At 66.3% G+C, this 334,468-nt stretch carries 323 protein-coding genes and 3 pseudogenes (1 of these 326 running past the window's edge); 192 read left to right on the top strand and 134 right to left on the bottom strand.

Annotated elements, in window-relative coordinates; all coding sequences use genetic code 11:
• Positions 1-173: 173 nt before the first annotated feature.
• Positions 174-632 carry a hypothetical protein gene (locus G4G00_RS11630; RefSeq protein ID WP_159093960.1) on the bottom strand — a complete coding sequence of 153 codons (459 nt, stop codon included), beginning with the start codon at positions 630-632 and terminating at the stop codon, positions 174-176.
• A gap of 251 nt (positions 633-883) precedes the next feature.
• Between G4G00_RS11630 and G4G00_RS11625 the strand changes: the two genes are divergently transcribed.
• The 10 genes from G4G00_RS11625 to G4G00_RS11580 all read left to right on the top strand — a co-directional run bounded on the left by G4G00_RS11625 (position 884) and on the right by G4G00_RS11580 (position 11,624).
• Complete coding sequence (locus tag G4G00_RS11625) at positions 884-1,894, top strand: alpha/beta hydrolase-fold protein (RefSeq protein ID WP_164273623.1); 1,011 nt, start codon at positions 884-886, stop codon at positions 1,892-1,894.
• Between the two features lie 122 nt (positions 1,895-2,016).
• Positions 2,017-3,396, top strand: coding sequence for a YncE family protein (locus G4G00_RS11620; RefSeq protein ID WP_164273620.1), 1,380 nt, complete (start codon positions 2,017-2,019; stop codon positions 3,394-3,396).
• Between the two features lie 53 nt (positions 3,397-3,449).
• On the top strand, positions 3,450-4,505 hold the full coding sequence (locus tag G4G00_RS11615; protein ID WP_164273617.1) for an ABC transporter substrate-binding protein: 1,056 nt from the start codon (positions 3,450-3,452) through the stop codon (positions 4,503-4,505).
• Positions 4,502-5,545, top strand: a complete 1,044-nt coding sequence (locus G4G00_RS11610) for an iron ABC transporter permease (protein ID WP_108756165.1) — start codon at positions 4,502-4,504, stop codon at positions 5,543-5,545. Before G4G00_RS11615 ends, G4G00_RS11610 begins: the two co-directional genes overlap by 4 nt.
• Positions 5,542-6,303 (top strand): heme ABC transporter ATP-binding protein, encoded by a 762-nt coding sequence (locus G4G00_RS11605; protein WP_164273614.1) that lies wholly within the window; start codon positions 5,542-5,544, stop codon positions 6,301-6,303. The genes G4G00_RS11610 and G4G00_RS11605 overlap by 4 nt, the downstream gene beginning before the upstream one ends.
• A 142-nt stretch (positions 6,304-6,445) precedes the next feature.
• The gene (locus tag G4G00_RS11600; protein WP_164273611.1) at positions 6,446-6,952 is read left to right on the top strand and encodes an energy transducer TonB; all 507 of its coding nucleotides are present in this window, start codon (positions 6,446-6,448) and stop codon (positions 6,950-6,952) included.
• Between the two features lie 117 nt (positions 6,953-7,069).
• The gene (locus tag G4G00_RS11595) at positions 7,070-7,816 is read left to right on the top strand and encodes a hypothetical protein (RefSeq protein ID WP_164273608.1); all 747 of its coding nucleotides are present in this window, start codon (positions 7,070-7,072) and stop codon (positions 7,814-7,816) included.
• A 430-nt stretch (positions 7,817-8,246) separates the two neighbouring features.
• Positions 8,247-10,283 carry an elongation factor G gene (gene fusA / locus G4G00_RS11590; protein WP_164273605.1) on the top strand — a complete coding sequence of 679 codons (2,037 nt, stop codon included), beginning with the start codon at positions 8,247-8,249 and terminating at the stop codon, positions 10,281-10,283.
• A gap of 202 nt (positions 10,284-10,485) precedes the next feature.
• Positions 10,486-10,758, top strand: a complete 273-nt coding sequence (locus G4G00_RS11585; protein WP_079221882.1) for a hypothetical protein — start codon at positions 10,486-10,488, stop codon at positions 10,756-10,758.
• A gap of 110 nt (positions 10,759-10,868) precedes the next feature.
• On the top strand, positions 10,869-11,624 hold the full coding sequence (locus G4G00_RS11580; RefSeq protein ID WP_108753082.1) for a SapC family protein: 756 nt from the start codon (positions 10,869-10,871) through the stop codon (positions 11,622-11,624).
• A 10-nt stretch (positions 11,625-11,634) separates the two neighbouring features.
• Here G4G00_RS11580 and G4G00_RS11575 read toward each other — a convergent pair whose 3' ends face one another.
• Both G4G00_RS11575 and G4G00_RS11570 read right to left on the bottom strand, forming a co-directional pair.
• Positions 11,635-13,965 carry an ATP-binding protein gene (locus G4G00_RS11575; protein ID WP_164273602.1) on the bottom strand — a complete coding sequence of 777 codons (2,331 nt, stop codon included), beginning with the start codon at positions 13,963-13,965 and terminating at the stop codon, positions 11,635-11,637.
• On the bottom strand, positions 13,962-14,588 hold the full coding sequence (locus tag G4G00_RS11570; RefSeq protein WP_164273599.1) for a response regulator transcription factor: 627 nt from the start codon (positions 14,586-14,588) through the stop codon (positions 13,962-13,964). Before G4G00_RS11570 ends, G4G00_RS11575 begins: the two co-directional genes overlap by 4 nt.
• A gap of 389 nt (positions 14,589-14,977) precedes the next feature.
• On the opposite strand from G4G00_RS11570, the pseudogene G4G00_RS11565 reads away from it, so the two are divergent.
• The 5 genes and pseudogenes from G4G00_RS11565 to G4G00_RS11550 all read left to right on the top strand — a co-directional run bounded on the left by G4G00_RS11565 (position 14,978) and on the right by G4G00_RS11550 (position 28,938).
• Positions 14,978-17,936 (top strand): annotated as a pseudogene (locus tag G4G00_RS11565) (TonB-dependent receptor).
• A gap of 349 nt (positions 17,937-18,285) precedes the next feature.
• Entirely contained in the window at positions 18,286-18,573 is a 288-nt protein-coding gene (locus G4G00_RS11560; RefSeq protein WP_164273596.1) for a hypothetical protein, read from the top strand.
• A 275-nt stretch (positions 18,574-18,848) separates the two neighbouring features.
• Positions 18,849-19,241 carry a hypothetical protein gene (locus G4G00_RS22140; protein WP_325051506.1) on the top strand — a complete coding sequence of 131 codons (393 nt, stop codon included), beginning with the start codon at positions 18,849-18,851 and terminating at the stop codon, positions 19,239-19,241.
• A 737-nt stretch (positions 19,242-19,978) separates the two neighbouring features.
• Positions 19,979-28,690 carry a glycoside hydrolase family 94 protein gene (locus tag G4G00_RS11555; RefSeq protein ID WP_108753089.1) on the top strand — a complete coding sequence of 2,904 codons (8,712 nt, stop codon included), beginning with the start codon at positions 19,979-19,981 and terminating at the stop codon, positions 28,688-28,690.
• Positions 28,687-28,938: a hypothetical protein gene (locus G4G00_RS11550; protein ID WP_108753090.1), complete on the top strand. Its 252-nt coding sequence runs from the start codon at positions 28,687-28,689 to the stop codon at positions 28,936-28,938. Before G4G00_RS11555 ends, G4G00_RS11550 begins: the two co-directional genes overlap by 4 nt.
• A 1,046-nt stretch (positions 28,939-29,984) precedes the next feature.
• On the opposite strand, the gene G4G00_RS11545 is transcribed toward G4G00_RS11550, so the two are convergent.
• The gene (locus G4G00_RS11545; protein ID WP_108753094.1) at positions 29,985-30,212 is read right to left on the bottom strand and encodes a hypothetical protein; all 228 of its coding nucleotides are present in this window, start codon (positions 30,210-30,212) and stop codon (positions 29,985-29,987) included.
• A gap of 1,524 nt (positions 30,213-31,736) precedes the next feature.
• Positions 31,737-32,627: pseudogene (locus G4G00_RS11540) on the bottom strand (IS3 family transposase); the annotation flags it as partial.
• Positions 32,628-32,705: 78 nt separating this feature from the next.
• Between G4G00_RS11540 and G4G00_RS11535 the strand changes: the two are divergent.
• Positions 32,706-32,909, top strand: coding sequence for a hypothetical protein (locus G4G00_RS11535; protein ID WP_164272972.1), 204 nt, complete (start codon positions 32,706-32,708; stop codon positions 32,907-32,909).
• A gap of 166 nt (positions 32,910-33,075) precedes the next feature.
• Here the strand turns inward: G4G00_RS11535 and G4G00_RS11530 are convergent, their stop codons facing one another.
• Positions 33,076-33,369 carry a metalloregulator ArsR/SmtB family transcription factor gene (locus G4G00_RS11530; RefSeq protein WP_108753096.1) on the bottom strand — a complete coding sequence of 98 codons (294 nt, stop codon included), beginning with the start codon at positions 33,367-33,369 and terminating at the stop codon, positions 33,076-33,078.
• 245 nt (positions 33,370-33,614) lie between these two features.
• Here G4G00_RS11530 and G4G00_RS11525 point away from each other — a divergent pair, with 245 nt between their 5' ends.
• Genes G4G00_RS11525 through G4G00_RS11515 form a run of 3 tightly spaced genes read left to right on the top strand, consistent with a single transcriptional unit; the run spans position 33,615 to position 35,349 of the window.
• Positions 33,615-34,484, top strand: a complete 870-nt coding sequence (locus G4G00_RS11525; protein ID WP_108754798.1) for an MBL fold metallo-hydrolase — start codon at positions 33,615-33,617, stop codon at positions 34,482-34,484.
• On the top strand, positions 34,481-34,921 hold the full coding sequence (locus G4G00_RS11520; RefSeq protein WP_108753097.1) for a hypothetical protein: 441 nt from the start codon (positions 34,481-34,483) through the stop codon (positions 34,919-34,921). The genes G4G00_RS11525 and G4G00_RS11520 overlap by 4 nt, the downstream gene beginning before the upstream one ends.
• The gene (locus G4G00_RS11515) at positions 34,918-35,349 is read left to right on the top strand and encodes a DUF6691 family protein (protein ID WP_108753098.1); all 432 of its coding nucleotides are present in this window, start codon (positions 34,918-34,920) and stop codon (positions 35,347-35,349) included. The genes G4G00_RS11520 and G4G00_RS11515 overlap by 4 nt, the downstream gene beginning before the upstream one ends.
• Positions 35,350-35,392: 43 nt before the next feature.
• On the opposite strand, the gene G4G00_RS11510 is transcribed toward G4G00_RS11515, so the two are convergent.
• The 10 genes from G4G00_RS11510 to G4G00_RS11465 form a co-directional block, all read right to left on the bottom strand.
• Positions 35,393-36,781 (bottom strand): sensor histidine kinase, encoded by a 1,389-nt coding sequence (locus G4G00_RS11510; protein ID WP_108754799.1) that lies wholly within the window; start codon positions 36,779-36,781, stop codon positions 35,393-35,395.
• Positions 36,782-36,798: 17 nt separating this feature from the next.
• Positions 36,799-37,473 carry a response regulator transcription factor gene (locus tag G4G00_RS11505; protein ID WP_108753099.1) on the bottom strand — a complete coding sequence of 225 codons (675 nt, stop codon included), beginning with the start codon at positions 37,471-37,473 and terminating at the stop codon, positions 36,799-36,801.
• Between the two features lie 24 nt (positions 37,474-37,497).
• On the bottom strand, positions 37,498-38,160 hold the full coding sequence (locus G4G00_RS11500) for a hypothetical protein (RefSeq protein WP_325051507.1): 663 nt from the start codon (positions 38,158-38,160) through the stop codon (positions 37,498-37,500).
• Positions 38,141-39,001 carry an SDR family oxidoreductase gene (locus G4G00_RS11495; RefSeq protein ID WP_164273593.1) on the bottom strand — a complete coding sequence of 287 codons (861 nt, stop codon included), beginning with the start codon at positions 38,999-39,001 and terminating at the stop codon, positions 38,141-38,143. The genes G4G00_RS11500 and G4G00_RS11495 overlap by 20 nt, the downstream gene beginning before the upstream one ends.
• Entirely contained in the window at positions 39,001-39,675 is a 675-nt protein-coding gene (locus tag G4G00_RS11490; protein WP_108753101.1) for an iron-containing redox enzyme family protein, read from the bottom strand. The genes G4G00_RS11495 and G4G00_RS11490 overlap by 1 nt, the downstream gene beginning before the upstream one ends.
• Positions 39,672-41,162, bottom strand: coding sequence for an AMP-binding protein (locus tag G4G00_RS11485; protein ID WP_108753102.1), 1,491 nt, complete (start codon positions 41,160-41,162; stop codon positions 39,672-39,674). The genes G4G00_RS11490 and G4G00_RS11485 overlap by 4 nt, the downstream gene beginning before the upstream one ends.
• Entirely contained in the window at positions 41,159-41,818 is a 660-nt protein-coding gene (locus G4G00_RS11480; protein ID WP_234414697.1) for a thermostable hemolysin, read from the bottom strand. Before G4G00_RS11480 ends, G4G00_RS11485 begins: the two co-directional genes overlap by 4 nt.
• A gap of 114 nt (positions 41,819-41,932) precedes the next feature.
• Positions 41,933-42,601, bottom strand: a complete 669-nt coding sequence (locus tag G4G00_RS11475) for a hypothetical protein (protein ID WP_108753103.1) — start codon at positions 42,599-42,601, stop codon at positions 41,933-41,935.
• A 76-nt stretch (positions 42,602-42,677) separates the two neighbouring features.
• Positions 42,678-43,783 (bottom strand): IS3 family transposase gene (locus G4G00_RS11470; protein ID WP_240336137.1). Its coding sequence is split into 2 segments (ribosomal slippage): positions 42,678-43,534 and positions 43,534-43,783, totalling 1,107 coding nucleotides; the frame shifts between segments, so codons are not numbered across the junction.
• 48 nt (positions 43,784-43,831) lie between these two features.
• Positions 43,832-44,083: a hypothetical protein gene (locus G4G00_RS11465; protein ID WP_240336136.1), complete on the bottom strand. Its 252-nt coding sequence runs from the start codon at positions 44,081-44,083 to the stop codon at positions 43,832-43,834.
• 164 nt (positions 44,084-44,247) lie between these two features.
• On the opposite strand from G4G00_RS11465, the gene G4G00_RS21980 reads away from it, so the two are divergent.
• Positions 44,248-44,802 carry an integrase core domain-containing protein gene (locus G4G00_RS21980; RefSeq protein WP_234414699.1) on the top strand — a complete coding sequence of 185 codons (555 nt, stop codon included), beginning with the start codon at positions 44,248-44,250 and terminating at the stop codon, positions 44,800-44,802.
• Between the two features lie 313 nt (positions 44,803-45,115).
• Here the strand turns inward: G4G00_RS21980 and arsC are convergent, their stop codons facing one another.
• Together arsC and arsH are read right to left on the bottom strand one after the other, a co-directional pair.
• Positions 45,116-45,535: an arsenate reductase (glutaredoxin) gene (gene arsC / locus G4G00_RS11455; RefSeq protein ID WP_108753104.1), complete on the bottom strand. Its 420-nt coding sequence runs from the start codon at positions 45,533-45,535 to the stop codon at positions 45,116-45,118.
• Positions 45,532-46,272 (bottom strand): arsenical resistance protein ArsH, encoded by a 741-nt coding sequence (gene arsH, locus G4G00_RS11450; protein WP_108753105.1) that lies wholly within the window; start codon positions 46,270-46,272, stop codon positions 45,532-45,534. The genes arsC and arsH overlap by 4 nt, the downstream gene beginning before the upstream one ends.
• A gap of 40 nt (positions 46,273-46,312) precedes the next feature.
• On the opposite strand from arsH, the gene G4G00_RS11445 reads away from it, so the two are divergent.
• From G4G00_RS11445 to G4G00_RS11435, 3 genes are all read left to right on the top strand, one after another.
• Complete coding sequence (locus G4G00_RS11445; RefSeq protein WP_108754802.1) at positions 46,313-46,627, top strand: metalloregulator ArsR/SmtB family transcription factor; 315 nt, start codon at positions 46,313-46,315, stop codon at positions 46,625-46,627.
• A 56-nt stretch (positions 46,628-46,683) separates the two neighbouring features.
• Positions 46,684-47,742 (top strand): ACR3 family arsenite efflux transporter, encoded by a 1,059-nt coding sequence (gene arsB, locus G4G00_RS11440; protein ID WP_108753106.1) that lies wholly within the window; start codon positions 46,684-46,686, stop codon positions 47,740-47,742.
• A gap of 116 nt (positions 47,743-47,858) precedes the next feature.
• Complete coding sequence (locus G4G00_RS11435) at positions 47,859-48,614, top strand: tetratricopeptide repeat protein (protein ID WP_108753107.1); 756 nt, start codon at positions 47,859-47,861, stop codon at positions 48,612-48,614.
• On the opposite strand, the gene G4G00_RS11430 is transcribed toward G4G00_RS11435, so the two are convergent.
• The gene (locus tag G4G00_RS11430; protein ID WP_108753108.1) at positions 48,611-49,528 is read right to left on the bottom strand and encodes a type II CAAX endopeptidase family protein; all 918 of its coding nucleotides are present in this window, start codon (positions 49,526-49,528) and stop codon (positions 48,611-48,613) included. The genes G4G00_RS11435 and G4G00_RS11430 overlap by 4 nt on opposite strands.
• 656 nt (positions 49,529-50,184) lie before the next feature.
• Here G4G00_RS11430 and G4G00_RS11425 point away from each other — a divergent pair.
• Positions 50,185-50,550, top strand: coding sequence for a hypothetical protein (locus tag G4G00_RS11425; RefSeq protein ID WP_108753109.1), 366 nt, complete (start codon positions 50,185-50,187; stop codon positions 50,548-50,550).
• A 27-nt stretch (positions 50,551-50,577) separates the two neighbouring features.
• Complete coding sequence (locus G4G00_RS11420; RefSeq protein WP_159093963.1) at positions 50,578-51,063, top strand: hypothetical protein; 486 nt, start codon at positions 50,578-50,580, stop codon at positions 51,061-51,063.
• A 66-nt stretch (positions 51,064-51,129) separates the two neighbouring features.
• Here G4G00_RS11420 and G4G00_RS11415 read toward each other — a convergent pair whose 3' ends face one another.
• A complete protein-coding gene (locus G4G00_RS11415; protein ID WP_164273587.1) occupies positions 51,130-51,429 on the bottom strand; it encodes a hypothetical protein in 300 nt (99 codons plus the stop codon).
• Positions 51,430-51,518: 89 nt separating this feature from the next.
• A complete protein-coding gene (locus G4G00_RS11410; RefSeq protein ID WP_164273584.1) occupies positions 51,519-51,803 on the bottom strand; it encodes a hypothetical protein in 285 nt (94 codons plus the stop codon).
• Positions 51,804-52,167: 364 nt separating this feature from the next.
• Between G4G00_RS11410 and G4G00_RS11405 the strand changes: the two genes are divergently transcribed.
• Positions 52,168-52,728: a fasciclin domain-containing protein gene (locus G4G00_RS11405; protein ID WP_108753113.1), complete on the top strand. Its 561-nt coding sequence runs from the start codon at positions 52,168-52,170 to the stop codon at positions 52,726-52,728.
• Between the two features lie 94 nt (positions 52,729-52,822).
• On the opposite strand, the gene G4G00_RS11400 is transcribed toward G4G00_RS11405, so the two are convergent.
• Positions 52,823-53,116, bottom strand: a complete 294-nt coding sequence (locus G4G00_RS11400) for a hypothetical protein (RefSeq protein WP_108753114.1) — start codon at positions 53,114-53,116, stop codon at positions 52,823-52,825.
• Positions 53,117-53,982: 866 nt separating this feature from the next.
• Between G4G00_RS11400 and G4G00_RS11395 the strand changes: the two genes are divergently transcribed.
• From G4G00_RS11395 to G4G00_RS11385, 3 genes are all read left to right on the top strand, one after another.
• Positions 53,983-55,134, top strand: a complete 1,152-nt coding sequence (locus G4G00_RS11395) for a S1 family peptidase (RefSeq protein WP_234414701.1) — start codon at positions 53,983-53,985, stop codon at positions 55,132-55,134.
• A 222-nt stretch (positions 55,135-55,356) separates the two neighbouring features.
• A complete protein-coding gene (locus G4G00_RS11390; protein WP_108753116.1) occupies positions 55,357-56,181 on the top strand; it encodes an AraC family transcriptional regulator in 825 nt (274 codons plus the stop codon).
• A gap of 17 nt (positions 56,182-56,198) precedes the next feature.
• Positions 56,199-57,281 carry an alpha/beta fold hydrolase gene (locus G4G00_RS11385; protein ID WP_240336135.1) on the top strand — a complete coding sequence of 361 codons (1,083 nt, stop codon included), beginning with the start codon at positions 56,199-56,201 and terminating at the stop codon, positions 57,279-57,281.
• A 25-nt stretch (positions 57,282-57,306) separates the two neighbouring features.
• On the opposite strand, the gene G4G00_RS11380 is transcribed toward G4G00_RS11385, so the two are convergent.
• Genes G4G00_RS11380 through G4G00_RS11355 form a run of 6 tightly spaced genes read right to left on the bottom strand, consistent with a single transcriptional unit; the run spans position 57,307 to position 61,680 of the window.
• Positions 57,307-58,074, bottom strand: a complete 768-nt coding sequence (locus G4G00_RS11380) for a carboxymuconolactone decarboxylase family protein (RefSeq protein WP_325051509.1) — start codon at positions 58,072-58,074, stop codon at positions 57,307-57,309.
• A complete protein-coding gene (locus G4G00_RS11375; protein WP_240336141.1) occupies positions 58,052-58,501 on the bottom strand; it encodes a cupin domain-containing protein in 450 nt (149 codons plus the stop codon). The genes G4G00_RS11380 and G4G00_RS11375 overlap by 23 nt, the downstream gene beginning before the upstream one ends.
• A gap of 43 nt (positions 58,502-58,544) precedes the next feature.
• Positions 58,545-58,985, bottom strand: coding sequence for a cupin domain-containing protein (locus G4G00_RS11370; protein ID WP_164273575.1), 441 nt, complete (start codon positions 58,983-58,985; stop codon positions 58,545-58,547).
• Between the two features lie 45 nt (positions 58,986-59,030).
• Positions 59,031-59,378 (bottom strand): cyclophilin-like fold protein, encoded by a 348-nt coding sequence (locus tag G4G00_RS11365; protein WP_164273572.1) that lies wholly within the window; start codon positions 59,376-59,378, stop codon positions 59,031-59,033.
• Between the two features lie 35 nt (positions 59,379-59,413).
• Positions 59,414-60,625: an MFS transporter gene (locus G4G00_RS11360; RefSeq protein ID WP_164273569.1), complete on the bottom strand. Its 1,212-nt coding sequence runs from the start codon at positions 60,623-60,625 to the stop codon at positions 59,414-59,416.
• Positions 60,622-61,680 (bottom strand): alpha/beta hydrolase, encoded by a 1,059-nt coding sequence (locus G4G00_RS11355; protein ID WP_164273566.1) that lies wholly within the window; start codon positions 61,678-61,680, stop codon positions 60,622-60,624. Before G4G00_RS11355 ends, G4G00_RS11360 begins: the two co-directional genes overlap by 4 nt.
• A 110-nt stretch (positions 61,681-61,790) precedes the next feature.
• Here G4G00_RS11355 and G4G00_RS11350 point away from each other — a divergent pair, with 110 nt between their 5' ends.
• The 4 genes from G4G00_RS11350 (at position 61,791) to G4G00_RS11335 (ending at position 64,291) form a co-directional block, all read left to right on the top strand.
• Positions 61,791-62,690: a LysR family transcriptional regulator gene (locus tag G4G00_RS11350; RefSeq protein ID WP_164273563.1), complete on the top strand. Its 900-nt coding sequence runs from the start codon at positions 61,791-61,793 to the stop codon at positions 62,688-62,690.
• 175 nt (positions 62,691-62,865) lie between these two features.
• Entirely contained in the window at positions 62,866-63,363 is a 498-nt protein-coding gene (locus G4G00_RS11345; protein ID WP_108753124.1) for a DUF892 family protein, read from the top strand.
• 74 nt (positions 63,364-63,437) lie between these two features.
• Positions 63,438-63,728 (top strand): hypothetical protein, encoded by a 291-nt coding sequence (locus G4G00_RS11340; RefSeq protein WP_108753125.1) that lies wholly within the window; start codon positions 63,438-63,440, stop codon positions 63,726-63,728.
• Positions 63,725-64,291, top strand: a complete 567-nt coding sequence (locus G4G00_RS11335; RefSeq protein WP_108753126.1) for an isochorismatase family cysteine hydrolase — start codon at positions 63,725-63,727, stop codon at positions 64,289-64,291. The genes G4G00_RS11340 and G4G00_RS11335 overlap by 4 nt, the downstream gene beginning before the upstream one ends.
• Before the next feature lie 12 nt (positions 64,292-64,303).
• Here the strand turns inward: G4G00_RS11335 and G4G00_RS11330 are convergent, their stop codons facing one another.
• From G4G00_RS11330 to G4G00_RS11320, 3 genes are all read right to left on the bottom strand, one after another.
• A complete protein-coding gene (locus G4G00_RS11330; protein ID WP_108753127.1) occupies positions 64,304-64,726 on the bottom strand; it encodes a BLUF domain-containing protein in 423 nt (140 codons plus the stop codon).
• A gap of 86 nt (positions 64,727-64,812) precedes the next feature.
• Positions 64,813-65,592 carry a DUF72 domain-containing protein gene (locus G4G00_RS11325; RefSeq protein ID WP_234414703.1) on the bottom strand — a complete coding sequence of 260 codons (780 nt, stop codon included), beginning with the start codon at positions 65,590-65,592 and terminating at the stop codon, positions 64,813-64,815.
• A 13-nt stretch (positions 65,593-65,605) separates the two neighbouring features.
• Positions 65,606-65,956: a hypothetical protein gene (locus G4G00_RS11320; RefSeq protein ID WP_108753128.1), complete on the bottom strand. Its 351-nt coding sequence runs from the start codon at positions 65,954-65,956 to the stop codon at positions 65,606-65,608.
• Positions 65,957-66,138: 182 nt separating this feature from the next.
• On the opposite strand from G4G00_RS11320, the gene G4G00_RS11315 reads away from it, so the two are divergent.
• A complete protein-coding gene (locus G4G00_RS11315; protein ID WP_108753129.1) occupies positions 66,139-66,540 on the top strand; it encodes a response regulator in 402 nt (133 codons plus the stop codon).
• A gap of 19 nt (positions 66,541-66,559) precedes the next feature.
• Positions 66,560-66,745 (top strand): hypothetical protein, encoded by a 186-nt coding sequence (locus tag G4G00_RS11310; protein WP_108753130.1) that lies wholly within the window; start codon positions 66,560-66,562, stop codon positions 66,743-66,745.
• Between the two features lie 19 nt (positions 66,746-66,764).
• Here the strand turns inward: G4G00_RS11310 and G4G00_RS11305 are convergent, their stop codons facing one another.
• From G4G00_RS11305 to cho, 5 genes are all read right to left on the bottom strand, one after another.
• On the bottom strand, positions 66,765-67,046 hold the full coding sequence (locus G4G00_RS11305) for a hypothetical protein (protein ID WP_234414704.1): 282 nt from the start codon (positions 67,044-67,046) through the stop codon (positions 66,765-66,767).
• A 34-nt stretch (positions 67,047-67,080) separates the two neighbouring features.
• Positions 67,081-67,416, bottom strand: coding sequence for a hypothetical protein (locus tag G4G00_RS21975; protein ID WP_240336134.1), 336 nt, complete (start codon positions 67,414-67,416; stop codon positions 67,081-67,083).
• A complete protein-coding gene (locus G4G00_RS11300; RefSeq protein WP_108753132.1) occupies positions 67,413-68,576 on the bottom strand; it encodes a zinc-dependent alcohol dehydrogenase in 1,164 nt (387 codons plus the stop codon). The genes G4G00_RS21975 and G4G00_RS11300 overlap by 4 nt, the downstream gene beginning before the upstream one ends.
• Positions 68,577-68,742: 166 nt before the next feature.
• Positions 68,743-69,219 carry a YetF domain-containing protein gene (locus G4G00_RS11295; protein WP_164273560.1) on the bottom strand — a complete coding sequence of 159 codons (477 nt, stop codon included), beginning with the start codon at positions 69,217-69,219 and terminating at the stop codon, positions 68,743-68,745.
• An 81-nt stretch (positions 69,220-69,300) separates the two neighbouring features.
• Positions 69,301-70,158, bottom strand: coding sequence for an excinuclease Cho (gene cho / locus G4G00_RS11290; RefSeq protein WP_164273658.1), 858 nt, complete (start codon positions 70,156-70,158; stop codon positions 69,301-69,303).
• Between the two features lie 182 nt (positions 70,159-70,340).
• On the opposite strand from cho, the gene G4G00_RS11285 reads away from it, so the two are divergent.
• The 4 genes from G4G00_RS11285 to G4G00_RS11270 all read left to right on the top strand — a co-directional run bounded on the left by G4G00_RS11285 (position 70,341) and on the right by G4G00_RS11270 (position 74,442).
• A complete protein-coding gene (locus G4G00_RS11285; protein ID WP_164273557.1) occupies positions 70,341-70,727 on the top strand; it encodes a sensory rhodopsin transducer in 387 nt (128 codons plus the stop codon).
• 94 nt (positions 70,728-70,821) lie between these two features.
• Positions 70,822-71,688, top strand: a complete 867-nt coding sequence (locus G4G00_RS11280) for an SDR family oxidoreductase (protein WP_164273554.1) — start codon at positions 70,822-70,824, stop codon at positions 71,686-71,688.
• A 43-nt stretch (positions 71,689-71,731) separates the two neighbouring features.
• Entirely contained in the window at positions 71,732-72,628 is an 897-nt protein-coding gene (locus G4G00_RS11275) for an SDR family oxidoreductase (RefSeq protein ID WP_164273551.1), read from the top strand.
• The gene (locus G4G00_RS11270) at positions 72,625-74,442 is read left to right on the top strand and encodes a glycoside hydrolase family 15 protein (RefSeq protein WP_164273548.1); all 1,818 of its coding nucleotides are present in this window, start codon (positions 72,625-72,627) and stop codon (positions 74,440-74,442) included. The genes G4G00_RS11275 and G4G00_RS11270 overlap by 4 nt, the downstream gene beginning before the upstream one ends.
• 12 nt (positions 74,443-74,454) lie before the next feature.
• On the opposite strand, the gene G4G00_RS11265 is transcribed toward G4G00_RS11270, so the two are convergent.
• From G4G00_RS11265 to G4G00_RS11250, 4 genes are read right to left on the bottom strand one after another with little or no spacing between them, the layout of a single operon-like run.
• The gene (locus tag G4G00_RS11265; protein ID WP_108753138.1) at positions 74,455-75,144 is read right to left on the bottom strand and encodes a glycosyltransferase family 2 protein; all 690 of its coding nucleotides are present in this window, start codon (positions 75,142-75,144) and stop codon (positions 74,455-74,457) included.
• The gene (locus G4G00_RS11260) at positions 75,141-75,728 is read right to left on the bottom strand and encodes an SAM-dependent methyltransferase (protein ID WP_108753139.1); all 588 of its coding nucleotides are present in this window, start codon (positions 75,726-75,728) and stop codon (positions 75,141-75,143) included. Before G4G00_RS11260 ends, G4G00_RS11265 begins: the two co-directional genes overlap by 4 nt.
• Complete coding sequence (locus G4G00_RS11255; RefSeq protein WP_164273545.1) at positions 75,725-76,477, bottom strand: PIG-L deacetylase family protein; 753 nt, start codon at positions 76,475-76,477, stop codon at positions 75,725-75,727. Before G4G00_RS11255 ends, G4G00_RS11260 begins: the two co-directional genes overlap by 4 nt.
• On the bottom strand, positions 76,465-77,226 hold the full coding sequence (locus G4G00_RS11250; protein ID WP_240336133.1) for an acyl-CoA dehydrogenase: 762 nt from the start codon (positions 77,224-77,226) through the stop codon (positions 76,465-76,467). Before G4G00_RS11250 ends, G4G00_RS11255 begins: the two co-directional genes overlap by 13 nt.
• Before the next feature lie 6 nt (positions 77,227-77,232).
• On the opposite strand from G4G00_RS11250, the gene G4G00_RS21970 reads away from it, so the two are divergent.
• From G4G00_RS21970 to G4G00_RS11240, 3 genes are all read left to right on the top strand, one after another.
• Complete coding sequence (locus G4G00_RS21970) at positions 77,233-77,382, top strand: hypothetical protein (protein WP_240336132.1); 150 nt, start codon at positions 77,233-77,235, stop codon at positions 77,380-77,382.
• Positions 77,383-77,481: 99 nt separating this feature from the next.
• On the top strand, positions 77,482-79,320 hold the full coding sequence (locus tag G4G00_RS11245) for a PAS domain-containing sensor histidine kinase (protein WP_240336131.1): 1,839 nt from the start codon (positions 77,482-77,484) through the stop codon (positions 79,318-79,320).
• Between the two features lie 108 nt (positions 79,321-79,428).
• Positions 79,429-79,908, top strand: a complete 480-nt coding sequence (locus G4G00_RS11240) for a hypothetical protein (RefSeq protein ID WP_164273540.1) — start codon at positions 79,429-79,431, stop codon at positions 79,906-79,908.
• Positions 79,909-79,966: 58 nt separating this feature from the next.
• On the opposite strand, the gene G4G00_RS11235 is transcribed toward G4G00_RS11240, so the two are convergent.
• Positions 79,967-80,518 carry a cation transporter gene (locus tag G4G00_RS11235; RefSeq protein ID WP_240336130.1) on the bottom strand — a complete coding sequence of 184 codons (552 nt, stop codon included), beginning with the start codon at positions 80,516-80,518 and terminating at the stop codon, positions 79,967-79,969.
• A gap of 218 nt (positions 80,519-80,736) precedes the next feature.
• Here G4G00_RS11235 and G4G00_RS21960 point away from each other — a divergent pair, with 218 nt between their 5' ends.
• Positions 80,737-81,087: a helix-turn-helix domain-containing protein gene (locus G4G00_RS21960; protein WP_275898493.1), complete on the top strand. Its 351-nt coding sequence runs from the start codon at positions 80,737-80,739 to the stop codon at positions 81,085-81,087.
• Positions 81,088-81,159: 72 nt separating this feature from the next.
• A pseudogene (locus tag G4G00_RS21955) lies at positions 81,160-83,136 on the top strand (TonB-dependent receptor).
• 24 nt (positions 83,137-83,160) lie between these two features.
• On the opposite strand, the gene G4G00_RS11220 reads toward G4G00_RS21955, so the two are convergent.
• Entirely contained in the window at positions 83,161-83,586 is a 426-nt protein-coding gene (locus tag G4G00_RS11220; protein WP_205515546.1) for a nucleoside 2-deoxyribosyltransferase domain-containing protein, read from the bottom strand.
• 214 nt (positions 83,587-83,800) lie between these two features.
• Positions 83,801-84,265 (bottom strand): Lrp/AsnC family transcriptional regulator, encoded by a 465-nt coding sequence (locus tag G4G00_RS11215; RefSeq protein WP_164273531.1) that lies wholly within the window; start codon positions 84,263-84,265, stop codon positions 83,801-83,803.
• A gap of 170 nt (positions 84,266-84,435) precedes the next feature.
• Between G4G00_RS11215 and G4G00_RS11210 the strand changes: the two genes are divergently transcribed.
• Entirely contained in the window at positions 84,436-84,939 is a 504-nt protein-coding gene (locus G4G00_RS11210) for an AraC family transcriptional regulator (protein WP_164273528.1), read from the top strand.
• 51 nt (positions 84,940-84,990) lie between these two features.
• Positions 84,991-85,431 carry a hypothetical protein gene (locus G4G00_RS11205; RefSeq protein ID WP_164273525.1) on the top strand — a complete coding sequence of 147 codons (441 nt, stop codon included), beginning with the start codon at positions 84,991-84,993 and terminating at the stop codon, positions 85,429-85,431.
• A gap of 34 nt (positions 85,432-85,465) precedes the next feature.
• On the opposite strand, the gene G4G00_RS21950 is transcribed toward G4G00_RS11205, so the two are convergent.
• Positions 85,466-85,873: a hypothetical protein gene (locus G4G00_RS21950; protein ID WP_240336128.1), complete on the bottom strand. Its 408-nt coding sequence runs from the start codon at positions 85,871-85,873 to the stop codon at positions 85,466-85,468.
• Positions 85,874-86,226: 353 nt separating this feature from the next.
• On the opposite strand from G4G00_RS21950, the gene G4G00_RS11195 reads away from it, so the two are divergent.
• The 9 genes from G4G00_RS11195 to G4G00_RS21825 all read left to right on the top strand — a co-directional run bounded on the left by G4G00_RS11195 (position 86,227) and on the right by G4G00_RS21825 (position 93,836).
• Positions 86,227-86,676, top strand: coding sequence for a GIY-YIG nuclease family protein (locus G4G00_RS11195; RefSeq protein ID WP_164273522.1), 450 nt, complete (start codon positions 86,227-86,229; stop codon positions 86,674-86,676).
• A gap of 52 nt (positions 86,677-86,728) precedes the next feature.
• Positions 86,729-88,039, top strand: a complete 1,311-nt coding sequence (locus tag G4G00_RS11190) for a PD-(D/E)XK nuclease family protein (protein ID WP_164273519.1) — start codon at positions 86,729-86,731, stop codon at positions 88,037-88,039.
• 301 nt (positions 88,040-88,340) lie between these two features.
• Positions 88,341-89,864: an EAL domain-containing protein gene (locus G4G00_RS11185; RefSeq protein ID WP_164273516.1), complete on the top strand. Its 1,524-nt coding sequence runs from the start codon at positions 88,341-88,343 to the stop codon at positions 89,862-89,864.
• An 84-nt stretch (positions 89,865-89,948) separates the two neighbouring features.
• Positions 89,949-90,611 carry a hypothetical protein gene (locus G4G00_RS11180; RefSeq protein WP_108753148.1) on the top strand — a complete coding sequence of 221 codons (663 nt, stop codon included), beginning with the start codon at positions 89,949-89,951 and terminating at the stop codon, positions 90,609-90,611.
• A gap of 20 nt (positions 90,612-90,631) precedes the next feature.
• Positions 90,632-91,132 carry a hypothetical protein gene (locus G4G00_RS11175; protein ID WP_108753149.1) on the top strand — a complete coding sequence of 167 codons (501 nt, stop codon included), beginning with the start codon at positions 90,632-90,634 and terminating at the stop codon, positions 91,130-91,132.
• Positions 91,133-91,158: 26 nt separating this feature from the next.
• Positions 91,159-91,437, top strand: a complete 279-nt coding sequence (locus G4G00_RS11170) for a hypothetical protein (protein WP_164273513.1) — start codon at positions 91,159-91,161, stop codon at positions 91,435-91,437.
• 16 nt (positions 91,438-91,453) lie between these two features.
• Complete coding sequence (locus G4G00_RS11165; RefSeq protein WP_108753151.1) at positions 91,454-91,696, top strand: hypothetical protein; 243 nt, start codon at positions 91,454-91,456, stop codon at positions 91,694-91,696.
• An 11-nt stretch (positions 91,697-91,707) separates the two neighbouring features.
• The gene (locus G4G00_RS11160) at positions 91,708-93,399 is read left to right on the top strand and encodes a hypothetical protein (RefSeq protein WP_159093967.1); all 1,692 of its coding nucleotides are present in this window, start codon (positions 91,708-91,710) and stop codon (positions 93,397-93,399) included.
• Positions 93,396-93,836 carry a hypothetical protein gene (locus tag G4G00_RS21825; protein WP_205515545.1) on the top strand — a complete coding sequence of 147 codons (441 nt, stop codon included), beginning with the start codon at positions 93,396-93,398 and terminating at the stop codon, positions 93,834-93,836. The genes G4G00_RS11160 and G4G00_RS21825 overlap by 4 nt, the downstream gene beginning before the upstream one ends.
• 373 nt (positions 93,837-94,209) lie before the next feature.
• On the opposite strand, the gene G4G00_RS11150 is transcribed toward G4G00_RS21825, so the two are convergent.
• On the bottom strand, positions 94,210-94,953 hold the full coding sequence (locus G4G00_RS11150) for a hypothetical protein (protein ID WP_234414706.1): 744 nt from the start codon (positions 94,951-94,953) through the stop codon (positions 94,210-94,212).
• A 73-nt stretch (positions 94,954-95,026) separates the two neighbouring features.
• Positions 95,027-95,677, bottom strand: coding sequence for an NAD(P)-binding oxidoreductase (locus tag G4G00_RS11145; RefSeq protein WP_164273510.1), 651 nt, complete (start codon positions 95,675-95,677; stop codon positions 95,027-95,029).
• On the opposite strand from G4G00_RS11145, the gene G4G00_RS11140 reads away from it, so the two are divergent.
• On the top strand, positions 95,586-96,404 hold the full coding sequence (locus G4G00_RS11140) for an energy transducer TonB (protein ID WP_240336127.1): 819 nt from the start codon (positions 95,586-95,588) through the stop codon (positions 96,402-96,404). The two genes, G4G00_RS11145 and G4G00_RS11140, sit on opposite strands and share 92 nt — an antisense overlap.
• A gap of 55 nt (positions 96,405-96,459) precedes the next feature.
• Here the strand turns inward: G4G00_RS11140 and G4G00_RS11135 are convergent, their stop codons facing one another.
• Positions 96,460-101,517, bottom strand: coding sequence for a putative Ig domain-containing protein (locus tag G4G00_RS11135; protein ID WP_164273503.1), 5,058 nt, complete (start codon positions 101,515-101,517; stop codon positions 96,460-96,462).
• Positions 101,518-101,814: 297 nt separating this feature from the next.
• On the opposite strand from G4G00_RS11135, the gene G4G00_RS11130 reads away from it, so the two are divergent.
• Genes G4G00_RS11130 through G4G00_RS11115 form a run of 4 tightly spaced genes read left to right on the top strand, consistent with a single transcriptional unit; the run spans position 101,815 to position 104,024 of the window.
• Positions 101,815-102,339: a tail fiber protein gene (locus G4G00_RS11130; RefSeq protein WP_108753155.1), complete on the top strand. Its 525-nt coding sequence runs from the start codon at positions 101,815-101,817 to the stop codon at positions 102,337-102,339.
• Positions 102,340-102,369: 30 nt separating this feature from the next.
• Positions 102,370-102,900, top strand: coding sequence for a tail fiber protein (locus G4G00_RS11125; protein ID WP_108753156.1), 531 nt, complete (start codon positions 102,370-102,372; stop codon positions 102,898-102,900).
• A 31-nt stretch (positions 102,901-102,931) separates the two neighbouring features.
• Entirely contained in the window at positions 102,932-103,465 is a 534-nt protein-coding gene (locus G4G00_RS11120) for a tail fiber protein (protein WP_164273501.1), read from the top strand.
• A 4-nt stretch (positions 103,466-103,469) separates the two neighbouring features.
• Positions 103,470-104,024 carry a GNAT family N-acetyltransferase gene (locus G4G00_RS11115; protein WP_164273498.1) on the top strand — a complete coding sequence of 185 codons (555 nt, stop codon included), beginning with the start codon at positions 103,470-103,472 and terminating at the stop codon, positions 104,022-104,024.
• Positions 104,025-104,037: 13 nt separating this feature from the next.
• On the opposite strand, the gene G4G00_RS11110 is transcribed toward G4G00_RS11115, so the two are convergent.
• From G4G00_RS11110 to G4G00_RS11095, 4 genes are all read right to left on the bottom strand, one after another.
• On the bottom strand, positions 104,038-104,334 hold the full coding sequence (locus tag G4G00_RS11110; protein WP_108749681.1) for a hypothetical protein: 297 nt from the start codon (positions 104,332-104,334) through the stop codon (positions 104,038-104,040).
• Positions 104,335-104,431: 97 nt separating this feature from the next.
• Entirely contained in the window at positions 104,432-105,115 is a 684-nt protein-coding gene (locus G4G00_RS11105; protein WP_164273652.1) for a hypothetical protein, read from the bottom strand.
• A gap of 167 nt (positions 105,116-105,282) precedes the next feature.
• The gene (locus tag G4G00_RS11100; RefSeq protein WP_108749682.1) at positions 105,283-105,552 is read right to left on the bottom strand and encodes a hypothetical protein; all 270 of its coding nucleotides are present in this window, start codon (positions 105,550-105,552) and stop codon (positions 105,283-105,285) included.
• A 254-nt stretch (positions 105,553-105,806) separates the two neighbouring features.
• Complete coding sequence (locus tag G4G00_RS11095) at positions 105,807-106,388, bottom strand: DUF998 domain-containing protein (protein ID WP_164273495.1); 582 nt, start codon at positions 106,386-106,388, stop codon at positions 105,807-105,809.
• 137 nt (positions 106,389-106,525) lie between these two features.
• Between G4G00_RS11095 and G4G00_RS11090 the strand changes: the two genes are divergently transcribed.
• Positions 106,526-107,209: a type 1 glutamine amidotransferase domain-containing protein gene (locus tag G4G00_RS11090; RefSeq protein ID WP_164273493.1), complete on the top strand. Its 684-nt coding sequence runs from the start codon at positions 106,526-106,528 to the stop codon at positions 107,207-107,209.
• Between the two features lie 121 nt (positions 107,210-107,330).
• Here the strand turns inward: G4G00_RS11090 and G4G00_RS11085 are convergent, their stop codons facing one another.
• From G4G00_RS11085 to G4G00_RS11065, 5 genes are all read right to left on the bottom strand, one after another.
• Positions 107,331-109,700, bottom strand: coding sequence for a TonB-dependent hemoglobin/transferrin/lactoferrin family receptor (locus G4G00_RS11085; RefSeq protein WP_164273490.1), 2,370 nt, complete (start codon positions 109,698-109,700; stop codon positions 107,331-107,333).
• 147 nt (positions 109,701-109,847) lie between these two features.
• Positions 109,848-111,308: a DUF2271 domain-containing protein gene (locus G4G00_RS11080; protein ID WP_164273487.1), complete on the bottom strand. Its 1,461-nt coding sequence runs from the start codon at positions 111,306-111,308 to the stop codon at positions 109,848-109,850.
• Between the two features lie 69 nt (positions 111,309-111,377).
• A complete protein-coding gene (locus G4G00_RS11075) occupies positions 111,378-112,283 on the bottom strand; it encodes an EF-hand domain-containing protein (RefSeq protein WP_164273484.1) in 906 nt (301 codons plus the stop codon).
• Positions 112,284-112,313: 30 nt separating this feature from the next.
• The gene (locus G4G00_RS11070; RefSeq protein WP_108753164.1) at positions 112,314-113,105 is read right to left on the bottom strand and encodes a DUF4198 domain-containing protein; all 792 of its coding nucleotides are present in this window, start codon (positions 113,103-113,105) and stop codon (positions 112,314-112,316) included.
• A 251-nt stretch (positions 113,106-113,356) separates the two neighbouring features.
• The gene (locus G4G00_RS11065) at positions 113,357-113,695 is read right to left on the bottom strand and encodes a hypothetical protein (RefSeq protein WP_164272969.1); all 339 of its coding nucleotides are present in this window, start codon (positions 113,693-113,695) and stop codon (positions 113,357-113,359) included.
• Positions 113,696-114,354: 659 nt separating this feature from the next.
• On the opposite strand from G4G00_RS11065, the gene G4G00_RS11055 reads away from it, so the two are divergent.
• The 47 genes from G4G00_RS11055 to G4G00_RS10820 all read left to right on the top strand — a co-directional run bounded on the left by G4G00_RS11055 (position 114,355) and on the right by G4G00_RS10820 (position 149,910).
• Complete coding sequence (locus G4G00_RS11055) at positions 114,355-114,699, top strand: helix-turn-helix transcriptional regulator (protein WP_240336126.1); 345 nt, start codon at positions 114,355-114,357, stop codon at positions 114,697-114,699.
• A gap of 181 nt (positions 114,700-114,880) precedes the next feature.
• Positions 114,881-115,333 (top strand): hypothetical protein, encoded by a 453-nt coding sequence (locus tag G4G00_RS11050; RefSeq protein WP_164273478.1) that lies wholly within the window; start codon positions 114,881-114,883, stop codon positions 115,331-115,333.
• A 397-nt stretch (positions 115,334-115,730) separates the two neighbouring features.
• Positions 115,731-117,779 (top strand): transposase domain-containing protein, encoded by a 2,049-nt coding sequence (locus G4G00_RS11045; protein ID WP_164273475.1) that lies wholly within the window; start codon positions 115,731-115,733, stop codon positions 117,777-117,779.
• A complete protein-coding gene (locus G4G00_RS11040) occupies positions 117,779-119,005 on the top strand; it encodes an AAA family ATPase (protein ID WP_164273472.1) in 1,227 nt (408 codons plus the stop codon). Before G4G00_RS11045 ends, G4G00_RS11040 begins: the two co-directional genes overlap by 1 nt.
• A complete protein-coding gene (locus G4G00_RS11035) occupies positions 119,002-119,235 on the top strand; it encodes a hypothetical protein (RefSeq protein WP_164273469.1) in 234 nt (77 codons plus the stop codon). Before G4G00_RS11040 ends, G4G00_RS11035 begins: the two co-directional genes overlap by 4 nt.
• Entirely contained in the window at positions 119,232-119,522 is a 291-nt protein-coding gene (locus G4G00_RS11030; RefSeq protein ID WP_164273467.1) for a hypothetical protein, read from the top strand. The genes G4G00_RS11035 and G4G00_RS11030 overlap by 4 nt, the downstream gene beginning before the upstream one ends.
• 168 nt (positions 119,523-119,690) lie before the next feature.
• Positions 119,691-120,305: a DUF3164 family protein gene (locus G4G00_RS11025; protein WP_164273464.1), complete on the top strand. Its 615-nt coding sequence runs from the start codon at positions 119,691-119,693 to the stop codon at positions 120,303-120,305.
• A gap of 1 nt (position 120,306) precedes the next feature.
• Positions 120,307-120,603, top strand: coding sequence for a hypothetical protein (locus G4G00_RS11020; RefSeq protein WP_164273461.1), 297 nt, complete (start codon positions 120,307-120,309; stop codon positions 120,601-120,603).
• Positions 120,604-120,606: 3 nt separating this feature from the next.
• Positions 120,607-121,314 carry a DUF2786 domain-containing protein gene (locus G4G00_RS11015; protein ID WP_164273458.1) on the top strand — a complete coding sequence of 236 codons (708 nt, stop codon included), beginning with the start codon at positions 120,607-120,609 and terminating at the stop codon, positions 121,312-121,314.
• On the top strand, positions 121,311-121,718 hold the full coding sequence (locus G4G00_RS11010; protein ID WP_164273455.1) for a regulatory protein GemA: 408 nt from the start codon (positions 121,311-121,313) through the stop codon (positions 121,716-121,718). The genes G4G00_RS11015 and G4G00_RS11010 overlap by 4 nt, the downstream gene beginning before the upstream one ends.
• Positions 121,718-122,080 carry a hypothetical protein gene (locus G4G00_RS11005; protein ID WP_164273451.1) on the top strand — a complete coding sequence of 121 codons (363 nt, stop codon included), beginning with the start codon at positions 121,718-121,720 and terminating at the stop codon, positions 122,078-122,080. Before G4G00_RS11010 ends, G4G00_RS11005 begins: the two co-directional genes overlap by 1 nt.
• Entirely contained in the window at positions 122,080-122,673 is a 594-nt protein-coding gene (locus G4G00_RS11000) for a hypothetical protein (protein WP_164273448.1), read from the top strand. The genes G4G00_RS11005 and G4G00_RS11000 overlap by 1 nt, the downstream gene beginning before the upstream one ends.
• On the top strand, positions 122,670-123,086 hold the full coding sequence (locus tag G4G00_RS10995; protein ID WP_164273445.1) for a Mor transcription activator family protein: 417 nt from the start codon (positions 122,670-122,672) through the stop codon (positions 123,084-123,086). Before G4G00_RS11000 ends, G4G00_RS10995 begins: the two co-directional genes overlap by 4 nt.
• Before the next feature lie 199 nt (positions 123,087-123,285).
• Entirely contained in the window at positions 123,286-123,588 is a 303-nt protein-coding gene (locus tag G4G00_RS10990) for a hypothetical protein (RefSeq protein ID WP_164273443.1), read from the top strand.
• Positions 123,585-124,229, top strand: coding sequence for a lytic transglycosylase domain-containing protein (locus G4G00_RS10985; protein ID WP_164273441.1), 645 nt, complete (start codon positions 123,585-123,587; stop codon positions 124,227-124,229). The genes G4G00_RS10990 and G4G00_RS10985 overlap by 4 nt, the downstream gene beginning before the upstream one ends.
• The gene (locus tag G4G00_RS10980; RefSeq protein ID WP_164273439.1) at positions 124,226-124,849 is read left to right on the top strand and encodes a hypothetical protein; all 624 of its coding nucleotides are present in this window, start codon (positions 124,226-124,228) and stop codon (positions 124,847-124,849) included. Before G4G00_RS10985 ends, G4G00_RS10980 begins: the two co-directional genes overlap by 4 nt.
• Positions 124,846-125,073, top strand: a complete 228-nt coding sequence (locus tag G4G00_RS10975; RefSeq protein ID WP_164273437.1) for a hypothetical protein — start codon at positions 124,846-124,848, stop codon at positions 125,071-125,073. Before G4G00_RS10980 ends, G4G00_RS10975 begins: the two co-directional genes overlap by 4 nt.
• A 183-nt stretch (positions 125,074-125,256) precedes the next feature.
• A complete protein-coding gene (locus G4G00_RS10965; RefSeq protein ID WP_164273433.1) occupies positions 125,257-125,529 on the top strand; it encodes a hypothetical protein in 273 nt (90 codons plus the stop codon).
• On the top strand, positions 125,529-125,831 hold the full coding sequence (locus G4G00_RS10960) for an ArsR family transcriptional regulator (protein ID WP_240336125.1): 303 nt from the start codon (positions 125,529-125,531) through the stop codon (positions 125,829-125,831). The genes G4G00_RS10965 and G4G00_RS10960 overlap by 1 nt, the downstream gene beginning before the upstream one ends.
• A gap of 4 nt (positions 125,832-125,835) precedes the next feature.
• Positions 125,836-126,399 (top strand): phage protein Gp27 family protein, encoded by a 564-nt coding sequence (locus G4G00_RS10955; protein WP_164273431.1) that lies wholly within the window; start codon positions 125,836-125,838, stop codon positions 126,397-126,399.
• On the top strand, positions 126,399-128,045 hold the full coding sequence (locus tag G4G00_RS10950; protein WP_205515543.1) for a hypothetical protein: 1,647 nt from the start codon (positions 126,399-126,401) through the stop codon (positions 128,043-128,045). The genes G4G00_RS10955 and G4G00_RS10950 overlap by 1 nt, the downstream gene beginning before the upstream one ends.
• 2 nt (positions 128,046-128,047) lie before the next feature.
• Positions 128,048-129,595, top strand: coding sequence for a DUF935 domain-containing protein (locus tag G4G00_RS10945; RefSeq protein ID WP_164273429.1), 1,548 nt, complete (start codon positions 128,048-128,050; stop codon positions 129,593-129,595).
• A 1-nt stretch (position 129,596) separates the two neighbouring features.
• A complete protein-coding gene (locus tag G4G00_RS10940) occupies positions 129,597-130,718 on the top strand; it encodes a phage minor head protein (RefSeq protein WP_240336140.1) in 1,122 nt (373 codons plus the stop codon).
• Entirely contained in the window at positions 130,718-131,224 is a 507-nt protein-coding gene (locus G4G00_RS10935; RefSeq protein WP_164273423.1) for a phage virion morphogenesis protein, read from the top strand. The genes G4G00_RS10940 and G4G00_RS10935 overlap by 1 nt, the downstream gene beginning before the upstream one ends.
• A gap of 177 nt (positions 131,225-131,401) precedes the next feature.
• Positions 131,402-132,367: a hypothetical protein gene (locus G4G00_RS10930; protein ID WP_164273420.1), complete on the top strand. Its 966-nt coding sequence runs from the start codon at positions 131,402-131,404 to the stop codon at positions 132,365-132,367.
• A gap of 60 nt (positions 132,368-132,427) precedes the next feature.
• The gene (locus tag G4G00_RS10925) at positions 132,428-132,790 is read left to right on the top strand and encodes a hypothetical protein (RefSeq protein WP_164273417.1); all 363 of its coding nucleotides are present in this window, start codon (positions 132,428-132,430) and stop codon (positions 132,788-132,790) included.
• A gap of 1 nt (position 132,791) precedes the next feature.
• Positions 132,792-132,989 (top strand): hypothetical protein, encoded by a 198-nt coding sequence (locus G4G00_RS10920; RefSeq protein WP_164273414.1) that lies wholly within the window; start codon positions 132,792-132,794, stop codon positions 132,987-132,989.
• A gap of 58 nt (positions 132,990-133,047) precedes the next feature.
• On the top strand, positions 133,048-134,010 hold the full coding sequence (locus G4G00_RS10915; protein WP_164273411.1) for a phage protease: 963 nt from the start codon (positions 133,048-133,050) through the stop codon (positions 134,008-134,010).
• The gene (locus tag G4G00_RS10910; RefSeq protein WP_164273408.1) at positions 134,010-134,915 is read left to right on the top strand and encodes a Mu-like prophage major head subunit gpT family protein; all 906 of its coding nucleotides are present in this window, start codon (positions 134,010-134,012) and stop codon (positions 134,913-134,915) included. Before G4G00_RS10915 ends, G4G00_RS10910 begins: the two co-directional genes overlap by 1 nt.
• 65 nt (positions 134,916-134,980) lie before the next feature.
• On the top strand, positions 134,981-135,358 hold the full coding sequence (locus G4G00_RS10905; protein WP_164273405.1) for an HI1506-related protein: 378 nt from the start codon (positions 134,981-134,983) through the stop codon (positions 135,356-135,358).
• Positions 135,358-135,849 (top strand): phage protein Gp36 family protein, encoded by a 492-nt coding sequence (locus G4G00_RS10900; protein ID WP_164273402.1) that lies wholly within the window; start codon positions 135,358-135,360, stop codon positions 135,847-135,849. Before G4G00_RS10905 ends, G4G00_RS10900 begins: the two co-directional genes overlap by 1 nt.
• Positions 135,849-136,400 (top strand): phage protein Gp37, encoded by a 552-nt coding sequence (locus tag G4G00_RS10895; RefSeq protein WP_164273399.1) that lies wholly within the window; start codon positions 135,849-135,851, stop codon positions 136,398-136,400. Before G4G00_RS10900 ends, G4G00_RS10895 begins: the two co-directional genes overlap by 1 nt.
• A 9-nt stretch (positions 136,401-136,409) precedes the next feature.
• Positions 136,410-136,616: a DUF2635 domain-containing protein gene (locus G4G00_RS10890; RefSeq protein ID WP_164273396.1), complete on the top strand. Its 207-nt coding sequence runs from the start codon at positions 136,410-136,412 to the stop codon at positions 136,614-136,616.
• On the top strand, positions 136,613-137,716 hold the full coding sequence (locus tag G4G00_RS10885; RefSeq protein ID WP_164273393.1) for a phage tail sheath subtilisin-like domain-containing protein: 1,104 nt from the start codon (positions 136,613-136,615) through the stop codon (positions 137,714-137,716). The genes G4G00_RS10890 and G4G00_RS10885 overlap by 4 nt, the downstream gene beginning before the upstream one ends.
• A gap of 12 nt (positions 137,717-137,728) precedes the next feature.
• Positions 137,729-138,100: a phage tail protein gene (locus G4G00_RS10880; RefSeq protein ID WP_164273391.1), complete on the top strand. Its 372-nt coding sequence runs from the start codon at positions 137,729-137,731 to the stop codon at positions 138,098-138,100.
• A complete protein-coding gene (locus G4G00_RS10875; protein ID WP_164273388.1) occupies positions 138,090-138,476 on the top strand; it encodes a hypothetical protein in 387 nt (128 codons plus the stop codon). The genes G4G00_RS10880 and G4G00_RS10875 overlap by 11 nt, the downstream gene beginning before the upstream one ends.
• A gap of 136 nt (positions 138,477-138,612) precedes the next feature.
• The gene (locus tag G4G00_RS10870; protein ID WP_164273385.1) at positions 138,613-140,817 is read left to right on the top strand and encodes a phage tail tape measure protein; all 2,205 of its coding nucleotides are present in this window, start codon (positions 138,613-138,615) and stop codon (positions 140,815-140,817) included.
• Positions 140,814-142,163 carry a DNA circularization N-terminal domain-containing protein gene (locus tag G4G00_RS10865; RefSeq protein ID WP_164273382.1) on the top strand — a complete coding sequence of 450 codons (1,350 nt, stop codon included), beginning with the start codon at positions 140,814-140,816 and terminating at the stop codon, positions 142,161-142,163. Before G4G00_RS10870 ends, G4G00_RS10865 begins: the two co-directional genes overlap by 4 nt.
• Positions 142,147-143,262 carry a phage baseplate assembly protein gene (locus tag G4G00_RS10860; RefSeq protein ID WP_205515542.1) on the top strand — a complete coding sequence of 372 codons (1,116 nt, stop codon included), beginning with the start codon at positions 142,147-142,149 and terminating at the stop codon, positions 143,260-143,262. The genes G4G00_RS10865 and G4G00_RS10860 overlap by 17 nt, the downstream gene beginning before the upstream one ends.
• The gene (locus tag G4G00_RS10855; protein WP_205515541.1) at positions 143,259-143,822 is read left to right on the top strand and encodes a phage baseplate assembly protein V; all 564 of its coding nucleotides are present in this window, start codon (positions 143,259-143,261) and stop codon (positions 143,820-143,822) included. The genes G4G00_RS10860 and G4G00_RS10855 overlap by 4 nt, the downstream gene beginning before the upstream one ends.
• Positions 143,822-144,172, top strand: coding sequence for a phage GP46 family protein (locus G4G00_RS10850; protein ID WP_164273379.1), 351 nt, complete (start codon positions 143,822-143,824; stop codon positions 144,170-144,172). Before G4G00_RS10855 ends, G4G00_RS10850 begins: the two co-directional genes overlap by 1 nt.
• A gap of 10 nt (positions 144,173-144,182) precedes the next feature.
• Positions 144,183-145,253 (top strand): baseplate J/gp47 family protein, encoded by a 1,071-nt coding sequence (locus G4G00_RS10845; RefSeq protein WP_164273376.1) that lies wholly within the window; start codon positions 144,183-144,185, stop codon positions 145,251-145,253.
• The gene (locus G4G00_RS10840) at positions 145,250-145,771 is read left to right on the top strand and encodes a putative phage tail protein (RefSeq protein WP_164273373.1); all 522 of its coding nucleotides are present in this window, start codon (positions 145,250-145,252) and stop codon (positions 145,769-145,771) included. Before G4G00_RS10845 ends, G4G00_RS10840 begins: the two co-directional genes overlap by 4 nt.
• A 1-nt stretch (position 145,772) precedes the next feature.
• A complete protein-coding gene (locus G4G00_RS10835; RefSeq protein WP_240336124.1) occupies positions 145,773-146,774 on the top strand; it encodes a phage tail protein in 1,002 nt (333 codons plus the stop codon).
• A gap of 14 nt (positions 146,775-146,788) precedes the next feature.
• The gene (locus G4G00_RS10830; protein ID WP_164273367.1) at positions 146,789-147,349 is read left to right on the top strand and encodes a phage tail protein; all 561 of its coding nucleotides are present in this window, start codon (positions 146,789-146,791) and stop codon (positions 147,347-147,349) included.
• A 39-nt stretch (positions 147,350-147,388) separates the two neighbouring features.
• Positions 147,389-148,495 carry an acyltransferase gene (locus G4G00_RS10825; protein WP_343161371.1) on the top strand — a complete coding sequence of 369 codons (1,107 nt, stop codon included), beginning with the start codon at positions 147,389-147,391 and terminating at the stop codon, positions 148,493-148,495.
• Between the two features lie 479 nt (positions 148,496-148,974).
• Complete coding sequence (locus G4G00_RS10820) at positions 148,975-149,910, top strand: GAF domain-containing protein (RefSeq protein ID WP_164273360.1); 936 nt, start codon at positions 148,975-148,977, stop codon at positions 149,908-149,910.
• On the opposite strand, the gene G4G00_RS10815 is transcribed toward G4G00_RS10820, so the two are convergent.
• On the bottom strand, positions 149,907-150,821 hold the full coding sequence (locus G4G00_RS10815; RefSeq protein ID WP_164273357.1) for a LysR family transcriptional regulator: 915 nt from the start codon (positions 150,819-150,821) through the stop codon (positions 149,907-149,909). The genes G4G00_RS10820 and G4G00_RS10815 overlap by 4 nt on opposite strands.
• 188 nt (positions 150,822-151,009) lie before the next feature.
• Here G4G00_RS10815 and G4G00_RS10810 point away from each other — a divergent pair, with 188 nt between their 5' ends.
• Genes G4G00_RS10810 through G4G00_RS10800 form a run of 3 tightly spaced genes read left to right on the top strand, consistent with a single transcriptional unit; the run spans position 151,010 to position 154,848 of the window.
• Positions 151,010-151,738 carry a gluconate 2-dehydrogenase subunit 3 family protein gene (locus G4G00_RS10810; protein ID WP_164273353.1) on the top strand — a complete coding sequence of 243 codons (729 nt, stop codon included), beginning with the start codon at positions 151,010-151,012 and terminating at the stop codon, positions 151,736-151,738.
• Positions 151,739-151,742: 4 nt separating this feature from the next.
• The gene (locus G4G00_RS10805; RefSeq protein WP_108753168.1) at positions 151,743-153,518 is read left to right on the top strand and encodes a GMC family oxidoreductase; all 1,776 of its coding nucleotides are present in this window, start codon (positions 151,743-151,745) and stop codon (positions 153,516-153,518) included.
• A gap of 10 nt (positions 153,519-153,528) precedes the next feature.
• A complete protein-coding gene (locus tag G4G00_RS10800; RefSeq protein WP_164273350.1) occupies positions 153,529-154,848 on the top strand; it encodes a cytochrome c in 1,320 nt (439 codons plus the stop codon).
• Between the two features lie 40 nt (positions 154,849-154,888).
• Here G4G00_RS10800 and G4G00_RS10795 read toward each other — a convergent pair whose 3' ends face one another.
• Genes G4G00_RS10795 through G4G00_RS10785 form a run of 3 tightly spaced genes read right to left on the bottom strand, consistent with a single transcriptional unit; the run spans position 154,889 to position 156,542 of the window.
• Complete coding sequence (locus G4G00_RS10795) at positions 154,889-155,422, bottom strand: hypothetical protein (protein ID WP_164273347.1); 534 nt, start codon at positions 155,420-155,422, stop codon at positions 154,889-154,891.
• Entirely contained in the window at positions 155,403-156,242 is an 840-nt protein-coding gene (locus G4G00_RS10790) for a hypothetical protein (protein ID WP_159093970.1), read from the bottom strand. Before G4G00_RS10790 ends, G4G00_RS10795 begins: the two co-directional genes overlap by 20 nt.
• Before the next feature lie 51 nt (positions 156,243-156,293).
• Positions 156,294-156,542, bottom strand: coding sequence for a hypothetical protein (locus G4G00_RS10785; RefSeq protein ID WP_164273343.1), 249 nt, complete (start codon positions 156,540-156,542; stop codon positions 156,294-156,296).
• A gap of 272 nt (positions 156,543-156,814) precedes the next feature.
• On the opposite strand from G4G00_RS10785, the gene G4G00_RS10780 reads away from it, so the two are divergent.
• Entirely contained in the window at positions 156,815-157,555 is a 741-nt protein-coding gene (locus G4G00_RS10780) for a DNA/RNA non-specific endonuclease (RefSeq protein WP_164273340.1), read from the top strand.
• 487 nt (positions 157,556-158,042) lie between these two features.
• The gene (locus tag G4G00_RS10775) at positions 158,043-158,738 is read left to right on the top strand and encodes an HAD family phosphatase (RefSeq protein ID WP_164273337.1); all 696 of its coding nucleotides are present in this window, start codon (positions 158,043-158,045) and stop codon (positions 158,736-158,738) included.
• A gap of 56 nt (positions 158,739-158,794) precedes the next feature.
• Here G4G00_RS10775 and G4G00_RS10770 read toward each other — a convergent pair whose 3' ends face one another.
• Positions 158,795-161,023, bottom strand: coding sequence for a TonB-dependent siderophore receptor (locus tag G4G00_RS10770; RefSeq protein WP_164273334.1), 2,229 nt, complete (start codon positions 161,021-161,023; stop codon positions 158,795-158,797).
• A 223-nt stretch (positions 161,024-161,246) separates the two neighbouring features.
• On the opposite strand from G4G00_RS10770, the gene G4G00_RS10765 reads away from it, so the two are divergent.
• On the top strand, positions 161,247-161,525 hold the full coding sequence (locus G4G00_RS10765; protein ID WP_108753175.1) for a hypothetical protein: 279 nt from the start codon (positions 161,247-161,249) through the stop codon (positions 161,523-161,525).
• A 38-nt stretch (positions 161,526-161,563) separates the two neighbouring features.
• Here the strand turns inward: G4G00_RS10765 and G4G00_RS10760 are convergent, their stop codons facing one another.
• Positions 161,564-163,417 (bottom strand): XVIPCD domain-containing protein, encoded by a 1,854-nt coding sequence (locus tag G4G00_RS10760; protein ID WP_164273331.1) that lies wholly within the window; start codon positions 163,415-163,417, stop codon positions 161,564-161,566.
• 116 nt (positions 163,418-163,533) lie between these two features.
• Between G4G00_RS10760 and G4G00_RS10755 the strand changes: the two genes are divergently transcribed.
• On the top strand, positions 163,534-165,702 hold the full coding sequence (locus tag G4G00_RS10755; protein ID WP_164273327.1) for a hypothetical protein: 2,169 nt from the start codon (positions 163,534-163,536) through the stop codon (positions 165,700-165,702).
• 15 nt (positions 165,703-165,717) lie between these two features.
• On the opposite strand, the gene G4G00_RS10750 is transcribed toward G4G00_RS10755, so the two are convergent.
• Entirely contained in the window at positions 165,718-166,008 is a 291-nt protein-coding gene (locus G4G00_RS10750; RefSeq protein ID WP_108753178.1) for a hypothetical protein, read from the bottom strand.
• A 125-nt stretch (positions 166,009-166,133) separates the two neighbouring features.
• Between G4G00_RS10750 and G4G00_RS10745 the strand changes: the two genes are divergently transcribed.
• The 4 genes from G4G00_RS10745 (at position 166,134) to G4G00_RS10730 (ending at position 171,943) form a co-directional block, all read left to right on the top strand.
• Positions 166,134-166,751: a biliverdin-producing heme oxygenase gene (locus G4G00_RS10745; RefSeq protein ID WP_240336123.1), complete on the top strand. Its 618-nt coding sequence runs from the start codon at positions 166,134-166,136 to the stop codon at positions 166,749-166,751.
• Between the two features lie 101 nt (positions 166,752-166,852).
• Positions 166,853-169,093: an ATP-binding protein gene (locus tag G4G00_RS10740; protein ID WP_164273324.1), complete on the top strand. Its 2,241-nt coding sequence runs from the start codon at positions 166,853-166,855 to the stop codon at positions 169,091-169,093.
• Positions 169,090-169,560 (top strand): response regulator, encoded by a 471-nt coding sequence (locus G4G00_RS10735; RefSeq protein ID WP_108753181.1) that lies wholly within the window; start codon positions 169,090-169,092, stop codon positions 169,558-169,560. The genes G4G00_RS10740 and G4G00_RS10735 overlap by 4 nt, the downstream gene beginning before the upstream one ends.
• Positions 169,553-171,943 (top strand): response regulator, encoded by a 2,391-nt coding sequence (locus G4G00_RS10730; protein WP_108753182.1) that lies wholly within the window; start codon positions 169,553-169,555, stop codon positions 171,941-171,943. The genes G4G00_RS10735 and G4G00_RS10730 overlap by 8 nt, the downstream gene beginning before the upstream one ends.
• 257 nt (positions 171,944-172,200) lie before the next feature.
• Here the strand turns inward: G4G00_RS10730 and G4G00_RS10725 are convergent, their stop codons facing one another.
• The 3 genes from G4G00_RS10725 to G4G00_RS10715 are packed head-to-tail and all read right to left on the bottom strand — an operon-like array spanning position 172,201 to position 174,207.
• A complete protein-coding gene (locus G4G00_RS10725) occupies positions 172,201-172,887 on the bottom strand; it encodes an oxidoreductase (protein ID WP_164273322.1) in 687 nt (228 codons plus the stop codon).
• A 19-nt stretch (positions 172,888-172,906) separates the two neighbouring features.
• Positions 172,907-173,587 carry a ChrR family anti-sigma-E factor gene (locus tag G4G00_RS10720; RefSeq protein ID WP_108753184.1) on the bottom strand — a complete coding sequence of 227 codons (681 nt, stop codon included), beginning with the start codon at positions 173,585-173,587 and terminating at the stop codon, positions 172,907-172,909.
• Positions 173,584-174,207 (bottom strand): sigma-70 family RNA polymerase sigma factor, encoded by a 624-nt coding sequence (locus G4G00_RS10715; protein WP_108753185.1) that lies wholly within the window; start codon positions 174,205-174,207, stop codon positions 173,584-173,586. The genes G4G00_RS10720 and G4G00_RS10715 overlap by 4 nt, the downstream gene beginning before the upstream one ends.
• A gap of 132 nt (positions 174,208-174,339) precedes the next feature.
• Between G4G00_RS10715 and G4G00_RS10710 the strand changes: the two genes are divergently transcribed.
• The 17 genes from G4G00_RS10710 (at position 174,340) to G4G00_RS10630 (ending at position 192,886) form a co-directional block, all read left to right on the top strand.
• A complete protein-coding gene (locus G4G00_RS10710; protein ID WP_108753186.1) occupies positions 174,340-175,110 on the top strand; it encodes a hypothetical protein in 771 nt (256 codons plus the stop codon).
• An 84-nt stretch (positions 175,111-175,194) separates the two neighbouring features.
• On the top strand, positions 175,195-176,148 hold the full coding sequence (locus tag G4G00_RS10705; RefSeq protein WP_164273319.1) for an acyl-CoA desaturase: 954 nt from the start codon (positions 175,195-175,197) through the stop codon (positions 176,146-176,148).
• 1 nt (position 176,149) lies between these two features.
• Positions 176,150-177,427: an FAD-dependent oxidoreductase gene (locus G4G00_RS10700; RefSeq protein ID WP_164273316.1), complete on the top strand. Its 1,278-nt coding sequence runs from the start codon at positions 176,150-176,152 to the stop codon at positions 177,425-177,427.
• Positions 177,424-178,191 carry a DUF1365 domain-containing protein gene (locus G4G00_RS10695; RefSeq protein ID WP_108753189.1) on the top strand — a complete coding sequence of 256 codons (768 nt, stop codon included), beginning with the start codon at positions 177,424-177,426 and terminating at the stop codon, positions 178,189-178,191. The genes G4G00_RS10700 and G4G00_RS10695 overlap by 4 nt, the downstream gene beginning before the upstream one ends.
• Positions 178,188-179,447: a cyclopropane-fatty-acyl-phospholipid synthase family protein gene (locus G4G00_RS10690; protein WP_164273314.1), complete on the top strand. Its 1,260-nt coding sequence runs from the start codon at positions 178,188-178,190 to the stop codon at positions 179,445-179,447. Before G4G00_RS10695 ends, G4G00_RS10690 begins: the two co-directional genes overlap by 4 nt.
• A gap of 1 nt (position 179,448) precedes the next feature.
• Positions 179,449-179,997: a DUF2878 domain-containing protein gene (locus G4G00_RS10685; protein WP_164273311.1), complete on the top strand. Its 549-nt coding sequence runs from the start codon at positions 179,449-179,451 to the stop codon at positions 179,995-179,997.
• Positions 179,994-180,779 carry a DUF1295 domain-containing protein gene (locus G4G00_RS10680; protein ID WP_164273308.1) on the top strand — a complete coding sequence of 262 codons (786 nt, stop codon included), beginning with the start codon at positions 179,994-179,996 and terminating at the stop codon, positions 180,777-180,779. Before G4G00_RS10685 ends, G4G00_RS10680 begins: the two co-directional genes overlap by 4 nt.
• The gene (locus G4G00_RS10675) at positions 180,776-181,852 is read left to right on the top strand and encodes a class I SAM-dependent methyltransferase (RefSeq protein WP_164273305.1); all 1,077 of its coding nucleotides are present in this window, start codon (positions 180,776-180,778) and stop codon (positions 181,850-181,852) included. The genes G4G00_RS10680 and G4G00_RS10675 overlap by 4 nt, the downstream gene beginning before the upstream one ends.
• A gap of 12 nt (positions 181,853-181,864) precedes the next feature.
• Positions 181,865-182,398 (top strand): lipocalin family protein, encoded by a 534-nt coding sequence (locus G4G00_RS10670; RefSeq protein WP_164273302.1) that lies wholly within the window; start codon positions 181,865-181,867, stop codon positions 182,396-182,398.
• A gap of 73 nt (positions 182,399-182,471) precedes the next feature.
• Complete coding sequence (locus G4G00_RS10665) at positions 182,472-182,735, top strand: CD225/dispanin family protein (protein ID WP_108753195.1); 264 nt, start codon at positions 182,472-182,474, stop codon at positions 182,733-182,735.
• A gap of 87 nt (positions 182,736-182,822) precedes the next feature.
• Complete coding sequence (locus G4G00_RS10660; protein ID WP_164273299.1) at positions 182,823-183,962, top strand: SPFH domain-containing protein; 1,140 nt, start codon at positions 182,823-182,825, stop codon at positions 183,960-183,962.
• Between the two features lie 21 nt (positions 183,963-183,983).
• Positions 183,984-185,342, top strand: a complete 1,359-nt coding sequence (locus G4G00_RS10655; protein WP_164273296.1) for a TFIIB-type zinc ribbon-containing protein — start codon at positions 183,984-183,986, stop codon at positions 185,340-185,342.
• A complete protein-coding gene (locus G4G00_RS10650; RefSeq protein ID WP_108749726.1) occupies positions 185,339-185,626 on the top strand; it encodes a hypothetical protein in 288 nt (95 codons plus the stop codon). The genes G4G00_RS10655 and G4G00_RS10650 overlap by 4 nt, the downstream gene beginning before the upstream one ends.
• Positions 185,627-185,700: 74 nt before the next feature.
• A complete protein-coding gene (locus G4G00_RS10645; protein ID WP_240336122.1) occupies positions 185,701-188,499 on the top strand; it encodes a PAS domain-containing protein in 2,799 nt (932 codons plus the stop codon).
• Between the two features lie 75 nt (positions 188,500-188,574).
• Positions 188,575-189,129 carry an AprI/Inh family metalloprotease inhibitor gene (locus G4G00_RS10640; RefSeq protein ID WP_234414500.1) on the top strand — a complete coding sequence of 185 codons (555 nt, stop codon included), beginning with the start codon at positions 188,575-188,577 and terminating at the stop codon, positions 189,127-189,129.
• Positions 189,130-189,342: 213 nt separating this feature from the next.
• Positions 189,343-191,007 carry a tyrosinase family protein gene (locus tag G4G00_RS10635; protein ID WP_108753199.1) on the top strand — a complete coding sequence of 555 codons (1,665 nt, stop codon included), beginning with the start codon at positions 189,343-189,345 and terminating at the stop codon, positions 191,005-191,007.
• Positions 191,008-191,158: 151 nt separating this feature from the next.
• Entirely contained in the window at positions 191,159-192,886 is a 1,728-nt protein-coding gene (locus G4G00_RS10630) for a PAS domain S-box protein (protein ID WP_164273293.1), read from the top strand.
• On the opposite strand, the gene G4G00_RS10625 is transcribed toward G4G00_RS10630, so the two are convergent.
• Positions 192,883-193,977, bottom strand: a complete 1,095-nt coding sequence (locus G4G00_RS10625) for a crosslink repair DNA glycosylase YcaQ family protein (RefSeq protein ID WP_164273290.1) — start codon at positions 193,975-193,977, stop codon at positions 192,883-192,885. The genes G4G00_RS10630 and G4G00_RS10625 overlap by 4 nt on opposite strands.
• Before the next feature lie 554 nt (positions 193,978-194,531).
• Between G4G00_RS10625 and G4G00_RS10620 the strand changes: the two genes are divergently transcribed.
• From G4G00_RS10620 to G4G00_RS10595, 6 genes are read left to right on the top strand one after another with little or no spacing between them, the layout of a single operon-like run.
• Positions 194,532-196,112, top strand: a complete 1,581-nt coding sequence (locus tag G4G00_RS10620; RefSeq protein WP_108753202.1) for an AAA family ATPase — start codon at positions 194,532-194,534, stop codon at positions 196,110-196,112.
• Position 196,113: 1 nt separating this feature from the next.
• Positions 196,114-197,085 carry a hypothetical protein gene (locus tag G4G00_RS10615; protein WP_164273287.1) on the top strand — a complete coding sequence of 324 codons (972 nt, stop codon included), beginning with the start codon at positions 196,114-196,116 and terminating at the stop codon, positions 197,083-197,085.
• Positions 197,082-198,866: a VWA domain-containing protein gene (locus G4G00_RS10610; RefSeq protein WP_164273284.1), complete on the top strand. Its 1,785-nt coding sequence runs from the start codon at positions 197,082-197,084 to the stop codon at positions 198,864-198,866. The genes G4G00_RS10615 and G4G00_RS10610 overlap by 4 nt, the downstream gene beginning before the upstream one ends.
• Entirely contained in the window at positions 198,863-199,831 is a 969-nt protein-coding gene (locus G4G00_RS10605) for a radical SAM protein (RefSeq protein WP_164273282.1), read from the top strand. The genes G4G00_RS10610 and G4G00_RS10605 overlap by 4 nt, the downstream gene beginning before the upstream one ends.
• Positions 199,832-199,833: 2 nt before the next feature.
• Positions 199,834-200,415 (top strand): hypothetical protein, encoded by a 582-nt coding sequence (locus G4G00_RS10600; RefSeq protein ID WP_164273279.1) that lies wholly within the window; start codon positions 199,834-199,836, stop codon positions 200,413-200,415.
• A 10-nt stretch (positions 200,416-200,425) separates the two neighbouring features.
• Positions 200,426-201,775 (top strand): AMP-binding protein, encoded by a 1,350-nt coding sequence (locus G4G00_RS10595; protein ID WP_164273276.1) that lies wholly within the window; start codon positions 200,426-200,428, stop codon positions 201,773-201,775.
• A gap of 4 nt (positions 201,776-201,779) precedes the next feature.
• On the opposite strand, the gene G4G00_RS10590 is transcribed toward G4G00_RS10595, so the two are convergent.
• Positions 201,780-202,445, bottom strand: coding sequence for a TraX family protein (locus G4G00_RS10590; RefSeq protein ID WP_164273273.1), 666 nt, complete (start codon positions 202,443-202,445; stop codon positions 201,780-201,782).
• A 79-nt stretch (positions 202,446-202,524) separates the two neighbouring features.
• On the opposite strand from G4G00_RS10590, the gene pip reads away from it, so the two are divergent.
• From pip to G4G00_RS10560, 6 genes are all read left to right on the top strand, one after another.
• Positions 202,525-203,478 carry a prolyl aminopeptidase gene (gene pip, locus G4G00_RS10585; RefSeq protein WP_108753208.1) on the top strand — a complete coding sequence of 318 codons (954 nt, stop codon included), beginning with the start codon at positions 202,525-202,527 and terminating at the stop codon, positions 203,476-203,478.
• Positions 203,479-203,837: 359 nt separating this feature from the next.
• Positions 203,838-204,134 (top strand): hypothetical protein, encoded by a 297-nt coding sequence (locus G4G00_RS10580; RefSeq protein WP_108753209.1) that lies wholly within the window; start codon positions 203,838-203,840, stop codon positions 204,132-204,134.
• 30 nt (positions 204,135-204,164) lie between these two features.
• Positions 204,165-204,902 (top strand): MgtC/SapB family protein, encoded by a 738-nt coding sequence (locus tag G4G00_RS10575; RefSeq protein ID WP_164273270.1) that lies wholly within the window; start codon positions 204,165-204,167, stop codon positions 204,900-204,902.
• A 73-nt stretch (positions 204,903-204,975) separates the two neighbouring features.
• Positions 204,976-206,046: an ATP-binding protein gene (locus G4G00_RS10570; protein ID WP_108753210.1), complete on the top strand. Its 1,071-nt coding sequence runs from the start codon at positions 204,976-204,978 to the stop codon at positions 206,044-206,046.
• Positions 206,024-206,659, top strand: coding sequence for a response regulator (locus tag G4G00_RS10565; RefSeq protein WP_108753211.1), 636 nt, complete (start codon positions 206,024-206,026; stop codon positions 206,657-206,659). Before G4G00_RS10570 ends, G4G00_RS10565 begins: the two co-directional genes overlap by 23 nt.
• Positions 206,660-206,863: 204 nt before the next feature.
• Positions 206,864-207,475 (top strand): hypothetical protein, encoded by a 612-nt coding sequence (locus tag G4G00_RS10560; protein WP_159093974.1) that lies wholly within the window; start codon positions 206,864-206,866, stop codon positions 207,473-207,475.
• A 77-nt stretch (positions 207,476-207,552) separates the two neighbouring features.
• On the opposite strand, the gene G4G00_RS10555 is transcribed toward G4G00_RS10560, so the two are convergent.
• The 11 genes from G4G00_RS10555 to G4G00_RS10505 all read right to left on the bottom strand — a co-directional run bounded on the left by G4G00_RS10555 (position 207,553) and on the right by G4G00_RS10505 (position 222,244).
• Positions 207,553-210,783: a YadA-like family protein gene (locus tag G4G00_RS10555; RefSeq protein WP_164273267.1), complete on the bottom strand. Its 3,231-nt coding sequence runs from the start codon at positions 210,781-210,783 to the stop codon at positions 207,553-207,555.
• A gap of 195 nt (positions 210,784-210,978) precedes the next feature.
• A complete protein-coding gene (locus G4G00_RS10550) occupies positions 210,979-214,287 on the bottom strand; it encodes an ESPR-type extended signal peptide-containing protein (protein WP_164273263.1) in 3,309 nt (1,102 codons plus the stop codon).
• Between the two features lie 170 nt (positions 214,288-214,457).
• Positions 214,458-214,946 (bottom strand): type 1 fimbrial protein, encoded by a 489-nt coding sequence (locus tag G4G00_RS10545; RefSeq protein WP_108753216.1) that lies wholly within the window; start codon positions 214,944-214,946, stop codon positions 214,458-214,460.
• A gap of 9 nt (positions 214,947-214,955) precedes the next feature.
• Complete coding sequence (locus G4G00_RS10540) at positions 214,956-215,435, bottom strand: fimbrial protein (protein WP_108771720.1); 480 nt, start codon at positions 215,433-215,435, stop codon at positions 214,956-214,958.
• A gap of 9 nt (positions 215,436-215,444) precedes the next feature.
• Positions 215,445-215,933: a fimbrial protein gene (locus G4G00_RS10535; protein ID WP_159093975.1), complete on the bottom strand. Its 489-nt coding sequence runs from the start codon at positions 215,931-215,933 to the stop codon at positions 215,445-215,447.
• A 1-nt stretch (position 215,934) separates the two neighbouring features.
• On the bottom strand, positions 215,935-217,008 hold the full coding sequence (locus G4G00_RS10530) for a fimbrial protein (RefSeq protein WP_164273260.1): 1,074 nt from the start codon (positions 217,006-217,008) through the stop codon (positions 215,935-215,937).
• Positions 217,005-219,683 (bottom strand): fimbria/pilus outer membrane usher protein, encoded by a 2,679-nt coding sequence (locus G4G00_RS10525; protein ID WP_164273257.1) that lies wholly within the window; start codon positions 219,681-219,683, stop codon positions 217,005-217,007. Before G4G00_RS10525 ends, G4G00_RS10530 begins: the two co-directional genes overlap by 4 nt.
• Before the next feature lie 56 nt (positions 219,684-219,739).
• Complete coding sequence (locus G4G00_RS10520) at positions 219,740-220,480, bottom strand: molecular chaperone (RefSeq protein WP_164273254.1); 741 nt, start codon at positions 220,478-220,480, stop codon at positions 219,740-219,742.
• 64 nt (positions 220,481-220,544) lie between these two features.
• Complete coding sequence (locus G4G00_RS10515) at positions 220,545-221,108, bottom strand: fimbrial protein (RefSeq protein ID WP_159093976.1); 564 nt, start codon at positions 221,106-221,108, stop codon at positions 220,545-220,547.
• Positions 221,109-221,336: 228 nt separating this feature from the next.
• A complete protein-coding gene (locus tag G4G00_RS10510; RefSeq protein WP_159093977.1) occupies positions 221,337-221,507 on the bottom strand; it encodes a hypothetical protein in 171 nt (56 codons plus the stop codon).
• A gap of 98 nt (positions 221,508-221,605) precedes the next feature.
• Positions 221,606-222,244, bottom strand: a complete 639-nt coding sequence (locus G4G00_RS10505; protein WP_240336121.1) for a response regulator transcription factor — start codon at positions 222,242-222,244, stop codon at positions 221,606-221,608.
• Positions 222,245-222,281: 37 nt separating this feature from the next.
• Here G4G00_RS10505 and G4G00_RS10500 point away from each other — a divergent pair, with 37 nt between their 5' ends.
• The gene (locus G4G00_RS10500) at positions 222,282-223,067 is read left to right on the top strand and encodes a response regulator transcription factor (protein WP_240336120.1); all 786 of its coding nucleotides are present in this window, start codon (positions 222,282-222,284) and stop codon (positions 223,065-223,067) included.
• Between the two features lie 14 nt (positions 223,068-223,081).
• On the opposite strand, the gene G4G00_RS10495 is transcribed toward G4G00_RS10500, so the two are convergent.
• From G4G00_RS10495 to G4G00_RS10455, 9 genes are all read right to left on the bottom strand, one after another.
• Positions 223,082-226,438 (bottom strand): hybrid sensor histidine kinase/response regulator, encoded by a 3,357-nt coding sequence (locus G4G00_RS10495; protein WP_164273248.1) that lies wholly within the window; start codon positions 226,436-226,438, stop codon positions 223,082-223,084.
• 46 nt (positions 226,439-226,484) lie between these two features.
• The gene (locus G4G00_RS10490; protein ID WP_108753226.1) at positions 226,485-229,169 is read right to left on the bottom strand and encodes an ATP-binding protein; all 2,685 of its coding nucleotides are present in this window, start codon (positions 229,167-229,169) and stop codon (positions 226,485-226,487) included.
• 416 nt (positions 229,170-229,585) lie between these two features.
• Entirely contained in the window at positions 229,586-230,125 is a 540-nt protein-coding gene (locus G4G00_RS10485) for a TetR family transcriptional regulator (RefSeq protein WP_108753227.1), read from the bottom strand.
• Between the two features lie 5 nt (positions 230,126-230,130).
• On the bottom strand, positions 230,131-231,660 hold the full coding sequence (locus tag G4G00_RS10480; RefSeq protein ID WP_164273245.1) for an MFS transporter: 1,530 nt from the start codon (positions 231,658-231,660) through the stop codon (positions 230,131-230,133).
• A 383-nt stretch (positions 231,661-232,043) separates the two neighbouring features.
• Positions 232,044-232,664 carry a DUF3299 domain-containing protein gene (locus G4G00_RS10475; protein WP_164273241.1) on the bottom strand — a complete coding sequence of 207 codons (621 nt, stop codon included), beginning with the start codon at positions 232,662-232,664 and terminating at the stop codon, positions 232,044-232,046.
• Positions 232,654-233,190, bottom strand: coding sequence for a DUF3299 domain-containing protein (locus tag G4G00_RS10470; RefSeq protein WP_164273238.1), 537 nt, complete (start codon positions 233,188-233,190; stop codon positions 232,654-232,656). The genes G4G00_RS10475 and G4G00_RS10470 overlap by 11 nt, the downstream gene beginning before the upstream one ends.
• A gap of 2 nt (positions 233,191-233,192) precedes the next feature.
• On the bottom strand, positions 233,193-234,446 hold the full coding sequence (locus G4G00_RS10465; protein WP_164273235.1) for an ABC transporter permease: 1,254 nt from the start codon (positions 234,444-234,446) through the stop codon (positions 233,193-233,195).
• A complete protein-coding gene (locus tag G4G00_RS10460) occupies positions 234,439-235,134 on the bottom strand; it encodes an ATP-binding cassette domain-containing protein (protein WP_164273232.1) in 696 nt (231 codons plus the stop codon). The genes G4G00_RS10465 and G4G00_RS10460 overlap by 8 nt, the downstream gene beginning before the upstream one ends.
• Positions 235,131-235,664 (bottom strand): DUF2796 domain-containing protein, encoded by a 534-nt coding sequence (locus G4G00_RS10455; protein ID WP_164273229.1) that lies wholly within the window; start codon positions 235,662-235,664, stop codon positions 235,131-235,133. Before G4G00_RS10455 ends, G4G00_RS10460 begins: the two co-directional genes overlap by 4 nt.
• A 30-nt stretch (positions 235,665-235,694) precedes the next feature.
• Between G4G00_RS10455 and G4G00_RS10450 the strand changes: the two genes are divergently transcribed.
• Positions 235,695-236,198 carry a MerC domain-containing protein gene (locus G4G00_RS10450; RefSeq protein ID WP_108753233.1) on the top strand — a complete coding sequence of 168 codons (504 nt, stop codon included), beginning with the start codon at positions 235,695-235,697 and terminating at the stop codon, positions 236,196-236,198.
• Positions 236,199-236,422: 224 nt separating this feature from the next.
• Positions 236,423-237,262 (top strand): subclass B3 metallo-beta-lactamase, encoded by an 840-nt coding sequence (gene bla, locus G4G00_RS10445; RefSeq protein WP_108753234.1) that lies wholly within the window; start codon positions 236,423-236,425, stop codon positions 237,260-237,262.
• A 24-nt stretch (positions 237,263-237,286) separates the two neighbouring features.
• Here the strand turns inward: bla and G4G00_RS10440 are convergent, their stop codons facing one another.
• Positions 237,287-238,195, bottom strand: a complete 909-nt coding sequence (locus G4G00_RS10440; protein WP_240336119.1) for a LysR family transcriptional regulator — start codon at positions 238,193-238,195, stop codon at positions 237,287-237,289.
• Between the two features lie 130 nt (positions 238,196-238,325).
• On the opposite strand from G4G00_RS10440, the gene G4G00_RS10435 reads away from it, so the two are divergent.
• Positions 238,326-239,747, top strand: a complete 1,422-nt coding sequence (locus G4G00_RS10435) for an aldehyde dehydrogenase family protein (RefSeq protein WP_164273223.1) — start codon at positions 238,326-238,328, stop codon at positions 239,745-239,747.
• Positions 239,748-240,073: 326 nt separating this feature from the next.
• Here G4G00_RS10435 and G4G00_RS10430 read toward each other — a convergent pair whose 3' ends face one another.
• A complete protein-coding gene (locus G4G00_RS10430; protein WP_164273220.1) occupies positions 240,074-242,425 on the bottom strand; it encodes a GH92 family glycosyl hydrolase in 2,352 nt (783 codons plus the stop codon).
• Positions 242,426-242,950: 525 nt separating this feature from the next.
• On the opposite strand from G4G00_RS10430, the gene G4G00_RS10425 reads away from it, so the two are divergent.
• Positions 242,951-243,199 (top strand): hypothetical protein, encoded by a 249-nt coding sequence (locus G4G00_RS10425; protein WP_108753237.1) that lies wholly within the window; start codon positions 242,951-242,953, stop codon positions 243,197-243,199.
• A 24-nt stretch (positions 243,200-243,223) separates the two neighbouring features.
• Here G4G00_RS10425 and G4G00_RS10420 read toward each other — a convergent pair whose 3' ends face one another.
• Positions 243,224-243,625 (bottom strand): ketosteroid isomerase-related protein, encoded by a 402-nt coding sequence (locus G4G00_RS10420; protein ID WP_108749756.1) that lies wholly within the window; start codon positions 243,623-243,625, stop codon positions 243,224-243,226.
• 76 nt (positions 243,626-243,701) lie between these two features.
• Between G4G00_RS10420 and G4G00_RS10415 the strand changes: the two genes are divergently transcribed.
• Both G4G00_RS10415 and G4G00_RS10410 read left to right on the top strand, forming a co-directional pair.
• Positions 243,702-244,292, top strand: coding sequence for a GNAT family N-acetyltransferase (locus G4G00_RS10415; RefSeq protein ID WP_164273217.1), 591 nt, complete (start codon positions 243,702-243,704; stop codon positions 244,290-244,292).
• Complete coding sequence (locus G4G00_RS10410; RefSeq protein WP_164273214.1) at positions 244,289-245,176, top strand: carbon-nitrogen hydrolase family protein; 888 nt, start codon at positions 244,289-244,291, stop codon at positions 245,174-245,176. Before G4G00_RS10415 ends, G4G00_RS10410 begins: the two co-directional genes overlap by 4 nt.
• A gap of 187 nt (positions 245,177-245,363) precedes the next feature.
• On the opposite strand, the gene G4G00_RS10405 is transcribed toward G4G00_RS10410, so the two are convergent.
• Both G4G00_RS10405 and G4G00_RS10400 read right to left on the bottom strand, forming a co-directional pair.
• Positions 245,364-245,687, bottom strand: coding sequence for a thioredoxin family protein (locus G4G00_RS10405; protein ID WP_164273211.1), 324 nt, complete (start codon positions 245,685-245,687; stop codon positions 245,364-245,366).
• Positions 245,688-245,690: 3 nt separating this feature from the next.
• On the bottom strand, positions 245,691-246,107 hold the full coding sequence (locus G4G00_RS10400; protein WP_108753241.1) for a host attachment family protein: 417 nt from the start codon (positions 246,105-246,107) through the stop codon (positions 245,691-245,693).
• A 519-nt stretch (positions 246,108-246,626) separates the two neighbouring features.
• On the opposite strand from G4G00_RS10400, the gene proP reads away from it, so the two are divergent.
• Positions 246,627-248,114 (top strand): glycine betaine/L-proline transporter ProP, encoded by a 1,488-nt coding sequence (gene proP, locus G4G00_RS10395; RefSeq protein WP_164273208.1) that lies wholly within the window; start codon positions 246,627-246,629, stop codon positions 248,112-248,114.
• Positions 248,115-248,313: 199 nt separating this feature from the next.
• On the opposite strand, the gene G4G00_RS10390 is transcribed toward proP, so the two are convergent.
• Positions 248,314-248,925, bottom strand: a complete 612-nt coding sequence (locus tag G4G00_RS10390) for a hypothetical protein (RefSeq protein WP_159093979.1) — start codon at positions 248,923-248,925, stop codon at positions 248,314-248,316.
• Between the two features lie 128 nt (positions 248,926-249,053).
• Between G4G00_RS10390 and atpC the strand changes: the two genes are divergently transcribed.
• Both atpC and G4G00_RS10380 read left to right on the top strand, forming a co-directional pair.
• Complete coding sequence (gene atpC / locus G4G00_RS10385) at positions 249,054-249,509, top strand: ATP synthase F1 subunit epsilon (RefSeq protein ID WP_108753244.1); 456 nt, start codon at positions 249,054-249,056, stop codon at positions 249,507-249,509.
• A gap of 63 nt (positions 249,510-249,572) precedes the next feature.
• The gene (locus tag G4G00_RS10380; protein ID WP_108762133.1) at positions 249,573-251,078 is read left to right on the top strand and encodes a DASS family sodium-coupled anion symporter; all 1,506 of its coding nucleotides are present in this window, start codon (positions 249,573-249,575) and stop codon (positions 251,076-251,078) included.
• A gap of 7 nt (positions 251,079-251,085) precedes the next feature.
• On the opposite strand, the gene G4G00_RS10375 is transcribed toward G4G00_RS10380, so the two are convergent.
• Positions 251,086-251,550 (bottom strand): Lrp/AsnC family transcriptional regulator, encoded by a 465-nt coding sequence (locus tag G4G00_RS10375; protein ID WP_108753246.1) that lies wholly within the window; start codon positions 251,548-251,550, stop codon positions 251,086-251,088.
• Positions 251,551-251,674: 124 nt separating this feature from the next.
• Here G4G00_RS10375 and G4G00_RS10370 point away from each other — a divergent pair, with 124 nt between their 5' ends.
• From G4G00_RS10370 to G4G00_RS10360, 3 genes are all read left to right on the top strand, one after another.
• The gene (locus G4G00_RS10370) at positions 251,675-252,409 is read left to right on the top strand and encodes an AzlC family ABC transporter permease (RefSeq protein WP_164273205.1); all 735 of its coding nucleotides are present in this window, start codon (positions 251,675-251,677) and stop codon (positions 252,407-252,409) included.
• The gene (locus G4G00_RS10365; protein WP_164273202.1) at positions 252,406-252,720 is read left to right on the top strand and encodes an AzlD family protein; all 315 of its coding nucleotides are present in this window, start codon (positions 252,406-252,408) and stop codon (positions 252,718-252,720) included. The genes G4G00_RS10370 and G4G00_RS10365 overlap by 4 nt, the downstream gene beginning before the upstream one ends.
• 576 nt (positions 252,721-253,296) lie before the next feature.
• Positions 253,297-253,770 carry a hypothetical protein gene (locus tag G4G00_RS10360; protein WP_164273200.1) on the top strand — a complete coding sequence of 158 codons (474 nt, stop codon included), beginning with the start codon at positions 253,297-253,299 and terminating at the stop codon, positions 253,768-253,770.
• Positions 253,771-253,820: 50 nt separating this feature from the next.
• Here G4G00_RS10360 and glgX read toward each other — a convergent pair whose 3' ends face one another.
• The 9 genes from glgX to G4G00_RS10315 all read right to left on the bottom strand — a co-directional run bounded on the left by glgX (position 253,821) and on the right by G4G00_RS10315 (position 268,133).
• Positions 253,821-255,941 (bottom strand): glycogen debranching protein GlgX, encoded by a 2,121-nt coding sequence (gene glgX, locus G4G00_RS10355; protein ID WP_164273197.1) that lies wholly within the window; start codon positions 255,939-255,941, stop codon positions 253,821-253,823.
• Positions 255,928-256,101, bottom strand: coding sequence for a DUF2934 domain-containing protein (locus G4G00_RS10350; RefSeq protein ID WP_108749770.1), 174 nt, complete (start codon positions 256,099-256,101; stop codon positions 255,928-255,930). The genes glgX and G4G00_RS10350 overlap by 14 nt, the downstream gene beginning before the upstream one ends.
• Positions 256,088-258,628, bottom strand: coding sequence for a malto-oligosyltrehalose synthase (treY, locus tag G4G00_RS10345; protein WP_164273193.1), 2,541 nt, complete (start codon positions 258,626-258,628; stop codon positions 256,088-256,090). The genes G4G00_RS10350 and treY overlap by 14 nt, the downstream gene beginning before the upstream one ends.
• Complete coding sequence (locus tag G4G00_RS10340) at positions 258,625-260,463, bottom strand: 4-alpha-glucanotransferase (RefSeq protein WP_164273190.1); 1,839 nt, start codon at positions 260,461-260,463, stop codon at positions 258,625-258,627. Before G4G00_RS10340 ends, treY begins: the two co-directional genes overlap by 4 nt.
• Complete coding sequence (gene treZ / locus G4G00_RS10335; protein ID WP_164273187.1) at positions 260,460-262,181, bottom strand: malto-oligosyltrehalose trehalohydrolase; 1,722 nt, start codon at positions 262,179-262,181, stop codon at positions 260,460-260,462. Before treZ ends, G4G00_RS10340 begins: the two co-directional genes overlap by 4 nt.
• Entirely contained in the window at positions 262,178-264,412 is a 2,235-nt protein-coding gene (gene glgB / locus G4G00_RS10330) for a 1,4-alpha-glucan branching protein GlgB (RefSeq protein ID WP_164273184.1), read from the bottom strand. Before glgB ends, treZ begins: the two co-directional genes overlap by 4 nt.
• Complete coding sequence (glgA, locus tag G4G00_RS10325) at positions 264,409-265,968, bottom strand: glycogen synthase GlgA (RefSeq protein ID WP_164273630.1); 1,560 nt, start codon at positions 265,966-265,968, stop codon at positions 264,409-264,411. The genes glgB and glgA overlap by 4 nt, the downstream gene beginning before the upstream one ends.
• Before the next feature lie 265 nt (positions 265,969-266,233).
• The gene (locus tag G4G00_RS21820) at positions 266,234-266,554 is read right to left on the bottom strand and encodes a hypothetical protein (protein ID WP_199911364.1); all 321 of its coding nucleotides are present in this window, start codon (positions 266,552-266,554) and stop codon (positions 266,234-266,236) included.
• A gap of 88 nt (positions 266,555-266,642) precedes the next feature.
• Positions 266,643-268,133, bottom strand: coding sequence for an FAD-dependent oxidoreductase (locus tag G4G00_RS10315; RefSeq protein WP_164273181.1), 1,491 nt, complete (start codon positions 268,131-268,133; stop codon positions 266,643-266,645).
• A 68-nt stretch (positions 268,134-268,201) separates the two neighbouring features.
• On the opposite strand from G4G00_RS10315, the gene G4G00_RS10310 reads away from it, so the two are divergent.
• Entirely contained in the window at positions 268,202-268,663 is a 462-nt protein-coding gene (locus G4G00_RS10310; RefSeq protein WP_240336118.1) for a MarR family winged helix-turn-helix transcriptional regulator, read from the top strand.
• Positions 268,664-268,811: 148 nt separating this feature from the next.
• Positions 268,812-269,891, top strand: coding sequence for a serine hydrolase domain-containing protein (locus G4G00_RS10305; RefSeq protein WP_240336117.1), 1,080 nt, complete (start codon positions 268,812-268,814; stop codon positions 269,889-269,891).
• Between the two features lie 64 nt (positions 269,892-269,955).
• On the opposite strand, the gene G4G00_RS10300 is transcribed toward G4G00_RS10305, so the two are convergent.
• The 4 genes from G4G00_RS10300 to G4G00_RS10285 form a co-directional block, all read right to left on the bottom strand.
• Positions 269,956-270,447 carry a hypothetical protein gene (locus G4G00_RS10300; protein WP_159093981.1) on the bottom strand — a complete coding sequence of 164 codons (492 nt, stop codon included), beginning with the start codon at positions 270,445-270,447 and terminating at the stop codon, positions 269,956-269,958.
• A 101-nt stretch (positions 270,448-270,548) separates the two neighbouring features.
• Entirely contained in the window at positions 270,549-271,529 is a 981-nt protein-coding gene (locus G4G00_RS10295) for an MBL fold metallo-hydrolase (RefSeq protein WP_205515538.1), read from the bottom strand.
• 101 nt (positions 271,530-271,630) lie between these two features.
• Positions 271,631-272,494 carry an alpha/beta hydrolase gene (locus G4G00_RS10290; RefSeq protein ID WP_164273172.1) on the bottom strand — a complete coding sequence of 288 codons (864 nt, stop codon included), beginning with the start codon at positions 272,492-272,494 and terminating at the stop codon, positions 271,631-271,633.
• Positions 272,495-272,535: 41 nt separating this feature from the next.
• The gene (locus G4G00_RS10285) at positions 272,536-273,726 is read right to left on the bottom strand and encodes an MFS transporter (protein WP_240336116.1); all 1,191 of its coding nucleotides are present in this window, start codon (positions 273,724-273,726) and stop codon (positions 272,536-272,538) included.
• Between the two features lie 109 nt (positions 273,727-273,835).
• Here G4G00_RS10285 and G4G00_RS10280 point away from each other — a divergent pair, with 109 nt between their 5' ends.
• From G4G00_RS10280 to G4G00_RS10250, 7 genes are all read left to right on the top strand, one after another.
• The gene (locus tag G4G00_RS10280; protein ID WP_108753261.1) at positions 273,836-274,708 is read left to right on the top strand and encodes a LysR family transcriptional regulator; all 873 of its coding nucleotides are present in this window, start codon (positions 273,836-273,838) and stop codon (positions 274,706-274,708) included.
• Positions 274,709-275,146: 438 nt separating this feature from the next.
• On the top strand, positions 275,147-275,503 hold the full coding sequence (locus G4G00_RS21945; protein WP_240336115.1) for a hypothetical protein: 357 nt from the start codon (positions 275,147-275,149) through the stop codon (positions 275,501-275,503).
• The gene (locus tag G4G00_RS10270; protein ID WP_164273169.1) at positions 275,500-275,838 is read left to right on the top strand and encodes a hypothetical protein; all 339 of its coding nucleotides are present in this window, start codon (positions 275,500-275,502) and stop codon (positions 275,836-275,838) included. The genes G4G00_RS21945 and G4G00_RS10270 overlap by 4 nt, the downstream gene beginning before the upstream one ends.
• 309 nt (positions 275,839-276,147) lie before the next feature.
• On the top strand, positions 276,148-276,885 hold the full coding sequence (locus tag G4G00_RS10265; RefSeq protein WP_234414507.1) for a DUF4141 domain-containing protein: 738 nt from the start codon (positions 276,148-276,150) through the stop codon (positions 276,883-276,885).
• A 41-nt stretch (positions 276,886-276,926) separates the two neighbouring features.
• A complete protein-coding gene (locus G4G00_RS10260) occupies positions 276,927-278,060 on the top strand; it encodes a type IV secretion system protein (RefSeq protein WP_164273166.1) in 1,134 nt (377 codons plus the stop codon).
• Positions 278,061-278,077: 17 nt separating this feature from the next.
• Entirely contained in the window at positions 278,078-278,371 is a 294-nt protein-coding gene (locus G4G00_RS10255; RefSeq protein ID WP_164273163.1) for a hypothetical protein, read from the top strand.
• Positions 278,372-278,434: 63 nt separating this feature from the next.
• The gene (locus G4G00_RS10250; RefSeq protein WP_164273160.1) at positions 278,435-278,962 is read left to right on the top strand and encodes a hypothetical protein; all 528 of its coding nucleotides are present in this window, start codon (positions 278,435-278,437) and stop codon (positions 278,960-278,962) included.
• 47 nt (positions 278,963-279,009) lie between these two features.
• Here the strand turns inward: G4G00_RS10250 and G4G00_RS10245 are convergent, their stop codons facing one another.
• Complete coding sequence (locus G4G00_RS10245) at positions 279,010-279,930, bottom strand: M14 family metallocarboxypeptidase (RefSeq protein WP_164273157.1); 921 nt, start codon at positions 279,928-279,930, stop codon at positions 279,010-279,012.
• Between the two features lie 143 nt (positions 279,931-280,073).
• On the opposite strand from G4G00_RS10245, the gene G4G00_RS10240 reads away from it, so the two are divergent.
• The 4 genes from G4G00_RS10240 to G4G00_RS10225 are packed head-to-tail and all read left to right on the top strand — an operon-like array spanning position 280,074 to position 283,980.
• Positions 280,074-280,727, top strand: coding sequence for a DUF3348 family protein (locus G4G00_RS10240; RefSeq protein ID WP_164273153.1), 654 nt, complete (start codon positions 280,074-280,076; stop codon positions 280,725-280,727).
• A 10-nt stretch (positions 280,728-280,737) separates the two neighbouring features.
• Positions 280,738-282,969: a DUF802 domain-containing protein gene (locus G4G00_RS10235; protein ID WP_164273151.1), complete on the top strand. Its 2,232-nt coding sequence runs from the start codon at positions 280,738-280,740 to the stop codon at positions 282,967-282,969.
• A complete protein-coding gene (locus G4G00_RS10230) occupies positions 282,966-283,604 on the top strand; it encodes an OmpA family protein (protein WP_108753269.1) in 639 nt (212 codons plus the stop codon). Before G4G00_RS10235 ends, G4G00_RS10230 begins: the two co-directional genes overlap by 4 nt.
• Entirely contained in the window at positions 283,594-283,980 is a 387-nt protein-coding gene (locus tag G4G00_RS10225; protein ID WP_108753270.1) for a DUF2894 domain-containing protein, read from the top strand. The genes G4G00_RS10230 and G4G00_RS10225 overlap by 11 nt, the downstream gene beginning before the upstream one ends.
• A gap of 240 nt (positions 283,981-284,220) precedes the next feature.
• On the opposite strand, the gene G4G00_RS10220 is transcribed toward G4G00_RS10225, so the two are convergent.
• The 9 genes from G4G00_RS10220 to G4G00_RS10180 all read right to left on the bottom strand — a co-directional run bounded on the left by G4G00_RS10220 (position 284,221) and on the right by G4G00_RS10180 (position 295,282).
• Positions 284,221-284,979 carry a 2,3-dihydro-2,3-dihydroxybenzoate dehydrogenase gene (locus G4G00_RS10220; RefSeq protein ID WP_164273148.1) on the bottom strand — a complete coding sequence of 253 codons (759 nt, stop codon included), beginning with the start codon at positions 284,977-284,979 and terminating at the stop codon, positions 284,221-284,223.
• On the bottom strand, positions 284,970-288,863 hold the full coding sequence (locus tag G4G00_RS10215) for a non-ribosomal peptide synthetase (RefSeq protein WP_164273145.1): 3,894 nt from the start codon (positions 288,861-288,863) through the stop codon (positions 284,970-284,972). Before G4G00_RS10215 ends, G4G00_RS10220 begins: the two co-directional genes overlap by 10 nt.
• Positions 288,860-289,117, bottom strand: coding sequence for a phosphopantetheine-binding protein (locus G4G00_RS10210; RefSeq protein WP_108753273.1), 258 nt, complete (start codon positions 289,115-289,117; stop codon positions 288,860-288,862). The genes G4G00_RS10215 and G4G00_RS10210 overlap by 4 nt, the downstream gene beginning before the upstream one ends.
• A complete protein-coding gene (locus tag G4G00_RS10205) occupies positions 289,117-289,749 on the bottom strand; it encodes an isochorismatase family protein (RefSeq protein ID WP_108753274.1) in 633 nt (210 codons plus the stop codon). Before G4G00_RS10205 ends, G4G00_RS10210 begins: the two co-directional genes overlap by 1 nt.
• Positions 289,749-291,401 (bottom strand): AMP-binding protein, encoded by a 1,653-nt coding sequence (locus G4G00_RS10200; RefSeq protein WP_164273142.1) that lies wholly within the window; start codon positions 291,399-291,401, stop codon positions 289,749-289,751. Before G4G00_RS10200 ends, G4G00_RS10205 begins: the two co-directional genes overlap by 1 nt.
• Entirely contained in the window at positions 291,398-292,597 is a 1,200-nt protein-coding gene (locus tag G4G00_RS10195; RefSeq protein WP_164273139.1) for an isochorismate synthase, read from the bottom strand. Before G4G00_RS10195 ends, G4G00_RS10200 begins: the two co-directional genes overlap by 4 nt.
• On the bottom strand, positions 292,594-293,790 hold the full coding sequence (locus tag G4G00_RS10190) for an MFS transporter (RefSeq protein ID WP_108753277.1): 1,197 nt from the start codon (positions 293,788-293,790) through the stop codon (positions 292,594-292,596). Before G4G00_RS10190 ends, G4G00_RS10195 begins: the two co-directional genes overlap by 4 nt.
• Positions 293,791-293,948: 158 nt before the next feature.
• On the bottom strand, positions 293,949-294,278 hold the full coding sequence (locus G4G00_RS10185) for a DUF3817 domain-containing protein (RefSeq protein WP_199911365.1): 330 nt from the start codon (positions 294,276-294,278) through the stop codon (positions 293,949-293,951).
• Positions 294,279-294,364: 86 nt separating this feature from the next.
• Positions 294,365-295,282 (bottom strand): TIGR03571 family LLM class oxidoreductase, encoded by a 918-nt coding sequence (locus tag G4G00_RS10180; RefSeq protein ID WP_108753278.1) that lies wholly within the window; start codon positions 295,280-295,282, stop codon positions 294,365-294,367.
• A gap of 55 nt (positions 295,283-295,337) precedes the next feature.
• Between G4G00_RS10180 and G4G00_RS10175 the strand changes: the two genes are divergently transcribed.
• Positions 295,338-295,796, top strand: coding sequence for a GNAT family N-acetyltransferase (locus tag G4G00_RS10175; RefSeq protein WP_108753279.1), 459 nt, complete (start codon positions 295,338-295,340; stop codon positions 295,794-295,796).
• A gap of 9 nt (positions 295,797-295,805) precedes the next feature.
• On the opposite strand, the gene G4G00_RS10170 is transcribed toward G4G00_RS10175, so the two are convergent.
• Positions 295,806-296,567 carry an SDR family oxidoreductase gene (locus G4G00_RS10170; protein WP_108753280.1) on the bottom strand — a complete coding sequence of 254 codons (762 nt, stop codon included), beginning with the start codon at positions 296,565-296,567 and terminating at the stop codon, positions 295,806-295,808.
• A gap of 105 nt (positions 296,568-296,672) precedes the next feature.
• On the opposite strand from G4G00_RS10170, the gene G4G00_RS10165 reads away from it, so the two are divergent.
• On the top strand, positions 296,673-297,587 hold the full coding sequence (locus G4G00_RS10165) for a LysR family transcriptional regulator (RefSeq protein ID WP_108753281.1): 915 nt from the start codon (positions 296,673-296,675) through the stop codon (positions 297,585-297,587).
• Between the two features lie 100 nt (positions 297,588-297,687).
• Positions 297,688-299,202 carry a thioredoxin family protein gene (locus tag G4G00_RS10160; protein ID WP_240336114.1) on the top strand — a complete coding sequence of 505 codons (1,515 nt, stop codon included), beginning with the start codon at positions 297,688-297,690 and terminating at the stop codon, positions 299,200-299,202.
• Positions 299,203-299,252: 50 nt separating this feature from the next.
• On the opposite strand, the gene G4G00_RS10155 is transcribed toward G4G00_RS10160, so the two are convergent.
• On the bottom strand, positions 299,253-299,483 hold the full coding sequence (locus G4G00_RS10155) for a cytoplasmic protein (RefSeq protein ID WP_164273133.1): 231 nt from the start codon (positions 299,481-299,483) through the stop codon (positions 299,253-299,255).
• Positions 299,480-300,295 (bottom strand): YggS family pyridoxal phosphate-dependent enzyme, encoded by an 816-nt coding sequence (locus tag G4G00_RS10150; protein ID WP_164273130.1) that lies wholly within the window; start codon positions 300,293-300,295, stop codon positions 299,480-299,482. The genes G4G00_RS10155 and G4G00_RS10150 overlap by 4 nt, the downstream gene beginning before the upstream one ends.
• A 96-nt stretch (positions 300,296-300,391) precedes the next feature.
• On the opposite strand from G4G00_RS10150, the gene ptsJ reads away from it, so the two are divergent.
• The 5 genes from ptsJ to G4G00_RS10125 all read left to right on the top strand — a co-directional run bounded on the left by ptsJ (position 300,392) and on the right by G4G00_RS10125 (position 304,116).
• Complete coding sequence (gene ptsJ, locus G4G00_RS10145) at positions 300,392-301,699, top strand: transcriptional regulator PtsJ (RefSeq protein WP_164273128.1); 1,308 nt, start codon at positions 300,392-300,394, stop codon at positions 301,697-301,699.
• Positions 301,700-301,750: 51 nt separating this feature from the next.
• The gene (locus tag G4G00_RS10140) at positions 301,751-302,503 is read left to right on the top strand and encodes a glutamine amidotransferase (RefSeq protein WP_164273125.1); all 753 of its coding nucleotides are present in this window, start codon (positions 301,751-301,753) and stop codon (positions 302,501-302,503) included.
• 73 nt (positions 302,504-302,576) lie between these two features.
• Complete coding sequence (locus tag G4G00_RS10135) at positions 302,577-303,206, top strand: superoxide dismutase (RefSeq protein WP_164273122.1); 630 nt, start codon at positions 302,577-302,579, stop codon at positions 303,204-303,206.
• On the top strand, positions 303,203-303,781 hold the full coding sequence (locus tag G4G00_RS10130; RefSeq protein ID WP_164273119.1) for a flavin reductase family protein: 579 nt from the start codon (positions 303,203-303,205) through the stop codon (positions 303,779-303,781). Before G4G00_RS10135 ends, G4G00_RS10130 begins: the two co-directional genes overlap by 4 nt.
• On the top strand, positions 303,778-304,116 hold the full coding sequence (locus tag G4G00_RS10125) for a hypothetical protein (RefSeq protein WP_164273116.1): 339 nt from the start codon (positions 303,778-303,780) through the stop codon (positions 304,114-304,116). The genes G4G00_RS10130 and G4G00_RS10125 overlap by 4 nt, the downstream gene beginning before the upstream one ends.
• Before the next feature lie 4 nt (positions 304,117-304,120).
• On the opposite strand, the gene G4G00_RS10120 is transcribed toward G4G00_RS10125, so the two are convergent.
• Together G4G00_RS10120 and G4G00_RS10115 are read right to left on the bottom strand one after the other, a co-directional pair.
• A complete protein-coding gene (locus tag G4G00_RS10120) occupies positions 304,121-305,275 on the bottom strand; it encodes an acyl-CoA desaturase (protein WP_108753288.1) in 1,155 nt (384 codons plus the stop codon).
• Between the two features lie 12 nt (positions 305,276-305,287).
• A complete protein-coding gene (locus G4G00_RS10115) occupies positions 305,288-306,358 on the bottom strand; it encodes a ferredoxin reductase (protein WP_240336113.1) in 1,071 nt (356 codons plus the stop codon).
• A 92-nt stretch (positions 306,359-306,450) separates the two neighbouring features.
• On the opposite strand from G4G00_RS10115, the gene fabR reads away from it, so the two are divergent.
• A complete protein-coding gene (fabR, locus tag G4G00_RS10110) occupies positions 306,451-307,110 on the top strand; it encodes an HTH-type transcriptional repressor FabR (RefSeq protein ID WP_108753290.1) in 660 nt (219 codons plus the stop codon).
• Positions 307,111-307,406: 296 nt separating this feature from the next.
• Here fabR and mntR read toward each other — a convergent pair whose 3' ends face one another.
• Positions 307,407-307,868: a manganese-binding transcriptional regulator MntR gene (mntR, locus tag G4G00_RS10105; protein ID WP_108749814.1), complete on the bottom strand. Its 462-nt coding sequence runs from the start codon at positions 307,866-307,868 to the stop codon at positions 307,407-307,409.
• Positions 307,869-307,984: 116 nt separating this feature from the next.
• Between mntR and G4G00_RS10100 the strand changes: the two genes are divergently transcribed.
• A complete protein-coding gene (locus tag G4G00_RS10100) occupies positions 307,985-309,316 on the top strand; it encodes an Nramp family divalent metal transporter (RefSeq protein ID WP_164273109.1) in 1,332 nt (443 codons plus the stop codon).
• 271 nt (positions 309,317-309,587) lie between these two features.
• Here the strand turns inward: G4G00_RS10100 and G4G00_RS10095 are convergent, their stop codons facing one another.
• The 4 genes from G4G00_RS10095 to G4G00_RS10080 form a co-directional block, all read right to left on the bottom strand.
• Entirely contained in the window at positions 309,588-309,914 is a 327-nt protein-coding gene (locus G4G00_RS10095; RefSeq protein ID WP_108756383.1) for a thioredoxin family protein, read from the bottom strand.
• Complete coding sequence (locus tag G4G00_RS10090; RefSeq protein WP_343161372.1) at positions 309,886-310,353, bottom strand: flavodoxin; 468 nt, start codon at positions 310,351-310,353, stop codon at positions 309,886-309,888. The genes G4G00_RS10095 and G4G00_RS10090 overlap by 29 nt, the downstream gene beginning before the upstream one ends.
• Before the next feature lie 25 nt (positions 310,354-310,378).
• Entirely contained in the window at positions 310,379-311,419 is a 1,041-nt protein-coding gene (locus G4G00_RS10085; protein ID WP_108749818.1) for a ribonucleotide-diphosphate reductase subunit beta, read from the bottom strand.
• A 72-nt stretch (positions 311,420-311,491) separates the two neighbouring features.
• Positions 311,492-313,855 carry a ribonucleoside-diphosphate reductase subunit alpha gene (locus G4G00_RS10080; RefSeq protein ID WP_164273104.1) on the bottom strand — a complete coding sequence of 788 codons (2,364 nt, stop codon included), beginning with the start codon at positions 313,853-313,855 and terminating at the stop codon, positions 311,492-311,494.
• 427 nt (positions 313,856-314,282) lie between these two features.
• Between G4G00_RS10080 and G4G00_RS10075 the strand changes: the two genes are divergently transcribed.
• Positions 314,283-315,260, top strand: coding sequence for a zinc-binding dehydrogenase (locus G4G00_RS10075; protein ID WP_164273102.1), 978 nt, complete (start codon positions 314,283-314,285; stop codon positions 315,258-315,260).
• A gap of 319 nt (positions 315,261-315,579) precedes the next feature.
• Here G4G00_RS10075 and betT read toward each other — a convergent pair whose 3' ends face one another.
• The gene (gene betT, locus G4G00_RS10070) at positions 315,580-317,559 is read right to left on the bottom strand and encodes a choline BCCT transporter BetT (protein ID WP_164273099.1); all 1,980 of its coding nucleotides are present in this window, start codon (positions 317,557-317,559) and stop codon (positions 315,580-315,582) included.
• Between the two features lie 351 nt (positions 317,560-317,910).
• Here betT and G4G00_RS10065 point away from each other — a divergent pair, with 351 nt between their 5' ends.
• Positions 317,911-319,602 (top strand): P-loop NTPase fold protein, encoded by a 1,692-nt coding sequence (locus G4G00_RS10065; protein WP_164273096.1) that lies wholly within the window; start codon positions 317,911-317,913, stop codon positions 319,600-319,602.
• 58 nt (positions 319,603-319,660) lie between these two features.
• Here G4G00_RS10065 and G4G00_RS10060 read toward each other — a convergent pair whose 3' ends face one another.
• On the bottom strand, positions 319,661-320,581 hold the full coding sequence (locus G4G00_RS10060; protein WP_164273093.1) for a M14 family metallocarboxypeptidase: 921 nt from the start codon (positions 320,579-320,581) through the stop codon (positions 319,661-319,663).
• 131 nt (positions 320,582-320,712) lie between these two features.
• Between G4G00_RS10060 and G4G00_RS10055 the strand changes: the two genes are divergently transcribed.
• Positions 320,713-322,791 (top strand): TonB-dependent siderophore receptor, encoded by a 2,079-nt coding sequence (locus tag G4G00_RS10055; RefSeq protein WP_164273090.1) that lies wholly within the window; start codon positions 320,713-320,715, stop codon positions 322,789-322,791.
• Between the two features lie 62 nt (positions 322,792-322,853).
• Complete coding sequence (locus G4G00_RS10050) at positions 322,854-324,626, top strand: chloride channel protein (protein ID WP_240336112.1); 1,773 nt, start codon at positions 322,854-322,856, stop codon at positions 324,624-324,626.
• Between the two features lie 19 nt (positions 324,627-324,645).
• Here the strand turns inward: G4G00_RS10050 and G4G00_RS10045 are convergent, their stop codons facing one another.
• The 4 genes from G4G00_RS10045 to G4G00_RS10030 form a co-directional block, all read right to left on the bottom strand.
• Positions 324,646-324,936: a hypothetical protein gene (locus G4G00_RS10045; RefSeq protein ID WP_108753301.1), complete on the bottom strand. Its 291-nt coding sequence runs from the start codon at positions 324,934-324,936 to the stop codon at positions 324,646-324,648.
• A 120-nt stretch (positions 324,937-325,056) separates the two neighbouring features.
• Complete coding sequence (locus tag G4G00_RS10040; RefSeq protein ID WP_164273084.1) at positions 325,057-325,890, bottom strand: OmpA family protein; 834 nt, start codon at positions 325,888-325,890, stop codon at positions 325,057-325,059.
• Positions 325,891-325,952: 62 nt separating this feature from the next.
• Entirely contained in the window at positions 325,953-330,506 is a 4,554-nt protein-coding gene (locus tag G4G00_RS10035) for a YadA-like family protein (protein WP_164273081.1), read from the bottom strand.
• A 200-nt stretch (positions 330,507-330,706) separates the two neighbouring features.
• A complete protein-coding gene (locus G4G00_RS10030) occupies positions 330,707-331,687 on the bottom strand; it encodes a helix-turn-helix domain-containing protein (RefSeq protein ID WP_108753304.1) in 981 nt (326 codons plus the stop codon).
• 694 nt (positions 331,688-332,381) lie between these two features.
• Between G4G00_RS10030 and G4G00_RS10025 the strand changes: the two genes are divergently transcribed.
• From G4G00_RS10025 to cpaB, 4 genes are all read left to right on the top strand, one after another.
• Positions 332,382-332,585, top strand: coding sequence for a Flp family type IVb pilin (locus G4G00_RS10025; RefSeq protein ID WP_108749830.1), 204 nt, complete (start codon positions 332,382-332,384; stop codon positions 332,583-332,585).
• Between the two features lie 99 nt (positions 332,586-332,684).
• Positions 332,685-333,212, top strand: coding sequence for an A24 family peptidase (locus tag G4G00_RS10020; protein ID WP_164273078.1), 528 nt, complete (start codon positions 332,685-332,687; stop codon positions 333,210-333,212).
• Positions 333,209-333,682: a TadE/TadG family type IV pilus assembly protein gene (locus tag G4G00_RS10015; RefSeq protein ID WP_108753307.1), complete on the top strand. Its 474-nt coding sequence runs from the start codon at positions 333,209-333,211 to the stop codon at positions 333,680-333,682. Before G4G00_RS10020 ends, G4G00_RS10015 begins: the two co-directional genes overlap by 4 nt.
• A gap of 24 nt (positions 333,683-333,706) precedes the next feature.
• A protein-coding gene (gene cpaB, locus G4G00_RS10010; protein ID WP_164273075.1) for a Flp pilus assembly protein CpaB crosses the window boundary here: on the top strand, positions 333,707-334,468 show its 5' portion. It continues 279 nt past the right edge of the window; 762 of the gene's 1,041 nt are visible here — the first part of the coding sequence; it begins with the start codon at positions 333,707-333,709; its stop codon lies beyond the right edge, outside the window.

The raw sequence follows: 334,468 nt of genomic DNA, 5'->3' as shown, positions 1-334,468 counted from the left end.
GACGGTCCCTCCACCCTGGCTCCTACATACCTCGTAGGAGCCGGCGGGAACATACAAGCTTGCTCGACTGCCCTTTGCTCTTCGTAGAGTCGAGCTTGCTCGACTGCCGGATTGAAAGCAGTCGAGCAAGCTCGACTCTACAAAAGCCGGGCCTCAGTCGAGCAAGCTCGACGCTACAAACGCCAATCGCCCTTGCCGCGCTTGATGGCGATCGGCACGCCCAGCTCCTTCTCCAGTTCAGCCGCCGCGGCCTGGTAGCGCGCATACGCCGCGTCATCCGCCGCGTCCACCAGAATGCGCCCGTTCACCGCATCGGTACCGATGCCGTGCGCGCCGGGGAACCGCGCGGCCAGCAAACCGCTGGCAACGGCGGCGTTCAGGTCTTCAGTCGCGTAACGACTGCCTGAAACGAACTCGACCGTCACCTCGCCGCGCGGCCATTGCATGCTGCGCGTCTGGTAGTGGGTGTCGCCCTTCAGCAGCACCACCACCTTCAGCGGGTTACAGGAAATGCGGCGGCCGGCGTAGCGACCGGGAAGCGCCACGCGCAGCCGCGCGGTAACGCCGGCCAGCTCCCGTTCCAGGGTGGCCTGGTCGGGGCAGGGGGTGATGTCGATGTCGCTGAAATCCACGCCCGCGCGCGGGCTGGGGGAGCAGCCGACCGTGCCCAATGCAGCGGCGCAGGCGAGGGCAGGGGCGAGCCATCGTCGAACAGGCAGTAACGTGATTGAGGTAGCGCGCATGCCGGCAGTATGCACACCGGGTGTGCACACGCGCGCGTGATACACAGCGTGACGTTTGATCTAGGTGATAAGCATTCGCATCTAGGATAGACTGCGGTCCCTTGATGAAGAGGCGGCCCGGCCCGCCGCATCCGTCACCCATGATGTTTTCCGTACGCTCCGTCGGCTGTCTGGCCGCCCTGATGATGGGGGTCCTGATGGCCGCTCCCTACGCCCATGCACAGCAGCGCAACCCGCAGCAGCTGATGGGCCGCACCGTACTGGACGAACCTGCGTCCAGCTACCGCTTCGAACATTTCGTGATCGACAGCCCCGACCAGCAGCGCCGCTGGCGGGTGAACGTGGCGATTCCGGCCAAGGCGGGCAAGACCCCCGCACCCGTGCTGTACGCCCTGGACGGCAATGCGGTGGCGATGGTGCTGGACCAGCCGCTGCTGGCCGAGCTGGCCGCCCGCAAGGCGCCGCCGGTGCTGGTGATGATCGGCTACGACAATGAGCTGCGCATCGATTCGCCGTCGCGCACCCGCGATTACACCGCCTGGATCGATCGGGCCGACGACGAGGCCGGCACCACCCAGGCCACCGGTGGCGGCGCCGCCGCGTTCCTGGATGTGATCGAGCGCCGCATCAAGCCCGAAGTCGAGCGCCGCGCGAAGATCGACCCGCAACAGCAGGCGCTGTGGGGCCACTCGCTGGGCGGGCTGTTCGTGCTCAACACGCTGTACACCCGCCCGGCAGCCTTCCAGTATTTCCTGGCCGCCAGCCCGTCGCTGTGGTGGGCGCAGGGCGCTGCGCTGGGCGATCCGGAACAGCAGTTCGTGCAGAACGTGCACGGCCAGCCGGCCAAGGTCTGGTTGATGCTGGGCGGTGCCGAGCGCGTGGGTGACCGCGGCAAGCGCGATATGAACAACCCGCGCGTGGTCGCGCACCTGCGCCGCATTGGCGGTGCCACCCCGGATGCGGCCCTGCAGCTGTCCACGCGCCTGGCCAAGGTGCCGGCGCTGCAGGTGCAGTACCGCGAGTTCCCGGGGCTGGGCCATGGCCCGATGCTGCCGGCCTCGTTCCATGCCGCTCTGCATGAACTCTACGGCGTGGCCGATCGCAGCGAAGCGGATGGCAAGGCGCCGGCCGCGGCGAACGCCAACGAATGACAACCGCGCACGGCCAACCCGTGCGACCCCACTACCCAGGCTTGGCTGTCGATGTGCAGCGGCCCAGGCAACCGATGAATCCCGCGCCACGCGGCGCGGCCTACGTGTGCAAGGAGCCTTCCATGTCGTCCCGTTCTTCCTTCCGTCTTACTTCCCTGGCCGCCGGCCTGTTGCTGGCCGTTACTGCATCGGCGCAGCCGGTGTTCGACCAGCCGGCCAATGCGACCTTCAAGGGCCAGGTGGTCTCGCGCGGCGAGAACGTGGTGCCGGGCAGCACCGCCGATGTCACCGGCCGCGGCTTCGTGCCCGGCCAGCAGATCAGTCTGGTGCGCGGCGATACCGTGCTGAACAGCCAGCCGGTGGTGGTTGATGCCGATGGCAACTTCAAGACCCAGCTGGCCATCCCGGCCGATGCGGTGCCGGGCACCCACCCGGTGGTGGTGCGCGCCAGCCAGCCGGCGGCCGCCACCGTGCTGAAGCTGCGCATCTCGCCGCAGCTGCCGCTGTCGGGCCAGCAGCAGTTCGCCACCCAGTCCAACAAGCTGGTGCCGGGCCTGTACCAGTCGGCCTACAGCGCCGCCAGCAACGCTGTGTTCGTTACCTCGGCCGTGGGCCGCCCGCCGGTTACCCAGTCGCAGCTGCTGAAGCTGGACCCCAAGAGCCTGAAGGTGACCAAGGCGATCACCCCGGCGCAGGTGCCGGGCAGCACCAACGGCGCGGTCTATGCGGTGTACGGCGTGGGCGTGGATGACACCAACGGCAACGTGTGGGTCACCAACACCCGCCAGAACACCGTGGCCGTCTACCGCCAGAAGGATCTGTCGCTGGTCCACCAGTTCCCGGTCGATGCCGTGCCGCATGCGCGCGACGTGGTGGTCGATGGCACCCACGGCACGGTGTTTGCTTCGGCGACGGGCGAAGACCACCTGTCGGTGTTCGATGCCAAAACGCTGAAGCCGCTGGAATCGATCACCCTGGAATCGGGCGTGGATGAAGGCAAGTTCACCCCGATGAGCCTGGTGCTGGATGAAAAGGCCGGCAAGCTGTTCACCGTCAGCATCGGCACCCCGGAAGCGGCGGTGATCGACGTGGCCAGCGGCAAGGTGGACAAGGTGATCGACCTGGGCAATTCCATCAGCGCTTCGGGCGTGGCCTTCGATGCGCAGCAGAACCGTCTGTACGTCGCCTCGCAGGGCACCGACAACCTGCTGATCGTTGATGTGGCCAGCGGCAAGGTCGTGCACGATGTGCCGGTCGGCGCCGGCGCGCTGAACGTTGCGTTCGATGACAAGAGCGGCCTGGCCTACGTCACCAACCGTGGCGCCGGTACGGTTACCGCGGTCAACCGTGATGGCAAGATCGTTGGCAACCTGGATGGCGGCACGCTGCCCAACCACGTGCGCGCCGATGGCAAGGGCAATGTGTTTGCCGTGAACAAGTCGCGTGGCGCCGAAGACCCCAAGGGTGACCGCATCACCCGCATCAGCCTGCGCCAGCCGTAACCCCCGTGCCGGGCGAGGGCAGTGCCTTCGCCCGGCCAGCAAGGAGAATCTGCATGAACTTCGCTTCCCATCTGCGCCTGTGTGCGCTCCCGCTGGCCGTTTCGCTGGCCTTGGCTGCCTGTGGTGGCAGTGCGCCGCCGGCCGCGACCGATGCCGCTGCGCCGGCAGCGGGTTCTGCCACTGCTTCGGCAAGCGCTGCGCAGGAACTGCCGACCGGCTGGCAGCGCGTGGCCGGCGTGGATGTGCCGACCCTGCAGGACCAGAAGGCCGCACTGCCGACTACGGTGGCCAGTGATGATGGCGCGCAGGTGGAAGTGAAGGATGCCAGCCGGATCATTGCCGGCGGCGATGACGTGATTGCGGTGCTGGAAGCGCTGGGCGCTGGCAAGCAGGTGTTTGCCGCGCCCACCAACACCACCACCCAGGCCGGCCTGGCCGCGCCGCATCAGTTCCTGTTCAACCGCACCACCGGCGTGGAAGGCGTACTGAGCCTGCAGGGCTCGCTGTTCCTGGGCAACAGCCTGCGGCGCCACACCGAGCTGTCGAAGAAGCTGCGTGAAGTGGGCGAGCCGGCCGTGGTGGTGGACGATCTGCAGCCGGCACCGGACAAGGTGCGCAAGATCGCGGCGGCGATCGGTCTGGCCGATGCCGGGCAGAGCCTGGCCACCCAGGTGCAGCGCCAGCTGGATGAGGCCGCCGGGATCGGCAAGGGCCTGACCCATGCGCCGCGCGTGATCCACGTGTCGGCCACCGGCGCCGGCGGTCTGCCCACCGTCGCAGGTGCTGACAGCGCCTCGGCGCAGCTGATCGCGCTGGCTGGCGGCGTGAACATCGGCACCGAAGCCGGGGTGAAGAACTATTCGCAGTTGAGCAACGAGGGGGTGGTGGCCGCGGCGCCGGAAGTGATTCTGGTGACCGAACACGACCTGCAGCAGTTCGGCGGTGCTGATGGCCTGTGGAAGGCCTACCCGACCCTGAAGCAGACCCCGGCCGGCGCCGCCAACCGGGTCTGGGTGCTGCCGGATGTGCAGCTGAAGTACACCAGCGTGGGCTCGGGTGCGGGTGCGCTGGCGCTGGCCAAGGCCTTTGCGGCGCTGCCGCCGGCATGAGCCCTGCGGATCGGCGCCGCCGTCGCGGGCGGGTGATGTTGCTGGTCGCGTTGCTGGCACTGCTGGGGGCAGTGCTGGCGTCGTTCGCCGTGGGCCCGCTGCGGCTGCCGCCGCTGGAGGTGCTGCAGGCGCTGGGGGTGAAGCTGGGCCTGGTCGATCCGCAGGCGGTCAGCAGCCGCGACCTGGCGGTGGTCTGGCAGCTGCGCATTCCGCGCGCCCTGTTGGGGGCGATGGTGGGCGCGGCGCTGGCCATGGCGGGCGCCAGTCTGCAGGGCCTGTTCGGCAACCCACTGGCAGATCCTGGCATCGTCGGTGTCAGCCAGGGTGCGGCGCTGGGTGCGGTGGCGGCCATCGTGCTGGGCGCGGCCGGTGCCGCCGGGTGGCTGGTGCCGGTGGCGGCCTTCGGGGGCGGCGCCGCGGCCATCGGGTTGACCTATGCGCTGGCACGCCCGGGCAAGGGCACCGGCAATGCCACGTTGCTGCTGGTAGGTATTGCGATGGCCGCGTTCTGTTCGGCGCTGATCGGCTTCCTGACCTATATCGCCAGCGAAAGCGAGCTGCAGTCGCTGGTGTTCTGGCAGATGGGTTCGCTGGCACGCGCCAACTGGTCGGACGTGGCAGCGGTGCTGCCGCTGTTCGCCATCGGCGTGTTCGCGCTGCTGCGCCTGGCCACACCGCTGGACATGCTGGCCTTGGGTGAGCGCCAGGCGCAGCACCTGGGCCTGGACGTGGCGCGCACGCGCCGCCGTCTGGTGGCCTTCAGTGCATTGCTGGTGGGCGCGGCGGTGGCATTTGCCGGCTCGATCAGCTTCGTGGGCCTGGTGGTGCCGCACGTGGCGCGCCTGCTGGTGGGCCCGGGGCATCGTTGGCTGCTGCCGGTATCGGGCGTGCTGGGCGCGCTGCTGATCGTGGTGGCCGACACCGCCGCGCGTACGCTGGATCCGCCGGCGGAGATTCCGTTGGGGTTGTTCTCGGCCGCGCTGGGCGCGCCGTTCTTCCTGTGGCTGGTTCTGCAGCAGCGCCGCAAGGTGGCTGCATGAGCGCCTTGCTGAGCCTGCGCGATGTGGTGGTGCGCCGCCATCAGCGCGAGATCCTGCATGGCATCACCCTGGATTTCGCGCCGGGCACGGTCACTGCCCTGGTGGGGCCCAACGGTGCCGGCAAATCCACCTTGCTGGCGGTGGCTGCGGGCGACCTGCGCGCAGACGTCGGCGACGTGGCGCTGAACGGCCGTGCACTTCACGCGTACAAGGCCGGGCCGCTGGCGCGCGAGCGCGCGGTGATGCCTCAGGAGCATGGCGTTCGCTTCGCCTTCAGCGTTGAAGAAGTGGTGGCGATGGGGCGCCTGCCGCACCCACCCGATCCGGCCGTGGACGATGCGCGCGTGGAAGCCTCCATTGATGCGGCCGAGCTGCAGGCGCTGCGTCTGCGCGAAGTGCAGCAGTTGTCCGGCGGCGAATCGGCGCGCACCACCTTCGCCCGCGTGCTGGCGCAGGACACGCCGCTGCTGCTGCTGGACGAGCCCACCGCAGCCCTCGACTTGCGCCACCAGGAACGTACCCTGCGCAGCGTGCGCGCCTGCGCCGAAGCTGGAGCATGCGTGATCGTGGTGCTGCACGATCTGAATCTCGCGGCCGGTTACGCCGACCGCATCGTGCTGCTGGAACAGGGCAGGGTGGCCGCCGATGGCACGCCCTTGCAGGTGCTCACCGAAGCCAATCTGCAGCGCGTATACCAGCAGGATGTGGTGGTGCTGCAGCACCCCAAGCGTGGCGTCCCGCTGGTGGTAGTGACCTGAGTCGACGGGGTCAGATCCTTTCGCCCAGCGAAAGGCTCTGACCCCAGGGTCGGCCCCAGGCGAGAATTTCGGACAAGTTGCATGGACCGGCGGGGCTGGCCGATAGGATCCTGTGCAGCCCGTTTCCCACCGGCCTGCCACCATGAAGCTGCTTCGCGTTACCGCCACTACGGTCTGCATGCTGGCGTCCGCAGCGTGCGTGCAGGACTCCGCCCCTGAGCGCGTGGCTGACACGGTCTGCCGAAGTCGTCTTGCGCTGCACGCGGACACCTGTGTGGAGAAAGCCGTGGCATCGTTGAAGCGGATCGTGCAAGCGCGCGAGAAGCGCTTCTATCGGCGTGATGACTGCAGTTTCAAGGCGACCCGATCGTCCGAGCCTTCCATCTCATTCTTTTCGGTGTTCTTGAATCCGCTTGAGTATCCGCCCGACCGGCTTTCCGGTGGTGCCGCCGTTGTTCGCATGCAGGTCGACGCTGCGGGCACGCTTCGATCCGTCCAGGTTGTCCAGTCCAGTGGTGACCCGGCGCAGGATGCGGCTGCCGCAGAGACTGTGTGGAATTGGTGCTACGTGCCCGCACAGCGTGACGGGAGGGACGAGGGTGGATTCGTTGAACATCGTTTCGACTTCGATCCGCCAGCTGAGAACTGAATGCTCAGGGTCACATCCTTTCGCCCAGCGAAAGGCTCTGACCCCAAGCAGCAAAGCTTCCGTTCGCGCCGCGACGTATCCTTGGCGGTTCGTTTTTCTTCAACGGAATGACCCCCCATGAAAGCTCCCTTCGCACGTACCGCACTTGTCGCTTCAATGTTTGCTTCGGCGTGCGCGGCCAATGCAGCCACGACCTCGGTGTCGTTGAGCAAAGCGGCCGACCAGGCCACCTCGATCGAAACGCGCAGCGCCAAGGGCAAGGGCGCCACGCCTGATCTGTTCACCACGCACTACTACGTGGGCGGTGAGATGATGATGGCGTGGGCCGACCAGCAGGTGCTGGTGCTGTGCAGGAAGTCTGCGTATCTGAAGCTGCCGGGCATGAAGCCCGCTGCCAGCGAACTGCCGCTGGAGCAGCGGCAGATGATCGGCGCTCAGGCCATGATGGCCGGCTACACCAGCTATGCGGCCATTGCCGAGATGGTGGACGGCTCGATTGCCGTAGCCGACGATGGCAGCGAAGTGCGCCGCCAGGCTGAGCGCCCGTGGGCGTACGGTACCGAGCGCTACGATGTGACCAGCCAGCGCATGCCCAATGGCGCATTGCGGGTGCGTGCGGTGAAGACCGCCACGGTGAACACGGCCAAGCGCTCCAAGCCTGGCGATAGCTTCAGCACGGACGAAGACCAGGACGCACGTCTGAGCGAGCTGGGTGCTGTTGGCAGCTGGACCGAAGTGACCTTCCATACCACCCCGCGCCGTGGCGAAGTCGATCCGGCCTATTCGCTGAAGGGCTGGGTGTCGGTGACGGGCGACAACGCGGCAACTGTGGGCGACGCGCGGCGGATCAACGGCTGCGAGTGACCGGCCGTTGCTGGGGTCAGAGCCCTTGGCATGGCCAAGGGATCTGACCCCGCACACCCCACCACACCTCATTGTTCCATGAGTGCGCGCAATACCCCCTTGCGCGCCAGATTGGCAGGTCTAGAATGCGCTGCATGAACCGGATGCCGCTCCTGAAGTTTTTCACCCTGACCCGCGCAAGCGCGGAACGGGCGTGTCTGCCTGGAGTGCCACGAAGCCGTTGATACGGCCATCGTTGGACCATCCACAGAGCGCCCTTCGGGGCGCTCTTTTCGTTTCCGCAATTTCATTTTCAACGTCGCCGGCGCCGCCGGCTCGACCCAAGGAGAACGTGCCATGCACCAGATCGCCGAGACCGAACGCTAGCCGCACGCCCTGTCGCCAACCGGGGTGTGCGGCCCCTGAAGTTGGCTTTGCAGGAACCTATCTCATGAACACCCAGACCCTTTCCCGTCGCCGCAACCTGGGCATCATTGCCCACATCGATGCGGGCAAGACCACGCTGACCGAGCGCCTGCTGTGGAAAAGCGGCGAGATCCATCGCGTCGGCGAAGTGCACGACGGCAATGCGACCACCGACTTTTCGGCGATCGAGCGCGAGCGTGGCATCACCATCGGCGCCGCCGCCGTGCAGGCGCAGTGGGCGCCGCGCGATCTGCCGCCGCACCGGCTCACGCTGATCGACACCCCCGGCCATATCGACTTCGCCATTGAAGTGGAGCGTTCGCTGCGCGTGCTCGACGGTGCCGTTGCCGTGTTCTCGGCCGTGGACGGCGTGCAACCGCAGTCGGAAACCGTGTGGCGCCAGGCGCGCCGGCATGGCGTGCCGTCCATTGCCTTCGTCAACAAGATGGACCGCGTGGGTGCCGACTTCGGGCGCGTGCTGGAGCAGATGCAGGACAAGCTGCAGGCGCGGCCGTGGGCGCTGGGTGTGCCGCTGGGTAGCGAAAGTGCTTTCAACGGCTGGGTGGACCTGGTCGATGAGCGCGTGCTGCAGTGGCACGATGATGGCACCACCACCGTTTCGGCGTGGGACGATGCCGCGCGCGCGCAGTGGCGGGCGCACCGCCAGGCCTTGATCGAGGCGGTGGCCGACCACGACGACGCGCTGGCCGATGCGTGGCTGGACGGTCGCGCCATCGATGCAGCGCTGCTGCGCGCTGCGCTGCGCAGGGCCACCCTGGCCGGCGCAGGGGTGCCGGTGCTGGCCGGTGCCGCGTTCAAGGACAAGGGCATCGAGACGCTGCTGGATGCGGTGGTCGACTACCTGCCTTCGCCACTGGATCGCCCCGCGGTTACGGCCGTGAGCGAGCACGGTGACGTCGTGCTGCCGCCGGATCCGGACGGTCCGCTGGCGGGCCTGCTGTTCAAGATCACCCACCAGCAGCACGGTGCGCTCAGCTTCGTGCGGCTGTACTCGGGCACTTTGAAGGTGGGCGATGCCGTGGCCAGTTCGCAGCACCCGCAGGGGCGGCGCGTCAGCCGCCTGGTGCGGGTGCAGGCCGACCAGACCCACGACATCGAACAGGCCGTGGCCGGCGACATCGTGGCGGTGCTGGGCTGGAAGGATGCGGTCAGCGGTGAAACGCTGAGCAGCCGGGCACGCCCGCTGCAACTGGAAAACATCCAGGCGCAGGCACCGGTACTGGCATGGCGGTTGAGCCCGGCGCGGGCGGCGGACCTGATTCGTATCGCGCAGGGCCTGGCCAGCCTGGCCCAGGAAGACCCGTCGTTCCGTGTGGAAACGGATCGCAACAGTGGTGAAACCCTGGTCTGGGGCATGGGCGAGCTGCACCTGGAGGTGATGGTCGAGCGCCTGCGCAGCGAATGGAAGGTGGACGTGGGCGTGGGATCGCCGCGCGTGGCCTACCAGGAAACGCCAATCAAGGCCGTTTCCGGTGTGGTGGGCCGGGTGTCCAAGCAGAACGGCGGGCAGGGTCAGTTCGCCCACGTGGTGCTGGACGTTGCGCCGCGCGAGGATGGCGAGGTGGTCTTCAACGACCGCATCGTCGGTGGCGTGGTGCCGCGTGGCTTCATCGCCGCGGTGGAAAAGGGTGTACGTGCGGCGCTGTCCGATGGCCCGCAGGGTTACCCCGTGGTGGGTATCGAGGTGACTCTGGTCGATGGCGAAACCCATGCCAAGGACTCCTCGGAACTGGCCTTCCATCGTGCCGGGCTGGAAGCGGTGCGGGCGGCACTGGCTGGCAGCGGCACCCAGGTGCTGGAGCCGGTAATGGAAGTGACGGTGCATTCGCCGTCGGCATCGGTGGGTGACGTGGTGGGTGATCTGAATCGCCGCCACGGACGCATCGCCCGCATCGACGACCAGGACGGTCGCGCCGAGGTGAGTGGGTTTGCACCGCTGGCCAACCTGGTGGGGTACACCACCGCGCTGCGCTCGCTCAGCCAGGGGCGGGCCAGCAGCGAAGCGCACCTGCACGGCTATGAGCCGGTGCGCGCCGCATAGCAGGCAAGGCAGGGGAGTCCGTTCGCGGGCTCCCCTTTTTGCTGGGGGCGGAAGGGGCGAAGGGCGCAGCAGATCCACGCCATGCGTGGATGCGGTGTCCCGCCCGCTGCAACGCAACAAAGGTGCAGAAAAAGCTGGATTAAAGTGATGCCTCACGATAAATTGCGCACCCCCTGTTGAATTACCGCCGATCGCACCCGCCATGCGTGATGACAATGACCCCGGAACCCTGGAGTTGACCCTGCCGCGCAAACGCGGTCGGCCGCCCAAGTTCGGGTATGCCATGAGCGATGCACAGCGGGCGGCGCGCTACCGCGCACGCAGGGCAGGGCAGGCCAACCACGCCGACGTGCGCTCGTGCAGCGACATGGTGCTGCTGGACAAGATCCGCGCGGCCGTCAGCGCCCGCGACACCGAACTGGCCGGCTTCCTGGTCCACGTTCTGTGGCAGCGCTACCCGCTTCAGTTGAAATAATTCGTGGTCGGGGTGGCCGTGGCCACCCAGCTTGTTGATAATGCGGGGTTCAGGTTGTTCCCGCTGGCGCGCCCGGGATGGCAGGCGCGCATGATCGACATGGTTTTACGATGACCACTACCAGCGACACCACCACCGAAGCTGCACCGAGCAGCGCGCCCCTGTTCTACACCCGTCCGGTGCCGCTGCAGGCCGACAAGCATGCCGACGTGCGCATCCTGCCGGGCAAGCTCGAATTTGCTGCCAGCAGCAACTCCATCCCGCTGGTGCTGGGCGAATTCTCGCTGGCGCTGCACCACTTCCCGATCCTGTTCGCCGGCCCCAGCGCGGTGCCGATGGCGGCGGTGGGCATCACCACCGACAACCTGTTCATCACCGATGGCCTGTGGGCCGATGAGACCTACATTCCGGCCTACCTGCGCCGCCACCCCTTCATCTTCATCGACACCGGCGAAGGCAACGACTTCCTGCTGGGCATCGACGAAGACAGCGCCCGCATCGCCCGCGGTGGCGAGGAAGGCCAGCCGCTGTTCGCCGATGGCAAGGCCACCGAGCTGGTGCAGCAGGCGCTGGAATTCTGTGGTCAGTTCACCCGCGAACACGACCAGACCCAGGCCTTCTCCAAGGCGCTGGTGGACAACAACCTGCTGGTGGAGCGCAATGCCAACGTGCGCCTGCCCGATGGCCGCGAATTCAACCTCAACGGCTTCTTCGTGGTGGATGTCGAGAAGTTCATCGCACTGCCCGACGCGACCGTGGTCGAATGGCACCGCAACGGCTGGCTGGCACTGATTCACCAGCACCTGATGTCGCTGGGCCGCTTCAACGACCTGACCCGTCGCCAGATTGCGCGCAGCGCCGCCTGATTCAGAACGGCTACACGGCCCCGGTAACGCCGGGGTCGTGTACGCCGCGTAGTTGATCGACCAGCTGCAATGCAGCGCCCCAATCGGGCGTGCGTTCGCGCCCGTGCTGGGCTAGTGTTGCGGCCTTCGCCGCCAGTTCGTGCAGGCCCTGCATCTGTAACGCACCATGCAACCGGTGCGCATGGTGCGCCAGTGCCACGCCATCGCCAGCACGCACCGCACTTTCTGCTGCCGCATGTTCGCGCCGCAGATCCTCGGCAATCTCTGCCGTCAGCGCGCTCCTGTCATGCGCCGGCGGTTCGGCCGTTGCATCGCCACGGCCCAGCGCCTGCAGCAACGCATCCAGCTGCAGCGGCTTGCTCAGTACGCCATCGAAGCCAGCCTGCAGGCAGCGCTGCCGGTGCGTGGGCCCAGTGTGGGCCGACAGCGCCAGGATCTGCGGTGTGCCGCTTTTGGCCGTACTGGCCTGGCGCAGCTGCGGCGCCAGCGCGTAGCCGTTGCTGCGCCCCAGCTCGATGTCCAGCAGGATGACCGCGTGCTGCGCGGCCGCCTGGCGCAACAGGGCCGCGCCAGCGCTGGACACTTCATGCACGGTCGCGCCGTGCTTGCGAAGCTGCGCGGCCAGTACCCGGCGCGACAGCGTGTGATCTTCCACCAGCAGCATATCCAGGCCTGCCAGCAGCGGCGCGGCCGCGGCCGTTGGCGCGGCCGGTGCCTGGGCATCCGGCAACGGGATGACCGTGACCGGCAGGCGCAGGCTGAAGCGACTGCCGCGGCCCTGCACACTGTGCACGTCCAGCGTACCGCCCATCGATGCTGCCAGCTCGCGGCAGATCGACAGCCCCAGGCCACTGCCGCCGCGCGCCTGTCCCTCGTCGCCGGGCTGGAAAGGTTGGAACAGCACCGCCATCTGCGCCGGCGCAATGCCGATGCCGCTGTCGATCACATCCACCAGCAACTGCGCGGCGTCTGCGTCAGCCAGCAACTGCGCGCGCAGCTCGATGCCGCCGGCATCGGTGAACTTGATGGCATTGCCCAGCAGGTTGTCCAGCAACTGCCGCAGGCAGTCCGGGTCCAGTTGCAGCCCCGGCAGCGGTTGTGGCGATACGTCCAGATGCAGGGTCAGTCCCTTGCGCTGGGCTTCGGGGGTGATGGCGTCCAGCGCCTGGGTTGCGATGTCGGCCGCGTCGCAGGGGCGCGGGCTGGGCTGGAACGTGCCGGCTGCCAGGCGCGAGAAATCCAGTGCGCGATTCAGTCGCCCGCGAAGTTCCAGTGTCGCGCGATTGGCCGCGCTCACCAGGTCGCGCGCACTGGCGGGCAGCTGCAACTGCCGCAGCAGATCCAGCGCCGACATTACCAGGTGCACCGAATTGCGCACTTCGTGACTGAGCATGCCCACCGCTCGCGCCTGCGACTGCGAGCGCTGGCGCCAACGCCCGGCCAGCCGGCGACGCAGCCAAAGCCCGCCCACGACCAGTGCGACCGCGGGCAGCAGTACCGACGAACCGCGCACGCCCGCCTGTGCCAATGCGTCGGCAATCGACCGGGGCAGGGTCTGCACGGCCCAGCGATGACCAAGCGCGGCGTGCTCTTCCAGGGTGATCCTGTCCAGGCCTTGTTCCACCCGATCCAGCAGCGCCCGCTCATCAGCGTGGGCCAGCAGATGCAGCTGTTGCGGAAATCCCGAGCGGATCGGCTGCAGTTTCAGGCCCTCGTTGAAATACCGGCGCAGGATCGGGCGCAGCGAGGCTTCCATGCCGATGGCCGCGTCAGCCGCACCGGCCTCCACCGCGGCCAGTGCGGCGTAGACATTCGGTACCGGCAGCACCCGGACATCACCGGCGTGCTGTGCCAGCCAGCCGGGGTACGCGCCACCCTGCACGGCGGCCAGCACCACCGCATCCAGCCCGTCGGCATCGCGCGGCAGGCGCGTTCCGTTGCGCCCGGCCAGGGCCGTCATTGCGCCGGGGAAGCTGCGCCGACCGGTCTGTAATGCGCAGGAAGCATCGTGGTCGATGGCGCTGCCCTGCACCAGGATCAGGTCGGCTTCGCGGCTGCACAGGGCAATCAAGGCCTGGTGCAGACTGTCATAGGGCGTATCGACGAAGGTCAGCCCGGAGTGGCGCTCCACCAGCTCGGCATAGCCGTGGGCGATGGTGGGCAGCACTGGGCGACTGCCCGGGGCGTCAGGAAAGGGGCGCAGGGTGGGGTAGGTGGCTACGCGCACCTGGCGACCATCGCCCCATTGCCACACATTCGTATCGCCGGCGGAGGCGCAGGGCAGCAGGGTCAGTGCGGCCACCATTGCCACGTTGCGCCAAGGGGTGGGCGTGCAGCTCATAAGGCCTCCAGTTCGCGGCGCATGGCAAAGATCTCGGCGTCGTTGCGCAGCCCCAGCTTGCGCAGCGCCGCGACTTTCTGGGTGCTGATGGTCTTGACGCTGCGGTGTCGGTACTGCGCGATCTGCGAAACGGTGAAGCCGGCCAGCAGCAGGCGCATCACTTCGCGCTCGTTGCGACTCAACTCATCCTGGCCCGGCAGCCGCCGACACGCGGCGGGAATGCGGTACAGCCCCTGCGACACGCGCACCACGGCGTCGGCCAGTTCGCTTAGCGGCTCGGATTTGCCGACATAGCCATTGATGCCGGCCGCCAGCAGGTGGCTGATCGCCGCGGCAGAGGCCTGCCCGGCAAACGCGAGCAACGGGGTGCGTGGTGCGTGCTCGCGCAGATGTTCCACCAGCGCCGTACCGCTCAGATCGCCGGGCGCCAGGCTGAGGTCGATGATGCCCACGTCGACCCCCTCCTGCTGCAGCGTCTGTGCAAAACACGCGCTGGCGGAGTGGCTGGCCACGATCTGGAAGCGGAAATCGGTACCCAGGTGGAGCGCGGTGCCGCGACGGACGACATCGTGGTCGTCCAGCAGTGCCAGACGCAGGCGGCGCGGTGCAGGGAATCCGTTCATGCGCGGGAGGTGATCGGCGCCGCTGGGGCGTGGCGCCCATTCTGGCGCTGCACGTCGCGCAAACCTCGAATTCGTTCGAGTTTTACGATTATTCCTATTTGTTGCAGCGCGTCGTTTTTAGCCTAAGCGCTGCGAAAGCGTGCGCGTTGCGTTGGCGTTTCGACCATCAAGGCACCGCGTGCCCGGCACTATTAACGTGACGCGTCACGGCGGAGCGAGGTGCGTATGCGAGGGGAGGGCAGCGCCCTGCCTATCGCCATCGGCCAATAGCAGATAACCACTGGGCATTTCTGCATTGGGGCGCGAGCGGGGTTAATGAATGTGCAATGTCTGGCGCGTCGGTTGCGGCGCGTGGGCAGCGCTTCCCCCACTACCCGTACCGATACACGATGACGACAGCTCGTTCTTCACTGCGCCCGCGTCTGCTGGCGTTGGTGGTGGCGCTTGCCACCGCGTCTCCCGCGCTGCATGCGCAGTCCACCACCGGTGCCATCGCCGGCCAGGCGCCGCCTTCCACGCAGCGCATCTTCGTTCGCAGTGACACCGGCCTCAGCCGAGAGGTGGCGGTCGATGCACGCGGGCGCTTCAGTGTCAGCCAGCTGCCACTGGGTCGCTATTCGGTGGAAGCGCGCGATGCCGAGGGCAAGGTGCTGGAATCCCGCCAGGATGTGGCGCTGACCGTGGGCGCCAGCACGGAAGTGTCCTTTGCCGGCATTACCCGGCTGGATGGCGTGCAGGTCAGCGCGGATCGCGCCGCCGCGGCGATCGATGTCAGCAGCGTGGATTCACGCACCGTCATCACCGCCGAGCAGCTGCAGCGGCTCCCGCTGGGGCGCTCGGCCGAGGCCATCGCCCAACTTGTATGCCGGCCCGACCGGCGCACAGCTGGTGAGCTTTGGCGGCTCGTCGGCCGCAGAAAACGCGTACTACATCAACGGCTTCAACTCGACCGATCCCTTGCGTGGCCTGGGCGGCCTGACCCTGCCGTACGGCAGCATCGACCAGCAGGAAATCTACACCGGCGGCTACAGCGCCAAGTACGGCCGCTCCGATGGCGGCGTGATCAACGCCGTTGGCAAGCGCGGCACCAATGACTGGCACTTCGGCGGCCAGGTGACGTGGGAGCCGGCCTCGGCGCGATCGGACAAGGACGATGTGCGCTACCCGGGCGACGGCGCGCTGTACGCGCCCGAGAGCAAGGACCGCGAGTGGGTGACCACGCAGAGCGTCTATGCCGGCGGCCCGCTGATCGAAGACCGGCTGTTCTTCTTCGGTTCCTACGAACTGGAGCGCCGCGAGGGCACCGACGTGAAGAACGTCGAGGCCACCAATTCCTATTCAAAGTACGAATACAGCCGGCCGCGCTGGTACGCCAAGCTGGACTGGAACATCACCGACAACCACCTGCTGGAACTGACCGGTGCGTCCAGCCGCAACGTGTTCCGCGGCGACATCTTTGCCTATGACTACGACACGCTGAGCCGGGGCGAGCAGCGCGGCAAGGAAGACACCACCAAGACCGGTGGCGACCTATGGACGGCCAAGTACACCGGCTACCTGACCGACCGCCTGACGGTGAGCGCGCAATACGGCGAAATGAACACCGATGACTACATCGGCAATCCAGCCTACGACGGCAGCCTGACCTACATCAGCAACGCATCGCTGCAGAACCCGACCATTACCGGTGGCACGCCCGTCACCAATGCACAGACCACGTCGCTGCTGGTGAACCCGGACCGTGGCAACCGCACCAACAATCTGCGGCTGGATGCGAACTACGTGTGGGGCAACCACAGCATCACCGTCGGTATCGACAACCAGAACGCGCGCGCACTGAATCGTGGCTCGGTGGCATCGGCCGATGGTTACTACTGGATCTACGGCCAGTCCAACCCGAACGTGCCGATCAATACGGGCCTGGGCGTGCCGGCCACCGGTGGTATCCGCAATGGTCAAGACGGGTACTACGTGCGCCAGTACATCTACAGCGCACTGGCCTCGGTGCGAGCCTCGCAGCGGGCGCAGTACATCGAAGACAACTGGCAGGTGACCGATCGCCTGCTGTTGAACCTGGGCCTGCGCCTGGACCAGTTCACCAACTTCAACCGTGATGGCGACGCGTATATCAAGCAGACCAGCGGGCAGTGGGCGCCGCGCCTGGGCTTCAGCTGGGACGTGGGCGGGGACGGGCGCTTCAAGGTGTTCGGCAACGTGGGCCGCTACTACCTGGCGCTGCCACTGAACCCGGCCTTCAATGCCGCCGGCGCCACCCTGGCAACGTCCACCTATTACACATACGGAGGCATCGACAGCAACGGCTACCCGACCGATCTGACCGCGTTCTCTGGCGCGGTGTCGTCCAACAACAACTACGGCCTGCTGCCGGATGCGAAGACAGTGGCCACCTCGGGTATCGAGCCGTCCTACCAGGACGAGTTCATCCTGGGCTTCAGCAAGGCGCTGGGCCAGAACTGGGTGTACGGCGCCAAGGCCACGTACCGCGTGCTGCGTAGCGGCGTGGATGATTACTGCGATATCGACGCCGTGCTGGGCAAGGCCAGCAGCCTGGGCTACAACGTGACCAAGGACAGCAATCCGGTCAGTTGCTGGCTGATCAATCCGGGCCGGGCAAACACCTTCAACCTGGTCGATACCAGCGGCAATTACGTGTCCGTGCCGCTCAGTAATGCGGAAATGGGCTTCCCGCGCTTCAAACGCAACTACTACGCGGTGAACCTGTCGCTGGAGCACCCGTTTGATGGCCGCTGGTACGCCCGTGCCGATTACACCTGGTCGCGCAGCTACGGCACCACCGAAGGCCAGTTGCTGTCGGGCATCGGCCAGACCGCGGTGTCCACCACGCAGGCCTGGGATTACGCGCAATTGATGGAGCACACCAACGGTCCGCAGAGCAACGACCACACCCACCAGATCAAGCTGCACGGCTACTATCAGATCACGCCGGAGTGGCTGGTGTCGGCCAACATCAAGGCGCTTTCGGGCACGCCGTTCAGTGCGCTGGGTTCCTACGGGCCGAATTTCGAAGATCCGTCTGGCTACGGCATTGCCTACCACTTCTACAACGGCCAGCCGGCACCTCCCGGCAGCCAGGGCCGCCTGCCGTGGCTGAAGCAGCTGGATCTGGGCGTTTCCTACCGTCCTGCGGCTGCAGATGGCCGGCTGGGCTTCAATCTGGACGTTTTCAACGTGTTCAACAGCCAGACGGCGCTGTGGAAATCGCCCTATTCGGAGCTGGACCCGGGGCAGCCTGACCCGCTGTACGGCGCGGCGACGGTACGGCAGGCGCCGCGATCGCTGCGGGTGAGCGTGAGCTACGACTACTGACCAAGGGGGCAGGGTGGGCCGGGGAGGGATCCCCTGCCCGGGTGGCCGGGGTCGGAGCCTTTCGCAACGCGAAAGGCTCCGACCCCATTTCAGTTCCAAGCGCAGTTTGACCATGGCTGACGCGAGGACGTCCGGGGTCGGATCCTGTCGCAACGCGAGAGGCTCCGACCTCATTACCCCTTGCGGCTGATGCCGGCGTAGAGTCTGGGCCTGCCATGTGCAACCCAGGAGCTGGACCGTGCCGCCTTCGAATCGATTGCTCTGCAGCCTGGCCGTGGCCCTGGGCTTGGTCAGCATAGCGTGGGCTGTGGGATCCGTTTCAGCTGCAGAGCCCGAACCAGAACCGGCCGTGGCCGACGCCATGATCGAGGTCACCGGCACGCTGGAGGTGTACCCAGGCGGTCACGGCCTTGGTGAGATCCGCGTAGATGACGGCAGATGCTTTGATCTGGCACTTCCCAAGCACGTGTTGAAGGACAGGCTGCGCTGGTTTGGGAAGCGTGTGGTGATTGCGGGATCCATGCAGCTCCGGCCACGGATGGACGAAGTGATCTGGTGGGAGATCAAGGATCGGAAGATCGAAGGGTTCGGGTGCTCGGAGGATGTGATCTATGTGGAGCGGATTGAGCGGTTGTAGGGCCTGGGGAGGATCCGCGCACTTCTTTGGGTAACATAATATACATTATGCGAAATCATGGACGGCCCGTGCTGCGGCACTCGTGGCCTCTGCGTGGCAATGGCTGGCGGCGCTGTTGTCAGTTTTCTTGATTCTTGTCCTTTTGCTTAGGATCGTGCCCCTTCTTGATTTCATTGGGAATTTTGAGGCATTCAGGGACACCATCCTAAATAAGGAAGTGTCGGCTGTAGCTGCCTTCGACCCTGTTCGTAAGACAGTTGGCATACGGTTCCTCCGTGGCCGAGAGCTACAACCAGTGGCTCCGGGCAAAAATTGAGCGCGCCATTGCCGATGCGCGACCGGCGATTCATCACGATCAGGTGGTGGCGCGCGTGCGGGCGACAATCGATGCAGCCAGCATGAGTCGGAAAGTTGCAGAAGGTCGATGCATCTGTTCGGGGACCCTTCGGCGGTTACGCTCATGTCGCCTTCGGGCTCTGGCGTCGTGGGCGCAACCTTGGGGTCGCTTGCTTCGGTGTGTTCCGCTTGAAGGCTGCCTCCAGTTGCGCCGGAAGTTCTCGCAGACTGCTGAGTCGCTTCTCAAGTCCCTCGCACCTGCCCCGGAGAACATCGGCAGCTTGACCGGCCGAGATAGCTGCAGAGTGGGCTGCATGCAGCTCCTGGCGTAGCTGATCCTCGATTGCCCTCTGGGCTCTGGCCTGATTGATGAGTTGAGCCTGGAGATCTTTCGCCTCCTGCCGAGATCGATCCACGTCGCCGAGCGTTCGATTCTCGACAGATCTGACGTACTCGGTCCAGTCCTCTCGCTCAGATTTTGCCGTTTCCAGCATTTCATGAAGCCGGGCATCAAGATGTTGTCTTGCTGCCTCAGCGCGATCGGCTCTCCGAAGCCCAAGATCCCGCTGCTCCGTTAGCTCTGAGATCTGAAGGTGTAGCTGATCGACCAGTCTGTCCTGAAGGCATTCGGTACGACGATCAAACTTGACTGATGTACGTGAAAGAGGACCGCTATGCCTCCGGTTGCCTGATCTAGGGCTTTGGCTTCGGATCGGATGGCGCCTTTCCCTACCCCCGATAAATCTTCCTAATCCCCTGCCCCGCCAATGTCCGCTTCCGGCCAGAAGCGGACACTTGGGTCTAGCCGCCCAAGCGAATCGTCACTGTGCCGAGGTATGGTGGCTCCCACCTTAAGTAGGCCGGCTGCCCCCATGCGTCCTTCCTGAGAGATCAACTGCTTTAGAGAAGTTAATCAGCTTCCTGGCCCGTCTGATATCTGCGCGCCTTTGAAGAACAGCAGGCTCGTAACCGTAAACAGCACAGGTGATTCCAGCCGGCGACTGGCCTTCACAGCCAGCGATGCACATCCGATGCAACTATGCAGGACGCGCCCCTCCCCTGGTAGCCCATGCCCCACCTTCGTCGTCTATTTGGTAGCTGGCTGCGCCTGCGCCGTCGCTTGCGCTGGCGATGGCGTGAGCACCAGGCCTCGGCGCCGGCCATCGAGCCCACCGAAGGCCCACTGCGCGCCGCGCTGTACAGCGTTGAACAGATGGAGGTGTACGGCCGCGCGCTTGCACGCCAGCATCGCGTACGGATGCACCCCGGCCCGGAGCGCTTGCTCGGTCGTCTGCAAGCCAATGAGCGCGTGCTGTTAGACGCCAACACGCTACTCAGCAGCGTGGTGCGCGAACAGCGGCCGGTAACCCCGGCGGGGGAATGGCTGCTCGACAACTACTACCTGATCGAGGAACAGATCCAGACCGCGCGCCGGCACCTGCCGCGCGGCTACAGCCGGCAGCTGCCTTCACTTGCCTCAGGCCCCTCGGCTGGATTGCCGCGGGTATACGAACTGTCGATGCAGGCCATTGCGCATGGTGATGGGCGCATTGACGCAGACACGCTGGGCCGGTTCATTGCCTCATACCAGTCTCTCGCGCCACTGAGCTTGGGCGAACTGTGGGCAGTTCCCATCATGCTGCGCCTGGCTCTGCTGGAGAATCTGCGGCGCATGGCTGCGCGGGTGATGCGCGATGGAACCGAGCGACGCCTGGCTTCGAAATGGGCTGACAACCTGAATCAAGCCGCCTCCGAGACCCCCACCGAAGTGGTCCTCGTGGTTGCCGACATGGCACGGTCCGCGCCGCCGTTGACCGGCGCATTCATCGCCGAGCTGACGCGCTCGCTGCAGGGGCGCGGCGGTGCGTGGGCCATGCCTGTCGCATGGTTGGAACAATGGGCTGCAGCGGCCGGGCAGCGCGTGGACGAGCTGGTCGCCGCCGAGGGGCAGCAGCAGGCGGCCGATCAGGTATCCATCGGCAACAGCATCGGCAGCCTGCGCTTTCTGTCCACCATGGATTGGCGCACGTTTGTTGAAGAGATGAGTGTGGTGGAGCAGCGCCTGCGGGAAGACCCGATGGCCGTGTACGCGCAAATGGATTTCGCCACCCGCGACAGCTATCGCCACGTGGTGGAGAAGATCGCCCGCGGTAGCCGAATGGCAGAGGAGCGCGTTGCCAGCATCGCACTGGATCTGGCACGGGCGGCTACGCCGCCGGATGGGCCGCGCACGCACGTGGGCTACTGGCTGGTTGGCGAAGGCCGCAACGCCACCGTTGAAGCGGTAGCGGAGGCAGCACCGCGCCACCGCAGGGCACGGCAACTGGCACATCGCGTGCCGCTTGCGCTGTACCTGCTGCCGATCGCCCTGCTGGCAGTTCTGGCCACCGCTGCCCTGCTGGCAACCGGCGGTGGTTCTGTACACATCTGTCTGGCCGCGCTGCTCGCGCTGCTGGTGTTCAGTGAACTGGGCATCGTGCTGGTGAACTGGGCAGCGACGGTGCTGGTTGCACCCAGGCCGCTGCCCAAGCTGGATTTCAGCGAGGGCATTCCTGCCGCCTGCGCCACCGTGGTCGCGGTCCCCTCGATGCTGTCCAGCATGGACGGAATCGACGTGCTGGTGGAAGCGCTGGAGGTCCGCTTCCTGGCCAACCGGGATCCCCAGCTGCGCTTCCTGCTGCTGACGGACTTTCTCGACGCAGCGGCAGCCACGGTGCCGATGGACGACGCCCTGCTTGCGCACGCCGTGGCGCGGATCGAAGAGCTGAACAGGCGCTACGCGCCAGAGCGCGGTGATCGCTTCTACCTGCTGCACCGCCCCAGGCAATGGAATCCTGGTGAAGGCGTGTGGATGGGACACGAGCGCAAGCGCGGCAAGCTGGCAGCGCTCAATGCCCTGCTCCGTCAGGGCGACGCCGCCGCGTTCATGCGCATCGTCGGCGACGCGGCGGCGTTGATCGGTGTCCGTTACGTCATCACGTTGGATTCGGACACGCAACTTCCGCGGGATGCGGCACGCGCGTTTGTCGCCACCTTGGCGCACCCACTCAACCGCCCGCGCTTCGACCCGACGCTGCAACGCGTGGTGGAGGGGTACGGCATCCTGCAGCCCAGCGTAGGCACCAGCCTGGGCCGGCGCCGAACCTCGCGTTTTGCCCGGATGTTCGGCAGCGAGCCTGGCATCGATCCATACACGCGCATGGTCTCCGACGTCTACCAGGACCTGTTCGACGAAGGCTCGTTCGTGGGTAAGGGCATCTATGACGTCGACGCCTTCGAACTAGCGCTCGAGGGCCGCCTGCCCGAGAACCGCATCCTCAGCCACGACCTGCTGGAAGGCTGCTATGCGCGCGCAGGTCTGGTCAGTGACGTGCGCCTGTACGAGGACTACCCCGAACGTTACGCCGCCGACGCCAAGCGCCGTGCGCGCTGGATCCGCGGTGACTGGCAGCTGTTGCCCTGGTTGATGCCGTGGACACCGCGCCCGGGCCCGGGCTGGGAGCGCAACCGGCTCAGCCTGCTGTCCCGCGGCAAGTTGCTGGACAACCTGCGCCGCAGCCTGGTGCCGATCGCTGCCCTGGCCTTGCTGGTGTTGGGCTGGTTGTATGCCGGAAACCCTGCTGCCTGGACGGCGTGGGTGCTGGCCCTGTGGTTCGCCCCGCCGCTGGTAGGAATGCTGCGCGATGCACTGAACGTTCCGGACGACACACCGCTGGAGGCGCATTACATCAAGGTAGGGCGCGGTACGCTGCAGTCGTTGCTGCGCGCGTCGACCCAGGTCGCATGTCTGCCCTTCGAAGCGTTGCTGGCCAGTGATGCGGTGCTGCGCACACTCTGGCGCATGGCCGTCACGCGCCGTCACCTGCTGCAGTGGAACCCCTCCAGCGAAGTCGAGCGCCGTCTCGGTAGTGACCGCGGCGCGGAATGGAGGGTGATGGCGCCGGCCTCACTGCTGTCACTGGCTCTGTTGGCGGCAGTGGCCAGCGTGCGCCCGCAGGCATTGCCGGCCGCCCTGCCCTTGCTGTTGGCATGGACCTTTGCGCCGGCGTTGATGGCTTGGTTGGGCCGTCCCCCTGCGGCCATCGTGGCGGAGCTGTCCGTTACGCAGCGGGCGTTTCTGGGCCGGCTGGCGCGGCGCACCTGGTCTTTCTTCCAGGCCTGGGTGCGTGAGCAGGATCATTGGTTGCCACCGGACAACATCCAGGAGCATCCGTCGCTGGTGGTGGCACGCCGCACCTCGCCAACCAACATCGGCCTGTCCCTTCTGGCCAATCTGTCGGCCTGGGATTTCGGCTACCTGCAGATGGGCGCGGTTGCTGAACGTACGGCCCTCACCTTCGATACGCTGGACAAGCTGCCGCGCCATCGCGGTCACTTCCTCAACTGGTACGACACCGGAACCCTGGCGCCGCTGCCGCCGCGCTATGTCTCCACCGTGGACAGCGGCAACCTGGCCGGCCACCTGCTGACGCTGCGCCAGGGCCTGCTCGCGCTGGTGGATGCGCCGGTACTGGCGCCGCACACGTTCGATGGTTTGGCCGATACGCTCGGTGTACTGGAAGAGGAACGGCAGCGTTGTCGCCCCAACGATGCACCACTGGTCGAGGCGCTCAATCACCTTCGCCAGCGTCTGGCCTCAACGTGTATCGACCGCCCTGCCGGAACGGCGGAGACTCTTGCCCGCTTGCAGGAGTTGGCGGACCTGGCCGACCTATTGCTGGCGCAGTGGCCCGCGCCACCGTCGCCCGGGGAAGGCGAACTGCATTGGCCGGGCCTGTTCGCTGCCGAATGCCACGCCGCCCAGGCGGCACTCGCTGACCTCCCTGCCGATGCCACGATGGACGACGAGGCCCCGGTGCCAAGCCTCCGCCAGCTGGCCGCCCTGCCCGGTACAGCGGGTGCGGACGCGCGCGCGCGCATTGAGGAGCTGCAGGGCCTTGCGCACCGCGCCGGGCAGTTCTCGCTGATGGAATACGGGTTCCTGTTCTACCGCACCCGCAACCTGCTCTCGATCGGCTACAACGTCGACGACCATCGCCTCGACAACAGCTTCTACGACCTGCTGGCCTCCGAAGCGCGGCTGTGCGCCTTCGTCGCCATCGCCCAGGGCCAGCTGGCGCAGGAAAGCTGGTTCGCGCTTGGGCGGATGCTCACCGAGGTCAACGGTACGCCGACGCTGTTGTCATGGAGTGGCTCGATGTTCGAGTACCTCATGCCCCAGCTGGTGATGCCCAGCTATCCGGACACGCTGCTGGACCAGACCACGCGGCACGCGGTCGAGGCGCAGATCGTCTACGGTCGTACCCTGAACCTGCCATGGGGGGTGTCCGAGTCCGGCTACAACGCCGTCGACGCCCGCCTGAACTACCAGTACCGGGCGTTTGGTGTGCCGGGGCTGGGGCTCAAGCGTGGCCTCGGCCAGGATCGGGTCATCGCACCCTATGCGAGCATGATGGCACTGATGGTGGCGCCGGAAGCAGCCTGCCAGAACCTGCAGGAGCTGGCGGAATTGGGCTTTACCGGGCGCTTTGGCATGTACGAGGCCATCGACTACACGCCCGCGCGAGTGCCGCCCGGGCAGGATCACGTACTGTTGCGTTCGTTCATGGCCCACCACCAGGGCATGGGTCTGCTGTCGCTGGACTACCTGCTGCGCGATCAGCCAATGCAGCGCCGGTTCCTTGCCGATGTCGAGTTCCAGGCCACCCTGCTGTTGCTGCAGGAGCGCATTCCGCGCATCGGCGTATTCCACCCGCACGAGGTGGAGGCGCTGGGCGAGCACTCGGCCATGGCCGAGGACGAGACGTCGCTGCGTGTGCTGCAGGATCCGGGCGGCCCCCGCCCGGAAGTACAGCTGCTGTCCAACGGCCGCTATCACGGCATGCTGACCCACGCCGGCGGTGGCTACAGCCGCCATGGCGACCTGTCGCTCACCCGCTGGCGTGAGGATGGCACCACCGACGCCTGGGGGTCGTTCTGCTATCTGCGTGATGTGGACAGCGGCGAGTTCTGGTCTGCTGCGTACCAACCCACCTGCGTGGCGGTAGACCATTACGAGGCGATCTTCTCGGACGCCAAGGCGGAATTCCGTGGTACGCGCCGCGGCTGCGAGAGCCACCTGCAGGTTGCCATCTCCGCCGAAGACGACATCGAGCTCAGGCGCCTGCGCCTGACAAATCGCAGCCGTCGCCCGCGCACCGTGGAGGTCACCACCTATGCCGAAGTGGTACTGGCACCCGCCGCGGCCGACGTTGCGCATCCGGCCTTCAGCAATCTCTTCGTGCAGAGCGAGATCCTGGCGGCCAAGCAGGCCGTGTTGTGCACCCGCCGTCCTCGTTCGCACCACGAGGTGCCGCCATGGATGTTCCATCTGGTAGCGGTGCATGACGCAGCAGTCGTCTCGATCTCCTACGAAACCGACCGTGCGCGCTTCCTGGGCCGTGGCAACACGCCACGGGCGCCGCAGGCGTTGACCACCGATGCCGATCTGTCCGGCACCGACGGCTCAGTGCTCGATCCGATCGTGGCCATCCGCGTCCGCGTGGTGCTTGGGCCAGAGCAGACGGTGCAGCTGGACATGGTGTATGGCGTCGGCGCCGACCGCCCCGGTTGCGAGGTACTGGTAGACAAATACCGTGACCGCCGCCTGGCCGACCGCGTCTTCGACCTGGCATGGACACACAGCCAGGTGGTGCGCCGGCAGATCAACGCCAGCCAGGCCGAGGCGGCGCTGTACGAGCGCTTGGCCGCCCACGTGCTGTATGCCGGGCCACTGCTGCGCGCGGGTGCCGGGGTCCTGCTGCAGAACCAGCGCGGACAATCCGGGCTGTGGAGCCATGCCATCTCGGGTGACCTGCCCATCGTGCTGCTCAAGGTCACCGATGCGGACAACGTGGAACTGGTCAGACAGCTGGTGCAGGCGCACGCCTATTGGCGCCAGAAGGGGCTCAATACCGATCTGGTCATCTGGAACGACAGCAAGGCCGGCTATCGGCAGGAACTGCAGGACCAGATTCTGGGGATGGTGGCCGCGAGTTCGGAAACGGGCCTGCTGGACCGCCCCGGCGGCATCTTCGTACGGCCGGTGCAGAACATGACCCACGAGGACCGAGTCCTGTTGCAGGCGGTGGCACGGGCGGTGATCAGCGACGAGGACGGCACCCTCGCTGCGCAGGTCGGCCGCCAACCGTTGCCTCAGCGACGGATCCCGCCCCTGGTGCCGCAGGCGGTACAGCAGGAACTGGCAGTGTCGCCGGAGGCGGCTCCGGGGCTCCCCATCGTCACCGACGCGGGCCCCGACGCCGGCTTGCCCCCGGGCGCCGAGCACGACGAGGAGATGGATGATCCGTGGCCGTTCCTTCCCTACCGTGGCGTCGGCCAGTTCGACAACGGCACCGGCAGTTTCAGCGAGGACGGTCGCGAGTACGTCGTGGTGGTGCGCGAAGGCGCGCCGACGCCGGCGCCATGGGCCAACGTGATCGCCAACGCCCGCCTGGGCACGGTCGTCAGCGAAAGTGCGCCGGGCTACACGTGGTTCGAGAATGCGCACGAATTCCGCTTGACGCCCTGGCTCAACGACCCGGTCTCGGACACGGGCGGCGAGGCGTTTTACCTGCGCGATGAGGAAACCGGTCACGTCTGGTCGCCAATGCCGCTGCCGCGCAGGGGCACCGGGGCATACCGTACGCGCCATGGATTCGGCTACACCGTCTACGAGCATGTGGAGGACGGCATCGCCAGTGAACTGTGGGTGTTTGTCGACGTCGCCGCGCCATTGAAGTTCTCGGTCCTGCGCTTGCACAACCTGTCGGGCAGGACACGGCGGCTGTCGGCCATCGGCTACGTCGAATGGGTGATGGGTGACCTGCGCGCGAAGTCGCGCATGCACGTGGTCACCGAGCGCGATCCACAGACCGGGGCGCTGCTGGCGCGGAATGCCTACAGCACCGACTTCGGCGGCCGTATGGCCTTCTTCGACACCGATGCCGACGGCTGTGGCTGGACCTGTGATCGCCTGGAGTTCATCGGCCGCAACGGCAGCCTGCATGCACCGGCGGCGCTGCGGCGCGAACGGCTGGATGGACGGATGGGCGCAGGCCTGGATCCCTGTGCGGCGATCCAGGTGCCACTGGAGCTGCCGCCGGGCGACCGCAGTGAAACCACGTTCCGCCTTGGCGCCGGCCGCGACCGCGAGGAAGCGCTGGCGCTGGCACGAAGCCGCCAGGGCGCCCAGGAGGCCATCGACGCGCTGGACGCGGTGCGCATCCACTGGCGCAATGTGCTGGCCACGGTGCAGGTGCGTACGCCGGACCCGGCGTTGGACGCACTGGCCAATGGCTGGCTGATCTACCAGACACTGGGGTGCCGCTACCTGGCGCGCAGTGGCTACTATCAGTCAGGCGGAGCGTTCGGCTTCCGCGACCAACTGCAGGACGCGCTCGCCCTCGTGCACACTCGCCCGGAGCTGACCCGCGAACACCTGCTGCTGTGCGCTGCACACCAGTTCACCGAAGGCGACGTGATGCACTGGTGGCATCCGCCGCAAGGTCGGGGCGTGCGCACCCGCTGCTCCGACGATTATCTGTGGCTACCCCATGGCGCGTGCCGTTACCTGGAGGTCACCGGCGACGCGAGCGTGCTGGAGGACGTGGTCGGCTTCATCGAGGGGCGTGCAGTGACCGCTGAAGAGGAAGGCTACTACGACACGCCTACACCTTCGACGCAGCGCGACACCCTGTATGCGCACTGCGTCCTGGCGCTTGAACGCGGTTGCCGGCTGCTTGGCGAGCGCGGCCTGCCGTTGATGGGGAGCGGTGATTGGAACGATGGCATGAACCGCGTCGGAGACCAGCAGCGCGGTGAAAGTGTGTGGCTCGGCTTCTTCCTGCATGACACGCTCCACCGCTTCATCGGGGTGGCCAACGCGCGTGGCGATGCGCCCCGGGCGCAATGGTGCAAAAAACAGGCCGAAAGCCTGCGCCAGAATCTCGAACAGCATGCCTGGGATGGGCAATGGTATCGCCGCGCCTGGTTCGACAACGGCACCCCGTTGGGCTCGTCACAGAACCAGGAGTGCCGCATCGACTCGATTTCACAGAGCTGGTCGGTGCTGTCAGGCGTTGCTGCACCTGAGCGTGCCACGCAAGCGCTGGATTCGCTGTACACGCATCTGGTGCGAAAGGACGCCAAGCTGATCCAGCTGCTTGATCCGCCCTTCGACCAGACCACGGAAGACCCCGGCTACATTCGTGGCTACGTGCCTGGCGTGCGCGAGAATGGCGGCCAGTACACCCACGCCGCCGTGTGGGCGGCCATGGCATTCGCACAGCAGGGAGACACGGTGCGTGCCTGGGAGCTGGCCGGCATGATCAACCCGCTCAACCACGCGCTGGATCCGGAGGCGGTGCAGACCTACCGCGTCGAGCCCTATGTGTTGGCGGCGGACGTATACGCCGTATCTCCACACGTCGGGCGCGGCGGCTGGACGTGGTACACCGGTTCGGCCGGTTGGATGTATCGCCTGCTGGTCGAATCCCTGCTCGGCATACGTCGTGAGGGCAATCGCCTCTCGCTCGCGCCCTGCCTGCCCGATCACTGGCCATCATTCGAACTGAGCTACCGCTTCGGCCGCAGCTTCTACGAATTCGTGGTGACCCGCACTGCGCACGGCCAGCCTACGCTGCATGTGGATGGCATGCTGCAGCCGGACCTTACCGTCCTGCTTCGGGATGACGGCCATCACTACCGTGTCGCGCTTGATCTGGGGCCGGCCACGGGATGAACGTTCGCCCCGAAATCCAGGTGCAGCTTGATGCGCTGGGCGAGATGCTGGTGCACTGGTTGGCGCAGGTGCGGCATCCGGCACAGTTCTGGCCGCAGTTTGAATTGCTGGCTGGGGAGATTCTGGACCAATGCGAGCACACTGAGAGAGGTCAAGCGCACGCGGCCATCCAGGCCATGCTCAAACGCCACGCGCCGCAGCTGCCCAACTGGCACCAGCGTGACGACAGGTTGCCACCGAGGACGTGAGGAGAGTAGTCACTGTTACTACCCTGGATGATCAGCAAAACTCCGTCATAGACGCTTTGTATCCATCACTGATAGCGAGCCCTGATCTCCTTTCCCCCGATGTCCCCTATCGGCCAGGAGCGGACATCCACCCTACCTCTGATAACGATCTCTAATCTCACGTCGACTTAGGGTCGAAGGCAGGACTAGCCTTCAACTGGATGCCGGACGGCTATCGCTCCCATGGTGAACGCGTAGCCTGCATCTTCCAGCATTCTCCGCAGCCTAATTTCGGCGCGCCGTGGCAGCTGAAGCCCACGCGACCCGTAAAGCGCATAGACCACGTGACCGTCCGGGTCATGCTCCCTGCGCACAATGCAATTGTTGGTCTCAGACGCGTCTGACCAGATCGCTTTAAGTTTTTCTGGACCTATGGACTGACCGTTCTTCAAGCGAAAACTAAGCCAACGCACGATCCTTGGGTCGTACCTATCTATATCAGCCATTGTGCACCCTCGATGCGGCGACAGAGGTCCTCCAGAACAACCGGCTCGAGCCGCGGATGCTCATCTACGAACGTCATCGGCAAATCGATCCGGGTCGATCGCCGGACCAACGCCGGGGGAGAGCCCGACAAGTCAATCCACCAACCCGCGGGAAGCCGAAGACCGGTTCCATTTCTATCGTAGATGCTGATAAAAAAAGGCATGTGAGTACCTAACCCATCTCAATTGCTCAGCCAGATGTCCTGCGCATGGCGCGAGAGGCGCACAGGAGTACCTGGGCCTCGTCCTGCTGCACTTTCAGGAAGGAATCAAGCCAACGAATTGCGGCCCCATGATTCTCAATAACTCTCCCTAGCTCATCAGTGAGACAACGCGCGCACTCCATTCCGCCTGGACTGGGGCAACGACAAGTTCGGCACGCCCCCATCGTCGTCGTTCTTGACGGCCTGGACTGGTACATGATCTTGGCCATCAGGCTCACCGTTTCCTCGTGCAAGGCCATAATTTCTGCGTCCGCGTGGTCAAAAGAAAGCCGCGCGGCGCGCGGCTTCTCGTCATGGCTTAGCGGGGAGCATTCCGCTGCTCGCCCTGTTCATCCTTGCCACCGCCCTGCCGACCGCCCTCTTGGCCGCTCTGCTGCTTCTGCTTCTGGGGATCCTTCTCATCCTTTCCATCTGCCCCCCCGCCGAGCTTTTCGCCGTTTTCTTGGCCCTGTGCCTTGTGAGCGGTTCGCTCTGCGTCGCTACCTTCGGTGGAGCGAGTGCCGTGACTTTGGTTGACGTTGTTCATTTGTTACTCCATTACAGCCCAGTGCTGCACAACCACAGTCCTCTTTTGCCTGTTGGGGAAGCGTGTAGCAGCAGCCCGTTTATGAACGACGGCGCAAACAGGCCAGCAACCGAGCGAGTAGAGTCCAAGCTCTTATAGGAGAACTGCCATGGAAAGCCCTAGAGACAAAGACTACGTAGACGTCAGCAGAGAGCTAAGCCACTGGGAACTGGCCTTCAATGCCGGAACGCTCCCTGCGGTAAATTTCCGCCATGAGGTCGCACCGATTGTCCGGCTAGCCTGCGACATCTATATCAGGAACCCACACGGCACCCGCCTGGCTTGGCTACTGGACCTTAGGGAGCGCTTGGAACGTCGGCCCAGCCTTCGAGGAGATCCTGGAGCAGAAGAGATTGCCGAGGGATGCTGGAAACTCATCTCGATCTCTCCGCTGTAGATGGGGAAGGTTACAGTCGCCAAGCGGCGGATTCACTTTTTATGAAGCGTTCACGCTCCTGTGAGAGACTGCCGGCTCTTGGCTCTTCTCCGACACGAAATCCTTCGTGCCCGTGTCCAGCCCCTACTTGGCTAGACACATGTCTCCCCAAAGCCCCTTCCAGATCCTCAGGATCCGTTCGACATTTCGTCTGAATGGAAGCTTCGATGAAATCGAAGCAATCTTCTGCAAGTGCTCGGCCTGTGACTACGTCGCCCGCCTGTCGAAAGCACAGGGGCTAAGCCAAGCTCCCGACATGATCGTACTGACTTGTCCAGACTGTGGTGCCGCAGCAGACGTCCAGGTCCCCGAACTACGTGAAAAATGGGCTGAGCAGGTCCGGCGCGACCGCCTGCTCTGGGGCGCCGGCATCGATCCGGACGATCTATATGGGCCCTAGGTCAGAGACCAACGCCTGAGTGGAACTCGGGCTGGTACCGTGAAGCCGCCCTCCTGCCACCGGACGCCCGAACTCTTATCGGCTTGCTGGGAGAGGGAAGGCGGTGCGCCTAGGGCTGCACCACGGCGGTCCACGCCGCTACGGCTTTTTGCGTACGCCGCCGCCACCGTGCGCGTCGCACGACGTGCTCCCACCACTGAAATAAGATCAATCCCAGTGACTCTCGAGGTAGGCCGACGTGGAGAGCCGCACTCTGCTAGACGGACCACCGCTGATTAGCAATTTGCTCAGATCTTTGCCAACTACCCCATGGCGAAGGCCGCTCGAAGCTCGTCTGCAGGGGAAGCCTATACAACCGCAGGAAGAACTGGGAGCCGCCCCGCGGGGACAACCCAGATGCGCTCGTCAAGGCGTCTTCCGCACTGGGGATAACGCACCCTAATCGTCAAGCACTAGGACTTTTGTCGACGAGGCGGAACAACATCAATGGAAGCAGCTTCCTAGTTTGGGCAGTTCTCTTGTCCGGAACCGACCTATCCACCAGTTCCCGCCATAGGGGGCACTTCATGGATCGCCCAGCTCGCGGGCGACAAGGTCCTCCCAGGGGCGGGCGCGTGCAATCTCTAACGGCGCCGGCGTCCAGGGGGTTCTACCCCGATATCACGGACGGTTCTAAAAGAGCTGCAATCTTCTGATCCTGCCTGGCGACCCTTCTGCGCATCCTCGGGTTGTGGCGTCGCTCGATGTAGTCAAACACATCCGCTCGTGCCGCATCGAGTGTGCGGTAGCTCGTTCGATAGATCCGCTCACGCTTGAGCAGCCCGAAAAAGCCTTCGCAGGCCGCGTTGTCACCGCAATGCCCCACCGCGCTCATTGACCAGATCAGGCTGTTGGCGGCGAGATACCCCTGATAGTCACCGCTGCGAAACTGACTACCACGGTCCGAATGCAGGGTCACCGCATGACTTCCTTGCCGCTGCCACACCGCCATCTGCACAGCCCGGATCACCATCTGACGGTCCTGTCGATCGTGCATTGACCATCCCACAACGCGCTGGTCATAAAGATCCAGCACGATGCACAGATACAACTTGCCCTGCTGGGTCTTGATCTCGGTGATATCGGTCACCCACTTGGTCTCCGGCTCCAGCGCGACGAAATCGCGTTCGAGCAGGTTGACCACGCCCGGTGGCATCACGGCCGGACTGCCACGCTGCCCCCGGCGTTTGCGCCGAGGCCAACCCTGCAGGCAGTCGGCCGCCATCAGGCGTGCTACCCGGTTCAGGCTGGCAGTCTCGCCCTCCTCAGCCAGGTCTTCGCGCATGCGGCCAGCTCCCAGCGTACCCCGGCTGTCCTCGTGAAGCTCACGCATTCGTAGTACCAGGCGCTCATTGTCGAGCTGCCGGGCGCTGGCAGGACGCTTGCTCCACTCGTAATAGCCGCTGGCCGAAACCTTCAGGCAACGGCACATCAGCCGAATCGGAAACTCATCGCGACAACGTTCGATCACCTGATACCTCAGGATGACCGCCCTGCCCTCTATGCGCGCATCTACTGGTCCACCGCGGGCAGCTATTACAGCAGCCCGTTCGCTGAAAAACAGGTGGATTGGCCGTTGATGAGCCAGGAAATTGATGATGTGCTGGCCCGGTATCCGTCTGACTGGAACCTGCAGAACTTTGCCTATTTCGCTTGCCAGGCCGGCGACAAGGCCAAGACACGCGCCCTGATGGACCGCATTACGCGGCCTAAGGAGTTTCATGCCTGGTGGGATGGGGATGTGTATGAGCAGTGCCGGCGATGGTCGCGGGAGAATTCTTGAGCACTGGCAGGCCTGGACGGCTTGGGCGTATTGTCCGTTTGGAACGCGCTTGGCAGGTTTGGAACGCGCTTGGCAGCGCCTTAAGGAGTTCACCGTCCACCAATGGCCCAAGCTCCTCCCTGGCGATGCGATCAGCCCACTCCTGCTTGGGATGCGTCACGCCGCTTCAAGGTGAAGCCTCGTCCACACAGAAGATTCCATGCATCGCGCCCAGCAGTGCTGCGACTCGCGAGTCTGTCATGCGGTAAATAATCGACCGCGATTCTCGTCGGGTCGCTACCAGCTTTCGTTGACGGAGTTCGGCTAGTTGCTGGGAAAGCGCCGGCTGTCGAATGCCGGTGGCCTCTTCCAGTCCACCCACCGTCATTTCACCTTGCGCAAGCTGGCACAGCAGCAACAGGCGCGAAGGAGTGGCTATGAAGCGCAGCAGCTCGGCTACTTCGGGCACGCGCTCCTTCATCGTGGCTAGGTCTGACGGGCTGAATGGGGGGCTGGTCACGGGCATTGGCAACTCGGGCGGATGATGTGATGGCAAATAGAAGCGGCAGGCTGCGAAATCTACCACGCCCCCCACAGTTGCATAGTGTATGCAAGCATGTAATTATATAGTCGCCATTCCTCCAGGATCCAGTCGTGAACCTGTCCGTTGCGGTAGACGCCCCTCTAGAGCAGGCTGTGCGCGTGGCCAACGATGCGCGCGCCGGCCTGCTTCCCTCGCCTTGCGTGAAGACCTTCTTCGATCCTGCCACGTTCACTGCCAGCCACGTTGTACGCGATCCATCCTCTTCAGCGTGCGCCATCATCGACAGCGTCCTGGACTTCGACATGGCCGCAGGCCGCACTTCTACAGCCTCCGCATCGGCGTTGGTGGACTACGTGCGTGCCGAGCGCCTGCAGGTTCAATGGTTGCTGGAAACTCACGCCCATGCCGACCACCTGTCCGCAGCGCCCTGGCTGCAGCACCAGGTGGGAGGCGCGCTCGCCATTGGCGAACGCATCACCACGGTCCAGGAAGCCTTTGGCAAGGTCTTCAATGCCGGTACTGCATTCAAGCGGGATGGCAGCCAGTTCGATCGCCTGTTTGCCGATGGCGCGTCCTTCCACATCGGCAACCTCCAGGCGATGTCGCTGCACGTGCCGGGCCATACCCCCGCTTGTCTGGCGTACGTGATCGGTGACGCCGTATTTCCTGGAGACACGCTGTTCATGCCGGACTACGGCACCGCCCGATGCGACTTTCCAGGCGGCTCGGCTCGCCAGTTGTATCGCTCGATCCAGCGTTTGCTGTCCCTGCCCGACGCTACCCGCGTCTTCCTGTGCCATGACTACAAAGCCAACGGACGGGACCATTTCGCATGGGAAACGACCATCGGTGCAGAAAAGACAGCCAACCTGCATGTCCACGAGAGCGTGACCGAAGCCATGTTCGTGGAAATGCGCGAAGCCCGCGATGCGACGCTCCCGATGCCGCGACTGCTCCTGCCTTCCGTGCAGGTCAACATGTGCGCCGGCCATCTGCCCGAACCCGAGGAAAACGGCGTGCGCTACCTCAAGCTGCCGGTGGACCTGCTATGACGCTCTCTCATCTTGCGTGGTATTGGCCGCTAATTGGCGGTGCCATGATCGGTGCAGCAGCCGGTGCGTATCTAGTCCTTCTCGGTCGCGTTGCCGGCGTTTCCGGCCTGCTTGCCAAGACAGTTGGCATGCCGGGTGACGGGGGGCGCGGCAGTGCTGTCCTGTTTCTGGCAGGACTTGCCCTGGCCTCTGGCTTGGCGTTGGCGGCCAGACCCATAGCACTGCCGTCGCCTTCCGCAACGGGAGCAGTGGTATTGGTGATTGCCGGATTGCTGGTAGGTTACGGAACTCGTCTTGGCGCTGGCTGTACCAGTGGGCACGGTGTCTGCGGCCTGGGCCGGGCATCGCCAAGGTCGGTGGTGGCTACCTGCGTGTTCATGCTCACGGGCATGGCCACAGCGACCCTTGTGCGGATTCTGGCTGGAGGTACGGCATGAAACGTCTCACCGCGTTCCTGTGCGGCGCACTCTTCGGGCTGGGACTGGTCATATCCGATATGGCCAACCCAACTCGCGTGCTTGCTTTCCTTGATGTGAGCGATGCCTGGGATCCCTCCTTGGCGCTGGTCATGCTGGGCGCGCTGATCCCTTCCAGTGCAGCCTACCTGTGGGTACGCGCTCGCAGAACGCCGGTGCTTGCCGCATCGCTGCACATTCCCACCCATCGAACCATTGATTGGCGCCTGGTCATGGGTGCAGCGATATTCGGCCTGGGTTGGGGACTGGCCGGAGTGTGTCCCGGCCCAGCGATCGCATTGCTGGGAACCGGCCAGCCCTTCGCGATCATCTTCGTTGCGGCCATGGTCGCTGGTGTACTCATGCATGGCCTCATTCACCGTCGCACTGCAGAAAGGGGACAGCCATGATCCTTAAGCCACGTTTCTCGGGTCCTCTCCGGGCGTCCGGCTTTCACCTGGAGATGGCGGCACGATACGCCGAATCTGCTGCCCAATTCACCGTCACCTCAAGACCGCCCAGCTCCTGCGAGTAGCTCAGCGTGACGCTCGCGCCGTGGGCGTCAGCCACCTCCCGGACAATGGACAGCCCAAGCCCGCTGCCTTGCACCCGGCTGCCCAGCGTTCGATAGAAGCGGTCGAACACGCGATCGCGCTCTTCCTCCGCGATGCCGGGGCCGCTGTCGGCGATGATGAGCAACACCCTACCCTCCGCCTGTTTCACGCGGACATTCAGGCGACCGCCGACAGGGGTGTAGCGAACCGCGTTTTCCAGCAGGTTGCGAACCAACGCCGTCAACGCGGGCTCGTCACCCTTGATCTCCGCGCTGTCCAGCTTCAGCTGGAGCCATTGACGATTCAGCGACAGGATGGGACGCAGCGCATCCACTTCCACCCCAACCAGGGCGTCGAGTCTCAGGCGCACCGAAGTCAACCGGGATACGGCCTCTGCGCGGTTGAGTGTGAGCAACTGCGACGCCAGGCGCTCCAGTCGCGCTACTGAGTCGCCCACCATGTCCTGGGCGCTCGCCCTTCCTTCTTCATCCTGCGCCATGCGGGCATTCTCAGCATGCACTTTCAGTGCGCTGATCGGCGTGCGCAACTCGTGCGCCGCGTCGGCAACAAATCGACGCTCCCGTGCAAGCGCCTCACTCAATCGCCCAAGCAGGCCGTTCACAGCCCACACCAACCCTTGCGCCTCGCGCGGAACGTCAGAAGCTTCCAATGGCGACATGCGCTCGGGGTCGCGCCTGCCGATCTGGTCCGAGACGCTCTGCAGCGAGCGGGTCACGTAATTGACGCTCCACAAGATCACCAGCGCCATCAAGGGCAGCGCCAGCAGCAGTGGCAGCATGGTGCCTCCCGCAATATCTTCTGCCAACTCTTCGCGGATGTCCGACCGCTCGCCAGACTGGAACCAACGGCCCTCGCGAGTCTGCAATGTGAAAGTGCGCCATTGTTCTCCGTCGATCACAGGACTGTCGTAGCCGGCCACCAATGGAGCCAGTGGCCGCGTTGGAGCGCTATCTGAGCGGAGCAGCAATCGCTGCTTCGTGTCCCACACTTGGAAAGCAAGCTTGCTCTCATAGGCATGTCCATCGCTGAATGCCAGCGCCTCTCCGACGCCTTCAGCGTGCCCGTGCCAGCCACGCAGCACAATGGGATCGCCCGGAAACGCAGTCAGATCACTTAGCGGCTCATCTACCAGGCCCATCAGTACCCGCGTGGACTGCACCAGCCGGGCATCGAACATTTCCCCCGCTTCCTGTAGGCCGGCGCGATAGCTGAAGAATCCGGCCACGGCCATCAGAACCGCCAAGGTTCCCAGCAGGGTCCATAGCAGGCTGCGTCTCATGGACCTCATGCATCCGTCTCCGACGACTGCCCCAGCGCATACCCGATGCCCCGCACAGTACGCACGACTGCAGGATCGACCTTGCGCCGCAGTTGATGCACATGAACATCCACCGCATTGCTGGCGACGTCTTCATCCCAGCCGTAGAGGTGCTTCTGGATCGTTTCCCGCGCCATCGGTCGCCCGTTCTGTTCCATCAACAATCTCAGCAGCGAGAACTCGCGACGAGTCAGATCCAGCGTCCGTCCTTTCCATCTCGCCTCCAACGTAGCAGGATCAAGATGGAGGTCACCGGAGTCCAGCGTGGGATGCGAACGCCCACTGCTGCGTCTGACGAGTGCGCGTACGCGTGCCAGCAGCTCGGCGGTATCAAAGGGCTTCCCAAGGTAGTCATCTGCGCCAACGTCAAGCCCGAGCGTACGGTCGGCCGGTCGTTCACGGGCGCTGAGTACCAGAATCGGAACCGGGTTTGCCGCCGCCCGAATCCGGCGGATCACCTCGATGCCATCTACCCGTGGCAGCCCCAGATCCAGCACCACCAGATCAAAATCACCATCTTGGGCGGCCAAGAGGGCGGCCGTGCCGTCTTCCACCCAGTCCACGGCGAACGCGCCCCGGCGAAGCGCGGTCCGGATGCCTTCACCCAGGGAACGATCATCTTCGACGAGGAGGATGCGCATGAGGGCAGTGTCCAGTCGCGGACTTCACTTTGCAAGATGGCCCATAACATCGTGCAGCTTGGCCTCGATCTCATGCCGGCGGCCGGCATCGGCCACATCCCGTCCTGGCCGGGCTGGCGCTGCCAGTGCCTTCTGCAGCGCCGCCTGCGCTGGGCCCCACTCCTTCTGATCGCGCAGGAAATCGCCGTAGAAATAGTTGGCATCGATGCCATTGGGGTCGATATCCAGCCCTTTCTTCAACAGCTGGCGCGCCCGATCGTCATCGCCGAAGCCCAGCGGCCAGCCTGGAACCTGGTAGTAGAGCGCGCCCAGGCTGGTATACGCCGCGCCATCCAGGGCCCGGGGATCCAGTTTCAGCGCTGCCTCGAAATCGTCGCGGGCCTGCTTGACCAGGCTGAGTGCGCCCATGCCACCTTTCTCGCCAGCAAGGCTGGACAGCACGATGCCCTCCCAGATCAGCGCGCCGGCATCCCTCGGGGCCGCCTGCCGAGCTTGCGCGGCCTGCTTGGACAGGGCCATGAACGCCGCCTCGCGCTGCGGCTTGGGCGTCTGGTAGTTGATCTGCGCCCAGCGGTCACGGATCTGCGCCACCGGCACTGATGGTTCGGCAGCCACAGCGACCCCGACCAATACGGCGGCGGCAATAAGAATGAGATAGAACATGGTCTTACCCTGCGTGCGCTTCATGGGAGGTGTCCTTGCTGGGAGGGGATGCGGAAGAACTCGCCGCGGTGGTGCCACTGCTGGCATGGCGCCTGACGATGGGTAACTGTTTGCGGAGGCTACGGTCCACCAGCTCTGGCAGCAGGCCGTTCAACCGAGCGAACAGCCGCTCTGGCCAGCCAAGCTGCAAGCGCGGATTGCCAGAGCGCAGTGCCTGCAACAAGGCCGTTGCGACCTTCTCGGCCGAGTCGTGGGAAACGCCCAGTTCGGCGTTCATGGCATCCACGGCGGCGCTGTTTAAATCTGTGCGGGTGGCGCGTGGTGACAGGTACTGGAACTTGACTGTGCTGCCGGCATACTCGCGGCCCAGACCTTCGACCAGGCCGCGCAATCCGAACTTGCTGGCGCTGTAAGCGGCAAAACCCGGGAAGGCCAGGCTGCCGAACGTCGAGCCGAGAACGGCCACGCTGGCGTGCGACTGCCGCTCCAACAAGGGCAACAAGGCGCGGATCAGCAGCATGGAGCCAACCAGATTGGTCTGCATCAGCTGTTCCAACGCCTGCTCTGTCTGTGCGCCGAACAGTCCGAAGGCGGCGCTGGCATGGCCTACGACCAGCACCGAAGGCGGCCTGGATAGCGCATCAATTTTCGCCAGCAACGCGCCGCGGCCCGCCGCCGTGCCGATATCGGCAACGACCGGTATGACAGACCCTTCCGGCAACGTGTCAGTGAGCGCCTGCAGCCGATCGTGGCCCCGCCCCACCGCCACGACCTGCGCGCCCTCGCCCACCAGGCCGCCGCAGAGCAACCTTCCGATGCCGCCGCTGGCTCCGGTCAGAACGACCGTACGTCCACGCAGGTCCATCAGGCCGCCTCCGCAGTACGCGCGCCGCCACTGCGCAGGGTGCGGAAGATATCGCCATAGAGAACGTAGAAGCGGCGTGCCGCATGGATAACGGCCTGCTGGTCGCTGGGATCATCCAGCCTGTCCATCAGCGATTTGAAGAAGCCGACATGCTCGATATCCAGATCGCCATGCGAAAGCAGATAGCTGAAGGCGTTGCGCGGAAGATCCAACGACGTCTGCAGGGTGTTTGCAGCCTGCGTTGCCAGCGCCACACTGGTGCCCTCCAGCACCACTACCATGCCAAAGAAGCCCACCGGGTTCCCGCGCTGGATGGTGTCGTAGGCGTAGCTGACCATGAGTTCGGTGGCCAGTACGGGTTCGGATGTTGCAGCAGCGGACCGATCACCGCCGGCACCTGCAATATCGTCCAGCACCCATTCCTGGTGGCCCATCTCTTCTTCGATGTACTCACCGATCGCGGTCCGCAGCCATTCCAGGCGCGCAGGCAGGCGCGAGCCACAGGCCATCAGCAGCGGTACCGTGTGGCGCACGTGGTGGTACGCCTGTTGCAGGAACGCCAGATAGTCACCGCGGTCGATGCGGCCCGCCAGTGCGTCGCAGATGATGGGAATCTGAAGCAGCGACTGGCGCTCGCTGGCGGTCTGGGCAAGAAGGTGATCGTGGAAGCTCATGCAGGGTCTCCGATGGTGCTGAACGCAGGGCGCCGGTAGGCGGCGTCGATCTCTGCCTGGTAGTGGGCGAGGATGGCCTCGCGACGAATGCGACCATTGGCGGTCAACAGACCGGCGTTCGCACTGAATGGCGCGACGTTGACGTAGCGCGCGATGCGGGCATAGTCAGGCAGGCCGGCGTTGATGGCGGACAGCGCCGCCTCGAGCGTGGCGGAGTCCTGCTGCGCGAAGCGCGGAACCAGCAATGCCACGTTGTCGGCCTGCCCTTCCCCCCAGACCAGAGCCTGCGCGACGGCCGGGTGTGAAAGCAGTTCGCTCTCCACCCATTCGGGCGACACGTTGCGGCCAAATGCAGTGATGAAGACGTTCTTGCGACGCCCGGTCACATGCACGAAGCCGTCTGCATCGATGTGTCCCAGATCACCGGTGTGGATCGGCCCCTCCGGCAGCGACTCGTCGCCCAGATACCCCAGTGCACGCGCACCGGACACCACGATTTCTCCGTCCATGATCTGCACTCGCACGTGTGGCAGGGGGTGCCCCACCGTGCCATCGCGCTGGGCACCAGGACGATTCAGGCACACCACCGACCCGCACTCGGTCAGACCGTAGCCTTCGAACACCGGCAGCCCCAGGCGCCGTGCCCGCGACAGAAGACCGGGAGAAACCCTGCCTCCCCCAACGGCCAGGTATCGCAGCGATGCTGGCAGTTCAGCGCCCTGCTCTGCCGCCATGACCAGGGCCAGGAGTAGCTGCGGCACCAGGATGATGCTCTCGGGGCGATAACGATTGAGGCAGCTCAGCAGCGTGCGGACATCCAACCCTGCTGCGCCGGTGTAACCGATCTCCTGCAGGGACGGCAGCGCGATCTCGGCGCCCGACAACAACGCCGCATACAATCCAGCGACGTTCTCCAGGAGCGTTGACAGCGGCATCAGGCACAGATGCCGGCGTGGTGCGATGTCACCTGCGGCGTCTGCCAATGACGCGGCGGTGGCCATCAACGTTCCGGCAGAAAGGCATACGCCGCGCGGGCGCCCTGTGCTGCCCGAGGTGTAGGTCACGCAGGCCGTGCCGACCGGCAGCGTACTGCCAGCAGGAGCGTCCAGGCCTAAGCCGTGCGCACTCAGTGCCGGCAACGCCATGGGTGCGGCCGTGATCCCGCACGGCGGCAACGTGCCCTCCGCAACCACCAGCAGCTGGGCACCGCTGGTCTGCAGTGCGTGCTGCACTTGATCATCGGAGAAGAAGGTGGGCAACGGTACGTGCACCACTTCGGCAATGCGAAGGGCCAGGTCCAGAACCACCCAATCGAGGCCGTTGTCCAGGCGGCTGGCAACGCAGGTCACGCCTGCCTTCTGCAACCATTTCACCAGTTCCAGCACGCGCGACCGTAGTTTGGACGCACTCAGCGAAGCCTGGCCGGTCAGCACTGGCTGCCGATGCTCCTGCAGCAGGCGCAGGACGTCCTGTGCATCAGCGCTCATCCGGCCGCCTCTGCGGAGCAGCCCGCATCTGCTTGGTCGATCGCGCACGCCTTTCCGCCAAGAAAGGCGATGCCTTCGCGGATATCGCCGCACATCACGCGCGGTTGGGACTCGTAGTAGCGACCCCAGTCGGCCGCGCTATCGCCCATGCGCTCGGCACGTGCGGGCACCAGTTCGATCGGTGCCAGATGCAGGCGTACGAACGCATTGCGCAGCTGTTGGGTCGCTACGAACATCACCCAGTCCACTTCGGCGGCACGTAGCACCCAGGCCAGTTGCACGATCAACTCGCGTGCCACGCCCGCCGTCGACGCAGCAAAGTGGCCCACCTCAGCAATCTGCGTACGGCGCGGCGCACTGGGCAGGTGTTGCGCCAGTACGGTTTCCGCCGGCGCATCCAGATAATTCTCAACAAACAGTGGGCCGCTGGCCGCATGTCGCAGGCCGACCGCCGCCACCAGCGCCCCTTGCGTATCGCGGTAGGCCAGAAGCCGTGGCATGAAGTCGCGGACGTCCGCGCCGAAGCGCTGACGATAGGTCTCGGCGATAAAAGACTGTACCTGTTCACGAAGCGGGTGATCAGGCCCGACGAGAGTGGCTTCCGCGAATCTGCCCGGATGCGGGGCCATTGGAATCGGCTGTGGGATCATGTCCATGGGGCACGATCCTGAAGCGCGCCGATTAAGGCGAAATTAGGCCTTTGTTAGCCTATTGTTAGGCATTTGATCGGATTTCGTTTCCAGGCCGGGTTGCAACAGCGGTCTCTTGATCTAGACAACCAAGGCGAGCGTCAGTGCGACGACCAGTGCCAGCGTCACCAGGAAAGAGCCAAGTACAAAGCCAAATGCCTGGAGGTATCCCGTGCAGTTCAGTGCTACGAAGGTGCGGGTTCGTGCCCACAAATACCATGCAACTGCCAGCGCTCCGATCCCCACACCCCAGCCATGCGCAATGTCTCCACCAGCAGAGCCAACTGCCTGCGAAACTGCAAGCAGAATCACAAACGGGCACGCAATGAACGCCTGTATGGAAAAGGGCTCCCGTAGCGTGTCGCGGTTGATGGGCAGGCGCTGTCGCCACAGCATGCTTAGCGCCGCCCCCAGGGCGAAGATGCAGAAGGCCGCCGAACGGGTGAGCAGCAGCCCCTGCTCGCTTCCAAACAGTAGCTTGCCCACCGGTCCTGATACCGCGAGGGGGGCGGTGCGCGTAGACATTTCCAATGCGTGCGCCAGCACCACTGACAGAATCAACATCAACACAGGGCTGATGGCGTCGGCGAATCGTTGTTCCGGATCCTTGGAGAACTCTCGGCGCGTGTAGTGCGCTACCTCGCCTGGCTGCAACAGCACCCTCCACAAGGTCCGCGGGTAGAACACCAACCACCCTACGAGTTCATAGAGGAACTCCTCAAGCGATCGCAGCAGTCTGATGAGATCCATAAGAGCCCCGGGTCAAATGGTTGAAGGTGAGCTTACTTTCCCTGCGACGTCCCCCCGTCCTCAGTAGCGGTCGGGTTTAGAGTCCGGTGCTGATCTTATCCCTCTTGCCAGCCAACTGCGCGGCGTATTGGGCGGGCGTCAGCCCGCCAAGTGCTCGTTTAGGCCTTTCCTCGTTGTAGTCGCGCCGCCAGCTTTCGATACTGGTTCTGGCGTGGAGCAACGTCGGGAACCAGTGCTCGTTCAGACATTCATCGCGTAGCCGCCCGTTGAAGGACTCAACGTAAGCGTTTTGGTTCGGCTTGCCCGGCTCGATCAGGCGCAGGGCAATTCCCTTCTCGTGAGCCCACGCCACCATCGCTTTTCCGCAGAACTCCTTGCCGTTGTCTGTCCTGATCACCTGCGGCAGACCGCGTTGAACGGCCAATCTGTCCAGCACCCTGGCAACGCCCTGCCCGGAAATAGCCCGTTCCACCTCGATGGCCACGGCCTCGTGGGTGGCGTCGTCCACGATGGTCAGGCACTTGATTACTCGGCCTTCCGCGGTGCGGTCGAACACGAAATCCATCGACCACACCTGATTGGCGGCGGACGGGCGCAGCGAAGGTTGACGCTCACCGACAGGCATCTTCTTGCGCTTCCTGCGACGCACCTGCAGACCTGCTTCCTGATAAAGGCGCTCCACGCGCTTGTAATTCACGACATGCCCCTTCTGTCGCAATTTCAGATGGATCATGCCCACGCCGTAACGTCGATGCCTGTGTGCCAGTGCAGTGATCTGCTCGCGCAGTTCAACGTTGTGGTCCGGCCTCGGCTCGTAACGCAGCGCGCTGGCGCTCATGCGTGCAACCACCAACGCGCGCCGCTCGCTCAGCCCTTTTTCGACCATGCTCCGCACCAGCAACCTGCGTGCCGGTGCGGTCACCACTTTCTTCGCAACGCATCCTTGATGACGTCGTTCTCGAACACCTGCTCGGCCAGCAGCTTCTTCAGGCGTGTGTTCTCCGCTTCCAGGTCCTTGAGCCGCTTGGCGTCGGGCACGCTCGTCCCACCGAACTTGCTGCGCCACAGGTAGTACGAGGCCTCACTGAAGCCATGCTGGCGGCATAGGCCCTTGATCGGCATGCCCGCCTCGGCCTCGCGCAGGAAGCCGATGATCTGTTCTTCGGAAAAGCGCTTCTTCACGTCCAATCTCCTTGTCGTTGAGGATTGGACTCCAAACCGTCGCGCCACTCAGTCTCGGGGGGACGTCGCGCGCAGGAAGGTTTTCAGCGGCGCCGGACCGGTCAGCCCGATACTCGCCATAGAGCGACCTTCAACGAAGTGCACCCATGCGAGCACGGCCACCAGCGTCGGCCCGAAGCCAATCCAAAGCAGCGCGTGTAGGCCAGCGAGTCCGATCGGATCGCCGCCAGGCGTCGACCAATGCTGCGACTGCATCCACCCGTCCACCGCGATCACCGGTACCGCGTTGAACAGGATCATGAGGACTCCAGATCGACGTGATCGCCGCTGGAAGTTGCCACCCGCGCAGAGGCGTGGCAAAGAAGCTGGGCAGGTACATCGCGATGACGTGCCATTGCAGGCTCAGGTTGGACGACTCCTGCGCGTGGGCTTGCATGTGCGTGGCCAGCGGAGCCGCGGTCATCATGAAGTTCATCAGCATGTACGACACCGCGCCACAGATCACCGCAGCGATGAAACGCGGGTCCAGCAGGACGGAGGACAGTGGTTGTCGGGACATGCCGCTTGCCGGCGCGACATGCGGCAGCGGCACACCGGCCAGCAGGCTGGCCGATACTGCGGCGACCAAGCCTTGGAACAGGAACGTCGCTGCGAATAGGTGGCCGGGCCAGAGATGCATGGTGAGTGACACCAATTGCGGCCCCACCACCCCAGAGGCGTTCCTGCTTCGCTCGGACAACGGCTTGGTGTTCACCAGCCGCGACTACAACCGGCTGGTGCGTAGCTATGGCCTGAAGCAGGAGTTCATCATCCCGCACTGCCCGCAGCAGAACGGGATGGTCGAACGCGTGATCCGGACGCTCAAAGAGCAGTGCGTGCACCGGCATCGCTTCGAGAGCCAGACCCACGCACTGCGCGTGATTGCCGACTGGATCGCGTTCTACGACCAACAGCGCCCGCATCAGGCGCTGAAGATGATGACCCCAGATGCGGCCTATGCCGCTAGATTAACCGCATGACCTGAGCAGAAAGCGGTGGGTCATTACATAACTGCCTAGTAGACGGACTCGTAGATCCGGGTATGCGACCTATCCATACAGTTCGATCTTAGGGTGGCTGGGTCCGGCCAACAACCCAGCATGTAAGCGGACCGAGCGGCCGGAACGGCTGCTGCACCAATGGCTGCTACGGGTCGGTCGATACCTTGAAGCACCGTGGCGGAGCGTCGAAGTGCCAGCGAGCGCCGCAACCGAAGCAGCGGACACCTTCGCAAAGCTCCACTTCATCGCACGCTTCCTTCCAGGGGTTGCTATCCCGTGGCAATTTCGCCGTTCAACGCACGCGCCTGCCATCCCGATCAATCACCACTTCGCCATCTTCCTTGGTAAACGGCTCCCGCACCCTTGGCAGTATGTCCAGAACCACCTCGGACGGCCGGCACAGGCGCGTGCCCATGTCCGTCTGCACGAAGGGCCGATTGATGAGAATAGGATTTGCCAGCATGGCATCCAGCAGTACGCTCTCGCTCAATGCGGGATCGTCCAGCCCCAGCTCCAGATACGGCGTACCCTTCTGGCGAATAGCGCCGCGAACATCCAATCCGGCGGCGGCAATCAGTGCGACCAGCTGCGTTCGGCTGGGCGGGTTGGCCAGATACTCGATTACTTCAGGTTCAATGCCGGCGTGACGAATCAACGCCAAGGTGTTTCGCGATGTGCCGCACCTGGGGTTGTGGTAGATGACAGCGTTCATGCGCTCTCCTTTTCATCCACTGCGGTCTCGACCACGCCAGCCGCGGCGGCAAGCGCGGCCGCTTCGGCTGCACCCTTCCGCTCGCTGTAGCGGTCAACCAGGTAGTCACTGCGGCCACGCACCAGCAGGGTGAACTTGACCAGTTCTTCCATCACATCCACGACGCGATCGTAGTAGGCCGACGGCTTCATGCGCCCCTCGTCATCGAACTCCTGCCAGGCCTTGGCTACCGAGGACTGATTTGGAATCGTGACCATCCGCATCCAGCGGCCAAGAACGCGGAGCGCGTTGACCACATTGAAGGACTGGGAGCCTCCGCAAACCTGCATCACTGCCAGTGTGCGACCTTGGGTCGGGCGCACGCTCCCCTCCTCCAACGGCAGCCAGTCGATCTGGTTCTTGAACACGGCCGTCAGGGTGCCGTGGCGTTCCGGGCTGACCCACACGTGCCCTTCAGACCACAGCGAGGCCTGGCGCAGCTCCTGCACCTTGGGGTGCGAGGCGGGCACCGAGTCGAGCATCGGCAGGTCGTGCGGATCGAACAGGCGGGTCTCTGCACCCAAGTGCTCCAACAACCGCTGCGCCTCCAGCGCCAGCTTGCGGCTGAAGGACTGCGGGCGCAGGGAGCCGTACAGGATCAGGATGCGGGGCCGGTGTGGCGAGGCATTCGGCTCGCTCAGTTTTTCGGCTACCGGAGGGCTCAAGGCTCCAGGGGCGATATTAGGAAGCTGCTGCATGCGGGTTGTCCTGCCGATTCGATTCGACTATTCTAGAAACATGGAACATAAGACTGCAACCCACGCTCTAGCAGCCCTGGGCCACGCCACCCGGCTTTCCATCTTTCGCCTCCTGGTCCAGGCCGGAAGTGGCGGCAAGCTGGCCGGCGACATCGCACAGTCGCTTTCCCTTCCTGGCGCCACCCTCTCCTTCCATCTGAAGGAGCTGCTGGCCGCTGGCCTGGTCACCGCCGAGCAGCGCGGTCGCACCATCTGCTACCGGGCGGAGTTCCGGGCGATGAGCGCGCTGGTGGCCTACCTGACCGAAAACTGCTGCGCGGGCGATCAGGCTTGCGACCGCCCTGCGGGTTGCTGACGTCTCGCCCCTTCGAGATCGCACAGATCGACTAACCGCTCCCTGCGAGACCTGCCATGACGACTGATACGCCCCGCCTGTCCTTCCTGGACCGGCACCTTACGCTCTGGATTTTTCTGGCCATGGCCTTGGGCGTCGGCGTGGGCGCGATGTTCGAAGGCGTGCCCAGCGCGCTCCACAGCCTGTCGATTGGATCGACGAACATCCCGATCGCCATTGGCCTGATCCTGATGATGTATCCGCCGCTGGCCAAGGTGAAGTACGAAGAGCTGCCCAAGGTGTTCGCCGACAAGCGCGTACTTATGCTGTCGCTGGTGCAGAACTGGATCATCGGCCCGTTCCTGATGTTCGGCCTGGCGGTGCTGTTCCTGCGCGATTACCCCGAATACATGACCGGCCTGATTCTGATTGGGCTGGCACGCTGCATTGCCATGGTGCTGGTCTGGAACCAGCTCGCCCGCGGCGATGGGCAGTACGTGGCGGGCCTGGTGGCATTCAATTCGATCTTCCAGATCGCGCTGTTCAGTGTGTATGCGTGGTTCTTCCTGTCGTGGCTGCCGCCGGTGTTCGGGCTGCAGGGCAGCGTGATCGACGTCAGTTTCTGGACCATTGCCGAGGCGGTGCTGATCTATCTGGGCATCCCCTTCCTGGCGGGGTTCGTTACCCGCCGTTGGCTCAAGGCGCGCAAGGGCGTGCGTTGGTATGAAGAGACGTTCCTGCCGGCGATCAGTCCAATCACGCTGGCGGCGCTGTTGTTCACGATCGTTGCCATGTTCAGCCTGAAGGGCGGCGACGTGCTGCGCATCCCGATGGATGCAGTGCGCATCGCGATCCCGCTCACGCTCTATTTCATTGTCCAGTTCGTGCTGAGCTTCTTCATGGGCAGGTTCATTGCCAAGGACTACCCGCGCACGACCGCAATCGCCTTCACGGCAGCAGGCAACAACTTCGAGCTGGCCATTGCCGTTGCCATCGCCGCGTTTGGCCTGGCCTCGCCGGTCGCCTTCGCCGCGGTTATCGGCCCCTTGGTGGAAGTGCCGGTGCTGATTCTGTTGGTGCATGTCGCGCTGCGGCTGGGCAGGCGCTACTTTCCTGCCGACGCACGAAGCCACTGAGTCATGCGATGGGAATCGGCCCTATTAACGTGACGCATCACGCTCGACCGGCACCCCATTGGCGCCCCACCCCACTCCCACTATAGTGCCAGCCCCCACAAGGACCAGGCACCCACATGCCCTATATCGGAATCGGACTCCACGTATTGGCCGCCATCTTCTTCGCGGTCCACGCCATCCGCTCAGGCCAGAGCCTCTACTGGCTCCTCCTGCTCTTCTCGTTCCCGCTGCTCGGCAGCGTCGTCTACTTCCTGGCGATCTACTTCCCGGAAGCCCGCCATTCTCGCGGGGCCCGGCAGGCCATCCGCTCCGCCAAGCAGCTGGTGAACCCCGGCCAGGACCTGCGCAACGCGCGGGCCGAGCTGGCGCGCACGCCCACGGTGCAGAACCGGGTTCGTCTGGGCATGACGCTGCTCGATGCCGGCCAGGCAGAGGAGGCCAGAGACCTGCTGGAGCACGCCGCCAGCTCGCCGCTGGGCGACGATCCTTACATCCTCACCGGCCTGGCCCGCGCTCGCCTGGATTCCGGCCACGCCGCGCTGGCGGTCGAGACGCTGGACGGTCTGTTCGCCCGCCACCCGGATACCCGCCGCAAGCCGGAACAGACCCTGCTCTATGCGCAGGCACTGGCCGAAGCCCAGTCGCCCGACGCGCGCGCAGCGTTCGAGCGCGCGGTGGACTGCGGTAACGATGCGGCCGCACGTTGCCTGTACGCCGAATGGCTGATGGCACAGCCGCAGCCGGCCGATCGGGATCAGGCCCGCAGCTTGTTCGACAGCATCCTGGACGACGCCAAGCACTGGTCGCGCCACGCGCGCAGCCACAATGCCGCGTGGCTTGAGCGGACCAAGGTGGCGATGAAAGGCCGCTAACGGCTGTAGCCCGTCGGCGAGGGGCTCTGAGCTCCGCGCGTCTTTCGCCACTGGATCCACGCGATCGCGGCGACGAAGAAGACGCTGCACAGGTAACTTCCTTCCGGCCCTTCCGCGCCGCCGGTCAGGGCGTCGAGGCCTTGCGGGCGCAGTGCCACCAGCAGCGCCGGCAAGTGCGCATCGATGCCGGTGACCGGCAGTTCGAAGCCGGTCGCGAGCAACCAGTTCCACCCCGCGTGCCAGCCCATCACGCCCCAGATATTGCCGGCCCGCAGCGCCCAGGCGCAGGCGAACAGCGAGAACAGGAACATGCCGAGCGTGACCCGGAGCGGCTGGTGCGGACTGAAATGCAGGAAGCAGAAAACGAGCGACACCAGCACCACTGCCACCGCGACATTGGTCTTGCGCGCCACCGCCGACAGCATCCAGCCGCGGAAGATAATCTCCTCCACGCTCGCCTGGAACATGAAACTCAGTAGCAGCAGACCGATGTGCAGCAGGCTGACCGGCGATCGCCAGGCCAGCCCCACGCCTGCCGCCTGCATGCCGCCCGCCATCCAGATCGCGACTACGACCAGCGCGATCGTGCCGAATCCAACGGCCAGTCCGCGCAGGAAGGTGTTCAGCGGCGCCGGACCGGTAAGCCCGATACTCGCCAGCGAGCGCCCTTCGACGAAGCGCACCCAGGCGAGCACGGCCACCAGCGTCGGCGCGAAGCCAATCCACAGCAGCGCATGCAGGCCAGCGAGTCCGATCGGATCGCCGCCCGGCGTCGACCAATGCTGCGACTGCATCCACCCGTCCAGCGCGAGCACTGGCACCGCGTTGAACAGGATCATAAGGATCGGCGCCAGCCAGGCCCAGGGCAACCAGCCGCGGGCCGGTTCCGGCGAGTACAGGGCAACGGGGGTCATGCGGGCTCCAGGTCGACGTGATCGCCGCTGGAAATTGCCACCCGCGCAGAGGCGTGGCAACCCGTTTGCGACCAAGCAACAGAAGCCGCCGATGAATGGCCTGGATCGCCGACGGGATGGCGCTGATTGGTCGCGCCACGCGCGAAGCCACAGTGCAGCATGGCTTGAGCGGACCAAGGTGGCGATGAGGGTCCAGTAACCGCCGCTGGCCGAGGGCGTCGCATGTCGCATCTGCCCTGCCCTCGGTGGCTGCAGTCGGTTCGCGACAACGCAATCGCTGGAACCGCCAATACCGGCAGAAGCCTTACGTGCCAAGGCATCAGCATCGCCACGCAATTTGCAACGATTCTGAAAATGTTGAAAGCAGTGACGGCTTCGCCCCTACTGCCTTGGCATTGAGCGCAACCGGGCGTATTCCTTGCCGGGCCACCAAACACCGGTGGTCGGGGCTCGAAATCCCGGTTTTATGCTGATGTTTGCGCTTGCCGGCCGACACCACCCTCGCGTGGTGTCGGCCGGCAATCCGTCTGCCGACTATGGCGGGCGGTGCGTGGGGGCTTCGTGCCCACCGGTCTCAGCATAAACCGGATTTCGAGCCACGCATCGTCCGCCACCTTTATCGGTGGCGGCTTCTGCCTGCACGCACGGAGCCCGCCATGACCACGCCCTACTCCCCTGCCCCGCATTCCATCCAGGAACCGCCGGCAGCCGATCCCGCGCCAGACCCCAACACCCTCACTCACCTGCTGCGCAGCATCGGCGCCGGTGCCGCCGCCGACGGCCAACCCTGGCCCGAACGCCACCCGCTGCGCAGCCGACAGATTGCACTGGCCGATGCCGATTGCGCCCTGGCTGGCCAGCGCGTGGTGCAGGAACTGCTGCTGGCCGCCGAGCGTGCCCGCCAGAATGGAGACCCTGACCAGGACGTGGGCGACCGGGTAATGGAAGGCCTGGCCATGGCCAGCCTCGCGCTCAACGTCTTCATCCAGGAACGCGTGCGGCCGCTCGGCGCAGGGTCGTAAGTGAGGTCGTTCGTCTCGTCTGCCCTGATGGTCATCGCCGCGCTGGCCGCTATTTCCTTGTTGCCATGGCCGCAGAGCGCAGCCGAAGAGACGTGGGTCTATCCGAAGATGGAATTCGCGGAGTTCGAGAAGCTCTATGGCAGTGCGCACGAATTTGTTTCCACGCGCCGAGCAACGGGCTTCACGATCTACCCGGCGGATGCCGTTGCGCCCTCTTTCCAAGTGCGCTGCAAAGGCTTTCCCGTGTTGAGGGTGGAGCGCACAAAACCGACGGTCGCGCTGCGTCTGCCGGCAGACGCTCTACAGCGTGCGCCGGAATCTGACACGCTGTATCTGGATCTGCAGCAGTTGATGGCGTTCAACCAGGTTGAGGGTGTCAGCATTCCCGATGGGCGGGCCCGGCCGTGGTGGCGGGCTGGGCCCCCGGTGCCGAAGGATGAGCGGTGTGCGTTGCCATCTGGTGGCCGGTTGATTGACTGGTACCGTGGTTTGCGCTCGGTGGTGCGGGGATAGATTCTGGTGATGGGTGTCGAGGGGTTCAGTCGAGCAAGCTCGACTCTACGCGGCCGTTAAGCCGAATCATTCCAGCTTTCTGTAGAAGATCCAGAATGCGTCTTTCTGAGGCAGCTGCGGACATGGTGCGGTTCGGATCTCAGTCGCCATGTTTAACTGTCGAGCAAGATCTGCAACCACCTCCGTCTCAATGCAGGAGATAGCATCTTCAGTATGATCGTCAACCTGCCGATCCAGGAAGAAGTACAGAGTGAAATCGTCCGGGCCCGTCTCGAAGGCACAGACCGCTACTAGTGAAGGAAACACTTCGCCGATCAGTGCACGGCTGACGCTGAGAAATATCTCTTCCCGAAAATTATTCGCCATGGATAAGGCCTGAAGGGTGCGATGCGGATGTCATTTCTTGCATGGCGGATAACTCCATACCGAGCGGCGCTGGGATTTCCGTCCTCCCCTTACGCAGCAGGCCAACCGGTCCCGTCAGGATCACCCGCCAGGCGCACGTCATTGATCATGCCTGCGTGCATTTCCTTCAAGCGCTCGAGCACACCGTCCAGCTCGTCCATGGCCTCAACAGCATCGCCGTTGGCCAACGACCGTCTTGCGTGCTTCAGATCGGCAATCAGCCCGTGCAGGGTGTCTGACTGCATTGCAACGGCAGGATTCCTGCGGCAAGGAAAATGCACGGTCGCGTTGTTTCCTGGCTCACCGTATACCGAAATGGACATCATCTTCTTCATGTTACCGGCATCATCTGATTGTAGAGACAAGATTCGTCGAGGTTTCTCTGAACATATCGATCAGGCAGCGCCCCTCTGCTTCATGCTACCTGAGCCGATATGCCGGATGAACGCTCCGCCACGCACCGCGCGCAAGCTCGCGGTCGAGGCACGGCACTCCGTGAAGATCCGGCGCCCATTCGTCACGCTATGCCAATGTGGTTGAACCATTCAGAAGATAGCTCATGTTGGGCGCATCCAACCTCGGCTACCGGCACGTAGGTATGTGGACAACGCGCCAGAGCTGCTCGCACTGGAGCGTGATCCGCAGGATTGCCTGCACCCATCCAGGGGCCTGATGGCCTCTGCAAGCGAGGACACACACATGCGTACCCAGATTCAGCGTCTTGCCATTGCCGCCGGCATTGCAGTTGCCTGTGCGGTACCCACTGCGTTTGCCGCCGATAACCCGATGGTGGGAGGCGTGCCGATGTATGCGAACAAGACGATCGTGGAAAACGCGTCCACCGCCAAGGACCTCAGCACGCTGGTAGCTGCGGTGAAGGCCGCCGGCCTGGTGGAAACCCTCAGCGGCAAGGGGCCGTTCACCGTATTTGCGCCCACCAACCAGGCGTTTGAAAAGCTACCTGCCGGCACGGTCGATACGCTGCTGAAGCCGGAAAACAAGGCCAAACTGACCAAGGTGCTGACCTACCACGTGGTGTCGGGCACCTATACGGCCGCGCAGCTGACCGCGGCCGCGCGCGGTAACGGCGGCAGCAGCACGCTGAAGACGGTACAGGGCGAACCGCTGACCGTGAAGCTGCAGGACGGCAAGGTGTGGGTTATCGATGCCAAGGGCGGCAAGGCATCGGTAACCACGGCAGACGTAAAGCAGTCCAACGGCGTGGTGCACGTGGTGGATACCGTGCTGATGCCGAAGTAAACCGTTCGCGCGGCGCGGCGGGACAGCCTCCTGCCGCGCCTGCGCGCGCACCTTCCAAGGCCGCTGTGCGGATTTGGGCGCGCCAGGACGGCGCTCACGCAGCGTCGGAAGCCGGAGATGACCATGCACGCAGCAGCGCAGGTTTGAACGCTTGTTGACCACAGCCGGTTGGGCAACGCACCACACTCACCGTGGCATGGCTGAGCAGCCCCCGGCCTTCTTCGGCCTTGAATACCGTCTCACAGGACAAACAGCGCGCCACCAGGGAGTACAGGTTCACCAGGCGTCCACTGGCCGGATCCTGAAGCGCGTCCACAGCGAGAAGGTCGAACCGGCAGCTGTCCGGAGGCATTCGGTACTGGGCTTGGGCCAGAGCCTGTAGATTCATGAGGCAGCACTTTCGGAGGTCCGAAGTACCTTATGGAAGGCAATGTGGACTGCGTGTTGACTCTGCATGCGTGCCGCGTGTGGACCGGTGACAATGCGCCGTTGGGGCAGATCCCTCACCCACAGCAAGATTCTGCAAGCGCCCTCCCCGACCAGCGCTAGCTCCAACCCAGTCACCGACACAAAACAGACGACCAGGTAGGCATATCTCCCCTGTACCGGCAACGTGCCAGCAGGCGTGTACGCCCAAGGAGATTTATGCCTGGCCAGGAAGGCATTCGAGCTGAGAATGGTGGCGCGCGAGGCGCAAGGCGTCCTGCTGGGTGGCGTGCTGTGTCTCCGGCGCCGCAGGATAAGCGGTGTGCGTTGCCATCTGGTGGCCGGCTGATTGATTGGTACGGTACCGTACGTTCGCGGTTGTAGGCCTTGGTGGAGCGGGATCGGTTCTGGTGATGGGGTGTTGACGCCTGGAGACTTGTACGGGATCCATGTCGTATCCGACGTTGCTGCGACGCTTGTGTCTCGTCGTCTCGCTGCCCCGATTCACGCCCGCGGATAAGCCTGGAATCAGTCGCAACTCAAGGACTCTTCAGTGGCGGGGCGGATGCGATGATGTCAGAACCATTGCGTGCGTGCGTTAAGTTTGCCTTTCCGGTCTTGCCACGCATCGATAACCGGTGTACTGGTGGCGCGTGCGATGAGTTCATCGATCGCCGTCAAGAATTCATGCCACATCGATACTCAGTCTTCATTGGAGGAAGTCAGATGAGGAGAAGTGCCATCTGCATGGGAATGCTCGGGCTCATTGTCGCGGGTGGGGTACCCAGCACAACAATCGCTCAGCAAGCAGCGCCTGAAGTCGACAGGATGAAAGATCTCGACGAGGAGACCGCGGTTGCGGTGGCCTCTTTGCTTTCCATGGTCGAATCTTTGTCCGTTGACGAAGCGATCAGGAGAATCCAGATCGAGGTCGCGTTGGCGCCTGAAATCCAGGATATCCGGCGAGAGTTCGCTGGGCGTTTGACGGAGATCAGCATTGAGCAATCGCCAGACTTCCATGTATCGGTAAAGCTGAAAGGAAGCGGCCCAGTGCCGCAGCGGCAATGGGCGACCAGCGCAGGTAGTGCGCGCGTAGAATTTTCAACCGGGCATGCCTTCACCGAAGAGGAATTCTCCAGGCAATTGAAGGGCATTCGACTGCAGGCACAGAAATCCATCCCGGGCTTCATCGGGCTGACCGGCTATGCTGGCGACAACGCCGCTGACGTTCGCATTCGCGGGGGTGCGCAGGATGCGCAAAAGTATCAGGGAATTCTGTTGAAGCTCCAGCGTGCCTTTGGAGTGAAGCTTCGCTTCAAAACCCTCGAGGTTCCAGAAACGAACGCGATATATGCGATCGGCGGAGCTGTGTTGCAAGCCAACAACTCCTACTGCACCACTGGCTTCACGGTGAAGCAGACAAGTACTGGTGCCAAGGGAATCATAACGGCGGGGCACTGTCCGGACGATCTGATCTACGGGAACTACGGAAGCAGGGAGGACGGCACCCTCGTGACCTTCCCTCTAATATTCAAGGAGCAGAAGAACGATGCGCAGGCCGATGTTCAGTGGCATCAAGTGCCCTCCCCGCACACGCCGCTTCTTGAAGCCTACGCATCTTCAACGGTATCCACTCGTTTCATCAGGGCCGTCTACGATGCCCCGGCGGTCCGCGGGACTATCTGCTTCCGTGGTGCGCGCAGTGGATACAGTTGCGGCTTGGTTACATCGGTCAAGCATACGCCTGGCAATATCTGTGGCCCGACCGAATCCCTTCCCTGCGACGAGGTCTGGTTCAAGGTGGAGGGCAGCGAGCTTGCCTGCGGGGGCGGTGACAGTGGGGCTGCAATGTTCTCCGGCAACATTGGTTATGGGATAGTCAAGTCTTCACACTCTGCAACGCCGCTGCCCGGCGAGTGCATTACCTTGACTGGCATGCCCTTCAGTCGAGTAAGAGCTTGGGGATTCCAGCCAAACTAGCTGTGCGGGTGTGGCCGCTTGAGCAGGCCAGATGACAGGCTATCGGGGGTTCAGTCGAGCAAGCTCGACTCTACTGTTGCGCGAACGTGGCATTCGGGGCACGAGCGGGTATTCATGAGCAAGCGGTTGGCCTGAGCATCCGCAGCCACAGCAAGATTCCGCAAACGCCCTGCCCCGCCCTGCGCTAGGCTTCCACCCAGTCACCGGCACGGAACAGGCGCCATGGGAGCGGCACGCAAGGCCTTGTGGTACATCGAAAGCCACTTTGCCGAGAACCCCTCGCTGGCCCAGATCGCCGAGGCGGTCGACCTCTCGCCGTTCCACCTGTCTCGACTGTTCCAGGTCAGCACCGGCACGTCGATGGCACGCTACCTGCGCGCGCGTCGGCTGACCGAAGCGGCGCGCACCCTGGCTGCGGATGATGCGCCGATCCTGGATGTCGCCCTGGCCGCTGGCTATGCCTCGCATGCGGCCTTTACCAACGCCTTTACCGAACAGTTCAAGCTGCCGCCGGAACAGGTCCGCCGAAAGGGTCTGCACGGCCTGGCGCTGGTGGATGCGCTCAAGCTCGATGCCCCGCCCCTGCCCTGCGCGGTGGAGCCGGTACGTCGCTGGCAGGGCCCGTTGCGGGTGGCCGGCATCTGCGCCCGCCATACCGCCGCGACTGTGGCGTCCATTCCCTCGCAATGGCAGCAGTTGGCGCTGACCCGCGAACTGGGCAAGGACATCGCCTTCGGGGTCTGCTGCAACCGTGATGGCGAGGGTGCCTTCGATTACATCGCCGGCATGGAGATCGGCGCGACCGCCGCGCTGCCTTCGCCATGGCAGGCCGTTTCCATTCCGGGCCGGGACTACCTGGTGGCGTGGCATGCGGGCCACATCTCGACCATCCGCTCCACCTGGTACTGGCTGCTGAACGACTACCTGCCCCGATCCGGCCTGAACCTGGCCGACGCCCCCGACTTCGAACGCTACGACGCCCGCTTCGACGACCGCACCGGCAACGGCGGCGTAGAAATCTGGCTGCCGCTGTCCGACCCGACATGAATCAAGGAGCTTCTTCCGTGCGAGCCCTGCCCTACGCCTGCTTCCTGCTGTCCTGCGTGTTCGCCCCGCTGGCATGGGCAGCCGCGCCCTCTTCCGTAGTGGGCGAAACCCATGGCGTGGCGCACACCCCCAGCGCCGCGGTGCGCGATGCCAGACACTGCGACGCCGTGCGGTACACGGTGTGGTATCCGGCGCGACCCGGTGTGGAAGAGCAGCCGCTGGCGATCGGGCCGCCGGGCGAGCCTCTGTTCGTGGCAGGCGCTTCTGCGGTTGATGCCCCCGCTGCGCCGGGCCGCTGGCCGGTGCTGCTGCTGTCGCACGGCAATGGCGGCAGTGCCCGCATGATGGGCTGGTTCGGCACGGCCATGGCGCGCTCGGGCTACGTGGTGGTTGCGGTTGACCACCCCGGCAACAACGGTGTGGACGCGATGACCGAGGCCGGCAGCATCCTGATGTGGAACCGGGCCGATGACCTTGCCGCGGCCTGGGCGGCGGTGCAGGCCGACCCCGTGCTTGCGCCGCATCTGGATGCCGGGCGGCTGGGTCTGGTGGGCTATTCTGCCGGCGGGTTTACCGCGCTGGTGGCGGCCAGCGCACGGCCAGACATGTCCAGGCTGGCCGCGTTCTGCAAGGCATCGCCGAAGGATGGGGTCTGCCTGCCGCAGGCGGAGAACCCTGGGTTGACCTTTGAGCGGCGGATGGCGGCGGCCGCTACGCCGGAGTTGGCGCCTTGGGTGGGCAAGTCGGCAGAGGACCGCCGCATTCCCAACGTTCGGGCGGTATTCCTGATGGCGCCAGCAATCGTGCAGGCGTTCGACCCGGCTGAGCTCGCACAGTTGAAGGCGCCGATATCGGTGGTGGTGGGTGAGGCTGATGCGATTGCCTCGGCGGCCACCAACAGTAAGGTAATTGCCGAGGCGAATGGCAACGCGCGAGTTGAGATGTTGCCCTTGGTCGGTCACTACGACTTCCTGGCGGAGTGCACGGAGCTGGGGCGTAAGGTCGTAGGAACGTTGTGCGAGGTGGAGGCCGATAAGGCGGAAACGCATCAGACGGCGATTCGACAGGCTCGGGCGCTGTTTGAGGGTGCGCTTCGGTAGGTGGTGCAGTCGAGCAAGCTCGACTCTACGGATTGGCGGCGGCGCGAACGCGTTCGGCCGCCTCCCGACTGACGCGGCCTTCAAGGACGTCGGCCAGCTTGGACAGCTGCTCACGCCGCAGGCCAATGTTCATGCTGATGCCAATGTGGGACTTCAATTGGGGCTCGACCCCGGACATGGCGGCCAGCATGCTGACGGTAGCCAGCTCGCGGCTCTGCCAGTCCAGATTGTCGCGCTCGAAGATGTCGCCGAACAGGTGGGTACGCAGGTACTGATTTGCCTGCGGCGCAAAGTCGAACAGCGGCCCCGAGACCGGCCCGCCGGCCAACGTGGTCTGGTTTGCCGTGCCTGCAGCGAGCAAGGCGTCGCCCGTGGGAATGGGCTTGCGCGGCTCGCAGCCGGGGTCATCCTGGATACCCTGCTGCTTGCGGGCATCGGCCACCTTCATCAGCTCGCCCAACGCGTTCAAGCTGCGCGGAAACCCGGCATACGCGTAGACCTGCAGCAGGATCTCGCGCGTTTCAGCCACGCTGAGGCCGGCGTCCAGGCCCTGGTTCAACGCCTGCCGAAGGCCATCCATGTTGCCCGCCGCCGCAAAGGCGCTGATCGGAATGATGGCTTGCTGGCGCGCGTCCAGTTCGGTTGGGGAAGCGTGGTTTGCGTTGCTGTTCATGGCTGCTCCTTCATGTGCGAACGCCATCTGGCCGGGGGCGGCAGCAAGCATCGCCGCCCCCAGCAGACTGGCGATATGGCGGACCCGCGATGTGGGGTCAGTTGGCTTCGTACTGGGCATCGGTCACCTTCTCCATCCAGGTTACGTTCTGGCCATCGCGCACGCCGGTCACCGCAAGGTGGGTCATGGCGGTACCGGGGGCGGCGCCATGCCAGTGCTTCACTCCCGGCGGGCACCACACCACATCGCCGGGACGAACGATCTGGACGGGCTTTCCCCACTCCTGCACGCGCCCAACGCCCGAGGTGATCAGCAGGCGCTGGCCGGCGGGATGGGTGTGCCACGCCGAGCGAGCCCCCGGCTCGAACGTCACCAGCCCGCCCGAGGCAGTGATGCCGGCGTCGGCAGGCCAGACCGGGTCGATGCGAACGTTGCCGGTGAAGTACTCCGACGGGCCCTGCGTGGAAGGTTGATCCCCGGCGGCCGTGATCTGCTGTTCGGGCGCTGCGGCTCCGGCCGCGTTGGCAAGGCCGAGCAAGGCCCACACCGATAGGACCAGGATGCGCGGCACTGAGCATCGCACCCGCATCTCAGCCCCCTCCTGCGCTGTGAGCCGGTGCTTCGCCAGCAGGCGGGCCGGCCAGGTACTGGGCGTCGGTCACGTGCTCCAGCCAGTCAACGTTCTTGCCATCCAACGCCTCCTGCACCGCGATGTGCGTCATCGCGGTCGTCGGTGATGCACCGTGCCAGTGCTTGTGGCCCGGCGGGCACCAGATCACATCACCGGCACGAATTTCGACGATGGGCCCGCCTTCGCACTGTGTCCAACCGAAACCGGCCGTGACGATAAGCGTCTGGCCCAGCGGGTGGGTGTGCCATGCAGTGCGCGCGCCCGGCTCGAACGTAACGGCGGCGCAGGAGACCCGCGACGGCGCAGGGGCGGCATTGAGTGGGTCGATGCGGACGGTGCCAGTGAACCAGTCCGCTGGCCCTTTTACAGATGCCTGGGTACCAGCGCGTTTGATGTCCATGGGTTTCACCTCGTTGCGGTGGATTTGCGGTGCAGCCAGCTGCTGCTAGAAAGCCTCAATGCGGGCCGTGACGGGCCCTGCCGCTCGAAGGGACTGCAACCCTCCCTCGATGTGGCCCAGCCGTATAAGACCCTTCGAGTAGCCGAAGGGCTTGTGAAAGATCGCCAGGTTTCCCCATGGCGCGTAGAAGGCGATATCGCCTGCCACTGGCGTGATGCCCTCCGACTCGCCGGTCACGCTGAGGCGGCGCGGAAGCTGTGCAATCTTCTCGGTCGCCGCGTAGTCCTCAAGCTGCAGCGTCAGCGGTAGCTGGGCGATGAACTCGCGTGCGGGGATGCTTTCTTCCAGTGTGCCGGTGAGCACCTGATCGTTGATGATGACTCTGATTTTCATGGAGTGAGACTCCGAAGTAGTCGATGTAGATCGCCTCATGAGCCCTGCGCTCCCATGGCGATGGCCGGCCGCGAGGTGGATGCGGCATCGCAGGCGGTGACATAGGCAAGCAGCGCGGCAAACAACAACAGGCCGGCACTGGCCAAGAACGTGCTGGCAAAGCCGAAGCCATCGAACAGCAGTCCACCGACGGTGGCGCCCAGCGCAATGGAGCACTGCACGACCGCGACCATGAGGCCGCCGCCGGCCTCCGCGTTGTCGGTGAAGGTGCGGGCCAGCCAGCTCCACCAGCCCACCGGCGCGGCCGTGGCCAGCAGCCCCCATGCCGAGAGCAGTGCAGCCGTCGGCCAAAGCCGGGGCCCCAGCACAACCAACGCCAACGCAATCAGCGCCATCACGGCCGGAATGCTCACCAGCGTGCGGTACAGACCACGCTTGAGGAATGCCCCGATGGCAAACGTGCCCAGCAAGCCACTTGCACCGATCGCCAAGAGCACCAGCGGAACGGCGCTGTCTGCTGCGTGTGTCACACGCTCCAGGAACGGCCGCACGTAGGTAAACAAGGCAAACTGCCCCATGAAGAAGGCCCCGCAGGCAATCATGCCAAGGGCCACCACGCGCCTGCGCAGCAGTGCAAATACCCCGCCCTGGGCATGCTGCCGTTCTGCGGCCATGGATGGCAGGCCTGCCCATTGCCACGCAAAGGCCACCGCAGCGACCGGCACCAGGCACAGGAATGCACCGCGCCACCCGATCACACCGCCCAGGTAGCTGCCCAATGGCGCTGCAACCACGGTCGCAAGCGCATTGCCGCTGTTGAATATCGCCAGTGCGCGCGGAACCTTTGCCGCGGGCACCAGGCGCATGGCCGTCGCGGCAGACAAGGACCAGAAACCGCCGATCACCACGCCAATCAGCGCACGGCCGGTCATGTAGACCGGATAGTTCGGGGCCAACGCCACCACCACGCCCGACACCGCCATCAATGCGGTGAGGAACAGCAGCAGCGTTCGCCGGTTGATGGTGCCCGCCAACCGGGAAATCGACAGGCTGGTGAGCACTGCGAACGCACCCGAGATGGCAATCCCGTAGCCAGCAAGGCCCTCGCTCACACCCAGTTCTGCCGCCAACGGGGTCAGCAGGCTCACCGGCATGAATTCGGAGGCGATCAACGCGAAGACGCACAGCGTCATCGCGAACACCCCGCCCCAGTAGGCGCGACCGGCCGTGGTATCGGCGTGGCTCATTGCGTGGCAAGACCGCGCTGGAAGAACGTTGTCAGTTTCTCGAAGGGAATCAGGTTCGTCCGGTCGTACAGGTCCACATGACCGGCCCCCTTCACCCAGTACAGCTCCTTCGGCTGACCGGCCTTGCGGTACGCATCCTCGCTGAATTCACGGGAATGCGCGGTGTCGCCCGAGATGAACAGCATCGGCCGGGGCGAGATGGTCTCGATATCGTTGAACGGATAGAAGTTCATGAACTTGACCAAGCTGCTGAAAAGCGGCTGGGTGGTCAGCTCCGCGGTATCGCCCTTGGGTGTGTAGGCGCCGCGCGGGGTGCGGTAGAAGTCGAAGAACTCGCGCTGGATGGCGGGCGTGTCAGCATCGAGTTTGTTTACCGTGCCCGGCACGTACACTGCGGCCCCGCCCTTGAATTCAACCAGGCGCTGGTCGGTTGCGGACTGGATGACTGCCTTGCGCTGTTCCAGGGATTGCCCGTTGTTCAGGCCCTGCCGTGCGGCGGCCCCCATGTCGTACATGCTGACCGTGGCAATGGCCTTGATGCGCGGGTCGATCTTGGCGGCACTGATCACGAAACTGCCGCTGCCGCAGATACCCAGCCCGCCGATCCGATCCGGGTCCACGGAGGTCTGTGTGCTCAGGAAATCCACGGCCGCACTGATGTCGTCCGAGTAGATTTCCGGCGCCACCAGGTGCCGCGGCGCGCCGGCACTTTCGCCCCAGAAGGAAAGATCGATCGCCAGCGTCACGAAGCCCTGCTCGGCCAGCTTCTGCGCGTAAAGCTGCGAGCTCTGCTCTTTCACCGCGCCCATGGGGTGGTCCACCACCACGGCGGGGGCGCGGCTGCCTGCAGGCAGGCCCTGCGGACGGTAGAGCGTCCCCACCACTTCCATCTGGTACTGGTTCTGGAAGGTGACCCGCTCCCCCTTGACCGTGGGGCTGCGGTAAAAGTTGTCAGCCCCTTGCGGACGAGAGGCCGTGGGCGCATCGGCGGCCATGGCCGAAGCCGGAAGGGAGAGGCTGGCGAGCAGCGCCAGCAGCAGCGTGGTGCGTTTCATGGGCGTATGGCCTCGATCGGGATCTCAGGCCGCCACGATAGGCCGCGCCCGGTACGCCGATAAGCCTGCTGAAAGTTGATGCATTGCTGAGTTGAGCTCACAATTGGCCCATGAGCACCGTGAAGACCAACGATCTGCAGGCGTTCCTGGTCGTGGCGCAGGAGCAGAGTTTCACCAAGGCGGCCGTTCGCCTTGGGGTCACGCCCTCGGCGCTGAGCCATTCCATGCGGCTGCTGGAAGAGCGCCTGGGCATCCGCCTGCTGGCCCGGACCACGCGAAACGTGTCCCCCACCGAAGCCGGCGAGCGCCTGATGCGCTCCATTGCGCCGCACTTCGAGGCCATCGGTGCAAGCGTGGAAGCCCTGGCCGATCTGCGCGATCGCCCGGCCGGAACGCTGCGCATCTCCTGCACGGATGATTCCATGGAGACCGTCATCCGACCGCGGCTTGCCGGGTTCCTTGCCGAGTACCCGGACATCACGCTTGAGTTCTACGTCGATTACGGCTTCACCAATGTGGTGGAGCAGCGCTTCGATGCCGGCATCCGGCTGGGTGAGGCACTGAGCAAGGACATGATCGCGGTCAGGGTCGGTCCCGATTGGCGCCTGGTGGTGGTCGGGTCACCCGACTACTTCAGCAAGCATCCCAAGCCGCGCAAGCCTGCCGACATCACCCGGCACCGCTGTGTGCACATCCGGCACCGACCCAACGGTGCCATCTATGCCTGGGAGTTCGAGGAGAAAGGCAAGGAGTTCACCGTGCGCGGCGACGGACCCCTGGTCTTCAACAGCATGACCCACGTGATCAATGCTGCACTGGACGGGCTGGGCCTGGCGTACGCGCCAGAGCCGATGGTGGCCGAGCACATCGCGCAAGGAAGGCTGGTGGCGGTGCTGGACAAGTGGTGCGTTCCTTTCCCCGGTTACCACCTCTACTACCCTAACCGTCGGCAGCCCTCGCCTGCGTTTGCGGCGCTGGTGGCGTGGCTGAGGCAGGATCAGTATGGATAGGACAGATCTTCAGGCGCGGTCGCACCCGGAGCCGGGGTGAGACGATCCGTTGTAGTTGCTAACGCCATGCGATGACGAAGCGGCGTGGCCGGAATGGGGCCTTCACCTTGTCTTTGAACCGGTTTGTCTGCCGCCCTTCTAGGCTGGGCACTCCCTTCAACACTGGAGCGTCCCCATGGCGATCAAGACCGCAGAAGACCTGTTCATCCACGAACTCTCTGATATCTACAGCGCCGAGAAGCAGCTGACCAAGGCACTGCCTCGCTTGGCGCGTGCGGCCGAGAACCCCGACCTGGCCGCGGCCTTCGAAACGCATCTGGAGGAAACCCAAGGCCAGATCGAGCGCATCGATCAGGTAGTGGACGTGCTGGGTATCCGCCTGAAGCGCATCAAGTGCGCGGCCATGGAAGGTCTGGTGGAAGAAGGCAAGGAAGTGATCGATGCCATCGACAAGGGGCCAGTGCGCGATGCTGCGCTGATTGGCGGCGCGCAGAAGGTCGAGCATTACGAAATTGCGTCCTACGGCACGATCGCCGCCTTGGCCAAGCAGCTGGGTTACAAGCAGGCCCTGCCGCTGCTGCTGGAAACGCTGGAAGAAGAAAAGGCCACCGACGAAAAGCTGACCCTGCTCGCCAAGGGGGGCGGCAACGCCAAGGCAGCGCAGGCGGCCTGAGCACGCGACATTCGTTACACGGCGCCGCCGGTGAAGGCGGCGCCTGACCCACGGTATGCCCCAGGGAGATCTGCATGCATCCGGATGTACTGGGCTGGGCGGCGACCGCGGTGCTGATGGCTACGCTGATCCGCCAGATGGTGAAGCAGTGGCAATCACCCCACCCGGAAACGGTCTCGAAGTGGCTGTTCCTCGGCCAGATTACTGCTTCGATGCTCTTCACGATTTACAGTGCCCTGCTGGGCGCTACCGTTTTCGTGGTAACCAACGTGCTGCTGTTGATCACGGCGATCGTTGGCCAGGTCATGGCGTGGCGCCGGCAGCAACGACGTGGAAACCTACCCCGCAATGAGGTGGCGCCATGAGCTCACGCAGCGCGCTGATCATCATCGATCTGTTCAGCCTGTTCGACTTCCCGCAAGGGCGGCGGATGGCGCCGCTGGCCGTGCAGGCCGCCGAGAAGGCGTCTTCCCTGCGCACTGCGTTTGACCAGCGCGGCCTGCCAGTGATCCATGCGAACGATAATTTCGGTGATTGGAAGCGTGATTTTCCCGGCCTTGTGGCGGCCTGCCGCAAGCAAGGCGGCGCGGCCGCGCAGATTGCCTCGACCCTTTCCCCGGAGCCGTCCCATTACTTCATTCTGAAGCCCAAGCATTCTGCGTTCCTGGCAACACCGCTGCCGGTGTTGCTGGCCAAGCTCCAGGTTCGCCGCGTGGTGCTGGCCGGAATGGCGCTGGATTCCTGTGTGCTCGCCACAGCGCTGGACGCCAATTCCCGCGAGTACCAAACCGTCATTGCGTGGGAGGCGACGGCCGCCCTGCCCGGCCGGCGGCAGCCTGCGCTGCAGCTGCTGCAGCGCTCGGATGCGGCAAAGGTATTGGACAACCGGGAGGTGATCGCCCTGCTGGACAACACCGAAGGTGAATAGCGCCCCCAGTGGTCAGGCCAAGTGCGGCTCGGCCACGGCGGCCAGATAGTCCATGGCCGCCCATGGGCCTCCCTCCCGCCCTGCCCGCTTCACGAAGCCGCGCCAGTCGGCATGGGCGGCTTGGCTCAGCTCGCGGTGGCCCGTGGGCAGCAATCGCATCGACCAGTAGGGGAACATGCGCCGGCCCACGGGGCCGTGTGCCAGCTCGACGATTTCGCGGTGGCTGCTGGACGCCAGTATTCGGCCGTAGGCGATCTTCAGGGCGTCTTCGGGGCCCTCTATGTACTGCAGGAAGCGCTGCCCATCGAACAGCAGCACGCCGGTGATACCCGCGTCGCGGTTGAATCGGGCTGCGTCTTCCATCAGGTGGGTGAGGCGGTCAGGATCGAGGTCCGGTAGTGCCTCGCTGGCATAGGCGATAGCGCGGTTTACCATGGTGCGCGAAGTGGATTTAGCCTGACAGAGGAATGTACGGATCGCACGTCAACGCGCAGTCTTCGACCCGCCATTGCGTTGTGAATTCAGTCTGGACGCCGGTTTACCCGGTCCGTGTGCTGCAGAAGCGCCTGCAGTCGCAGCGCGTTGCCAACCGCATGGCCATGGGCGGTGTTGTCCAGGATGATCCAAGCCGGCCCGACCTTCGCGGATTCCCTGCAGCGGCCTGCCAAGGCCTTCAGATCTGCCTCTTCATAGGCGCTGCAGTACATGCGCGGGCGGCCATGCCAGCGCCAGTAGCTCCAGTCTCGTGTGCCGCCGGGCTCGCCAGCGAGCGGGTACCGCGCCGGGTCGGCAGCCACGCGGGCAACACCCTGACCGGCCAGCATTGCATCGGCCTGGGCAGTAAACCAGCTTGCATGGCGAGGTTCGCAGGCGATGGCCGCGTGTGTACGGCGGCGCAGGGCGCGCAAGAACGCCGACGCCACGCGCCCGTCGTAGGCCGCGCTGGGCGGAAGCTGCAGCAGCAGCACCCCAAGCCGCTCGCCGAGACGTTCAGCGCCGTACAGAAACGCATCCAGTAAGGGGGCTGTGCCAACCAACGCATGCTCGTGGCTGATGGCGCGGGGTATCTTTACGCAGAAACGGAAGTCGGCCGGCACGCTCTGCGCCCAGCGCGCATAGGTCTCTGGCTTGTGTTGCCGATAGAAGGATGAGTTCACTTCCACCATTGAGAACTGGGTGGAATAGCGCTGGAGAGCGCTGCCGCCGGGTCCAAACTCGGCCGCGTGCGCAGATGGCAACGACCAGCCCGCGCAGCCGACGCGCATGGTGCCCGCCGCGTCCGCCATCTCGCCCTCGCTCATGCTGCCGCCCGGGTCAAGGGCTGACCGCAGACCACGCGGGCGAACAGGACGGCGTGGGCGCCGATGCGCCGGAAGTGTCCGGTGCAGGGCTTCGCTCACTGGCCGCAGCCAAGGCGTGGTGGATGCGATTCGCATAGCCGCGCAGCGTTGGGTCGACCCCGATGATGTAGACGAACCGGCCATCGCAGCGCGGGCGTACCGACTCCAGGCCATCGGTGGACGCCAACACCCGCTTCAGTGCTTTCGCCCAGGCCTTGCCCGGCGCGCAGTCCAGTTCCACCACGACGGCCCGTTCGCCGCAGTCCAGCGGCATGGTTTCCAGCCGCAGCACCTTGGGCTGGTTGGCGTTTTCCCGTTGATTCATGGGTAATGTATCCCGCAATGGCGACGGCGGAAGTATCCACCGCCCGCGCCAACGACGCGTCAATGCAGTGCATTGGCGAAGTGCACGCGCGTTTTTCGCACCGCGCACACGGCGAAACGTCATCATTTTGATGGTTTGAAGTACACAGTGGGGTCAACGCAGAACGCGAGTACGTGACCCACATGCAAGACCTGGAACGCGGTACGAACAGTGGGTGCAACCTGCTGTTGGTGGAAGATGAATTCGACCTGGCAGAACTGGTCGAGCAGGCACTGGTCGACCAAGGCAACGAAGTCACCCACGCCTACAGTGTGTTTGAAGCAATAAGTCTTCTGAAAGATGGGCAATTCGACGCCGCCATCCTCGATATCGAGTTGCGTGACGGCGTGGTGTTCCCGGTGGCCGATCGACTGGCTGACCTGGGCGTGCCGTATTTGTTTGCTTCCGCGGTGTACGAGCAGGTAGTGCCGGCCCGACACCAGCGGGCGCGCTTTGTAGCCAAGCCGTTCCATATTCCCCAGTTGCAGGAAGCGGTGAATGCCACGATCCAGAGGGGTCGGCTGGGAACCCAACCCAACGGATGATCATTTTCGGGAGAAGACCATGAGCAAGTTGCCTTTCAACCCCACCGGCGATGCCAGCGATGAGGACAAGGCCCATACGCCGGACAAGGTGCGTACCGACCGCAGCTGGAAAAAGGGAAAGGACATGCCCGAACAGGAAGAGACCGCTCACCCGGAGGATTACGAGCGCCCGCCAGCAGATCCCACCGGCAACAAGCGCGGGTGAGAGCTGCCGGCCTGCAGCATCATGCCGCCGGTGGCGAGGCCAGGTGTTGTGATACCAGGAGACTCAGGCGATGGACGCCGCCGCTGCGGTTCAGACCAGACCAATCGCCTGTGGAGACGATGCGGATATCGGTAGGCTGGGCAGGAAGCCAGCGCATGGACCAGTACGGGAAGAACCGGGTAGCGGCACGAGTGAGGTCATCCACGTTGTCAATGGACAGGCCTGGCACCGCCTCACTTGCGTAGGCGATGGCGCGTAGGGGCACGATAATCTCCAGCGTACGCAGCAGAATGCTGGACATCACTATCCCACACCGACAGTAATATGGCGTGAGGCTAATAGGTTCTACTGAACCATTCCGCGTAAGGACTGTTCCTAACCAAGTAGCGGGTATAGTCCTTTTCCCCGTCTGTCCACCATACCGGGTCCCGCTCACCCAGCCCACGCTTGGCAACGTCCACAGCTCGGCGCGCGGTCTGCAACGCCTCCCGGTCACCTGCGCGCATGGCCGCTTGTACCGCTCGTCGACCGCTCATCAGCCGCGCCACCCACTGCGCACGCGCGGCTGCGGGCAAGTGGGGGTTACTGGCGCGCCATAGACGGCCGCGCACCACAATGTACCGCCCGTCCGGTGTCTCCATTGGTACCTTCGTGCCTTTCCCGTCGCTCATGGGGTCAGCACGATCTTCCGGCAATCATCGTCCTTGGCGTCGAACATCGCATAGCCCTGGGCGGCTTCGGCCAGTGTCATGCGGTGCGAGATGATTTCCCCGGGGTCCAGCTTTCCTTCCAGAATGGCCGTCAGCAGCTCGGGCATCAGCCCCTGCACGTGGGTCTGCCCCATCTTGAAGGTCAGGCCCTTGTCGAACGCGTCGCCCAGCAGAAAACCATGGATGAAACCGGCATACACGCCGGGGATGCTGACAACGCCCCCGCGTCGCGCTGCGGCAATGCACTGGCGGATCGCCACGCCACTGCTGCCTTCCAGCTTTACCGCGGTCAGCGCACTTTCCACGGCGCTGCCTTCAGCCTCGAAGCCGACCGCTTCGATACAGGCATCCACGCCCCGCCCGCTGGTCTGGCTGACGATGTAGTCCGCCGGATCATCCACTTCGCTGAAATTGATGGGCGTCACGCCGTACGTGCGCTGGGCGAAGTCGAGGCGGTAAGGCAGATGATCGACCATGAAAATCGATTCGGCGCCCAGCAACCGAGAGCACGCCGCGCTCATCAGGCCCACGGGACCAGCACCGAAGATGGCCACGGTCGAGCCGGGCTTGATGCCAGCGTTCAACGCCGCCTGGTAGCCGGTAGGCAGGATGTCGGACAGGAACAGTACCTGCTCATCGGCCACCCCTTCGGGAATGCGCAACGGGCCCACGTTGGCCTTCGGCACGCGCACATACTCGGCCTGCCCGCCAGCAACCCCGCCGTACAGATGGCTGTAACCGAACAGCGCGGCGGGCGGCATCAGGCCTTTGCCGTTGAGCGCAGCGCCTTTGCCCGGGTTGGTCGTTTCACAGGCCGCATATTCGGCCAGCCGGCAATGGAAACACTCCCCGCAGGCAATCACAAAGGGGATGACCACCCGATCGCCGGGCTGTACCTGGGTCACGCCACGACCCACTTCCTCCACCACGCCCATGAATTCGTGGCCCAGCACGTCGCCGGTATGAAGGTCAGGGATCTTTCCACGGTACAGGTGCAGATCGGAACCGCAGATGGCCGTGGCGGTCACACGCAGGATCAGATCGTCGTCGGCCGCCAGTACCGGGTCGGGCACGGTTTCCACCCGAACATCCTTGCGGCCGTGATAGGTCAATGCCTGCATGATCCATCTCCACGCGGTAGGTGTCTGGCAGCGTCGCACGTTCACGCCGCCCTGCTGGTGACCCTGCAGTATGCGCGACGTCTATTGCGCTGCATGCGCGCCTTAACACTTGGTGGCAGCCGGCCTGCGGCAATAGCTGCGGATTCAGAATCCTTGATTGTGCTTATCAGCGCTCGCGCGAATCGATGCTGATCTCGCCGGACGTCTCCAACATGGCCAAGGAGATGTCATGGTGTCCATCACAACCGGCCTTACGCATGGCCACATCCAGATCTTCCGGTGCAACATTGCAGCGCCGCAGCTGTTCCCAGAACACCTTGCCGTTGCGGACCAGCACCACGGGTGCACCTTCCACCCAGCGGTGCAGGCGGCGGTTGCGTGCCGTGGCGTAGCCCACCAGCCAGTTCAGCCCCAGCAGTGTCGCGGCCAGGATGAGCCCACCGAGCAATGAAGTGTCTTCGCCGATCAGCGAATTCTGCACCGCGGTGCCCAGCAGCACGATCACCAGCATGTCGAACGGCGCGGACTGCCCGATGGAGCGCTTGCCGCTGAGCCGGGTGAGCAGCAGCACCACGATATAGACCGCGCTGGCACGCAGCACGAATTCGAACCAGGGCATTCCCAGATCCAACAGGTCAGTCACGATCATCTCCTGGCATGGTCCTGCAGGCAGGCATACCCAAGCGAGCGTCCACGCCCTGTGACCTGCTTGCTTTAGCTGTGTCTACAACGGGTGCAAGGCCCACTGGCCGCCGCATAGGCCCTTGCGCAGAATGCGGTAGGCGTCGCGGTCGAACTGGGCGGGTCCGCGCCGCAGGCGTCGGGCGGCAGCGAGGGTCTTGGTACTGCCGTGATAGAACCACCCATCCACCACATGGAACTGGCGCAGGTCCGGGCCGCGCTCCTCGATGGCGACGGGGCCGGCGTACGGCCATTGCACGACGTCCAGCAGGGCCAGTGCCTCGGTCAGCCGGCGCTGGTGCTCGGCCAGGCTCTCGCGCCCGCAGCATGCGCCAAGGCACTGGCCCAGCATCGACCGGAAGCAAGGTCGCCCGGACGGCAGGCGCTCCAGGCCCAGCAGCGAATAGCACAGGCGGTTGTCGTCAGCCAGACGTCGCAGTGCTTCGCGGGCGGAACGCTCACTGGAGTAGACGCCGTACAGCAGCGGCGCCGATGTCAGGTCGACTTCGCCCGAGTGCAGCACGCTCACTTCACCCCGATAAAGGCGCAGGCTGAACTGCCGCGGTACCCGCCGCAGCAGGCGGTTATAGAGCGGTCGATGGGTCTTGACCATCGTGGCTTCCAGCAGCTGTGCGCCCAGATCACCGGCCATCAGCAGATAGCTGATGCGTTCGGATTGCCGCAGCATCGCGGCTTCTTCCTCGGTGCGCAGGTGATCAAGCACACGAGTGCGCAGGTTCACACTCTTGCCGATATACAGGGGCAACCCACCCTCGCGACCATGGAAGGTGTACACGCCTGGCTGGGCAGGGAGGGCACGGGCCTGCTCGCGCAGGTGCTCAGGAAAGACATAGCCGGCGGCGCGGGCAGAACGGCGCGCGGACTGGGCGCTTGAGGGCATGTACGGCGGCAGCGGGAATCGATGAATGCAGCAACCCATGATAGGCACCGGCCAGACCGGCGCCAATGCAGGGTCAGACAGCGCGCTGAATGCTTCACGTTGATGCGCCGCGCACCCGGTCTGCACGGCGTGCGCTGCCCGGCACCCTCACTCTGTAGCGCCCCAATCGAAGGAGCCACGAGATGTCCGATGCCAACAACGCCGCGCTGGGCTGTACCCGATGGGCCATTGCCGAAGGCTATATCCCCGGTTGGAGCAATGGCCCCGAACCCGAACTGCAGAGCCACGAAACCTGCTGCATCCTCAATACCGGCAGTACCGATGCACAGATCAGCCTGATGCTGTACTTCGAGGACCGCGAGCCGCAGGGCCCCTACCTCTTCACCGTGCCGGCCCAGCGCACCTGCCACAAGCGCTTCAACGATCTGCAGGACCCCGCGTCTGTCCCGCGTGGCGTGGGCTTTTCCTGTGTGATCGATTCGGATGTGCCGGTGGTGGTGCAGCACACACGCCTGGATTCGCGCCAAGCAGAGAACAGCATCATGACCACGATCGCCTACCCGCTGTAGGGCCGCGCCGTGCACATCACGGCGACACCACCGGGCCACTGCGTTTACCCACTCAGGCAGACAGTAGCGATTCCCCTTCCGAAGGAGTCGTCCGATGGCTGCCCCCCAGTATCCGAAGCCGCCGTTCAAGGCACAGCAGCAGACGTTCCCCGGCAAGACCAGCAAGATGGACCCGCGTCCGGACCACGGCGAGCAGAGCTACAAGGGCCATCGACAGCTGGAAGGCAAGAAGGCGCTGATCACCGGCGGCGACAGCGGTATTGGCGCTGCCGTGGCCATTGCCTACGCCCGCGAAGGCGCTGATGTTGCCATCGCCTTCCTGGAGAGCGAAAAGGACGATGCGGCGGCGATTGGCAAGCTGATACAGGAAGCTGGCCAGAAGTCGGTACTGATTCCCTGCGACATCAGCGATGAAGCGCAGGCCGAAGACCTGGTGAAGCGCGTGGTGCACGAGCTGGGCGGCCTGGACATCCTGGTGAACAACGCCGCCTACCAGCGCTACTACGAGTCGTTCGATGAGATCACCCTGGACGACTGGCGCAAGACTTTCGATACCAACGTGCACGCGGTGTTCAACCTGACCCGCCTGTGCGTGCCGCATCTGCAGGACGGCGGCTCGGTCATCAACACCGCATCTGTGAATTCCAAGAAGCCCACGCCGAACATCCTGCCCTACTCCACCACCAAGGGCGCGGTTGCGAATCTGACCATCGGGTTGGCCGGACTGCTGGCAGAGAAAGGCATCCGGGTAAACGCGGTGCTGCCAGGCCCGATCTGGACGCCGTTCATTCCTGCCGGCATGCCCGCCGAAGAGGTCGAGCAGTTCGGCAGCCAGACGCCGTTCGGCCGACCTGGCCAGCCGGCCGAACTGGCATCGGCCTACGTGATGCTGGCCGGCGACAGCGCCAGCTACACCTCCGGCGCGCTGCTGACCATTTCGGGCGGCGCCGTCACGCTCTGACTTTTCTAGACCCCACTCCTTCCTCCCCCCAAGGAATGCCGCAATGACCCGCAATCAGTACGACATGCAGAACCCACTCACCCAGTTCCCGCAGCCGACCTACCCAGCGCAGGTGCAGACACCGCCCGGCACTGTGCACGAACTGAGCCCAAAGGCCGACCATGGCGAGAAGAGCTACGTGGGCCTGGGCCGCATGAACGGCCGCAAGGCACTGGTGACCGGCGCAGACTCGGGCATCGGCCGCGCCGTGGCGATTGCCTTCGCCCGCGAGGGTGCCGATGTAGCGCTGAGCTACCTGCCCGAGGAAGAGGCGGACGCCGCCGAGGTGGTCGCGCTGATCGAGGCCGAAGGACGCAAGGCCATTGCCCTGCCCGGCGACCTGCAGGACGAGGCGTTCTGCCGCGATCTGGTGGCCAAGGCCGTGGATGCGCTGGGCGGCCTGGACGTTCTGGCCAACGTTGCCGGCAAGCAGCTGGCGGTGGAGAAGATCGAGGACCTGGACACCGAGCAGTTCGAGGCCACGTTCCGCACCAACGTGCATGCACTGTTCTGGGTGTGCAAGGCGGCCCTGGCGCACCTGCCCGCGGGTGCGACCATCATCAACACGGCCTCCATCCAGGCTTATCAGCCCTCGCCTAATCTGCTGGACTACGCGCCGACCAAGGCGGCCATTGTCAATTTCACCAAATCGTTGGCGCAGCAGGTCGCCGAGCGCGGCATCCGGGTGAACGCCGTAGCCCCGGGCCCGATCTGGACCCCGTTGCAGCCGGCGGGCGGTCAGCCGCCAGAGGCCATTCCAGATTTTGGAGCGCAGACACCACTGAAGCGTGCTGGCCAACCGGTAGAGATGGCGTCGGCCTACGTGCTCCTGGCTACCCAGGAATCGAGCTACATCACCGGCGAGGTGATTGGTGCCACCGGCGGCATGCTGCTTCCGTGAGGTCCGCGCCAGACAGCGGGGTAAGCCCCGCACGTGACGCGCAGGGGCATGCCCCCATCCATGCCTACGCCGCCATTGGCGATGGCCGCTCCACGGCGCTGATTGCACCTGATGGCTGCATCGACTGGTGGTGCGCGCCAAACATGGATTCGCCCCCGCTGTTTGATCGTCTGCTGGACGCCGCGGCCGGCGGGCGCTTTGCGCTGCAGGCTCGGGACATCGTGTCTGTACACCGGCGCTACAGGGCCGACAGCAACGTGCTTGAAACGGAGATCCGCACTTCCACCGGATTCGCCCGTGTTACCGAATCGCTGAACAGCGGTCCGGCCGGGCGCCTGCCGTGGTCCGAGCTGGCCAGGCGGGTGGAAGGGCTGGAAGGCGAGGTGATCTTCGAGCTGCACTACCAGCCGGGCACCCGGGCCGGCACCTGCACGCCATGGATGAGCGACACCCCCAATGGCTGCGTGTACCACGTGGGTCCGGTGATGACGATGCTGCGCTGCCCAGAAGATACCCACATCGAGCTATGTGACGACCGCGCCGTGCAAGGGCAGCTGCGGGTGACGGCGGGCTACCGCGGCATTGTCGCGTTGTTGGCGTCGCAGGACGAGGTGCTGCCCGTTCCGCCATTGGACGATATCGATACCCGCATTGACCGCTCTGATCGCGAATGGCAGCAATGGGTTGCGGACCTGCACTGCGACAGCCGCCAGCGCGGTGAAGTGATCTGCTCGGCGCTGGCGTTGAAGTTCCTGTGGTTCTCACCCACGGGCGCCATCGCCGCTGCGGTGACCGCTTCGCTGCCGGAACGCCTGGGCGGTGACAAGAACTGGGACTATCGATACGCCTGGGTGCGCGACGCCGCCTACATCATCAAAGCCTTCCTGCGCGTGGGCGCCCTGCCCGACGCCAAGGCCGGTTTCAGTTGGTTGATGACCACCATCGGCAGACACCGCCCGGCGCTGCGGCCCTGCTACACCTTGCGCGGCGAAACGGTTGAACAGGAGCGTTACATCGACATCCCCGGCTATCACGGCAGCCAGCCGGTGCGGGTAGGCAACACTGCAACCGACCAATTGCAGACCTGCGTCTACGGGGATGTGATGGAAATGGCCAGCCGCATGATCGATGCCGGCCATATTCTGGACCCGGCCACTGCCCGGCTGTTGTTCGAGCTGGCCGACGAATGCGCTGACCGCTGGATGCGCAAGGACTGTGGGTTCTGGGAGCTGGCGGACCTGCAGCATTACACCATGTCGAAGGTGGAATGCTGGATGGCCCTGCGCCGTGCGTGCGAACTGGCCGAACAGGGCCACATCACCCGCGCCCGCCTGCCCCGCTGGCAGCGCGAGCGCGACCGCGTCCTGGACTGGATCGACACGCACTGCTGGCACGAAGAAAAGCAGAGCTATGTAATGCACCCCGGCAGTGACCGACTGGATGCAAGCCTGATGCTGGCATCACGCTTCGGCCTTGCACAAGCACGGCGTGAGCGGTTCATTGCCACCCGTGAGGCGATGCGCCGCGAACTGAGTGATACCAGTGGCGATCTGCTGTGGCGCTACAGCGGCATGCAGCAGTGCGAAGGCACGTTCATCAGCTGCGCGTTCTGGATGGTGGAGGCCTACGGACTGCTGGGCGAGCACGATGAAGCGCATCGGCTGTTCCATGCCCTGCTGCAGCGGGTTCGCAACGACGTGGGCCTGATGCCCGAGATGTGGGACCCTTTTACCGAGCAAGGGCTGGGAAACACCCCGCAGGGCCTGAGCCATCTGGCCCTGGTGCACGCGGCATTCGCGGTGGATGGGCAGTGAACTTTGCAGGCCTCAGCTGGCCAAGGCCAGCTGGGGCGGTACACCATGGTCCTGCGCAGCAAGGGCCGCCAGATGATCGGCAAATCCGCCGCTGGCGCGCCCGACCAGGCGGGCACTCGTGCTGACCACCGGATCACCGGCCCAGCAGATGGATGCGCCGCTTGCCTGCAGTCGTTTCACCAAGTCCACATCTTCCGAACAACGCTGCGCCGCGAAACCACCGGTCGCCAGGTAAGCCCGCGTGGAAACGCCCATGTTGGCGCCGTGTACCCGGCCGTGCCCCTGGCCCCAGCGCTCTCCGCGCTGGAAGCAGCTGCGGAGCCAGGCTTGCCGGGGCGCCAGATCGCCCAGATCCACCACCCCGCAGAACACCTCAGTGCCCGCTTCGCACTGGGCCACCAGCCAATCGGCCGGCACCTGGCTGTCTGCATCGGTGCTGGCCAGCCACCGGGCGCCCATGCGGATCAAGTCGTCCGCCGCCGCCGCTCGCGCTGCACCCACGCAGCGGGCCTCTACCGGCACCATGCCGACGCCATGGCGCCGGCAGATGTCCGCGCTGGCATCCGTGCAGGTATCCAGCGCCACCGTCACCCGTACTGGCTCTCCCCTCAGCCGCGGGTGCGCGGCGGCAATGGACAGCGAGCGCAGGCACGCGTCCAGGCACCCCGCCTCGTTGTGTGCCGGCACCAGCACCCCGATCATCTCAGGCCCTCTTCGCTGGCCAGTGACAGTGGCGCGCGGGTCCAGCCCTGCAGCACGAAATCGCTGTCCCGGTAGCAGAAGGCTTCCTGCAGCCCGTGCCCCAGCCGCTCGTGCACGAGTGCGGTGCGGCTGGCACGGCCATTGAAGGAGGGCAACCAGTGGCAAGCCACCAGCAGTCCGTCATCCTTCAATGCCGCGTGTACCCCGTCGCGCAGCTCCACCAGCGCGTCCGGCCCGAGGTAGTAGCCCATCTCGCTGCAGACGATCAGGTCAAAGCGGCCGGCCGGCCACTGTTGCGGATGCTGCGCGCAATGCACCTGCACGTGCGGAAGATGGGCCAGACTGCGGCGCGCCTGGAACGTCGCCCGCGGGCTGATATCGGTTGCCAGCAGGCGCTCGCAGCGGCCGGCCAATGCTTCGGTAAGCACCCCGTTGGAACAGCCCAGTTCCCAGCCGCGCTGGAAGCTGCGGCGCGTCAGGCTGGCCATCAGCACGCCGCGCTTGCGCTCCTCGTACCACCGGCTGCGGTAGCCGAAGGGATCATCGATGGCGTGCACTTCGTCGAAGTACGGCTGGGCACTCATGCGAAATAAACCTCCTGGGTACGATGGAAACGGTCGAGCACGTACGCGGGCAGGATGGGCTCGGCCTGCAGCCGGGGCACATCGCCGGTCTGTGTACGAAAACGGGTAATGGCCTGCCGCTTGTGGGCGGCCACCGGGGAAATGTCGAGCAGGCGCGGCGACTCCCATGCCATGTGCGCGCAGCCCGGGTCCAGCCAGTGCCAACCCCAGACGGGGTACTCAAGCAGGCGGCAGCCAACGTCACGCGCGGACCTCCACGCGGCGCGTCCGGCAGCTTCGTGGTCGGGATGGCCATCAAACCGCCAGGGCGCCAGCAGCAGATCGTCTTCGCGCAGGCACTGCCACAGCCAGTCTTCCAAACCGCTTTCGTGATCGGTCACGCCGCCATCGGCGATGCCTAGATGCACGATGGACTCTGCAGCAATGGACAGCTCGGACAAGGCATCGCGCAGCTCCTCGCGCCGGGCCTGCCGCAGGCGCGGCGGCGTCCACCACTGCTCACCGGGGTAGCACGCCTCGCCGTCGGTCACCGCAACCACCTGCACCGGCATGCCCATGCGGGCGACGGCGCACATCAGACCACCGCAGGCCAACACCTCGTCATCGGGATGCGGTGCAACCACTACAATCCGCCCTACCCCGGCACAGAGCTCGGCCGCGGTCGCTGTGGGTTGCTGCCACAGCCAGTCACAGCGGTCCCATGCGCTCGCTTCGGAACCGCGCCCGTTGATGATGGCTACAGCGCCCATGGTTTCACCTGAGCCGCGCACTGCTGTCCCAGCCATTCCCAATCCTTGTCCGCGTGGCTTTGCCGCAGGAATACGCTCAGATCGGCCCAGCGGCGCGCGTGCGCGTCCTCCATGCACATGGGTGCTGGTCCCAGTGCGCGGCCGGCAAGGTCCAGGATCTGGGTGGCCGCGCGTTCCACCACGCTGCGCGCACGCACGACCTGCACGCGGTGCGTCAGCTGCGGCGCCAAGTCGATCGCGGTGGCCAACTCGCGCAGCAGCGCGGCGGCCGGTGCCAGAGCGAGGTCAGCCTTGCCCAGCAGACGCGCGCGCAGGCCTTCGCTGCAGGCATGTTGCATGCGATCTGCAAGCGCGGTGGCCGCGCCGAACCACACGGCCGCAATGCCCGCGCCGCCATGCCAGAACCCGGGACGATCCAGATAGGCATTCAGTGGGCCGACTGCCTCGGCCTGGGCATCGTCGAAACGCACCGTGGTGGACGGTACGCCGGCCATGCCGGGGGCGGGCCACGGCTCACCCTCCAGTGCATGCCACTGCGATGCGTCCACCCGATAGAGCTGCACCCCTGTCTCGTCGCGGACGGTTACCAGCGCGACATCGACCAATTCGCTGCCAGAACACCACGGCTTGTCGCCGCGCAGCCTGCCGCTTGCATCTGCGCGCAGGGTGCAGGCGGGTCCCTCTGCGGCCCATACCGCCAGCAACTGGCCGTCCGACGGCGCTGCGCCGAGTTCGTGCAGGATCGCCACGGCGTCATGATGGGCTTCAAGCACCTTCGCCAGACACAGGTCTTCATGCCCAAGGGCAGCCAGCTCGCGCCAACGCTCCAGCGTGCGGCCCTGGCCAGGCAATGGCAGTGCATTGACCTGCAGCAGTCGCTGCCGGGCCAGATTCGAAAGCGGTGACGGCAGCACGGTAGCGAGCATTCGCAGTTATGTGTGGAGGCGGGCCTTCAAAGTAAGTCGCGCGAAGTCACACGGCCGTCTTGCGGATGTCGCTGGCACATGAACGGACGGTGGCAGCATCATCACAAGCCCTGCGCCCAACGACTCGTCACGCTGCCTGTACCATTCATGATTGACGCTGTGAGGAAGTGTTCAACAGGTCTTCACATGTCCCGCAGCGACCTACCCGTGTCTTCGCCCGACTCCCTCGCTTATCGCCTGCTGCAGGACAGCGACTGGGCGCACGGCGGGCTTGCAGAGGCGGCACCGGACGAATTGCGCACGGTGTTGACGATGATCCTGGATTGTCCGGAGCCACTGTGGATTTCGTGGGGGCCGGACAACCTCTTCTACTTCAACGACGCGTTCTCGCCCTGGATGGGCAACAAGCTGGTCGGCGCAATGGCCACGCCGGTGAGAATTGTCTGGCACGACGTGTGGGATGAGCTGGGTGGAGCCATCGCCGATGCGATGGCCGGCACCCACCGCAGCTTCCGCAACCTGCGCGTCTTCATGGACCGCGATGGCACGCGTCGCGAAACCTTCTGGACCTTCTCGTATTCCCCCATCCGCGTGGCCGATGGCAGCGTGGGCGGCATTCTGTGCGTGGTCAGTGACCAGACCGAGTTCGTGTCCGAGCGCAACGAGCATTCGCGGCAGGTCGAATCCATCAGTGAAGAGGCAAGGCAGGCCCATGCTGAGCTGGTGAGGGCACGCGAGCAGCTGCGGCAATCGCAGAAGCTGGAAGCCATTGGCCAGCTGACCGGCGGCGTGGCGCACGATTTCAACAATCTTCTGCAGGTCATCACCGGCTCGGTGGACATGCTCCGCTATGGCGAACCCCGGGACGAGCAGCAGCGCCGGCACATCGAAGCCATCGGCGCGGCAGCAGACCGGGCGACCAGCCTGGTCTCGCACCTGCTGTCTTTCTCGCGCAGGCAGACGCTGTCACCGGAAGTGTTCGATCTGGGCAAGGGGGTGGAAGGACTGGCCGACATCATCCGCACCCTGCTCGGCAGCCGGGTGGCATTGCAGCTGGACCTGCCCGACGATCCGCTGCACGTGCTGCTGGACAAGACCCAGCTGGATACGGCGCTGATCAATCTGGCGGTGAACGCACGCGATGCCATCGGAAAGAACGGCACGGTACGCATCTGCGTGCGCCGGGTCGACACCATGCCTTCGGTACGGTTCGCGCCGCCATTGAAGGGCGCCTTTGCGGCGGTTTCGGTGAGCGATGACGGCTGCGGCATCGAAGAGTCGGTCTTGAGCCAGGTTTTCGATCCGTTCTTCACGACCAAGGGTGTGGGTGAAGGCACTGGCTTGGGACTCAGCCAGGTGTTCGGCTTCGTGAAGCAGTCCGAAGGCGAGGTGGATGTCACCAGCACCGTGGGCGAAGGCAGCACGTTCGTCTTGTACCTGCCGCTGACCGACCAGGAGCCGGTTTCAATGGAAGGTTCGTCCCTGCATGCACTGCAGGAAGCGAAGGGCCTGAAGGTGCTGGTGGTGGAAGACAACGTGGATGTTGCGGCATTCGCGGTTTCGGCACTGCGGGAACTGGGCTGCGGCGTGCAGTTGGCGCGCAACGGCGCAGAGGCTCTGGCCGACCTGGAGCGGCATCATGCGCGCTACGACGTGGTCTTTTCGGATGTGGTAATGCCGGGCATTACCGGCCTGGAACTGGCCAGGACAGTGCGGGCTACCTATCCCGGGCTGCACGTGGTCCTGACCAGCGGTTACAGCGAACTGTTGGCGCGGGAGACCGACCATGGCTTCGTAGTGCTGCGCAAGCCTTATACCCTGGTTGGTCTGGCCGAGGCGATCAAACCGCCGGTGGGTGCGGGAGAGGCGATTGTGGAATTGGGAAGCGACGACCGTGTGTGGCGCACGGTGGGTTGAATCACGAGGGCGGCGAACCGTTGCTGCCGACAAGCGCACGGCTGTATAAATGGCCGCCGATCCGGCGTACGCAGATACACCCTTCAGATGCCGATAGGCTATGTGCTGATGCTGATCTTTCCCGTGCTTGCGGCGGTGTTCCGCATCTGGGCCAGTGCAGGCGTGGATGGGAGCGCCCGGATCTCCGCGTGGGACTGCGTCGTCGATCAATTCAAGGGCGGGGCCCTTTTCGTGGCTGTGGGTCCGTTGGTGGGCACGTTGGCTGCCTATCTCGCCGTCTCACTAAAAGCGGGCACTGTGCTTAACCCCTTGGCCGCGCTGTTCCTGCTGTTGTTTGCCTACCCAATGGGTGCCATTCCTGCGATGGCGACCGGTGCCTTGATCGGGGCCTTGAAGCCCTGGCTGTGGGGCTGGCGGCCCTTGGCAATGAGCAGCGCGATGGGAGCACTGCTCTCATCGATTCCGTCACTTGCTGCGGGCAGTGCGCGCGGATTGAGCGATGCGGCATTGTTCGCCGCCTGCGGCGGCGTTGCGGGATTGGCTTGTGCGCGTTTGTTCTTTGGGGCGCCTGGCAAGGCAAGCGGTTGATTGGGGATTGGCGGGACATTCAGTCGAGCAAGCTCGACTCTACGGGTGGGGCGGGTGGCTACTTTGAAGGTGCACGTATCGCGGGCCATGCCTCGCCAATCACGCCAATTGCAGATTTCAGGAACAACAGGGCAATCACCGCGCCTGCTGCGATGTCCGGCCAACCCTTTCCGGTAAGCGCAACGCCACCGGCAGCCACCAGTACACCGATGTTGGCGGCGACATCATTGCGGGAACACTCGAAGGTGCTTTTCATGTTGATGTTGAGCGCGCGGAACCGCCACAGCAGCGCCAGGCACAGCAGATTGGCCACCAGCGCAATGGCGCCGAACCCCAGCATCAAGCCGCTGGAAGGCGGCACACCGTGGACCAGCTTGTTGACCACCTCCACCACGATGAAAGCAAAGAACGCCAGGATCAGCAGCCCCTTGGCGAGGGCTGCACCGGCCTCCCAGCGCGCCCCTCGGTTTACCGCCCACAAGCTCAGGCCGTACACGATCGCATCGCCCAGCATGTCCACTGCATCGGCCTGCAGAGCGCTGGAACGCGCCACGATGCCTGCACCGAACTCGATGAAGAACATCGCCAGGTTGATGATCAGTACCGCCACCAGTACGCGCCGCTGCGCACTGTGGAGGGCCAAGGCTTCCAGTTCCTGGCGCTTGTGGCCGCAGCAGTGGTCCATGGGTGTCTCCCGCCCGGTAAGCCGGGCTTGAAAAGCGGTGGGACAGTCGTTATCAACCCTGTAGCCCCTACAAGGTCAAGCCCATGCCCACCCACCTCACCATCGGTCAGCTGGCCCGCCAGACCGGCACCTAGGCCGAGACCATCCGCTATTACGAGAAGATAGGGCTGCTGCAGCCGCCGCTGCGGTCGGAGGGCAACTACCGCTACTACGGCAGCCAGGACCAGAGACGTCTTTCGTTCGTGCGTCGCGCCCGCGAACTGGGCTTTTCGATCGAACAGATCCGCGAATTGATTGCCTTTGGTGAACAGCGGGAGCACGAATGCAGTTCGGTGGACGATGTGGTGAAAGCGCATATCGCTGACATCGGTCGCCGGATCCAGGACCTGCAGGCGCTTCAGGCCGAACTTGAGCGGATGATCGGCAACTGCCCGGGCGGCCGCGTGGCTGACTGCAGGGTGCTGGAGGCCCTTCAGCCGCAACCTCGCGCTTGACCTTGTAGCCGCATCAAGGTTTACAACGCTGGGCTACTTCGCCACCGCGCGGCCTTGCCGCCCTGACGACCCATGACCCTGCTGCCCCACCCGCTTGCTCTGGCGCTGAGCGCTACCCTGCTGTCCACCTTTGCCCCGGCCAATGCGCATGAACCGCCCGCCGCGCACGACGACCACCACGATGAGGCCGTGGAGCTGGATGCGGTGATGGTGCAGTCAACCCGGTCAGGGCGTCGCGTTTCCGACGAGCCGATCCGGGTAGACGTGGTATCGCAGGAGGAGATCGAGGAAAAGCTGCTGATGTCGCCGGGCAACATCTCCATGCTGGTGGCCGAGACGGCGGGCGTGCGGGTGCAGAACACCTCGCCGGGCATGGGTGGATCAAACATCCGCATCCAGGGGCTGCGTGGCCGCTACACGCAGTTGCTGGCCGATGGATTGCCGCTGTACGGCGGTCAGTCATCGTCCATCGGACTGCTGCAGATTCCCCCGACCGACCTTGGCAGTGTCGAGATCATCAAGGGCAGTGCATCGGCCTTGTATGGCCCAGCAGCGTTGGGTGGCGTGGTGAACCTGATATCCCGCCGGCCCAAGGAAACCGCCGAGGCCGAAATGCTGCTCAACGCCACCAGCCGTGGTGGGCAGGACGTGACGGGCTATGCCGGCGGGCCGCTGGCCGACCACTGGGGCCTCTCGGTGGTGGGTGGTTACCATCGCCAGGACCGCCAGGATCTGGACGGGGACGGCTGGGCCGACATTCCCGGCTACGAGCGTGCCACGATCCGGCCGCGGTTGTTCTGGGAAGCGGAAAATGGCGCGCGTGCGATGTTGACAGCAGGTGCAACGCGCGAAAGCCGCTGGGGCGGAACCCTGCCCGGTCGCCTGGCGCCCGACGGGCAGCCTTTCGCGCTGACACAGCGCACGGAGCGCTACGACGCCGGGGCAGTGGTGGATGTTCCAGTGCGCGGGAGCGACCGGCTGCAGCTGCGCGCATCGGCCATGTCCACCCATCACGACCACGGGTATGGCCCCTCGCAGGACAGCGACACCCATCAGACGGGTTTTGCGGAAGTGAGCTATGCGTCCGGCGTTGGCGCCACCAGTTGGCTGGCGGGCATCGCCGCCCAGCAGGACCGGTTCCGTTCTGACCGATATTCCCGGTTTGATTACCGATACACCGTACCTGCACTGTTCGTGCAGGCCGAGCACACGCTGCGCGATGACCTTACGCTGTCCGGCAGTGCGCGCTGGGATGACCACAGTGCCTATGGCGGGCACTTCAGCCCCCGCCTGTCGCTGTTGTTCCGCCCTGACCAATGGACTCTGCGCGACTCGGTTGGCAGGGGCTTCTACGCACCAACGCCTTTCGTCGAGCAGATAGAGGCAGCTGGCCTGTCACGGCTTGAGCCGCTCTCCGGACTTCGCGCGGAGATTGCTACGACCGGGTCCATCGATGCAGGGTACGTGCATGGCCCCTGAGAACTGAACCTCAGCGTGTTCGCGTCCAACATCGACCATGCGGTACGCCTGGTGGACGCTGCGACCGCCCCAGGTGAGCGCGTGCAGTTGGTCAATGTGGACGGCGTTACCCGCACCCGTGGCAGTGAACTTCTGCTGCGCTACCGCTGGCGGGACGTTACCGTTACAGGAAGCTATGTCTACACCGATGCGCGCGAGCCCGGTGAAGCAGGCACCCGCCGGCGCCTGGTTTCACTCACCCCCCGGCACAGCGCAGGGCTGGTTGCCATGTGGGAGCAGCATGGCCGTGGCCGTGTGGGCCTGGAAGCCTACTACACCGGCATCCAGGCGCTTGATGACAATCCCTGGCGTCGGCGCAGCCGGCCGTATCTGGAAGTGGGTGCCCTGGGCGAGATTGTGCTGGGAAACATCAGCCTGTTCCTCAACCTGGAAAACATCCTCAACGTACGCCAGAGCGGCTACAACCCGATGCTGCGGCCTCGCCGCGCCGATGATGGCCAGTGGACGGTGGACGCATGGGCGCCGCTGGAAGGGTTCGTGGTCAATGGTGGTGTGAGGATGAAGTTCTAGGGCTTCAGTCGGGCAAGCTCGACTCTACGGGCGGGGTTGGCGGATCCGCGCTCGCACGGCGTCGATCAGATCGGCCAGATTGTCATAGCGCGGCACGCCATAGCGGTCGCCGGTGATGTCCAGGTTGCCCTTGCGCCAGAACCCTTCCGGCGCGGCAACCAGCAGCTTGCCGGAGCGCGCGTAAAGCCCGAATTCCAGCAAGGTGATCGGGCTCTGCGTGCCCGGGGCGAAATACATCAGCACGATGTCCGCCTTTTCCAGCGCGGCCAGTTCCCACTGCACCTGCTGGCGGAAGTTCGCGTCGCTGGCGCTGGGCTTCCACGCCGGATTCCAGTCATCCCGCCGCGGGTTGAGCATCAGCACGCCGTCATCTGCCAGCGCCTGCTGAACCTGCGCCTGCCAATCGCCGGCCTTGCCCATCTCGATGCTGCCGGCCAGGAAAACGGTCACGCGGCCATCCGATGGCGGGAGCGGCGCGGGTGAGGTCACGGTCTGCGAGGGCGCAGCCCAGCAAGTCATGGGCACGATCAGGGACAGCAGAAAGGCAAGTCGATATTTCATGAGTACGCGGTACGAACAAGCAGGCGGCATTGTTGCATCTATTGATGACAGCGGAACCCGATCGGGCGCCCTGCCCCATCCTCTGCCGCATCGAAATTTCCGGTTATTCGCTACCAGGGCCGCACACGGTCAGCCCGACCTTGACGCGCTCCAGCACCGGAAGGCTTCGATAGCTCTCCACCAGCGCGTTGTCTGCGAACAGCCGCTCGGCCAGGCGACCGTAGGCTTCCAGGTCAGGCAGCAAGGCGATGAGGATCAACCCGCCGTTGCCGGTGACGTGGTAGCACTGCTGGATCTCGGGCACGGCCAGGAAAGCGTCCTTGACGGTGCGCACCACGCTGGACTGGTCGCTGACCAGGTGCACCTCTACCACGACGGTAACCAATGCTCCGACGGCCCGCGGGTCAACCACCGCGATGTTCCTCTCGATCACGCCGGACTTCATCAGCGCCGAGACCCTGCGCTGTACCGCAGCGGGCGACAGGTTCACCCGCTCCGCAATCACGCGCTGTGGCGTCAGGTTGTCCTGCTGCAGAATCTGAAGAATGGCGAGGTCGAACTTGTCCACGTCGCACGCTCGTGTAGTGGATCTGGCAGAGTAATTTACTCGCGCGGCCGGGCGAAATGTGCGAAACCACCCGCGGGCGCGCGGCTAGCATGGCTTCCCATGAAGAACGACCTTGCCCAGGCAGCGGCGGCAGCCGGAATCGGCGCCATCGCACGGAGGCGTCCGTGAGGATGCCCGGCACCCCAACGGCGTTGGCGGTCAGCGCCTTGCTGAAGGAAGTCCTGGATGAGCTCGCCCGTCGGGGCATCGATGACGCCGTAACGCCGGAAGACCGGCGGCTTTGCGCGGTGGCGCTTGATCTGATTCTGGCTGCGCCGGTGATGGCCAGTTTTCTGCCGCTGGCCCGCGGTGAGGTGCTGAAGCGGATCCTGAGGTACGCCGAGGCTCGCCTTCAGGAATCTCCTTCTGCACTTGAGGTCGCACAGCACCACCATATCAGTGTCCGATCGCTCGAACGCTTGGCCAAGCGGGAGTTGGGCATGGGGTTCGGAGAGTGGCGCAATCGACTTCGCCTTCTAAAGGCAATCGATGCCTTGGGATCGGAACGGTCGATTACGCAGATTGCAGAAGAGCTGGGGTACGCAAATTCAACGTCGTTCAGTGAGATGTTCAAGCGGCATGCTGGGAGGACGCCTGATCAGTACCGAAGGGGCGCCGCGCTACAACGGGTATAGCGCGACGCAAGCTGTGGGTTCGCTATTGTTTGCTGCAGAGGGGAAGTTCGCATGAAGCTTTTTCGGATCTTGCTGATACTCGTCCCAGCACTCTTCGTGCCCGGCTGCATGGAAGTGGTGAGCGTTGAATACTCCGACCGCGATGCGGCCATGAACAGAAACGCCATCGGCGAAGCGAAGTGGCTTCCCACGTGGTTGCCTGCAGATGCGGTCAACATCCGCGAGACCCACGTCATCGACACGAATGCGTCATGGCTGGTCTTTCGCCTGCGATCTGGCGCACTTGTGTTGCCCGAGAATTGCAGAATAACGGCGCGGCCAGAAATGCCCAGCAAGCGCGTAATGCGCCGGTTCCCAATGTTCGCCCGCGATGCCTGGTCGCGCGCATCGGCTTCCAACGGCACGTTCTACCTGTGCAACGAAGGCGCGACGACCCATTGGGTCACGCACGACAGGGAAATGGATGTTGTCTACAGCGCAACAGTGTTCTGACAGGTCCGCCTGCTACACACCCATTGCCCCTGTCTCACTGCTCCCGACAGCGAAGCCATTCGCCCTTGGCAGTGCGTAGCTGCTCCCAGCCATTGCTCAGGCGGCGCATGGCCGTGCCACCCAAGCAGGCTGCCCCTACCCGCTTGGATTCAGCCGTTCCATAGGCCGGCAGGCGCACGACTTCACTGGATGGCGTAGGCAAGCCTTGGCGCCGGGCCTCGCCCTGTACGTAGCCGCGCTCAATGTCTGCGCAGTACAGCCGCATGCGCGGGTCGATGAACTGATCGCATTTCATCGGCTCGGCACCGGGGTTGTGTGCCTTCGGAACGGATGGCGTGTGCTTCGGCGCGGGCTGGGGCCCGGTGGCGGAGCGCATCTGCTGGGCGTGTGCCGACGGCGCCAGCGTTATCAGCGCGATGAGGAAACCAATTCTTGCGTCCATGCCAGCCCCCTGGTGTCTGGGGGGGATGGTAGCTGAGATTGTTGTCGCGTTTGGCAACAGCGGTAGATGATGTCCCTTTCGCGCTGCCATGCGAACTGCCCTGTCTGCTACTCAGCCCTTTAGTGAGCCCCACTGCGGATGACCTGGCCCGTGCCGAGCGGCACCCTAGCACCAACGAGAGCGGGGGCGGCCCTGACGACGATACAAGCAGATGTCAACCGACGAAAGTTGTCGACCCGCCGAGCGCTTTGGAGCGGACACTGCACCGATCCACATCTAAAGAATTCAAGGCTCACGCCGCTACGGTCGGTGTTGGCACTTGGCATTATGGAAATGGAGACCAAATGGCTAGGATGACGAGCAGCTTCACAGGCAACGCGGGGTACGTTTACTTTCTGCAGGATCCGCTGCATATCAACAGAATCAAGATAGGAAGAACGCTGAACCCAAATCGCAGAATTGAGGAGCTTCATGGCACTTCGTCGGCAGCTAAGCCAATTTTGCGTGCGCTTTGGGTGGCTCAAGATTGCGCGCATCTGGAGCTCTCAATCCAGAACATGTTTGAGCACAATCGAATAGCCGCGAACAGGGAGTGGTTCCTGATTGCCAGCGAGCACCACTTCTCGGCGGAGGAGCGGGAGCACCCCAGTGTCATGGATGTCTTCCTCCACGTATGGATAGATCAAGTAAACGAGGCGATAGAGACTGTTGGCGTGGACGCACAGCAGGTAGCGACCGACTATTACTATGAAATGCTTGCCGATAGCGTGAGAGCGTACCCAAACGGGCCGGCAGGATTCTAACGCAATGCGCCGAGGCATCGGCATCGATGTGGCAGATCAATGAGGCGATTACATGGACAGTATTGCAGCACTTTGTGCTGACTCGCAGTGGGCGGAGCTTGTTGAGCGTGCGCGCAGCACGACTGATATCTTCGACATCATTTCAATCCGGGAGACGCAGCATTCAGACATGCTCGCGTGGATGTTCAACGCCCGCGAGGGGCACGGACAGAACGATGCAATCTTCCGCGACTTCCTTCTGGCTGTGTATGAAGCGGGGAGCCTGGAGGCTCCCGCAGACAGAATCAAGGGCAAGGGCTTGACCGTGGACTTCGTCCGCGGCTGGACGCCCACCCGCATCATGACCACCAGTTTCGCCTCGGCGATGTTCTTCCGTGAGTACCGACTGCCCGGGACGAAGGAGGATGAAGGAACCTGCATCCTTGATCTTCTGGTTGTTGATCCCGAGAACAAATTTATCATTGCTATTGAGAACAAGGCGGGAGCACGGTTGACCAGAGACCAGCTCGGAAAGTACGTGACCCGCCTAAGCGCGTCACGCCTCAGTCGCGGCGCGTTCTCGGCCTTTGACATGGCTTTTGTTGCTCTGGACCGTGATTTCAACGACGACCCTGAGGCCGTCGGCTGTGACCCTCGCTGGGCGTGGCTGAGTTACGCTTGGCTTGAACGTGCGGCAAGACGTGCGGAGCTGGCAGAGCAGCGAGGCAATGGAGATGCGTCCATTGTTCTATCCTACGCACGCCAGCAGTTCGACTACCGGTCACCCAACATCCGTGAGATTGACCGACTGGCGCGCGCACTCGCGAACCGTCACCCAGGCGCCGTGTCTGAGCTGCGGAAGGAGGATGCATTCCTCCGCGACCCCATTGATTGGACGGCAGCGAAACTGGCCGCTACCGGCAGTAAAGGGCAGCTGCTTCGACTCTTTCACCAGCACCGCGATGCGTGCGAGGAATTGCTGGGCCTGACCAGACTTGACATGTTGCACGGTGCCATCCTGGATGCAGAGCAGAGCGACGAACTCGACGACTTGGATCGTGTTGACATGAGGCGCTCGCATGTGTCCTACCGGCCATTGCACTCGATACCGTCCACAAGCGACTTCTGGCCCCTGTTTGTCCGGGCGGCATTGAAGGCAAATGAGATCCACGTCTTCATACGGTGGCGGCCAAGGCTGGTTGTGCTTGAGCATCGCGGCAAATATGCAGCGTTGCTGGAAAGCAAGTTCAGAAGAAAGAAGCTTTCATTGAATGGTGGGTCGCTGTTGACCGAGAAGTTCACAGACATTGATCAAGCTTGTGACGCCGTTCTCAGGATGCTCCGTGTTTGCGATGCTTTGTGTGCAGAGCTGGCGGAACTGTAGCCACGCCCAACAAGCGCAAGAACGGGCTAGAGTCACGCTTAACGTTATGACTACTTTTCCGGCCTAAGTATGGGTCGCGGCCACGACTTCCCGGAACAACCCAGCGGCGCCCTCGACCGGGCGCCGCTGCACCCCTAGAAGGCCGCCGGAGCGGTTCAGTCGAGCAAGCTCGACTGTACGAGTTCGTAACTCCGGGGAGAGGGGCTGGCTCCTGCTGCCCCCCCCCTCCCCCTTGCCCCCACCGCCCCTTGGCCCCATGCTGGGGCCAGCCCAAGACGCCATGTCGTACAGGGGGCCGTACTTGAGCCTGATTCGAGCAACCGCCCGCCGCCGCGCTGTTACCGAGGCCATCGTGATCGCCGCGCTGGCCGCCGCCGCCCTGCTGGCCGGGGCGCAGGCCGTGCTCTATTCAGAAGACAATGCCACGTCCGAGCGGATCGCCCAGGCCGTCCTGGGCCGCTCGGAGACCATCACCCGCGTGCGCCGCGATGTGATGGATGAGGCGCTGCGCGTACCGGGCACGCCCTGCTCAGCCGAGGAGCTGGAGCGTTTCAAGGCCCTCACCTTCCACTCCAGTTTCATTGCCGATCTTGGGCGGCTTGATGAGGGGCGTTTGACCTGCTCGGCCACCTGGGGCGATCTGGCTGCACGGCCGCTGCCACCGCCTACGTTCCACCTGGGAAACTCGCGGGTCTGGCTGAGTGAGGACCTGGCCGGAACCCAGTATGAGGGCACGACGCTGATTGCCCGCGACGGCATTTTCAGTGTCTCGTCCACCTCGGCATTCGACGGCATAGACGGGTTGGCCACCAGTACCAGCACGCTCAGCATCGTTGCGGGTAATCGCAGCTACACCATCAGAAAGCTGCAACCGGGCACAGCTGCCGCCGCGCAGGCCACTACCGTGCACAGCCGCACCTGCAGCACGCAGAACACCGTCTGCGTGGTGGTGGAGACGCCGCGCCGCTCCGTTGCCGGGCTGCCTGGCTGGGTGCTGGCGCTGATGCTGTGCCTGAGTGCGATCGCCGGTGCTGTTGGCGCCTGCGTTCTGGCGCGCCGGCGAAACGCACAGCATGGCTCGATCCACGCGCGGCTGGACCAGGCCATCAAACAGGGCGAGATAAAGCTGGTGTATCAGCCGCTCTGCCGTATACGCGATCAGCAACTGGTCGGATTCGAAGCCCTGAGCCGCTGGCATCCGGACGCCGGCGAGGACATTCCTCCTTCGGTGTTCGTGCCCATTGCACGGCAGTTCAACCTGACGCCGCTGCTGTTCCGCCACGTGCTGGCGCGGGCGCTGCAGGAACTCGGGCCTTCGCTGCGCCGCCACCCGAAGATGTATGTGAGTGTGAACGCAGAACCCCATGATCTGGCCCAGCCGAATGTGGTGCGCTATCTCGATGCGTTATTGCGCGAAGCCGGCTTGGGCCCATCGCAGATACGCATTGAGGTGACCGAACGGGAGCAACTGTGCGCGGTCGGCAAGGCGAACATCGGCGAGCTGGAGGCCATGGGTTACAAGTTGCTGATCGATGACTTCGGCACCGGCAGCGCGAACTTCTCGCACCTTGCCGAATCGCCGTTCCAGGGCGTGAAGATCGACCGGATGTTCGTGACCGCCATTACCGAAGATTCACCGCTGCGCTCGGTGCTGCCGGGGATGTACCAGATTGCCCGCAACCTGGGGATGGATGTGATCATCGAGGGCATTGAAACGCCACAGCAGGCCAGTCTGCTGCGTGAACTGGCCGCCGATGCCGTAGGCCAGGGTTGGCACTACGGTTATCCCTTGCCGACGGCCGACGCTGTGGAAATGCTTGAGTGATGGTGCTCACTTCGTGATGGGCGTCTGACACGCCCGCTGCAGCCACGAACTAAGATGGGATTTCCAAAAGGAGAATCCCCCCGCATGATGCAACTGGGCATTCGCAGCATCGCATTTTCATTCGCCGCGGCGGCTGCAACGCTGGCACTGTCGGCCTGCAGCGCAGGCGATGGATCGGCGGCGCTGGCTGAAGATCTGCGCGATCAGCTGGACGGATCGAAGGTCTGCGCGATGCTGATTGCCCCGCAATGGCCCATCGAACAAAGCGCGGAACTGCTGGCGCGCCCGGAGGTTGACGCCTTGATCGCCGCCGATCTGGTGCACCGCGAGGCGATTGAGGATCGCGCCAACCCGACCCCTCGCGCGCGGGTTTCCGTTACTGAAGCGGGCAAGCCGTTTCTTCGGCTGGATGGCATGGGAAACAGCAGCTCGGTCGTACCGTATCTCTGTTTTGGCGAGCGGCAGGTCACCGCCATTGACCGCGGCGAAGATGGCGTGGTGCGCTATCGTTACCGCATCGTGGATGCCCCGGTCTGGACCGAGCGACCTGACATGCGCGCGGCGTTCCCCTTCCTTGCACGCCTGATTGACCAGGAGCAGCAGGCCGAAGTTGGCGCCGTGCTGGAGAATGGCCACTGGCGGGTTGCACTTGGCGTGGCGCAGGCAACGGCTGCCGAACTGGGCAACACGGGCTTCTTCCCGTGCCCATACCCCGATGCCTCCCCTGACCAGGATCCCTGCCGCTGAATGTCCAAAGGAGTTGTGACATGAAACCTGCGCTTATCATCGCCCTGCTGGGGCTGGCCTTCACCGCGAGCGCCGCCAACCCCGGCGCTCCGGAAGCCGGTTGGTCAAAGGACCCGGCAAGCGGCTGCCAGTTCCTGCCGCCTCGTTCCCTTCCCTCGGGCCCCACCTACTGGATCGGCGTCTGCCCTGACGGCAAGGCCGACGGCCTGGGCGTGCTGCGCCGCCGCGATGGTGCGGAGGCTGGCGAGGTTTTCTATGGTGAATTGAAGGACGGCGTGCCGGTGATCGGAGTGATCGACACCGCCCGCGGCAATCAAGGCGGGCTGATCGCCGGGCGCTGGAAGGACGGTGACCTGGCGACCCGCGAGGACAGCGCCTGGCAGGACAACGCGGACGCCTTCACCGCAGCCAGTAAGGCAGCGCAGGCCGCGAGCGCGGTGTTCAAGGCGCAGAAGAATGAGGCATCGGCCCGCTACTACGCGCAGCAGGCGAAGATGCTGGACGAGCAGATGGACCGTTGAACCGCCCGGACATGGAACAGACCGCAATGGAATGGAAATTCGACCAGGCGCCAAACGTGGCGTGCATTACCAGCCAGGCCGTGCTGGATGGCAGCCCGGTACTGGTGGTGACCCACTACGGTGATGACCACTCATGGGCCTTCCTGGACGGCGCGGGGGCTGACCCCGCGCAGGCACGCGTGGTTTCGATGGGATCCATCGTGCGGCTGCACCCGGACGTGGAAGCTGTTGCGGACCTGCTGCCGGGGATGAACGCGGTACGCTCTGCAGCAGGCGCCGCATGGCACAGGGAAGCACACGCGTAATACAAGGGATACGGATATGGCCGAGAAGAACTACTGGTTTACCCCGAAGCGCTATGGCTGGGGCTGGGGCTGGCCCTGCGCGTGGCAAGGCTGGGTGGTCTACGGCGCGGCCTTCGTACTGCTGGTGGCGGGTCCGTTCCTGTTTTCGCCCTTCAGTCGACCCCTGGCATTCATGCTGTACACGTGGGCCGTCTCGCTGGTACTGGTGCTGGTGTGCTGGCTGAAAGGTGCGCCGCCTGGATGGCGGTGGGGGAAGTAGGCATCGCACACATGACTGCTCTCTGGTCGCGCCGCCGCGTAGTTATGCTGCTGCTCGTAGCCCTGCCCTGCTGCGGCGCGCCTATTGGTTTGGCGGCCGAGCCGGCCCTGTCCGCTGGGCCTATTACCCACCCCATCAACGGCGACCCAGATGCGCCGTTGGTCAGCCTCGGCCGCAACGGGGTACTGCGCTATGCCCTGTACGCCGAACGTGGTGCGAAGCAGCCTCGCAACATCGTGCCGGACTTCTCCCGCGCAGGTTATCAAGGTGGCGGCGTGGCCCTGCCCGAGCGCGGCAGTATTCCCGTGCTGCAGACGCTCGAGCCCGCAGCGGAGGGCGATGACTATCCGCGCATCCAGGCGGCCATTGATGCAGTCGCCACGCAAGCCGCAGACAACCGCGGCCTCCGCGGTGCGGTGCTGCTGCGGCGCGGACACTACCGCCTCAGTCGGACGTTGACCCTTCGCACCAGCGGCGTGGTGCTGCGCGGGGAAGGCCGGGGCGCCGACGGCACGGTCCTGCGCTCTGACGTTCGAGAGCGGCAAGGAAAGATCATCGACGTGGGTGACAGCGAGCCCAAGGTCCCCCGCCCTGCCCAGGATGAACGCCGCACAGCGATCACCATGGATTATGTACCTGTTGGGGCGATGCGTATCACGGTGAAATCCACGGCCGGCTATCGCGTGGGAGACACCGTGGCCATCGCCCGTGAGCCCAACGAGCGTTGGCTGGGCCCTGAAGGCATCGACACCGCCCGCTACCGATGGACGGCCAGTGACTACAGCGTGTACAGCGAACGGGTTGTCACCGCTCTGGACCACGACACAATCACCCTGGATGCCCCGATCGTGGATGCCATCGAGGCGCGCTTCGGGGGTGGCCACGTCTATCGCACGCACCCCGACCGCATCGCCCAGGTCGGTATCGAAGACCTGCGACTGGAAGGCAACCCGGCAACCGATACAGAGAACGGCACGCCAGACATCGGCCCATTTACCGCTGTGCGCTTGGGCGGAGTGCACGATTCATGGGTTCGCGATGTGACCGTGCGCTATGTCTCGCACGGCTTCGTTACACGCAACGGTGCACATTTCAACACGCTGCAGGACATCGCCTACCTGGATCCCCGCTTCGGTGAAACCCAGGGTGCACGCCGCTATGTTTTTCTGTACGAAGGCAACGCGGCATTCAACCTGACCCAGCGTTGCTACAACCGCGGCGGCCGGCATACATTCGTCATCGGCGCACGCACATCGGGCCCCAACGTGTTTCTGGATTGCCTGGCCACCGATGACAGCAATGACAGCGGTCCGCACCATCGTTGGTCTACCGGCGTGCTGTACGACAACACCAAGGGCTACATGCTGCGCGCGCAGAATCGCCGATACAGCGGCAGCGGGCATGGCTGGGCGGGCGCACAGCAGATGTTCTGGAACACCGAGCACGATATCTACGTGGTACAGGCACCGCCGTTCGCAATGAACTGGAGCGTGGCACAGATGGGTGCGATCGCGCCCGGCAAGTTCCCGCCCGAAGAACCTGCGGGCATCGTGCAGTCCATGGGACAGGTGGTGGCGCCGCGCAGCCTGTACCTGCAGCAGTTGCGTGACCGGTTGGGTGTGCAGGCGGTGATCAATGTGACTACGGCGCAGCAGCGTGCCGGGCGCATCTGGGACCGTCTTGCGGCGCGGGGTGGCGAGTGACCCTTGTCGACCTGTTGACCTCTGAGGACTACCGCGACTATGTACGAGCTCTGGCTGCGAATCTGCCGAGCCAACCTTTCGATCTCGATGCGCCTGCAGAACCTGTCATTGTCAGCCTGCATGAAACGTGGCTCGGGCACGCCGGTACCACAGCCACTGCGTTGCGGGATCTGATGGGTGCCGAGCGCTTGCAGACGTTCCAGTACATCGGGCAGAAACTCGCGGCATTCACTGAGCCCGATGGCGGCCCGGACAATATCGTCAACGAGCCGGCCAATCTGCATACGCCGATCGGTCACCTGATCGAGTATCTAATCCATCGTCGCAACGCTGCCGACCTGCCTGGCTACCTGAAGAAGATCAGGGTGCCGCAGGCGCGGGCCTACGCAGCAACGAGGGCGCGGATGTTCCGAGCCGCAAGCGATTCCGGCGCCTGATCCTACCTACCGTTTGTGAAGTTGGCCCAGGTCGATGTCCCTGGCGTCGGATCGCCGGCTACTGATCTGTACCGACTTCGATTCGAACATTGTTCCGTCCGGGCATTGGACGGTGAAGTGGTACTGCTTGGGCTCCGGCCCGGCAACAACCATCATGGGAACCGAGAAGCGACTGCTGACCGGTTTCGATGCAATGGCTACGTCAGATGCGCCCAGTATGGTCAATTCGCATGGTCGGCCGTCGTCCGCTGCATGAGCCGCTGGCAGATGCCCAGAAACGCGCACGATCAGATCGCCTCCGAATGTTGCGCATCCGGACTGCGATAATAGGAACACACATACGGCCAGGGTACGCATCGCGGTTGCCATGGCGTCAGTCGAGCAAGCTCGACGCTACGGGTTCATGGTGCAACGAGGCTTCCAGCAGGTTCACGTAGGTGTCCAGGCGGGCGCGCTGGATGATCAGCATCCAGCCGATGATGTACAGCAGCACCATGGTGAAGATCAGGATGCCGCCTGGCCAGCCCACGTCGAACACGCCTTGCCAGCCATTAGCCTTCCAGCTCCGGTACTGTACGTAGAGCGCAATCAGCAGCGGAAACGGGCCCAGCCTCTGCAGGCCGCCATAGAGCAGGCCCATGCGCTCGCCCATGCTGGCGCGGAGCACGCTGACGAAACGCAGGCGTTGTTCGCGCTCATGCCGCGGAAAGCGCTGGAGCTCGGCGACAGCGGCCTGCCAATGCCCGAACTCATTATCCATTTCCTTGGCGTGCGAGAGTCTGGGCTGGATGTACTGCCGGTATTCCCTGCGCGCCATCAGTACACCGCTGATGACAAAGCCACCGACCTCCACCGCCAGGCACGCCAGCAGCAACGGCAGCAGTACGTTGGCAGGCACCCAGCGGTCCAGCAGCAGCCCGGTGGTCAGCCCCAACAGTGCGGCACCCGCACCCACCCTCACCGACCAGCGCTCAACAGCGCCCGGCTTGGGGTAGATGCTCTGACCCGTCAGCCCCTGCACGCGGCGGTAGAGTGCGTGGAAGGTCAGGCCTTCATCGGGCGCGTGCGCAGGAGCTGGTGTGGCGTCCAGATACTGGGTGTCCATTGCATCGCCCATGCTGTGCTCCTTGCTTGAAGCTGCATGCTAGCGCAGGTGGGCGTGCGGGTGGTTCCGTCGAGCAAGCTCGACGCTACAGACGATGCACGGCCTCGAACACCGGGGTCTGGCCTTCGGTCAGCTCAATGATGCGCCGGCTGACCTGCGGCTGCTCCACCAGCGCAAGCAGCGCGGCGGCCACGTCCTCACGCGGGATATCGCCATAGGCAATGGCCAACCCCGCATGCACCCGTCCCGTGCCGGGTGCATCAGTGAGCGTGCCGGGGCGCAGGATCACCCAGTCCAAACTGCTGCTGGCCAGGTGCACATCCGCCGCCTTCTTCACCGCCATGTAGTTTTCGAACGTATCCGACAGGTGCTTGCCGCGACCGGCTTCGGGGAACGCCGACACCAGCAGGAAGCGCGGGACCTGTGCCAGGGTTGCGGCGGCCACGGCCAGTTCCAGGCCGCGCCCGTCGATGGCATCGGTCATGGCCGTGCCGCCCTTGCCGCCTGCGCCGGCGGTGAACACCACCACGTCACTGCCCTGCATCAATGTGGCCAGCGCATCGGCCCGCAGCTGCAGCAGGTCGCCTTGCACGGGCTGTGCGCCCAAGGCAGACAGCTCGGGCGTCTGTTCGGCGGAACGATGCATGGCCACCACGCGGTGCCCGCGCGCCGCCGCCTGCTGCAACAGTGCACGGCCGACTTTTCCGGCCGCGCCAATCACGAATATCCGGCTCATTGAAGGATCTCTGCGAAGGAAACGCCACGTAGTGTGCAATGCCAGAATGAAACCAGGCGTGATCGCCGCTATGCTGGGCTTTGCCCCATCCATCACCGACAAGGAAGCGCGAGTGAAAAAGTACCATCGCCATATGCCGCTGTTTGCATTGATGATTGCTGGTCTGTTGCCGGCCGCAGCGCAGGCATCCGCCCGCTGCGAAGTGATTGCCGATTCCATGGCTCGCCATCCTGCAGCGGTGGCCGAACTGAAATATCCCGCTACTAGCCTTGCACCCGCCCACGAGGCGAAGCTGCGCGTGCAGGTGGCCGCCGATGGCACTGCCAGGGACGTGGAAGTGGAAAGCCCGCACGATGCGGAGCCGGTACGCCGTAGCGCACAACAGTGGCGGTACCGCTGCGAAGGCAACCAGGGCGGCACCGCCGAATGGGTGGTTCCCTATGCGGCCCAGCACTGCAAGGTGGACCTGACCAGCAAGGCGCACAATCCTCCCCGCTACCCGCCCGCCGCATTCCGCGACAACGTGCAGGGCACCGTGCTGTTGGCGCTGCAACCGCAGGGCGATGGCAAGACCGCGCGCCTCGCCTACGTGACCCAGAGCAGCGGCTCGCCGCTGTTGGACGACGCTGCGTTGGCCGCTGGCAAGCGCTGGCAGTTTGCCTGCGGCGCAGGATTCGATGCCTCCGAGCCAGCACAGGAAGTACCGATCCGCTTCGTGCTGAACTGACGGCAGGTTCGCAGCATGGCAGGGCCGAGTACATGCTCGGCCCTGCCCGATTGGCTCAGTACTTCTTTTCCAGGTTCAGCTGCACGCCGTGGTCGGTGTCGCTGCTGCTGCCGAACAGGCCGCGGTATTCCAGCCGCAGGCTGAACTCACGCTCGGTCTGCAGCACCGCGCCCAGGCCAAACACGAAACGGTTGGTCTTCAGGCCATCGATCACGCTGCGATAGAACGGCCCGCCCGGCAGATCGGCGTAGTTCATGATCACCGTACTGTCGTCCTGGAAGTCATGCTGGTATTCCAGCCGCAGCTGCGGCGTGAACGTGCCGACGCTGACCGGTACGCGGTAGTCCATGCGCAGGCCCAGGCTGGCGGTGGTGGTATCCACGTCCTGGTCCTGGTAGTGCAGCGCATGGATCGCATCACCCTGTTCGGTGTACGCATCCAGCGTGGCCCGGGCCAGGTCCAGCCGCGCATACGGGGTCAGCGAGAGGCGGTCGCGCTGGTAGTCACCGCCCACCGAAAGCGACGCCAGCCACTGGCTGCCATCCCGCTTGCCCTGCACCATCGCGCCGTTGGCCGTCACGTAACGGCGCGAGTCGAACGACAGCAACTGGTAGCCCAGCAGGGTGTCCACGAAGAAGTGGTCGCCCGGGTGGTAGCTGCTGTACACGGCCAGGGTGTAGCTCTCGCCCTTGCTGCGGGTGTCGTTGTGGCCGACATCGGTGGTATCGCGGCCATAGCCGACGCCTGCACCGATGGCGAAATCGCTGCTCAGGCGGGTGTCGGCACCGGCGCTGACGCCGCTGGTCTGGAAGTCGAAGCCGGCACTTCCAGAACGACCATCGCGGTCACCGTTGTTGATCGAACCGCCCGTCCACAGCGTCAGACTGCCGCCTTCGCCGCCACGGCTGCGCGGCGCCGCTGCGTTGCCTGCAGTTGCGCCTGTACCTGCTGCGGTGTCATCGGGCATGCCGAGCGGACGGCAGTCGCTGCCCGGCGTACGCCATCCGTCTTCCTGGCAGCGGCGGTCCACGCCAAAGCTCAGGCCGTTCTCGAAACGTGCACCCTCCCCGCCCTGATGCAGCCCTTCCATGCGGCGCTGGAAGTTGCCGATCTGGGTGGTGGCGAAGCGACGCGCAGTGGCCGTCTGCGCGCCCAACAGGCCCATCACTTCGGCATCCTGGGTCGGGTCGGGCCGGCTGATCACATCGAAGGTGACAGTGGCCGGGGCCGAGGTGGTGAAGGCATTGGCCAGGGTGAAGGTGGCCGTGGCCGTGCCCGAGAACGCCGCAGCCGGGGTGAACGTCAGGCGGTAGCCCGCATTGGCGCCGTTGCCCGAGGCCGCGATGGTGGCAGTACCGGCATTGGCCGGCGACAGCGAGACCAGTGTTGCTGCGGTGAACGGGCCACCGGTCGCGCCGGTGGTCAGTTCGACCACGACCGGCACGCCCGCATTGGCGGTGAGCCGCTGCGAAGCTGCTACCGGCACCGCGTTCACCGTCACCGTGGTGGTGATGGGCGCCGATGCACCGAAGCTGTTGTTCAAGGTGTAGACGATGTTCTGCGGGCCAGACGTGGTGGCCAGCGGTGTGTAGGTGATGATCGTGCCGTCTACCGTGGTGGTGCCGGTGGCCGGTGCGGACACCAGGGTGACCCCGGTGAACGGCCCGCCGCTGGCGCCCACGGCTGCATCGATCAGCACGGCCTGGCCGGCCAGTGTGACCACGCCTGCGCGCGGCTGACCCACCGGCACCGGCAGTGCATTGACCGTAATGGCCACGGTCGCGGCGGCCGAACTGCCACCTGGCCCGCTGGCGATGTAGGTGAAACTGTCGGCACCGAAGTAGTTGGCTGCTGGCGTGTAGACCACATTCAGACCGCTGACGACGGCCGTGCCGTGCGCCGGCGCGCTGGCCACGGCAATCGCGGTGATCACGCCCGTGTCATTGCCTGTGACAGGAATGGTGACCGCCTGCTGGGCCAGGGTGGTGGCCGTATCGTCGGTGGCGACCGGCAACGCCTCGCTGATGACCAGGGTGTAGCTCTGGCTGGCGTTGTAGCCGACATCGTCGGTGGAGCGAAGTACGAACGTGTAGCTACCGGCGGTGGTGGGGGTGCCCCTGAGTACGCCTGCCGAACTGAAGGCGAGACCGGGGGGCAGCGCGCCGGAAACCACTGCGTAGGTGTACGGCGCAATGCCGCCGCTGCTGGTCAGACTCTGCGAGTAAGCCGTGGCGACCACGCCGCCCGGCAGCGTGGCCGGGGCGATGACCACGGTGGCCGGGTCAACGGAGAAGGTGTAGACGCGGTCAGCGGTCTGCCCGTTGCCATCGGTCACACGAACAGTGATGCTGAAGTTGCCATCCGAACGCGGAATGCCGGTCATGGCCCCCGAGGAACTGAGGGACAGCCCCTGTGGCAGCCCGCCTGCCAGCAGCGCATAGGTGTACGGTGCGGCGCCACCGCTGGCAGTGAACTGCGCGCTGTAGGCAAGCGCAGCAGTGCCGTTGGGCAGGGTGGCCGGATCAATGCTGATCGTCGGTACGCCCACCACGATGGTGTAGTTCTGCTGCACGTTGAACGGCGCACCGGTGCCGACGGTGGAGTCCGCCGAACGGATCGTGACGTTGTAACTACCCGGCATCGTCGGGGTACCGGAAAGAACGCCTGCCGAACTGAAACTGACGCCCACCGGCAGTGAACCCGTAACCACTGAATAGCTGTAAGGCGCGGTTCCGCCACTCGTGCCGAAGTTGATGGTGCTGGCGGTGCCGTAAGGCATGGGCAGGTTGCCCCCCGCGGGCGTCATGCTGAGCGTGGGTGCCGCCACCGTGAGCGAGAACGTCTGGCCAACAGTGAACGGCCCGTTGCCAGTGCTGCTGTCGGTGGCGCTGGCATTGAGCGTAAAGGGTCCCGCCGCAGCAGGCGTGCCGCTGACCGTAACGCTGTTTGCCGTCGTTCCGGTGATGCTCAGCCCGGCCGGCAGGCCCGTGACCGTGTAGTTGCTGTAGGGCGCCGCGCCCCCATTCCAGGTGAATGTCTGGCTGTAGCTAGCGCCGACCGTGGCGCTGAACGGACTATTGGCCGAGACGGTAATGGTCGGGTTGCCCACGGTGATCGTCACTGTAGCCGGTGCAGACGTTCCGGCACTGTTGGTGGCGGTATAGGTGAAGCTGTCCGGGCCGGCGTAGCCGGCGTTGGGTTGGTAGGTCACTGTCGTTCCGCTGGCAATGGCCGTGCCGTGTGCGGGCGCGGTGCCGATTGCCACCGAAGTGGCGGCGCCGCCGGTGAGGTTCAGCGTGATCGGGTTGGCGCCACTGTTGTACGCCACGGCTGCCGAAACAGGATTGGTCACCGGCGGGCTGCTGATGACCTGCAGCACGTAGCCGCGCGGTGCAGAGTTGTACGGTCCGCTGCCGGTGGAGCTGTCCGTTGCGATTACCGCGAAGTTGAAGGTGCCTGCCGCGGTAGGCGAGCCGGAAAGCTGGCCGCCCGCCGAAAGCGTGACACCTGCAGGCAACGCGCCAGCGGAGATTGAATAGGTGTAGGGCGCCACACCACCGCTGGCGGGGTTGAGTGATGCACTGTACGCCGAGTTCTGGGTCGCATCGGCCAGGCTGGTGGCCGGAAGGTTGACGGTGGGCGGCGCAATGGTCAGCGAATAGGGACGGGAGCCGGTGTACGGACCGGTACCGCCGGAGCTGTCGGTGGCGGTGAGGGTGAAATTGAACGTGCCGCCGGCCGTTGGGGTGCCCGACATTGTGCCGCTGGAGCCCAGGCTGAGTCCGGTAGGGAGGGAGCCAGAGGTAACCGCGTAGCTGTACGTGGGCGTTCCCCCTGTCGCCGTGATGACCTGGCTGTAACTGGCGCCAACCGTACCGTTGGGCAGCGTGCTGGGGTCGACGGCAATCGTCGGCACGTTCACGGTGAGCGTGTACGCACGCGTGCCCTGGAAGCCGCTGGCATCGGTGGCACGTGCGGTGAAGTTGAAGGTGCCTCCCGACGTTGGCGTGCCGCTCACCGCGCCGGTCGTGGTGTTGAGGGTCAGCCCGGGCGGCAAGGTGCCAGCACTGAGGTCAAAGGTATACGGCGCGGTACCGCCACTGCCGGTGAGCGTCTGGTTGTACGCCACCCCGATGGCGGCAACGGTCAACGAGGCCGGGTTGACCACAATGGTGGGCGGCGCCGCCACCACCAACGTGACCGTCTCCACCTCGGCATAGAAGCCGGGGCCGCTACTGCTGTCGGTCACGCGGATGCCGAAGGTGTAAGTGCCTTGTGCCGTGGGCGTGCCACTGAGCGTATTGCCACTCAGTGACAGACCCGGGGGCAGTACGCCGCTGGCGGCCTCATGGGCCAGGGTGTAGGGCGCCACACCACCACTGGGGGTGAAGCTGACCGAATAGGCCACGCCCTGCCCGGCCGGTGGCGGCGAGGCGGGTGCAAGGCTCAGCACCGGGTTGGCGGTGGTGCCGCTGAACGCACGCGTGCCACTGACCGCGACATTGTCTGTTGCGCGCAGGGTGAAGGAATACGCGCCGCGCTGGGTGGGGGTGCCGCTGAGCGTATTGCCCCCCAGGGTCACGCCGGGGGGCAGCGCACCGGCGTCGAGGGTAAAGGTGTACGGCGCTGTGCCACCGCTGGCGCTGAGGGTGCTGCTGAACGCGGTACCCGCCTGCAGGCTCACGGCCGGGCTGGCGTCCAGGGTAATGGCCGCCGCCGGGCCGATGGTGACGGTAACGGTGATGTCGCCCCCCGAGTCATCCTGGATGACGAAGGTATCGCTGGTGCCGTTGTCGCCGTTATGGGTGTACGTGAGCGGCTGCGCATTGACCGTCTGCTGGCCAACGGTGCGGGTGCCATGAGTAGTGGTTGCTGTACCTGCAGAAACACCAAAACCGCCGTGGCAATGGTCGATGTCGATGGTCTGCGAGCCGCTATGGGCCACAGACATGCTCAGCGTTGGGCAGAACGTGGACGGCGCGGCGGCGGCCACCTGCGGCCACAGACTGCAGATGCACAGCAGTGCAATCGCCAGCCAGGAACCGAACCATGAAACCAGGGCATGCGGACGCGCACGCGACGCCCCCACGCTGTGCGCTGACGAAAGTTGCATGTTCTGCCCCTGTTGGCACTGCACAGGCGCGAACACTCCCAGGCGTCCGTGCCGGTACAGCGAGACCCTACCCCTGTCCGCGGACGCCAGGTCGATAACCCGGGCCGCACCCCTTTAGAACGGCTGCGCCATATTCAAACAGTATTCCGGGGGTAAAGGGAAGTGCCCCCCTTGCCCGGCTTTCGATATTGCTGCGCATGCACAAAAATTTCACTTGAACCGCCCATGCTGACTGAGCGAGAGTAAATGCGGCCCGGACATGACGTCCGGCCATCACGCTATCGGGGGAATCAAGGCATGACCGAAGTCTTCCTCGGGCAGATAATGCTCACGGGGTTCGCGTTTGCACCCAAAGATTTTGCTCTCTGCAACGGCCAGTTGCTTTCGATTGCACAGAACCAGGCCCTGTTTTCGCTGCTGGGCACGCAGTACGGCGGGAACGGCACGACAAACTTCGCGTTGCCCAACATGCAATCGCGGACGCCGGTCGGCGCCGGACCGTCGGCCGATCCGGGCTGGAATCCACCGCAGTATCAGCAAGGCCTCGTGGCTGGCGTGGAAAACGTGACACTGATCAGCAACGAAGTGCCCGCGCACACCGCGCAGGCCTACGGCACCACCGCGGCGGGTGCGGTACGCAACCCCACCAACGGTCTGTACGGCAACGACAGCGGACTTCTGTTCGGCCCGGACAACGGCACGTTGGTTCCCCTGCAAGGCGTTGGCACAGGGGGAGGCAGCCAGCCCCACCCGAACCTGCAGCCCTATACGGCGATCAATTTCGTTATCGCAATTCAGGGCATTTACCCCTCGCGCAGCTGACCGCGCCGACGACTGCTCAAGGAGCTTCACATGAGTACCCCTTACGTCGGAGAAATCCGCATGTTCGGCTTTCAGCGCGTGCCCAACGGTTGGTTCACATGCGATGGGTCACTGAAGTCGATCGCCGAATATGAAGTGCTGTACACGCTGCTGGGCACCACCTACGGTGGCGATGGCATTACCACCTTCGGCGTGCCCGATCTGCGCGGCCGGGTACCGATCCACCAGGGACAAGGCCCAGGACTGAGCCGCTACGTGGTGGGCCAGATGGCAGGCACTGAGCAGGTCACGGTGCTTCCCGTGCAGATGCCTGCGCATGCGCCGCCACTGATGGCCACCACCGCCCTTGCTACTACCGGCACGGTAGGAAACGGCGTGCTGCCGGCAACGGTGGCGGGCGACAGCGTCTTCGTGAAAGACATCACCGGCGCCAACGCGGCCGTACTGGCCCCCAATGTGATTGTCAGCCAGGGTGGCAATCAACCGCACGAGAACCAGATGCCCACGCTGACGGTGCAGTTCTGCATTGCCTGGGCGGGCGTTTTCCCGACGCAGGGCTGAACCCCTCTTTGCATCCGACAAGGAATTCACCATGACCGAACCCTTCTTCGGCGAGATCCAGCTGTTCGGCTTCAACTTCGCCCCGCGGAACTGGGCCACCTGCAATGGCACGACGTTGCCCATCCGACAGAACACTGCTCTGTTTTCACTGCTGGGGACGAGCTACGGCGGCGATGGCGTAAACACATTCAAGTTGCCCAACTTCGTCAATCGCGCGGCTACCAGCCAGGGCCAGGGCCCGGGCCTGACACAGCACAGCATCGGCGAGGCCTTCGGCACCAATGCTGTGGCCCTGACCCAACAGACAGTTCCGGCGCACAGCCATTCGCTGACGCTCTACAACCAGCGCGATAGCAGCAAACGCAATGCGACGCCCGAGGCGGGCAATTACCTCGGCGTGCCTGCTACAGGCATGCCCTTTGTGACCAACGCCACGGCCAATGCGCAGTTCAGCCCGAGAATGGTCGGCGCCTCCGGTGGCGGGCAGCCCCATGAGAACCGGCAGCCCTATCTGGCGACCAACTTCTGCATCGCCTTGCAGGGCGTGTTCCCCAGCTTCAGCTGAGCCGATGGCCGCGCCCGCACCGCTCGCCCCGTTTCCGCCAAGCCGCGATGCTTGCCCCACCCTGCCCGCGCTGTTGCTGCAGCGCGGGTATGGCCTGCGGCCGCTGGTTGCGGATGATCTGCCGTGGCTGCGCGAGTTGTATGCCAGCACCCGCGCCGAGGAACTGGCACCGGTGCCTTGGCCGGAAGCGGCCAAGCGGATGTTCCTGGACAGCCAGTTCGCGCTGCAGCACCAGCACTATCTGGCCCACTTCGGCGACTCGCACTTTCTGGCCATCGAGCACGATGGTGCCGCCGTGGGGCGCTACTACCTGCAATGCGGGGCGTCGCACGACCTGATCGTGGATATCAGCCTGTTCCCCGCTGAGCGCCGTCGCGGTGTTGCCACGGCGTTGATCGCGCACAGCCAGCACGAAGCCGGCCTGCGCGGCAGCGACATGCAACTGCACGTGGACGGTGCCAATCCAGCCGCGCTGCGCCTCTACCAGCGTCTTGGTTTCGTGGGGGTCGAGCAGCAAGGCACGCATCTGCTGATGCGCTGGCAGCGCGCCCGCGCGTAGCAGACCGGCAAGATCAGTTGAATACAGCCTGATAAAGGAACCCGGCCTGTTCACGGGCGATGGGCACCAGGAAGATACCGACCTCGCCTACTTCCGGGTGGCGCATGGGGTAGATCTGCTGCGGAAACAGGAACGCCGACGCGTTACGGAACAACAGCGAGAATGGCGCACGTGCGGCGCCCGGCATCGCCCGCGATGCATCCAGGGCGCGGGCTTCCACCAGCACGAACGGCACTTCGCCGTCATTGATGACGGCCGAGAAGGTCTGATCGACGTGGCGGGCGAAATGATCGAGCGTCAGCAGTTCCATTGCAGGGTTCCCCAAGGCCGACCTGCATGGTGGTCTGCGCCAGCGTCGGATGCAAGCGCGCCGCGCGCCGCGCCCGCCAACCGGATTACCTGTCGGCTTACTTGGCGCCGGCGTGGCGTTCGCCTTCGCCGTTCTGCGCTGCGCTTTCGCGGCTCTGCGCGAACTCGGGGAAAGTTTCGGCAATGGATGCCTTGTCCGGCAACACGTAGAACACGCCGCCCTTTTCGAAGGTGGACTTCACCACCTCGTCGTAGAACACCGGTGAGACATTGATGCAGCCGTGGGTCACGCGGTTGTCGTCCGGGGTGGCCGAGGCCAGGCGCTCCGCACGCTTCTCCTTCGACGTGCCCTTCGGCATGGGATGGATGGACACCGCAGATTCGTAATCGACCCACAGCACGCGGCCGGCATCGATGGACGGCCCGAAGCCGCCGATGAAACGGCCCGCCGGCGTGGTGCGGTCGCGGCCGGGAATCTCGCGCAGGGCCAGGCCCGCTACGCCGGGGGCGATGTGGTCACCCTTGGCCGAGCCGAACAATGCCGGCGCTGCGCCGCGCAGCTTGCCGTCGCCGCCAAACACCAGGATCTGTGCGGCCGCCTTGTCCATGATGGCAAACGGATAGCCTTGGCTGTCCTTGCTGGCCACCACCCAGCCAGCCAGTTCAATCACCGTGTCGGACACGCTCTGCCCTTCGGGCAGTTCATCAACCGCCGAAGACGGTGCCGGCGGCGTGCCGTTCTTCGCACTTGCCACACCGGTGCCGGCAAGGGTCAACGCCAGGGCCATGGCCAGCGCAGCGCGCAGCGGCCGGTTTGCAGGGGTGGGGAACATAGGGATGGCACGACTCCTTGCTACGTGTACTACGGGTACTACGGGGTGGGCACCGGTGGCCCGCGAAGGCCACCGGTGTCCGGGTCAAACAGTACGGGTACTGCGTGGGGGAGCGATCACCCGCGCGGGGTACGGCGCGGTGCCGATTCAAGCTGCTGTACGCGGCCTTCGATCTGGTCCAGGCGCTGGTTGGCCTGCTGTGCCGACTGGTTGGCCGACTCGGCGCTCTGGGCTGCGCCCTGCACCTTCACATCAAGCGCGTCGAGACGCGAATTGATGGTTGCGAATTCGTCCTTGTAGGTGGCGCAACCACTGAGAGCGGCGGCGGCGAGGATGGCTACACCGAGCGTGCGGGCCAGGGTCTTGTGTTGCTGGTTCAGGAACATTGCACTCCCTCCTTCGTCTGGGGAAGCCCGAATATAGCGACCTTTTCGGCAGTTGACCGAGCGCCTTTCAGCTACGGTTGGACGAGGTGGAGGGGGTGTGAAGAAATGTGAAATGGCGTGTAAATGTTCATGGTCCAGAGGCTGTTCAAACGCCGGCTGTAATGGCCGCTATTGCTGCGGCCAGCGTTCCTTGTAGCCAAAGCGCACACGGCTTTCTTCTGCCTTCATGCACGTTGGGGCGAGGTCTGCCCTATTCAGCCGTCATGTCGGTCATCGGCACCATGCGCGCGGCGCAGTTCAATTGCCGCCAGCGCGTACCACGCGAACGCGGGCAGTGCCGCCAGCCGCTGGGTCAGCCCACGGTAGGCGGCCGGGTCGAACCCGCACACCATCATCCATAGGTACAGCACGCCGATAAGAGAAACGGCCCTCGAGGCAACGCGCAGCCACGCCGAACCCGCCTGCCCGTACTCGCTGATGAACAACAGTGGTGTTAGCACCGAGAACATGCCGATGCCATAGAGCCCGTGCAGTGGGCTGCCCGTAGTGAAAACGCCGTTGCTGATCATGCAGGCAGCAAACAGTAACGAGGTAAGCGCGGAGCAGGCGAAGCGGCTGCCATGGGCCAACAACGCCACGCTGAAGACCAGGATCGCGGCGCCGCTGATGACGGCGGCCGACCGTTCCACCCACCTCGGCCACCCCTGCAGCAGCCCCAGTTCGCTCATGTGCTGGCTGAGGATGCTGTAACCCGGTACCAGCAGCCCAGCCAGAGCCAGCACCCCCATGGCAAGAAGGGGGGCGAGGGACAGGTGCCGCAGGGTAACGGTGCGCATGGACCAGATATCTGCCGGTTGAGGTCTGATGAGCTTGGGTGCAACGGGCCTGCCGATGGTTTAAAGCGTCGCACCGTTGACGCCCAGCATCCCCGGTCGCGCGCATACTGCTGCCCCACCCCACTGCGGAGCGTTACATGAAGGTCCTGATGGTTCTGACGTCGCATGATCAACTGGGCGACACCGGCAAGAAGACCGGCTTCTGGCTGGAGGAATTCGCTGCGCCGTACTACGTGTTCAGCGATGCTGGTGCGCAGATCACCCTGGCCTCCCCCGCCGGTGGCCAGCCCCCGCTGGACCCGAAGAGCGATCTGCCCGACTTCCAGACCGCGCTGACCGAACGCTTCAAGGGCGATGCGAAGGCGCAGCAGGCGCTGGCCAGCACCGTGAAGCTGGACAGTGTGAAGCAGGAGGATTTCGACCTGGTGTTCTACCCCGGCGGCCATGGGCCGTTGTGGGATCTGGCCGAATCCAAGGCATCCATCGCGCTGATCGAAGCCTTCGAGCGTGCGGGTAAGCCGGTCGGGTTCGTCTGCCATGCGCCGGGCGTGCTGCGCCATGTGAAGGCGGCCGACGGTTCGCCCCTGGTGAAGGGTCGCAAGGTGACGGGCTTCACCAACAGCGAGGAAGCGGCGGTCGAGTTGACCGATATCGTGCCGTTCCTGGTGGAAGACGAGCTGATCGCGCTGGGTGCTGCCTATGAAAAGGGCGCGGATTGGGCACCGCATGGCGTGACCGACGGCCTGCTGGTGACGGGGCAGAACCCGGCCAGTTCCGAATGGGTGGCCAAGGAACTGCTGCGCCTGGGCAAAGCCCGGTAGAGTCGAGCTTGCTCGACTGCAACGCGTGACGGTCAGGAAGCATCCACGCATGGCGTGGATGCCTTCCCTCCATGGGGTCAGAGCCCTTTCCTGGCGGAAAGGGATCTGACCCCTGCCCGGCTTACAGGAAGTCGTAGCTGAGGGTGAAGCGCACGTTACGGCCCGGCTGCGACCAGCGGCCGATACCTTCGTAGCTGGTGGCGCCCTGGAAGATGGCGGTGCCGCCACCGGCGGTGCGCACGCGGTTCCACAGGTAGTATTCCTTGTTGAACACGTTGTACACGCCGGCGGTCAGGTGGATGCGCGGGGTGATGCTGTAACTGCCGAACACATCCAGCAGGGTGTATTCACGCGCCTTGTAGGCATACACCGGCAGCACTTCGGCGCCGTAGCTGGCGTTGGTCACGCTCAGGCCGTAATCGGACGGGTCCTTGCGGTCCTGGTGGGTGACATTGGCAGTCACGCTCCAGCGCCGCGACGGGGCGTTGTAGGTCAGCCCGGCCACGGCCTTGGCCGGAATGATGCTGGCCAGCGGACGGCCGTCATTGTCGGTGCCTTCATTGTACGAATAGGCCACGCGCGCCAGCCAGTCGTCGGCCAGCAACCACAGGCCCTCGGCCTCCACACCCTTCACAACCACTTCGCCGCGGTTGATCGGCATGGTGTAGGTGTAGCCATTGGTGACCGTGGTGACACCGCGCACGGTGGTGCTGTACTGGGTGCCGGCATCGCCGACGAACTGGGCGGTGTCGATGAAGTTGCTGTACTTGTCACGGAACAGCGACACGCCCAGGCGCAGGCGATCACTCTGGTAGCGCCAGCCCAGTTCCAGGTTCAGGCTGCGCTCGGCGTCCAGGTCCGGGTTGCTCTTGCCGTCGGGCACGGTGACCGTGGCGCCGTCGGAAAGACGCGTGACTTCAGTCGTGGACGATGTGCCGTACATGTCGTTCACGCCGGGCGCGCGGAAGCCACGGCCCACCTGGGTCCACAGCGACTGGGTATCGGTGAACTTGAATTCGGCGCCCAGGTTCCAGGTCGGCGCGGCGAACTTCGAGGTGCCCACGCTGCCGCCGTCATCGACATAACCGGAGTCACCATTGCCACCGGCCGAGGTTTCCGGGGTGTACTTGTAGCTGTCGTAGCGCAGGCCACCGGTCAGGCTCAGGCGATCGTCCAGCAGGCGCACGCGGTCACGCACGTAGGCGGTCAGGTCGGTTTCCTTGGTGTCCGGCCACAGCGACGGGTCGGTATCGCGGGTGAACAGCGATCCATCGTTGCCCCAGCGCGTATCCACCGAGTTCCAGTGGATCTTGGCCTGCTGCCACGCTGCGCCATACACCAGGTCATGGCGCACGCCACCGGCTTCGATGCTCTTGTCGAAATCCAGCGCCACGCGGTTGCGCTTCTGGGTATCCCAGCGGTCTTCCTGGCGCGCACAGGGTGCCGCCACCGAACAGCGCGTGCCATAGGTGGCCGCCGTGCCATTGGCCACCAGCACGTTGGTCTGGCCCTGGATGTAGTTCTTCTGGTGGTCGGCGGTGGCTTCCAGGCTGTCGAACAGCGCGTTGTTGGCGCGCCAGGTGTACTTCAGGCCGTATCGGTCGCGGTCGCTGCGGTCTTCGGCGCTGCGGAAGTAATACGAACCCACGCCATCGCTGCGGGTCCAGTTGTCTACGTCATTGGTAGCGCGGGCGCGCTCGTAGACGATGCCCAGCGTCTGCGTGTCGGTGGCCAGGAAGTTGACCTTGGCCAGCAGGTTGTCGCTCTCGCGGTCGACCGGGTCCGGCGTGCGGCGGTCCGGGCCCAGCTGGGCGCGGGTGGTGTCGTACCACGATTCGGTTTCGTGGCCATCGCGCTTGGTGTACACCAGCAGCGATTCGAAACGGCCGGTGCGGTTGGCAAAGGTCAGCGAACCCATGTTCTCGTCGCTGGAACCGGTGTAGCCGTACTTCACCGAACCAAAGCTGTCGTTGCCGCTGGCCTTCAGGTAATCGGACGGGTCCTTGGTGGTGAACATGACTGCACCGCTGAGCGCGCCGCTGCCGGCGGTGATCGCATCGGCACCCTTGATGATTTCAACGCTCTTCACCGCTTCCAGGTCGACGCTGCCGCGACCGGAACGGAAGAACTCATAAGGCTGGTAGGTGCCCGGGTCCATGCTCTGCGGGAAGCTGAGGCCGTCCAGGGTGATGGCCACGCGATCCGATTCCAGGCCACGGATGTTGAAGCCATTGAAGCCGGCACGGCCCAGGTCGACCATCTCCACGCCGGGCACGTAGCGGATGGCGTCTTCCAAGCTCTGCGCACCCTGCTGCTGCAGGGTCTTGGCCGAAAGCGTGGTGACGTTCTGGTTGTCGGATTTCTTGCGGGTTTCAGTGACCTGGATGGTATCCAGGGTGCTGTCCGCATCGGCAGCAGCCGCACGGGAAACAACGGGAAGTGAGAGGCTGGTGGCTACCGCCAGCGCAAGCAGGGAGGGTGAAAGGTGCATGGATGACTCCGCAGAGGGGTGGAAAGGGGCGTTCCGTCGCTCCGATTGGAGCGGCGGTGGTTTCCTGGCTGCGGGGCGCCATCGCGATGGCGTTGCGTGCGTTGCTGGGAAGGGGTACTGAGAGTTCGGGGTGAAGCAGGACCGGCGCTAGCGCCCGGTCAGATGCAGACAGAGCGTGCCGATTTCGCTCTGGCCACGGTGCTGGCTGTCCACCGCCCTGCCCTGTTTCAGCGTGAACGGCAATGACAGAAACTCATGCCCACCGGCCTGGCGCGCGGCCTCGACCTGCAGCAGATACTCACCATCGGCGACGGTCTGGCCACGGTCGTCGCGCCCATCCCAGGCCAGCGAATACTCGCCGGGCAATCGCGTGGGCCGCGCGATGCCCTGGATGGCGGGCAGATCGTCGCCGCCATAGCGCCGCCACCACTGTGGCAGCGACTGCAGGTAACGAGAGCGCGTGCCCAGCACCAGCAACTGGCGCACCAGCGTGCCGTCGGCCGTGGTCACCCAGAGCGCCAGATAGGGCGCGAAGTAGCGCTCGGCTGCGAGCTGTGGAATCTGGTAGTCCACCACCAGCCGCTCCAGGTTCTCCGCGCGCGGTGGGGCGTCGGCAAGCAGCGCCGGCCAGCGCTGCGACACGAAGGAAACCCCGGTGTCGCTGAGCACAAACGCGGCGACGTCCGGCAATGCATCGGCCAGGGCCAGCCCATCGCGGATCGGCATGACCGACAGCGCGGTGGCCAGCACATCGGCACTGGCCGCATCGGGCGCCACCACGGTTGCGGCGGGCGCGAACTGCATGGGCCAGCCCGAGAATGGATCCAGGATATGGCTGTAGTGGCGGCGGCCCACCGTGTAGCCGCGCGTGGCATGGCCACTGCCGGCAATGGCGCCGTCACGCAGGGCCAGCGTGGCCAGCGGGGTGCCGTTATCCCGCGGGCGGCGCGCATCGGCCACCCCGACCTGCCACGGCGCGGTTTGACCGGCGGCCTGCCAGTAGCGCGCATCGCCACCGATATCGATCTTGATGGCACGCGCTGCCGGCGCGGCCTTGCGCGCCACATCCAGCGCCCGGTCCAGGATGTAGCCCTTGGCCACGCCGTCCACATCGAACACCACCGCCTCGGGGCGGGTCAGCGCGCCGCTGCGCGCCGGCTCGAACTCGGCCTGTGCCGCGGCCGACGCCAATGCACGCAGTTCATCGCGCGGCGGCAGCACGCCGCTGGATGCGGCCTGGCGCCAGCGCTCGGCCGCCCGGCCCAGCCGGCAACTGAAGATGCCCTCGCTGCGCTGCCGCCAGTGCTCGCACAACTGCAGCACCGCACGCAGATCGGGCGACACCGTCTGCGGACCGCTGTGCGTGTTGAAACGGGTCAACTCGCTGTCATCACGCCAGCGGCTGAGCACGCCGTCCAGGCGCGCGGTCTCGGCCAGCACGGCCTGCAACGCGGCCTGCGCAGGCGCCTCGCTGGCGTCCACGCTGATATCCAGCGAGGTGCCCAGCACATCGTCGCGATGGAAGATCTGCGGTGCGGCCACGGCCGCGGGCACGGCAAGCCAGCTCGCGGCCAGGGCCAGCAGCAGGCGGAAGGTACGACGGAACATGGGAAGCAACTCGGGAGTGCGCGGAAATCCGCAACAACGGGGCCCGCCGCAACGGGCCCCGCACAGGGTTCAGCGGCGCGGCGCAGCCGGCGGCGGCAGTGCCGCATCGGTCGCATCGACCACGCCATCCTTGTTGCGATCGGCGGTGTCGAACAGCCGCTTGCCCGACACCTGGTACTCGGCGAAGGTCATTTCGCCGCTCTTGTCCGCATCGAGCACACCGAAGCGCACGTGCACCTGGCGATCATCGCCCTGGGTAAGCGAGGCGGCGCGGCGGTCCAGGCGCTCTTCGAACTCGCCCAGGTATTCATCCAGCGAAAGCTGGCCGTCGCCATTGCGATCGGTGCGCGCGAACTGCTCATCGCGGGCCTTGTCGAACTCGGCCTTGTCCACCTTGCCATCGCCATTGCCGTCGTACAGCTCCAAGAAGCCTTCGGCGGTGTGGCTGGTGGGCATGTTCAAGCGGCTGCGGCGGTTGTCGAAGCGCTGCGCACCGGCCGCCGTGCGGGCTTCGGTGCCACCAGCGGCCGGCGCGGCCTTGTCCTTGCCACGGCTGGCCAGCGCCTTCTGCCCACCCTGCCAGGTCTTTTCACCGGCGGCGTCGAACTCGGCGCGCGACACGCTGCCGTCCTTGTCGGTGTCCAGTGCGGCGAAGCGGGCACGGGTCTGTTCCACCTGACCGGCACGTTCGCGTTCGATCTCGGCAGTCATGCGCTGGTCGAACTCGGCCACGTACTCGTCTTCATCCACCGTGCCGTTCTTGTTGCTGTCGGTGGCATCGAAACGGGCGCGGCGGAACGCCTCGAACTCGGCCCAGGTGACCTTGCCGTCGGCGTTGTCATCATGTTCGGCGATGAACGCGGTGACATTGTTGCCGTGGCCGCCCACCAGCGGGCGCGGTGCGGTCTGGGCGTGGACAGCGGACGACAGCAGCAGCGTGCAGGCGCACGCACTGGCAAGCAGGGTGATCTTCATGGTGACCTCAGGAACGAACGATGGAAGGGATCAGGGGTTCAGCACGCGGAAGCTGAGCGTGTAGCTGTTGCTGTACTCGGCCACCGCGGCCCCGGCCGGCGCGGCCGTGCGGTGGCGGGTCAGCGCAATCCATGTGCCGGCGGATGTCAGCGGGAACCTTCCATGGCCCTTGGTGTCGGTGGTGACGGTCACCACCTGCGGTGTGCGGTCACTGCTCCAGACCGCCTCGGTGATCTCGATCTTCTGGTTGGCCAGCGGCGCGCCGTCGTACTGGGCGATGAACTCGAACGCCTCGCCCACGTACAGATCGTTGGGATGGGTGACCGGCACCAGCTCGATGCCCTGGTTGTGCGGCGCCAGCGCCGCGCGGTCGGGGTTGCCGGCCGTCACATACGTCTCGGCAAGCGTGCGCGACTGGAAATCGGAAATCACCTTGGCCCCGGCCGGAATCTTCACCGCCGGATCGCGCGAGCTTTCGCGCTTGCCATTGATTTCCCACGTGCGGAACAGTGCGCCCAGGCGTTGGCCGGTGCTCAGGCGGTAGGTGCCCGTGCCGGCCGGCAGCGTGTACTCGGCCACGGTGCGGGTCTTCATCACCTGCGCAGGCAGCGCGGCGGTCCTGCCGTCCGGGCCGGTTACGCTGAACTGGCTATCGTCGAACGCGGTTTCGGGCACGAAGAAGACTTCGGCGAACGAAGCGTCCAGCGCCACCGTCTGCCCCGCACGCGGCGCATAGGTGCTGGGCGACAGGTACGGCGTGTGGGCAAGAACGGGCTGGATAAACGCCAGTCCAAACGCCGCGAACGCGGCGAGGGAACGCATCTTCATGGGAACTGTCTCGTCAGTGAGCGTGGGCTGTTGGGGGACAGAGAGTATGAGAAATATGGGATAGGCCGGAATTGGCCGAAATAGCGCGGCAAATCCATTGCCGCGCAAGGGGTTCGCCAACCTTAAGACAACTGCCCGCGATTGTCAGAGGTTTGCGAAATTGGCGCCCAAGCGGACGCGCTGGACATATGATCTGCGAAACGGTGATTCGATCAGGCTGCCCTTTGAACAGCGTTAGACGCGCGCTATCTGGCCGGCAGATCGTCCGTCAAGTCGCACGCCGTCATCGCGCAATCGATCAAGCTCTTGAGCTCATCGGACAGGGCCGCTAGCTGGGCCGTTTCAAGATGCCGCAGTGCAGGAGCACGCGCCCTATCGAGCGCTTCCTCAACGACCGAGCACCATCCGTAGCGCATTGAAATTCTTAGAATTTCCCGCATCATCCGCGCGCGCTCGCCTTGATCAAGCCAAGGGCCAGCAGGCTCCCCCTGGGCGCTGGTCGCACCTCGGGGAACATCTGGCGCTGCTTCGACCATGATCTGTGTCAGCCTACCGACGAGCTGCCGCTGCACCTCTAACATCATCAACCGGGCCTCCTTGAGCCAATCCAACGGCACGCCGGGCAATCGGGATGACCTCAGCCTCGGCCAAACCCGTTCCCAGCAGTTCATACACAAGCATTACGGCTTCGGCTCTCTTTGAAGTGGGCAGCGTAGCCCGCCTCGCCGTCAGCGCGTCCTCGACTGCTTGAAGGGCCAGCGTAAGCCGCTCCTGACTCAGGACCTGAGACGCAGATGGGGTAGCGCTGTCGTCATTGGCCCGAAATGCCTCTAAACGCTCCGGTCCTTCCCCGGTAAGAAGCCAATGACCGTTCCAGCCAGCTTCCGCCAACGGGCCCAGCATGAGGGCATCTGGAACCCGCTCGTTGCGCTCATAGCTTGCGTATGTGCGTTTCGCGACTCCCATGATTTCAGCCATGTCTTGCTGGGTTCTAGAGGCACGAATTTGCCTCAGGCGTGATCCGAGGTCATTTCGCACTTCCACCTCCCAAAGCGCGAAGCGAAGCGCGAAAGCCTAATGCCCCCTTCGCACTTCGCCCAAGTCTCTGTTCCATAAGGGATTCCTCAGTAAGTAGCGCAAATGTTCCTTGATCACGGAAGTGCGAAGCAATTTCGCGCTTGACGAAGGGAGCGTTTGTGCCTCATATTTGCCTCATAGACACCGCCAACGGACACCAAGCAACGTGACGGCACTACAGGCACTTAAAAAAGCCAGTCTCCAGGACTGGCACCCGGCCCAAGTCAATGCTGCGCTGCGTATGAGGGGCTATTCCCTGCGCCAGCTCAGCCTGCTCAACGGCTACAGCAATCCAAACAGCCTCGCCAAGGCATTGCACCGGCCATACCCCTTGGCTGAAGCCATCATTGCCGAGGCGCTGGGGATCAGCGCTCCGGAAATCTGGCCCAGCCGCTACGGGGCGGACGGCAAATCCAACCGCAAACGCGGCCAGAAAGCTCTTCTTCCTGCTGGGGCAAAGCCTAGCAGGCTCCGCCCGATTCGCAATTCCCAACAGGCGGGCGGCGAATGAATAGCCAACGTATCTATGAGCCAGCTCAGGCTGGCAGGGGATCAGCCGGCCAGTGCCCCGCGACGCCACGCGCAAAAACCCCGGCAGCGCGGGAGTGGGTATGCCGCCTTGCGGACGCCGAGCTCTGTTCGGCGCACTCCCCCCATGCGACCGCGCCAGAGGCCGGTGAGGGCGACCCGGCATGAAGATCAAGGCTCGCCAGGACGCCCTCACCGGGGACCTGTTTGCCATTCCGCGCCCTGTTGCCCCCGTGGATGGGGCGATGAACTACCGCAAGACCGTCAGTGCGTTGGTCGGCGACATGCTCAACGGCGCTCGGGTCGCAGGGCTGGATCGGTATGAAGTGGCGGCCAAGGCCAGCCGACTGGCCGGGCGCGATGTATCCAAGGCCATGCTGGACGGCTACACCGCCGAGTCAAGAGACGAATTCAATGTGCCGCTGTGGCTGGCGCCGGTATTGGAAGTGGTCTGTGACAGCACCCAGCTGACGGAATGGCTCGCCGACGTACGTGGCGGCCGGTTCCTGGTGGGAGCGGCCACGTTGGATGCTGAAATCGGGCGCCGCAGCCGGGAGATGGATATTGCGGCGGCCGAGCTGAAACAGCTTCGCGAGCTGCGCAGGAGGGTCCGCTAGTGAAAAGACCTCAGCTCAATGCCGCCCAATCCATGGCGGAACACGGACCGGCCGCACCGTTGCATGGAGCATCTGATGCTCAAGCAACATCGGTATCCGCAGACAGTACACCGAGGGCACAAGCCAAGTCTGCTCGCGAGGAAATTGACGAAGCGTCCTCAACGCATATTCGGTCAATCCCAAAAGCAACGTTTGCTTCCCCTCAGGAAGCTGTCGCACATGCGCGAGCTCTTCGGCAGTACCGGGTGCAACGGGGGGCAGGGCTCGTCGTAGATCCTCAGTCGCTTCCCCGATCGCCGACCAGTGTTGCGGAAATTTCAGCCAAAGGCTTGCGCCATCGCTGCGCCGCAGTACTGCGCGCAGTAGCGCGAGTTCTCGACGAAGAGAAGTAGACGACATGAGCGTCATTGCCATGCCTTCAAAGAGGTCCCAAATGTCTTCAGCGGTAAATTCGTCGGCCATAGGCGACAAGTCTACCCACGCCGCGCCACTTTTCTGCGACCTGGCAGAAATTGCTGCAGCGATGGGGGTGACGAAGCGCGCGATGGAGATGCGCGCGAACAAGGAAAATTGGCCATTTGAGACCCGTGTCACTCGGGGCGGAAAGAAGCGCCACTTTTCCGTCGCATGCTTGCCTGCAGACATCCAGACCGCCTTGCTCCTGCGGCGCTCGCCAGTTATCACTTGTCGTCCCCCGGCGGCATGGACCGACGAACGCATTGCATCGGCGTGGCGCCGCTATGAGGCCGTACCCCAGGCACTGAAAGACGAAGCCGCACGCCGCCTGCGCGCACTTCAGGCCGTTGAATGCCTGGTTGCAGAAGGCCATCCCCTGATGGCCGCCCGGTCACATGTAGCCGCACAGCTGCAACGTGAGCAGGCGCGCGGAGTTAGCACCGCCAGCCTCGGTCGGTGGGCCGCTCTGGTCAGCCAGGTCGAAAAGCAGCACCGCCTCGCCCTGCTGGTGCCCGCCTATACCGCGACCAAGGCCAAAGCGGACATTCCCTCAGAGGCGTGGGACCTGTTCAAGGCGGACTACCTGCGCGTGGAGGCACCCAGCGCGCAGAGCTGCTACGACCGTCTTCAGCGTATCGCCGTCACCAAAGACTGGCCCACATTGCCCTGTGCAAAGACGTTCATGCGTCGAATCGAAGCGGAACTACCCCGCGCCGTGCTGGTGCTGGCCCGTGAGGGCCAGGAGCGATTCAATCAAACGTTCCCGGCACAGGAGCGCGACCGCAGCGTGTTCCATGCCTTGGAGGCCGTGAACAGCGACGGTCACAAGTTCGACGTGTTCGCTCGCTGGCCGGACGGCACGGTTGCGCGTCCCATCATGGTTGGCGTCCAGGATCTCTACAGCGGCAAGCTGCTGGGCTATCGCATCGCCGAGACCGAGTCCTCTGACCTTGCACGCTTCGCGTTCCGTGACGTGATCGAGCGCTACGGCATTCCAGGCAAGGTCTGGCTGGATAACGGCCGAGGCTTCGCATCCAAGATGCTGACCGGTGGCACCGCGAACCGCTTCCGCTTCAAGGTGAAAGAGGATGATCCGACCGGTCTGCTGACGGCGATGGGGTGCGAGATTCACTGGGCGACTCCGTATCACGGCCAGGCTAAGCCCATCGAGCGCGCATGGCGCGATCTGTGCGACCGGATTGCTAAGCATCCGGCATTTGCCGGCGCCTATACCGGTAACAAGCCCGACGCGAAGCCGGAGAACTACGGCAGCAAGGCCATTGCGCTGGATGAGTTCGTACGCGTCCTCAACGAGGAAATCGCGGCTCACAACGCCCGTGAAGGTCGCCGCACACGTACGGCGGCAGGTCGCAGCTTCGATGCCGCTTTCGAGACCAGTTATGCCCAGGCTACGATCCGCAAGGCGTCGCCCGAACAGCTGCGGGAAATGCTCCTGTCCACGGACGTGGTTACTTGCGACCGGCGAGATAGCAGCGTGCGCCTGGCTGGCAACCGCTACTGGAGCGACGCCATTGCACCGTTTGCGGGCCAGAAGGTCATGCTCCGCTTTGATCCCGAGCATCTGCACCAAGCCGTGCATGCGTACACCCTGGCCAACGTCTACATCGGCCAGCTGGACTGCATTGCCGCTGTTGGCTTCGCTGACACGGGTGCAGCTCGGGAACACGCCAGGGCCAAAAAGCAGTACCGCCAAGCGACCCGCAAGCAGCTGGACGCGGAGCGCCGGATGGAAGCGGCCAGCGTTGCCAACCAGCTCCCCGCGCCGATGCCCGAGTCGCTGCCGCCTGCAGGCGTGGTTGCGCCGCTGTTCGGTCGCCGCCAGTCGCCACGCGTGCAGGAAGCCGAGCCCGCCGAACGACTGCGCACAGGCACCGACGACAACGAAAGCGCATTCGTGTCGCTGATGGATCGCATGCAGGCCCAGCAGCGCCGGAACAGCCTGTGGACCACACCAGATGGGGAAGTCTGATGCAGAGCAACCCCGCAACAGGCTATCAGCGCAGGCAGGCCTACCTCCAACGCATCCGCAATGAAGGCTCGCATCCACTCCGTCACCAAGCCCAGGCCCGCTTCCGATCCGGCATAGACACCCGGACCAACCCCAAAGCAACGACCGCAGGCGGCGGCATTGCCCGCCTCAGATCGAAACTCGCCGCCCTGAAACGTCCGCCCCTTCCACCCGTTGCCCCGCTGCACCCGCACCAATCCGAGGAATCCCAAACGATGAATCTGGCCGTGACTCCGATCACCCCCGAAGAACTGTCGCCGGAGCAGCTCGCCGATCTGCGCGAGCGTCTCCGCATCACGCTGGAAGAAGACAAGAACCTGAGCCAGGCCCGGCTGGCTCGCGAAGCCGATATCAGCAGCGCCACGCTGTCGCAGTTCTTGGGCGGCACTTACGCGGGCAACCTCCAGAACGTCGCTCGCAAGCTCATCGGCTGGCTCAACGTACGGGACGAGCGCATCAGCAGCGGCAAGCTGCCCGAAGGTCCTGAGTTCATCGCCACGCCGACCAGCGAGAAGCTGCGCGCCGTGCTGCAGTACGCTCACATGGCAGGCGACATCGCGGTGATAGCTGGTGGCGCGGGGCTGGGCAAGACCGTCACGAACAAGCGCTATGCAGCTGTGAGCCCCAACGTCTGGCACGTCGAGCTGACCCCGGCCACGGGCGGCGTACTGACCTGCCTGCAGGAAATTGCCGCCGTCATGGGTCTGCGTGACCTAGTCAACACCGCCGCCTACATCCAGCGCGCCATCTTCCAGAAGGTGCGCAACACCAGCGGCCTGCTGATCCTGGATGAAGCACAGCACCTGACTGTGCAGGCGCTGGACATGGTCCGCGCCATCAACGATCAAACCAGCATTGGCCTTGTGTTGTGCGGCAATGATCGCGTTATCACGCAGATGACGGGCGGCAATCGCGCCCCGTTCCTCGACCGCCTGTATAGCCGGGTTGGCAAGCGCCTGGTCATTCACAAGGTGGTCAAGGGTGACGCAGACGCAATTATCGATGCCTGGAACATTGCCGACGCTGGTTGCCGCGACCAAATCCGCCAGATCGCCGACCTGCCGGGCGCGCTGCGCGTGCTGAACAAGGTGCTGCGCCTTGCTTCGATTTACTCCCAAGCCAAGAACGAGCGGATCTGCTGCGAGTCCATCCGCTACGCCGCCAAGGAACTGGGAGTCATGGTGTGACCAGGTCCATCTTCCACATCACAGCCGACCTGGTGTCAGCCGTCGGCGGCATAGCCAGGCTCGCATCGCCCGAGGCATTGCCGGCACGCTGCCTGATCGTCCAGCGCTGCTACGCGCTGGCCACCCCATTCGATTCGCTGACCATCGGCCAGTTGCTGCAGTGGAGCAATGAAGCCATCGCAAGCGCCGCTCAAACGGCTCATACGGACAACCAGGAGCGTATCCCGTGAACGCCATCGCCAAGAACTGCACCACCATCCAGCACCAGCTGGCCACCGCGCTGGAGGCTATCAATGCGCTGGCCGACAAGGGCCTCACAGCGCGATCAGTCTCGATCACGGGCGCCCGACCCGTGATCGTCATTGACCGCCCACGCGGCGACTCCCTGGTGGGCGCCCAGCACATCCGCGAGCGCAAGGGCGAACTGGTGACCCGCACGAAGATGGCAACGCCCTTCCATGGCTGCCAGGTGGAGTGGGATGTCTGCCAGTCCACTCTCTCGTCCGAGCTGCATTGAGGTTGGCCCCATGAACGATACGCCGCTGCCTGATCCTCTCGACGCCGATGAGCTTCCGCCATGGCTGGGCGAACGCTACCGAGACCGGCTGTGGGAACGGTTTGCACAGGAGACAGGGCCGCTGGAATAGCGCTACGCCGGCCAATTGATCACGTAATGGAGACCGACATGACAAGCACCACTCTACCCGCCGGCTACCGGCAGGACGCCAAGGGGAATCTGATCCCCGAGAAGAACATCCGCCCCATTGACCAGGCCCGCGACGAACTGGTGCAAGAGCTTGCCACCGAGGCCAAGCGCCTGCATGCGTTGCTGTCAGCGTTCAAGCTGCGTGCACACGCTGATATCGAGGCATTCATTCAGCTCAGCGCGGAACAGTACCGGGTCGCCATCGGCGGCAAGAAGGGCAACGTGACCCTGCTGTCCTTCGATGGCCGCTACAAGATCATCCGGCAGATTCAGGAGAGCATCCGCTTCGATGAGCGGTTGCAGGCCGCCAAGGCACTGATCGATGACTGCCTGACCGAGTGGACCGTGGATGCCTCGCCGGAGATTCGGGCGATCATCAACGATGCCTTCCGGATGGACCACCAAGGCAACATCCGCACCGGCCAGGTGCTGCAGCTGCGCCGCCTCAAGATCGACGATGAACGCTGGGTGCGTGCGATGGCTGCCATTGGCGAGGCCGTCCAGGTGGTGGGCAGCAAGTCCTATGTCCGCGTCTATGAGCGGGACGACAAAGGCGCCTACCAATCCATCACCCTTGACATGGCGGGAGTGTGACATGCCCAGCACTGAAACCAACATGCAGCTACTGGAGCTGGCACGCGATATCGCCGACCGCACCGCACGCTGCGATATCGAACTGTTTGCAAAGGACGCCTGGATTGACGGCATTCAGCACTACGACACCACGGTTCCGCGTGGCTTCGATGTGGATGTGACCGTGGTGCGTGAAGCCGTGGACTATCTGGATCTGCGGGGCGACGTGTTCCCTTGGCGTATGGAGCGCCACCAGGCATGCGCTGAGCTGGTGCGATTTGTGGACAAGTCCACTGATACGAATCAGGTTGAGGGCTGATCGATGACCCGCGAACAAGCCTTGCGCAAGATTCAGGCGTGCCTGCGTCTGGCGGCGTCCTCCAACGCTACCGAGGCAGCAACCGCGTTGCGTCAGGCGCGTGCATTGATGGACCGCTACGGCCTGACCGAAGCAGATGCTGCCAGCAGCGAAATCGGCGATGCCGAGGCCACGACAGGCTTCCGTGGTGACGAGCTGCCCCTATCCTTGATGGCTCTTGCCACGGTGGTGGCTGACGGGTATCGCTGCCGGGTGATCGGCAGTCAGCAGCGCAGCACGACCTGGCGGGGAGACGAGTTGTCCCTGCAACGGCGTACCGTGGTGCGATTCCTCGGTGCCGGCGCCGATCCGCAGATCGCCGCCTATGCCTTCACCGTGTTACGCCGTCAGCTGCAGAAAGACAAGCGTAAGCACGTATCCCGCGTGCGTAAGCAAGCTAACCGCGAGCGAAGGGCCGAGGAGTTTGCATTGGGCTGGGTCACCGCCGTCAGGCGGCTCTTCCCAAGCGCCGAGCTACCCGAAAGGCGTGCCGCTGCCATCGAGCAGGCCCTCAATCAGCGCTATGGCGAGCTAACCCAAAGCACTGGAAAGCAGTTCAAGGGAGGTCGCGTCAAGCCAGACGACTTCGATAGTGGTTTCGACGCCGGTCGCGGAGCCTACGTCAATCAAGGGTTGGCCGAGGGCCAGGCCAAGCTGGAGCATCTGCCATGACCGTCAGTTCCGTAGAACGGCGCCAGATGGCCAAGATCAAGATTGGGCAGAAGGCGCTACGACTGGACGATGACACATATCGCGCCCTGTTGGTGCGCGTGACCGGGGTAACCTCCTGCGGGCAGATGACCTTCCTCCAGCGGCAGACTGTGCTGGCGGAAATGAAGCGCTTGGGCTTCAAGCCCTCCGCCGACAAGGCCCATCCGGGCCGGCCGACCAACGCCGACCAGGTCTCGATGCTCGGGAAGGTCGAAGCCCTGCTCGCCGACGCTGGCCGCCCGTGGGAATACGCCCGCGCCACCGCTGAGCGCATGTTTGGCGTCCAGCGGCTGGAGTGGCTGCGCCCTGCGCAGCTGCATCGACTGGTGGCTGCCCTGCAGATCGACGCGAACAGGAGGAAGTGATGTCCGACGATAAGATCATCCAGGCATTCCCACAGCGCGGGCAACTGCCGGACAATCCGGTTGAGCTGATTGAAGACCGCTGGCGGTACTGCCAGCACGCTTCGATTCGTATCATCAAGGATGATCGCCAGGTGGTGTGCCGACAGTGTGGCGCGACGCTCGACCCATTTGACTACCTGCTTAACGAGGCCCGCGCCATCGCCCAAGGATGGCAACGCCACCGTGAAGTGCTGGCGCAATGCGCCCAGCGTCGGGAAGAGATTGCCAAGCTGGAGAAGGAGAAGCGGCGTTTGCAAGGACAGGTGCGCACGCTGAAGAAGCGGGCCGACGAAGTCACGCTGGACGTGCGGAGGCCTTTGTAGTGCGCGCAACCTGCCCCGATTGCGGCGCTCAAGCCCACCTGTCGGCCTTCTTCGTCGAGGACGATGGCAAGCGGCTGGCGGTGCTGCTGGCGGACATGCAGCCCGAACTGGGGCGGGCGGCGCTGGGCTACCTCGGACTGTTCAAGCCAGTGAAGACCGCCCTGCGTCTGGCACGCGCCGTCAAGTTGCTGCAGGAACTGTCTGCCCTGGTTGCCACCGGGACGGTCTGTCGCGATGAGCGCAATGGTGTCCGCCGTCCAGCGACGCCAGGCCAGTGGGCCGCTGGGATCGAGCAGATGCTGTCGCAGCGCGCTGCATTGAGCCTGCCTCTGGACAGCCACAATTACCTGCGCGCCGTGGTGTTCGGCCTGGCCGACAAGGCAGACGCTGCTGCCGAGCGCCAGCGTGAAGCGGACGCGCGCACCGGCCGTCACCTGGCGCCTGTGCCTTCCGACGCCGCTTCGGAGCAGGAACGAAAGCTGGAAGACGCGCTGTACTACATCCAGCAGCAGCTCGGCTACGGCGCCATCACCGCCGAGCAGGCAGAGCAGCAGCGCGAGGCGGCCCACCGGAAGCATCGAGGTGACTCATGAGCGACATGTTTGGCGAGGATCGGGACGTTGACCCGGACAAGGCGTTGGCGGCAGTGGGCGTTCCCCGCACCTATCGCTGGCAGGGAACCTTGCAGGACATGCTCAGCGCCGTACGCTTGGCGATGCAGCAGCAGCGACTGGACGATTCGGTCATTGATCGCGCCGCCGAAGCGGTTGTGATGCAGCTGTGCGATACCCTGGGTGGGCAGATCACCTACCTACCGCGAGGGGTGGCAATCCGGCGTGCCCTACGCAACGCCCGCATCTATGCAGACTCTCAACGCGGCGCCATGCCGCATGAGCTGGCTACGCGCTACCGCATGTCGATCCAGAACATCTATGACATCATCGCTCGCCAGCGGGCGCTAGCCCGGCGAGCCGAACCCGATTTGTTCGGGTTCGATGATCCATGACCAAGTGCCATCTGCTGCACCCAATGAACCCCGCTTCGGCGGGGTTTTTTCTTACGAAAAGCTGAAACACACATCTGCTCGCGCCCGCGCAATCTGTGCAGGCAGGGCAACGGTGGTGAAACGTTGAGGCGCGCCGCGCACCCCTGCCCACTGCCGGTGGCGGGTCTGCTCGCCGCCGGCTCCTTTGCAGGAGCTGCGCATGTCATCGTTGAAATCTGCTGTATCCCGCACGTTAGACCGAATCGGCTACGTGTGGTTGTGGGTTGCCATCAGTCTAGTGCTGCTGGCCTTTGTGGTACCGCTGAATCCGGCTAAGGCCGGCGCCTATCTGTGGGCAGTGAGCAAGATCGCTGCTGGTGGCGCGCTGGGCTATGGCTTTGACTGGGCCTACTTCCGTGGCGGTGACCCCGCCAAGCTTGAGGGCATTGAACGCTCGATGGCGCAGGCGCGCAGGGCCACCATCGTGGCAGCCGCCATCATTGGTGTGGGGCTGATCGGATGAACTGGCGACTCTGCCTTTCTGCGCTTGTCGCCGGCCTGTTGCTGGTCGCTATGCCGGCCTTGGCTGCCAGCCGTGTGGTGATCCCGGAAGCCTCGGCCTTGCATCGCCATCGCGTTGAACAGGTGGTCGCCGATGTGTGGGGCGTCAACGGCTCCCCAGCACGGCTGGCTGCTCAGTTGCACCAGGAGAGCGGTTGGCGGATTAGGGCCCGCTCACCGGTAGGCGCGCAAGGAATTGCCCAGTTCATGCCCGACACGGCTCGCTGGATGGCACAGCGCTTTCGTACCCAGCTCGGCCAGTTCGATCCATGGGACCCTGTGCAGGCAATTCACGCCGCCGCGTTGTATGACCAGTGGCTGCTGGAGCGCGTTCAGCCCATCGGCTGGACATCACTGAGCGAGTGCAGTCGCTGGGCCTTTGCCCTGCGCGGGTACAACGGTGGCGAGGGATGGTTGCTGCGCGAACGTGGCCTGACCATCGCGGGACGTGCCGACGCCAATGATTGGCGGCAGGTCGAGCGCTTCCGCGCCCGTGGTCCTGGACCCCACGCCGAGAACATTGCCTATCCGCGCCGCATCCTGCTGACGCTGGAGCCGGCCTACATTGCCGCCGGCTGGCCGGGCACTGCAGTGTGCCCATGAAGATCAGCGCCCACCTGATGCTGTGGCTGGCCATCGCTGCAGCGGCCTTCGCAGGCGGCTGCTACTGGCAGGGCGGACTGAACGCCCGAAGCGAGAATCGCCAGCTGCGCGACAACCTGCAACAGCTGTCTCAAACCGCCGATGCCCTGCGCCAAAACGCCGTACAAAGCGCCTTGAACTATGACGCGGCCGTCCGTCGCCTGGATGAGGTGGCTCGCGCCCGGGAGGAAGACCGTGAACACATTCGACAATGGGCTGCCGACCAGCAACAGGCACTGCAGGCGCTGGCCCGCGCTCAGCCTGAGCTGGGCAAGCGTGCTGGTGCTGGCGTCCTGCAGCACTGGAACCGCAGTAATGCCGGCCCAGACGCTGCCGATTCCGCCCCCGCCGACGCTGCCGGCCAACCTGGTGCAGCCGTGCCCGGCGCTACCGGCGGTGTCCAGCGACGAATGGATCGTGCTGATCGCCAACCACGACCAGGTGAGCGCGCAGTATCACGACTGCCGCAGTCGAATGGCACGGCTGCTGGATGCAACCCAGCAGTGGCGGGTCACCGCTTGGCAGTGGTACTGCGCAGCGGTGCGCGATGCCGGCCTATCGGTGGAGCGCTGCCCGCATGAACGCCCAACGATCCACGCCCCCAGCAATCCCGGTGCGCGATCTGATCAAGCTGCGCGATGAATACCGGGCGATGGCGGCCCGCATGGTGGTTGCCGAGCGTAGCAGTCGTGATCCCAACGCGGTGGATCGCCTGCGCGCCCAGGCACGCGCCTTCAACGGCTGCATTGCCGATCTCACTGACCTGATCGAAGGAAGGAAACACCCCAGTGATCGACGCTGCTGATCGCGCTGCCGCAGATGAGGCCCGTGCCTGGGAACTGTTCCAGCAAAGCCGCCCCTCGCTCGACGCCATTGCACCCGCCCACCTGGATTGCGTGGACTGCGGCGAGCCGATCCCGCCGGAGCGACTGCAGGCCCTGCCACGTACGCGCCGCTGCCGGCCCTGTGCCAGCGAGGTAGAACGCCGATGAACGGAGCTTCGATCAATGATCTGGTCATCGGCGGATTGATTTTGCTACTCGCCATTGGGCTGGCCAATCTGCTGATCGGCGTACTGCTGTGGTGGCGCCATGTCGGTCTGGTCGCCCGCGTGACCCGGCTGGAGGTGTACCGCGAGCAGGCCCTGACCCATACCGATGTACGCCAGGTCTATGAGCGCCTGTCGTCCATGGAGGGGCAGCTACAGACCACCAACCGGCTGCTGCAGACCGTCCAGCAGCATCTTCTGGAGAACGAATGATGAACATGCCTTTTGCCCAGCGCCTGCGCGAGGACCGCCGCCTGGTGCTGCTGCGCCTGCTGCACGAGCAGCGCGGTTACATGGCCAACTCTTCCGTCCTGCATGCGGGCCTGCAGTTCATGGGCGTGGCCAGCACTCGGGATGACGTGCGCACCGACCTGGCCTGGCTGCAGGAGCAGGCATTGGTGAGCCTGTCCGAAGCGGTGCCCGGCGTGCTGGTGGCCACCCTGACCAGTCGCGGCGGCGATGTGGTGGCCGGTCAAGCCATTGTTCCTGGCGTCAGCCGCCCCAGCCCGAAGTGATGCCATGAGCAAGCGCCGTGCGAAATCCAGCATCAGCCGGTTGCCGGCCGAGCAGCGCGCCTGCGTCGAGCGCATGCTGCGTGAGGATCGGCTGACGCTGGATGAAATGATCGCCGAGCTGCAGCGACAGTTCCCTGGAGAACCGGCCGCCGAAGTCTCGCGCTCGGCCCTGCATCGCTACGAGCGTGGCTTTGCTGAACTGACTGCGCGCATGCGCGAGATCGAGACCGTCTCCAATGCGGTCATCGGCGAGCTCGGTGAAGGAGTGGGCGAGAAGGCCGGCGCCTTGCTGGCACAGGCTGTCACCACCTTGGCAACCAACGCAGCCCTGCAAGCGCACGGCAATGATGAGATCACCATCGACGAGATTCGCAAACTGGCCCGCGCGGCCAAGGATGCAATGGATACTCAGCGGGTGGGCGTCAACCTGCGCAAGGCCATCGCCGAGGAAGCCCGACAGGCCCTGCTGCGTGAGCAGTCCGAGCGGCTGGACAAGGTGGTCAAGACAGAGGGCCTGTCCGAGCAGACCGCAGCGGACATGCGCAAGAAAATTCTGGGAATCGGCTGATGATCATCGCCAAATCCAAACCTATCCGCACGGCTCCCGCAAAGACCGCCTTGGCCCAGGCGTTAGCAAGCACCGAGGCAAGCAGCGGCGATCTGCTGGAACAGGAACTGCCGGCCAGCCTGGCCAACGAGGTCAACTGCGCCATCGACGCGGTCCTGCTCAAGTATCAGCAGGACTGGGTTGCCGACGACAGCGACCTCAAGATCGCCGAGAAGAGCCGCCGCATCGGCCTGACCTGGGCGGAGGCCTCCGACAACGCGTTGGTCGCGGCCCGGTCACGCCAGGCCGGTGGCATGAACGTCTATTACATCGGCTACAACATGGACATGGCCATCGAGTACATCGAGGCCTGTGCGATGTGGGCGCGCGTGTTCAACGAGGCCGCCAGCGAGATCGAGGAAGGCGAGGAAGTCTTCAAGGAAGGCAACGACGAAAAGGCGATCAAGACCTATACGATCCGCTTTGCCTCGGGTTTCCGGATCGTCGCCCTCAGTTCACGCCCGGCAAACCTGCGCGGCAAGCAAGGCGTGGTGGTGATCGATGAGGCCGCATTCCACGGCCAGCTCGATGAATTGCTCAAGGCGGCGCTGGCGCTGCTGATCTGGGGCGGCAAGGTGCGGGTGATCAGCACCCACGATGGTGATCAGAACCCGTTCAACGAGTTGATCACCGAGGTGCGCGCCGGAAAGCGCAAGGGCAGCATCCACCGCATTACCTTCGCCGACGCAGTCACCCAGGGCCTGTACGGGCGTGTCTGTATGCGCAAGGGTGAAACCTGGGACATCGACAGCCAGGCCACGTGGGTCGCCAATGTGTACGCCTTCTATGGCGATGCCGCCGAGGAAGAGTTGGATGTTGTGCCTTCGCAAGGCTCCGGTGCCTGGCTGACCACCGCGCTTATCGAAGCACGCATGACCGCCGCCCCCGTGCTGCGCTACACCTGCCCACCGGGATTTGAACAGCGCTCCGATGGGGACCGTTTTGCCGTCATCCAGGAGTGGTTGGACCTGGAAGTGTTACCGCTGCTGGAGGCCCTGGACCCGGAGCTGGACAGCTTCTTTGGCCAGGACTTCGGCCGCAGTGGTGACTTGACCGTACAGGTGCCGGCACAGATCGATCAGCAGCTGCGCCGCCGCGTGCCCTTCATCCTGGAGCTGCGCAACATGCCGCATCGACAGCAGGAGCAGATTGGCAAGTACGTGCTGCACCGGCTCCCCCGGTTCCGCAAGGCGGCCATCGACGCGCGAGGCAACGGCCATGCCGTGGCCGAGTTCCTGGCGCAGGAGTTTGGTTACAACCGCGTGGAGTTGGTGATGCTCACCGAAGGTTGGTACCGCGAGCAGATGCCCCCGGTTAAAACGGCCTTCGAAGACGACACCATCGCCGTTCCTCGGGACCGCGACACCCTGGCCGACCTGCGCGCGATCAAGGTCATCAAGGGTGTTGCCCGCATCCCCGACCGCAAGACCACCGGCAAGGACGGCGGCCAACGCCACGGCGATGCCGGCATCGCCATCGCCCTGATGCACTACGCCAGCCGCCAGGACGTTGAAATCATCGACTATCACCGTGTCAAACCCCGCGATGACAGCCATCCGCGCAGCGTACGGCGCGGCGGTGGCTGGCGCTGCGTGAAAGGACTGTAATCATGAGTACCTCCCGCCTGCTGGATCAGTTCGGCCGCCCCATCCAGTACGACGTGCTGACCGAGGAACTGGCCGCGCCCCGGCTGGCCAGCATCCGATCAATCTGGCACCCGTCCGTCGCCAATCACCTCAGCCCCGGCCGTCTGGCCGGTGTGCTGCAGGCGGCAGCCGATGGCGATGCCCGCGACTACCTGACCTTGGCCGAGGAAATGGAAGAGCGCGATCTGCACTACGCGTCGGTCCTGGCCACACGCAAGCTGGCAGTGGCCGGGCTGGATGTGCGGGTGGAAGCGGCCAGCGATGATACCGCCGACGTTCGTCACGCCGATGCCGTGCGCGAACTGGTGCAGGCGCCGGAGTTCGGTGAGCTGTTGGCGCACCTGGTCGATGCGCTGGGCAAGGGCTACGCGGTCGGGGAAATCCTCTGGGATCGCAGCGGCAAGACCTGGCAGCCCGACCACTACGCCGAGCGCGATCCGCGCCATTTCCGCTTTGACCGCGAAACCGGGCGCGAGCTGCGGCTGCTAGATGCCAGCGACCTGGTCAACGGCATTCCCTTGGCGCCGTACAAGTTCATCGTGCATACCCCGAAGATCCGCAGCGGCCTACCGATCCGGGGCGGCCTGGCGCGCCTGGCAGCGGTGGCCTACATGTGCAAGGCCTGGACTTGGCGCGACTGGATGGCCTTTGCCGACGTGTTCGGGCTGCCAATGCGCGTCGGCAAGTACGGCCCTGGCGCCAAGCAGGAGGACATCGACAAGCTGATCGCAGCGGTGGCCAACCTGGGCAATGATGCGGCAGCGGTGATGCCCGATTCGATGCGCATCGAGTTCCAGCAGGCGGTCCAGACCGCCGGGTCCGGCGAGTTCTTCAAAGGCCTGGCCGAGTGGTGGGACCGGCAGATCAGCAAGGCGGTCATCGGGCAGACCATGACCGCCGACGATGGCGCCAGCCTGGCCCAGGCGCAGGTGCATCAGCTGGTGCGCCTGGACCTGCTCACCGCCGACGCCAAGGCATTGTCCAACACCCTGCAGCGCCAGCTGGTGCGGCCGTTCATCGACCTCAACTACGGCCCGGGGCGCTATCCGGCGCTGTCCCTGATTGTGCCCAAGCCGGAGAACACCAAACTCCTGATCGATGGCCTCACCCAGCTGGTGCCGCTAGGGTTGCAGGTCGAGCAGAGCGTGGTGCGCGACAAGCTGGGGCTGCCCGATCCGGACAAGGGCGCCGTGCTACTGCAGGCGCCGGCCAGCGCACCCGCGCTGAACCACCAGCGCGCCCTCAATGTCGAGGATGCCGCCGCGCCAGGTCGCGTGGCGGCCATCGCCACCCAGCTGGATCGGCAGCTCGGCACCAGCACCGATGCCTGGTTGGAGCAGGTCCGCCAATTGGTCCAAGAGGCTGACAGCCTGGATGCCGTGCGTGACGGCCTGATGGCGCTGCAGTCGGAACTGGACCTGGACGCCTTCGCCACGGGCATGCGCGATGCGCTGGATGCGGCCCAGGCCGCTGGCCGCTTTGACCTGCTGCAGGAGGCTAGCCTTGGCTGACGTGCGCGGCATCAGTGTGCCTTTCCGGGAACAGGCCGAGTTCTGGCGGCGTAAGGTCAACGTACCTACCGCCAGCTGGCGCGACCTGCAGCGAGGCGACCACGCGCATGGCTTCATGGTGGCCGGGGCCGCCCGCCTGGACCTGCTCGACGATCTGCGCAAGGCGGTCGATAAGGCGATTCTGGACGGCGGGACGATTGCCGACTTCCGCCGCAACTTCGACGCCATCGTGGCCCGCACCGGCTGGCAGTACCAGGGCGGGCGCAACTGGCGCACCCGCATCATCTACACCACCAATGTGCGTAGCGCCTACATGGCCGGCCGCTGGGCGCAGATTCAGGCTATCAAGCACCGCCGTCCGTTCCTGCAGTACGTCCACAATGACTCGGTGCGCCATCCGCGCCCGGAGCACCAGTCCTGGAATGGCAAGGTACTGTCCGTGGATGACCCATGGTGGTCTACCCATTTCCCGCCCAACGGCTATGGCTGCCAGTGCACGGTGACCACGTTGGCCCGGCGCGATCTGGATCGGATGGGCATGGATGGACCGGATGCCGCCCCGACGGCCACTGACGATGCTGACGGGCTTGATCCCGGGTTTGACTACAACGTTGGTGTTGCCGCCAGCTCGGTGCCGGCGGCACTTCGCTTTGGGCAGAAGGTCATGCAACTGCCACCGCCCTGGCGTACTCAGGCCCTGGACGATGCTCAGCGCCGCGCCGCCGACACCTTTGCCGACTGGGCCATCGTCCTGCGCCGCGCCCTAACCAGCCCAGCCACGACACCGTTGCAGCGACCGGTTGGATTCCTCCGCCCAGCGGTGGTCCAAGCGCTTACCGATCTTCCCGCCAGTGCTGTTCTGCTGGCCGACGATCTGGCGCTGCGCGCCACGGCGCCGGACCTGCTGGAAGCATTGCCGGCCTGGCTGGCTGCCCCGGACACCCAGGTGTGGCAAGCCCCACCAGGCTCGGCATTGATCTTCGTGCGCCGGCTGGCCAATGGCAGCCTGGTCCGAATACGCTTTGCCAACTCGGTCCAGGGCTACCAGTTGCAAGGGGCTGAACAGATCGATGCCGCGACGTTGCGCCGCGCCGGTTATGTCCGGCTCAACGGGGAATCCTGATGGCCGGGGCCCGGCTGGATATTGTGGCGGACGAAGGGCAGCTGGGCCGTCAGCTGCAGCAGCTGATCGAGCGTGCCGGTGATCTGGGTGATGCCTTGGGCGAGATCGGCGAGATCGTCACCGCCAGCACCCAGGCCCGCTTCGGTCAGGGCGTAGATCCCAGCGGCAGCCCCTGGGCGCCGCTGGCAGCCAGCACCTTGGCGCAGAAGAAGGGACCCGGCACCTTGCGCGAATCCCTGCACCTGCAGGGCAGCATCCGCTACCAGGTCGAGGGCGAGGCCGTGCGCATTGGCACCGATGTGCCCTACGCGGCGGCCCACCAGTTCGGGACGCCGGCCTGGGTGATCCGCCCCCGCAATGGCAAGGCGCTGGCGTGGCCCGGGGCGGCTCATCCCGTCAAGCAGGTCAACCATCCCGGCTTACCTGCTCGCCCCTTCCTGGGCCTGTCCACCGAAGATGAGGACAACATCCTGGCCATGCTGGCCGACTACCTGGCCGGTGTCTGAGCGCCGCTCGCTGAAACGGCCTGTACGGCCCGCTGTGACCCCGGGGCGCGGCCACCGTACGACAGGACACCCGCCCGGACCCTGTGCGACGATTTAAAGGGCTTTTAAACGCGCTAGGGTGAGGGTGCCTCGGGTTGCTACACTTCGCCCCGATGGATCACGGTGCAATGGAGCACGATGCAATGGAGCAACACTGACGTGACGGATATGGCACAGCACGCCCGCTTCCACCTTGTATATGACGGCCCGGCCCTGGTGCAGCACCAGATGGACGTGCGCGCCCTGGCGCCTGCGCTGCTGGCCATGGGCGACCTGGTCGAGCGTGCCAACGAGCTGCTCAACGGCAGTCAGGCCAAGGTCTCCGTCAACGTGCATGCCTCGTTTAAGTCCGGCTCGTTCGGCATCGACCTGGAACTGGCCCAATCGTTGTGGCAGCGGGCACTGGACTTTGCCAATAGCAATCCGGTCACCGGCATCCTGAGCATCGTTGGGTTGCTCGGCATCGGCAAGTCCACCTGCACCGGCCTGGTGCAGGCCATCGTCTGGCTGCGTGGCCGGGGCGTGAAGCGTATCGATCCCATCAGCGACGGCGTGGTTCGCCTTTACGTCGATGAAGAGCATCTGGACATCGAAGAGCGCGTCCTGCAGCTACTGCAGGACTACCGGGTCCGTCGTGCCCTGGAAGGTGTCATTGCCGATCCGCTCGGCAAGGACGGTATCGACACGGTTGCGGTGGTCGATCAGAAGGCCAAGCAAGTGGTGGTATCCATCGACCGAAATCAAGCGGCGTTCTTCAAGGCGCCCAATCCGGAAGAAGAGACCCTGCAGACCGACGAGTACATCGCCACCTTGCAAGTGCTGACGCTGGCCTTCCAGGATGGCAACAAATGGCGCTTCACCGAGGGCGGCGGCAACACTTACTTTGCCGTGGTGCTCGATGAGGGCTTCCTGAGCCGGGTGCATCTGAACCAGGAGCAGTTCGCCAAGGACGACATCATCAAGGCGCGCATCCGCCGCACACAGCGGCTGACCAAGGATGGACTGAAGGCCGATTACGAGGTGATGGAAGTACTTGAGCACCGCAGCGCGTCACCCAAGGTGCAGCTGCGAATGGATTTCGGTGGCAACCCGCCAACTGAGTAATTTCTGGCATCGAGCTACTGAGGCCAAGTAAGTTGGGCTGAAAGATCAGGAGATCATCCTATGGCAACACGGTTTTCCAGACGCCGGGCCGACGGCACGGTGGTCTACTACGATTCGGAGGCGGCCATGCAGGCCGATGCGGAGCCCATGCCGGGCCTGTTCGACTTCAGCTGGCTCTGGGCTGTGGTCGGCTTCTTCGTCTCCGTCATCGTGGTCTGTGTCTCCGTATATGGCTTTGACCTTGCCCAAAGCTGGCCTAAGTGGCTGCGCTTCCTGGGCATGCTGAGCGCAGTTGCCGCCGGGACATATCTGCTATCCCGTGTTGGCCAGTTGCTGTTCTATTCGTTTTGGGTGCTGGTCGCCGTGGGCATTGTGCTTGCCGTTGTCGGTGCCGCAGTCGCTTTTATCTGGAGCGTGGCCTGAGATGGATGCGATTTCAGCTGACCTCCCTGCACAGGCGTTGGACGAGCTGCGCCGCGCGGCGGGACGTTATCGTGATCTCTACGGCGATGCCGGCCTCAACCTGATGGGCGAAGACCTGTGCAGGATCGTTGCCTACGAGGTGGCAGGCGACGCAGCTTGGGCTAACCTGGTAGCCCATCTTCAGCGCATCAGCGGCTAGCAACTACCTTACATCCCGCTGAAACTCACTTCCCACGTGCGGCGGCCACCATGGCCGCATGCACCGCATCGCGCTCAACACCGACCTATCCAGCGTCTCCGGCCAAACGCCACCGGACTGGGTTGAACTGATTCCGGCCGGCCCCAGCGTCATCGGCCGTGATGGTCGCCGCTGGCTGTTCGATGACGCCGCCGCCCGCAACGTCGTGGACACGTTCCGGGCCCGCCAGGTCGACCTGGCCATCGATTGGAACCACGCCTTGCAGCTGGCCGCCCCCAACGGCGGCCCCTCACCAGCGGCCGCCTGGATTCACGAACTTCAGCCGCGCGACGGCGCCCTGTGGGGCCGAATCAGCTGGACCCCGCGCGGTGCTGAGGATTGGGCTGGGCGTGCCTATCGCTATCTATCCCCCGTGTTCGATTACGAGCCCACCAGTGGCCGTATCTCCGCACTGGTCTCTGCGGCGCTTACCAACACCCCGAACCTGCACCTGCAGGCGCTCAACTCCCAGGAGTCTTCCACCATGACCCGATCCACCGCCCTGACGGCGGCGATCACGGGTGCGCTCGGCCTGAACGCCGAAGCCTCCGATGATGCCCTCGCCGCCGCCATCAACCAACTGCAGGCCACGGCCCTGAACAGCCAGCAGCCGTCGCTGGACCGTTTCGTCCCGCGCGCCGACCACGATGCCGTTGTGGCCCGCGCCACCAACGCCGAGCAGAAGCTGACCGCCTTCCAGAAGGAGCAGCACGACACTGCCGTTTCCGCCGAGATCGACAGCGCCCTGAAGGCCGGCAAGATCACCCCCGCCACCGTGGAATATCACCGCGCCAGCTGCAGCGATACCAACGGCCTGCAGCGATTCCGTGACTTCGTCAGTGCCGCTCCGGTCGTGGCCGGCGATGCAGGCGCGCCAGCAACGCCGGGCAGTGCGGCGGCCACCGCCCTCAATGCTTCCGAAACCTACGTCGCCCAGGCCCTGGGCATCCCCGCCGACCAGTTCAAGAAGGATTCCCGCTGATGGGCCAGATCATCACCCCTGCGCTGATCAGTGCGCTGTTCACCGGTTTCAGCCGCAAGTTCCAAGACGCCCAGACGGCTACCCCGACCGACTGGCAGAAGATCGCCACCCTGGTCCCGTCCAGCTCCAAGAGCACCACCTACGGCTGGCTGGGACAGTTCCCGCAGTTCCGCGAGTGGGTGGGCGACCGTGCACTGAAGGATATGGCCGCGCACGGCTACAGCATCGCCAACAAGTCTTTCGAAAGCAGCATCTCGGTGCCGCGCCCGGATATCGAGGACGATGAGGTCGGCGTCTACGGTCCGCTGTTTGAGGAAATGGGCCGTGCTTCGAGCGCGCACCCTGATGAGCTGGTGTTCTCCCTGTTGAAGGCCGGTGCCGGTACCCTGTGCTATGACGGGCAGAACTTCTTCGACACCGACCACCCCGTCTACGCCAACACCGATGGCACGGGTACGGCCACCAGCGTCAGCAACTATGACGACGGTGATGGCACCGGACCGACCTGGTATCTGCTTGATGTCAGCCGCGCCCTGAAGCCGCTGATCTTCCAAAAGCGCCGTGACTACGACCTCAAGGCCATGGTCGATGGCCAGGACGAAGCGGTGTTCATGCGCGATGAGTATCGCTATGGCGTGGACGCACGCGTCAATGTCGGTTTCGGCTTCTGGCAGTTCGCCTATGCCTCGCGCCAGCCGCTGACCAAGGACAGCTACGCCGCTGCGCGTGCGGCGATGAAGGCCTTCAAGGCCGATGGCGGCCGCCCGCTGGGCATCAATCCGCGCCTGCTGGTGGTGCCTTCGGCGCTGGAAGGGGCGGCGCGCAAGATCGTGGTCAAGGACGAAAGCGCCGGCAATGAGTGGGCCGGTACGGCCGAAGTGCTCTCCCCGGCCTGGCTGGACTGATCTCGCAACCCGACGGCCACCGGCCTTGGCCGGTGGCTTTCTCCCAACCTTCTACTTGACTCGCCATGATCATCATCACTTCCAAGATTGAGGGCTTCCGCAGGGCAGGCGTGGCCCATAGCACCACACCCACGCCCTATGCCGAAGATCGCTTCACCCCAGATCAGCTGGCGCAACTGCAGGCCGAGCCGAACCTGTTCGTCCAGCTGCTGCCCAAGAGTGAGGCCATCCCGGCTCCCGGCTCGATGGTTGACCCCGACGCCGCACCGGAAACGGTCTCCGCTGAGACGACCACCCTCACACCGGCACCCTCGGAGCAGACTGACACATCGGTTTCCCCGGAAGCCAGCGCCGGTGCGATCACCACCTTGCCCGTCGATCCGGCGCCGGTAACGGCACCGAAGGCAGAGGCCAAGGCCGCGCAGAAGGGTAAGGGCAAGTAATGCTGCCGCTGCCGCTCTCCATCGACCTGGTCACGCGCTACGGCGGGAAGGAAATCGCCGATGTGGCCGTGCCCAACACATTCGTGCCGCTGGATGCGGCCCAGATGGAGGCGGCAGCGCGGGGCGATGATCTGTCCGGTTGGCCCGAGGATGAGCGAACGGCGGCGGTGTACGCCCTGGCGCGCTTGGACTCAGCCATCGGCCGGGCCAGCAGCGAGGCGCAATTCTATCTGCGCTTCCGTCCGGCAGATGCCCCGGTGCCGCCGTGGTGGCCCGACGATATCCAGGAGCTGGCCCGCTATCACCTGTACGACCGCGCGGGCCGAGAAGACAGCACGGTGCGATTGCGCTATGAGGATGTGATCAAGCGCCTGAAAGCCCTCATGGATGAAGATGCGAAGCGCGGGAGTAATGAGGAAGGCGCAGGTGGTAGCGCCGTCATCCAGGGCAACCCGCGCCTGTTCTCGCGTCGAACGCTGGGACGCTTGTGATGCTGCAGGCTCTGGAAGATGGCATCGTCGAGCGCTTGGGACAGTTGCGCCAGCACCTGCCTCGCTTGGAGCTGCGCAGCTACGGCGGCGAGCTCGGCGATGGCGATCTGCTGGCCGAGGCACTGCGGGCCGGGCATGCGGTGCTGGTGACGCAGCCCCGAGGGCGCTTTGTCCGCAAGAGCAATCGTCGCTATGCCTTCGATGCGACCGTGCGCCTGGTCATTGGCTCGCGCCAGGCACGTGGCGAAGTCGAAACCCGGCATGGCGTTGCCAATAGTCCTGGAAGCTACGCGCTGTGGGACAGCTGCATGCGCCTGCTGACCGACTGGTCTCCGCACGCTGAGGCCGGCCCGCTGCAACCGACCGACTACAACAACCTGATCAACAGCCGCTTTCAGAACGATTTTCTCAGTGTCATCGGCCAGAGCTTCACGGTCAGTGGGCACTGGACCGTTCCAGAAGACCCCATCGAGCCGCTGTCGGGCATCGATCTGACCTACTACCTGCAACCCGATGACGGGGTGGCCGATGCCACCGACCGCATCGACTAGGAGCACTCCATGCCGCGTGTAATCGCCGCCCCAGGCCTGCGCGTTCCCCGTGAGGACAACCCTCGCACCTACATCGAAGGCAAGGCCGTCGATGTCCCCGATACCACCTACTACCGCCGTCGCCTGGCCAGTGGCGAATTGGTGATCGAGCAAGCGCAGGTCGCGCCCATTGATTCCAAATCCGGCGCCCCGGCCAGCAAAGGGAGCAAGGCATGAGCATCCAGTTCGACACCATTCCGGCCAGCATCCGCAAGCCGGGCGTCTACATCGAATTCAACACCTCGCTGGCGGTGCGCACGTTGCCAACCAATGCGCAGCGCCTGTGCCTGATCGTCCCGCTGACCGCTACCGGCGACGACGCAGCCGAACCTCTGGTCCCGCTGCAGGTGTTTGATGCATCCGCGCTGGCCGAACAGTTCGGCGCAGTAGCCAAGGCAATGGCCAGCGCCGCCATTGCTGCCAACCGCTATGTCGATCTGACTCTGATCGGCATCACTGTGGCCGACGACACAGAGCCGGATATCCAGCCCGCCCTGGATGTGCTGGCGGGGGCTGACTACGACCTAGTAGTGCCGGCCTGGATCAGCCAGACCACACTGACGGCACTGCGCACCCACATCAACACGATTACCGATGCGATCAACCAGAAGGCCTGTATTGGCGTAGCCGCCAGCACCGGCACGCTGAGCGCGGCGACCACCCTGGCCGGCCAACTCAACAGCGGCGCGATCACCCTGGCGCTGCTGCCAGGCTCGACCAGCACGGCCGCCGAGATCGCCGCCGCCTATGCGGCGGTGATTGCCCGCGAGGAAGACCCGGCCAGGCCGCTGAACACCCTTGCCCTGACCGGGATCGCCGTGCCGCCCATCACCCAGCGCCTGACCCGAGGCGAGCAGGAAACCGCGCTGGCCAACGGCGTCACTCCGCTGGAAGTCGGCCCGGGCGAGATCGTGCAGATTGTACGAGCCATCAGCACCTACACCAAGAATCCGACCGGAGCGACCGATATTGCCCTGCTGGACCTGACCACGATGCGCACTCTGTACTACGTGCGCCGTGCCTGCCGTGACCGCATCCGCCTGCGCTTCCCACGCGAGAAGCTCCATGCCGGCACCGCCGCCAAGGTGCGCAGCGAGTTGCTGGACGTGCTGAAGAAGTGTGAAGAGCTGGAAATCGTTGAAGAGGTCGATGCCAATGCGCCCGGCTTAATCGTCGAGCGCTCGCTGCAGGACCCGAACCGGCTCAATGCCCAAATCCCCACCGACGTGGTCAACGGCCTGCATGTGTTCGCTGGCCGCATCGATCTACTGCTCTGACAAGGAACCGCCATGTCCGATATCTACGTGGGCTTGATCGTGCTGGAGCTCAACGGCTCCGAATACGAAATCAAGTCGTTTGAACCCACCACCAAGACCAACCGCAAGGGCGTCAAGACGATGAACCGGCAGGGCCGCGTGCTCGGTCATGCCAAGGGCATCGAAGAGCATGAGCTGCGCTGCACAGTGGCCATCCCCAAGTCGGGCGAACCGGACTGGAAGGGGCTGCTGGACGCCAAGATCACCATCGAGCCTCAGGATGGTGGTGGCAAGCGCGAGAGCTACACCGGGGTGTGGCTGATGGAGATGGGCAGCAAGTTCGGCACCGATGACGAAGCCACCCGCGATCTGACCCTGGGAGCGTTGAACCACTATGTCGAATGACGCCATCACGAAATGGACGGGGCTAACCGTCAGCGGCACGCTGCCGATCGGTGTGTACTATGCCGGCCAGCGCCATCGCAATTTCATCCTGCGGGTAGGACTGGCCGGGGATGTGATCGAAGCCCTGGAGGGCCAACCCACTGCCTCCACTGCACGCATCGCCCTGGACCTGTATCGGCGCCAGCTGCTCCAGCTCGGCGATATTCCGGCCGAGGCACTCACCCTGGACCTGCTCAAGGCAGAGCTGGCCGAGATCGACCAGTCCGAACTGGAGAGGGCCAGCGCTGAACTCACAAAAAAGCTGCAGCCGGCGAGCGCGAGCTCGCCCACTGGCGACGTGTCGAGCACGTCCTCGTCCGGCACGGCTACCGCCTGAGCGAAATCCGCCGCATGACGCAGGCGGAGATCACCGCGCGCCTGGCCCTGTTCCAGGCGGCGCCTTCAACCAGCACCGGTACCCGCTATATCAGCACCGGCAGCGCCCGCCGCCCCCTTAAAGGTCATCCGCTCCCATGACGGACATGTTGGTCAACCTGGTCATCCGCGGCGACGGCAAAGGCGGTCGCCGCGCCGCGCAGGAGGCGCAGTCCGGCCTGCGTGATATGGGCAAGACCGCCCAGGCCACGGGCGATCAGATCAAGCGCTCGGCCGGTGAACAGGCCAAGGCAATCCGTAGCAGCATCACCCAAAGTGCTGCCTCCATGCAGGTGCTGAAGAAGGCCGGCACCGCTGCCGGGGACGCCATCAAGCGTGGCATGGCCGAGGGTGTGCGCGAACAGCGGCGTGTGGGTGATGAGGCTGACCGCCTGGGAGAACGGCTCAAACGTGCCCTGCGCCGTGTCGGTGATCAGGGTGGACTGTTTCGCATCATGGGGCGCACGGCCGTCTCTGAAATCAACCGGGTCAAGTCCGCCTTGGGGTCGATGCAGGGGCGCCTGGCCAGCCTGGGTATCGGCTTTGCCGTGGGCCGCGAAATTGCCTCCAGCGCGCAGCTGGATCGCAACCTGTTGCGCACCCGGCAGACGGCGGGGATGACCCGTGCGCAACAGGATGAATTGCGCCAGACGTTCTGGACCATGGGCCGCCAGAATGGCAACCCGCTGGAGTCGCTGACCACTGGCTTCGACAAGCTGGTGGCCTCGGGGCTGTCCTACCAGGCGTCCAAGGAAGCCATCGGCGCCATCGACATCGGCACCACCATTACCGGTGCCGATTCCAGTGTGCTGGCACAAGGTCTGCTGACCGGTGCCAATGCTTATGGCTTTGACCTGGCCCAAGCCGGCCAGGCACTGACCATGCTGGAAAAGATGATTGTTGCCGGTCGCGCCGGCAACGCCGAGCTGGAGAATCTGGCAGACATCTTTGCCCGCGTCGGCCCGGCCGCGCAGCGCGGTGGCATGGGCTTTGATCAATCCTTGGCCATGGTGGAGACCCTGTCCAAGCTGGAGGCCCAGCCCGAGCGCCTGGCCACCCTGGCCGAGTCCACCACGCGATTGTTTACCAATCGCAACTACATGGTCGAGGCGGCCAAGAGCACGGGGGTGCGGTTCTTCAACAAGGATGGCTCGCGCCGCGACATGCTCGATGTGCTGGCCGAGATGAAGAGCAAGTACGAGAAGCTGGGCACGGACATGCAACGGATGAACTTCGTGTCCAAGGCCTTTGGCAAGGCCGACCAGGACACCCAGAAGGGCGTGCAATTCCTGCTGAGCGGCGACAACCTGGACAGCTTCCGCGACATCCAGGCGCAGATCAGCAATGCCAGCGGCGTGGTCGCCAGCGACCTGCAGGAGAATCGCGACAGCCCCACCGCCGTGGCCGGCCGGGTGCGCAACAGCCTGCGCGAAACCGTGGACCGCATGGCCCAGCCGCTCAACAAGGCGATGGCCGAGGCCGGCCAGTACCTGCTCAACGACCTGAACCTTTCCGGCGGACAGATGATTGGTCTGGCTGCCGGGACTGCCGTTGCCGGTCACTACGGCGGGCGGGCCGGCAGCGCAGTGCTCGGCAAGCTGGGCAACACGGTGGGCGGTGGCTTGGACACGATGAAGAACATCGCTGTCGGTAAGACGCTGCAGGACGCCACCGGAGTCATGCCGGTCTATGTCACCAACTGGGCCGGCGCTCCTGGGCCGGCCCCAGCCGTGCCTGTGGCCGGTGCCGCCGGCAGGACGGCAGCCGGTGGCGGACTCCTGGCTGCAGCCAAGGCCTGGGGCATGCGCTTGGCGGCACCAGCCCTGCTGGCCAGCTATCCGTTGTCACGCTACGCCGGCACGCTCGACACTGGCATGGCCGATCCCACCTTGCGCGCAGACGTCGCCTCCACCCTGGGGCGCTCGCGTGGCAGCGGCCCGCTGGCACGCGCCAATGCGCGCAATCAACAGACGATGCAGCGCCTGGGCGTCACTCCGGAGCAGTACCAGCAGGCCCTGGCCTCGGTGCCCAATGGGCTGAGCTTGCCGCAACGTGAGACAGCCATGCGCGAGGCTATTGCACGGGTGAAGACCGCCGCTCCGGCGGTGCCGGCCGAGTCGGCCCAGTTGCATCAGCAGGCTGCGGCGCAGAATCAGGCAGCCGCACAGCTGCTGGACAATGCCAGCCGTAAGCTGGATCAGACCCTGAGCAAGCCCATCCAGGTACAGGTCACGGCCGATGTGCCGTGGCTGCATGCCGATCTGGGGCGCACCGTCGAGCGTGATGCGAGGCGTGGGCCATGAGCTGGGAAACCGATCTACTCGATGCCAGCTACCGCCAGGTGCCTCTGCAGGTGCTGGGTGAATCGCTCAAAGGCAAGCGTTCGCTGGCCCGCCATGGCACGCCATACCGCAACGGCGATACCGTCGAAGACCTCGGCCGCGAGGCGCTGGTCTTCCAGATGCGCGCGGTCGTCTACGGCGATGCCTATGAAACGGTGCTGCAGTCGCTGATCAAGGCGGTTGAAACAGCGGGTGAAGGCGAATTGATCCACCCCATCTACGGCACCGTCAACGCGGTCGTCGAGGACTGGGAGATCAGCCACGATGCCGAGCGGCCCGACTATGCCGAAGTCGTACTGACCTTTGTTGAGAGCGAGCCCAACCCGGACTTCTTCCAACGCACCTTCCAGACCAGCGAAGGTGCCATTGCCGGGCTTGATGTGGCCGACGTGCGCAATTGGCGCGACCAGGTGCGTGACCTGCTCAGCCGGGTCGATGGGCTCGTTGCTCAAGCGCAAGGCTACTTGGGCGGCGGCTGGGTCGGTCTGGTGGAGAATCTGGTCGGCCTGCCGGGGATCGGCGTGCGTCTATCGCAATTACGCAGCCAGACCTTGGGCGTGCTGGCCGGCCTGGCTGACTTGGCCCGGTCGCCGGCACCGGCCTTTGACCCCATCGCCCAGGCTGCACGCGTGCCGTCCGAGGTCCGTGGCCTGCTGGAAGCCAGCGTGCCCGCCCTGGCCGATGACACGTTGGACATCCGCGCACTGGCCGGGACGCTGCTGCCGCGCGAGGTACCTGGTGCCAACGATCTGCCGGCGCTGGCAGGACGTACCTGGTCGGGGCTGCTTGATGCAGCCCGACGCGGCGTTGCCCCTCCGCTGGAGCCCGATCTACCGCTGGGCCTTCCCGATGAACCGTTGACCGCCCATGCGCTGGGTCTGGTCGTCCTGGTAGCCACCGAGCAGGCGCTGACGCTGACCCGCGCCGTCTGCGACGTGGTCGATGCACAGCGTGTGGAACCCACGATGACGCCCCAGGAAATCGACCGACTCGCCGGCCAGGCACGCGCGGGGTTGCAAGGGGCCATCGGACTGCACCGCCGTCTGTATCCGGTCGAACAGGCGCTGCCGGTCATCGAGCCGTTGCGCAACTTGGCTGCCCTGGTGCAGGCTGGTGCGCGTCGGGTCATCCTCGCGCGACCGCCGCTGATCCAGCGCCAGGTGACCAGTGATACCTGCCTGCGGGCACTGGCCCATCAGTGGTATGGCGACCATCGTCGTGCCACCGAACTGCTGCGGCTGAACCCCACATTGCGTCGTCCCTTCGCCATCGAACGCGGGCAGGTGCTCCATGCCTATGCTCGCTGAGTCGATTCGCCTCACCGTCGGCGGCGTGGTGAATGAGCGCTGGAGTGGCTGGTCGGTGGATAGCGATCTGCTCATCGCAAGCGACGCCTTCGAGTTGGAGCTGCACACCGAGCAAGGTGGGGCACTGCCAGCAGAAGTCGCCGAGGGCGCACCCTGCCAGCTGCAGCTGGGCGAAGACACGGTACTGACCGGTCGCCTGGACGAAGTGGAGCACGAGGTGTCGCGCAGCAGCCATACCGTGCGCATCACTGGGCGTGACCTGGCCGGCTTCTTGGTTGATTGCTCCACCCCGTTTGTGTCCATGCGCGATGCCAGCCTGCAACAGATCGTGGACCAGGTGGCCAAGCCGCTAGGCATCGATCGCGTACGCCTGCAGGTGCCGGGTGGCGCACTGCGTCGGCGTGTGCAGATCCAGCCTGGCCAAAGCGCCTGGGAGGTGCTGCTGCAGGTGGCCGAAGCCAGTGGCGCCTGGCCCTGGGTCGAGCCGGACGGCACCCTGGTGGTAGGCGGACCGGACTATGCGGCTGCACCGGTTGGCCGCCTGCAACTGCGTCATGACGGTGAAGGCAACACCATTACCCGCATCAGCGTGCGCCGCAGCATAGCCCAGCGCTACAGCCAGATCACCGTGCTGGGCCAGCACGGTGCCTTCGACGGCAACGACTGGGGCAACAACCGCACCACCTTGAAGGCCCAAGCGAAGGACGATGCACTGGCCCGGCGCGGCATCTTCCGCCCGCGTGTGGTCGTGGACGGCGCCTGTGACAGCAACAGTCTGGCCGACTCGCGCGCCAAGAAGCTGCTGGCCGACAGCCTGATGGAGGGCTTTGAGGCACGAGTGATCGTACCGGGTTGGCGCGCCAGCGGCGGTGTGGTGTGGGCACCCGGGCAACGCGTGGAGCTGCTCAGCGAGCCACACGGATTGCACGGCGTGTACTTCGTTATGGGCCGCACCCTGCGCCTGACCCGCGCCCAGGGCGCCATCACCGAGCTGCGGCTGCGCGAGGACAGGGCCTGGATCATTGGCGAGCCCATCGCCAAGGGCAAGGCCCGCAAGCGCAAACCGAAAAGTGCCGACGATGGAGAACAGTACCTATGAGCCTGGCCCGCACCATGGCCCGCACGGCCCAGCGCGCCGGCAGCACCGTCCGCCAGGCGCTGCGCGGTATCCTGCAGCGCCTGGACGCCACGCAAGCACTGCCTGGTGCTCAGGTGACCGGATTGGATGGGGAGCAGCTGCAAGTCGAGCTGATGCAGCACTACGGCCTGGCCACCGCGCCACTGTCCGGGGCTGAGGTCATCGTTCTGCCGCTGGGTGGCTCATCGGCACATGGGGTGATCATCGCCAGCGTCGATGGCCGCTACCGGATTCAGCTCAAGCCTGGCGAGGTGGCGCTGCACACCGACGAAGGTGACCACATCTACCTGCAGCGCGGCCGCGTCATCGAGGTCGTCACCGAAACGCTGCTGATCAAGGCGGGCACCAAGATGCGCATTGAGACGCCGGAGATTGAGGCCACCGGCAACGTCACCGCCGAAGGCGAAGTCAGCGATGGCGTGCGCGCCATGAGCGCTGACCGCGCCATCTACAACAGCCATACCCACAGCGGCGTGCAACCCGGCCCTGGCGACACAGCCAAGCCCAACCAGGAACAGTGATGGACGCACAGATTGACCCGGCAACGCGAGACCTTACAGGCCGACGAATCACCACCTTGGCCAACGCGGTCTATCTTCGTCTCATGGTGCCGCTGGGCAGTTGGTTTGCCGCACCCACCCTGGGTAGCCGCCTCCATGAACTGCAGCGGGAAAAAGACGTTTCGCGCGTCGCTGTGCTGGCCCGCCAGTATGCCGAGCAGGCCCTGCACCCCTTGCTCGATGACGGACGGGCCCAGGACCTGGTGGTCACCAGCCAGCAGGCGGGTAACGGTCGTCTCTGGCTGCACATCGAGTTGACCGATGCCAGCGGCCAGCGCCAGACGTTTGAACACCCTGTCAGCGTGATTTAAGAGCCTATCGATGCCACAACCCACGCCCCCCTTTGAGAGCATCCGCGACGCGATCCTGCGCGACATTCGCAATCAGTTGCCGGATGCCGATATTGGCGTGGACAGTGACCACTACGTGCGTGCGGCCGGAGCCGGCGCAGCCATTGAGGGTATCTACCAGCACCAGGGCTGGCTATACCGGCAAATCTTCCCCGACACCGCCGACACCGAGGCGCTGGAACTGCATGCCAGTGATCGTGGATTGAGTCGCAAGCCGGCTGCCACTGCGAGTGGCGCGGCACGCGTCACCGGCACTACCGGCGCAGTGGTGCCAGCGGGCACCCAGCTCCGCCATCCCAATGGCACGTTGCTGAGCACGCTCGCCGAAGCGGTCATCGCCCCAGAAGGCAATGCTGCGGTCCGCGTGGCAGCGCAGACTGCCGGCAGCGCCGCCAACGGTGTGACCGGCCAGGTCACGCTGACCAGCCCGCCCATCGGGGTGGACACCTCGGCCGAACTGATCGAAGCCCTGGCCGGCGGTGCAGACCGCGAGAGCGATGCTGAGCTGCTGGATCGGTTACTGGACCTGATGCGGCGCCCGCCAGCCGGCGGCAATCGCCACGACTACCAGCGCTGGGCCCGCGAGGTGCCCGGCGTTACTGCCGCTTATGTCTACCCGCTGCGTCGCGGCCTTGGCACGGTCGATGTCGTGATCGTTTCGGCCACCGGCTTGCCTTCGGCCGAGTTGATCGGCCAGGTGCAGCAGTACATCGACGAACGTCGCCCAGTGACCGCCTGGGACTGCCTGGTGTTTGGCCCCACCTTGATCACGGTCGATATCACGGCCAAGGTGAAGTTGATCAGCGGCTACACCCTGGAAGGCGTGCAGGACGCCGCCACGCCGCAGCTGGCGGCCGCACTGGAACCGCTGGCACCGGGTGAAACGCTCTACCGCAGTCACCTGGAAGCGGTCATTTCTGGCTTGGCCGGTGTGGTGGACCGCGAGCTAATCCAACCGGAGACCAATTTGACCCCGGTCGTCGATGCCAGCCGCGTGGAATGGGTGCGCTTTGGCAGCGTCACCCTGGAGCTGCTGTCATGAACTTGGCCGAGCTGCTGCGCACCTTGCTGCCGCCAGTGGCCTACGATCCTGCCGGGCGCGTGATTGGCGCCGTCATCGACGCCGAGGCCGGCGCACTGCAGATCGCCGTGGACCGTGCACAGACCATCCAGCAGGCGATGCACCCCGCCACAGCAGGTGATGCCATCGCTGACTGGGAGCGCGTGCTCGGTCTGCGCCCGCTGCCCAGCGCAAGCCCCGCTGAGCGCGTGCAGGCGGTGTTGGCCAAGCTCGGCGAACTGGGCGGCTTGTCGATCCCGTACTTCGTGCGTCTGGCCGCTGCTGCGGGCTACGCCATCACCATTATCGAGCCCAAACCCTGGCGCGTCGGCCATAGCAGCGTGGACGAACCGTTGTACCTGGAAGACGTGCTGTTCGTCTGGCAGGTACGTATCGACCGCCGCCCCCCCAATGCCACCCTGGCCACCGACGCTGCGCTGCAGGCCACATTCAACAACCTCAAGCCCGCGCACACCTTCTGCCAGTTCCTGGAGTCCTGACGTGCACCGCATCGATGTCCCTACCGCCGCACCGACACCACCGCCCAAGCAGGAACCCGGTACGCCGGGCTACTTCACCAGCGGTGACTTCATTGCCGGTGTCAAAGCCACCATCCCTGGAGCGGATTGGTTCAATACCGTCCAGGCCGAGTTGACCAACACCGTCGAAGCCTCCGGCCAGGCGCTGGATCGCGATGATGATACACAGCTATTGCAGGCCATTCGCACGCTGATCAACCGCTCTCGCTATCGGCCGGGTCAGATCGTCATCAGCGCTGGCGAACCCCTGGAAGGCACCCTACTGTGCGATGGCTCAGCGATCTCCCGCCAGGACTATGCCGAGCTGTTCGCGGTCATCGGCACCAAGTACGGCGAAGGTGACGGCAACACGACCTTCAACCTGCCGCTGTGCAAGGACGGCACCACCATCACCCATACCAACAGCGCAGACATTGTTGGCGTCCACTCTGCTGGTGCGATTCTCGCCCATGCGCATACGGCCAGTGCCTCGGCTGTGGGCGATCACACGCACTACATTGGCGTGAACGGGGCAGGCGCGCACACCCACGCCGCAAGCTCAGGAGCGGCTGGCGATCATGCGCATGGCGCATGGACGGATTCGCAAGGGCACCATGCTCACACGGGCGGGACTGCTTGGGCTGGCGACCATGCCCACAATGCGGGCAGTTTTCGCCCTCGTTACTCAAGTGGTGGTGATGCTGGCTTCCACGAAGCCTATGGTGGTGCAGTTGGCACCAATACGGCTGGCGGCCATGCTCATGGTTTCTCCACCGATGGTGCCGGCGGCCACAGCCATAACGTCGGCATGAACGGCTCGGGCAACCACACCCACGAAATCGGCGTTGCGGGAGTCGGCGATCACTCGCATAGCCTAGACAACCGCGGCGCTGGTGCCCATGAGCACACAGTGATCGTCAACAGTACTGGCGGCGAAGATAACTTGCCGGCTGGTCTGCGCATGATGTACTGCATCGCTTACTGATAGAGGCTATCTGAATGAGCTACAAAACGCTTCCAGCGTCGCGCCCTGCCTACTCCTACGACCCCATCACCCGTGAACTTCTGGGCACAATCACCGTGTTTCTGTCGCCCGGCGATGGCACTTACCCTTTGCCGCCGTCTGCGGTGGAATTCTCGCCGGGAGAGCCGACCGGATTGTTCCAACGACACCGCCTGACCGCCGCGTTGGATGCGTGGGAGACCGTCGCCGACTACCGTCACGTCATGCTCTACGCCAAGGCCACTGCACTACCAATTGCCAACACGCTATCCTTGGGCGAGGCGCTGCCCGATGACGTAACTACCACCCAACCGATTGCGTTTTCTCCCAACGATCACTGCCGTAATCAATGGGATGAGGCAGCGGGCGCATGGCGTTCGGTCCCTGACTACAGCGCAACCCCTCTCTGGGAGAAGGCAACTGCCATGCAGGTTGATTCCTTGCCGGTAGGGCGGTCTCTTCCGCCTGAGCTCACCACAATGGCGCCACCGCGTGGCAACCCGGCTCGCATTCAATGGAATGAGTTAGTAGGTGGGTGGTCCGCGAAGCTGGAGTAAACTGCGCTCCAACCTAGTTGCCATTAGTTTGAGGTCGTGATGCTGCGAGATGTTCCTGGGGGGCGAACTGCGTCAAGTGGCACATACTTCGCTTCGATCCAGATGCTTCGCGGGGTCGCTGCGTTGATGGTGGTTCTGTTTCACCTGGTGAACGCCGAGGTGGTCCATGGACGCGGACCATCCTTGCTCGCCGGAAGTCTCGCGGAGTACGGCTATGGCGGCGTTGACCTATTTTTCGTGATCTCCGGATTTGTCATGACCACGGTCATGCCGGGAAGGTATGGAAGCTTCGCAGGCGCATTGACCTTTCTGGCGAGGCGTGGGCTCCGGATACTGCCCCTCTACTGGGTGTTCACAACACTGATCGTGTTACTGCTACTCGTCAGGCCTACTGCCCTGGATGCCAGCCATCATGACAAGAGCATTCTGGCTTCGTACTTGCTTCTGCCGCAGCCTGTGCTTCCCATTCTCCAAGTCGGGTGGACACTGATCTACGAGGCCTTCTTCTACGTGATGATGGCGCTCGCCATTGCTGTGCTTCCCGAGCGTCGAATTCCTGCGTTCTTTGCTGCTTGGGCTATCGGGTTGCTAGCAATGCAGTTCATCCCAGGAGAGTCACCCGCCTGGCTGGTCGTTAGCAGCCCAATGGGATGGGAGTTCATCGCCGGGGCCCTGATTGGCATATATTGGCAACGCGTCTCAGTGCGCGGGGCTGCAGGCTTCATCATCGCGGGGTGCATTGGCTTTGCTTTGAGTTACACGCTGCTGCAGGCGCAATACGTCCAAAGCGGGCATGCCCCACTGGCCCGAACCATTGCCTTTGGGCTCCCTAGTGCTCTGCTGGTACTAGGCTTGGTCCGCTGGGAAAGCGCGGGGCGACGCCTCAGCCTCGGGGTGTTCCACACTATCGGCAATGCTTCCTACTCCATCTATTTGAGCCATCTCTTTGTGTTGAGCGTCGGAGCTAGGGTATGGAGCGGATCGGGCTGGAACCAGGAGGCATGGCAACACGGCATGTTCATACTTGTGATGATGGTCGCGTGTACTGCTGGCGGCATCATTTGCTACCGATGGGTCGAGAAGCCGCTCCTGGCTGCTTGCAGTGCTGGTGTGCGCTTGCTGCCTCGCGTAGCGCAGGCAGCCTGATTCAGGGGATGCCGACGGAGATGGGCGGCTTAGCCTTCTCTCTTCCTGACCTCGGGCCCAAGTGAGCAAGGGTACAAGATCCCATTCTGCTTGGATGAGCTCCAAGCTCATGAACACTGCAGCACCATTCTGAGGCCGACTCGCTTAAGCAGCCCTTGCAGCGCCTGCGGTTGCCATCTAATCACTTTCGAGCCCCCTTCAAAGGCTCGTTGAAGTGACTTCTGGCGGCAGGGCGGAGGCGCAAACCGACTGTCCCATCTTCGCAAACCGACTGTCCCCTTACATGGGCGCTGGCGAGACGGACGTCCGGGGCTGGCGGACGGCATCGTATGGCAAATGTGAATCGTTATCAATACGTGAAGTGCGTCGCTTGCATTCGGTGTGCATCGTTGCGTATCAGCTCGAGCGCGCATGGCCGTTGACGGCGCGCGAACGCAGGTGCTCTAGCATGGGCCGACCCCGGTAGTTACAGGAACACCATGACCGAGCGCTTCACCCTGTCCACGGACGAAATCGAACGCCAGCGTGCGCTCGATGCCCTGCACATTGTCGGCAGCCTGCCCGAGCCGGCCTACGATGACATCGTGAAAGTGGCCGCCGCCGTGTGCGGCACGCCGATGGCGCTGGTCACGTTGATTGACCGCGACCGCCAGTGGTTCAAGGCCCGCACCGGGCTGGACGGCAGCCAGACCGACCGTGATGTAGCGGTCTGCGACCATGCAATCCGCGAGCCCAGCCAACTGCTGGAAGTCGGTGATCTGAGCCAGGATGCGCGCTTTGCCGACAATCCGGTGCTGAAGGAGATCGGCGCACGCTTCTACGCCGGCATGCCGCTGGTGACCGGTAGCGGTGCGGCGGTGGGCAGTGTGTGCGTGGTCGACCTGTCACCGCGCTCGCTTACCCCGGTGCAACGCGAGGCCCTGCAGGCGCTGGCCCGGCTGACCATGAACCTGATGGAAGCGCGCAGTCGCGAACGCGAGCAGGAAGTGGTGGCTCTGCTGGAACAGACGGTCGCCGCCGAGCCCATCGGCACTGACACTGCCGCCGCAGGCACCCCCTACACCATCGTGATCCTGGAGCTGCAGGATCTGGCCGCGCTGGCCGAACAACTGGGCGAGCGCGGCCTGGACCGCCAGTTGCAGCAGTTGGATGCGGCGCTGGAGCGTTGCATGCAGGCCGAGCGTGGCGACAGCATCAACCGGGTTACCGGCAGCGGCGAGTTCATTGCGGTGCTGGGCACCGACCAGGCCGATGCCACCCTGCATGCGCTGCAGGGCGTGGCCGATGAAGCCGCCAGCCGCCTCGGCCGCCCGTTGCTGCTCGGCGTGGCCACCGGCACCCGCGACGAGAACACCACCGCGGTGTTCGTGCGCGCCGACCACGCGCTGGCCAGCGCCAAGGACGCGCGCGGCTAATCGGCGTTGGCGTAGCGCCAAGCTACCGTGCTGCGCAGGTGCTGCAGCAGGTGGTCCAGGAACACGCGCACGCGCGGTGCCAGCTGCTTGCCCGAACCATGCACCGCGCTCAACGGCGAGGTGGCCAGAGCATGGTCGGGCAGCACTTCCACCAGGCGCCCGGCCTGCAGGTCTTCGGCCACGTCCCAGATCGACTTGCGGGCAATGCCGGCGCCCTGCAGCGCCATCAGATGCGCCGCCTCACCGTCGTCGCACAGCGTGCTGGCCTGCAGCGGCAGGGCCAGCGCGGCATCGCCCTGGCCGAAGCGCCAGTGGCTGACCGGCGGGCTGCCCGAGGCAATGCAGTCGTGCTCCTGCAGGTCGGCAATAGTGCGCGGCATGCCGCGCCGTTGCAGGTAATCCGGCGATGCGCACAGCACCCGCCGGTTCGGCGCCAGTTGCCGGGCGACCAGGCGCGAATCGTCCAGCGTGCCGTAGCGCAGGGCCAGCTCGATGCCCTCGCCCACCAGATCCACGATCTCGTCGCGCAGCGACAGATGCACGCGCACGCCGGGGTGCGCCATCTGGAACCGCCGCACCGCCGGCACCACGTGCCGCCGACCGAAACCATTCGGGGCGGTCACCCGCAACACGCCGGCCACGAGGTCCTGGCGCTGCGCCAGCGCCGCTTCGGCCGCTTCCACTGCCTGCAGCACCTGGCGGCAATGCTGGTGGAACAGGCTGCCTTCGTCGGTCAGCGAGACCCGGCGCGTGCTGCGGTTGAGCAGGCGCACCTGCAACCGCCGCTCCAGCGCTGACAGCCGCTTGCTGACCACTGCCAGCGACACACCCAGGTCACGTGCGGCGGCCGACAAGCTGCCCCCATGCACGATGCGATCGAAGGTGCGCAGCTCTCCCAGGTCTTCGATCATCGCGATTCTTTCCTTTCAGGCAACAGCACCTTTCCCATATTGCCATTCCGGAAAGCATCACGCAGCAACACAATGGATCGATCCATGTCGGCCGGGGAGCGGTCGGCGCCGGGCCCGATGTCGAGCACGCCACCGCGACAGGACGCGCGCGAAGCTGTGCACCAGCCACCCCACAGGTAGCCACCCCCATGAACGATGACGCCGAACCGACGGCGCCGGCGCTGAGCCGCCGCCGCTTTTTCCAGGGCCTGACCCTGATTCCCGTGGCCGCCGCACTGCCCGCCTGTGCGCCCGGCACGCCGGCGGCAGACGCGCAGGCACCCGCCGCTGATGCCGCCGACTACCGCCCCGAATTCTTCAACGCCGCCGAATGGGCCTTCATCGTCGCGGCCTGCGATCGGCTGATTCCCGCCGACGAGACCGGCCCCGGCGCGGTGGAATCGGGGGTGCCCGAGTTCCTTGACCGGCACATGCAGACGCCCTACGCCGCCGGCGCCATCTGGTACATGCAGGGCCCGTTCCTGGAAGCGCCCAGCGAACTCGGCTACCAGGGCAAGCTGCCGCTGCGCGACATCGTGCGGGTGGGTATTGGCGCCGTCGATGCGCACTGCCGTGAACAGTTCCAGGGCAAGACCTTCGCCCAGCTGGACCACGCCCAGCAGGAAACCCTGCTGAAGGCCGCCGAGGGCGGCAAGCTGGAGCTGGACGCCATTTCCAGCAAGCTGTTCTTCTCCAACCTGCTGGGTGAAGTGAAGAACGGCTACTTCGCCGACCCCAAGTACGGGGCCAACAAGGGAATGGCCGCGTGGAAGATGATCGGCTACCCCGGCATGCGTGCCGACTACCTGGACTGGATCGGGGTGCGCAACAAGGCCTACCCACTGCCGCCGGTGGACCTGGCCGGGCGGAGGGGCTGAGCGCATGGCCATCACGAAACCGAAAGTAGACGCCGTGATCGTCGGCATGGGCTGGACCGGGGCGATCCTGGCCAAGGAACTGACCGACGCCGGCCTGCACGTGGTCGCGCTGGAGCGCGGCGGCGACCGCGATACCCAACCTGATTTCGCCTACCCCAACGTGGTGGACGAGCTGGAAGGTTCGGTGCACCGTCGCTATCTGCAGAGCCTGGCGCAGGAAACCGTCACGATTCGCCACACCCCGGCCGACACCGCCGTGCCCTACCGGCAGATGGGCTCGTTCAAGCCCGGCACCGGCGTGGGCGGTGCGGGCAGCCACTGGTCGGGCGCGCATTTCCGCCCGCTGCCGGAAGACATGAAGCTGCGCACCAACGTGGAAGAACGCTACGGCAAGCGCTTCATTCCCGATGACATGACCATCCAGGATTTCCCGCTGAGCTACGCCGAACTGGAACCGCACCTGCACATGTTCGAGCTGGTCTGCGGCACCTCTGGCAAGGCCGGTGTGATCAATGGCGTGGTGCAGGCCGGCGGCAACCCGTTCGAAGGGTCGCGCTCGGCCGAATATCCGCTGGGCCCCAACCCCAATTACCTGGGCGGCGAACTGTTCTACAAGGCGGCCAAGGAAATGGGCTGGCACCCCTATCCGATTCCGGCGTCGAATGCCTCGGGCCCGTATGTGAACCCCTACGGCTGCCAGCTGGGCCCGTGCAATGCCTGCGGCTTCTGCAGCGATTACGGTTGCCTGAACTATTCCAAGGCCAGCCCCAACGCCTGCATCCTGCCGGTGCTGCGGCAGCGCCCGAAGTTCGAGCTGCGCACCCATTCGCAGGTGCTGAAGGTGGACCTGGACAGCACCGGCAAGCAGGCCACCGGCGTGACCTACCTGGATGCCCAGGGCCGCGAGGTGCAGCAGCCGGCCGACCTGGTGCTGCTGTGCGCCTTCCAGCTCTACAACGTGCATCTGATGCTGCTGTCCGGCATCGGTACGCCCTACGACCCCGAATCGAACACCGGCACGGTGGGGCGCAACTACTCCTACCAGAACCTCAACCGGGTGGTGCTGTTCTTCGACAAGAGCGTGCAGGCCAACGGCTTCATCGGCATTGGCGGTGCGGGCACCACCATGGACGATCTGAACGGCAATCAGCTGGATAACGCCAAGGCCGGATTCGTAGGCGGTGGCCTGGTCTGGGCGCGCCAGCCCGGCGCCGGCCCGGTGCGCGGCATCAACGTGCCATCGGGCACGCCCAGCTGGGGCGCGGCATGGAAGAAGGCGGCCGCGGACAACTTCCGCCACAACTTCTATTATGAAGTACAGGGCGCGTGCATGGCCTACCGCCAGCACTACCTCAGCCTGGACCCGAACTACACCGACAGCTTCGGCCGGCCCCTGCTGCGCATGACCTTCGATTGGCACCCCAACGAGATCAAGGCCTCGCAGTTCTTCGTGGGCAAGGCCATGGAGATGAGCCGCGTGCTGAATCCGCTTTCCATGAGCGGTGATGCCAAGAAGGACGGCGAGCACTACAACATCACCAAGTACCAGAGCACCCACACCTGCGGTGGCGCGATCATGGGCGCCGACCCGAAGACCTCGGCGCTGAACCGCTACCTGCAGAGCTGGGACGTGCCGAACGTATTCGTGATCGGCGCCAACGCGTTCCCGCAGAACAACGGCTACAACCCCACCGGGCTGGTCGGCGGGCTGGCGTACTGGGCGGCCACGGCCATCCGCGAAAAGTACCTGCCCGATCCGGGCCCGCTGGTACAGGCCTGAGGAGACGCCCATGAAGAAGCTTCTCCTGTGGATCGTGGTGCTTGCCCTGGTGCTGCTGTTGCTGGCCCTGGCCTACGCCTTCGTGCCGACCCGTACGCGGGTACTGGGCGATGCGCCGGCGGCCGACGCCGCCCTGATCGAACGCGGTCGCTACCTGGCCGCTGCCGGCGACTGCACCGCCTGCCACACCCGGCCCGGCGGCAAGCCGTTCGCCGGTGGCCTGGCGGTGGCCTCGCCGCTGGGCAACATCTACAGCACCAACATCACCCCAAACCGCGACACCGGCATTGGCGGCTACTCGCTGGATGATTTCGACCGCGCCGTGCGCCACGGCATCACCCCCGATGGCCGCACCCTGTACCCGGCCATGCCCTACCCGTCCTATGCACGCCTGACCGATGACGATGTGCGGGCGCTGCATGCCTATTTCCTGCACGGTGACATCGCCCCGGTAAAGGAGGCCAACCAGGCCGCCGACATTCCGTGGCCGCTGTCGATGCGCTGGCCGCTGGCGATCTGGCGCAAGACCTTCGCCCCCGATGCGGACGCGGTGGCCTTCGACCCCAGCCGCTATGCCAATGCTGAACTTGCGCGCGGTGCCTACCTGGTGCAGGGCCTGGGCCACTGTGGCAGTTGCCACACCCCGCGCGGGCTGGCGTTGCAGGAGCAGGCACTGGATGAATCGGGCAGCGCGTACCTGGCCGGCGGGCAGATCATCGATGGCTGGAACGCGGTGAACCTGCGCGGCAACAACGCCGATGGCCTGGGCCGCTGGAGCACGCAGGACATCGTCGATACCCTGCGCACCGCACGCAATGCACACAGCGCGGTGGTGGGTTCGCCGATGGCCGACGTGGTGGTGCACAGCACCCAGCACCTGACCGATGCCGACCTGCAGGCCATGGCGGTCTATCTGAAGAGCCTGCCGGCCAGTGCAAACGATCCGTCGGCGTACGCCCAGGACGATGCCACCGCGCGCAAGCTGCAGGCCGGGGTGAATGACAGCCGCGGCGCCGAACTGTACGTGGACAACTGCGCCGCCTGCCATCGCACCGATGCCAAGGGCTATACCAACGTGTTCCCGGCCATCGCCGGCAACCCCACGGTGCTGGCCGATGATCCCACCACTCTGGTGCGCCTGCTGCTGCATGGCAGCGCGTTGCCTTCCACTGCGCAGCGGCCGTCCAACCTGGGCATGCCCGGGTTCGCCGATCGGCTGAGCGATGAAGAGATCGCGCAGTTGGCGACCTTCATCCGCCAGGACTTTGGCAACAAGGCTAGCGCGGTGAATGCGGCGCAGGCGAAGAAGCTGCGGCAGGAAGCACCGTAGCCTGAGTGCAGGGCCGAGCGTGTGCTCGGCCCTGTCCCTGTCAATCGGGTCGCACTCTCCCATCCTCGCCGATGCAGAGTTCTCCCTTGCTCTCCGCGCCCTGCTGGCAGGGTTGATATGGGCCGACGGTCACGAGGCCACCGCCGCCACAGCTGCCATAACAGCCACCGCCAATCGGCACTCCGCCGCCTGCTTGACCTCCGCCACCGGTACCGCCTTCATCAATAGGTTCTGGCAACACCCCCTCACGCGGGGTCTGGCCTTCACCTACCCAGTTGGATTCGAAATTCTCGTGATAGACGGTGCAGTGTGTCGGGTTGCAGATCTGATAGGTGGTTCCGGTCGCCCATGCAAAGAGCGGCACATAGTCCACGGGTGCGCGTGAGTCCTTGAGAACCTCCAGGGTTCTGGCATCCGGCACCGGCGACGCGACGGCGCAATCAGTGCAGAAGTATGGCCCGCGCTCGAATGCAAACGTGCTTACGCCGAATATCAATCCTGCCGCTAGTATCAGGATCAATATTGCCTTTCGTCGCGACATTGCAAATGGTTTTCTAGCGACAGCATGCATCATGGATTTGACTTCCTTTTCGTCGGGCTATGGAGAGCTGTTGCGCACTTAGCGCTTTGTCCAGAGTATTGATCTGCTGGACCGGAACCACCGAAGGGTCAGCAAGACGTGCCGCCTCGAAGTAGGCCCTGCTTGTGACGAGATCTTCGTCGAGCAGCACGCCTGCGTGGTAGGCATTGCCCAGTTGCAGCAGCGCATCCACGCTTCCCTGGGCGACCATGTCCTGCAGGTAGCCGGTGGCTTTCTGTTTGTACTCCTTGGTGCGATCGGGATCGCGAAGCAAAGCGGCAGGCCCGCCGAGCGCTGACTCGGAATCGGCGGCATAGAGAAGGCGTGCACCCATGTTCCCCTGCTCCGCCGCAAGCGTCAGCCAACGACTGGCGCTGATCTCGTTTTCCGCCGAAAGATCCAGGCATGCAGACACCACATCGGGACTGGCCTGCACCGCGCTGCCTCTGGATGCGCGTCGATTGATGTTCTGGCACTCGTTGAGCTTCAGGAAAATTCCATACGATGCCGTCGCATCGCCTGCCAAGGCCTGCGGGGTAAGCCCTGCGATAACCTGGTCCACTGTTCCGCTGGGAACCCGACCAAAATCCGTGACGGCAAACGCCCTGCCAGGCAGCTGCCGGATTCGAAGGTCTCTGTTGGCCGGATCGCCCGGCGCCGAGCTGTCGGCAGGTCGAGACATTGCAGATGTGCGCTGCATCGAGGCGGTCTCGTTGCCGCTCGCCGGTATCGAGGAGCGTTCAGCGTGGTTCTCGCGATCTGGCGCGGAGGACAGGCTGTACCACGCGGTCGCTGCAAGTACGATGATCGACACAGATATGAACAGGAATTTATTTCTTTGAGTCATACGTTTCTCTGGAAGCGGTCAGTGATGAAAGCCCGCTTCAGCCTTGCTGCCACAGTCGTCATTCCCATCGTCGGAGACCGAGCGTGACTGCTCGCTAGCCGGTTTGGCGTAAATGCGCATCATTCGCATATGATAACAGTCCTGCGTGGAAGCGCCCCTAGGCTTTCTGTCCATCGCGCTGTAGGAAACTTCCCACTTCGACGCGCCCAGATGCACGCTCGACGTCACGGCCTGAACAGAAAAGCCGCCGGACACGATCCGGCGCAATACAGCGCACTCCTTGCGCGAAGTCACACCTTGGAACATCCAGCGTTGACCTGAGAGCGTCAGCAATTGACGCTTACGCCACCGCGCGCCACATCGTGGCCCAGGGGACGCGGTTGCGATTCCGCAGCACCGCCGGCCATGGCCGGGCATCAACGTCAGTCCGCTTCAACGGCAGTCCGCTTCATCCCATCCGTCGCAGCACCCGCCTCCGTCGAAACGCGTTTTCGCCGGCACGGGCAACTGCGTCCTGGAAACTTCAAGGAGATCACCCAATGCGCTCTGCAAGGTTCCTGTTCGCACTTGTCATCAGCGCCTTCGCCGGTGCCGCACACGCCCAGACCGTCACCCTGAACAAGGGCGGCTTCGTACTGACCTACGACTGCAGCATCCACAGTGCCACCCGTTACGAATACACGCTGCTGGCCGATACCGGTTCGGCCGCGCGCCCGTCCAGCTTCTACAAGGACCCGGATCTGCCGGCAGGCTGCCTGGGCCAGACCAGCACCGGCTCCTACGCCAGCGTGAAATCCGGCTATGACCGCGGGCATCTGGTCACCTCCAACCACATGGACTACGACAGCACGTACATCCGCCGCGCAAACTACATGACCAACATCGTGCCGCAGGTGTCCGGCTTCAACCAGGGCATCTGGGTGAAGGCCGAGAACGTGGCCGAGTGCTACCGCGATATCGCGCCGGTGGATGTGTACGGCGGCGTGGTGTATGGCGACGCCAGCAACGACTACTTCCTGAGCAGCCACGGCATTCCCACGCCGGAATTCTTCTGGAAGACCATCATCACCCGCGACCCCAACACAGGTACCGCCAAGGCGATCAGCTGGATCTTCCCCAACGAAGCCGGCCTGGGCAGCCTGGATGACTACCTGGTGACCATCGCCGATCTGGAAGAGCTGCTGGGCGCCAGCTACGTGGCGATCAATGCACCGGCCTCGCTGAAGAACATGCTGCCTGCGACCAGTTGGCCGCTGCCGAGCGGCTGCGACCTGAGCTGACCGCCACTGCCACCCCGGTAGGTGCCAACCTTACTTGCCCCGGTAGGTGCCAACCTTGGTTGGCACCCAGGCGCAGAGCGTGCCCACCAAGGTGGGCACCTACCGAAGCCTCGGGGTGTACTGCCTTGGTAGGTGCCAACCTTGGTTGGCACCCAAGCGCAAAGCGTGCCCACCAAGGTGGGCACCTACCGAAGCCTCGGGGTGTACTGCCTTGGTAGGTGCCAACCTTGGTTGGCACCCAAGCGCAAAGCGTGCCCACCAAGGTGGGCACCTACCGAAGCGTCGGGGTGTACTGCCTTGGTAGCTGCCAACCTTGGTTGGCACCCAAGCGCAAAGCGTGCCCACCAAGGTGGGCACCTACCAGAGCGATCGGCGCGGCGGCGCCCGCGGGCCAAAGCGTGCCCACCAAGGTGGGCGCCTACCAGAGCAAAGCGCCTGCATCATCGGCGTGCGACAATTGCGCACTTCGCTTTACCCGGAGTCCCCCATGGCCCCCTTCCCCTTCGATGCCGTGCTGTTCGACTGCGATGGCGTCCTCGTCGATTCCGAGCCGCTGGTGGCCCGTGTGCTCTCGGAAATGCTGACCGAACGCGGTTGGCCACTCACCCAGCAGCAGGCCGCCGATGTATTCCTGGGCAAATCGGTCGCCAGCCTGGCTGGTCTGATCGAGGAACGCACCGGCAAGCCATTCACCGAAGCGTGGCTCGATGAATTCCGCCACCAGCGCAACGTGGCGCTGGAGCGCGACCTGACCGAGATTCCCGGTGCACCTGCCGCTGTGCGTGCGCTGCAGACCCTCACCCAGGGCCGCATCGCCTGCGCGTCCGGTGCCGATCTGCTGAAGGTGCGCCTGCAACTGGGCAAGATCGGCATCCTCCATGCCTTCGGCGGACAGATCTTCAGCGGCCAGGACCAGCCGCGCACCAAGCCGCACCCCGATGTCTACCTGGCCGCCGCCGCTGCACTGGGCGTGGACCCGGCGCGCTGCGCGGTCATCGAAGACACCGTGACCGGTGCGACTGCCGGCGTGGCCGCCGGTGCCACGGTGTTCGGCTACAGCCCGGGCGGCCAGTACCACAGCACACCGGAGGCGCTGCGTGCGGCCGGTGCGCATGTCATCTTCGAATCCATGCACGACCTGCCGGCGGTGCTGGCCGCGTATACCAGCCATACGGCAGCCTGATCGCCACCGCCGCCCTCCTGCGAGAGCGGCGGTAGCACTGCATCAGCCCGCGCCGATCACCAGGTGAAACGCGCGGTTGCGGTCACCGTGCGCCCGGTGCCGTAGTAGCACGAGGACACGCCGGTGCAGGTCGACACGAAACGCTTGTCGGCCAGGTTGCTGACATTCAGCGACAACTGCGTGCCGACGTTGCCGTACTGGCCGATGTCGTAGCGGAGCGCGGCATCCCACAGGGTGTACGACGGAATCAGGTACAGGTTGGCGCTGTCGCCGTAGCTCTTGCCGTTGTAGCGCACGCCGGCGGCCAGGCTCAGGCCTTCCAGCGCACCGCCCTGGAAGGTGTAGTCGCCCCACAGCGCGGCGGTCCAGTCCGGCACCATCGCCAGCTGCTTGCCGCGGTAGCCGTTGTTGCTGCGGGTCACTTCCGAATCCATCCAGGCCGCGGCGCCGATCACGCTGAAACCGGCCAGCGGGGTCACCCGGCCCTCCAGTTCCACACCGCGCACGCGGCCCTCGCCATCCTGCACCTGGCACTGGCTGGTGCCGGTGGTGCCGCAGGTGTTGTGGCTGCTGTCCGGGTCATCGGTCAGCACGTTCTGCTGGCGCAGATCGTAGGCCGACAGGGTCACCAGACCGTCGAAGTTGGCCGGCTGATACTTCACGCCGGCCTCCCACTGCTTGCCGGTGATCGGATCGAACGGCGTACGGTCGAACGACTGGGTGGCAGTGCTGCCGGCCGGCTGGAACGATTCGGCGTAGCTCAGGTACGGGGTCAGGCCGTTGTCGGCCACGAACAGAATGCCCGCGTTGCCGCTGAAGGCCTCGTTCTTGATCCGGCTGGGGGTGCGCGCGCCGAAACGGTTGCTGGCCACGGTGTAGGCCTGCGTCCAGGTGTCATCCTTGGTCCAGTCGTAGCGGCCGCCCACGGTGAAGCGCCACTTGTCCAGCGCGATCTGGTCCTGCAGGTACACACCGGTCTGGCGGTTGATGCCACCGGAGTAGCTGATCGAAGTGGTAGCCGGAATGTAGCCGGTGTAGACCGGGTTGAAGATGTCGATGGCATTGGGCGTATCGGTGGCCGTACCCATCGCACCGCGCGCCGCATCCCAATCGGCCTTCTGCCAGTCCACGCCCAGCAGCAGCGTGTGCTGTGCTGCGCCGGTGCTGAACTTGCCGGTCAGGCGCGTATCGGCGGTATCGCCGCGCGAATCGCCTTCGCCCCAGGTGGCGCGGCGCTTCTGCGTGCGGCCGTCTGCATTCAGCGCGCCATTGGTCACCACGGTGCGGAAGGTGGAATCGACGTTCAGGCGGCGCGCGCTCTGGCTCAACGTCCAGTTTTCATTGAACGCGTGTTCGAACATCCAGCCGGCCGACCAGATGGTGCGGTCGTAGGTGTTCCAGTTCGGTTCGCCAATGAAGGTGCTGTTCTTCATGTGCCCATAGGGCGTGGCGTTGAGCGTGCCGGCCATCGGCAGGAACTGGTAGGTGGAACCACCATCGTCGCGCTGGTACAGGCCCAGCAGTGTCAGGCGCGTACGCTCGGCCATCTGGAAGGTGTAGCTGGGCGCCAGGAACCAGTGCTCCTGCTCGGTGTGCTTGATCTGGGTGTCGCCATCGCGGTACAGGCCCACCAGGCGACCCAGGTGCTGCTTGTCCGCCGATGCGGCGCCCACATCGAAGGCGGTGCTGTACTGGCCATTGCCATCCACGCCCAGCTGCACGATCTGCTGCTGGTCCGGCGTGGGCGTCTTGCTGACCTGGTTGACCATGCCACCCGGAGCCACCTGGCCGTACATCACCGCTGACGGGCCCTTCAGCACTTCCACCCGGTCCAGGTTCCAGCTGTCCACCATGGTGCGGTTCCACTGCCCGCCCTGCGGCGCGCGCATGCCGTCGATGGTGACGTTGTTGCTCCAGCTGCCGGCATCGAAGCCACGGATGCGGAAATCATCCACGCGGTTGTCGATACCGCTGCTTTCCAGCGATACACCGGCCACGTAGCGCATGGCCTCGTTCAAGGTCTGCACGCCGCGCGCGTCCAGTTCCTCGCGCGCGATCACCGACACCGACTTGGCCATCTCGGCAACCGGCGTGTCGGTCTTGGTGGCGCCAGAGGTGTGGGTGAGCGTGCGGTAGGCGTTGACGTGCACCGCATCCAGATCGGTGGGGCTGCTGCCGTCCGGAGTCTGCGTCTGCGCATGCGCGGCCAGCGGCGCGCACAGGGCCAGGGCCACGGTCAGCGCCGTGCTGAGCGGGGAGCGGACGGGAAATGCTGGGGAATTCATGGGGGAACCTGCCAGGAAGGGGCGCCAGCGGCGGGCCGCGGCACTGTTAAGGACGCATGAAATCATACCAAATGCGAATGGTTCGCACTAACGTCCGTGGTTCAGGCGGCCTGCTGCCGAGCGGTCGGCCGCGCCGACACCGCGTTAACCGCGCTTTTCGATACTGGGCCAGCGCCGGGCGCTTGCGCCGGGCTGCACCCATGGAACGCAACGAGGACATTGGATGAGCAAGCTGCACACCCTGGCCGCCACGGCCGCCCTGCTGGCCCTGAGCCCGCTGGCCTGGGCCGAAACGGTGAACCTGACCAACAGCGCCGACGGCGCCAATCGAGATGCCGGCATCACCGCGGTGAAGAAGAAACTGCAGGACGCCTGCACCGAGCGCAAGGGCACGCCCGCTACCGACACCTTTGAAGTGGTGTTCGAGAAGACCAGCGAGAACCCGAACGTGCCCAAGCCGTACTACGTGGACGGCAAGATGCAGTGCGAATTGCCGGGCTGAAGGTTTGCAGGGAGCGCCGGGCATGGCCCGGCGCTACCTCAGCGCGCCAGACTGCGCGCTGTCTCCTGCTGCTGCACCTGCTCCTGCTCGCGCTGCTGCGCGACATGCGCTTCCGGTGCGGCACGCTCTGGCACCTGCTGCAGCTCGCGCACATGATCGGCCACGGGTGTGGCCACCGCCTGCGCGGTATCGGCGCGGGCAATCTGCCGGTCGGCGGCATGCACTTCGCCCTGCACAGCGAAGGCGTAGCGGCCATCGTCACTCAGCACCGCCTGGTCCACCCGGTCCATGCCCTTGTGGGTGGCGGCCACCAGCAACGCCATGCCCAGCCGCTCACTGGCCTGGTCGGGCTGGCGCCCCATGGCCTGGTCCAGGCTGTTCACCGCGCCCTGGGTCTGCAGCCACAGTCCGTGGCGCGGGCTGGCTTCATTGCGCGGGTCGTGCTGCGGCAGCAACGGTGAAGGCCGCGGCAGGTCCTGCAAGGCCTGCGACTGCACGCCGGCCTCGATCGGCTGAAGTTCACGACCTTCGGCTGACGCCACGCGGAACAGGCGCTCGCCCAAGCCATAGGCCGAATGACCCTGGTTGCGTGCCAGGCCGGCAGCGAATGCATCCACATCCTGCTGCGGCCTGCCCTGCCCGTCCTCGGCCAGCAGGCGCCAGTCGGGGCCCAGCATCGGATTGTCTTTCACCATGGCCTGGGTGCGCTCCATCAGGGCGCGCATCTGCGGCTCATCCAGCACCAGGGTGTTCTCCACCCCGGCATGCAGCGGGCCGCGATCGCCGGCCGCGTTGCCGGTCAGCGCGGCATTCACCATGCCGGCAATCTGTTCGCCGTGTTCGTGGTCGCGCAGGTCGATCTGGAACTGATAGCGGCGCTGGCTGATGTCTTCCTGGCCATCGGCACCGTAGGCACTGAAGCGGCTGACCGGTACGTTGCCGCTGTATTCCACGCTGCGCTGTTCGGTGAAGCTGCCATCCTCGTGGCGGACGCGCACCACATCGCCGCTGTTGCGCTGCCCGGCCACGTCCAGGTTGAACGCATCGCCCACGCCCACCTTCAGGCGCGTCTGTGAACTCATGCCCAGCCGTTCCACGGTGGCCAGGTCCTGCACGCCGGGGGTGTGCGCATCCATCACCCCGGTGTCGATGAAGTGCTGGTACGCCGCGCGGCCATCCACCTGCTCAAGATCGAAGGTGGCGGTGCGCACCGTGGATTGCCCCAGCGCGTCCTGGCGCCCGGCCACGGCGGTCAACTTGCCCGCCGCGAAGCCAACACCGTTGAACGCTTCCACCGCCTGGTTGGGGCCGGTGGTGACGCGTACGCGGCCATCGTCCAGATGATCCACGCGGTAGCTGGCGCCCTGCGCCTCGGTCACCTGGCTCTGGATGGCGATGTTGCGGAAGCGTCCTTCCAGCGCGGTGCCAGTGAAATGCTGGCCGTCCAGGGTAACGCTGCCGCCCTTGGGAATGGTCTGCGGATCAAAAGGATTCACCGTGGTCGGATCGGTATCCAGCGCACCGTGCGGCAGGCTGACGCGGTAGCGGCCACGTGCGCCGGTGCTGTCTTCCTGGGTGAATCCGCCGGCCTTCATGCGGTTGCCCACCACACTGTCGACCGTTACCAGATAATCCACGCCGTCGCGGGTGGGCGTCGCTGCAGCGGCCACCGATGTGCCGCGGAACTGCGTGCCGGGACCGGTGCCTGACACCTTCTTTTCCTGCGCCAGCTTCACCGACTGGTCTTCGCCGTTCACGGTGATGGCATGGCCGGCGCCCTTCAACTGCGCTTCGCCATTGCTGGACACATAGGTGGGATCGAACGCCGCGCTGGCAGTGGCCGCGTGCGCGCCCTGTGCGGCTGCGCCTTCCGTGCGGGTGGTGGCATTCATGCCGTGGGCTCCTTGAACGTAGACCGCTTGATTATGGCAGCCGACGCGCAGTTGCGTTCACGCGGCACCGCCGCAGTGTTCGAGATAGTGAACCACGTCCCATCGAGAAGGCCCGCATGCCGCGCCGCATCTTCCACTTTTCAACCTGGCCACGTGGTTGGCGGCTGCTGGCGTGGTGCCTGCTGGGCCTGCAGGCGCTGTACCTGCTGGCCGGCAATATTTTCCTGAATACGCCACTGTTCGATGCGGTGACCAACCGCAAGGCGCACAAGTTCGTGATGTCCACCGGGCCGGCCATTACCCTGCTGCCCGGCCATGTGATTGCCTGGAACGTGCACATGCGCGGCCATGTGAACCACACCGTGTATGTGCTGCACGCCGACCGCGCCAGTGCACGGCTGGCCGTGCTGCCGCTGTTCCGCCGCGAGGTGCGCGTACCGCACCTGCAGGCGACCGGGGTGTCGGCGGAAATCGAGCGCGTGCAGGACGTGGTGCCCTCGCCGCCGCGTGGCGACCAGGGCTGGACGCTGCGATTCGACGCGATCCACAGCGACAGCATCCGCAGCGCACGTTTCGGCAAGCTGCTGCTGCAGGGCGACGGCAGCGGTACCGTCGGCTTCGTCAAGCAGCTGCGTGGCGGTCCGTCGCAGCTGCTGGATTCGCAGGTCGAATTCAACGATGCCTTCGCCAGCTACGACGGCGTGCAGCTGCTGTCGGGCATGCAGTTGAAATCCACCTTCCGCTACCCGCGGCACTACCGCGACCAGGCGCCGGGCATCCGCAAGTTCACCCTGGTGGAGGGCACGCTGGACATCACCGCGCGCAGCCAGGGCCTGCGCATGAATACCGACGCCCAGCAGGTGGCCATCGCCAGCTCACCGCTGGCCGGCCAGCTGCAGGCGCACGTGGATCTGCAACGCGGCGCGCTGATGCCGGGCACCCGTGCCATCTGGCGGGTGCCGCTGCAGCTGGGCGATGGCGCCCCCGACCGCGGCGTGCTGGCCCTGCAGCTGGATGTGGCGCAGGACATGCGCCTGCAGGCGCGGTTGCCTGCACGCCCCGAACGCGGCGCGGCACTGGATGCAGACCTGCATATCCGCGGCCACGATATTCCCTTCAACGACCCGGCCAGCCTGCTGGAGCGCACGTCCGGCCAGGTGCAGGGCGAATGGACGTTCACTTCGCTCAACTGGATCCCGGCCTTGTTTGTGCGCAAGCCTTGGTTCGAGCTGGAAGGCGGCGGCGTACTGAAGGCCGACCTGCGTGTGCAGGACGGTGAGCTGGTGGCCGGCAGCACCGTGGACCTGCCCGCAGCCGAAGCCGTGGCAGAAGTGGCCGGCGTGCGCATGGCCGGCACCGCCAGTGCCCACGGTGCGTTGAAGGCCGGTACGCCTACCCGTGCCGAACTGGATGTGCGGCTGCCGCGCTTCTCCGCACGCACCCAGGGCAAGGATGCGGCTACCCTTTTCGAGGGACGCGACCTGTCATTGCAGCTGAGCGGTGACGGCCGACTGCGTGAGCTGCGCCGCGGCGTACGTGCCCGGCTGCGCTTCAGCGATGCCGACATTCCCGACCTGACGGCCTACAACCGCTTCCTGGGCAACGGGCAGGTACGCCTCGTGTCAGGCACGGCGCGCCTGAGTGGCGACGTCGGGCTGGATACCGATGGCCGCATCGGCCAGGGCACGGCGCGTTTGCTCGGCCAAGGCGCGCGCCTGCAGCTTGCCGGCCTGGACCTGCGTGCCGACACCCGTGTGGACGGCACCCTGCAGCGCGGCGACTTCCGCCAGCGCTGGTTCGACTTGGCCGGCAGCGCGGTGGAACTGCGCAACGTGCAGATTGATGGCCGGCCGGGACCGCAGGGGTGGCGGGGCCGCCTGGATGTTGACGAAGGCCGCATCGATGCTCAGTCCCCCTTCCAGGTGGACGCACGCGCGCGGGTGGCCATGAGCGATGCCGGCCCGCTGCTGGCGGTGTTTGCCGAACGCGGTGATTACCCGGGCTGGGTACTGAAGCTGCTCGATTCCGGGCGGGTGGAGGCAAAGACCGCGCTGCGCTGGCAGCCCGGGCACCTGATGCTGGATGACCTGCAGGCGGAGAACGACCGCTTCTCGCTGCGTGCACGGCTGGATCTGCTGCAGCAGCGCCGCAAGGGCGATCTGTACCTGCGCTGGGGCGTGCTGGGCGCGGGCATCGAACTGGATGGCGATCGCCGCCAGTGGCACCTGACCGGCGCGCGCGACTGGTTCGACGGTCGACCGGCGTTGCTGGCGCCGGCACCCTGACGGCGCCGGCAGGGCTCAGGCCGCGGCCGGCTGCCAGTCGCGCAGCACCCGCGGCTTCAAGGCGTGCTCACCGCAGCCTTCCGGACAGCGCAGGATGCGCGCCACCGAGGTGCTGATGAAGCCGGCGCCTTCGTGCGCGGTGAACACCTGCGCGCAGCCATGGCAGCGCGCCACCAGCGAATACAGATGGACGATCCGCCCGCTGCCAGGGTCCTTCAACGCATCGATCTGCAACAGATCGAACCGGCAGGTGTCGGGCAAGGTGTGCCGGAAGGAGAGACGCGCGGGAGTGGGCTGCAGGTTCACGGGATGGCCAACGGGGAGGTCGGCGCCCACCGTAGCGTTGGTCGCGTGCAGCCGGTGTTGACTGCCGGTGCAACCCGGGCGAAATCTCTTCACTGCGTTTACACCGCTTCTGCTAGCGTAGACCGATGTCCGTCCCCGCCCCCTGCGCGCAGCGCGCTGCCTCCTCTTCTGTCCCCGACGAGCCGCTCAGCGCGATGCTGAAGACGGCCACGCGCAGCACCCACGAGCGCCTGGACCAACGCCTGATGGCCCTGGGCATCTTCGATGATCGCCGCGACTATCTGCGCTTCCTGCAGGTGCAGGCGCAGTTCCATGGCGCGGTGGCAGCGCTGTACCGGCGGCACGATCTGCCGATCGCTGCAGCAAAACCGGGCAAGCACACGCAGGTGCTGGCCGATCTGCAGGATCTGGGCGCATACCCTGCGATACCGACCGCCGACGCACCGCTGCTGGCCACGGCACCGCTGCCTGTGGCGCTGGGCTGGTGGTACGTGGCCGAAGGTTCCAGCATGGGCGCGGCGGTACTGCTACGCCATGCAGCCCGCCTGGGCCTGCACGAAGGCTTCGGCGCACGCCATCTCGCACCCGCCACAGCCGGGGTCGCTGCGCACTGGCGCAACGTGCGGGCCGCGATGGACGCGCTCGCGCTGACGGATGCCCAGCGCGCACAGGCGGCTGCTGCAGCCTGCGCTGCTTTTGAATTCGTCGGGCGACGCGTGGATGAATCGTTCAGAAATGCCTGATCCAGCCGTTGACAGCAATGCGATAGTAGAGGGATGTCTGTTGCTGTCCTTGTTCCAGGCGCGCGCCTGCGCCGCCTCACCACTTCCGGGTTCCTGTCTTCATGTCCAACGCCACTGACGCCGTGAACGATCTGGCGCTGTCTGCCTGTGCCCGCGAGCCGATCCACACACCCGGCGCCATCCAGCCCTACGGAGTGCTGCTGGTCGCCGACCCGCACACGCTGCAGGTGCGCGAGCGCGCGATCAGTCAGGACTCCCTGCTGCAGCAGTTCGGCGACCCGCTCGGGCAGCCGCTGGACGCGGTGCTGGGCGGCGTACTGGCCCCGTTCCTGCCACAGCTGCGCCGCACGGCGGTCGACAGCAGCGTGCACGTGGGCGCCGTGCACCTGGATGGCCATGGCCGCCATCAGTTGCTGGTGCACCGCTCGCAGCACGACCTGCTGGTGGAACTGGAAAGCCCCGTGCCGGGCCAGCCCAGTTCGCTGGAAGAGCTCTACCCCGCCATCCGCCGCCTGATGTCCGAGATCGAATCGGCTGCCACCGTGCCCGATCTGTGCCAGCTGGCCGCCCAGCACATGCGCGCGATGACCGGCTTCGACCGCACCCTGGTCTACCAGTTCGACAGCGCCTGGAATGGCACCGTGGTGGCCGAGGATGGCAACGGCGTGCTGCCTTCCTACCTGGACCTGCGCTTCCCCGAATCGGACATTCCGGCGCAGGCCCGCGAACTGTACCGGCGCAACCGGGTGCGCCTGATCGCCGATTCGGACTACACCGCCGTGCCGTTGGTGCGTGATCCTGCGGCCGCTGATGCAGCGCCCACCGACCTCAGCCTGGCGGTGCTGCGCAGTGTGTCTCCGGTGCACCTGCAGTACATGCGCAACATGGGCACCGGCGCGTCGATGTCGGTCTCGCTGATCTACGAAGGCCGGTTGTGGGGGTTGGTGTCCTGCCACACCGCCCATGCCCGCCGCCTGCCCTACCCCGTGCGCACAGCCTGCGAATTCATGGGCCAGATCCTGTCGCTGCAGATTGCGCTGAAAGAACGCGGACGGGTGGTGGAAGAGCGGGTGATCCGGCGTTCGCTGCTGGTCAAGCTGCTGGCCCGCATGGCCGGCGATGAAGACTTCATGGCGGCGCTGCGCCAGGACCACAGCAGCCTGCTGGCCCTGACCGAAGCGGCCGGCGCGGCGATCGTGCACAAGGGCGACTGCATGCGCGTGGGCCAGTGCCCCGCCCGCGAGGACATCCTGCGCCTGGCGCACTGGGTGGCCGCCGAACACCCGGGCGAAGAAGTGTTCCACACCGACCATCTGGCCGGTGCCTGGCCGTCGGCCGCGCGCCTGAGCGACGTGGCCAGTGGCGTGCTGGCGGTGTCCATTTCGCAGCTGCACGACAGCTACCTGATGTGGTTCCGCCCCGAAGTGGTGCGCACCGTGCGTTGGGGCGGCGATCCGCGCAAGTCCAGCGATCCGGGAACCGCGCTGTCGCCGCGCCATTCCTTCGAAGCCTGGAAGGAAACCGTGCAGCAGCGCAGCCTGCCCTGGACCGACGCCGACGCCGATGCCGCGCACGAAATGCGCACAGCCATCGTCGACATCGTGCTGCGCAAGGCCGAAGAGATGGCCGAACTGAACGAACAGCTGGTGCGCAGCAACAAGGAACTGGAAGCCTTCTCGTACTCGGTCAGCCACGATCTGCGCGCCCCGTTCCGGCATATCGTGGGGTATTCCGAACTGCTGGGCAGCTCGGCGGCCGAGCGCCTGAGCGAGAACGAACGGCGCTTCCTGGACACCATCGTGGAATCGGCCAAGTCCGCCGGCACGCTGGTGGATGATCTGCTGAGTTTCTCGCAGATGGGCCGCTCCACCCTGGGCCGCATGCATATCGACATGGGCGCGCTGGCGCAGGATGTGCGCCGCACCCTGGCGCTGGACTATGCCGGGCGCAGCATCGACTGGCGCATCGGCCCGCTGCCGGTGGTCGAGGCCGACCCCACCATGCTGCGCCTGGTCTGGCAGAACCTGCTGTCCAACGCGGTGAAGTTCACCCGCGACGTTACCGACGCCGTGATTGAAGTGGGCCACCAGCGCAGCGCCAGCGAAGACATCTTCCATGTGCGCGACAACGGCTGCGGCTTCGACATGCGCTATGTGGACAAACTGTTCGGCGTGTTCCAGCGCCTGCACCACGAAGACGAATTCGAAGGCACCGGGATCGGCCTGGCCAACGTGCGCCGCATCATCGGCCGCCATGGCGGGCGAACCTGGGCCGAAGGCACGCTGGGTGAAGGTGCCACGCTCTATTTCACTCTTCCCCTTTCTACCGGAGAACACCCATGAGGGATCTGCGGCCGATCCTCCTGGTCGAGGACAGCCCCAAGGACGCCGAACTGACCCTGGCTGCGCTTGCGCGCTGCCAGTTGCTCAACGCGGTGGTGCACGTGCGCGATGGCGCCGAGGCACTGGATTACCTGCGCAGCGAAGGCAACTTCGCCGGCGCCTACCATGGTGGGCCGGTGGTGGTGCTGCTGGACCTGAAGCTGCCCAAGATCAACGGCCTGGAAGTGCTGCAGCAGGTGCGCGAGGACCCGGAACTGAGCAGCACCCCGATCGTCATGCTGACCTCCTCGCGCGAAGAGCAGGATCTGGTCCGCAGTTACCAGCTGGGCGTCAATGCCTTCGTCGTCAAGCCGGTGGACTTCAAGGAATTCTTCGACGCCATCCAGGGCCTTGGCATGTTCTGGGGCATCACCAACCAGCCACCTCCGCATCGCGGCGGCAACGGGAACACCCCCACCCATGAATGACCCCGCGCCTGCAGGCGGCCGCCTGCGGATCCTGATGCTGGAAGACAGCGCGCTGGACGCCGAACTGATCACGGCCCAGCTGCAGCGCTCCGGCCTGCGCTTCGACACCCACCGGGTGTGGGCGCACGACACGTTTCTGGCCGCCATCACCTCGGCACAGTTCGACGTGATCCTGGCCGACCATGTGCTGCCCGGGTTCGACGGCGATACCGCACTGGCGCTGGCGCGCGAGCACGCGCCGCAGATCCCTTTCATCTTTGTGTCCGGCACGCTGACCGAAGAACTGGCCGTGCAGGCGCTGACCCGCGGCGCGCGCGACTACGTGGTCAAGCAACGGCTGCAGCGGCTGCCGGACGCGATCCGGCGTGCCCGCGATGAAGCCCGCGAACGCAACCAGCTGGCCCAGGCGCGCACGGCGCTGGAGCACAGCCAGGCACAACTGCAGCAGATTACCGATGCCATTCCCGCGTTGATCGCGCACCTGGGCGCCGACCACCGCTACCGCTTCGCCAACAAGGCCTTCCTGGACTGGCATGGCATTGCCCTGGACGACCTGCTGGGCAAGCAGCCGGCCGACATCGGCAACAGTGCCTCGTTCCAGCAGGCCCTGCCCAGCCTGGAACGGGTACTGGCCGGCGAGCGCGCCAGCTTCCAGATCACCCTGACCCACCGCAGCGGCGAAGCCCGCTTCGTGCAGATGGACTGCGTGCCCGAATTCGCTGCCGACGGCACGGTGACCGGCTACACCTGCCTGGGCAGTGATGTGTCGGGGCTGAAGCGCGCCGAGCTGGCGCTGCGCCAGGACAATCAGTCGCTGGAACAGCAGGTGCAGGCGCGCACCGCCGAGCTGCAGGCGAGCAAGCGGCGCCTGCAGGCCATCTTTGAATCCAGCTTCCAGCACCAGGTACTGCTGGACCTGGACGGGCGGGTGATCGATGCCAACGTGGCCTCGCTGGCAGCGGTGATGGCAGGAAAGGCCGACGTTGTCGGCGTCCAGTTTGCCCACACCCCGTGGTTCGCAGCGACCCCCGCAGCCGCGCAGCTGGTGGCGCAGGCCGTGCAGAACGCCGCCACTGGCACCCCGTCACTGCATGCGTTCGAGCTGGAACTGCCCACTGGCAAGCGCAGTTTTGATTTCTCGCTGCGGCCGCTGCAGGGCCCCGATGGCCAAGTGGCCGCAGTGGTCTGCGAGGCGGTGGAAACCACCGCCCGACTGCAGGCCGAACACGCGCTGCGCCAGTCACAGAAGATCGAAGCCGTTGGTCAGCTGACCGGTGGCATCGCGCACGACTTCAACAACATCCTGACCGTGATCGCCGGCAACGTTGAACACGCCATGCTGCTGAACCAGCGCAATGGCGAACCGGCCGGCATGACCGCGCGGGCGCTGGACAATGCCCTGAAGGGCGTCAACCGCGCCGCCAGCCTGACCCAGCGCCTGCTGGCCTTTGCCCGCCGGCAACCGCTGCACAGCCAGGCGGTGAATCTGAATGACGCCGTGCATGGCATGCAGGACATGCTGCAGCGCGCCCTGGGCGAGCTGGTGCAGCTGGAGATCCGCAGCGCTGACGACATCTGGTGCGTGGAACTGGATGTCAGCCAGCTGGAAGTCTCGGTGTTGAACCTGGCCGTGAATGCACGCGATGCCATGGACCACGGCGGCCAGCTGGTGATCGAAATCGACAACAGTCACCTGGACCATGACTACGCCGCCCTGTTTCCCGATGCAGCGCCTGGCGAATACGTGATGCTGCGGGTGCGCGACAACGGCCATGGCATGTCGGCCGAAACGCTGGCCAAGGTGTTCGAACCGTTCTTCACCACCAAGCAGGTGGGCCGCGGTACGGGGCTGGGGCTGTCGATGGTGCATGGCTTCGTGAAGCAGTCCGGCGGCCACGTGCTGATCGATTCGATCCCCGGCGGCGGCACCAGCATCACCATGATGTTCCCGCGCTCAACCCTGCCCCTGCCCAGCCAGGCGGCGCCGACGCAGACCGGTTGGGCCAGCTACGAAGCGCGCGAGGAGTCGATCCTGGTGGCCGAGGACAACGACGATGTGCGCGCCTACACCGTGGATGCACTGCGACAGCTGGGCTACCGCGTGCTGGAAGCACACGATGGGCCGTCCGCCCTGCGCCTGCTGGAGCGGCCCGACACCCAGATCGATCTGTTGTTCTCGGACATCGTGATGCCCGGCATGTCCGGGTGGGAGCTGGGCCGGCAGGTGCGCGAGCGCTGGCCCTCGGTGGCCGTCCTGTTCACCTCGGGCTACCCGCGTGACCACGACACCGTGGGCAGCCCCGGGCGCGGCGCACCGCTGCTGTCCAAACCCTTCACCCGCAGCGACCTGGCGCAGTCGGTACGCAACGCGCTGGCGCCCTGAACCCCCGGTCCCGCCACATACCTTGGTAGGTGCCGACCTTGGTCGGCACACGCCCCGCGCCCTGGTAGCACACGCTCCACGCCCTGGTAGGTGCCGACCTTGGTCGGCACAGGCTTCGGGCCAACCAAGGTTGACCCCTACCAAGGCGGGGTAACCCGGGCCAACCAAGGTTGGCCCCTACCAAAGCGAGGCAATGCAGGCCAACCAAGGTTGGCCCCTACCAAAGCGGGGTAAAGCGGGCCAACCAAGGCTGGCCCCTACCGTTCCGCCCCTGCGAAGCGATGGATCTGCGCGCACTCCACCACACCGGGGGGCTGCGCCATGCTAGCCAGCGCGATCATCGCCTCGCCAATCGCCCGGTTGCTGACCGTCAGCGACGGCAGCACGCTTCCGGCCAATCCCATCAACGGCGCGGCCACCCAATAGAACGGCTTCATCAGAGTATGCCGGGTCCCGGTACCCGCCACCGGCTGCACGCCTGCCGGCCGCAACATCACTGTGCGCACCGGCAGTCGCGCCAGCGCCTGCTCGATCTCACCTTTCACCCGCAGCGGCATGATGCGGCTGGCCGGGTTTGCGTGCGCGCCGGATACATACAGGAAGCAGCCCTGCGGATTGGCCGCGGCCCAGGCGCGGGCAACGGCCAGCGTAGCGTCCACCGTCACCTGCCGGTATTCGGCCTCGGGCGTGCCCAGTGGCGGCGCACCGGCGCAATAGAAACACGCATCGAATCCCGCCCACGGCAGATCGGCGTGCGCGGCCTGCAGGAAGTCGGGCAGCACCATCTCCGGGAACCCGGCAGGGGCCGCGCCTTCGCGACGCACCAGCGCGGTCACCTGCTGCACCTGGCCAGAATCCGCGCAGGCCAGCGCGACACCCTGCCCGACCAGACCGCCGCTGCCGACCAGGAGAATCTTCAAGGATTGCGTGTTGTCAGCGCTCATGCACGGCTCCTGCGGCGCGCTAGAGTTTCACAAAACGCTGGATCTTGCGCGCCAGCCAGCCGCTGAACACCAGCGGCGCATCCAGCGCGGAAACACAGATGCACGGCACGCCCGGCGCGGTCACCGGCTGGTGCTCGACCTCCTCATCCAGATCCGCCACATCGCCCGGCGCGAACAGGCCCAGTGCATCGTTGTAGCTGCCCCGCAGAATCTGGGTCAGCTCACTCTGGCCATGGCTGTGCATGGGCAGGCACTTGCCCGGGGCGATCTTCAGCATGATCAGCGACGGCATCTGCGCCGCACGGATGCAGTACACACCCGGTGCAATCCAGCGCCAATGCAGCTGCGACAGCGACGCACCGAAATACGGATGCAGGGCGGCAGGCAGGTGATCCGGGTTGGCCTGCGGCCGTTCGCTGGGTACGGCGCGGGCCGCCACGCAGGGCGCAGCCAATCCGCCATCGGCCTGGTCCATCTGCGCCAGCATGGCCATGCGCAGCTGCGCATGCCGAGCCTCGTCAACGGTCGGCTGGGTCTGCTCCAGCAGCACGGCGCCGATCGCCTCGGCATCGCGCAGGCGCTGGCGACAGGCCGGACACTGCTCCAGGTGCGCGGCTGCGACCACGCTCAACGCCGTTGGCAGGCCGCCGGACGCATAGCTGATCAAGGTCGATTCGTGCAGGTGGTGGCGCGGGCTCACTGGCCACCTCTTACCTTCGACTGCAACTGCAGGAAGGCCCGGCGCAGGTGTGACTTCACCGTGCCCAGCGGCATGCCCAGTGCAGCGGCGATCTCGCCGTGGCTGCGCGCCTCGAAGTAGGACATGCGCACCAGCCGTGCCTGCACCGCCGGCAGTTCATTGATGCGCTGGCGCAGCCGTACCTGGTCGGCATACTGTTCGGCACTGCTGCGTTCCACCACGTCGAAGCTGGCAGCATCGGCCACCGCCGCCTGCGCCTGCAGCCAGCCACGTTCATGGCGCACGCGGTCGATATGCAGGTTGCGCGCAATGCGGAACAGCCAGGTGCTCAGCGCGCCCTGCGCGGCATCGAAATCGGCCGCGCGCAGCCACAGGCGCAGCAACGCCTCCTGCGCCAGCTCCTCGGCGATCGCCGGCGTTGCCCCCAGACCACGCAGATACACGCACAGGCGCGGCATGAAATAGTCGTAGATGCGCAGGAAGCAGGCGCGGTCACGCAGCCGGGCCACACCGTCCATGTCACCGGTCCAGTTGGTGGGCTCACTGCTGGGCTGCTGGGCACTGGACACGAGACGGGCGGCGTCGAAAGGGCTGCGGGGCGGGCGGCGTTCAACGTACATGGGCAGGGGCGGCAATCAGGTGAAGGTGGTTCCTGTGCCTCTACGCAGGCAGGCGGCGATTGGATGCAGCGGCCGGTGCATCCATTGGCCACGCCGCCACGTAGTACTGGCAGACCCGACGGAAAGCCGCCCATGCGCACCTGTGCCTACCTGCTGCTGTTGCCTGTCTGCGCCCATGCCGAACCCGCCCCGCTGCGCAGTGAAGGCGTGGCCACCACCGCGGACGGGCGCGTGGCCTACCGCGAGGTGCACTGGCAGCAGGGCCCGGACGAAGGGGCACAGCGCTGGGTGGAATACCGCTGTGGATCGGGCCAGCCCTTCGCCCGCAAGCAGTTGCCTGCCACCGGCCGCCCCGCCGCACGCGGTTATACCCTGCAGGACCGGCGCAGCGGCCAGGCCGCCACGCTGGACGTTTCCGCAACGGCCGTGCAGGTGCAGTGGCGGGAAGCCGGCGACGCGGCACCCGTACAGGCACGGGTCGCGCTGCCGGCAGACGCGGTGATCGATGCCGGCTTCGATGCCGCCGTGCGCCAGCACTGGGACACCCTGCTGCGCGGCCAGCCGGTCACCCTGTCCTTCCTGGTGCCGGGGCGGCAGCGCTTCTACCCGCTGAAGGTGCAGTACCGCGGCGCGCTGCAATGGCAGGGCCAGCCGGCGCAGTCCTTCGCCGTGCGCCTGGATGCCTGGTACGGCGCGGTGGCACCCGGCCTGAGCCTGGTCTATGCCAACGCCGACCGTCGCCTGCTCGAATTCAACGGCACCAGCAACCTGCGTGACGGCAAGGGACGCTATCCGCAGGTGCGCGTAACCTTCAGGAATCCCCCCGTCCCCGCCAGCCGCAGCCAGTGGCAACGAGAGCAGGAGTTGCCGCTCGTCGCCTCGTGTGGTGTTACGGCCAAGTGAATTACTGCACGTATGCGAATGCACTGCATCCAATCGCGCTGTTGCAACGTAGGCACCTACACACGCGCCTTCCGGAAACCGAACATGTCTGCAGCTGCGCCCCTGCCCCGCCGACGCGCCCGCCTGTTGCGCACCCTGCGCCGCTGGTTCGACACCGGCAGCACTGCGAACGAGGTGCCGGCAGCCCAGGCCGGGCGCATCGACTGGCTGCGCGCGGTGCCCTTCGTGCTGCTGCACGTGGCCTGTCTGGGGGTGATCTGGGTAGGCGTCTCCTGGACCGCCGTTGCGGTGGCGGCCGCACTGTACGCCGTGCGCATGTTCGCCATTACCGGTTTCTACCACCGCTATTTTTCCCACCGCACCTTCCAGACCTCGCGCCCGGTGCAGTTCGCGTTCGCGGTGATCGGCGCCGCCAGCGTGCAGCGCGGGCCGCTGTGGTGGGCCGCGCACCACCGCCATCACCACCGCCATGCCGACCAGCCACAGGATCCGCATTCACCGAATGAAGTCGGCTTCTGGCGCAGCCACATGGGCTGGTTCCTGACCCGCGAAGCCTTCAGCACCGATCTCAGCCGCGTGCCGGACCTGGCCCGTTTCCCCGAGCTGCGCTGGCTGGACCGCTTCGACATCGCCGTGCCGGTGCTGCTGGCCGCGGGCCTGTTCGGGCTGGGCGAACTGCTGCAGCACACCGCGCCGGGCCTGCACACCAGCGGCCCGCAGCTGCTGGTCTGGGGCTTCTTCATCTCCACCGTGGTGCTGTTCCACGCCACGGTCACCATCAATTCGCTGGCCCATCGCTTCGGCAGCCGCCGCTTCGATACGCGCGATGACAGCCGCAACAACCTGTGGCTGGCCCTGCTCACCTTCGGCGAGGGCTGGCACAACAACCATCACTTCTTCCCCGGCACGGTGCGCCAGGGCTTCCGCTGGTGGGAAATCGACCTGACCTGGTACGGCCTGCGTGCGATGGCGGCGGTCGGCCTGGTAAAAGGACTCAAACCCATACCCGACTGGGTGCTGGCCAAGGCGAGGCACTGACATGCGCATCGCAATCATCGGATCGGGCATTGCAGGGCTGGCCAGTGCCTGGTGGCTGGACGGCGAACACGAAGTCACCCTGTTCGAGGCCAACGATTATCTGGGCGGGCATACCCACACCCATGACGTCACCGTGGATGGGCGCCCGCTCGCCGTCGATACCGGCTTCATCGTCTTCAACCAGCAGCACTACCCGCTGCTCACCGGGCTGTTCAACGAGCTGGGCGTGGCCTCGCAGCCCACCACCATGAGCTTTTCCATGCACAGCGAGCGCAGCGGCGTGGAGTACAACGCCACTTCGCTTGATGGCTTGTTCTGCCAGCGCCGCAACCTGGTCTCGCCGCGCTTCTGGGGCATGCTGGCCGACCTGCGCCGCTTCTATCGCCAGGCGCCGGCCCTGCTGCAGGAAGAACACGGCCCCACCCTGGGCCAGTACCTGCAGCAGCACGGCTACGGCCAGGCCTTCGTCGATGAGCACCTGCTGCCGATGGCCTCGGCGCTGTGGTCATCGCCCACGGCCACGGTGCTGGACTTCCCGGCGCGCTACCTGGTGCAGTTCATGGCCAACCACCAGATGCTGCAGATGACCGGGCGCCAGCCGTGGCGGGTGGTACGCGGCGGCTCGGCGCGCTACGTGGATGCACTGCGTGCGCGCTGGCAGGTACGGGAGCGTCTGGAATGCCCGGTGCACGCGGTGGAGCGCCTGCCATGGGGCGTGCGCATCCACAGTGCCGCCGGCGTGGAAGGCTTTGATGAGGTGATCCTGGCCTGCCACAGCGACCAGGCCCTGGCTCTGCTGCAGCAGGTGGACCCGGTGGAACGCGCCGTGCTGGGCGCGATCCGCTACCAGCCCAATGAAGCCGTGCTGCACACCGATGCATCGCTGCTGCCGCGCAACCGCAAGGCCTGGGCAGCCTGGAATGCGCATGTGCCGCGCGCGCCCGATGCGGCCTGCACGGTCAGCTATTGCATGAACCTGCTGCAGGACCTGCCCGGCGATACGCCACTGGTAGTCACCCTGAACCGCAGCGACGCCATCGATCCGGACAAGGTGCTGCGCCGCCTGCAGTACGCGCACCCGGTGCACGACCACGCCGCCGTGCGCGCACAGCAGCGCTGGGGCGAGGTGCAGGGTCGCCACCACACCTGGTTTGCCGGCGCGTACTGGGGCTGGGGCTTCCACGAAGACGGCATCCGCAGCGCCCGCCGGGTGGTGGATGCGCTGCGCGAACGCACCGCCCAGGCCAACAGTACCTTCGACGTGGAAGTGCCGGCATGAGCGGCAGCGCGCTCTACTTCGGCCATGTGCTGCACCGCCGTCACCAGCCGCACGCGCATGCGTTCCGTTACCCGATCGCGCAGCTGCTGCTGGACCTGGATGAACTGGACAGCGTGTTTGCCGGGCGTTGGCTGTGGTCGGTCAATCGCCGCAACGTGGCCGAGTTCCGCCGTAGCGACTACTTCGGTGATCCGGACCAGCCGCTTGCCGATGCCGTGCGCGCCCATGCGGCCCGCGAGCTGGGCTATCGCCCGCAGGGCCCGGTGCGGCTGCTCACCCACCTGCGCTTTGGCGGCCATGTGTTCAATCCGGTCAGCTTCTACTACTGCTATCGCGCCGATGGACAGACCCTGGACTGTATCGTGGCCGAGATCACCAACACGCCGTGGAAGGAGCGCCACGCCTATGTGCTGCCGGTTGCGCGTGCCCTGCATGGCAACCAGGATCTGCGCTGGCAGTTCGACAAGGCCTTCCATGTGTCGCCGTTCATGGCCATGGATTGCCACTACGACTGGCGCTTCAACCTGCCCGGCGAGCACCTGCGCGTGCATATGCAGGTCTGGCGCGACGGTGTGCGCCAGTTCGATGCCACCCAGAGCATGCAGCGCCGGCCGCTGGATGGCCCCGGCCTGGCGCGGGTGCTGGCCGCCTACCCCTTGATGACCGTGCAGGTGGTGGCCGCCATTCACTGGCACGCCCTGCGCCTGTGGCTGAAGCGCAACCCCGTGCACGACCACCCTTCCCTTGCCGAGAAACCGCAATGAATGAACTCACTCCCTCGGTGGCCCTGGCCCCGCCCGGCGCGCTGGACGCCTTCCTGCGCCGCCGCCTGCTGGACCAGCTGGCACCGCTGCGCGAAGGCAGCCTGCTGGTTCGCGACGCGTTCGGCGAACAGCGGCTGGGCCATGCCAGCGGCGAGCTGCACGCCACGGTGACCATCGAAGACCCGGCGTTCTATCGCAAGGTGGCCGCGCAGGGCAGCGTGGGCGCGGGCGAGAGCTATATCGACGGTGATTGGCGCTGCGACGATCTGGTGGCGCTGGTGCAGCTGCTGGTACGCAACCGCGACCTGCTGGACGGCATGGAGCGCGGCCCGGCACGGGTGGGCGGCTGGCTGCTGCGCGGTTGGAACCGCCTGCGCCGCAACAGCCGCGCCGGCAGCCGGCGCAACATCGCCGCCCACTACGACCTGGGCAACGACTTCTTCAGCCTCTTCCTGTCGCCGGACCTGATGTACTCCTCGGCACTGTTCGCCAACGAGCAGGAAACGCTGGAAACCGCATCGATGCGCAAGCTGGACCGCATCTGCCAGCAGCTGCAGCTGCAGCCGGGCGACCGCGTGGTTGAGATCGGCACCGGCTGGGGCGGCTTCGCCCTGCATGCCGCGCGGCACTACGGCTGCCATGTCACCACCACCACCATTTCCGCTGAACAGCACGCGCTGGCCCAGCAACGCGTGCGCGAGGCCGGCCTGCAGGACCGTATCACCCTGCTCACCCAGGACTACCGCGACCTGCAGGGGCCGTTCGACAAGCTGGTCTCGATCGAGATGATCGAAGCCGTGGGCGCCGAATACCTGGACACTTACCTGGCCACCCTGCAGCGCCTGCTGAAGCCCGATGGCGTAGCCCTGCTGCAGGCGATCACCATCGAGGACCATCGCTACGAGCAGGCGCGCCGCAGCGTGGACTACATCAAGCGCTTCGTGTTTCCCGGCAGCTTCATTCCCTCCATCAACGCGATCATGGCCGCCAAGACCCGCAGCAGCGACCTGCAGCTGGTGGCCCAGCACGACTTCGGGCACTCCTATGCCCTGACCCTGCGTGCCTGGCGGCAGCGCTTCCTGGCCCAGCGCAGCGCCGTGCAGGCGCAGGGCTTCGACGCGCGCTTCTGCCGCCTGTGGGAGTTCTATCTGGCCTACTGCGAAGGCGGCTTCCTGGAGCGCTCGATCGGCGTGTCGCACCTGCTGATGGCACGCCCGGGCTACCGCCCCGCCGGCAATGCCGGGCAGGCGGTGTGAAATGCGCCGCACCTGGGTCAATCTGCTCGGCAACCAGGCGGTCTGGCTGTGCGCCGTGGCCGGTGCCGCACGCGGCTGGCAGTGGCCGGCCCTGCCAGCCGCAACGATCTATATCGGCAGCCAGTTGATGACGTCGCCGCAGCCTCGGCTGGACCTGAAACTGGTGGCGCTGGCCCTGGCCTGCGCGTGGCTGGTGGACGGCGTGGTGGCCGCCACCGGCAGCGTGCGCTATGCCGCCGCCCCATTCGGCTGGGCACCACCGCCGTGGATCTGTGCGCTGTGGGCCGCCTTCGCCATGACCCTGACTGCATCCATGGCCTTCCTGCAGCGGCATCGGCTGCTGCCGATCCTGTTCGGCCTGCTGCTGGCACCGCTGGCCTACCTGTCGGCCGCACGCGGCTTCGATGCGGTCGCCTTCGCTGAACCCCGTTGGCACGGCGTTGCCCTGCTGGGCCTGGGCTGGGCGGTGGCACTGCCGCTGCTGGTCGGCAGAGCCCGCCATGGCGCCCGCGCACCGCGCCGGCCCCTGCTGCAGAGGGCGCGACCATGAGCGGCCTGCTGTGGGTGCTGCTGTATGCCGCGCTGGTGATGAGCTGGGGTTGGGCCTGGCAGCGCCGCCACGACAACATCGGCGTGGTCGACGTGCTGTGGGCCAAGGGCGTGGCGGCCGCTGCCCTGCTGCTGGCCTGGTTGGGTGAGGGTGCGCCGGCACCGCGCATCGCGCTGGCGGTGCTGGGCGGGCTGTGGGGTGCGCGGCTGGCCCTGCACCTGTGGCAGCGCGTGCGCCACGAAGAGGAAGACGGTCGCTACCGCTACCTGCGTGAACACTGGCAGGGACACCAGGGCAAGATTTTCGGTTTCTTCATGGCGCAGGCGCTGCTGGTACTGCTGTTCGCCCTTCCGTTCGTTGCGGTGGCCGCCAATACCAGCACGCAGATGGGCGGCTGGATCGCCGCGGCGGTCGCGGTCTGGCTGCTCAGCGTGGGCGGTGAAAGCCTGGCTGATCGGCAGCTGGCGCGCTTCCGCGCCAACCCGGCCAACAAGGGCCGCACCTGCCGCGACGGCCTCTGGCGCTACTCGCGGCACCCCAACTATTTCTTCGAATGGCTGCACTGGTTCGCCTACGTGTTGCTGGCCGTGGGCTCGCCGCTGTGGTGGCTGGCCTGGGCCGGCCCGCTGCTGATGTACGTGTTCCTGCGCTACCTCAGCGGTGTTCCGTTCACCGAAAAACAGGCGCTGCGCAGCCGTGGCGAGGACTACCGCCAGTACCAGCGCAGCACCCCGATGTTCTTCCCGTGGTTCCCCCGCTCGCCCAAGGATCCCTCGCCATGAATGCGGTCACTTCGCTCACCCCACCTACTCTGGTTGAAACCGGACTGACCGGCTGGGCCGAACGCGGCTGGCTGCCCGATGCCGCGCTGCGCCTGGGCATCCGCCGCCTGTGTGCGCAACGCCTGGCCGAAGAACAGGCCGGCGGCCTGCAGGCGCAGTCACAGCGGTTCCAGCAGCGCCTGCAGGAACTGTCGACCAGCCCGCTGGCACTGCACGTGGATGCGGCCAACCGCCAGCACTATGAAGTGCCCGCTGCGTTCTTCCAGCAATGCCTGGGCCATCGGCTGAAGTACAGCAGCTGCTATTACCGCACCGGTCACGAAACGCTGGACCAGGCCGAAGACGCGATGCTGGCACTGTATGGCGAGCGCGCCGGTCTGGCCGATGGCCAGGACATCCTGGAACTGGGCTGCGGCTGGGGCTCGCTGACGTTGTGGATGGCCGAGCGCTATCCCACGGCGCGCATCACCGCCGTGTCCAACTCGCACAGCCAGCGCGCGCACATCATGGCCCAGTGTGAAGCGCGCGGGCTGCGCAACGTGCAGGTGCTGACCCGTGACGTGAATCTGCTGGAGCTGCCCGCGCACGCCTTCGACCGCTGCGTGTCGGTGGAAATGTTCGAGCACGTGCGCAACTACGCGCAGTTGCTGGGCCGCATTGCCGGCTGGCTTCGCCCGGACGGCGCGCTGTTCGTACACATCTTCGCGCACCGCACGCTGATGTACCCGTTCGAAACCGAAGGCGATGACAACTGGATGGGCCGCCACTTCTTCACCGGCGGCCTGATGCCGGCCGCCGACACCCTGCTGCATTTCCAGCACGACCTGCAGCTGCAGCAGCGCTGGTTGCTGGACGGCACCCACTACCAGCGCACGGCCAACCATTGGCTGGCCAACCAGGATGCAGCGCGCGAAGAACTGCTGCCCTTGCTGGCCCAGACCTATGGCAGCGACGCCGCTGCACGCGTGTGGTGGCAGCGCTGGCGCATGTTCTGGATGGCCTGCGCCGAGCTGTTCGGCTACGACGATGGCCAGCAGTGGCTGGTTGCCCATTACCTGTTCCGCCCCCGCTGAGCGAGGCCCACCATGCGCATGCCCCCGCTGTTTTCCCTGCTGGCCGTGGCCCTGTTCGGCACCGGCTGCAGCAGCCAGGACACCCGCCCCCTGCCGCGCCCGGCATCGGTGGATGTGCCGCGTTTCATGGGCGACTGGTACGTGATCGCCCATATTCCCTCCTGGCCCGAGCGCGAGGCCTTCGATGCGGTGGAAAGCTACGCACCGCGCCCCGATGGCCGCATCCAGACCACCTTTACCTACCGCAAGGGCAGCTTCCAGGCGCCGCTGAAAACCATGCACCCCATTGGCCGGGTGGAACCGGAAGGCGCCGGCGCGGTCTGGGGCATGCAGTTCGTCTGGCCCATCCAGGCCGAATACATCATCGCCTGGGTCGATACGGACTACGGCCAGACCATCGTCGGCCGCAGCAAGCGCGACTACGTCTGGTACATGGCCCGCACCCCGCAGGTGAGCGAGTCCCAGTACCAGCAAGCGGTCGCCCGCATCCAGGCGATGGGCTATGACATCAGCAAGTTGCGACGGGTGCCTCAATCCGTGCGCTAGAAGCGCAACGTGCCGTTCCAAAGGCCCATGGGCTGCCCCATAATCGCGCCTCCAAAATGGAGGAAACGTTTTCATGGAGAATGCAGCACCCGCCAATCCGCCCAAGGATTACCTGTTCGCCGCGATCCTGAGCATCTTCTGCGGCTTCTGGCCCTTCGGCATCGTGGCCACCGTCTACGCCAACAAGACCTCGTCGCTGAAGGCGACCGGGCAGATGGGTCCGGCCGCCGTCACCTCGCGCAAGGCCCTGCGCTGGATGATCGCCTCGTTTGTGACCCTGCCGGCCCTGCTGGTGGTGCTGATCGGCTGGGGCCTGATCAACCGGGCCATGATGTAACTGCCGTACCGGGGGTGGTTTCCACCCCCCAACGCGCCCTGCCCGCGCTGATATATAGTCTGCCCAGACAACCACACGGAGCAGGTCATGGGTCTGGTACAGGCGGTCAAGGGTGCGGTAGGCGGTGTTCTGGCCGACCAGTGGAAGGATTTCTACACCGTGCCGACGGGCCTGCCGTCCACGGCAGCGCTGTTCGCGGCGGTACCGCGCGGCACCAATGCCGGGCGCGGCTCCAACACCAGCGGTTCGTCCAACATCATCAGCAACGGCTCGAAGATCGTCGTGCCCGAAGGCTACGGCCTGCTGCTGTTCCAGGACGGTGCCATCACCGCCTTCGTGGCCGAGCCCGGTGGCTACGAATGGCGCTCGGACGATCTGAATTCGCAATCGATCTTCGCCGGCGATGGACTGGTCAGCACCTTCATCAAGCAGAGCTGGGAACGCTTCAAGTTCGGCGGCCAGCCCGGTTCCCAGCAGGCAGCGTTCTTTGTTTCGCTGAAGGAACTGCCGGACAACCGCTTCGGCACCCAGTCGGAAATCTACTGGGACGATGCCTTCCTCAATACCCAGGTTGGTGCGGTCACCCGTGGCTCGTACACGCTGAAGATCGTCGACCCGATCCTGTTCGTGAAGAACTTAGTGCCGGCCAGCTACCTGCAGCCCGGCCAGGTATTCGACTTCACCGACATGGACAACGCCGCCGCCACCCAGCTGTTCAATGAAGTGGTGGGTTCGCTGGCACCGGCCTTCAGCCTGTACAGCAACGACCCGGCCAAGGGCAACCGCATCACCAAGCTGCAGCAGGATTCGATCGGCTTCGCGCAGAGCCTGTCGGCCGCGGTGGAACAGGCCTACCAGTGGCAGAGCGATCGCGGCCTGGCCATCGTCAAGACGGCCATCGTCTCCATTGAATACGACGCCAACACCCGCGAACTGCTGAAGACCGTGCAGCGCGCCGATGCGCTGTCCGGTGCGCGCGGCAATTCCAACCTGCAGGCCAGCGTGGCCCAGGGCATCCAGTCGGCCGGCGAGAACGGCGGCGCGGCCGGCCTGGTGGGCGTGGGCATGGCCTCGGGCATGTTCGGTGCCGGCAATCTGCAGCAGCCCACCGCACCGGCGGCGGAAGACCCGGTGGCCAAGCTGAAGAAGGCCAAGGAAATGCTGGACCTTGGCCTGATCACGCAGAGCGACTACGACGCGCTGAAGGCCAAGGCGCTGGGGTTGTAACCGGCAGGACCGACCATCACCATGTCCGATCCGCGCAACAGCCCGCCGCCCCTGCCCCCCGTGCCGCCCGCCGCACCCACGCCGCCGCCCCTGCCCGGGGCGGCGCTGGATGGCCCCGGCTCGCCGCAGGATGTCCCGCCGCCGCCCGGCAGCTTCCCGCTGGACACCTCCAAACTTCCGCAGGCGATCCGCGATGAGATCGAGGCGCCCGACCCGCTGGCCATCGACACCTCGGCCAACGAACTGAAGGACGGCCTGAACCGCTGTCCCAAGTGTGGCGCCACCGATATCCGGCCACGCCTGGGCACCGACATCCTGGTCTGCCAGTTCTGCCGTCACGAATGGCACGGCGCCCGCGTGGAGGAAGCCTTCGGTCTGGGCGAGGCCATCGGCGAGCTTCGCGGCACGGTGATCGCCAGCGGCGCGCGCGACATCGATGCCGACCTGTCGGCACTGATGACCTTCAAGTGCACCGGCTGTGGCGCCGAGGTGACGGTCAATACCGAAAGCACCATGACCGCCCGCTGCCACTGGTGCCGGCACGTGTTCGGGGTGAACGAGCAGATCGCCAACGGCGCGGTGCCCGACGCGGTGCTGCCGTTCCATATCAGCAAGGACGATGCCGTCGCCCGCATCCGCCAGTTCGTGGACAAGCGGCGCATGTTCGCGCTGAAGGCGTTCAAGGACCAGTTCACCCCGGAAAACGTGGTGGGCGTGTACCTGCCCTACATGATCGTGGACGGCAACGTGAGCGCGGCAGTGGCCGGCAAGGGCGAGATCAAGACCCGCGAATACACCCGCGGCACGGAAAAGAACAAGCAGACCTACTACGACGCCGACATCTACCAGGTGGAACGCCAGGTGGATTTCACCGTGGACGATCTGCCCCTGAAGTCCTCTGCCGACCGCGGCAACCTGGACACCCGCGCCAACACCAACAACATCATCAACACCATCCTGCCGTTCGATACCAAGAACGCGGTGAAGTGGAACGCTTCCTACCTGGCCGGCTTCACCTCGGAAAAGCGCGATCTGGACGTGGAAAAGCTGCGGCCGCGGCTGGAAGACCAGTTGCTGTCCATTGCCCGCGCGCAGGTGGAGCGCAGCGTGAATCGTTACGACCGCGGCGTGCGCTGGGAACAGGAACAACTGCAGGTGCACGGTACCCGCTGGGTGGCGATGTACCTGCCGGTCTGGCTGTATTCCTACCACCAGCCCGGCCGCAACGGCGGCATGCTGCACTACATCGCGGTGAACGGCCGCACCGGTGAAACCATGGGCAGCGTGCCGGTGCAGCAGTGGAAGCTGCTGCTGGCCGCGCTCACCACCGGCACGATCATCGAAGCCCTCGCAATCGCCTTCCTGGTGGCAACGACATGAGTGATGACGCTGGTCTCTGGTTGCTGGCCGCAGGCCCGGCAGGCGCCACGGCGCTGTACTGGGCGCTGTACCGCTACTACCGCAACACCGACAAATCGCACGGCTTCGAACACGAAACCGAGATCGACGCCAAGCCGGTCACCGGCTCGGACCGGCGGGTGGACAGCATCACCGGCACCCAGGAACGGCGCGTGCGCGGTGACAACGTGCATGACTACCGCAAGCGGGTGGCACGGGTCGCGCCCGATCCCGACCGCAACGGGCCACCGGGCACCACGCCCTGACCACACCCGGCTGATCTAGACTGGCGCCCCTGCCGCTGGCGGCCGGGGCCCATTCTTTACCTGCCGAGACCGCCGTGAACGCTGCACCCCCCAACGATTCCCCTGCGGCACGTGCTGCGGCCAGCGTGAACATGGCCTTGGCTGCCGGCGCCATCGTCGGCACCTGGTTCTGGGACGTAACCAACGACCAGCTGACCGTGGATGCCTACCTGGCCCGCGCGTTCGGCCTGGACCCGGCACTGGCCGGGAAGAAGATGCAGCTGCACGACGTGCTGGGCGCCATCCACCCCGACGACCTGCCCGGGCTGACCGCCGCCATCGACGCCGCCGTGCGTGATGGCGACCGCTTCGCCCACCCCTACCGGGCGCGTGGCGAGGACGGGCAGTACCACTGGCTGGAAGGCATCGGCCGGATCGAGCGCAATGCCAGCGGCCGCGCCACCGGTTTTCCTGGCGTGCTGATCGACATTGACGAGCGCCTGCGCGTGCAGGCCGAGCGCGACCAGGCACAGGCCTTGCTGCGCTCGTTCATGGAAGCCGCGCCCGGCGTGATGTACGCCAAGGACCGTCAGGGCCGACTGCTGATGGGTAACCATGGCGCCACCGAACTGATCGGCCTGCCGCCGCAGCAATACGTGGGCCGCACCGACGCCGAACTGCTGGGCGACCCCGCGCAGGCCGCCGCGGTGATGGCCACCGACGAACGCATCATGGCCAGTGGCCGCACCGAACAGCTGGAAGAAAAGATCAGCTTCGCCGATGGCCGGCAGGCCTGGTGGCTGTCGACCAAGGCGCCGCTGCGCGATGCCGACGGCGCGGTGATCGGCCTGGTCGGCACCTCGCTGGACATAACCGACCGCAAGGCCGCCGAAGCCGAACGCCTGGATATCGAAGAGCGCTATCGGCTGGCCGCACAGGCCACCAACGATGCCGTGTGGGACTGGCGCATGGCCGATGGCCACGTGATCTGGAACGAAGCAGTCAGCGCGTTGTTCGGCCACGCGGTAAAGACCTCCACGGCGCAATGGTGGCTGGACCACATCCATCCCGACGACCGCGCGCGGGTCGACAGCAGCATCCATGCGGTGATCGACGGCCACGGCAGTGCCTGGATGGACGAGTACCGCTTCCGCCGCGCCGATGGCAGCTACGCCGATGTACTGGACCGCGGTGCCGTGCTGCGCGATGCACAGGGCCAGCCCCTGCGCATGATCGGTGCCATGCTGGACCTGTCGGCGCGCAAGGCCGCCGAAGCCGCGTTGGCCGACAGTGAGGAACGCCTGCGCCTGGCCACCGAAGCCAGTGAACAGGGCTTCTGGGATGTGGACCTGGTGCGTGGCGTACTGATCTGGCCGCCTCGCACCAAGGCCATGTTCGGCATGTCCGCCGGCGCGCACGTGACCATGGATGACTTCCGCGCCGGCCTGCACCCCGACGACCGCGACGCCACCCTGGCCGCACTGGATGCGGCCGCGGATCCGGCCCGGCGCGCCAGCTACGATGTGGAATACCGCACCGTCGGCAAGGAAGACGGCATCGTGCGCTGGGTGGCCGCCAAGGGCCGCGGCATCTTCGAGCACGGCCAATGCGTGCGCATGCTGGGCGTGGCCATCGACATCACCCGCCGCAAGGCCGCCGATGCGCGCCTGCAGGAATTGAACGAACAACTGGAAGCACGCGTGCACGCCGAAGTTGCCGAACGCCTGCGGGTGGAAGATGCCCTGCGGCAGAGCCGGAAGATGGAAGCGGTGGGCCAGTTGACCGGCGGCATCGCGCACGATTTCAACAACATGCTGGCCACGGTCATCGGCCCGCTGGACCTGCTGGCACTACGTATCGACAGTGGCGACAGCCGCGCCCACCGTTACATTGAAATGGCGCTCGATGGTGCCCAGCGTGCAGCGCAGCTGACTCAGCGCCTGCTGGCGTTCTCGCGGCAGCAGCCGCTGCAACCGGTCGCCCTGGACAGCAACCACCTGCTGGCCGGCATGAGCGACCTGCTGGTGCATTCGCTGGGCAGCAGCATCATGTTGGAAACGTTGCTGGGCCGCGACCTGTGGTGGACCCACGCCGACGCCAACCAGCTGGAAAACGTGATCCTGAACCTGGCCGTGAATGCCCGCGATGCCATGCCCGGTGGTGGCCGGCTGAAGGTCGAGACCGGCAACTGCCGCATCGACATCGGCAACGCGGCGTCCCATCCCGGCATTCCTGCAGGCGACTACGTGCTGATCGCGGTCAGCGATACCGGCACCGGCATGGCCCCGGACGTGCAGGCGCGCGCGTTCGATCCGTTCTTCACCACCAAGGACGTGGGCCAGGGCACGGGACTGGGGCTGTCTCAGGTCTATGGCTTCGTGCAGCAGTCGGCGGGCCATGTGGCGTTGGAGTCCAGCCCCGGCGCTGGCACCTGCGTGCGCGTCTACCTGCCGCGCCTGCTGGGCGAAGCGGCACCGTCGGCGCGGCCGCCGTCACGCAGCCCGGCCACACCGCCTGACGGGGGCGCCGAGCGCATCCTGGTGGTGGACGATGACGAGGCGGTGCGCCGCTTTTCGGTCGATGCCCTGACCGAGCTGGGCTACGACGTGCTGTCCGCCGATGGCGCCGCCAGCGCCCTGCCCCTGCTCGATGCCCATCCGTCCATCGCCCTGCTGTTCACCGACGTGGTGATGCCGGAAGTCAACGGTCGCCAGCTGGCCGAGCAGGCGCTGGCCCGGCGCCCCGGCTTGAAAGTGCTGTACGCCACCGGCAACAGCCGCAATGCGCTGGTGGACGACGGCGTGCTCGATGCGCGCGTGCAGCTGATTGGCAAGCCCTTCACCATCGACGAACTGGCCACCCGGGTGCGGGTTGCACTGGCACAGACCGGCTAGTTCACGCCTCCGATGCAGGGCCGGGGCCAGGCTGGGCGCGCGCGCCCTTCCGCCGCTCCCCTCGAGGCACCGACCATGGTCATCCGCACCCGTTCCGTGCTGCTGTTGATGTCGTCCAGCCTGGCCCTGGCAGGCCCCCTGTTCGCCGCCGCGCAGGACGCCCCACCACCGGTGGGCGAACTGAGCACCACCACGCAGACCACCTCCAGCGAGACCACTCAGACACGCAGCAGCAGCAGCAGCAGCAGCGAGATCGACATCAGCATCGACGACGGCGCTGACGACGACTGGGGTGAGCACCGGGGGCACGACGCACGCCACCGGCGCGACGATGTGGACGAACGCGATCTGTTCGGCCATTGGACCCTGGGCCAGGAAGGCGGCAACAGCTGCACCATCGAACTGAAGGACAGCACCTGGTTCGGTGGCTACGGCGCCTGGGTACCGGCCGGCTGCCCCGATGGCGTGTTCTCGGTGAACCGCTGGCTGCTGTCGGGCAACGACCTGCTGCTGACCGATACCAACAACACGGTGATCGCGCGCTTCCGCCAGAGCGGCAGCGGCCGCTGGTCAGGGCGCCGGGTTGCCGATGGCGCCCGTCTCTACCTGAACCCCCAGGGCTCGCGCTGACAACCGGCGCAGCGTCGTTCCGAGTGTGCCCCGTTGCCCAGAACCGGGCCGCAGGCGGTGCCTATACTACGGCCGCCTGCCCCCGGTTGCCGCTGCGCGACCGCAACGGGCAGGCAACGGACGGGATGTATCCGTTGGGCCCGCGGCCACGCCGCCGGCCCCTGCCGTGCTGTGCGACCCCATGCGGTTCCACCACACACCAGGAAGGATGCCATGCGCCTCACACGACGTGATTTTCTCGCAACCACCGCCAGTGCATCGCTGGCCTCGCTGGCGCCGGCGGCACTGGCCGACGATGTACCCGCCACCGCTGCAGCCGGTGCGGCGCGCTTCCAGCGCTACAACGTCACCAGCCCGCAGGGCCAGCGCATGCTGGCCAGCTATGCGCGCGGCATCCGCGCCATGCTGGCATTGCCGCCGGACGATCCACGCAACTGGTTCCGCAATGCCTTCGTACACCTGATGGACTGCCCGCACGGCAACTGGTGGTTCTACGTCTGGCACCGGGGCTATGTGGGCTACTTCGAACAGACCATCCGCAGCCTCAGCGGCGATCCGCAGTTCGCCATGCCGTACTGGGACTGGACCGACCTGCCGAAGATTCCACCGTCGATGTTCGAGAGCGTACTGACCCCCACCGACGCGGCCTATTCGCGCTACACCCGCAACCTGGCGGTGTTCACCGATTTCATCAAACCGGCCCTGCAGCGCTATTGGGCCACCCTGGACCCGGAGCAGCGCAAGCAGTTGTCGCTGCGCGGCTACAACAGCATGGACGATGTCTGGAACGATGTGACCGGCTACAACGCCAAGGAACAGACCGGCATTTCCGGCAATGCCGCCTACGCGGTCACCTGCGGCGCCCGTTACCTGTGGGCCGAACACCCGCAGCTGGACCCGAAGACCGCCTCGGCGGTATCGCCCGATACCATCCGCGCCGGCCTGTCACCGCAGGATTTCAACAACCCCGACATCAGCCGCAGCTTCACCAGTTCGCGCACCGCCTCGCACGTGCTGCAACCCGACGGCGCCACGAAATTCTCGGTACTGGAAGGCTTCCCGCACAACAAGGTCCACAACTGCATTGGCGGCGTCGGTGCGGTCGATCCCGGCCCCTACGGCAACATGACCAACTTCCTGTCGCCGCTGGATCCGATCTTCTATCTGCACCACGCCAACATGGATCGCCTGTGGGATGTCTGGACCAAGCAGCAGCAACGCTTCGGCCGCCCGATCATGCCCACCGATCCGGCCACGCGCGAACAGTTCATGCGCGAACCCTTCCGCTTCTTCGTCGATGCCCAGGGCCGGCCGGTGGGCAACAAGACCGCGCGCGACTTCTTTACCACCCAGGCCTTCGATTACGACTATGCCTACGGTGCTGGCACCAGCGCGGTGGCCAGCGCGACTGCAGCCGCTGTTCCCGCTGCCGCCGAAGCAACGCTGGTGCGCGGTACCCGTGCGCAGGATGCGGTGCGCGTGGCCGTACCGCACGCGGCGGTGCGTGCGCACCTGGCCGCCACCGCGCCGCGCCAGTTGATTGCCGAAGTCACCCTGGAACGCCCCCACGGCCTGCAGAACGCGCGCGAATTCGACGTGCTGGTGAACGCCCCGGCCGGGGTGCGCAGCGTGGATGCGGACAGTCCGTACTATGCCGGCACGGTGTCGTTCTTCGGCCCCAGCATGCCGGGCATGGACCACAGCCATCCGACCACGTTTGCGGTGCCGCTACCGCAGAAACTGGCGGCCTTCAGCGGGCTGTCGGCGGCCGCGGGCGGCAGCACCACGCTGGAAATCCGCCTGGTCGCCTCCTCGGGGCAGGCGCCGCAGGCGTTGCCGGTGCTGGATGCGGCGATCCTGGTGGCACCCGGCTCCTAGGGTCCGCTGGGCCCTTCGTGAACTGCGTCAATACGCCAGTACCCCGCATTGACGCACGCTTCACTGGTCTGCGCATCAGCATAACCCGTTCATTGTCAGGATCGGACCGCAGGTCGCAGCACCACACTTCCCTACACAGCACCCGCTTGCCATGGATGAAGTCGCCCGACTTGAAGAACTGAATCGCCTGGGGGTGCTGGATACCGCACCGGAACCCGTGTTCGACGCCATCGTGGCGGCCGCGCGCGCCGCCACCGGCATGCCGACCGGCCTGATCTCGCTGGTCGACCACGATCGGCAATGGTTCAAGGCCAACATCGGTCTGGAAGGCACCTGCGAAACGCCGCGTGACATCTCCTTCTGCACCCACGCCATCGAGCAGCAGGGGTTGATGGAAGTTGCCGATGCGCGCCAGGACCCGCGTTTCCAGCAGAACCCGCTGGTGCTGGGCGGGCCGCGCATCCGCCACTACGCTGGCATTCCGCTGGAAACGGCGCACGGTGCACAGATCGGCACGCTGTGCCTGCTCGACACCCTGCCTGGCGTGCTCTCACCCTCGCAGCGCGAACTGATGGTGCACCTGGGCCGGGTCACCACCCAGGTGCTGGAACAACGCAGCGCGCTGCTGGCCCAGGTGGAACAAGCGCGCGTGTTGCACCGCGAGCTGAAGCGCAGCGAAGATTTCCTGGAGCGCACCAACACCGCCGCGCGCGTGGGTGGCTGGGAACTGGAGCTGGCCACCGGCGAGGTGCGCTGGACCCGCGAAACCAAGCAGATCCACGGCGTGCGTTCCAGTTACGAACCGACGCTCGCCACCGCCCTCTCCTTCTACCGGCCCGACACCCGCGGCATCATCCAGACGGCGGTGCAGCGCTGCGTGGACGAAGGCACGCCGTACGAACTGCAGCTGCCGATGACCACCGCCGACGGGCGCGACATATGGGTGCGCGTGGTCGGCAACCGGCAGATCGTCGAAGGCCGCCAGCGGCTGGTCGGCGCCATCCAGGACATCAGCGAGGAACGCAGCACCCGCGATGCGCTGGAAGCCAGCGAAGTGCGCTACCGGCGCCTGTTCCACTACAGCCTTGGCCTGATCTGCACCCATACGCTGGATGGCACGCTCACCTCGGTGAACCCGGCCGCCATGCAGTCGCTGGGCTACGACGAAGCGCACGTGGTCGGCCGCAGCCTGGGCGAGTTCATGCCCGAGGACAAGCAGGACCAATTTGCCACCTATCTGCGCCGTATCGGCGCCAACCACACCGATTCGGGCGTGATTGAACTGATCGCTGCCGATGGCACCCGGCGCTACTGGGCCTACCACAACGTGCTGGATTCGGAAGCCCAGCCGCCCTATGTGCTGGGCCACGCGCAGGATGTCACCGCCCTGCGCACCCAGGAACAGCAGCTGCGCGAACTGTCCTTCAAGGACCCGCTTACCCAGTGCAACAACCGGCGCTACCTGCACACCCTGGAAGCACAGGCCGGGCAGGCCTGGGCCTGCCTGGTGTTCGACCTGGACCACTTCAAGCAGATCAACGACAACGAAGGCCATCGCCGCGGCGATGCGATCCTGGTCAGCTTCGCCACCTTCCTGCGTACGCCGCTGGGCAAGGACGAGGCCGTGGTGCGGCTGGGTGGCGATGAATTCCTGGTAGTGTCCAACCACCCGGACCCGGCACGCCTGCAGGAGCTGGAGCGCTGGTACAACGATCATTGCAGCGATTCGCCCTGCGCCTTCTCGATGGGCGCAGCGCAGCATGTACCCGGCGAAAGCGTGGCCGATACCATCCACCGCGCCGATGACCATCTGTACCGCGCGCGAGCCCGCGTGCGCCGGTCGCCGCGCGGTGCCAGCCATGGCGATGGAGGACGCTAGTCCAGCAGGAAACGGCTCATGCGCTGCAGTTCATCGTCCAGCGCGTTGCTGAAGGCCGCACCGCGCGGGGCGGCGCCACCGATGTAGCCGAACTGCGGCAGCAGCTGGCCGCCGACCACCGTCACATTGGCCCAGCCGATGACCTGCTCGTGCCACAGCAGGGGCAACGCGTAGTAACCGAAGCGGCGCTTGGGTGCGGGCGTGTAGGCCTCGAACCGATAGACCCAGCCCCACAGCTGTTCGAAGCGGCGACGGTCCCAGACCACCGGATCAAATGGCGCCAGCAGGCGCACGGCCTCATCCACTGCGTGGCGTCGCGAACGCGGGTTCTCGTCAGCTGGCCAGAACCAGACCGTGCCATCCACCGTGCAACTGGCCAACTGCGAACGCGCCTCGCGCAGCGCCTGCTGCAGGGGCGCGGCCAGGTGCGGAGCGCCGTAGCCCAGCAGCCGCACCAGATAGGTCAGGCTGGCAGCCGGCAACGGCGCGTACTTGCGCACCACCAGGGCCAGCAACGCCTCGGCACGCTGCTGCGCGGTCAGGCCATCGGCATCAAGCGGCGCGTGCAGCGCCGGTGCGTAGATGCGCGTGCCGCTGTCACGCCGCTGCACCCGCAGCAGCCCGCGGTAGTGCATGCCATCGAGCAGCTGCGTGCTGGCGTTGCTGGTGCCGCCCCAGTAATTGGTCACCCGTCCATGGGCGAAGACCTGGTCCACCTCGCGCGGGTGGACCGCACCCTGCGCCTGCACGAACGCCAGCACCTGCTCGGCGCGGCGCCGGGTGGCCGCATCCCAGGCGCGCCTGGGCACGCGCGGGTGCATCAGCGCCACGTGCTCGCGCGGCAGGAAGCCGTAGTTCACCAGGCAGTCTTCTTCCACCGGCAATCGCGCGTAGCGCCGCTCCAGGTCACCGGCGCGGTAATCCTTCACCCGGTGGCGCAGGGTCAGGTCCTGGGCACGGGCCGGCGCACGGATCGGATCGGCCTGCACGAAACCCAGGCGACGGATCGCCGCCATCAGCGTAGTGGGCGCGAACAAGGTGCGTGACACCGCATAGCGGCGCAACTGGTCCAGGGTGGGCGAAGCGGCCATGGGCCATTGTAGATCGGCGCGGCAGCCGGATGGCGTCGACTGGGCCCCGGCGACGGATGGCGCGGACTGGGGGGCAACGACGGGACGGCGACGACTGGGGCAACGACGGCACGTCGGCGACTGGGGGGAACGACGGGACGGCGACAACTGGGGGCGACGACGGAACGGCGACGACTGGGGGCAACGACGGGACGGCCACGACTGGGGGGCAACGACGGGACGGCGACGACGGGGTAGAGTCGACTGTTAGTCGACTGCTCTTCCCAGGGCTGCCGCAAAACCCGCGCTGCGCGCGATAGTCGACTAACAGTCGACTCTACCCAGTCGGCCATTCCCAGTCGGACATTCCCAGTCGGCCATTCCCAGTCGGCCATTCCCAGTCGGCCATTTCCAGTCGGCCATACCCAATCGCCCATTTCCAATCGGCCATGCCCGGTCGCGCATCCCCAACCGACCCTACCCAGTCGACGTTTCCCCCATGTTTCCCCAGCCACGGGGCGCAGGTTGTGCGCGGCCGTTCTACAATCCCGGCAGGCCGTCACCCAAGGATCTGCGTGCCCCCGTTCAATCTGTTCCAGCGTCTTTCGCAGGCGCCGACCAATCCCCGCGCCGAGCCGGCGCCACGCAGCTTCGATGTGGCCGAACTGTATGCGGGCCCGGTGGCACTGCCCGGTGATGCCGCTGCGGCCCCGCTGGCGCTGGACGAGAAGCTGCGCCAGGCCTACTTCTGGATCGTCAACAACGCGATCATCAGCCCGCACTACGACATCGAATACCACGACGGTCCCTCGCCGCGGTTCAACGTGGGTGACAGCCGCCGTCCGCTCACCCTGCCGTCGGCGCAGAGCTACTCCAGCTACGTGCTGCTGCCGCTGCTGACCTTCGCCACCCGCCGCAAGTGCCTGTTCGTGGGCGGGCCCGGTCGTGGCAAGACCGCCAGCGCCATCCTGATGGGCGTGCTGGCCGGCTACCCGGTGCGCGAGGTGCGCCGCGCCATGCAGCACGGCCACCCGCAGATGACCATTGCCGATCTGCTTGGCAACCCGCTGCCGGCCGACCTGGTCGCCGCCCAGGACATGAACCAGATCCGCATCGCCTGGCGCAGCTGGCTGAGCATGCGGGTGAAGATCATCGACGAGTACAACCGCATTCCCACCCGCACCCAGAGCGCCCTGCTCACGGTGATGGGCGACAACTACGCCGAAATCCTCAACCACGTCTACGAATGCCCCGAATCGGCCTGGTACCTGACCGCCAACGACGATCGCGGCGGCGGCACCTACCAGGTGATCGAGGCCCTGCGCGACCGCATCGACGTGGTCGTGCAGGCGCTGGCCTTCAACCCGCGCTTCCTGGAAGAGATGCTGCTGCGCATCGAACAGGACATCCGCCCCGAAGAAGTCGTGCCGCGCGACATCATCTTCACCGAAGCCGAGGGTGACCAGCTGCTGCAGGAAATCCGCGCGGTCGAGGTTCCGCAGGATGTGCGCCGCCGCATCGAATTCTTCAGCAGCCAGTTCGAGCTGATGGAAACCGCCGGTGCACAGTTCGAATACATGACCAAGGACACCGCGCGCCTGGCCGGCGCCGACTGGGCACAGCTGACCGCCGCCGACAGCGGCCGCGACCGCATGAAGGACCTGGGCTGCCAGACCCGCAACGGCCTGTCCGTGCGCAACCTGATGACCCTGCTGATGTTCGCCAAGGCCATGGCCTACTTCCGCGGCAACACCACCGTGGCCCTGGACGACGTGCGCCAGGTGCTGCCCTTCGTGCTGAACGACAAGCTGCAGCCCGACCCGGATGCACCGTTCTTCGCGCTGCCGGAAAACGCCGCCTACCGCAGCGACCACCTGGGCTGGCTGCGGTGGCTGTTCGATGCGTCCACCGCCGAGTACGACCGCCTGGACCTGGACCGCGACGATCCGGTGGGCGCGCTGTCCGAGCAGTTCGCGCAGGGCCTGGACGGCCTGGGCGAAGGCGAGACCCGCAAGCGCCTGACCCGCATCGAGCGGCTGGTGGAAGAGCGCGTGAAGGGGCGCAAGCTGTACGGCCACCTGTACGACGATCTGCTGAAACTGAAGTACCTGCACCAGCGCTACACCAATTACCTGCACTGGCTGCGGGCGCGCTGAGATGGTGTCGCCCACTCTGGCGTCGCTGCTGGCATCGCGGCGTGCGCTGTTCAACCAGGCCGTGGCCGATGCACGCCACCGCTGGCCAAGCCTGGACCTGGCCGCGTTCAGTCAGTTCGTGCACGAAACCCTGGATACGCTGTGCCAGGCCGTGGACGGCGAAGACCCGGCGTGCACCGCCCAGGTGTGCGAGGTGGCCTTCGAACTGGGGCTGCAGCTGGTGGCCCATGGCCAGGCCGGGCCGCGTGCGCGCCTGCCCTGGGTCGATGCGGCCTGGTGCACGTTGGCGCCCGCGCTGGCACCGTTGCTGCGGCGTGAACCGCAGGCGGTGCTGGGTACCGTGGCCAACGCCGTACTGCGCATGGCCGAGCAACCCGGCGTACGCGTGGACGCGTGGATTGCCACCGTGGCCGCACACGGTGCGCAGTGCAGCAACGTGCAGCAGCTGCGCGACCTGGGCGCACTGGCGGCCTGGCGCGCGGGCATGGCGCAGCTGCGTGAGCCGGTACTGCAGCAACTGGACAGCCTTCCGCTCGCAGTGACCACCGCGATCATCGGCGCCCCTGCCGTCAGCGTGGACGACCTGCCCGCGCGGCTGCGCGCCGACCGCTGGTACCACCCAGCGCCGAGTGCCGCGGTCGGCCACAGCACGGGCGCCTTCACTGGTCTTGGTGGGTCGTTCAGCACGCCTCCGCTGGTGCGGGCCACGCCGCAGGGCTTTGTCATCCGCAGCGGCGAACAACACTTCCTGCTGCTGGCCGATGCCTTCGGTGCCGCCCTGCTTCCGGCCCATGCAGAAGAGTTCGATGCGGCGCCGGCCGGTGCGCTGCCGGCTGCCACCGCCGCGCGCCTGGCCGAACAGCATCTGCCGCACGCGGCTGCGCGCCATCAGGTGCAGGCCGTGGCCAGTGACGCCGGCATCGTCCTGTTCTCGGCCTGGTCGCATGCGCTGCGCGTGCTGCCACCGCAATGAACCCGCCACCGCTTCCCGGCTCCCTGCTCGCCTGGCAGCAGGCGTGGCCGCAGGCACTGGCCGCCTGGAGCCGGTTCACCCGCCTGCAGGACCCGCGCCTGTGCGACTCGCACGTGCAGGCCGCTGCCGAGGGCTTGACCGGCAGCTTCGCCGCCATCCGCCTGGCCGACCAGCGCATCGTGATTGATCTTGAGCAGGTGCAGCAGCTCGGCCTGCAGCCCTATGCGGTGGAGATCCTGGCGCACGAGATCGGCCACCACGTGCTGGCCCCGGCCACCGCCAGCGACCATGCGCGCATGCTGGCCCGCATCCGCCGCGCGCTGCCGACGCTGGAAGCACACGCGCCGATGGTGGCCAACCTCTACACCGACCTGCTCATCAACGACCGCCTGCAGCGCCAGAACGGCCTGCACATGGATGCCATCTACCGGCGCCTGGCGCAGGCGGCCACCCAGCCGGCATCCACGGTCTGGCAGCTGTACATGGGCATCTACGAGGAACTGTGGCAGCAGCCGCGAGGCGCGCTGGGCGGCTCCCCGGACGATGCGGCCGTGCACGCCGATGCGTGGCTGGGCGCGCGGGTGGTGCGCGTCTACGCCAACGACTGGATGGCCGGTGCCACGCGCTTTGCGACCCTGCTGCTGCCCTGGTTGCTGCAGGCGCAGACCGATGCACGGCTGGACGCCCTGATGGACACCCGGCACGCCGGCCACGGCAGCCAGCCAGCGGGCCTGGGCCAGTTGGATGACGATGAGCTGTCGCCGGTCCTGCACCCGGCACACGACCCGCTCATCACCGGCCAGGCCGATGAAGCGGGCCCAGCGCAAGCACCGCAGGATACGGCGGCCGCCACCTCGCGCGGGCAGATGCGCGAACCGTTCGAATACGGGCAGATCCTGCGCGCGGCCGGGCTGGATCTGGATGACCACCAGATCGCCATCCGCTACTACCGCGAACGCGCGCTTCCGCACCTGATCCGCTACCCCAGCGCGCCACAGCCGCAGGCACTGGAAGCACTGCCCGAAGGCCTGGAACCGTGGGAGCCGGGCGATGCACTGGATGCGGTGGACTGGCTGCAGTCGGTCCTGCAATCGCCGCACCTCATCCCCGGGGTCACCACCGTGCAGCGGGTGTACGGGCTCGCGCCCGGCCGCGAGCCGGCGACCGAACCGATTGATCTGGATCTTTACGTGGACAGCTCGGGCTCGATGCCCAACCCGCAGCAGCACACCTCCTACCTGGCCCTGGCCGGTGCCATCATTGCGTTGTCGGCACTGCGGGCCGGCGCGCGCGTGCAGGCCACGCTGTGGAGCGGCACCCACCAGCACCTGCATACCGATGGCTTCGTGCGCGCCGAAGACCCCATCCTGCACGTGCTGACCGGGTACTTCGGCGGCGCCACCGCCTTCCCGATCCATCGTCTGCGCGACACCTATGCCGCGCGCACGCCGCGCGACCGCGCCGTGCACATCCTGCACATCTCCGACGACGGCATCACCACCATGTTCGACCAGGACGAGCGCGGTGGCAGCGGCTGGGACATCGCCCGCCACGCGCTGCAGGCCGCGCGCGGCGGCGGCACCATGGCGCTGAACCTGTACAGCCCACTGCCGGCACGCTTGGCCGATGCCGCGGCCACCGGCTGGACCGCCGACCTGCTGCGCGCGCGCGACACCGGCTGGGATATCCACGTAGTGCGCGACATGGCCGATCTGCTGCAGTTCGCGCGCGCCTTTGCCCAGCGCCACTACGCGCCGGGCCCGGCCGGTCCACGACCGTGATCGTGCTGTGGCGGCTGACCACGCTGTGCAACCTGGCCTGTGGGTTCTGTGCCTACGATCGCCGTGTCCGCCAGCCCCGCGTGCACATGCCGGCCGCTGAAGTCGAGCGTGTCGCGGGCCTGTTCGTGCGCTACCAGCAGCGCAGCGGCCAGCCGGTACTGCTGAGCTGGCTGGGTGGCGAGCCGCTGCTCTGGCCCGGCCTGCTGCCGCTGTCGCAGCAACTGCGTCGACAGGGCCTGCGGATCAGCATGACCAGTAACGGCACCCGCGCCTGGCAACCGGGTGCTGCGCAGGCGTTGGCCGAGGCCTTCGACGAGATCACCTTCAGCATCGATGCCCCGGGCCCCGTGCACGATGCGCTGCGCGGCTGGCCCGGTGGTGCGCGCAGGCTGGAACAGGCCATCCGCGCCCTGGCTGGCCTACGCCCCAGCGACAACCAGAACCGGCCGCGCCTGCGTGCCAACGTGGTGCTCATGGACCCCACCCTCGAACACTTCTCCGATCTGTGCCTGCAGTTGGCCGCGTGGGGCGTGGATGAGATCACCTTCAACCAGCTGGGTGGCCGCGACCGCCCGCTGTTTCACCGCCAGCACGCGCTGACGGCCGCCGATGTGGCACAGCTGCGTCATGCCCTGCCCGCGCTGGCCGTTCAACTGGCCGAGCGCGGCGTGCAGCTGCATGCCCAGCCGGCCTACCTGGACCGCTTCCATGCCAGCGCCATCGGCGCCGCGCTGCCGGTGCTCGATTGCGAGGCCCGCCGCCCGACCCTGTTCATCGACGAACACGGCCGCATCGGCGCCTGCAGTTTCACCGTCGACACCCACGCCATCGACAGCCGCGACCTGCGCCAGCCCGACGACCTCGATACGCTGCGCGAGCGGCTGCGGCAACAGCGCCTGCAGACGCCGGCCGCGGTCTGCGGTGATTGTCCTTCCACCCAGGTGTTTGCAAAATTCGGAACATGACCATGACCGCTGGCCCCGACCTTGATGTCCTGCTGCGCCGCCTGCTGGAAACCCCGCCGGATTTCCTCGCCGTGCCGCGCCGTGCGGGCCAGGGCGGCGTGCATGTGGCAGCCGTGGTCGGCGATGTGTTCGCCCAGCACGGCCTGGACCTGCCGCCCGCACTGCGTGCCACCCTGTCCGGCGATCTCCCGGGCGTGGGCGCCAACCAGCTCAGCGTGGCCGCCGTTACCGCCTGGCTGATGGCCGACCCGCACTGGCAGCAGATCGCCCTGCAGAAGGAGCGCTGGCAAGGCCTGTTCGCAGACGCCATCCCCGCGTTGGCGGCCAGCGCCCCGGCCGATCAGTTCGTGTTCGAGGCCGACCGCCGCGAAGAACTGGCGCGCACCACCATTGCCCGCCTGGGCCTGCTGCCGGACGGGGAAACCGCCGCCCAGGCCGCCGACCGCCTGGCCCGCATCAGCGGGGTGGAACGGCAGCGCCTGCTCGACGCCAGCCGCGCCACCGAGGCGCGCGCCCGTGCGATCCGCGAGGCGCTGGCGCGCAAGGCCGCCGAAGAATCGGCCGACAAGTGGACGCGCGAGTAAACCGGCGGCGATGAACACCGAACCGACCGATGCCGATCGCTACCCGACCCTGAGCGATGCCGGCCGCGCGATGCTGCGGCACATGCGCGAGCACCCGGCCGCGCCGCTGTTCCGCAACGCCAGCGGCAACCGTCTGTTGGCCGATGAAGTGGCCGCGCTGCGCCGCTACGAACGCGACATCGCCCAGGCGCGGTTCGACTGGCACCCCGGCAGTCCGCCGCCGTGGCTGGACGCGTTTGTGGCAGATACCTTCGCCCAGGTGCCGCATTACCGGGCACTGGGTCGCCCGTCAGCGTTCCAGGACATCCACAGCGTGCACCGCGGCGACCTGGCCGCCGACGTGGCCCGCTTCGTGCCCGACCCGGTGCCGCTGCAGCGGATGATCAACTTCCGCACCACCGGCACCACCGGTCATCCGCTGGTGCTGCCCTCGCATCCGGTGGTGGCCGCGCGCTACCTGGCCTACCACAAGCGCGCGCTGCACCGCTTCGGCCTCACCCTGCAGCACGGCGCCGGGCAGATGGGGGTGATGCTGCTGGGCATGCAGCAGCGCTGCTTCACCTATGTGTCGGTCACCCCCAGCATGGGCGAATCGGGGCTGGCCAAGATCAACCTGCACCCGGACGACTGGCGCCATCCCGATGATCGTGCGCGCTACATCGACCAGATGCAGCCGGAGGTGATCGCTGGCGATCCGATCTCGTTCGCCGCCCTGCTGCAGTTGCCGGTGCAGCACCGCCCGCGTGCGCTGCTGTCGGTGTCGATGGCCTTGTCGCACGGGCTGCGTGCCCAGCTGGCCGAGCGCTTCGGCTGCCCGGTGCTGGATCTGTATTCCATGAACGAGGCTGGGCCGCTGGCGGTGTTCGATGCCGAGGCCGGCGGCCACGTGCTGCTGCAGCCGGGCATGTACGTGGAAATCCTGGATGCCGAGGGCACCGCACTACCGCTCGGGCAGACCGGCGAGATCACGCTCAGCGGCGGCTTCAACTTCTGCCTGCCACTGCTGCGCTACCGCACCGGCGATCGCGGCGCATTGACGATGGCCGGTGACACCCCGATGATTGTCGGGCTGCAGGGGCGCCGCCCCTTGCGCTACCGCACCGCGCAGGGCCAGTGGATCAACAACATCGACCTCACCCATGCGCTGGCGCCGTTGCCGCTGTCACGATTCGTCGTGCACCAGCACGCCGATGGCAGCGTACAGCTGTCGCTGCCGCCGGCCGAACTGCAGCATGCCGACGACGCTGCACGGCGGCTGGCCGCAGCGCTGGTCGGCCAGCCCGTACAGGTCGTTCCGCTGCAGCATGACGGCAAAGTGCTGCAGTACAGCAGCGATCTTGCCGGCAGCCACGCGCAGTAGCCGCTCAGCGCAGCAGCTGCGCGTATGCCGCCAGCACCGCCAGATGCCCGACGTAGTACACGTAGAACCACCAGCGCGTGCGCGCAATGGACCAGGGCCAGCGTGCCATCAGCCACAGCACCGGCACCGCCAGCAGCGCCCACGCGTTGCCGTTGAACCAGCACACTGCGGCCAGCGCCGGCAGCGGCAGCCACCACACCCGGTGGCGGAACGCGATCCAGCACAGCAGCACCAGCCCCACGCCGGCCCAGCGGTAATCCACGAAGAATGGCAGCACGCCCGCGGCCAGCAACAGCGACCACGGTCGATTCCGTGCTAGCGCCTGGATGGCGAGCGCCGCCAAGGCGAAGGTCAGCAGGATGTTCACCGGCAGCCAGCCGCCGAATGCCCAGGCATGCACCGGCTGCGCCAGCACGCCCCACAGCGCCAGGCGGCGGATCGACTTGCCCAGGTCTGCGCCGGGCTGGGCCAGGTTGCAGGCCATCACCGCCGCAAACAGCGGAAACGCGATACGCCCCAGCTCGCTCACCAGCGGCAGGTAGCCGCCATAGACCACCTTGGCCACGTGGTCGCCGGTCATCAACAGCAGCGCCAGCCACTTCAACGCCTCACGCGCGCCGCTGGGCAGCACGTAGGGAACGGTGGTCGGGGCTGTGGTTGCATCCTGCATGGGTGTTGGGTTCCTGGTTACGCCCCAAAATCTTGCCACGGCTGGCTATGCTTGTGCGTCCTGCACGTGAGGCACCGCCATGCGCACCCTGTATCCGTCCATCGAACCCTACCGCCAGCACAGCCTCGCCGTGGATGCCCTGCACACGCTGCATATCGAAGAATGCGGCAACCCACAGGGCCAGCCCGTGGTGTTCCTGCATGGTGGACCCGGTGCGGGCGTTTCGCCGGTGCACCGCCGCTTCTTCGACCCGGCCCGCTACCGCATCGTGCTGATCGACCAGCGTGGCTGTGGCCGCTCCACGCCCTTTGGCGAACTGCGCGACAACACCACCGCGCACCTGGTGGCCGACATCGAGCAGGTGCGCGTTCACCTGGGCATTGAGCGCTGGCTGGTATTCGGTGGCTCGTGGGGGTCCACGCTGGCACTGGCCTATGCGCAGGCGCACCCGCAGCGCGCCACCGGGGTGATCGTTCGCGGGGTCTATCTGGGCCGTGCTGAAGAAAACCGCTGGTTCGCCGAAGCCGACGGCGGCGCCCGCTGGATCTTCCCGGAGCGTTGGGCACGCTACGAGGCCTTCATTCCCGAAGACGAACGGGGCGACATGATCGCGGCGTACTGGAAGCGCCTGGACAGCCCGGACCTCTCCGTTCGCATTGCCGCCGCGCAGGCCTGGCTGGGCTGGGAAGACAACGCGGCCACCCTGCTGCACGACGTCAACGCGGTATCCGATGAAGACCCGCAGCAGACCCTGGCCAAGGCACGCATCGAAGCGCATTACTTCCGCCACAACGCATTCCTGGAACACGGCCAGCTGCTGCGCAACATCGATCGCATCCGTCACCTGCCCGGCATGATCGTGCAGGGCCGCTACGACATCATCTGCCCCGCGCGCAGCGCCTGGGAGCTGGCCCAGGCCTGGCCCGAAGCGCGGCTGGAGATGGTGCTGTCCGGCCACAGCGCCACCGAAGCGGCCACCACCGATGCACTGATCCGCGCCACCGATGCCGCCCTCGGCGGCCACGCCGGCTGACCCCGACACGCCCGTACCGCACACCGCGCCCACCCCGCACACCCGTAGAGTCGAGCTTGCTCGACTGCCGCACGCCAAAAGCCGTCAAGCAAGCCCGACGCTACGAAAACCCCGCCCCCCTCGCACGCGCGGCTATACCCACGTATACCCGCGCTGTACCACGGGCCTCTAGGCCGGGCACGGCCGGCGGCGGACAATACCGGCCTGCATCCACTGCGGAGTCGAAAATGGATCCCGATCCTGTCCGGTGCGCTGCGCGCGCGCCCTGCCCCCTTGTCCCTCTCTGCTGGTGCCTGGCAACCGGTTCGCATCACGTTGCGTGACCGGGGCTGCGGGCATCGCCTGCCCGGAGCCCGCCCATGTCCTACAAGATCCTCTACATCACCCTGCGCCGTCTGATCGGCGAACGCGCAGTACCAGCGCTGCGCAGCCAGTTGCTGCAGCACGGCCCGGTGCTGTTCGCGCGTGCGCTGGCGCTGGGCTCACCGCGCGTGGTGGCCGACGCCCTTTCGCTGCTGCCCATGGGCGAACGCATCACCGTACTTCGCCACCTGCCCGCGCCGCTGCGCGAAACCATGAAGCCGCTGTGCATCGGCAGCAGCCCGCGCGTCCGCCTGCAGCTGTGCGTCGCCGCATTCGTGCTTCATCACTCATGACCGGCTCCGATCCGTGGAGGGCTACACCCCATGAACCTCGATCTGCACCTGCCGACATTCGATGCCGGCGCCACCCTGGCATCCCTGCTCAGCCTGTCCACCGCCTTCGTGCTGGGTGGCGCCATCGGCCTGGAACGGCAGGTGCGCCAGCGCACCGCCGGTCTGCGTACCAACACCCTGGTCGCGGTGAGCGCCGCGGTATTCGTCGATCTGGCCGTGCGCTATCACGGCCTGCACGGCGGCACGCCTTCGCCGCTGCACGTGGTCGCCTACGTGATTTCCGGCGTGGGCTTCCTCGGTGCCGGCGCCATCATGAAGGACGGCGCCCAGATATCGGGCCTGAACACCGCCGCCACGCTGTGGGGTTCGGCCGCGGTCGGGGCCTGTGCAGGGCTGAAGCTGTTCCCCGAAGCGTTGCTGGCCGCCGTCTTCGTCCTCGCCTCGAACACCCTGCTGCGGCCGGTGGTCAACCGCATCCAGCGCCAGCCGCTGCCGGAAGCCTTCAGCGAAGCAACCTACGCCATCAACGTGGTGTGCCAGCGCGAGCAGCAGGCCGAGGTGCTGGACCGTCTGCTGCTGTTGCTGGAACAGGCCCAGTACCCGGTGCGTGCGGTGGACCAGCGCCCGTTCGGCGAGCGCGACGTGGAAATCGAAGCGGTGCTCTACGCCACCACCGTCGATGGAACCGAACTGGACGCCGTACTGGCCGAACTGGCGGCGCAACCGGGCATGTTGCAGGGGTTCTGGAATGCCACTCTGGAAGAATGACGTGCACGCGCCCCACCAGCGCCCCCAGCCCGCTTTGCTATCCTCGCGCCTGCCCGCCCGGGAACCGTTGCCGATGCCCCGCCCCCCGCTCCGCCGCCCGCTGGCCCACCTGGCCCTGATCGTCGCGATGGCGGCGATCTTCCTGGTGGACACCTTCAGCGACTATGCCGTCGCTGCCGCCTGCTTCTACGCCGCGCTGATCCTGGCCATGTCGCGGCGGCTGCTGCCCCGCCCCCTGTTGGGCCTGGCCCTGGCCTGCGTCGCGTTGACCATCGCCAGCTTCCTGCTCACCCGCGCCGGGGCCTATCGCATCGGGCTGGTGAACACCGCCATCGGCATCCTGGTCATCGGCATCACCACCTATCTGTCGCTGAAGATGGAAGCGGCCAAGGCCGCCGTGCAGGACGCGCAGACGCGGCTGCTGCGGGTGGCCCGTGCGTCTACCGTGGGCGAGCTGACCACGTCCATCGCGCACGAAGTGAACCAGCCGCTGGCCGCCATCGCAAGCAGTGCCGAGGCCGCCCAGCGCTGGCTGGCCCAACAGCCGGCCAACGTGGAGCGGGCGCAGCAGGCACTGGCGCGGATCCTGGCCGACGCGCACCGCGCCAGTGACGTGATCGCCCGGGTGCGCGGGCTGACCCGCGGCGCTGCGCCACAGCGCGAAGTGTTCGACCTGAACCAGGCCGTGCAGGACATGCTTGCCCTGTCGCAAGCCGAACTGGAGCGCCAGCACATCACCGTGGCCACGCTGCTCGACCCGGCCCTGCCCACGGTGCTGGCTGATCGCGTGCAGGTGCAGCAGGTGATCGGCAACCTGCTGCTGAACGCCATCGAAGCCATGGCCAACACGCCGCTGCCCGAGCGCCGCCTGTCGGTGCTCACCCACGCCCGCGACCAGCACGTGCGCCTGAGCGTGCGCGACCGGGGCGCCGGCCTGCCCAGCGAAGCGATCGAACAGGTGTTCGATGCATTCTGGACCACCAAGCCCGACGGCCTGGGGCTGGGGCTCAGCCTGAGCCGCAGCATGCTGGAAGCCAATGGCGGCCGCATCCACGCCGAGCGCGCCAGTGGCGGCGGCGCGTGCTTCATCATCGAACTGCCTGCCATGGAGGACGCCGCACATGACCCGCACCGCGCAGACTGAACCCGATGCCGTGGTCTACGTCGTGGATGACGACGCTTCGGTGCGTGCGGCATTGGAGGATCTGCTGGCCTCGATGGGGCTGCAGGTGCGCAGCTTTGCTTCAACCCAGGCGTTCCTGGACGCGGCGCGCGACGATGCGCCGGCGTGCCTGGTGCTGGACGTGCGCATGCCCGGCCAGAGCGGCCTGGACTTCCACCGGCAGATGGCCGCCCACGGCCTGCACCTGCCGGTGGTGTTCATCACCGGCCACGGCGACATCGCCATGGGTGTGAACGCCATCAAGGACGGCGCGCTGGAGTTCCTGACCAAGCCGTTCCGCGACCAGCAGTTGCTGGATGCCATCCAGAAAGGCATCGCGCAGGACCGGCAGCGCCGTAGCGAGCACAGCGAAGCGGCCGCCCTGCAGGCACGCTGGGCTACCCTCAGCGCCGGCGAGCGCGAGGTCGCCCAGGGCGTGGTTGCCGGCCGCTTGAACAAACAGATCGCCGCCGATCTGGGCGTCAGCGAAATCACGGTCAAGGTCCGGCGCGGCCAACTGATGCGCAAGCTGGGCGCACGCACCCTGGTCGACCTGGTCCGCCTCTACGATCGCCTGAGCGCCGAACGCCCGTAGAGTCGAGCTTGCTCGACTGCCACACGCCAAAACCCCACCGGTAGAGTCGAGCTTGCTCGACTGCTCCACGCGAAAAGCCGTCGAGCACGCTCAACGCTACGAAGCCACTGCACGCCCACGGTGCTTCAATTCCGGACCGGTCCTAATTCAGCGAACGGCCGCAACACCTAGCATCGCCGCTGACTCTTGCTTCCGGAGGCACCCATGCGTGCCCAACCTCGGCGCTGCGCACTGCTTGCGCTGGCCTGCAGCGCGGCGTTGCTCGTGACCGCACACCTCGCTTCCGATGCTGATCCCACGCCCATCGTGCGCGCCGCACTGCAGCGTGACGACCTGCTGTGCCTGGGGCTCACACAATGGCCGCTTGATGTCGTCCAGGAAGGCCCACAGGCCCGCCAGGCGGCCGCACTGGCTGCACTTGGATTGCTGCTGTCCGAAGAGATGGAGCTGGATCCATTGGCGGACGGCCATCGGGTCATGGGTATCCGCTATGTTCCAGCGGACGCTGCCACCCCGTATCTGCATACGCGCAGCATCGAACAACCCACGCTGATGGGCACCGAGGCGCGGGCCCTGCAGGACATCTGCTGGGGCCGCAAGGCGTTGGATGCCGTCACCGAGTGGACAACGACCACGCCGCCGTTCGTGCGCGGTCGCGCGGTGTACAGCTACCACCTTGAACTGGCGCCGTGGGCTACGCACCCCCGTGTGCTTGAAGCGTTCCCCGGTATTGGCCACGCGCAGTCCCAGGCCTTACACCCAGCCATTCTGAACCTGCAGCAGGACAGTCGTGGCTGGCGCGCCGTGCCCGAATAAGCCACACAGCGCATGCACCGAAACGCAGAACAGCGCCCGAAGGCGCTGTTCTGCGTTTTTCGTCAATGTGTCTGGGCTCAGTCGAACGCCATGCCAAAGCCAATGTTGAACAACGCTTGGTCACCCCGCGACATGGCCACACCGGCATTGAGGTTGAATCGACCGGACCGGCTCCAGCGCGACACACCCAGCGCGAAGGCCGATTCCCCCCGGTAGGTCGCCGTACCCAGGTTCAGTGTCACTTTCCCCGGCAGATTAGGCGTGACCTGCACCAGCGCCGCCGAGGCGGCGATACCGCGATTGATCTGTCGCGACATGTGCGACGCCTTTGCGCCAATGGCCTGCTCCATCGCTTCAACGCGCTGGTCGGTGTAACGATTCACCGACGCCATCTGCTCCTGCAGCTGCGCCACGTTGACCGCGTCGGTATCGGCGCTGCCAGCGGCAACATGGGCAATCTGGCGCTCGCCCCCGGCGTGCCCGACCGACACGCTGTCAGCGCGATCGGCGATGGCATCGGAACCGAGCGCAACGCTGTTGTCTGCATTCGCCTGCGCGCCGGAACCGGCGGCCACGGCGCCCTGGCCCGTGGCTTCAGCCGGCGCACCCTTGGCCACCAGCGCCTCGTTGCCGGTAGCGCCGTAGTACGGCAGATCCGACCCCGCCCCGTCGCCCGGTTGGCCTTCCAGAACCCCGACACGATCCTGCAGTCCATCCAACTGGCGGCCGATGCCTTCGCCTATGGCCGACAACTGGCCACCATTGACCGACTCGCGACTGCCCAGCTGTACGCGACCGTCGGCGACGTTGGCCAGCACGGTGCCTGCGGCCCCACCGAACATCACCTGGCTGCGATCGCTGCCCGCCACATAGCCAACCGTCTCCTGGACATCACCATTGTCGCCCACCAGCCCCGCCTGCTTCAGCTGGCGCAGATTGATGGCGTCGGTGTCGTCGCTCGCATCGGCCACGTGGGTGACCTGGCGCTCGGCACCATCACTCCCGATCGATACGGCGTTGGCACGGTCGGCCACCGACCCTGCGCCTAGTGCAATGGAACCGTCCACAGAAGCCTGTGCGCCCTGACCCAACGCGATGGCCCCGGCACCGTCGGCCTGCGCCGACGCGCCGATGGCCAGCGCCGCCACGCCGCTGATGGACGCGTCGTCGCTGCCATCACCACGACCATCGACCTTCAGATAGCGGCTGTCCTCCGGCTGCGCCGCCGCCAGGCCATCCTGCATCTGTGCCAGTGTCACTGCATCGGTTGCGTCATCGGCAGCAGCCACGCCCTTCAACTGCCGCGCGCCCGTCGCCCCCGCAAGGTCGACCACGCCACCGGCACGGCCAGCCGCCACCGCAATGTTGCCGCTGGCGGCATCCTGGCGTACCAGGCCTGCGTCGCCGTCATTCCACGCATCGATCTGGCGCTGCGTGTCCAGCACGTCGTCTTCGCTGTGGTTGACGCGCTGGTCCAGCAGCTGCAGCTGCCCGTCCACTGCACCCAGCGCGGAACCCGCATCGTGGAAACGGCTGCCCTGCACGACATAGGTCGGGCCTGTCACGATACCGGTGGCCGCGTCCACCTGCGCACCGCCACCGAGGGCGGCGACCGTGGCCTGCAACTGCTGCAGGTTGATCACATCGGTCGCGTCAGTGCCGTTGGCCACGTTGATCAACTGGCGCGCACCCGCAGTACCGCCACCAATCGACAACACCTGGTCGCGATCGGCAACCGAGCCTGCGCCCAGCGCCACTGTATTCTCGCCGTTGGCGCGCGCACCGGCACCGATGGCCACGCTGCTCTGCCCCGCTGCACGGGCGTCGGCACCCAGGGCCATCGAATGCTGGCCGCCTGCTGCCGCCGCACTACCCAGCGCCGTGCTACCGATCCCGCCCGTGGTCGCGGGCGCATCGGCGTCACCGGCGGCGGCCTGGAAGTAGCGCTGGGCGACTACCATATCGCTTCCAAGGTCGGCCAGTGCGGCACGCTGCGTGCGGTCTTCCGCATCCAGTGCGTGCAGCGCGTCACCGGTGCTGTGCAAGGTGGCACCCAGCACATTGAAGTCCGGAGCCCGCAACGTACCATCTGCGGCCACGCCCGCGCCTGCACCCAGCGCCGTTGCCACACTGGCCACGGCGGCGTCGGCCTGCGCCTTGTTGATGGCCTCGTCGCCGGCGGCCGCATCGGCAACACCGCCCAGACGGCGGGCACCCGCCGTTCCAGCCATGCCAATGGCGGCGCCATCACGATCCGCGCCGACGGTCAGGTCGGCGCTGGCCGTGGCCTGCTGGACCATGCCAACGGTGCCCTGGCGGATGCGCGCATGCAGATCATTCACCGATACCTCTACGCTGGACAGCCCGCCGTCCAGCGCGGTAAGCGCGCTGCCGATGCTGGTATGGGTTCCGCCGTGGGCGAGATCGAAGCCGGGCGCGATGACAGTGCCATCGGCCGACAACGCGCCACCGGTCGCCTGCAGAAGTCCCTGCAGCTGCTGCACGCTGACCGCGTCATTATCCTGGGTGCCAGCGGCCATGTTCTCGATGCCACGGCGTGCGGTGGTCGAGCCCAGCGCAACCGTAGCGTTGCCACGGCTAACCGAACCGGCGCCGATGGCAACACTGTTGGCATGCGTCGCGCGGGCACCTGCGCCGATCGCCGAGGAATACTGCCCGGTTGCCGTCGCTGCGCGGCCGAGAGCGATGCCTCGCTCGCCCGTGGCCACCGCCGCTGAACCCAATGCGGTTACCACCGTACCGGCGCCATTGGCCTGGAAGCCGATCGCGGTCGCGTTCCAGGTGGTGCGGGTGCTGGCGCCCAGCGAGGTCGCGCCGCTGGTACCCGAGCCGTTCTGGCTGTCGGACGTGGCACCGTAGCCGATCGAGACGGCGTTGGTGCCGGCGGCCAGCGTGTTGCTGCCCAGTGCGATGGCACCGTTGTTGGCGCCATTGCTGGCCGGTCGTGCAACGGCATTGCTGCCGATGGCAATCATGTTGATACCGTTGACGCTGGCGGCCGTGGCGTTGCTGCCGGCGTTGACCACCAGCAGGCTGTCATCGGTTGCGGCCAGCGGCAGGACGCCACGCAGCGCAGCCGGGTCCACGCAGGTGCCCTCCTGCAACTCGTGCGATGCGCTGCACAGTGCCTGCTGGATGTTGTTGGCCAGCACGTTCGGAGCAATCATCGCGAGCAGTACGGCGGCAACGCCCGCGCTCATGCGACGGCGACGGCCCTGGGCCAGTTCCGAGGCGACGACCCACTTGCCGGTGGCCGCGTTCCAGACAATGCGATAGATGCAGTTCATGGTCGTTCTCCGAGGGCGGGACGCCCGTTGGGGGTAGGCAGCAGGTCGTTGCAGCCATGACTGGATGCTAGGCAAGCGCCCCCCGCTGGCGTATCGGACGCGGCCTAAAGCGCGCCCGGATACACCCGTGGAATGGTTTGTGATTCAGCAGGTTGCGGCGGGGTGCGCGCTGAACTGGCGCACCCCGCGCCGGTCTCAGTCGCCCAGCACCACGCCGACGCCCATGCGGAAGATCGGCTTGTCGCCGCGCGCCATGGACGCGCCACCGTTGACATTGACGCGCCCGTTGTCGCTCCAGCGCGACACGCCCACGCCCATCGCTGTTTCGCTGCGGTAATTGGCCAGGTTGGCGTTGATGGTGGTCTTGCCCGGCAGGTACGGCGTCATCGGTGCCAGCGCAGCGGCTGCGGCGATGCCCCGGTTGGCCTGGCGGTTGACCTGGTCCAGGCGCTGCTCCATGCCGCTCCAGGCATCCTGCACACGCTCGTCGGCATAGGCCTTGGCGTCGTGCACACCCTGTTGCAGCTGGCCCACGTTCACCGCATCGGTGGCCTGCACGCCGGCCGCCACGTGGGTGATCTGGCGCTCGCCGCCTTCGCGGCCGACCGACACGCTGTTGTCGCGGTCGGCCAGCGAACCGGCACCCAGCGCAACGCTGTTGTCAGCTCGGGCCTCTGCACCGGCACCCGCCGCCACGCTGCCCTGGCCGACGGCCTGGGCCGGGTTGTCACCGGCCTGATCGCCGGGCTGCGGATTCGCACCGTAGTACGGCGGATTGCCGCCGCTGCCACCGCCGGCATCGCCGGCTTCCAGGGCACCGACGCGGCCATCCAGATCGCCGATGCGGCCCTGCAGCTGGTCGCGCAGCGCGGCCAACTGGCCACCGTTCACGGCCTCGCGGCTGCCTGCACCCACACGACCATCGGCCACGTTGGTCAGTACGGTGCCATTGGTCCCATCGAAGGTGACCTGTGCACGCTGGCTGCCGGCATCGTAGGTCACCGCATCCAGCATCTGCCCGCCATCGCCGACCAGCCCGGCCGCCTTGAGCTGGCGCAGGTTCACCGCATCGGTATCCTCGCTGCCATCGGCCACATGGGTGATCTGGCGTTCGGCACCAACCGCACCGACCGACACGCTGTTGGCGCGATCGGCAACGGCGCCCGCGCCCAGCGCCACGCTGTTGTCAGCCTGTGCCACCGCACCCTGGCCCAACGCCACGCTGCCCGCACCATTGGCCTGGGCCGATGCACCTACCGCCATCGCGCCCTGCCCGTTGGCCTGCGCATCATCACTGCCATCGCCTGCACCATCCACCCGCACATAGCGGTTGCCGGTGGCACGAAGGTCATCGACGGCCGAGGCCAGCTGGCCCAGGTTCACCGCATCATTGGCGTCGGTGCCCGCGGCCACGCCCTTGAGCTGGCGTTCGCCGTCGGTACCGCGCAGGTCCACCACGGTGCCACCGGTACCGGCACCGATCGTCACAGCCGCGTCCGCAGCCGCCTGCTGCACCAGGCCGGCTTCGCCATTGCCCAGTTCCACCAGCTGCTGGCGCAACTGGGTGATATCGCCTTCGTTGCGGGTCACGCGGCCATCGATCACGGTCAGGCCACCATCCACCGAAGACAGCGCATCGCCCACGTTGTCGAAGGTCTGGCCCTCCACGCTGTACTGCGGGCCGGTTACCGTGCCGGTCGATGCATTGTGCGCGGCGCCGCCGCCCAGGCCATCGATGACCGGAAGCAGCTGCTGCACGTTCACCGCATCCGCCGCGTCGGTACCGTTGGCCACGTTGATGACCTGGCGGGTGCCGTTACCGCCCATGCCCCAGCCAACCGACACGACGTTGTCGCGGTCTGCTACCGCCTCAGCACCCAGCGCAACCGAATTCTCACCCGTGGCGCGCGCATTCGCACCCAGGGCAATCGCACCGTCACCCTTGCTCGCGCGCGCACCCCAGCCGATGGCCACGCCGTGTTCAGCGCTGGCGGCTGCACTGGCACCCGCCGCGATGCTGCCCGAACCCGTTGCAGCCGCCTCGTCGGCCACGCCCGAACCGTCCGCCTTGAAGTAGCGGCTGCCTGCATCCAGTGCGTCGCGCAGGTCGGCCAGGTCCTGGCCGGTGCCGCCGACACGGCCGTCCAGCGCCGTCAATGCATCGCCCACGTTACCGTAGTTGCTGCCACCCACGGTGTAGGTGGGTGCACCGATGCGCCCCTGCGCATCGGCAACGCTGCCACCGCCGAGCGCATCGGCCACCGACGCCGAGGATGCCTGCAGCTGCGCCAGCGTCACGGCTTCGTCGGCCGAGGCGGCATCGGCCACGCCACGGAGGCGACGCGCCCCGGCAGTGCCACTGAAGTCCACCGCCGCACCGTCGGTGCTGGCGCCCACGGTCAACTCGGCACCCGGTGCCGCCTGCTGCACCAGGCCCACGGTGCCGTTGTCCAGCGAAGTGCTCAACTGGTTCAGGGTCGTGGTGGTGGTGGTCAGGCCATCGTCCAGCGCTTCCAGCGCGCTGCCAACGGTGGTGTGGGTGCCGCCATGGCCGAGCACATAGCTGGGCGCAGTGATGCTGCCGTTGGCGGCAACGTCGGCGCCGCCGCCCAGCGCCTGCACGCCCGCGCGCAGCTGCTGCACGATCACCGCATCATTGGCCTGCGTACCCGCGGCAACATTGACGACCTGGCGGCGCAGCGTTGCGCTGCCGACCGACACCGTATTGGCGCGGTTGGCGACCGACGCACGGCCGATCGCCACCGCACCGGCAGCCGTGACCTGCGACGAACCGCCGAGGGCGACGCCGCCTTCGGCGCTAGCCGAACTGTTGTCACCCATCGCCACTGCTTCGGAAGCGCTGCCGCGCGCGCCGCGGCCCACGGCCACCGCCCCCGAGCCGCTGGCATTGGTGTTGTAGCCCACGGCCACGCTGTTCCAGCCGCCGGCGTTGGCATTGGCGCCCACGGCCAGCGAGCCTGCCGCGCCCTGTGCGTTCTGGCTGTTGGCGCTGGCGCCCATGCCGATGGCCACCGCATTGTTGCCTTGGGTGCTGGCGTTGGCGCCCATGGCGATGGCGTTGTCGGCGTTGCCGTCCGCATCGGCCAATGCGCGTGCGTTGTTGCCGATGGCGATCGCGCCCACCCCTGCGGCCGTGGCGGCGGCACCCGAGCCATTCACCTTCACATACTGGTCGTCGACGGCGGCCTGCACACCGATGGTGCGGGCCTGCGGCGACACCCCGGCGCCAGCCTCGGCATCGGCATCAGCCGCGACGCAGCGGCCCTGCGCATCGAGCACGCCCGGCTGGCCCTGGTCCAGGACACAGGTGGTGCCGTTGTCCTCGGCCGCCCACAGCGGCACGGCGAGCGTCAGCAGGCCCAGCGCAGCAAGTGCGCGTGCAGCCCCCTTGGTGCCCTTCTTGCTGCGGCCCGTGGCCAGTTCCGAGGCGACCACCCACTTGCCGATGGCCGCATTCCAGACAATCCGATAGATGCTGTTCATGAAATTCTCCGTAGGCGAAGTGCCTGGTTGGTCGAACGGGTCGAAAGGCGGCCAGGGCCGCGTCCACGGGGAAAATCGTAGGAAAGACAAGGCCCGGGCCGAATCGGACCGGGCCTAATTGCGGTGTGGCGTGGCAAACGCGTGGGCGGCGTTCAGCGCAATGAGGAGGGCTAGTTGTAGGTCATCGAGACCGTGATCGGCCGGCTGACCGTACCCGCGGACACCGCGGCCGCGCTCTGTACGAAGCGCGCACGGAACGCATGGGTGCCGGCCGCAGTGGTCATCTGCGTCCATCCTCCCGGCCGCAGACGTGCCCCGCTGCTGGTGCGCTGCAGTTCAATGCCGATGCCGGCAACGCCCTGGAACAGGGTCGCATCGTTGACGTCGGCACTGCCGTCGAAGTGCAGCCCGACGCGGGTGATCAACGGATCGCACTGGCTGACCACCACGTTGACGTTCTGGAACGGCGTAGTGAACGCACCGGTGAACTGGGTCGACTGGTAGGTGCCAAGGTCGACGTCGGCCACGGCGATCCGGCATACCCCGGGCAGGATGGTGCCGGTGACGTTGAAATTGGTGGTGGTGGCGGTCTGTGCCTGCGCGGCAGCAGCGCACAGCAACAGGCCGGACATCAGCAACAGGGAGCGGAAACGACGCATGGCGGGCCCTCAGTTGTAGGACAGCGAGACGGTGATCGGCCGGGTCACCCGGCCCGCCCCCACGCTGGCGGCAGACTGCAGGAAGCGCGCACGGAACGGATAGCTGCCGGCTGCGGTCACGTACTGCGTGCGGCTTCCCGGCGGAATCGGTACGGGCGTGCTGCCAACCACACGCACCAGCTCGATGCCCACCCCCTTCACGCCCTGGAACAGCTGAGCGTTGTCGGCGTCGGCGCTGCCGTCGAAGGTCATCGCCACGCGCGTCACCAGCGGGTCGCAATCGCTGACCGTGCCGTTGAAATCCACGTAGGGCGTGCCAAAGCTGCCGGTGAACAGGGTCGCCGAATGCGAGCCCAGATCGACATCGGGGAACGAAACGCGGCAGGCACCGGGCAGGATCTCGCCGGAGACGGAAAAGGGTTGGCTGTCCTGTGCCTGCACGTTCGCAGTGGCCAGGGCCAGCATCAGCACAACGGTCGAACGATGCATGGTGGTTTCTCAGTTGTAGGTGACCTGGACGGTCACCGGGGTACGAAGGGTGCCGGCCGTTACCGTGCCGGTGCGGATCAGCTGTGCGTAGAGCAGATAGCCACCGGCCGCCGAGCCGCTGGTGTACCAGTCGAATCCAGGCTGGTTGGGCGCCAGCGTCTGCCGCCCCGATGTGTACAGATGCACGGCCAGACCGCGCACGCCGCCGCTGGCGGGCACAGCGAAGTAGCGCGCATCACTGCTGTCGGCATTGCCGGCCAGACGCACATGCAGCACCCGCAGGTCGGCGGCGCAGCTGCTGCGGTTGAGTACGAAGCTGACCGCGGGCGAGCTGGGGTTGCTGCTGAAGTACGGCGCCTCGAAGGTGCCCACGTCGACGTCGGCCACGCTGAACTGGCAGGTGCCCGGCTGGAATCGTCCGCTGAAGCGCACGGTCAGGTCCGCCGCCTGCAGCGGGAGCGCGGACAGCAGCATCGCGATGGCGAGCAGCAGGCGCATCTCAGTTGTACTCCAGGGTGATCGTGGCAGCACCGTTGGCCTGCCCCGACGATGCGGCGGCATTCAAGCGGTAATAGCGTGCCCGCAGCATCAGCGTGTACTGCGCGTTGTTGACCTCGGTCAGTGCCAGGCCGGAATCGCGCATGGCATTGAAGCCCACCGAGTCCTGGGTCTGCGTACCGATCTGGATGCCGATGCCGGTTGCGGTCATGTTGACCCCGTCGTCCTGCAGCGCCATGACCGATTGGGTGCGATCGGCCACGGCCGTGACCGGATCGACGCGGAAGCGGATGCTGTTGTCGACCCGTCCGTTGGCGGTCTGCACGGTCCCGGTGGTCAGGTGGCCGCGGTAGCGGCCGAAGAACGCGGGGCAGTTGCGCAGCACCACGGGCACGTTCACCCAACCGGTGCCGCTGCCGACCGTGGGAATCTCGCTCATCTGATGCGTTCCCAGGTCGATCGGCACGTCGCTGGTCGAGCAGGTGCGCGAGACGATGCTCAGGTTGCCCTGCACGCGGCCGCTCCACAGCAGCACGTTGCGGTTGACCCCGGTCATGCGGTACTCGAACTGCGGCAGGCTGGCGCCGGTCACCGTGCCCGCACTGATCGGACCGATCTTGATCAGGCTCACGTCGTAGGACTGCACCGGCCAGTACTGGAAGAACGTGGGTGGTTGCACCTGGGTGTCACCTTCGGTGACGATGGGAAAGCCGCTGCCGCTGAACCACACAGCCACGCCCACACCCGGCACGTTGGTTTCATACACCGTGCCGTAGCGCGGGTGCACATAGCCGGAGGCGCGGTAAGGCAGCGAGGTGTACTGGCGGATGCGGTCAAGCCGTCCTGCGGTGCAGTTGACCAGATTGCTGGGGCCGGCATAGTAGGTCGCCCGGAAGATCTCGGTCCCCACCGACACGTCGGGGCCGACCGTGATCGAGCCGTTGAGATTGGCGATGTTGACCAGCGCGCTGTTGCCATCGGCCATCCGGCAGTTCTGCGCGGACGCCGGGCTGCTGGCCCAGGCCAGCGCCAGGACTGCCAGCAGCAGGCGGATCACGAATTGAAAGGCGTTCACGGGGCGTTCTCCAGCGCGGCCAGCGGTGGCGGCGCAGCGGGGTGCGAATTCGCAGTGGGCGTCGGTCGCAGGCAGCGTCCGTCAATCACGGTGTAGCCATCGGTGGAACGGGCAGCGGGAATCTGCACCTGCAGCACGCACTGCTGGTCCGCGCCGGTGCCCCACTGCACCTGCACCGGTCCGGAGTCCTGCAGCCCGCTCAGCAGCAGGCGACTGCCCTGCCCGACCATGCCGACGTTGCTGCCGGCCGCATCGGTGGCCTCGGCGCCGAACGGCAGCGGCCGGCCGTCCTCGGTACGCGCATCGACCATCAGGCCGCGGCTGCTGCGTGTGCTGAAATCCAGCCGTACCATCGCACCAGCACGCGGCGCGACGCTGCGAGCGGTCTCCTGCAGTTCCACACTGAATCCGGTGCCCTTCGGGTCGATCGACACGGTGTTGAGCTGATACGGTGTCAGGAACGGCACCACCGCATAACCGCGCTTGTCCAGCCGCGCGCCGCCCCCGTTCTCGATGCGCGCGCCCGCGGCACCGGCCGCGTGCACCAACGCCACCGTGTCACCCAGCGGCGGCGACAGGGTCAGTCCGTCGCCGTGCAACACCGCACCGCCGGAAGCGCCCAGGCCCAGCTGCGTGTAGCTGCTGCCGTTGCTGATGCTGGCTGCCCACTGTCCGCGTGCGCCGCGATAACCGGTATTGAGGTCCACACTGTTGCTGCCCGCGATGCGCGACAGGGTCGCGCCATAACTGAAACGGTCATCCAGCGAGGAGATTCCGTTGGTCGACAGCTGGGTGGCAGGTTCACCGTTGCGGCTGCGGGTATGCATCAGGTTGCCCAGCGGGGCCCGTGCCGAGCGGCCCAGCGGCAGCGACACCATCAGCATCAGTCGATTGTCCACGCGGGCGTCCTGCGCACGTGCCACTGGCAGATCCGCACCCGGCACCCGGTCCTGCAGGTAGCCGCGGCCGAAATCGATCGAATCACGGGTGCGCTGGAAGTTCAGGCTGTAGCTCAGCGATTTCCACTGGTTGCTGTAGCCGATGCTCAGATCCAACTGGCGACCCGGCGCGTTCCAGAAATCGCGACGGGTTCCGATGACGAACAGCTGTCCGCCGCGCTCGCCCAGCTGCTGGTTCATGCTCAGGTCCATGCGGTTACGCTGCCGCGCCACGCTGTCGGCGTCCTGGTCGCGGGCGCGGGCATCGCGCAGCGAGGCCCAGTCGCGCAGGCTCACGTAGTCGCGGGTGGCATAGCGGTACGCGGCCACGGCGAAGCTGGTGCCAGTGCGCACCACGTTACGGTTGTAGGCGAGCCGGAAGCTGCTGCCTGACATCACCGGCAGGCCCTGCACGGCGGTGCGCGCCAGCGAGACATCGGCCGCCAGGGCGCCCCACGCGGTATTGAAGGCGGCACCGGCCACCGCCGCGCGGTAGTCTTCGCCGGCCGACACGCCGCCGTAGGCGCTGAGCGCATTGTTGAGGCCTCGCTGGTACTGCAGCTGCAGCAGCCCCGGGGCATCGCTCAGGCCGTTCTCATCGACCTGGCCCAGGCCCGCGCTCCAACGCGACTGGCCGGGGCGCAGCAGCTGCGGTACTGCGGAATACGGCACGTTGAAGCGACGCGAGCGGCCATCGGCCTCGCGCACTTCCACCTCCAGATCGCCGGCGTAACCGGTCGGGTACAGATCGGTCAGCTCGAACGGGCCGGGTGCCACGCTGGCCTCGTGCAGCACCGCGCCGCGCTGGCGCACGATCACCCGCGCGTTGCTTTCGGCCACACCGCGCACCACCGGCGCGAAGCCGCGCTGCGACTGCGGCAGCATGCGGTCATCGCTGCCGAGCCGTGCACCACGCAGGCGCACGCTCTCGAACAGGTCACCGGGGGTCGCGGTATCGCCCACGGTCAGCTGCGCCTTCCACGGCACGACGTCATGCTGCAGGTAAGCGGCACTGGAGCGGTAGCGTTGCGGCTGGCTGCCGCCGAGCGTCAGCGCACCCTGGTGCACCAGCTGCCAGCCAGCCACACGACCGCTGGCGTTGAGGCCGACGAAGCCCGAATAGCGCGCACGACTGCCGTTGTTGTAGTGGTAGGCATTGGCGTTGTAGCCCACCGCCAGCGCCGGAATGCCCGCATCCCATTGGCTGGGATCGACATAGCCGCGTGCCTCATTGCGCAGGTACAGCTGGGGGACCTGCAGATCCAGGGTCTGTGTGCCAGCGTCGAAGACCGCCGTGGCGCCCGGAACCAGATCGCCCAGCGGCTCACAGAATTCGCCCTGCGGCCACGGCCGCAGCGGTGCCTGAGCCGGGTCGGCCAGCAGCCGCGAGGGTACGATGCCATAACCCTGCAGGCGTTCGGCGTCCAGGCACAGGCGCGAGCTGCCATCCACCTCGCGATAGACGATATCGGTGCGTGCCTGCCATTGGCCATTGAGGCGGATGTCCCCACGGTAGGTTCCTGGCGCCACGTAGTCCGCCTGGGTGAAACGCTCCAGGTCCAGCCGCGCCGAAGCGCCGGCCGGCAGGAATGCGGCATCGAAGAACACCTCATCGTCTGCCGTCGACGCGGACGACGTCGTTGCACGGGCGAACAGGATGGCCGCCACCAGGATCGGCAGCCGGGCACGCAGCGGGCGGCAGGCGCCGTTGCCCGGCGCCCGGTTCGGGGCGTTCATCAGGAGGTTCTCCGGGGATCAGGGCTGGCGCGGACCGGGTCCGCGCCGCGTTGCACTCAGTGCTGCAGGGCCACCTGGGTCGGCACCAGCGCACCAAAATCATTGATCACGGTGACCGCGCCTTTCAGTTCACCCGGCGGACGTCCGCTCACCCCGTCGAGCAGGAACTCGGCCTGCGCGAACGGTGCGACCATGCCGCCTCCCTGGCTGCCCAGCTCCTTGCCTGCGGCAAGCAGGCCGACGCTGGCGAAATTGACGTAGTACGGGGTCGGATTATCGGCCCGCAGCAGCAGCCCCTTGGGCCCGGACTGCAACGACCAGCGCAGCTTCTGGTGCGCCAGCACCGGCTCGCCCGTCAGGTTCGGCGGACGGTAGAAGACCTTGATGCGGGTGCGGAAGGCGAACTGCAGGATGTTGGCGCCGTTGCCGCCGGTCTTCGGCGGAATCTCCAGCATGTTGAGCCAGTACAGCGTTTCGCGGTCAGCGGCCAGCGCTGCACCGGTGAACATGATGCGCGCGGTCTGCTGCTTCTTCGGGTCCAGCCGGAACACCGGAGGCGCCACGGCGAAGGTGGCACGGGCGGTATCGGGCGTCGACTGGTCGTCGCCATCATCCAGCCACACCTGGACCAGCGCTGCGCGCTCGCCCTCGTTCATGAATTTGAGGGTGACTTCCTTGTCCTGCGCGGGATAGACCACGCGGGTGCCACCAATCACCACCGATGCGTCGGCAGCCTGAGCGAACAATGTGCCAATGGCGAGGGCGCTGGCACAGAGCATGCGGTTGAAGGAAAGCATGGATCACCTCATGGATGAGGCCGGCCACAGGGCCGCCGGCATGTGCCGACGGCCCCGCGCGGCATCAGTTGTAGACAACCTTGTAGTTGACGTACGACTGCACGAAGCCGGGCGCAGCAGCGCCATTGACGGCGACGTACTGGCTGGCCATGTCGATCACGGCAGTGTTGTTGGCGATGGTCACCGGATCGGTCTTGAAGGACGGATCGCGCAGATCGACCACGGCGTTCTTGTACAGCATCTGGATCTGGGTATTGACCGCCGGCGCATTCGCTTCCTGGTTGCGCAGGTTGCCGTTGCCGGCGTCCACCTGGCCCGCAGTCGGGTCGAAATACAGCTCAGCGATCTTGCCGTTCTGGCAGGTACCCTGGCCCGGGCCGCCAATCACCAGCTGGAACGGGTGCAGACCGGCGATGTCACCGGCAGCTGCCAGCTGGTTGGCCTGGACCGCGTCCATCGGCACGGTGATGTTGGTGGTGCCGATGGCACCTGCACCGCCGGAAATCGTGCAGGTCAGGTCGGTCACTTCGCCGGTGAACTCGATGACGCCCGAGCCGTAGGACTGGGCACTGGCGGCCGCAGCGGCCAGCAGGAGGGTTGCAGCGGAAGCAATCGGGAGGAGCTTCATGGTGTTGGATTCTTCTTCACAGGTGTGATCCGCGCGAGGCGGAGGAATGGCCCCGCCGCCGGGGAGAGCGGCGGGGCCGGGAACGGGCGGGACACCTGGGGAATAAGCGTCCTTCCCGGCAGGCCGGTTCATTGGCCTACGGGAGGAATGCTAGGAATCCAAGTCGATGGCCTCCATCGGACCCGGCCGAGATTTCGGCCACGGGCGCTGACCGCGCCTTACCCGGGATCACACGTCATCGCCATCGTCCTCGTCCTCGGCGGGCGCCAGCAGGTGCCAACGACGGCGTAGCTGGGTGCGGCGCTTCGGCGAGGCAAACAGGTAGTGGTTCAACAGTTCGAGGAAGTGCGCCTGCGCCGCTGCCGGCAGCCGGGTGAAGTGCAGCAGCAGGGAGGTCAATCGTGGGTCGTCTCGAACGGGCACATCATCACCGCAGCAAGGGGTCCGTCTCCGAGCCTAGACATGGACGACGCAGGGTCCATCGGACCGGTCCTCAATCAGTCGGTGGATCCTTCACCGCCTGCGCCTGCGCGTGCGTTCTGTGACGCCTGCACAAGGCCGTGCGTCAGCGCGTATTCGAAGATGTCCGCATCGCGCTGCAATCCAAGCTTGCGCATCGCTGCAACCTTCTGCGTGCTGACGGTCTTGCGGCTGCGTCCAACGCGCTCGGCAATCTGCATCACGCTCAGCCCTTCGGCAAACATCCGCAGCACCTCCGACTCACGCTTCGACAGCCCTCCGGCCGCCTGCACATCACCCTGCAGGCCGTCCTCGGCGATCAGCCGCGCGATCTCCGCCGAGATGTAGGCCTGCCTGCAGCTGGCGGCGTGTACCGCTGGCACCAGCTGTTCAAGGGGGTCACTCTTGCTGACGATGCACGACACCCCGGCCCGCTGGATCGAGCGCAGCACCAAGGGGCTTTCCATGCCGGTCAGCACCACCAGGTGCAGGGCCGGGAAGCGGCGCTTCAGGAAGTGCAGCAGCGTGACGCCATCCCCGTAACGGCCGTTGGGCATCGAGAAATCACAGACCGCCACGTCGACGGCTGTACGGCTGAGTAGATCGACCAGTTCGGTCGAGTCGCGCACCAGCCCGACAACAGCCAGGCCCGGCACAGCCTGCAGCAGGTGTTCCATGCCGGCCAGCAGGACCGGATGGTCATCGGCCACAGCGATGTTCAACGGCATGCTTGCTTCCTCCGGTAACGGCGCGCCGCACGGCCTGCCAGAGCAGGGGCGGCTGCCTTATAGTGGTCAACGCAAACTACGGCAATTTCTGTCGGCCTACTCAACAGGGTCTCCCATGTCCCATCCTGTCATACGCGTTGCCATCGCCGATGACCATCCGGTCATCCGCATGGGCATCGAAGCCGCCATCGACGAAGTACCTACCCTGTCCTGCATCGGCGCGGTGGGCGATTCCTCTGCGCTGGTCACGTTGCTCGAGCAGACCGCCTGCGACGTGGTGGTGACCGACTACGCGATGCCAGGCGGCGCCTTCGGTGACGGGTTGCAGCTGCTTGACCATCTGCGCACGCACTTTCCGGACCTGCGTCTGATCGTGATGACCGGCCTGGACCAGCCGGCGATGATCCAGGCGCTGCACGCCAGCGGCATCGACCACATCCTGAGCAAGGCCGACGACACCAGCCACGTGCCGGCGGCGATTGCGGCCGCTTGGGCCAACCGTCGCTACCTGTCGCCGTCGATCACCCAGCTGCTCCCCACACGCAGGGCGCCACGTGCCACTGCGGCGCTTTCGCCGCGCGAGCACGAGGTGCTGGCGTTGTTCGTGTCGGGGCTTAGCATCAATGAAATCGCAGCCCGGCTGGACCGCCGCAAGCAGACGATCAGTACCCAGAAGACCGCAGGAATGGCCAAGCTCGGCATCGACAAGGATGCCGATCTGTTCAAGTTCGCCAGCGAGCTGGGGCTGCGCACCGCCAAGCCGGATACTTGATAGCGGCAGCCTGCTCACGCTTCGTCCCGAAGGCCATCGCGATAGGCTTCGATCAGATGGCGCAGATCGGACAGCAGCGCGATGCGTTCGTGTTCCGGCAGCGCCTGTCCTTCGCGCAGCAAGCGCTCGGCATCGCCGAAGCGGGCGCCAAGCGGCTTTTCCCCCATCATCAGCAGTACGCCCTTCAGCGCATGCAGCTGTTCCAGCAACGCCGCGTCGTCGCGGCGCTCGCCTGTGGACTGCATCCTGTCGAGGTCGCGGGTACTGGTTTCCACGAATAGTGCACGCAGCTTGTGCGGCTTGTCCTTTCCTGCGACAGAGCGCAGCGGTGGCGACGATGCCGGCGCCTGCAGGTAGCGGTCCAGCATCGCCTGCAGCCGGGCAAGGTCCAGCGGCTTCAGCAGCAGGTCGTCGATGCCCGCCGCGCGACAGCGTTCGCGTTCACTGGCCAGCGCAGTAGCCGTTACGGCCAGGATCGGCAGCGTTTCGCCGCGCCCCCGCAGCGCCCTTGCAAGCTGGTAGCCATCGAGGACCGGCATGTTGATGTCGGTCATCACGATATCCCATAGCCCGGATCGCCAGTCAGTCAGAGCCACCTGCCCGTTTTCCATCGCATCGACCTGGCAGTCCAGCTCCTCCAGCTGCTGCTGGATCAGTTCCCGATTGACCGGGTTGTCCTCCACCAGCAGAACGCGCCCCCTCGTGCGGCGTGCTCCGGCCTGCGGCACCGCACCGTGCGTCCGCAGCACGGGCATCCCATCCCCGCGCAGCGCCTGCAGCAGTGCCGGACTGGCGTAGCAGGAGACGTGCACCGCATCATCGCGTTGCTCAGGCGACAGCGGTCCCTTGGGATAGGCTCGCAGCACCCTGGCATAGCTGGGCAGTACCGCCAGCTCTTCATCCTCGGTCCAGGCCCGGCGCTCGCCGACGATCACCAGCGCGGCCCCCGCGGCGCCATCCGCAGGCCGCTCGATCACCGTCACCTCGGCGCCCCAGCGGTGCAGCAACTGCCCAATCTCTTGCCGCCACTCCTGCGCCGACGACAGCAGGGAAATGCGGCAGCCGGACAGCGGCTGGTCCGGCGCTGCCGCAACCGTTGAACGCTGAACGGGGACGTCAAGAGTGAACACGCTACCCACGCCCAAGGTGCTCTGCACATGGATGCTGCCGCCGAGCAGCTGCGCCAGCTGCCGGCACAACGCCAGCCCAAGCCCGCTGCCGCCATAGCGGCGGGACACGCTGGCATCACCCTGCTGGAAAGGTCGAAACAGCGAGGCGACCTGTTCTTCTGAAAGGCCAATGCCCGAATCGATCACCTGCAAGCGCAGCTGCCGTTCCCCGCCTGCTCCACCAGCATCCTCGGCGCGCAGGGTGATGCGACCGGATGCGGTGAACTTCACCGCATTGCTCAGAAGATTGTTGAGGATCTGGCGGATACGATGCACGTCGCCGATGAAGACCTCATCCAGCGCGGGATCAATGGCGAAGTACAGCTTTACGTCCTTGCGCTGGGCCTCCGGCGCGTACAGCAGCGCAGCCTGTTCGATCAGCGCACGCAGCGCGAACGGCAGCGGATCGATATCGAGCTGCCCCGCTTCGATTTTGGAAAAGTCCAGCACGTCGCTGATGATCGCCATCAGTGAATCGGCCGACAGACGAATCCGCTGCAGGCGCTCGTGCTGGTCCGGCTGCAGCGGCGAACGGGCCAGCAGCTCAAGATGTCCCAGCACGCCATTGAGCGGCGTGCGGATCTCATGGCTCATCGTCGCCACGAACGCGGTCTTGGCGCGGCTGGCTGCCTCGGCCGCTTCGCGCGCGCGCTCCGATTCCTGCCGCGCCTGCTGCAGCGTTTGCTGAAGCTCGACCTGCGCGGTGGCATCGCGCATCGCGCACACCCAGACGGCCTGGTCGTGGTAGTTGGCTGCCGCCAGGGCGACCTGCAGCTGGCGGGCGTCGTTGGTACCGGCGTCGAGCGCCCAGTTGAATTCACCGCCACTGGCCGGCAGCAGCCCGCGCGCGTGCGCGATCAGTTGGGCATAGAGCTCCGGCACGGCTGCTTCCTGGCCGGATTCGCCGACCAGTTCGCGCGCCACTTGGTTCTGCAGCAGTGCGGCACCATCACGGCGGCGCAGCAGCGCCAGGCCAACCGGCGCGGTACCAATGATGGCCTGGCTCAGCGCCTCGCTCTCATATACCCGCGAGGCATCGGCCAGCGCCGGTGCGAAGACGCGACGGTCCATCCGCCACAGCAGCATCCACAGTGCCGCCAGGATCAGCAGTGCGGTGAACACCCGCAGCAGGATCGCCGCGTGCTGCTCGCGCCACAGGTCCGCCCAGCCGTACAGATGCGTAAGGCGCCAATCCACCCCGCGCAGTGAACCGCTGACCAGGAACCATCCGTCGTGGTAGTGGCGCTGCCCAGCGGCAGACGACGCATCCGACAGCGCCGCAGCCAACGTTGCGGGTGACTGCGCGAGCGGACCGCCTGCCAGCACCACGCGCCCGTCACCGGTGGTCACCAGGTAACTGCCGGGATCGGTAGCCTCCAGTCGTTCCTTGAGGTTGTCGATGGATTCGAACACCACGCGCCGGAAGTACGGCACGTCGGCGCGGGCCATCGTCATCACGCCGATCAGTGCCGGTTGACCGTTGAGTGGATTGTCACCGAGAAATGACACCAGGCGGCGCCCCTGCGCGGCGCTCGCCACCGGGCCCGGCGCGGGCGTCCGATCACCCACCGCGGCTTCCATCTGCATCAGCTTCTCGAACGCCTGGGCACGGGTCGGCACACGCAGGGTCTGCAGCAGCTGGGCCTCGTCGATCACACCGGCTACGGCCAGCAGCCGTCCCTTGGGCTCATACGCATACATGATGATCGGCCCCTGCGTCTGCAGGGCAGTGATGGTCCCGGCCGTGTAGGCCGAATACTCGTGCAGCATGCCCAGGTAGGCTTCGAGCTCGCCTGCCGGCATCGGCTGTGCGGTATTGCCAAGTACCAGCCACGGCACCGACGCTCGTCCTTCGGCGCGTACCACCAGCTGTTGTCCCTGCGCGTGGAAAGAGGGCAGCAACGGCGCGCCCAGTCGCCGCAGCTCGTCGCGCTGGTCCGTCCACAAGGCGTCGTTGGCATTGATGCTGTTGGCATAGGCACGGTCGCGCTGGGACAGGAAGTAATCCAGTGCCGACTGCGCCTCCTGGAAGGTCTGCCGCTCGCGTGAATGGAAGGCGCCGATGCCACCGACGAGACTGGCTACGGCCGTCAGCAGGATCAGGATGCTGATCAGGCCGCCCCCGCCGAACAGCAGGCGTCGCTGCAGCCTGCGCAGTGCGTCGATCTGGTTGCTGTTCGCTGCAGGCACGGCCGGAAGCATGGAGATTCCCCTTGAATGAAGTCGTGCGGTGTCGCCCGCGATGAATCTAGTCCAAGCCCTGCCCGACCGCCAGCAGCCGCTGCCCTGGTCGGGCCGGTGCCTGCAGCGCCTGCAGCAGCGACTCGCCGGAATAGCAGGATACCCGCCACATGGATCCCCGCCGCTGCGCTCGCAGGGGGCCATTGGCACTCACCCGGACCACGCAGCGCCCGTCCTCGACGGCGGCGGGCAGTTCCCGACCTGGCCCCCGTTCGAACAGCACCAGCGGCGTAGCCGCATCGACATCGTGCTGGGCCAGCAGCGCGGGATCATCGAACACCTGCACATGGGCGCCCCATGCCTGCAGGCGTCGGCTCAGTTCCTCGCTCCAGCCGGCCGCCGCCGAGACGAGTACCACGCTGCGTCCTGCAAGCGGCCGAGGCGCGGCGCCAGCCACACGCCCCACCGGTACCGCGAAGGTGAACACGCTGCCCACCGCAGGCGTGCTGCGCGCATGGATCTCCCCGCCTAGCCGCATGCACAGTTCGCGGCACAGCGACAGCCCCAGGCCGGACCCACCGAAGCGGCTGATGATGCTGGCATCGGCCTGCACGTAGGGCTGGAACAATCGCTCCAGCTGCAACGGGTCCAAACCGATACCTGAGTCAGCCACCTCCACCTGCAGCAACAGTGTTTCGCCCTGAAGTTCCACCCGCGCACGCAGCGCGATGCGGCCGGACAGGGTGAACTTCACTGCATTGCTGACCAGGTTGCGCAATACCTGCTCGATGCGCGCCTGCGGGCCTTCCACCTGGGCAGGCACGGACGCATCCACTGACAGGTCCATCACCAGTCCCTTGGCTTCGGCCAGCGGCGCGAACAGCAGGGCAACCCGTTCCAGCAGGACGATCGGCTCAAACGTTTCGGTGTGCAGCTCCAGCTGGCCCGCCTCTGCACGGGAGTAATCCAGCACGTCGTTGATGATCTGCAGCAGCGAGTCGGCCGATTGGTTGATGCGACGCAGCCGGGCCTGTTGATCCTCATCGAGCGAGGAGCGGCCCAGCAGTTCCAGGTGGCCAAGGATGCCGTGCAGTGGCGTGCGGATTTCGTGGCTCATCGTCGCCAGGAAGATGCCCTTGGCCTGGCTTGCCGCTTCGGCCGCCTGGCGTGCCTGCGCCTGCTGCTGCTCAAGCTCCACTCGCGCACTGAGATCGCGCAGTGCGCACAGCAGCACGCTGCGCCCCTGGTAGGTGGCGCCCACCGCACCCACCAGCAGTTGCTGGCCGGGTGATGTATCGTTTGCCGGAACAGGCAGCTCGAACTCCACCGGCGCCTGGAACGTGCCGGCGCCCGATTCGTGCTCGGATGCCAGCTGCACCAGTTGCAGGTACAGCGGCATGCCGCTGCGCTCAGCCGCGGCCGCATAGTGGCGCATCAGCTCGTTCTGCAGGACAGGACGAGCCTCGCCGCGGTCGATCAGGCACAGGCCCACCGGCGACAACTGGATGAGGGAACGGCTGAGCTGCTCCCCCTGGTAGACCCGCGCGGCACGCGCCAGCGCCGGGCCGAATACACGCCAGTGCAGCCAGGCAAGCAACGTCCAGAGGCCCAGCAGCAACCCACCTCCCAGCGCGGCAGCCACACCATACAGTCGCCGGCCATCATGAGCGATGTCGCCCACGCAATAGGTGTTCACCAGCAGCCAGTCGGTGCCGGCGACACGCAGGGCCTGGTAGAAGCGGAGCCCTCGCCGGAACGCCACCACGGCCCCATCACCCTGCCTGCCTGCGCGCAGTCCACGCACCGCATTAGCCAGTGGCAGTTCCGCCGCGTCCGCAGTGCCCGCTACCACCCGGCCATCAGCGGCAACCACAAATGACGTGCCACGATCAGCAGCCATCATCACCCCTACCAGCCGGTCCGTGGGCTCCAGGGTCACGAAGGTACCGATTGCACCTGTCTTGTCGTGCGCTGAAAGCCGCACGGCGATCGAAGGTGCGGCGTACACGGGATCGCGCACCAGTGCGATCTGCATCGCACCATCGCCGCCCCGCGCAGCGGCGCCCGACGCGTTCCCGGCATCTGCGGAGGACGAGGACAGCAATTGCAGCTGCTGGAACAATCCAGCGCGATGCTCGGCGCCGGTGGCCGCAAGCAGGCGCTGTTCGGTCAGGCCATCTCCAAGCACCAGGAACTGGTGGCTCGGGTCGAAGAAGAAACCGCTGGCAGCGGTATCCGCTTCCCCTTGCGGCGTGCTCAGCCTGCGGATCACCGACAGCGAATGGGCCAACGTGAGATAGCGGTCCAGACGGGCAAGCGGCCAGGTCTCGGTGCCCACCCCCAACACCATCTGCGGAGCGCTCTCAGGCCCGGCGCTGACGATCATCCGCTGGCCGCCGGCCAGGTAGCGCTGCCGCTCTGCCCGTCGGGTAGCGGCGTCGCTGTCCGGACGATGTCGCCAGGCATATTCGGCCATGTTCAGCATGCGCCGGTGGGCCGCGTCCGCCGCCACCAGATGCGCCTCGACAGCGGCATGGGTGCGCTGCAGCCCCTCCAGGCGACGTGTCTGGAAGCCGCTGGCATGCAGCAGCACCAGCGCGACCACACCCGCAACGACGGCGAAGCTGAGCAGGCACCCGCCCCACAGCAGCACGCGGTGCTGGTACCGGCGCAGCGCACTGACATCGCAGTCTTCATCGTCGAAGGAGGCGCGTCCGCGCAACAGAGCTGGAAGGGAGGAAAACCAGTGCATGGAAGGTGCAGCAGGCGCCAGCGACGCACCGCGTCGGGGCGGCTCGCTCGTGGAGGGCCGGTGGTGGGTTCACGAGGTTATCGGTGCTTTGGCCTCCCTCCCCATAGGACACGGCTGAGTTCGATCCGCCACCACCGGACTGGCGGCCCTGCGGCCAGCAGAGGCGTCTATGGCAGAACGAAGCCGAGCACCACCAGCCCCGCCGCCCACACCAGGAGCGATCGCGGCGCGTTGCCGTAGACCGCGCACTTGTAGCGACGTAATGCAGCCGTCCGCCAGCGACCTGCTTGCGTGGCGCTTGTGACTGGCATGCCAGCAACGCTGTAGCGTGCAGCTAGTCCTTCCCAGGCTGCTCGGGAGGTAAAGTCGAGCTTGCTCGACTACCCCACGCGAAAATTCGTCGAGCTAGCTCGACGCTACGGCTTCGCCAACAACCCAGCAATGCGCTCGGCCACCTGCGCGCGCAGCGCCGGCTCCAGCTTGCCTTCATACATGGCTTCATAGATCCACAGCCCATCGGCCGCCAGCCGCGCTACGAATCTATCCATTCCCGCCGCGTCATCCACGCTGACCGGCGGCGCCGGTGCCCAGCGCTCCATCACCGGCGCCCAAGGGCGTTCACCGGCCTCCGGGTCCATCGATTCCAGCATGAACAACAGCTCGGCCCGCGTAGCACTTTGCGCCGAAACCCGCACGAAGGTCTGGTAGCGCTCCAGCGCACTGGCTTCTTCGGCGCGCTTGCCCAGCAGCACTTCCATCGACGCTTCCCACTGCTGCACCAGATGCTCGTCGATCCCGCGCAGCAGCGCTTCGCGCGATGGGAAGTGGTACAGCAGCCCGCCGCGGGTCAACTGCGCTTCGGCAGCCACCGATTCGAAGGTGACCGCACGCACGCCCTCGCGATTGATGACGGCCACGGCGGCGTCGAGGATGCGTTGGCGCTTGCTGGTTCTCATGCGCGCTACTTTACGCGATCGGCCGCGCCCTCGCGGCTGCCGGCGCGACCACGCAGCAGTCGGCCGGTGACGATCGCGCCGACCGCCAGCACCACGGCCACCACCCACAGCACGATACGGTAGCTGCGGTCATAGGCCGCCGTGGCCTGCGCGAACCAGGGCTCCGGCCCGCTCTGTCGGGCCACATGCACGGCCTGCACGAAGCCCTCGCGTGCGGCATCGGGCAGCCCCGTCGCCGGCAGGAACGCGCCGTACAGCGCCGCGCTCAGGCTGCCCAGCAGCGCCACCGCCAGCAGGCCACCGAATTCGTAGGACACTTCTTCCACCGACGATGCCATGCCGGCACGGTGGGCAGGTACGTTTTTGAGGATCGCCGCCGACGCTACCGAGATCGCCGCGCCCATGCCAAAACCGGTGATGGCCATACCTGCAATCACCCAGCCCAGCCCCAGCGGGAACCCGAACGCGACCACCGCCACGCCCACCGCACCAATGCCCAGGCCACCGGCGATCAGCGGCCGCAGGCCCAGCCGATGCACCAGACTGCCGCCCAGCAACGCGCTGGGCAGGCTGCCGAGCGCGGCCACCGACACCAGCAGCCCCGCATGCAACGGGCTGAAGCCGGCCACCAGCTGGAAGCGCTGGGTGGTGACCAGCTGCAGGCCAGCCAACGCGAACAGCGTGAACACCGCTGACAACGTGCCGGCCAGGAACGCCGGATTTTGGAACACGCTGAAATCCAGCAACGGGTATGGCAGACGACGCTGCCGGCGCACGAACGCGTAACCGGCTACCGCGGCCAGCAGGAGCGCCGCAGCGCCCACGGCATAGGCCGGCGGCGCGGCAATCCACGACTTGATCGCCAACACCAGGCCCGACAGCGCGGCCAGCGCCAGCAGCGACGACCACAGATCCCACGGGCGGGAGTGATCGCGCTGGCCTTCCGGCGCCAGCACAAGCGTGGCCACGAAGGCGACCACGACCACCGGCACATTCACCAGGAACACCGAACCCCACCAGAAATGCTGCAGCAGCCAGCCACCGATGATCGGCCCCAGCGCCGCACCCACCAGCGACACCGAGCCCCAGATCGCAATGGCCATCGTGCGCTCTCGCGGGTCGTGGAAGCTGAGCCCGATCAGCGCCAGTGTGGCAGGCATCATCGCCGCCGCGCCCACCGCCAGCAGCGCCCGCGCGCCGATCAACTGTGCGGCGCTGCCGGCATAGGCGGCCACGATCGAGGCCAGCCCGAATACCACCAGCCCGATCAGGAACATGCGGCGGTGGCCGATGCGGTCGCCCAGCGTACCGGCGCCCAGCAGCAGGCCCGCCATCACCAGCGGATAGGCATTGATGATCCACAGCGCCTGCGCCGGCGTGGCCGCCAGCGCCTCGCTCAGCGTGGGCAGCGCGGTGTACAGCACCGAGTTGTCCAAGGTGACCAGCAACAGGCCCGCGGCCACGGTGAACAGCAGCGCCCAGCGCCGGGCACGGGACAGGGCCGGAGCGCCGGCCAGAGACTGGGAAACCGCCATGGAACACGCCCGCAAGGAGAATTGACGGCCATAACTGTACAGGACGTCCGGTATAGTTATATGAACCTAACCCACCCCGGGGAGGCGCCATGCCCCGTAGAGTCGAGCTTGCTCGACTGCTCTGCGCCCTTCGTAGAGTCGAGCTTGCTCGACTGCTCCGCGCCCTTCGTAGAGTCGAGCTTGCTCGACTGCTTCTGCCAAAAGCAGTCGAGCAAGCTCGACTCTACGACCCCTCGTTTCCCATCATCGCGGCGCCCGAAAGGGCATCGCACCCCGTTTCCCATCATCGCAACGCCCAAAAGGTCACCTCACCCGGTTTCCCATCATCGCGACGCCCGAAAGGTCACCGCACCGCGTTTCCCATCATCGCGACACCCAAACGGTCACCGCGCTGCATCCTCAACCACCACCAGCTCCGCATCCCCCACCTCATACGATGCGCTGGCGATATCCGCATCGAACCGCTGCACCCGCAGCGTCCCGGTCAGCCGATACGCATCCCACAAGGCGCCCGGCGCCATCGGCTGCGCCAGGCGCACATGGATCATCTGGTTCGGCGGTGGCGGCGGAACATGGATGCACGCGCCGTAGAACGGCACGAACAATCCCTCGCTCACCCGCCCGGCATCGTCGCCGCCCAGCGGCACCAGATAGCCCTGCAGGCGCACCGGGCGACCGTCCACCGCCTCCACCACCGCCGACGAACCAAACTGCTTGGCGCGCACCGGGCTGGAGTGGTCGATCACCGTTCCCGGCGCACTGCCGGCACCGCTGTCATCGATCAGCCCGCCAATGCCCTGCATCCCATTGCCGCGGGCAACACCGATCTGCGGCGGGGGTCGCTGGAACACATCCTGGTCCGGCATCAAACTGTCCCATTGCGCGATCACCGCAGCCTCGGGCGGACCGCTCGGCGCTGCGGCAGCAGTGGGCGCCCCCGCTGGTTCGCGCCCGCAGGCTCCCAGCAGACCCAGCACCGCGATCAGCAAGCACCTAGGGTTCATAAGGCCTCAACGTCGGTTCGCGCATGCTGTACGCCGACCCACCCAGATCGTCGTCCACCCGCTCGGCCTGCAGATGCCCGGCAAGAAAATACGGCGCATACATGTCCGGCATCGCGATAGGTTCGGGCAGCCGCACATGCACGATCTGGTTCGGCGGCGGTGGTGGCACGTGGATGCACGCGCCGTAATACGGCACGAACAGGAACTCACTCAAGCGCCCGTCGGCCGCGGTGCCCAGCGGCACCACGTAGCCCGGCAACCGCACCGGTCGCTGCAGCACTGCGTCCACCGTGCGGAACGTACCGAACTGCGCCATGCGCCGGTTACCGCTGTGCTGCACCTCCGGCCCGTCGCCGCGCTCCAGCGCCGCCAGTTCATCGGGCGGCAGCATCTGCAGCCAATCCAGCTCCTGTTCGGCCGCCACCACAGCGGCAGGCGCATCCTGCGGTACCGCGGTCACGCCGGTATCCACCGGACGCTGGCAGGCCGCCAGCAGCATCAACGGCAGCAGGAATACGGTGCGCATGTTCATACCGCCGGCGCCAGGCCATCGGCCAGCGTGCGCCGGTAGGCCAGCAGCGCCGGTACCAGCCCGGCCACTGCACTCAGCACCACCACCGCCGCCACCCAGGCCAGTTCGCGCAGATCCGGCCACACATGCGTGATCGAAAGCCCGTAGTGGGCCAGCGCCCACTCGCGTCCAGCCAGGCTGACGGCCGCCAAGACGCCCAGCGCCAGCACGACGGCCACCGTGCTGCTGGCCACCGCTTCCAGCACCAGCAGTCCGGCCACTGCAGCCGGGCGCGCACCGCAGGCGCGCAGCACCGCCATCTCGCAACGGCGCTCCTGCAGCGTGCTGACCAGCATCGCCACCAACGACACCAGCCCCAGCAGCACCACCATCGCGCTGATCAGCCGCAGCGCCTGTTCGGCACCGCCCAGGCTCTGCCACAGCTGCTGCAGCGTCACACCCGGAAGAATCGCCATCAATGCCTCATCGGGGTAATCGTTGATGCGCCGCTGCACCGCAAATGTCGCCACCCGCGAGTGCAGGCCCAGCATGAACGCGGTGATGCTGGTCGGGGTCAGATCACTGTGGCGCGCCGCCTCGGCACTGATCTGCTGGCTGCGCATCGGCACGCCCGAGCGCCAGTCCAGATGGATCGCTTCGATCGCCGGCAGTGACACCAGCACCGACGAATCCACCGGCGTGCCGGTACGCTGCAGCACACCGCTGACCCGGAACGGCTTGTCCGCATGCGTGGCCAGGGTCACCGCAGCGGTACCGTGGGCCAGCACCAGCGTATCGTCCACCCCCACCCGCTGTGCGCGCGCCACATCGGCGCCCAGCACGGCGTCGTACAGATCATCGAAGACCCGCCCATCGGCAAGCTGCAGGGCATGGCCGGCACCGTAGCGGTAGTGGTCGAAGTAGCCGGCCGTGGTGCCGATCACCCGGTAGCCACGCCACGAATCGCCCAGCGACAGCGGCACCGCCCACTTCACCTGCGGCAGCGCGGCCAGTTCCTGGTAGGACTGCCAGGACACATTGTTGGTCGCGTCGCCCATGTGGAATACCGAATACAGCAGCAGGTTCACCGGCCCCGAGCGTGCGCCCACGATCAGGTCGGTGCCCGACACCGTGCTGGCGAAACCTTCATGGGCCTGCGTGCGTACCCGCTCCACGCCCAGCAGCAGGGTCACGCTCAGGGCAATGACCAGCATCGTCAGGCCCGCGCCCAGCACACGACTGCGCAGGCTGGCCCAGGCCAGTTCAAGCATGGGCCATCCCCGCGTGGTTGATCGCCTGCAGGTCCAGCGCCTGGTCGAACAGCGCCGGCAGGCTGTCATCGTGGCTGACCACCACCGCCGTGGTTCCGGCCGCCTGGCATTGCGCGGTCATCAGCCGCAGGAAGGCATTCGCGGCCGCGCGGTCCAGCGCCGAGGTCGGCTCATCGGCCAGCAGCACGGCGGGCCGACCGATCAGCGCACGTGCCGCCGCCACGCGTTGCTGCTGGCCCACGCTGAGTGTTCCGGCGCGCCGCTGCATCACCGCCGGGTCCAGCTGCAGCGCCTGCAACAGCCGCGCGATCTCAGCGGTCAGGCCGCCCTGCACGCGGCCGCTGCGTGCCTTCGAAAAGCGCACGCCCAGCGCCACGTTGTCATGCACGCTCAGGAACGGCAACAGGTTGAACTGCTGGAAGACCACGCCCAACTGGTCGGCACGGAAACGATCGCGGGCCGCTCCACCCAGTGCGTGCAGCGCATGGCCGGCCACCTGCACGCTGCCCTGCTGCACCCGTAGCACCCCGGCCAACAGGCCCAGCAGCGTGCTCTTGCCCGAACCGCTGGCCCCGCGCAGCAACACGCTGCTGCCGGCGGCAATGTGCAGCTGGGGTATATCCAGCACAGCGTGCGCGCCGTAACCGAAGCGCACCGCGTCCAGAGCGATGATGGGCGTGCCGGTCATGGCGCCAGCACCACCCGCAGATTGTCCGGCGTCACGATACTGCGCCCCTGCCCGTCGGCCGTGGCCGTGTTGACGATGACCTCGCGCAGACCCGGGAACACGGTGGGCAGCGTGACCAGCACCACCCGCAGCGCCGCAGGGTTGGCGCAGCGGTACGCCAGCGATGCAGTAAAGCCCGCATGGGCGTGCGTGTTGCTGCCGGTGTTGCTGCGCTGTGGCTGGAAGCCCTCGGCCTGGGCATCGGCGCGGATGCGCGTGCACTGCGCGGCGCTGGGCAGGGTCAACCAACGTCCCTCACGCAGCACCGTCAGGGCGCGCTGCAGCGCCGCGCGCTCGGCTTCGTTCGCCGGCGGGCGTTCGTAATCCAGCACGCCCATGCCCGGCGCGGCCAGGGCCAGTTCCAGGGCGCCGTTGTCCACGGCCAGATCAACGTTGGCCTCGCCGTGTACGTGTGCGCCCAGCTGCCGGTGGTCATGTGCGTGCGCCGCTGGCAGAGCGCTCAGCAGCAGGAATGCAAAGGTGTACTTCATGGCAGATCCTATTTGTTACTATGTAACATTATGGACCACATCACCACGCTTCCCGCAAGCCACGCCACCCAACCGCCAGCATCGGCACGCTGGCATGCCCGCCTCGATTTCGGTGCCGCCTGGCTGGCCATGGCCTGCGCCGCACATTGCATCACCCTGCCGCTGCTGCTGGCCTTCGTGCCGGCGGCGCTGATGGCGTTGCGTTCGTTCCAGCACCCGGCGCACGGCCTGATGACCGCCCTGCTGGTCATGTCGCGCTGGGAATGGGTGTTCGCGCTGCTCGCCTCTGTATTGGCAGTAGTCAGCACCACGTTGGGGCGGCGCCGGCATCATCGGTCCCTGCCGCTGGGCCTGGCGTTGGCAGGCGCGTTGTTGCTGATGCCTTCGGCGCTGTACCTGCCGCTGAAGGAATCGCTGCTGTGGCATGGCCTGCTGACCGCATGCGGTGGCGTGCTGCTGGCCATCGCGCATATCGCAAACCGCCGCGCGTCGCGTCGCGTTCGCCCAACCGCCCACACCCGCGCACGGCCGTAGAGTCGAGCTTGCTCGACTGCCGTTCGCGTAACGCCGCATTGCCGCGCGGGGTCGTGTTGCACGGAGCAGTCGAGCAAGCTCGACTCTACCGGTCATGGGCGATCAGAAATGTTCAATCCCCCCCCCCCCCGCGTACTGCCCTTATGGCTGCCATGAAAAATACGCGAAACGGCCCGCGCGCCCCGCGTGATAGCGTCCCCACTGCCATCACACCGCCCATCGCCATGCGCACACTCGCCCTGACTCTGCTCACCGCCCTGCCCTTCGCCGCCACCAGCGCCGAACCCGCGCCGTTGCCGCAACTGAAGGCCTACACCGTCGACAGCGACTGGCTGCAGCCGATCGCGCCGCTGCAGATTGCCGACCACACCTGGCAGATCGGCACCGCCGAACTCACCGCGCTGCTGGTGCAGACGCCGGAAGGGGCGGTGCTGCTCGACGGCGGCATGCCGCAGATGGCCGATCATCTGCTGGCGAACATGAAACTGCGCGGCGTGGCGCCGCACGATCTGCGCCTGATCCTGCTCAGCCATGCCCATGCCGACCACGCCGGCCCTGTGGCCGAACTGAAGCGCCGCACTGGCGCGCAGGTGCTGGCCAACGCCGAAACCGCCGTGCTGCTGGCACGCGGCGGCAGCAACGACCTGCACTTCGGCGACGCCATCACCTTCCCGCCGGTGCAGGCCGACCGCATCGTGATGGATGGCGAAGTCGTCGAGTTCGGCGGCATCCGCTTCACGGCGCACTTCGTGCCCGGGCACACCCCCGGCAGCACCGCCTGGACCTGGACCGACACCCGCAACGGCGCACCGCTGCGCATCGCCTATGTGGACAGCCTGAGCGCACCGGGCTACACGGTGAAAGACAACCCGCGCTACCCGTATCTGCCGCAGGATTTCCAGCGCAGCTTCGCCACGGTGCGCAGCCTGCCCTGCGATCTGCTGCTGACCCCGCATCCCGGCGCCAGCGGCTGGAACTACCGCGCCGGCAACGAAGCAGCCGCGAAGGCGTTGACCTGCAGCGCGTATGCCGATGCCGCCGAACGCAATCTGCGCAAGCGCTGATCCGGCTTCAACAACAGGGGCTGGCTACGGAGCCGCGCGCAGCGCGTCCGGCGCCAGCCCGGCAGCATCGCGTTCGCGCTGCAGATCGGTAAACGCCTTCAGGGCCGGCGGCACGTGCCGGTGCCCGGGGAAGTACAGGTACAGGCCCGGGAACGGCGGGCACCACGCGTCCAGCACCGGCACCAGCGCGCCGCTGTCCAGGTCGTCACGGATGTGCCATTCGGACAGGAATGCCAGGCCCACGCCGGCCAGCGCGGCCGCGCGCGCCGCCTGCAGTTCGGCCACCACCAGCCGCGCCGGCGGGTCCACCTGCAGCACCTGGCCGCGGTGCTCCAGCTCCCAGCGGTACAGCCCACCGTGCGACACGCGCATGCGGATCGCCGCGTGCGTGGCCAGCGCGTCCGGCGTGTCTGGCGTGCCGTGCGCGGCCAGATAGCCTGGCGCGGCCACCACGCGCATGCGCTGCTGGCGGTACAGCGGCACCGCCACCATGTCCTGCGGTACCTGCTCGTGCAGGCGCACGCCGGCATCGAAACCATCGGCCACGATATCCACCAGCCGCGCCTCGGCAGCCATTTCCAGCCGCACGCGCGGGTAGCGCTGCACGAACTCGGCCACCAGCCCAGACAGCATGCGCGTGCTTTCCGGCGGCACGTTGATGCGCAAGGTGCCGCCGGGGTCACGCTCATCCTCGTGCAGCGCTTCGCCTGCGCCGCGGATCGCCTCCACCGCCGGCCCCACCTGCGCCACGTAACGCGCGCCGGCCTCGGTCAGCGCCACGCTGCGCGTGGTGCGATGGAACAGACGCGCCTGCAGCCGCGCTTCCAGGCCGGCCACCGCATGGCTCAACGCCGAGGTGGACATGCCCAGCTCGCGCGCCGCCGCGCGGAAGCTGCCACGGCGGGCTACCGCCAACACGGCGTCCAGTTCCACCAATCCAGATCGATGCACGATCGCACTCACATAGTCCCGGAAATCGGGACTCCCCATCCACCATAAACCGGATTCCCAGCACGGTCGAGCGGGCACAGACTGACCGCACCTTCCCGACGGATCCCTCGCCATGCAACGCATCGAGCAGCACTACATCAACGGCGCCTTCGTCGCCTCGCACGGCCAGCAGTTGGCCGACCTGCACAACCCGGCCACCGAGGCGGTGATCGGCCAGGTGCGTCTGGGCGATGCGGTGGACGCCGAGCGCGCCATCTCCGCCGCCCACGCCGCACTGCCGGCCCAGGCCGCGCGCAGCGTGGAAGAACGGCTGGCCCTGCTGGGCCGCTTCCGCGATGCCATGGCCGCCCGCCGCGATGATCTGCATGCGGCCGTGCTGGCCGAGTACGGCGCACCTTCTGCGCGCTCGCGCTGGATGGTGGAACACCCGGTGCAGGTGATCGAAGACGCCATGAAGGTCCTGGCCGACTTCCCGTTCCAGCGCAGCGTCGGCCAGGCCCAGGTGCATTACCTGCCGGTGGGCGTGGCCGGCATCATCACGCCTTGGAACAGCAACGCCGCCTTCATCTGCGCCAAGCTGGCCACCGCGCTGGCCGCCGGTTGCACGGCCGTGGTCAAGCCCAGCGAGCTGTCGGCCCTGCAGACCCAGGTGGTGATGCAGGCGCTGCACGCCGCGCAGTTTCCGCCGGGCGTGGCCAACATCGTCAACGGCGCCGGGCACGATGTCGGTGCCGCGCTCAGTGCCTCGCCGCAGGTGGCCAAGATCTCCTTCACCGGCTCCACCGGCACCGGCCGCGCGATCCTGCGTGCGGCCGCGGACAGCTTCAAGCGGGTTACCCTGGAACTAGGCGGCAAGTCGCCCACGATCATCCTCGACGATGCCGACGCGGACAGCGCCGCTGCCCTGGCGGTGCAGGCCGGCTTCATCAACAGCGGCCAGGCCTGCGTGGCCGGCACCCGCATCCTGGTGCCGGATGCGCGCCGTGCCGAATTCGAGGACGCCCTGGCGCGCGCGGTGCAGGCCGTGCGCAGCGGTGACCCACAGGATCCCGCCACCCAGGTCGGGCCGATGGTCAGCCAACGGCAATGGGAGCGCGTGCAGGGCTACATCCGCACCGGCTTGGACGAAGGCGCGCGGCTGCTGGCCGGTGGCGAGGGTCGCCCCGAGGGCCTGCAACGCGGTTGGTTCGTACGCCCCACGCTGTTCACCGATGTGCGGAACGACATGACCGTGGCCCGCGAGGAGATCTTCGGGCCGGTGCTGTGCATCATCGGCTATCGCGACGAGGCCGACGCCGTGGCCATTGCCAACGACAGCGCCTACGGCCTGAGCGCCCTGGTGATCGGCGCCGACACACAGCGCGCCACCGCCGTGGGCCGGCAGATCCAGTCCGGCCTCGTGCTGGTGAACACCCTGCAGCACGAATCGCTGGCCCCGTTTGGCGGCATGAAGCAATCGGGCATTGGCCGCGAAAGCGGCCAGTGGGGCCTGGAAGCCTTCCTGGAACCGCAGACCGTAATGGCCGCGCAGTAACCCGACCAACGGATGGGTCGGCACGCTCGTGCTCTGGTAGGTGCCGACCTTGGTCGGCACGCCCCTGCCTGGTAGGTGCCGACCTTGGTCGGCACGCTTCTGCCTGGTAGGTGCCGACCTTGGTCGGCACGCTTCTGCCTGGTAGGTGCCAACCTTGGTTGGCACGCTCGTGCCCACCAAGGTGGGCACCTACCAGAGCGCATTGCTTGTGCCCACCAAGGTGGGCACCTATCAAGGCGGATTGCTCGTGCCCACCAAGGTGGGCACCTACCAGAGCGGATTCCTGGCGGGCACCTACCAAAGCAGTTTCCGCCCTTTCGCCGCCGTTACCGGCTCATCGAATACGGCGCCTGCGCGCCCTGCCCCGGCCAGTCCTTGTTCGGCTCTGCCTGCATCGTGAAGCGCAGCTCACCTCCGGCCAGAATCTCGTCGTGGCGCAGGAACGTGCGCTGCAGCGGCTTGCCGTTCAACATCACACCGCCCACATAGGTGTGCTTGTCATCCAGCCCGTCGGCCACGATGGTGAAGGTCTTGCCGTTAGGCAGGCGCATGGCAGTCTTCGGCAGGAACGGGCGGCCCAGGATGTACTCGCCCGAGCCCGGCGCCACCGGGTAGAAGCCCAGCGCGGTGAACACGTACCACGCCGACATCTGGCCCACGTCATCATTGCCGGCCAGGCCATCGGGGCGGTCGGCATACTGGGTGTCCATGATCTGCTTCAAGCGCGCCTGCGTGCGCCACGGCTGCCCGGCATACGAATACAGGTAGGCCACGTGGTGGCTGGGCTCGTTGCCATGCGCGTACCAGCCGATCAGCCCGGTGATGTCTTCCATGTGCTCGAAGATGGAAGGATCGACCTTGGCGTTGAACACCTCATCCAACCGCGCCAGCAGCTTGTCGCTGCCACCGTGCGCGGCAGCCAGGCCGGCCACGTCCTGCGGCACGTACCACGAGTACTGCCAGGCATTGCCTTCGGTGTAGTCGGTGCCGTAACCGCTGGCACTGGGGTCGAACGGGGTGCGGAAGCTGCCATCGCGCTTGCGTGCGCGCATGAAGCCGGTGTCCTTGTCGAAGGCGTTGCGCCAGTTGCCGGCGCGCTTGTCGAAGGTCGCCGCCACATCGGTCTTGCCCATCGCCTGGGCCATGCGCGCGATGGTCCAATCGTCGAACGCGTACTCCAGCGTCTTGCTGGCCGCTTCGCCTTCCTCATCAATCGGCACGTAACCCAGCTCGCGGTACTGCGCGATGCCGTCATAGGGGCCGTAGTTGGCGGTCTCCACCATCGCCTTCAGCGCTTTTTCCGCATCGAAGCCACGAATGCCCTTCACGTAGGCATCGGCGATCACCGGCACGGCGTGGTAGCCGATCATGCACCAGTCTTCCAGCCCGTGGAACGACCACACCGGCAGCATGCCGTAGGGACTGTGCTGGTGGTGGGCCAGCATGGAATTGATGAAATCGCTGTTGCGCTTTTCCGGCTGCACCAGGGTCAGCAGCGGATGCAGCGCCCGGTAGGTGTCCCACAGCGAGAACGTGGAATAGTTCGTGTAGCCCTCAGCCTTGTGTACGGCGTTATCCGGGCCGCGGTATTGGCCATCGGCATCCATGAACAGCGTCGGCCCCAGCAGCGTGTGGTACAGCGCGGTGTAGGCGCTGCGGCGCGCATGCTCCGGCGCGTCGATATCCAGCACCGACAGCGCTTGCGTCCATTCCTGCTTGGCCTGCGCACGCACGCGGTCGAAATCGAAGTCGGCTACTTCGGCATCCAGATTGGCCATCGCACCGGCCTCGCTCACCGGCGAAATCGCCACCTTCACCACCAGCGGTGCATCCAGCTTGCCGAAGTCGAAGGTGCCGACCAGCTGCCGGCCTTCAATCTGCGCCCGCTGCTTCGGATCCTGGTGGCCCGGCGGCGGGAAGCCCTTGTAGGCGATGTCCTGTTCGGTGTTGTGCAGCTCGTGGGCGGCCAACGGGCGCGAGAAGCGCATGGCGAAATACAGCTGGCGGCCCGGCGCCCAGCCCCGGGTTTCGCGGAAGCCGGTGATGGTGCCATCGGCACGCACGCGCACCCGCGACCACAGCACCTTGCCTGGGTAGTCGTACATGCTGGTGCGCATATCCAGCAGCACCTTGGCATCGGCGCCCTTGGGGAAGGCGTAGCGGTGCACGCCCACGCGCGCGCTGGTGGTCAGCTCGGCGCGCACCTTGTAATCGTCCAGAGTGACCGCGTAGTAGCCCGGCTCGGCCTTCTCATCGTCGTGGCGGAAGCGCGAGGCATAGCCGCTGCGCGGCTTGTCCGGATCGCCGCGCTCCAGGCCCGGGTTGCCGGTGAACGGCATCACCAGGATGTCGCCAAGGTCGGAATGGCCGGTGCCGGAGAAATGGGTGTGCGAGAAGCCGACGATGCTGCTGTCGTCATAGCGGTAGCCCGCCGCCCAGCCATAGGCCTTCTCGCGCGGCTGGATGCGCGTGTCCGGGCTGAGCTGGACCATGCCGAATGGCAGCGTCGCGCCCGGGTAGGTGTGGCCTTCCCCGCCGGTGCCGATGAACGGGTCCACCGAGGCATAGGCTTTGTCGGCGGCGGTTCGGGCCGGGGCCGCACTGGCCAGGCCGGAAGCGAACATCGCCGTGGCGGCGACAGCGATCAGGAGACGACGGTCCAGCGTGGGCATCGGCATTTGGATCGATTCAGGTGGTGGTCAGAGAGTAGCACCGCCCCACGCCCGTGGCATGTTGCGCTGCGGCTGAACCTCCGTCGTGCCGCACCGTGCCCGAAGGGCGGCAGAGCAGTCCAGCGCGCTCCACTCAGTCGGTCGCTTCCGGCATGGTCCGCGCATGCCGCCGGTGGCGTCGACGCCGCTCCGTACACGCGACATGACACAGTAATTGAGCCCGTTTCGCCACTTGATGTCGCCTCCAGCACGCCTCGCTTCAACCGCACTTGACGACCCACGGTATTGCACGGCAGCTTCGGGAAAAGACATGGAAATCTCGATCAAGACCTGCGCACGATGCCCCCGCAGCGGATACGCCGCTGCCGGGTGTGGAACCCCGAAATGAGTAACGGGAACTGCCTGCCATGACTACGGCGGGCGGTGCGCGGCGGCCGCATGGCCCTCGGCTTCTTCCCGTTACTAAGCCGAAGTTCCAACCCCGCATCGCCCGCCACCTTTCTGGTGGCCTGTCCTGCCAGGAGCCATCACATGTCACCGCAACCGCCTGTCCTGACCCCGGAAGTGGAGTCCCTGCTGTCCCGTATCGACCACGCCCTCAGTTCGGCCGAAGGCATGGCCTTGATGATCAGCGACAACGAACCGGCCGACCCCACCGCGCACACGCGGCCGGGCTACAACGTGCAGAAGATCAGCGTGGCGATGATGGCGCTCAGCCAGCATGGCCGCCGGCTGCTGAACGAGCTGCGCCAGCAGTACCTGAAGGTCACCCTGCATTGAACCGCATGGCGACCGGGCCCGCCTTCAGCCGCCCACCGCCGCGATCCAGTGCGGCAGGTTGTAGTAGTTGGTGATGCGCGCCACCTTGCCATCACGAATCTCGAAGAAGGCGCCGGCCGGCAGCACGTAGGCCTGGCCGGTGGCTTCGGGCAGGCCTTCGTCGGTCGCCAGGTACTGGCCATTCACGGTGAACTCGGCCGCCCCGCGGGTACCGTCGGCATTGCCGAACACCACGATATCGGTCAACTGCTCACGGTAGGAACGGGCCATCTTCTGGCAGAACGCACGGAACGCGTCCTTGCCCACTTCACGGCCACCCTGGTTGATGTCGTGCACCACATCGTCGGTCACCTGGGCCACGAAGGCCTCGATGTCCCCGCTGTTGAAGGCGGCGTAGTAAGCGTGGATGACGTCGGTGGCGCTCATGGGGAATGTCCTGAGGGTGGGCGGGCTGCGGAGCATAGCCTATACTCACCCCCAGTATCCATGGGCTTGAGCGATCGTGCGCATCACCACGCTGCAGGGGGCCGCCGCCGCCCCGTATCTGGACGACCTGGCGCGCCTGCGCATCGGGGTCTTCCGCGACTTCCCCTACCTGTACGAAGGCGACCTGGGTTACGAGCGCGACTACGTGGCCACCTACGCAGCCGCCCCCGGCAGCATCATCGTGCTGGCCCAGGACGGCGACACCGTGGTGGGCGCGTCCACCGCCCTGCCCCTGTGCGAAGAAACCGACGAGTTCCAGGCCCCGTTCCTTAACGGCCCATGGAACCCGCAGCGCATCTTCTACTTCGGCGAATCGGTGCTGCTGCCGGCCTACCGTGGCCAGGGGCTGGGCGTGCGCTTCTTCGAGGCACGCGAAGCGCATGCGCGCCAGGCCGGTGGTTTCGACATCTGCTGCTTCAGCGCCGTGCAGCGCCCACAGGACCACCCGGCTCGCCCGCGTAACTACGTTCCGTTGGACGCCTTCTGGCACAAGCGCGGCTATGTGCACCACCCGGAACTGCACACCACCTTCCGCTGGCGCGACGTCGGCGACGACCGCGCAACCGCAAAACCGATGTCGTTCTGGCTAAAGGACCTGCACGCATGATCCGCCTCGCCGCCAGCCAGTACGCCATTGACCTGATTGAACAATGGGACGACTACGCCGCCCATCTGGACGCACATGTGGCTGAAGCTGCTGCGGCCGGCGCGCAGCTGGTGCTGCTGCCCGAGTACGCGGCCATGACCCTGACCGGCCAGTTGCCACCGGAGCAGCGCGGCGATCTGGCCGCATCGATCGCCGGCATGCAGGCGCTGCTGCCCCGCTGGCAGGCGCTGTGCGAACAGATTGCACGCCGCCACCAGATCTGGTTCTGCCCAGGCTCGGCACCAGTGCTGGACGACGACGGGTGCTACCGCAACCGCGCCTTCCTGTTCGGCCCGGACGGCCTGCTGGGCCACCAGGACAAACAGATCATGACCCGCTTCGAGCGTGAGGAATGGAACATCAGCGGCGGCCGCGATGGCCTGCGTGTGTTCGAAACGCCGCTGGGTACGCTGGCCATCCTGATCTGCTACGACACCGAATTCCCCATGCTGGCGCGGCGGTTGGCCGAAGCCGGCGTGGACCTGCTGCTGGCCCCCAGCTGCACCGACACCGAAGCCGGTTACCACCGCGTGCGTATTGGTTCGCAGGCGCGGGCGCTGGAAAACCAGATGCCGGTACTGGTGTCGGCCACTGCCGGCCTGGCGCCGTGGAGCCCCTCGGTAGACGTGAACTTCGGCCGCGCCGCGCTGTACGTACCGGCGGACCGGGGCATGCCGGCCAACGGCGTGCTGTGCGAAAGCGAAGCGGTGTTCACCGAACAGAGCCGCTGGCTGATCGGGGAGATTGATGCGAAAGCCGTGGCCGCCGTGCGCCGCGAAGGCCAGGTCGCCCTGTACCGCGACTGGCCGGAGCAGTTCGACATACACGTGCACCCCGCCCCGTAGAGTCGAGCTTGCTCGACTGCTCCTGTAGAGTCGAGCTTGCTCGACTGCTCCTGTAGAGTCGAGCTTGCTCGACTGCTCTTCCAGCCGAGCATGGATCGGCTCTACAAAAGCAAAAGCAGTCGAGCAAGCTCGACTCTACGCAAAGGCAAGAGCAACGGCAGTCGAGCATGGCTCGACTCTACAAAAGTCACGTCGGCAGCGCTGCCTGCAGCGTGGACAGATCCGCACTCTCCACCGGCCGTACCACCCGCGCCACCTCCTGGCCATCGCGCAGCAGCACCACCGTCGGCCACAGCTTCACCGCAAAAGCGCGCCCCAACGGCCGCCCCTTGCCATCCTCGATCTTCCAGTGCGCCAGGTCGTGCGCATCCACGAACGCCTGCAACGCCGCTTGCGCGGCCTGGCAATGGCCACACCACGGCGCCCCGAATTCCAACAACAGCCAGCCCGCCTGCGCCTGCACATCGGCAGGCGCAGGTTCGGCAGCAAGATGGTTGCGCATGAACGGCATGGCTCAGGCCGCGATGGCGCGCTGGATGTCTTCCAGCGGCGCGTTGGTGAAGTTCTTGGCGATGTCATCCAGCAATCGCGCCTGCGTTTCCTTGTGCAGCAGCGGGCGGATTCGCCCCAGCGTGATCGGGTCGGCCACCAGGATCAGATGCGAGAACCGGTTGTTCAGCGCATCATCGTTCAACTGTTCGGCCACCTGCTTGGCGAAGGTCGCTTCGTTCAACTGCGAGATCGACATGTCCTTCGGCACGGCACCAGACGGCCCCTGCCCGGACACACCCTGTTCGCTGATATCGGCCAGGCGCAGCTCACCCTCCTGCTTCAGGGTGATCTGGTGCTCGGTGCCCACGTTGGTGAACACACGTGCGGAACCACCATCGGTCACCACCACCAGGGTGCCTTCGGGAATGCGTCGGGTCATGCGATGTTCCTTCTGGTTACGTTGCAGCTCCACCGTAGAAAAACGCATGTGAGCGGCACGGCCACAGAGCGTTCAGTCGTTGTCAGCATGAACAGGCGCGATGGAACACAGCGTGTGGTTCGGCCGTATTGTCGGCACGCTCACGTTGTAACCGTTATCATGAACGGATGATCGACACGACCCACTGCGTCGCGGCTACGCCCGTTACGTGGAAAGCACTGCCGACCGGCGCCTCGCTTGCCGCAACCGCATCCGCCCCGAAATTCCACCGCCTGGCGCTGGATCCCGGCGGATGATGGTGCAGGCCTGATCCTTCGTTTGCGCGGTTTTTAGTCGCGCCGCTTCTCTGTGGTTCGCGCCTTAGTCGAGCAAGCTCGACTCTACCCTTGCGCGCTTTCTTGGCCGTTTGGCCTCCCGCCCCGATGCCCCTGCGCCAGTTGCGCCCGCATCGCCGTTTCCGTTTTTCGGGACACACCACACCGTCTATTCCGCACTGCATTCACCCAACAAGGAGTCCCCATGCAGGACAACTCCGATGCCCATGCCCATTTCGGCTGGTTCAAACGCCGCCGCCATCTGAACGTTGACGAGATCACGGTTGTCGACAAGCCCATGCTCAAGCGCGCCGTGGGCGCCGCTGCACTGGGCAACGCGATGGAATGGTTCGATTTCGGTGTCTACGGCTATCTGGCCGTCACCATCGGCCAGGTCTTCTTTCCCTCCAGCAACCCCACCGCGCAGGTCATTGCGGCCTTTGCCACCTTCACCGTGGCCTTCCTGGTGCGCCCGCTGGGCGGCCTGGTGTTCGGCCCGCTGGGCGATCGCTACGGGCGGCAGAAGGTACTGGCCTTCACCATGATCCTAATGGCGCTGGGCACCTTCGCCATCGGCCTGATTCCGTCCTACGAGCGCATTGGCATCTGGGCACCGGTGCTGTTGCTGCTGGCGCGCGTCGTGCAGGGCTTCTCCACCGGTGGTGAGTACGGCGGCGCGGCCACCTTCATTGCCGAATATTCCACCGACCGCAACCGCGGCCTGATGGGCAGCTGGCTGGAGTTCGGCACCCTGGGCGGCTACATCGCCGGTGCCGGAACTGTCACCGCGCTGCACATGCTGCTGAGCAGCGAAGACATGCTGGACTGGGGCTGGCGCATTCCGTTCCTGATTGCCGGCCCGCTGGGCCTGCTGGGTCTGTACATGCGCATGAAGCTGGAGGAAACCCCGGCCTTCCGCGCCTTCGCCGAAGAAGCTGACAAGCGCGAGCATGAGCGCCCGGGCCTGGGCGCGCTGTTCCAGGTACATGGCCGCCAGTTGCTGGTGTGCATGGGCCTGGTGCTGGTCTTCAACGTGACCGACTACATGCTGCTGACCTACATGCCCAGCTACCTGAGCGTGACCATGGGGTATGCCGAGAGCAAGGGTCTGCTGCTGATCATCATCGTGATGCTGGTGATGATGCCGTTGAACGTGGTCGGCGGGTTGTTCAGTGACAAACTGGGCCGCCGGCCGATGATCATCGGCGCGTGCATCGCGCTGCTGGTGCTGGCCGTGCCGTGCCTGCTGCTGGTCGGCAGCGGCAATGACTGGCTCATCTTCCTGGGGCTGATGCTGCTGGGCCTGGCGCTGGTGTGCTTCACCAGTTCGATGCCGTCCACCCTGCCGGCGCTGTTCTATACCCCGGTGCGCTACAGCGCGCTGTCGATCGCGTTCAACGTGTCGGTGTCGCTGTTCGGTGGCACCACGCCGCTGGTCACCGCCTGGCTGGTGGAACGCACCGGCGACCCGCTGGTGCCGGCGTACTACCTGATGGGCGCAGCGGTAATCGGCCTGATCACCATGCTGTTCGTGAAGGAGACCGCCGGCCTGCCGCTGCGCGGTTCGCCGCCGGCGGTAGGCAGCGACCGCGAAGCTGCTGCGTTGCTGAAGAGCGACATCCCGGTAACGGTTGACCCGACCCTGCCGCCGCTGCCGGAACCGGCCGAGCCGGAACAAGCGCGCCCGGCCTGACCGCCCCGCTCTGGTAGGTGCCAACCTTGGTTGGCACTTTGGTAGGTGCCAACCTTGGTTGGTATTTTGGTAACCGCGCGCCAACCAAGGTTGGCGACTACCAGGGAGGTCGAGGTAGAGTCGAGCTTGCTCGACTGCACGTGCACCGCCAGTCGAGCAAGCTCGACTCTACAAAAGCGGGTTGACCTCGCCCATCCCGTCAATCGGTGCGGGCCAGCTTCCCTGCGGTCCAGGCATACGTCCAGGTGTGCCGCCCATCGGGCGGGCACGCCGTGCGGCCCTTCCCGGCGCCACACAGGCGCGTGGGCCGTGCGCTGCTGAACGCCACCACGATCCGGCCGGCGTCGAACGTCACGCTTTCCACTTCGCCGGGCACGTGGACGCTGGCAGCGTCGGCGTACCCCGATGCACGGATCAGCGCATAGGTCTCATCGTCGTACACGCTCTTGCCCGGCGCCGGCGCCTGCGCGCGCGGGTCGTTGTCGGCCAGCGCGGTCATCACCACCAATTCGTTCAACTGCTGCGCCGCGCCGGTCTGCGCGGCCGTGTACACATAGATGATCTCCGGTCGGCCATCGCCATCCAGATCGGCATTGCCGGCCCACAGCGGTCGGTAATCGTAGGTGCTGTCGGTGGCCGGGTGCAGCCGCAGCGAGGCCTCGGCGGTGCGCCGCGCCTTGTCATAGCTGATGCCCTCGGCCGGCGCGGCCGCCCCTTCTGCCGGTGTGGTCTGTGCCACCGCCGTGGCCGCCAGCAGCATCCACAGCACGGTGCACGCGGCCTGCAATGGCCCCTGCCTGCGTTCTTTCATTGCAGCTCCCTTGGCAATGCGATCCATGCGCCGATGATCGCACACGATCCACCCCGCATTTGACCCAGATCACGGCCCGCACGCGCCGTTGCTGCCACCCTGAAGTCCCCACACCGCACCACGGCCTTATGTCTTCTCTGCCTCCCGCCGCCCCCGTGGCGGTTGCAACCCCCGGTTCCAGCTTCGCCCTCCAGGTCATCAGCCTGGATGGCCTGCACTGGGACGGCGATGTGCGCGAAGCCAGCGTGCCCGGCGCTGCCGGCCGCCTCGGCTTCCTGCCCGGCCACACGCCATTGATGGCACCGCTGTCCGCAGGTCTGGTGCGGCTGTTTCCCGCCGACAACACCGCCATGGTGGAAATCCACGTGAGCGGCGGCTACGTGGAAGTGCAGCCGGATCGGGTGATCGTGCTGGCCGACCTGGCCGCGCGCAGCGATTCACTGGACGAGGCCCTGGCCGAAGAGGCCCGTGCCGCCGCGCACTCGCCCATGGCCGCCGCGTTCACCGATGTTGACTACGCGCAGCTGCATGCCGAGCTGGCCGCGCAGCTGGCCCAGGCCGCGCGCCTGTCACGCCCGCGCTGATCGCCCGTGCCATCATGGCGCGGCAGGTGCCGTGCCCTCCCCTCATCCGGTAAGGAAGCAACGATGCTCGAGCGCATCAAGGCCGCACTGCAGTACTTCAACCAGGCCGTTCCGTTCCGCCTGGTGCCCGCCCTCATCACCACGGCGGTGCTGGTCACCCTGTTGCTGCTGCCCTGCCCGCAGGGCCTGACCGCCGATGGCTGGCGGCTGGTGGCGATCTTCCTGACCACCATCGTGGCGATCATCCTGAAGGTGATGCCGATCGGGGTGATGGCGATGATGGCCATCGTCATCGTTTCGCTTTCGCAGGTCACCTCCAACAGCTCCAAGGGCGCCATCACCGATGCGCTGAGCAGCTTCGCCAGCCCCCTGATCTGGTTGATCGTGGTGGCCATCCTCATTTCCCGCGGCCTGAAGAAAACAGGGCTGGGCAACCGCATCGGCCTGATGTTCATTGCGCTGCTGGGCAAGCGCACGGTGGGCATCGGCTATGGCCTGGCGGTGTGCGAATTGCTGCTGGCACCGTTCACCCCCAGCAATACCGCGCGTGGTGGCGGCATCGTGCATCCGGTCATGCGCTCGATCGCCACCGCCTTCGATTCCGATCCGGCCAAGGGCACCCAGGGCAAGGTCGGCACCTACCTGGCACTGGTGAATTACCACGCCAACCCGATCACCTCGGCCATGTTCCTGACCGCCACCGCGCCCAACCCGCTGGTGGTGGATTTCGTGGCCAAGGCCAGCGGCCAGCAACTGCAGCTCAGCTGGACCACCTGGGCGCTGTGCATGCTGCTGCCCGGCCTGCTGTGCCTGCTGCTGATGCCGCTGGTGGTGTATCTGCTCAGCCCGCCGCAGTTGAAGCACACCCCCGACGCGGTCACCTTTGCGCGCAGCGAACTGGCCGCGATGGGCCCGCTGGCCGCCAAAGAGAAGGTGATGCTGGGCACCTTCGGCCTGCTGTTGCTGCTGTGGGCCAACGTGCCGGCGATGATCTTCGGCCCCGCCTGGACCCTGGACCCGACCGTGGTCGCCTTCGTCGGCCTGTTCGTGCTCATCATCACCGGCACCATCAACTGGGACGATGTGCTTTCCGAAAAGAGCGCCTGGGACACCCTGATCTGGTTCGGCGCGCTGGTGATGCTGGCCGAGCAGTTGAACAAGCTGGGCGTGATCGACTGGTTCTCGCAGGGCATGAAGGGCGCCATCGCCAGCAGCGGCATGGGCTGGCAGGCCATCGCCGCGGTGCTGGTGCTGGCCTTCGTGTTCTCGCACTACCTGTTTGCCAGCACCACCGCCCATATCAGCGCCATGCTGCTGGCCTTCCTGGGCGTGGGCGTGCAGCTCATTCCCGGCGAGTACATGGTGCCGTTCCTGCTGATGATGACTGCCGGTTCGGCCATCATGATGACCCTGACCCACTACGCCACCGGCACCTCGCCGATCATCTTCGGCAGTGGCTACGTCACCCTGGGCACGTGGTGGCGGGTGGGCTTTGTGATGTGCGTGCTGGAACTGCTGGTGTTCGCCCTGGTCGGCAGCGCGTGGTGGAAGCTGCTGGGCATGTGGTGATGCCGCACTAGAGCGGCAGTTCGGTGGTCTGCTTCACCCGCTGCATGGGAATTTCGGTCTTGGTGTTCTGCACCCCGGCAATGCGGTTCAAGTGCTGGATCTGGAACTGCCGGTAGGCATCCAGATCGGCCACTGCCACCCGCAGCAGGAAATCGCAGTCGCCGGCCATCAGGTGGCACTCCAGCACTTCCGGGAAGGATTTGACGCTGTTGATGAAGTGGTTGGTGGTGTCCTCATCCTGCCCACGCAGCCACACCCGCACGAACACCGTGAACCCGCGTCCGACCTTGGCCGGGTTCAACAGGGCCACGTAGCGGTCGATGTAGCCGCCCTCTTCCAGCAGGCGCACCCGCCGCAGGCAGGCCGAGGGCGAAAGGCCCACCTGCCGCGCCAGTTCCAGGTTCTGCAGGCGGCCATCGTGCTGCAGGGCCTGCAGGATGCGCTTATCCAGGTTGTCCAGGGCGTCAAGCATCGGATTCCATCATTTCGCGGTCTTGACGCATCATATGCGGAAATTCCGCGCATCTGCCGCATCAACGCAACCCGATTCTGCGCCGCGCCCGCTAGCATGGGCCACCCCCACGCAAGCATGCTCCATGGACGCCCGCACCACCCTGCCCCTGCCCGACCCCGCCTGCCAGACCAGCACCCGCAGCGAATTCCTGCGCGGGCTGCGCGCCGCCGTTCCCGTGATGATCGGCTTCCTGCCCTTTGCCCTGGTGCTGGGCGCACAAGCCGCACAGAAGGGCCTGAGCGCGCTGGAAGTGCCCTTGATGACCGGCCTGAACTTCGCCGGCGGCTCGGAATTTGCTGCCGTCGAGCTGTGGACCTCGCCGCCGCATATCGCGCTGATCGTGGCCATCACCGCGCTGGTCAACAGCCGCCACCTGCTGATGGGGGCCAGCCTGGCACCCCTGCTGCAGCGCCTGCCGCGCCGCCGCGTGCTGCCGGCCCTGTTCTTCATGTGCGATGAAAGCTGGGCACTGGGCGTGGCCGACGCGCGCCGGCGCGCCCTGGGGTTCAGCCTGGCCTACTACCTGGGTGTTTCTGCCGGCCTGTATACGGTGTGGGTGGTGTGCACCTGCATCGGCGCACTGGTGGGGCCGCTGCTGGGCGACATCCACGCCTACGGTTTCGACATGGCCTTCCCGGCGGTGTTCCTGGTGCTGCTGCGCGGCATGTGGCAGGGCCTGCGCGCGGCGCGCCCGTGGCTGGTCAGCCTGGTCGTGGCGGCGGCCACCTACCTGCTGGTGCCAGGTGCCTGGTACGTGGCCAGCGGCGCGCTGGCCGGCCTGGCCGCCGCGTGGTGGCTGGCAGGAGACGAAGCATGATCTTCGACGGCCTGCTGCACTGGACCTCGCTGCTGACCATCGTGCTGATGGCCGCAGTAACCTACCTGACCCGCGTCGTCGGCTTCCTGGCACTGCGCAACCGCACCCTGGGCAAGCGCGCGGTTACGGTGATGGAAGCGGCGCCGGGCTGCGTGCTGATCTCGGTGATCGCACCGGACTTCGTGGCCAACAATCCGGCCGACCTGGCCGCGCTGGCCATCACCCTGTTGGCGGCAACGCGCTGGTCGATGCTGCCCACGGTGCTGATCGGCGTGGTTGCAGCGGGCGTGCTGCGCTACGTGCTCGGGTGAACCGTCCGCCGGGCACGGCCCGGCCCTACCTGCCCACAACGGTAGTGCCGGGCCATGCCCGGCGTCACACGCCCCCTCTCGATCTGACCGCCTGTGGAGGCGTTTGAAACCATTCTGATTGCCCGATCGCGATCCGCAGGTTGAACCTGTCGGTCAACCGAAGCGCAGCATGGCGCGTAGCGATGGGCGATCATTATGGCGGAGCAAACAAAACGGCCTCAGTTCAAGACGTTCAAGTCCGGGTGCCACGCGGGACTGGCGGCCGTCCTTCTGGCCACAAGTGCATGCCATTCCATCGAGCTTCCTCCCCGTGACCTGGTAGGCGCCAAGGGAGGATATGCCACCGTGCTGCGAGGCCCTGCCTCCCGTCTGACAGTCAGCACAGTGTCTGTGCTTCCCGGACCGGAAAGCCGGGAGCATCCCAATCGATCCACCGAGTGCGGGTGGTCCGCCGTTGCAACCCAGATTCTCTGGGCAGATGGCACGCTTTCAGCCGAGCAGGCCGCACAGCTCTGCGAGGCGGCCGCACGCTCTGCCGGGCTACCGCTGCAGGCCGTTGGGCTTGAATGGACCCCGGTGCGTTATCGCCTCACGATAGTGAGCGACGGAGGTGGCATCTGGCGGCAGTTGCCACACGCGAAGCCGCCGGGACAGACCGTCAGTTTCTGGTTCCCGCACGGCCCGGACACCGATGCGCTGCGCCGGCGCGTGATCGCCACCACCGCGCACGAGTTCCAGCATATCGCCACCGCCCTGGCAGGCCAGGCACGACGCGGCAGGCAACGCGAACCCGATGCCTATCTGGCCGGCGCCTGTGCCCAGCTCTTGATCGAAGGCGCTCTTGCACGTGCCGATCTGCCAGGCGGACACGATCCGCGCGCGGATGCGTTCCTGCCAGAGGCAGCCCGACGCTCCGGGCATGCCGGCAACGAAGCCGGAGCGTCGCTATCGCAGTTCTTCGGCGACGCAGGGATTCTGTACATCAAGGGTGCAGGCCGCGACCTTGCGCAGCATTGCCACCAGACGATCGGGTTCCCCTTGCAGCGGTGAACCCTCCGCCGGGCACGGCCCGGCGCTACCGGCCCTCAACGGTCGCGCCATCACGCGGCGCTGCTCGATGCCAGCAGGCACAGACTGCGTGCCGGCAGCGTCCACTGCCCCGCTTCGTCCATGTCCAGTGGCGCCTCATCGGTCTGCAGCACCACCCGGCGGAACGAAAGCACCTGGTCGGACGGGCGGAACCGCTGCGGTTGGTCACTCGGGTTCAGCAGAAGGGCGAGGCTGACGTGGCGGCCCGGTTCCCGCAGGCCACTGTCAGGGCTGCGGCCATCAAGCACGATCAGCAGGGCGCGCTGTTCCGCATCGTGCCAATCACTTTCGCCCATCGGCTCGCCATCCGGCCGCCGCCACTCGATGTCACGCATGCCCAGGGATGCGTCGTAGTCACCGGTCAGGAAGCGATTGCGCCGCAGCAGGCCGTAGCGCCGCCGCAACGCGAGGACGCGCCGCACGAACGCTGCCTGCGCCTGCGGGCCGGGTTGCGCCGCGCGTTCCCAGTCGATCCAGCTCAGTGGATTGTCCTGGCAGTAGGCATTGTTGTTGCCGCGCTGCGAATGGCCGAACTCATCGCCGGCCAGCAGCATCGGCGTGCCCTGCGCCAGCAGCAGCGTGGCCAGCAGGTTACGCATCTGCCGCCCACGCAGGGTCAGGATGCCTTCGTCGTCTGTATCGCCTTCCACGCCGTGGTTCCACGACAGGTTGTGCGAATGACCGTCGCGGTTGTCCTCGCCGTTGGCCTCGTTGTGGCGGTCGTTGTAGCTCACCAGATCATTCAGCGTGTAGCCGTCGTGGGCGGTGACCAGGTTGATGCTGGCCGACGGCCGGCGGCCGTGATGGTCAAACAGATCGGCCGATCCGGTAAAGCGCGCCGCAAACTCCGGCAGCTGCCCGGCATCACCGCGCCACAGCGCACGGGTGGTGTCACGGAAACGGTCGTTCCATTCGGCCCAGCCCGGCGGGAACTGACCCAGCTGGTAGCCGCCCGGGCCGATATCCCACGGTTCGGCAATCAGTTTCACCTGGCTCAGCACCGGGTCCTGGCGCACGGCATCGAGGAAGCTGCCCGAGGGATCAAACCCATGGCGTTCGCGGCCGAGGATGGTGGCCAGGTCGAAACGGAAGCCATCCACGCGCATCTCGGTCACCCAATAGCGCAGCGAATCCATGACCATGCGCAAGGCACCGGCATTGGTCAGGTCGAAGGTGTTGCCGGTGCCGGTATCGTTGATGTAGTAGCGACGGTCCTCGGCAAGGCGGTAGTAACTTGCGTTGTCGATGCCCTTGAACGACAGCGTGGGCCCGAGTTCGTTGCCTTCGGCGGTGTGGTTGTAGACCACATCCAGAATCACCTCGATGCCCGCGCTGTGCAGCCGCGCCACCATCTGCTTGAACTCGGCAACGGTTTCCAGCGACAGGTAGCGCGGTTGCGGCGCGAAGAAGCCGATGGTGTTGTAGCCCCAGTAATTCCGCAGCCCCCGTTCCAGCAGCTGCTGGTCGTCCACGTAGGCGTGCACAGGCAGCAGCTCGATCGCGGTCACCCCCAGGTACGCCAGGTGGTCCACCACCGCGTCGTGGCGTAGCGCCGAGAACGTGCCGCGCTCGGCCGGCGGTACGCCGGGGTGCTGCATGGTCAGGCCACGCACGTGTGCCTCGTAGATCACTGATCGGTCCCAGGCCGTCGCCGGCGCGCGCTCGCCGCCCCAGCTGAAGGCCGGATCGATCACCGCACAGCGCGGCATGTACGGCGCGCTGTCGCGACGGTCGAAACTCAGGTCCGCATCTCGGTGGCCCAGGGTATAGCCGAACAGGTGCGGCGCCCACTTGATTTCACCCACGATCTGCTTTGCATACGGGTCCAGCAGCAGCTTGTTGGGGTTGAAGCGATGCCCGTCCGACGGTGCGTACGGTCCATGCACGCGGTAGCCATAGCGCTGGCCCGGCCGCACATCCGGCAGATAGCCATGCCACACCTCGTTGGTGTACTCGGGCAGCACGATCCGTTCGACTTCCCGGTTGCGCGCATCGAACAGGCACAGTTCCACCTTCGTGGCATGCCGCGAGTACAGCGAGAAGTTCACTCCCAGGCCGTCCCAGGTCGCGCCCAGCGGGAAGGGGCGGCCTTCGCGCACGCGCGAGGTCTGGGTCCATTTACGCGTTGCCATCGTGTTCGTCCTCAGCCGCATGCAGGGCCGCTATTTCTGCTTCCACAAGGCGTTCGGCCATGTGCCAATGCCGCTGCTGCTGGTCATCCGGGCGCCCTTCGGCCTCCCAGATCTGGTGCGCCAACAATTCGATACGGCGTCGCCGCTCACTGCTGTCCATCTGCCCCACTCTCCTGGCTGATCCACACCGCCACCGGGCTGCTGGCAAACAGCAACGCGTCGGTGGCGGAACCATTGAACATCTGCGTGCGGCCATCCAGCACGTTGCGCATGCGTCGCTGCGGGACCCCTGCCACCCCCTGCTGCGCGGCGTCCTGCCAGGCAAGGCCTGGGCCGGCCGGCTGATCCATCCCCGCCCGCCTGACCGCCACCAGCAACTGCTGCCCCCTGTACTCACGTACGAAGACCAGGCGCGTGCACTTCGCTTCGGACAGCCTGTGCAGCGTGCCCTGCATGAACAGCGGGGCATTGTCGCTGCGCAATCGCAGCAGCGCGGCCAGCAGCCGCTGCTTCGGCGATCCGCTGTGCCAGTCGTGCAGCAACGCTGCCCACGATCGATCATCGGCCAGTGCATGTGCGCGCTGCGCGAAATCGACTGCGCGCCGATTGTCCGGATCGACCAGGCTCAGATCCCAGAACTCGGTGCCCTGGTAGATGTCCGGGACACCGGGCAGGCACAACTGCAGGCACAGTTGTGCCAGCCCGTTGCTGGCACCGGCAGGCGCGATGCGTTCAACAAATGCGGCCAGCGCGGCGCGGACATCCTGCAGGCGGCTGCCGGCAAGCAATGACTGCAGCCACGCACACGCCGCATCCTCCACGGAAAGATCGGGGTCGAGCCAACTGCTGGTCCGCTTGCCCTCGCGCAGGGCCTTGCGCAGCCACTGCTGCATCCGCCCTGCGAAATCCGCCTCTGGCCTGCCCTGCATCGGCCACGCTGCGACCAGCGCCTGCCAGAGCGCATAGGCTTCGGCAGCGGGCAATGGCATGGCCATGCCCGCCGCATCACAGCGCCGTTCCCAGTCCGCCAGCGCTGCCTGCCAAGCGGCCACATCGCTGCTCAGCAGCGCCAGGCGCGCCCGGGCATCCGGTCCACGCTTGTGGTCATGCGTGGCGACGGCCAGCATCGCCAGCGGGTGCTGCCGCGCACGCGCCTGTGCCAGCGCAAGCAGCTCGCTGCCATCAAGGCCGATCCGTTGCGCGTCGCTGCCCACTTCATTGCGCGACAGCAGGCGGTAATAGCGATAGAAGGCGGTATCCTCCACCGCCTTGGCGTTCAGCGGTGCCGAGAGCTGGCCAAAGCGCACGCGCAGCGCGTCCGCTTCCGGGGCCTGCAAGGCATCCACCAGCAGGCGCAACGCTGTGCGTGCGGCTTCGTCCAGCTCTTCGGCAGCCGCTTCACTGGCGCGCTGCAAGGCATCGCGCTCGGCTTCGGTCTGCAGATGATACGGCCGATACACCGGGTAGCAGCGCAGCAGCGCGCACACCGCCCTGCGCAGCGTTGCGTCGGTCACATCGGCCTGCCGTGCCGCTGGGCCCAGCACCTGCCGCACGCAGACCCGCAGTCGCTGCAGATCCGCATGCAGGGAGCCGTCCAACAGCGCGTCGCGGGCCGCCCGTTGCACCTCATCCACCGTACGCCGGTCCCCGGCACGGCCCTGCCACTGTGCCGTCAGCGCGTCGGACCCTGCATCGTCATGCAGCCATGCGCCCACCTGGTCCATGAAGTCGTAGCCGGTGGTGCCATCGCAGCACCACCGGTCTGGCAAGGATTCGCCCTCGGCCAGGATCTTCTCCACGTGCAGGGTGATCTCATGGCCCGCGCGGCCGCCCTCTGCCGCCGCCGCGTCAAGGCAGGCGCGCAACCGCGCCAAGTAGCCGCCCGGGTCGGACAGCCCATCAACGTGGTCGATGCGCAGCCCATCCGCCCGGCCCTCGCGAACCAGCCGCAGCGGCAGCGCGTGCACTGCCTCGAACACGTCCTCGCGCTCCACCCGCAGCGCAACCAGCGTCGTGATGTCGAAGAAGCGGCGGTAGTTGACCTGGTCACCGGCGGTGCGCCACCACGCCAGGTGGTAGTGCTGCCGGTCCAGCAGCGCATGCATGCGCTCGGCAGAACGATTGCAGCGTGCGACCCAGCCTTGCCGCGCACCGCGTTCCAAGGGATAGCTGCGCGGTGACAACGGCAGACACAGGTCGTGGTGGCGCAGCACGGGCAGATCGCCGTCGTCGTCCACGCGCAGCATGCCGGACGCGATGGCCGCTTCCAGCGGCCGATCCAGTACCGGCAGCCACAGGCGCTGCCCGCAGGCTGCGGCATCCCAGTCAATATCGAACCAATGCGCGTAAGGGCTGCGTCGGCCATGCATCAGCACATCCGACCACCAGGCATTCTGTGGCGCGGCCGCCAGGTGGTTGGGCACCCAGTCCAGGATCAGGCCCAGTCCATGTGCGCGGGCGCGGCCAGCAAGGTGCAGGAAGCCCGCTTCACCGCCCAGCTCCGGGTTGATGCGGGTGGGGTCGATGCCATCGTAGCCGTGGCTGGAACCGGGCATGGCCGCCGCAATCGGCGACAGATACAGGTGACTGACGCCCAGCGACGAGAAATAGCCCACCTGGTCCGCGGCGGCGGCGAAGTCAAAGCCAGCGTGCAACTGCAGGCGGGCGGTGGCGCGCAACGCGGTCATCGGCCGGCTCCGCCGCGACCGGCGCTGATGCGCCCGAGCCGCGATTGCAGTGCAGGCTCATCCCAGTGCAGCGGCAGTCGCCGCCGCCAGTTCGGGTGGACGCCGACGGTGCCGGGCAGGTTGACCTGCGTGCGCAGCCCCAGCGCGTCCTCCAGCGGCAGCAGGGCCAGCCGTGACGGCGTGGCGGCCAGCCGCTCCAGTGCAGCGTCTTCCACGCCGTTACCGTGCGCGGCCTGCGCAAGCGCCAGCGCATCGGCGCGACGCTGTGCCATCGCAGCGGGTAGATCGTCCATCTCACCCAGCCGCGCCCGCCAGCGCAGATCGCGGCCGCGCAGCCATCCCGCCAGCGGCGGCAGGTCATGGGTTGAAGGCATCGCGACGGCGTCGCGCCGCCAGGCGGCAGGCGCCAGAAAGCCGCTCGCATCGCGGGTAAAGGGCAGCACGTCCACGCCCAACACGCCACGGCTGGCCAGCTGCTGGCGGATGCCTGCAGGCACCACCCCCAGGTCTTCACCGATGACCACGCACTGATGCCGCCAGGACTCCAGCACCAGCAGGTTCAACAGATCATCCAACGGAAACTGCAGGTAAACGCCGTCACTGGCCGAGCCGCCGCTGGGCAGCACCCATAGCCGGTGCAGGCCCAGGATATGGTCGATCCGCACGCCGCCGCGGCCGGCCATCACCGATCGCAGCAGCGTGATGAAAGGGGCGTAGCCGTGCCTGCGCAGCGCAAGCGGCGAGAACCCAGTAATTCCCCAGGCCTGGCCCTGCGTGTTGAAGGCATCAGGCGGCGCACCCAGCTCCAGACCGGAGAGCATGCACTGCGGCTGCGAACGTGCTTCGGCACCCTCGGGCGCGCAGCCGACGGCAAGATCGGCGATCAGCCCGATGCCGGCACCGCCACTGCGCGCGCGCTGCTGCACCTGCGACCAGCAACGCTGCGCCAGCCATTGCGCGAACGCGTGATCGTCCGCATCGCCACTGCGCGGGTCGGCGGCCAAGGCGCAGTACGCCTGCAACGCGGGCCCGGCCTCGGACCGCCACTGGCTTATCGCGTCCCATTGCTCCGGCTGCAGGCGCTGCAGTTGGGCCCTGGCCGAACGCAGCCAGCGCCACTTCAGGTCGGCCGAGGCGGGCCAATCAATGCGCCGCGCCGCGGTGGCGGCCTGCACGGCCTCGGCCAAGGCGGAACTGCTTGCCAGCGCGGCTCGGGCCGCATCGGGAACGCCCTGCAGCGGCGAGGCCTGCAACGGGTCCAGCCAGCGGCGGTCGCTGGGTGAGTAAGGGCTGTAGCCGGCCGTGGGCGGCAAGCCGGCATGCATCGGGCTCAGTGCCAGTGCGTGCCCGCCGCGCGCGACCAGGCGCTGCAGCCACGGCTCGCACCCGGCACTGTCTCCGATCCCCGCGTCGGCGTGGCTGCGCAGGCTGTATACCTGCGCCGCCAGGCCCCAGGCCCGATCAAGCTGCGCGGGCCACCACGCTTTCTGCGGCGCCACCGCGATGGCGATGGACTCGCGCCCCTGTTGCCAGTGCCAGTAACCTGGCTGCTCCGGCGCCGTCCACGCACCGCGCCGATCCTGCCTCGCATCGTGCGCCCTGCCCGCTTCATCCACCCAGCTCGCCGCGCCGGATACTGCCGGCAGCGCCACGGACTGGCCGCAGAGGGCCGTACGCAGCGGTGCGTGCTGGGCGTCTGCATGCGGCTGCAACTGCGCCAGCACCACACGCAGCACCGCGGGCGACACCGTGCAGTGGCGCCCGGCTACATCTTCCCACTCGGGCATCAGTCCGGCCGCACGGGCGGCGCTCTGCAGCGCTGCGTCGGTGCTCATGCCGGCAACCAGCGCAGCTGCAGCCCACCCTTGGGCGCCAGCCGTGAACCGGCCGGAAGCTGCAGCGGCGAATCGCCCTCCGGAAGCGAATGGGCCACCGCCTCTGCGCCGGCATTGATGGCGATCCACCATTGCCCGGCAGGCAACTGCCAGCCGGCCTGCACCGCGCCCGCACCCAGTATCGTCGCGCCCAGCGAACGCGCCTGTTCCAGGCCCGGCTGCAGGTAGCGCCGGCGCGCCGCGAGCAGCTCGCGCAGCCATGTCAATGCCGCCTGCGCCGCGGGGTCAGCACCGGGCGAGGCCACACAGGACGCCTGCAGCGTTGCCGGATCGTTCGGGTCGGGAATACGCGCGCGTGACGCGGCATCGGCAAAGGCACTGAAGCCGGCGAACTCGCGCCGGCGTCCTTCGCGTACGGCCTCGTCCAGCGGCGCTTCGAAATCGGTGAAGAACAGGAAGGGCAATGTTGCCTGCCACGGCTCGCCCATGAACAGCAACGGCACCATCGGCGTCAGCACGGTCAGCGCCGTGGCCATGCGCAGCTGCGGCGGCGAAACCAGCGTACTCAGCCGATCACCGAACGCGCGGTTGCCGACCTGGTCATGGTTCTGCGCGAACACCACGAACCGCGACGGCGGCAGGTCTGCGCTGGCTTCGCCACGTGGTACGCCGTGCAGGTCGGGCTCGCCCTGCCAGGCAAAGCCTTCGGCCAGACAGCGCGCCAGCAGCGCCTCGGCCCGCCCGGCATAGGCCGCGTAATAGCCTTCGTTCTCGCCGGTCAGCAGCACGTGCAGCGCATTGTGGAAATCGTCATTCCACTGTGCCTGATAGGCACCGCGCAGCCAGTGGGCCTGATTCTGTTCGTTCTCAAGCACCAGGCAGGCATGCGGTACCTGGGCGCGCACCGCATCACTGAGCTGCTGCAGGAAGCTGTCATCGGCGATGGCATGCACGGCATCCAGGCGCAAGCCGTCGAAACGGTACTCCTGCAGCCACATCAGCGCGTTGTCGATGAAGAAGCGCTGAACCTGCGGCTGCGAGAAATCGATGGCCTCGCCCCACGGCGTGCTGTGCCCGCTGCGGAAGAATGCCTTGGCGTACTGGGCCAGATGGTTCCCCTGCGGGCCGAAATGGTTGTAGACCACATCCAGCAGCACGGCCATGCCGGCCGCATGTGCGGCATCAACAAAGCCTTTCAACGCGTCGGGGCCGCCATAGGCCTGCGCCGGGGCATACGGAAACACACCGTCATAGCCCCAGTTGCGGTTGCCCGGAAACTGGGCCACCGGCATCAGCTCGATCGCGGTGATACCGGTCTCGGCCAGCATCGGCAGTTGTGCGATGAGCGCATCGAAGCCACCCGCTGCGCCCACATGCACTTCGTAGATCACCATGTCCGACCACGCAACCGGGTTGCGTTGCCCGGTCAGCCACACGTGGTGGCCAGGCATGACCACGGCGCTGGGGCCATCGATGCCGTCCGGTTGCCAGCGCGAGGCGGGGTCTGGCACTTCACTGCCGTCGGGCAGACGGAACCGATAGCGGTCGCCATGCCCGGCAGCGGCATGAACCCAATGGGTACCGTCAGGTTCCCGGCGCATCGGTATCGCCGCGCCCACCAGCACCAGTTCCACCTGCGCGGCATCCGGCGCCCACAGCCGGAACGCCACCGCACCGTCGTCCACCGGCCACGCGCCCAGGCGCGCGTCTGCGGTCATTGCGCTACCTGCAGGTACAGGGTCGACAGCGGCGGCAGCGTCAGTCGCAATGACTGGGCATGGCCGTGCATGGGCCGGGCATCGGTGCCGACCGCCCCCAGATTGCCTGCGTTGCCGCCCGCGTAATGGTGGCTGTCGGTGTTCAGGCACTCTGACCAGCGGCCCGGCGTGGGCACGCCCACGCGATAGCCGTCGCGCCGCACCGGGGTGAAATTGCTGACCACCAGCACCGCAGGCGCCCTGCCAGTAGGGTCCTGCCGCACGAAGGCGAAGACGCTGTTGCCGTTGTCGTCGCCCACGCTCCAGGCAAACCCGCGCTCCTCATGCTCGTGCTGATGCAGGACAGGTTGCTGCCGCAACTGCGCGTTCAGATCGGCCACCAGGCGCATCAGTCCGCCCCCCTCGGGCGTGCCGGCCTGCTGCCATTCCAACCCGCGCTGGTGGGCCCACTCCTCCGTCTGGCCGAATTCGCCGCCCATGAAGAGCAGCTTGCTGCCCGGGTGCGCCCACATGAAAGCGTAGTACGCGCGCAGCTGGGCAAACTGCTGGCGGTGCTCGCCCGGCATCTTGCGCAGCAGCGAGCCCTTGCCGTGCACCACTTCGTCGTGCGACAGCGGCAACACGAAACGTTCGGAGAACGCGTAGACCAGGCCGAAGCTGATCTCGCTGTGGTGATGCGGGCGATGCACGGGATCGCGCCGCAGGTACTGCAGCGTGTCGTGCATCCAGCCCATGTTCCATTTATGGCTGAAGCCCAGGCCGCCGTCGGCCACCGCACGGGTGACGCCCGGCCAGGCCGTGCTTTCCTCGGCAATGACCAGCACGTCCGGGAAGCGCTCACGCAGGGTCTGGTTCATGCGCTGCAGGAACGCGACTGCCTCCAGATTCTCACGTCCCCCCTGCACATTGGGCACCCACTGCCCGTCGGCGCGGCTGTAGTCGCGGTACAGCATCGAAGCCACGGCATCCACGCGCAGCCCATCGATGTGGAAGCGCTCGATCCATTCCACCGCGCTGCCCAGCAGGTAGCCCGCCACTTCGTTGCGGCCGTAGTTGTAGATCAGCGTGTCCCAGTCGGCGTGTTTGCCCTCCCGCGGATCGGCATGCTCGTACAGGGCGGTGCCATCGAAACGTGCCAGGCCGTGGCCATCCTCGGGAAAGTGCGCGCCCACCCAGTCCACGATCACACCCAGCCCAGCCTGGTGGCAGCGGTCCACAAAGCGGGCGAAGTCCTCCGGGGCACCGTAGCGGGCCGTTGGCGCATAGATACCCAGCGGCTGGTAGCCCCACGATCCACCGAATGGGTGCTCGCTGACCGGCAGCAGTTCGATATGGGTGAATCCCAGGCCGGTCACGTGGGGGATCAGCCGCTCTGCCAGCCCATCCCAGTCCAGCGCGCCGCCGTCGTCCAGCCGTTGCCACGAGCCGGCGTGCATCTCGTAGATGGACAGCGGCGCTGCAGCGCCCAGCCGACGGCGGCGGTCCAGCCAGGGCTGATCGTTCCAGTGCAGCGGTGCGGCGGCAGGTACGCGCGATGCGGTCGCCGGTGCGCGCTCGGCCCACCGCGCCATCGGATCCAGTTTGTCCGGCAGCAGCTGGCCCTGCGCACCGATGATGCGGAACTTGTAGCAGTCCCCCGGCTTCACCCCAGGCACGAACAGTTCCCACACCCCGGCGCGATGGCGCAGGCGCATGGGGTGGCGGCGTCCATCCCATCCGTTGAAATCACCGATGACCGCCACGCGCCGCGCATTCGGTGCCCACACCGCAAAGCGCACACCGGCAACACCGTGCAGTGTCATCGCGGTCGCGCCGAGCGCGCGCATGGCATCGGCATCGCCCTGGTGGATGCGTTGCAGCAGCTCCTCGTCCAGCAACGGACCAAACGCGTAGGCGTCATGCACCTGCTCGATACCGTGGGCAAAATGCAGCGCCAGCAGCGGAATCTCCTCGTCGCCGGCCGGCCCCGCAAACAGTCCGGGCAGTCCGGTACTGCGAAGGTCCCAGCGTCGGCCGCCCGCTGACACCACCTCCACCCGATGCGCGTCCGGCACCAGTACGCGGATCAGCCGATTGCCATCGGCATCGACATGCGGCCCCAGCCATGCGAACGCGTCCGCAGGCCGGGCCTGGGCCAGATCCTGCAGTTCCGCCGCCACTGCCGCGGCAACATCCACCTGCGGGCCCAGCCCGCACTCCACACCCACCGTGCCGCGCCCGCCGTCGGTCATGCCGCTACCCCGCAGGTCTGCTGGTACAGCGCCAGGTACGCGCGGCCGGCGGTTTCCCACCCGCCCGGACGCAGCATCGCAGCACGCCGCATGGCCTGCATCAGCACCGGCAGCCGGAAGGTACGCATGGCCCGTTCCACGCAGCGGCGAAGCCCATCGGCGCTGGCGCCATGGAACAGAAAGCCCGTCACGCCGTCCTCCACCGTGTCGACCAGGCCGCCCGTGGCGTGGGCCACCGGCAGGCAGCCAAAGCGCTGTGCATACATCTGGCTGAGCCCGCACGGTTCGAAACGCGATGGCATCAGCAGGAAATCCGCGCCGGCGAACATCTGCCGCGCCAGGCCTTCTTCGAAACCGATGAAGGCGCCCACCCGGCCCGGGTAGCGCTGCGCCAGTGCCTGCACCTGCGCCTCGACCTGCGGCTCGCCACCGCCGATCACCACCAGCTGGCCACCGGCAGCAACGATCTGCGGGGCCACATCACAGGTAATGTCCAGGCCCTTCTGGTGGACCAGGCGCGATACCACGGCAAACAACGGGCCCTGCGATGGCTGCAGACCGAAGGCCTGGCGCACGGCCTGCGCGTTGGTATCGCGCCCCGCACACTGGCCCACGCTGAAACGCGCTTTCAGATGGATGTCGCGGCGCGGGTCCCAACTGGCATCGATGCCGTTGACGATGCCGCTGAGGTGACCGCCGGCAGCGCGACGCGCCAGCAGTTCATGCAGGCCGCAACCATCCTCGGCCGCAGTGATCTGCTGCGCGTAGCGAAGACTGACCGTGTTCAGCCGTGTTGCATTGGCAATGCCTCCCTGCAGGAAGGACATCTGGCCGTGGAAGTGCAGTTCATCCAGGCGTTCGGCAGGCACGCCCAGGGCGGGCGCCAGCGCGAAGGGAAACAGCCCCTGGTAGGCCAGGTTGTGGATGGTCAGCAGTGTCGGTACGACGGTGCGATCCCAGCGTACGTAGGCGGCGGCCAGCGCCACCGGCCAGTCATTCAGATGCAGCAACTGCGGGCTCCAGTCCAGCCCCGCCCTGCCCGCCGCGAGCTCGGCGGCGGCATGCGAAAGCGTGGCAAAGCGCACCGCGTTGTCCGGCCACTCCCTGCCCTGCGCATCCACGTAGGGCGAGCCGTCGCGCTCATACAAGGCGGGCGACAGCAGTACGTAGATCGGCAGCCCATCGGCCTGCAGCGCCATGCCGAGGGTGCAGGCGGGAAGCCCGGCGCGGCCGCCAATGCGGCCCACCTCGCGCAGCTGCGGCAGGCGCTGCAGCACTTCGGGATAGCCCGGCAACAGCACCCGCGCATCACAGCCGGCGCGCACTGCGCGTGGTAGGGCCGCAGCGACATCACCCAGGCCACCGGCCTTGATGAAGTCGGCCATCTCGGTGGCCACGAACAGCACCCGCTGCACGAGCGCAGGCAGTTCAATGGGCTGTGAGGGACCGCGGCGCGTGCCGATGGGCACAGCGCCGGGTGCGGGCAGCGCAGTGTCTGCCACGGAGTCGAACGGGGAATCGGCGACGAGATCGAGGGCCATGATGCTTCTCTGAATCAGTCAGGCAGACGCCAGCGGCGCCCTGCTGGGCGCTCGTGCTGGAAAGGAAGTCGTCGCGGAACGTGGGGGACGTGCGCGTAGGCTCTACGCGAATGTGCCCTGTTGCATATCAAACAGCTGTGAAGTGATGGCGATTTATTTGTGACAGGGCTTCATGAGCTCAGTACGCATCGTTCGATGCAGCCCGCCCTGAGCCTGCGGCAGCCATCTGGCCGGCATGCGGACCGGCCTTGCGGGGGCAACGCCGCCCCCCATTGCGAGGTCACGCGCCAGACTGCGCCGGCGCGACCAGAACCTGCACCTGCAGCGTACTGCCATCGTCCAGGTACAGCACCTGCTGCACTGGCACCGAACCTGCGTCCGCCAGCGGCTGCACGGTCGTACGCGGCAGCACCAGCCGGCAGAACGTACCGCCATCCAGCAGCACAGGTTGGTCACCCGCGTGCAGCGACAGCGCCAGGCCCCAGCCTTCCACGCCGCCGAAGCGGGTCATGTTTTCCACCGTCTCCCCGCCCAGCAGCACCTGCAGTTCGGCGCGCTCCAGGCACAGGCGTAGCGATTGCTGCTGCAGTTCTACTTTCATGCGGGCACCTGGGCGGGGCGGTACGCAGACATCATGATTCAAGGCCGGAACGATCGTGGGCGTGCATGGTACTGCCAACGCCCCTGCCTCAGTGCGCTGGCATGCAGGCATCGAATCGGGCGAGCACGCGATCCACCTCGTGCGCCGCACCCAGCGCGCAGGCGTAGCCATCGGGGCGGATCAGCAGCCAGTGGCCTTCGGCAAGGTCGAGCGCCGTGGCAACGTCGCCGTGCACGTCCCGCCATTCGCTCTGGGCGCCCAGCACATGCACCTGCAGCCCGGCACGCGGCACAACGCTGTGCCGGTCCGTGGCGTGGCCCAGCAGCGTCCAGTGGGTGCCGCGCAGCAGATCGAACAGCCGTGCCGACTGACCGCCCGCGCCCCGCAGCCGCGCATCCGGAATGCGATCGCCGGCAAGCACCTTCGCGATGCCCGCGTCCGCCTGCGCGGTCAGTGGCGAGCTGCGGTACTGCAGATCCAGCTGCTGCACCTCGCGCCCGCGCCGGTGGTCCCCTTGCTGTGCGCGCTCCAGCAGGCTCGTGGCAAGGCCCAGCATGGCGGCGGCAATCGGCCGTCGCTCCGGCTCGTAGCTGTCCAGCAGCGCAGACGGCGCGCCGCGCAGCACCGCTGCCAGCTTCCACCCCAGGTTGTAGGCATCCTGCACGCTGGTGTTCAAGCCCTGCCCGCCGGTGGGCGGATGGGTGTGGGCCGCATCGCCCACCAGAAGCACGTTGCCGCTGCGATAGCAGTCGGCAAGCCGCGCATTCATCTGGTAGGCCGATACCCAGTGCACCTGCTGCACCACGATGTCATCGCGCCCAGTGCGCAGCTGCACCATCGCCTGCAGTCCGGCGGCGGACAGGTCCACCTCGCCTTCCAGCGGTACCGGTGCCTGCAGCTGGAACAACGCCGTTCCCATCAGCGGGCACAGCATCAGCCGTTGCTGCGGGTCGTGCTCGTTGAAGGTGTGCCAGGCATCGCGCGGCAAGCCCTGCAGGCTGACATCGGCAACCACCGCGCGCACGCCCAGCGTTTTGCCGGGGAACCCGATCTGCAGCACCCGGCGCACCGTGCTGCGGCCGCCATCGGCGCCGACCAGATAGCGCGCGCGCAGCGCCTGCGGGCCAGCGGGGGTGTCCAGCTGCAGCGTGACCCCGTCAGCGTCCTGCTCGAAGTCGCGCAGCACATGGGCAAACGCCACGTGGTGGCCCAGTTCGGCCAGGCGTGCGCGCAGCACCTGCTCGGTGGCGAACTGCGGCACCATCAACGGCACGCCATAGGGCTCGGCCACGGTCGCACGGTGTGCCTCCAGCATCACGGCATCGGTGCTGCTGCCGTCCGGGCGGTGCGTGCGGGTTGGCGGGTAGGCACCGCCCACGGCAAACAGGCGGTTGACCACGCCCATGTCTTCGAAGATTTCCAGGCTGCGCGGTTGGATGCCCTTGCCGCGCGATCCCTGGAACAGCGCTTCGCGCTGCTCGATCACGCGTATGGCAACGCCGCGCCTGGCCAGTTCAATGGCCAGGGCCAGGCCCGCGGCACCTGCGCCACAGATCACTACTTCAGTTGACGCCTTCATTTCGACCACCCACATATATGTGTAGGATGCACATATTTCAGGAGCAGCCTATGCCCACCCAAAATCGCGTGCAAGATACACATATCTCGACGGACCTGAAGTCGCTGCACCTGTCCATGCTGGGCATCGTGAGCGTCATGAACCGCCCGGCCAACGACCTGCGGCTCATCAAGGAGGCCGGCATCACCCTGGACCCGGCGCTGTTCCGCCTGCTGGTGGTGATTGAACGGGTCGGGCCGATTGGCGTTGTCGAACTGGCCGACCGGCTGGGCCGCGACTACACCACCATCAGCCGGCAGGTGGCCAAGCTGGTGGCCAAGGAATTGGTGACCCGCCAGGGCAACCCCGCCGACCGGCGCATGCGCGAGGCGGTGATCGCGCCGAAGGGTAAGGCGATGACCGACCGCCTGGATGCAGCGCGTGCGCGCATCGCGGCCGGCATTTTCGCCACGTGGCAGCCGCAGGACGTCAAGGATCTGGTGCGCCTGATGGCAAAGTTCTCTGCGGCGCTGGAGGCCACCGAACAGTGAAGGCCGCGCCACGCAGCACTCCAATCTGGTTGAGCGTACGGGCGGGCATGTGCAGTGGCGTGCCGGCCCTCATGACCCATGCTTGTTGGCCAGCAGCGATCGTCCTAGCATCGTCCGGCGCCCACTACCCGGCCTTGGTACTCACTCGATGAAATGGTTGATCCTGCTGTTACTGGTCCCCATGGTTGCGGTTCCCCCACGGGCCCGGGCCGCAACGCCGCAGGCGCAGGCGCAGGACATCCACCAACAGAACCTGGATGCATATCTGCGCTACATCGAAGACCACAACGCCGGCCGTGGCAGCGTGTCCGTTTTCAGGCAAGGGCAGCCGATCTACATGCGCAGCTTTGGTCAACCGCAAGACGCTGTTCCGGCACCGAGTCCCGATACGCCCTACCCGATTGCATCGGTCACGAAAATGATCACGGCCATCCTGACCTTCAGGCTGATCGAACGTAATGATCTCCACCTCGAAGACAAGCTCTCAACGTATGTAGAGAACATCCCGCAGGGTGAAACCATCACCATCGGTCAGATGTTGCAGCACACAAGTGGATTGGGAAATTTCGCCATCCGGAACGGTGCCATCTGGGTGACCGAGCCTGTCAGTCAGGCGCAGATATTGCAGGAAATCAGGCGCCAGGGCGTGGCGTTCGCACCCGGCAGTCGCACTGCCTACTCCAACTCCGCGTACTACCTTCTGCGTCTGGTGCTGGAACAGAAGTACGGTCGCCCCTACCACCAGATCGTGCAGGAGGAAATCGCCACGCCGCTGGGGCTGAAGCACTTCACCGCCGCGTTGGCCACACAGGGCGCCACTTTCACTTCGCACACCTTTGTTGGTCACTGGCAGCCGATCAAGGATATCGACTACCGCAACGTGATCGGCGTTGGTGATATCGCAAGCACTACCAATGATCTAAACACCGTTGTTTCCGCGCTGTTCCAGCACCGGCTGCTGCGCGCTGAAACCGTGGCCATGATGCTGCCGGAGGGCGGTCATGACGGCTGGGGCATGGGTCTGGCTGCCTTTCCCATCAGACAACATGCATTCCTCGGCCACGGGGGCGATGTACTGGGCGCGCATGCCAGGGTGGTCTACAACCCGGCCGACGGCATTGCCATTGCCTATGCCACCAATGGCGAGCGCATCGCGACCAACACGTTCCTGGAAACCATTGTCGGCATCGTCTACGGAGCACCGCTGCGGATGCCGACATTGAAATGACGCGCTGTTGCAGGCGCTTCGCTGGAAGCGCCTGCAGGACGAAGACACCGGGAGGCGGCCGCGCTCAGTTTTCCTGGTAGTCGCGCTCGTCGTACTCACCCGGCACGGTGCAGGTCAGCGTAACCGGGCTGCCTTCGCTCACCATCAGCGAGCCCAGCTTGGTTTCGCGGCCACCGCCGGCATTCAGCTTGGCGGCCTTACGCACGGCGGCAACGCTGGCGCCCAGTTCGGCGCTGTAGCTCTGGCCCATGCCATCGCTATCGTCGATGTAAGCGGTGATTTCCTTCACCGGCAGACCGAACAGGGTGAACCCGGCGGCCGGGGTGATTGGCTTCAGGCTGCCGTCTTCTTCGCGCGGCAGCGCCTTCCAGGCGGCGTTGTTGGTATCGGGGGCGGCGCGGCATTCCAGCGCGGCCTGCAGCGACGGCGCGATGGCCTGCCACTGGGTAGCGTTCAAGGCGTGGGCGGACGGTGCAGCGGCGGCGACGGCCAGCAGCGGGGCCAGCAGCTTCAGACGCATGCGGCGTGCACGCGACAGGGAGGGAGTTACGTTCATTACCTACATTCCATTTGCAGTGGGGTTCCTTGCCGCTGGCGCTGCGGATGCAGGCGCTAACGGCGAAGGAATTCTACGCTTCCACGTACGGCCGGTCTGCCTCAACGATTGAGCGTGTAGTTGGCCGGCACCCAGCGGTACTGGTACGGCGCGCCTTCGGCGATATGGCCGATGCCGGGGAAGGAGATGTGTGCCGCGGCGATCCACCAGCCGTTCGCTACCGCTTGCTGGTACAAGGCATCGCGCGAGGCAATGGCCTGGGTGCTCTGCCAGTCGTAGCGGATGGCGACCTGCGGATCGTCGAACTGCACTGCCGCCACATGCACGGTGTCACCCCAGAACAGCATGGCCTGATCGGCATCGTGCAGCAGGTAGACACTGTGGCCGGGGGTGTGGCCGGGGGCTGGCAAGGCACGCAGCCCCGGCACCAGGTCCTGGCCTGCCGGTTCGAAGGTCTGCACACGGCCGGCCGCACGATACGGCGCCAGCACGCTCTGCGCGGCGGCGAAGAACGGACGCTGCAGCGGTCCCACCTGGTCCTGGTTGCGGCTGTTGGTCCAGAAGTCGAACTCGCGCTTGGCCACATGCACCGTGGCATTGGGGAACACCGCCTTGCCATCGCGCAGCAGGCCGCCGGCATGGTCTTCATGCAGGTGAGTGATGAAGATGTCGTCCACATCGGCCGGGCCATGCCCCGATGCCCGCAGCGCCGCGACCAGGCCGCCGCCCTCGGCGCCGTACAGATCGCCTGCACCGGTGTCGACCAGCATCACCCGGTCGCCCTGCACGATCAGGAAGGCGTTGATCATCCCTTCTACGGGCGCCTTCAGATACTGCTGCGCCAGCAGCCGATCCACTTCACCAGGACGCGCCCCCAGCAGCAACTGGTCCACGGGGAACAGATGCGTGCCATCCAGCAGTGCGGTCACCTGGAACGTGCCCAGCTGCATGCGGGAGAAGCCCGGTGCCTGCTGTGGCTGCTGCACGGCCGCCGCAGCGGGTTCGGCCGCCATGCCGGCCATCGGCAGCGCCGAGGCAACGGCCAGCAACAGTGCGGCCGCGAGTGTGTGTGTCTTGTGCATCATTGCATTCCTGCGTGTGTTGAACGAAAAGGCCAATAGGCTCGGGGATACATGGCGGTGTACTGCACCGTGTGCAGCCGTGTCTGCAGCAGCGCTGTCCGTCAGCCCCTCCAGTCCTGCAGGAACTCCATCAGCAGGCCGTTCACCACCTCCGGGCGCTCTTCATGCGGCAGGTGGCCACAGCGTTCGATGGCAACCGCACGCAGGTTCTCGGCCATTTCCGCCCAGACCTGTGGCATGTCGAACATGCGCCCCACCGCCTCGAATTCCGCACCCCACAGGGCCAGCGTCGGGCAAGCAATGCGCACGTGCGCGTCTTCCAGGTCCTGCTGCACGTCCACTGCGTTGGCGCGGTAGTCCGACATCGCCGCGCGCACCGCACCCGGCGCACTGTAGGCACGCACATAGGTGTCGAAGGCTTCGCCGCTGATCGCGGCCGGATCGTAAGCCCAGTCAGAGAAGAACCAGCGCAGCCATTTCGCTTCATTGCCGGCAATCAGCGCTTCGGGCAGGTCCGGCACCAGGTGGAACAGGAAGAACCAGTACGCCTTGGCGATGGAGGCGTTCAGTTCACGCGCCACGATGCGGGTGGGCACGTTGTCCATCACCACCAGGCGGTCCACGCGCTGCGGGTGATCCTTGGCCAGGCGCGTGGCCACGCGGGCGCCGCGGTCGTGCCCGACCAGCGCCACCTTGTCGATGCCCAGCGTGTCCAGCAGGGCCACGATGTCCTGCGCCATGCTGCGCTTGTCGTAGCCGGTGGCCGGCTTCTCGGTTTCACCGTAGCCGCGCAGATCGGGCGCAATCACCCGGTGGTTGGCCGCAAGCACCGGAATCTGGTGACGCCAGGCGTAGTTGGTTTCCGGAAAGCCGTGCAGCAGTACCACCGGGGCGCCGTTGCCGGCGTCGATGAAGTTCTGGCGGATGCCATTGGCACGCACGGTGTGGCTGACGAACGGGCTCATCAGGGTGTCCTTTCAACGTGGGGGAAAGATGAGAAAGGTGTTCAGCGCGCTGCGGCGCGGGTGCCGAGCTGCAGTGCGGTGGCCAGCGCCGCCAGACCAATCGACAACACCACCACGCCACGCCAGCCATCCAGCGACCAGGCCCAGCTGGCGGCTGCGGCACCGGCGGCACCGCCCAGGAACATCGAGCCCATGAACAGCGTGTTGAGCCGCGAACGGGCTTCCGGCCGCAGTGCGTAGACCACGTGCTGCTGCGAAACCAGCACGCCCTGCACGGCCAGGTCCAGCAGAACGCAGCCCACGACCAGGCCGATGATGGACGGCCACAGGCCCAGCAGCAGCCACGACAGCAGGGTGAGCGCGCTGCCGGCGATGATGGCCAGGTGCGGGCCACGGCGGTCGGCAATGCGGCCGGCCAGCGGTGCGGCCAGGATGCCGACCGCACCGACAATGCCGAACAGCCCCGCCACCTGTGCGCCGTAGTGGGCATTCACCTGCGGCAGGCGCAGCGACAAGGTGGTCCAGAACGCGGCGAACGCAGCAAACAGCAAGGCCTGGGTGATGGCGGCACGGCGCAGTACCGGCAGTTCCCGCCACAGGCCCACCAGCGAACGCATCAGCGCCGGATAGCTTGCGCCCTGCGTGGGCTGGCTGACCGGCAGCAGCGTGCGTGCCAGCACCGCCGCACCCAGCGCCAGCGGCACGCCCAGCCAGAACATGGCGCGCCAGCCGGCGTGGTCGCCCACCGCGCCAGACAGGGTGCGGCTGAGCAGGATGCCGCACAGCACACCGGACATGACGATGCCGATGGTGGCGCCGCGGCGTTCGGGCGCGGCCAGTGCGGCGGCCAGCGGCACGATCTGCTGGGCCACGGTGGCGGTCACCCCCACCAGCAGCGAGGCGGCCAGCAGCATGGCGCCGCTGGGCGCCAGCGCGGTGAATGCCAGGGCCACGGCCAGCAGGGTGAACTGCACCACGATCAGGCGGCGGCGCTCCATGCGATCGCCCAGCGGCACCAGCGCGAACAGGCCCAGCGCGTAGCCCAGCTGGGTGGCGGTCGGCACCAGGCCGGTCAGCGTGCCCGGCAGCTCGCGCTGCATCAGGCCCAGCATGGGCTGGTTGTAATAGATGTTGGCCACGGCCAGGCCCGCACACAGGGCCATCACCAGGGTGAGGGCCGGGGTGAGGGCCGGTAGCGCGGCGGGTTGTGCCGGTGACGTTGCAGTGCTCATGGATCGGGCTCGATTCGCACCCGGAGTGGGCGTGGCGAAACTATGAGCGCATATCGATTCATGCAGTAGACTGCCAATCAGTTAGGCCAGCCAAACGGAAATCGTTACAATGAATTTGAGCGATGTGCAGGTGTTCGTGGAAGCCGTGCGCGTGGGCAGCCTGGCCGGCGCGGCGCGCAAGCTGGGCCTGACCGCCATGTCGGCCTCGCGCAGCCTGGGTGCGCTGGAGGCCGAGCTGGGTGCGCGCCTGCTGCACCGGACCACCCGTTCCCTGTCGCCCACCAGCGATGGCGAGGTGTTCCTGCCCTACGCGCAGGCGCTGCTGGAAGGCCAGGCCAATGCCCTGGCCGACCTGCACCCCGATGGCGGCGGCCTGAGCGGCCAGTTGCGCATCACCGCGTCCACCGCATTCGGGCGCCGGGTGGTGGCGCCGCTGCTGCCGGCCTTCATGGCCGAGCACCCGCGCCTGCACGTGGATCTGCACACCACCGACGAACAGGTGGATATCGTCGCGCAGGGGATTGATGTGGCCATCCGCATTGCGCCGCTGCGCGACAACCGGCTGGTGGCGCGGCGTCTGGCCGACAACCCACGCGTGCTGATCGCTTCGCCGGCGTACCTGCAACAGCGTGGCCAGCCGCAGCTGCTGTCCGATCTGGCAGCGCACGAGTGCCTCGCCGCCAGCGGCACCCGCCACTGGGCGTTCCTGCGCGAGGGCAAGCCGCTGCGGCAGCGGGTGGCGGGCCGGCTGACGGCCAGTTCGGTGGAAGCCGTGTATGAAGCCTGCGCGGGCGGGCTGGGCATCGCCAATCTGTCGCAGTGGTATGTGCGCGATGCGCTGGCGCGCGGCGATGTGCAGGCGATCACGCTGGATGACGCCGCGCCCGAACCGCTGGATATCTGGGCGGTCTACCCCAGCGCCAGCCGGGTGCCGCCGAAAGTGCGCGCGTTCGTGGCGGCGGTGCAGGACGCGCTGGGCTAAGGCCTTGTCGCAAATGCCACGTTGCGGTGTGTAAGTGCAGGTGTTCAACACGGCACTGTGTCGCAGATTGCCGGTTGGGCGCAGCGCCAAGCGCCATATTGGATGGAGATTGCTTAACAGCCTGCGACAATGCCGAAAGCGTCGCTATCAGAATGCGTTCTTCAACTTTTCTGATTGGCATTCGGCATCACCGCGGTTACAGATGGCGGGCCATCGATTACGGATGGCCGGGCTTCGAATCCCGCATTAAAGCTGAGTGATTGCGCTTGCCAGTCGGCGCCGCCGTGTGCGGCGTCGGCTGGCAATCCGCCTGCCGGCCATGGCGGGCGGTGCGCGGGGGCGTTCACGCCCGCCGGCTTGGCTTTATCCGGATTCGAACCGCGTACCGCCCGCCACCTTTGTGTGGCGGTTGTTGCTTGCCCCTTTCGGAGCCACGCCATGACCACGCCTGATGTTTCGCCGCTGCGCCCTGCCCGCCCGGCGGCCGCCGACCCCACCACCTTCGCCGCCACACTGCGTCGTATCGCCTGCGGCGCCGCCGCCAATGGCCAACCCTGGCCCGAACAGCACCCGCTGCCGACCCGGCGCATGCAACTGGCCGATGCCGACTGCGCCGTGGCCGGCCTGCGCGTGGTGCAGGAACTGCTGCTGGCCGCCGAACGCGTGCGGCAGAGCGGCAACGACGAGGAATGCCTGGGTGATCGCGTAATGGAAGGGCTGATGATGGCGTGCCTGGCGCTGAGCGCACAGGTGGGTGATCGCCTGCACGGCGATGGCGCAGGCGCACAGCCATGACCCGCGGCCGCTTCCGTTACCTGCAGACCGCCTTCCGTGCCGTGGAAAAGCAGTTCCTGATCAAGCACCTCTGGCTGTTCGGCATTGTCGCAACGGTGCCGTCGCTGGTGCTTTCGATAACGCCCCTGCACCTGAAGCCCCTGCCCACGCTGCTGCATCTGGGGGTGCTGCTGGGCCTGCTCGCCCACATCCTGCTGCACAACCCACGCAACCGCCCGCTGCCCGACGGACTGGTCTGCCCGGCCTGTTCGCGCCATCTGCTGGGCAGGTTTGGCAAACGCGCGCTGGCCACCGGTGAATGCCCGCGTTGCGGACAGGAACTGTTCAACGGTTAGCCTCTGGCGCCCTGATCAACGTCGTTCCCGCGCGCGATGGCGTGAACGGACAGATTCAGGGCGCCGCTTCCACAGGCTGTTGAGCGGCATGTCGTCTGCGAGCTGCGGCGGCTGAACCACCGCAAATCCGTACCGCGTCTTCGTTCCCGCTGCCGTCGACACGGCGCCACCAGTCACATACGACACGAGGTGCAAGGTTTCTGATTGACCGCCCTCGTGCCCTGGCAATGGAATGTGGGCACCGCGGAAGGAGCCGTGATCGCACGGCGCTGGAACCGCAGGTACCCCGCCCGGTTTGCAAGGATTGCCATGACTCGCACCTCACCCGTTCGTTCCCGCGCGATGCGCCTGCTGGCGTGTGTCGCCGTTGCCATGCTGCTGCTGGCCGGGCCCGCGCATGCCACCTGGACCGTCAACGACCCGCAGTCGATGGCCAAGGCCATCGAGCAGTACAAGCGCCAGGCCGAGCACTACAAGCAGCAGGTCGAACACTACAAACAACAGCTGATCCAGCTCAATCCACTGCCGCGCACCGATTCGGTGATGACCGACAGCTTTTCCGAACGCAGCGAGGACTACCAGCTGCAGGAGCGCTGCCCCGGCGCAGCAGGGCGCGGGATTGGCGGATTGACGAGCCGGCTCGGCGACCTGCTGCCAGGCATCGGCGGCGATGCAGCCAGCGAGCAGACGCGCATCTGCGCGCGCATCGTGCGCGCCAGGAACACCCAGTACAACGCCACCGTGCGCATGCTCGATCGGCTGGTCCAGCGCAACCAGCAGTTCGAGGCCATCCAGACCCAGCGCAGCCAGACCGGCAACAGCCAAGGCAAGCTGGCCGCCAATGACAACGAAGTCCACCGCTTCGCTGCGCAGAACGAAATGGACCTGCAGCACTGGCAGGCCCAGATGAAGGCCTACGACGGCTACATCGAAGGCCTGACCGCACAACGGGCGCAGCTGGCGCGCCAGGCGCTGGACGGCAAGCCCCCCAGCCTGCTGGGCCAGTTGGTACGGGGCGCCGTGCTGGCAAGGGCGCTGTCGAACTGAGGCGTCGCCGTTCCCTCTCCCCCCACCGATGGACAGATGGCATGAATGGATTCGTTGACACCGCCGCGTTCGGCCTACCGCTTCTTGCAGACATCACGCCGGGGAACTTCCTGTTCTTCCGACTGGTAAGTGACTACTTCGACAGAGAGATCGCCGAATTCGGGCTGGACCTTACCCGCCGCGCCGCGCGATGGGTCACCTTCACCGCAATGACGCTCACCACGTTCTGGGTGCTGATCCAGGGCTACGCGCTCGCCGCCGGGCGCTCGCAACAGTCGGCCATGGCGATCATGGGGCGGGCGGCAAAAGTGGCATTGGTGGTCATGGCCGCCACCGCCGCGGGGGCCAATGGCACGGCACTGCACAAGGCGGTTACCGACAACCTGGACAAGGAGATCCACCAGCTGTTTACCGGCAAGCGCAGCGGCGGTGCAGCCGATGCGATTGACGAGAACCTGATGTACACGCAGCTGGCGTTGTCAGCGCTGGACGCCATCCACGTGGATGAAAGCGATCCCGAACTGATCGAAAAGAAAGGCCGCGCCATGCAGCTGGCCAGCTTCGGTACCGCCAGCCCGCCCATGGCCGCCGGTGCCATGCTGCTGCTGTTCAAGTTCACCATGGCGTTCCTGATGGGCATCGGGCCGATCTTCATCCTCGCCCTGATGTTCGAACAGACCAAGGACCTGTTCAAGAAGTGGCTGTTCTACGTGCTGGGCACGCTGTTTTCGATGTCCCTCCTGTCGGTGGTGTCGGCCATGGTGCTGAAGTTCACCGCCAAAGTGGCCGCCGCCTACTGGGTGATGGAGCTGCTCCCGATCGACACTGGCGAAGGCTTGTCATCGCAGGCGCTGCAACAAGGCGGCATCGGGCTGCTGATGACCGCGCTCATCATCACGGCGCCTACCATCGGCGCGGCCATGTGGCAGGGCAACATGGGCGCCTTCATGGCCTATTCGCCGTTTGCCAGCCCGACACCGCCGCCGGGCATGTCGGGCTCACCTGGGCTTTCTTCGGCGCCGGCGCCGGCACCGGCACCGGCACCGGCAGCAACGCCGGCCATGGCAACGCAGGATGCACTACCGATGGGCACCTTCGCCGCATCGCCGTCACCGTTGCCGGAAGCGACCGGCCTTCGCGGCAACGCCCACCATGACAGCAGCCGCATGCTGTGAAGAAGGGAGAACCTGCAATGAAGAGAACACGCGGCGTCTGCGCGCTGGTGCTGCTGCAGCTGCTCGCCCTGCCGGCAGGGGCGCAGTCGGACAACTACTACGAGCCCATCCCCTACTACAACGACAACCCCTTCCTGTTCTGCACCCTCGGCGTGCCCGGCGACTGCTGGGCACCCGTCGACCCGGCCACCGGCACCTTCACCATCACCAACATCTACTGCTACAACCCGATCTCGGCCCTGCAGTACGCACGGGTCTGCCCGAAAGCGTTCCCGAACGGCCCGCAGGGCGCAGGCGCCGCCACCGAGTGACCGCAGGCCAGTGCGGTGCTAGTGTGCGCAGCAGATCGCCCCTGCCCCGGCCCGGACCGCCGCATGAAAGCACACGCCCTGCTGTTCGTGGTCGCCACATTCGCCCTGGGTGCAGCCAATGCCCAAGCCCAGGAGGCGCGATTCATCTCCTCCGAACCGTCGCCCTTCAAGCGTTCGGTCTTTGTCGCGCCGAACGAAACCCGCTTCAGCGGCAGCGCCACCGTATCGGGCACGCTGCAGGTCGCCTGGGAGCCGGAAAGCGAGGGCTTCGGTGGCGGCTACCGGGTGGTGCTGAAACCGGACGCGGCCAGCCAGCGGCGATTGCCGCACGATGCGGGCCGTGGCCCGGTCAGTGAGATCTGGATCCGCAACACCGACACGATCATCAGCGCGCTGCTGTCGCCGGCCCAGCGCAAGGCCGGCTTGAAGCAGCAGCACTACTTCAGCGGCCAGGTACGGTTGGTGTTGAATTCCTACCGCACCGGCGTGGACTGCGACATGCGCGGCTACAACGCGTTGTTCGTTGCCGTGGCCGACGAACGCCCGGCCCTGGCCCTGGCACCGCGCCCGGACGAAGTGCCCAGCTGCTAGGCCGGGTGGCCGTGCCCCCTCGCCGGGCATGGCCCGGCGCTACCGGGTTACGGCGCGGCCAGCGCGAAATCCAGACCGGCGCACACCGCCGCCACCTGGGCGTCGTTGCATTCCAGCGGGTTGGTGCGCGGGCTGTCCGGGTAGACCTCGGTGGTGGTGGCATACAACGCATCGGTAAAGCCGGCGCAGGCACCGATCGAACGCGATTCGCCCCAGACCACGCCCGGCGACTGCAGCGGCAGACCGACCAGGTTGCCCTCGGCGTCGGCCGGGGCGATATGGGTGATCGGCGCCACCGCGGCAATCAGCGCCTTCTGGAATTCCGGCTGCGGGTCTTCACTGTTGCCGATCACATAGAAGCCATCGGGAATGGTGTCGCGCTCGAACGGCTTGCCGTCGCGGGCGCAGCGTGCCGGGTCGAACTCGTGCAGATCGCTGTCGGTGGTTTCGTGCAGGTCCAGGTGTACCCGGATGTTCGGCTTGCGCTCGGCCAGCCAGCGCATCAGGGCCGCCGCTTCCTCGATCTGGCCGCCGTCACGGAAACTGCGGTTCGGGTCGATGGCGTCCGGGTTCCAGCGCTGGATGCGCTCGTAGCCCCACGGGCTGACACAAGGCGCCACGATCAGGTTGTAGCGGCCCAGGTAGCGCTCGGCCTGGTCCTGCAGGAACTGCAGGGCGCCATGTACGCCACTGGTCTCGTAGCCGTGCACGCCGCCGGTCACCAGCGCGGTGGGCAGCGCCGGGTTCCAGTCGTGGTTCACCACCGCAAACAGCGGGTAATGGTCGGGCGCGTAATCCAGCTGGCCGTACTGCATCACGTCGAAGCGCTCGTCCAGGCGTTCCAGCTCGGCCACCACATCGTCGTGGTAACTGCGCTGCTTCTGCTGGCGGGCCCGCCACTGTGCGCGTTCAGCATCGCCCCAGGGCTGGCCGGGGGTGCCGATGGGGTAGAACTGCGCCAGGGTCATGCGGAACTCCAGTGGATTCAGGTGCGGTAGTGCAGCCGGCCATTGTACGCCCGCTGCCGGGCACGGGCGGCATGCCGCCGGCCCTTTCATACGGCCAGGGTCATCTGGCTGTAAAATCAACGGTTTTGGCCCCCAACCCCTTGATGGCGAACGCAGTGCAGCCGGTCCTGGGCGGACCGGACTTCCTCCGTCTGCTCGCCCGTCTCAGTGACGGCGCGATGCCGGCCACCAGTCCTGCCCTGACCGATCGCCTCGGCCAGTGGGTGGACTGGAGCCGTGCCGTGGCCCTGTCCGGGGCCCTGGATGGCCGCCTGCCCGAGGCTGCCGAGCCGGTCGAAGCGCTGGACGATCTGCTGGCCGACTGCGCCCAGGCCGAGACCAGCCTGCTGGCCTCGCTGAACGAGGATGCCGAGGCCGAGCGCCTGCTGGACCTGGCCGAGGCGGCCGCCACCGCAAATTTCGCTTCGCTGCGGCAGCGCTATCTGGTGCTGCAACGGGCGATGCAGACCGCCACCGGCCGCCTGCGCGGCCGCCTGCGTGACCAACTGGTACAGACCACGCCCGAACTGGCGCGGCTGGCCGAGGTCGACGCGGTGATGGAACAGACCCTGAGCCCGCGCGAACACGCCCTGCTGGCCACCGCCCCGGCCGTGCTGGGCGCGCGCTTCGAGCGCGTGCATGGCCAGCCCGGCTGGCGCGCTCCCTTCAGGAATGACATGCGCAGCCTGCTGCTGGCCGAACTTGAACTGCGCTTCCACCCGATTCATGGGCTGCTTGCAGCCCTGCGCCCCCACTGACCGGAACACCATGTCCAGAACCGTCTTCCCCGTCGTTGTCTTCCTTGTGGGCCTGCTGGCCGTGTGCTGGATCGGCATTGGCTATGTGGCCGTGCATCCGCTGGGCGCGCTGGTGGCAGCGGTTATCGCGGCCTGCTACGTGGCCGGTGGCGTGGAGCTGTACCGCTACCGTCAGGCCAGCAACGGCCTGCGTGCCGCACTGGCCGATGTATCGCTGGCCAAGGACAGCCTTCAGCCTTGGCTGGAGCGCGTGCCGGCCGGCCTGCGCAACGCGGTGCGCCTGCGCGTGGAAGGCGAGCGCACCGCCCTGCCCGCGCCGGTGCTGACCCCGTACCTGGTGGGGCTGCTGGTGCTGCTGGGCATGCTGGGCACCCTGCTGGGCATGATGGACACCCTGCGCGGCACCGGCCTGGCCCTGCAGAGCGCCACCGATATGGCCGCCATCCGCGGTTCACTGGCGTCGCCGGTGCAGGGCCTGGCCGTGGCCTTCGGCACCTCCATTGCCGGTGTGGCCAGCTCGGCCATGCTGGGTCTGCTGGCCGCCCTGCTGCGCCGCGACCGCCTGCAGGCCGTGCAGCAGCTGGACCGCGCCATCGCCGGCGACCTGCACCCGCATTCGCAGGCCTGGCAGCGTGCCGAATCGCTGCGCCTGCTGCAGGCACAGTCCACCGCCCTGCCCGCACTGGTGGACCGGCTGCAGGACATGACCCGTGCGTTCGAGCAGCACAGCAGTGCCGCCAACGAGCGCCTGCTGGCCGGCCAGGGCGAGTTCCTGACCCAGAGCCAGGCGCTACAGGAAAGGCTGGCGGTTTCGCTGCAGCAATCGCTGCTCGAAGGCGCCGAAGCCAGCGCCAGCGCCATTGGCGGCGCCCTGCAGCCCTTGGCCGAAACCACGCTGGCCGGTCTGGCCAGCCACGGCCAGGCACTGCATGCGCGCGTCGAACAGGCCGTGCAGCAGCAGTTGGCCGGGCTGGCCGACGGCTTCGAGCGCAGCCGCGTGGCCACCGAGGCCAGCTGGGCGCGCGTGGTGGATGAGCAGACCCAGGCCCAGCAGGCGCTGGTGACCGAACTGCGGCAGCACCTGCAGGCCTTCAGCGACGGCCAGGCCCGCCAGAGTGAAACGCTGCTGGCCAGCCTGGGTGAGCGCCTGCAGGGCGATGCCCAGCGCCATGCCGACACCTGGCGCACGGCCGCCGAGCAGCAGCACGCGCTGAACCGCGAGCTGGCCGAGCGCCAGCAGCACGCGCTGCAAAGCGCCAACGACAGCCTGCACACCCAGGCGCAGGCCCTGCTGCAGACGCTGGATGCGCGCCATGCCGACAGCCAGGCGCTGCTGCAGGCCCACGAGCAGCAGCGTACCCAGGACTGGCACAACGCACAGGCCGCCGCAGCCGCCGCGCATGCCGAACTGCAGGCCAGCCTGGACACCCGCGAACAGCAGCGCCAGGCGCGCTGGGATGCAGTAAGCGCCGATCTGCAGCAGGCCCACGCGGCCCTGCAGGCGCAGTTGCAGGCCAGCGACGAACAGCGCCTGCAGCGCTGGACCGATGCACTGCAGGCGGCCTCTGCCGATCTGACCGCGCAGCAGCAGACCGTGTGCCAGACCCTGGCCGACACGGCCCAGCAGATTGGCGACAACGGCCGCGCGCAGGCCAGCGCCACCCTGGCCGAAGTGTCCACCCTGCTGCAGACCGCCGCGCAGGCGCCGAAGGCCGCCGCCGAAGTCATCAACGAACTGCGCAACACGCTGTCGGAAAGCCTGGTACGCGACAACGCCGTACTGGAAGAACGCGGCCACCTGCTGGCCACCGTGCAGACCCTGCTGGAGGCCATCAACCATGCCTCGCACGAACAGCGCAGCGCGGTGGACGCACTGGTGGGCGGTTCGGCCGAGCTGCTGGAACGCGTGGGCAGCCGCTTCACCGATCACATCGCCGCCGAGACCGGCAAGCTGGATGGCATTGCCGCGCAGTTGAGCGGCAGCGCCGACGATGTGGGCCAGCTGGCCGGCAACTTCGGCGCGGCAGTGGAACAGTTCGGCAGCGCAGCGGTCGAGCTGTCCGGCCGCCTGGAACAGATTGGCGGCGCGTTGGATGCCTCGTTGGCACGCAGCGATGAACAGCTGGCCTACTACGTTGCCCAGGCCCGTGAAGTGGTCGACCTGAGCCTGCTGTCGCAGAAGCAGGTGATGGACGAACTGCAGCAGCTGGCCGCGCGCCGTGGCAAGGCCGGCAGCGCATGAGCGACGAACTGGAGGTCGATGGCGGTTCACACGCCCCGATCTGGGCCGCCTTCGGCGATCTGATGTCCGTGCTGCTGGGCGCCTTCGTGCTGATCCTGGTGGGCGTGGTAGCGGTGCAGCTGGAGTTGTCGCAACGCCTGGACGCCGAAGTGAAGCAGCGCCAGGCCGAGGCCAAGCGGTTGCAGACGCTGGAACAGGCACTGGCCGGGCCGCTGGCTGCCGGACGGGTGACCCTGGTCGATGGCCGCATCGGCATCAGCGGCAACGTGCTGTTCGCGCTGAACTCGGACCAGCTGCAGCCGGAAGGCCAGGAACTGCTGCGCAGCCTGGCCGCCCCGCTGTCGGCCTACCTGGGTTCCCGCGATGAAATCCTGATGGTGAGCGGCTTCACCGACGATGCGCCGATCCGCGATGGCAACCGCCGCTTCGCCGACAACTGGGAGTTGTCCGCGCAGCGTTCGCTGACCGTGACCCGTACCCTGATCGCCGACGGCGTGCCGGCCGATGCCGTGTTTGCCGCCGCCTTCGGCAGCGAGCAGCCGGTCAGTTCCAATGCAGACGAAGCCGGCCGCGCGCGCAACCGCCGCGTGGAGATCGCGCCGATTCCCAAGCCGAAGGCTGGCGATGGCAAATAAGCCGGCTACCAGCGCTGCGCGTGAGGGGTTGCGCGCCCTGGTACGCGATCTGGATGCCGGTTCGCGCGCGCGCGAACACTACCCGCAGGTGCCGATGCTGGAAACGGTGCGCCGCGAGTGGTCGGCCCTGCGCAGCGAACTTCAGGTGAAGCGATCATTGCGCGCCGAAGCCCCGGCTGACGGCGGCCCGCTGAACTCGGCGGTGCTGGTGCAGCGCATGCTGGACACCATGCAGGGCGCCAGCCCCGGCTACCTGCGGCATTTCATTGATTACGTGGATACCTTGTCGTGGCTGCAGGCGTTGCAGGACGGCGTAGCCAGCAGCAGTGATGCGGCGAAGCCCAAGCGCACGCGCAAACCCCGAACCGCAGGCTGACCGGCCGGGCGCAAGCACCAACCGCGACTTGACCCACTTCTGGTAGGTGCCAATTGACCCGCTTTTGGTAGGTGCCAACCTTGGTTGGCACGCGCCGCGCCTCGGCGCCTGGTAGGTGCCAACCTTGGTTGGCACACGCAGTGCCCGCGTGCCCACCAAGGTGGGCACCTACCGGGAAACCGGCGGCCCCAGAGCGTGCCCACCAAGGTGGGCACCTACCGGGAATCGGGGACGTGTGCGTCAGCCGCGCAGGGTGGCGCCGCCGTCCACGTACAGATCACTCATTGCCACGTGGCCGGCCTGCTCGGACAGCAGGAACATCACTGAATGGGCGATGTCGTCCGGGGTCGCCAGCTTGCGCAGCGGAATACCTGCCTTGTAGGTATCCAGGTTGCCCGCGATCACCCGTTCGGCGCCCTGCGCGTCTTCCCACATGCCGGTCTGCATGGAGGTGAGCGTGGAGCCCGGGGCGACGATGTTGCAGCGGATGCCCAGCGGGGCCAGCTCCAGGCCCAGGCAACGGGTGAACATGGTCGCCGCTGCCTTCGAGGCGGCATAGGCGGCCATGCCATGGCGCGGCACGCCGGCCGCGTTCGAGCTGACCGTCACCAGCGCCCCCTGCCGACGCGGTGACATCACCCGCGCCACCGCGCGGCTGACATGGAACACGCCTTCAGCATTGACCGCGAACACGCGGCGCCAATCGGCATCGGTGGTCTGCACCACCTCGCCCACATGCAGCACGCCAGCCACGTTGGCCACCAGCGCAATCGGGCCGATGCGCGCTTCCACCTGGTCCACCAGCGCATCCACTGCACCGCTGTCGGTCACGTCCAGTGCAAAGGCGTGTATCCCACGTGCCTGCGCCACGGGCGCGGCACGATCGGTGGCCACCACCGTGCACCCGGCCGCCGCCAGCAGTTCGACCAGCGCCGCGCCGATGCCCCCGCCAGCGCCGGTCACCAGCGCGACGCGGCCTGCAAACCCGGTCAACTGCATGTTGCGATCTCCTGTTGTTCATCCCAGTGCTGCAGGCGTGCCGACAGCCACGGCGCCAGCTGCGCCACCGCGTCGCGGCCGGTCAGCTCGGCGTGCAGGAACGGCAGTTCCAGCGCCTGTACGTCCAACGCGTGCGCCTGCCACAGCGCCGATTGCAACTGCGGCCGGGCCACGTGGTCGCGCCCAGCCCGCACATGCACCAGCGTGCCTGCGTACGGGCGGTGGTGATGGGACCGAATCAATCGATTGGTGCCGGTCACCGCGCGCACCACGCCTTCCAGCACTACATCCGGCAGGCTGCCCAGCGCGCTGCCGCCCTGGCGCAGGAAGGCCAGGATGGCCTCGCGGCTGTCCAGTTCCGGGTGCGCGTCGGGATCATGCCCGGCAATGGCCAGCAACGCCCGCAGCGCGGCAATCGGGTCGGGCTCGGGTTCGGCCCGCCAGCACTCAGCGGGATAGGCATCCAGCAGCACCAGTTCGCCCACCTCGCGCCCGATGTCGTGCAGGCGTACGGCCATGGCCTGGGCCAGGATGCCACCCACCGACCAGCCCAGCAGATGCACGGGGCCGCGCGGCTGCAGGGCTACCACGCGCTGCACGTAGTCGTTGGCCATGGCATCGATGCTGCCCGGCAGCGGCTGCGCGGGATCCAGCGCAGGCGACTGCAGGCCATACACGGGGCGCGCCGGCTGCAGTGCGCGAGCCAGCGTACGGTAATTCCAGGCGATACCACCGGCCGGGTGCAGCACGAACAGCGGTGCAGGCGCAGGTTCGCCCTCCGCCGCTGCCAGTGCGATCACCGGCCCCAGCGCGTGGTCGGCGTTGGCCGGCGGTTCGGCCAGCCGCGTGGCCAGCGCGGCCACCGTGGGCTGGGCGAACAGCGCCCCCAGGCCCAGCTCGCAGCGCCAGCGCTGTTCGATGGCCAGCAACAGATGCACCGCCGACAACGAGTCGCCGCCCAGGCTGAAGAAATCCGCGTCCACCGGCACCGGCGCATCGCGCCCCAGTGCCTGCGCGAACAGCTGCGCCAGTTCCTGTTCCAGCGGCGTGCGCGGCGCCAGGCCGGCAGCCACCACCTGCGCAGGCGCAGGCAACGCTGCGCGGTCCAGCTTGCCATTGGCGGTGACCGGCCACTGTTCTACCCCCACGAACAGCGAGGGCACCATGTAGTCGGGCACGCGCGCGGCCAGATGGCTGCGCAGCGCGGCCGCATCGTCCAGGCCTGCAGGCACATAGGCCACCAACCGCGGCTCGGCCGGCGCATCGTGGCGCAGCAGCACTTCCACCCGCTGCATGCCGGGCAGTTCGCGCAGCGCCGCCTCGATCTCGCCCAGTTCGATGCGCAGCCCGCGGAGCTTCACCTGGTGGTCGCTGCGGCCGAGGTATTCGACCGCGCCATCCGGGCGCCAGCGCGCCACGTCGCCGGTGCGGTAGATGCGCTCGCCGGGCAGGAACGGATCGCCCAGGAAGCGGTCGGCGGTCAGGTCGTCCCGGCCCAGGTAGCCGCGTGCCAGTTGCACGCCGCCCAGATACAGATCACCCGGCACCCCCACCGGCTGCGGCCGCAGCGCGGCATCGAGCACGTACAGGCGGGTATTCCAGACCGGGAAGCCGATCGGCACCGGACGCGACACATCGTCCGCCGATGCAGGCCAATAGCTCACGTCCACCGCGGCTTCGGTCGGTCCGTACAGATTGTGCAGCTGCGCCCGCACGCGCGCATGAAAGCGGTCGCGCAGCGAGGCATCCAACGCTTCGCCACTGGTGAACACGCGGCGCAGCTGCAGGCCCTGCGCATCCGGCGCGGCCAGGAACGCATCGAGCATGGACGGCACGAAATGCGCGGTGGTGATGCCGTGCGCACGGATCAGCCGCGCCAGCGCGGCGGGATCACGATGCGCCTGCGGCGGGGCCAGCACCAGGGTCGCCCCGCACAGCAGCGGCAGGAAGAATTCCCAGACCGACACGTCGAAGGTGGCCGGTGTCTTCTGCAGCACGCGGTCATCGGCACTGAAGCCGTAGTGCTCGCGCATCCACAGCAGGCGGTTGACGATGGCGCGGTGCTCGATGACCACGCCCTTGGGCTCGCCGGTGGAGCCGGAGGTGTAGATCACATAGGCCGCATCGTGCGCGTCGGGCGCCGGCCATGGCGCGGCGAAGCTGACATCGGTCCACTGCGTGGGTGCCAGTACCGGCACACCCGCCAGGCGCGGCGCGGTGTCCGCTTCGCCCAACACGCACAGCGGCTTGGCCGAACCCAGGATGCGCGCCAGGCGCTCATCAGGACGGTCCAGATCCAGCGGCAGGTAGGCGGCGCCTGCGCGCAGCACGGCCACCAGCGCGATCACCAGTTCCAGCGAACGCGGCAAGGCCACGGCCACCCGCGTGCCCGGGCCGGCGCCCAGCGCGCGCAACTGCGCGGCCAACGCGAAGCTGCGCGCTTCCAGGGTGGCGTGGTCCAGCGTCTGCGCGCCCAGCACCAGCGCAGGCGCCTGCGGGTCGCGATCCATGCCCTGGCGCAGCAGCTCGGCCAGGGTGGTGTGTGGCAGCGGGTGGTCGGTGGCGTTGAAGCCATGCACCAGCTGCTGTGTTTCTTCGGGCGTGGCCAGTGGCACATCGCCGATGTCGTCGGCCTGCAGCGCCGCCGACAAGAAATGCAGCAGGCGCTGCGCATGCGCCTGCAGGTCCTGCGCGCCGTACAGCGCGGGATTGGCTTCGATCTCAAGATCCAGCATCTGCTGGCCATCGCCACGGAAGCCCAGGGTCAGCTCATCCACCGGGCCGGTGCACAGCACCTCCAGGGTGGCCTGCACACCGGGCACCGCCAGCGGGCGGTAGAACGGCTGCACGTTCACCAGCGGCCCATGCAGGCGCTGCTGCGCCCCCACCAGGCCCAGGTCGCGGCGCAGCTGTTCACCCCGGTAACGGCCGTGTTTGCGGCCCTGGCTGAGCTGACGGCCCAGCGCGCGACAGTGCGATTCCACGTTGCCTTCGGCGGCGGCAACGCGCAGCGGCAGCACGTTCATCACCATCGCCGGCACGCGTGCCGAGGCGTTGCCGAGCCGGCCCATGTAGGGAATGCCCAGCACCACTTCATCGGCCGCGCCCATGCGCCGCAGATACTCGGCGGTGAGCCCGGTCAGCACATCCGGCCACGGCTGCAGCCACGCCGCAGCGGTCTGCATCAGGCGCTCACGGAAGCTGCTGTCCAGCGGCTGCACCCAGCGCAGCGCATCGTCGCTGGCCGCGGCGGTGCCCGCCAGGCCCACGCCCGCCGGCGCCCCCTGCAGCTGCGCATGCCACCACTGCCGGGCCAGGTCACGCCGTGGATCGGCACGATACGCCGCATCGTCGGCCAACACGCCATCCAACGCAGGCAGCGCGTCACCGGGCCGGCCGGCATACAGCGCGCACACGCGATCGCTGAACAGGGCCATGCCATAGCCATCGGTGGCCAGATGATGCACGCGCAGGTACCAGACCCAGCGCTGCGGGCCCAGCTGGAACAGCACCTGCCGTGCCAGACGGTCGCGGGTGGGATCGACCGCCGTCAGTCGGTCCGCCTGCATCGCCGCGCGCGCGGCCGCGTCCGGATCGGCTGCGCCGGAAACATCGTGGAGTTGCAACGTCGGCACATGTGCCGGATCGTGCCATTGCAGGGGCTCGCCCTGTGCGTGCTGGCCGAAGCGGAGTGCGAACGCCTGCGCCTCGGCCGCCGCCTGGTTGGCCGCGGCCACAAAGGCGGGCACGTCCAGCGCACCGTCCATCCACACCGCATGGGCGGTATTGAAGGCCGGGCTGAGCGGTGCCAGCCGCTGCGCGTACCACAGCCCGGTCTGGGCTTCGGTCAGGGCAACGGCCGTGGCCAGCACTGCCGCGCTCATGCCGCCTGCGCAGCCTGCAGTCGCTGCACCACCGTCCACCACTGGCGCAGCGTGCTGTGTTCGGCCAGCTGCGAGAATTCCAGCGGCAGGCCGGTATTGCCCCAGGCCAGCACCAGGCCGAGCATGCGCATCGAATCCAGGTCCAGATCCATCAGGTTGTCATCGTCACCGATCTCGGCCGGCGTGCAGTCCAGCACCCGCGCCAGGTCGCCGCGCATGCGTTCCAGGGTCAGCGGTTCAGCGCCTACGCTCATCACAGCAGCTCCAGCAGTCGGTCGGTAGTCATCGGCACCCCGCAGGTGCGGGCGATCCAGTACAGCGCCTGGTCGTGGTCGGCACGCGAGAAATCGGCCACGGCATCGGCGGCGATGAAGGCTTCGATATCACGCTGGAAGGCCTCGGCCACGGTCGCCGTGCAGCCGATATGGGCGTAGACGCCGGTGACCAGCAACTGATCGCGGCCGCGTACGCGCATCAGCGTTTCCAGGTTGCTGCGCTGGAACGCGCTGTAGCGGTGCTTGACCAGCACGTGCTCGCCTTCCTGCGGCGCCAACGCGTCGATGATCGCTTCATGCGCTTGCCCGCGCTGCATGCCCGGGCCCCACAGATCGGCCTGCAGGCCACGGTCGCGCCGGTCCTGGTTGCCATGCTGGGCGGTGTAGAACACCGGAATGCCGTGCGCGCGGCAATGCGCCAGCAGCCGCGCGATGTTGGCCACGGCCGGCTGCAGCGGTGCCTGTTCGCCATCGAAGGCGGCCAGGAAGTAGCGCTGCATGTCGTGCACCAGCAGCGCCACGCGGTCGCGCTGGGGCTGCCAGGGGCCGCGTGCAACCGGCAGTTCGCTGGACGTCGGCAGCGCGTAGGGGGTAATGCGGGGCAGCGCCATCAGCGCGTTCCTCCTGTCTGTTGCAGATGACGCGCGCGCAGCTGCGCACGCAGTTCGCGGCGGCTGATCTTGCCGACCGCCGTGGTATCGAAACTGTCCACGAACAGCACCTGATCGGGCACCTTGAACGCGGCCAGGCCTCGGGTGCGCATCCACGCCTTCAGCGCCGGCGCCTTGATCGGCTCGCCCTGGGCAATGACAAAGGCACAGCTGCGCTCGCCCAGATACTCATCGGGAATGGAGACCACGGCCGCGTCGAACACGGCCGGGTGCGCCAGCAGATGGTCTTCGATCTCTTCGGCCGAAATCTTCTCGCCAGCGCGGTTGATGTGGTCGCCTGCCCTGCCCTGCACCACCAGGTAGCCGCCAGGCAACTGCTGGACGCGATCGCCGGTGCGATAGAAACCGTCGTCGGTGAAGGCGCGTGCATTGGCCACCGGATCGTTGTGGTAGCCATTGATGGTGTACGGGCCGCGGGTGATCAGGTGGCCGACCTCGCCTTCGGCCACCGGCTGGTCGTGGTCATCGACCACGCGCACTTCGTCGTCGGGACTGATCGGCCGGCCCTGGCAGGCCACGATCAGTTCCAGCGGATCGTCCAGCCGGGTGTAGTTCACCAGCCCTTCGGCCATGCCGAACACCTGCTGCAGCGTGCAACCCAACCCGTCCACCACGCGCCGCGCGGCTTCGGGCACCAGCTTGGCACCGCCCACCTGCAGCACCTGCAGGCTGGAAATGTCCTCGCTGCGACTGGCTGCCGCCTGCGCCCACAGCAAGGCCAGCGGTGGCACCAGGCCGCAGCAGGTCACTTTTTCGCGGGCAATCAGCGGGAATGCGGCGTCAGGCCCGGGGCCCGGGCTCATCACCACGCGCGCACCGGCGTACAGCGCACCGAAGAAGCCGGGCGAGCTCATCGGGAAATTGTGCGCGGCCGGCAGGGCCACCAGGTACACGCTGTCACGGTCGATGCCGCAGATCTCGTTGCTGGCGCGGAACGAATAGAGGTAATCGTCGTGCGTGCGCGGAATCAGTTTGGACAGGCCAGTGCTGCCACCGGAAATCTGCAGGAAGGCCACCGACTGCGGGTCAGGGTCTGCCGGCAGCGTGCCGCGGTCGCCCTGCAGCGCATCCAGCGCGGTGAACTCGGCCGCCTCGCCATCGATCACCACCTGCTGCACGGCCGGCGCTGCCGCCTGCAGGGCACGCGCCAGTTCACGGTGATCGAAGCCTTCGTGCAGCGCCGTGGTGACGTAGGCACTGACCTGGGCCTTGGTCGCGAAATGCACCAGCTCGGTGATGCGGTGCGCCGGCAGCGCGTACACCGGAACCAGCCCGGCGCGGAACAGGCCACAGGCCACGCTGATGAAGCTGGCGGTGTTGCCCAGCTGCAGCAGCACCCGGTCGCCCGGCTGCAGCCCCTGCGCCAGCAGACCGGCACCGATGCGTCCGGCTTCATGCCACAGCTGCGCGTAGGTCAGGCGGGTATCCCCGGCGACCACGGCGACATCGTCGGCATAGCGTTCGGCGCGCTCGCGCAGGAAGCCGGGGAAGGTTTCGTCGCGCCAGTAGCCGGCCTGGCGATAGCGCTGCGCGCGCTCGGCCGGCCAGACCTGCTGCAGCGGAACACGGTGGGAAACAGAAGGCGTGGTCATGACAGGATTTCCTGCAGCGGCGCAGGGTCATGGACCCCCAGCGCATTCAACAAGGCGGTGAACTTGGCCGCCGTTTCGGCCACTTCGGCCTGCGGCGAGGATTCGGCGACGATGCCGGCGCCGGCATACAGCCGCAGCTGGCGGCCCTGCAGTCGCGCACAGCGGATCGCAACGTACCAGTCACCATCGCCCTGCGCGTCGAGCCAGCCCACGGCACCGGCGTAGAAGCCGCGCGGCACCGGTTCCAGGGCGCGGATGCGCTGCAGCGCGGCCTGTTGCGGCGTGCCGCACACCGCCGGGGTGGGATGCAGTGCGGCCAGCAGCAACGCCGCCGGCGTGGACGGATCATCCAGTGTGGCGTGGATGCGCGTGCCCAGGTGCCACATGCTGGCGGTGGCATGCAGCACCGGGCGCGGCTGCGCGTCCACCTGGCGGCACCACGGTGACAGCGCGGCCACGATGGCCTCGACCACGTGGCGGTGTTCGTCGTGATCCTTGCGCGAGGCCAGCAGCGCCTGCGCAGTGGCCTGGTCCTGGGCGGGGTCAGCACTGCGTCGTGCCGAACCGGCCAGCGGATGCGACAACACCTGGGCGCCACGCTTGCGTAGCAGCAGCTCCGGCGTTGCGCCCACCAGCCAGGCCGGTGGCTGTGCCGGGTCGACCGGCAGCGGCACCGCGTAGGTCGCCACCGAGGGATCGGCGCCCAGCCGTGCCAGCAGCGCATCCGGCGCCAGCGGCTGCTGCGTCTGCGCCAGCAGGCTGCGAGCCAGCACCACTTTCTGCAACGGGTCATCACTGGCACGCAGGGCCAGCACCGCCTGCGCCACCGCATCGGCATAGGCCTGTGCGGACGGCTCGGCCTGCAGCGCCCCCTGCAGTACCGGCGCGGCCTGTGGCCGCAGCGGCAGCGCCGGCAACAGGCGCTCGGGTTGGTACAAGGCATCGTCGGCGCGCGGCTCGAACGGTACCGCGCCCACCAGCAGCCCCGGGCCACCGCGCTGCTGGCTGAAGAAATCCGCTACGCGGTCGGCCAGCGTGGTCAGTGCGCCGGCAGGGAGCCGCGCACGGCAGCCGCGCGCATGCACCTGCTGGCCCGCCTGCTGCAGCACGAACAGGTCGGCCTGATCGGCGTTGATTGCTGCGTCGGCCAAGGGCGCTTCGTGGTTGCGATCACCCAACACGATCGAATCGTTCATGCGGCCTCCGCGCGACGGTGGGCCAGCGCCAGTGCGCACAGCAGCAGAAGCAGCACGCCCACCATCAGGTACGGCAGGCTGGCGTTGGCGCGGTACAGCAACGTGCCCAGCATCGGCCCGACCACCATGCCCACGCCCTGCGCGGCGGCCACGGTACCGGCGGCGGCACCCTGCTCGTGCGGTTCCACCGCGTCGGCAGCCAGCGCCTGGAAGGACGGGAATACGAAGCCCATGCCGAAGGCCGCGATGGCGTAGGCCGCCGGCAACTGCCAGGGCTGCTGCACGGCCGCCACCGAGGCGAAGCCCAGGCCGCCGATCAACGCGCCCAGCGCGATCCAGCGCCGCGGATGCACGTCCAGCTTCATCACCAGCACCTGCGCCAGGATCAGGCCGAGGCCCACCGCGGTGAGTGCGATGCCGGCCATGCGCGCGCCGGCGGCGGCGTCCAACGCCAGCCGATCAATCGCAAAGAAGCCGACCGTGACCTGGGCGATGGTGACCGAGATCATGGCCAGCAACGCGGTCAGCTGCGGAAGCCGCACGCGTGCATCCATGCGCGCCAACGGCGTGCGCTTCTGCGCCGCGTTGGCCGCCACCGGCGGCGTGGCCGGCAGGCGCCAGGCCAGCAGCGCCAGCGCCAGCAACGGCAGCAGCGCGGCGGCGTACAGGGCCAGCGGCAGATTGCGGTAGGCCAACCAACCGGCCGCGGCCGGGCCCAGTACCATGCCCAGCGCATTGGCGCTGCCCAGTCGCGCCAGCAACTGCGTGCGCTGGCCCGGTGGTGACTGGTCGGCGATCAGCGCCGCAGCCGTTGGCGGCACCGCCGCATAGAACAGGCCGATCAGGCCGCGCGTGCCAACCAGCACCACCACCGACACCAGCACCGCCGGCACCGACTGCAGCGCGCGGTCGATGAACACCGCCAGGCCGATGTAGACCACCGTATACGCACTCATGGCCAGCAGCAGCACACGCTTGCGACCAATGCGGTCACTCAGCAGGCCCCACGGGCGTGCAGCGAGCATCCACAGCACACCAGCGGCGGTAACCGACAGACCGGCATGCCATTCGGCCAGGCCCAGCAAGCGCACCACCGGGCCGATGACCGCGACGAAGGACATCATCGCCATGGTGCCGATCAGGGCAGCCAACACCAATGCCGGCAGACCGGCGACGACGGGACGTGCATTCATGGAACACCAGCCGTTTCAGGAAAGGAGCGCGGGCGCCTTGCGGGGCCCGTCTGGCGCGACACCGTCAGGCGTGCATCCAGCGCTCAAATGATAACGGCTCGTATTTGCATTTGATACCCATTCACTTGAACGGGACAGCAACGTGCGCTTGCGCAGGCTCAGCCGACGCTACGCGCCGACAACAGGCCCCGGCGGCGGAACCACCATTCCAGCGGCAGCGTGACCAGCGGCGGAATCGCCGCCAGCAGGGCCAGGCCGGTGGCCCACCACGGCCAGCGCAGGCGCAGCGCCGCCAGCAGGCTGACCGCCACGTAGACCAGGAAGGCCCCGCCATGCAGCGGACCAAACACCTTCACCAGCGCCACGGTGTCGGCCGGGCCGTACTTCAGCCACATGCCCAGCAGCAGCCCGGCCCAGGTAAGCGCCTCGATGAAGGCAACGATGGCGAACGCGCGCCCGAACGGGTGCAGGGGGGAACGTTGGGTCACGAAAGGCTCCGGGCCGGGGAATCAAACGCGAATGATACGCAGATGCGAACGCCAGCAGGAACCCGCCATGCCCGGCGGCCGCCCCCTCACAGCCCGACCGACGCGATCTCCTCAAGCACGGCCTGCACCGGGCGCCCGTTATCGACCAGGTTGAACATCACATGCGCCACGCCCTGCGCATGCACGCGCTGCAGATACGCCTGCAGACCGTGGCGGCCCACTTTCATGCCCAATGGCAATGGCGTGGCCGGCGCGTGCGGATCGGCCTGCAGATCCAGCTGCATGGACTGCACGAACGGCTTGGCGGTGCCGGCCTGCGCCAGCGCCTGCTGCCACAGCCCGATGCGGCCTTCCTGTGCGCCTTCTTCGCGATGATAGGTGGCCCAGCCCTCGGCGTCGCGTGCGATCCACTGCAGGCTCTGCCGCGCCGTTCCCACCACCAGCATGGGAATACGCTGCTGCGGCGGCGGCAGTACCGCAAAGCCGCCGGTGGCATCGGCCAGCTCGGCCTGCGCGTGCGCGTCGGGCGACAGCGCCGCGCGCAACACCGACCAGCGCTGGCGGAACGCCGCACCGCGATGGTCCAGGTCTTCGCCGAACGCGGCGAACTCTTCCGGGCGGTCACCCGAACCCAGGCCGAGGATGAAGCGGCCTTCGCTGATCCGGTCCAGGCTGCGCGCGGCCTTGGCCACATGCAGTGGATGCCGCAGCGGCAGCACGATGGCCGCGCTGCCCAGCGCGATGCGTTCGGTGGCGCCAGCCAGCGCCGCCAGCCACAGGAACGGATCGTCCAGTGTACTGGCCGTGGCATCGGGCCCCTGCGGCACCATCAGCGGCACATCGCGCGCCCATAGCGCGGCAAAGCCCAGATCGTCGGCCAGCCGTGCGTGCGCACGTGCGCTGCGCAGGTCGGCCAGACCGTGCGCGGCCAGCGGGGTCATCAGGCCCAGACTGAGGCCCTGCGATGGAAACACCCGCGCATGGGCGGCATTGAAATCGCTCATGCAGGCAGCTTAGCGTGGCAGGCTGACCGCCACGCCACCACAGGAAGAACACTGCATGCACAGGATCCGCCCCGCCCTCGCCCAGGACACCCCGGCGATCAGCGCCGTGTGCATGGCCGCGTTCGAACAGGCGGTGGCGCCCACGCTGGGCGCGCAGGGCGTGGCCACGTTTACCGCAGTGGCCGCGCCCGCCGCCTTCGGCGATCGCCTGCAGGGCGACAACCACATTCTGGTGGCCGAACAGGACGCGCGCATCGTGGGCGTGGTGGAACTGAAGGAGGGCCGCCACCTGGCGATGTTGTTCGTGGCCCCGGCCTGCCAGGGCCAGGGCATCGGCCATGCGCTGCTGCAGGCGGTACTGCCGCACCTGCGCACGCCGCAGATGAGTGTCAGCGCGTCACTGAATGCCGTGCCCACCTACCAGCGCTACGGCTTCGTGCTGGATGGCGAAGTGGCCGAATCGCACGGACTGGTCTACCAGCCGCTGACCCTGGCCGCCCCGCCCCGGCACTGAGCGCGCTGATCAGACGAACATGCCGCCGGACGCTTCCACGCGCTGGCCATTCACCCAGCCGGTGACCGGCGACAGCAGCGCCACCACCACCGGGCCGATGTCATCGGGCAGGCCGGCGCGGCCCAGCGCGGTGATCGACGACACCATGGCATTGGTCTGCGCATCGTCGCGCACGCGGCCGCCGCCGAAGTCGGTCTCGATGGCGCCCGGCGCCAGCGTGTTGGCGCTGATGCCACGCGCGCCCAGTTCGCGTGCCAGATAGCGGGTGAACACTTCAATGCCGCCCTTCATCATGGCGTAGGCGGAACTGCCGGGCAGCGAGAAGCGCGCCAGCCCGCTGGACACGTTGAGGATGCGACCGCCATCGGCGATCAGCGGCAGCAGCGCCTGGGTGAGGAAGTACGGGCCCTTCAGGTGTACGGCCACGGCGTTGTCGAACTGCGCCTCGGTGGTGTCGGCAATCGGCGCGTACAGGCCTTCACCGGCATTGTTCAAAAGGCCCTGCAGCGCCGTGGCACCCCAGCCCTGCAGCACGTTCTGCAGTTGCGTGGCGAAGGCGGCGAAGCCGGCGCTGTCGGCCATGTCCAGCGGAAGCGCCGCAGCACGACGGCCCAGCGCCTGGATCTGCTGCACGACCTGTTCGGCCGCGTCGGCCTGCGCGCGGTAGGTAATGACGATATCGGCGCCATCGGCGGCCAGCGCCAAGGCGGCGTTACGGCCCAGGCCGCGGCTGCCGCCGGTAACAAGGACAACACGGGAAGAAGACGTCATGACGGTGCACCTGGTTGCGGAGGAAGTGGGACCAGACTATTGGGATTGCCGGGCGCCATAAATCGCGCGATCCTGATTTGACTGTTCAACCTGGCCAAACAATCCATGGACCGCCTTGATACCCTGCGGGTCTTCCTGCGCGTGGCCGAGCTGGGCTCGTTCACCCGCGCGGCCGACGGCCTGGGCCTGCCCAAGGCCAGTGTTTCCCAGGCCATCCAGCGCCTGGAGGCCGAACTGGGCACCCAGCTTCTGCACCGCACCACCCGCCGCGTTCACCTGACGGCCGACGGCACCCAGCTGCAGCAGCGTGCCCATGATCTGCTGGACGACATGGAAGAACTGCAGGGCTTGTTCCGCCGCCAGACCAGCGAACTGAGCGGGCGCCTGCGGGTGGACATGCCCGGCGGCCTGGCGCGCAACCTGGTGATTCCGCAGCTGCCGGGCTTCCTGGCCCAGCACCCGGCGCTGGAAGTGGAACTGAGCGCGACCGACCGCCGCGTGGATGTGGTGCGCGAAGGCTTCGACTGCGTGCTGCGGGTCGGCAACCTGGACGACAGCAGCCTGGTTGCGCGCCCACTGGGCCACATGCACATCGTCAACGTGGCCAGCCCGGCCTATCTGGCCGCGCGCGGTGTGCCGCGCGAACTGGCCGACCTGGACCAGCATGCGCTGGTGCATTACGTGGGCACGCTGGGCCAGCGCTCGCCGGGGTTTGAATACTTCGATGGCCAGCAGTACCGCAGCTGGCCGATGCGCGGCGCGCTGACGGTGAACAATGCCGACGGCTACAGCGCCGCCGCACTGGCCGGGCTGGGCATCATCCAGGTACCGGAAATGGGCGCCCGCCAGGCGCTGCGCGAGGGCCGGCTGGTACAGGTGCTGCCCGACTGCGTGGCCGAACCGATGCCGGTGAACCTGGTCTATGCGCAGCGCCGCCATCTGCCCCGCCGCGTGCAGGCCTTCATGCACTGGCTGGCCGGCCTGCTGGCCGACGAACTGCAGGCGGCGCGGGCCCCCTGACCCGCATATGCCGGCAGGCACGGCCGTCATGCTCAAACTGCATCAACCGCAGGGGGCGGCCTTCCTACAATGCGTCATTCCCCCAACGGACCGCCCGCCGATGCGCACTGCCCTTTCCGTCCTGCTGCTCGCCTCGGCACTGAGCGCCTGCTCGCCCGCGCAGGCCCCGGTTGCTTCGACCAATGCGGCCAGCGCCGCGCCGGCCACGGCCATCGCCTGGCGCCAGGGCGACGTGGACGATGCCTTCAATGAAGCAGCCGAGAGTGGCAAGCCGGTGCTGCTGTACTGGGGCGCGGTGTGGTGTCCGCCCTGCAACCAGCTGAAGGCCGGGCTGTTCAAGGATCCGGCCTTCATCGCCCTGACCGGAAAGTTCGTGCCGGTCTACCTGGACGGCGACGAGGAAGGCGCGCAGGCCTGGGGCGAGCGCTTCGGCGTGCGCGGCTATCCCACGCTGATCGTGCTGGACCCGCAGCGCAATGAGATTACCCGGGTGGCCGGCGGCAACGATGCGGCCGAACTGACCCGGGTGCTGACCGTGGCCGCCGGTCGCCGCAGCGCGGTGGCCGACACCCTGGCCACCGCCCTGGCCACGCCCGCCAAACTGGGCAGTGAGGACTGGCAGGTACTGGGCGACTACGGCTGGGAAGTGGACGCCAACAAGCTGGCCGGCACGCGCAGCAGTACCGATGTCTTGAGTGCACTGGCCTCCGCCGCGCCCGAGCCTGCGTTGCAGCGCCGCTTCGCGCTGCTGGCACTGGCTACGGCCGAGACGCCGCGCAGCGCCCCGACCGCCACCCGCGAACTGCTGGAGGCCGTGCTGGCACAGCCGGCCGAGGTGCGCCGCAATCGCGAGCTGCTGGGCTATGCCGGTGCCAAGCTGGTGAAACTGGCCAGCGCCGGCCCCGCCACCGAGCAGCGCCTGGGCCAGCAGCTGCTGGTCGCGCTGGAACGCGCCGACGCCGCCCAGGGCAACCGTGCCGACGACGCCCTGTCGCGTGCGCTGACCGAACTGGCATTGGCCCGCCAGCAACAACCCGAAGGCGCGCTGCCGCCCGCGCTTGTCGCGCAGGTGAAACAGCGCGTGGCCGCCGCCGATGCCGCCGCCAGCGATGCACACGCACGCCAGGCCACGATCAGCAGCGCGGTGTACGCCCTGCGCCAGATCGGCGATGACGCCGGTGCCGAAGCGCTGCTGCTGGCCGAGATCAAGCGCAGCGAGCAGCCCTACTACTACATGCCCGAACTGGCCGAACTGGCCGAGCAACGCGGCGACACCGCCGGTGCGCTGGAATGGCTGAAGCGTGCCTATGAAGGCGCACAGGGTCCGGCCACGCGCGTGCAATGGGGCGTGCTGTACGTGGAAGGCCTGCTGCGGCTGGCCCCGCAGGATGCACCCCGCATTGAACAGGCCACCGATGCGTTGATTGCCGAACTGCAGGGCCAGCCGTCGGGCTACCACCAGCGCACGCGGCAGCGTTTCGAGCGGCTGGCGGCGCAGTTGAAGACCTGGAGCGGCAAGCACCAGGGCGCGCAGACCCTGGCCCGCCTGCAGCAGCGCATGCAGCAGGTCTGCGGCGAGCAGAGCGACGGTGCGTGCCGGGATTGGTTGAGTTGAGCGGCGTGTCCACCAAGGTGGACACCTACCGACGGACAACGGGGCCGTTGTCAGGTCAGGTCGATCGCTCTGAACTGCAGCTCGCGGTAAAGCACCTTGATGCCTTCAGCAGACGCCTCGACCAGTCGCTTCTCGTCGTAGCTGGCCAGCGTCTCGACCCGATAGTCCGCGCTCAAGCGGTCCACCAGCTCCCGTAGCTCCTCCCGGCGGGTGGACGTTCCCGTTTCAAAGTGCCCGAGCAGGCGATCGCCCCGGTACAGGTTCAGTCGGTACACCGTCATACCCCGCTCCCCTCGCCATGGGAAGGCCAGTAATGGGAATCAGGCGTGGCGCGGGCGCCGAAAATGGCCTGGCCTACGCGCACAACCGTGGCGCCTTCTTCAATGGCGATCTCGTAATCGCCCGACATCCCCATGGACAACTCGTCCAGTGACACCCCGTCGATGGCCTCTTGCTGCAGGCGCTCTCTCAGCTGCCGCAGGCGGATGAAGCACAGGCGCACCTGTTCGGGTTGCGCCGAGAGCATGGCCAAGGTCATCAAGCCCCGCACGCGCAGCGAACGGTAGGGTGCCAACTGGCGCAGGAATCCCGGCACGCTGTCGATGTCCAGCCCGTACTTGCTGGCTTCACCTGACGTATTGACCTGCACGAAGACGTCCAGGCCACGCCCTTCGATCTGCAGCCTGCGGTCCAGCGCTTCGGCCAGTTTCAGGCTGTCCAGCGCCTGGAACTCATCGGCGAACCGGGCGACCACCTTGGCCTTGTTGGTCTGCAGATGGCCAATGATCGACCACTTCAGCGCCGGCAGATCCTGCGTCGCTTCCCATTTCGCCACGGCCTCCTGGACCTTGTTCTCGCCCAGCATCCGGCAGCCCCCCGCAAAGGCGCGGCGCACGGTGGCTTCCGGCTTGGTCTTGCTGACCGGCAGCAGCCTGACACTGGCCGGGTCGCGCCCAACGCGCAGGCAGGCCGCGTCGATCCTGGACTGCACCGTGGCCAGGTTCGCCACGATGTCCTGCACCGTGGTCGCCTCGGGCCACAGGCCGTGTAGGTCGTGCCGTGTGCCTGTCTGTGGGTTGCCGCCGGTAGTCATTCAATGCCTCACGTGGGGTGGTTGCCGCTTCGCGCCCTGCGCGACGGCATCCGTGTTATTGTCCTAGGCCAATAAGCTATCACGTCCCAGGACACTGTGGAAATCGTAGGCACCTCGGCTGCGGCCATCTTCGAAAGCGTTCGTGGCCTGGTCCAGGCCGGGCAGCTGCGGGCCGGGCAGGAGCTGCCGACGGTGCGGGATCTGGCGGCCTCGCTGGGCGTGAACCGCAATACGGTTTCCAGCGCCTACAAACGCCTGGTCAGCGCAGGGGTTGCGACCACACAGGGCCGCCTGGGCACGACCATTCGTGACCCGATGCGCCTGGGCGAAGCCGAGGGAACCGTTCCGGGATGCAGGTTGACTGACCTGGCCGGAGGCAACCCGAACCCGGAGTGGCTGCCGGACATCGTGCAGGTGCTTGGCCAACGGCCCCAGCCGCCTGCGCTGTACGGGGCGCCGGCGGTGCATCCGGAGCTGGAAGCGCTGGCCACCGCGTGGATGCAGGGCGACTGCCCGCCCGCGTTCCAGATGGACATCACCGGGGGCGCGGTAGACGCGGTGGAGCGGCTTCTCGCCTGCCATCTGGTGCCCGGCGACAAGGTGGTCGTTGAGAACCCCTGCTTTGTCAGCAGCGTGAACACCCTGCGCGTGGCGGGTCTGCAGCCTTCCCCTGTCGACATGGATGCCGAGGGCATGATCCCGGCGGCGCTGGAGGAAGCACTTGCCCGCGGGGCGCAGGCCGTGATCCTGACGCCCCGTGCGCAGAATCCCACGGGATGTTCGCTTGGTGCCACGCGCGCGGCCGAGATCCGGGCCGTACTGTCACGCCGTCCCAATGTCCTGGTGATCGTTGACGATCACTTTGCACTGCTCGCTACGAACGACTATTTCGATGTGATTCCTGCCGATGCGCGGCGCTGGGCGCTGGTCAGGTCCGTCTCGAAAGCGCTGGGCCCCGACCTGCGCCTGGCGCTCGTTGCCAGCGACGCGCAGACCTCCAGCCGACTGCGGCTTCGATTGGCTGCCGGCGCCCACTGGGTCAGCCATCTGCTGCAACAGGCGGTGATCGGCTGCCTTGGCTCGCCCACGGTCAACGCCCAGATTGCAGACGCGCGCGACGGCTATGCGGACAGACGCTCGCTGCTGGTCCAGCTTCTGCACGAACGCGGTATCACCACCGCTGCGTCCGGCGATGGGCTCAACGTCTGGATTCCCCTTGAAACCGACAGCCAGCCGCTGGTCATCGAACTGGCCAAGCACGGCTGGCTGACCCGGGGTGGCGAGTCGTTCGGGGTGCATGCGCCGTCGCACGGCCTGCGTCTGACCATTTCCTCACTCGCGCCCGATGATGCGGTGCGCTTTGCCGATGACCTGACCGCTGCAATGCAACGTCTCGCGCTGTAGCGCGCCGTCCTCGCACCCACCCCACACGCCGCTCAACCCAGGACGCCACCGATGCAGGTTCACTTCGTCATCCATGAAGCCTTCGAGGCGCCCGGCGCGTATGCGCAATGGGCCGACAGCAGGGGCCACGGAACAAGCTTCACTCGACTGCATGCGGGCGATCAGCTGCCGCCCGATGCCAACGCCCACGACATGCTGATCGTCATGGGCGGCCCGCAATCCCCGGCGACGACCCTCGACGAGTGCCCGCATTTCAACGCCGCAGCAGAGACGCACCTGATTGCAGCGTTTGCCGCGGCGGGCAAGCCGGTGGTGGGCGTCTGCCTGGGCGCGCAGTTGATCGGCGAAGCCCTGGGTGCGGCCTTCGAGCACAGCCCGGACACGGAAATCGGCACGTTCCCGATCACCCTGACCGCCGCAGGGCGTGCCAACCCCACGTTCGCCCACTTCGGCGATACGCTCGACGTTGGTCATTGGCACAACGACATGCCCGGCCTGACCGCCGCTGCCACGGTCATCGCCCAGAGCGAAGGCTGCCCACGGCAGATCGTGCAGTACGGCCCCTTGGTGTATGGCTTTCAATGCCACATGGAATTCAATCGCGAGGTGGTTGCATTGCTGATTGCCGCGTCCACGCAGGAGCTCGACGCCTTGCGTTCATCGCGCTTTGTCCAGCAGTCGGCCGAGCTGCTGGCGCAGGACTACGACGGCATGAACGAGGTCCTCTTCACGTTCCTGGACAAGCTCGAAGCCACGTTCGAAGGTAGCGCCGGGCCACGCCCGGCGAGCGCAGCGGATGCTTGACCTCAACCAACGTTGAGGTGCGATAACAGTGCTCCCCCGGCCAGACACCTGGCCACCCACGGAGACTGTTGCAATGCCGTACTCGCTTCCCGCCCTGCCCTACGCCTACGACGCGCTGGAACCGCACTTCGATGCGCTCACCATGGAAATCCACCATGGCAAGCACCACCAGACTTACATCAACAACCTCAACGCTGCCCTGGAACAGGCCGGGCTGCCGGCCACGCCGGTGGAAGACCTGATTGCCGACTTGGAGGCCCTGCCCGAAGCGCTGCGCCTGCCGGTCCGCAACAACGGCGGCGGCCATGCCAACCACAGCCTGTTCTGGTCGGTGCTGAACCCGGCCGGCGGCACCCCCGGCGCCGCAGTGGCCGCAGCGATCGAACGCGACCTGGGTGGTTTCGATGCCTTCAAGGACGCCTTCAGCAAGGCCGCGCAGACCCGCTTCGGCAGCGGCTGGGCCTGGCTGACCAGCGATCGCAGCGGGCGGCTGCAGATTGAAAGCAGCGCCAACCAGGACAACCCGCTGATGGGCGCGGCCGTGGGCCTGTCCGGCAACACGCCCATCCTGGCGCTGGATGTCTGGGAGCACGCCTACTACCTGCACTACCAGAACCGTCGCCCGGACTATATCGGCGCTTTCTTCCAGATCATCCACTGGGCCGAAGTGGAGCGTCGCTACACACAGGCGATGCACGCATGAGCGCCGAAGGCATGCCCTATGCCGGGCCGTGGGCGGGGGTCTACCCCGCCGCGGCCGTGCAGCCGTCGGTCGCGCTGGCACCGCGCGCCCTGCGGCGGTTGCTGGGCCACTACCCCACCGGCGTGGCGATCGCCACCACCCGCGACGCGCGCGGCAAGCTGCACGGCCTGACCATCAACTCGTTCGTGCCGGTTTCGCTGCAGCCGCCGCTGGTGTCGTGGACCCTGGCACTGCACGCGCACAGCCTGAAGGCCTTCCAGCGCGCACCGCAGTTTGCGATCAGCGTGCTGGGCGCGCACCAGGTGGCGCTGGCACGCCAGTTCGCCGACCCACTGGTGCGCGATCGCTTCGAAGGCGTGCCGCTGCTGGATGAGGACGACGGCCTGCCGCCGCGCATTGCCGGCGCGGTGGCACACCTGGTGTGCAGCCGCCATGCGCACTGGCCGGTGGGCGACCATCTGCTGCTGGTGGGTCGCGTGCTGCAGGCCAGCGACGCCGACCGGGCTCCGCTGCTGTTCCATCGCGGGCGCTTCCAGGCCGGATCGCTGCAGCCCGTGTTCGAGGTCATCCCATGAACATGCAGGCCCTGGAGGCGCTGCTGGCGGCGGGCAAGGACAGCGCGCTGCTGCGCTTCGGCCTGGGCAAGGGCTGGCTGGATGCCGGTGACGCGCTGCGCGCGGCGATGCATCTGGGCCGCTGCGTGGCCCTGGACCCGCAGTACTCGGCCGCGTGGAAGCTGCTGGGCAAGGCATGGCTGGCCGGTGGCCAGCCGGGCGCTGCGCGCGCCGCCTGGGAACGTGGGCTGTGCGTGTCCGGCAGCAAGGGCGACCAGCAGGCGCAGCGGGAAATGCAGGTGTTCCTGCGCCGCCTGGACCGCGCCGGCGGCGCCGCCCAGGCACAGGCGGGCTGAGCGATCAGCCCGCGTTGGCCGGTGCCGGGCTGGGCGACGACAGGATGTCGGCCAGCGGCAGGCGGCGCGGCTTGCTGGGGAAGGCATGGCGCAGGATGCGCCAGACCACCTGGCCGAACTGGCGCGGCAGCGAGCCGTTGTTGTAGTGCTGGCCGTAGCGGCGGCAGATGTCCTTCACTTCCTTGGCAATGGTCGCGTAGCGGTTGGCCGGCAGATCGGGATAGAAGTGATGTTCGATCTGGTGGCTCAGGTTGCCCGACAGCACGTTGATGATGAAACCACCGCTGATGTTGGACGAGCCGCGCAGCTGGCGCAGGTACCAGTGGCCGCGCGATTCATTGCGCAGGCATTCCTTGGGGAAGGTTTCCGATTCGGCGGTGAAATGGCCGCAGAAGATGATGACGTAGGTCCAGATGTTGCGCAGGCCGTTGGCCACCAGGTTGCCCAGCATCACCGGCAGGAAGAACGGGCCGGCCAGCAGCGGGAAGAACACGTAGTCCTTCAGCACCTGGCGCAGCATCTTGCGCGCCACCGGGCGGGTCTGCAGCCACATGGCGCGGCTGCTGATGCGGCCCTTGAACCAACGGCCCAGGCGCAGGTCCTGCGCGGCCACGCCCCACTGGAACAGCAGCGCGAAGATCGGCGCGATGATCGGCTGCAGCAGGTAGAACGGCTTCCAGCGCTGTTCGGGGAAGATGCGCAGCAGGCCGTAGCCGATGTCATCGTCCATGCCGCGCACGTTGGTGTATGTGTGGTGGCGGAAATTGTGGGTCTTGCGCCAGTTGTCACCGGTGGCGACGATGTCCCATTCGTAGGTGTTGCCGTTGAGCTTGGGGTCGCCGGTCCAGTCGTACTGGCCGTGCATCACGTTGTGGCCCAGCTCCATGTTTTCCAGGATCTTGGCCAGCGCCAGCAGCAGCGTGCCGGCGATGCAGGCCGGCCACAGCAGCGGCGCCCAGAACAGCGGCGAGAACGCGCCCAGGAACAGCAGGCCACGACCGAGCACGCCGGACCAGCGCACGGCAGCAGCCACGCGGCGGATGTAGCGGGTGTCGGACGCACCCAGGCTGCCGATCACACGGTCGCGGATCGCGTCGAGTTCCCTGCCGAAGGCATCCATCTCCACGGGGCTCAGGGCACGGTCAGTAGCGCGGGTCATGGCAACGGTTCCTCAGAGATCCAAAGTCAGGTCGGTGGTCGGCGCACTCACGCAGATCCGTACCGGGGCGGCCGGGCCAGACTGGGTTTCGCCGGTGCGCAGGTGGCGGGTGCCGCCACTGACGCCTTCGCAGGTGCAGGTATTGCAGATGCCCATGCGGCAGCCGTGCTTGGGCTTGATGCCCTGCGCTTCCAGGCTTTCCAGCAGCGAGCGGTTGCGCGGTACTTTCAGCTGGCGGCCGCTGCGGGCCAGGGTCAGGGCCACTTCGCCCTCGCTGTCGGCGCCGGTGATCGGCGCCGGCGGGGTGAAGGCCTCGGCCTGGAAGCCGGCCACCTGGTGGGCCAGGCGCGCACGCGCGGCGGCGACGAAACCGTCCGGGCCGCAGGCCAGCACATGGCGCTGGGCCAGCGGGGTGTCATCGCCGGGCACCATCAAGGTGTGGCGATCGATGCGCGCGGCCGGGGCCTCGCCCTCGCGGGTGGTCAGCAGGTGCACGCGCAGGTTCGGGGTGGCCGCAGCCAGCGCCAGCAGTTCATCACGGAACTGCTGGCTTGCCGCCGTGCGTTCCCAATAGAACAGATCCACCGGCGCCGCCAGAGGGCGCTGGCAGGCCTCGCGCAGCAGGCTGCGCATGGGGGTGATGCCGCTGCCGGCGGCCAGCAACAGCACCGGCGCTGCGGCAGGCATGTGGAAATCGCCGAAGGCGGCATCCAGGCGGAACAGATCGCCCGGGCGCGCGTGGTGCAGCAGGTGCTGGCTGACCTGCCCGCCTTCCACGCCCTTGACGGTAATGGCCAGTTCGCGGCGCCCGATCATCGTCGGGCTGTAGCTGCGGCGCAGGATGCGCCCACCCAGCTCCACGCCCAGGGTGATGTGCTGGCCGGCACGCATGCCCTTCCAGTGCCGGTTGCAGCGCAGGATCAGGGTGGTGGCGCCCTCCCCGGCCGGTTCACGCCGCACCAGGCGGGCCAGGGGCTCGCGCAGGGTCCACAGCGGATTGAGCTGGCCGGCCCAGAAATCGAACAGCGACGGCGACAGCCAGCGGTACGGAGAGAACAGGGACGGACGGATGACAGCGCTCATGGGGCCACTATACGGGCGCACATACACCTGTGTATACATGTGTATATTGAACCGGATTGGGTATGATTCAGCCTTGTCCCCCCGGAAGTCCCATGGCCGCTGCCACCGCCCTGACGCCGCCCGAAGATGCCAACAGCCCGGCCCGCCGTACGGTGAGCCGCGAGGACCTGTTGGCCGCCGCGCTGAAACTGATTGGCCCGCACCGCAGCCTGTCAACGCTCAGCCTGCGCGAAGTGGCACGCGAAGCCGGCATTGCGCCCAACAGCTTCTACCGCCAGTTCCGCGACATGGACGAACTGGCCGTGGCGCTGATCGATGTGGCCGGGCGCTCGCTGCGCACCATCATTGGTGAGGCCCGCCAGCGCGCCACCTCCAGCGCGACCAGCGTGGTACGGGTGTCGGTGGAAACTTTCATGGAACAGCTGCGCGCCGACGACAAGCTGCTGCACGTGCTGCTGCGCGAGGGCGCGGTGGGGTCGGACGACTTCAAGCACGCGGTGGAACGCGAGCTGCACTACTTCGAAGAAGAGCTGCAGCACGACCTGGTGCGCCTGGCCGCGCTGGATGGCGCCAAGCTGTACAAGCCGGAGCTGGTGGCCACCGCCATCACCCGGCTGGTGTTCGCCATGGGCGCTACCGCCATGGACCTGCCGCCGGAAAAAGACCCGGAACTGATCGAACAGATTTCCACGATGATCCGCATGATCATCGTCGGCGCCCGCAGCCCGGCCGCGTTCCGCCGCGGCCGGTAAGTGCCGGGGTCGGCCTGCGGCCAGTAGGTCCACGCCATGCGTGGATCTACTGTGTCGACCAAGGTCGACACCCACCAAAGCAGAACACCCTTCCAACAGTTCGCGGGAAACTGTCGAAGGCGGGGTGGGTCCGGTTGAGGGGGCGTGAGCGCCATGGATGGCGCGACCGAGGCTACATGGACGTATTTACGTCGCCCCCCTCAACCGGACCCACCCCGCCATCCAACGGATAGCCGGCTTTTGCCGTTGCCGTTGATCTGCAGCGGGTGCAGGGCTGCAAGCCCTGCGCACAAACCTCAGCCCTCGGCCTTGCGCACGAAGGCTTCGAACAACGCCAGGGTCTGTTCGCTCACATGGTGCTCGATGCCCTCGGCATCACGGCGGGCGGTATCCGGATCTACACCCAGCGCCAGCAGGAAGCGCTCCACGGTCTGGTGGCGCTGGCGACTGGCATGGGCCAGCGCCTCGCCCTCCGGGGTCAGGAACACGCCACGGTAAGGCCGCTGTACCACCCAGCCATCACGCGCCAACCGGCGCAGCATCTTGGCCACGGTGGGCTGGGCCACGCCCAGTCGGGTGGCGATATCGACCTGGCGGGCTTCACCGCCATCGGCCAGCAGGTCGGAAATCAATTCGACATAGTCTTCCACCAGTTCCATACGGTGTGCCTCGCGCACCTGGCGGAAGCTCTCGACCTGGCGCTCGGCCTCGATCAAGGGGGTGGCTTTTGCCGTTGTCGGATCGTCCTTCCTGCGCACGCGTCTGCCCGCCCTTCCAGTCATGCCTGTATTCAAAGCTGAATTCTGGACCAGTGACACGGCAAAGACGATTGTTTCACATTGCTAATCGGTATAGCAGTGGCTATATTGCACCCATGAGCACTGTCGCGCAAACCGACTCCCCGGCCGCCCCTGCGGCCAGTCTGGGCGCGCTCAACGCGTCGGTGGCCGTACCCGACAAGGGCCATTGGTGGTTCCGCCTGCTGGCGTTCATCGGCCCGGGCTACATGGTGTCGGTTGGTTACATGGACCCGGGCAACTGGGCCACCGACCTGGCCGGCGGCTCGCGCTTCGGCTATCTGCTGCTGTCGGTCATCCTGATATCGAACCTGATGGCGGTGATCCTGCAGGCGCTGTCGGCGCGGCTGGGCATCGCCACCGGCATGGACCTGGCCCAGGCCTGCCGTGCGCGCTACCCCAAGCCGGTGAACCTGGCGCTGTGGGCGCTGTGCGAAGCGGCGATCATCGCCTGCGACCTGGCCGAGGTGATCGGCACGGCCATCGCCCTGAAGCTGCTGTTCGATCTGCCGCTGCTGTGGGGTGCGGTGATCACCGCGCTGGACACGCTGCTGGTGCTGCTGCTGATGAATCGTGGCTTCCGCGCCCTGGAAGCCTTCGTGATCGCCCTGCTGATGATCATCTTCGGCTGCTTCCTGGTGCAGATCGCGCTGGCCGCGCCCCCGGTGATGGAAGTGCTGGGCGGCTTCATTCCGCGCGCGCAGGTGGTGACCGATCCGCACGCGCTGTACATCGCCATCGGCATCATCGGCGCCACGGTGATGCCGCACAACCTGTACCTGCATTCGTCGATCGTGCAGACCCGCGCCTACCCGCGCACCGATGAAGGTCGCCGCAGTGCGCTGCGCTGGGCGGTGACCGACAGCACCATCGCGCTGACCCTGGCGCTGTTCATCAACGCCAGCATCCTGATCCTGGCCGCGGCGGTGTTCCATGCCAACGGCCGCCTGGATGTGGAAGACATCGAGCAGGCACATCAGTTGCTGGCACCCATGCTGGGCGTGGGCCTGGCATCGACCCTGTTTGCGGTGGCCCTGCTCGCTTCGGGCCTGAATTCCACGGTGACCGCCACCCTGGCCGGGCAGATCGTGATGGAAGGCTTCCTGCGCCTGCGCCTGCCGCCCTGGCTGCGGCGGCTGATCACCCGCCTGCTGGCGATCATTCCGGTGGTGGTGGTGATCGTGCTGTTTGGCGACCAGGGCGCGGTGAAGCTGCTGGTGCTGAGCCAGGTGGTGCTGTCGATGCAGCTGCCGTTCGCGATCATCCCGCTGGTGCGGCTGGTGACCGACAAGGCCACGATGGGCGCCCTGGTGGCGCCGCGCTGGCTGGGCGGCACCGCGTGGGTGATCGCACTGCTGATCGTGAGCTTGAACGTGAAGCTGCTGGTGGACACCTTCGCCGGCGGCTGAGCCCGGTAGATCCACGCCATGCGTGGATGCCCCTGTAGAGTCGAGCCATGCTCGACTGATCGGCCATCGCGCGAAGGGCAGTCGAGCACGGCTCGACTCTACAAAAGCGGGTGCGCGAAGCGCGGATCCGACCCCGGCAGATCCACGCCATGCGTGGATGCTCTTGTAGAGTCGAGCCATGCTCGACTCATCGTTCATCGTTCATCGTGCATCGCGCGCGGAGCAGTCGAGCACGGCTCGACTCTACAAAAGCGACCCCGGCCGATTGGGGTTACAGATGCTGTGCGATCGCGGCTTCAATCTGCTGCGGCGACTGGAAACCGGGCAGGCGCGCGCGCTCGTCGCCATCACGAAACAGCGACAACGTAGGCGTCTGCCGCAGGCCCAACTGGCGGAAGAAGGCTTCACCGACCGCTTCCAGCTGCACCCGCAGCAGGGTGGTGCCCTGCCCGGCCGCGCTGGTGGCCACCCGATGCAGCGACATGTCCAGCATGCGGCAGCCGGGGCAGTCGTCCTTGTGGAAATCCACCAGCACCCGTGGGTGCTCGGCCAGCAGCTGCTGGAACTGTTCAGGCGTGGTGGCGTTGATGATCTGCATCGGCGGTACTCCAATAATGCGCCAGGACCGCGGCGGTCCACTCGGCGATGGCAGCGGCATGGCGCTCACCATGCGGCATCTGTTCAATCCGCAGCGGCGGATAAGTGCTGTTGAAATAGCGGATCAAGCGCTGCACGGCGCCGCAGTAGTACTCCTGCCCCCACTGCGTTTCACCGGTGCCGAACACCGCCATCTGCGCCGGCCGCTGCCCGCGCTCAGCGGTGGCGGCAATCCAGGCCTTCATTTCCGACGGCGTGCGCCCGGCGTTGTCGGTCCAGCTGCCCAGCAGCACCAGATCGGCCTGGTCTGCGGCCAGTGCTTCCGACGGATCTGCGGCATCGGCCTCCTGCCAGTACACGGCGTGCCCCGCCGCGCGGCAGCGGCCGGCGATCATCCGCCCCAGTTCGCGCGTGTTGCCACTGAGCGAAGCCACCACGATCAGGATGCGTAGCGCGCCGCGCGGCTCACAGATCGTCGAAGCCGTTGTCGACGTTGGTCTTCTTGTAGCTTGCATTGCGCATCTCGAAGAAGTCGGTCTTGGTTTCGGTGAAGTTGTCGGCGTAGGCCTTGATCCAGGGCATCACGTTGTCGGTGGTATCGCTGTACAGGCGCTCGATGCCCAGCATGCCGGCCATCTTGTTGGCCCGGTACTTCACGTAGCGCACCATCTCGTCAACGTCGATGCCATCAATGCCGTCGAGCACTTCACTGGACCACTGCGTTTCCAGTTCGATGGCGTGCTGGAAGGCGCCATGCACGTAGTCGCTCAGCTGCTGGGTCTGCAGCTCCGGGTTCTCACCGATGATGGCGCGGATCAGTTCGCTGATGAACTTGGTATGGGCCAGTTCGTCGCGGTTGATGAAGCTGATGATCTTGCCGGTGCCGGTCATCCGGTTCTGCCGCACCATGTTGTAGAAGTACGCGAAGCCGGAATAGAAGTTGATGCCTTCCAGGATGGATGACTGGATGAGCGATTTGAGCAGGGTCTCGGCGGTTTTCTCGCGCATGAAATCGTCATACGCGCCCATGATCGGCGCGTTGCGCTTGATGATGGTCGGGTGGGTTCGGGCGATTTCGAAGATGCGGTTCTGGTTGGGCAGGTCGGTGATCGAGGCCAGTACGTAGCTGTAGCTCTCGTTGTGGATCACTTCCTGCTGGCCAATGATCGCCGCATTGGCATGCGCGGCCGGGTCGGTGATGTACTCGGCCACGTTGTAGATAAAGCGCGTCTGCGGTGAATCCAGCGTGGCCAGCAGGCCGATGATCGAGTCGTAGGCGTTCTTTTCGCGGCCGGACAGTTCGCCGTACTGGCGCGCGTCCAGCTTCATGTCCACCTCGTCGGGAATCCAGAAGTTGGTGGAAAGCTCCTTGTAGGCGCGATAGAACGAGGGGTACGGAATGTCGTTCCAGTTCAGGATGCCGCTGGTGCGCCCGTTGATGATACCGGTGCTGCGGTTGGGGTGGCGGGGTTCCAGGATCTTGATGCGGTCGAGCGGAGTTGCCATGGTCGTTCCTGCAAAGGTAACGCCGGGCCACGCCCGGCGGAATGTGCGGTGGTCGCGCGATGCGCTCGCCGATCAGCTGGAGCACCACTCGCATTCGCTCACGTCGATGTCGTTGGAGCGCACGTAGTAGGTGGTCTTCAGGCCCAGGCGCCAGGCGCTCAGGTGCAGTTCCAGCAGGGTGCTGGCGCGGATGCTGCTGGGCACGTACAGGTTGAAGCTGATGGCCTGGTCCACATGGCGCTGGCGGCGCGCGTTCTGCCGCACGCTGGCGAACTGGTCGACCTTGTAGGCGCCCTTTTCGTAGTACGGCCAGGTGTCCAGTGACAGCCCCGGCGCGGCAACCGGACGGCGGAAGTCCTTCTTTTCCTCGTAGTAGAACGCGCTGTATATCGGGTCGATGGAGGCGGTGGAGCCGGCAATCTGCGCGGTGCTCATGTTCGGCGCCACCGCCAGCAGCCAGCCATTGCGCAGGCCCTGCGTGGCCACGGTCTGCGCCAGCGCGTCCCAGCCTTCGCCGGCGTACTGGCGTTCACGGAAGTAGCGCCCGGTCTGCCAGTCACTGCCGGCGAACATCGGGTAGCTGCCCTTTTCCTGCGCCAGCGCGGCGCTGGCCTGGATGGTGAGGAAGTTGATGCGCTCGAACAGGCTGTCCGACAGCGCTTCGGCCTGCGGCGATTCCCAGTGCACGCCCTGCTGCGCCAGCAGGTGGTGCCAGCCGAAGGTGCCCAGACCGATGGCGCGGTACTTGCGGTTGGTGATGGTGGCCTGCGGAACCGGCAGGGCATTCAGATCGATCACGTTGTCCAGCATGCGCACCTGGATCGGAATCAGCCGCTCCAGCACATCGCTGGCCAACAAATCGTCCGGCGCAGTGATTGCCCGGCCCAGGTTGATCGAGGACAGGTTGCAGACCACGAAGTCCCCTGCCCGGCGCGTGGTCACGATCTGGTCACCGCTGACGATCTCCTGGATCATCCGGGTGGGGCTCATGTTCTGCAGGATCTCGGTGCACAGGTTGCTGGAATAGACCATGCCCGCATGCTTGTTCGGGTTCTTCCGGTTCACTTCATCGCGGTAGAACAGGAACGGGTTGCCGGTTTCCAGCTGGCTGAGCATGATGCGCTTGAACAGATCGATGGCCTTCACCGTGCGCCGGCTGATGCGTTCGTCGGCCACCAGTTCGGCATAGCGGTCACGGAAACTGCCCTGCCCGCGCTGCTCGTCGTAGAAGTCCTGCAGGTACCAGCCCTTGGCCTGCTTCACTTCGTGCGGGTCGAACAGGTACCAGTCGGCGCGGCGCTCCACCGCTTCCATGAACAGATCCGGCACGCACACGGCGGTGAACACGTCGTGCGCGCGCAGGCGCTGGTCGCCATTGTTCAGGCGCAGGTCCAGGAACGCTTCGATGTCGCGGTGCCAGATATCCAGGTAGACCGCCACCGCGCCCTTGCGCTGGCCAAGCTGGTCCACCGACACGGCCGTATTGTTGAGCTGCTTGATCCACGGCACCACGCCGCCCGACGAATTGGGCACGCCACGGATCGGCGCGCCGCTGCTGCGCACGTAGCCCAGGTACGCACCCACACCGCCGCCGTGCTTGGAAACACGGGCGATATCGGTGTTGGAGTCATAGATGCCCTGCAGGCTGTCGTCCACCGTATCGATGAAGCAGCTGGAGAGCTGGCCACCGACCTTGCCGGCGTTGGCCAGGGTGGGCGTGGCCACGGTCATGTACAGGTTCGACAGCGCCCAATAGGCCTCGCCCACCAGCTGCATGCGCCGTTCGCGTGGCTTTTCGTCCTGCATCAGGTACAGGGCGATGGTCAGCCAGCGCTCCTGCGGCAGCTCGTAGACCTCGCGCGTGCGATCGGTGGCCAGGTAGCGCGTGGCCAGCAGATACAGGCCGTTGTAAGCGAACAGGCGGTCGCGATCGGGATCGATCATCTGCCCGGCCTGCTGCAGTTCTTCCTTCGAATAGCAGCGCAGCACATCGTTGCTGTACACGCCGCGGTCGGCCAGGCTCTCCTGCAGGCCGACGAACGAACCGTACTTCAGCGCTACATCGTAGAAGCGGTTGCGGCTGGCGCGCTTGTACAGGCGGCGCAGGTACAGGCGGGCGGCGAACTGCTCCCATTCCGGTGCGGTCAGGTCCACGCGCGATTCGGCTTCGCGGATCAGCAGGTCGACCAGATCGTCTGCGCTGATGCTGGGCTTGCGCTCGACCATGGCCTGGACCACGCGCCGGTAATCGGCCACATCCAGCTGCGGGAACTCGGCGTGGATGCTGTCGATGCTGCGCTGCAGGCGCTCGGCGTCGAACGGCAGGCGACGGTTACCGGCTTCCTTGCTGATCCAGGTCGGTACCTGTTCGCCGCCGGCAGACAAGGCTTCGCCGACGCCGGCCAGATCGGCCGTGCGATAGGGGGTGTCGTTCATGGTGGTGCGTCTCCAGGCCTGCACGCGGACAACGTGCAGCGCCGTGGCGGCCCAGAGCGCGATACCGGCGCACGGGGCTGTCGGTTGGGGATGCCCATGCGCGGGAACACCAGATCGTCGGCATGCGCCTGCGCCTGCGGCCGGTATCCGGACCGTGGGGGCGACCTGGGTCCGCACGAAGGCGGCCGCGTCGACACGGCAAGCCATCAGGGCGGGCCGCGGGACGTCTGTTGCATCGTCCGGCGGCGGCGGCTGACCGGGAGTGACGGCCACAACATAGTGGGGATACAGCAGATCGTCAACACAAGATGCGGTAATCACGCCGTGTCGCGACGAACGGTCGCAGGATACGGTGTTGCACACACCAACGCTTGTCGCCAGCGGCGCTGGCCCCACATCAGATCTCTCTTTCCACAGGACCTTCCCCATGCGCGCAGCCCTGCATGCTTCCTTCGGCGATCCGGCCACCGTATTGGCCGCCGGTGACGCCGACCTGCCGGTTCCCGGCCCCGGCGAGGTGCGCATCCGCACCGTACTGGCGCCGATCCACAACCACGATCTGTGGACCGTGCGCGGCCAGTACGGCTACAAGCCGACGCTGCCGGCCATCGGTGGCAGCGAAGGCCTGGGCACCATCGACGCGCTGGGCGACGGCGTACAGGGCCTGCAGATCGGCCAGCGCGTGGCTGCCGCGTCGGTGCACGGCACCTGGGCCGAAGCGTTCATCGCCCCGGCGCGCATGGTCATTCCGATGCCCGAGGCGATTGCCGATGAAACCGCCGCGCAGTTGATCGCCATGCCGCTGAGTGCGCTGATGCTGCTGGAATACCTGCAGGTGGAACCGGGCCAGTGGATCGTGCAGAACACTGCCAATGGCGCGGTGGGTAAGACCCTGGCCATGCTGGCCGCCGCGCGCGGCATTCCGGTGGTGAACCTGGTGCGGCGCGATGCCGGCGTGCAGGAGATGGCCGCGCTGGGCATCGCCCATGTGTTCTCCACCGCCAGCGATGGTTGGAAGGATGCGGTACGCGCGGTGCTGGGCGACGCCGGTGCCACTGCCGCGGTCGATTCGGTGGGTGGCACGGCCGCCGGCGATCTGGTGGGCCTGCTCGGTGACGGCGGCACCCTGGTGTCGTTCGGTTCGATGACCGGCGAGCCGATGCAGATTCCGTCGGGCGATGTGATCTTCAAGCAGGCCACAGTGAAGGGCTTCTGGGGCAGCAAGGTCAGCCAGGCGATGGCGGTGGAAGACAAGCGCCGGCTGGTGGGCGAGCTGCTGCAGCGCGCGGCCAGCGGCGAACTGAGGCTGCCGGTGGAAGGTGTCTTCGCACTGGACGATGTCGCCGCCGCCGTGACCGCCAGCGGCAAGCCCGGCCGCGGCGGCAAAGTGCTGCTGCGCCCCTGACCCAGGGTAGCGCCGGGCCATGCCCGGCGTTCGTGCATGACCGATAACGCCGGCCCGCCCGCTTGCCCGTAGAGTCGAGCTTGCTCGACTGCCGTCGCCAGAAGCAGTCGAGCAAGCTCGACTCTACCAAGCATCATGCACGCCGGTAGCGCCGGGCCATGCCCTGCGTTCGTACATGACCGATAACGCCGGCCCGCCCGCTTGCCCGTAGAGTCGAGCTTGCTCGACTGCCGTCGCCAGAAGCAGTCGAGCAAGCTCGACTCTACCAACCATCATGCACGCCGGTAGCGCCGGGCCATGCCCGGCGGCCCGGCCACCATCACCGGCTCAGATGCAGGAACTGCAGGTGCCGTTCGTACTGGCTGATGATGTCGTTGATGATCTGCTTGCGGCTGTATCCCACCAGGTCGTAATCCTGGCTGCCTTCGAACAGATGCACTTCGGCGCGGTAATAACGCTGGTTGCGCAGCTGCTGTGCGGCGAACGACGGCGTCAGGTAGCCGCTGAGGATCACCCGGTACAGGAAGTCCTGCTGCTCGCCATGGTTCACCGACAATTCCATGTCGCCGGCCTCGAAGCGCGTGCTCACCTCCCAGCCCTGCCCGCTCAGCTGTTCGGCCACCGCTTCCATTGCCGGCTTCACCGTGTCATCCATGAAGCGGTACACCTGGTCACGCACCGGGAAGTGCATGGCCTGGCTCAGGCGCTGGCGCCAGCCCTGGTGGTGGCGGTCATCGCCAATCAACGGCGACGGCCGGAACTGTTGCGCCCGCTCGCGGTGTGATTCGTCACTGAAGGCGCGGGTCAGGCCCCACATCATCAACAACAGCACCGCCGAAAATGGAAGCGAGGCCAGCACCACCGCAGACTTCAACGCGTCGATGCTGCCGGCCAGCAGCAGGCCGGCGGTCAGCACCGCGATCACCGTGCCCCAGAACACGCGCAGCCAACGCGGGCCGTCGTCTTCCGGCGCGCCACCGTGCGAAGACAGCGTGGACAACACCACCGCACCGGAATCTGCCGAGGTCACGAAGAAGATGAAGCTGACCAGCACGGTCACTGCGATCACCACGCGGCTCCACGGGTAGCCGTCCAGCAGCGCGTACAACACCGTGGGCGGGTCATCCACCGCCAACTGCGCCAGCTGCTGCTGGCCATGGTGCAGCACCTGGTCCAGCGCGCTGTTGCCGAAGATCGACAGCCACGCCAGGGTGAACCCCAGCGGGATCAGCAGCACGCCGAACACGAATTCGCGGATGGTCCGCCCGCGCGAGATGCGCGCGATGAACAGGCCCACGAACGGCGCCCAGCCGATCCACCACGCCCAGTAGAACACCGTCCAGCCGCCCAGCCATTCTGGCCGCCCGCCGTAGGCGTAGACATCGAAACTCTTGCCGACCACGCTGCCCAGATAGTCGCCCAGGTTCTGCATCAGCGTGCTCAGCAGGTACTGCGTGGGGCCGGCGCACAACATGAACAGCACCAGCGCGATGGCCAGCAGCATGTTGATGTTGGCCATCCAGCGCACGCCTTTTTCCACCCCGGACACGGCCACCACCACCGCCGCGCCCATCATCGCCACCACCAGCAGGATCTGCACCAGGTTGGAATGCGGCACGTTGAACAGGTGGGTCAGGCCAGCGTTGAGGTGCAGCACGCCAAAGCCCATGTCGGCGCCGATGCCGAACACGGTAGCGACGATACCCAACGCGTCCACGGTGTAGCCAATGGGGCCGTTGATGCGCTTGCCGATGAGCGGGTACAGCGCCGAGCGCAGCGCCAGCGGCAGGTTGTGGCGATAGGCGAAATAGGCCATCGCCATCGCCGCCAGGGCGAACACGCCCCAGCCGTGCAGGCCCCAGTGCAGGAACAGCAGCTGCATGGCCTGGCGCGCACCGGCCTCGCCGGCAGCGGCATCGCCCTGCGGTGGCTGCAGGTAGTGGGTCAGCGGTTCGGAAACGCAGAAGAAGAACAGGGTGATGCTGATGCCGGCGGCGAACAGCATGCCGGCCCACGACAGATAGCTGAACTCGGGTTCGTCATGGTCGGCGCCCAGCTTGATGCCGCCATAGCGCGAAAGCGCCACGCCGACCACGAACACCAGATACAGGGTCATGGCCAGCAGGTAGTACCAGCCCACGTTCAGCGCGGCCCAGGACTGGGCCTTCACCAGCAGGCGGCCGGCACCCAGCGGGAACAGGCTGACAAACAGCGCGAACGCCACGACAACGATCGCCGCGAAGGCGAACACAGGCCGTAGGGTGCGCACCGGGGAAGGTTGCGGCTCCAGTGCTTCCATGGGGCGGCGGTCTCCGGTCGATCAAAGAATGAGCCGGCCGAGTCTGGCTGAACCGCAGTGGACGCCGCATGAAGTGCCCCCGCGCGATGACAGCGGGGGGACAGGCCGGGCGTGCTAGCGGGGTCGCGCAGGTAGGCCGGGTACAGTTTGCGCTGTCGACCACATGCGCGAGCCCATGCGCACCCAAGCTGCCGCGCGCCCCATCCGAGCCGACAGCGTTCTGGCTAGCCCGAGCACCACGAGACATCGACACCCTCAGGTCCGGCACGGAGACCACGCCTGCGCGAAAAACAATTCAAGAGCAGTTTGGTTATCCGCTACTATCGAGAACCATGATGCAAGGAAGCAACGATGCCTCGTTACAACTTCATACTCAATGAACATTCCAGCGGAATTCTCCACGACGTCCAATCAAAGCTGGAGAAAGCCCTGAATGAAACCGATGCAAAGGTAATTTCAATCAGCGGCCCGTGGGGCTCGGGCAAGACCCATTCCGTTGACAAGACGCTGAAAGAGATACGCGAGAGCCGGAGAATCAGAATCGCCCGTGCCTCCTTGTTCGGTGTAAGAACAATTGCGGAACTGAAGCTCGCGCTTCTCGACAGCATCGCCTCGTCGGCAGGGGGCATCCGATCATCAATCCAGAAGAAACTGGGGTGGGCCAGGAATGACCTTCCCGCCGTGTTGGGCAAAGTCCACACGTTGGGCCCCTTGGCGAACGAAATGGTCATGCTCTGGTCAACGCGCGCGCTGGCGGGTCATCTGATCGTACTTGATGACATCGAGCGAAAGCACGACCAGCTGGAGATGAGCGAGCTGTCCGGATTCATTGAGAATTTCAAGCTGAACCACGGGGCGCGCTTCATCCTGGTAATGAATGATGAGAAGCTCGCCGACGTCTCCGAATGGAGAGAGGTACACGAGAAGATCATTGATCGCGAAATCAACCTCAGGCCCCGCCCCAGCGATTCGCTTGCAGTAGCAATGGCAACGGAAAGCAAACTCAAGTCCGCCCTGGACCCTCTACTTGCCGGATGCGGGATAACCAACATAAGGGTGATCAAGAGAATAATAACTGAGGCCAACCGAGGCCTCCCGGCAGAGGTATCGCCGGACAGCGCGACTGCGCGACTTTTCCTGGCTCCGTTGGTTTTCATTCTCGGCACTCACCTGCGCGCAAGAGCAGGACAGAGTACAACTCACACCAGCTTCCGACTTGAAATGGATGGCGAGCTGGTCCTTGACGCGGAAAGCGAGAAGGCTGCGGAGAACATCGGCATTCAACGCAGGCATGCATTGACGGCATGCGTGATTGAACTGATCCATTCCGGAGCGCTTCCGCAGGATCGAGTGAGGCAGATCCTGTCGCAAGAATTCAGCAACGAGGACCAGCATGCGCTGTCGGAGGAAATAAGGAGCATATCGAATGACTATGACTGGGACCCTGACTGGACCGACAGCGCCGCTCATGCGGCAGCTGCCACAGCTGCACTCTCTGCAGCCAGACACCTCAATCATCAGCTGCTCAGCCGAGCGCTCCACATGCTCGAGCACATTGGAAGCCCGCCAGAGACAATGAAAGAGGCGCTTCTGGAGTACGGTCGCACTACCCGATCGATCACGAGTAGAGACCTAAAGAGAATATCCAAGGACGAAGCCGAAAGACTCCATGAAAAACTGAAGAGCCAGCTGCAGGAGGAGGGACTGGTGGATCACGCACCGAAGAAGGAAGCAGACCAGAATTCCTATGACCCGGATCTCTACAGGATGTCGATCATCGGCACATTCGGCTATTCAAGCGCAACTGATCAACAGAGCGCAGAGTGGTTTGCTGCCCAACTCGAGAAAGTGAACTCCGAAGAACTACGCAGTTATGTTGTCGATCTCCTTGACAGGGGAGGATCACCTTCCTTGGCAGAGGAACACGTCAGCTATGCCCGTGCATTCAGCGACGCGTGCAGGCTGTTCATATCCAGTACCCAGCATCGCCGCCGCGCCCGAATGGTCCAGTTGGCATTGGAAGGAAACCGACCCATGCGCTAGGGCTATGGCACCCGATGGCCCTGAACACCGGCGAAAAGCTGATCGAGCGCCATACCCGTCAGCCCTTCGCCAACGCGTACTCCAGTGCCGAACACACCGCGGCCACCTGCGCATCGTTGCACTGCTGCGGCGTGGCCCGCGGGCTGTCGGGGTAGACCTCGGTGGTGGTGGTGAACTTCGCACCGGTGATGCCAGCGCACAGGCCCAGCTTCACCAGCGGGTACTCGATCACCCCGTGCGCCACCACCGGCGAACCGATGATCTCGCCCTTGTCGTCGGCCGGGGCGATGTGGGTCACCTGCTCCACTGCGGCGATCACCGCCTGCTGGAACGCCGGCTGCGGGTTCTCGCTGTCATCGACCAGGTAGAAACCATCGGGAATCAGGCCCGGCTCGAACGGCTTGCCATCGCGCGCGGCCAGCGCCGGGCGGAACTCGCTTTCGTCGCTGTCGGTGGTCTCGTGCAGGTCGATGTGCAGCACGAACTGGCCCTTGTACGGGGTGATCAGCTCGATCAGCGCGGTCGATTCGCGGGCCGGGCCGTCGGCGCGGAAGTTGCGGTTCGGGTCGATCGCATCATGGTTCCAGCGGTTGATGCGCTCGTAACCCCACGGGTTCACGCACGGGGCCACCAGCACATTGGCCTGGCCGGCATAGCGACCGGCCTGCTGTTCCAGAAACTCCAGCGCGCCCATCACCCCGCTGGTTTCGTAGCCGTGCACGCCGCCGGTGACCAGCACGGCCGGCAGCGCCGGGTTCCAGTTGTGGCTGCGCAGGGCGAACAGGGTGTAGGTCTCGCCGGCGTAGTCCAGCTGGCCGTAGGCCACCTTGTCGAAGCGATCGGCCAGCGCCTCGATGCGCGGCAGCACGTCCTGGTCGTAGCGGCGCAGGCGTTGCTGGCGCGCCTGCCACTGCGCACGCTCGGCCGCGCCCCACGGCTGGCCAGGGGTTCCGACGGGGTAGAAAGCGGCGTGGGACATGCAGTTCTCGCGGTATCAGGAAGCAGCCCAGCACTTTAGCACCGGGGCCAGGGCACTGAACGAAGGAGCGATTCCCTTCACGCAACCAATCAGCAATAATTCTCATTTACCACCCTTCCTGACCTGCCCCGATGCCTATCCCTACCCTGCGCCCCGGCGCGCGCCTGCCGCTGGCCGCCGCCCTTGCCCTGTGCCTGACTGCCACCGCCCAGGCGCAGGACAGCGCCACCACCCTGGACAGCATCCAGGTCTCGGGCAGCTGGCTGGGCACCGGCCTGCATGACAGCGTGAAGCGCTTCGCTGGCGCCCGCACCGTGGTCGACCGGCAGAGCATCGACGCCAGCGGCGCGGCCAGCATCGGCGATGCCATGCGCCGCATTCCCGGCGTGCAGGTGACCGACAATTCCGGCACCGCCGGCAGCTCGATCTCGCTGAACATCGGCGTGCGCGGCCTGACCGGCCGCTACTCGCCGCGCTCCACCGTGCTGCTGGACGGCGTGCCGCTGGCGGTGGCGCCGTACGGCCAGCCGCAGCTCTCCTTCGCGCCCACCAGCCTGGCCAACATCGAATCGATCGACGTGGTGCGTGGCGGCGGCGCGGTGCGCTACGGGCCGCAGAACGTGGGTGGCATCATCAACTTCAGCACCCGCGCCATTCCCACCGAAGCCGGGCTGCACGGCGAAGCCGGTGTGCGCTACAGCGCCAATGACCACGGCGGCGGTGACAGCACCCAGTACAACGCCTTCCTCGGCGGCACCGCGGACAACGGGCTGGGCATGGCCCTGCTGTACTCCGGCCAGGATGGCCGCGGCTGGCGCCAGGGCAGCGACGACCGCTTCGACGATCTGGCGCTGAAGTTCGCCTATGCGCTGGACGAGCGCCAGCAGCTGCGCGCCAAGCTGTCCTACTACAACGTGCGTTCGCTCACCCCCGGCGGCCTGACCCGCGCCCAGTACGAAGCGGACCCGTTCCAGAACACCCGCCCGACCGATTTCTGGAAGGGCCACCGCGCCGGCATCGACCTGGGTTACACCAACACCCTGTCCGACACCCGTGAGTTCGAGGTGCTGGCGTACTACAACGAAAGCAACCGCGCCAGCGCGCTCATCAACGCCGCCAACACGCAGATCACCGTGCAGCCGCGCGACTACCGGGTGCTGGGCATCGAGCCGCGCTATACCCAGCGCCTGCAGTGGGGCAGCACCGTGCATGACGTGACCGCCGGCTACCGCTTCCTGCGCGAACGCGGCAACGACCGCAGCTACACCATCACCCGCCGCACCGGCGCGGAAAATGCCACCACCCGCTTCAACAACGCCACCGACGCGCATTCGTTCTACATCGACGACCGCATTGCCGTGGGCCAGTGGCGCATCACCCCGGGCGTGCGCATGGAATGGATCGACATGGACCGCCGCCAGGCCGGTGGCGCGGCCACCTTCAGCAGCCGCAACGACAAGGCGCTGCCGTCGCTGAACATCGCCTACCTGCTGACCCCGCAGCTGACCGTGTTCGGCAACTACACCACCTCGTTCGGGCCGGTGCAGAACATCCAGTTGAATTCGCAGACCGCCAGCAACCCGCTGAACCCGGAAGTGGCCAAGACCACCGAACTGGGTGCGCGCTGGCAGGACGGTGCGCTGCGCGCGGAAGTGACCGTGTTCAAGATGCGCTTTGACAACCAGATCCTGCAGGTGCCGGGCATCACCCCGGCCACCTTCCAGAACATCGGCGCCACCGACCACAAGGGCGTGGAAAGCGCCGTGGCCTACCAGTTCGCCGAAGACAGCGCGCTGGCCGGGCTGGAGCTGTACGCGAACTACACCTGGACCAAGGCGATCCAGCAGTCCGGTGATAACCGCGGCCTGGATGTGCCGTTCTATTCGCGCGACACCGACAGCGTGGGCGCCCGCTATGCCCTGTCGGGCTGGACCTTCAACCTGTCCAGCACCCACCAGAGCGGCCAGTTCTCCGACGCCGCCAACACCTGGGCCGAGAGCGCCGATGCGCGCGTGGGCCGCGTGCCCGGCGTGCGCCTGTGGAACGCGCAGGTGGCCTGGCAGGTGCCGGGGCTGGGTGACAGCGAGATTGCGCTGGGCGTGAACAACCTGGCCGACAAGCGCTGGTACACCCGCAACGTGGACGGCAATGCCGGCCGCATGGTGGCCGCGCCACGCACCTTCTACGTGCAGGGCCGCTACCGCTTCTGAGCGCCTAGCCGCCTGATGCGGTGACGGTGGCGATCACGGTGGCGGCGTATCATGCCGCCACCATGTCGCCCACCGCTTCGCCATCGCGCCTGCATCTGGCCTTCCAGGGCCTGCGCCTGCGCCTGCGTGGCAGCGACCTGTGGTTCATTGCGCTGGCCCTGGTGGTGGGCCTGATCGCCGGCGGCCTGACCCTGCTGCAGGCCGGGCTGGCGCGCAGCCTGCAGGCCAGCCTGTATGGCCTGGACGACGGCATCCGGCTGAGCTCGCTTCCCTCACTGCCGTGGACCGCGCTGCTGGTGCTGCCGCTGGGCGGCCTGCTGGTAGGCCTGGTCAGCCTGGCCGCCAGCCGCCTGAAGCGCCCCCTGCTGGATGCGGTGGAAGCCAATGCCCTGCACGGCGGCCGCATGTCGATGCGGGACAACCTGATCGTGCTGGTGCAGACCTTGCTGTCCAACGGCAGCGGCGCCTCGGTCGGGCTGGAAGCTTCGTACACACAGATGGGCGCGGGCAGTGGTTCGCAGCTGGGCCGGGTGATGCGCCTGCGCCGCAACGACGTGCGCACCCTGGTGGGCGCCGGTGCGGCCGGGGCCATTGCAGCAGCGTTCGGCGCGCCCTTGGCCGGCGCGTTCTATGCCTTCGAAATCGTCATTGGCGCCTACACGCCCTCGGCCCTGGCGCCGGTGGCGGTGGCCGCGCTGGCCGGTGCTTTCGTGGCCGACCAGGCCGGCATGGATGCCTACCTGCTGCCGGCCGCCGCCACCATCGATGTTCGCGCGGCCGACTATGCGATCTACGGCCTGCTGGGTTGCTGCTGCGCGATGGTGGGCATCATCATCATGCGCCTGATCGCCTCGATCGAAGGCGGGGTGAAGCGCAGCCCCCTGCCCGCCTGGGGCCGCCCGGTGGTGGGCGGGCTGCTGCTGATTCCGCTGGCGCTGGCCAGCCCACAGGTGCTGTCGTCCGGACATGGCGCGCTGCACCTGGACCTGACCACCCACCTGCCGCTGATCTGGATCGGCGGGCTGCTGACCCTGAAGTGCCTGGCCTCCGGCATTTCGCTGGGCTTCGGCTTCCGCGGCGGGCTGTTCTTCGCCTCACTGTTCATGGGCACCCTGGTGGGCGCGCTGTTCGCCGGCCTGTTGGCGCTGGCCACCGGCGTGCCGGTGATCGATGCCACCTCGGCCGCACTGGCCGGCATGGCCGCGCTGGCCGCGGCGGTGGTGGGCGCACCGATGACCATGGCCATGCTGGTGCTGGAAGGCACCCACGACTTCCTGCTGACCAGCGTGGTGATGAGCGCGGTGCTGGTATCGAGCACGCTGGTGCGGCAGTGGTTCGGCTACTCGTTCTCGACCTGGCGCATGCACTTGCGTGGCGAGAACATCCGCAGTGCGCGCGACGTGGGCTGGATTCATACCCTCAGCGCCGGGCGGATGATGCGCAAGGGCGTGGCCACCGCGCCGGACAGCCTGGACGCGGCCACCTTCCGCCAGCGCTTCCCGCTGGGCTCGGGCACCCGGGTGATCCTGATCGACGGCGAAGGCCACTATGCCGGCATCGTGCAGATTGCCCGCCTGTTCGGCGACGGGGTGAAGGCCGATGCACCGCTCACCGATTTCGCCGAGAACCGTGACGTGGCCCTGTCGGCCAGCGCCGACGTGGTAAGCGTGATGCAACGCTTCGACCAGACCCAGGCCGATGAGCTGGCCGTGGTGGCCAGCGATGGCCAGGTGCTGGGCGTGGTGTCCGAGGCGTTCGTGCGCAAGCGCTATGCCGAAGAACTGGACAAGCGCCAGCGCGAACTGATGGGCGAACGGGTGGACGACAGCGAATAGGCCCGGCGCGGGCGCGAGGCTACAACGCCTCGCCGGCGTCGGCCAGGCGCGATTCGATCAGCGCCTGCCACTGCTGCAGCAGGTCCACCAGCATGTCCAGTTCGGCATCTGCGCGCTGCGCCCGGCCACTGCGCAGGCTGGCCTGGGCTTCCTGCAGCTGGGTCAGGAAGCCCAGCACCGTATCGGCCTGCACGATCAATCCGGGCAGGCGGCGGCCGGGGATGCGCACCACCGCATGGTTGCCCAGCGGCCCGTACACCGTCAGCGTTTCATCGGTCTTCATGCGCAGGGGCAGGAATTGGGCATTCATCGTGGGCACCGGGTAAAGCCTGGACCACCGGCAGGCAGGGTGACGGGGGAGACGTAGCCCTGCCCGCCGGTAGACCAGGGGGAAAACACGCCGAACAACGCACCGCCGCTGGCAAGGCTGTCAATGCGGCTGCGCCACACCGGCGATCTGCACGCGCCGGTTCGGCGCCAGGCATGCGATCAGCTGGGCGCGATCGCGCTGCGCGCACTGCACCAGGGGGTCGGCAGCGCCGCGTCCTTCCGCACGGATGCTGGTGCCAGGGACCCCGCCCTGGACCAGCGCACTGCGCACGGCCTCGGCGCGCCGTTGCGACAGGTGCTGGTTATACGCGGCGCTGCCGATGCGGTCGGTGTAGCCCACCACCTGGATGGACTGCACCTGGCTGGCTTCACGCACCTGCCCCAGCACGCCCTGCACCACCTGCTGCCCGTTGGCGCTCAGGGCGGCGCTGTCGAAGGCAAACAGCGCATCGGCGGACAGATGCAGCGGTTGTTCTGGCAACGCGGCGGCCGGCGGCGGCGGCGGCGGACGCGGCGGGTCGAGCACGGCGGCGCAGGATTCGGGCTTCCAGTAACCGCCCTGGGCAATGCCCTTGTCATCGAAGCGCACCTGGAACTGGCAGGTGAAGTATTCGGCGCCCTGCGCGGTGCGGAAGTTGAACAGGTAGTTCCACTGGCGCACGCCCCACATGCCCTCGTTGAAGTGCGGCGTGCCCAGCAGGGTGTACAGCTGGCGCTTGCTCATGCCCGGCGCGAACCGGCGCAGATCGGCGATGTCCGGGTAGATGCCTTCCTTCAGCGAGTCCTTGCGCGCCTCCGGGAACACCACGCTGGCCTCGGCCGGGCCATCGCCTGCCGGCGCGTGGCTGCGGCAGGCGGCCAGCAGGCCGGCCACCAGCAACAGCACAAGCCAGGCGACGATGCGGCGCGATTGCAGGATGCGATGCAGTTTCATGTGCTTCCCCCTGTTGTACGGAACAGCGCCGCCGGGATGCGTTGGCGCCCCGGCGGCGTGCTTCACCACTGGATGCCGGCACCGACGGCCACGCCGGCTTCGCCGCGGCTGTTGGTGGAACCGCTGAACTTGTAGATCCAGCGCCCGCCTTCGGAGACACCGGAGATACCGACCGCCACACCCGATTCGCCGTTGTAGCTGCCAGCTGCGAACGAGGCCATGTTGCGGCCCGCTTCGCTGGGCTGCGGCAGCGAAGCGGTGGCCATGGCCGAGGCCACGCCTGCCGAGGCACGGCTGTCGGTCTTGCGCAGGTTGCGCTCGAAACCGCCCATGCGCTCATCGGTATAGGCCTTGGACCAGTCCAGGGTCTGCGCCATGCCCGACTTCAGCTGGTCCACGTTCACCGCATCGGTTCCGGCCGTGCCGGCGGCCACGTTGCGCACCGTGGTCGGGCCGCTGCTGGTACTGCCCAGGGTGACGCTGTTGTAGTTGGTGGCACCGTTGGTGGTGGTGTCGTAGCGGATGTTGCCCTGCTGAGAGGCCTGCAGCTGGCGCACGTTCACCGCATCGGTGGCGGCGCTGCCGTCGGCCACGTTCACCACCTGGCGTTCTGCGCCAGCCGCGCCGACCGACACCGTGTTGGCACGGTCGGCCACCGAACCGGCGCCCAGCGACACGGCATTATCGGCTTGCGCCTGGGCGCCGTTGCCAAGTGCGGTGGAGTTGGCCCCGGCCGCCACCGAACCGGCACCACCAGCGGCGGAATTGGCGCCGGTGGCGGCCGGATCGGCCAGGTTGTTGCTGTTGTTGGCGCGGAAGCTGCCTGCCACGTTGGTGATGTTCTGGATCTTCTGGTCGGTGTAGGCCTTGGACTGGTCGATGGCGTAGGTCACTCCGTTGTTCAACTGGCCCACGTTCACCGCATCGTAGGTGTCCGAACCATCGGCCACGTGGGTCACCTTGCGTTCGCTGCCGGTGCTGCCCACCGACACTTCGCCGGCCGAGTTGCTGGCACCGGTCTGGCCATAGGCGCCGGTGTAGCCGCTCTGCGCGCCCACGCTGGCCACCGCGCCGCTGCCCAGGGCCACGCTGTTGTCGGCGCTGGCACTGGCCCCGTTGCCCACCGCCACGCTGCCGGCACCGGCCGCACTGGCCTGCGGGCCCAGCGCCAGCGCTTCGGCGCCAGCGGCGGTCGCGGCGGCGGCGGTGGAGTTGACCGCCAGATACGGGCTGCTGCCGCCGCTGCTGATGCGCTGGTTGAGCACCTGCAGCGAACCATCCACGGCGGAGAACGCGGCGGTGACGTTGCTGTAGTCGTTCTGGATGAGCGTGCCATCGGTGGCGATGAAGGAGATGCGGAAGCTGGGCGCCACCCACAGGCCGGTGTTGCCGTCGTAGGTGGTACTGCCGCCGAAATAGCTGGCCACCGTGGTGTGGGTGGCGAACAGCTGGTCGCCGGTGATGGCATCGCTGCTGCCGGCCAGGATGCTGCCGGCGGCCACGTTGGTCACTTTCACCGGCGCGCCGCCGGTACCGCTCAGGCTGATCGAATCGACCACGTTGCCGCTGCCGTCCACGTCGTACTTCACCGCGCGCGCGTCCAGCTCGTCGCTCTGCTCGGCCACGTTGGCCAGCGAGACGCTCACCGCATCGAACGCGGTACCGACGTCGTTGTAGCTACCCTGGCTGAGCGAGCCATCGGCGGCCACGTTGTTCAGGGTGTAGGTGGGCGCCAGCACCACACCGCTGGCATCCACCGTGGCGCCGCCGCCCAGGTGGGTGGCCAGGGTCTGGTTGGCCGCGAACAGCTGCGCGCCATTGATCGCCTCGGTGCTGGCCGCACTCAGCTGGCCAGGGCCCAGATTGCGCAGCGTGGTGGCGGTGCCTGTCTGGCCCAGGGTGGCGCTGGCATAGTTCACGCTGCCATCGCCATTGAGGTCATAGCGCAGCGCGCCCTCTTCCGAGGCCTGCAGCTGCGACAGGTTCACCGCATCGGTGGCCGCCGTGGCCGCGGCAACATTGGTGATCTGCCGCTCTGCACCGGCCGCGCCCACCGACACCGTGTTGTCACGGTCGGCCAGGCTGTCGGCACCGACGGCGATGCTGTTCGCAGCGGCCGCCTGCGCATTGCTGCCCACCGCAATCGAATCGGCCCCTGCTGCGAGGGCTTCCACACCGGTGGAATTGACCCGCAGGTACTTGGTGCCGCCGTTGCGGATATCGGTGATCTGCGTGTTGAGATTGACCAGCGAGCCATCCACGGCATCGAAGGCGTCGGTGGCGTTGTCATACAGGCCCTGCGCGATCGCGCCGTCGCTGCCGATCGTGCTGATCTGGAACAGCGGCGCGGTGAAGGCACTGGTGGCCGGATCAAACGCGGCCTGGCCGCCGAAGAAGCGCGCGATGGCATCGTTGCTGGCGTAGAGCTGTGCGCCATTCACCGCTTCGGTGCTGCCGGCATTGATCGCCCCGGCGGCCAGGTTGGCCACCGTGGTGGCGCCGGTGCCATTGCCCAGGGTGATGCGGGTGTAGATCGGATCGCCCGCACCGTCCAGATCGTAGGTGACCGCCGCATCGCCCACTGCCTGGATCTGCGAGATGGCGCCCTGCAGCTGGGCCACGTTCACCGCATCGGTGGTGGCACTACCGGCGGCCACGTTGGTGATCTGGCGTTCGCCGCCGTTGGCGCTGCCCACCGACACTTCACCGGCCGACACCTGCGCGGTGGTCAGGCCATAGGCGCTGTAGCTGGCCTGGGCGCCGCGCACCGCGGCCGAGCGGAAGCCCAGTGCAACCGAATTGGCCTGGTTGGAGGTCGCTTCGGCACCCAACAGGGTCTGTCCGTTCGCGGTGCCGACTGCGCTGTCGCCGACGATGACCGAATGGCCCATGCGCGCGGCGTAGTCGGCGGTGGGCACGCCGGTGGGATTGCTGGGGTCATTGGTGCCGTTGCCGGGGAAGGCCACGTTGGCATCGACCTGCGGCAGTTCGTGGCGGGCATTGGCGCCGATCACCACTTCGCGCGAGCCGTTGGCGTAGGCGCCGTCACCCATCAGCACCTGGTAGTCCTGCGCGGCATTGACCGCCCAGCAGGAGATGTCGGCCAGGCCGATGTCCAGGCACTTGCCGGCCCATTCGGGCGAATCGGAGGGCAGCAGCAGGCCCAGCAGGCCGCCGGGATTGCCGTTGTTGATGTTGTAGATGTAGCTGTCGGAGGTCACCCCACCGATCAGGGTCAGATGCGAATTGCCGCCAGTGACCGCACCGCCCAGGCCGTTCAGCGTGCTGCCCACCGGCGAGGCGTTGACCAGCGGAATACCCAGTGCGTTGACCGCCGAATAGGTCTGCATGACGTTGGCGGTGCTGACCCGCAGGTTGCCGTTGCTCAGGTAGCCATCGCCGCCAAAGAGGCCGTTGGTGGTCGGGCCGATCAGCGCGCTCAAGCCGCCAACCACGCCGCCGTTGCCGATGATCAGCCCAGCGTTGGGATCGCCGGCGACCGGCGCCTTGCCGGTGCTGGCGGCAATGGGCGACGGCGAGGACAGGCCCAGGCCGCCGACCGCCCCACCGACCAAACCACCCACGGCGCCGGTCAGGTTGCCGACCGTTCCGTTCAAATCGCCATTGAGCAGGCTTCCCACCGCGTCGCCCACCCCGCCCAGCGCCGAACCGACGCCGTTCAACAGGCCGCCCAGGCCGAGCGCGGAGGTCTGGGCGGTGGCGGTCGCGTTGGCGGCCAGCTTGAGGTTGCGGTCGGCCACCACCGGCTGGCCATCCAGGCCCTGCACGCGCACGTTGCCCGCCACGCCGGTATCGAAGGCGGCGGTGATCGCGCGGTCGTCGGTATCCCCCGGGGTTTCTTCCTTGGCCGGCAGGGTGACCGCAGCGGTTGCGGCCACATCGGCATCGCCTTCGATGCGCTGGCCGATGACCGCCAGCTTGGCACCCACCTTGCCATCCACCGCCGCCTTCAGCCCGGCCGGGTCAACGCTGCCACCCACAGTGACGCGGGGCGCGGCGTCGACCGCGGCCACCGTGTGACCGCCCACGCCGACGTTCGCCTTCGCGTTGGCCTGCACCGTTGCCGCCAGCGGCGCCTGCGCCGAAGGCTGCAGTGCGGCGGTCACGCCCGTATCCAGCGCGACCGCTTCGCTGCCGCCCAGTGCGACCGATGCGTTGAGCTGGGCGCCCAGCGCCGGTGCCGACTGCGCCGGCGCAGCCAGCGTCACGTTGACCTTGGCCGGCAGCACGTTGCGCACGATCGGCAGCGCGCCGGTGTTCAGTTGCAGCGCAACGCGCGCATCGGCATTGGTTGCGGTGTTGGCCTGCGCCGCCCGTGCCGCCAACGCCACTTCGGCATCGACCTTCACCGGCATCGTCTGCGTGTACTTGGCTGCCAGCGCCTGCAGGTCACGCAGCGACTGGTTGCTTTCGGTCGCGTGCGCTGTACCGCTGGCCAATACGCACAGCAGCGCCAGGGCGAGCAGGCTCGGTGCCGGCATCGCGCTGCGCGCGTCGTGCAGGGTGGCGCCGGCGTTATCACCGGTGGCCAGTTCCGAAGCGACCACCATGGCATTGAGCTGGCGGTTCCAGACGCGTCGGTAGATGCGGTTCATGAGCAATTCCCCCGTAGGCGTACAGCTTGAAAGTCAGTGGAGTGCCGCAAGGCAGGTGACTGACATTTCGCGCCTTTCCGCGCGCACGGGGCACTTCATTCCGGCACGGCAATCGCGCATTCCGGCAAAACGACGGCCAGATTCGGCAGCCGGATATGCAAAACCGGCAGAACCGGGTATTCAGCAACGCAGGGAGTAACTCAGGCCGGTTGGCCGATCTGTGCCGGTGCGCGCATCAGCGTGTCGCGCGGCAGTTCGCCAAATACCTTGCGGTAATTATCTGCAAACCGCGAAAGATCCCACAGCCCGCAGCTCAGGGCGATGGCCTTCACCGAACGCCGACTGGAATCGGCCATGGACAGGCTGCGGCAGGCCGCGCACAGCCGCAGCATCGACAGGTAGCGGTTGGGCGAGGTGCCAAACAGATCCTCGAACGCGTAACGCAGGCCGCGCTCGCTGACCCCGGCGGCGTCGCAGATTTCATTCATATATATATTGCGACGCAGGTTGAGCCGCATGAAGTTCTCGGCGCGCTGCGCGATCAGGTAATGGGTGCGGCGCGCACGGCTGCACCCGGGGCGATCACCGGGGCCGGTGGCCAGCAGCGCCTGCACGTGCTCATGCAGCAGGCGCTCGGTTTCTTCGGCCTGCAGCACCCCGCCCTGGCCCAGCTGCTGGTGCAGCTGGTGATAATGCCGGGCCAGCGGCAGTTCATCGGCGCCCAGGTTGATCAACGAAAGCGCCTGCCCCGCCGGCGGCGTGCTGCGCAGGCTCAGCTCGGCCAGCTTGCGCTGCACGCGCTCCACCGGCACCAGCATCAGGGTCATCTGAGTGCCGGGGCTCAGGGTGAATTCGCTGATGCCTTCGGGAAGAATGGTCAATGCCATGCCCGGCGCCAGCGGCACGCCGTGGCACCAGCTGAGCGTGTCATCAGTGGTGTGCAGATACCCCAGCATGGCCCAGTCCGGTGGCAGCATGAACCGGCCACGGCAATGGAAGCCGCAGTGCAGACTGCAGAACAAGGCTTCTTCGTGCACCCGCGAAGCGAATGCCGCGCGCGGACCGTTGCCATCCAGCAGCAGCAGTTCCACGTCGCACACCCGCAGCACACCGCTGAGTGTGGCCAGGTCGATTGACCTGAGCCCGCTGTCGGCGCCGTCCGCCACCCCACCATCGACCATGACAGTGTCTTCCCCTGTTGGTTTGCCGCGCAGCACCGCCCCCACTGCCTTACAGGGCGCGTACTGCCTCCACGAACCTCCTGGTGCATGCCGACGGCGGCCTTCACAGATACCGCCCATCGGAAACCGCATAACCTTGAATGGGAGTATGCCCGATAATCGGTGTCCGTAAACAGATCACACTTTCGTTGCGGCCAACGCGTTCATTCCTGAATATAAACAGGGTTATGGCACAGTTTTCGCATGCAGCCATCACATAATCACGCAACCTGCACTTTCGTGAATCGTTGTGGCAGCCAACGGATATCGACCACAAAAGCGGCCTGAAATCTTCATGATTATTCCGGATCTGCCGAATTTGCATATAGGTTCCGGTTGCAGCCCACCCTCGTTCAGGCAAAGTCGATAGCACGGTGATCCGGCGTTGCAGCAGCGGCCGCACCCAGGGGGAACACGATGGACATGCGCAGCAGAACGACAGGCACGCACGACGGCCATGACCGGCCGGCTGCGCGCGCGTATGCGCCGATGCCGTCCCCCGGGAGCCGGATCTTCGCAGACGCGCCAGGCGGAACCATCCGCCCGGCCTCCTCCGCCAGGACGGCGAAGGCCCAGGGTTGATCCCGGCGGAGCCGGGCCACCACCCATGCAGTGCCCTGCAACACCATCTGACAGGTAGAGGGAGATCACCGTCATGAACGCTTCCATCAAGAAGTTCCTGAAAGAAGAAGACGGCGTTACCGCGCTGGAATACGGCCTGCTGGCCGCCGTGATCGCCGGGATCCTGGTGGCGGTCGGCAACGACCAGATCCGCGATTTCTTCGAAACGCTGTTCACCACACTCAAGAACGTGGTGACCAACGCAGCCGGCTCGGCCAGCGGCGGCACCGGCAGCTGACCGATCGCGCAGCTGCCGCCGGCCCGGTGCCGGTATCGCACCGCGATGCCGCGCCCGGGGCAGACGGAACAAGCGGGTAATGGACGACGAGGGTGCGTGATGACACTGCTGGGACTGCTGGCCATTGGGCTGTGCCTGCGGGTTGCGATCAGCGACCTGTACGCCCGTCGGGTGCCCAACGCCTGGCTGCTGGCGGCGTGCGTGCTGGCGCTGCCGTGGTTGCTGGCCAGCCAGCTGACCGCCACGCCGCAACCGCTGGCGGCGCACCTGCTGGGCGCGGTACTGGGTTTGTTGGCGCTGCTGCCGTTCCATCTGCTGCGCATGATGGGCGCCGGCGATGTGAAGTTCTTCGCGGTGCTGGGGTTGCTGCTGGGCTGGCAGGCGCTGTTGCCGGTCTGGATCGTCGCCAGTCTGGCCGCGGGACTGCACGCTGGCATCGTCGTGGCCTCGCGGCTGCTGGCACCGCGACTGCCGGCAACGCTGCAGGCGCAGCACTGGCAGGCCCACCCTGCCCTGCGCGACATGCAGCAGGCACGACAGGGCCGTAAGGGCGCGCCCTACGCGAGCTATCTGGCCCTGGCGGCCATCGGCTGGCTTCTGGTCACCACCTATGGAGGCGCCGCATGAAGCGCTGCGCGCCACGCCGGCAACACGGCGCTGCCACGATTGAATTCGCGCTGATGCTGATGCTCGGGCTGATCCCGCTGCTGATGTTCACCTTTTCCGGGGTGATGATCATGGCCGCGCAGCAGACGCTGGCAACGGCGTCGGCCGAAGGCGCACGCGCATCGCTGCGCTATGCCAGCGCGAACGAGCGCCGGGTGGCCGCCTGTACTGCAGCACGCCGCTCGATGCAGTGGCTGCTGCAGTTTTCCAGCCAGGAGCCGGATTGCAGCGCTGGCGGCAGCGGCGCCATCGTCGTCTCCCCCTTGGCCGCATGCAACGGCCTGGCCAGCGCGCAATGCGTGACGGTCACGGTCAGCTATGACTATGCCGCCCACCCCTTCCTGCCCGGCACCGGCACGCTGTACGGCTGGGTGATGGGCGATCCGATCCGCAGCAGTGCCGTGGCCCAGCTCGATCTGGGCAGCAACTGACCCACGTACCAGGAGAGGCGAATCATGTTGAAGCTGACCCGCATCGCCGCCATCGCGCTGATCGCATTGGCCGTGCTGCTGGCCCTGGTCGCCTTCGCTGTGGGCCGCACGCCCGCCACCGCGCCGGCCGCCGCACCGATTGCCAGCCAGCCCGGCGCCGCCACCATTACCGTGGTGGAAGCCATTGCCCGTCTGCCCGCCGGTGAGCCGATCACAGCGGCCGGCGTACGCCTGGCCCAGCGCACCCAGCCGGTACCCGGCGCCCCCACGGACCTGGCGGCGGTGGTCGGCAAGGTGCCGGTGCAGGACATCGCCGAAGGCAGCGCGATCAGCCAGGGGCTGCTGGCGCAGGGGTTCTCGCTGCAGCTGCGGCCTGGCGAGCGCGCGCTGGCGGTGCCGGTGGATGAACTGGTCGGCGCCGGCAACCGCATTCTTCCCGGCGATTTCGTCGATGTCTTCATGAACCTGCGCAGCAACAACAATGCGATCAATGGCACACAGGACGTGGCGCAGACCCGCCTGCTGCTGTCACGGCTGCGGGTGCTGAGCTACGGCCAGCAGGACATCGTTCCCGTTGCGGCGGAAGCGGCGGCGACCACGCCCGCCGACAACGACCCGCGCGCGGCCGACATCACCGGCGCCGGCAGTTCCAGCAGCACCAGCAAGGGCAGCGCAGAGGCTACCCAACCGGCGCGCAGCGCGGTGCTGGCCGTGCCGGTCGCCGAGGCGAACCGGCTGCTGCTGGGCGCGCAGCAGGGCAAGCTGTTCCTGGCGCTGCGCAACCCT

Source organism: Stenotrophomonas sp. B1-1, assembly GCF_010894375.1.
Lineage (GTDB): Bacteria > Pseudomonadota > Gammaproteobacteria > Xanthomonadales > Xanthomonadaceae > Stenotrophomonas.
Note: the sequence above shows the minus strand (reverse complement) of the source record. Positions and strands in the feature narration are given on the sequence as shown.

What these genes read in the sequence shown, in the direction of transcription:
- G4G00_RS10450 (WP_108753233.1), top strand. Translation starts at nt 235,695, where the DNA reads ATGGACCACATCACCACGCTTCCCGCAAGCCACGCCACCCAACCGCCA.
- G4G00_RS11600 (WP_164273611.1), top strand. Translation starts at nt 6,446, where the DNA reads ATGAAGCTGCTTCGCGTTACCGCCACTACGGTCTGCATGCTGGCGTCC.
- G4G00_RS11345 (WP_108753124.1), top strand. Translation starts at nt 62,866, where the DNA reads ATGGCGATCAAGACCGCAGAAGACCTGTTCATCCACGAACTCTCTGAT.
- G4G00_RS11390 (WP_108753116.1), top strand. Translation starts at nt 55,357, where the DNA reads ATGGGAGCGGCACGCAAGGCCTTGTGGTACATCGAAAGCCACTTTGCC.
- G4G00_RS10155 (WP_164273133.1), bottom strand. Translation starts at nt 299,483, where the DNA reads ATGACGGTGTACCGACTGAACCTGTACCGGGGCGATCGCCTGCTCGGG.
- G4G00_RS10050 (WP_240336112.1), top strand. Translation starts at nt 322,854, where the DNA reads ATGTCGCCCACCGCTTCGCCATCGCGCCTGCATCTGGCCTTCCAGGGC.
- G4G00_RS10350 (WP_108749770.1), bottom strand. Translation starts at nt 256,101, where the DNA reads ATGGACAGCAGTGAGCGGCGACGCCGTATCGAATTGTTGGCGCACCAG.
- G4G00_RS10630 (WP_164273293.1), top strand. Translation starts at nt 191,159, where the DNA reads ATGGATGAAGTCGCCCGACTTGAAGAACTGAATCGCCTGGGGGTGCTG.
- G4G00_RS10925 (WP_164273417.1), top strand. Translation starts at nt 132,428, where the DNA reads ATGGCAACACGGTTTTCCAGACGCCGGGCCGACGGCACGGTGGTCTAC.
- G4G00_RS10230 (WP_108753269.1), top strand. Translation starts at nt 282,966, where the DNA reads ATGAGCGACGAACTGGAGGTCGATGGCGGTTCACACGCCCCGATCTGG.
- G4G00_RS10915 (WP_164273411.1), top strand. Translation starts at nt 133,048, where the DNA reads ATGCACCGCATCGCGCTCAACACCGACCTATCCAGCGTCTCCGGCCAA.
- G4G00_RS11285 (WP_164273557.1), top strand. Translation starts at nt 70,341, where the DNA reads ATGTCCGATGCCAACAACGCCGCGCTGGGCTGTACCCGATGGGCCATT.
- G4G00_RS11395 (WP_234414701.1), top strand. Translation starts at nt 53,983, where the DNA reads ATGAAAGATCTCGACGAGGAGACCGCGGTTGCGGTGGCCTCTTTGCTT.
- G4G00_RS21950 (WP_240336128.1), bottom strand. Translation starts at nt 85,873, where the DNA reads ATGGACGCAAGAATTGGTTTCCTCATCGCGCTGATAACGCTGGCGCCG.
- G4G00_RS10705 (WP_164273319.1), top strand. Translation starts at nt 175,195, where the DNA reads ATGTCTGCAGCTGCGCCCCTGCCCCGCCGACGCGCCCGCCTGTTGCGC.
- G4G00_RS10430 (WP_164273220.1), bottom strand. Translation starts at nt 242,425, where the DNA reads ATGCCGATGCCCACGCTGGACCGTCGTCTCCTGATCGCTGTCGCCGCC.
- cho (WP_164273658.1), bottom strand. Translation starts at nt 70,158, where the DNA reads ATGCCCTCAAGCGCCCAGTCCGCGCGCCGTTCTGCCCGCGCCGCCGGC.
- G4G00_RS11520 (WP_108753097.1), top strand. Translation starts at nt 34,481, where the DNA reads ATGACGCTCTCTCATCTTGCGTGGTATTGGCCGCTAATTGGCGGTGCC.
- G4G00_RS11380 (WP_325051509.1), bottom strand. Translation starts at nt 58,074, where the DNA reads ATGCCCAGTACGAAGCCAACTGACCCCACATCGCGGGTCCGCCATATC.
- G4G00_RS10285 (WP_240336116.1), bottom strand. Translation starts at nt 273,726, where the DNA reads ATGAGCACTGCAACGTCACCGGCACAACCCGCCGCGCTACCGGCCCTC.
- G4G00_RS11355 (WP_164273566.1), bottom strand. Translation starts at nt 61,680, where the DNA reads ATGAAACGCACCACGCTGCTGCTGGCGCTGCTCGCCAGCCTCTCCCTT.
- G4G00_RS10135 (WP_164273122.1), top strand. Translation starts at nt 302,577, where the DNA reads ATGCCGTACTCGCTTCCCGCCCTGCCCTACGCCTACGACGCGCTGGAA.
- G4G00_RS10955 (WP_164273431.1), top strand. Translation starts at nt 125,836, where the DNA reads ATGAGCAAGCGCCGTGCGAAATCCAGCATCAGCCGGTTGCCGGCCGAG.
- G4G00_RS11165 (WP_108753151.1), top strand. Translation starts at nt 91,454, where the DNA reads ATGGCCGAGAAGAACTACTGGTTTACCCCGAAGCGCTATGGCTGGGGC.
- G4G00_RS10100 (WP_164273109.1), top strand. Translation starts at nt 307,985, where the DNA reads ATGAGCACTGTCGCGCAAACCGACTCCCCGGCCGCCCCTGCGGCCAGT.
- G4G00_RS10850 (WP_164273379.1), top strand. Translation starts at nt 143,822, where the DNA reads ATGGACGCACAGATTGACCCGGCAACGCGAGACCTTACAGGCCGACGA.
- G4G00_RS10810 (WP_164273353.1), top strand. Translation starts at nt 151,010, where the DNA reads ATGAACGATGACGCCGAACCGACGGCGCCGGCGCTGAGCCGCCGCCGC.
- G4G00_RS11310 (WP_108753130.1), top strand. Translation starts at nt 66,560, where the DNA reads ATGAGCAAGTTGCCTTTCAACCCCACCGGCGATGCCAGCGATGAGGAC.
- G4G00_RS10920 (WP_164273414.1), top strand. Translation starts at nt 132,792, where the DNA reads ATGGATGCGATTTCAGCTGACCTCCCTGCACAGGCGTTGGACGAGCTG.
- G4G00_RS11555 (WP_108753089.1), top strand. Translation starts at nt 19,979, where the DNA reads ATGCCCCACCTTCGTCGTCTATTTGGTAGCTGGCTGCGCCTGCGCCGT.
- G4G00_RS10765 (WP_108753175.1), top strand. Translation starts at nt 161,247, where the DNA reads ATGAGCAAGCTGCACACCCTGGCCGCCACGGCCGCCCTGCTGGCCCTG.
- G4G00_RS21820 (WP_199911364.1), bottom strand. Translation starts at nt 266,554, where the DNA reads ATGAAAGTAGAACTGCAGCAGCAATCGCTACGCCTGTGCCTGGAGCGC.
- G4G00_RS10240 (WP_164273153.1), top strand. Translation starts at nt 280,074, where the DNA reads ATGGCGAACGCAGTGCAGCCGGTCCTGGGCGGACCGGACTTCCTCCGT.
- G4G00_RS10675 (WP_164273305.1), top strand. Translation starts at nt 180,776, where the DNA reads ATGAATGCGGTCACTTCGCTCACCCCACCTACTCTGGTTGAAACCGGA.
- G4G00_RS10795 (WP_164273347.1), bottom strand. Translation starts at nt 155,422, where the DNA reads ATGATGCATGCTGTCGCTAGAAAACCATTTGCAATGTCGCGACGAAAG.
- G4G00_RS11040 (WP_164273472.1), top strand. Translation starts at nt 117,779, where the DNA reads ATGCAGAGCAACCCCGCAACAGGCTATCAGCGCAGGCAGGCCTACCTC.
- G4G00_RS10215 (WP_164273145.1), bottom strand. Translation starts at nt 288,863, where the DNA reads ATGAGCGCGGCAGTGCTGGCCACGGCCGTTGCCCTGACCGAAGCCCAG.
- G4G00_RS10140 (WP_164273125.1), top strand. Translation starts at nt 301,751, where the DNA reads ATGCAGGTTCACTTCGTCATCCATGAAGCCTTCGAGGCGCCCGGCGCG.
- betT (WP_164273099.1), bottom strand. Translation starts at nt 317,559, where the DNA reads ATGGAAGCACTGGAGCCGCAACCTTCCCCGGTGCGCACCCTACGGCCT.
- G4G00_RS11550 (WP_108753090.1), top strand. Translation starts at nt 28,687, where the DNA reads ATGAACGTTCGCCCCGAAATCCAGGTGCAGCTTGATGCGCTGGGCGAG.
- G4G00_RS10490 (WP_108753226.1), bottom strand. Translation starts at nt 229,169, where the DNA reads ATGCACTGGTTTTCCTCCCTTCCAGCTCTGTTGCGCGGACGCGCCTCC.
- G4G00_RS10080 (WP_164273104.1), bottom strand. Translation starts at nt 313,855, where the DNA reads ATGAACGACACCCCCTATCGCACGGCCGATCTGGCCGGCGTCGGCGAA.
- G4G00_RS11480 (WP_234414697.1), bottom strand. Translation starts at nt 41,818, where the DNA reads ATGGACATGATCCCACAGCCGATTCCAATGGCCCCGCATCCGGGCAGA.
- G4G00_RS10825 (WP_343161371.1), top strand. Translation starts at nt 147,389, where the DNA reads ATGCTGCGAGATGTTCCTGGGGGGCGAACTGCGTCAAGTGGCACATAC.
- G4G00_RS10590 (WP_164273273.1), bottom strand. Translation starts at nt 202,445, where the DNA reads ATGCAGGATGCAACCACAGCCCCGACCACCGTTCCCTACGTGCTGCCC.
- G4G00_RS10890 (WP_164273396.1), top strand. Translation starts at nt 136,410, where the DNA reads ATGCCGCGTGTAATCGCCGCCCCAGGCCTGCGCGTTCCCCGTGAGGAC.
- G4G00_RS10125 (WP_164273116.1), top strand. Translation starts at nt 303,778, where the DNA reads ATGAACATGCAGGCCCTGGAGGCGCTGCTGGCGGCGGGCAAGGACAGC.
- G4G00_RS10420 (WP_108749756.1), bottom strand. Translation starts at nt 243,625, where the DNA reads ATGAGCGCCACCGACGTCATCCACGCTTACTACGCCGCCTTCAACAGC.
- G4G00_RS11530 (WP_108753096.1), bottom strand. Translation starts at nt 33,369, where the DNA reads ATGAAGGAGCGCGTGCCCGAAGTAGCCGAGCTGCTGCGCTTCATAGCC.
- G4G00_RS21975 (WP_240336134.1), bottom strand. Translation starts at nt 67,416, where the DNA reads ATGAGCGACGGGAAAGGCACGAAGGTACCAATGGAGACACCGGACGGG.
- arsC (WP_108753104.1), bottom strand. Translation starts at nt 45,535, where the DNA reads ATGAACGCTGTCATCTACCACAACCCCAGGTGCGGCACATCGCGAAAC.
- G4G00_RS11420 (WP_159093963.1), top strand. Translation starts at nt 50,578, where the DNA reads ATGGTCATCGCCGCGCTGGCCGCTATTTCCTTGTTGCCATGGCCGCAG.
- G4G00_RS11045 (WP_164273475.1), top strand. Translation starts at nt 115,731, where the DNA reads ATGAGCGTCATTGCCATGCCTTCAAAGAGGTCCCAAATGTCTTCAGCG.
- G4G00_RS10710 (WP_108753186.1), top strand. Translation starts at nt 174,340, where the DNA reads ATGCGCACCTGTGCCTACCTGCTGCTGTTGCCTGTCTGCGCCCATGCC.
- G4G00_RS10670 (WP_164273302.1), top strand. Translation starts at nt 181,865, where the DNA reads ATGCGCATGCCCCCGCTGTTTTCCCTGCTGGCCGTGGCCCTGTTCGGC.
- fusA (WP_164273605.1), top strand. Translation starts at nt 8,247, where the DNA reads ATGAACACCCAGACCCTTTCCCGTCGCCGCAACCTGGGCATCATTGCC.
- G4G00_RS11175 (WP_108753149.1), top strand. Translation starts at nt 90,632, where the DNA reads ATGAAACCTGCGCTTATCATCGCCCTGCTGGGGCTGGCCTTCACCGCG.
- G4G00_RS10860 (WP_205515542.1), top strand. Translation starts at nt 142,147, where the DNA reads ATGCCTATGCTCGCTGAGTCGATTCGCCTCACCGTCGGCGGCGTGGTG.
- G4G00_RS10475 (WP_164273241.1), bottom strand. Translation starts at nt 232,664, where the DNA reads ATGAACCCTAGGTGCTTGCTGATCGCGGTGCTGGGTCTGCTGGGAGCC.
- G4G00_RS21970 (WP_240336132.1), top strand. Translation starts at nt 77,233, where the DNA reads ATGATGGGCTTCAAGCACCTTCGCCAGACACAGGTCTTCATGCCCAAG.
- G4G00_RS10035 (WP_164273081.1), bottom strand. Translation starts at nt 330,506, where the DNA reads ATGAACCGCATCTACCGACGCGTCTGGAACCGCCAGCTCAATGCCATG.
- G4G00_RS10505 (WP_240336121.1), bottom strand. Translation starts at nt 222,244, where the DNA reads ATGGAACACCTGCTGCAGGCTGTGCCGGGCCTGGCTGTTGTCGGGCTG.
- G4G00_RS10130 (WP_164273119.1), top strand. Translation starts at nt 303,203, where the DNA reads ATGAGCGCCGAAGGCATGCCCTATGCCGGGCCGTGGGCGGGGGTCTAC.
- G4G00_RS11545 (WP_108753094.1), bottom strand. Translation starts at nt 30,212, where the DNA reads ATGAACAACGTCAACCAAAGTCACGGCACTCGCTCCACCGAAGGTAGC.
- G4G00_RS10225 (WP_108753270.1), top strand. Translation starts at nt 283,594, where the DNA reads ATGGCAAATAAGCCGGCTACCAGCGCTGCGCGTGAGGGGTTGCGCGCC.
- G4G00_RS10545 (WP_108753216.1), bottom strand. Translation starts at nt 214,946, where the DNA reads ATGCGTCGTTTCCGCTCCCTGTTGCTGATGTCCGGCCTGTTGCTGTGC.
- G4G00_RS10550 (WP_164273263.1), bottom strand. Translation starts at nt 214,287, where the DNA reads ATGAACAGCATCTATCGGATTGTCTGGAATGCGGCCATCGGCAAGTGG.
- G4G00_RS10560 (WP_159093974.1), top strand. Translation starts at nt 206,864, where the DNA reads ATGCGTGCCCAACCTCGGCGCTGCGCACTGCTTGCGCTGGCCTGCAGC.
- G4G00_RS11605 (WP_164273614.1), top strand. Translation starts at nt 5,542, where the DNA reads ATGAGCGCCTTGCTGAGCCTGCGCGATGTGGTGGTGCGCCGCCATCAG.
- G4G00_RS10170 (WP_108753280.1), bottom strand. Translation starts at nt 296,567, where the DNA reads ATGACGTCTTCTTCCCGTGTTGTCCTTGTTACCGGCGGCAGCCGCGGC.
- G4G00_RS11050 (WP_164273478.1), top strand. Translation starts at nt 114,881, where the DNA reads ATGAAGATCAAGGCTCGCCAGGACGCCCTCACCGGGGACCTGTTTGCC.
- G4G00_RS11090 (WP_164273493.1), top strand. Translation starts at nt 106,526, where the DNA reads ATGAAGGTCCTGATGGTTCTGACGTCGCATGATCAACTGGGCGACACC.
- G4G00_RS11005 (WP_164273451.1), top strand. Translation starts at nt 121,718, where the DNA reads ATGTCCGACGATAAGATCATCCAGGCATTCCCACAGCGCGGGCAACTG.
- G4G00_RS10995 (WP_164273445.1), top strand. Translation starts at nt 122,670, where the DNA reads ATGAGCGACATGTTTGGCGAGGATCGGGACGTTGACCCGGACAAGGCG.
- G4G00_RS10715 (WP_108753185.1), bottom strand. Translation starts at nt 174,207, where the DNA reads ATGTACGTTGAACGCCGCCCGCCCCGCAGCCCTTTCGACGCCGCCCGT.
- G4G00_RS11430 (WP_108753108.1), bottom strand. Translation starts at nt 49,528, where the DNA reads ATGACCCCCGTTGCCCTGTACTCGCCGGAACCGGCCCGCGGCTGGTTG.
- G4G00_RS10025 (WP_108749830.1), top strand. Translation starts at nt 332,382, where the DNA reads ATGAACGCTTCCATCAAGAAGTTCCTGAAAGAAGAAGACGGCGTTACC.
- G4G00_RS10895 (WP_164273399.1), top strand. Translation starts at nt 135,849, where the DNA reads ATGCTGCAGGCTCTGGAAGATGGCATCGTCGAGCGCTTGGGACAGTTG.
- G4G00_RS10300 (WP_159093981.1), bottom strand. Translation starts at nt 270,447, where the DNA reads ATGAACGTAACTCCCTCCCTGTCGCGTGCACGCCGCATGCGTCTGAAG.
- glgX (WP_164273197.1), bottom strand. Translation starts at nt 255,941, where the DNA reads ATGGCAACGCGTAAATGGACCCAGACCTCGCGCGTGCGCGAAGGCCGC.
- G4G00_RS11065 (WP_164272969.1), bottom strand. Translation starts at nt 113,695, where the DNA reads ATGATGTTAGAGGTGCAGCGGCAGCTCGTCGGTAGGCTGACACAGATC.
- G4G00_RS11080 (WP_164273487.1), bottom strand. Translation starts at nt 111,308, where the DNA reads ATGTTCCGTCGTACCTTCCGCCTGCTGCTGGCCCTGGCCGCGAGCTGG.
- G4G00_RS11130 (WP_108753155.1), top strand. Translation starts at nt 101,815, where the DNA reads ATGACCGAAGTCTTCCTCGGGCAGATAATGCTCACGGGGTTCGCGTTT.
- G4G00_RS11160 (WP_159093967.1), top strand. Translation starts at nt 91,708, where the DNA reads ATGACTGCTCTCTGGTCGCGCCGCCGCGTAGTTATGCTGCTGCTCGTA.
- G4G00_RS11490 (WP_108753101.1), bottom strand. Translation starts at nt 39,675, where the DNA reads ATGAGCTTCCACGATCACCTTCTTGCCCAGACCGCCAGCGAGCGCCAG.
- G4G00_RS11210 (WP_164273528.1), top strand. Translation starts at nt 84,436, where the DNA reads ATGCCCGGCACCCCAACGGCGTTGGCGGTCAGCGCCTTGCTGAAGGAA.
- G4G00_RS10120 (WP_108753288.1), bottom strand. Translation starts at nt 305,275, where the DNA reads ATGACCCGCGCTACTGACCGTGCCCTGAGCCCCGTGGAGATGGATGCC.
- G4G00_RS11410 (WP_164273584.1), bottom strand. Translation starts at nt 51,803, where the DNA reads ATGAAGAAGATGATGTCCATTTCGGTATACGGTGAGCCAGGAAACAAC.
- G4G00_RS11275 (WP_164273551.1), top strand. Translation starts at nt 71,732, where the DNA reads ATGACCCGCAATCAGTACGACATGCAGAACCCACTCACCCAGTTCCCG.
- G4G00_RS10740 (WP_164273324.1), top strand. Translation starts at nt 166,853, where the DNA reads ATGTCCAACGCCACTGACGCCGTGAACGATCTGGCGCTGTCTGCCTGT.
- G4G00_RS11615 (WP_164273617.1), top strand. Translation starts at nt 3,450, where the DNA reads ATGAACTTCGCTTCCCATCTGCGCCTGTGTGCGCTCCCGCTGGCCGTT.
- G4G00_RS10990 (WP_164273443.1), top strand. Translation starts at nt 123,286, where the DNA reads ATGTCATCGTTGAAATCTGCTGTATCCCGCACGTTAGACCGAATCGGC.
- G4G00_RS10380 (WP_108762133.1), top strand. Translation starts at nt 249,573, where the DNA reads ATGCTCGAGCGCATCAAGGCCGCACTGCAGTACTTCAACCAGGCCGTT.
- G4G00_RS10115 (WP_240336113.1), bottom strand. Translation starts at nt 306,358, where the DNA reads ATGAGCGCTGTCATCCGTCCGTCCCTGTTCTCTCCGTACCGCTGGCTG.
- G4G00_RS10875 (WP_164273388.1), top strand. Translation starts at nt 138,090, where the DNA reads ATGTCGAATGACGCCATCACGAAATGGACGGGGCTAACCGTCAGCGGC.
- G4G00_RS10315 (WP_164273181.1), bottom strand. Translation starts at nt 268,133, where the DNA reads ATGAAGGCGTCAACTGAAGTAGTGATCTGTGGCGCAGGTGCCGCGGGC.
- G4G00_RS10695 (WP_108753189.1), top strand. Translation starts at nt 177,424, where the DNA reads ATGAGCGGCAGCGCGCTCTACTTCGGCCATGTGCTGCACCGCCGTCAC.
- G4G00_RS10270 (WP_164273169.1), top strand. Translation starts at nt 275,500, where the DNA reads ATGACCCGCGGCCGCTTCCGTTACCTGCAGACCGCCTTCCGTGCCGTG.
- G4G00_RS11205 (WP_164273525.1), top strand. Translation starts at nt 84,991, where the DNA reads ATGAAGCTTTTTCGGATCTTGCTGATACTCGTCCCAGCACTCTTCGTG.
- G4G00_RS10760 (WP_164273331.1), bottom strand. Translation starts at nt 163,417, where the DNA reads ATGAATGCCACCACCCGCACGGAAGGCGCAGCCGCACAGGGCGCGCAC.
- proP (WP_164273208.1), top strand. Translation starts at nt 246,627, where the DNA reads ATGCAGGACAACTCCGATGCCCATGCCCATTTCGGCTGGTTCAAACGC.
- G4G00_RS10340 (WP_164273190.1), bottom strand. Translation starts at nt 260,463, where the DNA reads ATGAGCACCGACGCAGCGCTGCAGAGCGCCGCCCGTGCGGCCGGACTG.
- G4G00_RS10220 (WP_164273148.1), bottom strand. Translation starts at nt 284,979, where the DNA reads ATGCAGTTGACCGGGTTTGCAGGCCGCGTCGCGCTGGTGACCGGCGCT.
- G4G00_RS11315 (WP_108753129.1), top strand. Translation starts at nt 66,139, where the DNA reads ATGCAAGACCTGGAACGCGGTACGAACAGTGGGTGCAACCTGCTGTTG.
- G4G00_RS11135 (WP_164273503.1), bottom strand. Translation starts at nt 101,517, where the DNA reads ATGCAACTTTCGTCAGCGCACAGCGTGGGGGCGTCGCGTGCGCGTCCG.
- G4G00_RS11500 (WP_325051507.1), bottom strand. Translation starts at nt 38,160, where the DNA reads ATGAAGCGCACGCAGGGTAAGACCATGTTCTATCTCATTCTTATTGCC.
- G4G00_RS10255 (WP_164273163.1), top strand. Translation starts at nt 278,078, where the DNA reads ATGAAGAGAACACGCGGCGTCTGCGCGCTGGTGCTGCTGCAGCTGCTC.
- G4G00_RS10910 (WP_164273408.1), top strand. Translation starts at nt 134,010, where the DNA reads ATGGGCCAGATCATCACCCCTGCGCTGATCAGTGCGCTGTTCACCGGT.
- G4G00_RS10830 (WP_164273367.1), top strand. Translation starts at nt 146,789, where the DNA reads ATGAGCTACAAAACGCTTCCAGCGTCGCGCCCTGCCTACTCCTACGAC.
- G4G00_RS10150 (WP_164273130.1), bottom strand. Translation starts at nt 300,295, where the DNA reads ATGACTACCGGCGGCAACCCACAGACAGGCACACGGCACGACCTACAC.
- G4G00_RS11620 (WP_164273620.1), top strand. Translation starts at nt 2,017, where the DNA reads ATGTCGTCCCGTTCTTCCTTCCGTCTTACTTCCCTGGCCGCCGGCCTG.
- G4G00_RS10525 (WP_164273257.1), bottom strand. Translation starts at nt 219,683, where the DNA reads ATGAACGCCCCGAACCGGGCGCCGGGCAACGGCGCCTGCCGCCCGCTG.
- G4G00_RS11070 (WP_108753164.1), bottom strand. Translation starts at nt 113,105, where the DNA reads ATGCGTTCCCTCGCCGCGTTCGCGGCGTTTGGACTGGCGTTTATCCAG.
- G4G00_RS11580 (WP_108753082.1), top strand. Translation starts at nt 10,869, where the DNA reads ATGACCACTACCAGCGACACCACCACCGAAGCTGCACCGAGCAGCGCG.
- G4G00_RS11095 (WP_164273495.1), bottom strand. Translation starts at nt 106,388, where the DNA reads ATGCGCACCGTTACCCTGCGGCACCTGTCCCTCGCCCCCCTTCTTGCC.
- G4G00_RS10800 (WP_164273350.1), top strand. Translation starts at nt 153,529, where the DNA reads ATGAAGAAGCTTCTCCTGTGGATCGTGGTGCTTGCCCTGGTGCTGCTG.
- G4G00_RS10855 (WP_205515541.1), top strand. Translation starts at nt 143,259, where the DNA reads ATGAGCCTGGCCCGCACCATGGCCCGCACGGCCCAGCGCGCCGGCAGC.
- G4G00_RS10075 (WP_164273102.1), top strand. Translation starts at nt 314,283, where the DNA reads ATGCGCGCAGCCCTGCATGCTTCCTTCGGCGATCCGGCCACCGTATTG.
- G4G00_RS11485 (WP_108753102.1), bottom strand. Translation starts at nt 41,162, where the DNA reads ATGAGCGCTGATGCACAGGACGTCCTGCGCCTGCTGCAGGAGCATCGG.
- G4G00_RS11020 (WP_164273461.1), top strand. Translation starts at nt 120,307, where the DNA reads ATGCCCAGCACTGAAACCAACATGCAGCTACTGGAGCTGGCACGCGAT.
- G4G00_RS11180 (WP_108753148.1), top strand. Translation starts at nt 89,949, where the DNA reads ATGATGCAACTGGGCATTCGCAGCATCGCATTTTCATTCGCCGCGGCG.
- G4G00_RS11300 (WP_108753132.1), bottom strand. Translation starts at nt 68,576, where the DNA reads ATGCAGGCATTGACCTATCACGGCCGCAAGGATGTTCGGGTGGAAACC.
- G4G00_RS11150 (WP_234414706.1), bottom strand. Translation starts at nt 94,953, where the DNA reads ATGGGCGATGCAATGGACACCCAGTATCTGGACGCCACACCAGCTCCT.
- G4G00_RS11475 (WP_108753103.1), bottom strand. Translation starts at nt 42,601, where the DNA reads ATGGATCTCATCAGACTGCTGCGATCGCTTGAGGAGTTCCTCTATGAA.
- G4G00_RS10555 (WP_164273267.1), bottom strand. Translation starts at nt 210,783, where the DNA reads ATGAACTGCATCTATCGCATTGTCTGGAACGCGGCCACCGGCAAGTGG.
- G4G00_RS11415 (WP_164273587.1), bottom strand. Translation starts at nt 51,429, where the DNA reads ATGGCGAATAATTTTCGGGAAGAGATATTTCTCAGCGTCAGCCGTGCA.
- treZ (WP_164273187.1), bottom strand. Translation starts at nt 262,181, where the DNA reads ATGACCGCAGACGCGCGCCTGGGCGCGTGGCCGGTGGACGACGGTGCG.
- G4G00_RS11625 (WP_164273623.1), top strand. Translation starts at nt 884, where the DNA reads ATGATGTTTTCCGTACGCTCCGTCGGCTGTCTGGCCGCCCTGATGATG.
- G4G00_RS11280 (WP_164273554.1), top strand. Translation starts at nt 70,822, where the DNA reads ATGGCTGCCCCCCAGTATCCGAAGCCGCCGTTCAAGGCACAGCAGCAG.
- G4G00_RS10725 (WP_164273322.1), bottom strand. Translation starts at nt 172,887, where the DNA reads ATGAGCGCTGACAACACGCAATCCTTGAAGATTCTCCTGGTCGGCAGC.
- G4G00_RS11125 (WP_108753156.1), top strand. Translation starts at nt 102,370, where the DNA reads ATGAGTACCCCTTACGTCGGAGAAATCCGCATGTTCGGCTTTCAGCGC.
- G4G00_RS11015 (WP_164273458.1), top strand. Translation starts at nt 120,607, where the DNA reads ATGACCCGCGAACAAGCCTTGCGCAAGATTCAGGCGTGCCTGCGTCTG.
- G4G00_RS10520 (WP_164273254.1), bottom strand. Translation starts at nt 220,480, where the DNA reads ATGCTTTCCTTCAACCGCATGCTCTGTGCCAGCGCCCTCGCCATTGGC.
- G4G00_RS10390 (WP_159093979.1), bottom strand. Translation starts at nt 248,925, where the DNA reads ATGAAAGAACGCAGGCAGGGGCCATTGCAGGCCGCGTGCACCGTGCTG.
- G4G00_RS10540 (WP_108771720.1), bottom strand. Translation starts at nt 215,435, where the DNA reads ATGCATCGTTCGACCGTTGTGCTGATGCTGGCCCTGGCCACTGCGAAC.
- G4G00_RS10265 (WP_234414507.1), top strand. Translation starts at nt 276,148, where the DNA reads ATGACTCGCACCTCACCCGTTCGTTCCCGCGCGATGCGCCTGCTGGCG.
- G4G00_RS11330 (WP_108753127.1), bottom strand. Translation starts at nt 64,726, where the DNA reads ATGGTAAACCGCGCTATCGCCTATGCCAGCGAGGCACTACCGGACCTC.
- G4G00_RS11325 (WP_234414703.1), bottom strand. Translation starts at nt 65,592, where the DNA reads ATGAGCGAGGGCGAGATGGCGGACGCGGCGGGCACCATGCGCGTCGGC.
- G4G00_RS10595 (WP_164273276.1), top strand. Translation starts at nt 200,426, where the DNA reads ATGAACACCGAACCGACCGATGCCGATCGCTACCCGACCCTGAGCGAT.
- G4G00_RS11025 (WP_164273464.1), top strand. Translation starts at nt 119,691, where the DNA reads ATGACAAGCACCACTCTACCCGCCGGCTACCGGCAGGACGCCAAGGGG.
- G4G00_RS10305 (WP_240336117.1), top strand. Translation starts at nt 268,812, where the DNA reads ATGAAATGGTTGATCCTGCTGTTACTGGTCCCCATGGTTGCGGTTCCC.
- arsB (WP_108753106.1), top strand. Translation starts at nt 46,684, where the DNA reads ATGACGACTGATACGCCCCGCCTGTCCTTCCTGGACCGGCACCTTACG.
- G4G00_RS10975 (WP_164273437.1), top strand. Translation starts at nt 124,846, where the DNA reads ATGAACGCCCAACGATCCACGCCCCCAGCAATCCCGGTGCGCGATCTG.
- atpC (WP_108753244.1), top strand. Translation starts at nt 249,054, where the DNA reads ATGTCTTCTCTGCCTCCCGCCGCCCCCGTGGCGGTTGCAACCCCCGGT.
- G4G00_RS10770 (WP_164273334.1), bottom strand. Translation starts at nt 161,023, where the DNA reads ATGAATTCCCCAGCATTTCCCGTCCGCTCCCCGCTCAGCACGGCGCTG.
- G4G00_RS10615 (WP_164273287.1), top strand. Translation starts at nt 196,114, where the DNA reads ATGGTGTCGCCCACTCTGGCGTCGCTGCTGGCATCGCGGCGTGCGCTG.
- G4G00_RS10570 (WP_108753210.1), top strand. Translation starts at nt 204,976, where the DNA reads ATGCCCCGCCCCCCGCTCCGCCGCCCGCTGGCCCACCTGGCCCTGATC.
- G4G00_RS10040 (WP_164273084.1), bottom strand. Translation starts at nt 325,890, where the DNA reads ATGAAACTGCATCGCATCCTGCAATCGCGCCGCATCGTCGCCTGGCTT.
- G4G00_RS10060 (WP_164273093.1), bottom strand. Translation starts at nt 320,581, where the DNA reads ATGTCCCACGCCGCTTTCTACCCCGTCGGAACCCCTGGCCAGCCGTGG.
- G4G00_RS10410 (WP_164273214.1), top strand. Translation starts at nt 244,289, where the DNA reads ATGATCCGCCTCGCCGCCAGCCAGTACGCCATTGACCTGATTGAACAA.
- G4G00_RS11360 (WP_164273569.1), bottom strand. Translation starts at nt 60,625, where the DNA reads ATGAGCCACGCCGATACCACGGCCGGTCGCGCCTACTGGGGCGGGGTG.
- G4G00_RS11405 (WP_108753113.1), top strand. Translation starts at nt 52,168, where the DNA reads ATGCGTACCCAGATTCAGCGTCTTGCCATTGCCGCCGGCATTGCAGTT.
- G4G00_RS10435 (WP_164273223.1), top strand. Translation starts at nt 238,326, where the DNA reads ATGCAACGCATCGAGCAGCACTACATCAACGGCGCCTTCGTCGCCTCG.
- G4G00_RS10665 (WP_108753195.1), top strand. Translation starts at nt 182,472, where the DNA reads ATGGAGAATGCAGCACCCGCCAATCCGCCCAAGGATTACCTGTTCGCC.
- G4G00_RS10195 (WP_164273139.1), bottom strand. Translation starts at nt 292,597, where the DNA reads ATGAACGATTCGATCGTGTTGGGTGATCGCAACCACGAAGCGCCCTTG.
- G4G00_RS10755 (WP_164273327.1), top strand. Translation starts at nt 163,534, where the DNA reads ATGCCGCGCCGCATCTTCCACTTTTCAACCTGGCCACGTGGTTGGCGG.
- G4G00_RS10055 (WP_164273090.1), top strand. Translation starts at nt 320,713, where the DNA reads ATGCCTATCCCTACCCTGCGCCCCGGCGCGCGCCTGCCGCTGGCCGCC.
- G4G00_RS11140 (WP_240336127.1), top strand. Translation starts at nt 95,586, where the DNA reads ATGGCCACCACGCGGTGCCCGCGCGCCGCCGCCTGCTGCAACAGTGCA.
- G4G00_RS10370 (WP_164273205.1), top strand. Translation starts at nt 251,675, where the DNA reads ATGGACGCCCGCACCACCCTGCCCCTGCCCGACCCCGCCTGCCAGACC.
- G4G00_RS10635 (WP_108753199.1), top strand. Translation starts at nt 189,343, where the DNA reads ATGCGCCTCACACGACGTGATTTTCTCGCAACCACCGCCAGTGCATCG.
- G4G00_RS10210 (WP_108753273.1), bottom strand. Translation starts at nt 289,117, where the DNA reads ATGAGCGTAGGCGCTGAACCGCTGACCCTGGAACGCATGCGCGGCGAC.
- G4G00_RS10245 (WP_164273157.1), bottom strand. Translation starts at nt 279,930, where the DNA reads ATGACCCTGGCGCAGTTCTACCCCATCGGCACCCCCGGCCAGCCCTGG.
- G4G00_RS10935 (WP_164273423.1), top strand. Translation starts at nt 130,718, where the DNA reads ATGGCCGGGGCCCGGCTGGATATTGTGGCGGACGAAGGGCAGCTGGGC.
- G4G00_RS11400 (WP_108753114.1), bottom strand. Translation starts at nt 53,116, where the DNA reads ATGAATCTACAGGCTCTGGCCCAAGCCCAGTACCGAATGCCTCCGGAC.
- G4G00_RS10480 (WP_164273245.1), bottom strand. Translation starts at nt 231,660, where the DNA reads ATGGCGGTTTCCCAGTCTCTGGCCGGCGCTCCGGCCCTGTCCCGTGCC.
- treY (WP_164273193.1), bottom strand. Translation starts at nt 258,628, where the DNA reads ATGACCGCGTTGCGCGCCACCGCCCGCCTGCAGTTGCACGCTGGCTTT.
- G4G00_RS10030 (WP_108753304.1), bottom strand. Translation starts at nt 331,687, where the DNA reads ATGGTCGATGGTGGGGTGGCGGACGGCGCCGACAGCGGGCTCAGGTCA.
- G4G00_RS10685 (WP_164273311.1), top strand. Translation starts at nt 179,449, where the DNA reads ATGCGCCGCACCTGGGTCAATCTGCTCGGCAACCAGGCGGTCTGGCTG.
- G4G00_RS10465 (WP_164273235.1), bottom strand. Translation starts at nt 234,446, where the DNA reads ATGCTTGAACTGGCCTGGGCCAGCCTGCGCAGTCGTGTGCTGGGCGCG.
- G4G00_RS21945 (WP_240336115.1), top strand. Translation starts at nt 275,147, where the DNA reads ATGACCACGCCTGATGTTTCGCCGCTGCGCCCTGCCCGCCCGGCGGCC.
- G4G00_RS11245 (WP_240336131.1), top strand. Translation starts at nt 77,482, where the DNA reads ATGAACGGACGGTGGCAGCATCATCACAAGCCCTGCGCCCAACGACTC.
- G4G00_RS10375 (WP_108753246.1), bottom strand. Translation starts at nt 251,550, where the DNA reads ATGCTTGACGCCCTGGACAACCTGGATAAGCGCATCCTGCAGGCCCTG.
- G4G00_RS10575 (WP_164273270.1), top strand. Translation starts at nt 204,165, where the DNA reads ATGAACCTCGATCTGCACCTGCCGACATTCGATGCCGGCGCCACCCTG.
- G4G00_RS11595 (WP_164273608.1), top strand. Translation starts at nt 7,070, where the DNA reads ATGAAAGCTCCCTTCGCACGTACCGCACTTGTCGCTTCAATGTTTGCT.
- G4G00_RS10460 (WP_164273232.1), bottom strand. Translation starts at nt 235,134, where the DNA reads ATGACCGGCACGCCCATCATCGCTCTGGACGCGGTGCGCTTCGGTTAC.
- G4G00_RS10640 (WP_234414500.1), top strand. Translation starts at nt 188,575, where the DNA reads ATGGTCATCCGCACCCGTTCCGTGCTGCTGTTGATGTCGTCCAGCCTG.
- G4G00_RS11010 (WP_164273455.1), top strand. Translation starts at nt 121,311, where the DNA reads ATGACCGTCAGTTCCGTAGAACGGCGCCAGATGGCCAAGATCAAGATT.
- G4G00_RS11535 (WP_164272972.1), top strand. Translation starts at nt 32,706, where the DNA reads ATGAGCCAGGAAATTGATGATGTGCTGGCCCGGTATCCGTCTGACTGG.
- G4G00_RS10930 (WP_164273420.1), top strand. Translation starts at nt 131,402, where the DNA reads ATGCAATGGAGCAACACTGACGTGACGGATATGGCACAGCACGCCCGC.
- G4G00_RS11190 (WP_164273519.1), top strand. Translation starts at nt 86,729, where the DNA reads ATGGACAGTATTGCAGCACTTTGTGCTGACTCGCAGTGGGCGGAGCTT.
- G4G00_RS10470 (WP_164273238.1), bottom strand. Translation starts at nt 233,190, where the DNA reads ATGCGCACCGTATTCCTGCTGCCGTTGATGCTGCTGGCGGCCTGCCAG.
- G4G00_RS10735 (WP_108753181.1), top strand. Translation starts at nt 169,090, where the DNA reads ATGAGGGATCTGCGGCCGATCCTCCTGGTCGAGGACAGCCCCAAGGAC.
- G4G00_RS11255 (WP_164273545.1), bottom strand. Translation starts at nt 76,477, where the DNA reads ATGGGCGCTGTAGCCATCATCAACGGGCGCGGTTCCGAAGCGAGCGCA.
- G4G00_RS10655 (WP_164273296.1), top strand. Translation starts at nt 183,984, where the DNA reads ATGTCCGATCCGCGCAACAGCCCGCCGCCCCTGCCCCCCGTGCCGCCC.
- G4G00_RS10190 (WP_108753277.1), bottom strand. Translation starts at nt 293,790, where the DNA reads ATGAATGCACGTCCCGTCGTCGCCGGTCTGCCGGCATTGGTGTTGGCT.
- G4G00_RS10880 (WP_164273391.1), top strand. Translation starts at nt 137,729, where the DNA reads ATGTCCGATATCTACGTGGGCTTGATCGTGCTGGAGCTCAACGGCTCC.
- G4G00_RS10205 (WP_108753274.1), bottom strand. Translation starts at nt 289,749, where the DNA reads ATGGCGCTGCCCCGCATTACCCCCTACGCGCTGCCGACGTCCAGCGAA.
- G4G00_RS10965 (WP_164273433.1), top strand. Translation starts at nt 125,257, where the DNA reads ATGAACGGAGCTTCGATCAATGATCTGGTCATCGGCGGATTGATTTTG.
- G4G00_RS10870 (WP_164273385.1), top strand. Translation starts at nt 138,613, where the DNA reads ATGACGGACATGTTGGTCAACCTGGTCATCCGCGGCGACGGCAAAGGC.
- G4G00_RS21980 (WP_234414699.1), top strand. Translation starts at nt 44,248, where the DNA reads ATGAAGTTCATCAGCATGTACGACACCGCGCCACAGATCACCGCAGCG.
- G4G00_RS10500 (WP_240336120.1), top strand. Translation starts at nt 222,282, where the DNA reads ATGTTCAACGGCATGCTTGCTTCCTCCGGTAACGGCGCGCCGCACGGC.
- G4G00_RS10680 (WP_164273308.1), top strand. Translation starts at nt 179,994, where the DNA reads ATGAGCGGCCTGCTGTGGGTGCTGCTGTATGCCGCGCTGGTGATGAGC.
- G4G00_RS11350 (WP_164273563.1), top strand. Translation starts at nt 61,791, where the DNA reads ATGAGCACCGTGAAGACCAACGATCTGCAGGCGTTCCTGGTCGTGGCG.
- G4G00_RS10660 (WP_164273299.1), top strand. Translation starts at nt 182,823, where the DNA reads ATGGGTCTGGTACAGGCGGTCAAGGGTGCGGTAGGCGGTGTTCTGGCC.
- G4G00_RS10250 (WP_164273160.1), top strand. Translation starts at nt 278,435, where the DNA reads ATGAAAGCACACGCCCTGCTGTTCGTGGTCGCCACATTCGCCCTGGGT.
- G4G00_RS10085 (WP_108749818.1), bottom strand. Translation starts at nt 311,419, where the DNA reads ATGGCAACTCCGCTCGACCGCATCAAGATCCTGGAACCCCGCCACCCC.
- G4G00_RS11170 (WP_164273513.1), top strand. Translation starts at nt 91,159, where the DNA reads ATGGAATGGAAATTCGACCAGGCGCCAAACGTGGCGTGCATTACCAGC.
- G4G00_RS11585 (WP_079221882.1), top strand. Translation starts at nt 10,486, where the DNA reads ATGCGTGATGACAATGACCCCGGAACCCTGGAGTTGACCCTGCCGCGC.
- G4G00_RS10980 (WP_164273439.1), top strand. Translation starts at nt 124,226, where the DNA reads ATGAAGATCAGCGCCCACCTGATGCTGTGGCTGGCCATCGCTGCAGCG.
- G4G00_RS10745 (WP_240336123.1), top strand. Translation starts at nt 166,134, where the DNA reads ATGTCCGTCCCCGCCCCCTGCGCGCAGCGCGCTGCCTCCTCTTCTGTC.
- G4G00_RS11100 (WP_108749682.1), bottom strand. Translation starts at nt 105,552, where the DNA reads ATGTTCCTGAACCAGCAACACAAGACCCTGGCCCGCACGCTCGGTGTA.
- G4G00_RS10495 (WP_164273248.1), bottom strand. Translation starts at nt 226,438, where the DNA reads ATGCTTCCGGCCGTGCCTGCAGCGAACAGCAACCAGATCGACGCACTG.
- G4G00_RS10565 (WP_108753211.1), top strand. Translation starts at nt 206,024, where the DNA reads ATGACCCGCACCGCGCAGACTGAACCCGATGCCGTGGTCTACGTCGTG.
- G4G00_RS10235 (WP_164273151.1), top strand. Translation starts at nt 280,738, where the DNA reads ATGTCCAGAACCGTCTTCCCCGTCGTTGTCTTCCTTGTGGGCCTGCTG.
- bla (WP_108753234.1), top strand. Translation starts at nt 236,423, where the DNA reads ATGCGCACACTCGCCCTGACTCTGCTCACCGCCCTGCCCTTCGCCGCC.
- G4G00_RS11340 (WP_108753125.1), top strand. Translation starts at nt 63,438, where the DNA reads ATGCATCCGGATGTACTGGGCTGGGCGGCGACCGCGGTGCTGATGGCT.
- glgB (WP_164273184.1), bottom strand. Translation starts at nt 264,412, where the DNA reads ATGACCGACGGCGGGCGCGGCACGGTGGGTGTGGAGTGCGGGCTGGGC.
- G4G00_RS11370 (WP_164273575.1), bottom strand. Translation starts at nt 58,985, where the DNA reads ATGGACATCAAACGCGCTGGTACCCAGGCATCTGTAAAAGGGCCAGCG.
- G4G00_RS11435 (WP_108753107.1), top strand. Translation starts at nt 47,859, where the DNA reads ATGCCCTATATCGGAATCGGACTCCACGTATTGGCCGCCATCTTCTTC.
- G4G00_RS10815 (WP_164273357.1), bottom strand. Translation starts at nt 150,821, where the DNA reads ATGATCGAAGACCTGGGAGAGCTGCGCACCTTCGATCGCATCGTGCAT.
- G4G00_RS10365 (WP_164273202.1), top strand. Translation starts at nt 252,406, where the DNA reads ATGATCTTCGACGGCCTGCTGCACTGGACCTCGCTGCTGACCATCGTG.
- G4G00_RS10580 (WP_108753209.1), top strand. Translation starts at nt 203,838, where the DNA reads ATGTCCTACAAGATCCTCTACATCACCCTGCGCCGTCTGATCGGCGAA.
- G4G00_RS11365 (WP_164273572.1), bottom strand. Translation starts at nt 59,378, where the DNA reads ATGAAAATCAGAGTCATCATCAACGATCAGGTGCTCACCGGCACACTG.
- fabR (WP_108753290.1), top strand. Translation starts at nt 306,451, where the DNA reads ATGGCCGCTGCCACCGCCCTGACGCCGCCCGAAGATGCCAACAGCCCG.
- G4G00_RS10535 (WP_159093975.1), bottom strand. Translation starts at nt 215,933, where the DNA reads ATGCGCCTGCTGCTCGCCATCGCGATGCTGCTGTCCGCGCTCCCGCTG.
- G4G00_RS10730 (WP_108753182.1), top strand. Translation starts at nt 169,553, where the DNA reads ATGAATGACCCCGCGCCTGCAGGCGGCCGCCTGCGGATCCTGATGCTG.
- G4G00_RS10610 (WP_164273284.1), top strand. Translation starts at nt 197,082, where the DNA reads ATGAACCCGCCACCGCTTCCCGGCTCCCTGCTCGCCTGGCAGCAGGCG.
- G4G00_RS11110 (WP_108749681.1), bottom strand. Translation starts at nt 104,334, where the DNA reads ATGGAACTGCTGACGCTCGATCATTTCGCCCGCCACGTCGATCAGACC.
- G4G00_RS10425 (WP_108753237.1), top strand. Translation starts at nt 242,951, where the DNA reads ATGTCACCGCAACCGCCTGTCCTGACCCCGGAAGTGGAGTCCCTGCTG.
- G4G00_RS10020 (WP_164273078.1), top strand. Translation starts at nt 332,685, where the DNA reads ATGACACTGCTGGGACTGCTGGCCATTGGGCTGTGCCTGCGGGTTGCG.
- G4G00_RS10405 (WP_164273211.1), bottom strand. Translation starts at nt 245,687, where the DNA reads ATGCCGTTCATGCGCAACCATCTTGCTGCCGAACCTGCGCCTGCCGAT.
- G4G00_RS10515 (WP_159093976.1), bottom strand. Translation starts at nt 221,108, where the DNA reads ATGAAGCTCCTCCCGATTGCTTCCGCTGCAACCCTCCTGCTGGCCGCT.
- G4G00_RS10455 (WP_164273229.1), bottom strand. Translation starts at nt 235,664, where the DNA reads ATGAAGTACACCTTTGCATTCCTGCTGCTGAGCGCTCTGCCAGCGGCG.
- G4G00_RS10885 (WP_164273393.1), top strand. Translation starts at nt 136,613, where the DNA reads ATGAGCATCCAGTTCGACACCATTCCGGCCAGCATCCGCAAGCCGGGC.
- G4G00_RS10960 (WP_240336125.1), top strand. Translation starts at nt 125,529, where the DNA reads ATGAACATGCCTTTTGCCCAGCGCCTGCGCGAGGACCGCCGCCTGGTG.
- G4G00_RS10160 (WP_240336114.1), top strand. Translation starts at nt 297,688, where the DNA reads ATGCGCACTGCCCTTTCCGTCCTGCTGCTCGCCTCGGCACTGAGCGCC.
- G4G00_RS11260 (WP_108753139.1), bottom strand. Translation starts at nt 75,728, where the DNA reads ATGAGTGCCCAGCCGTACTTCGACGAAGTGCACGCCATCGATGATCCC.
- G4G00_RS10900 (WP_164273402.1), top strand. Translation starts at nt 135,358, where the DNA reads ATGCTGCCGCTGCCGCTCTCCATCGACCTGGTCACGCGCTACGGCGGG.
- G4G00_RS10015 (WP_108753307.1), top strand. Translation starts at nt 333,209, where the DNA reads ATGAAGCGCTGCGCGCCACGCCGGCAACACGGCGCTGCCACGATTGAA.
- G4G00_RS11575 (WP_164273602.1), bottom strand. Translation starts at nt 13,965, where the DNA reads ATGAGCTGCACGCCCACCCCTTGGCGCAACGTGGCAATGGTGGCCGCA.
- G4G00_RS10045 (WP_108753301.1), bottom strand. Translation starts at nt 324,936, where the DNA reads ATGAATGCCCAATTCCTGCCCCTGCGCATGAAGACCGATGAAACGCTG.
- pip (WP_108753208.1), top strand. Translation starts at nt 202,525, where the DNA reads ATGCGCACCCTGTATCCGTCCATCGAACCCTACCGCCAGCACAGCCTC.
- G4G00_RS10840 (WP_164273373.1), top strand. Translation starts at nt 145,250, where the DNA reads ATGAACTTGGCCGAGCTGCTGCGCACCTTGCTGCCGCCAGTGGCCTAC.
- G4G00_RS10095 (WP_108756383.1), bottom strand. Translation starts at nt 309,914, where the DNA reads ATGCAGATCATCAACGCCACCACGCCTGAACAGTTCCAGCAGCTGCTG.
- G4G00_RS10165 (WP_108753281.1), top strand. Translation starts at nt 296,673, where the DNA reads ATGGACCGCCTTGATACCCTGCGGGTCTTCCTGCGCGTGGCCGAGCTG.
- arsH (WP_108753105.1), bottom strand. Translation starts at nt 46,272, where the DNA reads ATGCAGCAGCTTCCTAATATCGCCCCTGGAGCCTTGAGCCCTCCGGTA.
- G4G00_RS11425 (WP_108753109.1), top strand. Translation starts at nt 50,185, where the DNA reads ATGACCACGCCCTACTCCCCTGCCCCGCATTCCATCCAGGAACCGCCG.
- G4G00_RS11445 (WP_108754802.1), top strand. Translation starts at nt 46,313, where the DNA reads ATGGAACATAAGACTGCAACCCACGCTCTAGCAGCCCTGGGCCACGCC.
- G4G00_RS11505 (WP_108753099.1), bottom strand. Translation starts at nt 37,473, where the DNA reads ATGCGCATCCTCCTCGTCGAAGATGATCGTTCCCTGGGTGAAGGCATC.
- G4G00_RS10775 (WP_164273337.1), top strand. Translation starts at nt 158,043, where the DNA reads ATGGCCCCCTTCCCCTTCGATGCCGTGCTGTTCGACTGCGATGGCGTC.
- G4G00_RS10945 (WP_164273429.1), top strand. Translation starts at nt 128,048, where the DNA reads ATGAGTACCTCCCGCCTGCTGGATCAGTTCGGCCGCCCCATCCAGTAC.
- G4G00_RS10985 (WP_164273441.1), top strand. Translation starts at nt 123,585, where the DNA reads ATGAACTGGCGACTCTGCCTTTCTGCGCTTGTCGCCGGCCTGTTGCTG.
- G4G00_RS11465 (WP_240336136.1), bottom strand. Translation starts at nt 44,083, where the DNA reads ATGATCCTGTTCAACGCGGTACCGGTGATCGCGGTGGACGGGTGGATG.
- G4G00_RS10290 (WP_164273172.1), bottom strand. Translation starts at nt 272,494, where the DNA reads ATGAGCCCGTTCGTCAGCCACACCGTGCGTGCCAATGGCATCCGCCAG.
- G4G00_RS11570 (WP_164273599.1), bottom strand. Translation starts at nt 14,588, where the DNA reads ATGAACGGATTCCCTGCACCGCGCCGCCTGCGTCTGGCACTGCTGGAC.
- G4G00_RS10820 (WP_164273360.1), top strand. Translation starts at nt 148,975, where the DNA reads ATGACCGAGCGCTTCACCCTGTCCACGGACGAAATCGAACGCCAGCGT.
- G4G00_RS11265 (WP_108753138.1), bottom strand. Translation starts at nt 75,144, where the DNA reads ATGATCGGGGTGCTGGTGCCGGCACACAACGAGGCGGGGTGCCTGGAC.
- G4G00_RS11305 (WP_234414704.1), bottom strand. Translation starts at nt 67,046, where the DNA reads ATGTCCAGCATTCTGCTGCGTACGCTGGAGATTATCGTGCCCCTACGC.
- G4G00_RS10845 (WP_164273376.1), top strand. Translation starts at nt 144,183, where the DNA reads ATGCCACAACCCACGCCCCCCTTTGAGAGCATCCGCGACGCGATCCTG.
- G4G00_RS11085 (WP_164273490.1), bottom strand. Translation starts at nt 109,700, where the DNA reads ATGCACCTTTCACCCTCCCTGCTTGCGCTGGCGGTAGCCACCAGCCTC.
- G4G00_RS11320 (WP_108753128.1), bottom strand. Translation starts at nt 65,956, where the DNA reads ATGAATCAACGGGAAAACGCCAACCAGCCCAAGGTGCTGCGGCTGGAA.
- G4G00_RS10400 (WP_108753241.1), bottom strand. Translation starts at nt 246,107, where the DNA reads ATGACCCGACGCATTCCCGAAGGCACCCTGGTGGTGGTGACCGATGGT.
- G4G00_RS11195 (WP_164273522.1), top strand. Translation starts at nt 86,227, where the DNA reads ATGACGAGCAGCTTCACAGGCAACGCGGGGTACGTTTACTTTCTGCAG.
- G4G00_RS10295 (WP_205515538.1), bottom strand. Translation starts at nt 271,529, where the DNA reads ATGCACAAGACACACACACTCGCGGCCGCACTGTTGCTGGCCGTTGCC.
- G4G00_RS10065 (WP_164273096.1), top strand. Translation starts at nt 317,911, where the DNA reads ATGCCTCGTTACAACTTCATACTCAATGAACATTCCAGCGGAATTCTC.
- G4G00_RS10950 (WP_205515543.1), top strand. Translation starts at nt 126,399, where the DNA reads ATGATCATCGCCAAATCCAAACCTATCCGCACGGCTCCCGCAAAGACC.
- G4G00_RS11145 (WP_164273510.1), bottom strand. Translation starts at nt 95,677, where the DNA reads ATGAGCCGGATATTCGTGATTGGCGCGGCCGGAAAAGTCGGCCGTGCA.
- G4G00_RS11240 (WP_164273540.1), top strand. Translation starts at nt 79,429, where the DNA reads ATGCTGATCTTTCCCGTGCTTGCGGCGGTGTTCCGCATCTGGGCCAGT.
- G4G00_RS10180 (WP_108753278.1), bottom strand. Translation starts at nt 295,282, where the DNA reads ATGAGCGATTTCAATGCCGCCCATGCGCGGGTGTTTCCATCGCAGGGC.
- G4G00_RS10650 (WP_108749726.1), top strand. Translation starts at nt 185,339, where the DNA reads ATGAGTGATGACGCTGGTCTCTGGTTGCTGGCCGCAGGCCCGGCAGGC.
- G4G00_RS11120 (WP_164273501.1), top strand. Translation starts at nt 102,932, where the DNA reads ATGACCGAACCCTTCTTCGGCGAGATCCAGCTGTTCGGCTTCAACTTC.
- G4G00_RS10700 (WP_164273316.1), top strand. Translation starts at nt 176,150, where the DNA reads ATGCGCATCGCAATCATCGGATCGGGCATTGCAGGGCTGGCCAGTGCC.
- G4G00_RS10200 (WP_164273142.1), bottom strand. Translation starts at nt 291,401, where the DNA reads ATGACCACGCCTTCTGTTTCCCACCGTGTTCCGCTGCAGCAGGTCTGG.
- G4G00_RS11335 (WP_108753126.1), top strand. Translation starts at nt 63,725, where the DNA reads ATGAGCTCACGCAGCGCGCTGATCATCATCGATCTGTTCAGCCTGTTC.
- G4G00_RS10780 (WP_164273340.1), top strand. Translation starts at nt 156,815, where the DNA reads ATGCGCTCTGCAAGGTTCCTGTTCGCACTTGTCATCAGCGCCTTCGCC.
- G4G00_RS10485 (WP_108753227.1), bottom strand. Translation starts at nt 230,125, where the DNA reads ATGAGAACCAGCAAGCGCCAACGCATCCTCGACGCCGCCGTGGCCGTC.
- G4G00_RS10805 (WP_108753168.1), top strand. Translation starts at nt 151,743, where the DNA reads ATGGCCATCACGAAACCGAAAGTAGACGCCGTGATCGTCGGCATGGGC.
- G4G00_RS10690 (WP_164273314.1), top strand. Translation starts at nt 178,188, where the DNA reads ATGAATGAACTCACTCCCTCGGTGGCCCTGGCCCCGCCCGGCGCGCTG.
- G4G00_RS10280 (WP_108753261.1), top strand. Translation starts at nt 273,836, where the DNA reads ATGAATTTGAGCGATGTGCAGGTGTTCGTGGAAGCCGTGCGCGTGGGC.
- G4G00_RS10865 (WP_164273382.1), top strand. Translation starts at nt 140,814, where the DNA reads ATGAGCTGGGAAACCGATCTACTCGATGCCAGCTACCGCCAGGTGCCT.
- G4G00_RS10905 (WP_164273405.1), top strand. Translation starts at nt 134,981, where the DNA reads ATGATCATCATCACTTCCAAGATTGAGGGCTTCCGCAGGGCAGGCGTG.
- G4G00_RS11610 (WP_108756165.1), top strand. Translation starts at nt 4,502, where the DNA reads ATGAGCCCTGCGGATCGGCGCCGCCGTCGCGGGCGGGTGATGTTGCTG.
- G4G00_RS10175 (WP_108753279.1), top strand. Translation starts at nt 295,338, where the DNA reads ATGCACAGGATCCGCCCCGCCCTCGCCCAGGACACCCCGGCGATCAGC.
- G4G00_RS11075 (WP_164273484.1), bottom strand. Translation starts at nt 112,283, where the DNA reads ATGAAGATCACCCTGCTTGCCAGTGCGTGCGCCTGCACGCTGCTGCTG.
- G4G00_RS10625 (WP_164273290.1), bottom strand. Translation starts at nt 193,977, where the DNA reads ATGGCCGCTTCGCCCACCCTGGACCAGTTGCGCCGCTATGCGGTGTCA.
- G4G00_RS11495 (WP_164273593.1), bottom strand. Translation starts at nt 39,001, where the DNA reads ATGGACCTGCGTGGACGTACGGTCGTTCTGACCGGAGCCAGCGGCGGC.
- G4G00_RS11515 (WP_108753098.1), top strand. Translation starts at nt 34,918, where the DNA reads ATGAAACGTCTCACCGCGTTCCTGTGCGGCGCACTCTTCGGGCTGGGA.
- G4G00_RS10600 (WP_164273279.1), top strand. Translation starts at nt 199,834, where the DNA reads ATGACCGCTGGCCCCGACCTTGATGTCCTGCTGCGCCGCCTGCTGGAA.
- G4G00_RS11115 (WP_164273498.1), top strand. Translation starts at nt 103,470, where the DNA reads ATGGCCGCGCCCGCACCGCTCGCCCCGTTTCCGCCAAGCCGCGATGCT.
- G4G00_RS10260 (WP_164273166.1), top strand. Translation starts at nt 276,927, where the DNA reads ATGAATGGATTCGTTGACACCGCCGCGTTCGGCCTACCGCTTCTTGCA.